This window comes from Streptomyces sp. NPDC024698 (assembly GCF_055559015.1).
This window is the reverse complement of the sequence record NZ_JBVHLK010000003.1, coordinates 56,289-380,299: the sequence shown is the minus strand read 5'-3', so window position 1 is coordinate 380,299 and position 324,011 is coordinate 56,289. Positions and strand designations below refer to the sequence as shown.

Here is a 324,011-nt window from a genome sequence, read left to right as displayed (position 1 = left end):
GGTTTCCACAACCGCACGTTTCCGATCCAAGCGCGTCCTACAACCGGCGGGGGCGGGGGCCCGCGCCATCGAGCGCGGGCCCCGGCCACGTCCGGATACCGAGACGAAGACGGCGCCGGTAGCCGATCCCGAGACGGTGACGGTCGCCGTCCGGAGACGGCGACCGTCGGTCATACGGGGACGGGGCCTGTGCCAGGAACGGTCAGCTCGCCGCGTAGTTCCGCAGGAACAGCGCCTCGGCGACCGACAGCCGCTCCAGCTCGTCCGGCGAGACGCTCTCGTTCACCGCGTGGATCTGCGCCTCCGGCTCGCTCAGGCCGATGAGCAGGATCTCCGTCTCCGGGTACAGCGAGGCCAGCGTGTTGCACAGCGGGATCGAGCCGCCCATGCCCGCCGACTGCATCTCCTGGCCCGGGTAGGCGATCGCCATGGCCTCGGCCATCGACGCGTACGCGGGGCTGGTGGTGTCGGCGCGGAACGCCTGGCCCTGGCCGATGCGTTCGGTGCTCACCCGCGCGCCCCACGGCGTGTGCGCCTCGATGTGCGCCTCCAGCAGCTTCGTCGCCTCGACCGCGTCGACGCCCGGCGGCACCCGCAGGCTGATCAGGGCGCGGGCGCCCGCCTGCACCGACGGCGTGGCGCCGACGACCGGCGGACAGTCGATCCCGAGCACCGTGACGGCCGGACGCGCCCACACCCGGTCGGCGACCGTGCCGGAACCGATGAGCTCCACCCCGTCGAGCACCTTGGCGTCCTCACGGAACGCCTGCTCCTCGTACTGGAGGCCGTCCCACGCGGCCTCGCCCGCCAGGCCGTCCACGGTCGTCGAACCGTCCTTGGCCCGCAGCGAGTCCAGGACGCGGATCAGCGCGGCCAGCGCGTCGGGCGCGGCACCGCCGAACTGTCCGGAGTGCAGGTTCCCTTCGAGGGTGTCCACCTGCACCCGTACGAGGGTCATCCCGCGCAGGGTCGCGGTGACCGTCGGCAGACCCGCGCGGAAGTTGCCCGCGTCGCCGATGACGATGGTGTCGGCGGTCAGCAGCTCGGGGTGCGCCTCGGCGTACCGTTCGAGACCGCCGGTGCCCTGCTCCTCCGAGCCCTCGACGATGACCTTGACGTGCACCGGGACGCCGCCGTTCGCCTTCAGGGCGCGCAGCGCGAGCAGATGCATCACGACACCGCCCTTGCAGTCGGCGCTGCCACGTCCGTACCAACGGCCATCGCGCTCCACCAACTCGAACGGCGGAGTCGTCCAGGCCGCTTCGTCCAGCGGCGGCTGCACGTCGTAGTGCGCGTACAGCAGGACCGTCTTCGCGCCCTCGGGGCCCGGCAGGAAGCCGTACACGGACTGCGTGCCGTCGGGGGTGTCGAGCAGGGCCACGTCCTCGAAGCCCTCGGAGCGCAGCGCGTCCGCGATCCAGTTCGCGGCGCCCTCGCTCTCGCTCCGCGGATACTGGTCGAAGTCCGCCACCGACTTGAAAGCCACCAGCTCGGTGAGTTCCGCCTTCGCCCGGGGCATGAGCGAGGCGACGGTCTCGGCGACCGGATTCGACGACATGGGCACGCTCCTTGTAGGTGCGACGTTGTACTTCTGTGTACAGATGATCGAGTGATGCGGACTGGTGTACAGGACGCATCCGTTGCAGATCCTCCCACAGCGGCCTGCGGCGACGCCCGCCGTAGGATGCGGGGGACAGGTGCGGCAGACGGCTGGACTGGGAGCAGTAGACCAACGTGAGCAGCGAGAACCCTTCGGCGGACGACGAGCGACGTGTGGCGGACGACGAACAGCAGGTGTGGGACGTCGTGGTCGTCGGCGCGGGGCCGGCGGGCGCATCGGCCGCGTACGCGGCAGCGGTCGCGGGACGCAGCGTCCTGCTGCTGGAGAAAGCCGAACTGCCCCGCTACAAGACATGCGGCGGCGGCATCATCGGCCCCTCCCGCGACGCGCTGCCCCCGGGCTTCGAACTTCCGTTCAGGGACCGGGTGAACGCGGTCACCTTCTCGATGGACGGGAGGTTCGCCCGCACGCGCCGGTCCCGGCACATGCTGTTCGGGCTGATCAACCGCCCGGAGTTCGACCAGCAGCTCGTCGAGTTCGCGCAGAAGGCGGGCGCCGAACTGCGTACGGGCGCCACGGTCTCGCGCGTCGAGCAGCACGGTTCGGCGGTACCGGACCGGCGCACCGTCGCCGTGGTCCTCCAGGGCGGCGAGACCGTCCTCGCGCGGGCCGTGGTCGGCGCCGACGGCAGCGCCAGCCGCATAGGAGCGCATGTCGGCGTGAAGCTCGACCAGGTCGATCTCGGTCTGGAAGCCGAGATCCCGGTGCCGGAGACGGTCGCCGAGGACTGGCGCGGCCGTGTCCTCATCGACTGGGGCCCCATGCCCGGCAGTTACGGATGGGTCTTCCCCAAGGGTGACACCCTCACCGTCGGCGTGATCTCCGCGCGCGGCGAAGGCGCCGCCACCAAGCGGTACTTGGAGGACTTCATCGCCCGGCTCGGCCTCGCCGGCTTCGAACCGTCCATCTCCTCGGGCCACTTGACGCGCTGCCGCGCCGACGACTCGCCGCTGTCGCGCGGCCGGGTCCTCGTCTGCGGCGACGCGGCGGGACTGCTCGAACCCTGGACCCGTGAGGGCATCTCCTTCGCGCTGCGCTCCGGTCGGCTCGCTGGCGAGTGGGCGGTGCGGATCGCCGAGGCGCACGACGCGGTCGACGCCCGGCGGCAGGCACTGAACTACGCCTTCGCGATCAAGGCGGGGCTCGGCGTCGAGATGAGCGTCGGCAAGCGTCTGCTCGCGGCCTTCGAACGGCGCCCCGGCATGTTCCACGCCGGCCTCACCGGCCTGCGCCCGGTGTGGAAGGCGTTCGCCGGGATCACCCGCGGTTCCACCACGCTCGCGGAGATCATCCGGAACCACCCGGCGGTCGGGCGTGCCCTGACCGCCCTCGACCGCCGTCCCCAGCCGGTGGAGGGGGCGGAGGACTGAGGCGGAGCACCACCGGCCCGGAGGGCGTCGCCGGCGTCAGCTCTCGACCGTGATCCGGAAGACCGGGTGGTCGGGAGCGATGCGCCGCAGTTCCTCGTCGGACGAGTCGGGGCCGACGCCGCCGAAGAACACGCCGACCTCGGCCTTCCAGCGCTTGAGGTAGGCACGCAGCAGCGGCACCTTGTCGTCGTCGGTCACCTCCACGGCGGTGAAGGCGTCGACCTTCTTGCCGAGGCGCAGCTCGCCCCCGCCGGCCGCCCGCATGTTGTGCGTCCACTGGACATGGCCGCGGGGCGCGACGAGGTACTGCTCCCCGTCCACGGTGAGCAGGTTGACCGGCGTCGTCCGCCACTCGCCGCTCTTGCGGCCGCGGACGGCCAGCACCCGGGAGCCCCAGACACTGAGACCGCGCCTGGTCATCCAGGCGACGGCGCGGTTGAAGACGTTGACGGTGAACCAGCCGGGCTTCTGGACGTGAGTGGACACGGTTACCTCTCGGGATGCGTGAGACGCGTGAGCTGGGCGGGATGTCTGGTGCGTAAGGCGTGTGTGGTGCCTGCGCTGCTGGGTGCTGCTGGTGCGCTGCTGGGTGCAGCTGGTGGTGCCGGTGCCGCTAGTGGTGCGCGCGAGACCTTGGGTGTGCGGTCCCGCGAAGCTTGCCGTGAGAGCGGCGATCTCTTTCGTGAGCACTGCTCTCGCTCGAGAAGAGTCTGCACCGGATCGGTGATCCAAAGCAAGAGCGGTGCTCTCGTTTGTGTGCACTGCTCTGAAAGCGTGGGACACTGCACCGTATGACTACCGCGCGAGGGGCACGTGCCCGAGCCAGGATCGAGGTCACGGCGGCCATCAAGGACGAGGCGCGCAGACAGCTCGCCGCGGAAGGCGCGGCCAAGCTGTCGCTCCGGGCCGTGGCCCGGGAACTGGGGATGGTCTCCTCCGCTCTCTACCGTTACTTCCCCAGCCGAGACGACCTGCTGACCGCGCTCATCATCGACGCCTACGACTCCCTCGGCGAGGCGGCCGAGGCGGCGCACGCCGGAGTGGCCGCCGCCGGCCCCCGGGAGCGCTGGATCACCGTGTGCACGGCGTCGCGCCGCTGGGCCCTTGACCGTCCGCACGAATACGCGCTCATCTACGGCTCTCCCGTCCCCGGGTACGTCGCGCCGCAGGAGACCGTTCCGGCCGCCTCCCGGGTCGCCCTGCTCCTGATCGGCATCGTCCGGGACGCCTACCGAGGCAAGGGGGTGGCCCGTACGCCGTTGCCCGGCGGGCTGAGGACCGAGGCGCGGCGGATGGCCGCCGATCTCGCCCCCGATCTGCCGCCCGAGGTGGTGGTGACGCTGGTGGCCTCGTGGGCGCAGCTCCACGGGCTGATCGGGTTCGAGCTGTTCGGCCAGTTCAACCGGGTCGTGGAGGATCGCGGGGCCTTCTTCCTGCACGCCGTGGGACGCCTCGCGCACGAGGTGGGGCTGGTCTATCCGGAGCCGGGCGAGAGCGCCACCGGACCCGCCACCTGACCCACCACCGGTCCCGCTCCCGAACCCGCCACCGGTACGGCTCCCGAACCCGCCACCGGTACGGCTCCCGAACCCGCTGCCGGTACGGCTCCCGAACCCGCTGCCGGTACGGCTCCCGAACCCGCTGCCGGTCCCGCCACCGGGCCCTCCTCGGAGTAGATCGTCACGGACAGGCGCAGACAGGCACGGACAGGCGCAGACCGGCGCAGACAGGCACGGACAGGCGCCGACCGGCTCCGACCGTGGCGTACTCCCTGGGGAGTACGAGTGATCACCTCGCCCGGCGGACGCCGTCGCGGCGGGTGGCCGTCTAGCGTGACGGCCATGGAAGAGCAGCACACACCCGCGGCGCCGGCGTGGGGCGGCCCATCGCGGTGGCGGCCGGGGCCGCCCGGGTGGGACCGCTGGAACGACGCGGGGCAGGCGCGCTGGCCGTGGCGTTCCACGCTGCTGCTGACCGTCTTCGTGTTCGTCGGCTCCGGCTTCGCGGCCCACGCCCAGCACGGCGACCGGCTCGCTCTGGACCCCTTCTCCCGGGCGCTGCTCCTGGTGGGCTCCGCCCTGCTGCTCTGGCGGCAGCGCTACCCCGTGTTCGTCGTGTTCGGCACGTCCGCGGTGGCCCTGGCCTATGTGGCCGGGGGCTATCCGTACGGACCGGTTTTCCTCCCCGTGGCGGTGGCCTGTTTCAGCGCCGTGCTCGCCGGGCACCGCAGGGCGGCCTGGACGGCGGTCGGACTGCTCTGGGCGGGGCATCTCCTGCTCGCCCACTGGCTGTACCGCCGGCTGCCCCCGGCCGGCGACCACTCTCCGTCCTGGGCGCAGGAGATCGCCATCGCCGCCTGGGTCGTGGCGGTCGTGGCGCTGTCGGAGCTGGTGCGCGCACGCCGTGAGCAGTGGAGCCGGGAAAGGGCCGAACGCGCACAGGCGGCCAGGCGCCGCGCCGACGAGGAACGGCTGCGGATCGCCCGTGAACTGCACGACGTACTGGCGCACAGCATCTCGGTGATCAACGTCCAGGCGGGTGTCGGGCTCGCGCTCCTCGACTCCGACCCCGAACAGGCGCGTACGGCGCTGACCACCATCAAGGCGGCCAGCAAGGAGGCGCTCGGCGAGGTCCGGCAGGTCCTCGACACGCTGCGGGCACCTGGGGAGGCGCCCCGCGCGCCCGCTCCCGGGCTCGACCGGCTCCCCGAACTGGTCGAGCAGGCCGCGAGCGCCGGTCTCACGGTCGAGATCGAGGGCGAGGCCCCGGCCACGGCCCCCGGCACGGACCTCGCCGCGTTCCGCATCGTCCAGGAGGCGCTCACCAATGTCGTACGGCATTCGGGCTCGCGCCGGGCACGGGTGCGGTTCGCGTACGAACACGGCGTACTGCGGCTGCGGATCGACGACGACGGTCCTGCCACCGGCGCCGACGCGGGCGGAAGCGGCAACGGGCTCGCCGGGATGCGCGAGCGGGCGGCCGCGCTGGGTGGCACGATCGAGGCCGGTCCGCGCGAGGACGGAGGGTTCCGGGTGCTCGCCGTACTGCCGTGGAAGGCCAAGGGGGACAACCGGTGATCCGCGTACTGCTCGCCGACGACCAGTCATTGGTCAGGGCGGGTTTCAAGGCGCTGCTCGACGCGCAGCCGGACATCGAGGTGGCGGGGGAGGCCGCAGACGGCGAGGGCGCGGTGCGTTCGGTGCGTGAACTGCGCCCGGACGTCGTCCTGATGGACATCCGGATGCCCGTGCTGGACGGACTCGCCGCCACGCGCCGTATCACCGGCGACGCGGAACTCGGGGCCGTGAAGGTGGTCATGCTGACCACGTTCGAGCTCGACGAGTACGTCTTCGAGGCCATCCGCTCAGGTGCCTCGGGCTTCCTGGTCAAGGACACCGAGCCCGATGAACTGCTGCGCGCGGTACGGGCGGTGGTCGCGGGCGACGCCCTGCTGTCGCCCGGGGTGACGCGTCGGCTGATCTCCGAGTTCGCGGCCCGTTCCAAGGTGCCCGAGTCGGCCGCGTCCCTCGGTGAACTCACCGAGCGGGAAAGGGAGGTGATGGCGCTCGTCGGCATCGGGCTCTCGAACGACGAGATCGCCCGCCGTCTGGTCGTCAGCCCGCTCACGGCCAAGACGCATGTGAGCCGGACGATGGTGAAGCTCGGGGCCCGCGACCGTGCCCAACTGGTCGTGCTCGCCTATGAGTCGGGCCTGGTGCGGCCCGGCTGGCTGGGCTGAGGCACGGAGGGCGCCTGGCGGAAGCGGTACAGGACGGTGGCGACGCGGAGCGCGAAGAGGGCCGTGGCCGAGGTGGCCCCGGCGGTGACGAGCGCGTGCACCACGGCGGCGGGCAGGTCGAGGACGAGAGCGGGGCCGGTGACGACCCCGAAGGCTACCGCCGCGACGAACGCCGCGCTGGCCAGGGCGTATCCGATCTCGACGGTGACGGCGTCCCGCCGTGCCTGGGAGTGGAGCGGGTGCGCGTCCATCCTGCCGCGGCAACTGTCGCTGTTTTCACCGTTGTTGTTCATGGTCCGAGTCAACAGCCGCGCGCCCGGAGGGGCAAGAACCTCCGCCGGGAGCGCGCGTCGTGAAGGTCCGAGGGCGCACGCGGCGCCGATGGGCACCATGGTCGTCTTTGCTACGGTGCGGGCATGGCGGCGGAGAATGCCGAGCGAGGGCTCGTGGACCAGTGGCGCGACATCCTGACGGTGCATGCCCGCACCCTCTGCGAGCTCGACCGCGAGCTGCATCCCCATGGCCTGGGAGCCAGTGACTTCGAGGTGCTCGACCTGCTCGCGTCGGGTACCGCGGCGGACGGCGGCCCCAGCTTCCGCGTCCAGGAGATCTCCGAGCGGGTCCACCTCAGTCAGAGTGCCCTGTCCCGGCTGATCGGACGCCTGGAGAAGGACGGTCTCGTGACGCGCGGGATGTGCGCCGAGGACCGGCGGGGTGTGCGTGTCTGCGTGACCCCCGAGGGGCGCGAACTGCACGACGAGGTACTGCCGTTGCAGCGCGCGGTCCTGGCCCGGATGCTGCCGGGCGGCCCGAGGACGTCCGGGGACTGACCGGGCTCTCCGGTCGGGCCCGCCGGCCGTCCCGGAGTCCCCGTGGCCGGACGAGCTCCTCAGCTCCAGGTGATCGCGGACTTCTCCCGCCACAGGGTCGCGAGCGAGGCGTCGCCCGACACGTCGGGGAACGGCGCGCGGTTCCACAGGGCCAGGTACAGCCCCTCGGCGGATCCCGTCAACTCGCAGTCCACGGAATCGGTTTCACTCGTGTCCGCGTGCGCTTGCCCACCGCGACCGCTCGACGGCGGCGCGGACGACAGCCGTACGGTCCACACCGCGTCCGGGCTGTCCGTGGCGCGCACGCGCAGGACCCGGGGTGCCTCGGTGCGGACCCTGCTGCTGTCGCGTCCGTGGAATCCGAGCAGCAGCTCGTCGATCCCGTCGGCCGCGAAGTCCGGCGCGACGGTGGTGGGTTGGCCACCGAGCGCCGACTCGGCGTCGACCCGGTGCACGGTGGTCTCGTGCGCCTGCCTGCGTGCCCAGAAGGCGAGCGGCGAAGGCGCCGGCAGAAAGCTCCAGCACCGCACGTCCGGCGAGGCCTCCGCCAGTGTGTCCACGAGGCGCCGGTGTCCGTCGCGGAACCAGGTCAGCAGAGCGTCGTGGTCCAGATCCGGCAGGCCGCCGTCGGGGTGGTACGAGGTGTGGCCCTCGGCGACGAACGCCCTGGCCCAACGGTGGACCATGCCCGTGTGCCGGACCAGATCCCTCACCTGCCAGCCCGCGCAGGTCGCGACCTCGGCGTCCACGCCCGCCTTCTCGGCGGCCGAGGCCAGTGAACGGCCCTCCTGGTCCAGCGTTTCCACGAATTCCCGAATCTCCATGCCACCGAGTCTGCCCGATGGCCCGTCAGCCCAGGGCGGCGCGTCGCGTCGCGCATCCGATCAGGGCGGCCACGGCGGCCAGGGCGGCGACGCTGGTGAGTGCCGTCGGCAGGGAGTACCAGTCGGCCATGAACCCGATCGCGGGCGGGCCGAGGAGCAGGCCCACCATCGGCCGGCTCGTCCACTACACCCTCAGTCAGCACGACGCCGACGACATCAGCCGGCGTCGCGGCGAATCCTCGCAGACCGGCAACCATGCCGCGGCCGGCGATGTCTGCCCCGCGATGATCGTCCGCATCTTCGGCGACACGCCGGAATCGGCCGTCAACCTCCAGGTGTTCCTCGACGGCAACGACTCCCACTGGGCGACCTCGCGGACGCTCGGTGAAGGCCCGTTCCACTGGGCGTGGCCGGAGCGTGTCTGATGGCGCGCCATGACCCCACCGAGCTGGCGAAGGCCGCGTACGCCGCGTACGGCGGCGCCACCGGCGGCAAGAACTACCGCGGCCTGCCCATGCCCTGCTGGGAGGACCTGACCCCGGCCATCCAGACCGCGTGGGAGGTCGCCGCCGAGGCCATCGCCCGCAAGGTCCTCAACATCAGCGCACCCGGCCGCGGTGCGCTGCCGAAGCGGGGAGTGTCCGGATGATCAAGGGCATCGACGTCTCCGCGTACCAGACGCGGGACTCCGACACGGCAGGCCTCGACTTCATCATCACGAAGATCACCGAGGGGCTGTCGTACACCAACCCGCTGTGGGTGGACCAGCGCCAAAACGCGAAGGCCAGAGGCCTGGTGTGGGGGGCGTACCACTACCCGCACATGGCCAACGACCCCATCGCCGAGGCCGATCACTTCCTGGCACAGGTCGCCTGGCAGCCCGGGGACATCATCGTCCTGGACTGGGAGGGCTACGACGCGGCCAACAAGACCGTGCCGCGCGCTCGGCAGTTGGCGTACCGGGACGCCTGGCTGAAGTACGTCAAGGGCAACATGCCGCAGCACCGGGTCGGCATGTACTGCAACACCGACTACTGGAAGAACGTCGACACCACGTCAAACTGCGGCGATTTCCTCTGGATCGCGACTGCGGGCCGCCCGGCGGGCGACCCCGGCATCGACTACGCGTGGACGTTCCACCAGCACAGCACGGCCGGAATCATCGATCACGACGTCGCCAACTTCCCTACCCGGGCCGCGCTCGCCGCCTGGGCCCGCGGTCTCATCGAGGAGGACCCCATGGCGGGGATGACCGGCAAGGACCTGACCAAGGGCGTCTGGCAGACGGACGACGTACTGCCGGCCGGGTCGACCGAGAAGAACAAGACCAACAAGTTCTGGACCGCTCAGACGTACCTGACGGGCACCTTCGAGAACACGGCCAAGATCCTGGTGCTGTCGGCGGGGATGTCGGCGGCGATCACGAAGCTCGCCGGCCTCGTCGGGTCCGGCGTCGACACCGCGGCGGTCGTGACCGCCGTCGAGGGCGCCATCGCCGAAGCGGTCGTCCACGTCTCGGTGGACGTGTCCGGCCCGGCGAAGGAGGGATGAGCCGTGACGTTGCCCCGTTACGCCAAGGCCATCGTCGCCGCGGTGGTTGCCGGATCCGGTTCGCTGGCCACCGCCCTGAACGACGGGACCGTCACCGCGACCGAAGGCGCCACCGTGGTCCTGTCCGTGCTCGGCGCGCTCGGCATCACGTGGGCCGTACCGAACCGGCAGGCGCCCCCGCCCTCCAGCGGCCCCTCGACGGAGGCCTGACCCTGCCCGATGCGCGCGCCCTGGAGGTGGCATGGACGCCGCCATGGTCACGGCCGTAGCCGCGCTGATCGCGGGACCCGTGGCGGCGGCGGCCGCGGCCTACGGGCAGCGAGGCGCGAACCGGGCGGCCCGGGAGGGCTCAGCGATGACCGGCTACGACAACCTGGCCCAGCGCCTGATCGCCGAGCGGGACAAGGCGGAGCTCGACGAGCGGACCGCGGAGGCCCGCGCCACGGCGGCGGAGGCGAGAGTCGGCGGGCTCGAGGCGGAGATCGCGCGCCTGCGCCTGCTGGTGACCTCACTCTGAGGCACGCCGTGACCCGGACCGAGCTCGTGTTGTACCGCGGCCGGTACCTGCTCTGGGTCACGGCCGCCCTCCTCGTGCTCTGCGGAGGCGTCGCCCTGTCGCTCCTGCTCATCCACCGCGAGGCCGACGCCCGGCAGCAGGTCGCCCAGGAGGCCGATCTGCGGGGCACCGCGGTGAGCACACGCGCCGGCGACGTACGGGCGCTGCGCGAGCAGGTGAAGGCGGCCGGGAAGACGCCGGTCGCGCCGGATCCGACGCGCGCCGTCGATAACCTGCCCGCCCGGACCGAGGTACCTGTCCCGATTCCGGGGCCGGCAGGCAAAGACGGTTCCGCCGGCAGCCCGGGACCGTCCGGGGCGCCTGGTCCGACGGGCGCGAGCGGGCAGGCGGGGGCGAACGGTCCGTCCGGAGCCACCGGGCCCACGGGCCCTCCTGGGGCCGCCGGACCTGCGGGCCCGCAAGGACCGGCCGGGCCCGCAGGCGCAGACGGCAAGGACGGGACCGACGGGACCGACGGAGCGGACGGCCGCGACGGACAAACGTGCCCGGACGGCTACAGCCTCCAGGCGCCCTCGTACGATCCGGACGCCCTGGTCTGCCGCCGGGACGGAGCACCCGACCCGACTCCGTCGAGCAGCACGCCGCTCGCGATCGCGCTCGGCCCCCAGCGCCGCCAGTACGCCTGACCTACGACGAGCCCCCGCCGCCTTCGGGCGGCGGGGGCCTTCTCGCATGTCCGGACGCGCGTCGTAGGCTCCGCAGCGTGATTGACACCGTTGTACTCGACGTCGGCGAGACCATCACCCGGGACGACAGGTACTGGGCATCGTGGGCCGACTGGCTCGGCATCCCCCACCACACCCTGTCCGCGCTCGTCGGCGCCGTCGTGGCCCAGGGCCACGACAACGCCGAGGCGCTCCGCCTGATCCGCCCGGGCCTCGACGTGGGCGCCGAGTACCGTGCGCGTGCCGCCGCCGGCCGCGGCGAGGAACTCGACGAGACGGATCTCTACGACGACGTCAGACCGACGCTCACAGCGCTCCGTGACAGCGGAGTGCGGGTCGTCGTCGCGGGCAACCAGTCCGTCACCGCGGGGCAGCTGTTGCGCGCACTCGAACTCCCTGCCGACGTGATCGCCACCTCGGAGGAGTGGGGTGTCGCCAAGCCGCAGCCGGAGTTCTTCGAGCGGGTCCTTGAGGTCGCGCAGGCCCCCGGGTACCGGACCTTGTACGTGGGCGATCACCCGGCCAACGACATCTACCCGGCCAAGGCGGCCGGGCTGAAGACGGCGCACCTGCGGCGGGGGCCGCTCGGCTATCTGTGGGGCACCGATCCGCACGTGGCTGCGGCTGCCGACTGGCGCATCGACAGCCTCGCCGAGCTGATCGGCATTGTGGCGCGCTGATTGCAACAAATCGGCCCCACCGGTCAAGGTGGGGCCGTTTGCGTACACAAGACGGTTCTGTCTCAGTACTGTTCGGAGTGGATGCCCGAACTGGAGCCAGTATGCCCGCATTTACTGACGGGGCGGTAGGCAAGCGGATCGCCTACTACCGCAGCGTCGTACGCCCCAAGTTGACCCAGCAGGAACTCGCCGACGCGGCCTGCGTCGCTCTGGGCACGATCCGCAAGATCGAGCGCGGAGAGCGCGGCGTCACGGACGCGACACTCGAAGCCGTCGCCGATGCCCTGGGCATCGACCCCGGACGCCTGCGCAGCGATCGCGGCCCGGCCAACTCCCAGGCGCGGGATGCACTGCCGGCCCTCTCTGCGGCCATCGCCGCGTACGACGTTCCCGAGGACGGGCCCGTACGCCCCGTCGAGGAGCTGCGGACCGAGGTGAGCGAGGCCGCGCAATGGCGGCTTGCAGCGCAGTACACGCGGATCGCCCGACGGCTCCCGGACCTGCTCGCTGAACTCGCCCGCGCCTACCACGGCGCCCAGGGTAGCGAGAGGCGAGAGCTGGCCTCCCTCCTGGTGAGCGCATACCGCTCCGCGGACGCAGCCGCCTACAAGCTGGGCGCCCACGACCTGTCGGCCCGCATGGTCGACCTCATGCGGTGGGCCAGCCCCGAGGCCGCCGACCCGCTGCTGACCGCGAGCGTCGCCTACGTCCGTACCGAGACGTTCTTCGCCGCCCACGCCCATACTGCGGGCCTGCGCGCCCTCGAACTCGCCCTCGATGCCGCCCCGGCGCCGACGGCACCGGCCGGTTTCGCGGCACGCGGCGCACTGCACATGCGGGCCGCAGTCATCGCGGGACGGGCCCGCAACGCGGACAGCGCGCAGACGCATCTGCGTGAGGCAGGCCTCTTGGCCGAACACGTGAAGGAGGACATCTACTACGGCACCGCGTTCGGGCCCGACTCTGTACGGATCCACGAGGTGTCCGTGGCCGTGAGTCTCGGCGGCGACCGCGTCGGCCAGGCCCTCGACGTCGCCCGCGAGTGGAAGCCGCCCGCGGCAATTCCCGCCGAGCGGCGCTCCGGGTTCTGCATCGAACTCGGCCGCGCGCAGCTGTGGTCGGGCCTGGCCGACGACGCCTTCGAGTCGCTCAAGGTGGCGCGGCGTATCGCCCCGCAGCACACCCGCGACCACCCCTGGGTCCGGGAGGACACGGCCACGCTGCGGCGCCTGAAGCGCGCCGATTCCGAGACGCTGACGGCCTTCGCCGAGTGGTGCGCCGCGACCTGACGCCTCGTACTACCCCTGAGTGGGGTACTTGTGACGCCCGCTCAGCCACACCATCTGTTGCATGCGCAGGAGCCAGCAGATGGGTATTGGAGTGCACGACGCACTCCCGGTCGCGCCGACGGTCGTCGGTAGCGACGTGAGCATCGCCCGCCTGCACGGTGAGGCCTGCTTCTACTGCGGGGCCGTCCACAAGCGCCTGCGCCCAGCAGGCCACGTCGTCGTCGAAGGCCGCTCCCGTGTGTGGCCGATCCGGACGTGCGGCTGCGTCATCACTGCGGTGGCGGTGTGACCGCCACCGCGCCCGTACGACAAGCCCCGGCGGCCGCGCGAACGGCCCCGGGGGGGCGGACAACGCTCGAAGCTGAGAGGGAGCGTCGACATGACCGAGAGTAGAGCGTCTGGAGGCGGACGAGAAGCCTCCACGAAGTGGATGCTCAGCGTCAGCCTTACCGGGGTCGCCCCGTGAACGCCGAGACCGCACAAGCTGCCTGCCCCGTCGACGTAGTGACGATGCGGCAGACGATCGCCCTGCTGCTCCCGGTCTCCCAAGACCCGCCTGCCGTGACGACGCTGACCCTGGCGTTGCGCGGGCACATGACCCTGCTGGTCCCCGAGGTCGAGCAGCTTGCCGGCCGCCTGCACCGGGACGACGTCCCCCGGTACTGCGCGCTGGCGTGCGTCGGCGAGGCCAGGGGCAAGCTCCGCGCCCAGGCCGGAATGGGGACCGGCGCCGATGTGGCGTACGCGCGGAAACTCGCGCGCTCCCTGGCAGCACTGTGCGACCACTACGAGACCCTGTCGGGCCAGGTGATGTGCGTCGCCTGCGGCCGGCCGATCCGCCGCCTGGACGACGCCGTGCCCCTGGATCAGGTCAGCAACTCCGGGGGCGCGATCACCGCCCGTGTGCACGCTGACTGCGCCGACGCGCCCCGCCCCCGCCGCTAGTTCGGCCGCCCGCCCCGGCACACGGGGTCCTATGGCGGCCGTTTCGGGTCAGGGCCGCGCACCTCATACCTCTGCCGGCCCGGCGCTTCGGAAGACCCGGTCAGGCAGGGCTGCCCGTCCCGTCGTGGTCTCCGGAAGAGCCCGGCGGGACGGGTCTACTAGCGCACGTCCCGGCTGCTGCCGATGGCCTGTCCGTTGATGGCCCGCGGTGGATCGGGGCCGCATCCTCTTCACAGCTTGGAGGCCAACATGCCTTCTCCACATCCCGTTTCACCGAACACGGTCCTCGCGAACGCGCTCAGCGCTGCCGAGGATGTCCTTGCGCCGCGGATCCGCGCCGCTGAACCGTCACGGATCGCGTTCGTCGTCGGTACGCAGATCAACGGGGTCCCGCACCTGGGAACCTCGCTCGTCCAGAGCCTCTCGTTCGCTGCGGCCGCGCGTGTACGGGACCGCTTCGGTATCCCGGTTGAAGTCACCTTCGGCGCTCTCGACAATGCCCCTCACGAGGTTGTCGTGGATCCGGCGTCGGGTCACCGCTACCAGCGCGCGTACGCCCACGCCCTCGGTCAGGACGCCCTGGCCGCGCAGGTCGAGACCCTCTATCGCCCGTTGTTCGACTGCCTGTCCGAGCAGCTGGGGATCCCTTACACGGTGCAGATGTACTCCAAGCAACAGCAGACCGAGCACTTCCGGAGGACCTGGTTAAGGGCACACGGGCGCATCGAAGCCGCCCGCTGGTGGCTCGACCCCGCGCACGGTGTGCCGCACGTCAGGGTTCCCTGCCCGGAACAGGGCTGCGGCTGGGCCGAGAAGTACGCCCAGCGGACCGAGGTCCTCATGGGCCAGGACCACGCCGTGGTGCACGCCATGTGCCTGCACCACGGCCCCTACGAGGTCCGGATCGATGCGTCCGGCGCCGGCTATCTGGACCTCGCGACGCTGTACCGAAACCTCGTCAAGGAGCTCGCCGCGGCCGCCGACCTGGACCGGCTGTCCGTCATGGTCAAGGGCGGCGACTGGGTATTCGGCTCGACACTTGTCGACAACGCCCTGACTGCGATCGGGCTTGTCGGGGCGCAGCTCCCCACGCGGTTGTTCTGCCCGCAGGTCGTCACGGATACCGGTGCCAAGCTGAGCAAGAGCCTTATCCGCGAGGGTCGTGCATCGTTGCCCGAGGGGTCCGCCCCGTGGATGCTCGACACCAGGATGTGGCCGGGCTCGCTGTCTGAGTACGTCGACCGTCTTCTCGACATGGCCGAGGTGCTTCTGGCAGACCCGCGTCACTTCTTCCGTTCCTACTCAGCCGGTGAGCTCGGTCGCCTGATGACCGCATCCACGAGGAGTGTTCCCGCACCATGACAGAGATGACCACCCGCAGGCACGGCCTGAACCTCTATCGGAGGTACTTCGAGCTGGTCGTGGCCGGGCGGAAGACGATCGAGGTCAGAGTTCGATACCCGCATCTCGCTGATATGGCAGCTGGGGACCTGATTCGGTTTCGGATCAAGGGTACGGAGGAGACGTGTGACGTGCGGGTCCTGCGGGTCGCCGCGTACAGCGACTTCGAGGCGCTCCTCGATGGCGAGGGGCCGGCCAACGTGAACCCGACGAGCTCGCGCGAGCAGCAACTCGCGAACATCCGGGCGATCTACCCACCCGAGAAGGAGGCGCTCGGTGCCCTCGCCATCGAGATGGCGCTGATCGGCGACGCAGCGTCGGCCAGTTGACCGACCACGTCTGATGATGGCTCCGGCGTTCCCTGCCGGAACGACGGAGCTGTTCAGTCAACGAGGACCGTCACGGACTCGTCCAGGGCCGCCGCGATCCTGAGGAGATCCCCGTATCGGGGGTCGCTGGTGCCGGTCTCGATGCGCTGGAGGGTGCGGCGGTCGATGCCGGTGGCCTCGGCGAAGGCCTCCTGGGTGTAGTTCGCCGCGAGGCGCAGGCGGCGGACGCGATCGCCTAAGTCGCGACGCCTGTCGATGATCCACTGAGGCTGTTCGCGGGGCACTAGACAACGTTGGACATCCCATGATCACATGTCAGCGTCAGGCCTGTCGCTTTTTATGATCAGGAGCATCCGATCGTGATGCGGCACCCGAAAGCCCCCGGCCCGTCGGCGTCCCGGAAGACGCTGGCGGGCCGGGTCTGCGCCGCAGATCGTGCCAGGAAAATTCCCCGTGCATATGCCGCCACAGTGCTTCCCTTCGGCGCCGGGAGCCGGGAAGCTGTTGTACGTACCAATGAGCCCCGCCGGGCGAGGGGAACGGAAGCCTCAGACCCAGCGGGGCTCTTCTGTGCCCATCCGCTGGTCAGGGCCTTGGTGCCGGGTGTGCGAGGTGGGCAACCGCGTGAGTCGCTTGTTAGTGCAGGACTATCGTTGATACCCCCGTACGCGGCCCCGAAGAGCAGCAGCACCAGTCCGAGGACGGGCACCGAGTGGGTGTGCGGGGGCAGGATCACGCTCAGTGACATCAGCACCGCGCAGGCCACGGTCACCGGGTGACTGCCGAACCGCCGGCAGAGCCGTCCCGTCAGCATCATGGTGATGACGGCTCCGGCGGAGACGCCGAGAAGGGCGAGGCCGAGGGCGCCGGAGGAGGCACCGGTCTGGTGCTTGATGGCGGGGATGCGCACGACCCAGCCGGCGAAGACGAAGCCGTCGAGGGCGAAGAAGGTGGTGAGGACGAGGCGGAGGCGGGTGAGGGAGCGGTCCGGCACAACGCTGTGCGGAACGGTTTTGTTTACCAGTGGCACAAACTCACGTTAGACGGCTCCCACGTTCGGGGCAAGAAGGCGGAGAGCCCGGATCCGAGGGGCGTGGGCGCGCGCGAATGCCCTGGTGGGGCCGGGTGAGGCCCACGCGAACAAGGGGCGACAGGGAACCCCATGACGCGGGATTCCCTGTCGCCCCCGGCCGGTCACCGTCCGCCGTCCCGGCTGCCCGGGCGGCGAACGGTGTACGGATACGGCTGCGTGTCGCTGCGGCTGTCGGCTCAGACCGCCGGTGCCGGGAAGGTGGGGTACTCCACCCCGGAGACGTGCTGGACGACCCGGATGACCTGGCAGGAGTAGCCGAACTCGTTGTCGTACCAGAGGTAGAGGATCGCGTTGTCCTCCTCGACCTTGGTGGCGCCGGCGTCGACGATCGAGGCGTGGCGGGAGCCGATGAAGTCGCTGGACACCGCGTCGGGGGCGCTGATGAAGTCGATCTGGCGCTTGAGCGGCGAGGTCAGCGAGACGTTGCGGAGGTAGTCGAGGACTTCCTCGCGGGTGGTCGCGCGGCCGAGGCGCAGGCTGAGGATCGCGATCGAGACGTCCGGCACCGGGACGCGGATCGAGCTGCCGGTGATGGGGGCCTTCAGGTCGGGCAGCGCCTTGGCGACCGCGGAGGCGGCACCCGTCTCGGTGATGACCATGTTGAGCGGCGCGGAGCGGCCACGGCGGTCGGAGCTGTGGTAGTTGTCCAGCAGGTTCTGGTCGTTCGTGAACGAGTGGACGGTCTCCACGTGGCCGCGCAGAACGCCGTACTCCTCCGCCATCGCCTTGAGCGGCGGGACGATCGCGTTGGTGGTGCAGGAGGCGCAGGACAGGATCTGCTCGTCCGGCTTGATCGTGTCGTGGTTGACGCCGTGGACGATGTTGGGGACGTCGCCCTTGCCCGGCGCCGTGAGCACGACCTTGTCGATCCCGGGGCGCAGGTGCTTCGAGAGGCCCTCGCGGTCACGCCACTTGCCGGTGTTGTCGACGAGGATGGCGTCCTTGATCCCGTACGCCGTGTAGTCGATCTCGGACGGATCGTTGGCGTAGATGACCTTGATCTCGTTGCCATTGGCGACGATCGTGCTGTTCGCCTCGTCGACCGTGATCGTGCCCTGGAACTGGCCGTGGATGGAGTCGCGGCGCAGCAGCGAGGCGCGCTTGACGATGTCCTGGTCGCCGCCCTGGCGTACGACGATGGCGCGCAGCCGAAGGCCGTTGCCGGAGCCGGTCTTCTCGATGAGCAGCCGGGCGATCAGACGGCCGATGCGGCCGAACCCGTAGAGGACGACGTCACGCCCCTCGCGGCGCTCGATCTTGTTCTCGCCGGTGGCGCCGGAGACGGCCTCGGCGGTGAACTCCGCGACGGACAGACCGCGGTCGTCGGCCGCGTAGGTCGCGGCGAGCATGCCGATGTCGATCTGGGACGGGCCGAGGTCGAGCGTGGTGAGCGCCTGGAGGAACGGAAGCGTGTCCGTGACCGAGAGCTCCTCGCCGGCGATCTGCCGGGCGAATCGGTGGGTCTTGAGGATGCTCACCACCGACTTGTTCACGAGGGAGCGGCTGTGCAGGAGGACGGTGACGTCCTGTTCCCGGTGCAGCCTCCCGATGATGGGGATCATCGACTCCGCGATCTCTTCGCGGGTCTTCCAGTTGGTGAACGCGTCGTCGTTGACAGTCACAGAATCCATCTTTCGAGCTAGGTGGCGCTCATATGGTAACCGGACCCTGATTCTCGTCGTTCATGCGGTGTCCACTTACGGGGCGGGCGGGAGTTTCGCGGCGCTGGACGGCGGGCGGCGGGGCGGTATGGCGGGCTCGGCAGTGCGGGCGGGCCCAGGGTGGGTGGGCGTGCCCACGGCGGGTGGGCCCGTCTGCGTGGGTGCGGGCGAGCGGGGGGGGCGGTCCTTGATGGGGCTGCCGACGTGAGGTGCCACGGTGGCGGGTTCGGTTCTCGTGGTCATACGACGATGACCGCGACCCCCGCCTCCTCGAACCGCTGGATCGTCTCGGGTGCCGCCGCCGTGTCCGTGACGAGGGTGTCCACCGACTCGGCCGCGCAGATGCGGGCGAACGCGCGCTGCCCCAGCTTGCTGGAGTCCGCGGCGACGATCACGCGCTCGGCCCGCTCGCACAGGAGGCGGTTGATCGCCGCCTCCGCCTCGTCATGGGCGGCGGCGCCGTGCGCGGAGTCGAACGCGACCACGCCGAGCACCGCGACGTCCAGGGTGATCTGCTTGAGCACGCCGTCGGCCAGCGGCCCGATCAGCTCGTACGACTGCGGCCGGGCGACCCCGCCGGTCACGACGATCTTGAACTGGGGACGCACGGCGAGCTCGTTCGCGATGTTCAGCGCGTTGGTGACCACGGTCAGCGCGGGGGAGCCCGAGGCCAGGTCCGGGCGCACGGCGAGAGCGCGGGCCACCTCGGTCGTCGTGGTGCCGCCGGTGAGGCCCACCGCCTCCCCGGGGGTGATGAGGTCGGCCACCGCCTTCGCGACGCGCTGCTTCTCCGAGGCGCGCCGGGCGGTCTTGTAGCGCAGGGGGAGTTCGTAGGAGACGCCGTGCACGACCGCGCCGCCCCGCGTGCGGACGAGCATCTGCTGCTCGGCGAGCTGATCGAAGTCGCGCCGGATCGTCGCCGCCGAGACCTCCAGCCGCCCCGCGGCGTCCTCGACGTCCAGCCGGCCCTGCTCCAGGAGCAGTTCCAGCAGCGCCTTCCATCGGGCGTCCCGCGACATCAACGCGCTCCATTCCTCGTTCTTCCGCGACCTTAACGCACCTCATCTCACCTCGAATGCTTGATTGTGCTCGAAAGCTCGCTATATCTTGCAGAAACGAGCATCAGTGGGAGGGGTACGGCATGACGTACGTCGAGGAAGAGCTGAGCAGCCAGCCCGAGTGCTGGATCCGTGCCGCGGACGAGGCGGCGGCCCACGAAGCCGCGCTGCCGGCGGCGGGAGAGCGCGTCGCGATCGTGGGGTGCGGCACCTCGTTCTTCATGGCGCAGGCCGCGGCCGCGCTCCGCGAGGAGTCCGGGCAGGGGGAGACCGACGCCTTCGCCGCCTCGGAGTTCCCCGCGGGCCGCTCCTACGATCGCGTGGTCGCCCTCACGCGGTCCGGGACGACCACCGAAGTGCTCGGACTTCTCGGACGGCTGCGCGGACACACCCGTACGACCGCCGTCACGGCCGATCCGGACACGCCCGTGATGAAGTCCGCGGACGAGGTCGTCGTGCTGGACTTCGCCGACGAACGGTCCGTCGTGCAGACCCGTTTCGCGACGACCGCGCTCACCCTGCTCCGCGCCCACCTCGGCCTGCACGGTGACGGCGTCGTCGCGGACGCGCGCACCGCGCTGGAGGCCCCGCTGCCCGAAGGGCTCGTCGGCTGCTCGCAGTTCACCTTCCTCGGCCGCGGCTGGACCGTCGGGCTCGCCAACGAGGCCGGCCTCAAGATGCGCGAGGCGTCTCTCGCCTGGACCGAGGCCTACCCGGCGATGGAGTACCGGCACGGTCCCATCAGCATCACCACCAGCGGCACCGCTACGTGGATGCTCGGCGACGCGCCCGAAGGGCTGGCCGAACAGGTCCGGGGCACCGGCGGGCTGTGGGTGGACGGCGGCCTCGACCCGCTCGCCGAACTCGTCCGTGCCCAGCGCCTCGCCGTCGCCGTCGCCGCGGCGCGCGGCCTGGATCCCGACCGGCCCCGCCATCTCACCCGCTCGGTGATCCTCGGCCAGTGAAGCGGCCGGGGCGCCGATTCGCCCGAGCCGCCCGATCGACACGATCCCCCATGGAGCAGGAGGAGTTGTGCCCCTCGCAGCAACCGGTGACCTGGTCGCCCGGCCCACCGAGCCCAGCACCACCGAGCCCCGGCCCACCGGGCGCCATACCGCCGAGTCCCGTACCGCCGAGTCCAAGTCCGAGCCCGGGTTCGCCGAGCCCCGTACCGCCGTCGCCGCGTTCAACGTCATCACCCTGGAGCACATCGAGGCGGTCATAGCCGGGGCGGAGTCGGCCGGCGCGCCCGTCGTCCTCCAAGTCAGCGAGAACGCCGTCAAGTTCCGTCATGGCCGGCTGCTTCCGCTGGCCAGCGCGGCGGCGGCCGCCGCCGAACGGGCCTCGGTGCCCGTCGCGTTGCACCTCGATCATGTGCGCAGCGACGACCTGCTGCGCCAGGCGCCCGGTGCCGGGTTCAGCTCCGTCATGTACGACGCGTCGCACCTGCCCTACGAGGAGAACCTCGCCGCGACCCGTGCCGCAGCGGACTGGGCGCATGCCCAAGGCCTCTGGATCGAGGCCGAGTTGGGGGAGATCGGCGGTAAGAACGGAGAGGCGCCCAGAGACGCGCACGCACCCGGTGCCCGCACCGATCCCCTGGAGGCCCGTGCTTTCGTGGCCGACTCCGGCGTGGACGCGCTCGCCGTGGCGATCGGCAGCTCGCACGCGATGACGACCCGGACCGCGGCCCTCGACCACGACCTGCTCAAGCGCCTGTCCGCCGCGCTCGGAGTACCCCTCGTCCTGCACGGCTCCTCCGGGGTGCCCGACGACGAGCTGCGGGCCGCCGTCCAGGGCGGTATCGCCAAGGTCAACGTCGGCACCGCGCTGAACATCGCGATGACGGGCGCCATCCGGGAGTTCCTCACCGCCAGCCCCGACGCCGTGGACTCGCGGAAGTATCTGAGCGTGGGGCGCGAGGCGATGGCGCGGACCGTGGCGAGGCTCATCGGCGTGCTGCGGGGCTGACCCCGCCCGGCGCCTCGGTCATCCGCCACCCGCCCCCAGATGCCGCTACGGCCGGATATGTGCCTCAAAGTGACCGCTCGCCAGATGCCGGGCCGATCGGAAGCAACTTTCCACACATGTGCTTTTGCACCGACGACAGTTCGAGTGGGCGCGGAGGTGGCTAGGGTGAAGAACCATGAGGAGGCCGAAACGGCACGGCACGTTCGCGGGTGAGTCTTCGCCCCGGAGGCCACTCGGGCACGCGTCTGTAGGCCCCATGAACGCGGGGAGCAGGGGTTTGCGGTGTTTTCGGGGCAGGTCCGGCGCTGGGCCGGCCGCAGAACGGAGAAGGCCTTGAGCGGTCAACTTCTGGCTGATATCCGTAGGCCGGTGCGCCTCGGCGGCGCGTACGGGGGACTCGGTCCACGCACACCTCTGGGCCCGATGTGAACGGACTGATCTACTACCTGGCCGCCGCCGTCCTCTGGGCGGGATTCGCCGCGCAACTGCCCGACCTGCGCCGCCACCGCGACGACCCGATCAAACGGTCCTTCTGCGCCGTCATCCTGCTGTCGGGACTCTGCTTCGCGCTCGGTGCGCCGCCCACCGTCGCGCTGGTCAACAGCCTCACCGGCATACCGAACATCGCGGCTCCGCTGACCTATGGTGCGGTGACCGCGTTCGGCGCGGCCTCCCTCATCCTCATCGTCCACTGGCGCGGCAGCGACCCCGTCCAGGTGCGGCGCACGTCCCGGGCCTGGCTGTTCAGCTACCTCGGAGTGATCGCCGCCGAGGGCGTGCTGTTCTCGCTGGGCAACACGCCGGTCGAACGCCGGGCCGATTTCGACACCTACTACGCCTCGACGCCGTTCATCCGCGAGATGATCGTGCTGTACCTGATGGCGCACATGGTGGCCGCGGTGACGACGACCCTGCTGTGCTGGAGCTGGATGGGGAAGGTGAGAGGCTGGACCCGGGGCTCGCTCGCCCTGCTGGTGCTCGGCTGGCTGTTCACCAGTGCCTACAGCGTCGTCAAGTCCGTGGCGCTGACGGCCCATTGGCTCGGACACCACTGGGACGGCCTCAGCACCAGCGTCGCGCCGCTGGTGGCGGTCGGCTCCTGCCTGGCCTCGGCCGGGTACATCCTCCCTCTCGTCGGCCGGCGCGTCGACTCGACCGTCACGTTCGTGCGCCTGCGTCCGCTGTTCCGGCTGCTGGCGGAGCCGACCAGCCGTCGGCGCCGCGTCACGGAACTGCCGTGGCGGACGATCGGCGATGTCGAACTGCGGCTCACCACACGCGAGACCGCCATCCGGGACGGCCTCAAGCGACTGGCCGGGCAGCTCGACGACCAGGTGTGGCAGGGTGCCTACCGGGACGCGCTCGCCGCCGGGTCGACCGCGGCCGAGGCCGAGGTGATCGGGATGGCCGCGATGGTCGCCGTGGCCGCCCTCGCCGAGGCTCCGGCCTCCGTGCCGGAGACGGGCACCATCGGCATCTCGGTCGGTGATGTCGACGTGCTGGTCTCGGTCAGCGCGCGCGTGCGCCGGCCGGCGGCGGGTTCACGATCGTTGGACACGGGACAGCCGTCCTTGCTGAGCCTGGCGAAGGCGGTGCGTACGCCGATCGTCGACGCCGTGGTCCAGTCGCGGAGGACCGCGGTGCGACAGTTGTCCTGACCGCGCCCCGTACGAGGGCAGGTCCCCGGGCCGAGCCGGCCGTCACACGGCCAGCGGGCCCATGGCGTCCACGAAGGCGCTCTCCTCGGGGGTCAGCGGCGGCCCGGTCAGGGGCTCCATGCCAGGTCCCTTGAGCGTGGCGAGAAGCAGCTTGGGCTGGACGAGACGGCTCGCGTCCTCCTGGAGCGTGATGACCCTGCACATGGCCGCGGACACCTCGTACGAAGTGGTCGCCACGCGCCCCATCCGGCCCATGTAGCTGCTGAGCAGCCGGTCCACGAGCGTCGGAGCCCGGCCGACGACCTCGGGAAACCACTGGTCCTGGGAGGTGCTCATCGTGTAGGCGGCCGTGACGGATCTGGCGGCCGCCTTCTGGACGTCGCGGGCGAAGCCCGCAGCGGTGACGTCGGTCTGCCGCAACTGCCGGCTCAGCGCCTGGGCACCCAGGGCCGCGACGGACATGCCCTGGCCGTAGACGGGGTTGTACGTGGCGACGGCGTCACCGAGCACGACCAGCCCCTCGGGCATGTCCACCTTGTCGAACTCGCGGCGCCTGTTGCGGGTGCTGCGGCTCAGGAACACCTCACTGAGAGGCTCGGCGGCGGAGACGAGCTGTCCGACGAGCGGATGGCGCAGGTTGAGGGCGAACTCGGTGAACGCCTCCGGATCGTCGCCGGGTTGGCTGCCGCGGGTGCCCGCCAGGCTCACCAGCCACCGCCCGCCCTCGATCGGCACCAGGTTGCCGGAACGCCCCGGCCGGGAAGCGGTGGGGTCCGCCTCGACCTGCGTGAGCGGGAAGCCCTCCGCGCCCCGCGGAACGCGGAACAGCCGGCTTGCGTAGACGAGGCCAGAGTCGACCTCGTCGGTGGGTATGTCCGTCACGCCGAGTGCCTCGAGCCAGTGCTCGACACGCGATCCGCGTCCGCTCGCGTCGACGACGAGATCGGCCCGCAGATCCTCCTCCAGCCCCTCGGCGAGGACGCGGACGCCGGTGACGCGCTGGGAGGTTCCCAGCAGGGACAGCGCCTCGGCCCGGCGGACGACGACGGGAGTGGTGCTCAGGACGGCGTCACGCAGGGTCCAGTCGAGCAGGTCGCGGCTGCAACACGTGAGCATCAGGTCGTCGGTCACGGTCGGCCAGCGGCGATACCAACCCTGCGGTCCGAAACCCAGCATGTCGGTCAGGGGCTGCTCGTGGGCTCCCGCGGCGAGCAGGCGTCCGTGCACGTCCGCCACCGGAAGCAGTTCCCGGATGGCCTCGCGTCCGCTGGGCAGCAGGACATGGGCGTGTCGCGCCTGGGGGGTCCGCTTGCGCGGGGAGGGCCCGTCGGGCAGCTCGTCGCGTTCCAGGACGATCACTTCGTCCATGGAGCGGAACAGGGCCGCGGCGGCGAGCATGCCGGCCACGCTCCCGCCGATGACGACAGCGCGGCGCGACATAGTTCCCCCAGATGTCATTGGTGATCGACATCACTGTACGGACGTTCGGGCGCGTGTCCAGGGGTGATCAAAAAGTGAGGGAATTCTGTCCCCGGTGGGGAGTCCACCCGTCCCCCGGCAGGGGGTCCGGTCGGTCGGACTACCGCCCCGCTTCCTTCTTCACGGCCCGGAGGATCACGAACTTGGCGTCGCCCGCGACCAGTTCACTGTTGCCGAAGAGCCGGCGCAGTTTGAGGTGGTAGCCGAGGTGCCGATTGCCGATCACCCACAGCTCGCCGCCCGGCCGCAGCGCGCGCCGGGCGTCCGAGAACATGCGCCACGCGGTCGTGTCCGTCGTCGCCTGGTGCGAGTGGAACGGGGGATTGTTCAGGACGAGATCGACACTCCCGGACGGGACGCCCTCCAGCCCGTCGGCGACCCGGAACTCGGCGCTCCCCCCGGCGTTCGCCCGGTAAGTCGCCTCCGCCGAGGCCACCGCCTGGTACGACTCGTCGGCGAACAGCACCTCGGCCTCGGGATTGGCCAGCGCCACGGCCGTACCGAGCACGCCGTTGCCGCAGCCCAGATCCACCACCCGTTCGGCGCCCCGGCTGCGCGGCAGATGCGTCAGGAAGAAGCGGGTGCCGATGTCGAGGCGGTCGGCGCAGAAGACGCCCGCGTGGTTGACGACCGTGCGGCCGGAGACCGGACCGACGTCGTCGGGCAGCTGATAGCTGTACGGCCAGGGGTTGGACTTCCTGGCGATCCCCTGGAGCGGGGTGCAGAAGATCAGCCGGGCCTTCTTCTCGGCCAGCGAGGTGCGCGTCGGACCGAGGATCCGCTCGAAGAGGTGCAGCGTCGAGGTGTGGATCTCCTTGACCATCCCCGTGCCGACGACGACGGTTCCCTCGTGCACACCGGGCGCCAGCCGGTACAGCTGGTCCTCCAGCAGGGCGAGACTCTTGGGCACCCGCACGAGCAGCACGTCGATCCGCTCGGGCGGCGGGTCCTGGGTCGTCAGGATCCGCACCCCGGACTCCTCCGCACCGGCGCGCGCCAGATTGGCGCGGGTCGCCTCCCGGGCCAGGTGGGAGTCGGTGATCTGCGTCGGCCGCCGCGCGGACAGGGCCGTCGTGAGGGCGCCCCACCGGTCACCGACGATCACGACCGAGCCCGTCAGCGCGGTGCCGCTCTCCGCGAGGTGCCGCAGCAGATACGTGTCGGCGGCGTCCCAGGCGCGCAGTCGTTCGCGGGGGTCCTCGGGGAAGCGGGCGAGTTCGTACTCGCCCCAGGGTGTCGTCATCCGGTCGCTCATCGTGGGTCAAGGCTAAGCGACCGGGCCGCCGGGGATGCGCGAGGATGAGGGCATGTCGATGGACGCGGAGCTGTTCCCGCGCGGCAGGACGGTGATCGCGCCCGGTGCCGTGCACCTCCCGGACTGGCTGGACGCGGTGGGCCAGCGGCAGCTCCTGGAGGCCTGCCGCGGCTGGGCCAGGCCGCCCGCGGGCCTGCGCACCGTCCGCACCCCCGGCGGCGGCACGATGACCGCGCGCCAGGTGTGTCTCGGCTGGCACTGGTACCCGTACGGCTACGCGCGGACGGTGGTCGACGGCGACGGATCGCCGGTGAAACCCTTTCCCGGCCGGCTCGGGACGCTGGCCCGTGACGCGGTCACGGACGCGCTCGGCACCGACGCGTCCGGCGCGGATCGGTCCGCCGGCTACGACATCGCGCTGATCAACTTCTACGACGCCGAAGCCCGTATGGGCATGCACCGCGACAGCGACGAATCGTGCGGCGCCCCGGTCGTGTCGCTGAGCCTCGGCGACACCTGTGTCTTCCGGTTCGGGAACACCGAGTCCCGCACGCGGCCGTACACCGACATCGAGCTGCGCAGCGGCGACCTCTTCGTGTTCGGCGGCCCGTCACGGCTCGCGTACCACGGAGTGACGAAGGTGTACGCGGGCACGGCGCCCCCGGAGTTGGGTCTGACCGGGAGGCTGAACCTCACGCTCCGCGCCAGTGGCTTCCCGCCGGAGCCCACGGGGTAGCCGGGGAAGCCGTCACGGGCGGGCGGGGCCCGGCGTGACCGGGCGGGCCGCGCGGGAGCGGATCATGGGAGACTCGCCCTCATGAACGGCAAGGTGGGCCCCCGGACGGCGGGGGACGGCAGCACGCGGACACGGCTCGACCGAGGGCGCGGAGCACTCGGACCGGCGCTGGAACTGGTGCACACCGGACGCGCGCCGACGCGTGCCGTGCTCACCGCCGAGCTGGGCGTCACCCGGGCGACCGCGGGCGCGGTGGCCGCGGAACTCGAAGCCCTCGGACTGATCCGGGTCGACGCGCGGCCCGGTGCCGCCGCCGGTTCGCAGGGGCGGCCCTCGCACCGGCTGGAGCTCGCCGACGACGGGCCGGTCGCGCTGGCCGCGCAGGTGCACGCCGACGGGTTCCGCGCCGCGCTGGTCGGCCTCGGCGGCCGGATCGTCGCGACCGCACCCGGCTGCGAGACCGTCGACGCCGATCCCGCGAAGGTGCTCGGCTCGGTCGTCGACGCGGGCGCCGAACTGCTCCGCGCGACCGGACGCCGGTGTGTGGGCGCGGGTCTCGCCGTACCCTCGGCCGTCGCCGAACCCGAGGGGCTCGCGCTCAACCCGCTGCATCTGGCCTGGCCCGCCGGCTCGCCCGTCCGGGAGATCTTCGCCGAGCGGGTGCGCGCGGCCGGGATCGAGGGACCGGCGTTCGCCGCCAACGACGTCAACCTCGCCGCCCTCGCCGAGCACCGGCACGGAGCGGGACGCGGCGCCCGCGACCTGCTGTGCGTGGCGACCGGACACCGGGGCGTCGGCGGTGCCCTGGTGCTCGACGGGCGTCTGCACACCGGCAGTTCGGGCCTCGCCCTGGAGGTCGGCCATCTCACCGTCAACCCCGAGGGCCGTCCCTGTCACTGCGGAAGCCGCGGCTGCCTCGACGTCGAGGCCGACCCGCTGGCGTTCCTCACCGCGGCCGGCCGGACCCCGGGCCCGGAGGTGTCACTGCTCCAGCAGTCCAACGAGCTGATCCGCGACGAGAGCGCCGATCCGGCCGTCCGTACGGCCATCGAGGCGCTGATCGACCGGCTCGGCCTCGGCCTGGCCGGGCTCGTCAACATCCTCAACCCGGACCGCATCATCCTCGGCGGACTGCACCGCGCCCTGCTGGACGCCGACCCGGACCGGCTGCGTGCCGTCGTCGCCGACCGCAGCCTGTGGGGACGCAGCGGCGGGGTGCCGATCCTCGCCTGCACGCTGGACCACAACAGCCTCGTCGGGGCAGCCGAGTTGGCCTGGCAGCCGGTACTGGACGACCCCCTGAAGGCGCTGCCCGTCTGAGGTTCGTTCCGCCTGTGCGACGTTCAGTCGGGCCAGGCGACGGCGAAGGCACGGCCGGGGTTATCGGCGAGGATCCGGTCCACCAGCGCCTTGCCCAGGGCGAGTTCGAGCCGTGGCCGGACGCGGCGCAGCAGATACGGCATCCCGGGGCCGCCGTCGACCGAGCGGGCCGCCGCGGTCGTCGTGTCGCCGCCGAGCAGCAGCCGGTCGCCGAAACCGGCGTCCGCCAGGGCGCGCAGGGCGTCGGGCAGGCGCCAGTCGGTGCCGTGGTGGGCGCGGGAGGGGCCGTCGAAGGCGAGGTAGGCGCCGGACGCGGCGGCCTCGCGCTGCACCACGAGGTCGGGGGAACGGTTGAGGTGTCCCAGGATCACCCGGTGCGGCGGCACCCCCAACTCGCCGCACAGCAGGTCGAGTACGTCCAGCGCGCCGGTGCCCAGCTCCAGGTGCACGGCGATCGGCGCCCCCGTGGCGTGGTGGGCCTCGGCCGCGGCGGCCATCGTCCAGCGGGCGTGTGCGTCCAGGGCGTGGAAGCCACCCGCGACCTTGATCAGCCCGGCCCGGACTCCCGTCGTCCCGATGCCCTTCGTGAGCTCGGCCGTGAAGATCCCGGCCAGCCTCCCGCGCATCTCGCGCAGCAACCGCTCCGTGTAGTGCGCCGCTTGATGCAGTCCGGTGGCCGCGACGACATGGACCCCGGCGTCGCGGGACACCGGCGGCAGATCCGCCGCCCGCCTGCCGAGCCCGTACGGAGTCCACTGGACCACGGCGCTGCCGCCCTGTGCGCGGAACGCGGCGAGTTCGGCCCGCGCGGCGGAGGTGTCCCACAGCTCCTGGCCCGGGAGCTGCGGACTGGCGAAGAAGAGATGGTCGTGCGCGTCGCACACGCCGAGGTCCTCGGGGAGCACATCGCCGAGAACCGTACGGATCAGGGGCACCGGACTCACCGCCGCCCGCCCCGGGCCGGCCGGTCACCCGGTGTCAGCAGGGTGAGCAGTCCGTGGACCGCGGTGTCGAAGGCGGCCGGTGAGCCGGAGGCCCGCGCCAGGACGTAGCCGCCCTGGACCGTCGCGACGATCGTCGAGGCGATCTCGCCGCCGTCGAGACCGGGGGAGAACTGCCCCTGCTCCTTGCCCTCTTCGACGACGGCGGCGAGCCGCTCGCGCAGCCATGTGAGGAACTCGTCGACCGGTGCGCGCAGTTCGTCGCTCGCGATCACGTCCGCGTCCATCGTGAGCCGCCCGATCGGGCAGCCGCGCAGGACGTCTCGTTCCCGGCGCAGATAGGCATCGAGGCGTTCGTACGGCGATCCGGGCGAGCCGAGGACGCCCTCGGCGGTGGCGCGCAGCTCCTCGGCGGTACGGCGGATCGCGGCGAGGGCCAGGTCGGGCTTGCCCCGGAAGTGGTGGTACATGCTGCCCTGTCCCGCGCCCGCGCGCTCCAGGATCGCCTTGGGGCTGGTGCCCACGTATCCGCGCTCCCACAGCAGCTCGCGGGTGGACTCGATCAGGCGGTCGGGAGTGCTCATGCGTTCACTGTACATACCAGTAGGTACAGAGAGAGCTGTTCGAGCCATCGACGCGACCGGCCGCCCGCGGCCGCGGGAAGCAGTCCGGGGCGTCCGGCGTACTCCCCGGGAGGTACGCGCACGGCCGCTGGCCGTACGACGACTCGGACCCCCTGTCGGGGCGAGTCTCGAAGCATCAGCAAGAGGCCCCGTGAGGACGCGTGGCCGAGATTCCGCGCGGACGCGTGGTTCCACCGAGGAGATGACCCGAGATGCAGACCCTGGCGAACTGGGACGGCGGCCCCGGCCCGTGGATCCTGTTCTTCCCGCTGATCTGGGCGGCCGTCGTGATCGGCGTCGTGACCGTGCTGCGACGCACCGCGTGGCGGGGCCGCCGCGGCCCCTGGCGGGCGACGGGAGGCTTCGGCCCCGGCGGCTCGCTGCCGGCCGGTGACTCGCCGATCGCCGTGCTCGGCCGGCGTTTCGCCTCCGGGGAGATCGACGAGGACGAGTACTGGCGTCGGCTGTCCGTCCTCGACGAGCAGTTCGGACGCGCGGGCAAGGGGGGCGCGGTATGACGGGCGAGACCGCCCGCCGGGGCGCGGCACCCGGCGCCGGACGTTCGTGAAACTCCACGGACGTCCGCGAAACTCCGCGGACGTTCGCGAAACTCCGCGGACGTTCGCGAAACTCCGCGGACTTTCGTGCACTTCACGGGTGTTCGTGAACTCCGCGGATGTCCCCGAACCTCACCGGGAGCGCCCCTGTGTCGTACGACGTCCGTGAGGGGTCGGCGTACGAAAGGGGATCACCGCCCGGTCAGCCGGCAACGGCCGACCGGGCGGGAGCGTGTTCGGGCCTGAGGACGTCGACGGTCTGCCGGAGCGTGACCTCGCTCGCGACCTCGTACGGCGGACGCAGCGAGGCCGCCACCACGGGGGTGGACGCCGGAAGCGTGAACCACACGGCCTTGCCGGACTCGCCTTCGGGCCGCACACCCCAGCTCTCGCTCATCGCCGCGACCATCGCGAGGCCGCGTCCACAGGTGGAGCCGGGGCCGGCTTCGCGTATGACGGGAAGCCGGGGGTCGTGGTCGTGCACCGAGACCGTGAGCCGGTCGAGCAGCAGCTCGATCTCGACGGTGCAGATCTTGTCCGGCTGGGCGTGCCGGTGGACATTCGACAACAGCTCGGTCACGCCGAGCGCCGCCCGGTCTATCAAGGGGTCCAGATGCCAGTAGCGCAACTGCGCAGAGACGATTCTGCGGACCTGGCCGATCCGCGACGGCAGGGCTTGGAGCTCCACCGTGCAATGCCTGCTTGGCTGGCTGATCACGGCTGCGACTCCCCGAATTGAGGTCCGGAAGAAGGCGGAGATCGGATCCAGCAGAGTGGCTGAGTTGAACGGCCGCCTGCTGTGATGACCGGCGGGCTGGTTCGCAGCGTTATCGCCGGTAAACCCAGAGTGATGTGACATCAGAGTGACCCAGGGGACACGGTCCCGCAACTCGCGGTGCCTCGGGATGTGCTGCGGGCGCCGTCGGCGCACGTCAGCCGCTGCGTCCGGCCGCCCTGCGGACCGCCTCGATGAAGCGGCGTGCGGACGGCGGCCCCGGCCGGCCGGGCGCCGGATCGTGCTCGCCGAGCGTGAGCGAGTACCGCGTGCCGTTGACGTCCGCCAACGCCCGGTCCTCGTGGGCGAACCAGGGTTTCGAGGCGCGCACCGCCTGCACCGGCGCGCTGTCGATCTCGCTGCCGTAGCTGGTGAGCAGTTCCAGCCTGCCGTCGCTGATCCGGACCTGACCGGCCCGGGTGAGCGAACGCAGCCTCTTCCCGATCCGCACGCCCGTGGCAGTGAACTCCGGCTCCGCCATGATGCTCCGCCCCCTTGTGCGCTCCGGCTGTGTTCCGTCGTGACCCAGTGTGCATCCGCGTCGGGCGCGACCGCCCCGCGCGGTGCAGTCTGCCCGCAGGTGGCGCCGAGCACCAGTACGTATGGCGAGGCGGTGGTGGTGACGGGAGCAAAGGCCGGGATGCGCCCCCTCGGACACCGTCCGGCCGCTGCCCGTAACCGGATCGCGCCCGTCCCCCCAGGGGTGCCTTTGAGCCGCCCAAAGGTGTATTTATGCAGGTGAGAAGCTTGCGGAAGGTGCCTATGATCGAGAGATCAGGCCAGTCGACGCGGTGTCGGCGCCACGCGTTAGGAGCCGTCCCGTGAGCACTACCCAGCCGATCCGCGCCGGTGAGACCCTCGATGTCGACCGCAGCGACGCTCGCTACCGCAGCTGGCTCAAAGAGGCCGTCCGCAAGGTCCAGGCGGATGCGAACCGCTCGGCCGACACCCATCTGCTGCGCTTCCCGCTCCCCGAGGAGTGGGGAGTCGATCTGTATCTGAAGGACGAGTCGACCCACCCCACGGGCAGCCTCAAGCACCGCCTGGCCCGCTCGCTCTTCCTCTACGGCCTGTGCAACGGCTGGATCCGGCCAGGAAGGCCGGTGATCGAGGCGTCCAGCGGCTCGACGGCCGTGTCCGAGGCCTACTTCGCGGGCCTCGTCGGTGTGCCCTTCATCGCGGTCATGCCCCGCACCACGAGCGCCGAGAAATGCCGGCTGATCGAATTCCACGGCGGGCAGTGCCACTTCGTGGACGATTCACGCAAGATCTACGAGGAGTCCGTCGCTCTCGCGGCCGAGACCGGCGGTCACTACATGGATCAATTCACCTACGCGGAAAGGGCGACGGACTGGCGCGGGAACAACAACATCGCCGAATCCATTTTCCGCCAGCTGGCCCTGGAGCGATTCCCGGAACCCACGTGGATCGTCGCCACGGCCGGCACCGGAGGCACCTCGGCGACCCTCGCCCGCTACGTCCACTACATGCAGGCGGACACCCGCATCTGTGTCGCCGACCCGGAAAACTCCTGTTTCTTCGAAGGCTGGATCACCGGGGAGCCGGACGTCACGTGCGACCGCGGCTCGCGCATCGAGGGCATCGGCAGGCCGCGTATCGAACCCAGCTTCGTGCCCGGGGCCATCGACCGGATGATGAAGGTGCCGGACGCGGCGAGCGTCGCCGCCGTACGGGCCCTGGAGCGGGCCATGGGCCGCAAGGCGGGCGGCTCGACGGGCACCGGCCTGTGGAGCGCCCTGAAGATCGTCTCCGAGATGGTGACCGAGGGGCGCACGGGAAGCGTGGTGACGCTGCTGTGCGACCCCGGGGAGCGTTATCTCGACAAGTACTACTCGGACGCGTGGCTGGCCGAACAGGACCTGGACATCGCGCCGTACACGACGGCCATCAACTCCGTGCTGGAGACGGGGGCTTGGCCGGCCTGACGCGGGGCGGCACGCACCGGGTGCGCGGTGGTGCGGGGTCGGGCGCCGGCCGGGTGCTCAGGCGGACGCCGACGCGAGCCTGCGGTCCAGCGCCCTCACCGCGTCCCGGAACGCGCGGCCCAGACCACTGCGCCCCAGGTTCAGTGCCGCCCGGAACACGGCGGTTCCGTCGGCGGCGAAGGTCCACTGCACCCGCGTCCCCTCGCCCGCCGGGGTCAGCCGCCACTCCTCGACCAGGGCACGCAGGCCCGGCGCGTTCGTGGTGTCCGCCCGGTACGTGTACACCTCGGGAGCCTCGCTGACCACGATGGTCTCCTCGAAACGCACCCCGCCGCGCAGGCGCACCTCACGCCCGCCGCCGTCGGCGGTGGACCGGACGAGGGTCACCGCCGAGAACCACTCGCTCCAGCCGGACACCTCCTCGGCGAGCGCGGAGAAGACGGCCGCGGGAGGCGCGGAGACCTCCCGCGCGAACACCAGACGCAGCGGCGCGGTCTCGACGAACTCGGGCCCCACCGGCCGCAGTCGACGTGCCATGAGCGAACCCCCTTGACCGGTCGGCCGCGAGCGGCGGCCGGGCGCGCCCGCACCACGACGACGCACGACGCGTCACCGGCGGTACGGGCAGCGTCACCCTAGCTGGCGGTCCGTCAGATGTCTGTATCGTCCTCGGGTTCACCGGCCACCACCAGGCGCCGCAGATGCTCCGAGATCTCGGCGCGGGCATCGGCGGGCATCCCGCCGTCGGTCACCAGCGTGTCGACCTGGTCCAGCGCCGCGAACGAACTCAGGCCCACCGTGCCCCACTTGGTGTGGTCCGCGATCACGATCACGCGTCGCGCGGACTGAACGAGGCGCCGGTTGGTCTCTGCCTCCGCGAGGTTCGGCGTCGACAGCCCCGCCTCGGCCGATATGCCGTGCACGCCGAGGAAGAGGACGTCGAAGTGCAGGGCCGCGATGGCCTGGTCGGCCACCGGTCCGACGAGCGAGTCGGATGGTGTGCGCACCCCGCCGGTCAGGACGACGGTCGCCGCGCCCTGACGCTGGCCGGAGGTGCGCTGCGCGGAGTGGAACACATCCGCCACACGTACCGAGTTGGTCACCACGGTCAGGTCGGGGACGTCCACCAGGTGATGGGCCAGCGCGTACGTCGTCGTACCACCGGACAGAGCGATCGCCGAACCCGGCGCGACCAACTCGGCCGCGGCCCGCGCGATGTCCTCCTTGGCGGTCAGCTCCAGACCCGACTTGGCCTCGAAACCCGGTTCGTGCGTGCTCGCCTCGACCACCGGCACCGCACCGCCGTGCACCTTCTCCACGACACCCTGACGGGCCAGCGCGTCGAGGTCACGGCGGACCGTCATGTCGGAGACACCGAGTCTGCGCGTCAGCTCGTTCACGCGGACGCCGCCGCGGCGGCGCACCTCGTCGAGGATCAGAGCGCGGCGCTGCTCCGCGAGGAGGTTCTGATTCTCACTCACGACCGCTCCGGTCCTTTCGTCGCTCTCTGCCCGACACTCCGCCCGAACCCGCTCCCACGTGGACATTCTCCTTGCCCGAGGTCTGGAGGACGACCCATCCTCGCACGGGACACCCTCGGTCGCGCCACTGCCCGTGCGCACGCTGTGCCCCTCCCGTGCCGCCGGATTCACACGTATCGGGGAGATTTCGCGCCGTGGGGTGCACACGAGGGCCGCGACGCGAGAGCCTTGTGCCTGCACATGACACCTGAGAGACGCGTGGCACGGGGGAAGTGCGGAACAGTGGAACGTGCACGGGAACACACCGTCGACGGGGAGCCAGGCAGCCCCGTACCAAGACCCGAAGCAGCCGGTACCGCCCTTGAACTGCTGGTCCACGGGGTCGGCGGCGCCACGCCGGAGGAGATGCTGAACGATCCGCGGACGGTCCGGATCACCGGCGACACGACCGCGGCCGTCTTCCGGCGCGCGGACGACGTCGACGCCGAGGAGCGCCCGGGGGACCACGGCGGCGGACCGGTGCGCGAGGCGTACGTGTGGTGCAACCTCACCTCCGGGAACGGCGCCCGCGCCCTGTGGCTCCTCTTACTGCCCTTCATGGTCGTCAACCTCGCGCACTGGATGCGCCCGGCCTCGCACGGCCACGCGCGGACGGTCCGCCTGTACGGACTGCTCGTCCGTCTCGCCGGCCTCACCCTCACCGTGCTGCTGGTCGCCGCCGCCTGCGAGGTCGCCCTCGACCTGGCCGCCTGGCAGTGCGCGGGCACCCGACTGTGTGTACGCAACCACTCCTGGCTCGGCTTCCTCTCCCCGGACCGGCCCGACGCCGGCTGGTGGAGCCTGCCGGGCCGCCGCCTCGCCCTGGCCTCCCTCGTGCCCGCCGCGCTCACCACGCTCCTGTGGTACCTGTCGCACCGCACCTGGAGCGCGTACGAGTCGCAGCAGCCGATCGCCCGCGCCGCCGAGCACGACGAGGAGACCGAGGGCACCGGACTCGGCCGCCCCGGCTTCTGGTACGGGCGCCGTCTGGTGGCCCGGCTGCGCGCCGCGCACACCGCCGCGGGATTCCTGACCGTCGCCGTGGCCGTGGGCTTCCCGGCCGCGCGCCACGACCGCGCCCCCGGCGGACCGGTCGTCCTGGAGATCCTGGGCGATCTCCTGAGCGCGACGCTGCTGGTGGGCGGAGCCGTCGTGCTGTGGGTGGTCTGCCGCCGCGGCCGCAGCGAGAACAGGATCGACCACGGACGCGACCGGACGCTCGTGCGCCGGCTCCCGCTCGGCTCGGTCGCCCTGCTCGCCCTCACCCTGGTGTACGCAAGCTGGGCACGGCCCCGCTGGCATGCGGCGGGGCGTCTGCCGGGCGACGCCGTGTTCGGCGGTCTCACCCTCGTCCAAGGCCTGCTCGTGATCGTCCTGTGCGTGGTCGCCCGCGCCCTGTACCGCACGACCCCCGAACCCGCGGACACACACCGCACGGCGGACGGCACCCTCGACCGACGCACCGCGATGCGCGGCTTCGCGGGGCCCGCCGTCGCCATGCTGGCCTGCGCGCTCGGCGGCGTGATGTCCGGGGGAGTGTCCCAGCGGGTCGCCGACTGGCTCGACGGCACCCGCCACTCGATCCCCGGCCCGCCCGTCCTGCTGACCTGGCAGGCCTCCGTGATCCCGCCGCTGCTCGTCGTCCTGCTCGCGCTCACCGGCCGGCTCGCCCGGCACACCTGGCGGCTGCGCCGACGCGAGGCGATCGCCGTCGAACGCGACTACCCGGGCGAGGTCAGGGACTCCGCCCGCACCCGCCGGATCGCGAGCACCCGCGCGATGGCCACGCTCACCGACCGGGCGCCCCTCATGGTCGGCGTCCTCTCCTCCGCGACCCTGCTGCTCGGGGCCTGTGCCCTGGCCGGCGCCCTCGCCACCGGTGACGCCCCGAGCGAGGCGGCGCGCGGGGCGAACGGCTTCGTCCACGGCGCCGCCAAGACCGCGCAGGCTCTGGGCTCCTGGCTGATCGGCCTCGGCTTCATCGTGTTCGTCACCTGGGGCAGACGCGCCTACAAGGACCCGGCCGCCCGCCGCACCATCGGCATCCTGTGGGACGTCGGCACCTTCTGGCCACGCGCCGCCCACCCCTTCGCACCACCCTGCTACGCCGAGCGCGCGGTGCCGGACCTCACCTGGCGCATGGCCACCTGGACCCGGGCGACCGGCGGACGGCTCGTCCTTTCCGGACACTCCCAGGGCAGCGTGCTGGCCGCCGCCGCGGCCTGGCAGCTCGAGCCCTCCGTCCGCGCGCGGGTCGCGCTGCTCACCTACGGCTCACCACTGGAGCGCCTGTACGGACGTTGGTTCCCGGCCCACTTCGGCCCCGCCGCGCTGGCCTCGCTCCACCGCGACGTGGCCTGCTGGCGCAATCTGTACCGTCGCACCGACCCGATCGGCGGGCCCGTCCGGCTGTCCGGAGACTGCGGCCCCGAGGTCGACCACGAGCCCTTGAAGGATCCGCTCGCCTACGGTCGCACCGAGCGGCAACCGCTGCCCGCCCCGGTTCTCGGCCACTCCGACTATCAGGCGGACCCGGTCTTCGCCGACGAGCGCCGGCTCCTGCTGGAGCGGCTGCTGCCCGAGCTACCGGGCCAGCGGCCGGGCGAGAGCGCTCAGGGCAGTTCCGGCAGGTCCTCCGGGTAGAGCAGGGTCAGGTCGTCCGTGTCCGGCTCGTTCAGCTTGGCGACCCGGCCCGCGTGCCGTTCCACCATCGCCTCGAAGGTCTGCCGCGCGGTGCGGCCGTTGCCGAACGCGGGACCTCTCGGGATCGCGGTGAAGTGCTTCAGGACCGCCTCGGGCGCGCCCGGACCCAGCCGGTACTCGTGCTCCTCTGCCTGCTGCTCCACGATCCGCAGCAGCTCGGTGGGGATGTAGTCGTTGAAGGTGATCGTCCGTGAGAAGCGGGACGCCACCCCCGGATTGACCGACAGGAACCGCTCCATCTCGGCGGTGTACCCCGCGACGATCACGACCACCGCCTCCCGGTGGTCCTCCATCAGCTTCACCAGCGTGTCGATGGCCTCGCGCCCGAAGTCGCGGCCCGAGTCCTCCGGCGAGAGCGCGTACGCCTCGTCGATGAACAGCACGCCACCGCGCGCCCGGTCGAACGCCTCCTGGGTACGGATCGCGGTCGAGCCGATGTGCTCACCCACCAGGTCCACCCGGGAGACCTCGACAAGATGCCCCTTCTCCAGCACGCCCAGCGAGGCGAGGATCTCGCCGTACAGCCGGGCCACGGTCGTCTTGCCGGTCCCGGGGGAGCCGGTGAAGACGAGATGGCGCCGGGCGGACGCGGCCTTGAGGCCCGCCTCCTGACGGCGCCGGCCCACCTCGATCATGTCGGTGAGGGCACGCACCTCGCGCTTGACGTTGTCCAGGCCCACCAGGGTGTCAAGTTCACCGAGGACGATCCCCGATCCGCGGGCCGGCTGCTCGGGCCCGCCTGCGGTGACGAGCGGCTCCCGCTCGGTGCTGCGCTGACCGGGGATCGTCCCCAGCAGGCTCACGGAGGAGGCGGAGGTCTCGACGGCCGTCTCGTGCGTCGGCGTACGCAGCGAGCCGCTCTCGTCGCTCGCGCAGTCCTCGACCACGGGACCCGAACCGGACGCCGAGCCCGCGTCGGCGAATTCGTAGCCACCGCGCGCGCATCGCTCCGTACGGCACTTGCGCAGGGTCGCCCGGCAGCCGTCGATCACATGGAAGCCGTAGCCGCCGCTGTCCGACACCCGGCAGTTCAGGAAGCTGCCCCGGCCGTCCGCCGACACATAGAAACCCGCCTCGGCGGGGGAGGAGACCGTGCAGCGCTCGAAGGTCGGATCGGCGCCCTTGGTGACGATCACGCCGGTCTGCGTTCCGCCGATGATGCAGCCGGACAGATTGCCGCCGCTGCCGTGGTCGCGGAACCAGGCTCCCGTGGCCGCGTCGCGGATGCGGCAGTCGTCGAGCTGCGCGGTCGCGCCGTCGCTCACGGACACCCCGGTGTTGCGCACCTGGGAGATGTCGCAGTCCACGACGTCCGCGCGCGAACCCCGGTCGAGGACGAACAGCGCGTCCGGCACGTCGTGCACCCGGCACGATTCGAGTACCGCGGTCGCGCCGTCGCTCACCCACACCGCGGGGTAGTCGCCCGTGCTGTCGAAGATCTCACACTGGTTGGCGTCCACCCGGGTGCCCGGGTCCCAGACGGACAGGCCGTTGCGCCCGAACTGCCGCACGCTCGTGCGGGTCAGGGTCAGCACCGAGCGCGAGCGCAGGTCGACCGCGTTCTCCGGGATGTCGTGGATACGGCAGTCGGTGAGCGTGAGCACCGCGTCCGTGTCGAGGGTGACCCCGTCCGCGGTCGTGCGGTGCACATCGCAGTCGGTGAGATGGGCGGTGGCCCGGGCGGTGATCTGCACCCCGGAGCCCTTGACCTCGTACACCTCGCAACCCACGGCCTCCAGCGAGGAGTTGTCGCCGGTCACCGACAACCCCGGACCGGAGGTGTGGTGCACCCGGCAGCGCTCGAGCCGCGGATGCGCGCCCCCGCGGACCACGACCCCCGACTGACCTGCCGCCAGGACCTCGCACTCCTCGAACACCCCGCCCCCGCCGTCCAGTACGGCGATGCCGACACCCGCCGGGTTGTCGACGGTGCACCGGCGCACGGTCGGTCGGGCGCCCCCCCGGACCTCTATCCCGGCCGCGGAACGCGTGACGATCCGCACGTCCAGCAGTTCCGGCGTGCCCTCTTCGACGAGCAGCGCCGGCGAGGCCGAGTCCTGGCCCTCCAGATGCAGGTCCTGGATCACGGCCGCAGCGCGCAGGGTCAGCGCCACGCCGTCGATCGGCGCGATGCGCACGGAGCCGGGGAAACCCTCGGGGCCGCGCAGCGTGACCGCCCGCTCCACCACCAGGTTCTCCCGGTAGGTGCCCGGGGCGACGGTCAGCACATCACCTTCGGCCGCGGCCTCCAGGGCGGCGGCCAGCGATGCGTACTCACCCGTGCGGCGCCGCCACCGCGAGGTTCCGGTGTGTGTCACCTGGACCGTGCCCTGTGCCATGGCGCTGTTGTGCCCCCACCTCGTCGTACGCGGGTCCTGCGAGGCCGTGCTGATGCGCCGTCGGTCGGGATCCCGGTCTGCCGGACAGCCTCTCACGACGGTGCCGAACAGTTCGGCCGGTCCACCGTAGCGTGCGCGGGCACGCGTGGTTGACCGGAGCGGGAAGGCCGGTCAGCTGCCGGTGTCCGCCTTGCCCCAGTCGGGCCCCACCTTCGCCCAGGCCCGGTCCCATCGGGTGTGACGCCGGCGGATCATGTGCCAGAGGATCAGCCGTCTGCCGCCCTCCAGGAGTCCGGCCGTCAGGACCGCCGCACCGAAACCGGCCAGAGCGGCGTGCGTGGTGGCGGTGGCGCCGTCCAGGGGGCGGCCCATTATTCGGCCGTGCCGGTCGGTCCAGATCGAGAACCGGTCTCCCGGGAGCGGTGACTTGAGGTCGGCGATCGCCGTGCCGCGCCGCGGGGTGCCGTCCGGCGCCGTCCAGGCGGCCGTGACACGGCTGTGGGTGTCGCGTCCCGACGGGGTCTCGGGGTCGGAGGTCAGTGGGCCCCGGGACAGTCTGCCGACGACGACGGCCACCACGAGGTGCCGGTCCCTGCGCTGGTCCCGCACGGCCTTCTGAAGAGTCCCCTGGACGGAGATCCCCGCGGCCGCTCCGGCGAGGGGCGCCACGAACAGGACGAGCAGGAGCGCGGCCAGGGCCAGCCAGGCCTCCACGAGATCTGTCGTACGGCGCAGCGGATTGCGCCGCCAGCGCCAGAGACCGATGATCGCGCGCACCGTCCCCCACCCCCTTCCGCCTCCGTCATTACCAGCCGCGGAGCCGTTCACACGCGAGGCCCGGGGAGAGAGGCCGACGTCACCTTCCCCCAAGACCTTTCACGGACAACTCACACGCACTCAACGATCCCGCCCGGCCTCGGGGTTCCCGGCGGAGGGGGCTTCGGCGGAATGCCGCCGGGGCGGTCACGCGAGGACAGTGACCGGGTCGCCGACCCGCAGCGAGCCGCGGTTCTCGGGCACCAGGTTCTGTCCGAACATCAGCTTTCCGCCGAGGCGCCGGTGCCGGGCGAGCGTGCGCAGGGGTTCCTTGCCGCGCCGTGCGGTGTCCTGGTCGGTCGTGGTGACGACACAGCGGCCGCACATCTCGGTGACCCGGAAGGTGACCTCGCCGATGGCGATCCGCGACCAGGCGTCCTCGGCCCAGGCATCGGTGCCGGAGACGACCACGTTCGGCCGGAAGCGGCTCATCGGCAGCGGGCCCTCCTCGGCCCGGTCGCCCCGCGCGATCAAGGAGTTGAGTGCGTCCAGCGATCCGAGCGCGGTGACGAGCAACGGATAGCCGTCGGCGAAGCTGACGGTCTCGCCCGGCAGCGCGAAGTCCGGGTCGACGGGCCGGCGGGTGGCCGGATCGTCCATGTGGGCCAGGCGCACGTCGGCGCCCAGATACGCGCTGGCCCAGTCGTGCGCGGCCGTGTCGGCGAGGACGGCTTCCACCTTCTCGCCGAAGATCTCCACCGTCGTCGTACGGACGGGTTCCGGCACGGCGACCGTCACGGGCTCGCGGCCGTCGGCGGTGAGACGGAGGCCGCCGCCGGAGAGTGTCTCGGCGGCGGCCAGCGCCAGACGCGGCTGCTCGCGCTGCGTGACGACCCTTCCCCCGTCGTCGATCAGGACCCAGCGTCGGTCTCCGGCCAGCCCCCAGGGCTCCACCTCGGCTTCCTGGAGCGATGCGCTCCGGAACGCCTTGACCGGATGGACGTGGATCGAGTGCAGTACCGCGTTGCCCATGATCGCCATGGTGCCAGGGAGCACCGACAATCTGGTTCGGGGGTGTCAGTACCCGCGGTACTGCTGACCGTTGTACGGGTCCTGGTACGGAGCGGGGGCGGGGCGGGGAGCCGCGGGGCGCATGGCCTCGAAGCCCGTGCCGGCCGCCATCGGGCGGGGCTGCTGCGGCTGCGGGCTGGGATAGCCCCGGGGTGCGCCCATCTGCTGCGGGATGTACGGCGCGGGAGCCTGCTGGAGCGGGGAGGGCTGCTGGGCCTGCTGGTAGCCGTACGAGGACGGGCCGGCAGGCAGCGCGGGGAGCGCGGACGGCAGCGCCGGAAGGTTGTTGCTCATGCCCGGGTCGTAGGCGGAGGGGACCCGGATCGGGGCGATCTGAGGGGTACCCCGCTCGGCGACGAGGGAGTCGTAGATCGGGGTGTCCTGGAAGGCGGAGTAGTAACCGCCGCCATAGGTGGAGCGGGGGGAGGTCATGGCACATAAGTTAAGCCCACGATGTGCTGGTTGGGGAGACCGATAAGAGGGTTGTTTTTCCGTGTCTGCGGTGACGCGGGATCCCCAATGCGAGCGAACTTGGCAAAAAAGGACGTCGGAGATGGTTGAGATCGTGTAAAGGCCGAGTCTTGGACGGGTTACCGGCGGTTGACCAGGATCTTCCTGCGCGAGCCATGGGACTCGACGGGCCTGGGGATTAGGTTTGGCGAGAACGGAGCCGGCGGTCCGTTCGGGACTCGCTGAGGTGCGGAGACACGCGATGGGGGCGTACATGTCAATGCCTAAGGGATCCAATGTTCCTGTCCCGACGAGCGCGCTCAGGGTGGAATTGGGGTGGCGTTCAGGAGACGGGGTGCCCGACGTCGACGCCTCCGCCCTTCTGCTGGTGGCCGGAAAGGTCCGTTCGGACGGCGACTTCGTCTTCTACAACCAGCCGACGCACTCCTCGGGCGCCGTGCGCCACGAGGGCAAGCGCGACGACGGCGGCCAGGTGACCGACACGCTGTTCGTCGACCTCACGCGCGCGGAGCCCGTCGTCGAGAGCGTGGTCCTGGCCGCCTCCGCGGACGGCGGCTCCTTCGGGCGCGTTCCCGGCCTCCGCATCCGGGTGCTCGACGCACGCGGCGGCACGGAGATCGCCCGCTTCGAGAGCACCGACGCGACCGTGGAGACCGCCTTCGTCCTCGGCGAGTTCTACCGTCGCCAGGGGGCCTGGAAGTTCCGTGCCGTCGGACAGGGCTACAGCAGCGGCCTCGAAGGACTGGCCACCGACTACGGGATCACGGTGGACGAGCCGCAGCACACGACGCCTCCCGCCACGCCGCAGGGGCCCGCCACCCTCGTACAAGGGCCGCCGCCCCCCGTGGCACCCCCGGGCACCACGCCGCCGCCGGTCGCGCCGCCCGTCACCATGCGGCCGCCGAGGGCTCCGCAGCCCACCGTGGCCTCGTGGCCACCGGCCGCCCCACAGCCTCCCGCGGCTCCTCAGCCGCCCGCGGCCCCGCCGGCGCCCGTCCGGCTCTCCAAGGTGACGCTCACCAAGGAGGCGCCCTCCGTCTCCCTCGCGAAGCAGGGCGGCACCGGCGGTGCCATGCGGGTCAACCTCAACTGGGAGGTGCGCAAGCAGTTCACGGGGTGGGGCAGCAAACGCGGCCGGGCCGTCGCCAGCCACGCGGACCTCGACCTCGACCTGTGCGCGCTCTACGAGCTGTCCGACGGCCGCAAGGGAGTCGTACAGGCGCTCGGCAACGCCTTCGGGGCACTGCACCAGCCGCCGTACATACATCTCGACGGAGACGACCGCACCGGGGCCCTGGCCAGCGGTGAGAACCTCACCATCAACCTCGACCGCAAGCAGGACTTCCGGCGCATCCTCATCTTCGTGACCATCTACGAAGGCGCGCGTTCCTTCGCCGACCTGCATGCCACGGTCACCCTCCAGCCGCTGAACGGCGCGCCCATCGACTTCTCGCTCGACGAGTGCACGGTGCCCTCCACCGTCTGCGCGCTGGCCCTCATCACCGGAAACGGCGCCGACCTGGTCGTCCAGCGCGAGGCCCGGTACCTCGTCCCCGCGCGCGGGGTGAGCCCCCAGCGCACCGTGGACCACGCCTACGGCTGGGGCATGAACTGGACACCCGGCAGGAAATGACGGCCGCCCGCCACGGCATCGTTGTCCTGCCAGGCCCTAGTTGTCGTCGAGGGCGGCGTCGGGGCGTGCGTAGGTGCGGCCCTTCCAGGCCGCGCCGCGCCCCCTGTAGTGCTGCACCGCGGAGTCGACCGTCATGAGGAGGTAGAGGAAGGCGGTGAATGGCAGGAGGGGAGCGAGCACCAAGGGCTGTCCGTAGTAACGGAGCATCGGTCCGTAGGTCGCCGTCATCACCAGCCAGGCGAGCCCCCCGGCGACAGCCGCCCACGCGTTTCCCGCGGCGAGGCCCACCACGAGGGCGACCGGCGGCACCAGATACACCACGGCGAGTCCGGCCACCGTTCCGGCGAGCAGCAGAGGGCTGTGGCGCAGTTGCGCGTACGCGCTGCGCGAGACCATCCGCCACAGATCGTGCAGCCGTGGATAGGGGCGCACGCTGTCCACCCGCTCGGCCAGGCCGAGCCAGACGCGGCCGCCATCGCGCTTCACGGCACGGGCGAGCGCCACGTCGTCGATGACGGCATGGCGGATCGCGTCCGGGATCCGCGCCCGCTCGGCGGCGTCCGCGCGCAGCAGCACGCATCCCCCCGCGGCGGCCGCCGTCCGCGAGCCCCGCACGGCGATCCGGCGGAAGGGATACAGCTGCGCGAAGAAGTAGACGAAGGCAGGCACGACCAGCCGTTCCCACGGGCTCTCCACCCGCAGCCGCGCCATCTGCGAGACGAGGTCGAAGCCACCCGTACGGGCCGCCGCCACCAGAAGCCGCAGGCTGTCCGGGGCATGCGCAATGTCGGCGTCGGTCAGCAGCAGATACTCGGGCTCCCGCGCGCGGGCGAGGCCGATGCCATGACGTACGGCCCAGAGCTTGCCCGTCCAGCCCGCCGGCGGATCTCCCGGCGAGCCGACGGTGAGCGGAAGTCCGCCGTGCCGGCGAGCCAGCTCGCGGGCGAGCTCTCCCGTGCCGTCCGAACTGCCGTCGTCGACGAGGAAGATCTCGGCCCGCCCCGGATAGTCCTGCGCCAGGAGCGACGGAAGGCTCTCGGGCAGGACAGCGGCCTCGTCCCGGGCCGGCACCACGACGCAGACGAAAGGCCAGTCCGACGGCTCACGACACGGGGGCAGCCGCAGGTCCGTACGCCAGAAGAAGCCCTGGCCGAGCAGGAGCCACAGCCAGCAGGCCAACGATCCGAGGGCGATCCACACGAGGGCGCTCACCCGCCGCAGTCTGCCCCACCCCGGTCACCGGTATAGACCGATCGTCTATGGTGACCGGGTGAAGATCGCGCTCATGGACTCCGGAATCGGACTGCTCGCTGCTGCCGCGGCGGTGCGTCGACTGCGGCCCGACGCCGATCTCGTCCTCTCCTCCGACCCCGGCAGCATGCCCTGGGGACCCCGCACCCCGGAGGACGTCACCGCGCGCGCCCTCGCGGTCGCCGAGGCCGCCGCGCTGCACCGGCCCGACGCCCTGATCGTCGCCTGCAACACCGCCTCCGTACGCGCCCTGCCCGCCCTGCGCGCCCGCCTCGAACCGCAGGTGCCCGTCATCGGCACCGTCCCGGCGATCAAGCCGGCCGCCGCGGGCGGCGGACCCGTGGCGATCTGGGCCACGCCCGCCACCACGGGCAGCCCGTACCAGCGGGGTCTGATCGAGGAGTTCGCCGGCGGAGTGGCGGTCACCGAGGTCGCCTGCCCCGGGCTCGCGGACGCCGTCGAACACGCCGACCAGGCGGCCATCGACGCCGCGATCGAGGCGGCCGCCGCGCACACCCCCGAGGACGTGACGGCTGTCGTCCTGGGCTGCACCCACTACGAACTCGTCGCCGAACGCATCCGCGCGGCGGTGCAGCGGCCCGGCCGGCCGCCGCTCGTCCTGCACGGTTCCGCCGGAGCGGTCGCCGCCCAGGCCCTGCGCCGGATCGGCGAGTCCCCGGACCCCGCGGCCCCCGCCACGTCCACCGTCACGGTGCTCCAGAGCGGACACGAGGGCGCCCTGCCCGCCACGGCGCTCACCTACGAGGAAGGCCGCATCCTCTCGGCGGTCAGCCCCGCACGCTGAGTCACCGACACCGGGAACGCTCTCGTCCACCCGGCGGAGTGACGTTCCGCGACCCGGTGCCCGCGGAGCGGAACCTGAGTAGTCTCAAGTCATGAGGGACCACCCCCACGGCGAATCCTCCCCGCACCCGGAGATCTGGACCGGGCGTGCGAGGAACCGTGTCCAGTGGCTGCCCGCCCTGGGCGGCATGGCCTGTCTGGCTCTCGGCATCGAGCTGGCCGTCACCTCGGGCTGGACGTCGGGAGCGGCCCCCCTGATCATGTCCGTCGTCGGATGCATCGCGGCAGGACTACTCATCCTCTTCGGCACGCTCGCCTTCGTGCATGTCGCCGTGAAGGTGGACGAGGACTGTCTGGAGGTGCGCTGCGGCCACATCGGTGTGCCGCGCCGGCGCATCCCGCTGTCCACGGTCGTCGGTGCCGACTTCGCTCCCCAGGTCACCCCGCGACAGTGGGGCGGCTGGGGATACCGCTGGCGTCCCGAGCAGGGAACCGCCGTCATCGTCCGGCGGGGCGAGGCCATGGTCCTGCGCCTGGGTGACGGTCATACGTTCACGATCACCGTGGACAACGCCGAGGCGGCCGTCAGGGTCGTCCGCGGCCGTCTGCGCCCGGACAAGACCGGCCTGGCGAGCTGACGGCCGCACCTGTGTGGCGGTCGGCGCGGTCGCGCGGGAAGGTCACGGCAGGTCCGCGTGATGCGACCCGCCGAACGGCGTTCCGCCCTTCGGGACCGAGCGGACCGCGCTGTCCGCGCCCAGGTCAGGCGCCGTACACTCCCCGAGTGACCGCCACCGCAACCACCGTAGACGAGCCGGAACAGCTCGACCCCCAGGCCGCGCCCGCTCCACGCGGGTCCCGCCTGGTGCGCCGCCTCGTTCCGGCCGCCGCCTCGGCACTCTCCGGAGTGCTGCTGTACGTCAGCTTCCCGCCACGGCCTCTGTGGTGGCTCGCCCTGCCGGCCTTCGCTGTCTTCGCCTGGACCCTGCGCGGCCGCTCCTGGAAGGCAGGCCTCGGGCTCGGCTACCTGTTCGGCCTCGGCTTCCTGCTGCCGCTGCTGGTCTGGACGGGTGTCGAGGTCGGCTCCGGCCCCTGGCTCGCGCTCGTAGCGGTCGAGGCGATCTACATAGCGCTCGTCGGGGCGGGCATCACCTTCGTCTCCCGGCTGCCGGGGTGGCCGCTGTGGGCGGCGGCCGTCTGGATCGCCGGCGAGGCGGCACGCGCGCGTGCGCCCTTCGGCGGCTTCCCCTGGGGGAAGATCGCGTTCGGACAGGCCGACGGTGTGTTCCTGCCGCTCGCCGCGGTCGGCGGCACTCCGGTCCTCGGCTTCGCCGTCGTGCTGTGCGGCTTCGGGCTCTACGAGATCGTCCGTCTCGCCGTCGAACGGCGCGGCACCGGCGTCCTGCGCCGCGGCGCCGCCGCCGTGGCCCTCCTGAGCATGGCCGTCCCGGTCCTCGGCGCACTCGCCGCGCGGACGCTGGTCAGCGACAAGGCGGAGGACGGCACGGCGACGGTCGCGCTCATCCAGGGCAACGTCCCGCGCGCGGGACTCGACTTCAACGCGCAGCGGCGCGCCGTCCTCGACCACCACGTCGCCGAGACCGAGCGGCTGGCCGCCGAGGTCAGGGCCGGCAAGAAGCCCAAGCCCGACCTGGTGCTCTGGCCGGAGAACTCCTCCGACATCGACCCGTACGCCAACCCGGACGCCCGCTACGTGATCGACGGGGCCGCCAAGGCGATCGGCGCCCCCATCTCCGTCGGCGCGGTCGTCGGGCGGGGCCACAAGATCTACAACGAGCAGATCCTGTGGGACCCGGTGAAGGGCCCGGTGAACACGTACGACAAGCGCCAGGTCCAGCCGTTCGGCGAGTACCTGCCCCTGCGCCCGCTGCTCGGAGCCATCAACAAGAACTGGACCAGCATGGTCCGCCAGGACTTCAGCCGCGGCACGAAGCCGGGTGTGTTCAAGATGAACGGCACCGGCGTCGGCCTCGTCACCTGCTACGAGGCGGCCTTCGACTGGGCCGTGCGCAGCACCGTCACCGACGGCGCCCAGATCATCTCGGTACCCAGCAACAACGCGACCTTCGACCGCAGCGAGATGACCTACCAGCAGCTCGCCATGTCCCGCATCCGCGCCGTCGAGCACAGCCGCACCGTGACCGTGCCCGTGACCAGCGGTGTCAGCGCCGTGATCATGCCCGACGGGAAGATCACCCAGAAGACCGGGATGTTCGTCGCCGACTCGCTCGTCCAGAAGGTGCCGCTGCGCTCCTCCGAGACCCCGGCCACGAAGCTCGGCATCCTTCCGGAGATGCTCCTGGTGCTCGTCGCGGCGGGCGGCCTCGGCTGGGCGGCGACGACGGCGGTCCGATCGCGGCGGAAGACCGGCGCCTAGGTCGGGCGACTGCCCTTGCGGCGGGTCAGGGGCCGCGCGACCGCTTGTGCGGCGCGGCTCCGGGCCCCGCGGTCGTCCTTGCGTCCCCCTGGCCCTGGTCGCCGTATCCGTGCTTGAGCATCCCGGGCCCCGGCCGTTGCAGCCGGTGTGCAGGCCAGCGGTCAGGGCCCCGCCGCTGTGGCCGGTGCGTCGACCCAGGTCCTCAGGTCCCGGGCGCCGTAGCCGGTGCATCAGGCGGCGGAGCTGCGCGGATAGGGTCTGGGCCATGGCTACTCCTGACTTCATCCGTACGATCCGGGCCTTCGCGGGCCACCAACTGCTCTGGCTCCCCGGGGTCAGCGCCGTGGTCTTCGACGACGAGGGCAGGATTCTGCTCGGCCAGCGCTCGGACAGCCACAAGTGGGCGCTCATCTCCGGCATCCCCGAGCCGGGGGAGCAGCCCGCCGCCTGCGCGGTGCGCGAGGTGTACGAGGAGACGGCCGTGCACATCGACGTCGAGCGCGTCGTGATGATCCAGGCCGGCGGGCAGGTGACCTTCGCCAACGGCGATGTCTGCCAGTTCATGGACACCACGCTCCGTTGCCGTGCCGTCGGCGGCGAGGCCCGCGTCAACGACGACGAATCGCTCCAGGTCGGCTGGTTCGCCGTGGACGCCCTGCCCAAGCTCGACGACTACGCGCTCGTGCGGATCAAGCAGGCGCTCCTCGACGAACCCACATGGTTCGAGCCCACGACCTGACCCTGAAGAGTGTGTGTTGACCACATCGGTCAGGGCTGGGGCGCTGCCTAGGGTCGAGGCATGACCGCGCCCACCGCCCACCCGGGTCCCCACACCTCCCCGCTCGACCTCGGCGGCCGCACCGCCCTCGTCACCGGCGCCGCGAGCGGCATCGGCCGCGCCTGCGCGCTGCGGCTCGCCGCCGCCGGAGCGAAGGTCAGAGCGGTCGACCGGGACGCCCGAGGCCTGGAGACCCTGCCCGCACAGGCGCAGGGCCTGGCCGGGACGGTCGAGCCGCACGTCCTCGACCTCACGGACCTCGACGCGGCGGAACAGGCCGCGGCCGGCACCGACGTCCTCGTGAACAACGCGGGGCTGCAAATGGTCCGCCCCATCGAGGAGTTCCCGCCCGACGTGTTCCACACGGTGCTGACCGTGATGCTGGAAGCACCGTTCCGGCTCATCCGCGGTGCCCTGCCCCACATGTACGGGCAGGGCTGGGGGCGCGTCGTCAACGTCTCCTCCGTCCACGGGCTGCGCGCCTCCGCGTTCAAATCGGCCTACGTCGCCGCCAAGCACGGACTCGAGGGACTCTCGAAGACCGCGGCGCTGGAAGGCGCACCCCACGGGGTCACCTCGAACTGTGTGAACCCCGCCTACGTGCGCACCCCACTTGTCGAGAAACAGCTCGCCGATCAGTCACGCGCACACGGGATCCCGCGAGAGCGCGTCCTGACCGAGATCCTCCTGCGCGACAGCGCGGTCAAGCGGCTCATCGAACCGGAGGAGGTCGCGGAGGCGGTGGCGTATCTCTGCGGCCCGCAGGCGGCCTTCATCACCGGAACCTCGCTGGCACTGGACGGGGGCTGGACCGCGCACTGAGCCGGTGTCCGCCCCGCCGGCCCGGGCGCACCCGGTCCGGTGCCGAGAGTTATCCACAGGGCAAGGGGCGCGGCCCGCGGATGCGCGATCCTGTTGCCATGTCCCGCGATCACCTGCCATCAGCCGAGCGCTCCGCCGACATCGTGGAAGCGCCGTTCCTGGAACTCCTGGCCCGGGGAGCGAGTGCCGACGCCTATGAGCAGCCGGTGCTGCTCGCCCGAGCCGAGGGGCTGCCCGACGGGCACGTCTCCGCGCTCGAACAGGCCAAGCGGCTAGCCCTGGGCGTGCGCGCGGAGATAGAAGGACGGCGGCGCCGCGAGGCCGAGCTCTCCGCGCTGTTCGAGACGGCGCACGACCTCGCGGGTCTGCGCGACCTGGACGCCGTGCTGCGGGCGATCGTGCAGCGGGCCCGCTCACTCCTGGGCACCGACATCGCGTATCTCAGCCTGAACGACCTGGCCAGGGGCGACACCTATATGCGAGTGACCGAGGGCTCGGTCGCCGCCCGCTTCCAGCAGTTGCGGCTCGGCATGGGCGAGGGCCTGGGCGGACTCGTCGCACAGACCGCCCGCCCGTATGTCACCGACGACTACTTCAAGGACGAGCGTTTCCGGCACACCCGGACCATCGACGCGGGCGTGCGGGACGAGGGGCTCGTCGCGATTCTCGGTGTGCCCCTGATGATCGGACCCCAGGTCATCGGCGTGCTCTTCGCCGCGGACCGCAGAGCACGGGTCTTCGAGCGGGAACAGATCGCGCTGCTCGGCTCGTTCGCGGCGCTGGCCGCGGCGGCCATCGACTCGGCGAACGCGCTGACGGAGACGCGCTCCGCCCTGGACCGCCTCGGCCGGGCCAACGAGATCATCCGTGACCGCAGCGCGGTGATCGAGCGTGCCTCCGACGTCCACGACCGGCTGGCCGAACTCGTGCTGCGCGGTGGGGGAGTGCACGACGTCGCCGCCGCGGTCTCCGAAGTCCTCGACGGGACGGTCGAGTTCACGGAACCGGGCGGCACACCGCCCGCGGCCGTGGAAGCGGCGCGCGCCGCCGGTCACGCGGTGCGGAACGGCGACGACTGGGTCGTCGCGGTGGCGGCGGGAGGTGAACTCCTCGGCGCGCTGGTGCTGCGCGGGCATCCGGGCCTCGACCCCGTCGACCAGCGAACGCTGGAGCGCGCCGCGATGGTCACCTCACTGCTCCTGCTGGCCAGACGTTCGGCCTCCGAGGCCGAACAACGGGTACGCGGCGAGCTGTTGGACGACCTGCTCGATGCCCGGGACCGCGATCCGGGTCTGCTGAGGGAGCGGGCGGCGCGGCTGCACGCCGACCTCGACGGTCCTCATGTGGTGCTGGCGGCCTGCCTCGACGCCGTGTCCACCGACGTCGGCCGGCAGGCGGGCGCGCGCAGACGCCTGTGGTCGGCCGCCTCCCATCTCGCTGCCACCCGTCACGGACTGGCCGCCACCCGTGACGGCGGCACCGTCCTGCTTCTCCCGCTCGGGCCCGGCGACACGGCGACGACCCTGGCCCGCCGCACGGCCAAGGAACTGGGCACCGCCGTCCAGGAGGAGGTGACCGTCGGCGCCTCAGCCCCCGTCGACCGGCTCGCGGCCCACCCCGAGGCAGTGGCCGCCGCCTACACGGAGGGGCAGCGCTGTCTGGAGGCGCTGCGCCTGCTCGGCCGTGCGGGCGACGGCGCGGCAGCCGAGGACTTCGGCTTCCTCGGACTGCTGCTCGCAGGGGACCGGGACATCTCCGGATTCGTCGGCCGGACGATCGGAGGAGTCGTCGCCTACGACGAACGGCGTGGCACGGACCTGCTGCGCACCCTCGACGCGTACTTCGCGAGCGGTATGAGCCCGGCGCGCACGAAGGACGCCCTGCATGTGCATGTGAACACCGTGGCGCAGCGGCTGGAGCGGGTGGGGCGCCTGCTCGGGGAGGACTGGCAGAGTCCCGCCCGCATCTTGGAGGTCCAACTCGCCCTGAGACTGCACCGGTTGTCCGTGGACGGACCGCGCTGATCCCCGCACACGGCGTCGGGCACGGGGATCGGGCGGCGTGGACCCGCGGTCAGACCGTACGGGCGTCGGCCGGCGCGACCGGAGCCGGCTGATCGTCGGACACCGCCTCGACGGCGGACAGGTCACGGTCGCGGGTCTCCTTCGCGAAGCCCACGGCGATCAGGGTCAGCAGTACCGCCCCGATCACATAGAGGGAGATGGGCGTGGAGCTGTCGTACGAGGAGAGCAGCGCCGTCGCGATCAGCGGTGCGGGCGCGCCCGCCGCGACGGAGGCGAACTGGGCCCCGATGGAGGCGCCCGAGTAGCGCATCCGGGTCGCGAACATCTCGGAGAAGAAGGCGGCCTGGGGTGCGTACATGGCGCCGTGCAGGATCAGGCCGACGGTGACGGCGAGGACGAGGTTCGCGAAGCCTCCGGTGTCGATGAGGGAGAAGAACGGGAACATCCACAGGCCGACGCCGGCGGCTCCGAGCAGGTAGACGGGGCGGCGCCCGATGCGGTCGGACAGGGCACCCCAAGCCGGGATGACGGCGAAGTGCACGGCGGAGGCGATGAGAACGGCGTTGAGCGCGGTCTGCCGGGAGACACCGACGGACGTGGTGGCGTACACGAGGATGAAGGCGGTGATGACGTAGTAGCTGATGTTCTCGGCCATGCGGGCGCCCATCGCGACGAGCACGTCACGCCAGTGGTGGCGCAGGACGGAGACCAGCGGAAGCTTCTCGGGCCCCTCATCCCCGCCGGCCGTTCCCGCCGCCTTGCGGGCCTCGGCCTGGGCCAACGCCTGCTTGAACACGGGTGATTCGTCGACAGACAGACGAATCCACAAACCGACGACGACCAGCACGCCGGACAGGAGGAACGGAATGCGCCAGCCCCAGGCGACGAAGGTGCCGTCCGACTGCGTGGCGGTGAGCAGGGACAGAACGCCGGTCGCCAGGAGCTGGCCCGCCGGGGCGCCCGTCTGCGGCCATGACGCCCAGAACCCGCGCCGCTTGGCGTCGCCGTGCTCGGACACCAGCAGGACGGCGCCGCCCCATTCGCCGCCCAGGGCGAAGCCTTGGACCAGACGCAACGCGGTGAGCAGGACGGGGGCGGCCGCGCCGACGGTCGCGTGCGTGGGCAGCAGACCGATCGCGAACGTCGCCCCGCCCATCAGCAGCAGACTCAGCACGAGCAGTCGCTTGCGGCCGAGCCGGTCGCCGTAGTGCCCGAAGACGAGCGCGCCCAGCGGCCGGGCGGCGAACCCGACGGCGTAGGTCAGGAAGGAGAGCAGCGTGCCGACGAGCGGGTCGGAGCCGGGGAAGAACAGCTTGTTGAACACCAGGGCGGCGGCCGAGCCGTAGAGGAAGAAGTCGTACCACTCGATGGTGGTGCCGATGAGACTGGCGGCGACGATGCGCTTCAGGTTGGCGGGTGTCGGGGGAGCGGATGCTGCGGAGGCCATGTGCGCCACTTCCTCGTGTGCGGTGGGGACGGTACGTGTCGGCACACCGTAGGAACGCACAGGTCGGAGGCGTATGTGGTGGGGCACCATAGTTCAGGGCCCAACTGTGCGTATGACCACCATGCCAAGCCGCCGAAGGCTGGTTGGACGCTCAGCCGCGCGGGTGTTCCTCAGCGACAACGCGCTGTCTCGGAGACCGTGCGGTGCGGATGTTGCTCCACGATCGCCCTCGCCGCCTCGGCCGTCAGCTCTCCCGCGACGCGCCCACGCCCGAACGGTAGGCGCCGGGGGTGAGGCCGACCGTCTGGGCGAAGGTCTGGACGAACGCGCTGGTCGTCGCCCATCCGCAGGCGTGCGCGGTGTCGGTGACGGTGGCACCCTCGGCGAGCATGACCATCGCCGTGAAGATTCGGGTCCGGGTGCGCCACTGGGGGAAGGTCAGACCGAACTCGTCGCGGTAGAGGCGGGAGAGGGTGCGTTCGCCGGTGTGCACACGGCCGGCGAGCTGGGCGAGGGTGCAGGGCTTGTGCAGGTCCTCCTCGACCAGGCGGCAGGCGTCGGCCAGCCGTCGGTCGCGGGCGGCGGGCAGGGCGACGGGCTGGGCCCTCACGCGGCGAAGCCGGTCGCGCAGCACCGCTTCGACGTGCTGGGACTCGCTCCGCGTGAGGGCGGTGCCGGCGAGGGCGATGAGCAATTCGCGGACCAGAGCATCGACGGCGATGACCGTGGGGCGCTCGGCGTCGAGCAGGGGCGTCCCGCCGTGCGCCGGGAAGCCGACGGTGTGGAAGCGGCTCCGGCCGTGGAAGCGGTGTTCGTGCCAGGTGTTCGCCGGCACCCACAGGGCGCGGTCGTTGGAGGCGATCCAGGAGCCGTGTTCCGTGGTGATCGCGAGCACGCCCGAGCTGACGTAGATCAGCTGGTGGTCGTCGTGACGGTGCCGGTCGATGGTCTCGCCGCCACCGAGGAACCGTGTATGCGTCGGCGCGACGGGCTGATGGCGGATCTGCGACATGAGAGGGCAGAATACGGGAAGCGCGCCCTGGGTGTCCTTGTCCATCGTGAGGGTGTGACAACGATCCAGGAAGCAAGTACCCCGCACGAGGCGGGTGGTCCGCCCACGCACTGGCGTCGGATGCGGATCTGGGCCGGCGCCCATGCGGTCGACGACTTCTACCAGGGCCTCGTACCCGCCGCGGTCCCCTACTTCGTGCTGCAACGCGACTTCAGCTACGTGCAGGCTTCGGGACTGGCACTCGCCGCGACGCTCGGCAGCGCATTGCCGCAGGTGCCGATCGGACTGCTCGCCGACCGGTTCCGGCTGCGCTGGATGTCGCCGCTGGGAGTCGGCCTCGCGGGCGTCGGGGCGGGCACGTCCGGGCTGGTGGCCTCCTACCCCCTGGCCTTCGCCCTCCTGCTGTTGGCGGGGGTCGGTGTCGCGATGTTCCATCCGCCCGCGGGGCGCGACGCGCGCCGGGCCGCCGGGGGCAGCGCCACCGCGATGAGCTACTTCGCCGCGGGCGGCAGTGTCGGGTTCTTCGTCGCCCCGGCCCTGGTCACCCCCGCCCTGGACCACCTCGGGATGAGCGCGACCGCGCTCTTCGTCCCGCCCGCCGTCCTCATGGGCTTCGTCCTGCTGCGCCATCAGCATCGCGCGTCCGTCATACCGATGAAGAAGGCGCGGAGCCAGGGCCGGGACCGGCCGGGCCGGTTCGCGGCACTGACCGCCGTCGAGATCGTGCGCTCCACCGTCTCGACCGGACTGAACACCTTCATCTCGCTGTACTGGATCCGCCATCTGGAGGCGAGCAGCGGCCTCGGCGGTCTCGCGGTGACCCTGGAACTCGGCGGCGGTGTCGCCGGCACACTGCTCGGAGGGCGGCTGGCCGACCGCATCGGAATGGTGCGCACCGTGCAGATCGGCAACGCGGCCATGCTGCCCGCCCTGTGGCTCATGCTGATGTGCGACGACAGATACGCCGCGCTGCCCCTCGCGTCGCTGGTCGGCCTCATCTCGAACATCCCGTTCGCCGTCCTCATCAAGCTCGGCCAGGACTACCTGCCCAGCCGGCCCGGGACCGCCGCCGGCGTCACGCTCGGCCTCGCGATGAGCGCGGGCGGACTGTTCATGCCGCTGCTCGGCATCGTCGCGACCCACCACGGTCCCCGGGGCGCACTCGCGGTACTCGCCACCCTGCCGGTGCTCGCGCTGCTGCTCTCCGCCTTCTTGCGCGAACCGGTTCAGGACGAACCGGTGCCCGTCGTGGAGAGACCCCTCGCGGCCCGCTGACGGTCCGATCGCCCGCACGATCCCGTTGCGCCGCCCCCCACCGACGGCGGGAGGGCCGGAGCGTCACCGCCCCGGCCCCCTGTCCGTTCCGCCCGCTCTACGGCTCGGTGCCCCAGACGAGGACGCCCGACACGTACACGGTCACCTTCGCCGCGTCCGCGTAGGCGGTGTTGGCGCCCCGACTGTAGTCGTTCGACTCGTCGAAGTTCGACCAGTCCGACTTGGCCATGCGCAGTTGCAGCTCACCGCTGTCCGCCCCGGCCGCCAGCGAGCCGGAGTTGAAGCCCACCTCCAGGTAGTGGTCCGCGCCCGCGCGGCTCGGGGAAACGCCGCTCACCGAGGTCTTCACCGTGGAGCAGCCGAGCTGTGCCCAGTCGCAGAAGGTCTGGTAGCCGGCGGAGGAGGACTCCCCCGTGAACCAGTAGCGGATGGTCACCTTGGACAGGTCGACCGCGCCGGAACCTCCGTTGACCAGCTTGAGACCGGGCTTGACCTGGTTGTCGCCGGTGGAGGAATCGTTGTTCTTGTACTGCGCCTTGAGACCCGAGGAGCCTCCTCCTCCACCCGACGACGCCTTGGTGGTGGCGGACACCGCCGTGGACGACGCCGAGACGTTGCCGGCAGCGTCCTTGGCCTTGACGGTGTAGCTGTAGGTGGTGGAGGCGGCGAGCCCGCTGTCGGTGAAGGACGTGGCGGTGGCGCTGCCGACCTTGGTGCCGTCGCGGTAGACGTCGTACCCCGTGACCGCGGTGTCGTCCGTGGACGCGCTCCAGCTCAGGGAGACGCTGCTGCTCGTCGTGGAGCCGGCCGTGAGGCCGCCGGGAACGGTGGGAGCCTGCGTGTCACCGCCACCGCCGCCACCTGATCCGCTCAGCGGCGGGTTGGCGTTGGCGAGCAGCTGACGGAACTGGGCGGAGAACCAGTGCCCGGCCAGCGGGGAGTTGGGCAGGGCTCCGGTGAGGTTGTTCCCGTTGCGCGCGTTCCCGGTGTACGTGGGGTCGCACATCTGGTCGAAGCCCTTGCCCTCGTCGTTGGCGACGGCCTGGCTGGCCCCGTCGGACTCGCCCGGCGGCTTGGCCCAGACGTAGGCGTCGATTCCCGTGTCGGGTGCGGTCGCCGGGCGCTCGCCGAGACCCGCCCCGCTCTGGTTGCACCAGTTGCCGGCGTGGATGCGCCGGTCGATACGGCCACCGTCCACGTAGGCGTCGACGCTGGTCGTCGGGCCGGGACCGGTCGGCCGCGCCGAACCGCCCCAGCCGTTGCGCGAGGTGTCGACGAGCATGCCGATGCCGGAGTCGAAGCCCTGCGCGACGAGCGCGGTGCGCAGGCCCTGCGCGTACGAGCTCTCGTCGTCGTACTGGTTCCAGTCGATCCACTTCGACTGGCGCACGGTCTGGCCGTTGACCGTGTCCGTCACCTTCACGTACGGCTCTTTGGTGGCGGAGTAGTTCGCGGTGTTGACGATGAAGCCCGTCACATCGTTCACGGTGGCGCCGTTGGTGGTGGCGGCCTTCTTGAACTCCTGGGCCGCCGGGGTGAGATTGCTGTCCCAGCCGAGCCAGCCGTGGTGGCCGGCGTCGATGTAGTTGTACGTGTTGGCGAGGGAGCCGAGCTTGTGCAGGGCGTAGCCGACGCCCTTCTCGTAGTTGCCGTTGGCCTTCATGGTGGCGCACTGGGTGGTGGAGCCGGCGGTGCCGCCCGCGTTGGTCACGAGGTTGGGCAGCGAGTCAGGCTCGATGAGGTTGACGATCCGCAGGCTCGCGTAGGCCGGATCGGCGAGGATCGCCGCGATCGGGTCGATGTAGCTGCTCTGGTAGGTGGCCAGGTCGTCGGGACCCAGCTCGCCGTTGGAGGCGAGGGCCGCGCAGTCCCGGCCCGGCAGGTCGTAGATGACCAACTGGACGAGGTTGGCGCCCTGTGCCTTGGCCGCGTCCAGGTGCGCCTTCAGCCCACGGGCGTCGGCGGTGCCCTGGATCGCGGCCATCCGGTCCAGCCAGACGAAGGTGGGCTGGTTGGAGATGGCCGAACCGCCCGGCTCGGCAGCGGCCTTGGCCGACCAGTCGGGATTCACGTAGGCCTTGGCGCCGACGTAGGGATTGTCGAGTTTGGCGGCCGCGCTCGCGGTGGTCGGAAGGGCGGTGACGGACAGGGCACCGAGGAGGGCGCCGACGGCCAGAGCGGCGGTCCGCTTCGGTCCGTTTCGGCGCACGGTGGAGTCGGGTCTACGGGAAGGCATCGGCCATCTCCTGGGGAGAGCAGGCGGGTACGGTCGGCGTGCGGGGTCGCCGGCGGCCCCCGGTGTGCCGCGGCTCGGGCACACCGACGGAACTCCGCCGGACAGGCGTTGCGTTCAGGCATGACGAAGGTGCGACCGTGTGCATCGCGCAAGCTGGAGCGGGAGAGCCACCGAACATGAGCGCGCCGCGGCGTCGTCCGGACGGGGGACCGGCGTTCTCGCCGCCGAACCTGGACGATGCCCGGTCACTGATGTGACGGCGGGGACATGGGGGTGATGGTGGGAGCGCTCCCAAGGTGCGGCGTTCGGGATGCGGATGTCAACACCCGTGCAAAAGATGGGCTGCTGACGGACTGTCATTCGGTCGTGCCGTGACGTGGTTCGCTCGCGGGGCGCCCGTGCGCCGGCCAGGTCGCCGCGGGTGTGGAGGTGTGGCAGGTCCGTGCGGCGTCCGGCGGAGAATCCGGAAGGCGGGCCGCCCTTCGTGGGTCGGGGCGACGCGGGCTCGGACCGGACGGAGTCGCCCGGGCTCGGGCCACTCCGCGGGACACGATCGCTGCGTGAGGTATTGACGCGAACACGCTTAGTGGCTTCCATGTGCGCAGTCCGGCTTCGACGAGCCGGCCGTCGGGAGCGGGACACTCCTGCCGGTCCGCGGGAGCCGCCCTGCCGGATGCCCCTTCGCCTGCCCGCCCGGAGACGCGCGCCCAAGAATGGGAGCGCTCCCACCCGGAGAGGACCCCCACCATGCGTCACCCACCGTCATTCCGCGTCCGGCGTACCCTGGTCGCGCTCCTCACCGCGGCCCTCGCGGCTCTCGTCCCGTTCACGCCGGCGGTGCCCGCGCGGGCTGCCGTCGCCCCCGCGTCCCCGTCGGCCGTGGCAGCCGTGTCCGGCGCCGGTTACTGGCACACCGAGGGACGCCGGCTCCTCGACGCGCAGAACCAGCCGGTGCGCATGGCGGGCATCAACTGGTTCGGGTTCGAGACGTCCAACTACGTCGCCCACGGACTCTGGTCGCGTGACTACAAGTCGATGGTCGACCAGATGAAGACTCTGGGCTACAACACCATCCGCCTGCCCTACAGCGACGACCTCTTCAAGGGCACCCAGCCCAACGGCATCAGCTACGCCAACGGCATGAACGCCGACCTGCAAGGTCTCAACTCGCTCCAGGTAATGGACAAGATCGTCGGCTACGCGGGCTCGATCGGCCTCAAGGTCGTACTCGACCGTCATCGGCCCGACTCCTCGGCCCAGTCGGCGCTCTGGTACACCTCCGCCGTCCCCGAGACGACCTGGATCGCCGACCTCAAGGCACTGGCGGGGCGCTACCAGGGCAACACAGCCGTGATCGGGATCGACCTGCACAACGAGCCGCACGACCCCGCCTGTTGGGGATGCGGCGACACCGGCACCGACTGGCGGCTCGCGGCGGAACGGGCCGGCAACGCCGTGCTGTCCGTCAACCCCAGCCTGCTGATCTTCGTCGAGGGCATCCAGACGGTGAACGGTCAGAGCACCTGGTGGGGAGGCAACCTCGCCGGCGTCGCCAACGCGCCGGTGCGGCTGAGTGTCGCCAACCGCCTGGTCTACTCGGCCCACGACTACGCCACCAGCGTCGCGCAGCAACCGTGGTTCAGCGACCCGTCGTTCCCGGCGAACATGCCGGCCGTCTGGGACAAGTACTGGGGCTACATCTTCAAACAGAACATCGCCCCCGTCTGGCTGGGAGAGTTCGGCACCACCTTGCAGTCGACGGTCGATCAGAAGTGGCTCGCGGCGCTCGTCGACTACCTGCGCCCCACCGGCACCTACGGGGCCGACAGCTTCAACTGGACCTTCTGGTCGTGGAATCCGAACTCCGGTGACACGGGAGGCATCCTCAAGGACGACTGGCAGACAGTGGACACCGCGAAGGACGGCTACCTGGCGTCCATCAAGGCCCCGGGCTTCGCCGGAGGCGGGGGAGGCGGAGGCGGCGGGGACACGACGGCGCCCTCGACGCCGACCGGACTGGCCGTGACCGCCACCACCGCTTCGAGTGTGTCGCTGTCCTGGAAAGCCTCCACCGACGACACCGCGGTGACCGGCTACGACATCTACCGTGGCACCACCAAGGCCGGTGACACCACCGGGACGTCCTTCACCGACACGGGCCTCACCGCGGGAACCCGCTACGACTACACCGTGCGGGCCCGCGACGCGGCCGGCAATACCTCCGCCGCGTCCGCGTCGGTCACCGCGACGACCACCGGCACCGGCGGCGGCTCCAGCGGATGCAGTGCCACCTACAAGGTGAGCAGCGACTGGGGCAGCGGATTCAACGCCGATGTCACGGTCACCAACACGGGCTCCGCGACGACCAAGTCGTGGCAGGTCACGTGGGAGTGGCCGGGCAGCCAGACCGCCGTCTCCGGGATGTGGAACGCGTCCTACACCCAGGTTGGCAGGACGGTGACCGCGAACAACGCCGACCACAACGGCGCCATCGCGGCCGGCGCCTCGACCGGCTTCGGGTTCGGCGCGGCGCCGGGCGGCGCCGGCACGCCGGTTCTGAGCTGCCGGGCCGGCTAGGGAGTCGTCCGGCCGATCATGAGTACGGGCAGCCAGGGAAAGTCCCGGGTGAGCGACGGAGTGATCGCCGACGCGATCCTGACCTGACCTGACCTGACCTGACCTGACCGTTCTCGTTCTCGGTGCTTGTTGAACACCAGGGGCCGTCCGCCGCGTGAGTCTCGCGCAGGCGGGCGGCCCGATCACAGTCGGTCCCGTGGCCGGAGACCGACGCACCCCATCAGTCGCTGCCCGTACCCCCGATATCCTGGGACTTCATTGCGCCTCCGATTCCCCCCACCTGAAAGAGACCTCACCCTGTGGAGTTCCGGCTGCTCGGCATGGTGTCCGTCGACACCCTCGTGGGGCCGCTGTCCCTTGGCCCGGCCAAACGCCGCAGTCTCCTCGCAGCACTGCTGCTCTCGGTCAACACGCCCGTTCCCGTGACCCGTCTGACGGACTGCCTGTGGGACGACGCACCACCGCTGCACGCCCGTAGTGTCATTCAGGGACATGTCTCGCAGATACGTGCCCTGCTGGCCCGTGCGGACGCCGCCGACTACGGGGTCGAACTGGTCACCCTGGGCGACGCGTACGCCCTGCGGTCGCCCGAAACCCTCCTGGATTCCCACAGGTTCGAGGAACTCCTGGCGCTGGCCAAGGAGCAGCAGGACGCGCGCGACGCGATGTCGATGCTCAAGGACGCACTCTCCTTGTGGCAGGGCCCCGCCCTCGCGGGCACGTTCCCCGGCCCGGCGCTCCAGGCAGCCGCGCACGCGCTGGAGGAGTCGCGGGTGGCCGCCGTCGAACAACTGGCCCGCGTACACGCCATGTTGGGGGAGCACGACCAGGCAGCGGCCGTCCTGCGCACGGTAGCGATCGTCCACCCCATGCGGGAGCCGTTGACCGCGTCCCTGATGACCGCGCTGTACCGGGCCGGACGTCAGTCGGAGGCGCTGGACTGGTTCAACCGCACCAGACGGCTGCTCGTCGACGAACTCGGCGTCGACCCCGGGAGCGAACTCGCCCAGGTGTACGCGTTGATCCTGCGGGGCGATCCCCTCCCGGAGGACCCGCACCCGCCCGAGGGGAACCCGAGCCGGGAACAGTCCGGTTCGGGACGTCGGGGGCCAGGTCTTGAGGGGCAGGGGGACCAAGGGGCCGGAGCCTGGCCGGAGACGTACGGCCCGCATCCGGCGGGCTCGTCCACCGACCGTACGTCCGAAGGCATTGCACTCCCGGCGACGGAGATCCGTACGGGCAGCGCCGTGCAGACGTCAGCACGCTTCGGACCTGTCGCCCTGCCCCCGCTGGTCGACCTGTCGTATCCCAAGGATCTGCTGCCGCGGGCGCCCCGGGGTTTTCACGGGCTGGAGGCCGAACTGGCCGAAGTGACCCGGGTCGCCTCCGCCGAGGCCCCCGTCTGCCTGGTCACCGGGCTGCCGGGAGTGGGCAAGACCGCGCTCGCCGTGCAATGGGCCCACGACAACGCGGCCCTGTTCCCGGACGGGCTGCTCTTCGCCGACCTGCGCGGCTTCAGCGACACCGGCGAGGCCGCGCTCACCGAAGTCCTCCGCGAATTCCTGCCGGCGCTCGGTGTGCCCCCGCGCCGTGTGCCCGAATCGGCCGCGGCCGCGGCCGCGCTCTTCCGCTCCCTGACCCACCGGCGACGCCTGCTCGTCATACTCGACAACGTCCGTGACTCCGCCACCGTCCGGGCGCTTCTGCCCAGCGGCGCCGACTGCGTCACCCTGGTCACCAGCAGGCACCGGCTGGACGGCCTCGTCGCCTCCGAGGCGGCCGGCGCCGTTCCCCTGGAAAGCCTTGAACCCCAGGACGGCACCGAGCTGTTGGTCGGCGTTCTCGGCAAGGACAGAGTTCTGGCCGAACCGGAGGCGGCCCGCAGACTCACCGAACTGTGCGGCGGGCTGCCTCTGGCCCTGCGCGTCACCGCCGCCCGGCTGGCCGGGCGCCCGCAACGGACCCTCGCGGAACTCGCCGCCGAACTCGCCGACGAGCAGAGCAGACTGGCCTACCTCGACGTGGACGACACCAGTGTCTCCGCCGCGCTGCGCCTGACCGTGCAGCAACTGCCGCCGGACGCACTGCATCTGTTCACCCGCCTCGGCCACCATCCCGGTTCGCATTTCGATCCGTTCACCGCCGCGGCACTCGCCGGTACGGCCCCACGTGTCGCCGCCGCGGCACTGGAACGCCTCGCCGCCGCCCACCTGGTGACCGAGACCGCGGCCGGGCGGTGGGAACTCCACGACCTGGTACGTCTCTACGCCCGCACCCTTGACCCCGGATCCGGGCGTGAAGCCCTCACCGGCGTCCTCGACCACTACATCGCGACCGCGCTCGCCGCCGCCGACACCGCGCAGCCGGGCGGCGAACCCTGCTTCACGCTGCCGGACGGCTTCCGCCGCCCTGTCGCCGTGCGGGACTTCACCGACCGGGCGGCCGCCATGCACTGGCTGGCCACCGAACGCGACGATCTGACCCTGGCCGTCGCCGCGGCTCGTGCCGCCGGTCTCGACGACCGTGCCTGGCGCATCATCCTGCTCCAGTGGCCCCAAGTGGTGTGGCGGGTGCGGGACAACTGGGTGCCCTCGCTGAACATCGCGCTGGAATGCGCGCGCGCCCAGTGCGACCCGTACGCCCAATCACGTGTGCTCACCCTGCTCGGCTGGGTGCTGAGCGAGGAAGGCAGGCCGGGCGAGGCCCTCGCTCTGCTGGAGCTCTCGCCTCCACTCGCGCGGCAGGCCGGTGACCGGCTCGGCGAGGCGACCGCGCTGATCAATCTCGCCGTCGTCGAAGCCGAGGAAGGTGACGTCGAGGCAGCGCTGGAGAACTGCGGCCGGGCCATCGTGCTGGCCCGGGAGGAACCCGACGCGCACACCGAGATGCTCGCGCTCCAGCACCTCGCCCGGATCCAACTCGCCGCGGGGCGGCCCCGGGAGGCGTTGCGATCGGCTCGTACGGCCCTGGATCTCGGCCCCGAGCACGAGGAGGCGGCGCGCCGCGCGCTGCTGCTCACCGTCAGCGGTGAGGCACAACTGGCCCTCGGCGCGGACAGCGAGGGGATCCTGCTGCTGGACCGGGCCGCCGGGGAGGCCGAACGCGCCGGCTACGACGAGGGAGCCGTACGGGCGTTGGCGACCCTGCTGCGGGTGCGCCCCGGGGCGGACTACCGCGAACGGTACGAGGAAGCGGTGCGCCGGATCTCCGACGACGACTGACAGCCGTGTGCGGACGGTCACACCCTGGACGTCAGTGGTACGCCAGCGCGACATCAGCGGCACGTGAGCGCCAAGCCCAAGACTGATGCATGTCAGCAGTTCAGGGACGGCACGCCGTACGACCCGGCGTTCGCCGCACGCACTCTCTCGGGGGAACCTTCGTGAGCACCATCCGTCACCGCACCACTCTGCTCGCCGCCACGACCACGGCCGTGCTCGCCCTGGCCCTCACCGCCTGCGGGCCCGACGGCTCCGGCGTGAAGTCCTCCGGCCAGGAGACCGCGAACTCCGGCGGGGCCGCCTCCTCGACGGCTTCGACGTCCGGTGCGGGCGGTGCCAAGAACGCCGGCACCGGCAGTGGCGCGGCCGACACGACCTCGACCGTTTCCGGATCGGGTTCGGCGTCGGGAACGGGTACCGGATCGGCTTCCGGCTCCACGCCCGTCTGCACGACCAAGGACGTCGTCATCAGCGCGGCCCACCAGGACGGCCCGCCCTACACGCACATCGTCCTGACGGCCAAGAACACCTCGGGCCACGGCTGCCGCATGAACGGCTTCCCCGAGATCCAGTTCCTGGAGGGGCACCGCGAGAACGTGCCCGCCGTGGCCAAGAGCAAGCCCGCCGCTCCCGTCGTCCTCTCCGCCGGGGCCCCTGCCTACGCTCTGGTGAAGCTGTCGGACGGTGGCAAGGACGAGGACACGGAGCCTGTGATCGCCTTCTCCGTGGGCGTCCAGGGCGGCAGCGCCCTGGCCACCGTCAGGGCCCCCGGTGCCGACGGTATCGCCGTCGACTCCGCGAAGTGGGCCACCGGCTACTGGACCCCCGAACTCCGCAACGGCGCCGACGACTTCTAGTCCTGCCCTGGACGGACCGACGGAGGAGACCCACGGCCCGGGCCGTGGGTCTCCTCCCTTTCACGCCAGAGCGAACTTCTGGGCGCCTGAGCTGTTGCAATCCCAGATCTGGAGGCGGGTGCCGTTCGCGGTGGCACCCGATGGCGAGTCGATGCACCGGCCGGTGGCCGGGTTGGACATCGAACCATCGGCGTTGGCGACCCAGTTCTGGTACCCACCGCCGTTGCAGGTGGCCAACTGGAGCTTGGTACCGGCCGCGTTCACACCGCCGGCGATGTCCAGGCACTTGCCCAGCGTGCGCAGGGTCTGGCCGCTCCACGTCCACTTCTGGTCCAGCGAGGTCGCCTGCTGGCAGTCCCACAGCTGGACCGCGGTGCCGTCACCACCGTTGTCGTCACCCGCGACGTCCACGCACTTGCCACCCGGTCCGTAGACGGGGGTTCCGATGGCGAAGTTCTGGGCGCCTGAGCTGTTGCAGTCCCAGATCTGGAGGCGGGTGCCGTTCGCCGTGGCGCCCGACGGTGAGTCGATGCACCGGCCGCTGGCCGGGTTGCGCAGCGAGCCGTCGGACTGCCGCACCCACGCCTGATAGCCGCCGCTGTTGCACGTGGCGAGCTGCAACTTCGTGCCCGCCGCGCTGTTGCCGCCGGCGATGTCCAGGCACTTGCCGAGGGTCTGGAGGGTCTGGCCGTTCCAGGTCCAGTGCTGGTCCTTGGCCGTCGACTGGCAGTCCCAGAGCTGCACCGCGGTGCCGTCGCCGCCGGTGTCGTCACCGGCCACGTCGACACACTTGCCGCCCGGTCCGGTGATCGTCTGGCCGGTCGTCGAACCGCCGCCGCCACCACCGCCGGAGCCGGGGCCCTTGTTGTAGACGGCCACTGAGTCGACGACCAGCTTGCCGCCGGAGACCGTGGCCGCGTTCGGGCCGCCACCGAAGGCGTCCGGGAAGCCGCCGCCGATCGCCAGGTCGTAGATGATGAAGAACGGGTGGTCGACCGCGTCGGCCCAGGTCGTCGCGTCCACCTGGTTGGCGTTGACGGTGAAGAAGTTGTTCCCGTCGAGGTAGAACCTGATCTGCTCCGGCGACACCGAGCGGTCGATCTCCGCCGCGTAGTCGTGGAAGCCGGTCTGGCAGCCGGCGCAGGCGCGTTCACCGGAACCGATGCCGGTCGACTCGTTGCACGGTCCGCCGGGGCTCACACCGCAGTGGAGGGTGCTGAAATCGGAGCTGCGACCGTTGATGTCCTCCATGATGTCGATCTCGCCTGACTTCGGCCAGGTCACACCGTCGCGCAGTGGCGCGCCGAGCATCCAGAACGCCGGCCAGTACCCCGCGCCGTTGGCGGTGGTGACGTTGGGCTGCTGGAGAACCGACTCGATGCGTACGACGCCGCCCGCCGGAGCGCCGAAGCCCGCCGACTGGGTCTCCACACGCCCGGAGGTCCAGCCGCCCCGTGGGTCGGAACCGGAGTGCAGCGCCTGGAGCACCAGGTGCCCCTGGCCGTCGTAGTAGACGTTCGAGGTGCTGTTGGTCATGGTCTCGATCTCACCGGTGCCGAAATTGCTGCCCGGCCCGGTGTCGTACTTCCACAGGCTCTGGTCGATGCCGGTGCCCGACGCGCCGTTGAAGTCGTCGCTCCAGGTGAGCGTGAAGCCCGACGGCGTCGGCGGCACGGCCGCTTCGGCGCTCAGCGTCCCGGTGACGGTGGCCGCCATCGTCATGACGGCGACGGGAATCAGAGTCAGTGCTCTCTTCCATCCGTGGCGCCGTGGTCTCGCAGAGGGTAATGGCATGGTCGGACCTCCGTGGGGAAGGCGTGATCGTGCTTGTCCGCTGCGTCACCCAGGTGAGCGCCATCAACGGTGGGCGGTGAAGGCGCACTTGGGGGTCTGGATGACAACGAACAGGGCGAAGACCGGCGCGCCTGGGCTGTTGTGGACCGTCGGTCCCACAGCGGGCGGCCGGGTTCCGTCCGTGGCCGGCGGACGCACCATCAACGCAGGTGACGGCGTGCGGGTGTTGAGCCGTGTGGAGTTCTGTGCGGGGGCGACGCTATTGGACCGGACCAATGCCGTCAAGGCTCCGAGACGCACCTCGATGTGGGGGGACCGGTCTCGACGACTCTGCCCTCGGAGGGCGGTTCATGGGCCGTTGAGAGGTTCTGCGGCCGTGGGAGGGTGAGGGCTTGGCGGTCGAGCGCCGCGCCGTGGCACACCCGGTCGGCAACGCCTGCTCGCCACCGCGACCGGCACAGCTCGGTCCTCGCCCCCGGCGTCGACTCGGGCCGGAGCTCACCCGGTCCGGTCGGGTCGACGGGCGCCGATTTCCCGCCGTTCCCAGAGCTCCAGGCGCCGACCGGGACGATCATCACGGACCGTGATCTACTCCCGATCAGGGTGCCGATCAACGAGAAGCCGAGGGCATGACTCATCACTGCTGCGAGACGATGACCAGCCGCGTGAACACGCGCTGCGACGAGCACGACGACCCCTTCGCCTGTCCGGACGCGCTGATTGACTTCAGCGCCAGGTTCCAGGAGTACGGGCTGATCATCCATGACGGCGGCACGTCGAGCATCACGATCGGCTTCTGTCCCTGGTGCGGAGGACGCCTCCCCGCCTCGCGACGCGACCGCTGGTTCGACGAGCTGGAGCGTCGCGGGATCGATCCGTGGGAGGGCGAGGTGCCCGCCGAGTTCCAGGACGACCGCTGGCTCGCCTCCCTTCACGGGGAGTGACGAACGGACAACTCCCACCCAGGCCGCTCCACCGCCCAGGTGCGTGCGGTGTGCCAGGGTGCGATGGCGGCGCTTGCAGGTGACGTCGCGAAGTCAGCTGCCTTCTGGCCCGGTTGGCGCTCGCTTACCGGTTCGGCCCGTGCCGGGTGTCGGTGGCAGACTGCCTGGGGTGGAGTCCATCTTGCGTGCCGCCGGGGCGTTGTTGCGTGTCGAGTTGTTTCGTCCCGTCGATCTGGGCGGCAGCTCGCGGAGCACCGTGTTGCGATGCGAGACGGCCGACGGCGGCAGCGTGATAGTCAAGGCGTTCAGCGACGCCCCGGAGTCCCTGCGTTCCTTCACGGCCGAGGCCGCCGGGCTGTCCCTCGGGATCGCCGGTCCCGAGATTCTGGGTGTGGACCCCGAATTTCCCTTGCTGGTCATGGCGGACCTCGGAGATGCACCCACCCTGGCGGACGTCCTGCTCGGCAGCGATCCGTCGGCCGCGGAAAGCGGGCTGCTGGACTGGGCCCGCGGGCTCGGGCGGCTCGCCGCCGCATCGGTGCACCGGCGTGCCGCTCTCACGCGGCTGTGGGCCCGATACGACAAGGGCCTGCTGTCCTGGGGAGATGAGCCGTGGATCGCTCAGCGGGCCGCTGCTCTGCCGGCGCTGCTCTACGGCGCCGGAGTCGCGGCTCCGCCAGGTCTCGACGAGGAGTTGGCCCGGATCGGCACCGCGGGTGGGGAGGAGTATCGCGCCTTCACCCCAGGTGACACCTGTCCCGACAACAACCTGCTCACCTCGGACGGGCTGAGGCTGATCGACTTCGAGGCGGCCTGCTATCAGTCGGTGTTCCTGACGGCCGCGTACTGCCGGATGCCGTTCTCCAGTTGCTGGTGCGTGTTCACCCTGCCGACCGAGATGGCGGCGGAGATCGAGCAGGCCTATCGCGCCGAGGTCGTCGGTGTGTACCCGGCACTGGCCGAGGACGAGGTGTGGCAGGCGGGCATGCGGCAGGCCGTAGCGGTGTGGACGGTGGACGCGACGGTGCGACTGCTGCCCCGCAGCGTGGAGGACGCTCCGCTGCACCGGACTCGCCGTCCGGCCCCGACGCGGCGCCAAGTGCTGCGGCACCGCTGGGAGATGGCGAGCACCCTGGAAGAGTTCCCGGCACTCGCGGAGACGACGCGGTCGTTGTTGCGTGAGGTCGCCGCAGGCTGGGAGGTGGCTGCGTTGCCGGGGTATCCGGCCTTCGCGAACCGAACCGCGAGGTCAGTCGTTTCAGACACGGGTCGATGAAGCGACGCCGCTGGAGTCTCACCGTTGACATCTTCAGGGGCTCTCGCTTTACTCCCGGACAACACCGGAGCCGTGCTCCGGCTCAGAGACACGCCCAGCCGGTATGCAGGCCTCGCGCCCCGAGCCCGGCCCAAGTCGCCAGGACGTTCTGTCGCGTCCGAGGCGGGGACGTGCCCTCTTCCTCCTGGGAGCTCATTCACATGAGCCGTTCAAGTATTCCTTCCCGCAAGCTCATGGGCACCGTCGTCGGCGCGGCAGCGCTGGTCGGCGCTCTGGTCGCCCCGACGACCTTCGCGCAGGCCGCGTCCGTGCCCCTGCCGCCCACTCACGTCGGGTTCGACTACCAGATCGGCGGTGCCTACACCCCGCCGGCCGGGGTGAAGGTCGTCACCCGTGACAACGCCGCCTCCCCGGCGGCGGGCCTGTACAACATCTGCTACGTCAACGCCTTCCAGGCGCAGCCGGGTGCCGAGAGCGAGTGGGACGCCGACCTGCTGCTGCGCGACGCGTCCGGCAAGGTCGTCTACGACGAGGACTGGGGCGAGGCCTTCCTCGACATCGGCACCGACGCCAAGCGACAGCGGATCGCCACCAAGATCGGAAGCCTGATCGACAGGTGCAGGACCAAGGGGTTCCAGGCGATCGAGCCCGACAACTACGACAGTTACTCCCGCTCCGGGAAGCGCCTGACGGCCGCCGACGCGCAGGCGTTCATCAAGCTGCTCTCCGCCCGCTCTCACGCGGACGGTCTGGCCATCGCCCAGAAGAACACTCCCGAGCTGGCGGGCAACCACACCGCCAACGGCCTGGACTTCGCCGTGGCCGAGGAGTGCGGCCAGTACGACGAGTGCGGCGACTACACCAGCGCCTTCGGAAACAACGTGATCGTGATCGAGTACACCAACTCCGGCAGGTCGAAGGCCTGCAACGGGTGGGGCGGCACGCTGAGCATCGTCCAGCGCGACGTGGACGTCAAACCGGCGGGCAGCAGTGGCTATGTGCGCAAGACCTGCTAGACCACGGGTCGACCCGACTCGGCTGTCCGGCCTGCGGCGGCTCGGCGCCGCCGCAGGCCGGTACGGCTTCCACCGTTCGTTCGGGTCGTGTCGGCGCCCGTCGCGTACGCGCCTCTCCCGGGCCCGGCCGTTCAGGTGGTGGCCTGGTTTCAGCCGCCGACCCGTCCGGGGCGACGGCGGCCGAGAACGCGCGCGAGTTCGCCGACCGGCGCCAGCGCGTGTCCGCCACCGTTGCCGCCCGCGCACCACCACACGGCCTCGCCCCCTCGTTCGGAGCCGTGGGCGCCGAGGTCATGGCGAGGGCACACCGGCCAGACCTGCCAGGTCCGTTCGAGCAGGCTCTCCTGGATCAGGATCGCCAGGCCGGTCAGCGCGGTGGCCGGGTCGTCGCACATGGTCGGCAGGACGGGACCGCCCCAGTTGAGCTGTTCGCCGTCGGCGAGGCGGACACCGGCTCCCACCGGGAACCAGTCCTCCAGGACCTCGATCTCCGGTTCGCCCTCGATCCCGCGCGTCGGCAGGTCGCGGGCCACGACGCGCAGCGCGGCGCGCAACGTCTCCAAACGCTCGGGGGCGAGGTCGAAGCCGGGATCGAAGCCCGAGTCGTCCAGGACGCGCCGGGCCAGGGCGGTCATCTCCGCCCGCGGCACCTCGGCCGGGTTCCGCTCGACGACCTCCAGGACGGCCTCGGTGCGCTGGAACCCGTCGAACAGTTCGCAGGCGAGGGTGACGACGTCCCGCGGGTCGAGGTCGCCCTCGCGCAGGCCGCGGTAGCCCCTTCGCCGCGCCTCTTCGGTGCGCGCTTCGTACTCCGCCATGGCGTCGCTCACCGGCCCAGTATCCCGAGGCGGCGCGCCGTCCGACTGCCCACGTGGGTGTTCCGGCGCCCCTGGTGCGGTTCCGTGCCACGCGGCGGCGCCGAACGGCGACACCTCCACGATTTCTGACAGAACATCACATACCTTGTCGGCGAAGGGCAGTGGCGGCTCACGCACAGAGAGGCTGTGTGCGGAGCGCCCACGCCCATCACCGCCCTCGTCCATGTCGTCTCCGCTCGCGGCCACGGTGCCCGAATCTGGCTCGACCAGAGACGCAGGCCTCCGGCGAGACGTCGATCCTGGTTCCTCGTGGAGGCAGAACATCGTGCAGAAGATCAATCGTCTCGGCGTGGCCGTCGCGACCGCGCTCGCCGCGGCAGCCCTGTGCACCCCGTCCGTGTCCGCCGCGGCACCCGGCGGCGGACACGGACGGGGCAGCCACCATGCGGTCTTCGTCCAGACCGACAATCCGACGGGCAACCAGATCGTCGCCTACCGGCGTGCGGAGAACGGCCGGCTGACCCGGGCCCGGACCTACGACACGCACGGTCTCGGGGGAGTGCTGGCCGGGTCGGTCGCCGACCACCTCGCCTCGCAGGGCTCCCTGACCTACGACCCGCGCCACGCCCTGCTGTATGCCGTCAACGCGGGCAGCGACACCGTCTCCGTGTTCTCGGTCGACGGTGACCGCCTCGCGCTGCGGCAGGTCGTCCGCTCCGGCGGCCGATTCCCGGTGAGCGTCGCCGTACACGACGACGACGTGTACGTGCTCAACGCCCTGAACGGCGGCTCCATCCAGGGCTACACGATCGACCACGGCCGCCTGCACAAGGAGGCCGGACGGAACCGCCGTCTGGGACTCGACCCGAACGCCACGCCCCAGTTCACCAACACCCCGGGGCAGGTGGGCTTCACCGGCGAAGGTTCCCAGCTCGTCGTCACCACCAAGGCGAACGGCAGCAGTCTCCTGGTGTTCAACCTGAGCCGCTCCGGCGCACCGGCCCACTCCCCGGTCACCACGAGCCTGCCGGGCGCCGTGCCCTTCGCCTTCGTCCCCAACGGCCGCCACGGCCTGTTCCTGGCCGAGGCCGGGACGAACGCCGTCGCGACCTTCACCGTCCACCGCGACGGCACCGCGTCGCAGGAGGCCTTCGCGCCCACCGGCCAGTCGGCCACCTGCTGGATCGTCGCCACCCGTGACCTGCTCTACGCCTCCAACGCGGGCAGCTCGACCCTCAGCGGCTTCCGCACCTCCGACCACGGCCGCCGACTGACCGCCCTGGGCAACACGCCCACCGACCCGGGCACCGTCGACGCCGCGACCACTCCGGACGGGCGCTACCTCTACGCCCAGACCGGCGTCAACGGCATCGTCGACGAGTTCAAGGTCAACCGCGACGGCTCCCTCACCCAGCTGGGCTCCCGGACGGTACCGGGCGGCGTCGGCGGCGAAGGCATCGTCGCCCTCTGACCGGTCACCCGCACGGCACAGGACCGCGGCCCCGCCCACCAGGCGGGGCCGCGGTCGCCTCATTGCGCACGTGCCCCGTCCCCTCCCCGCCACGCCCCCCAATTTCGGCGTTCCGAGACGATCGGTCAGAGGTGGCCGTCCAGGAACGTCCGTACCTCGGCGGCGGTCATGGGCCCCGTGCCGTGTGCCACCGCTTCTCCCGCCTTGAGCAGGACGCAGGAAGGGGCTCCGGTGATCCCGTAGCGCGTGGTCGCGGCCGGACAGCGGGTGATGTCGGTGCGGACGGCCGTCAGACGGCCCGTGTACTCGTCGGCGATGTCACTCACGACGGGGTCCATCGCCCGGCAGGGCTCGATCGCCTTGGGCCAGGTCCCGGTGAAGTAGGCGAGGACCGGGACCTCGCTCATCCCGAGGATGAAATCGAACTCCGCGTCCTCACGGGGCTGGTGAACCCGCTTCGTCGCCATAGACGCTCCTGACCTCGCGCTCCGTCGTTCCACCCCCATCTTCCCCGGTGCCGCGCCAGGCTGGTTCACGGGTCGGCCCCGCGCGAGGGATCCGGGTCCGGTTCAGGCGTCCACGCGGCGCCCGGCCAGCCAGGTGACGATCTCGGGATCGTGATGGTCGAAGAACAGTGAGCCGCCGGTGTCGAGCGTGGCGATCCGGGTCATCTGCTCGTCGGTGAGCTGGAAGCCGAAGATGTCGAGGTTCTCCGCCATGCGCTCGGCACGTACGGACTTGGGGATGGCGACGACGCCGCGCTGGGTGAGCCAGCGGAGCACGACCTGGGCGACGGACTTGCCGTACTCCTCGCCGATCCCGGCCAGCAGCGGGTTGGTGAACAGGTCGTTCCTGCCCTCGGCGAAGCCGCCCCAGGACTGGATCTGTACGCCGTGTTCGCGCATGAGGTCCTGGTAGTCGGCGCGCTGGAAGAACGGGTGGGTCTCGATCTGGTTGACCTGCGGGGTGATCTCGTTGTTGACGATCAGGTCGATCAGGCGGTCCGGGTGGAAGTTGGCGACGCCGATCGCCCTCGCCGTGCCCGCGCGGTTGAGGGCTTCCATGGCACGCCACTGGCCGTAGACGTCGCCGAAGGGCTGGTGCATCAGGTACAGATCGAGGTGGTCCAGGCCCAGCTTGGTCAGGGAGGTCTCGAACGCGCGCTTGGTGTGCTCCTCGGCGGGGGCGTCCTGGACCCACAGCTTGGTGGTGACGAACAGGTCCGCGCGGGCGAGGCCACTGGACCTGATGGCCCGGCCGACGGCTTCCTCGTTGCCGTATGAGGCGGCGGTGTCGAGCAAGCGGTAGCCGGCGGCCAGGGCCTCGGAGACGGCGCGCTCGGTGTCCTCGGCGGGGATCTGGTAGACGCCGAAGCCGAGAATCGGCATCTCGACGCCGTTGTTGAGGGTGACGGTCTGCATGAGCGCGATGTCCTTCGCTGTGCGGGTCGAGCGGGAGAGGGAGGGGACGGTCGGCCTCGCCCTGCTGCTCCGAACGAGGGGCGGGGCAGGCCCCACGAGAGCCGAGGCGAGCCCGGATGGGATCAGCGTTCGAGCATCCGCGCCTGGGCCGCGGTGTGGGTGTCGCCGGCGGCGGGCGGCATGCCGCTGAGCGTGTCGAGCTGCGCGGCGGTCAGCGTGACGGCGTCGGCCGCGGTGTTCTCCTCGACGCGGCTGACGCGCTTGGTGCCGGGGATCGGGGCGATGTCGTCGCCCTGGGCGAGCAGCCAGGCCAGCGCGACCTGCGCGGGCGTGGCGTCGACCTCGGCGGCCAGGGTCTTGACCTCGTCGGCGAGCGCGAGATTGTGCCGGAAGTTCTCGCCCGTGAAGCGCGGGTTGTCGCGGCGGAAGTCGTTCTCGTCGAACTGGTCGGGGGAGCGGACCGTGCCGGTCAGGAAGCCGCGTCCGAGCGGGGAGAACGGTACGAGGCCGATGTTCAGCTCCCGCAGCACGGGCAGGATCCGCTCCTCGATACCGCGCGTCCACAGCGAGTACTCGGACTGGACGGCGGCGACCGGCTGGACGGCGTGGGCGCGGCGGATGGTCTCGGGGCCCGCCTCGGAGAGTCCGAAGGCGCGGACCTTGCCCTCGGCGATCAGCTCGCCGACGGCCCCGGCGGTCTCCTCGATCGGTGTGTTCGGGTCGACCCGGTGCTGGTAGTACAGGTCGATGTGGTCGGTGCCCAGCCGCTTCAGGGAGCCCTCGACGGCCGCGCGCACGTTGGCCGGGCTCGAGTCCAGGTTCCAGGCGCCGGCGCCCGTGTGGGAGACCAGACCGAACTTGGTGGCGAGGACCACCTTGTCCCGGTGTCCCCTCAGTGCCCGGCCCAGCAGCTCCTCGTTGATGTAGGGGCCGTAGATCTCGGCGGTGTCGATGAGCGTGACGCCCAGCTCCAGCGCGCGGTGCACGGTCCTGATCGACTCCGCGTCGTCGGTGCCCGAGCCGGTGTAACCGTGGGACATGCCCATGGCGCCCAGGCCGATCCGGGAGACTTCCAGGTCACGCAGCTTGATGTACCGCATCTCGCCCTCTTCCGATCATGGTGTTGCCCGCTCCCTCGCCGTCGCCCGGCCCGACAGGTCGTGTCGGTCGGAATCCGGGCGAAGGCGAGAGTCCGGCGATTTCCTCACTCACTCTCGCCCGGATCGCCGGGGTGTGGCAGGGCGGGCTCTTCAGGGGTAACGACAGGGCCCCTCTCCCGTCCCCGCGGCGAGTACCCGGCGGGTGAGACTGGAGTCATGGCAACCGAGAGCGCGCACAGCGAGGGCGCCGAGCTGGGCCGCTATCTGCGCGCCCGCCGCAACCAGACCAGCCCCGGACACGTCGGCCTCACCGTCGGCGCAGGCATCCGCCGCACCCCCGGTCTGCGCCGCGAGGAGCTGGCCACCCTCGCCGGCATCAGCATCGACTACTACGTACGCCTGGAACGCGGCAGGGAGACCCGCCCCAGCCCCGCCGTCCTGGACTCCCTGGCCCGCGCCCTGCACATGGACGACCAGGAACACCAGCACCTGCGCGAACTCGCCGCCCGCGCGGCCCGCTACGCGCCCGAACCGCCCCCGGTCCCGAGCCGCACCGTGCGTCCCCACCTGAAGCTGCTGCTGGAGTCGCTGCGCCCGAACCCCGCCTACGTGATCAGCCGCAGCATGGACATGCTGGCCTGGAACCCCGGCGGCCTCGCCCTGTACGCGGGGCTGGAGGACTGGCCGGTCAGACACCGCAACCTCGCCCGCTACCTCTTCCTCCACCCGGCCGCGCGTGACCTGTTCCCGGACTGGGACCGCCAGATCACCGGCTGCGTCGCCCGGCTGCGCGCCGTCGCGGGCACCGCCCCGGACGCCCCCGACCTCACCCACCTCGTCGGCGAACTGCTTCTGAAGAGCCCGGACTTCGCGGGACTGTGGGAACGCTACGAGGTGACCGGCCGCAAGCCCGCACAGAAGATCTTCCAGCATCCGCAGGTCGGAACGGTCACCCTCACCTCGCAGTCACTGCACGTCGAGGGCACCCCGGGCCAGCGCATCGGCGTCTACACGGCCGAACCCGGCAGCCCCGACCACGACGCGCTGCTCCTGCTCGACATGACCGCGCCCCGGCCCACCGGACGTGCCGAGGCCACGCCGGAGACCCCCGAGCGGCAGGCGTAGGCCACCACGCACGATGGTCGCCTCGTCCTTCGCCCATCCCCGACTGTGGTTCCCGCACCGATGGGAGGGGCCGTCCGCGACCTACGACATCTCGCCCCGGACAGCCCCTTTCGACACCGCCCGGGTTACCGGGACGGGATCGGCTGGGTGAGGTTCACCGCGTTGCCGTCCGGGTCCTGGATGTGGGCGACGCGCTGTCCCCACGGCATGTCGTTGGGGCCGCCGCCGACCGAGCCGCCCAGCGCCGCCACCCGGCCGAGCGACGCGTCGACGTCGTCGACGGCGATGCTGAGCAGGATCCGCGGCCCCACCCCGGTCCCCGCGTCCTCCTTGGCCACCAGCCCCAGATCGGTGTCACCGATGCGCAGGCCGAGGTAGAAGACCGGCCCCTCCGCCGGCACCCGGAAGACCTCCTCGGCGCCGAACAGTTCCGTATAGAAGCCGAGCAGAGCGTCGAGGTCGGCAGTAAGGATCACTGGCTGGATCGTGGACATGGCACTCCTGTCGAGAACGGTCGTGTCATGGGACAGACCGCCCGGGACCGGTGAACTCATCGGCGGACCTGTCCCGCCCGACGATGATCGAGCACGTCCGTCATTCCGCGGCGCGACCGACGTGGGTCATACGGGCGTCGTAGCCGGTGTCGGGATCGCCTTGTGCAGGGCGGAGGAGACGTCACGGCGGTACTCCGGAGTGGTGCCCCGGCGCAGGTGGACGTTGATCAGCGGCATGGTGACCTCGGCTCGTTCCGGTGCGGTCTGCGGGATCGGTGCGGTGTGCCGTCAGGGAGGGAGAGGCCGCCGGGCGCCCCGATCGGCGACTTCAGGTCGAGCGGCTCCGGTTGCTTCGCTCCGGTGAGGGTTCTTCGCCCGTGCCGTTCACGCTAGGGGCGCCCCTGCCATGCGGCCAACGAATGTCGTGCATGGTGGATATGCTCTCCGCTCATGGACGTCACGGCGGTCGGCCTGCGGGTGCTCCGCGAGGTGGCCGAGCGGGGCACCTTCACGGCGGCGGCCCAGGCGCTGGGCTACACACAGTCGGCGGTCTCCCGGCAGGTGGCCGGCCTGGAACAGGCTTTCGGCGTCCGCCTCTTCGACCGTTTCCCGGGCGGCGTACGGCTGACCCCGGCGGGCCGGGCCCTGCTCCGCCACGCGGTGACCGCACTGGACGCGCTGAACGCGGCCGAACGCGAACTGCGCGGCGCGGAGGACGACTCGGGGCGGGTGCGGCTCGGCTACTTCCCCGCTGCCGGACCGGTGCTGGTGGCCCAGGCGCTGGCGACCCTGCGCCGGGAGCATCCTCGTGTCCAGGTCGCCACTCGGGAGGGGACCACCCCGTCCCTGGTGAGGGCCCTGCGGGCCGGCACCCTGGACCTCGCCCTGCTGTCCTCGCGGCCACCGCACCGCTCACCCGACACCGACGATCCGCCCTTCCACACCGAACCGCTGCTGGAGGACCACCTGGTCCTGGCCGTGCCGGCGGACGGCCGCTTCGCCGACCGGAGTGACGCCACGGCCGAGGAACTCGCCCACGAGACCTGGATCGCCAGCCCTTCCGGCACCGGCGAGCCGTTGCTCGGCGTCTGGCCGGGACTTCCCGGCCGGCCCCGCGTCCACCACGCCGGCCGTGACTGGCTGACGAAGTTGCATCTGGTCGCGGCCGGGGTCGGTGTCACGACGGTCCCCGCGACGCTGAGGTCCGCGGCCCCACCCGGGGTCCGGCTCGTCACGGTCGCCGACCTGCCCGAGGAGCGGCGCCGTGTCAGCCTCGTACGGCTTCCCGGCCCCACCGTCCCACCGCTGGACGCCGTGCTCCACGCTCTCCGCCGTCAGGCCGCCGACCTCGCCGACCTCGCCGACTGACAGCCGGGCCATGCCCGAGCGTTCCGTGGGCTGACGCGGATTCAGTTCCCCAGTGACGACAGGGCCGCCGCCACCCGTTCGGACGTCTCCGGTGGGGTCGACGCGTGGGGGGAGAAGCGGAGGGAGTCGGCGCGTACCGTCGGGGTGACTCCCTCGGCGTGCAGGGCCTTCGCGACGACGGCCGGCTCGTGGTCCGGCATCGTGAACGACAGGATGCCGGCGCGGCGGGCCGGGTCGGTGGGGGAGAGGACGCGGCCGCCGTGCTTCTCCACCGTCTCGGTGAGCTCGGCGATCCGCTCGGCGACGGCTGCCTCGATCGCCGCGACGGTGTGCCGCTCCACCAGGTCCAACGCGGAGGCGAACGCGGCTGCCGTCACCGGGCTGAGGTTGGTGATCGACCAGCGCCGCGCGTCCGCGGCGGGCGGGTGTTCGGCTCCGTCGAAGAGACCGACGTCCTCGACCCCCGTCCAGCCGGTGAGGACCGGTTCCAGCGAGTCCAGCGCACGGTCGGACAGTACGGCGAACCCGGTCGCCCAGCCCGCGCGCAGCCACTTCTGGCCGCCCGCCACCACCACGTCGGCCGCGTCCCAGTCCATCGTGGCCACACCGAACGCCTGGATCGCGTCCACGATCAGCAGCCGGTCCGGTCCGATCGCCTCGCGCAGGGCCGCCAGATCGGTGCGGAACCCGGTGCGGAAGTCCACGGCGCTGACGGACACCGCGACGACGTCCTCGGTCAGCGCGGCACGGACCAGGTCCGGGGTGACCCCGTCACCGGGCACCGGATCGAGCCAGCGGGGCGTGGCCCGGCCCAGGTCGGCGGTGCGGCGCCAGGGATAGTGGTTGGCCGGGAAGTCGGTGCGCGGGGTGAGGACCACGCCCGCCCGGATCCCGAGGGCCGCGTGGAACAGGCCGGTGGAGGCGTTGGGGAGCAGCACGGTGTGTCTGCTGTCGGTGCCCGCCAGTCGCGCGGCCGTGTCCCGTGCGAGCGCTTCCGCGCGCATCAGGCCGTCCACGGTGGTGTGATCGGCGCGCGCGGACGCCTCCATGGCGCGCGCCGTGGCGGCCACGACGTCCCGCGACGGGGGACCGAACCGTGCGAAGTCGAGGTACCCGGCGGGTGTGTCGAAATGGGCTGCGTACGACGTCAGCACGGGGCTCGTCCTTCCGGGGCGGAACAGGGCGGAACAGGGCGGTACGGAGTGGGATGGGGCGGGGACATCGGGGTGGGCGGAGGTGACGGCGGGCCGCCCGGCGAGCGGTGCCGCGGGGCGGTGCACCTGGGCACGCGGGGCACTGCTTCCGTCGCGCCGGGCGCCTCTCACCCGCCTGCACGGTACGCGCTGTGCTGCGCCACGAGCGGCCCGGGGTGCGCCCGGCGTCCGCCCAGGGTGTCGCCCGCACAGGGACGGGGACGGCCGGGCACCCTCTGAAAGGTGCCCGACCGTCCCCGTCCGGCGCTGTCGTCGCCGCTACCGCTACCGCTACCGCTACCGCTACCGCTACCTCTGTCGCTGCGGATGTGGCGCGATGGGCGCGCGAACCGAGCAGCAGCCCGCGCTCAGTGCCCCGCGGACTCCTCCGGCCGCGCCTGACGCGGCAGCAGGAACGCGAGCAGGAACGTCAGGGCCAGCATGCCGTCGACGATCCAGAGCAGGGTCTGCATGACGGAGCCGAAACCGCTCCGGAAGGCCGACGTCGCGGTGGCCTGGAGCGCGGCCGGTATCCGCGCGGCGGCCTCGGGCGAGGTCATGGCGGAGCGGGTCTCCTTCTCCAGGCGGGCGCAGGACGCCGGGGTCGCCTCGGGATCCTTGGCGGTGGCGCGGTCGGCGGTGCAGGTGCGCAGGCCCGCCACGATGCGGTCCTGGGCGTCGGGCGCCACGTGCGCGGCGGTCAGCTGCCCGCGCAGCTGGTCCGAACGGTGGTCGACGGCGGTGCCGATCCCGCCGCCCAGCAGACCGAAGAAGGCGGTTCCGAGGATGGCCACGCCGAAGGCGCCGCCGAGCTGCTGCACCGCGGTCATCGTGCCGGACGCCGAACCCGTCTCGTGCTGCTCCACGCTGGCGAGCACGATGTCGAAGAACGGGGCCATGAGCAGGCCCATCCCGATGCCCGTGACGAGCAGCGACGGCAGGAGCTGCCAGGGGCCGACGCCGGACCCCACCTGGTCGAGGGTCAGCCACACGCCGAAGACACCGACGGCCATGACCAGCGCACCGGCCTGGAGCACGGTCCGGCCGAACCGGACGACGCCCTGGGCGACACCGAAGCCGACGATCATGCCGCCCGACCAGGGCACCATCACCAGGCCCGCCTTCAGCGGCGAGTAGCCGAGGCCGATCTGGGTGTAGAGGTTGAAGACCAGCATGAAGCCCTGCATGGTCGAGAAGAAGACCAGCCCGAGGATCATGCCGCCGCTGAAGCCGCGCTTGCGGAAGAGGCTCGGGACGACCAGCGGGTCCTGTCCGGCCTTGCTGCGGCGTGACTCGTACACGGCGAAGGCGACGAAGACGACGACCGAGGCACCCATCATCAGGAACGTCCACACGGGCCAGTCGTACTCACGGCCCTGGACGAGCGGGAAGATGATCAGCAGCGCGCCCAGGGAGACCAGGATCATGCCGGGGATGTCGAGGCGCGGCTTGGCGTCGGAGCGGCTCCGGGGCAGGTAGCGCAAGGCGCCGAGGATGGCCGCGGCACCCAGCGGCAGGTTGATCAGGAAGATCATGCGCCAGCCGGTGCCGAAGTAGTCGGCGTCCACCAGCCAGCCCGCCAGGATCGGTCCGCACACCGCGGACAGACCCATGACCGGGCCGAACATGCCGAAGGCCTTCTGCGACTCCTTCGGCGGGAACATCTCCTTGATCATGCCGAGGCCCTGCGGCAGCATCACCGCGCCGAACAGCCCCTGCACGACGCGCGCGCCGATCAGCATCCCGGGCGACGCGGACACGGCGCACAGCAGCGAGCCGACGGTGAAGCCGGCCGCTCCGATCAGGAACATCGTGCGGCGCCCGTGGATGTCCCCGAGCCGTCCTCCGGTGACGAGCCCGACGGCCATCGAGAGGGTGTAGGCGGCGGCGAGCCACTGGAGTGTGGAGGCGCCGCCGCCGAGGTCGGCGCGCATGGAGGGTCCTGCGATGTTCGTGACGACGGCGTCGAGGAGGTCCATCACCTCGGCCGCGAGGATCACGAACAGCGCAGCCCAGCGCCACCGGTACGGCGCTGGTGAGTCGATGGGCGTCTCGGCGGACGCGACACCGGTGGTGGACATCGGAAACTCCTAGGAAGTCACGGGAGAAGCACGCGAGAACGCACTGGGGAAGGCGAGAGAGAAGCACGGGGGACGCGCAGGACGGGAGACGCCCAGGCCGAGAAGCTCAAGAACGCCGTTCACCCTAACAGAACAGTGCTCACCGAGAGAACGGCGTTCATTAAGATATAGCGCAACCTCGCGACAGAGACAAGATATATCGCGTTGAGGCGAGGTGAACGCCGCTCTCCAGGAGAGAACACTGCTCTCCGACGCCTAGACTGTGGTCATGAGCGACGCGGCCGCCGGCACCCCCGAAGCACCCCCGCCGTCCCCCTGGGAGCGCGAGCGTCCCGTCCGCTCCCGCGTCGCCCCGGCGCGCGAGCCGCTGTCGCGCGAGCGCATCGTCGAGGCGGCCTTCGTCGTACTGGACCGGTCCGGTCTGGACAAGCTGTCGATGCGTCAGGTGGCCGCCGAACTGGAGGTCGCGGTCTCCGCCCTCTACGCCTACGTGCGTTCCAAGGACGACCTTCTGGAGCTGATGTACACCCGGCTCTTCGCGAGCTTCACGCTGCCCGAGCCCGACCCGAGGCGTTGGCGGGAGCAGGTGCGGGAGTACGCCCGCTCCTGGCGGTGGCGGCTGCTGTCCCATCGTGACATGGCCAGGATCTCCATGGCGCACGTCCCCTTCACCGCCGAACTGCTGCCGTACGTCGAGGCGTTGCTCGCGATCTTCCGTACCGCGGGGCTGCCCGACCGCATCGCGGCGGAGGCCGGCGACCTCATCTCCACGTACATCGACGGGTTCGTCCTGGAGGAGGGCATGTGGCAGGACCGGGCCGCCCAGCAGTCCGGCGGCGGCTCCCTGGCCCGCCCCGACTGGCGTGAGATGGCCGACGACATGCAGAACTACTTCGCGTCCCTGCCCGAGGAGGACTTCCCGCATCTACGGGCCCTGTCCGGATCGATGGTGACGGAGTCCTCCGACGAGCGGTTCGACATCGGCCTGGAGATCATCCTGCGGGGCCTCGCGAGCTATCTCCCGGACGGGGAGACCGCGGGGGACCAGGGGGCCTGAGCGGACCGAGGGGCCTGGCCTGGACCGCGAGGCCTGAGCCCGGGGCAGGTCGTCATGGACCCGCCCCGCCCCGCCCGTCCTCGCCTCAGTTGTTCCAGCTCTCGTCGTACGGATCGTGCGGTGTCGCGATCGGCTTCGCCGTGCTGACCCGGAGGTACGGGATCACGCCGCCGTTGACCGGGTCCTTCGTGCGCCTGGCGGTGTAGCGGCCGGTGACTTCGAGCCAGGTGTCGGGCCGCAGCACCGGCGGAATCCGCCCCGACAGGCCGATCTTGACCGGCTGGGCGTCGGCGGCGCAGCAGTTGAGGGCCATGCGGACGAGATACGGGGCACCGGCGCGGTCGAGCGCGACGAAGCCGATGACCTTGACCTGCCGGCCGCCGATCGAACGGCCGTGGTCGTACGCCGCCCTGCTCGCGTAGTCGACCAGGCCGAGGGGGACCGGATCGCCGGCGGGAAGCTCGGCGTAGCCGAAGGGCGCCTGGAGCGCCGTACCGGCGCGCATCGCGCTGTACGAGCCGAGGGCCGGCGGGGCGACCAGGATGAGCGCGAGCAGCGGGAGGACCAGCAGCCACGAGATCCGGGGCTCACGGTGTCCGTGCCCCTGCTCATCTCCGTGCCCGTGGTTCTCACCGTGGCCGTCCGCGCCCGTGAGCCCGTGCCCGGATTCGCCCTCGTCGCCCGACCGTTCGGCGGCGGCCTTCCGGTGGTCGCGTATCTCGTACCAGACCGTGGCGAGCGCCGTGACGATGAGGACGACACCCGCCGCGAGCAGCAATGGGCGCAATCCGGCCTTGACGTACCGCAGATAGAGGTCCGTGACGCTCGCGTGCAGCACCGCCGCGCCGACGAGGAAGAGCACGGCCGCCTGTGCCTGCCGGTTCACAGGAGCACCGTCCCTATCAGTACGGACATGAGGATCGCGAGCGCGAAGGTGGTGGGCGCGAACCGTGCCGCGAAGCCGCGGCCGAACGTGCCGACCTGCATGGCGAAGAGCTTCAGGTCGATCATCGGGCCGACGACGAGGAACGCCAGCCGGGCGGTGAGGGAGAACTGGGTCAGGGAGGCGACCACGAACGCGTCGGCCTCGGAGCAGATCGACAGCAGGACGGCGAGGATCGCGAGGGCCAGGACGGACACCACCGGATTTCCGGCCGCGGCGTGCAGCCAGCTCGCCGGGACGACGGCCTTGAGCGTGGCGGCGGCCATCGCGCCGAGCACCAGGAACCCGCCGGCGTGCATCACGTCGTGCCGCACCGAGGACCAGAACGCGGCCCCCTTGCCGAGGCCTTCGTGCTCGGGGCGGGCCGGCGGGCGCAGCCAGTCGGTGCGGCCGAGCCGCTGCCACAGCCAGCCCATCGCGCAGGCCACGAGAAGGCTGGCCACGAAGCGGGCCACCACCATCTCCGGGTCGCGGGGGAAGGCGACGGCGGTGGCGGTGAGCACGATCGGGTTGATCGCCGGGGCGGAGAGCAGGAACGCGAGGGCGGCGGCCGGGGTGACACCGCGGCGCACCAGCGCGCCGGCGACCGGTACGGAGGCGCACTCGCAGCCGGGCAGGATCGCTCCGGCCATCCCGGCGACCGGCACCGCGAGCGACGGCCGCTTCGGCAGCGCGCGGGCGAAGAACGTCGGCGGGACGAACACCGCGATGACCGCGGACAGCAGGACGCCGAGCACGAGGAAGGGCAGTGCCTGGACCACCACCGCGACGAACACGGTCATCCAGCTCTGCATCACCGGTGCGGACAGCGCTCCGCGGATCGGTCCCTGGGCCGCGACGACCAGCAGCAGGACCATGGTCAGGACGAGCGGGGAGTCGAAGGTCCAGCCCCGCCGGCCCCGCCGGTCCTCCTCGTCCTGCCGGTGGACCGGCGGCGGGGCTTCCTTGGTGATGGTCACGCGAGAGGTACCTCCGGTCGGGGAAGGGCGTGGCTGCGGATGCCCTTCCGCCTTGCATACGCCGGTTCGGCCACAGCTTCTCACCGGGCGTCGGAGGGATTGCCCGCACCGGGGCCTTTCTTGACCTTCACCGAACCTGGGGCGCCTTGTGCGACGGCCGTGGCGGCCGTTGTCACATCTCTTCACATCGATGTCATGAACCTGTAGCTTCCCGGGCTGCAAGTGCTTTCTGGAATTTGCCGGTTCTTCTTGCAAGGCAACTCCCCCTCCCCGCACCCGCATCGGAGCCGCCCCATGAACCGCAGACGTCGACGCCCGCCGCTGAGAGCGCTGGTGGCGCTCCTGGCGGTGACCGGACTGTTCGGACTGACGCCGCCCCAGGGGGAGTCCGTCCCCTTTCGGAGCACGGCCGCCACCTCCACGACGGCGACCGTCTTCTACTACACGAAGACCAAGAACTGGCCTTCCACGTATCTGCACTACGCCCGGGACGGCGGCTCCTGGACCACCGTGCCCGGCGTCCCGATGGAGGCGGCCTGCACGGACTGGGTGAAGAAGACCGTCGACCTCGGCTCGGCCACCGGCCTCCAGGCCACCTTCAACAACGGAAGCGGCACCTGGGACAACAACGGCGGCAGCAACTACGCGCTGGGCACCGGCACCATCACCGTCAAGGACGGCGTGATCGCCCACAGCGACCCCTGCGCCGGCACCGGTACCGGCAGCGGCAACCAGGCCACCGTGTACTACTCGACCGCCACCTCCGGCTGGACCACCGCCAACATCCACTACGCGCCCACGGGCGGCTCCTGGACCACGGTCCCCGGCGTCGGCATGGAGGCCGCCTGCACGGGATGGTGGAAGAAGACCCTCGACATCGGAACGGCCACCTCGCTCAAGGCGGCGTTCAACAATGGCAACGGCGTCTGGGACAACAACAACAGCGCCGACTACGCCGTCCCGTCCGGCACCACGACGGTGAAGGACCGGACCGTCACCGCCGACGCCAAGGACCCCTGCGCGGCCCAGGCCCCGGACACCCAGGCGCCCACCACACCCGCCGGAGTGAAGGCCGCCGCCACGAACACCTCGGTGGTGGTGAGCTGGGAACCCGCCACCGACGACACGGCCGTGACGAAGTATCAGCTCACGCGCACGGGCGGCACCAAGGGAGCGGTCGTCACCGACGTCGGCTCGACGGTGTACTCCGACACGGGACTTGAGGAGAAGACCGACTACACGTATACGGTGAAGGCCGTCGACGCGGCCGGGAACACCTCGCCCGCTTCCGCCGCGGTCACCGTCACCACCGGGGAGAAGGCCCCCGCACCGGCTGCCGGGACACCGCTGGGCACCGACCCGCGCAAGGACCCCATCTACTTCGTCCTCACGGCCCGCTTCTACGACGGCGACAGCTCCAACAATCGCGGCGGCAGCCAGGACGTGAAGTCGGGCAACGCGGCCAACAACGACCCCATGTTCCGCGGCGACTTCAAGGGACTCGTCGACAAGCTCGACTACATCAAGGCGCTCGGGTTCTCGGCCGTCTGGATCACCCCGGTCGTCCTCAACCGCTCCGACTACGACTACCACGGCTATCACGGCTACGACTTCTACAAGGTCGACCCGCGCCTGGAGTCGGCCGGCGCCTCCTACCAGGACCTGATCAACGCGGCCCACGCCAAGGGCATGAAGATCTACCAGGACGTCGTCTACAACCACAGTTCCCGCTGGGGCGCCAAGGGCCTGTTCACCCCGACCGTCTACGGCGTGCGCGACTCCCAGTGGAGCTGGTACTACGACGAGAAGAACGACGGCTTCGAGTACGACGGCCTGACCGTCGAACCCAAGTCCGGGAAGTCCTACTACAACGGCGACCTGTGGTCGACCGCGGAGCCCTCCGGCAACACCTGCCTCAACTGGGGCAAGCCCACCGGGGGCAAGAGCGCCGAGGGCTACACCGTGTACAACTGCCAGTGGCCGAGCCCCACTTCAGGGATGTTCCCCAAGGCCTACTACCACCAGTGCTGGATCGGCAACTGGGAGGGCGAGGACTCGCGTTCGTGCTGGCTGCACGAGGACCTGGCCGACTTCGACACCGAGAACGCCACCGTCCAGAACTATCTGATCGGCGCGTACGACAAGTACATCGACATGGGCGTCGACGGATTCCGCCTCGACACGGCCGTCCACATCCCGCGCGTCACCTGGAACCGCCGCTTCCTGCCCGCCATCTACGACCGGGTCACCCAGCGCTTCGGCACGGACGCCGCGAAGAACTTCTTCGTCTTCGGCGAGGTCGGCGCCTTCGTCAACGACAAGTGGAACCGCGGCTCGGTGAACCACTCCGCGCAGTTCTACACCTGGAAGGAACGCAAGGAGTACAGCGCCGACGACGAGACCGCCGCCATCGAGCAGTACACCTACGAGGAGCAGCTCGGCACCGGCAACCAGCCCACCTCCACCAACGCCTTCCTGAGCGGCAACAGCTACCACACCCCGGACCGCAGCCAGTTCTCCGGCATGAACATCATCGACATGCGCATGCACATGAACTTCGGTGACGCGCAGAACGCCTACAGCAACGGCAAGGACTCCGACGACTCCGTCAACGACGCCACGTACAACGTCGTGTACGTCGACAGCCACGACTACGGTCCGAACAAGTCGAGCACCCGCTACAGCGGCGGCACCGACGCCTGGGCCGAGAACATGTCGCTGATGTGGACCTTCCGCGGCATCCCCACCCTCTACTACGGATCGGAGATCGAGTTCCAGGCGGGCAAGCAGATCGACTGCGGGCCGACCTGCCCGCTGGCGACCACGGGGCGCGCCTACTACGGCGACCACCTCGCGGGCAGCGTCACCGCCTCCGGCTTCGGCAAGGCCGACTCCGCGAGCGGCGAGGTCGCGACCACCCTCGCCCAGCCGCTGGTCAAGCACCTCCAGCGGCTCAATCAGATCCGCCGGGCGATCCCGGCCCTCCAGGCCGGCCAGTACTCCACGGACGGCATCACCGGTTCGATGGCGTTCAAGCGCCGCTACACCAGCGGATCGACCGACAGCTTCGCCCTGGTCACGGTGACGGGCGGCGCGACGTTCACCGGCATCCCGAACGGGACCTACACGGACGCCGTCACCGGTGACGTGAAGACCGTCTCGGACGGCACCCTGTCCGTGGCCGCGCCCGGGAAGGGAAACCTTCGGGTCTACGTGCTGAACGGTCCCGGCAAGATCGGCACCGACGGGCCCTACCTGAAGTAGCCGGCGGCCGTCCGACCGGCACACGAGCGGCGGTCGCCGCGCTCCCGCCAGGGCGCCCCACGTCCGGGCGGGGGACCTCGCGACCGCCGCCGTGCCCGGGGCGGAGCCAGGATGAATGGCGTGCTGAGCGTTGGGTACGCGACCGTCGACGCACCCGGGAGCCGGACCGGCCCCGGGTGGCCGCCCGACGACCACGACCAGGGGATCTGCCATGGACACGCCCTTGAACAACAACCACCCGACCGCATCCGCCGCGACGCCCGCCCAGGAGGCCCTGGACACCCTCGTCGTGAACACCGAGGACAGCGACGCCCTGGACACCCTCGCCGGCAGCGACGTGCTGGTGCCCGTGCCGGACGACGCCTCGGACACGGAGATCGCCGATCCGCACGCCGTGGCACTGCCCGTCCTGGACGATCCGGATGGCGGACAGGTGGTTCCGGTGTTCACCTCGGAACAGGAGCTGGCCGAGCTCCTCCCCTCCGTCTCCCGCTACCGTCTCGTGCCGCTCTCGGCGCTCGCCTCCCAGTGGCCCTCGGGTGAGCTGGACCTCATCATCGACGCCGCCTCACCGCACGGCCTGACCCTCACCTCCGAGGGCGTACGCACGCTGCTGGTGCGGTGACAGGACCGCCGGCCGCCCGACGCGGGCGGGAGGACCGTGCCGTGGCCGGTGCCCGTGCGGGACGCCCGCGGCCGCGGGCGCGGGAGGACCGCGACGATCAGCGGGTCAGCATGCGGGCGAGGACGGAGCGCTGGAGGGGGAGCACCTCGGCGTGCAGCTCTCGGCCCTTCGGGGTCAGCGCGACCCACACTCCACGGCGGTCCTCCTGGCAGACGGTGCGTTCCACCAGACCGTCCTTCTCCAGCCGGCCGATGAGCCGGGACAGCGCGCTCTGACTCAGATGGACGCGGCCGGCGATGTTCTGCACCCGGCAGTGCTCACCGGCCTCGGTGACGGTCTCCGCGACGAGGATGTCCAGGACCTCGAAGTCACTGGCTCCCAGGCCGTGCGGATGCAGCACGCGGTCGATCTCGCACATGGTGCGCGCGTGCACCGAGAGGATGTCCCGCCACTGGTCCTCCAGCCGGGAACCGGGCGTCGTCGTTGCCATAACTGAACGGTAACAGAGATCCGGCCACTAGTTGAGTGTGCAATTAGTGCGCCTGCATCCAGTGGCGCGTGCCGCCCGGCGGGTGCCCGGCCGGGCCCCTCGGTCAGGGGGTGGGGTCCTGGATGAGCCCGTACTGGTTGCCCTCCGCGTCCTTCACCGACGCCACCTGCCGGCCGTTGCCCACGTCCTGGAGCTCCTGGAGCACCTCGGCGCCCTCGCCGATCAGGGCCGCCAGCGTCGCCTCGATGTCGTCGACGTGCCAGAAGGGGACCGGTCCGGTCAGCCCCTTGGCGTGCCCGTTCGGGTCCAGGCCGATGTCCTGGCCCGCGTCCTTGAAACCGACGTAGTACGGCTCGTCCACATAGGGCTCGACCCCGAGCAGCCGGGTGAACAGGGCCTTCGCCTTCGCGATGTCCTTGACGGGGTAGATGATGGTCTTGACTCCGGCGGTCATCTCGACTCCATTGCGGTATGCGGGGCCCTCGCGGCCTGGCCTTCGTGCCGCAGGTGTTCCGACGGCTCCCTCACGCTAAGCCGGGGGAGCCGGGTCCGGCTTCTCGAATCCTGACCACTGCCGTCCCGCCCCGGTGCGCTCCGCCGCGGTCCTCAGGTGGACTCGCGGCGCACCAGTTCCGTCGGCAGGATCACCGCCGCCGGGTCCTCGCCGCCGATCTGGGCCAGGAGGACCCGGACCATCTCGGAGCTGATGCGGTCCCAGGGCTGGCGGATGGTGGTGAGCGCGGGGGTGGCGGCCGTGGCGGCGGGGGAGTCGTCGAAGCCGCCGACCGCGACGTCCTCGGGGACCCGGCGGCCCGCCTTGCGCAGCGCGGTCAGCACGCCCTGGGCCATCAGGTCCGAGGCCACGAACACCGCGTCCATGTCCGGGGCGCGGCCGAGGAGCTGTTCGGCGCCCGCCTCACCGCTGGCGCGGCTGTAGTCGCCGGAGGCGACGAGACGGTCGTCGGCCTCGACGCCCGCCTCGGCGAGGACCTCCCGGTAGCCCGCCAGACGCTCGACACCGCCGGGGGTGTCCAGCGGACCGGTGACCATGCCGATCCGGCGCCGCCCGAGCGAAAGCAGATGCGTGACCATGTCCCGGGCGCCGTCGCGGTCGTCGGCGGCCACGTAACTCACCTTGGAACCGAGGCCGATGGGCTTGCCGCACGCGACGAGGGGAACGCCCGCCTCGCGCAGCTCCTCGGCGACCGGATCGCCGGAGTGGCTGGAGACCAGCAGCACCCCGTCGACATGGCCGGCCGTGATGTACCGCGTGATGCGCCGCCGTTCGTCCTGGGTGCCGGCGAGCATCAGCAGCAGCGGGACGTCGTGCGCGGCGAGCGCCTGGGTGCAGCCGCGCAGCAGGACGTTGAAGTTCGGGTCCTCGAAGAACCGCTCCTGCGGCTCTGTCAGCAGGAAGCCGACCGAGTCGGACCGCCCGGTGATCAGCGAACGGGCGTGCCGGTTCACGACATAGCCCGTCCTGCGGATGGCGGCGTTGACCGCCTCCGCCGAGGAGGGGCTGACGTAGTGCCCACCGTTGAGCACGCGCGAGACGGTGCCCCGCGAGACACCCGCCTCACGCGCGACATCGTGGATCGTCGGCGGCTTGCGCCGGCCCCCCGGGTTGCTCATGGTCATGACTTTACGGCTCCGGACAGCAGGTCGAGGCTCCAGAAGCGCTGGATGACCAGGAACAGCGCGATCAGCGGGACGATCGCGAGCAGGGCGCCGGTGATGACCAGGGTGTACAGGGCCGGAGTGTTGGAGCCCTGTTCGAGGAGGGTGAACAGGCCGAGCGTGATCGGGAACTTCTCGTCGTCGCTGAGCATGATGTAGGGAAGCAGGAAGTTGTTCCAGACGGCGACGAACTGGAACAGGAACACCGTCACCAGACCGGGCACCATCATGGGCAGGGCGACCCGGGTGAAGATCCGCCACTCGCCGGCGCCGTCCATCCGGCCGGCCTCGACGACGTCGGCGGGGACGGCCGCGGCGGCGTAGATCCGGGCGAGGTAGACGCCGTACGGGGACAGGACGAGCGGGAGCAGCACGGAGGCGTACGAATCCGTGAGGTCCGCCTTGGCGAGGAGCAGGTACTGCGGGATCGCGAGGATCACCGGCGGCATCAGCACCCCCGCCATGAGGACGCTGAAGATGGTCTCGCGCCCCCGGAAGCGGTAGACGGCCAGGGCGTAGCCGCTGACCGCCGATACGGCCGTCGACAGCAGGGCGCCCAGACCCGCGTAGAGCGCGGAGTTGCCCATCCACGTGAAGTAGATGCCGTCGCGGTAGGCGGCGAGTTCCCTGATGTTCTGGGTGAACCCGGTGCCCGGCAGGAACGTGAAGGTGGAGAACAGCTCACGGCCCGACTTGGTGGCCGCGATCACCACCCAGGCGACGGGCAGCAGACAGTAGAGCGCGCCGAGCAGCAGGGTGAGGGTCGGGACCAGGGCGATCCTGCCGCGCAGGGGCGGTCCCTGGGCGGTGCCGGGGGTGGTGCCCGCGGCGGGGGCGGCCTTGCGCAGGGCAAGAGAACTCATCGTGCTTCCTCCTGCTTGGTACGGGAGTTCGCGGCACGCAGGAACCCGAAGGACAGGACCAGGGTGGCCACGGCGATGATCACGGCCTCGGCGGCGGCCGCGTAGATGTCACCGGTGTTGAACGCGTCCCGGTAGACCTTCATCAGCGGACTCCAGGTCGTGGAGACGGAGTTGGTGAGGGGCTTGAGGGTGGTCGGCTCGCTGAACACCTGGAGCGTGGCGATGATCGAGAAGAAGAAGGTGAGCACCAGGGAGGGCGCCACCATCGGGATCTTGATCCGCAGGGCGGTCTGGAGCGGGGTGGCCCCGTCCAGCTTCGCCGCTTCGAGCACCTCGGCCGGGATGGCCTGGAGCGAGGTGTAGATGACGATCATGTTGAAGCCGGTGCCGCCCCAGACCGCGATGTTCGACAGCGCGAGGTACAGCGGACCTCCGTCCAGCAGGTTCGGCTGCGGCAGACCGAACTTCTGGAGGACGAAGTAGAAGGGGCTGACGTCCGGGAGGTACAGAAAGCCCCAGAGCAGGGCGGCCACGACACCCGGGATGGCGTACGGCAGGAAGATCGCGAGCCGGGTGAACGGGGCCAGACGCACCTTCTCCGCGTCGAGCATGAGCGCGAAGAGCAGCGCGAGACCGAGCATCACCGGCACCACGATGGCGCCGTATCCGGCCACGCGCAGCGCGCCGTGGACCAGTTCGCTGTCGGTCAGCGCGTCGGTGTAGTTCCGAAGCCCCGCCCACACCTCGCTGCGGGCGCCGGCGCCGAAGCCCAGGCCCCTGACCTGGACCTTGTGCAGACTCAGCCAGACCGCGTAGGCGATGGGCAGCGCGAAGAAGAGGACGAAGAGGATCGTCGCGGGGAGGAGGAAACCGTACGGGGCCCCCTTGACCCCGTACGGCCTCCGGCGTGCGCTGGTCACTGAGCGACCCCGAAGCCCTGCTTCTTCAGGTCGGCGACGGTGGTGTCCTGCATGGTCTTCAGGGCGGCACCGAAGTCCGACTTGTTCTTGGCGGCGGCGCCGAAGGCGTCGTTGAAGGACGTGTAGGCCACGTTCACGTTCGGGCCCCAGGCGGAGGGCGCGGTGGTCTTCGCGATCTCCGAGGCCTTGGTGTAGAAGTCCGGCTGGTTGGAGAAGAAGGCCGGCGGCTGGGCGAACGCGTCACTGGTCTGCGCGCTGGTGGCGGCCGGGTAGATGCCGCTCTCCTTCGCCAGCGCGGCCACCGCCTGCGGGTCCGTGTTCAGCCAGGCGGCGAACGTCGCGGCGGCCGCCTTGTGCGGGGAGTCGGTGGTGACGGCCGTCGAGGAGCCGCCCCAGCTGCCGGTGACGTTCTCTCCCGCCGACCACTGCGGCAGCGGGGCCATCGCCCACTTGCCCTTGGTCTGCGGGGCCGCCGTGGTCAGGGTTCCGGGCGCCCACACCGCGCTGACCCAGGCGATCTCCTTGCCGGTGTTCAGCGCCTTGTTCCAAGCGGGCTGGTACATCGGCTGGTTGTCGATCGCGCCCTCCTTGACCAGACCGCCCCAGAAGTCGGCGACCTTCTGAGTGGCCGCGTCGTCGATGCCGACCGTCCACTTGTCGCCGGAGGCGGTCCACCACTTGGCGCCCGCCTGCTGCGCCAGACCGGCGAAGAGTCCGGAGTCGTTGGCGGAGAAGGTGGTCAGCGCCTTGTCCGGCGCCTTCTTCTTCAGCGCGCGGGCGGTGTCGGCGAACTGCTCCCAGGTGGTGGGGACCGTGAGGCCGTACTTCTTGAACAGGTCCGCGCGGTAGTAGAACATCATCGGGCCGATGTCCTGCGGGATCGCGTAGACCGAGTCCGTCCCCAGGGTCGTCTGCTGCCAGACACCGTCGGCGAACTTGGTCCTGGCCTGCTTCGACTCCGCGGCTATGTCGGCGAGCACGTCATTGCTGACCAGCGTCGGAAGGGCCTGGTACTCGGCCTGGACGAGGTCCGGTGCCTTCTTCGCCTTGTGCGCGGTGAGGATCTTGGTGATGAGCGAGTCGCCCGAGGCCTGCTTCTTCACCTCGACGGTGATCTGCTGCTTCTTGCCCGGCCCCTTGTTCCAGAGGTCGACGACCTTGTCCATGCCCGGCGCCCAGGTCCAGAACGTCAGTGTCGCGGGTCCGGACTTGGAGGCGCTCTTGTCGTCGTCGGACGAGCCGCAGGCGGCGAGCGAGGTGGCGCCGAGGACGACGGCGATGGTGCTGGCCACGAGGCGGTGGTGCTTCGTGATGGGCATGGAACGTTCTCCCCTGACCTGGGGCCCCCGCCTGCTGCGGAGGCCTGCCCTGTTCTGGTGTGGTGCGTCTTCGGGGGTGCGCCGGCCGGTGCCGGGACCGCGGTCGTGCGCCCGGTCTTCGGGCGCTTCGTACGCCGCCCGCCGACACCTGAGCACCCCTTCGGATCATGTGCGGTGCGTCTGTGAGCGTTCACAGTAGAGAAACATCCCGGACACTTGTCAATGGTTGTTGCTGTGCGGTTATGTTGGGCTCGCGCCGCTGGCGTTGTGTGTGCACGTTCCCAAATGATCGATTACATGGGAGAGATCCATGCCGGAGACCAACCCCAAGGGCCTCACCGGGCTCGCCTTCGGTGGGGACTACAACCCCGAGCAGTGGCCGGAGAGCGTCTGGCCCGAGGACGTCCGGCTGATGCGCGAAGCGGGCGTCACGATGGTGAGCGTCGGGATCTTCTCCTGGGCCCTGACCGAACCGGCCCGGGGCGCCTACGAGTTCGGCCGGCTCGACCGTGTCCTCGACCTGCTGCACGAGAACGGCATACGCGCGGACCTGGGCACCCCGACCGTCGCACCGCCCGCCTGGTTCTACCGCGAACACCCCGAAGCGCTCCCCGTGGCCGCCGACGGCACCCGCTACGCCTTCGGCTCACGCGGCGCCATCTGCCACAGCAACACCCACTACCGCGCCGCCGCTGCCTCCATCACGACCCGCCTCGCCACGCGGTACGCGAGCCACCCGGCCCTCGCGCTGTGGCACGTCCACAACGAGTACGGCGTCCCGGTCTCCGCCTGCTACTGCGACTCCTGCGCGGCCCACTTCCGCCGCTGGCTGGCCGGTGCGTACGGGACGGTCGAGGAGCTCAACGAGGCCTGGGGGACGGCCTTCTGGGGCCAGCGGTACACCGGCTTCGACCAGATCGACCCACCGCGCGTGACCCCCACCGTCGGCAACCCGGCCCAGGCGCTGGACTACAAGCGGTTCGCCGACGCCACCATGCGCGAGAACTTCGTGGCCGAACGCGACATCCTCCACCGCCTCGCGCCCGGCGTCCCCGTCACCACCAACTTCATGACGGCCCTCAGCCAGTGCGACTCGGTCGACTACTGGGCCTGGGGGCGCGAGGTCGACCTCGTCACCAACGACCACTACCTGATGACCGACGGCCGCCGCACCCAGGTGAACCTCGCGATGGCCGCCGACCTCACCCGCTCGGTCGCGAGCGGCGCGCCCTGGCTGCTCCTCGAACACTCCACCTCGGGCGTCAACTGGCAGCCCCGCAATCCCGCCAAGGCGCCCGGCCAGATGGCCCGCAACTCCCTCTCCCACGTGGCCCGCGGCTCCGAAGGGGCCATGTTCTTCCAGTGGCGGCAGTCCCGCGGCGGCGCGGAGAAGTTCCACTCCTCGATGCTGCCGCACGCCGGCACCGACTCCCGCGTGTGGCGCGAGGTCGTCGAACTCGGCGCGGCCGTGGACTCGTTGGCCTCCGTCAAGGGTGCGCGGACCGTCGCCGACGTGGCCGTGCTGTGGGACTGGCACTCCTGGTGGGCACAGAGCCTCCAGTGGCGCCCGAGCGAGGACCACGACGCCCGCGAGCGCGCCGACGCCTTCTACGAGGCCCTCTACGACCGTCACCTCACCGTCGACTTCGCCCACCCGGAAGCCGACTTGTCGGCCTATCCCCTTGTCGTCGTACCCGCCCTGTATCTGATGACCGAGGCCGCGGGGAACAACCTCAAGGAGTACGTGGAACGCGGCGGCACGCTCCTCGTCTCCTACTTCTCCGGCATCGTCGACGAGCACGACGCCGTCCACGAGGGTCCCCATCCCGGCGCCCTGCGGGACGTACTCGGCCTGACCGTCGAGGAGTTCTCGCCCCTGCTCCGGGGGGAGCGCGTCCGGATCACCGGGCCGGAGGGCTCCGAACTGACCGGAGACGTCTGGACCGAGTTCGTGGTGCCGCGCGGTGCCGAGACCGTCTGGACGTACGCCGACGGGCTCGTCGCCGGGCACCCGGCGGTCACCCGGCACCGGATCGGCGCGGGCTCGGCCTGGTACGTGTCCACGCGCCTCGGGGCCGAGGGGCTGGACGCGCTGATCGGCCGTGCCGCCGACGACGCGCGCGTCGCCCCGCGCACGGACCTGCCCCGCGATGTCGAAGTGGTGCGGCGCACCGGCGAGTCGGGCACCTACGTGTTCGCGATCAACCACACCTCGTCCGACGCCAAGGTGCCGCTGGACGCGCACGGCACCGAGCTCCTCACGGGCGAACGCGCCGCGGGCCGGCTGGCGGTCCCGGCGGGCGGGGTGCGCGTGGTACGCCTCGACGCGTGACAGGCCGTGGGCCTTGAGCGGTGGGTGTCGGGTGGTCGGTGGGCGACGGGGTGGAGTGGGGTCAGGGCTCCCTGGGGCGGGTCGGGATCAACCGGCCTCCGCTGTACGGGTGGTACGGGACCCGGTTCAACCAGGGCTTGGGGCAAGGGGGTCGACCGGCTCCCCGGGCCTCGGCTTCCGGCCCCCTTCCCGCCTCTCCGGCCCCGCCTCTCAGGCCCCGCCCCCCGGCCACCCGACCGGCCCCCTGAACCGCCGCCCGACCGGGCAGCCCCCGACCGCCCGCCCCCGGTGCGCCTCCCAGCCTCGGCGGCCGTCCAGCGCACCCGAGTCATCCGGCGCACCTCCCGGAGATCCCCCACCGGCAGGGCCGCACGGTCCCGCCGTTCGCTTCAACCGTCGCCCGGGTCAGGACACTCGGCGGCCATCCGATCTCCCCTCCGCCCGTGCGAGCCATGAAGCCGCGGGTGGAGGGGCTCGCCCCCGGATCCATCTCGGACCCACCACGGATCCCCGGGGCTCCTCTCCCCACCACGTCGAAGGGACGACGGACGATGATGTTCCATCCCAGACGCACACTCAGAGCCCTGCTGCTACCGCTCGCGGCCGGGCTCGCCCTGGTCGCCCTCCCCGCGCAGACGGCACAGGCGGCGAGCACCCTGACCAACGCCGGATTCGAGGCCGACGGGACCGGCGCCGCAGTGCCCGGCGGCTGGTCGGAGTCCGGCACCACCGGCGCCTCGTACGTCGAATCCGGTGGCCACGGCGGGAGTTACCGCCTCAGCCACTACTCCGCCTCGGCCTACAAGGTGGAGACCTACCAGACCCTCACCGGACTGACCAACGGGAACTACAGGCTCACCGCGTGGGTGCGCTCGGGCGGCGGGCAGAACTCCGCCTACCTCGCCCTCAAGAACTGCGGCGGCACCGAGCAGCGCACCGACCTTCCGGTGTCCACCAGCGGCTGGATCCACCTGGTCGTGCCCGTGGCCGTCACGAACAGCCAGTGCACGGTCAGCGTCTACTCCGACGCCAACGCCGGAAACTGGATCAACGTCGACGACCTGACCTTCACGTCCGGCACCGCAGGGCTGTCCGTCAAGGGCTCCGACATCTCCTCCCTCGCCAAGAGCGAGGCCTACGGCGGTGTCTACCGGACCAGTTCCGGCACCGCCGGTGACGCACTCGCCATCCTCAGGTCCGCCGGGATGAACTACGCGCGCCTCAAGGTCTGGGTCGATCCGGCCGACGGCTACAACAACAAGGCCCGCGTCCTCGCCATGGCCAAGCGCATCAAGGCGCAGGGCATGAAGCTCCTGGTCGACTTCCACTACTCCGACACCTGGGCCGACCCCGGCACCCAGACCAAGCCGGCCGCCTGGGCCGGACATTCGTACAGCCGGCTCAGGACGGACGTCTACAACCACACGTACGACGTCCTGAACGCCCTCAAGGCACAGGGCACCACGGCCGACATGGTGCAGATCGGCAACGAGATCAACGGCGGCATGCTCTGGTCCGAGGGCTCAACGGACAACTTCGCGCAGCTCGCCGGACTGCTGAACTCGGGCTACGACGCGGCCAAGGCGGTCAGCTCCTCCACCGTCGTGGCGCTGCACCTCGCCAAGGGCGGCGATCTCACCGGCACCCGCTGGTGGTTCGACACCGCTCTCGCCGACGGCGTGAAGTTCGACGCCATCGGGCTGTCCTACTACGGCTACTGGCACGGCTCGCTGTACGACTTCCAGACCACGCTCGACGACGCCGCCTCCCGCTACGGCAAGCCGGTCTTCGTCGCCGAGACGGCCTACCCCTTCCGTCTGGACAGCGACGACGCGCTCGTCAACCAGATCGACACGACCGCCGAACTGGTCTCCGGCTACCCGGCCACCACCACCGGGCAGTCCAACTGGCTGCGGGACGTGATGAACATCGTGGAGGCCGTGCCGAGCGGCCGCGGTCTCGGTGTCTTCTACTGGGAGGCCACCTGGACGGCCGTGACCGGCAACGGCTGGGACCCGGCCGATCCCTCCTCGGGCAACGGATGGGAGAACCAGGCCCTGTTCGGCTTCGACGACAAGGCGCTTCCGGCCATGTCCCTGTTCAGTCACCGCTGAACGTGAAGGGGTCCGGCCGCCGGTGCGGCCGGGCCCCGTACCCCCGCGCCGCCGTCCGGCTCCGGCCAGGGTCGCGGGAAGGCCGTGCGTGCCGCCTCCGGCTGCGGGACAGTGGCGGGAGACCGTCACGAACGGAGGGGGACGACATGCTGAAGGGGTCCTTCAGCGGGCAACGACTGGACATCCTGGAATGGTTGCGCGAGCCCGCGGCGCACTTCCCGCCGCGGCGCGGCGCCGACCTCGCCGAGGACGGTGTCAGCCCCGAGGCCCTCGCCGGAAAACTCGGGGTCAGCCGGACCGTGGCCCGCACCCACCTCGACCTTCTCACCGCGGTCGGAGTGCTGCGGGCCAAGAAGGTGGGGCGGCGGACCTACTACCGCCGCGACGAGTACCGTATCGCCGAAGTGGGCCACTACTTCGAGAAGGGCTGGTAGGCGCGTGGGAGACGGGTCCGGCACGGCGAAGGCCACACCCCTTGCGCCCCGGCGCACGATACCGCTCGGCGGCCGCGGTCCCGAGGACGTCATAGCCGATGGCCGGGGCGGGGTGCTGACCGGTCTGGAGGACGGCCGCATCGTACGAGTCGAGGCTCCCGGCGACCCCGACCGCACCGGCGTCCGCGTCGTGGCCGAGACGGGCGGCAGGCCACTGGGCCTCGAACTCCTTCCGGACAACGCCCTGTTGGTGTGCGACGCCGAACGCGGACTGCTGAGGGTCGGTCTCGACGACGGCGTCGTCCGCGTTCTCGCCGACCAGGTCGCCGGTGCGCCGCTGCGCTTCGCCAGCAATGTGGTCGCCCTCTCGGACGGCACCGTCTACTTCACCGTCTCCAGCCGGAGTTACCCCCTGAAGCAGTGGATCGGCGATCTGGTCGAGCACACCGGCTCTGGCTGTCTGCTGCGCCTCGCACCCGGGGACAAGGAACCCGAAGTCCTCCTGGAAGGGCTTCAGTTCGCCAACGGCCTCGCCGCCTCGGCCGACGAGTCCTTCCTCGTCCTCGCGGAGACCGGCGCCTTCCGGCTCGTCCGCCACTGGCTCACCGGGCCGCGGGCGGGCCGGTCCGAGACCTTCGTCGACGACCTCCCCGGTCAGCCGGACAACCTCTGGCGCGCCCCCGACGGTCCGATCTGGGTGGCCCTCGCGGGCCCCCGCGTCGGCGCCCTGGAACTCCTGCACCGGCGGGGCCCGGCCGTCCGTCGCGCCGCGGCCCGCGTCGCCGTACGGGCGCCGTTCCGGCCGCCGGGCACCACGGGTGTCCTCGCGGTCGACGACGACGGCACGATCGTGCACCACCTGGAGAGCCGCCGCGCGCGCTTCCGGATGGTGACCAGCGCCTGTGAGTCCGAGGGCCGGCTGATCCTCGGAAGCATCTGGGAACGGGGCCTGGCGGTCTGCGATCTTCCCGGTGCCACCGGCTAGGAGCTGTCCGCCCGATCGTGATCGAGGACGCCGGCGGCCCTGGACCGACAGGTCCCGGCGGCCGGGGCCTCGCGCACGGTACCGGGTGTGCGTGGCCCGCGCCCCCGGCGTTACCCTGTTCACCAGCCGCGATCTTGCAGCGCGGCACGGCGGTGGGGCCCGCCGTACCCGAACCGCGGCACGGATGCCGCCAACGGTCCCTGCTTGCGATGCCGTGTGCCCGCACCGGCCCGGCGAGTAGGAGCACCGAAGACCATGGCAGTCCCGCACCCCGAGCGCGTCGGCGAGTCCGGCACTCCCGCGCGCGCGATCGAACGCGCACCGTCCCCCTGGCGCGGGCAGGGCCCGGTCGTCGCCGCCGTCTCGCTCGGCGGCGTGATCGGCGCCTTGGCCCGCTACGGCGCCGGGCTGCTGCGGCCCACCGCGGACGGCGCGTTCCCCTGGACCACGTTCACGATCAATGTCGTGGGCTGCGCCACGATCGGCGTGCTCATGGCGCTGATCACCGACCTGCCGGCGGTGCACCGCCTCGTGCGCCCGTTCCTGGGCACCGGGGTGCTCGGCGGCTTCACCACCTTCTCGACGTACGCGGTCGACATCCGGAATCTGATCGGCGCCGGCCACCCGGGCACCGCGCTGGCGTATCTCGCCGCGACCCTGTCCGCGGCCCTCGCGGCGGTGTGGCTCGGGACGACGGCGGCCCGCAGGGCCCTGGCACGGAGGCAGCGATGACAAGGCTCACGGGCAGTGCCCTGAGGCTGACCGTCCTGATCGGCGAGAACGACACCTGGCACCGCAAGCCGCTCTACGCGGAGATCGTGCACCGTGCCCACGCGGCGGGTCTCGCGGGCGCCAGCGTCTTCAAGGGGGTCGAGGGCTTCGGCGCCTCCTCCCTCATCCACACCTCGCGACTGCTCTCGATGAGCGAGGACCTGCCGGTGGCCGTGATCGTCGTGGACACCGAGGAGCGGGTCCGGGCCTTCCTGCCGCAGCTCGACGAGCTCGTCACCGGGGGTCTGGTGGTCCTCGACCCCTGTGAGGTCATCCGCTACGCGGCCGGCGGCTCCGGCCCGTCCGGGGACGGCGGTGCGCGGCGGTGAACTGGCTGCTGGTGATCATCGGCGCGGCGGTCGGAGCGCCCCTGAGGTATCTGACCGACCGGGCGGTACAGCTGAAGCACGATACGGTCTTCCCCTGGGGCACCCTCGTCGTGAACGTGACAGGGTGCCTGATCCTCGGGCTGCTGACCGGCGCCGCCTCGGCGGGGCAGGTGTCCGGACATCTGCAAGTGCTGATCGGGACCGGTCTGTGCGGGGCGCTCACCACGTACTCGACGTTCTCGTACGAGACCCTGCGGCTGACCGAGGCGGGTGCGGCGTTCTACGCTGCGGCCAACGTGATCGTGAGCGTGACGGCGGGCCTCGGCGCGGCGTTCGCCGGGGTCGCGTTTGCACAAGCTTTGTGGACCTAGGCGCCGGTGGATCACGCGTATAGGTAACACTGTCTCCTGCACTGTCTACAGCACTGTCGACCAACTCCTCAGAACTGGATCCCATGAGCGTCATCAACGTCGGTCAGGCCGTCGTCCTCGGAGTCGTGGAGGGGGTGACCGAGTTCCTTCCGGTCTCCTCGACCGGTCACCTCAAGATCACCGAGGGGCTGATGAACATCCCCGTCGACGACAACGCCGTCGTCGGCTTCTCCGCGGTCATCCAGGTCGGCGCGATCGCCGCCGTGCTCGTGTACTTCTTCAAGGACATCGTGCGGATCGTCTCCGCCTGGGGACGCGGGCTGCGCGACAAGAACGAGCGCCACAACCACGACTACAAGTTCGCCTGGTGGGTCATCTACGCGACGATCCCGATCGTGGCCGTGGGTCTCGCGGCCAAGCCGCTCATCGAGGGTCCGCTGGCGTCCCTGTGGGTGGTCGCGGGCTCGCTGATCGCGGGCAGTGCCGTGATGTGGGCCGCGGACCAGATGGGCCGCCACAAGCGCGGTGAGGACGACGTCGCGTTCAAGGACGCGATGCTGGTCGGCAGCTCCCAGATCCTCGCCCTGCTCTTCCCCGGCTTCTCGCGTTCCGGCGCCACCATGTCGACGGGTCTCATCCTCGACCTGGACCGCGTCGCCGCCACCCGCCTCTCCTTCTTCCTCGGCATCCCGGCCCTGACCGGCGCCGGCCTGTACGAACTGAAGGACGCGCTGGGCACCGGCGTGGGCGCCGCCCCGCTGATCGTCGGCACCGTCGTGTCGTTCGTGGTCGCCTACGCCTCCATCGCCTGGCTGCTGAAGTTCGTCGCCAAGCACTCCTTCAACGCCTTCGTGATCTACCGCATCGTCATCGGCGTCCTGCTCTTCGGGCTCCTGGGCACGGGAGTCATCGACAGCTGACACAACCTGGAGCACCGGCACACACCGGCTCCGGAACACGAACGATCCGCACAGAGGGCGCGGAGCCGGACCCCGGCTCCGCGCCCTCTGTGGCGCGTCGGGGCCGGGCGGGCGGCACAATGGCGATCATGCCCGGGAACTCGTCGTATCCGTCCTCCCTGACCTTCCAGCCGGTCCTGGAGCGCATCGCCACCGAGATCGCGCAGACTCCGGGCCGCGGGCGGCCCGCCGACTACATCCCGGCGCTGGCCGCCTGCGACCCACGCCGCTTCGGGATGGCCGTCGCGGAGCTCGACGGCACGGTCTACGGCGTGGGGGACTGGCGGCAGCCGTTCTCCACGCAGTCCATCACCAAGGTCTTCACGCTCGCCCTGGACCTGGCCCGCGAGGGCGACGCGCTGTGGGAGCACGTCGGCCGGGAACCCTCCGGCAACCCGTTCAACTCGCTGATCCAGCTGGAGTACGAGAACGGCATCCCGCGCAACCCGTTCATCAACGCCGGAGCCCTCGTCGTCACCGACCGGCTCCAGACCCGTACAGGGGACGCGGCCGGCACCCTGCTGGAGTTCCTGCGGGCCGAGAGCGGCAACGAGAACCTCGACTTCGACCGGGACATCGCCGCCTCCGAGACCGCGAACGGCGACCGCAACGCGGCACTCGCCCACTTCATGGCCTCCTACGGCAACATCGACAACCCGGTGCCCGAGCTGCTCGACCAGTACTTCCTCCAGTGCTCGATCGCCGCCTCCTGCGCCGATCTCGCCCTCGCCACCGGATTCCTGGCCCGGCACGGCATCCGCGCCGACGGCGGCCGACTGCTTCCCATGAGCCAGGCCAAGCAGATCAACGCGATCATGCTGACCTGCGGGACCTACGACGCCGCGGGCGACTTCGCGTACCGGGTCGGGCTTCCCGGCAAGAGCGGGGTGGGCGGCGGCATCATCGCCGTGGTGCCGGGCCGGTGCACCCTGTGCGTCTGGAGTCCGGGTCTGGACGAACGCGGCAATTCGGTGGCGGGTGTGGCGGCCCTGGACCGGTTCACGACCATGACCGGCCTGTCGGTGTTCTGAATCCACCGGCACCACACGGCGGTCACGCTCCGGACCCCGCCAGGAGAGCGCCGCGTCGCCTTCCGGCCACCCGGCGTTGACACGCTTGCGGAGTGTTGGCCATGGCTTTCCCCGTCGATCTCCGCCGCTGCCAGGCCCTGGGCCTCGCCGGAACCGCCGTCCTCGCGCTGGGCGGCGAGACCGCCGGGGCGCTGCCGGCGCGGGACCTTCTCGCCCCCGGGTCGGGGCGGGCCGTGCTGGGCCTGGTCGGGGTGTACTTCGGCGTCGTCCTGCTGATAGCCGCCTGGGCGCTGCTGGGCACGCTCGTGCGCGGGCCCGAACCGCCGACTCCGCGGTCCCTGCTGCTCGTTCTGGCCACCTGGGCCGCTCCGCTGCTGCTCGCGCCGCCTCTCTTCAGCCGGGACGTCTACAGCTACCTCGCACAGGGCGCCATGGTCGACGCCCACATCGACGTCTACGCCTACGGCCCCGCACGACTCGGCGGCCCGCTCGCCGACGAGGTGGCGCCCGTGTGGCAGACGACGACGACGCCGTACGGCCCGGTCTTCCTCGCCGTCGCCCGCGGCCTGTCGTCGCTGACCCGGGGGGAGATACCGGCGGGCCTTTTCGGCATGCGCGTGGTCGCCCTGCTCGGTGTCGCGCTGATGGCCGCCGCGCTGCCCCGCCTCGCCCGGCACAGCGGCGCCGATCCGGCCGCCGCGCTGTGGCTGGGGGCGCTCAACCCCCTGGTCCTGCTGCATCTGGTGGCCGGCGCGCACAACGACGCCGTCATGCTCGGGCTGCTCGGCGTCGGCCTGGTGGCCGCACGCGGCCGATGGCCCGTCCTGGGGATCGTGCTGATCACCCTCGCCGCCCTCGTCAAGGCCCCCGCGGCGCTCGGCCTGGTGGCGGTGATCGCGTTGCGCGGACGCGGTCAGGGGCGCCGGGGCATCGCACGGGTCACGGTGACCACCGTCGTGGTCGCGGCCGCGACCACGGTCGCCGCGACGGCGGTGGCCGGTACCGGCTACGGCTGGATAGCCGCCCTGAAGACCCCCGTCTCGCCGCACAACTGGTCACCCACCAGCGTCCTCGGGCGGGTCACCGGCGCCCTTCTCGAAAGGCTCGGCAGCGGTCTCGCGCCGCTCGCGATGCCCGTCTGGCACGCCGTCGGACTCCTCGCGACGGTGGGGCTGCTGCTGTTCATATGGCTGCGGCTGCGCCCGCACCCGGTCTACGCGCTGGGCCTGAGCCTGGCCGCGGTGGCGGTGTTCGGCCCGGCCGTTCGGCCGTGGTACGCGCTGTGGGGCCTGTTCCTCATCGCGGCGGCGGCGCCCACCGGTTCGATGCGCGGCCGGGTCGCGGCCGTCAGCGGGGTGCTCGCGCTCGTGGTCCTGCCGAGCGGGTCGCCCGCGGACATCGGACAGGTGATCCTCGCCGTCTCCGGGGGTCTGCTCGCCCTGGTCGTGCTCTGGCAGGCCCACCAGGCGGCACAGCCGCAGGTACCCGTACTGGAACGGGCGGCATGACGGCGGACGCGGAGCACGGAACCCACCCGGACGGGACGCGGGCCGGACGGGTGGCGCCCCACGGAGGGCGCGGGCGGCGGGGAAGTCGAGCTGGGCGACCGGGACGAGGACATGAGCGCGAGAAGCACGACCACAGGGCCCACGGGAGCGGAGGCACCCGCGGGCGGGCGGGGCCCCGGAGGCGTGGCGCCGCTCCTGAGCACCGACCGCAGGCGACTCCTGCTCGTCCTCGGACTGGCCGTCGTCATCGGCGTGTTCACCGCCACCGTGCCCCTGCTGCGCGACTGGTTCGACCTGCGCGTCTACTACGGGGCGGTCGGCGACTGGGTCCACCACGGCGGCAGCATCTACGACTACCGGGTGCCGGGAACGGGGTACGGCTTCACCTACCCGCCCTTCGCGGCACTCGGCATGCTGCCGATGGCCCTGGTCGGACTGAAGACGGCGATCGTCCTCGCGCTGCTCCTCAACCTCGCCGCCCTGACCGTGGTGGCGGCCATCCTGGTCGGCCCCGAACTGCGCCGCCACGGCTGGTTCGGCTGCGCCCTGACGGCCTGTCTGCTGGCGCTGCTCGAACCGGTCCGCGACACCTTCAGCTTCGGCCAGGTCAACCTGGTGCTGCTCGCGCTCGTGCTGAGCGACGCCTGGCTGCTGACGCGTGGGCGGGGCCGCTGGGCGGGTGCCGGGATCGGTCTCGCCGCGGCGATCAAGCTCACCCCGGCGCTGTTCATCGCGCTGCTGCTGCTCGGCCGCCGCTGGCGGGCCGCCGGTGTCGCCACGGGTGTCGCCGTGGCGGCCACCGCGCTCGCGGCCTGGGTGGTGCCGGACGCCTCGCGCTTCTACTGGACCGATGCGCTGTGGGACACGACCCGCATCGGGCGTCTCGACTACGTCTCCAACCAGTCGCTCCAGGGCGTGCTGGCACGTCTGGTGGCCCCGGAGGCTCCGAGCAGGGCGCTGTGGGCGACGCTGGCCCTGCTGGTCCTGTGCGTCTGGGCGTGGCGCACCTCGCGGGCCCTGGCCGACGAGGACTGGACCGCCGCTTTCGCCCTGACCGGGCTGACCGCCTGTCTGGTCAGCCCGATCACCTGGGTGCACCACCTCGTCTGGCTGCTGCCGTCCTTCGCCGTGCTGCTGCGGCGGCGCCGGGCGCGGATCGCGGCGGTCCTGTACGCGGTCCTGTGCAGCAGCGTCGTATGGCTGTGGTTCGACGACGCGTCCGGCCTCGGCGGCTTCCTCGGCAGCAACACCTATACGTGGATCACGCTCGGGCTGCTGCTGTGGCTTCCGGCCGGTCAGCCGCGCCCGGCCCGGCCCGCCTTGAGCCGTAGGGCGAGGGCGACGCCCGCGGCGCCCAGCACGGCGGCACCGGCGATCGCGGCGGCGCCGGACCAGCCGAGCCCCGAGTCCTCGGGGGACACGGCGGCCACCGGGCGCGGGCTGTTCACGGGCCGGTCGCCCGAGGCGGGCCGGGCGGCGCGGCCGGGATGCGCGGCGGCCCCGGAACGCGCGGAGGCTCCGGCGGCGGAGGGTCCGGCCGCGGGGACGGAGCGCGTGTCGAGGAGCGTCCCCACGGGATCGACCCGACCGGACGCGGCGAAGCCCCAGTCGAGCAGCGAGCGCGCCTCCTCGTACACGGTCAGTCCGCCGCCCGCCTGAGGGTTCATCAGCGTGACGACGAGCGTGCGCGTGCCGTGCTTGGCGGCGGCGACCAGGGTGTTGCCCGCGTTGGTGGTGTAGCCGTTCTTGACGCCGATCACACCGGGATACCGCTGCACCCCGTTCGCGCCGGTGAGGAGCCGGTTGGTGTTCTGGATGCCGTACGTGGCTCCTGCCTCGCCGGGGAACATCGCCTCGGCGGTGGAGCAGTACCGGGCGAAGTCGGGGTTGCGCAGCCCGGCCCGGCCGAACACCGCCAGGTCGTACGCCGACGAGACCTGTCCGGGGGTGTCGTACCCGTCGGGCGAGACGACGTGGGTGTCGTTCGCGCCGAGGGAGCGGGCCTTGGCCTGCATCTGGGCGGCGGTGCTCGTCCAGCCGCCGTTCATCGAGGCGAGCACGTGCACGGCGTCGTTGCCGGAGTTGAGGAAGACTCCGCGCCACAGGTCGGCCACGCGGTAGGTGATGCCCTCGGCCACGCCGACCATGCTGCTTCCCGCGCCGATGCCCTCCAACTCCCGCTCCCTGACGGTGTGCAGGGTGCTGCCGGGCAGCTTCGGCAGGACGGTGAGGGCGAACAGGGTCTTGAGGGTGCTCGCGGGCGGGAGCCTGCGGTGGGCGTTGTGCGCGGCGAGGACGTCGCCGGTGGCGGCGTCGGCCACCACCCAGGACAGCGCGGAGACGTCGGGGACCTCGGGCGCCCCGGGCCGGGGCCGTACCTGGGTGCCCGGCTGGTTCAGCGACGAGGGCGGTGGCGCGGCGGGCCGCGGGGCTCCGGGGAGCGCGTCGGTGAGCGCGGTGGCCGGGCTCTGCGCCGCGGCCAGCAGTCCGGCCGCGCAGACGGCGGAGCAGGTCAGGGCGGCACGCGTGACCGCCGAGCGCGAAGCAGCGGTCCGGAATGAGAATCCGATCGTCATACCGCAAACGTAGGAAGGGTGACCCGACACGCCGGGATGGCCGGGCCGAGCGGCGCCGTCGAGCACCCGGATGCCGCAGGGGCGGGGCGTCAGGACGGCAGCGTGGGCTGGACGCGGCGCAGGAAGGTGGCGTTGTCGGGGGTGGCGCGCAGCCGCTCCAGGAGCGTCTCCAGACCGGTCTGCCCGTCGCGCGTCAGCAGGGCGCGGCGCAGTCCCCGCACGACGGCCGACTCGGCCGCCGGCACCAGGAGTTCCTCGCGGCGGGTGCCGGAGGGGGTGATGTCGACCGAGGGGAAGACGCGCCGGGCGGCCAGGGTCCGGTCGAGGCGCAGCTCCATGTTGCCCGTGCCCTTCAGCTCCTCGAAGAAGAAGTCGTCGGCGCGGGAGCCGGTCTCCACCAGGGCGGTGGCGAGGATGGTGAGCGAGCCGCCCTCCTCGGCGAGCCGTGCCGCGCCGAAGAGCCGCTTGGGCCCCTGGAGGGCGCCCGCGTCGACACCGCCGCTGAGGGTGCGTCCGCCGGCGGCGGCCGCGTTGTTGTGCGCCCGGCACAGCCGGGTGAGCGAGTCGAGCAGGATGACGACGTCCTCGCCCGCCTCGACGAGCCGCTTGGCCCGCTCGACGACGAGCTCGGCGAGCGCGATGTGCTGCCTGGGCGCCTGGTCGAAGGTGGAGGCGTAGACCTCGCCGCGAACGGAGCGCCGCATGTCGGTGACTTCCTCGGGGCGTTCGTCGACCAGCAGCACCATCAGACGGCATTCGGGGTGGTTGCCGGCCACGGCGGCGGCGATCTGCTGGAGCAGCACGGTCTTGCCGGTCTTGGGCGGCGCGACGATCAGGCCGCGCTGGCCCTTGCCGACCGGCGCGATCAGGTCCACGACGCGTCCGGTCAGCGCGCTCGCCGGGTGCTCAAGGCGGAGCCGGTCACGCGGGTGCAGCGGGGTGAGGTCCTTGAAGTGCGGTCGGTGGCGCAGCTCTTGGGGCGTACGGCCGTTGATCCGCTCGACCTCGGTGAGGATCCGGGGCCCGCCGCGCTGGCCCTCCACCGTGTCGCCCTTGCGCAGGCCGTGACGGCGGATCAGCGCGGGGGAGACCTGGAGGTCGTCGGACGAGGGGAGGAGGTTCGCGGAGCGCAGGTGCCCCTTCCCGTTGCCGTCGATGTCGAGGACACCGACGGTGGTCCGGGTCTGGGGCCGCTCCTGTACGGGGTGTTCGAGTGTGGTGGTCATGAGGTGTCCTCTCGGGGACGGGATCGCATGGTCATGCGTGAGGAAGGGGGATGGCCGCGAAGGGAGGGCGCGGGGCGCGCCTCGGTGCGGCGGAAGCATCACCTCGGACGTGGCGGGGGAGCCCCGGGCGTACCGCGGAGGTGGTGCGGAGAAGCTGTTGCGCGAACCGGAATCGACCGCGTGACAGCGGGAGAAGGGAACTTGCACCGGCGCCTGAACAGAGAGGCGTACACGAGTGCTGTTCGCAGAGTACCACTGGTCGACCCGGATGGAGTGTGATCCGGGTCACGAACTCATCGGTGGTTCACGGCCGCCGTGGGGCCTGGACGCCGAGCACGCGGTCGCGCAGGACGGGGAGCTCGGAGCGCATCAGGGCGACCTGGGCCATGTCGAGGTCCACCGTCAGCGTCTCCTCGGTGGCACCGGCCTCGCCCAGGACGGTCCCCCAGGGGTCGGCGACCACGCTGTGTCCGGCCTGCCGCATACCGCCGTGGGTGCCGGTCGCGCAGCAGGCCAGGAGGAAGACCTGCTCCTCCAGGGCCCTGGTGCGGGTCAGGAGCCGCCAGTGCGTGAGCCGGGCCGCGGGCCAGGCGGCGGGCACCGCGATCAGCTCCGCGCCCGCGTCGAGCAGGCCCCGGAAGAGTTCGGGGAAGCGCAGGTCGTAGCAGATGGCGAGGCCGACGACGCCGAAGTCGGTGGGCACGGTGACGATGGCGTCGCCCCCGCCCATCAAGGTCGCCTCGCCGGTGTCGAAGCCGTACCGATGGATCTTGCGGTAGAGCCCGCGCAGCTCGCCGGACCGGTCGAAGAGCAGCGCGGTGTTGTACAGCGTCCCGTCCGTGTCCCGCTCGACGACGGATCCGGCGTGCAGCCACACCCCGGCCTCACGCGCCGCCGCGGACATGGCCTGCGCGGTGGGGCCGTCGATCCCTTCGGCGTCGTGCCCCCACCGGTCGTACGCCCACGCGCCGGCCGCCCACAGCTCGGGCAGGACCACCAGGTCGTCGCCCGCCCGGCCGCGTACCAGCGAGGCCGCGCGCCGGCGGCGCTCGTCCGCGGTGTCCGAGGAGTCCACGGACAGCTGGATCAGCGAGGCGCGCATGCCTGTCACCTCCGGGACCGCGTCGCGCGGCCCAAGGAAACCCGTCCCCGCGAGCGCGGGGAAACCCGTCCCTACGAGCGTAAGGAGATACCGGTGCTTCCCGCCTCCCGTGGACCCTCCGAAGGGCTTCGCCGAGGTGCTGCGCACGCTGTTCCGAGCGGGCACAATCGATCTCCGCGCGGCGCCCGTCGGTTTCGTGCGACCCTCAACTCGCCCCGGCAGCAAGGAGAACACGGTGGACACGTCGCCCGTCACGCCGCACCGCATGGACCCGGCGGGCGGATGCCCGCACGCCGCCAACGAGCGCCTGCTCGCGCGGAGTTCCGTCACGGCGGTGCTGCTGCCCGGTGAGGTGGAGGGCGCGGCGGTGCTGGGCCACGAGGCCCTGAAGGAATTCCTCGCGCACCCCGATGTCGCCAAGGGGGCCCGGCACTTCACGGCCCTGAACGAGGGGCGCATCGCCGACGGCTGGCCGCTCATGACCTTCGCCACCGTGCAGGGCATGACGACCGCCGACGGAGGCGACCACCGGCGCCTGCGGTCCCTCGTCAGCAGGGCGTTCACGGTGCGACGGGTCGAACAACTGCGGCCCAGGATCGAGGACGTGACCTCGGAACTCCTCGACGGACTGGACGCGGCGGCGCGGGAAGGCGGGGGAGTGGCCGACCTGCGCGAACACTTCGCGCTCCCGCTGCCGATGGGCGTCATCGGTGAACTCCTCGGCGTCGACGCCCAGTACCGCGACCGGCTGCACCATCTGACGAACCAGGTCGTCTCCACCGACATCGGCCCGGAGCAGGCCGTCGCCGCGAACCGCGAACTGATGGCCGTGCTGGCCGCCGTCGCGGCCGCCCGCGCGGATGACCCGGGCGACGACCTCACCAGCGCGCTGATCGCCGCCCACGACGAGGACGGCGACCGGCTCAGCCGGCCGGAACTCATGGGCACCCTGCTCCTCATGATCATCGCCGGGCACGAGACCACCCTGAACCTCATCACCAACGCCGTACGGGCACTGTGCGCCCACCGGGACCAGCTCGCCTCGGTCCTCGACGGCGAGGCGGACTGGGCGGCCGTCGTCGAGGAGACCCTGCGCTGGGACGCCCCCGTCAGCTACTTCCCCTTCCGCTACCCGGTGCGTGACCTCACCGTCGACGGGACCGTCATTCCCCGGGGCACACCCGTCCTCGCCGGCTACTCGGCAGCCGGCCGCGACCGGGCCGCGCACGGACCGGACGCCGACCGCTTCGACGTCACCCGTCCCGGGCGGCCCGGCGCCGCCCGCCACCTCTCCCTCGGACACGGCGCCCACTACTGCCTCGGCGCGCCCCTCGCCCGGATGGAGGCCACCATCGCCCTCGAACGGCTGTTCACCCGCTTTCCCGACCTCGATCTCGCCGTGTCCGAGGCGGAGCTCACCCACCAGGCCAGTTTCGTCGGCAACAGCGTCCGCGTCCTTCCCGTACGCCCCGGCGCCTCCCATCCCTGACAGGCCACGCTCTCCGCCTCTCACGGGGCACGCGGAAAAAAGTCTCCAGGGACTGTCGATGTGCCGGGGCGCCGTTCGTCGGTGCGGTGTAAGAAGCTCATGAGCACCGGGAGGAACCATGAAGTACATGCTGCTGGTCTGCGGCGACGACACCGCCGACGCCTCCGGGATGGCACCCGTCGAGCCGTGGGTCCAGGAACTGGGCGCCGAGCGGGGCGTGCGGCTGCACGGACACCGCCTCCGGCTGCCCGCCGAGGCGGTCACCGTCCGGGTCCGCGACGGCGAGGTGCTGCGCACCGACGGACCGTTCGCCGAGACCAAGGAGTACGTCGCCGGCTTCGACATCCTGGAGTGCGCCTCCCTGGAAAAGGCGATCGAGGCCGCCGCGAAGCACCCGGTCGCCACCATCGGTGCCATGGAGGTCCGCGCCTTCTGGGACGACGAGGACACCGAGGGGGAGATCCGCCGCCTCGACGCCGAGCTCACCGAGGCACTCCGCGAACGTGACCTCGACCGTGCGATGGCCGGCTACGCCCCGGACGTCGAGGTCTTCCACCCCGTGAGCGGCCTGGAGCAGAGCGGCGCCGACGCCCTGCGCAAGGCGCAGGAACAGTGGTTCTCGACGCTCGCGGGACCCGCCGACCGCGAGGTCCTCGACTTCCGGCTGCGCGTCGACGAGAGCGTCGCCTTCAGCCACGCCGTGGTACGCCTGCGCGCTCCGCTCGCCGACGGCACGACGCTGGACTCCACGACCCGCGTCACCACGGGCTACCGCGCGGCGGGCGACCGCTGGCAGATCGTGCACCAGCACATCTCGGTGCCCTCGGACGCCGGTCTCCCGCCGGCCGGGGAGCCGCGGTCATGAAGTACGCCCTGTTCATCTGCACTCCCGTCGGGGGCGAGGAACTCGCCCCCGAGGACATCGCCGACGACCCCCGGTTCGCCTCGTACATCCAGGAGGTGCGCGAGCGCGGCATCGTCACGGGCGGCGCCCGGCTGCGGCCGGCGACCGACGCCACCACCGTGCGGGTCCGGGGCGACGAAGTCCTGCTCACGGACGGGCCGTTCGTGGAATCGAAGGAGTACGTCGCGGGCATCGACATCGTCGAGGTCGCCGACCTCGACGAGGCCATCGCGCTCGCGTCCCGGCATCCCGCGGCGCTTGCGGGCGGTTCGGTGGAGGTGCGGCCGGTCTGGGAGTGAACGACGGCGTCGAGGAGGCGGTCGCGGCCGCGTTCCGTGAGGAGTGGGGCCAGGTCGTCGCCACCCTGATCCGGATGACCGGCGACTGGGACCTCGCCGAGGAGTGCGCGCAGGACGCCTTCGCCCAGGCGCTCGACCGGTGGCGGCGCGACGGGGTTCCGCGCCGCCCCGGCGCCTGGCTGACCACGACCGCGCGCAACCGGGCCCTGGACGTGCTGCGCCGCGAGGCGGCCGGTGCGCGCAAGCTGCGGGAGGTGGCGGTGTCGGCACGTGACGAGGATCTGTACGCGCCGTACGGACCGTATGGTTCGTACAACCCGTACGCATCGGATCCCGGCGACGGCGACGGCGACGGCGACGGCGAGGGCGGTGGAGTCGGTGACGACCGGCTGCGGCTGATCTTCACCTGCTGCCACCCGGCGCTGGCCATCGAGGCCCGGGTGGCCCTGACCCTGCGCACCCTGGCGGGGCTCAGCACGCCCGAGATCGCGCGCGCCTTCCTCGTGCCCGAGGCGACGATGGCGCAGCGGCTGGTGCGCGCCAAGCGGAAGATCCGCAACGCGGGCATCCCGTATCGCGTACCCCCCGCGCACCTCCTGCCCGAACGCACCACGGGTGTCCTCGGCGTGCTCTATCTGCTCTTCAACGAGGGGTACGCCGCCACGGCCGGCGCCGATCTGACGCGCGCGAACCTCTCCGCGGAGGCGATCCGGCTCGCCCGCGTCCTGGCCCGGCTGATGCCCGACGAGCCCGAAGTCCTCGGCCTGCTCGCGCTGTTGCTGCTCCACGACGCCCGCAGCGGCACACGCGTCGACGCCTCCGGCGACCTGGTCACCCTGGAGGACCAGGACCGAGCCGCCTGGGACGGGGCCGAGGCGGACGAGGGCGCCGCCCTGCTGGAGACCGCACTGCGCCGGGGACGCCCGGGCCCGTACCAGATCCAGGCCGCGATCGCCGCCTGCCACACCACCGCCGCCACGGCCGAGGACACCGACTGGGCCGACATCGCCGCCCTCTACGGCGAGCTCCGGCGTCTCGTGCCCTCCGCCGTGGTCCGGCTCAATCAGGCGGTCGCCGTGGGCATGTCCGAAGGCACCGACGCCGGACTCGCCCTCGTCGCCGAACTGGAGGAGCGGGGCGAGCTGGACACGTACCACCTGCTGCCCGCCACCCGCGCCGACCTGCTGCGCCGGGCCGGACGCACCCGCGAGGCCGCGGAGGCGTACGGGCGGGCGCTGGAACTGGTGGAGAACGCGGCCGAACGGAGATTCCTGGAGAAGCGGCTCACGGAGTGTCGATCGGCGTAGCGGCCCTTCGTCGGTGGGGTGAGGCCGCCTCCCGGACGCTGTCCGCCGGGAGGCGGCGACACCGCTGTCCGCCGTTTCAGGAGGCTCCGTCCCATGACCGTCCCGGCCCGCACGATCCCGTCGCCGAGAGCCCTCCGGTCGCTGTGCGCCCGGCGCGCATGGCCGAAGAGGGACGCCCCTCCACGGACGGTGTCGTCCCTGGAAGCCGCCCCGCGCACCCCGGACATCTGGCTCGCCGGCCTACGTCTGGGGAGCTGAACCGGCCCCTGCGCCGTCGAGTTCGAAGACGCCGTAGCCGAATCCGCGGGCGCTGACCGTGCCGCCTTCGATCCTCACACCGTCCGATTCCAGGGAACGCACCGCGAGGGCCCGGTCGACGGAACAACTCATCGGCTCGCGACACGGGTTGACCACGACGAGATACCGGCCGCCGCGCAGGTAGACGAACGGGTAACCGGCGTGCGCCACCTCGACCGAGCCGTCCGGACCCAGCTCCGGCGCGCCCGTGCGCAACGCGATCAGACGGCGCACGAGATGCAGGAGCGAGGTGTCGTCGGCCCGTTGGGCCGCGACCGTCGGGCGGTCGGGCGCGGGGTCGACAGGCAGGTAGAGGCGGTCGGCCGGTGCCGTGGAGAAACCGGCGTTGGGGCCCTCGTCCCACTGCATCGGCGTACGGGAGCCCGCGCGGTTGTAGCGCGGGCCGAGCACGCTGCCCTCCTTGTCCGGCAGCCCAGGAACGAACCGCATGCCGATCTCGTCGCCGTAGTAGATCGCCGGAAGGGTGGGCCAGGTGAGCTGGAAGACGAAGGCGACGGGCAGCTGATCGGCCGTGCGGGGACCGCAGTTGAGCCGGGAGAAGTCGTGGTTGGCCGTCGGGAGCGCGATGAACCCGCTCCGGTCGAGCGCGGTGGTGGCCTCGCGCCAGGCCTCCAGGAACGGGTGCGGGGAGCCCCGGCCCTCGGCGTCGAAGAAGCAGTCGAGCGGGTCCCAGGCCTCGTTGACCGTGCCCTCGCCGTTGCTCCACAGCGAGCGCAGGGCCAGCCCGTCGGTCGGGCCGCCGAACTGGAGGAAGAAGTCCGCGTGGAACCCGGCCGGGACGGACATCTCGGGTTCGCCCCACTCCGAGAGCAGCACGGCCTCCGGATGCGCCGCGTCCAGCCAGTGTCTCAACTCGGTCCAGATCGCGGCTGTTTCCCTCTTGCCGGGGTCGTCCTTCACGAGGGAGGCGGCCATGTCCACACGGAAGCCCGCCAGTCCGAGGCCGAGCCAGTGGTCCATCACCGTGCGCAGCGCGGCCCGGTTGGCGCGCGGGCCGGGCGCGTCGACCGGCAGACGCCACGGCTCGTCCGGACGGGCGCGCCCGTAGCCGAAGTTGAGGGCGGGCTGGAACGCGAAGAAGTTCGGCAGATACGCCCCCGTGCGGGTTCCGGGGGAGGGGACGAAACCGTCCGGGGCGTGGCCCTCGGGCGCCCAGACGTACCGGTCGTCGGCCGGATCGTCCACCGCGGCCCGGAACCACGGGTGCTGGTCGGAGGTGTGGCCCGCGACGAGGTCGAGGAGCACGCGGATGCCCCGGCGGCGGGCTTCCGCGACGAGCCGGGCGAGGTCGTCGGACGACCCGTAACGGGGTGCGAGCCGCAGATAGTCGGCGACGTCGTATCCGGCGTCGCCGAACGGGGACACGAAGCACGGGTTGAGCCAGACGGTGTTGACGCCCAGCCACGCGAGGTGGTCCAGGCGCTCGGTGATGCCGTCGAAGTCGCCGATCCCGTCACCGTCGGAGTCGGCGAACGACTGCGGGTAGATCTGGTAGAAGACGGCGTCGGCCAGCCAGGCGGGGGCGGGGCGGAACGAGGTCATGCCCGCGACGATAGATCAGCGCACCGGGCGTCCGCTGCCCCACAGGCCGCCGTTCGAGCCGCGTTCGACGCGTCCAAAGGGCGCCGTTCGGGCCGTGCTCGCCCCGTCATGAGGCCGCCGCTCGGGCGGCCTTCGACCCGTCCTGGGGACATCCCCCCGATCCGGATCCGACCCCCTAAGCTCGGCGGGATGTTCACCCCGCAAGGCCCCACCCTCCGCGAACTGACCGTGCAGGCCCTCTCATCGATCGAACACGGTTACGACCTGCTCGCGCCCAAGTTCGACCACACGCCGTTCCGGACCCCGGACGCGATCCTCGAAGCGGTGGGCAAGGCTCTCGCGCCGACGGGGCCCTTCGACGCGGGGCTCGACCTCTGCTGCGGCACCGGCGCGGGCATGGAGATACTGCGCGGCCTGTGCCGGGAGAGTGTCACCGGCGTCGACATCAGCACGGGCATGCTGGCCGTCGGACAGTCACGGCTCGGGGCGGGGAAGCCGGTGTCCCCGGCGGGCGATAGCCGGCCGGAGACGCCTGCTTTCCCGGCGGGCGAGAACCGGGCGCCGACGGTCGCCTTCGTCCGTGCGGATGCCCGCTCCCTGCCCTTCGGGCCGGCGTTCGACCTCGTCGTGAGCTTCGGCGCCTTCGGGCACTTCCTGCCGCCCGAGCTGCCCGGCCTGTTCTCGGGAGTCCACGCCGTGCTGCGGCCCGGCGGACGCTTCGCCTTCCCGATCATGGCTCCGCCACGGGCCGACTCGGCCTGGTACTGGGCGCTGCTGGGCTTCGACACGGTGATGCGGGTGCGCAACGCCGTCCGGCGTCCGACCTTCGTCATGTACTACCGCACGTTCCCGCTCGGTGACGTGCGGCGGGAGCTGACGCGGGCCGGATTCCGGACGGAGCTTCACCCGCTGACCGAGTTCGGCCACCGCCGCGACGGCAGCCCGCGGGCACGGATGATCGTGGCCGTACGTGAGGACGGCCCGGGTGTCACCTGAGCGCGGGTCCGGCTCTCACCTGGCCGCCGGTAGCGTGAACTCGTAGACGAGGGCGTTCTGTTGCGCATCCACGGTCAGATCGGTGATCTCCAGCGGGCGGTCGTACTGGTCGTGGACGCGCCGGGTGACCCGTACCGACTGCGGGAGCCGGGTGATCGCGTCCCGGTGGTGCAGGGTCAGACCCGCCTTGCGCATCCAGTCGTAGGCGCGGGACAACTGCGCCGAGGAGTGGTCGTTCGCACGGTCGCGGTAGCGGGCGAGTTCCTCCACCTCGGTCACGGCGATGGCGGAGAACGAGGTCACGGCCGAGCGCAGTCCGCTGCCGTCGGCCGCGGCGGACTCGTAGCGATGGACCAACGTCGCCCGCAGCGGGGCGAGTCCGAGGGCCTTCGCATGCTCCGGGGAGGGTCTCTCCCAGGTGACGGTGGCCCGACGGCACCCGTCGGATTCGCCGGGGTGCGCGCCGACGGGGAAGTCGAGGGACGGGACGTGCTCGGCGCCGGTGCCGGCGCCGGACAGTGTCGCGTGGCTGCCGCGCCGGTCGGTGGAGACCTGGCCGTCGCGCCGCAGCATGTTGAGCGCCTGTCGTACGGTCTCCCGGCTGACGCCGAACCGGGTGGCCAACTCACGTTCCCCCGGCAGGCGTTCGCCGGGTGGTATGGCCCCGTCGCGCAGCTCGCCGACCAGTTGTGCGGCGATCCGCGCGTAGAGCGGTTCATGTTCGGACGGATGGGTGGTGCGGGCCATGACCGCGCCTCCTGCGTGGTGACAAAACGTAGCCGTGTGAGCTCGGTGCGCCACCACATCTAGCATTGGTCTAAACCACTGGGGAAGGGGCTCCGGAGACTTCGGCCGATTTCGGTCCGCGCACGGGGCCGGGAGGGCCCCGCCAGGAATGTGCCGGTCCGCGTGGCGACGGACACCGACTCCCTTGGGCCGACTGGCTCATGCGGCCCGTGCGGCTCGTCGTCCGCCTCCACGAGACCCTGATTCCGGGTCCGCGAGATCGCCGGAGTCACTTCACCGGCCCTGTCCGAAAGTCCCCACCCGGGTCCGTGCGCGCCGCCGACCTGCGTGCCTGGGTCCGCAGGGGAGGCACTGGTCGCGGACGGGCGAGGGGCTGGATCCGGGGGTCTCTCAGCAAGTCCAACGGCCGTGCGGTGAGGCATCGTTCCGGGTCCGGCTGTGACAATCCGCCTATCTCGCAGCCCTGTTGAAGCGCCTCGCGGCGACCGCATACTCCAGGCTTTGGCCGGACGGCACGACGGCCGTCCGCCGAGACGAGGGGAGACCGTCCACAGTGAACGCGGCTGCCGCAGGGACCTGGAAGCTGGGCGACCGGGAGGTCAACCGGATCGGCTACGGGGCGATGCGACTGACCGGCAACGGGATGGCCGGGAACTCGGACGGCCCTCCGATCGACCGCGACCATGCCGTCCGCCTGCTGCGCCGGGCGGTCGACCAGGGCGTCGATCACATCGACACGGCCTCCTTCTACTTCTCGCCGCTGCGCTCGGCGAACGAGCTGATCAACAGCGCGCTCTCCTCCCGGTCCTCCGATGGTGACGACGTGGTCGTCGTCACCAAGGTCGGACCGGGCCGTGACCCGTCCGGTGAGTGGCAGGACCGGGCCCGGCCCGACCAACTGCGTGGCCAGGTGGAGGAGAACCTGAGGCAGCTCGGCCGGGACCGTCTCGATGTGGTGAACCTGCGCTGGAACGGCCAGGAGGCGCATTCCGTCGCCGAGCACTTCGGCGCGCTCAGCGAACTGCGCGACGCGGGTCTGATCCGCCACCTGGGCCTCTCCGCCGTGCGTCCCGCGCACGTCGCCGAGGCCCGCTCCATCGCTCCGGTCGTCTGTGTGCAGAACTCCTACGGGCTCGACTGGCGGCGCGCCGACGAGAGCGGCCTCGTGGACCTCTGCGCCGAACTCGGCATCGCCTTCGTTCCCTTCTTCGCTGTCTCCGGACTGCGCCGCGAGGCGGCCGCCGGGCAGGAGCCGGACGATCGGGTCCGTACGGTCGCCCGTGCCCACGGCGCCACACCGGCCCAGGTGCGGCTCGCCTGGACCCTCCACCGCGGGCCGCACGTCCTGGCCATCCCGGGCACGGCCGACCCGGCCCACCTCGACGAGAACATCGCGGCCGGAGCTCTGCGGCTCACCGCGGAGGAGTTGGAACTGCTCGATGCGCCGTCAGGTGACGGGGAGCGGGCCGGAGGCGAAGCGTCGGGCGGAGGGGCGGAGCGGGCCGGAAGTGGGGCGTCGGTGTAGGGGGCGCCCCGGTACTCCGATGCCGGGAGGGCGTTGTCAGGGGTCGGCCGTAGGCTCGCCGCGTCGGGGTTCGGTGGATGGAGGCGACGTGAGTTTTGACCTTGCGGTGTGGTTCGAGTCCGGGCGTGTCTCGGTCGCCGACGCCACGCGCACGTACGAGCGGCTGTGCGAAGGCGACCTGACGGGTGCCGGAGTCGTGGCGAACGAGGCCGTGGCCGCCTTCCACCGGGAACTGACCGACCGGTTCCCCGGGCTCGCGGTCACGGAGGACGACGACGCGCGGGCGGAGGCGTCACCCTGGGCAGCCGGCCTCGACGTCTCCGGCGCGCATGTGATCATGCCGATGACCTGGAGCCGGGCCGACGGCACGGCACCCGAGGTGGTGGCCCTCGCCGGCCGGCACGGTCTGGTCTGCCTCGACCCGCAGGCCCAGGTGCTGCACCGTCCGCCCGCGCAGCGCGGGGCCGACGGGCTGAGCCTTCGGCCCTGCCTCGGGCTGAAGGTGGAGGACGCGGACCCTGAGGTGATCGACCGTGCGGTGCGCCGGCTGTCCGCGGAGAACTGGTTCCTGGTCCTGGAGCGGCGCAGCGGCCACTTCCTCCAGGTCGGCCACGGCCCCAACGCGGGCCTCGCCACGGACGGCTTCGCCGTCGAACACCGGGAAGGTTCGATGGAACACCACTACCGCTGCGTGCTGAACGGGCGGGACGAGGTGGCCGCGCTCTTCGCCGACTACGCGGCCGGAGCGAGCACCTGGAGCGTTGACGCGCAATGGGCCGGTCTCTTCTGACACGACCGTGTCTTCCGAGGCGACTGTGTAGGGGAGCAGGCCGATACAGGCCGCGCGAAAATCGCGCGACCTGTATCGATAATGCGGAGGGGATGCGGTTGATCCCCATGTCGAATTCAGTTCCCCGCGGGAAGGAATTCATATCCGAGAAAGGGTGCGCGTCGGTGCCACCCGTCCCGGGGAGTTGCCTGATCGCCCACTAGAGGATTTCGATGTCCTTGACCAGTGGAGGACGACTCGGGAAAGTGATGTCGGTCCACCGGTTGATGCGCACGGAGTCACCGTTCGCGTCGTAGTAGATGAGATCGTTGTTGCCCGTCGAAATGCGGTCGACCCACCAGGAGCCGAAGTTGGTCCGGCCCTTGTTGGCGTAGCAGTCCACGCTGGACCTGCCGTCCAGGTGCGACCAGATCTTCAGGTAGTCCGCCCCGCCACGACACTCGATGTGGTCGATGGCGAAGGCGTTGCCGGTGGGCATGGCCATCGTGATGGCCAGGGTGGACACCGCCGCCACGGCCACGGAACGGGCTACTCTCATCGTCCTTGAGATCACGACTTCTCCTTCTTTCAACATTTTAACGGGGAGAGTGCGACACGGCCGGACACGGGAAGGCTTGCAAAAACGGCGTCTTTCTGCCTCCGTGCGACCCTTCCGTCGTCTTGTCTCTCGGGCTTTCCCCATGAAGATCCTGCAAGACGGCTGCATACGGCAAGGATCTATGGCACCCCGGGCCGGAATGTGCCCCTGAATGTCTAGATCGGGGCCGCTTGGAGCAGGGTTAAAGCCTGGTTTTCGGCCGCCCGTAAGTCCTTTTGGCCAGGGAGAAGAAAGACGCCTTTGACCGACAGGAATGCGGATTGATGACGTCCCTTTATCTGCCGCCGTCCTCCAGCGCGAGGACGCGGAACTCGGCGACCGCCCGCCCGTCCTGGTCGACCATCGGTTCGGAGAAGCGGGCTCACACCCGTCCGGGCAGCCAGCGCAGCTGCGCGGCCTGCTGGTAAGGGCCGCCGCCCTCATGGTCGTTGAAGTCGTACACCTCGATCTCCTTGTCCGCGTTCCTCCAGGCGTTGAAGGCCGCGAAGATCGTCGACGGCGGGCAGGTCTGGTCCTCCAGGGCCACCGAGAACAGGGCGGGTGCCCGTCCGCGCGCGGCGAAGTGCACCCCGTCGAAGTAGGACAGGGTGCGCCGCACCTGTTCCGTGCGGCCACGATGGGTCTTGAGGTAGTTGCCGATCTCCCGGTAGGGGGTGCGGTCCGTGAGGGTCGTGGCGCGCGGGAAGTCGCACAGGAACGGTACGTCGGGGGCGATCGCCACCAGGTCGGGCATCAGACCGCCCACCGCGATGGTGATGCCGCCACCCTGGCTCCCGCCGAGCGCCGCGACGCGCGTGGCGTCGACCAGCGGATGCGAGCGTGCCGCCTCGACGGCGCGCACGGCGTCCGTGAACAGCCGCCGGTAGTAGTAGGTTTCGGGGTCCTCGATCCCCCGCGTCATGTACCCGGGGAAGGCGGGCGCGCTGCCCACGGGGTCCGGGGTCTCCCCGCCGCCCCACACGCTCGCCTGGCCGCGGGTGTCCATCACGAAGTGCGCGAAGCCGGCCGACGCCCACAGCAGGTGCGTGTGCGGGAGTCCGCGTCCGCCGCCGTACCCGATGAACTCGACGACCGTGGGCAGCGGGGAGTTCGCCCACGCCGGAACGGTCAGCCAGCCCTTGATCGGGTGCCCGCCGAACCCGGCGAACGTGACGTCGTGGACCGTGACCGTTTTGAGCGGGATCCCGACCGGTTCGAAGCGGGCCGCGAGGTCGTGTGCGCGGGCTTCCTTGAGCGTCCTGGCCCAGAAGGAGTCGAAGTCCCCGGGCTCGGTGGACGCGCTGCGGTAGACGCGGAGTTCGTCGAGCGGGAGGTCGAACAGGGCCATCAGGGACCACCTTTCGGCACGCGAACGCGGATGATCACACGGTACGTCCGCCCTCTCGGGCCCGCCACGGCCGCGCCGGGAACGGGGCGCGGTCGTGCGCGCGCTGCTCAGGGGGTGATGTCAGTGGTGCGGCATACGATCCGGGTATGCGCGCTTCAGGAACGTTCAGAGTTGCCGATTTCACCCCGGCACCGGTGCCGGGCTCCTCGATCGAGACGGCACTGCCCGTCGGTGTCGCCACGATGGAGAAGCACTACGAAGGCGAGATCGACGGGCGTTCCGCCACGTTGTTCACCGCAGCGTTCGATCAGGCCGGCGGGGTGGGGACGTACGTCGCGATGGAGTCCTTCGAGGGGACGCTCCACGGACAGGCCGGTGCCTTCAATTTCGCGCACTCCGCGACGACCCTGGGCGAGGGGAGGCAGAGCGAGTTCTTCGTCATCGTGCCGGCCGGCGGAACCGGTGCGTTGGCCGGGATCACCGGGACCGGTGGCATCTCCGTCGACGCCGACGGCACCCACCGGATCTGGTTCGACTACGAGCTCGGCGAGTAGTCCGGCGCGCCCCGCGAAGGGACCGCCCGGTCATCCCGCGAAGTGACCGGCGGCGATCCTGTGCAGGGACCGGCGGAGTTCCCGCGAAGGGACCGGCGAGACTCCGTGCTCAGGGGCCCGGCGCGCCGTTCCCTTTCGGAGTGTCCCGGACCGCGGGTGTGTCCCTCGCCCATGGCTGGCTTCGGCACTGCTTGAATCGCCATATGACCAAGAGTGACGAAGAGGCTCTTTTCGGTAACCGGTTCCTGACGATGCCCGCCCCCGCGCAGACCTTCCCCGAGGAAGGCATGGCCGCGACGGATGCGATGAGGCTCGTCGATGTGGATCTCGCCATGGAGGGCGACCCGCAGCGCAACCTCGCCACGTTCGTCACCACGTGGATGGAGCCGGAGGCGCAACGGCTGATCGCCGAGAACCTGCACCGCAATTTCATCGACCACGCGGAGTACCCCATCTCCGCCGAGATCGAACAGCGCTGCGTGCGCATGCTCGCCGACCTCTTCCACGCGCCGGGCAGGACGGCGGGATGCCGGACACAGGGATCGTCCGAGGCGATCATGCTCGGTGCGCTGTCGCTGAAGTGGAAGTGGCGTGAGCGACGCCAGGCGGCCGGCCTGTCGACCGACCGGCCCAACCTGATCTTCGGGGGAGACGTCCACGTCGTATGGGAGAAGTTCTGCCGCTACTTCGACGTGGAGCCGCGGATCGTGCCGCTCGCCGAGGGCAAGTACACGATCGGCCCGGAGGACGTGGAACCCCACCTCGACGAGAACACGATCGGCGTCGTCGCGGTTCTCGGCACCACGTTCACCGGCCACAAGGACGATGTCGTCGGGATCGACAAGCTCCTGCGGGACATCCGCGAGAAGCGGGACCTCGACATCCCGATCCATGTCGACGGCGCCAGCGGCGCGTTCGTGTGGCCGTTCCTCTACCCGGACTCGAAATGGGATTTCCGGCTCGAGCAGGTACGGTCCATCAACGTCTCGGGACACAAGTACGGCCTGGTCTACCCCGGCATCGGATGGCTGGTCTTCCGTGAGGAGTCCGACCTGGCCAAGGATCTCGTGTTCTACGAGAACTACCTGGGCAAGACCGACGCGACGTTCACGCTGAACTTTTCCACGGGCGCCTCGATGGTGCTCGCGCAGTACTACAACTTCGTACGGCTCGGCCGTCAGGGCTACACCTACGTCATGAAGATGATGCAGCAGAACGCCCGCGCACTGGCGGACAATCTGCGCGACAGCGGCCGCTTCGAAGTGATCGGCAGCGACCTCGAACAACTGCCGCTGGTCGCGTTCCGTCTCGCAAGCAAGCACGCCTACGACGAGTCCGACATCGCCTGGCAACTCTCGGCCGAGCGGGGCTGGATGGTGCCGGCGTACACGCTTCCGCCCAACGCGGAGCGGGTGAAGATCATGCGCGCCCTGGTCAAGGAGACCATGAGCCGCGAGCAGATCGACCGGCTGAGCCAGGACATCGCCGACGCGTGCCGCACCCTGGACGACAAGGGCGCGGCCCACGGGAACGAGCGGACCCAGGTCAAGCGCGGCACGGGCTACTGACGCACTGTGACGGAGCGCCGGTTCCCGCGGACCGGGGCCCGGTCGATCCCAGCCGGCTCTGCGAGGCTCGGTGCGGCTCCGGCCGGGGTCACCGGTCCGTCGGCGCATCGGCCCGTCGGACCGGTGCCACAAGGGCGCTTCTTCGGAACGAAGGAAGGGAACCATGACAGCCACGCGGGATTCCGCCCCGTGAAGGGCTCGGACGTTCGGAAGTGCCTTACCGGTACTGGGATTTGAGGCAGACGGGCGCACAGGACGCCGCTGCCCCACGGATCGCGGCCGGCCGGGCCGCCCTCCTCAGGAACGACCTGACCGCGGGCACGGATTCGCCTGGTCCTCGAACGGCTGCCGCAGCCATGAGGCCAGAGCCGCGTAGTCGTCATCGGTGAGACCGACACGGGCATCGACGCGGTGCACCAGGGCGTGTCTCCCGTGACGGTCGGCGACCCAGGCCCGATCCGTGTCCGTGGCCTCGTCGTCGACCCATACGAACGGGCGTCCCGCGGCCCGGTCGACAAGGGCACGGGTCTTCCAGTGCAGCCCGTCGCGTTCGTCCCTGTCGTCGAGGCCCGACGGCTCCGGCCAGACGACCATGGCAAGCCGCGGAAGTCCGAGCAACGGAGCGATGCATTCGTTCGCTTCGTCCATCCACGTCGTGGCCCAGACCACCTCGCAGGCGAGCGCGGCCAGCTTGGCTCCGTGCCGAGGATCGATCCTGGTCAGGAGCGGGTTCGCATCGGCGCCACGCAGATCGGGGGCGAGCGGATACGTCGGATACCGCCCGGACTCCGCACCGAACGGGATCAACGGTCCGTCGACATCGAGGAAGAGCAGCGGAAGTCGAACAGAGCCGGTCACGGCAGCCCAGGATAGTGAGGCGCCCGCCGCCGGTGCACGCCCGCGCGTGTGCGGGAGCGGCGCCCTCGGGAGCGTGCGGCCCGGCCGGCGGTCGAGGACCGGCTCAACATCGCGGCAGTCCTTCGAGGCGCCCCCGGGCGACGAGGGCGACCTCGCCGCCGACCCGTACCGACGTGATGTGCTCCGTCTCGCCATGGGCGCTGATCGTCATCTCGCTGGGGCGGCCGCGGTACCGCCCCTGGCGCAGCGTCCGCCGTTCGCCGTCCTCGACGCGTCCGTGTCGTCGCAGGTAGGCGGCCACACACCCGGCGGCGCTGCCGGTGGCCACGTCCTCGACGATGCCGTCGTTGTTCCAGTGCCGTCCCTCCAGGCCGTCGGCGTCCAGGAGATAGGCGAACTGAGCTCCGGCCCGGGCCAGCCGCTCCCCGATGTCGGAGGTGATCCGGGCCCGAGCGAGTGCTCCGGGACGTACGGGCACGATCAGGTACCGCAGCCCCGTCGACACGATCTCCGGCCGCAGTTCGGCGTGGAGGTCTTCGTCGTCCAGGGAGAACCAGGAGGCCAGGCCATCCGGCTCGGGCCGGCTCAGGAACCGCGGGGCGCCCTGGTCGAGGACGCTCGCGTAGCGGCCGGGGCCGCGGTACTCGGTGACCACCTCCACCGTCCGCGCCCTCAGTTCGAGGGACCACGTCCGGCTGCCGTCGCTTCCGGCCAGGGCGTGCAGGACACTCGCCGCCCCGATGACGGGGTGCCCGGCGAAATCAAGTTCCTCGGTCAGGTCGAAGACCCGGGCGCGCCACGCGTCGTCCCGGCCGTCCTTCCGTTCCAGGAAGATGGATTCGAAGTGCCGCATCTCCTCGGTGATCCGCTGCATCTGGGATTCGCTCAGGTCCGTCGCTCCCGGGAAGACCGTGAGGCTGTTGCCGCTGAACGGAACTCCGCTGAAGACATCGACGTGAAAGTAGTGCATACCTCGACGCTACCGACGGCATCCGACGGCATCCGACGGCATCCGACGGCATCCGACGGCACCGCCCGGCCCCGCGGAGCAGCCCAGCCGCGGCGTGATGAATGATCACGTCATGACCGATCCCGCGTCCTTCCGCGACGAGAGTAACTGGACCGACGGCTTCTACGAACTGGCCGTCGAGGTGGGCTCGACCGATGACGCCCGGATCCAGGAGGTCCTGGACGCCGTGTGGTCCGCGGCGGGTGTGCGCGGATGCTTCGCGTTCCGGGACCGTGAACCCGAGGAGCAGGAGTTTGTGCCCTGCACGGTCGCCTCCCTGGCCGAGTACGGACAGCTTCGCGGTCAGGTGCGCCTGCCGACCGGCCGACTGGCGGTGTGCGGTTGCGTGGCGGTCCGCGGCGGCGACGAGAGCAGTGACTGGCTGGACTTCTACATCCCCCTGGGCGCGCTGGACAACGCGGATATCGCCTACTGGGACGGCCGGCCGTTCTTCAGGTCCGCGGTCATGGACGACTGGCTCGCGGCCGTCGGGACCGAGGCCTTCCGACGCGCGCCGTTCAGCCTCGCCGCGATCGGCTTCGAAGTCTCCGGATGCACCGACGCGGCGACGCTGGCGGGCAGACTGCCGGAGACGCGCGCGATCGGGTACCTGCTTCCGCAAGAGGGAGTCCTGCGCTACGGGGCGGCCAACGACTGAGCCTGGACGCACCGGACGCACCGGACGCACCGATCACGCCGGGTCGGCGCGGCTCCGCTCCTCGGACGGGGGAGGTCATCCGGTCGTACTGCCCAGGGGGCAGGTCGCGGCAGCCGGAGCCACCCGGGCCGAACTCCGGCGGGCCGTCGCGATGCAGCGGGGTGAACAGGCGGAGCGCCCGGTTTGTGCCAGGTTGTGGAGGGCGACACTGAGCCCATGAGCACCTCGGAATCCACCCTCGCCAAGAACAAGGACCTTGTGCACGCGTTCATCGACGCGCTGTTCACCAAGGGCGACCTCGGCGCGATCGACGAGTACCTCGCCGAGGACTTCGTCGACCACGACCCCCCGTTCAACGCGCCCGGCGACCGTGAAGGCCTCCGCGCCGCGGGCGCGCTGTTCCGGGAGGCGTGTCCCGACTGGCGCAGCGATCCGCAGCTGATGATCGCCGAGGGCGACCTGGTCGTCGAGCACTTCACCGCCAGCGGGACGCAGCGCGGTGAACTGCTCGGGGTACCGGCCCCGGCGGAAGGCCGCACCTTGACCCTGCGCGGAACCAACATCTTCAGGATCCGGGACGGACGCATCGTCGAGAAGTGGGGTCGGCCCGACGAACTCGGCATCCTGCGCCAGTTGGGGATCGTCCCGTCGTAGACGTGGCGTCGAGGCCACGGCGGGCGGCCGCTGCGGCGAGGTGTCACAGCGGCGTCCTCGTGGATCGGCGACGGTCGAGGAGCCACGCCGGAGCCGTGTGGAGGAACCCGCCTCCGGCGCGCGCCCGGCCTTTCCCTGGCCTCCGCAGGGCGGGAACGCGTTCACGGCCGGCGAGTGGATGACGTGTCCGGCTCAGGACAGGGTCCGGCTCAGGACAGTGGTTGGTTCAGGACAGTGGTTTGTGCATCACGACGCAGGGCCGGCCGAACTGGAGGTCGGGGCGGCGGTCGATCTCCCGCCAGCCCAGTGAACTCCAGAACGCGAAGGCCGAGGGGTTGTTCTCCAGAACGGCGATCCTGAGACCGTCCCGCCCCTGGCGCCGGAACCGTTCTTCGACAGCCGCCACGAGCAGCCGGCCGAGGCCCCGGCGGCGCCGGTCCCCGTGCACGATCAGCAGGCCGATCCAGGGATACCCGTCCTTGGGGTGCCGGTCCAGCAGACAGGCCAGGCCGACGGCCCGGCCCTCGGCGTCACGGGCGAGCAGGGCATGGCCCCCTTCGCTCCCGGCCTCCTCGCGCAGATCGGCCTCGACCCGGTCGGGTGCGATGTGCTCGGGGTCGTACTCACCGGAGGCGCGGCAGTATTCGGGATTGCTCGCGTAGATGCCCACGACCTCGGCGATCTCGTCCGGCGTGTATCCCATCGGCGTGAGAGTCGGCATGGTCACGGGGCCAGGCTATACAGGTCCGCACGGGGTCCGCGCTCGCCGGCAGGGGGCGAAGAGCGTGGCCGGGACCGCCCACGTCGGCATCCGCCGCGGCGCACGCGGCCGGCGCAGCCCCTGCCGCCTCGAACACCCCGCGTCCGCAACGGACTTGGACGTCTCCACCCGCGCCGCGACCCTCCAGATGCTCGCCGGCACGGAAGAACCTGATCCGCATCGAGGAGCCCGACCGGACCAAAAGCCGACATGTGGCGGGCCGAGCGGCCGTGCCGGGAACAGCAGGTCGGGCCCGCGCGGTTGCATGACGGAGGGGCCGGCGCCGCACGGGCGGGAACACGGAGACCGGAGTGTCGTCCGTCTCGCCAGGATCCGGGCCCCAGGATCGCGATACGTGTGCCGCGGTCCGGGATCAAGGCGTATTTCTACTGGAGGAATTTCATGACCGACCGGCCTTTGACGCTCATGGCAGTGCATGCCCACCCGGACGACGAGGCCACCGGAACCGGCGGGGTCCTCGCGCGGTACGCGGCGGAAGGCATCCGCACGGTTCTGGTGACCTGTACCGACGGCGGTTGCGGTGACGGACCGGGAGGCGTCAAGCCGGGCGATCCCGGGCACGATCCGGCGGCGGTCGCCTCGATGCGTCGTCAGGAACTCGAGGCGAGCTGCGAGGTCCTGAAGATCAGCGATCTGGAGATGTTGGACTACGCCGACTCCGGAATCATGGGCTGGCCGAGCAACGACGCTCCCGGATCCTTCTGGGGAACCCCCGTGGAGGAAGGCGCCGCCCGGCTCGCGGACCTCATGCGGCACTACCAGCCCGATGTCGTTGTCACCTATGACGAGAACGGCTTCTATGGTCACCCGGACCACATTCAGGCCAACCGCATCACGATGGCGGCGCTGGAGATGACCGGGCTGACTCCGAAGGTGTACTGGACCACCATGCCCCGCTCGATGATGCAGCGGTTCGGCGAGATCATGCGAGAGTTCCACGAGGACATGCCGGAGCCGGATCCTGCGGAGGCCGCCGCGCTGGCCAAGATCGGCCTGCCCGACGACGAGATCACCACCTGGGTGGACGCCACCGCGTTCAGCGATCAGAAGTTCGACGCGCTGGCCGCGCACGCCAGTCAGGGCGAGAACATCTTCTTCCTCAAGATGGGCAAGGAGCGGTTCGGCGAGCTGATGGGCAGGGAGACCTTCGTACGGGTCCAGGACGCCACGGGCGCCGCCGTACCCGAGAACGACCTCTTCGCCGGACTGCGCTGACCCGAGCGCGCTGACCCGAGCAGGGCTGCCCCCGGCTGCGCCGACCCACGGACTGCGCTCACCCGAGCCGCGCTGACCCCGGCTACGTCGACCCGGTCTCCCCGCCGCGCCTGCTCGACGTACGGCGGCCCTCGCGGCCGTCGCGTCGGCGGTCGCCCCGAGCCCGAGGAATCACCGACGCCACGCGCGCGGCGGCAGGCTTCACGGCCTGCTCCGGCGCGTGGCGTCGGCCCCTTCGCGACGCAGCGCCCCGACCGCCCTTCTGGGCTCGTCGGCTACGGCCTCTTGCCGTCGTCGGAGCCCGGAGGCTCGGCGCCACGTCGCGCCGCGTCGTCGACGACACGTTCTTGCACGAGGTCCAGCAGGATGAGGAAGCCCACGACAACGACGGCCACGACTACGGCCAGTACGCAGAGCACGACGACAACAATCGTGTTCACGTCGATGCGCCCCCTCTCGCCCCCGTCTTCCATGGCGCGGGCTCTGCGTACCGCCCCATGGCGGTCGTGCCTGATGTCCGCCCAGCCTGCCCGCTCAAGTCGGCACCGCACAAGGCGATTTCACCTGGGCGACAGCACAGGCGCGAGAGCGTCACGGACCTGCGCTCGCGAGGATCTCGTGAGCCCGGTGGGGCGGTTGATGGTCGCGGGCGGGGTCAGTGCCAGTTGCTGATCCGTACGTCGTGCGGGTGCGGTGCTCCGGCTCCTGTCTCCACCAGGGATTTCAGGCTCATCAGGAACAGGGCCCACTTGGTGGTGCAGTGGTTCATGAACTCCACCTGCTCGCGCCATCCTTCGTGCGCGAACAGGATGATGGTCCACTCGCCTTCCTGCTTGAGGTCGAAGGTCACCGTGGTGCCGATCCATTCCTCGGGACCGGCGACGACCTCCCACCGCACCCGGGTGTCCGGTTGCAGTTCGAGGACCTTCATGTCGAATCCGCCGACGTCGCCGAAGCGGAACTGGAGCACGTCGTCGCCGCTGCCCTCGGTGTCGGTCGTCCACCACGCGGCCAGACCGTCGACCGTCGTGAGTGCCCGATAGACCGTGTCCCGGGCCGCCGTGGTGCCGACCCGGTGCAGGATGTCCGCCATCTCGATCTCCTCGCTTCTTCTCGTTGAGGGTGGTTACTTCTTCTCGTCCTTGGCTCGTTGGATCGCCTCGGCGATCTTCTTGACGCGCTGTAGCCGGGCGTCCCACAAGGTGCCCACCGACTGCAACTGGGCAACGGCACGCGCGAGTTGTGCCTCGTCGACGTGATAGCGCCGCTCCCGGCCGGCCGGGGTGGACCGGACAAGGCCGGCCCGGTCGAGCACGGTCAGATGCTTGGTCACGGCCTGCCGGGTGACGGGCAGACGGGCGCTGAGGGTCGTCGCGGTGCCCTGACCCTCGGCCAGCAGCAGGTCGATCATGCGACGCCGGGTCGGGTCGCCGATCGCCGACCACAGTCCGTCGTCGACGCCGGTGTTCATCGCGCGCCCGCCACCTGCTTGGCGGTCGCCGCCAGGCGGGGCAGATAGAAGTCCCAGCCCTGCCGGTGGTCGTTGTAGTGCGCCTCGAGCACGGCGGCCTCCCAGCCGCGTTCGCGGTACCCGCTCTCACGGAAGCGGAGCGTGGTCCCGTCGCCCGCCGCGGTGAGTTCGAAGGTCACCAGCAGTGAGTTGCCGGGGGCCGCGGTCTCCCCGTCCTCGTAGGTCCACCGGAACGACAGGGTGCGTGGCGGGTCGGACTCGACGACCGTGAAGGGCGCGGACGTACGCCTGCCGCTGCCGTTGTCCGTCCAGGTGAAGCTGCCCGGCCTGCCGGGTGTCGGCTCGAAGTCGGTTTCCGCGCTCCACCAGTCCCGGATGTGCTCCGGGTCGGTGAGCACGTCGAACACCACCTGGGGCGGGGCGTCGACGTACAGCTCGCGCTCGATGCTTCCGTACTCCATGTCCATGGCCACCTTTCGCAACCTTCGGTTGCACATCACGATAGGCGACGTCGATGCCTTTCGCAACCGAAGGTTGCATATGGGTGTCAGGTCCGCGCGACGGCCGCCCGCGGAAGCGCAGGCGGCCTTCCGTGAGGCCGCCCCGAAGGGCCCGGCGTGACGGCGGTTCCCGTGCGGGCGCGAACGGCCGTCCCGCCGGGAATCATCTGTGCCCGGTGTCCGTCAGCGCGGGGCGGCCGCGCGCAGCGCCCACTCGTGTGCCGCGGCGGTGTGCAGGGCGGCCTCCAGGTGGCGGACCTCGTCCGACAGGGGATCGTCGGTGCCGAAGACACGGTCGGCGAGATCGGTGAGCGTGTCACCGTCGTCGGGGGTCGGAGTGGACAGGACGCTGTACAGGGTGTCGCAGCTCTCGGGATGGACTTCGGCCGACTCCACGCCGGTCCAGACATCTCGGCACCGAAGCTGCGAGAGCGTGACGAACGACCGCAGGGCGTCCCGTTGGAGGTCCGGGGCCGCGCAAGCGCGCAACCGTGCCCGCAGGTCGGCGTAGAGCTGCGGCAGACCCAGGCCCTGGACGCGTGTGCCCGCGTACGTCCACCGCGCCGATCCGGTCCCGGAGCCGCAGGCTTCCCAGCGGGCGTCCCACAACAGACGGGTGAAAGCGGCGCGCGCCCGGCCGCCGTGCAGGGAGATCCCCAGGATCAGGCCGCCGTTGCAGTCGACCGAGGCACCGTTCTCACCCCAGGCGAGGAGTCGCTCCAGCCAACCGGGGTCCTGGGTCTTCGTAGCGAGCACGGGCAGGAACTCGGGGAACAGGCCCGCCCCTTCGTGCTTCTCCAGCGCCTCGGCGATCGCGCCGCGCAGTTCCTCGCACGGCAGATGCAACAGGCCGAGGCACGCGTCCTTCGACACGTCGTACAAGCCGTCGACGTGGTCCCACAGCAAGGACGTGGCCGACGTGCACCCAAGACGGCCCACGGCGTGCAGCACGCCGGACGGTACGTCCTCGCGCAGTCGGCCACCCTCGAGCGTCGCCTCCAACAGGCGGGCCGCCAGCCGTGGATCGCCGTGCCGGGCGAGCACGGGCACCAGCGCCTCGTGCGCGGCGGGCGCCGAGAGGAACAACGGGAGCAGCGCCTCCGCATCGGCTGAGTCCCCGTGCCGGAGCACCACCTCGGCGGCCATGGATTCCCACGACCACGCCACCCCCGCGGCCTCGCCGCCGGCGGATCGGTCGAGTATGGCCTGTGTGGCCGCTAACAGCGTCAACTTGGCAACCGCCTCTGTGTGGACAACACCGCACATCATGACCGAGGCCGATCAAGCGATGCCAGGCGGTTTCCGCGCTCTGTCCGTGTGGGCAACAGCCCTGCATCCCTCCGGGGAACGGCTGGGTGGGCGAGCCGCGTGAGCGACGTGCCCGGGTCCGCCAGCCGTGGCCGAACGATGCATGGGGGGCAGCGGGTGTTCATCGAGGCCGAAGATGAGTGCGCCACGAGGCTCTATATGGCCGGGCACGGATCGCAGCCGGCGAAATCCACCGCTGCCGTAGGCCGCGTCCGCGGAGTCTCGCCTGCCCGGCGACGCCCGGCACGGGGCACGACCCGGCTTGTGTACGGAGGCCGGAGGCCAAGCCCCTCATCATGGAGGCGCGGCGGTGCTCTTGCGTGCCTTCGCCGCCCCAGCCCGACAGCACACCTCAGCCGAACCGCTCGATCCTGATCCGGTCCACCGGCTGACCCGCTGCCACCAGCAGGCGCGAGGCGTGCTCGGCGAAGCCGTTGGACCCGCAGATGTAGGCCTCCCACCCACCCGGTGGCCGCTCGGCCATGAGGGGTTCCACATGTGCGGCAGTCATACGTCCGACGGGCACACCCGCCGGGGCCGCGCGGGTGAACACGGCGGTGGTCTCGTCGCCGTACTCCGCCGCGTAGACGAGTTCTTCGGGGCTGCGCGCGGAGACCAGAAGGCGCAGCGGCAGGTCGAGTCGGTGCGCCCGGTGGTGGCGCAGCATCGACATCAGCGGCACGACACCGGAACCGGCGCCGACCAGCAGGGCCGGCCGGTCGCCCGGCCAGGCGAAGAAGCCGCTCAGCGGACCGCGGACCTCGACACGGTCGCCCGGCCGGGCCACGGTGTGGAACCAGCCGGAGACCTCACCGCCGTCGACATGGTCAAGGGTCAGTTCGATGTGGCCGCTGTCGTCGGGGGCGGACGCGATGGAGTAGTGGCGCTGCGCCACATATGCGTCGTCGGCGGTGAGCCGCAGCATCAGATGCTGGCCCGGCAGATGCCCCTCCCACGCGGGCACGGCGAACCGGAACGTCGCCGCGTGCGGGGTCTCGCGGCGGATCTCGGTGAGTGTGGCGGTCTGCCATGTGGTGGCCGTCCGTGTGCTCACGGCGATGCGTCCGGGCACGGCGAACCGTGTCGGCGGTACGAAGGTCGTGGTCTCAGTCACCGGAGTAACGCTGCTCTTCCCAGGGGTTGCCGCGGGCGTGGTAGCCGTTCTGCTCCCAGAATCCCGGCTCGTCGTGATCGAGGATCCGGATACCCGCGATCCACTTGGTGCTCTTCCAGAAGTACAGATGGGGCACGATCAGCCGCGCCGGGCCGCCGTGCTCGGCAGGCAGCGGCCGGCCGTCGTAGTCCCACACGATCCAGGCACGGCCACCCGTGAGGTCGGCCAGCGGAAGGTTCGCGCTGTACCCGGTGTGCGAGTACGCGACCGCGTGGGTGGCCGCCTGGTCAGGTCGTACGGCGTCCAGGAAGGTGTCCAGTGACACGCCCCCGAACCGCACCCCGAACTTCGACCAGCTGGTCACGCAGTGGATGTCACCCTCGTACGAGGAGGCGGGCAGCGCGTGCGCCTGCTCCCAGTCCCAGGTCCGCGGCTCGGCCACCAGACCGTCGATCCGCAGGTTCCAGTCGGCGGGCGCCAGGTCCGGGGTCACCTCGGCGGACAGGACGGGCCAGTCGTCGCCGGCGTCGTACTGACCCGGCGGCAGTCCGGCGTTGTGGACCCGCGGACGGCCGGTGAAGCCTCGCGTGACGTTCATACGGGTGGTGCCTCCAGGACCGAGGGAGAGGGCGGTCCGCGGATCGGGCGTGGTCGCCGGGGACAGCGGCCCACGGATCGGGGTGACCGGCGCGCGCACGGGTCGGTGTCCCGGGCACGCACCGCTTATTGACCATTCAACGGTACGCGCACACGGATCGTGCTCCGAGCCGGTGAGGGGCGCGGACGAGGATCGAACAAGACTCGAACAGGGCGCGAGCGGGGCGTGAGAGGGGTGCGGAGGGGTGCGGAGGGTCGCAGCGGGGTGCTGATCATTGCGTACGCGTGAACTCTCCCCTCGTCCGGGAATAGCCGCGCCCCGATCTTCCTTGCTCCTGAAGCCGACTCCGGTGGCCCGTACACGCACAATGGGTGAGCGGTGCCACGCGCACGGCGACACAGCGAAGGAGAGTGAGGGAGCAGATGACCGAGGCGTACGTCTCCACACGGTTCGAGGGCCCGGAGCCGCAGGGGACCCTCTCCGGCCGTCACCCTCTGGACAACCCGGCTCTCGGCTCCCTCACCGGGCCCCACGCGCACTTCGCCGAACGCCGCGGACGCGTGCTGCGCTACCCCCTGGACGTGTCCCCCTGGCTGGCGCTGCCCGACGATCCCGGCGCCGAGGACTGGGCGGACCTGGCGACCCTGGTGGGCCCCGGAGGCGCGGCTCCGCTGGCCGGTTTCGACGGAGAGACCCCGGACGGATGGGAGGTGATCTTCAGCCTCGACGGAGTCCAGCTCGTGGACGACGGACTGGACGCCGCGCCCGACGCCGAGGCGGTGCGGCTCGGCCCCGCGGACGTGCCGGACATGCTGGACCTGGTGGAACGGACCCAGCCGGGCCCCTTCGAGCCGCGGACCGTGGAGCTCGGCACGTATCTCGGGATCCGCCGGAACGGCGCCCTGGTCGCCATGGCGGGCGAACGGCTCCACCCGCCGGGCTGGACCGAGATCAGCGCGGTGTGCACGGATCCCGGACATCGTGGGGAGGGCCTGGCCACTCGGCTGATCCTGGCCGTCGCCCATGGCATCCGTGAGCGTGGCGAGACCCCGTTCCTGCACACGGCGGCGAGCAACACCGGCGCCATCCGCCTATACGAGGCGCTGGGATTCCGGCTGCGCCGCAACGTCCGCTTCATGGCGGCCCGGGTGCCGGAACAGCCGGGCGCCAGGAAGCCGACCGCTGACGTGGGATGACACCCAACGGCCCGCAGGTCCGGTGGCCGATGGTCCGTGGGGGAGGGGAGCGGGTCAGTCTCCCCGGGGCCCGGCCGCCGGCCCTTCCGCGTCGCGGCCGGTCACCGGCCTCTGCATGTCCAGTCCGGTCGCCGCGGCGTTGTAGCGCAGCAGGTACGACGCGAAGCGGGTGAGGTCCTCCTCGGGCCAGCCCGCCAGCCGCTCGTGGAACGCCACCCGGCGGCTGCGCGTCACCTGGGCCAGGATCTCCGTGCCCGCGGGTGTCGGATACAGCACCTGGACGCGATGGTCCTCGGGGTCCATGCGCCGCCCGATGAGACCGGCCCGCTCCAGCGACGCCACCTGCCGGCTCACCGTGGACTTGTCCAGCGCGTAGTGCGCGGCGAGGTCCGTGGCCCGGCAGCCGCCGACCTCCTCCAGATGACCCAGGAGGGTGTACGAGACGAGCGACAGCTCGGGGTGCATGCGTCCCGCGGCGGCGCGGGCCCGCCGGGCGAACACCGTCATCTCGCGCTGGATGACCTCCACGGCCGCGTCGGCCGTCACCTCGGAGGCGGCCCACTCGTCGTCCGTCACATCGGAGGCGGCCCACCTGTCGTCCGTCACCTCGGAGGCAGCCGGGTCTCCGGCCGTCACGTCCTCCACGGGTGCGGCGTCCGCCGACGCCCCGCTGGTGACGGCATGTTCACCGGACCCCTCGGATGCCATGACGGACCTCCCTGACGTGCTCTGGTTGCATAGTACAACTGGGGACGGAAGGGGCGGGAGTCGCCCAGGCGGGCGCCCACGCATCCGCCCGTGGCGCGCGCACGCGGGCACCCGCCCATCCGCCCGTAGCGCGGCCACGCGAGCTCCCGCTCGTGGGCCCGTGCGTGGCCGGCGCCTGTCGGCCCTTTCTCCGGTCGGCCCGCTGATCGTTCCTGTAAGGTTGCCGTCCCGGCCCAGGACCGTCTCGGCCGATGAGTTGCCGAGGAGGTGAGACCCATTACCGCTGTGTCAGGTCGGGTGCTCTCCTCTCCAGGCAACGCGGTCGCCGTCTGACGGTGGCCGTGGGAGCGCCCTTCGGTACGTCGAAAGGCCCTCGGCTTCATGCCCCCTCTGTTTCCTGATGTTCCCGGCGCGACCGATCCCATGGTCACCGCCCTCCGCACCGCCGGCTGTGTCTTCGCCGAGGACGAGGCGGAGCTGATCCGCTCCGCCGCCCGCACCCCGGCCGAGGCCGCCGCCATGGTGGACCGCCGCGTCGCGGGACTGCCCCTCGAACACGTCGTCGGCTGGGCCGAGTTCCACGGTCTGCGCATCGGCCTCGACCCGGGCGTCTTCGTGCCGCGCCGTCGTACGGAGTTCCTCGTCGAGCAGGCCCTCGCGCTCGCGCCCGGCGCGTCCGTCGTGGTGGACCTGTGCTGCGGCTCGGGCGCCGTCGGCGCGGCGCTGGCCGCCTCCCTCGGCGGGCCCGAACTGCATGCCGCCGACATCGACCCCGCCGCGGTGCGCTGCGCCCGCCGCAATGTGGCGCCCTTCGCGGGCCAGGTCCACGAGGGGGACCTGTTCGCGGCGCTGCCCGACACCCTGCGCGGCCGGGTCGACATCCTGGCGGCCAACGTGCCGTACGTACCGACCGACGAGGTCGGGCTGCTGCCCGCGGAGGCCCGGGACCACGAACCCCTGGTCGCCCTCGACGGGGGCGCGGACGGGCTCGATCTCGCGCGCCGGGTCGCCGCCGAGGCGCCGCGGTGGCTGGCCCGCGGCGGCTGTCTGCTCATCGAGACGAGCGAGCGCCAGGCCCCCGCGGCCGTCGAGGTGTTCGCCCGCGCCGGACTGGTCGCGCGTCTGGCGGTCTCGGAGGAGATGTACACCGACGTGGTGATCGGCCTGAAGCCCTGACCCGGCGGGCCGGGCGCGGACGACATGCCGCGTTCGGCCCCTGATCAGCCGTTCTCCCCGTCCCGCGCGCCACACTCTGGCTGACCGCAGGTGCCAGAGGAAGGCCCGGACATGACCAGCACCCCCGAGAAGTTCGACGCGTGGGACATCAAGGAGTCGGGCCCCGCCGACGCGGAGACCCGGGTCCTGCTGCTGCCCGGCGGGATGTGCGGCACCGTGTTCTACGACGACCTGATGGCCGCGCCGTCGCTGGCCTCGGCGCCGGTGCGGCTGGTGGCCGCGACCCTTCCGGGCCACGCGGGCACCACGCCGCCCCGCGATCTCTCCATCGAGAACTACGCGGCGATGGCGGGCGCCCTGGCCGCGGAGCGGGGCTGTGGCGTGGTGGTCGGCCACAGCCTGGGCGCCAACATCGCCCTGGAGATGGTGGCCGGCCGGCACTTCGCCGGACCCGTCGTCCTGCTCTCCCCGTCGTTCTCGGCGTCCGACGAGGACAAGGCGCTCACGATCGCCAACAGCCTCGGGCGGGTGCCCGGCCTCGGGGCGCTGACCTGGTTCGGCCTGGTCAAGGCGACACCGCGGGTCGTGGGGCAGATGGTCCCGCCGGACCGCCGCGAGGCGCTCGGCGCCGACCTGGCCAAGAACGACCCGGCGTTCTGCCGGCTCGTGATCCGCCGCTACTTCGACCACCTGGACCGCTACGGGAGCCTGGTCCCCCGGCTCCGTGACGCGGATGTGCCCGCCTGGGTCGTGCGCGGCGACCGTGACGAGGTCGGCCTGAAGGACGAGGAGCGGGCCGGGCTGGAGGCCAGCCCGAACGTGACGATGGTCCAGGTCCCCGACGCGGGCCATATGGTGATGGTCGACCAGCCCGAAGCGGTCGCCGCCCTCGTGGCGAGGGTGGCCCTCGGCTGACCGGCCGCCGGCTCGGGCCCCGAACCGCGTGCGCCCGGGTCCGCGCCCGGCCTTCCTCCGGCGGCCGGAAGAGGGCAAGGCGAGTGATCCTCCTCATTGTGCAACTAGTTGCATAACGGGGTGCCCGTCGTCTACAACAGACGTACGACACCGCGCACGGAGGGGCCCGATGAGCCGATACCCGCATCTGCTGAACCCGCTCGACCTGGGCTTCACCACCCTGCCCAACCGCGTGCTCATGGGCTCCATGCACGTGGGCCTCGAGGAGGCCGAGCGCGGCTTCGAGCGCATGGCCGCGTTCTACGCCGCCCGCGCGCGAGGAGGCGTGGGCCTGATCGTCACCGGTGGCATCGCGCCCAACGACGCCGGACGCCCGTACGAGGGCGGCGCCAAGCTGACCACCGAGGCCGAGGCCGCTCAGCACGCCGAGATCACCGCCGCGGTGCACCGCGAGGGCGGGAAGATCGCGATGCAGATCCTGCACTTCGGCCGGTACGCCTACCACCAGGACCTCGTGGCCCCCAGCGCCCTCCAGGCCCCGATCAGCCCCTTCGTGCCGAACGAGCTGAGCGACGCCGACATCGAGCAGACCATCGAGGACTACGCCCGCGCCGCCCGGCTCGCCCGGCAGGCCGGCTACGACGGCGTCGAGATCATGGGCTCCGAGGGCTACCTCATCAACGAGTTCATCGCCCTCCAGACCAACCGGCGCCAGGACCGCTGGGGCGGCTCGTACGAGAACCGGACGCGCTTCCCCGTCGAGATCGTCCGCCGCGTCCGCGAGGCCGTCGGCGACGACTTCATCATCATCTACCGTCTGTCGATGCTCGACCTCGTGCCCGGAGGCTCCTCGCTCGACGAGGTCGTCACGCTCGCCCGGGCCGTCGAGGCCGCCGGAGCCACGATCATCAACACCGGCATCGGCTGGCACGAGGCCCGCATCCCCACCATCGCGACCTCGGTGCCGCGCGGGGCGTACGCCTGGGTGACCAAGAAGGTCATGGGCTCCGTCTCGATCCCGCTGGTGACCACCAACCGCATCAACACCCCGGAGATCGCCGAGCAGTTGCTCGCCGACGGCCACGCCGACATGGTCTCTCTCGCCCGGCCGATGCTCGCCGACCCCGACTTCGTCGCCAAGGCCGAGGCCGGACGACCCGAGGCGATCAACACCTGCATCGGGTGCAACCAGGCCTGCCTCGACCACACCTTCAGCGGCAAGATCACCTCCTGCCTGGTCAACCCCCGCGCCTGCCACGAGACGGAGCTCGTCCTCGCGCCGACCAGGCTGCGCAAGACCGTCGCCGTCGTCGGCGCAGGGCCCGCCGGACTCGCCTGCGCCGTCAGCGCCGCCGAACGCGGCCACGACGTCACCCTGTTCGACGCCGCCGACGACATCGGCGGTCAACTGAACGTCGCCCGCAGGGTTCCCGGCAAGCAGGAGTTCGACGAGACGATCCGCTACTTCCGCACGCAGCTCGAACTGCACGGCGTGGAGGTCCGGTTGAACACCCCGGCCACCGTGGAGAACCTGGAGGCCTACGACGAGGTCGTCGTCGCCACGGGTGTCAGCCCGCGCACCCCGGAGATCCCGGGCGTCGACCACCCGAGCGTCGTCGGGTACCTCGACGTCCTGCGCGACGGAGCCCCGGTAGGCGACCGCGTCGCCATCCTCGGCGCCGGTGGCATCGGCTTCGACGTCGCCGAGTTCCTCACCGACAGCGGCGACAAGGCGAGCGAGGACCCGGCGACGTACTTCCGCAGCTGGGGTGTCGACATGGACTACCGCAATCCCGGCGGTCTCGGCGCCCCCGAGCGCCCCGCCCCTCCGCGCACCGTGCACCTCCTCCAGCGCAAGGCGTCCAAGGTCGGCGCCGGGCTGGGCAAGACCACCGGCTGGATCCACCGCACCGAGCTCAAGCACCGGGGCGTCACCATGGTCCCGGGCGTCCAGTACGACCGGATCGACGACGCCGGACTGCACGTCACCGTCGAGGGACACAGCCAGGTCCTGGAGGTCGACACGATCGTGCTGTGCACCGGACAGGATCCGCGCCGTGACCTGTACGAGGCGCTGCGCGCGACGGGCCGGGGCGTCCACCTGATCGGCGGCGCCGACGTGGCCGCCGAACTGGACGCCAAGCGCGCCATCAAGCAGGGCACGGAACTGGCCGCGGCGCTCTGACGCACGGTCGTACGACGAACCGCGGGAGGGCTGTCGCGGTGTCCGGCGCGGTACGGCCGGCCACCGGGCGGCGCCCGCGGTCCTCCCTAGGATGACCTCATGTCACTCCCGCACGCGATCCTCACCGCCCTGCTCGAGAAGCCCTCGTCCGGCCTCGAACTGACCCGGCGGTTCGACAAGTCGATCGGCTACTTCTGGTCGGCGACCCATCAGCAGATCTATCGCGAGCTGGGAAAGCTGGAGGCCGAGGGGTACATCAGGGCGCTGCCCCCCGAGCAGCACGCCCGGGGCCAGAAGAAGAGCTACGAAGTCCTGCCCGCGGGGCGCGCCGAACTCGCCCGCTGGACCGCCGCCGCACAGGACCCCAAGCCGATGCGCGACACGATGCTGCTGCGTCTGCGGGCCGCGGCCGTCGTCGGGACCGAGGGCGTCGAGGCCGATCTGCGCCGCCATCTCGACCTGCACCGGAGCCAGTTGGCCGAGTACGAGGGGATCCAGGAGCGGGACTTCCCGCCGGGCGGGAGCACGCCCGAGGTCCGGCTGCGCCATCTCGTCCTGCGGGCGGGCATCGACCTGGAGACCTTCTGGACCCAGTGGCTGACCCACGCCCTGGCCGAACTCGACAGCATGCGCGCGCAGGACTGACATCGGTCCGGGACGCGGGGCGAGGAGCGAGGAGCGTGGCCGCACGGGCGCCCGGACCGGGCGGGCGCCCGTCGCGTACGGAACCCGGTGCGGAGACCCGGGTACGGCACTGGGCGGCCGTCCGTGGCCGGAGCCGTCGGAAGGCCGCCCGTCGCGACGGACCCCGGATCAGAGCCGGTGGGGCTTGGACCGGCGGCGCAGGAACCAGGCCGCGGCCACGGTGCCGGTCACGACCAGCGCCGCGCCGCCCACGACCGTGACGGTGCCGTAGTCCTTCACGGCGCCGCCCAGTCCGCCCATGACCCCGCGTGACGGCGACGGTGAGACCGTCGTCGAGATCGTGGGGGTCGCGGGGGCCGAACTGGCCGCGACGATGATCGCCTGGGTGCCGGCCGTCGTGCCGTCCTGGCACACGACGATGACCGTGAACGTTCCCGGGCTCACGCCCGTCCAGGCGGCCGACTGGTTGCCGCTCGTCCCGGTGAGCGGCATCTGGCGCCCCTGGGCGAAATTCGTCTGCCCGCTGGAGAGCAGCGAGGCATTGCCGAAGCTGCTGCCGTTGCTCGGGCAGGCGCTGGTGGTGACCGAGACCGCGGTGCCACTGGTGCTCACGGAGATCCCGGAACCCCATGCGACGGCCGCCGGGGCGGCCAGGGTGAGCGGAAGCGCAGCGGTGGCGGCCACGGTCAGGCCGGAGCGGAGAAGTCTCTGAGTGGTACGCATAGGAACTGCCCTCCAGCGGCACGGTTGGCGGTACATCCCATGCGCCGCCGAGGATCGGAAGGCCCGTGCTGCCTCACTGCGAGCCAATGCGCCCCGGCCCCGGCCCGCATGCGGACGGGGACCGGGCAGGTGACGGATTCCATCGTCCGGCCGAGGGTGGCGCGGCCGACGGCCGGTCAGATCGGTGCGGTCCGCGGGTTCACGGCCCCCGTGCACGTCACCGGGCACGGGGGCGCCTCACGCCCCTCGCGTGTCCCTCACGCCCCTCGTACGTCCCTCATGTCCCTTGTGTCCCTCACGTCGGCCCCGTCGTCACGGAGCGCTCCGGAGAGAGCGCGCCCCAGGTGCCGTCCGGCAGCTTCGCCCGGATCCGTACCCGGTGGGTCACCGCCGCCTCCCGGCCGATGTAGAAGCTGTAGGTACAGGTCCCGGTGGGTGGGTTGCCGCCCCAGACGAGCGAGGTGACGGCACGCCCGTCGAGCCGGATCCCGTACTCCGTGATCACCCCGTCGACCTCGGGCGCGGTCCACGCCAGGTCGATGTAGTAGGCCCCCTCGCTCCGGTGGGTCGTCGCCCGGAATCCGGCCGGTGCCGTGCTCCGGTCGTCCTCCGGGCCCGGAGCGGTGGTGAGCCGGACGGAGCCGCTCGGCGCCGAGACGTTGTCCGCCGCGTCGCGCGCCCGCACGCTGAAGACGTACGCCGTGTCGGGCCGCAGCCCCGTGACGACGGCGGCCGTCTGGGCGCCGCCCACACTGTGGATCTTCGATGCGCCCTGGTAGATGTCGTACGACTCCACACCCCGGGCGTCGGACGACCGCGTCCAGGACAGCTGGACCGCCCGGCCTCCGAGGGCCTTCCCGTGCGGCCCGCCGGGGCGGGTCGGCGCGGTGCGGTCGGCCGCGACCGCCGCCGGGGTGGTGGCCCGCACCGGCCGGCTGAGCGGCCCCGGGACCCCGTCGGCGTTTCGGGCCCTGACCCTGAAGACGTACGAGGTGGACGGTTGGAGCCGGGTGATGTCCACCATGTGCTCGGAACCGGGTACTTCCTTGACCTTGGTGGTGCCGCGATATATCTCGTAGCGGGTGATCCGAGGGTCCTCGTCGGCCAGGTTCCACATGACGTGCACGCTGGTCGAGCTCCCGGCCGCGGCGGTCACGCCCGTGGCCGCCGCGGGCAGCCGTTCCGCTTGGCCGGACGCCGGGGCACCCCATCCGCAGGAGGCGAGCGCGAACAGGGCTCCGCAGGCCGGCAGGCGCCGGGCGGTGAGGAGAACGCGTCGCACGGGTCCGCCCTCCGTCGACGGGATTGGTCTGTACCTATAAGACACGGGTGACGCGCCCACATCAAGAGGGCGGACGTCGTTGGCCGGGCCGTCGCGGGGGTACGTATGCTGATCCTTGACGCGGTGTGAACTCGCCCCGAAAACAGGGGAGTTCCTGCCCGCGGCGCGGAACGCTGTCGTCGCCGATCCCGCGCCGACGCGTGCGGCCGAGCGGCCGGAGCCGGGCCCGGCTCGGGCTCTCGGCCGTGCGGCGCCCGCCCGAGCGGCCGTGCACCGTCCGGCCCTCTCCCGGTGGACGCACTCTCACCGGCCCACCAGATTTGGGCAGATGAGCGTCCATGTTCCCCAGGAGAGGGTCCTTCATCGTGCGTGTCCAGTCGCTGACGCTGGCCGCGGCCGCGGCGGCCGCCCTGATCGCCTCGGCTCCGGCGATGCTGTCCACGACCTCCACCACGGGCCGTCCCGGAAGCCCCGCCGCACCGGCGCGGGAGGGCTCGGTCCGGGCCGCCGACCTGCTGGCGAGGCTCGACGGCTGCACGCCCGTCTCGCACGGGCGATATCGCAGCGACGACGGCACCCGCGCCGAGATCCCGGTCTGCGGAATCCCGGGCGCGGTCTTCTGGACGGCCGACCTGGACATCGACTGCGACGGGAGAGCGGGCCCGGCGTGCAACAGCGACACCGACCCGCTCTTCTCCGAGTCCACGGCCTTCCAGCAGTCCGACGGCCGCTATCTGAGCGCCGAGACCCTGCCCTACATCGTCGTGCCGGCCCCGAGCGACATCTGGGACTACCGGGGCCAGGGCATCGGCCCCGGCTCGGTGGCGGCCGTGATCTACCGGGGCCGCGTCCAGTACGCCGTCGTGGGTGACACCGGCCCCCAGGACATCATCGGCGAGGCCTCGTACGCCACGGCCGCGGGGCTCGGGATCCGCCCCGACCCCCGCGGCGGCGGCACCCCGTCCGGGGTCACCTACCTCGTGTTCAAGAACGCCCGGGTGTCTCCCCTCCAGGACCACGCCGCCGCCGTGGCGACGGGGGAGCGGCTGGCCAGGAAACTCCTGGGCGAGGGTTGAGAGTTGAGAGTTGAGGGCTGAAGTCTGAGGGCGGGGCTTCGGGTCGAGGGCCGTCCCGCCGTCAGGCGGCGGCCCAGCCGTTGTCGACGGGCAGGATGACGCCGTTGATGTTCCTCGCCGCGTCCGAAGCGAGGAACAGGATCGCCGCGGCTTGCTCCTCGGCCTCTCCCAGGGAGCGGCCTGCTCCTCGGCCTCTCCCGGGGCTTTCGTACGGCTGCGGGCGAAGTGCCGCGCCGCCACGGTACGACTTATTGTCGCTGAATGACAGAAGATCTCTGGACCGGTTGAGATCGCTAGACTCGCCGCAGCCGCAGTCCCGGGCGGCATATGCGGACGCAACCGAGAACCGAGGAGTCATCAGTGCCGGACGGCGCGATCGACGAACACCCCGGCCGGCGTCGAGGCCGTACCGGACGACCGCCCCTCACCGACGAACGCAAGGCCGAGATCCGGCTGGAGATCGCAGGCGCCGCCGTGGAACTGTTCGTGGACCAGGGCGTGGCCGCCACCACCGGGGACCAGATCGCCCAGGCCGTCGGCCTGTCCACCCGCACCCTGTGGCGCTACTTCCCCGGCAAGGAGAGCTGCGTGAGCCCGCTGTTCGCGGCCGGGATCGACGCGATCGCGGCGGCACTGCGGGCCTGGCCCGCCGGCGCTTCACTGGAGGACGCCCTGGAGCAGGCGTCCACGAACGGCGAGGGCCCGATGGCGATGCCGGAACCGCCGAGGGTCCGTACGCTGCTGAGGCTCACCCGTACCGAGCCGGGACTGCGAGCCGTCTGGCTCCAGGCCCACGACGAGGCCGAGCCGGTGTTCGCCCGCGCACTGGCCGACCGCGCCGGTCTCGGCACCGTCGACCTGCGCTCGGAGATCCAGGCCGCCATGCTCAACGCGGCCCTGCGCGCGGCGGTCGAGCACTACGCGTGGCGCACCGACGAGGAGGAACCCGATCCCGTGACGGCCCGGGCCGAGCTCGCCGGGACCATCCGCTCGGCCCTGATCGTCGCGGCGAACGGCATCACCTGACCCCGGGCCTGACACCGTTCGGGCCCGTGTACCTCCCGGCGGTCACACCTTCCGGTAGGTGTACGCCTCCGCCGCGGCCGCCTCCACCGCAGCGAGGTCGGCGCCCGCCGAGGCCGTGACCACCGCGGCCACCGCGCCCTCGACGAAGGGGGCGTCCACCAGGCGTGTGCCGCCCGGGAGTTCGTCGCCCTCGGCGAGCAGCGCCTTGACGGTGAGCACGGCACTGCCCAGGTCGGTGAGCACGGCGACCCCGGCGCCGCGGTCCACGGAGGCCGCCGCGGCGGCTATCACGTCCGCGCTGGTGCCGAGCCGCCCGTCCAGGGTGCCGCCCGCCGGCGCGACGGGCGCGACCGTGCCGCCGCCGGCCAGGCCCGTGGCCAGTTCGGCGACGGACGCGGCGACGGCGGCGCTGTGCGAGACCAGAACGATGCCCACGAGCCGCTTGACGGAGTCACTCACCGGACGCCTCCACGAGTGCCGCGATCAGCAGGGCCGAGGAGGTGGCGCCAGGGTCCTGGTGCCCGATGCTGCGCTCGCCCAGATAGCTCGCCCGGCCCTTGCGGGCCTGGAGGGGTGTCGTCGCCGCGGCACCCTCCTCTGCCGCGGACTTCGCCGCCGCGAACGACTCGGCGAGCGCGTCGACCGCGGGTACCAGGGCGTCGATCATGGTCTTGTCGCCGGGCGCGGCACCGCCCAGCGCCATGACCGCGTCCACGCCCGTGCGCAGCGCGTCCGTGAACTGTTCGTCGCTGACCTCGACGGCGTCCCCGAGCGCCTTGCCGGTCCGGCGCAGCAGGGTGCCGTACAGCGGGCCGGACGCTCCGCCCACCGTCGAGATCAACTGCCTCCCGGCGAGGGTGAGAACGGCGCCGGGGGTGTCTTGGGGGTCCTTCTCCAACGCGGCGGCCACGGCGGCGAACCCGCGGTGGAGATTGCTGCCGTGGTCGGCGTCACCGATGGGGGAGTCCAGGTCGGTGAGCCGCTCCGCCTCACGGTCCACCGAGGCGGCGGTCACCGTCATCCAGCGGCGGAAGAAATCGGCGTCGAGCACGGAATTCTCCTTGCGTGGTACGAGAGTTGACCTCATGGCCGTTCAACGGCCCAGGGGCCGGGGTGCTGTTCCCGGCCCGCCGGCCGGGTTCACACGCCCCAGCGGAGCCCCGGCGTGCGCACGGGCGCGTCCCACAGGCGCAGCAGTTCCTCGTCCACCTCGCACAGGGTCACCGAGGCGCCCGCCATGTCGAGGGAGGTGACGTAGTTGCCGACCAGGGTGCGCGCCACGGGTACGCCGCGCTCGGTCAGCACCCGCTGGACCTCCGCGTTGAAGCCGTACAGCTCCAGCAGCGGGGTCGCACCCATGCCGTTGATCAGCAGCAGTACGGGATTGCGCGGCGCGAGATCGTCCAGGACGGCGTGCACGGAGAAGTCGGCGATCTCCCGCGAGGTCATCATGGCGCGCCGTTCCCGGCCCGGCTCGCCGTGGATGCCGACGCCGAGCTCCAGCTCCCCGGCCGGCAGATCGAACGTCGGGCTGCCCTTGGCCGGTGTCGTACAGGCGCTGAGGGCGACGCCGAAACTGCGGGAGCTCTCGTTGACCTTGCGGGCGAGTGCCTCGACCGCCTCCAGGGGCGCACCCTCCTCGGCGGCGGCACCCGCGATCTTCTCCACGAACAGGGTCGCGCCCGTCCCGCGCCGCCCGGCCGTGTACAGGCTGTCGGTGACGGCCACGTCGTCGTTGACGAGGACCTTGGCGATCCGGATGCCCTCGTCCTCGGCCAGCTCGGCCGCCATGTCGAAGTTGAGGACGTCGCCGGTGTAGTTCTTCACGATGAACAGGACGCCCGCGCCGCTGTCCACGGCGGCGGCCGCCCGCAGCATCTGGTCCGGCACCGGGGAGGTGAAGACCTCACCGGGGCAGGCCGCCGACAGCATCCCGGGGCCCACGAATCCGCCGTGCAGCGGCTCATGCCCGGACCCGCCGCCGGAGACGAGGCCGACCCGTCCGGCGACGGGCGCGTCCCTGCGGACGATCACACGGTTGTCGACGTCCACCGTCAGCTCCGGATGCGCCGCCGCCATCCCCCGCAGCGCGTCCGCCACCACCGTCTCCGCCACGTTGATGAGCATCTTCATGGGTACCTCCCGGTGAGATCAACAGAGGGTTCGTGGCGCGTTTTCGCTGGTCAAGCCTGATGTCGATAGTTCTTGATCTTGGCGCTTCATGGCGCTCGTTGTCGGGCTCCGGCGGTACTCGTGCTGACCCGATGCTGACTTTCGTGACGGCCTGTCGGATGAGTGGGACGGGGGTCGGCGGGAGTGCTGTCCCTTGCAGTATTGACCTTGCGGTAGCGAAGGTCACGCGGGCGGACGCTCGGGAATGTACGCGCGTACTCGAACCGGTCTCCGGCTTCTAGGTCTGGGGCGGGGGCGAGCTGGACCGGGTACCGGGCGGTGATCGACTCCTCGGTGGGGGCTCCTGGCCGTCTCCATGGGGCGCTGGTCGGACCGCGGCTCGTCCCGAGGAGCCGTGGTCCTTTCTCAGAGGTTGCTGTAGGCCCCCAGAGACAGTTGGGTGGTCGGACAGGTATTCGCCCCGGTTGATCACCAGCGGAGGGCTTCGCCGGCGGGACGGACGACGGCTTCCGCCGTCTCTGCGACCCGCGGGGTTTTGATCACTGGCTGTCCGGCAACTCGCCGGTCATCCTGGCGACGGTCCGGCGGGGACACGGGGTACCCCCGCCGGACCGGCCACGTGACGGATCAGGAAAGGTAGTCGTTGCTGAAGGCGCCGGTGGCGGTCACCGGCTTGTCCAGCAGACCCTGCTCCTTCATGAAGCTCGCCATCCTGGTCCAGGTCGCCGGATCGTTGTGACCCGGCTTGCCGGAGGCCGGCGGCTTCATCAGCGGCGTCGTGGCCTTGAGGACCGCGAGCGCGGAGTCCTGCTGCTTCTGGCTGTTCATCCCCGGTATGTAGGTCTTGCTGATCTTCACCGCCTCGTCAGGGTGCTTCAGGGCGTACTGCGCACCGCGGAGGGTGGCCGCGACGAACTTGCGCACCTCCTTGCCCTGCCGGCCCAGCGTCTTCTCCGTGACGCCGAGCCCGGCCGCGACCAGCGGGAGCGCCGCCGTGCCGGAAGTGCCTTCCACCGGGCGGACCTTGATCCCCGCCTGCTGGAACTGGACGGCGTCGTTGTTGAGGTAGCCCATGACCGCGTCCACCTTCTTGCCGGCCAGGGCGGCCTGCTGGGTGAAGCCGATGTTCTGGACCTTGACGTCCTTGGTGGTGAGCCCGCCCGCCTTCAGCTGTGCGAGCAGTCCGAAGTAGGTCTCGCCGTACGGGCCGGGAGTGCCGATGCGGCGGCCGCGCAGGTCCCGGACCGTTCGGATGGGGGAGTCCTGCGGCACCAGCATCGCCACCGGGTAGGTGTGGTAGAGCGTCGCGACGTCCACTACCGGCACGCCCTTGGCCCGGGCCTGCAACATTTCGTCGCCGCCGGCGTAGACCACGTCCTCCTTGCCGGCCGTCATGCCGCCGAAGAGGTCGTCGGTGAAGCTGTGGTGATGCAGGTTCACCTTGAGCCCGACGTCCTTGTAGAAGCCTTTGCTCTCGGCCACGTAGAAGGGAGCGAACTGGATGTTCGGGATGTAGGTGAGGCCGACCGTGAGGGTCTTGCCGTCAGCGGGCTCAGAGGCGGTGGGGTCCGTGGTGCAGGCGGGGAGTACGGCGCTGCCCGCCAGTACCAGGGCGAGAGCCCCCACGGATCGTCTGCTGATCTTGCGCATGCGCATTGGCGTCCTGTTCGTGTCGTGTCGTGCGTTGTCGTAAGAGGTCTTGGCTTGTCGGCAGCGCCGCAGGAGGCACGGGCGCTAGCGTTCGGCGGCGAGCTCGGCCAGGCGCACCGTGCCGTAGGCGACGGCGGCCAGCAGGGTGAGGGTCAGCAGCGTGACGAAAAGTCCGACGGAGTCCGCCTGGCCGCGCTGGACGGCGAGGAGCTGGCCGAGCCCCTCGCCGCCCATGACGAACTCGCCCACCACCGCCCCGGTGATCGACAGGGTGCAGCCGGTACGCACTCCGGCGAGGATGCTCGGCAGGGCCAGCGGGAATTCGATGTGCCGCAGCATTCCCCAGTGGCCGACGCCGTCGATCCGGGCCGCGTTCAGCACGTCGGGGTCCAGTTCCCGCAGGCCGAGCACGGTGTTCACGAACATCGGGAAGAAGACCATCAGCGCGCAGAGGATGGCGATCGGCAGCAGTCCGTACCCGGCCCACAGGGCGAGCAGCGGGGCGAGTGCCACGGCGGGCACTGCCTGCGAGGCGGCGATGTACGGCTGCACGGCCTTGGCCGCGAGCGGGCTGCGGGCCATCAGGTATCCGAGCGGAAGGGCGGCCACGATGCCCAGGCCGCTGCCGGCCGCGCTCTCCACGACGGTCTGCCAGGTGTAGTCGAGCAGCCCGCCCTGCGCCACCGCGTCGGCGAACCCCCGGGCGACCGTGCCCGGCGCGGGCAGGAAGAACGCTGACACCGTTCCCGTCCTGGTGACCGCCTCCCAGACGCCGAGCAGCAACGCGCCGAAAACCAGCGGTGGCAGCACGGTGCCCGTCCGCCCCCTCGTCCGGCTCCTCGGCCGTCCGGCCGGGACGGGCGACGCGGTCGTTCGTGCGGGGCGGTCGGCAGTGGGCCGCGGGGCCGCGGTCGTGCTCTTCGGCTGTGGCACTGCTGCTCCTTTCGTCTCCCCTGCGGTGGGGCGGTCGGTTCTGTGGACTGCGTCGCCCGGCGGTCGATGTGCGCTCATGGCTCTCGGCGGCGCAGCGGGAGCGTTGTGCCGCAGATGGCCACAGCCCCCGCGGCAAGGGCCAGCCAGCCGGCCGTGGTGCCGGTCGTCGTCACGACCGCGATGCCCGCAGGTGGCCCGGCCGCCGTACCGGCGCTCCAGGCGAGCGAGGACAGCGCGCTGCCCCGGCCGAGCGAGGCCGGGCCGGACAGTCGTACCAGCAGCGGGAAGAACGCCGAGGAGTACGCGATCTCGCCGAGCGCGAAGAGGGTGGCGAACGCCGCCAGCAGGGCCGTTCTCACGGTGCCGGGGTCACAGGCCGTGGCCAGTGCGCCGGCGCCGAACGCCGCGCACCACAGCAGCGGCGCCGCCATCAGCGCGGTGGACTCCGGGAGCCGTTCGCAGCGTGCGCCGACCGGGTGCTGAAGCACCAGCAGCGCGAAGGCGTTGCCCGCCGTCACCATGCTGACTCCGGTCAGACCGATGCCCATACCGTGATGCAGGAGCAGCGGGACGGTGGCCTCGATCTGGGTGAAGCCCGCCGCGGCGAACAAGGCCTGACCGAGGAGCAGCAGCATGAGCGGTCGGCTGCGTACCAGCGCGCGGTAGCTGTCGCCCCCCGGAGGTGACCCGGGCGACGGACCTGCGGGACGGGCGTGGTGCACCCGGTGCGCCGCGAGGAACACCAAGACCAGCGGCACCGAGCCTGCCGCGCCCGCCTCGTACATCTGCCGCAGTGCCCCCGTCGAGCGGGCGGCACCGGCGAGCAGCAGACCGCCGCAGGTGGCGCCCGCTCCCATGCCGACGTTGGTCATGACATGGCGCAGGACGAAGGCCCGGCGTTGCAGCGCGGTGGGGACCAGAGCGCTGACCACGCCGGTGATCGCCGCGTACTGCAGTCCGTAGCCGATGCCCGCGAGCACGCCCGATGCGGTCACGGGTGCCATGCCGCGGGCGGCGCCCAGCAACGCGTAGGCGAGCACGAGCGAGAACGTGCCGATGGCTCCGACCGCCGCCGGGCTGCCGCGGTCAGCCCGGGGACCGCCGATCACCGCGGCGACGCATCCGGCGACGGCCATGGCGACGAAGTAGCCGCCGGCGCCCACACCGCCCAGCCCGAGCTGGTCGCTGATGAAGATGCTGGTCAACGGGAACACCAGGCCGATGCCGGCGCTGGACACCAGCAGCCCCGTCATGAGCGCGTGGAAGAGCCCGCCGAGACGCTCGGGCGCCGGCTCGGCGTTCGCCGCCGACCTCCCGACCCGGCCGGTTCGCCGGGCCGCGGTCACTGCGCGGCCAACGCGTCACGCAGGCGCAGGAGTTCGCGGACCGGGGCGAGGTCGAACGGACCGGGGAGCGAGACGATGATCTCCGTGGCGCCGGCCGCCGCGAAGTCCTCGGCCAGTCCGGTCTGCGGGGTGTCGATCATGACGGTGCGGCCGATCTCGCGGGGATCGCGGCCGATTCGCTCGCACCATTGGTCGAGCAGGCCGTTGCGGCTGCGGAACTCGGCCACCGGGTCGGTGGAGTCCCAGCCGTACCAGTTCCACAGGTCGGCGTGCCGCGCGACGGCCGCCAGGGTGCGCTTCTCGCCACCGCCGCCGATCAGCAGCGGCAGGGGACCGGCCGGTGCCGGATTGAGGCGGCCCAGACGTTCACAGATCGCCGTCACCGATGCTTCGAGGGCGTCGATCCGGGCGCCCGGGCCGAGGAAGGGGTAGCCGTACTCCTGGTGCTCCTGCTCGAACCAGCCGGCGCCCACACCGAGCACCAGCCGGCCGCCACTGAGCAGGTCGACGGTGCGCGCCTGGTCGGCGAGCAGGTGCGGGTTGCGATAGGCGGTGCAGGTCACCAGGGAACCGATGGTCGCTTGCCGGGTCTCGACGGCCATGGCGGCCAGCAGGGTCCAGCACTCGTAATGGCGGCCCTGGGGATCGCCGGTCTGGGGTATGAAGTGGTCCCACGTCCACAGTGAGTCGACACCGAGGTCGTCGAGGGCGCGCCATGCGGCGCGCAGGTCGGGCAGGTCGCAGTGCTGCGGGTGGAGCTGGGCACCGATCCGCAGGGCGAGGCGGCTGGTGGGGGAGGTGATCATCGGGTGTCTCCTGGTACGGCGTGCCTGGCTTGGCAGGCGGGGCTCGGTCGGCGTGGGTCAGCGTGGCTCGACGAAGACCCGGTAGACCGGCGACCGGGAGCTTTCGACCAGCGCTTTCTCCACATCACCGAGTTCATGGCGGGAGGTGATCAACGGCGCCAGCCGGCCCGCGAGCACGCCGCTGCGCAGCAAGGCGGCGGCAGTACGCCAGTCGGCGGGTTCCTGGCTGTAGGAGCCGGTGACGGTGAGCTGTCGGCGGTGCACCTCGTAGCCGGGCAGAACGGCGTCCTGGGTGTCGTGCGAGCCGCCGAACAGGACGATCCGGGCCCCGTCGGCGGCTGCCCGGAACGCCGTGGCGATTGCCTCGGGGGAAGCGATGGTGACGAACACGACGTCGGCGGAGGGCAGTTCGCCGGCGTCCTGCGGGGTGACCGCCTGGTCCGCACCGGCCGCGAGGGCGTCCTGCCGGCGCTCGGCGTCGGTCTCCACAACCGTGACCGACCGGGCCTGCTCGTGCTGGGCGAGCAGCAGATGGAGACGCCCCATGAACCCGGCACCCACTACGGCGACCCGGTCACCGGGCCGGAACGCGGCCCGGCGGAAGGAGTGCACGACACAGGCGAGCGGCTCGCCCATCGCGGCGTGCACGGGGTCGGCGTCACCGACCGGCCAGGCGTGAGCGGCCGGCACCCGGACGTACTCGGACAGGCCCGCCCCCATGCTGATGCTGCCGTCCGGCAGCAGGCTGCCCTGCGGTGACGCGCAGACGGCACTGTCGCCGGCGCGGCAGTTGCGGCAGGTGCCGCAGCGGGTGAGCAGGTCGAGGGTGACCAGGTCGCCCACGGCGGGCGCGTCCTCGAGGGCGGCGGCACGCGCACCGACCCGCTCGATGCGGCCGGACACCTCGTGCCCGGCGGCGACGGGGTAGACGGGCATCTCCCCGGTGTAGAGCTTGGCCTCCATGGTGCACAGGCCGCAGGCCGCGATCCTGACGAGCACGTCGTCCTCGCCGATCTCGGGGACCGGGGTGTCACTGATCTCCACCGAGCCGGGGGAGGTGACTAACGCGATGCGCATGGAGCTTGGTTCCTTTCGTCGTGCTGTGCTGTGAGGGGCGTTCCGAGAACCGCGGAAAGGTGCAACGGGGGCTGCCCGACGGACCGGCGGTCCCGCAGAGCCGGGGGACTTCGCTCATGGATGTGGGCTCCAGCCGTCCTGCGGCGCGGGGGAGTTCTGCGCGGCGCATGCCGGAGGCGGCTCGGGACCGCGCGGTCAGCGAGCGGTGGGAGCACCCGTCCACACGGGAGGTGTCTCCCGGCCGGCCGGAGGCTGGCACTGCGCCCACTCCTGGTCGGCCACGTCGTGCCAGGGGTGGGGACCCCGGGTGAAGTCCCCTTCACCGAAGGAGAGCCGGGTGCCGTGCGCCAGATGCACCGCGAGCGGATCGGATCGGTCGGCGACCACCCGGACCAGGTAGCTCGACCATGTCCGTCCGCCGAGGACTTCCCGGTGCAGGACGGTCGTGCCGGGTGCGAACCGGCCAGGCTCCGCGGTCCCGGCTTCGTTGTCGGTGGGCTCGGCCGCACGCAGCGCGCCCTCAGAATTGTTGCGCATTGAAGTGTTGATCCCCCGTGCTGACACGGATCCGACATTGCGCGGACCCCAAATGCCCGCTTCGCCGGCCGGCCGAACTCGCCTCGCAGCCCCGTATTCGTCGAAGCGGGCGACCGGCGCCGATCTGACCGTTATTGACGGTTGGTTAGCGGCGTGCGGATCGTAGACACAGCCGCGAGACGTTGGCAACTCTTTTGAAACGGCGTGCCGTTCGCCTGTCGGGCGATGCGTGACGCAGGCCACAATGACTCGATTTCGCCAATGCCTTGTCAAGATCACGCGGAGTGTGCAAGGTTAACGGAAGTTATCACGAACGTTTGCGCACTCCGGGGTCGGTGAAATTCCGAACCGGCGGTTACAGTCCGCGACCCGACCGCCTCCAGCGGCCGGTTGACCAGGTGAAATTCCTGGACCGACGGTGAAAGTCCGGAAGGGAGGCAGTGCGCGGCGAGCAGGGTCTTTCCCGATCCTTGTGGAAGTTCCGCACGTCCTCACGGGGACTGTGGCGCCCCGACGGGAAAGTGTCACGTGCCCTTGCGCTCGTCGTGTGTCTCAGGCCCCGGAAGTCCGCGCCGCCAGCGCGAGGAGAGACTTCGATGGGCCGATTACCGGGCAGTGCCCCTGCCGCCGCGCAACCCCGCCCGACCGGCCGCAGCGCCGAGTTCCAGGTGCGCGGGGCCCGCTCGGCCGACCTCGCGCCCCGACCTCGCTTCCACCGAACGCTAGGACCACGGGCATGACCACTACCGATTCGATGCTGTCTCCCACCGCCAGGGGCGTGCAGCCCCTCGATCCGATCGACCACGCGGTCGCGGAGATCGCCGCCGGCCGGGCGGTCGTCGTCGTCGACGACGAGAACCGCGAGAACGAGGGCGACATCGTCTTCGCAGCCGAGCTGGCCACCCCTGAGCTGGTCGCCTTCGCCATGACCGAGTGCCGGGGCCTGCTCTGCGCCCCGATGCCGGGAGACGATCTGGACCGGCTGGAGCTGGATCAGATGGTTCCCCGCAACACCGAGAGCCACCGCACCGCCTTCACGGTCTCCGTCGACGCCGCCGTCGGCATCAGCACCGGGATCTCCGCCGCGGACAGAGCGCTGACCCTCCGTCTGCTGGCCGAACGCAGGAGTTCACCCGGCGACTTCGTGCGACCCGGACACATCTTCCCGCTGCGGGCGCGTGACGGCGGCGTGCTGGTGCGGCCCGGTCACACCGAGGCCGGTGTGGATCTCTGCCGGCTCGCCGGATTGCGCCCGGCAGCGGCCGTGTGCGAGATCGCCAACTCCGACGGCACCATGGCCCGGCTCCCGGAGCTGCGCGACTTCGCCGAGCGTCACGGACTTGCCCTGATCTCCGTCGCCGCCCTCATCGACCATCTGCGGCCGTCCGAGGGGCCGCCCCCCGTGTGCTCGGCTCGGCCGGGAGCGGCCCTGGGCTGACCGACGGGGGGTGCCACGAGGAAGGACCACGGGCCCGGCAGGCCCGCAGATGTTTTGCAAAAAGCATTTGCCGGGCCTCCTTCCGGCGTGCTCCGAATTGCGAATCTTGATGAATTCACCAAGAATTGTCGTGGTATTTGACATTGCGCCGTTGAGCATTCAATACTCGAAAGCGACCACGAGTCAGGGGGGGAACCGGCATGCTCGACAAGGGCGCCATAGAAATACCCAGAGGAATCTGGGAAGAAGTACTCGGTATTTCGGTCGACGATGTCGCCGCCGATTTCTGCGACCTTGGCGGCGATGCACTGCCGGCGGTGGCGATTTCCACCCGCGCTATCGAGTCCGGCCTCGCGATGCCGCGGTCCGCAGTTCTGCGCCGCAGTACGCTCCGCGAGCTTGCCGAGGCGGTCGAGGATCCCCAACTGTTCGAACGTGCCTGACCGATGGCTATCGTTGTCGTCTACGACCAGGGTGCGGCCTCGCCGCGCGAGATCATCGGCCGGTTGCGCACATCGGAGCCCGTGGTGGTGGTGCTCGCGGACTCCGGGCACGCCCGCCAGGTCCGCCCGCTCCTGGAGGAGAACTGCGCCGGTCTCGTACCGCTGGCCGACGGGGACGACGCCGTCGTCGCCCGTCTGCGCGCCGTTGGGGCCAAAGGCATCCTGACCTTCAGCGAACGCATGCTCACCGACACCGCGTTACTTGCGGAACGGCTCGATCTTCCGTTCAACTCCCCGGAAACCGTCAAGGGGTTGACCGACAAATCCGTTCAGCGGCGCCTGCTGCACGAGGCCGGCGTGGACGCCGTCCGCAGCACGGTCGTCACCACCGCCGGACAATGGCCGGACGCACTGGCACAGGTGGGTCTGCCCGCCGTGGTCAAACCGGTGCGTGGCGAAGGCAGCCGGAACACGGTCCGGGTGACGGACCCCGACCGCGGCGCCGCCGTGATCGAGGAGTTCCTGCGCGCCGAACCGGCTCTGGTGGTCGAGGAGTTCCTCGAAGGGGCCGACTGGGCCCCCTTCGGCGACTATGTCTCCGTGGAGAGCGCCGTCACACCTGAGGGCACGCGTCACTTCGCGGTGACGGGCAAGCTGCCTCTGGCACCTCCCTTCCGGGAGTCGGGCCAGTTCTGGCCCGCGCCCCTGCCGCCGGAGCAGGAGGCCGAAGTGGTCGCTCTGGCCGATGGCGCACTTCGCGCACTGGGTGTCACCCACGGCCTGGTCCACACGGAGATCAAACTGACGCCCGCCGGGCCCCGCCTGATCGAGGTCAACGGAAGGCTCGGCGGGTACCAGGCCGACCTGGCCACACGTGCCGCAGGGCTCGATCTCGTCGCCCTGGCAGGCGAGTTGGCCCTCGGAGGCGAGTTGGCCCTGGGACGCAGCGTCCCGCTGACCCCCGTACGTCCGGAGCGGGTCCACTTCCAGTGCTACACACCCGGACCCACCTCCGGCGGCCTGCTGGAACGTGTCGACGGCGCCGCGGAGGTACGGGCACTCCCCGGGATCACCGTCTACCGCCCCGCTGTGCGGCCCGGCACCCTGCTCGCCGGTGGCACCGGCACCGCACTCCTCGACATGACATACGGCTCGGCCGACGACCACCACGACATGATCGCGCTGGTGGAGCAGGTGAGGGGTCGTCTCGCGTACGAGTTCACCGTCGACGGGCGGCGCGTCCTGCGAACCGCCCAGGACCTGCTCGTCAACCCGTAGGGCGGCCCCGGTTCCTCCGGACCCGTCCGCCGGGCCCCACCCCGGCCGGTGAACGGCGTTGCGACCGAACCGTTCCGATGTTCCGTCATCTCCATTCCGCCCTTGACCCTGGAAGGCTCATGCCCACCCTCAGCTCGGCCGCGACCGGGTTCCTGAAAGATCTCGTCCCGGCGCCCGGCGCCGAGCGCCGGATGGGTGTCCTCACACTCGCCCAGTCGCTCGGCACCGGCCTCTTCCTGACGTCCGGCGCCATCTTCTTCACCAGAACCGTCGGTCTGTCCGCCGAGAGCGTCTCGGTGGCCATGTCGGTGGCCGGTCTCTGCGGGTTCCTCGCCACCGTCCCGGGCGGCAGGATCGCGGACCGGTTCGGCGCCCGCCGGCCGCTGGCGGCGAGTTACATCCTGCTGTCCGTACTCTTCGTCGGCTACGCGTTCGTCGACAACATCGCCGCGTTCGCGGCCGTCGCGTGCGCCATCGCCGTGTGTGAGACGGTCGGCAGTCCGCTGCGCGCGGCCCTCACCCATGCCCTGTTCGGCTCCGCCAGGTCCGCGAATGTCCGAGCCCGTATGCGCAGTCTGTTCAACCTCGGCTTCACCGGTGGGGCGGGACTGGCGGGAGTCGCCCTCGCCACCGATTCGCGGGCCGCCTTCGTCCTGGTGGTGACCGTCAACGCGGTGCTACAGCTCGCCTGCGGCATCCTCGTGCTACGGCTGCGGCCGAGCGGTCCTGAGGCGGTGCCGGCCACGGAGCGTTCCTGGACGGCCTTCCGGGACGGCAGGTTCCTGCTGGCCACCGTGCTCACCGGGATCCTCGAGCTGTTCCAGCCCGTGCTCGCCGTGGGCGTACCGCTGTGGATCGTCAACCGCACCGACGCGCCGGTCGCCCTGGTGGCGGTGCTGACCGTGGTCAACACCGTCTTGGTCGTCCTGCTCCAGGTCGCCGTCGGCAAGGGGTCGGACACCGTGGCGGGCTCCGGCCGCCTGCTGCTGCGGGCCGGCCTGCTGATGGCGATCGCCTGCTGCCTGTTCGCCGGGTCGGGCGGCACCACGACCATCTGGACCGTCGTCCTCCTGATCGCCGGCACGGTCGTGATGACCATCGGCGAGCTTGCCCAGTCCGCCGGCGGCTGGGGTCTGTCCTTCGCCCTTCCGCCCGAGGGCCGGATGGGCGAGTACCAGGGGGTGTTCGGACTCGGGCGAGGCCTCCAGCAGTTCTTCGGACCCGCCCTCGTCATCATGCTTCCGCTCGGCATGGGCACCGCCGGCTGGCTGCTGCTGGCCGCCGTGTTCCTGATTTCCGGCCTCATCGCCATGTGGGCCTTTGCCCGTGGCAAACCGTCAGGTGAGCATCCGAGCCCTGTCCCCACGCCCTCGTCGTAGGAGCACCAGGTGAATCCCACCCACGGTAGCTGTCCCTCCTTCCGCCGCACGCTGCCGACCACAGCCCGCTCGACGTGGGCGACTTCGCCCACAAGACCGAGACGGCCAAGAGGGCCCAGCGCCACGGGGAGTTCTTCGTCATCGCCCGCACCCAGGCCATGATCAGTGGGCTCGGCGTCGACGAGGCGCTCAAGCGCTGCGCCGTCTACGCGGACGCCGGCGCCGTGCTGATGCACTCCAAGCAGGTGTACGCCAACCAGGGACTGCGGGCCACCGTCACCTCCCTGCGGGCCGCCCTCGGCTCGATCTACGAGACCGGGCACTCGGCCCACCCGGAGGACGGCATCACCGGGGTCAAGGACGTCCTCGAACTCCGGCAGCTCGACCAGTGGCAGGAGTTCACGGCTTGATGGCCGGCTCTCCGCAACCGCGATCCGACCAGCGAAGGGACCACACGTTGTCGTCGCAGGACGCGGCCCTGGTGCGCCATCAGGGCGCACGGGCCCGAGCACTCGCGCTGACCACCGTCAGCACGGCCGGCACCGGCCACATCGGAGCGGACCTGTCCGCCATGGACATCCTCCGCGCACTGTACTTCGGCGTGCTGCGCGGCGGACCGGACGACCCGGACCGGGACCGCTTCGTCCTCAGCACGGCCCACTCTTCCGCCGCGGTCGAGGACACCCTGGAGTACTGGCACACCGACGGTGGAGAGTACCTTCAGCGCCTGCTGGACCAGGGCGACGTGATGGCAGTCGGTGGCAGCCATGGCGGGAGGTGAACTGCCGGCGGACCCGCGTTCGCTTCCCGAGCTGTTCGCCGGGGTCGCCGCCGAGCGCGGTGACGCGCCCGCGGTGGCATGGCACGGTCGGCAGGTCGGCTACGCCGAGATCGGACGGTCGGCCGAGGCCGTGGCCGCGACTCTCACCGCGGCCGGCATCGGCCGCGGCGACTTCGTGGGAGTGCTCCTGGAGCGCTCCCCGCGAGCACCGTCCTGGATCCTCGGTGTGCTGAAGTCCGGGGCGGCGTATGTGCCGCTCGATCCGTCCTACCCGGCGGAGCGGCTCCGGTACATGGCCGACGACGCCGGGCTCGCGGCCCTGGTCGGCGACCCCGACCGGGCTGCGGTCTGCGGGCTGGACCGGCTGACGGTCATCGACCCGGAGGCCGGCCCGGTGTCCGTGGCCGCCCCCGCGGCACCGCCCTGTCCGGATGATCCGGCCTACGTCATCTACACCTCCGGATCCACCGGTCTGCCCAAGGGCTGCGTGGTGACCCACGGCAATGTGCTCGCCCTGCTGCGGGCCAGTCTGCCGCTGTTCGACCTGGGTGGCGACGACCGGTGGACCCTGTTCCACTCCGCCTCCTTCGACTTCTCCGTCTGGGAGCTGTGGGGCGCGTGGGCCACCGGCGGTACTGCGGTCGTGGTACCCGCCGAGACCGCCCGCGCACCCGAGGAGTTCCTGAGGCTGCTGACCGACGAGCGGATCACGGTGCTCAACCAGGTCCCGTCCGCCTTCCGCCACCTGAGCAGGGAGTACGCCGACTCGGGGGCCCCCGCCTCGGCCCTGAGGTACGTGGTCTTCGGCGGCGAGAGCGTCGACCTCGACGTGGTCCGTGCGTTCCTCGCCACCGCACCGGCGCCCGCGCCGGAGGTGGTCAACATGTACGGCATCACCGAGATCACCGTGCACGCCACTCATCTGCGGCTGACCGCCGAGCACCTGGCCGGGGAGGTCAGTTCTCCCATCGGCAGCCCGCTGCCCCACCTGTCCATCGAACTGCGCGACGACGCACTGCGGTTGGTCGAGGACGGCGAGGCTGGCGAGATGTGGGTGGCGGGCGAGGGAGTCGCCGCCGGCTATCTCAACCGGCCCGAGCTCACCGCCGAGCGGTTCCGCACCATCGACGGCCGCCGCCTCTACCGCACCGGCGACCTGGCGCGACGACTGCCCGACGGGCGGCTGGCCTACCTGGGCCGCAACGACCAGCAGGTCAAGCTGCGCGGACACCGGGTCGAACTCGGCGAGGTGGAGGCCGGTCTGAGGGCCGCTCCGCAGATCGCGGACGCCGCCGCGCTGGTCACCCGCGACGGCATCGGCAACCACCTGCTCACTGCCCTGGTCGTCCTGGCCGAGCCCGGCGAACTGGACGTGGCGGCCCTGCGCCGGCACGCCCGCACGACCATGCCGGCGCACCTGGTGCCCAACCGGTTCCACCGCGTCGGCGAACTGCCGCTGACCTCGTCCGGGAAACTCGACCGGCGTGCTCTCGCGGAGTGCGCTGCCGAGGCGGGCGGGACCGCTCTCGACGTCCCCGCGGTCTCTGCCGGGCGGTCGCGGAGCTTGCCTTCGGGCTGATGCCGGCGGTCGGCGGGCACATCGCCCTCGCCGACCGCCGCTGCTCTCCGAGCAGCGGCTGCGGCCCGGCCGGCGCTGGATCTGCTCAGTCGGCTTCACGTCGGTCCGGCGCTTGCCGACACCGGCCGGATCGACGTCGAACTCGCCTACCTCGTGCTGCTGTTGGGGCTCGGGTGGCACTGCTCAGATAACAGGGCAGCGCCACGGACGGCACCAACCTGCCGTGAGCGCCTGCCTGAGCCCGTCCACCGCAAGCCTCCGGCCTGACCTCTGGTCCGGCCGGAGGCTTGCGGTGTGACTGGTCGCCAGAGCTGGACAGTACCCGCCGCCTTGGTGCGTCCTACGGCGTGCGGAAGGAGTCCGCGTAGATGTGCCGGATGAGGTCGGTGTCGATGTCCGGGGTGGGATCGTTGTCGAGATTTCCGCTGATGCCGTCGACGAACGTGTCGATGTCGCGTGAGGTGAACCCCCAGCCCTCCAGTCCGGTCGCCAACCCCGCCGTGTCCAGCACACCGGAGACGGCTTGGTGGATGTCGTGGTGGCCCAGGGCCTCGGCGACGTCGGCGAAGCCGTCCTTGGCGTGCGGCTGGACGGTGCGCAGCCAGGCAGGGTAGAGCAGGGCCAGGCCCCTGCCGTGCGGTACGTCGATCCGCCGGACCGCGCCCATCGCCTGCTGGAGGCGGTGCGGCAGACAGGTGCTCGCACAGGCGACGTTGACGCCGCCGAGCAGTGCGGCGTGGGCCATCGCCTCCCGGGTCTTCGGGCTGGTGTTCCCAGCGGCGACCAGGGGCAGATGGTCGCGGATCAGCGCGATCGCGTGCCGCGCGTGAGACCGGCTCTCGTCGGTCGCGCGGGCCGCCACATAGCCCTCGATCGCGTGGGCGAGCGCGTCGAAGGCGGTCTCGACGGCGACCGCGACCGGGAGCGGCGCGGTCAGGTCCGGGTCCACGATGGCGACCTTGGGGAAGATGTCGTCGCCCCGGATGCCGGACTTGAAGCCCCGGACCACGTCGGTGACGATGGCCCCCTTGGTGACCTCCGACCCGCTGCCGGCCGTCGTCGGCACGGCGATGACGGGGAGGGCGGACGGTGAGGCGGCGAGCGTCTCGCCGATGAGGTCGCGCACGGTGTCGTACGAGCCGGCCACGGCCACGGCCTTGGCCGCGTCGATGGCGCTGCCGCCGCCGAGGCCGATCACGACATCGCAGGACCGCGACTTCGCCAGCCCCACGGCCTCGTCGATCTCGTCGGACCGGGGGTTGGCGCTGATCTTGTCGAAGACGGTCACCGACAGGCCCGCCCGGCGCAGCGAATCCGCCGCCCGGTCCAGGAAGCCGTAGCGGCGCATCGCGGTGCGCCCGCACACGATCAGCGCGTGCCCGCCCCACTGGGCCGAGAGCGCGCCGACCTGGTCCAGGGTGCCGCTCCCGAACACCACGTGCGTGGGTACGGGGAACTCAAGCCGCATGGTCACCGACTCCCTTCTTCCGGTTGTCCTCAAGAGCCTCGATGACGGCGCAGGTGCCGTCGGCGAGGTAGTGCAGTGCGGAGCCGCCGCCGGTGGACCGGGGACCGGTCCAGGGAAGCTCCGCGACGGTGTCGCCGCCGAGCAGCAGGGTGTGCGGCTCACCGGGTTCACGGGCGCCGAGCACCGCTGCCGCGGCGCGGTGGTTTCCTTCGGCGTGTCGGCCGGGGGTACCGGCCACCAGGACCCGGCCGGCCTCCCGTACCGCGTCCACCGCCCACCGTTCGAGGTCGAAGTCGACGATGGCCCAACCGTCCGGGACGCCCTCCTCGACGCCCACGGTCCGGGTGGCGCCTTCGGGTCCGGTGATCAGGACCGTACGGGGGAGGTGGATGCGGGCCCGGTGCCGGCGGCCGAGTACGGTGCGGGCCACGGCAGCGCAGCGCTCGGCCTCGGTGCCCAGATCGGAGCCGCCGATGGCGTAACCGCTGACCGCCAGAAGGGTGTTGAGCACCACCCCGCCGGGGATCACCACGTCGTACGCGCGCGTCAGGCTCTCCAGCCCCACCACTGTCTTCTCCGCCTTGACGCCGCCCAGCACGGCCACCGAACCGGCCCCCCCGCCACCGGCCGCCCACGGTCGCAGCAGCTCGGTTTCACCCAGGAGGCTGGAGGCCGCGTAGCCCGGCAGGAAGTCGAGGATGCCGACGTTGGAGGCGTGGCGGCGGTGTGCTTTGGAGAATCCGCCGACCGCCACCCGGTCGCCCAGGCGGGCGAGGGCGGCGGCCAGTTCGCGGTCGCCGCGTTCCTCGCCCGCCTCCAGCCGGACGTTGCCGAACAGAGCGATCTCCCCGTCGCGCAGCTCCGCCGCCCAGATCTGGGCCTGCCGCGAGGAGCATTCCGGCAGATAGCGGACTTCTCGGCCCAGGCGCCGGCCGAGGTACCCGGCCAGATAGTCCAGGTGCCGGGCCGTGCCGTCCTTCGCGCTGCCCTGGTGGCTGAGGAGCGCGACCCGGGCACCCGCCGCGGCCAGGCCGCGCAGGTCGTCCAGCTCGGTGTCGATCCGGCCGGTGTCCGTCAGCGCGGGGCCGACGTTGAAGCCGGCGGAGTAGACCCAGCGCTCTCCGGGCACGACGGGATGGTCGCGCAGCAGCCGCATGGTCCTCACAGCCCGTAGTGGCACAGGCCGGTCCGCTCGTCGAGGCCGAACATCACGTTCATGTTCTGGATCGCGGATCCGGCCGCGCCCTTGACCAGGTTGTCGGTCACGGCGATCACCTTGACGAAGCCCCGGGCCGCGTCGTAGTCCACGCCGATGTGGCAGAAGTTGGAGCCGGTGACGGCGGTCAGACTCGGATAGACGCCGTACTCCTTGGCGTTGAGCCCGGCCTTCTTCGGTGCGCTGTTGACGCGGACGAAGAACTCGTCGGCGTAGTGGCGCTCGTAGAGGTCCAGCAGCGAGGCCCGGTCGGTCCGCACACGCTCCTGCTGACGGACGGCCAGGCTCGCCTGGATGTAGATGCCCCGGGCGAAGTTGCCGTGCGCCGTGGTCATGTCGACACACAACTCCCGGCCGGCCAGCGGCGCGAGATGATTCTCCAACTCCGGGGCGTGGCGGTGCCCTTCGAGGCTGTACGGGAGCATGGAGCCGAACGCCTCGGCGTGCATGACCTCCGTGAGCGGCTTGTTCCCGGCCCCGGTGGTGCCGTTGACGGCGGCGAGATGGACGGGGATGTCCAGGTCGGCGAGGCCGCTGCGCAGCAGGGGAGTCAGTCCGAGCACGGTGGTGATGGCGTAGCAGCCGGGGTTGGCCACCAGCCGGGCTCCGGCGACCTGTTCGCGATGGAGTTCGGTCACCCCGTAGACGGCCTCGTCGAGCAGGTGGGGGGCGGCGTGCGGCGCGCCGTAGACCTCTGCGTACCGCTGCGGGTCGCGGAAGCGGAAGTCGGCGCTGACGTCGATGACCTTCACCCCGCGGTCCAGGAAGAAGGCCGCCGAGCGCATCGCCTCGCCCGACGGGGTGCAGAAGAACACCACGTCGAGGTCGTCCGCGCGGCGCCGGAGTTCATCCACGTCGACGAAGCTCAGCCCGCAGCCGAGCAGATTGGGGTGGACCCGGTCGAACTCCTCCCCGCCCCGGGCCGTGGGCGTGATGGAGCCGACACCGGGATGGTTGAGCAGCAGCCGAGCGAGTTCGCCGCCGGCGTAGCCGGTGCCTCCCACAATGCCGATATGCAGCGTCATGCGTTACCTCGCGGAGTGAGGATGATCTTGCCGGTGGTGGCTTTGCCCTCGGCCATCAGGCTCATGGCCTCGGCGGTGTCGGCCAGCGCGAAGCGGTGCGTGACCATGGGGCGGGGGTCGATCTCCCCGGCGGCCAGCCAGGAGATCACGGTGCGGAAGTCCGCGGCCGTCGACAACGAGGAGCCGATGACAGTCACCTCCCGGCCGACGAGGGCGTTGGCCGCCAGTGGCACGGGGCCGTCGAAGAAGCTGACCACGATCACGGTGCCGCCGGCCCGCACGGCGCCGACCGCCTCGTCGAGCGCGCCTGGGTGGCCGGCCGCGACCACGACGACGTCCGCCTCGGCCGACGGGTCGGCGGATGGGGTGGCCGGGGCGAGGACGTCGGCGTACGCGTCCGCGCCAAGAGCCAGGGCGCGTACGCCCTTCTCCTGGCCGAGGTCGGTGCAGGTGATCCGGGTGAAGCCGAGCCGGCGTGCCGCGATCAGGCAGGCCAGGCCGATGTTGCCGGATCCGATGATGCGCATCGTGCGCCCCGGCGCCGGGCCGGCGAGCCGGATGGCGTGCAGGCCGATGGAGAGCGGTTCGACGAGCGCGCCGAGCTCCGGTTCGAGCCCCGAGGGCAGGACGAAGGTCATGTTCGGCCGGAGCGTCACATACTCCGCGAAGGACCCCTCCCACCCCAGGTGGCACAGGTTCCGCTTGTCTCGGCAAAGGTTGGTGAGCCCCTGAGCGCACCGGTCGCAGCTCTCGCAGTGCGTGTAGGCAGCCGCGCAGACCAGGTCGCCGACGGCGAAGTCGCCCACAGCCCGCTCCACGACGCCGCACAGCTCGTGTCCGAGGACGACCGGCGCGGTCTTGTAGGGGTGCGCGCCCCGGTACGTGGCGAGGTCCGACCCGCACACGCCGGTGGCGAGCACCCGGACCAGGAGCTCCTCCCCGTCGGTGGCGGGTACGGGACCGCTCCGGTACTCGATCCGCCCGAACTCCGTGAGTACGGCGCTGTTCATCGGCACGAGGTGGCCACCTTCCCTCCGGCGAGCACCTCGTGCAGCGAGTCGAGGAGAATCCGGCCGATGCGTTCCTGGGAGTCCGCCGACATCGCGCCGATGTGCGGCGTGATCACGACGTTGTCCAGCTCGGCGAGGCGGCCCGGGTTGCCCTCCTCGGCCACCACGTCGAGTGCGGCGCCCGCGATCTCGCCGTCGGTGAGCGCCCGGTACAGGGCCTCCTCGTCGACCACGGGTCCCCGCGAGATGTTGACCAGCAGCGCCGAACGCTTCATGGCCCGCAGTGCGCGGTCGTCGATCAGGTGGTGCGTACGGTCGGTGAGCGGGACGGCCAGGCACACCACGTCGGCGGTGGCCAACAGCTCGTCCAGGACCACCGTTTCGACTTCCCGCCCACGCAGCTCCAACCGGCGCTCGGGCGTGTCCCGGTCGACGGTGGCGATCACCCGCATCCCCATGCCGTGCGCCAACTGGGCGAGGCGCGAGCCGATCTGGCCCAGGCCCACCAGGCCGAGGGTCTTCCCGCCGAGTTCGATGCCCGCGAGGGCGGCCTTGTTCCAGACTCCGGCCCGCACCTGGCGGTCGGCCGTGACGATGTGGCGGGCAGCCGACAGCATGAGTCCCAGGGCCAGTTCGGCGACGGCCGGCGCGGAGACGCCGGGTACGTTGAACACGGCCACCCCGGCGGCCCCGGCGGCGTCGAGGTCGATGTTGTCGACCCCCGAGCCCGCCCGCGCCACGACCTTCAGCCGCGGCGCCGCCCGTATGACGTCCGCGCCGATGCGCACACCGCTGCGCACCACGATGACCTCGACGTCCTCGACCAGCTGCACCAGGCGGTCGGCCGGGGGCCGCAGCTCGACGTGGACGTCGTAGGTGCGGCGCATTTCCGCCAGAGCGCTCTCGTGGATGGGATCCACCACCAGCACCCGGGTGCGTGCAACGGCGGGCGCAGGCAGCGGGGCACCGCCGGCTTCGGCGAGTTCCTGGACCGCGCGCCGGTCCAGCTTGCCGGACGGGCTCAGCGGCAGCGTGTCCACCCGCAGGAAGCGGTTGGGCACCAGGTAGGCGGGCACGGTGGCGCGGGCGTGGCGGCGCAGCGCGGCGACGCTGAAGGCGCCGTCGCCCGCCGGGACCACCAGCGTCACGAGCACGGCGGTGCCGTCGGCGTCGTACGTCACCGCGGCGGCCGCGTCGCGGACGGCCGTGTCGGCCCGCAGCGCCTCCTCCACCTCGGCGAGCTCCACCCGGTGGCCGCGGATCTTGACCTGCTGGTCGTTGCGTCCCAGGTACTCCAGGGCGCCGTCCGGCAGCCGACGGGCGAGATCGCCGGTGCGGTACCAGCGCGTTCCGTCGAACGTACGGAAGCGCTCGGCGGTGAGCTCCGGGCGATTCAGATATCCCGCCGTCACCCCGGTACCGGCCACCCACATCTCGCCGGCCTCGCCGTCGGGCACCAAGGCAAGGTCCTCGTCGAGGAGTCGGACCGACAGATGGGGGAACGGTACGCCGATGGGCGAGCGCACGGCGCCGGCCAGGTCCTCGGGTGTGAGCTTCTTGCCCGTGGTGAACACGGTGGTCTCGGTGACGCCGTAGATGTTGGCGAACTCCGGTGCCCGGTCCCCGGCTGCGTCCGTGTACACCCTGACGAGGTCCAGGTCGACGTTCTCGCCGCCGAAGATCACATAGCGCACGGCGAGTTCGGGCGCGCCGCGGTCGACGTACTCACGGGCCAGGAACCGGAAGACGGAGGGTACCTGGTTGAGCACCGTGACACCCTCGTCGACCAGCAGCCGCAGGAAGTCCTCGGTCGCACGGGCCGCCGCGGTGGGAATCACCACGGCGGTACCGCCGGTGGCCAGGGGCCCCCACAGCTCCCAGACGGAGAAGTCGAAGCTGAAGGAGTGGAAGAGCGACCAGCGGTCCTGCGGTCCGAAGTCGAACAGCGGCAGCGCGGCTTCGAGGAGCGCCAGCACGTTGGCGTGGGTCACGACACAGCCCTTGGGCTGCCCGGTGGACCCCGAGGTGTAGATCACGTACGCCGGGTCCTGGGGCTCCGGCGTGACGGCGGGTGCGACGGCGGGCGAGGGCATGCGGGGGTCGACGACCTCGGCTCCGTCCAGTCCGCAGGCGGCCGCCTGCTCCGGGTCGCCGACCAGGATCTTCACCTGGGCGTCGGCGACCATGTAGTGCAGCCGCTCGCGGGGATAGGTCGGGTCGAGCGGTACGTAGGCCGCTCCCGCCTTGAGGACGCCGAGGATCCAACCGGGCACCCGGTGGGAACGCTCCAGGAGCACGCCCACCAGGTCGCCACGGCCCACCCCGGCGTCGGCGAGCAGCGCGGCGACGGCGTCCGACGCCTCGTCGAGCTCGGTATAGGCGATCTCCCGGCCGCTCTCGGAGAGGGCGGCGGCCTGGCCTCGCAGCCTGACCGACCTGGCGAACAGGTCGGTCAGGCTGCGGGCACCGACCAGTGGGTCAGTGCTGGCCATAGGTGCCTCCGGTGGCCATGACGTCGCCCTGGTCGACCGGCTTGTAGTAGTCGGTGGGGTGCGCGTCGCCGCCGAAGTCGCCGAACATGCGCCGGAGTCGGGGCGACATGCGGTCCAGGATCTCCTGGGGCTGGCTGAAGTAGTCGTGCGGACGGTGCCACAGCTGGCCGTAGCGGAGGATGAACGTCTTCCGCTCACGGCGGGTGTTCGGCGCCACGGCGTGCCAGAGCGAGTACGGGAAGAGGAGCACGTCGCCCGGTGCGGCCTTGACCTCGATGGCGTCGTCCGGCAGCACGCCGCGGCGCAGCGGCTCGTCCAGATCCTCCATGTAGCACAGCGCATTGTTGCTGGTCGGCAGCTTGCGGTGGCTGCCGGGGATCAGCAGGAAGTTGCCGCTGTCGGACTCGGTGACGTCGGTGAAGAAGATCTGTGCCTTGACCTGGAGGCCGGGGCTGCCCGGGGTCAGCTGGATCCGCTGGAGGTACTCGCCGCCGTCGGTGTGCCAGTACTCCAGGGCCTCCTCCTGGAGGGACCGGACGAATATCTCGGTCCCCAGGATCTGGACGCTGCCGTTCAGCAAGGACATCAGCGGCCCGACCAACTTGGGGTGGTCGAGGAAGTAGTCCATCTCCGTGGTGCGGCTGACCGCGTCGCGGACGCGGACGGTGTGGCTGCGGTCGGTGAAGCTCGCATGGTTCTCGATCGTCGGGGCGCCCTTGGCGACCACGTCGTCGATGAGTTCGAGGCCCCGGGCCACCTCGTCCTGGTTGAAGACGCCCTTGAGGTGGATGTACCCGTCCCGCTCGTAACTCTCGAACTGCTCCTCCGTCAGCGACTTCCAGTCGCGCTCGCGCTGCGTCACCAAGGTGGAGTCGCGCATGGTCGAAACGTGCATCATGTTGGATCCTCTCTACAGAACAGGGAACGCGCCGTCAGCGGCGCTGGGTGGCCCAGGTGCGCAGCAGGGCGTCGACGCCGTCCCACAGGGCCTCGACGTCTCCTCGCGCATACCAGTCGGTCTTGAAGTTGACGGTCGCCGTCACGCCGTCCTCGTCCTCGTCCCAGAAGGTGGCGATCGAGGCGTCGTGCCAGCCCACGGAGATCGGCAGCGGCCGGGTCCGCACGCCGGGCATCCCGACGGTGCCCACCGTCTTGCGCATGCCGAGGGGGCGGGCGTTGAAGGTGACGTACGGGACGCGGGACTGCCGTCCCACGGCGTCCGGGTCCATCCGGTCGATCAACGCGGGCCAGGGCACATGGCCGTCGTCCAGGGTGGCGAACATCCGCTGGCGGAAGTGCCGCAGATAGTCCTCCGTTTCGGGCCGGCTCCCCGGCTCGCTGATGAGGACGGCCTTGCTCGCCAGCCAGCCCGTGGTCTGGTGTAGTTCGGGCAGCTCCCGGTTGGCGGTCGAGAGCGTGGTGGCCACCGACTCGCTGCCGGAAAGGGTGAACAGCGAGCGGTGCAGCGCGGCGTGCATGAGGTTCAGGGCGGTCATCCGCAGCGGCCTGGCCACCGTGCCCAGGCTCTGGCAGACGTCGAGCGGCAGCCGGCGGCTGAAACCGTCCTTCGCCTCGTAGCGGACGGGCGAGTGCCCGCTGAAACCGGAGATCGGCATCGCCGGGATCGCCCCGACTGCGCTCAGCCCCGCTGCCAGCCGTTCCAGGGCCTGCTTCCCCTCAGGGGAGTCCATCATCCGGTTCTGCCGCCGGACGAAGTCGGGGAAGGTCATCTGCACGGGCGGCAGTTCGAGCTCCGAGCCGTCGCGCTCGGCGGCGTAGAGCGCCGACAAGTCGCGCATCAGGACGTTGAGCGACCACCCGTCGCTGACCAGGTGTTCGGCGACGAGGGCGAAGTACGTCTCCTCGCCGGGGCGGATCGTCACCAGCAGCCGGGCCATCGGGCCCCGCTCCAGGTCGAAGGGGTCCGCGCAGGCCGACCGCAGAGCCGCCACATCGGCGTCCTCGGTCCCGGCGGTGGGCAACTGCTGGAGGTCCACCGGATCGGCCAGCCCGATGTGCCACACCATGGCGTCCAGGTCGAACCCGCTGAGCAGCACCGGGTGGCGTCGCTGAAGGGCGTGCCAGGCCCGATTCATGGCGGCCAGGTCCAGAGGCCCGGTGAACGCCAGCGGGAGGGTGGCGTGGTGGGGGTTGAAGACCCCGCCCTCGGCGTCCTCCAGGGTCTGGCCCAGGCGGTGCCGCTGGTTCCAGGAGACCGGCATCGACTCACGCATGGTGGAGCTCCCCCACCGATCGCACGAGGGAGGCGCCGTCATGGGCTCGTACGCCGCCGTCGGCCCGCAGCGGGCGCAGCAGCAGCTGCTCCGGGTCGCACATCACCTCGACGAGCTCGGGGCCCCGGTGCGCCAACAGCCCGGCGAGGTCGGCGTCGAGCGTGGCGGCGCGCTCCAGCTTGCGGTACGGCAGGCCGAACGCCTTCGCCACATCGCGGAAGTTCAGCGCCTCCGGCTCTTCCAGGGCGGGGCCCTCGCACAGGGCTTCCTGCGATTCCCGGATCGAGGCGTAGCCTCCGTTGTTCAGTACGAACACCTTGACGTCCAGGGAGTACTGACTGATGGTCGCCAGCTCCTGGATGTTGAGCTCGATCGCTCCGTCGCCCACGAGCACCAGTACCTGGCAGTCGGGCCTGCTGAACGCCGCACCTACCGCCATGGGTACCGCGGCGCCCATGTTGAGGAACGCCGCAGAGGTGATCTCCCGCTGCGAGGCGGAGAACTCCAGGGTCTGGCCGGTCACGTAGTAGGCGCTTCCGGTGTCGACCACGAAGACATGGCGGGGGCCGGTGTGCGCGTCCAGCCGCTCGACGAAGCGGTACGAGTTGAGGGGTTCCCGCAGCTCGCCGCCGGCGATCGTGGGGTGCGCCTCCTTCAGCTCGGCGCAGGTGGCCAGCCAGCGTTCGCTCGCGGCGGGCTCGGTCGACTCCGCCGACTCGATGAGCAGCGCGTCGAGCAGGTCGCGTACGTCCATGCACACCGGGAAGTCGATGCGCACACCCTTCTTCTTCAACTGGGACGGGTCGATGTCCACCGCGACGACCGTCGCGTCGGGGTTGAAGCTGTCGGCGTCCTCGCCGACGAACGCGGTCGACAGGCTGGACCCCAGGGTGAGGACCAGATCCGCCTGAGCCATGATCAGGTTCGGGTAGAGCCGCCCTCGGATGCCGCCCTGGCCGAACCACAGCGGCGAGTCGTACGGCAGCAGGTCATTGCCCAGCCGGGAGGCGACCACCGGCAGCCGCAGCCGCTCGATCAGCGTCCGGAACTGCTCCTCGGCCGCGCCCTGCCGGATCCCCTGGCCCGCGATGACCAGCGGCCGTTCGGCGGAGCGCAGCATGGCCATGATCTGTCGGGCGGCCTGCCGCGCACCCGCACCCCTCGGCTCGTCTGCGGCGGACGGTGCTTCGTGCAGGGCCGCCGGGTCGATCTCGGCCGCTTGCACGTCGAGCGGGATGTCCAGCCAGACCGGGCCAGGCCGGCCCGAGAGCGCTTCGCGGACCGCCCGGTCCAGGTGGGCCCGGATGTCGGAGGGTTGTTCGACCACTGCGGCGTATTTGGTCATGCTGCGGGCGCTGTTGACGACGGCGAATCCCTGGACGCCGAAAGATCGGGCGTCGTCGTCGATGTGGCGGGTTTCGACCTGGCCGGAGATGACCAGGACGGGTACGCCGTCGGCATAGGCGTCGACCAGTCCGGCGAGTGCGTTGACCGCGCCGGGGCCGCTGGTGACCAGGGCGACTGCGAGGTTGCCGGTGAGTTTGGCCGCGCCGGTGGCCATCAGGGCGGCTGCGGTCTCGTGCCGGGCGCAGACGCAGAGCAGGTCGGGCTGCTGGGCGAAGGCGTGGTCGAGATGGATGGAGCCGGTGCCGGAGAGGCTGTAGCAGGTGCGGACACCCAGCGAATGCAGGTAGGAGGCCACGTAGTCGGCCACGCGCATGGTCATCGCAACCACTTCTGTACCCGTTGTGCCAGTGCCTGTGCCGTCAGTCCGAAGTGTTCGTAGAGGAATTCGGCGGGGCCGATGGGGGCGAAGACCTGCGGTATGCCGATCTGTAGGACGGGTACGGGGGTTGTGCGTACGACGACTTCGGCGACTGCGCCGCCGAGGCCGCCGTTGACGACGTGGTCCTCGGCTACCACGAGTCGGCCTGTCTCGCGGGCCGCTGTGGCGATGGCCTCGGCGTCGATCGGCTCGATGGAGCCCAGGTGCAGGACGCGGGCGTTGACGCCGTCCTCGGAGAGGAGGCGGGCGGCCTCGACGAGTCGGGTGGTGAGCAGGCCACTGCCGATCAGGGTGACGTCGGTGCCGTCGCGCAGCTGGGCTGATCCGCCGTAGCTGAAGGTGTGGTCGGGTGGGAACAGTTCGGGGGTGTGGAGTTTGCTGACGATCCGGATGTAGACCGGGCCGTCGTGGGTGAGGGCTTCGTGGAGTGCGGCGACGGTGTCGCGGGGGGTTGCCGGTGCGAGGACTTTCATGCGGGGGATGGCGCGCATCCATGCCAGGTCTTCGACGGCGTGGTGGGTGCCGCCGAGCGCGCCGTAGGCGAGTCCGCTGACGAAGCCGCAGAAGATGACGTTGGAGTTGGTGTAGGCGGCGTTCTTGATCTGTTCGAGGGCTCGTGAGGCCATGAAGCAGGAGGCGGAGTAGACGAAGGGGCGTAGGCCGCTGTTGGCCAGGCCGATCGAGACGCCGACCAGGTTCTGTTCGGCGATGCCGACGTCGATGAAGCGGTCGGGGAATTCGGCCTGGAAGCCGAGTGCGGAGTGGGTCTCGGCGGAGTCGTTGTTGACGACGCAGATCCGCTCGTCCTTGTGTGCCAGCTCAAGCAGGGCGGCAGAAAACGCGGCGGCGCAGTCAGTCATTGGGGGCCTCCTCAAGCTCCTGGAGCGCTTGCTGTAGAAGTTCCGGCGTGATCCGGCGGCTGTGCCATTCGAGGTTGCGTTCCATGAAGGACACGCCCTTGCCCTTGGTGGTGGAGGCGATGACGCAGGTCGGTTTGCCGGCGGTGAGCGGCGCGGAGCGGAACACGTCGAGCAGGGCGTGGATGTCGTGTCCGTCGACGGTGCGTACCTCCCAGCCGAAGGAGCGCCACTTGTCGTCGAGCGGCTCCAGGGCGTTGATGTCCTCGGTGCTGGCGCCCTTCTGGGCGAGGTTGCGGTCGACGACCGCGACGAGGCTGTCGAGGTTGCGGGAGGCCGCGAGCATGGCGGCTTCCCAGTTGCTGCCTTCCTGGAGCTCGCCGTCGCCGGTCAGGACGAAGGTCCGCCGGGTGGAGCCCTGGATGCGGGCGCCGAGCGCGGAGCCGACGCCGAGGGAGAGGCCGTGGCCGAGCGAGCCGGTGTTGAACTCGATGCCGGGTACTCGGGTCGAAACCACGGTGCTCAGGCGCGAGTTCGCGCCGCCGAAGGTCGCCAGCTCCTCTTCCGGGAGCAGCCCCTTCAGCGCAAGCACGCTGTACATGGCCGCGGACGCGTGCGCCTTGCTGAGGATGAACCGGTCCCGGTCCGCGTCGTCGGGTCCGCCGCGAAGCACGCCGAAGTAGAGGGCGCACAGGATATCCATGGCGGACAGATCCGCGCCGATATGGCCGATGCCGGCCTGGCTGACGGTGGTCAGCGCGAGCGCTCGGGCCCGCGCCGCCTGAGAGCGCACCAGCGCCACGTCTTGCAACAACACTATGTCCCTTTCTGGTTACTGCCTGATGGATCGTCAGACTGTGGGGGAAATACGGCTGTCAGGCGCCGAGCTGCTGCCACTCGTCGAGCTGCTGGAGGTCGAAGACGTCCTTGACCCCGGAGATGTTGTCCTCCAGGTGAGCGGTGTGGCCGGTCTCGTAGATCGACTGGAAGGTGGAGCGCAGCGAGGTGATCGTGGCGCGCAGCCCCTGGTTCGCGTAGATGACGGCCGAGACACCCGCGGCTCGGGCGTCGTCCGCATGCCAGTCGGGGTAGGTGGTGGGCACCACGACGACGGGCAGCCGGTCCTCCCAGAGACCGAGGAATTCGAGGACCTGGTCCTTGGTCTTCTGCTTCGAGTGGACGAGCACCGCGTCCGCACCGGCGTCGGCGTAGGCGGTACACCGCTTGAGGGCCTCGTCGACACCGAGGCCGCTGATCATGGCCTCCGTGCGGGCGATGACGAAGAAGTCGTCGGTCCGCTGGGCATTCTTCGCCGTCTCGATCTTGTGGGCGAAGGCGCTCACATCCAGCAGAGTGTGGTCGGCGGCAGCGAAGCTGTTCATCTTCGGGAAGATCTTGTCTTCGATGCTCACGGCGGTGATGCCGGCGCTCTCGTACTCGGCCACCATGTAGGCGACGTTCATGCTGTTGCCGAACCCGGTGTCGCAGTCGGCGACGACCGGCACGGAGAGCGCCTTCTGTATGTTGGCGGCCGCTTCCAGATAGTCCGTCATGCTCAGGAGGCTGGCGTCGGGGAGGCAGCGCGCCGCGGAGATCTCGAAGCTCGACGCCCACACGGCCTGGAAGCCGCTCTGCTCGGCGATACGGCCGCCCAGCGAGGAGTGCGCGCCGGCGATCTTGGTGAGGGGGTTGTCGGCCAGTACCTGCCGGAACGAGGGGTAGCTGTTGCGGATCATAAAGTCTCCTCTGGTGCGGCGACATCGATGGATGCCGCCGGGTCCGATGGGGTGTTTCGGGTGAAGGCCCACCCGGCGGCAAGGCCGGTGACGAGGAACAGCGCGGCCAGGATCAGCCAGCCGGTGGCGCCGAGACTCATCGTGAGCACGGTGACGAGAGCGGGGCCCAGGAACTGCTGCAAGCCCCGCGCGAGAGCGAAGACGCCTTGGTACTCGCCCATGCGGTCGGGGGGCGGCAGGGCGAAGGCCAGTCCCCAACTGCCCGATGCCTGGGCCAGCTCGCCCAGGGTGAGCGCGATCAGCGAGGGCACCAGGAACACCGTGGCCCAGACCGCTCCTCCGCCCCCGGACAGCGCGAACAGCGTGCAGGCGACCGCCAGCAGCACTCCTGCCCGTACGAGCAGGCGACCGGAGCCGTGCACGGTTTCCGAGCCCCTGCTCGCGACGCGCTGGAAGAGCACCACCATGATCGTGTTCAGTGCGATCAGAACAGCCGTCAGGGCTCTGGGGGCGCCGGTCCGGTGGACGATCCACAACGGCATGCCCACCGTCAGGACCGGCAGATAGAACTCCAGCAGACCGCTGAGCCCGGTCGCGAGCAGAAAGCGCCGATCCCTGATCGCGGCCCAGGACCGTTTGGCGGGCGCCGTCGGAACGGGCTTCGTCCCGGCCGGCGGCCGGAGCCGGAAGGCGATGACGGCGCAGCTCAGCTGCAGTATCGCGTTCGCCGTGGTGATCGCGATGAAGGCGGATCGGCTGCCGTCGGCCAGCGCCAGACCCGCCAGGGCCGCCCCGCCGGTGAAGCCGAGATTGAAGAGGCTGCGCATCTGGGCGCGCACCACCAAGGCCTTGACCTTGCCGAACAGGGCGTGCATCAGGGCGCCGCGCAGCGGGCCTCCTGCCCCTGTCTCACAGACGCCGATCAGGGCCGCGACCACGGTGAACTGGGCAACGTTGTCGACGAAGGGGTAGGCGAAGAACAGGGGGCCGAGCAACGCGTAGCTGATGGCCAGCGGAACGCGTGCCCCGAACCGATCGGCGATCCGGCCGGCCGGCATCGAGCAGAGGAAGCCGCAGATGCCCGCGATCGACATGGCGAATGCCAGTTGGTCGGCGGAGAATCCCGCGGTCCGGGTGAAGAAGATCACGCTGGAGGTGAGGAAGAGACCTGTGCCGAGCGACTGAGCGAACGTCAGGGCGGCCATCGGGCGGGCCGCGCCGGGCTCGGGGACCAGGTCGCGCAGAAGGTCGAGGGGTAAGGCGAGTGTGGTGGGCAGGGGGTTTCTGGGCATGGGGGATCCCTGTTCACAGCGGGAGGGTTTCGGATCAGCTGCCCGCGAGGAGTTCCATGGCGGACGGTGGCTCCGGGACGGACCGACGGACGATAGGGGGTGACTCCGGACAACACCCTGACCTCGCGGCGCCGTTGACGCGGCGGAGAGTGCAACGCCCGCTGTGGTTCAGTGTGCTGAGCAGGAAGCAGATCCGCTGCGGCGGGCATTGCGCTCCAGCGCGATCTCATCTGCCGGCGTGGTGAGGTCCAAGTCGGCCGCCCGGTGGGCGAGTTCCGCCCGGCGGCCGTCCGGCCGACCGTCGACCCCGATGATGCGCGGCACAGTGGGACACCTGCCGCGACAGACGGCGCTCACCACTGACACACAGTTCCCGTAGTGGCGCGAGTCCACCCCTGCGCGGCCACTCCTCGGTTCAGACGTTTTCGAAGAGCTCCGGCTTCTCCACCGCTTCCGCGAGCTGTCTGATGGTGCTCCGACGAAGAACTCCGGAACGCGGCATGGGAAGGCCCGCATCGATCGCTCGGGTCGCGATCGTCAGCGCCATGAGCGAATCACCGCCGAGGTCGAAGAAATCGGCGTCAATATCGGTGACAGGCTCGCCGAGAGCTTCTTCCCAGAGGCGGGAAAGCGTTTGGACAATACTCTCGTTCAACATGTCGATCCTCTCGAATCCCCCGCCGGGGCAAGAGCGCACCCAGGTCGATGGCATACGTGCTTTCGGCTTGGACTGCCGGCGGGATTTGATCACGTGGGCAGCACGGAATGCCCCACAAAGCCTTTGCGACTTCCCCCTTGATATCCCCCGTGGGCCGCTGCGGGCCGCTGTTCACTGATCTCCACTCGCATGTTGACGGGTCAGGTCAACCGAAGTTAGGGCGAGTTAATGTGACTGCCATGATCCAATCACATGACAGTCCCCGAAGCAATCGGACCCGGACTATGGAGTTGGCAAAACGACGGTCTGTCAGCGCGCCATTTCTCTGCGTGTCACTCCTCCCGTCGGCCCGCTCCTCGCTCCATGAGGGCGACGACCTCGGCGGCCGACGCTCGTACGGACGCCTCCTCGTGCGTGGTGAAGCCGCCGGAGCGCACCCGCTCCTCGAATTCGTCGACGTCCTACCGTCGGTAGGGCGAACCGTCGCCGGGGATTCACCGGTCCCATTCCTGGTCCAGGGTGTCGAACCCGTCCGATGTACGGCGCGTCGGCTCCTGGAAGTCGACGTACCGGCCCTGGAATCGGGAGCCCTCCCAGCGCGCCCGCGTCAAGTCGCCCTCCCGGCCCGCTTGTAGCTGGAGCATGTTCTCGGACTGCCGGACGTGCTCGAACGCACCCCAGGGGTGTGGGCCCGGGCGGAACTCGTGGGTCCCGGACGTGAGCGGCGTGTTCCTGACCGGATGCACGGCCGGCGGGTGGCCGGGGGTGGCTCGATCCGGTTTCGCATCGCATCGGTGATCACTGGTTGGAAGGACCTGGAACAGGGGACTTGCGGGCGATGCCTCCGGAGAAGCCGATATCACTGGTTTGGTGGGACTGTCCTTCAGGACGTCAAAGAGGAACCTGAACCAAGCCTGGCTCAACGAGCTCGAACCCCGTGAAGAATTCCCCGATGTTGCTGTGTGAGCGCAGGTTCAGGGTCGCGCTCGCGTTGTTGTACACGGCCTGAGATTCGTTGTGTTCGGCGAAGTCAGCGATTGCGAGGAATGCATCCGCCGGTGCTTTGACGATCGCGCCATTGTCGACGTAAGCCACCCGGCTGCCGGAGGATACCCGATCGGCTATCTCCTGCACGTTCGGCGATGCGGGAAGGCCCGTGCCTATGTCGAGGATCTGACACACCACTGCCCACCACGTACCCGACGGCACGGTGCATGAAGTCCCGGTTGGCCCGCCCGCCAGGCCGCACCTCAGGGACTTCAGCAATGAGAGCGTCTCCTGTCTCTTGGTCCACCGGTTAGTCGTATATGCGGGCCGGGCGTGGTCTACGGGTGTCAATTTCGTTGGCTTGAATGCCATGCTGCGGCATGTGACGTTCCTCTCAAGGCCCCGCGACTCACTCGCCGACCACTGGCAGACTGTAGTTTCCCACATCAACTCTGCGGCCACCCAAGGGAGTTCAAACTCCCGTCCCGAAGCCCCAGCACGTGCCGCGCTTCGGCCGCATCGACCATCACTTCACGCGGGCACCGGACGAGGTAGGGGAAATGCGTTCATGCGGCGAGGGCGCCAAGGGTCCACGCGTCTATCACCGGGCAGTCGTCCCATTCCCCGCGATCGAGGACTTCGATGGCGAGACGCCCCCGCGCCAACGCCGGGCATTCGCCCGTCGCGGCGTCGCCAGGCCCGATGGGATCGCTCCGCCGTCGTCGGCTCCGGCAGTCGTGGCCTCGACGGCGGCGAGCTGATCGACGGGCGTAAGCGGCACGTCGTGGTCGATACCCCCGGCCTGCTGCTGGGACCCGCCGCCCGGCCCGCGACGACGAACGCCGCACCACCAGCGCCGAGGCGATGATCTACTGCTCATGACCCGCCGCCCGGCTCGGGCGGCACTCTGGGCGAGGGTGAACCGTCCCGGCTGCCGCTCGGCCGGCCAGCCGCGCGCGACCAGGCCGGCCCCTCACGCCACACCGGCACCTGCGACTTCGGCTTCGCCGGATCCCGGGGTGCCGACGGCCCGCCCGCATCCCGCGGATCCGGGACGTCCTCCGTGTCGGCGGTGGCTGCCGCAGTCCGGAGCCGGCACCGCATCGACCCGCCTGCGGGCGATGACCCACTCCTGCCATCGCCGCTCGGCGTTCGCGCGGCGATGATCACGTGCCCGGACGTTCCGCTTGCTACTTCCCGGTGCGCACCCGGAGGCTGCCGCGGTCGCTCTCCTTGAGGCCGCGGCCGATGATCAGGCGCTGGATCTGGTTGGTGCCCTCGAAGATCTGCATGACCTTGGCCTCGCGCATGTAGCGCTCGACCGGGAAGTCGCGGGTGTAGCCGGCGCCTCCCAGCACCTGGACCGCGTCCGTGGTGACCTTCATGGCGTTGTCGGTGGAGATCAGCTTGGCGATCGACGCCTCGGACTGGAACGGAAGCCCCTCGTCCTTGAGCCGGGCCGCGGCGAGCGTGGTGGCCCGCGAGACCTGCACCGCCGCGGCCATGTCGGCGAGGACGAAGGCCAGGCCCTGGTGCTCGATGATGGGCCGGCCGAAGGTCTCCCGCTCCCGCGAGTAGCGCAGCGCGTGGTCCAGCGCGCCCTGGGCCAGACCCGTGGCCACCGCGGCGATGCCGAGCCGTCCGCAGTCCAGCCCGGCGAAGGCGATCCGCAGCCCCTCGCCCTCCTCGCCGAGCCGGCGGCTCGCGGGGACGCGCACGTTCTCCAGGCGCACGGTGGCGGTGGCGGACCCGGTCAGACCCATCTTCTGCTCCGGGGGGTCGGCCACCACACCGGGTGTGTCGGCCGGGACGAGGAAGCAGGAGATGGCGTGCGAGCCCTCGTCCGACGTGCGGGCCATGACCGTGTAGAAGTCCGCGTACCCGCCGTGCGTGGTCCAGGCCTTGGCGCCGTTGAGGACGTAGTCGTCGCCGTCCCGCACCGCCCGGGTGCGCATCGCGCCCGGGTCGGAGCCCGCGTGGGCCTCGGACAGGCAGTAGGCGCCGAGCAGCTCGCCGCCGAGCATGTCCGGGAGCCACTCCTTCTTCTGGTCCTCGGTGCCGAACGAGGCGAGGGCGAAGCAGGACAGCGCGTGCACCGAGACGCCCACCGCGACGCTCGCCCAGACGGCGGCGATCTCCTCCAGGGCCTGGAGGTACACCTCGTAGGGCTGGTCGCCGCCGCCGAACTCCTCGGGGTAGGGCAGGCTCAGCAGCCCGGCCCGGCCGAGCGTCCGGAAGACCTCACGGGGAAAGCGCCCCTCGGCCTCGGCCTCGGCGACGCGCGGAGCGAGCTCCTTCTCGGCGAGCTCGCGGGTCAGAGCGATCAGGTCGACGGCTTCCGGCGTGGGGAGGGTGCGGGTCGCGGGCATGGCGGGTCCTCGATGGTGGCGGTTCGCTGGACGAGATTTTGATACTCCAGGCGATACAACAGTATCGTTTTTGGTACCGCCAGGCCATGCCGGGAAGCTACCGATCGGCCGGTCGGTCACCGGAAGCCGGGTCCTGTACGTGAGGAGCCGGGCCGGGCGCGCGGACGTGCGGGCTTTCCCGGCGGTTGACGCGCGGGTTCTCCCGGCGGTGGACGCGGGGGTGTCTCGCCACGCCGCGTGGCCGGGGGGTGGGTGTGCCGGGGGTGGCGGTGATCAGGGGGAGACGGCGTGCACAATGAGCGACGCCAGCTCGGCGTAGGCCTCGGCGTCGTTCAGTCCCGTGCGGGCGGCGACCTCGCCGCGCTGGATCTCCTGCATGGTCGCGGCCACGACCTCGCCCACGAACGCCGCGTGGACGTCACGGAACGCCCCCGCGGCCACGCCGTCGGCGATCAACTGCCGGATCCGCCCCGCGGCGAGGCGCGTATTGGCCTCGTACACCTCGCGGGCCGGCTCGAACTGCGCCATGTCGTCGAGGAACCGCCGGGAGAGCGGCCGCAGCTGTCCGGCGACCGCGTTCAGGTAGACCACCACACGCTCGGAGGGCGCGGAGGTGTCGGCCACCTGCTTCTCGACGGCCTGGGCGGCCTCGCGGAAGTAGTGCTTCACCGCCTCCCGCACCAACTCCTGCTTGCTTCCGGCCAGTTGGTACAGGGTCGTCTTCGAGCAGTGCAGCCGCTCGGTCAGCTCGTCGAGGGTGAACGCCGCGAAGCCCTCCGCCACCAGCAACGCGACCAGCCGCTGGAGCAGGTCGGTCTGGCGGGCGGTACGACGTGTGGACGGCATGATCTCAGCGTAACCGTTCCTCCATCACCGTGACCGTCGCCCCTCCAGGGGCGGAATCCCGGGCCGAATGCCCCCTGTCCTGGGCCGACGGCTCCGGGCGGGTCGGGTGCGGCGCCCGGTGCCGGCGCTCCGGAGGAGCCGGGCGCGGCGCCCGCTCATCCCTCCCGGTCCGCCCCCGCCCCTCCGCCGGCGAGGTCCTCCGCCTCCGGCAGCCTCTGCACGTCGACCCCGCGCACCTGCGCCAACTCGTGCTTGAGCGCTGTGAGTTCGACGCCTCCCGCCATCTGGTCGGTTAGTTCCTCCAAGCTGACCTCGCCGCGATCGGCGCTGAGTTCCAGGGTGCCGAGCCGCAGAACGGCGAAGTGGTCGCCGACCATGTAGGCGTGGTGGGGGTTGTGGGTGATGAAGACGACGCCGAGACCGCGGTCGCGGGCCGCGGCGATGTACCGGAGGACGACACCGGACTGCTTGACGCCCAGCGCGGCGGTCGGCTCGTCGAGGATGAGCACCCGGGCGCCGAGGTGCACCGCGCGGGCGATGGCCACGGACTGGCGCTGCCCGCCGGAGAGTGTGCCGATCGGCCGGTCGAGGTCGTCCAGGACGATGCCCATGGTGCGCAGTTCGTCGTCGGCGGTCCGTCTCATCCGGGCGATGTCGAGCCGCTGTACCGGCCAGGGGCCCTTGGTCAGCTCGGAGCCGAGGAAGAAGTTCCGCCACACCGGCATCAGCGGCACCGTCGCCAGGTCCTGGTAAACGGTCGCGATGCCCTTGGCCAGGGCCTCCCGCGGGGAGCTGAAACGCACCGCGGTGCCGTCCACGAGGAACTCGCCCTCGCTGTGCCGGTGCAGCCCGGAGATGATTTTGATGAGGGTGGACTTCCCGGCGCCGTTGTCGCCGAGGACACAGGTCACCCGGCCGGGACGGACGGCGAGCGACACGTCGTGCAGGGCGCGCAGGGTGCCGTACGACTTTCCCGCGCCGCGCAGCTCGACGATCGCGGCGTCGTCGTGCCCGGGCGGGACGCGGTCGTGCCCCGGCGGGAGGCCGTCGCGATGGTGCGAGGCGCCCTCGTGCCCGGGCGGGGTGCCCTCGTGCCCGGGCCGGGTGCCCGGGGCGGGTACGTCCGTGGTGCCGGATCCGTCGTCTGTCATGGGTCGGTTCACCTCCGGGTCGCCGTGCGGCGGACCCACAGATTGACGAGCGTGGCGCCGAGCAGCATCACGCCGAGGAAGGCCTTGAACCAGTCGGGGTTCCAGCCGGCGTAGACGATGCCCTGGTTCACCATGCCGAACATGAAGGCGCCGAAGACGGGGCCGATCGCGGAGCCGTAGCCGCCGGTGAGCAGACAGCCGCCGATCACCGCCGCGGCGATGTAGATGAGCTCCTGGCCGACCCCCTCGCCCGACTGCACGGTGTTGAACGAGAACAGCTCGTGCATGCCGACGAACCATGCGCCGAAGCCGACCGCCATGAACAGCGTGATCTTGGTGAAGGTCACCGGCACGCCGACCGCGCGGGCGCTCTCCTGGTCGCCGCCGACCGCGAAGACCCAGTTGCCGTACTTGGTACGCAGCAGCACCCAGGTGGCGAGCGCCGCGAAGACGAGCCACCACACGACCGTGATCTTCACCTGGACGCCGCCGACGGCGAACGACGAGGCGAAGACCCTTCGCGCCTGGCCGAAACCGTCCATGTCACTGATGTCGTCGGTGGCGACGTTGTCGGTGACCAGCTTGGTGACCGCGAGGTTCACGCCTTGCAGGATCAGGAAGGTCCCGAGCGTCACCAGAAAGCTCGGCAGCCCGGTGCGGACCATCATCCAGCCGTTGAACGCCCCGATCGCGAGCGAGAGGACGAGCGCCACCACGACTCCCGCCCAGACGTTCACGGTGAGCTGGTAGCTGAGCATGCTCGCCGTCAGCGCCGAACTGATCACCGCGACGCCTGCGGACAGGTCGAACTCGCCGCCGATCATCAGCAGGGCCACGGGCAGGGCCATGAGGCCGATCGTCGAGGACTGGTAGAGCACGGTGGCCATCGAGCCGCCGGAGCGCACCGACGGAGCCGCGACCAGGAAGAAGACGAACACGGCGGCGGCGCCGAGGAACACCCCGACCTCGGGCCGGGCGAGCAGCCGCAGCGCCCGGGGACGCCGCGCGCTCTGCCCGCCGGTGGCCCGGGGGCCTGGAGCCGGCGGCACGGTCGCCGTCGGCCCGGCCCGCCCGGCCGTACTCATCACCGGGTGCCCTTCGCGGCGAACCCGGCGACGGTGTCGACGTTGCTCTTGTCCACGAACGCCGGACCGGTGAGCACCGGCTGCTCGCCACCGCCGCTGTAGTTGCCGTTGTTCTTGTAGAGCCAGAGCGAGTCGATCGCCAAGTAGCCCTGGAGGTAGGGCTGCTGATCGACAGCGAACTGGATGGTGCCCTTGCCGATGGCGCCGGTGAGATCCTTGTTGAGATCGAACGTGGCGATCTTCGCCTTGCTTCCGGCGTCACTCACCGACTGCACCGAGGCCAGCGCGTACGGGGCGCCGAGCGCGACGACGTAGTCGATCGCGGGGTCCTGCTTGAGCTTGGCCGTGACGGTGGACTTCACGGACGGCATGTCGGTGCCGTTGACGTACAGGTTCTCCGTGGTTCCGCCGAACGTCTTCTTCACGCCGTCGCAGCGCTGGGTGAGGCCGACGTTTCCCTGCTCCTGGATCACACAGACGGCCTTTTTGGCGCCCTCGGCGTTCAGTCTCTTTCCGAGTGCCTCGCCCGCGACGGTCTCGTCCTGGCCGAAGAACTCCGTCAGGCCCAGCCTCTTCCAGTCGCTCAGACCGGAGTTGAGGCCCACGACGGGTATGCCGGCCGAAGTCGCCTTGCCCACCACGTCCTTCATGGCGTCCGGCTTGGCCAGGGTGATCGCGATGCCGTCGACCTTCTGGTCGATCGCGTTCTGCACCAGGTTGGCCTGGTCGCCGGCGTTCGGGGCGTGCGCGTAGACGAGCCTGATGTTGTCCTTGGCGGCCGCGGCCTCGGCGCCCTTGCGGACGATGTCCCAGAACGTGTCTCCGGGCGCCTGGTGGGTGACGAGGGCTACCGTCATCTGCGGTGTGTCCGCCTTGCCCGCGGTGCCGGCGGCCCCGCTCTCCTCGGCCTTCTTGCCGCCCGAGCCGCTGGAGCAGCCCGCGGCGAGGAGTAAGGACGCGGCGGCCAGGGCCGCGAGGGGGGCGAGTTTCCGGGAACGGGGTCGGAGCATGCGATCCATCAGTCCAGCACCTCACTGTGCGACCGGGGCCTGTGTGTTTCCTCCTGTACATCCCCAGCAACAGGCGCATCACGCATGCGAACGGAACCTGACCGGCGGGCAACACCCTTGAGATACAACTGATGTGACAGACAGTCAGGCTGCAAGGTAGCCGGACAGCCGGACAGCCGGACAGCCGGACAGCCGGACAGCCGGACAGCCAGACGGTCAGGCCGGCCGGCGCGGCCACCGCGGCCAGGCGGGCGGCCGGGTTGGGCGGCCGGACTGGGAGGCCCCGCCCGCCCGGACGGGGCGTCAGAGTACGGCGAGCCGGTCCACCATCAGCCGCACCCGCTGCTCGGCGAACTCCGGCGGAAGCCGTCCCGCCCGGGTCAGGGTGGCCACCCCGTGCAGGGCCGCCCAGAACACCTCGGTGAACAGACCCGGGTGGACGCCGTCCCCGGCCACCTCGCCGAGGCACTCCAGCAGGGCGGCGAAAGCGTCCTTCAACGGCTCCGGGGTGTCCTCCCGCGCGAACGCCAGGCCGCCGTCCAGCTGGAACATGGCGTCGTAGACCGCCGGGTTGCGCGCGGCGAAGTCCAGGTAGGCGCGGGCGAGGGCGGTGACCCGGGCGCGCGGGCCGGCCGCGGTGGAGGTCGCGGCCCGCAGCGCCGCGGCCATCTCGGCGGCGCCTTCGAGGGCGACGGCGCCGATGATCTCGCGCTTGCCGCGGAAATGGCTGTAGAGGACGGGCTGGCTGTACTCGATGCGCTCGGCGAGCCGACGCGTCGTGACCGCGTCCCAGCCCTGCTGCTCGGCGAGTTCGCGGGCCGTCGCCACGATGAGACGCTCGCGGCCCGCCCGCTCACGCTCCTTGCGTTCCTGTACCGACATGACACCATCCTAGCACCGCTAGACAATCGAGCAGAGGTAGGACTAGCGTTGCCTCATCATCTAGCAACGCTAGATCCTGGGAGGGATCATCATGCTCACCGCACTCGAGGTCTTCACCACCGTGGTCGTCGGCGTGATGGTGGGGGTGGAGTTCTCCGTCGCCTTCATCATGAACCGGATCCTGGACGCGCTTCCCGAGGACAGTGGTCAGCTCGGCCACGCACACGGCGGCCGGATGCTCGGGGCCCTGATGCCGTTCTGGTACATGGGCTCGGTCGTCCTCAGCGCGATCTGGGCCGTGGCCGGATGGCACGATCACGGCGCCCGACTCGTCGTCACCGCCGCCGGCCTGCTGATCCTCAGCGTGGTCATGTCCATACTGCTGCTCGTCCCGATCAACAACCGGAACAAGACCTGGACCCCCGACAACCGGCCCGCCGACTGGAAGCAGCAGCTGGACCGCTGGAACCGCTACCACTACGTCCGCGTCGCCGTTCTCGTCGCCGCCTTCGCCCTGCTGGCCGCCGCCCTCGCCTGAACCTGCCGAGGACACGTCCACCGCGTCGAGGGCGTGACGAGCGCCACAGGAACCGCGGGCGGGGCACGGAGAGTACCGAGTGTGAGTCAAATAGAACCAGCGGAGTCCATGCGTGCGCGCATACGGGCGGGGGACCGGGCGGCGTTCGCCGAGCTCTACGACCAGTACGCGCGGGCGGTCTACAACCACGCCCTTCGGCTGACCGGCAACTGGTCACAGGCCGAGGAGGTCATGTCCGAGACGTTCCTGGCCGCCTGGCGCGGCCGGGAACGGGTCGAGCCGGACGGCGGATCGATGGGGCCCTGGCTCCTCGGTATCGCCACCCACAAGGCACGCAACGCCAACCGAGGTCTGCGCCGGCGGCTCGCCTTCCTCGCCCGCAGCCCGCAGCCGCGTCCCGTGGAGGACTTCGCGGAGGAGACGGCGGGACGGATCGACGACGCCCGCCGGCTCGCGCTGGTCCATCAGGCGCTGGGCCGGCTCCGCCGTCAGGAGCGTGAGGTGTTCGCGCTGTGCGTGTCGGCCGGGCTCGACTACCGGCAGGCCGCGCAGACGCTCGGTGTTCCCGTCGGCACCGTACGGTCGAGGCTCTCGCGCGCCCGGGCCCGGCTCGCCCGGCTCAGCTCCGAGCAGGACGGCGCGAGGACGGAACCCCCCGGCGCCCGTGGAGAGATGGAGAGTGAGGCCGCGTTCGCGGCCCTGTTCCTGAAGGAGGGGACCCGATGAACGCCGACGGTCGACGGACCGAGGAAGCGCTGGAGCTGTTGTCCGCGCCGGCCGAATGGGACCTCCCGCCGGAGCGGCACCTCCACTACAAGGACGTCCTGATGCAGCAGATCGACCAAGACCTCGGCCACGCCCCCGCCTCGGCCCCGACCTCCGCCTCGGCCCAGTCCCTGGCCTCGGTCCCGACCCCTGTCTCGGCACCGGCACCGCGCCGCCGGCTGACGCGTCCGGCGGTCCTCGTACCCCTCGCCTCGACGCTGCTGGCCGGAGCGCTGGCCGTCACCGTCACCCTCACCGGCCCCGGCGAGGGCCGCACCCCGGCGGACCGGGCTGCCACCGGTGGCGCCCACGCCCAGAACGCCTCCGTCACCCTGAACCGGATCGCCGTCGCCGCCATGGCCAGTGACGTCACGCCGGTCAGGGATGATCAGTTCGTGTACGTGAGGAGCCTGATCGTGGCGAACAAGGGAACGTTCGAAGGGCCCATCAAGCTCGGAGCCCCGCATACGGTGGAGACGTGGATCTCGCAGGACCCGAAGCCTCTGACGACCACCGGCTGGATGCGTGAGTCGGGCAAGGACGCCGTGATGCCCGGTGAGACGATTCCCATCGAGTCCTCCGCCGCGGTCCCGGCCGGGATCGACCACCCCACGTACGCATGGCTGTCCTCGCTCCCCACGGACCCCGACGCCCTGCTCACCCGGCTGCGCCGCGAAGTCCGCGTGTCCGAAGGGGAGTCGAGGGAGCAGGCCGTCTTCTCCCTGATCGGCGACCTGCTGAGTCAGACGCTCATGCCACCTCAGAACACCGCCGCGCTGTACCAGGCGGCCGCAAGGATACCCGGCGTCAGGGAGATCCCGGACGCCGTCGACGTGGCGGGCCGACGCGGGATCGCCATCACCCGTGAGGACGCCTCCTCCGCCACCCGTGACGAATGGATCTTCGACAAGCGCAGTCTCGCGTTCCTCGGCGCGCGTGGCTTCATCACCCACGACAAGCAGAAGGGCATCACCTCCGACACGCTGACCGGCAGTACGGCCGTGTTGCGGCGCGCCGTGGTCGACCGGCACGGTGAGCGGGAGGCCGGGGCCGAGGGCTGAGCAGCGGGCGGCGGGCGGGCGACGCGCGGGTGCTCCGCCCGCTGCCGAGTTCGCCCTCCGCCGCCCGAGTTCGCGGCCCCCGGTGCCAGCCCTCCCCTCGTACGACCGCGAAGGCGAGGATCGGCGCGGGCTTCGAACGTGCAGGGGCCGGAGGGGACGGTGGGATGATCGTGTCCCCTCCGGTACGCCTGGCGACGCCCCGCGCACCGGATCGCCCGTGACCGACGAGGAGGACGAAGGATCGATGACGCTGAACGTGGGCCAACGGGTTCGGCTGGCGGCGGAGCTCCGGTTGGCCGGGTCGGTGACCCCGGCCGGGGAGCCCCCGGAGGAGACCGGTGCCTTCCCCGCCTCGCTGGCCCTGGCGGCCGGTATCGAGGGAACCGTCGAGCGGGTGGACGAGCATGACCGCCAGCAGAGCCACGAGGTCAGTGAGTACCAGCGCCTCAAGTCACTTCTCGACGACTTCGGCCACCAGATGCCGTCGGCGACCAGAACACAACTGGAGCAGCAGGTGGGGGGCTTGGAAGAGCACTGGCTCGCCTACCAGCGTCGTAAGCTCCGCGTCACGGTCCGCGTCCGGCTCGACAACGGATTCGTCCTCGACGACGCCCCCGAGGAGGCCTTCGCCTGCGCCTGACCAGGCGTCGAGGTGCTCCCCTTCCGCGCGCCGGTGGCGACGGCTACGCCTCAGGCCTCACCCATGTACCCGAGGCCGCCGACCGCGCCATGGCGTCCAGCGCCGACGCGGTCCGAACCGCGTCGGCCAGGGTGGCCCCGTACGGCCTGCCGTCCGCGATCGACCGCAGAAAGGTGTGCGCCTCGACGACCTTGAGGTCGTCGTAGCCCATGCTGTTCGCCGCTCCCGGCTGGAAGGCGGCGTAGTCCCCGGCCCCAGGACCGACGTACACGGTGCTGACCGGCTGATCCTGGTACGTGGATCCACGGCTCACCCCGAGCTCGCCCATCCGGCGGAAGTCCCAGGACACCGAGCCCTCGGTGCCATGGATCTCGAACCCGTAGTCGTTCTGCTCGCCGACCGAGACCCGGCACGCCTCCAGAACACCACGCGCCCCGGAGGCGAAGCGCAGCAGGCAGTTGACGTAGTCCTCGTTCTCCACGGGCCCGGGCTCCCCGCCCGCCGCGCGCGCGTGACCGGAGGTCGCGCCGTCCGGCCGGGGCCGCTGCGGCACGAAGACCGCGGTGTCCGCCGCCAGCGCCTCGATCTCGCCGACCAGGAATCGGGCCAGGTCGACGCCGTGCGAGGCCAGGTCGCCGAGGACTCCGCTGCCGCCGCGCTTCCGCTCGTAGCGCCAGGTCAGCGCGCCCTCGGGGTGGGCCGCGTAGTCGCTGAAGAGGCGGATGCGCACATGGGTGATGTCGCCGATGGCGCCGGAGGAGATCAGCTCGCGGGCCGCCACGACGGCCGGTGCGCCCCGGTAGTTGAAGCCGACCGTGGCCCGGACCCCGGCCGCGGCGACCGCGCTCGACACGGCTCGGGCGTCGTCGGCGGTCAGCCCCACCGGCTTCTCGATCCAGAGGTGCTTGCCGGCCGCGGCCATGGCCGCACCGATCTCGCGGTGCAGGAAGTTCGGCGCCGTGACGCTCACGGCCTCGACGCGCGGATCGGCGGCGATCTCGCGCCAGTCACGGACGGCCGTGGCGAAGCCGTACCGCTCGGCGGCCTCCTCGGACCGGCCGGGCACCTCGTCGGCGACGGCGATCGGTTCGGGACGCAGGGGGAGCAGCGGGAAGTGGTGGAGGACACGGGCGTACGCCTGCGTGTGCACCCGTCCCATCCAGCCGAACCCCACGACGGCGAAACCGAGCGCACGCACCACGACTGCCTCCCGCGATCCACGCCGAACCGAGTCGAATCGAGCCGAACTGAGCCGAACCGAGCTGAGCCGAACCGAGTCGAGTCGAGCGGAGTCCAGCTCAGCCGACCCGAACCCAGCCTCCGCCGAACCGGAGTAGACCGGCCCCCGGCCTTTCTGTACAGCCTCGCAACCAGGCTAATCCGGACGTGCCCCGTCAGGGGGTGACGGCCGCCCGCCGTTCCAGCACCCGCAGGGCCCGTTCCGCCCACTCGATGATCGCCTGCTCGAAGGCGCGTCCCCCCAGAAGCGTGAGATACGGACCCACGCGCTCGGCCGTGGCGAGGTACTCGTCCTCGGTGCGTCCGTCGAGCAGCCGGGCGCCGATCCGTTCATAGTGCGCCAGTTTGGCCCGCGACCACTCCAGCCGCTCGGCGATCGCCACCCGGACGGCGTCGGCGTCCCCCATGTCGAGTGCGTACACCTTGACCATCAGCTCGTCACGGATCGCGGTGGGTTTCGCGGACACGGACGTGAAGGAGGCCAGCGCTTCGAGCCCCGTCGAGGTCAGCGAGAAGACCCGCTTGTTGGGGCGGCGTTCCTGCCGCACGAGCCGGGCCTCGATGAGTCCCTCGGACTCCATCCGGTCGAGCTCCCGGTACAGCTGCTGCGGGGTCGCCATCCAGAAGTTGGCCACCGAGGCGTCGAACCCCTTCGCCAGGTCGTAGCCCGACGCCTCGCCCTCCAGGAGCGTGGCCAGTACCGCGTTGCGCAATGCCATCCGGCAAGGCTAGACGGCCCGTGACCACAGGACTAATCTTATCCGCACCTAATCAATTAATTGAGTAAGAGAGGTGGGCGCAATGAACTCCTTCCGTAAGGCCGTGGAGGCCGGGGACCTCGACGCGGTCGCGGAGCTGCTGGCCGACGACGTCGTGTTCACCAGCCCGGTCGCCTTCAAGCCGTACCCGGGCAAGCCGATCACCGCGGCGATCCTGCGCGGTGTGTGGCGCGTCTTCAGCGACTTCCGCTATGTCCGCGAGATCGCCGGGGCGGACGGTCGTGACCACGCGCTGGTCTTCACGGCCAAGGTGGGCGACAAGGAGATCAACGGCTGCGACTTCCTGCACTTTGACGAGGACGGGCTCATCGACGAATTCACGGTGATGGTGCGCCCGTTGTCGGCCGCGCAGGCGCTCTCCGAGGCGATGGGGGCACAGTTCGAGCAGATCTCCCGGGAAGCCGCCGGAGCGTGAGGCTCCGGTCGCGCCCTGTTTGAACCGACTCCGCGCGGCTACCCGCCTGTTGTGACGACGACGATTTCACAGCAGGAGCTCTTCCGGTTCCTGGAGGAGCGCTTCGACTGCGCTCAGGCCTGCGCCGACTGCGCCACGACCGCCGCGCTGCGCGCGAGCCTCTTGGACCCCGACGGGCCCAAGAGGCAGGAATCCGCGCGGCGTTCGGGCATCCTGTGCGCGGAGGTCTGCGAGGCGACCTGCCATGTCCTGTCCCGTCAGCAGGGGCAGAACGAGAGGGATGTCCGCGTTCAGCTGGAGTGGTGCCGGGACGTCTGCCTGGAGTGTGCCGAGGCCTTCGACGGCTGCCCCGGCGCGGAGGCCGCCGCACGGAGATGCCGCGCATGTGCCCGGGCGTGCGCGGAGTTCATGGCCACGCTGCGGTGAGGCCGCGGGCCGCCGGGGCAGGGCCGTTCAGACGAGCGGGCGTCCCGCGCGGAGGTTCCAGCGCCCCGCGCGCCCGCTCAACTCCGTGACGGTGAGCGGCGGCACGTCCACGCGCCAGAACGCCTGTTCCGGCGCGCCCAGCACCCGTACCACCAGGGCTCGTACGACCTCGGGCTCGACCACGGCGACGGTCCGTCCCTCGAACCCGGCCGCCCCGTCGAGACGTTCGGCCACCCGGTCGCAGAACGCCCGCACCGACTCGCCGTCGTGCGGCGCGGACGTGGGCTCGGCGAGCCACCGGGCCACCGCCTCCGGCTCCTTCCCGCTCACCTCGGCCAGCGTCGCCCCGCGCCAGCGGCCCACGTCGAGAGGGGCCAACTCCGGTACGTCGGTGGCGTCTTCGAGGCCGAGCGCCTCGGCGGTCCCTCGGCACCGCACGGTGGGGGACAGCCAGAGCCGCCCGCCGGCCGGAACCGCACCCGCTTCGGCGGCCGTCCGGGCGGCCCGCAGACCCGAGGCGTCCACCGGGCTCCCGTCGTCGAAGCGGGCCTCGCGCAGCGCCTCGCTGATCGCCGCGGAGATCAAGATCACTCGGCTGGTCATGTCTTCACTCTCATGTGTCGTGGACCCGTCCTCGCGGCCGTGGGGCGCACAGCGCGCGGGGGCCGTGCGCCCTTGGCCGGGGTGCGGCTTCGCGGTACGGTCACGAGGATATTGACGACGGTTCGGCGGAAGCCCGGTGGGAGTCCGGCACGGTCGCGCCACTGTAAGCCCGGCACAGGTCACCCCGGTCAGGGGGGACGGACGCGGGCAAGTCAGACCCGTGACTGTCGTCCTGTGCACCACCGAGATGGGACGCGAGTTCCCCAGGAGGTTCTGCCCCATGGCGCAGTCCGTCGTCCAGCCGACCGTCAGCCCCACCGCGGTTCCCGCCAAGCTGCCGATCGGCGCGATCGTCCCCTGGGCGGTCTTCTTCGGCATGCTGATGCTGGTCCTGCTCTACTTCGTCGGCGCCGAACAGGGCGCCACCTCCCTCGTCTCCGGCGAGAACGTCCATGAATGGGTCCACGACGCCCGGCACCTGCTCGGCTTCCCCTGCCACTGACGGCGGCGGGGGCGTACGAGCAACGGTATTCCGCGACGGCCGGCGACCCGGCCCGCACGAGGGGGCGATGCCCGGGCGACCCGGCGACGCCCCCTCACTCGTTCCGCCGGCGTCATCGGCATTCCCAATTCCTGGAACACGTTCTACGGTGTGCGCCGTCAGGTCGGGCCCGGGGAGGCAGGAGGCGCCGTGCATCTCGAATACACGCCGGAGCAGCAGCGGTTGCGGACCGAACTTCGTCTCTACTTCGCCGAGTTGGTACCGGACCACGCCTACGCGCGCTACGCCGATCCGGCCGCGCAGAAGCGCTTCTACCGGGAGACGATCCGACGGCTCGGCGCCGACGGCTGGCTCGGCGTCGGCTGGCCCGAGGAGTACGGCGGGCGGGGTCTGAGCCCGATGGAGCAGTTCATCTTCTTCGACGAGGCGGCCCAGGCCGGGGTACCGCTCCCGCTGATGGCACTCAACACCGTCGGTCCGACGATCATGAAGTTCGGAACGCAGGAGCAGAAGGCGTACTTCCTGCCGAAGATCCTCTCCGGGGAGCTCGACTTCGCGATCGGCTACAGCGAGCCCGGCGCCGGGACGGATCTCGCCGCGCTCAGGACCAGGGCCGTGCGGGAGGGCGACGAGGAGAGCGGCCACTACACGGTCGACGGACAGAAGATCTGGACGACCAACGGCGACACGGCCGACTGGGTGTGGCTCGCGGTCCGCACCGATCCGGACGCCCCGCCGCACAAGGGCATCACCATGCTCCTCGTGCCGACCTCGGACCCCGGCTATTCGTGCACCCTCATCAACACGCTCGCCTCGCACGACACCACCGCCAGCTACTACGAGAACATCAAGGTCCCCGCCACACGCCGGGTCGGCGAGGAGAACAAGGGCTGGCGGCTGATCACCAACCAGCTCAACCACGAGCGCGTCACCCTCGCCGCGCACGGCACCATGGCCATCCGCGCGCTGCACGACGTCCAGCGCTGGGCCATGGAGACCAAGCTCGCCGACGGGCGCCGTGTCGTCGACCTCCCCTGGGTGCGGCGCCTGCTCGCCCGCACGCACACCAGGCTGGACGCGATGAAACTGCTCAACTGGCGCATGGTGAACGCCGTCCAGGAGGGCACCCTCACCCCGCAGGACGCCTCCGCCGTCAAGGTGTACGGCTCCGAGGCGCGCCGGGACGCGTACGCCTGGCTGATGGAGATCGTCGCGGCCCCCGGTGCCCTCAAGGAGGGCTCGGCCGGCACCGTCCTGCACGGTGAACTCGAACGCGGCTACCGCTCGGCGGTCATCTTCACCTTCGGCGGCGGCAACAACGAGATCCAACGGGAGATCATCTCGTGGATCGGCCTGGGGATGCCACGGGTTCGGCGCTAGGAGTCTGGGGTCTGCGGTCGGGTGGTGATGCTTGCGGAGCGTCTTCTTCGAGGGCCGCGAACCAGTCGATCCACTCTTCGCCGACGACCCGGCCGGTTCACCCAAGGCCGGCGGCTGATAGAAAGTTGTAGGTCACACCGGAAAATCCTGGGGGCGTCCGGTTGCCGGCTCGGTCCGGATCGTTCACCAAGGGATCGAACATCGTGTCTTCTCGTCGAGTCGTCGTCATCGGTGGCGGGGTCATGGGCTCGTCCACAGCGTGGCGGCTCGCCGCCCGGGGTGACCGCGTCACCCTGCTGGAGCGCTTCCCGCCCGGCCACGACCGGGGCAGCTCGCACGGCACCTCGCGGATCTTCCGGCTGGCCTACAGAGACCCGTTCTACGTCGGCCTCGCCGCGCGGTCGCTGCCGCTGTGGCGGAGGTTGGAGGAGGAGACGGGACGGCAGGTGCTCACCCTCACCGGAGCCGTCGACCATGGCCCGGCCGCCACGACCGAGGCACTGTACGAGACGCTGACCGCCGCCGGACACCCTGCCGAGCGGCTGGCCCCGGAGGAGGTCGCCGAGCGCTGGCCGGGGCTGCGCGCCGACACCGGCGCGGTCTTCCACCCGGAGGCCGGACGCCTGCACGCCGACGAGGCGGTCACCGCCTTCCAGCAGGCCGCGCGGGCGTACGGCGCGGAGATCCGGCACGGCGTCCGGGTGAGCGGACTGTCGGTGCACGGCGACGCCGAGGTCCGGGTGGTCACGGACACGGAGGAGGAACTGCGCGCCGACGCGGTCGTGGTTGCGGTCGGCGGCTGGACGCCCGGAATGCTGGGCGGCGGTACCGCTCCGCCGGTCGGCGGCGTACCGGTGCTGCGTGTCACCCAGGAGCAGCCCGCGCACTTCCCCGCGCCGGACGCGCTCACCTGGCCCAGCTACATTCACCACCCGGGCGCCGCGCTGCCCGTTGACGGCCTCACCGCGGACGGCGTGTACGGCCTCGGCAGCACCGACGGCGTCAAGGCGGGCTTCCACGGCGTCGGCCCGGTCGTCGACCCGGACCGGCGCGACCGCACCCCGGACGCCGCGGTCCTGCGGGAGCTGGTGGCGTACGCCGAGCGGTGGCTCCCCGGCGTGGACCACACCGCACCCGAGGCCGTGACCTGCCTGTACACCACCACCCCCGACCATGACTTCGTCATCGACCGGCAGGGCCCGGTCACCGTGCTGGGAGGGTTCTCCGGGCACGGCTTCAAGTTCGCTTCGGTCATCGGCGAGCTGGCGGCCGCGCTGGTAGGCGGAGAACCCGGACCGAGCCGGTTCGCGCTCGGACGCCCGCGTCCCACGCGTCACTGAGCCGTTCGGTCGCCGTGACCGGGACGGTCGTCGTTCCGGGCGGCTGGGCGGTGATCGAGAACCATCCAGGGCTTCGGTTCCCCGCCCCGGGCCCCCTCTTCGAGCCCGCCCCCGAGGCTGTCCCGCCGCCCGCCGCCCGCCGCCCGCCGCATCCTCATGACGTGGCCTCCGCGTGCTGGACGAGGTGTCGGGTGTAGGCGTCCGGAGTGAAGAACTGAGGCAACTCCTGCGCCAGAGCGGTGCGTTCGAAGAGGGTCCGCACCGCGTCCAGGTCCGCCCACGGGTACTCGGCGCCCAGCGAGGCGAGTTCGTCGTCGAGCACGTCCAACACGGCCTCCCGGTCCACGACCCGGTGCCGTAGCCACTGCCAGATCTGCACCCGGGCGATCTCGGCGGTCGCAGCGTCCTCCATCAGGCCGTTCAGGGCGACGGCCCCCCGACCGCGCAGCCAGGCCTCGTAATAGCGCAGCGTCACCGTGATGTTGGTCCGCAGGCCCTCCGGCGTGGGCGGACCGCTGACGCGGCGCACCGACAGCAGGTCCGCCGCCGTCACCTCCACGTCCTCGCGCCTGCGGTCGAGTTGATGGGGCCGCTCGCCCAGGACCCCGTCGAACACCGCGCGGCACACGGGCACCAGGGCGGGGTGGGCGACCCAGGAGCCGTCGAAGCCGTCCTCGGCCTCACGCTCCTTGTCCAGCCGGACCGTGGCGGACGCGGCCTCGTCGGCGGCCGGATCCTTGCCGGGCACCTGAGCGGCCATGCCCCCGATGGCGTGGGCGCCGCGCTTGTGGCAGGTCCGCACGAGCAGTTCGGTGTACGCCCGCATGAAGGGGGCGGTCATCGTGACCTTGGCCCGGTCCGGCAGCAGGAAGTCGGTGCGGTGGCCGAACGTCTTGATCAGGCTGAACAGATATTCCCAGCGGCCCGCGTTGAGACCGGAGCTGTGCGCGCGCAGCTCGTAGAGGATCTCCTCCATCTCGAAGGCGGCGGTGATCGTCTCGATGAGGACGGTGGCCCGGACCGTGCCCCGCGCGATGCCCAGCAGTTCCTGGGCCATGACGAAGACGTCGTTCCACAGCCGTGCCTCGTAGCGGTTCTCCAGCTTGGGCAGATAGAAGTACGGACCGCGGCCGGCGTCGATCTGGCGCTGCGCGCAATGGAAGAAGTACAGGCCGAAGTCGACGAGCGACGCGGGCACCGGCCTGCCGTCGAACTCCAGGTGTTCCTCGACGAGATGCCATCCGCGCGGTCGGACCACGACGGTGGCGAGTTGTTCGCCCAGCCGGTACGCCTTGCCCTCCTCGGTCGTGAAGTCGATCCGCCGCTCGACGGCGTCGAGCAGGTTGAGCTGGCCGCCGATGAGATTGCTCCAGGTCGGGGCGGTGGCGTCCTCGAAGTCGGCCAGCCACACCTGCGCACCGGAGTTGAGCGCGTTGACGGTCATCCGGCGATCGGGCGGGCCCGTGATCTCCACGCGACGGTCGGCAAGTCCGGGGGCCGGCGGGGCCACCCGCCAAGTGGGGTCCGCACGGACGGCGGAGGTGACCATCGGGAAGGCGAGCGGTGAACCGGCCGCGAGCCGGATCGCCTGCCGCCTGCGCTCCTTCAGGAGTTCCCGACGACGTTCGCCGAACGCGGCGGCGAGGTGTCCGACGAAGTCCAGCGCGGCGGGGGTGAGGATCTCGTCGTGGCGGTCGCCCGGTGCCGCGAGGACACGGACGTGGTGGGTCAGTGCGCGGGTGGACATCAGGATCTCCTGTTCGGGGAGCGGGGTGGAGAGAAGTGGAGTGGGGCCTGGCGGGGCCGGGTGGGAGCCGGGCGGAGGCGGGGCGGGGGCCGGGCCGGACGTTCACCCGGGACCGGCCCCCTCGGCAGCGGGCGACAGCGGGCGGATGCGCGCCTGGTCCCGTGCGGGCCTAGTGGAACTGCTCCTCCTCGGTCGACCCGGCCAGGGCGGTGGTGGAGGAGGCGGGGTTGACGGCGGTGGAGACCAGGTCGAAGTAGCCGGTGCCGACCTCGCGTTGGTGCTTCACGGCGGTGAAGCCCTGCTCCTGGGCCGCGAACTCCCTTTCCTGGAGGTCGACATAGGCGGTCATGCCGTGCTCGGCGTAGCCGCGGGCGAGGTCGAACATGCCGTGGTTGAGCGAGTGGAATCCGGCCAGGGTGATGAACTGGAAGCGGTAGCCCATCGCGCCCAGTTCCCGCTGGAACTTGGCGATCTGGTCGTCGTCCAGCGCGGCCTTCCAGTTGAAGGAGGGCGAGCAGTTGTAGGCCAGCATCTGGTCCGGATACCTGGCGCGGATCGCCTCGGCGAACTCGCGGGCCTGGGCGAGGTCGGGGGTGCCGGTCTCGACCCAGATCAGGTCGGCGTAGGGCGCGTAGGCGAGACCGCGCGCGATGACCGGGGCCATCCCGTTGCGTACGCGGTAGAAGCCCTCGGCCGTGCGTTCGCCGGTCGTGAACTCGGCGTCGCGTTCGTCGACATCGGTCGTCAGCAGGTTCGCCGCGAGCGCGTCGGTGCGGGCGATGATCACGGTAGGGACGTCGGCGATGTCGGCGGCGAGGCGGGCCGCGTTGAGGGTGCGGATGTGCTGCGAGGTCGGCACGAGGACCTTGCCGCCGAGGTGGCCGCACTTCTTCTCGGAGGCGAGCTGGTCCTCGTAGTGGACACCGGCCGCGCCCGCCGCGACCATCGCCTTGGTCAGCTCGAACGCGTTGAGCGGGCCGCCGAATCCGGCCTCCGCGTCCGCCACGATCGGCGCGAGCCAGTCGGTGGTGTCCGTGCCGCCCTCGGCGGTGGCGATCTGGTCGGCGCGCAGCAGGGCGTTGTTGATGCGGCGGACCACCTGCGGAACCGAGTTGACCGGGTACAGGCTCTGGTCGGGGTAGGTGTGGCCGGCCTGGTTGGCGTCGGCGGCGACCTGCCAGCCGGACAGATAGACGGCCTGAAGGCCCGCCCTGACCTGCTGGACGGCCTGACCGCCGGTGAGTGCGCCGAGGGCGTGGACGTAGTCCTGTTCGTGGAGCTGACGCCACAGGCGTTCGGCACCGCGCCGGGCCAGGGTGTGCTCCTCACGGACGCTCCCCGAGAGCCGGATCACGTCCTCGGCACCGTAGGTGCGCTCGATGCCCTGCCAGCGGGGGTCGGTGGCCCAGCGCCCCGCGAGCTTCTCGGCCGCCGTCGTCCTCGCCTCTGCCATGGTCTTCACCGTCTCCTCGGTTGTCCGGTCTGCCAATCTCCCGGCTGTGAAGAAAGGGAGTGGCACTCTGTGTCTCTGGCTTGGGTGCGGCCCGCTGTACGCTCACCGAGCGGGGTCGCGCGATGCTTGGGCGCAGGAGGCGGCGGATGCCGGGATCTCCGACGTCAGGGCCATGAATCGCGCCCCGGTTCCGTGCTTCTGCCGCCGAGGGTCCGGCGGGCCGCACAGGAACTCTGACATTGGCACTGGGTGCCATCAAGTAGGGATGTCTGCCAACTTCTGCGCATCTTCACCGCGTCTTTTGCCAAGTCTGCGAAGCGGGAAGACGACGGTGTTGCGCCTAATCTGTCGTCAGTCCCCGGTGACGTGAGGAGCGCGGTGAGCAAGACCTACGCGGGAGCGCGGCTGCGGCGGCTGCGTGAGGAACGCCGGTTGAGCCAGGTCGAACTGGCCCGCGCCCTCGGCATCTCGCCCAGCTATCTGAACCAGATGGAGCACGACTCCCGGCCGCTCACCGTGCCGGTCCTGCTCAGGCTGACCGAAGTCTTCGGCGTCGATCCGGCCTTCTTCTCCGAGTGTGACACCACCCGGCTGGTGGCCGACCTGAGGGAGTCGCTGGCCGGCGAGATCGCAGGGGCCCGGGTGTCACTCACCGACCTGTCGGACCTCGCCGCGCGCATGCCCGAGGTCGCGCGGGTCCTGCTGGACCTGGGCCGCCGCAACCAGCGCCTGGCCGAACGGCTCGCCGGTGCCACCGACGGCCGGGACGCCGAACATGAAGGACCGCGTTCCCCGCACGAGGAGATCCGCGACTTCTTCTACCGCCGTCAGAACTACCTCCATGACACCGACCTCGCCGCCGAGCGCCTCGCCGAGGAGATCGGCATCCGTCCCGGCGAGGTCGTCCCGGCCCTCGCGGCGCGCCTCGCGGACCGGCACGGGGTGCGGCCGGCCGCCGAGAACGGCGAGCGCCTGCACCACTACGACGAGCGGACCCGCACCCTGCACCTGTCCACCCGACTGCGCCCCGGCCAGCGGGCGTTCCGCCTCGCGACCCAGCTCGCGCTCCTCGAACACGGCGACGGGATCGACCGCCAGGCCTCGGAGGACTTCCCGGCGGGTTCCTCCGCCCACGCCCTGGCCCGCATCGGCATCGCCAACTACTTCGCCGCCGCGCTGATCCTCCCGTACACGGCCTTCCACGCGGCGGCCGAGGAGCTCCGCTACGACCTCGAACGCCTCACCGACCGCTATGGCCTCGGCTACGAGACCGTCTGCCACCGCCTGTCCACCCTCCAGCGCCCCCGCCTCAGAGGCGTCCCCTTCTCCTTCGTCCGCGTCGACCGCGCCGGCAACATGTCCAAACGGCAGTCCGCCACGGGCTTCCACTTCTCCCGGGCCGGCGGCACCTGCCCCCTGTGGAACGTCTACGAGGCGTTCGCCGCCCCGGGTCGCATCCACGTCCAGATCGCCGAAATGCCCGACGGGCAGCGTTACTTGTGGACCGCGCGGGCGATCACCCGGCACCGCGGCGGCTGGGGCGAGCCCGGCAAGACGTTCGCCATCGGCCTCGGCTGCGAGATCCGCCACGCCCACCGGCTCGTCTACTCCGACGGCCTCGACCTCGCCAACACCGCCGCCGCGACCCCCATCGGCATGGGCTGCCGTGTCTGCGAACGCCTCGACTGCCCCCAGCGCGCCGCACCGCCCCTCGGCCGGCCCCTGCGGATCGACCAGAACACCAGCACGTTCGTCCCGTACCCCGTGACCGATCGCTCGAACTGACCCCACGAGGGGCTCGGCGGCTCCTCAGGACGGTGCCCGGAGCGCGGCCTCACTCGATCGGCTCACGCGACATGGCCCCGATGATCAGGGCTTACGGACCCGCGGTGGATCACGATGAGGCTGTGAGGAAACCGAGTCATGCGACGGACCCGGACCGCCGAACATCCCTTGAGGAGAGCACCGTGACGACTCGTTCCGCTCGCCGGACCCGCCGGACCCTTCAGGCGTTCGGCGCGGGGGCCTCCGTACTGCTGGCCCTGAGCGCCTGTTCCTCCTCGTCCAAGTCCTCCGACTCCTCGGCTCGGGTGGACGCCTCCGCCGCGGTGGCCGCCTCCTCGAAGCTGTCAGGGACCGTGACCGTGTTCGCCGCCGCCTCGCTCAAGGAGACGTTCACGGAGCTCGGCAAGGAGTTCGAGAAGGCGCATCCGGGCACCAAGGTGACCTTCAGTTTCGGTGGCAGCGACACCCTGGCCGCGAGCATCAAGGGCGGTGCCCCGGCGGAGGTGTTCGCCGCCGCCAGCCCGAAGACGATGAAGATCGTCACCGACGCGGGCGACGCCTCCGGCACACCGGCCACCTTTGCGCGCAACCAGCTGGAGATCGCCACCCTGCCCGGCAACCCGGACAAGATCGCCTCCCTGAAGGACCTCACCAAGTCTGGTCTCAAGGTCGTGCTGTGCGACAAGACCGTCCCGTGCGGCGCCGCCACGCAGACGGTCCTGGACGCCGCCGGGGTCACGCTGACCCCGGCCTCCTACGAGCAGGACGTGAAGGCCGCCCTGAACAAGGTGGTGCTGAAGGAGGCCGACGCGTCCATCGTCTACAAGACCGATGTGAAGGCGGCGGGCGACAAGGTGACCGGCGTGGAGTTCCCCGAGTCCTCCGACGCCATCAACGACTATCCGATCGTCGAGCTCAAGAACGCGAAGAACGCCGAGGCCGCCAAGGAGTTCATCGCCCTGGTGCGGTCCCCGCAAGGCCAGACGGTCCTGACCGAGGCCGGGTTCCTCAAGCCCTGACGGTCGGCACGGCGGTGCTCGTGCCGGACGAGCAGGTGATCACGCGGTGCTCCCGGGGGCGCCGGGTGCGTACGGTCCTCGGCCCGCGCTGCTCCGGCCTCGGCCTGCGCGCTCCGACCTCGGCCATGCTGCACCGCCCCTCAGCCGTCCCGCTCCGGACCGTCGCTGTCGCCGTCGTCCCTGGGCCGCGGACCGTCGCCCTCGTGCTCCTGGTAGGAGTAGCGCTGCTCCTTCCAGGGGTCGGCGAGGTTGTGGTAGCCGCGTTCCTCCCAGAAGCCGCGGCGGTCCTCGGTGAGGTACTCGATGCCGCGCAGCCACTTGGGGCTCTTGTAGCCGTACAGGTGCGGCACCACCAGGCGCAGCGGGAAGCCGTGTTCGGCGGTGAGGGGCTCGCCGTTGTGGTGCGTGGCCAGCAGTGTCCGCGGGGTCGTGAAGTCTGCCAGCCGGAGGTTGGCGGAATAGCCGTACTCCGCCCAGGCCATGACATGGGTGACCTCCGGCGCGGGCGGGACCAGGTCCAGGAGGGCCGTGGCCGGGACGCCGTACCACTCGTGGCCGGTCGAGGTGGGCCCGGTCGCGCAGTGCAGATCGGCGACGACCGTGACGTGCGGCAGTCCGGTCAGCTCGTCGAAGGTCCAGCCGCGCTCGGTGCCGTCGGCGGTGGCGCCGAAGACCCGCAGGTTCCAGCGCTCGGGGCGGAAACGGGGGACGGGCCCGTAGTGCGAGACCGGCCATCCGTTCACCAGACGCTGGCCGGGCGGGATGGGGCGGGACGCGTCGGCCGCCGCCTCCACCGTGCCCTGTCGGTCGCTTGTCACGCGGGATGTCCTCTCTCCGCCGGGGTCCCGGTCACGGTTCCCCTCCCCGTGCAGGGTAGGTGCTCACACGGGGTGAGGCAGGGGAGGGGCGACGGGTGGCGGCGACCGGCACCACGAAGCCGCCGCTCGTCGGCGGATTCGGGTTGCCGAAGATCGAGGGCTGCTCCTACCGTCGGTTCCATGGCGGATGACGAACTCACGCGCGCGACAAGGCTGCTGGACGCCCAGGCGAAGGCCGCGAGGCTCTTCGCGGAGATCGAGGAGCGCGGGCTCGTGGCACCCGGCCAGGGGGAACGGGAGGTCAGCGACCGGATCCGGGACCTGGCGAACGAGATGTTCGGTACGACGCGGCACTGGCACAAGCGGATCGTGCGTTCGGGACCGAACACACTCCTGCCGTACAAGGAGAACCCGCCGGACCGGGTGATCGGCGCGGACGACATCGCGTTCGCGGACTTCGGGCCCATCTTCGAGGAGTACGAGGCCGACTTCGGCCGGACCTTCGTCCTCGGCGACGACCCGGTCAAGCACCGTCTGCGCGACGACCTGCCCCGGGTCTTCGCGGCGGGCCGCCGCTTCTTCGAGGCGGACCCCGACATCACCGGCAAGCGGCTGTACGCGGAGGTCGAACGGCTCGCCACGGAGGCCGGATGGGAACTGGGCGGCTGGCACGCCGGACACCTGGTCGGCGAGTTCCCGCACGAGACGATCGAGGGTGCGCACGTCGAGTCCTACATCGTGCCGGACAACGACACCCCGCTGCGGCGCACCGACAAGGCCGGGCGCCGCTGCCACTGGATCCTGGAGATCCACCTCGCCGATCGCGACCGCGGGTTCGGGGGATTCCACGAGGAGTTGCTCGACCTCGGCTGATCCCTCACGCCCGCCTCGCGCGCACCCTCCGGGGGCGCGCGGACGGGACCGTGAGCGCCGTTCTGCCGTCGCGCGCCCACATGGCGGGCGCAAGCGCCCTGCCGTCGCCGCGCCCCGATGATCCTCGGCCGGGTGTCATGGGCGCCGCGCTCCGCTGTGTCCCCGCACGGCCGTACGGACGGCTCCCGGCCGGAAACATTCTCCCGGCCGTGTCACGGCTCGGCCCCGGCTCACCACCAGGGCCGTACAAAGTCGGACGATAGCTCGTCATACTGGGCGGGACCGGGGTGGGCCCGGGTCCGAGTGGTGACGGGGGAGATCGCGCGCGATGGCGGAGAGCAGGCTGATCCAGGGCCGGTACCGGCTCCTCGATCCGATCGGGCGCGGCGGCATGGGCGAGGTGTGGCGGGCCCGCGACGAATCGCTGGGCCGGCACGTGGCCGTCAAGTGCCTCAAGCCGCCCGGCCCGCACCACGACGCCTCCTTCGCCCGTGTCCTGCGGGAGCGGTTCCGGCGCGAGGCCCGGGTCGCCGCCGCCCTCCAGCACCGTGGAGTGACCGTCGTCCACGACTTCGGCGAGGCCGACGGCGTGCTGTACCTGGTCATGGAACTGCTGGAGGGGCACAACCTCGGCCAGCTCCTGGAGGAGAGCCGGCAGCACCGGCTCACGGTCGACGAGGTCGTGGACATAGCCGACCAGGTGACGGCGGCACTCGCCTACACGCACCAACAGAGCGTCGTGCATCGCGACTTGAAGCCGGCGAACATCATGCGGCTGACCGACGGCACGGTGAAGATCTGCGACTTCGGGATCGCCCGCCTCGGCCATGACATCGGCTTCACCTCGCGGCTCACCGGCACCGGCGTCGCGATGGGCACCCCGCACTACATGTCGCCGGAACAGATCGCCGGAGTGGAGGTCGACCAGCGCAGCGACCTCTACTCCTTCGGCTGCGTGCTGTACGAGATCGCCACCGGGGCCCCGCCGTTCGACCTCGGCGACGCCTGGGCCATCCTCGTCGGCCACCGCGACACCGCGCCCGAGCCGCCCCGCAGCCACCGGGCCGACCTCCCCGAGTACCTGGAGCGGATCATCCTCGACCTGCTCGCCAAGGAGCCCGAGCAGCGGCCGCAGGACGCACGCGAACTCGCCCGCCGCATCACCGCCGGGCGCACGACACCCCTGTACGTGCCGACGGTGGTCGCCTCGGCCGCATCGCATCCGGCCGCCGAACTGCGCTCCATGGCACCGCGGTTCCCGCCCCGGCCCGCGCAGCCGCCGTCCCGGGACCCCCGACTGCCGTCCTGGACCGAGGGCATGACCACCGGCCACAAGGCCACCGGCCCGGGATGGCGCGGCACCCCGCCCGACCCGTCCGCCGGTCTCACCGGCGAATGGACCGCCCGCCCCTCCACCGTCGGCCCGCCCGCCCCGTCCCGCGGAGAACGGCCCGTCCCCGCGGCGGAGTCGCTCACCGCGCTGGCGGGGCGGCACAACGCCGGACTGAACCTCGGACGGCTCGGCCGGTGGGCCGAAGCGGGCGAGATCCACCGCTCGGTCGCCGTCGAACGGGAGCGACTGCTCGGGCCCGACCACCAGGACACCCTCGCCAGCCGGTACGAGGTCGGCTTCACCCTGAGCCGCACCGGCCGCTGCGACGAAGCCCTCGGGGAGTACGCGCGCGTCGCCCAGGCCAGGGAGCGGGTGCTCGGCGCGGGCCACCCGGACACCCTGGCCGCACGACAGGAAATAGCCTATGTGCTCGGCCAGTTGGGCCGTCACGACGAGGCGCACCAGGCCTACACGTCGGTGCTCGCCGCCCGGGAGCGCGCGATGGGCCCCGACCATCCCGACACCCTGCGCTGCCGCCACAACCTCGCCTTCAACCTCAGCAGACTCGGACGCCTGGAGGACTCGTACCGCATGGCGGCCGAGGTCGCCGCCGCCCGCGCCCGGGTGCTCGGCCCGGCCCATCCCGACACCTTGGTCACACGCTACGAAGTCGCCTACGCACTGGGCCAGTTGGGCCGTTGGTCCGAGGCTCTGGGCGCCTACCAGGAGGTGGCGGCGGTCCGTGCGCGCACGCTCGGTCCCGACCATCCGGACACCCTCGCCGCCCGCTACGAGGTGGGCATCAGCCTCGGCAGGCTCGGTCGCGGCGCGCAGGCGCTGGAGCTGTACCACTCGCTGGTCGCCGACCGGACCCGCGCACAGGGTGCCACCCATCCCGAGACCCTGCGCGCCCGGCACGGGTTCGGCGTGAACCTCGGCCGACTGGGCCGCTGGGAGGAAGCACTCGCCGAGTCCCGTGACGTGTGCGCCATCCGCGAGCGCGCCCTCGGGGCCGACCACCCCGACACCCTGGTCAGCCGCCGTGAGGTCGCCGTCGGACTCGGGTGGCTCGGGCGCTGGGCCGACGCCCTCACCGAGTACCGGCGGGTGGCGGCCGCGCGCGAGCGGGTGCTCGGGGCCGACCACCCCGACACCCTCGCCGGGCGCAACGACGAGGCGCACTGTCTGGAGCAGCTGGGACATGCGCGGGAGGCGGCGGAGCTGTACCGCAGGGTGGCCGCCCTGCGGCAGCGGCGGGCGGCCGAAGGGCGCTGACCGGCGCGGACAGGGCCTTCGCAAGAGCGCGGAGAGGCCCGAGCGGGAAAGCGCGGAAAAATCTCGGGCGTGATGTCGAGAAGCCGTGGCTCGCTCCGTCCCAGAGGTGAACGCGCCCACAATGGGCCGCACCAGGACCGAGGAGAATCACGATGGCCAAGTACCTGCTTCTCAAGCACTACCGGGGCGCCCCGGCCGCGGTCAACGACGTCCCCATGGATCGGTGGACCCCGGAGGAGATCTCCGAGCACATCCAGTACATGAACGACTTCGCGGCCCGGCTGGAGAAGACCGGCGAGTTCGTCGACGGACAGGCGCTCGCGCCCGAGGGACAGTGGGTCCGCTACGACGGTGAGGGCCGTCCGCCGGTCACCGACGGTCCGTTCGCCGAGACCAAGGACCTGATCGCCGGCTGGATGGTGATCGACGTCGACACCCACGAGCGGGCCGTCGAACTGGCCGGGGAACTGTCGGCCGCGCCCGGCGCCGGCGGCAAGCCGATCCACGAGTGGCTGGAGGTGCGTCCGTTCCTGACCGCGTCCCCCACCGTCACGGAGTGACCTCGGCCATGGACGAGGCCCTGCTCAGGAGCCTCACGCCCGGTGTGCTCGCCGTCCTCGTCCGCCGCGGAGCCGACTTCGCGGCGGCCGAGGACGCCGTCCAGGACGCCCTCGTCGAGGCCGTCCGGGTCTGGCCGCGGGACGAGCCGCGGGACCCGAAGGGCTGGCTGGTCACCGTGGCCTGGCGCCGGTTCCTCGACGCGACCCGGGCGGACGCCTCCCGCCGCCGGCGGGAGGACCTCGTCGACGAGGAACCGGCGGTGGGACCGGCGACGGGCTTCGACGACACGCTCCGGCTCTACTTCCTGTGCGCCCACCCGTCGCTCACGCCGTCGTCCGCCGTCGCGCTCACCCTGCGCGCCGTCGGCGGACTCACCACGCGCCAGATCGCCCGCGCCTACCTCGTCCCCGAGGCGACCATGGCGCAGCGCATCAGCCGGGCCAAGCGCACGGTGTCCGGCGTCAGGTTCGACCGGCACGCGGACGTCTCCACCGTGCTGCGCGTCCTCTACCTCGTCTTCAACGAGGGCTACTCGGGCGATGTCGACCTCGTCGCCGAGGCCATCCGGCTCACCCGGCAGCTCGCGGCCCAGGTCGACCATCCCGAGGTGGCGGGGCTGCTCGCCCTCATGCTGCTCCACCACGCCAGGCGCCCGGCCAGGACCGCGCCCGACGGCAGTCTGGTGCCGCTGGCCGAACAGGACCGCAGCCGGTGGGACACCAGGGCGATCGCCGAGGGAGTCGCGATCCTCCAGCAGGCGCTCGCCCGCGACCGGCTGGGCGAGTTCCAGGCCCAGGCCGCCATCGCGGCGCTCCACGCCGACGCGCCCGCCGCCGAGGAGACCGACTGGGTGCAGATCGTCGAGTGGTACGACGAACTCGCGCGGCTGACCGACAGCCCCGTCGTCCGGCTCAACCGCGCGGTGGCAGTCGGCGAGGCGGACGGACCGCGCGCCGGCCTGGCCGCGCTGGCGGAGCTGGACGACACACTGCCCCGCCACACCGCGGTGGCCGCGTATCTGCACGAGCGCGACGGCGACCTCCAGAGGGCGGCACGGCTCTACGCGCAGGCCGCGCTGAAGGCACCCGACCTGGCCGAACGCGATCATCTGACCCGCCGGGCCGCCCGCCTCAACACCCGCGGGGCACGCTGACGGACCGGACCGGGACCCCACCGCGAGGCCGTCAGGGCAGCGGAGCCGGGCAGCGGTCCCCGGTCGCCGCGGCGCCCGACCGCCCACCCGGACGGAGTGCCGCCGCTTGCCGCGCACCCCTGGCCGACGTAGATCATCACGTGCTACGAAGAGGCATGCCTGTACACGAGGGATATGACGTCGTGATCGTCGGCGGAGGCCACAACGGACTGGTCGCCGCCGCCTATCTGGCGCGGGCCGGGCGGTCCGTGCTGGTCCTTGAGCGGCTGGCCGGCACCGGGGGCGCCGCCGTGTCCACCCGGCCGTTCGCCGGGGTCGACGCGCGGCTGTCGCGCTACTCGTACCTGGTGAGCCTGCTGCCCCGCAAGATCGTGCGGGACCTGGGCCTCGACTTCCGCGTCCGGGGCCGGACCGTCTCCTCGTACACGCCCGTCGAGCGCGACGGGCGGCCCACCGGACTGCTCGTCGGCGGCGGCGAGCGGCGCACCCGCGAGGCGTTCGCCAAGCTGACGGGATCGGAGCGCGAGTACGAGGCGTGGCAGCGCTTCTACGGGATGACCGGCCGTGTCGCGCAGCGCGTGTTCCCGACGCTCACCGAACCGCTGCCCACCCGCGAGGAGTTGAGGGCGCGCGTCGACGACGAGGACGCCTGGCGGATCCTCTTCGAGGAGCCGGTCGGCGCGGCGGTCGAGGAGTACTTCGCCGACGACCTCGTCCGCGGTGTCGTGCTCACCGACGCGCTGATCGGCACCTTCGCCGACGCCCACGACCCCTCGCTGCGGCAGAACCGCTGCTTCCTCTACCACGTGATCGGCGGTGGCACCGGAAACTGGGACGTGCCCGTCGGCGGCATGGGCGCCCTCACCGACGCGATCACCGGCGCCGCGCGCGCGGCCGGCGCGGTGATCGAGACCGGACACGAGGTGCTGCGGATCGAGACGGACGGGGAGTCCGCCGAGATCACCTTCCGGACGGCCGACGGCGAGGGCGTCGTCGCGGCCCGCCACGTCCTGGTGAACGCCTCGCCGCAGGAGCTCGCGCGCCTCACGGGGGGCGAGCCGCCCGCCCCCGCGGAGGGTGCCCAGCTCAAGGTGAACATGCTCCTCAAGCGGCTGCCGCGGCTCCGCGACACCTCCGTCGACCCGCGCGAGGCGTTCTCCGGGACCTTCCACATCGCCGAGGGGTACGAGCAGTTGGCGGCCGCGCACGCGCAGGCCGCGGCCGGTGAGCTGCCCGCCGCGCCGCCCTCCGAGATCTACTGCCACTCGCTCACCGACCCCAGCATCCTGGGCCGGGACCTGGTCGAGCGGGGCTACCAGACCCTGACCCTCTTCGGCCTCCACACGCCCGCCCGGCTCTTCGAGCGCGACAACGACGCCGTACGCGAGGAGTTGCTGAAGTCCACGCTGGCCCAGCTGGACGCCCACCTCGCGGAGCCGCTCGCCGACTGTCTGGCCACGGACGCCGACGGGCGGCCGTGCATCGAGGCCAAGACCCCGCTCGACCTGGAGCGGGACCTGCGTCTGCCCGGTGGCAACATCTTCCACCGCGACCTCGCCTTCCCCTACGCCCAGGAGGGCACCGGCCGTTGGGGCGTGGAGACCCGGCACGCCAACGTGATGCTGTGCGGGGCGGGCGCGGTGCGCGGGGGCGGGGTGAGCGGGGTCCCGGGCCACAACGCGGCGAAGGCGGTACTGGAGTCGCCGGGCCGAAAGGACTGACCCGAAGGCCGCCGTTCCCTTCCTTCCTCAGCAGACCCCGCGTATCTGACGGAGTATCAGAAAAGGCCTTCCCTCGTCCGGAGGTCTGCGGCATTCTGCGCCCATGCAGACGGAGCTGAGCAAGGAACTGGGAGTCGAGCACGCCATCTTCGGCTTCACGCCGTTTCCCGCCGTCGCCGCGGCCATCAGCCGCGCGGGCGGGTTCGGTGTGCTCGGCGCGGTCCGCTACACCGCCCCCACGGACCTGGAGCGCGACCTCGACTGGATCGAGGCGAACGTCGGCGGCATGCCCTACGGCCTGGACGTCGTCATGCCCGCCAAGAAGGTCGAGGGGGTCAGCGAGGCCGACGTCGAGGCGATGATCCCCGAGGGGCACCGCCAGTTCGTCAAGGACACCCTCGCCAAGTACGGCGTCCCCGAACTCGACGCGGGCGAGGCGTCCGGCTGGCGCATCACCGGCTGGATGGAACAGGTCGCCCGCGGTCAGCTCGACGTCGCCTTCGACTACCCGATCAAACTGCTGGCCAACGCGCTGGGTTCACCGCCCGCCGACGTCGTCCGGCGCGCCCACGAGAAGGGAGTGCTCGTCGCGGCGCTCGCGGGCAGCGCCCGGCACGCGCGCAAGCACGCCGAGGCGGGCATCGACGTCGTCGTCGCCCAGGGCTACGAGGCCGGCGGTCACACCGGGGACATCGCCTCCATGGTGCTCACACCCGAAGTCGTCGACGCCGTCGGCCCGTTGCCCGTCCTTGCGGCCGGAGGCATCGGCAGCGGAGAGCAGGTGGCCGCAGCGCTGAGCCTCGGCGCCCAGGGAGTGTGGCTCGGCTCGGTCTGGCTGACCGTGACGGAGGCCGACATGCACTCCCCGGCCGTCACCCGGAAACTGCTCGCGGCCGGCTCCGGCGACACCGTCCGCTCGCGCGCCCTGACCGGCAAGCCCGCCCGGCAGCTGCGCACCGAGTGGACCGACGCCTGGGACGACCCGGCCGGGCCCGGCACGCTCCCCATGCCGCTCCAGGGACTCCTCGTCGCCGACGCCGTCTCCCGCATCCAGAAGTACGAGGTGGAGCCGCTGCTGGGCACACCGGTCGGGCAGATCGTCGGCCGGATGAACAGCGAACGCTCGGTCCAGGAGGTCTTCGACGAGCTGACCCGGGGCTTCGAGCGCGCCGTCGACCGCATCAACCTCATCGCGGGCAGGGGAGAACAGGCATGACCACTTCACCCAACGGCTTCTGGGCCCAGGCCACCGCCGACCCCGCGCGCGTCGTCCTGGTCACCCCCGCGGGAGAGGAATGGACCGCCGGACGTCTCCACGAGGCGGCCAACGGGCTCGTCCACGGGCTGCGCGCCGCCGGCCTCGAACGCGGCGACTCCTTCGCCGTCGTGCTGCCCAACGGCGTCGAGTTCCTCGTCGCCTACCTCGCCGCCTCGCAGGCCGGTCTCTACCTCGTCCCCGTCAACCACCACCTCGTCGGGCCCGAGATCGCCTGGATCGTCTCCGACTCCGGGGCCAAGGTCCTCATCGCCCACGAACGGTTCGCCGACGCGGCCCGGGGCGCCGCCGACGAGGCGAAACTCCCGGAGCGGCAGCGGTACGCCGTCGGCGAGATCGAGGGCTTCCGGCCGTACGCCGAACTCCTCGACGGACAGCCCGGATCGGCGCCCGCCGACCGCACCCTCGGCTGGGTCATGAACTACACCTCGGGCACCACAGGCCGCCCGCGCGGCATCCGGCGCCCGCTGCCGGGCAAGCTCCCCGAGGAGTCCTACCTCGGCGGCTTCCTCGCCATCTTCGGCATCAGGCCGTACGACGACAACGTCCACCTCGTCTGCTCGCCGCTCTACCACACCGCGGTCCTCCAGTTCGCCGGCGCGTCCCTGCACATCGGCCACCGGCTGGTCCTGATGGACAAGTGGACGCCCGAGGAGATGCTGCGGGTCATCGACGCGCACCGAAGCACCCACACCCACATGGTCCCGACCCAGTTCCACCGGCTCCTCGCCCTTCCGGACGAGGTGAAGGCCCGCTACGACGTCACCTCCATGCGGCACGCCATCCACGGCGCCGCCCCGTGCCCCGACCATGTGAAGCGAGCCATGATCGCGTGGTGGGGCGAGTGCGTCGAGGAGTACTACGCGGCCAGCGAGGGCGGCGGCGCCTTCGCGACCGCCGAGGACTGGCTGAAGAAGCCCGGCACCGTCGGCAAGGCCTGGCCCATCAGCGAACTGGCCGTCTTCGACGACGACGGCAACCGGCTGCCGCCCGGTGAACTCGGCACCGTCTACATGAAGATGAGCACCGGCGGATTCTCGTACCACAAGGACGAGACCAAGACCCGCACGAACCGCATCGGCGACTTCTTCACCGTCGGCGACCTCGGCCTGCTCGACGAGGACGGCTACCTCTTCCTGCGCGACCGCAAGATCGACATGATCATCTCGGGCGGGGTCAACATCTACCCGGCCGAGATCGAGGCGGCCCTGCTCTCCCACCCCGCCGTCGCCGACGCGGCCGCCTTCGGCATCCCGCACGACGACTGGGGCGAGGAGGTCAAGGCCGTGGTCGAGGCCGCGCCGGGCCACGAACCCGGTCCCGCGCTCGCGGCCGACATCCTCGCCCACTGCGAGCGGCAACTCGCGGGCTACAAGCGGCCCAAGAGCGTCGACTTCATCACGGCCATGCCCCGCGACCCCAACGGGAAGCTGTACAAGCGGCGGCTGCGCGATCCCTACTGGGAGGGCCGCACCCGGGCGATGTGACCAGGACACCGCGGCACGACGGCGCGCCGCACTCACTTGACCTCGCACCGGCGTGGATCGAGGATCACGTGCATGAAGCCTGGACACGGCAGTACGGTCGACGGGGTGCTGCGCCGCAGTGCCCGGCGCACACCGGCGCGGCGCGCCGTCGACTACCGAGAGCGCTCCTGGACGTACGCGGAACTCGACGAGGCCGTCTCCCGCGCGGCGACCGTCCTCCTCGACGCGGGGCTGAACCCCGGCGACCGCGTCGGCGCCTACGGCCACAACTCGGACGCCTATCTGATCGGCTTCCTCGCCTGCGCCCGCGCCGGACTCGTCCATGTGCCGGTCAACCAGAACCTGACCGGCGACGACCTCGCCTACATCGTCGGCCAGTCGGGCTGCTCCCTGGTCCTGACCGACCCCGACCTCGCGGGCCGGCTCCCCGAGGGCGTACGGACCCTGCCGCTGCGCGACGCCGACGACTCCTTCCTCGTACGACTGGAGGCGGCACGCCCGTACGACGGTGAGGAGCCGCGCGCCGACACGCTCGTGCAGCTCCTCTACACCTCGGGCACCACCGCGCTGCCCAAGGGTGCGATGATGACCCACCGCGCGCTGGTGCACGAGTACCTGAGCGCGATCACCGCGCTCGATCTGAGCGCCGGGGACCTGCCGGTGCACTCGCTGCCGCTCTACCACTCGGCGCAGATGCACGTGTTCCTGCTGCCCTATCTCGCGGTCGGCGCCTCGAACACCATCCTCGACGCGCCGGACGCGCGGCAGCTCTTCGACCTGATCGAGGCGGGCCGCGCGGACAGCCTGTTCGCCCCGCCCACCGTGTGGATCGGCCTGTCGAACCGCCCCGACTTCGCCGAACGCGACCTGAGCGGACTGCGCAAGGCGTACTACGGCGCCTCGATCATGCCGGTCCCGGTCCTGGAACGGCTGCGCGAGCGTCTGCCGAAGCTCGCCTTCTACAACTGCTTCGGGCAGAGCGAGATCGGCCCCCTCGCCACCGTTCTCGGACCGGACGAGCACAAGGGCCGGATGGACTCGTGCGGACGGCCCGTGCTGTTCGTGGACGCGCGGGTCGTCGACGAGGACGGCAAGGACGTTCCCGACGGGACACCGGGTGAAGTCGTCTACCGTTCACCGCAGTTGTGCGAGGGCTACTGGGACAAGCCGGAGGAGACGGCCGAGGCCTTCCGCGACGGCTGGTTCCACTCGGGGGACCTCGCCGTGCGCGACGCCCATGGCTACTTCACCGTGGTGGACCGGGTGAAGGACGTCATCAACTCCGGTGGTGTCCTGGTCGCTTCACGGCAGGTCGAGGACGCGCTGTACACGCACGCGGGCGTCGCCGAGGTGGCCGTCGTCGGACTTCCCGACGAGCGCTGGATCGAGGCCGTCACCGCGGTCGTCGTCCCCCGCGGCGAGGTGACCGAGGACGAACTGATCGCCCACGCTCGCGAGAAGCTCGCCCGCTTCAAGGCGCCCAAGCGGGTCCTGTTCGTGGACGAGCTGCCCCGAAACGCCAGCGGAAAGATCCTCAAGCGGGAACTGCGGGACCGGTTCGGCCAGGTGTAGCGGCCAGGGCCGCGGGGGTGTCAGGAGCCCCCGCGGCCCTGGCCGCTGCCGGTCGGGCCCGCGGGCCCGACCGGCGGTCCGCCGGCACCCGTCAGGCGCGCGGGCGCAGGTCCACGATCCGCTTCAGCTTGCCCACCGACCGCTCCAGGGACTCCGGTTCGACGATCTCCACCGTCACCGAGACGCCGATCCCGTCCTTGACGCCCGCGGTGATCGCCCGCGCCGCCGCCTCGCGCGTCTCGGGTGTGGCACCCGGCCGGGCCTCCGCCCGCACGGTGAGGGCGTCGAGGCGGCCCTCGCGGGTCAGCCGGAGCTGGAAGTGCGGGGCGACTCCCGGCGTCCGCAGCACGATCTCCTCGATCTGCGTCGGGAACAGATTGACCCCGCGCAGGATCACCATGTCGTCGCTGCGCCCGGTGATCTTCTCCATCCGGCGGAAGACCCGTGCCGTGCCGGGCAGCAGGCGCGTCAAGTCCCGTGTCCGGTAACGGATCACGGGCATGGCCTCCTTGGTGAGCGAGGTGAAGACCAGCTCGCCCTCCTCGCCGTCCGGAAGCACCTCGCCGGTGATCGGGTCGACGACCTCCGGGTAGAAGTGGTCCTCCCAGACGTGCAGACCGTCCTTGGTCTCCACGCACTCCTGGGCGACACCGGGGCCGACGACCTCCGAGAGTCCGTAGATGTCGACCGCGTCGATCGCGAACCGCTCCTCGATCTCGCGGCGCATCTCCTCGGTCCACGGCTCGGCCCCGAACACGCCGACCCGCAGCGAGGTGCCCCGCGGGTCCACGCCCTGTCGCTCGAACTCGTCGAGCAGGGTCAGCATGTACGAGGGGGTCACCATGATGATCTCGGGCTTCAGGTCCTGGATCAGCTGCACTTGACGGGCCGTCATGCCGCCGGACGCGGGGATCACCGTGCAGCCGAGGCGTTCGGCTCCGTAGTGGGCGCCGAGTCCGCCCGTGAACAGCCCGTAGCCGTAGGCGATATGGACCTTGTCGCCGGGCCGCCCGCCCGCCGCGCGGATCGAACGGGCCACCATGTCGGCCCACATGGACAGGTCGTTCTCCGTGTAGCCGACGACCGTGGGCCGTCCGGTCGTCCCGCTCGACGCGTGCAGGCGCCGGATCTCCGCCTGCGGCACGGCGAACATCCCGTACGGGTAGTTCTCCCGCAGGTCCGCCTTCACCGTGAAGGGGAACCGGGCGAGGTCGGCGAGCGAGTGGCAGTCGTCGGGGCGCAGCCCGGCCTTGTCGAAGGACTCGCGGTAGAAGGGGACGTTCTCGTAGACGTGCCGCAGTGACGCCCGCAGCCGCTCCAGCTGGAGCGCCCGGAGCCCCTCCAGGTCCAGCCGCTCGCCCGCATCGAGCAGGCCCTTCGAGTCCGTCGAGCCCGCCATCGCGCCCTCTCCCTCGCCAACCATGCCATACCGGACGACCGATCATTCGGTCGATCCTTTCCGGACAGTAATTCAGGTGTTCGTCGTCAGTGCAAGGGGTCCGGGGGAGCTTTTCGCGGGAGCGGTCCTGACCGGCCGGCTCAGCGCACCAGGGCGGGGCGCTTGGGGTCGAACTCCCACCCGGGCACGAGGTGACGCATGGCGACCGCGTCGTCACGGGCGCCGAGCGCCTCCTTCAGATACAGCTCGTGCGCCGCGAGCAGCCGGTCCATGTCGAGGCGGACGCCCAGACCGGGTGCGTCCGGCAGCGCGATCTCGCCGCCGACGATCCGCGGCGGGTCGACGGTGAGCCGCTCCAGGCCCTCCTGCCAGATCCAGTGCGTGTCCAGGGCGTTGTACGGGCCCGGTGCCGCGGCCCCGCAGTGGGTGACCATGGCGAGCGAGATGTCGAAGTGGTTGTTCGAGTGACAGCCCCAGGTCAGGCCCATCGCGTTGCACAGCTGGGCCACGCGCACCGAGCCCCGCATGGTCCAGAAGTGCGGGTCGGCCAGCGGGATCGAGACCGACTGGAGCGCCAGCGCGTGGGTGAGCTGACGCCAGTCGGTGGCGATCATGTTGGTCGCCGTCGGCAGCCCGGTCGCCCGGCGGAACTCGGCCAGGATCTCCCGGCCCGAGTAGCCGTCCTCCGCGCCGCAGGGGTCCTCGGCGTAGGCGAGGGTGGCGGCCAGGGGTCCGCACAGTTCGATCGCCTCGCGCAGCGACCAGGCGCCGTTGGGGTCGAGCGTGACCCGGGCGGCGGGGAAGCGCTCCTTGAGCGCGCGGACGGCCCTGACCTCCTCGGCGCCCTCCAGGACACCGCCCTTGAGCTTGAAGTCCTGGAACCCGTACAGCGCGTGGGCGGCCTCGGCCTGCCGGACGATCGCGTCGGGCGTGAGCGCCTTCTCGTGCCGCAGCCGGTACCAGTCCACGTCCGATCCGCTCTCGCGGGCGTACGGCAGATCCGTGCGGTCCGGGTCCCCGACGAAGAAGAGGTAGCCGAGCACCCGCACCCGGTCACGCTGCTGCCCGTCCCCGAGGAGGGCGGCGACCGGTACGTCGAGGTGCTGGCCGAGCAGGTCGAGCAGGGCCGACTCGACGGCGGTGACGACGTGGACGGTCGTGCGCAGATCGAAGGTCTGGGCGCCGCGGCCGCCCGCGTCACGGTCACCGAAGCGGTCCCCGATCTCGCGCAGGACGCGCTGGTGGTCGCCCAGCTTGGAGCCGAGCACCAGGGCCCCGGCGTCGCGCAGCGTGCGGGTGATCTTCTCCCCGCCCGGTACCTCGCCGAGCCCGGTCCGCCCCTCGGAGTCCTTGAGGACCACGACATTGCGGGTGAACCAGGGACCGTGGGCACCCGACAGGTTCAGCTCCATGCAGTCCCGTCCGGCGACGGGGTAGACGGAGAATTCGGTGATCGTCGGCTGCTGACGCTGCATCACAATCCTTGTGTACGAGGGGGCATGGGTGAGCGGTGCCGGGGACCCGGGACGACGGCGACGGGCCTGGCCGGGGTCCGGTCCGCCCCGAGCCCCGCCGGGCCGTCCCCCGCGCGCCTCAGGCGGGCCGGCGCACGGCTCCGACGAGGTCCAGCCCGGTGTCGAGGATCCGCTCCAGGGCGGCCAGATCGGCGGGGCCGGGGTCGGTGAGCGGCGCGCGCACCGGGCCGACCGGAAGGCCCCGCAGCCGGGCGGCCGCCTTCACGAGGGACACGGCGTAGCCGGGCACCGTGTCGCGCAGTTCGACGAGCGGGACGTAGAAGTCGCGCAGCAGCTTGTTCACGGTCGCCTCGTCGCCCGTGCGCAGGGCGATGAAGAAGGCGCCGGCGATCTCGGGGGCGAAGGCGTGCACGGCGGACGAGTAGGCCGGGACGCCGACGGTGGCGTACGCGCGGGCCTGGATCTCGGCGGTGGCGGCTCCGTTGAAGAACAGGAAGCCGTCGGGTGCGGCGAGGGTCAGGCGCTGGAGCCGGTCGAGGTCGCTGTGTCCGTCCTTGAGCCCGATGACACCCGGGATCTCGGCGACGGCCCGCAGCCCCTCGGGGGTGAAGGCGACCGGGCCGCGCTGGTAGGCGATGAGCGGCAGCCGGGTGCCGGCGGCGATCCGGCGCAGCTGCTCGACCAGGCCAGCCTCGGGGGCCTCGACGAGATAGTGGGGCAGCACGAGGAGGGCGTCCGCGCCCGCCTCCTCCGCGATCCTGGCGAACCGCAGCGCCTGCGCCCACCCGTAGCCGGTGCCCGCGACCACCGGCATACGGCCGTCCGCGACCTCGACCGTGGCGGCCACGACGGCGCGGTACTCGTCCTCGTCCAGCGCGCTGAACTCGCCGGTCCCGCAGGCGGGGAACACCGCGCCGGGGGCCGTGGCCAGGCGGCCGCTCAGGTAGGACCGGTAAGCCTGCGGATCGAGACGGCCGTCCTGCGTGAAGCTCGTGAGCGGGAAGGAGAGGACCCCGCCCGCCATGCCGTCCCGCAGCCGCTGGACCGTACCGTCCGAATCCGCGCTGAACCCTGCCATGAGTCTCATCCCTGCATACGGAAGGTGTTTATGTATGAGAACTCAGGTTAGATTCGTGAACCCTGAAGGTCAATGGGCGGCGCGCCGGGACGGTCCTCACCCGGTCCGCGCCGTCACTCGGCGACGCAGGACGAGACGGGCGGCTACCGGTCCGCCACCACCGCCACCTCCCGGGCCCACCGGTAGTCGGCCTTGCCGCTCGGCGACCGCTGGACGGAGTCCGTGATCACCAGCTGCCGGGGGACCTTGTACCCGGCCAGCCGGGCGCGGCAGTGGGTCTGGATGTCGCCGAGGGACGGCTCCGCCGCGCCCTCGCGGAGCTGGACGACGGCCGCGACGTGGCTGCCCCACTTCGCGTCGGGCACTCCGGCGACCAGGGCGTCGTACACGTCCGGATGCGACTTCAGGGCCTGTTCGACCTCCTCGGGATAGACCTTCTCGCCGCCGGTGTTGATGCACTGCGAGCCGCGGCCCAGCACGACGACGACGCCCTCCTCGTCGACCGTGGCCATGTCGCCGAGAAGAACCCAGCGCTCGTCCCCCTTGCGGAAGAACGTCTCGGCGGTCTTCTTCGGGTCGTTGTAGTAGCCGAGCGGCACATGGCCGCGCTGCGCGACCCGTCCCGGCTCGCCGACCGCGACCGGTTCGTACGTCACTGGATCCACCACCCGTGTACGGGCGTTGACACGGATGCGGAAGCCGCGCTCGGGGCCGGAGTCGGCCGTCGCGGTGCCGTTGAAGCCGGACTCCGAGGAGCCGAAGTTGTTCAGGAGCATCACGTTCGGGACCAGCGCCTGGAACTGTTCGCGCACGGTGTCCGACATGATCGCGCCGGACGAGGACACGCTGAACAGGGCGGAACAGTCGATGCCCCTGAGGGGGCCGGAGAGCGCGTCGATCAGGGGCCGCAGCATCGCGTCGCCGACCAGCGACACGCTGGTCACCTTCTCCCTCTCGATCGTCCGCAGGACCTCCTCCGGGGCGAACTTGCGGTGGAGCACCACACGTTGGCCGAAGTTGAAGGCGATGAAGGCGGTGAGGGTCGAGGTGCCGTGCATCAGCGGGGGAGTGGGGAAGAAGGTGATCCCGGCGCCGCCCGCCGCGACGCGTTCGGCGAGCTCCTGCGGCTTCGTGACCGGATCGCCGGTCGGGGCGCCGCCGCCGAGACCGGCGAAGAAGAGGTCCTCCTGCCGCCACATCACGCCCTTGGGCATCCCGGTCGTGCCGCCGGTGTAGATGATGAACTGGTCGTCGGCGGAGCGTGCGGGGAACCCGCGCAGGGGCGAGCCGGACGCCTCGGCCTCGCCGAACTCCACCACGTCCGGCGCGTCGAGGGCGCCATGCGTGCCCCCGCCGTCCGCCGCACCCCCGCCGTCCGTGGGGCCTCCCTCGGGCCGGGTGGCCCCCACCCGCACGAGATGCCGCAGGCGCGGTGCCCGTGGCCGTGCCGCCGCCACCCGTTCGGTGAACTCCGCGTCGAAGACCAGCGCCACCAGGTCCGCGTCCTGATAGAGATAGGCCAACTCGTCTTCCACATAGCGGTAGTTGACGTTGACGGGGACGATCCGCGCCTTCAGGCAGGCCAGCACCGTCTGGAGGTACTCGACGCCGTTGTACAGATGGAGCCCGAGATGTTCGCCGGGGCGGATCCCGCTGTCGATCAGATGGTGCGCGATCCGGTTCGCGGCCGCGTCCAGCCGCGCGTAGGTCAGACGGCGCTCCGCTCCCGTGCCCGGATGGTCGATGTACACGAGGGCCTCGCGGTCCGGGACCACGTCGACGACCGACTCGAACAGGTCGGCAAGGTTGTACTCCACCGTTCCTCCTGACCGTGCACGTCCGTGGCCGTGTGTCCCCGGAGCGTGTCCGCCCCGGACCCGACGGTCATCAGAGCAAAGCCCGACCCAAGTGGGAAGGGTCCCGGCACAAGAAATCTGACTGTCTGTCAGAAAACCCTTGTACTGGCAGGACGCCTCCTGCAACCTGTTCTCGCATCCGAGACGGGAGGACGCCCATGGGTGGGACCGAACACCTCACCGTGCAACGCGAAGGCGCCACACTGGTGCTCACGCTCAACAGGCCCGAGGCCAGGAACGCGCTCTCGCTGCCGATGCTGGTCGGCCTGTACGACGGCTGGGTCGAGGCCGACGCGGACGACGCGATCCGCTCGATCGTGCTCACCGGGGCCGGCGGTGCCTTCTGCGCCGGGATGGACCTCAAGGCGCTCGCGGGCCGGGGGATGGAGGGCGAGCAGTACCGGGACCGGCTCAAGGCCGACCCCGATCTGCACTGGAAGGCCATGCTGCGCCACCACCGCCCCCGCAAACCCGTGATCGCGGCCGTCGAGGGGTACTGCGTCGCGGGCGGGACCGAGATCCTCCAGGGCACCGACATCCGGGTCGCGGGAGCCTCCGCCACCTTCGGGCTCTTCGAGGTCAGGCGCGGACTCTTCCCGATCGGCGGCTCTACGGTCCGGCTCCAGCGCCAGATCCCCCGCACCCACGCCCTCGAAATGCTGCTCACGGGACGCCCGTACACCGCGCAGGAAGCCGCCGCCGTCGGACTGATCGGCCACGTGGTGCCCGACGGCACCGCGCTCGACGAGGCGCTCGCCGTCGCCGAGCAGATCAACGCCTGCGGTCCGCTCGCCGTCGAAGCCGTCAAGGCGTCCGTGTACGAGACCGCCGAACTCACCGAGACCGACGGCCTCGCCGCCGAACTGCTGCGCGGCTGGCCGGTGTTCGACACCGCCGACGCCAAGGAGGGCTCCCGGGCCTTCGTCGAGAAGCGCCCGCCCGTCTACCGGCGCGCCTGACCCGCAAGCCCGGCCCCGGACGCGTCCTGTCCGCCCCGCGGACACGGCCCGTCCGGCCGTTGGAAGGAGAGATCCGGGATGCCCGAAGTCCTCAAAGCCCCCCTCGTCGTCGAGTTCCCCTTCACCCGCTCGCTCGGACCCGTGCAGAGCGCCTTCCTCACGGGCCTGCGCGAACAGGTCGTCCTCGGTGTACGGACCGCCGACGGACGCACCCTCGTCCCACCCGTCGAGTACGACCCCGTCACCGCCGAGGAGATATCCGACCTCGTCGAGGTCGCCCCCACCGGCACCGTCACCACCTGGGCCTGGAACCACGAACCCCGCCGCGGCCAGCCCCTCGCCACCCCCTTCGCCTGGGTCCTGGTCAGGCTCGACGGCGCCGACACCGCCCTGCTGCACGCCCTCGACGCCCCGGGCCCCGACGCCGTCCGCACCGGGATGCGCGTCCGGGTCCGCTGGGCCCCCGAGCGCTCCGGCGCCATCACCGACATCGCCTGCTTCGAGCCGTACGACGGCCCCGCCGCCGAACCCGCCGGCCACGACGGCCGGTTCGAGGACCGGGTGACCGGGATCGTCGCCCCCGCACGGCTCGACTACGTCTACTCACCGGGCCGCGCCCAGGCCGCCTACATCGCGGGCCTCGCCGAACGCCGGACCGTCGGCGAACGCTGCCCCTCCTGCCACAAGGTCTACGTGCCGCCCAAGGGCGCCTGCCCCACCTGCGGGGTGGCCACCTTTGAACAGGTCGAGGTCGGCCCGCGCGGCACCGTCACCACGTACTGCATCGTCAACATCAAGGCGAAGAACCTCGACATCGAAGTCCCCTACGTCTACGCGCACATCGCGCTCGACGGCGCCGGGCTCGCGCTGCACGGCCGGATCGGCGGCATCCCCTACGACGAGGTCCGCATGGGTCTGCGCGTGGAGCCCGTGTGGTCGAAGGACGGCCGCCATCCCGACCACTACCGGCCCACCGGTGAACCGGACGCGGACTACGAGACGTACAAGGAGATGCTGTAGATGGAGCCCATCAGGGACATCGCCGTCGTCGCCTTCGCGCAGAGCGACCACCGGCGCACCTCCGACGAGCACTCCGAGGTGGAGATGCTCCTCCCGGTCCTGCACGAGGTCCTCGACCGGACGGGTCTGCGGGCCGGTGACATCGGCTTCACCTGCTCCGGCTCCAGCGACTACCTCGCCGGCCGCGCCTTCTCCTTCACCATGGCCCTCGACGGAGTCGGCGCCTGGCCCCCGATCTCCGAGTCGCACGTCGAGATGGACGGCGCCTGGGCGCTGTACGAGGCCTGGACCAAACTGCTGACCGGCGACGCCGACACCGCGCTCGTCTACTCCTACGGCAAGTCCTCGCCCGGCTCCGTCCGCGACGTCCTGACCCGGCAGCTGGACCCGTACTACCTGGCGCCCCTGTGGCCCGACTCCGTCGCCCTCGCCGCGCTCCAGGCGCGGGCCCTCATGGACGCGGGCGAGACCGACGAAGCGGAACTCGCCTCCGTCGCCGCCCGCAGCCGCGCCTCCGCGACCGCCAACTCCCATGCCCAGCTGCGCGGTGCGGTGCCCCAGGGCGACTACCTCGTGCGGCCGCTGCGTACCGGCGACTGCCCGCCCATCGGGGACGGCGCCGCCGCCGTGATCCTCGCCGCCGGGGACCGGGCCCGTGAACTGTGCGAGCGCCCCGCCTGGATCCGGGGCATCGACCACCGTATCGAGGCCCACTCCCTCGGCGTGCGCGACCTGACCGACTCGCCGTCCGCCCGACTGGCCGCCGAACGGGCGGGCGCCTTCGAACGGCCCGTCGACACGGCCGAGTTGCACGCGCCCTTCACCTCCCAGGAAGTCGTCCTGCGCAAGGCCCTGCGGCTGGACGACAACGTGCGCGTCAATCCCTCGGGAGGCGCCCTCGCCGCCAACCCGATCATGGCGGCGGGACTCATCCGTATCGGCGAGGCCGCCGCACGTATCCACCGCGGGGAGTCCGACCGGGCGCTCGCCCACGCCACCTCCGGCCCCTGCCTCCAGCAGAACCTGGTCGCCGTACTCGAAGGGGACGCCCGATGAGCAAGGAGCCCGTGGCCGTCGTAGGCATCGGCCAGACCAAGCACGTGGCGGCACGCCGGGACGTGTCCATCGCCGGACTCGTCCGCGAGGCCGCCCAGCGCGCCCTGGCGGACGCCGAGTTGACCTGGGCCGACATCGACGCCGTCGTCATCGGCAAGGCGCCCGACTTCTTCGAGGGCGTCATGATGCCCGAGCTCTACCTGGCCGACGCCCTCGGCGCGACCGGGAAACCGATGCTCCGGGTGCACACGGCGGGCTCCGTCGGCGGCTCGACCGCCCTGGTGGCCACCAACCTCGTCGCGGGCCGCGTCCACGGCACGGTCCTCACCCTCGCCTACGAAAAACAGTCCGAATCCAACGCCATGTGGGGCCTGTCCCTGCCCATCCCCTTCCAGCAGCCGCTGCTCGCCGGCGCCGGCGGGTTCTTCGCCCCGCACGTCCGCGCCTACATGCGCCGCACCGGCGCGCCCGACACCGTCGGCTCGCTCGTCGCCTACAAGGACCGCCGCAACGCGCTGAAGAACCCCTACGCGCACCTCCACGAACACGACATCACCCTGGAGAAGGTCCAGGCCTCGCCCATGCTCTGGGACCCGATCCGCTACTCGGAGACCTGCCCCTCCTCCGACGGCGCCTGCGCGATGATCCTCACCGGCCGCGCGGGAGCGGCCCGTTCACCGCGCCCGCCCGCCTGGATGCACGGCGGCGCCATGCGCAGCGAACCGACCCTCTTCGCCGGCAAGGACTTCGTCTCCCCGCAGGCCGGAAAGGACTGCGCGGCCGACGTGTACCGCCAGGCCGGGATCGCGGACCCCCGGCGTGACATCGACGCCGTCGAGATGTACGTGCCGTTCTCCTGGTACGAGCCCATGTGGCTGGAGAACCTCGGCTTCGCCGACGAGGGCGAGGGATGGAAGCTCACCGAGTCGGGCGTGACCGAACTGGAGGGCGATCTGCCCGTCAACATGTCGGGCGGCGTCCTCTCCACCAATCCGATCGGCGCCTCCGGCATGATCCGCTTCGCCGAAGCGGCCCTCCAGGTGCGCGGCCAGGCCGGAGAACACCAGGTCGACGGGGCACGCAGGGTGCTCGGTCACGCCTACGGCGGAGGGTCCCAGTTCTTCTCGATGTGGCTCGTCGGCGCCACACCGCCCACCTCCTGAGACCGTCCCCCTCACGTGGCCTGTGCGCGACACCGACCGATCGCTAGGCTGGCCGCGGACGACGAACCGGGAGGAGCACGGACGTGGCCGAGAGCACCATCGAACAGCACCCGCTGGCGGGCTGGGACAAGCCGGAGCTGGACCTCAGCAACGCCGACTGGCAGTCCAGCAGCCGGGGGCGGGGAGATGTCGAGATCGCCTTTGTCGAGGGCTTCATCGCGATGCGCAACAGCGGCCGCGCGCAGAGCCCTTCCCTGATCTTCACGCCCGCGGAGTGGGGCGCGTTCGTATCGGGGGCCCGTGAAGGGGAGTTCGACCTGACCTGAACCGACGACCACCGGTCCGTCCCGCCCCCCGCACACCGAGGGGCGGCGGCCCGGATCCCCGCGCGCGGGAGGCCGCCCGCCGTCCGGCCCTCCCACGGCCCCGCCGTCGGGCAAAAGGTTCCGACCAGGAGCGCGCGAACGGGCTGCCCCGTGGATGATCGGGGCGTACGCTGAGGTGCCTGAAGGTCACGGTGCGCACCCGCTCCCCGCGCGGACGCGCGATCGTGGCAGGGGGTGGTCATGGGGCAACGCAGCCTTCGCAGCCGTCGGACGCTCTTCGAGCGTGAGAGCGAACTCTCCGCCGCCGACGAGGCGTTGAGCGACCTGGTCGGACTGCGCCGGGAACCCGGCGAGCCGCCGGGCCGCTCCCGCGGGGCGCTCCTCGCCTTCGCCGGACGCGCCGGCATCGGCAAGACCACCCTCCTCGGCGAGGTCCGCCGACGCGCCGCCGCCAAGGGCTGCACCGTACTGAGCGCGCGCGGCGGAGAACAGGAGCAGCGCGTCGCCTTCCACGTCGCCCGCCAGCTCCTCCAGCCGCAACTCGCCGGCTTCTCCGAGGCCGAACTCCGTTCCTCCCTGGGCAGTTGGTACGCCATCGTCGGCCCCGCGCTCGGCCTCTGCGCGCCGTCCGAGGGCGCCCCGCCCGACCAGCAGGGCCTGCGCGCCGGACTCGACTGGGTCCTCACCCACCTCGCCGTGCAGCGCGCCCCCATGGTGCTCCTCCTGGACGACGCCCACTGGGCCGACGCCGAATCGCTCAGCTGGCTCGCCGCGTTCGCGCCCCGCGCCGAGCAACTCCCGCTGGTGCTCGTCGTCGCCTACCGACCCGACGAACTGCCCGAGCACGCCGAGGCGTTCAGAGGACTGCCCGGCCGCGCCGGACAGCGCCCCATCGGCCTCGAACCGCTCAGCGCCGCGGCCGTCGCCCGGCTCGTCAGGGAGGACCTCGGCAACCAGGCCGACGACGCGTTCTGCCGCGAGTGCTGGGCGGTCACCGCGGGCAACCCGTTCGAGGCCGTCGAACTGACCGCCAAGGTCCTCGACCGCGGCCTCACGCCGACCGAGGACGGAGCGCACCTCCTGCGCGACCTCGCCGCCGCCGTCAAGGGCAGCGGCATCGTCGCCCGCCTCGAACGCCTGGGCACCGCGACCGTCCGCTTCGCCTGGGCCTGCGCCGTACTCGGCACCGCGATCCGCCCCACCCTCGCCGCCGCCGTCGCGGGCCTCGGCTCGGAAGAGGCGGCCGACGCGGCGGACGCCCTGCGCACCGCGCGCATCCTCACCGGCGCCGACCCCCTCGAATTCGTCCACCCGACGATCGCCACCGCCATCTACCGGGACATCCCCGGCGGCGTCCGCGTCGCCCTGCACGGCCAGGCCGCCTGGTGCGTCATCGACGAGGGCCTCGGCCCGGCCGCCGCCGCCCGCCACCTCATGGAGACCCACCCGGACGGCGACACCTTGATCGTCCAGCAACTGCGCGCCGCGGCCCGCGAGACCCAGCGCGCCGGAGCCCCCGACGCCGCCCGCAGCTACCTCGCGCGCGCCCTGCGCGAACCGCCGCCCTTCGGGGACCGCGCCGCCGTGCTGTACGAGCTGGGCTGCGCGTCCCTGCTCACCGAGCCGGGAACCACCGTCAACCATCTGCGTGCCGCCCTGGAAGAACCGATCACCGACCCCGAACTGCGCCACAACATCGTCTACCGCCTCTCCCAGGTGCTCGCGCACAGCGACCGCCTCGCCGAGGCCTCCGAGACCCTGGCCCGCGAGATCCCCGTCACCGGCGACGCCCGCGTACGGCTGCGCATGCAGTCCGAGCAGTTCATGTGGGACGCCTTCCGCGCCGACGAACCCGACTCGCCCGTCCGCTCCCGGCGCCTGGCCCGCCTCGCCGACCGGCTCACAGGACACGACCTCACCGAGCGCTACGTCATCGGACTGCGTGCCTGGGACGCCACCCTGCGCGGCGAACCCGCCCCCGTCGCCCTCCACCACGCCGAGCGCGCCCTGGCCGGCGGCCTCGGCTGGGCCGAGGCCGACCGCGGCTTCGAGGTCCCGGTCCTCGTCGCCATGACCTTCATGTACGCGGACCGGCCCGGGCGCACCGAGGAACTCTTCGCCACCGGGATCGCCGACTTCGAATCCCAGGGCTGGCACGGCGCCCACCTCTCCTTCGGCTACACGATCCTCGGTTACGTCCGCTTCCGCCGCGGCCGTCTCGCCGAGGCCGAAGACTTCGTCCGCGCGGGCCTCAGGCTCGCCGAACGCGTCGGGCCCGGCACACCCGTCCACTGGTACGCGGTGGGCACCCTCATCCAGGTCCTGCTCGCCCGGGGCCAGGTCGAGGAGGCCGCGCGCACCGGCGAGGCCTACGCCTTCCACGCGCCCTTCTCGGCCGCCGTCACCTTCCCCGACGCCCAGACCGTGTACGGCGAACTGCTGCTCGCCCGCGGACTCACCAAGGACGCCGCCGTCGAGCTCGCGTCCGCCGGCCGCCGCCTCGACCCGCGCGGCATGCGCAACCCGGCCTGGTGCCCCTGGCAGCTCCACCTCGCCCGCGCCGAGAGCCACGACGCCCCGGAGCGCGCGGCCGCCACCGCACACGAAGCGGTGAACCGCGCCCGCCAGTACGGAGCCCCCTCCACCATCGGCCAGGCCCTGCGCGTCGCCGCCGAGGTCTCGCCCGCACCGGAGCGCGTCCAGCTCCTGGAGGAGTCCGTCGGCCATCTGGAGCGCTCACCGGCCGCCTACGAACTGGCTTGCTCCCTGGTCGCCCTGGGCACCGAGCTGCGCCGCGCCGGGCGCCCCAGGGAAGCCGCCGAGCACCTGTACCGCGGCCTGGACGCGGCCGTCCAGTGCGGTGCCGACGGACTGATCGAGGACGCACGCGAGGAGCTGGCCTCGGCGGGACTGCGGCCGCGCCGGCTGCACAGCACCGAGACGGACACGCTCACGGCCCGCGAGCGCACCGCCGCCGCGCTCACCGCCCGGGACCGGACCCCCGCCCAGATCGCCCAGGAACTGCACATCGACGAGCACACCGTCGCCCGGCTCCTGTCCGCGGTCTACCGCAAGGTCGGCACCGACCGCAGAGGGCTGGCGGCGGCACTGGGGGACCAGGACCAGGCCATCTCCTGACCCCGACGGTCCGCGCCGCCTCGGACGATCCACCCGGCGATCCCGCCCGGACGGAACCCGGGGGGACCCGCCCGGACGGAACCCGGGGGGACCCGCGCGGACGGGACCCATGACGCCTGCGCGTACGGGACTCATGGAACCCGCCCGGACGGGGTTGCCGGGACCCGTGCGAACGGGTTCGTGGGACCCGTGCGCGCGGTGCTCACCGGACCCGTACGCACCGGGCTCACGGGCCTCGCACAGACCTGCCTCGCGGGACCGGGCGTGCGGCGCCGGCGGGCCCCGCTGCGCACGGCTCCCGTGGGGACCGCTACACGCCCGTGCACGTACCATTGCGGCATGTCCTTCCTCCGCCGCCGCAGCGCCACGCCCGCCGGGCCCGAGTTCGATGTTCTGGCCATGGACCCGGGCGACTGGCCCGGCAATCTCGGCGCGGGCCTGCTGCCCGCCCCCGACGGCAGCTGCCAGGGCGTCTTCCTGCGCTACGACCTGTTCGGCGGCCGCGGTCCCGCGATGATCATCGGCAATCTGCCCGAGGGCTCCCAGGCCCGGGACGTCGCCGAGAACGAGGTCCCCTTCGAGGTGGCCCAGCTGCTCATCGCGCTGGAGAACAACGAGGAGGTGACCGTCACCGGGACCGAGGACATGCCGGTGATGCAGGGCGACAACCTCCTGATCGTGCGCCGGCTGAAGCTCTCCGAGACCCGGATCTCCTGCGTCCAGTTCGACCGCAGCGACAACGTCCTGGTGACCATCGCCGCCTGGGACCGACCGATCACGGACGACCTGTACGCCTTGCTGAAGCCCCTCCCGGCGGAACTGTTCCAGCAGGGCTGAGACCGAACTCCCCGCCCGGCGTCACAGTTTGAGGGTGAACCAGGTGGTCTTGCCCGCGTCGGTGGGGCGGACGCCCCAGTTGTCGGCGAGGGCGCGGACCAGGATCAGGCCGCGTCCCGACTCCTCCTCCTCGGTGGCCGTCCGGGGCTGCGGCAGATGCGGGCTGCGGTCGCTGACCTCCACGGTCAGGTCGGTCGCGGTACGGCACAGATGCAGGCCGATGGGCCCCTGGGCGTGCTGTACGGCGTTGGTGAGGATCTCCGACAGCAGGAGCCGGGCGTCGTCCGCGACGGGGAAGCAGTCCCAGGCGGTCAGCGCCTTGCTGAGGAAGGCGCGGCCCTCCGGCACCGACTCCGGCACAGCGGGCACATCGGTGTTGACGGTGGACAGGGGCCCGTCGGGCAGCCGGATGAGCAGCAGCGTGACGTCGTCGTTGTGTCCGTCGCAGTCCGGCAGCAGGGCGGACAGCACATGGTCGGAGGCGTCCTCCAGATCGGGTGCGCCGGCGAACAGGTCGGTGAGGGTGACGGTCAGCTCGGTGAGCTGGTCCTCGATGTCGCTGCCGGGAGTCTCGATGAGACCGTCGGTGTACAGGACGAGCGTCGTCCCGGGCGGGATCACCGAGGTCGCCTGTTCGTAGAGGATGCCGCCGACTCCGAGCGGCGCGTTCACCGGCGCGGGCAGCGGCCGGGCGTCGGCGCCGGGGGTGGCCACCAGGGTCGGCAGATGCCCGGCCGAGCAGACCGTCACCTCGCCCGCGTCGGCGGAGATGACCAGATAGCAGCAGGTCACGAGCTGGTCGGGCACATCCAGATCGCCGACCACCGCCTCCAGCGCCTGCATCAACTGCCGGGGCTGCATACCGGTCTTGGCCAGCGCGTGCGCGGCCGACCGCAGCTGGCCCATCACGGCCGCGGCCTCAAGACCGCGGCCCATCACATCGCCGATCAGCACCCCGACCCGGCCCGCTCCCAGCGGGATCAGATCGAACCAGTCACCGCCGACCCCCGCTCCCTGGGTGGCGGGCCGGTAACGGCTCGCGGTGGTCAGACCGGGGATGGCGGGCGGGGTGCCCATGAGACTGCGTTGCAGCGTGAGCGCGATGTGCCGCTGCTGCTCGTACAGGAACGTCAGCTCCGCCTCGGCCTTCTTGCGGTCGCTGATGTCCCGGACGATCGCGCACGCGCCGATCACCGTGCCGTCCGCGTCACGCGTGGGCCACAGTGTGATGTCCACGTCCAGCAGGGCACCGGAGCGGGTCAGCCGCAGCGTCTCGAAGTGCTCGACCTTCTCACCGCTGCGCAGCCGGTCGAGGAGCCTGTCGATCTCGCCGCTCCGCTCCACGGTCGCGAGCAGGGACACGTGCCTGCCCATCACCTCGGCCCGCGAGTAGCCGTACAACCGCTGCGCCGCCGCGTTCCAGTAGGTGATGTGACCGTCCAGGGTCTTGGCGAGGATCGCGTCCTGTGAGGACTCGACGAGCCCGGCCAGTTCGTTGATCCGGGCCTCGGCGCGCTTGCGGTCGCTCACGTCGCGGACGGCGGCGGAGACGAGGAGCCCGTCGGTGGTCTCCAGCGGGCTGAGGCTGATCTCGACGGGGAACTCGGTGCCGTCCTTGCGCAGGCCGTGGAGTTCGAGTCCGGCGCCCATCGGGCGGACCTGGCGGTTGTCCGAGTAGCCCTTGCGGTGAAGGTGGTGGTGGGCCCGGAAGCGGCCGGGCACGAGGAGCTCGACGGCGTGGCCGAGGAGTTCCTCGCGCCGGTAGCCGAAGAGGGCCTCGGTCTGGGCGTTGACGAGTCTGATGGTTCCGGTGTCGTCGACGATCACCATGGCGTCGGGCGCCGCCTCCAGCAGACCCCGAAACCTTTCCTCAGCGGCCTTGCGGTCGCTCACGTCGCGGACGGCGGCGGAGACGAGGAGCCCGTCGGTGGTCTCCAGCGGGCTGAGGCTGATCTCGACGGGGAACTCGGTGCCGTCCTTGCGCAGGCCGTGGAGTTCGAGTTCCGCGCCCATCGGCCGGACCTGGCGGTTGTTGGCGTATCCGTCGCGGTGGAAGGTGTGATGGGCGCGGAAGCGGCTGGGCACGAGGAGTTCGACGGGACGGCCCAGAAGTTCCTCGCGGGTGTAGCCGAAGAGGGCTTCGGTCTGGGCGTTGACGAGTCTGATGGTTCCGGTGTCGTCGACGATCACCATGGCGTCGGGCGCCGCTTCCAGCAGACCTCGAAACCTTTCCTCGGCCCCCGCGGGCGCGTCGTTGCGCAGTTCGCCCCCGCACTCGCATTGCCGGGGGACCACCGCACCGGCCGACCGCGCGGAAGTCTCTTTGACGAAGTTGCCCATGCCTGCCCCAGGATGTTCCGTGTTCGTGAACGGCCCATCATAGCGTACGGAGAGCAGTCGTGCGGTTACATGTCGTTAACTGACCCGAGCGCGGCCGAACCTGTTCTGGACGGCACTTTCCCTGGTCGGTTGCCCATGTCATTGTCTTCGGCCGCCCGGACGCCGGGCCCGCCCCGCGCGGACCCGGCGCCGAACCCCGGGGCGGACTAGTGAACGAGGTCCACGTCCGCCGCGCGTACGAACTCCACCCGGTGCCCGAACTGGATCTCGTAGTACATGTCCGTGCCGATCACGACCCGGTGCGACGTCGTGTCGAAGGTGGGCGAGTAGAAGTACTCACCGGGCACCTTGCCTCCGGCCGCGTAACGCTGGCCCGCGAGAATCTTGTAGGGCAGGGGCGAGACGGCCTGGACGGGCACGCCCGCCGGGTACGCCTCCTTCTCCGGGTACGCCCTGCCGTAGACCGGGATCTCCGCCAGCCCCTCCTTGGGTGTGACGGCCGGACCCGAGGCCCGCACCGCGGTCGGCTGCCTGCGCGGGTTCTCGAACCAGGCCTTCTGGCCCAGGTACCAGATCGCCGTCCAGTCGCCTTCCCTGCCGGCGAGTGCGTAGCGCTGACCGGTGGAGACGCGCGAGGCGACGTCGTTCACGCCGGTCGTCGAGGCGTCGCCCTTGGGGTACAGGCCGATGTCCTGGATCAGCGGCGAGCTCTCGTCCGGCTGGGAGTAGAGGCGCACCTCGCTGGAGCCGTGCGCGGCGCAGGGCTCGCCCGCGGTGACGCAGCCCGTGTACAGCGGCTGGTTCGCGTCGTAGTCGGGCAGGACGGTCACCAGGTCGCCGCCCTTGCCGACGGTGCGGTGGAAGGGGTGCCCGAGCAGGGTGAAGTAGTGCTGCCAGTCCCAGTACGGGCCCGGGTCCGTGTGCATGCCCGGAATGGTGGAGGCCGTCGGGCCCGGTACGTTGTCGTGCCCGAGGATGTGCTGGCGGTCCAGCGGGATGTCGTACTTCCGGGCGAGGTAGCGCACCAGGCGCGCGGAGGCCCGGTACATCTCCTCGGTGTACCAGGTGTCGGGCGCGGTGAGGAAACCCTCGTGCTCCAGCCCGATCGACTTGGCGTTGATGTACCAGTTGCCCGCGTGCCAGGCCACGTCCTTGGCCTTCACATGCTGGGCGATGTGTCCGTCGGTCGAGCGCAGGGTGTAGTTCCACGACACATAGGTCGGGTCCTGGACGAGGTTCAGCACACCGTCCCAGGTGCCTTCCGTGTCATGGATGACGATGTACTTGATGCTCTGCGACGCGGGCCGGTCGCCCAGGTCGTGGTTGCCGTAGTCGCCGTCGCCGAACTCCGCGTACGGGGCCGGGATCCACTCGCAGGAAACGGACCGCGGGCATTCCGTGCCGTCGGTGGAGACCGTCCGCAGTCCCGCGCGGCGCAGCGTCGCGGTGTCGGGGCTGAGTCCGGGCCGGCCGGCGAGGGTCACCTGCTGGCCCGAGTCCGTGGTGCGCCGCTCGCCGGAACGCATCACGTCGTAGGCGTCGTCCGCGTAGGCCGCCGCGGTGGCGCTGTCGTCGGCGCCCGAGAAGCGTCCCACCGCGCCGTACCAGTCGGAGGGGTCCTCGCTCAGCGGCTCGCCGAGGTCGCGCTGCGCTGCGGCCAGGAGCGCAGCCCCGCCCGCGACGTTCGCCGCCGCGTCGGTGCGCAGCCGTTCCGCCGACAGGCCGGTGAGCCCGGCGGCCTTCGTCAGGGTTTTGAGCCGGGCCGGGAGCTGGGCGTTCGTGGGCACCTGGGTGTCGGGCACGAGGGCGCGGCGCGAGCTGTCGCCGCGGGCGTCCTCCGTCCCGTCGCTGTGATGCGGGCTCGCGGCGATCGCGGTGCGGGCGTCGGTCAGATGCATGGGGCCGTAGCCGCCGGTGACGCTCGGGGCACCGGCGTGCGTGTCCCAGCGGGACTGGAGATAGGACACGGCGAGCAACACGCTCTGCGGAACGTGGTACTCGGCGGACGCGGCGGCGAACGCCTGCTGCAACGTGTGCGCGGGCGCCTCCTCGGCCGAGCTGGAAGGGGCCGCGCCGAGCAGCGGCAGCAGCAGGGCCGCCGAGGCGACGGCTCCCGCGGATCTGCGCGCGCGTCTGTGCCGGGTGGAGCTGGCGCCTTCGGGTTCGGTGGCGGACCGGTGCAAAGCAGCCTCCTGGGACGGTCGTGCGCGGTGGGGCGTGCGAGAGCCGAACGCGTCAGTGCTACCGGCTCTCCGACGATCCGTCAATCATGCGCAGGAGGAGGCGATTTCCCATGTCAGCGTGGGGTGAAGGGGTTTCGTGGCGGCGGGCCTCCCGGCCTGCGGGGCGTCAGTGGCATGGACCAATGCTCCGAACGGCGGGTCGTGCTGGTCGTACACGAAAGAGGTCCGCGGTGCGCCGGTGTGCCGGCGGTACCGCGGACCTCCGTCCCCTTCAGCGCGTGCCGACCGCGGCGCGTACGGCCCGCCGTGCCATCTGGCAGTCGTCGTGCAGCCGCCGCAGCAACAGCCGCTGCTCCTCGCCGGACGGCGTGGCGGCCGGGTGCGCCGGACCCGCCGCCGGGGCCGCGTCGTGCAGGGAGCGCTGCACGGCCATCTCGTACGTCCGGATCTCACGGGTCAGGACGATCATCAGGTTCACCAGGAAGGCGTCCCGTGCCGCCGGTCCCGCCGACTGCGCGAGCTGGCTGATCTGACGGCGTGCCACGGGAGCATCACCGAGGACCGCCCACAGCGTCGCCAGGTCGTAGCCCGGCAGATACCAGCCCGCGTGCTCCCAGTCCACCAGCACTGGACCGGCCGGTGAGAGCAGGATGTTCGACAGGAGGGCGTCGCCGTGGCAGAACTGGCCCATGCCTTGGCGGCCGGAGGACGTGGCGATGCCGTGCACCAGCTTCTGGAGGTCTCCCATGTCCCGGTCGGTGAGCAGCCCCAGCTCATGGAAGCGGGAGATCCGTTCCGCGTAGTCCAGCGGGGCGTTGAAGGTACCGGCCGGCGGCCGCCAGGCGTTGAGCCGGCAGATGGCGCTCAGCGCGGCGCGGATGTCCGCGCGGGGCGGGGCCTCCAGGGGGTGGCGCTGGAGCGCGGCCACACGGCCGGGCATGCGCTCGATCACCAGGGTGCAGTTGTCCGGGTCCGCCGCGATCAGCCGGGGCACCCGCACAGGCGGGCGGTGCCGGACGAACAGACGGTATGCAGCTATTTCGTGCCGGATCCGCTCGGCCCAGACGGGGGAGGGGTCCAGTAAACACTTCGCGACCGCCGTGCTGCGTCCCGTCGTGCCGACGAGGAGCACGGAGCGTCCGCTGCGGCGCAGTACCTGCACCGGGGCGAACTCCGGGCAGATCCGGTGCACCGACGCGATCGCCGTGCGCAGTTGGGCGCCCTGAGGGCCGGACAGGTCGAGTCTCCCGCTGAGCGGTTGGGTGCCGAGCCCCGGCACGCGCCGCGTCCGGCCGGCGCCCAGAACGGGGGCCGCCTGACGCGTGGGGTCGAGGTAAGGGCCGCTGCCCACCGGGCGGGGGTGCAACGACCGGGGCGGAGCGGACACGGAGGACGATGCTGTGTACATGGGCGAAACAGATCCCTTCGTGTGCCTGCGAGTTGCCGCGCTGCCCGCCCCGGCCGCCTGGTTCATCCTGGGGAATGTCCCTGGCAACCGGGTCGGGGTGGCGCATTCCTACCTGACACCCGACGTCCACTGGCACACCATCTGGCGCACCCTGGCGAACCCTGGCGAATAGTCGCTCAGCAACTGACAGGCGGTTACTGTCGAAATCAGCCGAGAACCTGGGGGCTTGACGTGAACGGACAACCCAACACCCGTCTGTCGGACCTGTTCGGCCTGGCCGGCTGGTCCAAGGGTGAACTCGCGAGGCTGGTCAACCGGCAGGCGGCGGCCATGGGCCACCCCCAGCTGGCGACCGACACCTCGCGGGTGCGGCGGTGGATCGACATGGGAGAGATCCCGCGCGATCCGGTGCCGCGGGTGATGGCGGCTCTGTTCACCGAGCGTCTCGGCCGTGTCGTGACCATCGAGGACCTCGGTCTGGTCAGGCACGGGCGCGCGGGGAAACGGCAAGGCGCAGCCGGGAGTGTGGAACATCCCGACAGCTTGCCGTGGGCGCCCGACCGAACCGCCGCGGTCCTCACCGAATTCACGGGAATGGACCTCATGCTCAACCGACGCGGCTTGGTGGGCGCGGGTGCCGCGCTCGCCGCGGGATCCGCACTCAGCCCTGCCATGCACGACTGGCTCCGCAACGATCCGGCCCTCGCGGCCGACGCTCCGCGGATCGAAGACCCCCTGCACGCCGACCCCGCCGGGTTCGACCGCTACGAGGCCGCCCCCATCGGGTCGCAGGAGATCGAGGAACTGGAGCGCTCCGTCGAGGTGTTCCGGGCCTGGGACGCGTCCCGCGGTGGCGGGCTGCAACGCAAGGCCGTGGTGGGCCAGCTCAACGAAGTGGGAGGCATGCTCTCCTACCGGCACCCCGATCATCTCCAGCGGCGCCTGTGGGGCGTCGCCGCCAACCTCGCCGTCCTCGCGGGCTGGATGTCGCACGACGTCGGCCTGGAACCCACGGCGCAGAAGTACTTCGTCATCGCCGCCCATGCCGCTCGCGAGGGCGGTGACCGGCCTCGCGCGGGGGAGGCGCTCTCCCGGGCGGCCCGTCAGATGGTGCATCTGGGCCGGCCCGACGACGCGCTCGACCTCATGAAGCTCGCCAAGTCCGGTTCCGGTGACGAGGTGCTGCCCCGGACACAGGCGATGCTGCACACCATCGAGGCCTGGGCACAGGCGTCCCTGGGCAAGGGCCAGGCCATGCGACGCACCCTGGGTGTGGCGGAGGACCTGTTCGTGTCCGACCGCGGTGACGTACCGCCGCCCAGCTGGATGCAGTTGTTCGACGAGGCCGACATGCACGGCATGCAGGCGCTCGCCTACCGCACCCTGGCCGAGCACGAGCCCGCCGCCGCGGCGACGGCGCAGCGTCATGCCAAGGAGGCGCTGAAGCTGCGGGAGTCGGGGCGGGACCGGTCGAAGATCTTCGACCACATCTCGCTCGCGTCGGCCTGCTTCATCGCCGACGATCCCGAACAGGCCGACCGGTACGCGCGACTGGCCCTGACGTCGATGGGTTCCAACTCCTCCCATCGCACCTGGGACCGGCTGCGCGAGATGTACCGGCTCACCGGGCAGTACTCCAGCTATCCGAAGATCAGCGATCTGCGTGAGGAGATCAAACTCGCGCTGCCGAAGGGCTCGCTCAAGCCCAGGCGCGGCGACAGCGCGCGTATCTGACAGCGCGTTTCCGACCAGCGTCCGTCGGTCGCGCCGCGACGTCAGGAACCGATCGGGTGATCAGGATCCGATCCGGGCGATGAGCACACAGGCGTCGTCCTCGCGCTCGGTCGCGCCGAACTCCTCCACCACCATGCGGACACAGTCCTGGGCCGTACGGGCCTCACCGAAGCGTGGGGCCAGGTCGAGCAGCCTCTGGACGGCCGTCGTTCCTCCCTCTCCCGCGGCCTCGGCGGGCTGAGGGGCTTCAGGATGCCGGGGGATCAGGCCCTCGGTGTGCAGGAGCACCAGGTCGCCCACGCGGAGGCTTTCCTCGGCCTGCCCGTAGACCGCCCCGGAGGTGGCTCCGAGCAGGACGCCGTCCGGCGCGGTCAGTACCCGCCCCGTCCCGTCGCGGTACAGCAGCGGGGCGGGGTGTCCTGCCTGTGCCCAGCTGAGGGTGCGGGTGGCGGGGAGGTAGCGGCAGCAGACGGCGCTGCCCAGAGCGGGCTGGACGGTGGCGTCGATCAACTGGTTGAGCCAGGTGAGGAGTTGACCCGGCTGGGTGCCCGCGACCGCCATGCCGCGCAGGGCGCCGAGCAGCATCGCCATGCCGGAGGTCACGGTGACTCCGTGGCCGGTGAGATCACCGACGCTCAACAGGGTCTCCCTGCCGGGGAGTTCGAGAGCGTCGTACCAGTTGCCGCCGAGCGGTGGGCCGGTCGACGACGGGAGGTGGTGAGCCGCCACGTCCAGGGCCCGGGGTCCCCGGCGCGGGAAGCGCAGGGAGCCGCGCCAGGGCGGCACCACGGCCTCCTGGAGTTCGAGGGCGAGCCGCTGCTCGGTCCGGGCGACCTGCCGTTGGAGCTGGAGGGACGCGCGGCTCTCGCCCGCCGCCCGCTGGCTGCGGCGCAGTTCGCTGACATCGCGCAGCACCGCCCACATCGAGGCGGTGCTGCCGTCGGGGTCGAGGACCGGCTCACCCATGATGTGCACGGTCCGCACGCTGCCGTCGGGGTGCACGATGCGGAACTCCCCGTCGATGGGCTTGGCGTCGATGAGACAGTCGGTGACCATCGCCGTCAGCATCGGCCGGTCCTCGTCGAGGACCACCGAGGGCAGTTCGTCGAGGGTCAGCGGGGGAGCGGCGGCGTCACGGCCCAGGATCTGGTAGAGCTCGCCGGACCAACTGGCCTCGTCCGTCAGCAGGTTCCACTCGGCGCTGCCCACCCGGCTCAGCAGGGAGCCCGGTCGGGGCGCGGCCGGCGCGGGGGTCCGGGTGGCCGCGGGCGGACCGGGAACCTCCGGCGGGCCGTCCCGGAGCTCGGCCAAGTGCGCGTCCAGGTCGCTCAGTTGGTGCAGAGCCAGATTGCACAGCGCGCGCTGCCAGCGTCCGTGCGCGTCCTCCTCGTCCGCGGGTGCCTCGCGTCGCACGGCGTCCACCTCGCCGCGCAGGCGGCGCGTCTGCGAGATGAGCGCGTCGACCGAGCCGCGCCGGGGCGGCTGGGCGGCGGGGCGGTCCGCAGAGAGATGGGGTGGCATGACGTACTCCGATGCGGGGACGGTACGACCTCGGCGAGGGAAGGACCGCTACGACTGTCGCACAGCCCGCGACGCGCTGTAAGGGATTTGGCAACACCCGATACGGTCATGCTTCTGGTATATGCCGCAGTCCTCCCGGAGTGGGTGACCGGTCCCGATGCGGTAGTCGTTGTTCGGGGTCAAGTCGTAGACACCGTACGTGACTTGAGGGTCGTGAGCGACCCTGGGCGGGGACGTCATTCTGCTGTTCGAAGGGCAGGTGTGCGAGCGCGGGGGAGCGCTCAGGAGGGGCGCGTGAAGTCCGTCAGCTCGGCTTCGTACAGATAGGACGGATCGATGCCCATCGAGGCGAAGTTGCCCTCGATCTCCAGGGCGGCCATGCCGTGCAGATGGGCCCATAGCAGCGTGGCGCGGGCGGCCACGGCCTCGGACACGTCCTCGAAGCCGTGCCGTTCCCGCCACCCGCGGAACTGGGCCGCCGCGCCTCGCGGTTCCCGGGACTCCGCCTCGGCCAGGGCGCTCACCGCGTCCAGGAGCACGGACATGGCCGGCTGCGAGGCCTCGACCAGGGTCGCGGCCTGGGCGTCGTACCCCTGGAGCGGGGCCCGGAAGAGCAGGCGGTAACGATGCGGCTCGGCCAGCGCCCAGGTCCGGTAGGCGTGGACCAGCCCGGTCAGCCGGGCGGCCGGGTCCGCGGGGGCGGTCTCGGCGGCGCGGGCGAGTGCCGACGCCAGGTCCCCGTAGGCGTCGACGACGAGTTCGGTCAGCAGGGTGTCGCGGTTGGCGAAGTAGCGGTAGAGCGCGGGGCCCGTCATGCCCAGCTGCTTGGCGATCGCGTTCAGGGACAGTGCCTCGGGGCCGCCCTCGGCGAGCTGGCGCAGTGCCGCCGTCTTCACTTCCTGGCGCACCTGCGCCCGGAACCGGTCGCGCGGGCCGGTCCCGCTCCGGGTGTCAGCGGCCACGTCATCGCCTCGTCGGGTCGGGTGCGGGAGAGTGTTTCGTTAGATCCTATCACTGAAGCGATAGCTGCTAACAGACTGCTCTCCCGCACCCGGCCCGGCGTGTCCGCGACCCGAAGCGGGTGGGAGGTCAGGCGTAGAGGTCCGGGCGCGGGGCGAGTTCGACGGCGACCCTGCCTCCGCTCTCCAGTGCCCGGACTCCCGCCTCGGCGACGGCGGACGCCGCGTACCCGTCCCAGACGCCGGGCCCGGTGACCCGGCCGGCCCGGGTGGCGTCCACCCAGGCCTGCACCTCACGGTCGTAGGCTCCGGCGAAGCGCACGAGATAGTCCTGCGCGACCTCCTCGTGTCTGCCGCCGGCCGTCGTCACGGTCAGGGCGTGCTCGTCCCCGATCCGCGCGGCCCCCGCCTCGCACACGGCCTCGCACCCCACCTGGTAGCCGAACCCGGAGTTCACGAAGACCTCGACGTCGACCAGCGCGCCTTCGGCCGTCTCGAACAGGACGAACTGGGGGTCGATCAGCCCCTCGGGAGCGGCCGACGAGGAACGGGGGCGCAGCACGGTGACCGCCGTCAGCTCCTGCCCTAGCAGCCAGCGCGCCGCGTCGATCTCGTGCGAGACCGAGCTGTTGACCAGCATCGCCGAGGTGAAGCCGGGTGGGGAGGAGACATTGCGGTGCGTGCAGTGCAGCATCAGCGGGCGGCCCAGCCGGCCGCCGTCCAGCAAGGACTTGAGGCGCAGGTACTCGGAGTCGTACCGGCGCATGAACCCGACCTGCGCCAGCCGCCGCCCGAGCCGCACCTCCGCCTCCACCACCCGCAGTGCCCCGGCCGACTCCGGCACCAGGGGCTTCTCGCACAGCACCGGCAGCCCCCGGGCGAACGCGGCGAGCAGGGCCTCCTCGTGGGCGGGGCCGGGGGAGGCGATCAGCACGGCCTCCACCCCGGGCGCGTCGAGCGCGGCCCGCGCCTCGGCGTGGACCGTCACCCCGTCGATGCCCGCCACCGCGCGTCCGGCGCGATCGGTGTCGGGATCCGCCACGGCGGCGACCCTGGCGCCGCTCACCACCTGATCCAAGCGGCGTACATGGTCGGCCCCCATGTGTCCGGCACCCAGGACCGCCACACCCAACAACTCGCTCACGCGGTGCACACCTCTCCGACGACTCCCGGGACCGCTCCGTCCCGGTGATCCGATTGTCGGCCGTGGAGATCGTCGACGCAGCACCCTGGCAGGGGTTCCTGTCGCCCCCCTGTCGGGCATTCCGGGCAATTGGTTGTTAAGGTCGCTCACGTCGCCAGATGACGTCGACCGCATCGTGGTCGCGTACGACGATGCCCTCCCCGCGGGACACCCATGACGCAGGCCGAGGCCGAGGCCGAGACGGCACCCGCCGCCAAGCTGACCCTGGCCACCCTCTCCATGATGGTCGTCGGCTCCATGGTCGGCGCGGGCGTGTTCTCCCCTTCCTGCTGTACGCGGCCGGACTGAAGTACCTCCGCGTCTCCTTCATCGTCTACGCGCCCGCCACCGTGCTGTTCGTGATGGCGCGCCGCGAGCAGGGCAGGACGCCGTTCTCGCCCCGTGAACTGGTCATCGTCGTCGTCTCGGTCGCCGGTGCCGTCACCGGGATCGTCGCCCTGGCGCTGGGCTGGATCAGTCTGTGACCGCGTCGGCCCCCGGCCCGGAGAGAGGCACACCATGACCCGTCAGGACACCGCCGGCCGCCCGGCGTACGGCGTCCACTCCGAGGTCGGCAGACTGCGCAAGGTCCTGGTCTGCGCACCCGGCCTCGCCCACCGCCGGCTCACCACCACCAACGCCGACGACCTGCTCTTCGACGACGTGATGTGGGTGGAGAACGCCCAGCGCGACCACGCCGACTTCGTCGACAAGCTGCGCGGGCGCGGGGTGGAGGTCGTGGAACTGCACGAGCTGCTCGCCGAGACCGTGGCCCTGCCCGCGGCGAAGGACTGGCTCCTCGACCGGAAGATCACCGCGAACGAGGTCGGGCTCGGACTCGTCGACGGCACCCGGGCCTTCCTGGAGTCCCTCGAACCGACCGCCCTCGCCGAGTACCTGATCGGCGGGCTCTCCACCGCCGACCTGCCCGACGAGTTCCGCACCGGCTATCTCTCGCTGGCCCGCGAGTCGACCGGCGTGCGCGAATACCTCATGCCGCCGCTGCCCAACACCCTCTACACCCGCGACACCACCTGCTGGCTCTACGGCGGTCTGACCCTCAACCCGCTCTACTGGCCCGCCCGGCACGACGAGACCCTCCTGATGAAGGCCGTCTACTCCTTCCACCCCGACTTCGCCGGCTCCACCGTGTGGTGGGGAGACCCCGAACTCACCTGGGGCCAGGCCACGTTCGAGGGTGGCGACATCATGCCGGTCGGCAACGGCGTCGTCTTCATGGGCATGAGCGAGCGCCCCTCGCGGCAGGCCATCAGCCAGGTCGCGGCCGCCCTCTTCCGCGACGGTGCGGCCGAGCGCATCGTCGTCGCAGGCATGCCCAAACTGCGCTCCGCGATGCACCTCGACACCGTCTTCACCTTCGCCGACCGCGACCTCGTCACCCTGTATCCGGCCATCATGGACTCGGTGCACATGTTCTCCCTGCGGCCCAGCGACAAGGCCCCCGGGATCGAACTCACCGACGAGGGCTCCCGCGCCTTCACCGACGTCGTCGCCGAGGCCCTGGGACTGCCCGGACTGCGGATCGTCGAGACCGGGGGCGACGTGTACGCCTCCGAGCGCCAGCAGTGGGACAGCGGCAACAACGCGTCGCCCTGGAATCCGGCGTGGTCTTCACCTACGACCGCAACACCCAGACCAACACCCTGCTGCGCGAGGCCGGCGTCGAGGTCATCACCATCGTCGGGTCCGAGCTCGGGCGAGGGCGCGGCGGTGGCCACTGCATGACCTGCCCCATCGTCCGGGACCCCGTCGACTTCTGACTCCCGCGCGCGTCCCCCGTCGCGCCGCCGCGGTTCAGAAGGAGTCCGGGTCGGCGGCCGCCCAGTCCTCCGCCCAGGTCCGCGGCGGCTCGGCGAGCAGCACCCCGGGCGCGAGCCACTCGTACAGCTCCGCGTACGACCTCACCGTCGTCGGCCCGATCCGCCGCAGCAGCCGGTGGGGCGTGAGTTCGCCGGGATCGCGCACGCCCATCGCGGCCATGATCTGGCTCGCGCTGCGCACGGTGGCCCGCTGGTAGCGCCGTACCCGCTCCGCCTTGTCGGCCACGTCCAGCGCGCGGACCCGGCGCGGATCCTGCGTCGTCACGCCGACCGGGCAGGTGTTCGTGTGACACCGCTGGGCCTGGACACAGCCGAGCGCGAACATCATCGCGCGGGCCGCGTTGGTGTAATCGGCGCCCTGGAGAAGGCGCTTGACGATGTCCGAGCCGGTCGCGACCTTGCCGCTCGCACCGATCCTGACCCGGTCGCGCAGCCCGGAGCCGACCAGCGCGTTGTGCACGGTGATCAGACCCTCGGTCAGCGGCGTGCCGACGTTGTCCGCGAACTCCAGGGGCGCCGCCCCCGTACCGCCCTCCGAGCCGTCCACGACGATGAAGTCGGGTGTCACCCCCTCGGCGAGCATCGCCTTGCACACGGCCAGGAACTGGCGCCGCGAGCCCACACAGAGCTTGAAGCCGGTCGGTTTGCCGCCCGTCAGCTCCCGCATCCGCGCGATGAACCGCACCAGCTCCCTCGGGGTCGAGAACACCCGGTGATACGGCGGCGACACCACCGTCGCTCCCACGGGCACACCGCGGGCCCGCGCGATCTCCGCGTTCACCTTCGCCCCGGGCAGCACCCCGCCGAACCCCGGCTTCGCTCCCTGGGAGAGCTTCAGGGACACGCACTTCACCTCGGGCAGCGCCGCCTTGTCCGCGAACTCCCGCTCCTCGAAGTCCCCTTCGGCGGTACGGCAGCCGAAGTACCCGGTCCCGATCTCCCAGATGAGATCGCCGCCGCCCCGCAGATGGTGGTCCGACAGACCCCCCTCGCCCGTGTCGTGCGCGAAACCCCCCATCGCGGCACCCCTGTTGAGCGCCAGGATCGCGTTCGAGGACAGGGCGCCGAAGCTCATCGCCGAGACGTTCAGGAGGGACATCTCGTAGGACTGGGTGCAGTCGGGCCCGCCTACCCGGACGACCGGCGGTTCCTCCGGCGCGTCCAGGGGGCGCATCGACGGCTCCAGGAACTCGTAGCCGTCCACGTACACGTCACGCTCCGTGCCGAACGGCTCCTCGGCCTCTTCGCCCTTGGCCCGCTCGTACACCATGGTGCGTACGTTCCGGTCGTAGGGCCGCCCGTCGAAGTTCCGCTCGACGAAGTACTGCTGGAGCTCCGGCCGCAGCGCCTCCATGAGGAAGCGCAGATGGCCTGTCAGTGGATAGTTCCGCAGCACGGAGTGGCGGCGCTGCGCCAGGTCACCGCCGCCGAGCGCGGTCAGCGCCAGCAGCGGGCCCGCCGCGCACCACCACAGGACCGAGACCGTGCCCACGAGGAGCAGCGCCCCCGCGGCGGCGAGGGCGACGAACAGGAGTGGGAGCATCCGGCGCACCCCCTGAGTCAAACCCATGGGGACGAAAGCCGCCGATCGGGACACCCGTGCGGGCCGCCCCGCTCACCCCAGCAGGTGCCCGTCAGTATCCGCCCGAGTCCTCCGGACCGCAGGAGCTGCCGCTGGCCGGCAGCGACCCGTACAGCAGGAAGTCGTCGACCTTGCGGTGCACGCACTTCGAGGACGCGTACCCGGTGTGCCCCTCGCCCTTGTTGTCGAGCACCACCGCGGACGAACCGAGACGCTTGGCGGTCTCCTCGGTCCAGCGGTACGGCGTCGCCGGGTCCCCGCGCGTCCCGACGAGCAGCATCTTCGAGGAGGGGACGTCGCGGACCTTCTCGCGTATGTAGTCGGTGCCCTTGGGGCGGCCGTAGCACATCAGCACCTGGGCGAGGCGGTACCGGCCGAAGACGGGCGAGGCCTCCTCGTATGCGGCACGCAGCCCCGCCACCTGCCGGGCGACCTCGCCGGCGCCGGGCCGGTCGGGGTCGTCGGCGCAGTTGACGGCCATCAGGGCGGCGGGAAGGTTGTCGAGGGGGACGTCCTCCGCGTCGACGAGCCCGCTGTGCCTGGTCCGCTGCCGGACGGGGGTGGAGGTGGCGGGCAGGGAGGCACCGCCGTACAGCTGGGTCAGTCCGTGGGTGTCGCCGTCCTGGACCAGCAGACTCAGGGCCTGTTCGAGGACGGGCCACATCGCCTTGCTGTAGAGCGCCTGGCCGATCGCCCCCACGAGGTCCTGCCCGGTGAAGTCCTGGCCGTAGTCCGAGGGCACCGGCTCCTCGTCGAGCGACTTCACGAGCTGGACCACCTGCTCGCCGGCGCTGCGCCCGTCCTGTCCGAACGGGCAGGCCATGTTCTTCGCGCACCAGGTGATGAAGTCGTCGAGCGCGGTCTGCTGGCCCTCCGCGCCTGTCAGGCCCTGTTCGGTGATCGGCTCGGTGAGGGTGTCGACGCCGTCGAGGACGATGCGTCCCGTCTTCTTCGGGAACTGGGCCGCGTACACCGCGCCGAGCCGCGTTCCGTACGAGAAGCCGAGGTAGTTGAGCTTCTTGTCGCCGAGGGCCTGGCGCATCACGTCCAGGTCGCGGGAGGCGTTGACCGTGCCGATGTGGGGGAGGACGGCCCCCGAATGCCTCGCGCAGGTGTCGGCGGCCTTCTTCACGGCCTTGAGCGCGGCCTGTACGTCGGAGCCCGTGGCCGTCGCGCCGAAGATCTCGTCCGCGCCGTCGCCGCAGCTGACGGGCGAGGACCGGCCGACGCCGCGCGGGTCGAAGGTCACCACGTCGTAGCCGTTCGTCAGGCCCATGAAGTCCTTGCCGCCCGCGGCGAGCCCGGGTATCCCCGCGCCGCCCGGGCCGCCGAAGTTCAGCAGCACCGACCCCCGGGAATGACCCGTCGCCCGGTAGCGGGCCAGCGCCAGGTCGAGCGTGCCGCGGTCCGGGTGCGCGTAGTCCAGCGGGACGGTGACCTTGCCGCACTGAAGGTCCTTGGGCATGCCTTCGCCCTTGCACGCCGACCACGTGACCTTCTGGCGGTAGAAGGGGGACAGACCGGGCTCGTCGTCGGCGGTCGCCGCCGTCGGCAGACCGGCGGCCAGCAGAGTCAGCGTCGCGGTGGCGGCCCCCACGACCGCGAAGCGTTGGTGCACGGTCAGCATGCCTGCCTCCAGGGTCGCCTGCGGTGGACCGGCGATACCTCCCGGATCACGATAGACGCGGCCCCGGGGACCCGCCTCCGGGCGGGCCCGCCGGGCGCCTCCCGGTCCGTGCCGTGGGCCCCCGGAGGCGGGGGGAACCGTTCGAAATACCTGACGCTCGAAGGGGTGAAAGGCCGATAAGCCATAACTCGGACCGTCCGTCGGCGTTCTAGGCAATGTGGGCGAGCGCCCACGGCGTTGTCAGGAAGGCAGTGAACGTATGAAACGGGTGACCCGAAATGGTTTGATCGCCGCGGCCGCCGCCTCGGGCGCGCTGGCCGCGGTGGTGCCGGCGCACGCCGACTCCGGGGCACAGGGCGCGGCGGCGGGCTCGCCGGGCCTGATCTCGGGCAACACCGTCCAGCTGCCCGTGCACGTCCCCGTGAACCTGTGCGGGAACACGGTGAACGTGGCCGGGCTGCTCAACCCCGCCGCGGGGAACCGCTGCGCCAACGCGGGAGCCGGAGGCGGGGCCGCTGTGAGCGGTGGCGGCCGGCACGGGGGAGCAGGGGCGCACGGTGGCGGCCGGCACGAGGGAGCCGGAGCGCACGGTGGCTCCGCCGGGCACGGCCGCACGGCCGGGCAGGGCGGCGCGGTCGGCGGCCGTGACGGCGGTGGCGCGGTCGCGCACGGGCGCGGAAAGGATTCGCCGGGTGTGCTCTCGGGCAACGGCCTTCAGCTTCCCGTGGATCTCCCGGTCAACGTCAGCGGCAACTCCGTGACGGTGGTCGGACTCGGCAACCCGGCGATCGGGAACGAGTCGGTCAACGGATCGGGCACCGGGCCCGTGCGGGCGCACCACCCCGCGAAGCCCGACCCGAAGCCGTCCACCCCGGTCGCGGTGACCCCCGACGCCGGAACACCGGGGAAGGCGCTGTCGCCCGGCGGGACCGCGGCCACCCTCGCCCACACGGGCGCCGACGGCACGATGTCCGCCGTCGCGGCCAGCGCGGCGATGCTGCTGGGCGGCGCCGTCCTGTACCGCAGGTTCCGGCCCGCCGCGGTGCGCTGACCCGCGGCGATCACGAACGGGAGGCTCCACCGGACGGGTGACCGGCGGAGCCTCCTTCGCGTCCGTCCTCTCTCCGAGGGCGGGTGCCGGGGCTCCGGGAGCGGCGCGTCGTAAGGCTCGTACGGAGAGGTGTCGTACGGGCCCGCACGGAGCGGTGTCGCATCGCACGGCCCATGTCGCGTGGTGTCGTACGGAGCCGGGCCGCCGAAGTGGCCGAATCCGGTCCCGTGGACGGCGCCCGTCGCTGCGGTCGGCGCGGAGATCGGCAAGGATGCTGCGCGGGCGACCGGCCGGCGCACTCGTCGTGCCGTACACCGGCGTCCTCCGCGCCCCCGTACACCGGCGCACATCCGACCCGCACGCATTGGAGCGCCCCATGACCTCTCCGGGACCTGACGGCCTCGTCGTCGGCCAGGCCACGCTCGACGACTGGAAGGTCGTCGGGGGCTGGGCGGCGGACGAGGGATGGAATCCCGGCCTCTCGGACAGCGCGAGCTTCTTCGCGCAGGATCCCGCCGGCTTCTTCATCGGGCGCGTCGACGGGGAGCCCGTCTCGGCCGTCTCGGTGGTCAACTACAGCGCCGACTACGCCTTCCTGGGCTTCTATCTCGTACGCCCCGGTCTGCGCGGCAAGGGATACGGTCTCGCCACCTGGGAGACGGCCCTGGCCCACGCGGGCGACCGGACCGTCGGCCTCGACGGAGTGGTCGCGCAGCAGGACAACTACCGTAAGTCCGGCTTCGAACTCGCCTACAGGACAGCCCGGTTCACCGGCGTGGTGCCCGTGGGTCGGGAGGCGCCGGGTGTGCGGGCGGCCGACGGCGCGGACCACGCGGCGATCACGGCGTACGACAGCGCCTGCCACCCGGCCGACCGGCCGGTGTTCCTCGCGTCCTGGCTGACCGCGCCCGGGCACCGCACCTTCGTCCGCCGGGCCGACGACGGCCGGCTGAGCGGGTACGGCGTGATCCGTCCGGCGCGTGACGGCCTGCGCGTCGGCCCGCTGTTCGCCGACACCGCCGAGGACGCCCGCGCCCTGTTCACCGCGCTCGCCGCCGACGCGGGCGGCAGGCCGCTCGCCGTCGACGTGCCCCGCTCGAACACTGCCGCCGTCGCGCTCGTGGAGGAGCTCGGTCTGACGCCCTCCTTCGAGACGGCCCGGATGTACACAGGGCCCGTCAGGGCGTCGGCGTCGGAACGCGTCCACGGGGTGACGTCGCTGGAACTCGGCTGAGCGGAAGGCGCGTACGGCCGTGCCCGGCACCTGACCGGACAGGACGACGCCGGAGGCAAAGACCGCGGTGATCCAGGTGATCTATCCGGGGAGAGAGGCCGCCGCCACCCCGGTGAGCAGGATCATCCCGGAGTCCCCGTAGTCCGGCAGTGTCGGGTCCGACGGGATGCGGTCGACCGTGAGTCGGTCGGTGAGGGGGGTGAACACCTCGGTGACCACGTCCGTGTCCACCGGGCAGCCGGGCCAGCGCGAGTCGGCGCCGATCCGGTAGGTCGGCATGTTCTCCATGAAGGCGGCGACCAGATGCCCGCCCGGCGCCGCGCACGCGACGAACCGGCGGCAGAATTCCTTGAACTCCTCGAAGTCCTCGGTGGCCCCCTCGGCGACGAAGTGCATGGAGACCAGCTCGTAGCTCCCCGCTTCGACGGATCTCAGATCGCCGTGCACGAGCCGCACCGCGGCCAGCGACTCCTCCAGGGTCTCGGGAATGCCGGGGTCGAGACCGTGGCACAACGCGTGGAAGGGCAGCCAGCTCGGGTCCGGCGGGCCGCTCAACTGCCGCTCCAGATAGGCGGCGTTGGAGGCGCCCGCTTCCACGGCGTCGATACGGCGGCTGGCGGCCGAGGCCAGGATCAGCGGATAGAGGTTGGGACCCGCCCCGATCTCCACGGACCGGGCGATCCCGCCCGGCGTGAACTGCCGGTAGAACGCGCTGTGATGGGCGATGACCGCCGCGTCCGAGGGATGCACCTCACGGTAGTTCTCCGCCAGGTAATCCTCGACCGGCCAACTGTCCCAGTTCACGTCGTCATTGAGGATCGCCATCGTGGACCTCCTCCCTCGGCCGCAGCCGGTAGCGCTCGGTGAGCCGGGTGAGTGTGTCGTTGAGCCGGTCGACGTCCTCGTCCGAGTTGAGCGCGGTCAGCTGGACCCGGAATCCGACCCGGTCGCGCGGTACGAGGGGATAGGCCGCCAGCGTCACATAGATGCCGTTGTCCCACAGGAACCCGCCGACCGCGTCCAGGTCGCCGGCGTCGGCCAGGGGGATCTCGATGATCGGCAGACGGTCGGTGTTGAGCGTGCCCGCGCCGAGCTCCTCCAGATGGTCGAGCACCCGCACGGTCTTCCGGTACAGATCGGCGCGGATGGCGTCGCCGCGGCTGTCGTTGACGTCGAGGCCGGCCAGCGCCGTGGCGAGGGAGGCGGTGGGCGAGGGGCCCGAGTAGAGGTAGGGGGCCGCGGTGGTCTTGAGACGGTCCTTGAGGGAGCTGGGCAGGGCGAGGAAGGCCAGCAGCGACGAGTAGGCCTTGGAGAACCCGCCGACGAGCACGATCCCCTCGTACGACTCCCCGGTGTGCCGGACGACGCTGTTGCCGCGATCGCCGTACGGACACGACTCGTTCGGGCGGCGCTCGCCGATGACACCAAAGCCGTGCGCGTCGTCGACGTACATCAGGGCGTTCCGCGGTCTGCACACCTCGGCCAGTCCCGGCAGGTCGGGGATGTTCCCGCTCATGCTGTTCACGCCGTCGAGACAGACGAGCCGGGGCAGGCCGGCGGGCACCTCGTCCAGCATCGTGGCCAGTTCGTCGGGGCGGCCGGCGTGGAAGCGGCGCAGCGTCGCCCCCTGCCCGCGGGCCCCCACGCATCCGTCGAACACGGTCCGGTGCGCGGTGGCCTCGACGAAGACATGACCCTGGCCGGCCAGGGCGGGGATCACCGAGGCGTGGATCAGGGTCGCGGTGGGGAGCAGCAGCGTGTCCGGCGCGCCGAGCAGATCGGCGAGCCGCTCCTCGATGTCGGGGTACAGACGGGGGCTGCCGATCAGGCGTGACCAGCTGGGGTGTGTGCCCCAGCGCCGTACGGCCGGCTCGATGGCCTGGATGATCTCCGGATCGCAGTCGAAGCCGAGGTAGTTGCAGGAGGCGAAGTCGATCATCCAGTGGTCGCCGCTGCGGATGTGCCGGCCGCGCACCTCGTCCAGGATGGCGTCGCTCATGGGGCTGGTCTGGCGCAGATGCTCCAGGTCCCGCCAGCGCCGGGAACGGTGTGCGCTGTCGGCCGGCGTGCCGTCGGACCGTGCGCCTTCGGTCCGCGTGGCGTCCGTCCGCGTGCCGTCGGTCGGCGTGCTGCCGGATCGGGGGTGCTCGGTCCGTGGATCGTCGGTCCGTGCGTGCTCGGTCTGTGGGCCGAAGGGGCGTGCGCCCCCGGTCCGTTCGTCCTTTGTCTCCGCCGCCTGGGGCGGGGACGGCCGCTCCTTGCGGGGGTCGGCTGGTGCCGGCTCCGTCTGTCCCATTCCGTACCTCGTTTCCGCCTTCGCGGCGGTGGGCCGTACCGGGTTGCGAACCCCGTCGCGCTGCCGCAGCAGGAACTCGCTCTGCTGCACCGTCATCGGCCGGGCGAAGAGGAACCCCTGTCCGAACCGGCATCCCATGCCGGCCAGGAGATCCCTCTGCACCGGATCCTCGATCCCCTCGGCGATCACCTGGATACCCAGAGTGTCGGCGAGACCGACTATTCCCTCGACCAGCGCGACCTGTCGAGTGTCCAGCGCGATGTCGTCGATGAACGTTTTATCGATCTTCAGTACGTCGACGGGGAAGTCCCGCAGATACCGCAGCGACGAGTAGCCACTGCCGAAGTCGTCGACGGCTATGTGCACCCCGAGGTCCTTGAGCGAGTACAGCACCGCCTGGATCTGCGCGTCCCGGCGCATCAGCACCGTCTCGGTGAGCTCCAGCTGGAGCGACCCCGGGGCCAGCCCCGGCGTCTCCAACGCCTTGCGCACCTCGCCGAGGAAGCCGCTGTCGCGGAACTGGCGCGGGGAGACGTTCACGCTGACGTACGGCGGGTCGGCCCCGTCGGCCGACCGCTGGAGTCCGGCCATGTCGGTGACGGCGTTCGACAGCACCCACGCGCCCAGCGGCGTGATGTGCCCGGTCTCCTCGGCCAGGGCGATGAACTGTTCGGGCGGAACCGCCTCGTGCTGCGGATGCGGCCAGCGGGCCAGGGCCTCGAAGCCGACGACCTCGCCCGCGGCGATGTCCACGACGGGCTGGTAGCGCAGGGTGAACTCGGACCGGGCCACCGCGCCGTCGAGGCGGGCCTGGAGGTCGTGCCGTTCCACCATGCGCACCCGCAGCCTCGGCAGGAACCTGCGCCACTGCCGCTTGCCCGCCGCCTTGGCCGCGTACAGGGCCAGGTCGGCGTGGCCGAGGAGTTCCTCGGCGTCCGTGCTGTCCCTGGCGGTGGCCACGCCGACGCTCGCGGACACGCTCACCGAGCCCTCACGGAGACTGAACGGTCTGCTCAGCGCCTGGATCACCTGTGCCGCGAGCAGTTCGGCGTCGAGCGGCTTCTTCGCGTCCTCCATCAGCACCGCGAACTCGTCGCCCCCGAGTCGGGCGGCGGTGTCCGTGCGGCGCAGGGCACCCGAGAGCCGTTCCCCGACGGCGGTGAGCAGATGGTCGCCGGTGGAGTGCCCCATCGTGTCGTTGACCATCTTGAAGTCGTCGAGGTCGATGAAGAGCAGACAGGTGAGGCTCGCCCCGCGGCGGCTGCGCAGCAGCGCGCGCTCGATCCGCTCCAGCAGCAGGGTCCGGTTGGGCAGACCGGTCAGCGGATCGTGGAAGGCGCGCTCCGTCAGCTCGTGTTCCAGGCGCCGTTGTTCGGTCACGTCCCGCAGGGTGATGACGAGCCCGGCCACCGTGGGGTCCCGGCGCAGATCGCTGCACCGCACCTCGACCTCGATGCGGTTGCCGTCGCGCAGCACCCACCAGTGGTCGTGGTTCTCGGAGCCCCCGCCCTCGCGCAGGGCGGTGAGTCCCTTGACGACCCGGGTACGGTCCCTGGAGTCCACCAGTTCGGGCAGCGGCGCCCCGGTCAGCTCCCTCTGGCCGAACACGGCACGCGCGGACGGGCTCGCGTACCGGACCGTGTTGTCGTCCTCGACGATGAGGATGACGTCCGAGGCGTTGCGCACCAGGGTGCGGAAGTACGCCTCGCTCTCCTTGCGGGTGATCTCCTGGCGCAGCGCGATGCGTTCCACGGCCAGACCGGCGTGCGAGGCGAGGATCTCCAGAGAGCTCTGGATCTCGCGGAGCTGCTCCTCGGGTCCCGCGGCCATCAGGACGCCCGGCAACTGCTCGGTCGGCTCGTCCGGCGGGATCATGGGGCAGACGAGGGTGTTCGGCAGATCGTCGAGCCGGTGCATGAGGTCCGCCCCGAGCTCCCGCGTGGACACCAGCTGGGAGCGACGCGTTGCCAGCCCGTTCGCGTACTCGGCGGGCAGGACGAGACTCCGGTGGGCGACCTTGTCCCCGAACAGCGTGCTGACCGCGGTGTCGCAGGCCCGCTCCACGTCCTTCGGCCGGACCGCCGCGACGAGGGCGGTGGCCGCGGTGCGCAGGGCCAGTTCGCGTGCCACGGCGTTGCGGTGGGCAACCACCATCCCGGAGAGCCGCAGGAGCACCAGCAGGAAGAGCGCCGCGGAGAAGACCGCGATCACGGCGGCGTCCTGGGCGTTCCCGCGCCGCCCCTCGTACAGCAGGATCGCGGGTGCCACCAGGGTGGCCGCGGCGAGTGCGAGCAGCCGGCTGCGGGTGGGACGCAGCGACTCCCGCCGCACCACGGGCCGGGTCAGCTGCACCATAGAGGGATGCAGTCCGGCGAGCCCCCAGGCCGTGTAGAACACGATCCAGCCGGAGTCGAGCAGGGTCCCGGTCTGCCACAGGTCGTTCAGCTGGAGGATCCCGTACGCGATGTCGAAGGTGAGCAGCGTCGCGGTTCCGAGCACGAGGAGCCGGAGGGAGGGGATGCGGCCTGAGCCGGGGCTCGCCACCAGCAGGCGGGTCAGAAGCGTGAGGACGAGCACGTCGCCCAGTGGGTACGCGATGCTGATGGCGCGCTGCTGCCACGTCATGCCCGGCGCATGGGTGAGCGGCTGCACCAGGAAGACCCAGACCGGCAGGGCCAGACCCATGGCGAAGATCAGCGCGTCGAGCAGGCTCGGCAGGTCGTGTCCCGGCCAGCGGTAGCGGACGAGTCCGTAGAGACCGGCGGCGAACAGCGGATACACCGTCAGGTAGCAGGCGTCCGCGGGGGACGGGAACGGGTTGTTGAAGTGGAAGTACGACTCCATCACGTTGTACGACGTGTCGCCCGCGGAGAACGCCAGCAGCCCAGCGGCCAGCAGCAGCCACGGCCAGCGGTGCGCCGGGCGGTTGACCACGATCCCGGTGACCATCGCCGCGACCCCGCCGAGTCCGATGACGGCCCACAGCGGGGTCCGGGTCACGGGAACGGCCATGTATACGACGGTGGTGGCCGCGACCAGGAGGGTGTAGACACCGAGGCGCCGTGGCCGCAGCAAGCCGCCTTCGAGGCGAGGTGCCCGCAGCAAGCCGATCCGCCTCCCTACGTCGGACGGCACAGGACCGTCGCATCGGACGGCACTGGGACCGTTCGCCGGGTTCCGGGGCAGTCTTGATCGTAGGCACGGGGGGAGGACCGGTGCATCTTCAGCACGAGTGGCGGCGCGCGGCCGGGTCCCCGTGCCGCTCCGGCGTTCAGTCCCGCGCGAAGTCCTGTGCGAAGCGGTCGAGCAGGGCGTCCAGACCGGCGTCCAGGCCGTCGGGGCCGCCGCGTTCGGCCAGGGTCGCGGCGATCTCGCGGAGCCGGGGCAGTTCCTGGGGCGGCATCCGGTGCAGCCCCAGACGGAAGGCGGGGTCCACCTCCGCGGGGTTGTCCACCATGGCGCGCAGTTCCACGGAGACATAGCCGAGCACCCAGCCGGTGAAGGCGCGGAAGAGCGCCGCGGTCTGTTCCAGGCCGAACCCCGCGTCCCGGAGCAGCGCCAGGATGCGCTCGTGCTCCTTGAGCACGGCGAGCGGCCTCCTGGCCATCGGGACGGCGAGCATGCGGGTGGCGAGCAGCGGAACGGCCTGGGGATGGGTGAGGCAGACCTCGTACGTCGCCCGTGCGATCCGGTGGAGTTCGGCGCGCCAGGCGGCCGGGTCGGGCGTCGCGGCGCTCTCCGGTGGGGAGCCGGCGGGCAGGCGCTCCACCAGTTCCAGGTACAGCGCCTCCACCAGTCCGTCCAGCAGCGCGTCCTTGCCGTCCGCGTAGCGGTAGAGGGCCATCGCCTCCACGCCGAGCCGGGCGCCGAGTCGGCGCATGCTCAGCGCCGAGAGGCCTTCCTCGTCCACCAGGTCCAGCGCGCTGGCGAGCACGCGTTCGCGGCTCAGCCGGCCGTAGTGGCCCCGGTCGCTGGCCCTTCGCGCCGGGGCGGTGTCCTCGCCGTCCTTGCCCCGAGCCCGTTCCCTGGCCATAGCCTGCCTCCGTACGGCCGCCACCCGGATCTTCCCGATGGTGCCGACCCTATGCATCTGCGAGGGTGAAGCGTACGCATACAGCGTATATGCATCCCGATCGGGCGAAAACCTCCCTCGGCCCGCGTCGGCGGTTTCGCGCGGACCTCGTTCCCGGCCCCCGTTCCCGTCCCTCGGCGACGGGGCCGGCGCGAGCGGGAAACGACCTGGTCAGGATGCGCATCGGGGACACGGCCGTATCCTGGAGAAGCGGCAAAGAACACGGCGGCGTGGCTTCGATCATGAACACACCCATCGAGGACTACGCCCTCATCAGCGATCTGGAAACCGCTGCCATGGTCGGCAGGGACGGTTCCATCGACTGGCTGTGTCTGCCCCGGTTCGACTCACCGGCGTGCATGGCCGCGATGCTGGGGACACCGGACAACGGATTCTGGCGGATCGCGCCGGTCTCCGGGGCTGAGCGGGCCTACTGCGCGAGCCGGGCGTACCGGCCTGACACCCTCGTCCTGGAGTCCCGCTGGGAGACGGCCACGGGCGCCGCGCGTGTCATCGACTTCATGCCGCCGCGCAGTCAACTGCCCTGCGTCGTCCGTGTGGTGGAAGGCCTGTGGGGATCCGTGTCCATGCGCAGCGAACTGAGGCTGCGCTTCCATCAGGGCAGGGTGGTGCCGTGGATCCAGGCCGGCGAAGTCTGCACGGTCGCGGTCGCGGGCCCCGACGCCGTCTGGCTGAACGCGGAGGGACTGACGGCGGAACCCGGCGGAGACGGCTCCACCGTCCACGAGTTCACCGTGCGCGCCGGACGCAGGACGACCCTGACGTTCGTGTGGGCGCCCTCGTACCGGACCGAACCGCCCGCCCCGCTGTCCGTCCCCGCGGAGACGGTGCTCAAGGAGACCGGCGACTTCTGGCGGCTCTGGGCCGCCCAGTGCCGCTACGAGGGGCCCTGGCGCGAGGCCGTGGTGCGGTCCCTGATCACGCTGAAGGCGCTCACCTACGCGCCCACCGGCGGCATCGTCGCCGCCCCGACCACCTCGCTGCCCGGCTTCATCGGCGGCGAACGCAACTGGGACCACCGCTACTGCTGGCTGCGGGATTCCGCGCTGACGCTGTCCTGTCTGCTGCGCGGCGGCTACCGCGAAGAGGCGACGGCCTGGCTCGGCTGGCTGGTCCGGGCCGTCGCCGGGGAACCCGCCGACCTCCAGACCGTGTACGGCGTCGCCGGGCAGCGACTGCTCCCGGAGACGGAGGCGCCGTGGCTGCCCGGATACGAGGGTTCGCGCCCGGTGCGCTTCGGGAACTCCGCGGTCAGCCAGTTCCAGCTCGACGTCTACGGAGAGGTGCTCGACGCCCTCCTGCTGTCGCTGCGCGCGGGCATCCCCATGCCGGGCCATGTGTGGCGGCTGGTGGAGGGCATGATGAGCCACCTCGGCCGCCATTGGCGCGAGCCCGACCAGGGCCTGTGGCAAGTACGCGGGCCGGCACGGCAGTTCGTCCACTCCAAGGTCATGACCTGGGTGGCGGCGGACCGCGCGCTGCGCATGGGCGAACTCCTCGGCAGGAACGGCTCCTCGGACGCCTGGCGGGCCCTGCGGGACGAGGTCCACCGGCAGGTGTGCCGGGAGGGATGGGACGCCGGGCGGGGGTCGTTCGTCCAGTCGTACGGCTCGACGGACCTGGACGCCTCGGCGCTGCTGATGTCCCGGTTGGGCTTTCTGCCCGTGGGGGACGAGCGGGTGCGCGGCACCGTGCGGGCGATGCGGGGCCTGTCCCACGGCGGGTTCGTACGGCGGTACGTGCCCAACGGCCACGGCGTGCACGGCGTGGACGGAATGCCCGGCGGCGAGGGCGCGTTCGTGGCGTGCTCGCTCTGGTACGCCGACGCGCTCGCCACGACCGGACACCGGCAGGAGGCGACGGAGGTGTTCGAGCGGGTGCTGGGGATCCGCAACGACCTCGGTCTGCTCTCGGAGCAGTGGGACCCCGACGCCGGCCGCCAACTGGGCAACGCGCCCCAGGCGTTCAGCCACATCGCGCTGGTGGAGACCGCGTTCCTGCTGTCGGAGCCGGCGGGCTGACCGGACGGTCCGGGGCGCGGGGGAGCCGGGCAGGCCGGAGCAGGCGGGGTCGGAGGTGGCGGCGGCCCGGGGAGCGGCCGGGCAACCGGCTGGTCCGGGAGTCGGAATCGGCTGCTCCGGGAGTCGGATTCCGGGAGTCGGTGGGGGTTCGGGGTCCGTCAGTCCTTGTCGGACGAGCGCCGGGCGGAACCCGCGTAGCCGTACGGATTGAGCTCCTGGAACCGCCAGGCGTCCCGGCACATGTCGGCGAGGTCCCGTGAAGGGTGCCAGCCCCAGGCGCGGGCGACGGCGGAGGCGTCCGCGACGAGCTCGGCGACATCGCCCGGCCGGCGCGGCACCATCGTGTAGGGCACGGGGCTGCCACAGGCCGTGGAGAAGGCGGAGACCACGTCGAGGACCGAACTCCCCTTGCCTATACCGAGGTTGTACACGCTCATGCCCGTGCCGTCCGCGAGGTGGTCGAGCGCGACCCGATGGGCCTCGACGGTGTCCATGACGTGCAGATAGTCGCGGATCGCGGTCCCGTCCGCCGTCGGGTAGTCGTCGCCGAAGACGCGCAGGCGTTCCCGCCGGCCGACGGCCACCTGGGCCAGGTTCGGCAGCAGGTTGTCCGGGGAACCGCTGGGGTCCTCGCCCAGAAGCCCGCTGGGATGGGCGCCCGCGGGGTTGAAGTACCGCAGGCACAGCACGGTGTACTCGGGGCGACGACGGCAGACGTCGGCGAGGATCTGCTCGCAGATCAGCTTGGAGGTGGCGTACGGATTGGTGGGCCGGGTCGGGGTGGACTCGTCGAGCGGTCCGTGACCGGCGTCGCCGTAGACGGAACAGGACGAGGAGAAGACGAGCTGGTGCACGCCGTGCTCGTGCATGGTGTTCAGCAGCGCGGTCGTTCCCCCGACGTTGGTGTCGTAGTAGTCGATGGGCATCCGTGTCGACGTGCCGACCGCCTTGTGCGCGGCAAAGTGCACGACGGCGTCCACGGAGTGACGGTCGAAGACGGCCGACAGCGCGCGCCGATCACGGATGTCCAGCTCATAGACGGTGCCGAGGAAACGGCCCGCGATGCGTTCCACGCGGGCGAAGACCTGCGGACTGCTGTTGGAGTAGTCGTCGACCACGATCAACTCGTAACCGTGGTCGAGCAGTTCGACACAGGCGTGACTTCCGATGAATCCTGCGCCGCCCGTGACGAGAATGGTCGAGGGGGCACTCATGGGCCCGGCTCCTTCGTGTGCGCGGGCGGCGGTCGGAGGGGGGCGCGGCACCGGCACGGCGTGCCGGGGCGAGGCTCCCGGGTGAAGCGGACGACGGCGTATGTTTACGACGTATATGTACAACTCTGCCCCCGCCTGTCCCGTGCGTCAAGCGGTGGTGCCCGTGCCCGGCACGGCGCCGGTCGAGGGACCTCCGACGCGGCGGTCGTCGGGGGTGACCGGCGCGGCACCCCCGACGACGTCGTGGTCAGCCCGCCAGGTCCCGGGCGCGCCGGGCCGCCTCACGTACCGGTCCGCGGTGCAGGGGCCCGTGTCCCGGGAGCAGCAGATCGGCGCCGAGTGCCTCGATGCGTTCGAGCGAGGCCAGCGCACCGGCGCGTTCGGTGTCGAACATCCTCGGCAGCAGCTGCGGACCCCGTATCCGTGAGGTGGGGTGACCGCTCACCAGGGCGTCACCGGAGATCAGCACCCCGGCCTCCGGCAGGTGGTAGACGCAGTGGCCCGGTGTGTGGCCAGGTGTGTGCACCGGGACGGGCCGGCCGGGCAGGTCGAGCGGACCCGCGTGCGGGAAGGCCTCGGGCTTGGTCATGGTCACGTCCGCCGTGCCGCCCGAGCGGATGGCGTGCACGGCCCAGGGCAGCACGCCGGGACGCCACGCCTGCCGCATCACCTGCCCGATGCTCACCTGGTGAAGGAACTCGCGGCGGGCGTGCGGTACTTCGGACTCGTGCAGCTGGACCGGGGTGCCGTAGGTGTGGTTCAGGAACTCGGCGGAGCCGAGGTGGTCGCTGTGCGCGTGGGTGACGAGCACGGCGGTCACGGCCTCGGGCGCGTGGCCGAGGGTCTTCAGCGACGCCAGCAACCGCTCGCGGTCGCCGGGATATCCCGTGTCGATCAGGGTGACGGAGTCGCCCTCGGACAGCACCACCCAGTTCGTGTTGCTGCCGCGCACCAGATGAACTCCGGTGGCTGCCTCGACGATCGTTTCCTCGCGCATGACCATCCTGACGTTGGACAACTGCGGGCGCCCAGGGCGCTCTGACAGGGCGAAACGTATCGCGGCGCCGCCGAGAGCCCGGAAAATGCGATGCCGGGCCCGCGCCCGGCCGCCTACACTCGCCACGGAATCACACACCGCCGCCACGAGCGCGTGTGTGCCGTGACGAACGAGGGGAGCCGGGCCGTGCGTTACCGCACCGCTGTCGTCGTCCCCCCGTCACAGTACGAGGTGATCCTGGTGTCCACGTGGGCCCGGTACCGGCTGCGCGGCCGGAACCGGAAGCCCGCGACGACCCTCTGACCTCCGCCCGTACGGCGGCGACCGCATGCCCGGTCGCCGCACGCCGTGCACGCCGGAGGTCCGCCACCGCCTGATCACAGGTGTGTCGTCCGGGAATCGCGCCGACCCGTCTCCGGATCGTCCGAAAGGCCCTCGGCCGTGCGTACCGACCTGCACCCTCACCTGACCGTCACCAGCCCTCTGGCCGCCGTCCGCAACCTGGGCATCCTTGCCCACGTGGACGCCGGGAAGACCACCGTGACCGAACGGATCCTCTATCTCACCGGCGCCGTCCACAAACGCGGCGAGGTCCATGACGGCACCACCGTCACCGACTTCGACCCGCAGGAGCGCGACCGCGGCATCACCATCTTCGCCGCGGCCGTCACCTGCGCCTGGGACGGGCACCGGATCAACCTGCTCGACACCCCGGGCCACGTCGACTTCTCCGACGAGGTGGAGCGCTCGCTCCGCGTCCTCGACGGCGCCGTCGCGGTGTTCGACGCCGTGGCGGGCGTGGAGCCGCAGAGCGAGTCGGTGTGGCGGCGGGCCGACCGGCACGGCGTCCCCCGGATCGCCTTCGTGAACAAGCTGGACCGCGCGGGCGCCGACCTGGACACCGCCGTCGACTCGATCCGCGAACGGCTCCATCCGGCGCCGCTGGTCGTCCAGTTGCCGATCGGCACCGAGGACGCCTTCACCGGCGTCGTCGACCTGCTGCGGATGCGCGCCCTCATCTGGGCCGACGGCGACGGGTCCGCCGAGGAGATCCCGGTGCCGCGGGACCTGCTGGAGGAGGCGGGACGAAGGCGCCGGCTCCTGGAGGAGGCGGTGGCGGAACTCCACCCGGCGGCCCTGGAGGAGTTCTGCGAGCGCTCCACCCTGTCGGCCGGGACCCTCTCGGCGGCGCTCCGCGACCTGACCCGTACCGGTGAGGGCGTGGTGGTCCTGTGCGGCTCGGCCTACCGCAACCGCGGTGTCGAACCGCTGCTGGACGCGATGGTGGCCTACCTGCCCTCGCCGCTCGACGTGCCCGCCGTCCGCGGCACGCACGACGGCGCGGAGGCGGAACGGGCCGCGGACCCCGAAGCGCCGTTCGCGGCACTGGTGTTCAAGGTGAACGCCACCGCCACCGGACGGATGACGTATCTGCGCATCTACGCGGGCACGGCGGAGAAGGGACAGGCGGTGCTGGACGCGGGCACGGGACGCACCGAGCGGATCGCGCGCATCCTGCGCGTGCGGGCCGAGCGGCACACGGAGCTGGAGCGTGCCGTGGCCGGTGACATCGTCGCGGTGATCGGGCCGAAGTCCGCCCGGGCCGGCGCGACCCTGTGCGCACCCGGTGCGCCGCTGCTCCTCGAACCGCCGGTCGTCGCCGACCCGGTGGTGTCCGTGGCGGTCGAGGCGCGCAGGAGCACCGAGACCGACCGGCTGGTGCCGGCGCTGGCCCGGCTGGCCGAGGAGGACCCCTCCCTGGTCGTCCGCACCGACCCCGAGACCGGACAGACGCTGCTGTCGGGCATGGGAGAACTGCATCTGGAGGTGGCGGTGGAGAAGATCCGGCGCTCCCACGGGCTCGACGTCGCCGTCGGGCGGCCGAGGGTGGCCTACCGCGAGACGGTGGCCCGCGGCGTGTCGGGTCTGGTGTACCGGCATGTCAAACAGGATGGCGGCGCGGGGCAGTTCGCCCATGTCGTCCTCGACGTGGAACCGCTGGGGACGGACCCCGGCGCACCCGAGGGCGCGGCGACGGGCTTCGTCTTCCGGTCGTCGGTCGTCGGCGGCCGGGTGCCGCAGGAGTACGTCCGTGCCGTGGAGGCGGGCTGCCGGGACGCGCTCGCCGAGGGTCCCCTCGGCGGTCACCAGGTGACCGGGCTGCGCGTCACCCTGACCGACGGGGCGACCCATGTGAAGGACTCCTCGGAGACGGCGTTCCGCGCGGCCGGCCGGTTCGGTCTGCGCGAGGCGCTGCGCGCGAGCGCCATGGTCCTGCTGGAGCCGGTGGCCGAGGTCACCGTCACCGTCCCGGAGGAGGCCGTGGGCGGGGTGCTCGGCGACCTCGCGGCCCGGCGCGGCCGGGTCTCGGGTTCGCTCGCGCGAGGGGGCACGGCGGTGGTCACCGCCACCGTGCCGCTGGCCGAACTCTTCGGCTACGCGACCCGGTTGCGCGGCCGGACCCAGGGCCGGGGTGCCTTCACCACCCGCCCTGCCGGTCTCGCGCCGGCCCCCGTGCGGGAGGCGCGGGTGCGGTGACCGCGTACGCCGCTGACGACGGCCCCGCCCGGCCAGGGCGGGGCCGTCGTCACCCCGGTCCCGGGCAGGGCGGGGCCGTCCTGCCCGGGACCGGGACCGGTCGCTCAGTCCATCAGGTCCTCGTCCGAGAGGTGCTCCACCGTCTTCCCGGTCGCGGCGAACGTGCGGCTCACATGGTGCGTCGTGGCAGACCCGGCCGGTGGAGGAGCGGGTTCCGCCGACGCCACGGTCGGCAACATGACGAACAAAATTGTTGACAATCTTGTTGGTCTAGATTTACGTTCGACAGGCACTCACTCAGGGAGGGCGCAATGCAGAAGGAAGCCCGTCCAGGCACCGGCGAGCAGGCCAAGCAGCACGCGTTGGTGCAGCTGCGGCAGGCGATTCTGCGCGGAGAGATGGCCCCGGCCCAGCGGCTGGTGGAGAACGAACTCGCCGAGCAGTTCGGTGTCACCCGGGCCAGCGCGCGGGCGGCGCTGATCGAGCTGGAATCGGAGGGACTGGTCGAGCGGATCCGCAACCGCGGATCCCGCGTCCGGGTGGTGACCGTGGAGGAAGCGGTCGCCATCACCGAGTGCCGCATGGCGCTCGAAGGACTCTGCGCCGCCAAGGCGGCCGTGCTGGTGACCGACGACCAGATCGCCGAACTGGCCGGCCTGGGCGACGCCATGGTCAAGGCGGTCGCCGACGGCGAACCGGTCACCTACTCCGAGCTCAACCACGAAGTGCACGCCCGGATCAGGGAGTTCTCCGGCCAGCGGACGGCCGTGGAACTCCTGGAACGGCTCAACGCCCAACTGGTGCGCCACCGCTTCCAGCTGGCCCTGCGTCCCGGCCGTTCGCAGCAGTCCCTGAGTGAACACCTGGCCATGATCGAGGCGATCGGGGCCAGGGACCCGCAGGCGGCCGAAGCGGCCGTCCGCGCCCACCTCGGCAGCGTGATCGAAGCGCTGCGCGACTGACGCAGCGCGCGGCGACGCGCGATGCGGCGGACGGCCGAGGCGGGCGCTCACCTGTCCACCAAGGAGACTGCCGCCATGACGCACGGCCACGCGCCTGCCGCCCCCGAGCCCCCGGTCCCGCCCGGGGGACGCCCGCCCCGGTCGACGCTGGTCGTCACCGCGCACGCCGGAGATTTCGTGTGGCGGGCCGGGGGAGCCATCGCGCTTGCCGCCTCCCGGGGGGAGCAGGTCACCATCGCGTGCCTGACCTTCGGCGAGCGCGGCGAGTCCGCCAAGGCCTGGCGCGAGGGCAGGAAGCTGGACGAGATCAAGGCGATGCGCCGTGCGGAGGCCGAGAGGGCCGCCGCCACGCTCGGCGCCGCCGTCCGCTTCTTCGACGCGGGCGACTACCCGCTGACCGCCACCGCCGAACTCACCGACCAGTTGGTGACGGTGTACCGCGAGACCCAGCCGGACGTCGTCCTCACCCACCCGACCGAGGACCCGTACAACGGCGACCACCCCGCCGCCAACCGCATGGCCCTGGAGGCCCGCGTCCTCGCCCAGGCCATCGGATACCCCGGCGAGGGCGAGATCATCGGCGCCCCGCCCGTCTTCTACTTCGAGCCGCACCAGCCCGAGATGAGCGGCTTCCGGCCCGAGGTCCTCCTCGACATCACCGAGGTGTGGGCGACCAAGCGCGAGGCGATGGAATGCCTCGGCGCCCAGCGGCACCTGTGGGACTACTACACCGACCTCGCCGTACGCCGGGGGGTCCAGCTCAAGCGCAACGCCGGCCCCAACCTGGGCCTGGCCCACAGGACCATGGCCGAGGCGTTCATGCGTCCCTACCCGCAGATCGCGAAGGAGCTGGCATGAGCGGCGTGATCGTCACCGGCCCGCCGAGGGCGGACGCGAAGGACGTCGAGGCGATCGCCGCGTACGGCACCGCCACCGTGCACGAGGCGATGGGCCGCACCGGGCTGCTCGGCACCGGGCTGCGCCCGATCCAGCAGGGCGTCCGCGTCGCGGGCACCGCGGTCACCGTGCTGTCCTGGCCCGGCGACAACCTCATGATCCACGCCGCGGTCGAGCAGTGCGGCGAGGGCGACCTCCTGGTCGTCACGACCACCTCGCCCTCCACCGACGGCATGTTCGGCGAACTGTTCGCCACCGCGCTGCACCGGCGTGGCGTGCGCGGACTGGTCATCGACGCGGGCATCCGGGACACCGCCGAACTGCGCGCGATGGGCTTTCCCGCCTGGTCCGCCGCCGTCAGCCCGCAGGGCACCGTGAAGGCGACCGGCGGCTCGGTGAACGTGCCGGTGGCCGTCGGCGGCCAGATCGTCCGGCCCGGCGACGTGATCCTCGCCGACGACGACGGCGTGGTCTGCGTACCGCGCGAGAAGGCCCGCGGGATCGCCGAGGCCTCCGCGGCCCGCGAGCGCAAGGAGGCACTGGCCCGCGCGGCCTTCCTCGACGGCGAACTCGGCCTGGACCGCTACGGGTTGCGCGAGACGCTGACACGCCTGGGCGTGACCTACACGTCGTACGACGACTACGTGCGGGACGGGGCGGCGCCGTGAACGGGCCTCGCTTCAGGGACGGGGCGGCACCGTGAGCGCCCCGCTTCGAGGACGGGGCCGCGCCGTGAGCGGACCCGAGGGGGTGCGCTGCATGCTCCTGCGCGGCGGTACCTCCAAGGGCGCGTACTTCCTCGCCGGGGACCTGCCCGCGGACCCCCGCGAACGGGACGGGCTGCTGCTGCGCGTGATGGGCAGCCCCGACCCGCGCCAGATCGACGGCCTGGGCGGCGCGCAACCGCTGACCAGCAAGGTGGCCGTGGTCTCGGTCTCCGCCGACCCCGCCGCCGACGTCGACTACCTGTTTCTCCAAGTCTCCGTCGACCAGGCCGAGGTGTCGGACCGTCAGAACTGCGGGAACCTGCTCGCCGGAGTCGGTCCGTTCGCCGTCGAACGCGGACTGGTCGAGCCGGGTGAGGGGATCACGTCGGTACGCGTCCGCATGGTCAACTCCGGTGACCTCGCGCACGCGAGCTTCCCCACCGAAGGCGGACGCGTGGTCTACGAGGGAGACGCCGAGATCTCCGGGGTGCCCGGGACCGCGGCGCCGGTGGTCCTCGAATTCCCGCGGGGGAGCGCCCCGTTGATGCCCACCGGCCGGGCCCGGGACCTCGTCGCCGGCATCCCCGTGACCTGTGTGGACAACGGGATGCCGACCGTGCTGATCGCCGCCTCCTCCCTCGGCGTCACCGGGTACGAGACCCCGGGGGACCTGGAGGACGATCCGGCCCTGGCCGACCGCCTCCACCGGATCCGCCTGGAGGCCGGTCGGCTGATGGGGCTCGGGGACGCCGAGAACGCCACCGTGCCCAAGCTGACCCTGCTCGCCCCGCCCCGCCACGGCGGAGCCGTCACGACCCGCACCTTCATCCCGGTGCGCTGCCACACCTCCATCGGCGTCCTCGGCGCGGCGAGCGTGGCCGCGGGGCTGCGCGTGGAGGGGGGTGTCGGACACGCCGTGGCGCGCCTGCCCGGACGGGGCGACCGGCTGCGTATCGAACACCCCACCGGATTCCTCGACATCGAAGCGGGTGTCGAGTACGGCCCCGGGGGCGAAGCGCCCGTGGCCCGGCGCACCGCCGTCGTCCGCACCGCACGCAAGATCTTCGACGGCACGGTCTTCCCCCGGCCGTCCGGAGCCGCACATCAACCCTGAGGAGGCCCCATGGCCCCGCCGCTCGGCGACATCGCCCACCTCGGGCACGTCGAACTGCTCACCCCCGATCTGGACGCCAGCGTCCGGTTCTTCACGGAGTACCTCGGCCTGACCGAGAACGGCCGCTCCGCGGACTCCGTCTACCTGCGGACCTGGGACGACTACGAGCACCACAGTCTGACCCTGACCGCCCACACGACCTCGGGCATCCGGCGTACCGCCCTGCGCGCCTCCAGCGAGGGGGCCCTTCTGCGCCGGGTCAAGGAGATCGAGGGCGCCGGCCGCGAGGGTCGCTGGGTGAACGACGAGCCGGGTCTCGGCCCGCTCTACGTCACCACCGATCCCGACGGCCATGAACTCGCCCTGTACTGGGAGAGCGAGTGGTACCGGGCGCCGGAGCATCTGCGGCCCGGACTGAAGAACCAGCCCCAGGCCAAACCCGGCCACGGGGTCGGCGTCCGGCGCCTGGACCATGTGAACTACCTCGCCTCCGACGTCGCCGCGAACGGAGACTTCGTCCGTGACGCGCTCGGGGCCCGCCCGACCGAGCAGATCCAGCTGGACGGCGGGCGGATCGCGGCCCAGTGGCTGACCTTCAGCAGCAAGTCGTACGACGTCGTCTACACCGAGGACTGGACGGGTTCGAGCGGACGCCTGCACCACGTCGCGTTCGCCACGGACACCCGTGAGGACATCCTGCGTGCCGCCGATCTCGCCCTGGACACCGGTGTGTTCATCGAGACCGGCCCGCACAAGCACGCCATCCAGCAGACGTTCTTCCTCTACGTGTACGAACCCGGCGGCAACCGCGTCGAGTTGTGCAACCCGCTCACCCGCCTCGTGCTGGCCCCCGACTGGCCGCTGATCACCTGGACCGAGGACGAGCGGAAGAAGGGCCAGGCCTGGGGGCTGAAGACCATCGAGTCCTTCCACACCCATGGAACTCCGCCGATCCGAGATTGTTGACAAAAGTGTTGACACTCTAAAGGTCCACTCCTTAGCGTCTGTCGCACCACAGGGCCGGCCGCACGAGCCGCTTCGGTCCGCACCCCCGATCCGCTTCCAGGGCCCCCACCTCTGGACGAGAGGAAACAACGATGTCCTCCTCCCTCGCCCTGCCCGCTCGCGGCGGCAGCAGACTGGCCGCGCTGGTCGTCGGTCTCTGCTGGCTGGTCGTCCTCTTCGACGGCCTCGACATGTTCATCTACGGCTCCGTGCTGCCGCACATGCTGGAGACGAAGGCGCTCGGCATCGACCCCGGCAAGGCCGGCGACGTCGGCTCCTACGCCACCTTCGGCATGCTGATCGGCGCCCTGTGCTCGGGCACCGTCAGCGACTGGGTCGGCCGCAAGAAGACGATCATCACCTCGACCGCCGTGTTCTCGCTGGCCTCCGCGATCTGTGCCTCGGCCGGGAGCCTGGGTGTCTTCGGTCTCGGCCGCTTCCTGGCCGGCCTCGGCCTCGGCGGCCTGCTGCCGAGCGCGATCACCATGGTCACCGAGTACGCCCCCCGAGGCCGGCGCGCCCTGATCGTGGGCTCCCTGATGACCGCTCACCAGGCCGGCGGGATCGTCGCCGGATTCGTCGCGCTCGGGACGGGCGACTGGCGGGTCTCCTTCTGGATCTGCGTGGTACCGCTGTTCATCGGGGTCCCGCTGGCGGCCGTGTACCTGCCCGAGTCGATGGCCTTCCTCCAGGCCAGGGGCCGCACCGAGGAGGCCCGCGCCCTCGCCGACCGCCACGGTGTCGACCTGGCCGCCCGCGCCGAGGAGCGCCAGGCCGTGGCCAACCGTCTCGGCGCCCTCAACGCCCTCTTCCGCGACGGCCGTTGGGCCCAGACCCTGCTCTTCTGGATCGCGTCCTTCGGCGGTCTCCTTCTCGTCTACGGCGTCTCGCAGTGGCTGCCCTCGCTCATGAAGGCCAACGGCTACGACCTCGGCTCCTCGATCGGCTTCGTGATCGTCATCAACCTCGGCGGCATCGTCGGCATGCTGATCGGCGGACGGCTCACCGACCGGTTCGGCGGCTCGCTGATCTCCGCGATCTGGTTCGGCGCCACCGCCGTCGGCATCTACTCCCTCAGCTTCAGGATGCCGCTGCCCCTCACGTACACCGTCGTGTTCCTGACCGGCCTGTTCCTCTTCAGCGCACAGGCGATGATCTACGCGACGGTCGCGCACCGCTCCGAGGACGACCACCGCGCCACCGCGGTCGGCTGGACCTCCGGCATGGGACGCTTCGGTGCCGTCTTCGGCCCCTGGCTGGGCGGGCGGCTGCTCGCCACGGGCTCGACCACCGCCGGCTTCAGCGCCTTCGCCCTCGCGGGCGTCTTCTCCCTGGTCTTCGTCGCTCTGACCGGCCTGCGCCGGGTGCGGACGACGTCCCCCGGCTCCGCACCGCAGCGGGAACTGACCGCCACCGGCTGACCGGAGCGGTGCGCGACGGTGTCCGGGGGCGGGGCCTGCCCACGGGTCCCGCCCCGGACACCGTCGCGTCCGGGGCGGCGCGGAGGAGGGAGGCCGGGGAGGCCGTAGGGTCTCTCGCCGACGCTCGGGGGACACATATTCCCGTTGCCCCGTTCGTCCTGGGGTGCTGGAGTGACCCCATGGATCACGAAGCGGTACTGGCGCTGTTCGACCGGGACATGCGGGAGGGCGCGCGCCCCGACGCGCCCGGTGCCCGGGTCGAGCGCGTCGGCAAGGTGGTGCGTCTGGTCGGCGCCGACAAGGGCTGGAACGGGGTGCTCTGGTCCGATCTCGACGCGGCGGGCGCCGACGCGGCCATCGCCGAACAGGTGCGCTTCTTCTCCGGTCTCGGGGGCGGCTTCGAGTGGAAGCTGTACGGGCACGACCGGCCGGACGACCTGGGGCAGCGGCTGCGGGCAGCGGGCTTCACCGCCGAGCCCGAGGAGACGGTGATGGTCGCGGAACTGAGCGGTCTGGCCCTCGACGCGCAACCGCCCGAGGGTGTCCGGTTCCTTCCCGTCACCGACCGCGCGGGCGTCGCCCTGGTCGCCGAGGTCCACGAGCAGGCCTTCGGCCGTGACAGCACCCGGCTGCGCCACCAGCTGCTCGCCCAGCTCACCGGCGACCCGAACACGGTCGTCGCCGTCGTGGCGCTCGCCGGCGACGTCCCGGTCAGCGCGGCCCGCATGGAACTCCTGCCGGGGGCCCGCTTCGCCGGGCTGTGGGGCGGCGGCACCGTCGAGGCCTGGCGGGGCCGGGGCATCTACCGCGCCCTCGTCGCCCACCGCGCCCGCGTCGCCGCCGAGCGCGGCTACCGCTACGTCCAGGTCGACGCCTCCAGCCAGAGCCGCCCCATTCTTGCCCGCCTGGGCTTCCAGCCGCTCACCACGACGACGCCGTACGTCTACGAAGTGTGACCCGGGCCCCATCGGCGGGAGCGGCCGAAGGCGACCGGATCCGACGGCCGCGGGCCCGAAGGGACCACCCCCGAACTCGAACGGCACATCGCGGCCACGCGGATCGAGGAGCGACCGACCTCCGAGCCCGTTGGACCGGAGGGGATCGCGCCGCGCTGCGGAGGTCCCGGGCCCTCAGAGGTCCAGCCGGTACTCCAGCTCCCGGTGGGTGGGCCGGTAGCCGAGCCCGTCGTTGATGCCGATCATGTACGTGTTGCTGTCGGCCGTGTCGGTGAGCAGACCGGTGAGTTCGGGGTACCGCAGACGGGCCCAGCGGATCGACTCGGCCTTCATCCACAGCCCCAGGCCGTGGCCGCGGTGCTCGGGCAGGACACCCGTGCCGTAGTGCTGGGCGTCGCCGCGCCCGTCCCCGGGGACGACGAGTTCCGAGAATCCGGCGACGGAGCCGTCCGACCGGTCCAACACGGCCACCGTGTGCAGCGCGTCGCCCCGGGCGAGGACGACCTCGGCCACGGCCACGACCCGCTCCACGTCCCAGACGTCGACACCGTGGTCGCTGTCCTCCATGGGCATGTCGTCCATGGCCCGCCGGGACGCGGCGAAGGTGTGTGCCAGCTCGGGCGGCACGACCCCGTCCCAGGACCTCAACTCGTAGCCGGGATGCGGCCGTTCGACGATCCCGGTCAGGGCTTCGAGGTCCGGTCCCGGCAGCGGGAGCCGGGTGAACGTCAGCGCCAGCACCGGGCGGAACCCGTGTGCCGCGAGAAACGGTTCGCCGGGCGAGCCCGCCTGGACCCGGGCGACCAGTGACCGCCGTCCCTCGCCCCGCGCGGCGGTCAGGGCGGTGTCGAGCAGCGCGTGGCCCACTCCGGCGCGCCGCTCGGCCGGGTGCACCGCGATGTCGAGCTCCGCTCGGTGGTCCCGCCCCTTCCTGCCGGACAGCCGAAGGAACGCCGAGCCCACCGGGACCCCTTCCGTGTCCGAGGCCAGCCAGGCCAGGCGTCGGCCGGACGGGGAGGAGTCCGGATCGGTCAACGGTGTGATGCGTGGCGGCAAGGTGTCTCCGTGATGCGGGGCGAGGGCAGGTGCGCGTGCAGGCGAAGCCCGCAGACCGTAGCCGCGCACGCCGAGTCGCCGCAACGCAATTGGAAGGGCCGGTCCCGCCGTTCCACGTGCGCCGGACGCGCCCTTCCCGCGGTGGCTCCTCCAGTCGTGGCGCTCCCCGGCCGAGCAGCCGTGGTGCTCCCCGGCCGAGGCACGCTCGCCCGTCCGCAGCCCGGTGCGAGGGGCGCACCCCGGCAGTCCGTCCCTCGCGTCGATGCGTAGGCGCCGGTCGTGCGCCCCGGCCTCACGCCGGGCGGCCGCCGTCGCTCAGTGGCGCCCCCGCGCCCGGTCCAGGGCCGCGACGCCTATCGCCGCCAGGCCGATCTGGATGAGCCATTCGATCCAGTCGACGCCCTTGGTGTCGGCGACGCCGAACGCGGCGGCGACCCCCGAGCCGATGAAGGCGGCCACGATGCCGACCGCGATCGTCCACAGGATGCCGATGCGCTGGCGCCCCGGCACGGCGAGCCGGCCCAGGACACCGATGACGATGCCGATGACGATCGCACTGATGACGCCCGAGATCTCCATAGCAGCCCCTTGTCGTCGGACTCTCGCTGTACTGCATCTGCCCGCTGGAGGCTGGTGCAGTCCGTTCCGGTTATTGCCCGCGCTTGATGGTTCCCAGCCTGAATGCCATGTACCTTTCAATCGTTCAACGCGTGTAGATCCCCCCATGTTCGGTCTACGCGCGCAGAGTTGGCGCTCGAACCCCCAGTCTCCCCACCTTTCACGGAGGTTTGACGGATGCTCGGTTCCAGAGGATTCCGCCGCAGACTCACCACCGGCCTCGCCGGTCTCGGACTGCTGATCACCGCAGCGGCCCTGCACATCACCACGGACGCCACGCCTGCCCACGCGGCCACCACCCACCGGGTGCTGTTCGACAACGGCCACGCCGAGACCGCGGGCAACGCCGACTGGATCATCTCCACCAGTCAGCCCGACCCGCTCGGCCAGAACTCCAGCCCGACCTCGGAGACGTCCTGGACGGGTGCCCTGTCCTCGTGGGGGGTGGCCCTTCAGAAGACCGGCAACTACAGCCTGAAGACCCTGCCTTCGGGCTCCAGCCTCAGCTACGGAGGCAGCGCGGCGACCGACCTGTCGAACTTCGACGAGCTGGTGCTGCCCGAGCCCAACACGCTGTTCACCACGGCCGAGAAGACCGCCATCATGACGTTCGTCAAGAACGGCGGCGGCCTCTTCATGATCTCCGACCACACCGGCGCCGACCGCAACAGCGACGGCTACGACGCGGTCGAGATCCTCAACGACCTGATGACCAACAACAGCGTCGACAGCACCGACCCGTTCGGCCTCTCCATCGACTCGCTGGATGTCGGCTCCGACTATCCGGCCGCCATCAGCGACAGCACCAACGCGGTCCTGCACGGTTCCTTCGGCACCGTCACCAAGAGCCTGATAGCCGACGGGACCACGGCCACGCTCAAGCCGGCCGACAACTCCGCCGTCAAGGGCCTGGTGTACCGCACCGGTTACTCCGGCAACACCGGCGCCTTCTTCGTGACCAGCACCTTCGGCAGCGGCAAGGTCGCCTTCTGGGGCGACAGTTCACCGATCGACGACGGCACCGGCCAGTCCGGCAACACCCTGTACGACGGCTGGAACGACACCGGCGCCACCGACGCCGCGCTCGCTCTGAACGCCACCGACTGGCTGGCCGGTACGAGCAGCGGCGGCGGTGGCGGCGGTGGCTCCGGCACCTGCACGGCCGCCCAGCTCCTCGCCAACCCGGGCTTCGAGTCCGGCGCCACGTCCTGGACGGCCACCAGCGGTGTCATCACCACCAGTTCGAGCGAGGCGGCCCGCACCGGTTCGTACAAGGCCTGGCTCAACGGCTACGGCTCGGCGAACACCGACACGCTCTCCCAGGCCGTGACCATCCCCTCGGGCTGCTCGGCCACGCTCAGCTTCTATCTGCACGTGGACACGGCCGAGACGACCACGAGCACGGCGTACGACACCCTCAAGGCCCAGGTGCTCAACAGCAGCGGCACCGTGCTGTCCACGCTGGCCACGTACTCGAACCTGAACGCGGCGTCCGGGTACACGCAGCGCACCTTCAGCCTGGGCTCGACCTACGCCGGGCAGACCGTCACCATCAAGTTCACCGGCGTCGAGGGCTCCACGCTCCAGACGTCGTTCGTCCTGGACGACACCGCGCTCAACGTGAGCTGAACGCGAGCGAGAGGGCGGGCCCGGGAGCGGGCCCGCCTGTCGTGCGTCGGGGCTCCGGCCTCATCCGGCGTGCGGGCCGCCGTCGCCCCGGAGATGGTTCCACGTCCGCAGGACGACCTCGCGGCCCTTCGCCGTACGGACCACGGGCTCGTCGTCGGTGAGGACGAAACCCGTCGCCCTGGCGACGCCCTCGCTCGGGGTGTTCCGGTCCTCGATGCACAGCACCACACGCCTGCCGCCCACGCGACGGTGGGCGAAGTCCACCGCGAGCCGCACCGCGCGGGTCGCCAGCCCGCGGCCCCGGTAGGCGGCCCCCACCCCATAGGCCAGTTCGACGTCACGGTCGTCGGCGGTGCCGGGGAACAGCAGGACCTCGCCCCGGGGCCGCGCCCCGTCCGTGGTGATGGCCAGCTGCACGCCCCGCCGCTCGGCGGACTTCTGCTCGGCCGCCGCGAGGTAGGCGAGCGCCGCCTCCGTGTCGAAGGGCGAGACGACCGGCGTCCACCGGTCGATCTCGGGATCGTCGTAGAGCGCGACCAGGTCCGCGACATCGTCGTCGCACCACTCGCGCAGATGCAGCCCCAGCCCGCCGATGCGCAGCGGCCGGGGAAAGTCGAACGTCGGTCGGCTGTCCATCGGACGATCGTGACGTGCCGGGCGGGCGAAGGCCAAGGAAGCGGGGACACGCACATGGATCCGGACATCACGGGCGGTGACCGATCGGCCGTTCTCCGGATGCGTGGGGGCGGGGCCAGGATAGAAAGGGGACATCGTCCGATCGCCGGGAGGCCGTGATGCTCGTTCCCTTCGGAGCCCTAGATTTCCTGGACCGCGCCGTCACCGTGTACGGCGACCGCCTCGGCGTGGTCGACGAACCCGACCAGCCGGCCGAACCCTGGGAGGGGCTGACCTACCGCCGTGTCGGTGAGCTGGCCGGAGCCCAGGCCGCCGGACTCGACGCGCTGGGCGTCCCGCACGGCGCGCGCGTGGCCGTCGTCTCGCCCAACAGCGCCCGACTGCTCACCTCGTTCTTCGGCGTCAGCGGCCACGGCCGGGTCCTCGTCCCGGTCAACTTCCGCCTGACGGCCGACGAGGTGAGCTACATCGTCGAGCACTCGGGCGCGAGCGTCCTGCTCGTCGACCCCGAACTGACCGACCGCTTCGATCAGGTCGCCTGCAAGCACCGCTTCACCCTCGGCGCCGCCGCGGACGCGGAGCTGTACCGCTTCGGCACCGAACCCCGCCCCTGGGACGCGGACGAGAACGCCACCGCGACGATCAACTACACCAGCGGCACGACGGCCCGGCCCAAGGGCGTGCAGATCACCCACCGCAACATCTGGGTCAACGCCACGACCTTCGCCCTGCACGCCGGAGTCACCGACCGCGATGTGTATCTGCACACCCTGCCCATGTTCCACGCGAACGGCTGGGGCATGCCGTTCGCGATGGCGGGCCTCGGCGTCCGGCAGATCGCGCTGCGCAAGGTCGACGGGGCGGAGATCCTGCGCCGGGTGGCCGAGCACGGCGTCACGGTGATGTGCGCGGCCCCGGCCGTCGTCAACGCGGTGCTGGCCGCCGCCGAGTCCTGGGAGGGCGAGATCCCCGGCCGCGACCGGGTCCGTATCATCGTCGCCGGCGCCCCGCCGCCCACGAAGACCGTCGCCCGCGTCGAGTCCCTGCTGGGCTGGGAGTTCATCCAGATCTACGGCCTCACCGAGACCTCGCCGCTGCTCACCGTGAACCGCACCCGCTCCGAATGGGACGGACTCGACCCGCAGGCCCGCGCCGAGAGACTGGTGCGCGCCGGAGCCCCCGCGCTGGGCGTGACCCTGCGCACCGCCGCCGACGGCGAGATCCTCGCGCGCTCCAACGTCATCCTGGAGGGCTACTGGGAGCAGCCCGCCGAGACCGAACGGGCCCTGGCCGACGGCTGGTTCCACACCGGGGACGGCGGATCCATCGGCGAGGACGGCTATCTGACGATCAGCGACCGCAAGAAGGACGTGATCATCACCGGCGGCGAGAACGTGTCGTCGATCGAGGTGGAGGACACGCTCTTCAGTCATCCGGCCGTCGCCGAGGTCGCGGTCATCGGCGTGCCGCACGAGAAGTGGGGCGAGACCGTCAAGGCCCTGGTGGTCCTCGCCCCCGGCACGGAGGCGACCGAGAGCGAGCTGATCGGCTACTGCAAGGAGCGCCTCGCCGGGTACAAGGCGCCGACCTCGGTCGAGTTCCGGGACGAACTGGCCCGCACGGCCACCGGCAAGCTCCAGAAGTACAAACTGCGTCGGCCGTACTGGGAAGGACGCGACCGGGACGTCAACTGACCGCTCCTCGGGCCGGGCGCCACGCCGGCCACCTGGCGTGGCGGCTCGATCGCACTCCGTGTCCGACCGTGTGCCCGATCCCCGCGTCACCCGTCCCGTCTCCAGAAGATCGCGCCCGGGCCAATCCGAATGGCCCCCAGCTTCGGAATAACTCCGAGGGCTCCGCACGGGAGCCGGGCGGGAGGAACCGATGAGGCGCAGGTCAGCGGAGGCTCCGGACGGTGACGCCGGAAGCGGCGGGCACCGCGGCGGAGCGCTCCGGGGTACGGCCGTGATCGGCGGGGGAGTGGCCGGGCTCACCGCCGCGTACGTGCTGAGCCAGGAGCGGCCCGTCGCCCTGTACGAGGCGGACGACCGGCTCGGCGGGCATGCCCACACCCACGATCTGACCTCGTCGGACGGACGCCTGCACCGCGTCGACTCCGGCTTCATCGTGCACAACCACCGCACCTACCCCAACCTGCTGCGGCTGTTCGCCGAACTCGGCGTCGCCACCCAGGAGTCCGAGATGAGCATGTCGGTGCGATGCGAGGGGTGCGGACTCCAGTACGCGGGCGCCCGGGGCCCGGCCGGCCTGTTCGCCCGGCCGGCCGGCGCTCTGCGCGTCCCCTATCTGCGCATGCTCACCGAAGTGCCGGCGTTCCACCGCGCGGCCCGCAGGCTCCTCGCCCAGGGCGGCGAAGACACCCTCACCCTGGGCGAGTTCATCGCCCGGGAAGGCTTCTCGCCCTATTTCACCCGGCACTTCATGACCCCGCTCGTCTCCGCGGTCTGGTCCTGCGACACGGCCACGGCCCGCCTCTACCCGGCCGCCTATCTGTTCCGCTTCATGGACCACCACGGCATGCTCTCGGTGGGCGGCTCACCCCAGTGGCGCACGGTGACCGGGGGCTCCCGCTCCTATGTCGACCGGCTGGCCAAAGAGCTCGACGCGGTGCACACCTCCACCCCGGTCCGGGCCGTGCGCCGCCATGCCGACGGGGTGGACATCACCACCGAGGACGGCACCACCGCCTCGTACGGCTCCGTGGTCATCGCCGTCCACCCAGGCCAGGCGCTGCGGCTGCTCGCGGACCCCACCGACCAGGAGCGCGCCGTGCTCGGGACGTTCCGCTACTCGCGCAACACCACCCTCCTGCACACCGACACCACGCTGCTGCCGAGCGCCCGCGCGGCACGGGCCTCCTGGAACTACCTGATGCCCGACTGCGAGACCGACGCGGACCGGGTCCGGGTGAGCTACGACATGAACCGGCTCCAGCGACTGGACGCGCCCGAGACCTACGTCGTCACGCTCGGCGGCGAGGACCGGATCGACCCCGCCCGGGTCCTGGCCCGCATGGAGTACGAACACCCCGTCTACACACCCGAGTCGGTCGCCGCCCAACGCCGACTGCCCGGCCTGAACAGCCCGGTGACCGCGTACGCCGGCGCCTACCACGGCTGGGGATTCCACGAGGACGGCTGCCGCTCCGGCGTCGAGGCGGCCGAGGCACTGGGGGTGACCTGGTGACCGGAGTCCCCGCCCTCTATCCCTGCACGGTCGCCCACATACGCACCGAGCCCACCCGGTACGCGCTCCGCCACCGCACGTACATGTGGCTGACCGACCCCGACCACCCGCCCCGACTGCCCTACCTGCTCCGCCCGTTGGCCCGCTTCGATCCCCGGGACCACTTCGACGGCGACCAGCCGAGCATCCGCGCGGGCCTGGACCGCTTCCTCGCCTCCCACGGCGTCGACCTGCACGGCGGACCGGTGCGGATGCTCGCCCACGCACGGGTCCTCGGCCACGTCTTCAACCCGCTGACCCTGTACTGGTGTCACGACCCCGACGGCACCGCGCGCTGCGTCGTCGCCGAGGTCCACAACACCTACGGCGAACGGCACTCCTATCTGCTGCGCCCCGACCGGGGCGGCACCGCGCGGACCCGCAAGGAGTTCTACGTGTCGCCGTTCTTCCCCGTCGACGGCGCCTACCGCATGCGCCTGCCCGAACCCGGCGACCGGCTCGATCTGACGGTGCATCTGGAACGCGCGGCTGCCCGGCCCTTCACCGCCACCGTCCGCGGAACACACCAGGACGCGACCGTCGGCGCCCTGCTGCGGCAGGCGCTGCGCCACCCATGGTCCACCCTCGCCGTCTCCGCCGCCATCCGGCTGCACGGCGTCCGCCTCTATCTGCGGGGACTGCCCGTCCAGCCCCGCCCCCACCGACGAGCCCAGGAGAACGTGAGATGACGACAGCCGAGTCGCGCCCCGTCGAGGCGTCCCGGCCGGACAGCCCCGCGCCCCGCATGCTGGACGTGGTGACACCGCCGCCGTCCTCGTGGGCCCGTACCGCCGTCACCCGCGCCGTGGTGCGCCGGGCACTCGAACGCCTGCCGCTCCAGGCGCGGTTCGCCGACGGAACCCGCGCCGGCCTCGGCGGGCCGGTGATCGAGATCCATGACCCGGACGCCTTCCACCGCCGCATCGGCGCCCAGGGCCTCGTCGGCTTCGGCGAGTCCTACATGGCGCGGGAGTGGGACGCGCCGGACCTGGTCGCCGCGCTCACCGTGCTCGCCGGCAACGCGGCCCGGCTGATCCCCGCCCCGCTCCAGAAGCTGCGGGGGCTCTGGGCGATGCGCCGGCCGCACATGCAGCGCAACACCCCCACGGGAGCCCGCGACAACATCAGCCGCCACTACGACCTGTCCAACGAGCTCTTCGCGCTCTTCCTCGACGACACCCTCAGCTATTCGTCGGCCCTCTTCCGCGGCTTCCCCGCCTCCTGGTCCCTGCTGGCCGACGCCCAACACCGTAAGATCGACCGGCTGTTGGACCTCGTCGAGGCGGGACCAGGCACCAGGCTCCTCGAAATCGGCACCGGCTGGGGCGAGCTGGCGATCCGCGCCGCCGCGCGCGGTGCCCACGTCACCTCGCTCACCCTCTCCCGTGAACAACAGGCCCTGGCCCGTGAACGGGTGCGCACGGCGGGCCTCGACGACCGGGTGAGCATCGAGCTGTGCGACTACCGCGAGGCCACCGGCACGTACGACGCCGTGGTCAGCGTCGAGATGATCGAGGCCGTCGGCGAGGAGTTCTGGCCCGTCTACTTCGCCACCCTCGACGCGCGGCTCGTTCCCGGCGGCCGGGTCGCGCTCCAGGCGATCACCATGCCGCACGACCGCATGCTCGCCTCCCGCGACACCTTCACCTGGATCCAGAAGTACGTCTTCCCCGGCGGACTGCTGCCCTCCGTGGAGGCGGTGGACGAGGTGACCCGCGCGCACACGTCCCTGCGCACCCTTCGCAGGGACGGCTTCGGGGCGCACTACGCGGAGACGCTGCGGCTGTGGCGCGAGCGGTTCACCGAACGGACCGGGGAGGTCGCCGCGCTCGGCTTCGACGAGACCTTCCGCCGGATGTGGACCTTCTATCTCGCCTATTCCGAAGCCGGATTCCGCTCCGGCTATCTGGACGTGCAGCAGTACCTGTTCACGAAGGAGACCCCCACGCCATGAGCGGTTTCCCCTGGGCGGCCTTCGCCCAGAACCTCGCTCCCGCGGCCGGCGCGGCGTTCGCGGTCATGCTCGCCACGTTCGCCGTCGCCGTGCGACGGGGCCTGCACCGGATCGTGGACGTCGCCTGGGGGATCGGCTTCACCGCGGTGGCCCTCGTCACCCTCCTGGCGTCCGCCGGTGAGGGCGACGAGGCCCGCCGCGTGCTCGTCACCGTCCTCACCTCGGTGTGGGGGCTGCGGCTGGCCGTCCACATCGCGCGGCGCGGCCGGGGACACGGCGAGGACCCCCGCTACGAAGCCATGCTGGCCAAGGCGCCCGGCAGCAGGAACCTCTACGCCCTGCGCATGGTGTACCTCCTGCAAGGGGCGCTGGTGTGGCTGGTGTCGCTGCCCGTCCAGGCCGCGCAGTACATTCCGGGGCCGCTCACGGGCTTCGCCTGGGCGGGCACCGCGCTGTGGGCCGTCGGCCTGTTCTTCGAGGCGGTCGGCGACGCCCAGCTGGCCCGCTTCAAGGCCGATCCGGCGAACCGGGGCCGCGTCATGGACCGCGGCCTGTGGAGCTGGACCCGCCACCCCAACTACTTCGGCGACTTCTGCGTCTGGTGGGGCCTGTTCCTGATCGTCTGCGACAGCCCGCAGGCCGCCGCCGTCGCCCTGGTGTCACCGCTGGTGATGAGCTACCTCCTGATCAACGGCAGCGGGAAGCCGATGCTGGAGCGCCACATGGCCGAGCGCCCGGGATTCACCGCGTACGCGGAGCGGACCAGCGGTTTCTTCCCGCGGCCTCCGCGACCGCGCCGCTGACCGGCGCCCCGACCCGCTGGCGGACGGCGCCCCGACCCTTCGGCGGAGACGTTGCTCCGACCTTGCGGCGGACGGTGCTCGAAGGACCGCTGACCCGAAGGGCCGCTGACCGGTCCCCGGCGGCGGCCGTGCCGAGCGTTCGTCCCCTCCCCCGAACCGAGGGGACGAACGCTCAGACGGGGAGCCCCAGCAGGGCCACCGGCGTGGACGTCGGCTTCGGGGAACCCCCGGCCGGTTCCACGGTGACCCCCATGCCGGACGCGCCGTCGACGGAACCCTTCATCAGTACGGCCTCGGTGGTGCGGCCCGGGTCCATCAGCCCGGCGGACCGCATGGTGCCGGCGTCGTCGAACCAGAGCTGGTAGACCTTGCCGCTCGGCGGCTTCGCCATCCTCGACCCGATGAACACCGCCTGGTCGCGGCTCCTGGACACCACGACCGTGCCGCGTGCCCCGTCCGCCAGTTTCGCCGTGCGCGAGGAGGCGTCGGGGGCGGCGAGAACCGCGGCCACCTGGTCCGCTCGCCGTTCGGCCTGCCGGGCCTGTGCCTGGGCGTCCTGGGCGCGCTCGTGCTGCCAGGCCGCCGTGCCGCCCAGCGCGGCCGCGGCGGCCAGAGCCGCGGCGAGCGCCCAGCGGGCGGGCCGGCGCCGGCGGATGCCGATGGTCCGGGGAGAGGAGAAAGCCCTCGTGCGCGGCGACTCCTGGCGGACCGTGGTGACGCGCCGCATCACCCGGGTCTTGAGGGCCGGGTCGGGAGTGGTGGTCGCGGCCAGCCCGAGCCGGGCGGCCGTGGCCTCCAGCTCACGGACCTCCTGCGCGCAGTCCCCGCACTCCGTGGTGTGCCGCTCGAAGCGCTCGCGTTCGTCGTCGTCCAGCGCGTGCAGCGCGTACGCCCCGGTCAGTGTGTGAAGATCGGCCGTCGTCACGCCGTCACCCCCAGGCAGTCACGCATCCGGATCAGACCGTCGCGCAGCCGGGTCTTGACCGTGCCGAGCGGCGTCGCCAGCAGCTCCGCCACCTCCCGGTAGGTCAGCCCGCGGTAGTAGGCCAGCGTCACCGACTGGCGCTGGAGCTCCGTCAGCGTGCGCAGACAGCGCCGTACCTGCTCACGCTCCAGACGCGCCTCGACCTGCTCGGTCACCTCGTCGAACTCGGGTGTCCGGTCGAGGAGCGCGGCCTTGTGCTCGCGCGCCGTCGAGGCCTCGACCGAGCGCACCCGGTCCACGGCCCGCTGATGGGTGAGGGTGAGGACCCAGTTCATCACCGAGCCGCGCTCGGGCCGGTAGCGGGCGGCGGTGCGCCACACCTCGACGAGCACCTCCTGGGCGACCTCCTCCGACTGGGCCCGGTCGCGCAGCACCCGGCGCACGATGCCGATGACGGGACCCGCCACCACGTCGTAGAGGGAGGCGAAGGCCTCCTGGTCGCCGCGGGCGACCCGGGCCATCAGATCCGGCAGGTCCGGCTCCGCAGACGGGTTGCGCCCGATCTCCACGGCTTCCTTCACGGTGTGCTTCCTCCAGGACGCTTCGACGGTTCGGATGTGATCCGAAGCCGGTGGGGCGGCGGATTGGCCCACGGACCGGAAATGTGGCGGCGGGCCGCCGCTCAGACCTCGGCGACGGGCCGCAGGCAGTCGCGCAGCTGGTGCATGGCGCGGCGGGAGTGGCTCTTGACCGTGCCCAGCGGCCAGCCGGTGCGCTGGGCGATCTGTGTCTGGGTGAGGTCCTCGTAGAACGCCAGATGCAGGACCCGGCGCTGCGGTGTCGGGAGCTTGGCCAGCTCGTGCCGTACGAGGACACGGTCGAGGGCGGCCTCGGGCCGGGCCCGGGAGTCGTCGGCGAGGACGAGGAGGGCGCCGGCGGCACCCACCAGTTCGGTGCGCCGGGTCCGCGCGGACAGCGCGTCGGCGATCTTGCGCCGGGTGATGCCGACGAGCCAGCCGGCGACCGTGCCGCGTTCGGGCCGGTAGCCCCGCGCGCCCCGCCACACGGCGAGGAACACCTGCTGGGTGACGTCCTCCGCCTCGCGGGAGTCGCCCAGCGAACGGCGGGCCAGGGCGTGGACCAGGGGTGCCCAGCGGCGGTAGGCGGTGGTCAGCGAGGACTCGTCCCCGTCGACGATGCCGCGGGCCAGCGCGGCGTCCGTGACCGCGTCCCCGGGCTCGTCGGCGGACGCTCCGGCGGTGGGATCTGCGTTCATGGCCACGGCTCCTTGCTCCGGGAACTCCCTGTGCGGGACCCCGTGGAACCGATTGTGTGAACCGGGGGACAGACGCGACAACTCGCATCGTTTCTGCGTCGTATAGTCGCCGTATGGGTGACAGCCGGTCGGATCAGGGGCGGGAGCCGGGCACGGGATCCGCCGAGGCCGGGGTCACCACGGGCGCGCTGGCCCGCCGTCTCGGGGTGTCACCCACCACCCTTCGTTCCTGGGACCGCAGGTACGGCATGGGGCCCGCGGTGCGTTCCGGCGGGCGGCACCGCCGGTGGACGCCCCAGGACGTGGCGATGCTCGAGGAGATGTGCCGGCTGACCTCGGCCGGGGTGCCGCCGGCCGAGGCGGCCAGGGCGGCCAAGGACTCCTCCGAACCGCCGGCGCCCGGCGCGGGGGCCGCCGCCGACGAGCCGGAATCCCTCGCGCGGGCTGCCGGGGCGGAGCCGCTGGGTGACCCGCGGCAGGAGTGCAAGGGGCTCGCGCGCGCCGCCGTACGCCTCGACGCGCCTTCCGTGGACGACCAGTTGACCTCGCTCGTGGAGCGGCACGGTGTGGTCGTCGGCTGGGAGGAGGTGATGGTGCCGACCCTGCACGCGGTGGGCCGCAAGTGGGAGTCCGCCGGTGACCGTTACGTGGAGGTGGAGCACCTGCTGTCGTGGCACATCTCCCGGGCGCTGCACCGTGCTTCGGCACCGGCGGGGACCGGACCGCGGACCACGGGGGCGGGTCCTGTCGTCCTCGCCTGTGTACCGGGCGAACAGCACTGCCTCCCCCTGGAGGCGCTGCACGCGGGGCTGGTCGAACAGGGCCTGCCCAGCCGGATGTTCGGCGCCGCGGTCCCCCCGGAGGCACTGACCGCCGCGGTCCGGCGGCTGGGTCCTTCCGCCGTCGTGCTGTGGTCGCAGACCCGTTCCACCGCGGACCGCCCCCTGGCCCGGCACATCGCGGCCACCGCCTGGGGGGTCAGGGGAGCCAGGGCCCATCCCGCCGTCCTCCTCGGCGGCCCCGGCTGGGCCGGCCGCGCGGAGCCGGGCATGCTCCGGCCGCCCGGACTCAGGGAGGCCCTGACCGCACTGACGGGCCTGGCCGACGGGCTCACGCCCCAGCCCGGCTGACGGGCCCACGCTCACGCCCCGGTCCGGTCGACAGGTCCGCACCCCAGCCCGGCTGACGGTTCCACACCCCGGTGCTGCTCCCGCACGCGTCACGGCCGCCCTCGCGAACTCCCGCGAGGGCGGCCGTCGTTCGGTCTTCGCGACCCGTGCGGGTCAGCCCACCGTCGGCGTCGGGGAGGGCTGCACGGGCAGCGAGGCGCCGGGCGCGGGCAGCGAAGCCCCGGCCGATGGGAGGGAGGCGCCGCCCGCGGGCGGGGTCAGGACGACCTCGGGCTCGCCGGGCTGCGGCGGGGGAGGCGTCAGATTGACCGCGGGCACCTTCGGGATGCTGGTCTCCTGGACGATCACGTAGTTGAAGTCGACCAGCCCGGTCTTCTCCATCACGGTGATGTGGTCCAGCACGGTGTCGTTGGCCTGGTCGGCGAGCTGCCGTACGAGGGTGTTCTCGGTCGTGGCGCGGATCTTCGCCACGGTCGAGAAGATCTGACCGTGGGTGATCCGCAGGATGTTGGCGAAGTCGCTGTCGAACTTCGAGCCGGAGTCCGCGGCCAGGGTCGACACGAAGCCCTGCTGGAGCGGGGAGGGCTTGTTGGGCAGCGTGATGCCGAGTTCCTTGGCCACCTTGCGGCTCGTCGCGTCGAGCCCCGCGTGGCCCGATATCAGGTGCTGTCCCGCCGTGCGGACCGCCGGGGTGGTCCCCTTCTGGAGGGCCAGCTGCCCGACCGGGTACTCCCACAGGCCCGCCGCGCGCACCTTGACCACGAAGTCGCGGTCGGCCTCCGTCAGCGGTCCCGAGGACGGGTTGGCTATGACGACCACCGAGGTCGCGGACGTGGTCTGGATCCCGAGCATGGCCGGATAGGCGAGCGCCGCCAGGGTCAGCGTCAACGCACCGGTCACGAAGAGTGTTCCCGCGTTCCGTGTAATGCGCATTGAGGAGCCTCCTGGGGGCGGGTACGGCGGTTCCGGAGCTGTCGGCTCCGGGGTGGCCGCGCGGTGGATCCGGTGCGCACGGACCCGGTACGAGTGGTTCGGACGACCACCTATACGGCGGCGCACCGCCGAAGAATCTCTACAACAGGTAAAATCCCCGGCAGTTTATCCGCGCTTCGCTCCGCTCGTGCACGGGACCGGGGTCCTTGCGCTCAGTCCAGGCCCCGGGCCCTCTTGAACCTGGCCAGTCCCTCGGACAGTTCGACGATCGGGTCCGGGTAGTCGTCGCAGGCCGCCCGTTCCAGGCCCCGGAGTTTCCACGGCTCGTGCACCTCGCGCCCCGCGATCGCCGCCAACTCGGGCACCCAGCGCCGGACATATGCCCCGTCCGGGTCGTAACGCCTGGCCTGGGTCAGCGGGTTCAGGACCCGGTTGGGCCGGCTGTCCGTGCCCGTCCCCGCCATCCACTGCCAGTTGAGCTGGTTGTTGGCCACATCGCCGTCCACCAGCAGGTCCAGGAAGTGCCGGGCCCCGACCCGCCAGTCCACGTACAGCGTCTTGGTGAGGAAGCTCGCCGTCAGCAGGCGCCCCCGGTTGTGCATCCAGCCCTCGTGGCGCAGCTGCCGCATCGCCGCGTCCACCACCGGATAGCCGGTCCGTCCCTCCCGCCACGCCTCGATGTCCTCCGCCGCCTCGGCCCCCGGGCGCCAACGGTCGTGCCGGGTGCGGTAGTCGGCGGCGGACGCGTCCGGCCGGGCCGCCAGCACCTGGTGGTGGAAGTCCCGCCACGCCACCTGCCGTACGAACGCCTCGGCGCCAGGACCGCCCGCGCCGCGCGCCCGGTGGACCAGCTCGGCCGGCGACAGCGTGCCGAAGTGCAGATGCGGGGAGAGGTGGGAGGTGGCATCGCCCGGCAGGTCGTCGTGACGGTCCTCGTACGCCCCGATCCCGTCGCGCAGCCAGGCCGTCAGCCGCTTCCTGGCCTCCGTCTCGCCGCCCGGGGCCAGCCCCTCGGACACCGCCGACACGTCCGAGCGGGCGGGCACCGCCTCCGAACCGAGGCCGTCCGGCACCCGGACGGCCCGGGGAGCCGCGAGCGGGTCCCGCAGCGGCTGCCGCTCCCACTGGCGGTGGTACGGCGTGAAGACGGCGAAGTGGTCGGAGGCCGCCGGGGTCACGGTGCCCGGGGCGAGTGCGGTGATCACCGCCTCGTGGACGTGCAGCCGGCGTCCCTCCGCCTCCAGCGCGGTGCGCAGCCGCTCCTCCCGTCGGTGGGCGTAGGCGCTGACTCCCGCCGCGACGTGGACGTCGTCGGCGTCCGCCTCGGCGGCCACCTTGGTCACCTCGGCCGCCACGTCGCCCGAACGCACCACCAGGCGGCCCCCGCGTTCGCGCAGCCCGGCGTCCAGATCCGCCAGACAGTCGGCGAGGAACGCCATCCGGTTGGGGGCGGTGAACCCGGCGTCGGCGACGGCCTCGTCGCGGACGAAGAGCGGTACCACCGCGTCCGCGCCGTCGAGGGCGGCTCGCAGCGGCGGGTGGTCGTGCAGTCGCAGGTCAGAGGTGAACAGGACGATCGAGACGGTCATGGGAGTGCTCCGGTGCGGCGCTCAGGGGGTAGGGCATCGGTCTGCTTCGGCTCGGGCTTCACCCGCGGATGCGCTCCGCCCGACCCCGCTCCCGGCTCGCGACGGTCCGTCCGGGCCAGGAGCGGGGTCGGGCCGCCCTCCGGATGGCGCGTGGCCGGTCCGGTACGAGGTCGGCGGGTGTGCGGCGGTCGGTACGGCGCCGGGTCAGGGAGTGGGTGCCGGGGCCGGCTCGGTGGTGGGCATGTTCTTGGCGGCCAGGGCGATGTTCCGGGCCATGCCGCCGAACACCACGGCGTGAAAGGGCGAGACGCTCCACCAGTACAGATGCCCGAGCAGCCCGTGCGGATGGAACAGGGCCCGCTGCCGGTAGCGCGTACGCCCGTCGTCCGTCGCGTCGGCGTACATCTCCAGCCACGCGAGGCCCGGCAGTCTCATCTCGGCCCGCAGCCGCAGCAGCCGCCCCGGCTCGATCTCCTCCACCCGCCAGAAGTCCAGGGAGTCGCCCACCCGCAGCCGGTTGGCGTCCCGGCGTCCGCGCCGCAGCCCCACTCCGCCCACCAGCCGGTCCATCCAGCCGCGCACCGCCCAGGCCAGGGGGAAGGAGTACCAGCCGTTGTCGCCGCCGATGCCCTCGATCACCCGCCACAGATTCCCGGGAGAGGCGTCCACGGTCAGTTCGCGCTCGTCCTCGTAGAGACTGCCGCCCGCCCAGTCCGGGTCCGTGGGCAGCGGATCGCTGGCCGTCCCGGGATACGAGGCGGACGACCACCGGGTGGTCACCTGGGCGTCGCGCACCCGCTGGAGCGCCAGGGTGACGGCGGCGTCGAAGCCGATCGGCCGACCCGGGGGATCGGGCACGTACCGGGCGATGTCGTGTTCCCGGCACACGACCTCGTGGCGCAGCGACTCGGTGAGCGGACGCGCGATGGACGCGGGCACCGGGGTGACGAGCCCGACCCAGTGACTGGACAGCCGGGGCGTGAGGACCGGCACGGGGAAGATGAGCCTGCGGGGCAGTCCGGCGACGACGGCGTACCGCCGCATCATCTCCAGATACGTCAGGACGTCGGGCCCCCCGATGTCGAAGGCGCGGTTGACCTCCGGGGGCATCCCGGCGCTGCCGACCAGGGTGCGCAGCACATCGCGTACGCCCATCGGCTGGATCCGGGTGTGCACCCAGCTGGGCGTCACCATCACCGGCAGCCGCTCCGTGAGATAGCGCAGCATCTCGAACGAGGCCGAGCCGGAGCCGATGATCACCGCGGCCCGCAGAACCGTCGTCGGCACGCCCGAGTCCATCAGGATGCGCCCCACCTCGGCCCGGGACCGCAGATGCGGCGAGAGCTCCCGGTCCGGCACACCCGCGGGGGTGAGGCCGCCGAGATAGACGATGCGCCGAACGCCGGCCGCGCGGGCCCGCTCACCGAAGATCCGCGCGGCCCTGCGGTCCGTCGCCTCGAAGTCGTGGCCCGTGCCGAGGGCGTGCACCAGGTAGTACGCGACCTCGCACCCGCGCAGCGCGTCGGCGACCGACTCGGCGTCCGTGACATCGCCGCGCACCACCTCCGCCTCGCCCGCCCAGGGATAGTCGCGCAGCTTGGCGGGGGAGCGGGCCAGACAGCGCACCCGGTACCCCTCGGCCAGCAGTTCGGGGACCAGCCGTCCGCCGATGTAGCCGGTGGCACCGGTCACCAGACACCTCGGGCCGGTGCGGGTCTCCTCGTCGCTCATGCGTCCTCCGTCGCTCGCCACCGTGCCCCCGCGGGCCGCCGCCCTCCCTGATCCCTTCCACCCGGGCACCGCCCTCGGATGCGCCGGACGGGGCCGCCGCCGGGTGCCGGACGCCCGAACGGGGGAGGTGCCGGGACTTCTATAGGCTGATCACGTGGCCAGACGAGACGACCGTGACGACCGGACGGGTGATCCGGACCCCGATGCGGGCCAGGAGCGGGGACCGGCCGTGGCCACGGATCTGCACGCCTTCGCGGTTCAGCTGCGCCGGATGAACGGCGAGATCAACCGGCTGGTCCACGGCTTCGCGGCGGATCACGGTCTGCACGCGACGGACGTGCTGGCGCTCGCGGCGATCCTCGACGCGCCCGAGCCGCTCACACCGGGCCGGCTGCGCGAGCACCTCGGGCTCACCTCGGGCGCGGTCACCGCCTGTCTGGACCGGCTCGAACGCGCGGGCCACGTCCGGCGCGTCCGGGAGAGCCCCGACCGCAGGGTCGTCCACCTCCACTACGTACCGGACGCGAAGTCGGCCGCGCGCGCCCACTTCCGGCCGCTCGCCGACGTCACGGCGAGCGTGAGGTCCGGTTTCAGCGAGGACGAGCTGTCGGTGGTCCTCCGGTTCCTGGCGGCGATGAACGAACAGCTCTCGGCCGTACGGTCGCCCGGGCGCTGACCGCGTCCGGCGCGTCCCGCACCCGCCGCATCCGAACGGCCGCCCGGGCCGGAAGCCGGGGCATGGTCTACGATCTGGCCGCGAGATATCTCAATGATTGAGATTGTCATTCATTGAGACACCTGTCCGTGACACCTGGAGAGCAATGTCCCTCACCCCGCGACGAGCCCTGTGGCTGATCCCCGTCGTCCTGCTCGTCGCCTGGCTCGGCATCGGCGGCACCCTCGGCCCCTACGCCGGCCGGCTCGGCGAGGTCTCCACCAACGACCAGGCGGCCTTCCTGCCGCGCAGCGCCGAGTCCACGAAGGTGGTGGCCCAGCAACGGGCCTTCCAGCAGGACGGGACACTGCCCGCGATCGTCGTGTGGACCGCGGACGGCGGAGGCTCCACGGCCCGGGCGGCACAGTCCGCCGCGACCCGCGCGCTCGCCTCCCTCGCGGGGACCCCCGGCGTGGTCGGCACGCCGTCTCCCGCCCTGCCGTCACGCGACGGCAAGGCGCTGGAGGGGGTGGTCCAGCTCAGGCCCGACCTCGGCAAGCAACTGCCCGACGCCGTGGATCGCGTTCGTACCGCCGCCGCGGGTGTCCCCGGTACGACCGTGTGGCTCGCCGGACCCGCGGCGAGCCAGGCCGACCTCGGCTCCGCCTTCTCCGGAATCGACGGACTGCTGCTCGGGGTGGCCCTGGCCGCCGTCCTGCTGATCCTGCTGCTCGTCTACCGCAGTGTGCTGCTGCCCTTCCTCATCATCCTCGGATCCGTGTTCGCGCTCGGCCTGGCCTGCGCCATCGTCTACGTCCTCGCCGACCACGGCGTCGTACGCGTCGACGGCCAGGTGCAGGGCATCCTCTCGATCCTCGTGATCGGCGCCGCGACCGACTACGCGCTGCTGCTGAGCGCCCGGTTCCGTGAGGAACTCACCCTGAACACGGACCGGTTCACGGCCGTGCGGGCCGCGCTGCGGCAGTCGTGGGGCGCGATCGTGGCGAGCGCGGGAACCGTCGCCCTCGGACTGCTGGCCCTGCTGCTCAGCGACCTGACGAACAACCGGTCCCTCGGTCCGGTGGGCGCCATCGGCGTCGCCTGCGCCGCACTCAGCTCGCTCACCTTCCTGCCGGCCGTCCTGGTCCTCCTCGGCCGCGCCGCCTACTGGCCGGCCAAGCCGCGCCCGGCCGGCGGGACGAGCGCGGGCGGCGGCATCTGGAACCGGATCGCGGGGCTGGTCGACCGCGCGCCGCGCACGGTCTGGGCGGCGGCCCTGGCCGGGCTCCTGGCCTGCGCGGCCTTCGCGCCCACCCTGACCGCGAAGGGCATCCCGCTCGCCGAGACCTTCGTCAACGACGCGCCGTCGGTCGCCGCGCAGGCCACCCTCGGACGGCACTTCCCCGGTGGTTCGGGCAACCCCGCCGTGATCATCGCGAACGCGGACCGCGTCGACCGGGTCACCTCCGCGGCACGGGCGACGGACGGTGTCGCGTCGGCCGCGGCCGTCACGGCGTCCGGGCGGCCCGGCGGCGGAGCGCCCCGGATCGTCGACGGCCGGGTCCGGGTCGACGTCACGCTGCGGTCCGCCGCGGACAGCGACGCGGCCAAGGCGACGGTCGCGCGGCTGCGCACGGCGGTGCACGCCGTACCGGGCGCCGACGCGCTCGTCGGGGGCTACGCGGCGCAGCAGTACGACACCCGGCAGACCGCCGAACACGACCGGACGCTCATCGTGCCCGTGGTCCTCGCCATCATCCTGGTGATACTGACCGTCCTGCTGCGCTCGCTGCTCATGCCGGTGCTCCTGGTGGCCACGGTGGCGCTCAACTTCCTCGCCACGCTGGGCATCTCCTCGCTGGTGTTCCGGCACGGGTTCGGCTTCACGGGCACCGACGCGTCCGTGCCGCTGTACGGCTTCGTGTTCCTGGTGGCCCTCGGCGTCGACTACAACATCTTCCTGATGTCCCGGGTCCGTGAGGAGTCGCTGCGGCACGGGGTGCGCCAGGGTGTGCTGCGCGGACTCGTCGCCACCGGAGGGGTGATCACCTCGGCGGGCGTGGTGCTGGCCGCGACCTTCGCCGCCCTCGGGGTGATCCCGCTGGCCTTCCTGGTGCAGATCGCCTTCATCGTCGCCTTCGGCGTCCTGCTCGACACCCTGGTCGTCCGCTCGCTGCTGGTGCCCGCCCTGGTCCGCGACATCGGGCGCCTGGCGTGGTGGCCGGGGGCGCTCAGCCGCGAGTCCGGTGCCGGCGCCGAGCAGGCGCCCGCGCCCGGGGCCCGGGGGGACGAGCGGGTCGAGGTCTGAGAGGCCGGGTCCGTCCCGGTCCGTGAGGCCGGCGCCGGGTCAGTCCTCGTCGCCGGCCGGAACCACCACGAGGAACGCGTCGGAGTTCAGGTCCATCACGACCGTCGCCTTCAGTCCCTCGGTCCGGCGCCGGGCCGCGTACTCCTCCGCGGTCCAGGATCCACGCGGAGCCCCGGCGGGAAATCGTTCCAGCACCTTTGTGCCCATGGCGGCAGACACCTCCAGCTCGGACGGCGGACCCGGAGCGCCGAGTCCCGTGGAGTGCGCTTGCCCGGCGACCGCCGATTCACGCCTACGAGGAGAAGGCCAACTCCCGCGCACAGGCGGCTCGTCCGCCCGGAAGGCATAGGCGCGGCAAAGCCTGCCGCGGGCTGTTGATCTCCGTCGTCACGAATCCGACACTGTGGTGGCCGCGTGTCCATGCCGGGACGCGCGCGGACGGGGGGCTGACGGGACATGAACGGACCCATACCTGGCACGGTGGAAGTCGCGGTGCGCCACATCCTCAGCGACAGGACGACCGGGTTCCTGACCAGGACCCGAAGGATCACCTGGAAGGACAGCGTGTACCGGGTGCGCCGGCCGGCGTCCGCCAAGCAGAGCGTGGAACTCATCTGCCCGGTGTGCGACGCCTCCCTGCTGGCCGAGGTCCGCACCGAGGCCCGTACCCGCCGGACCGGCGCCTTCCTGCTGGTCCTGGCCGCCCTGAGCGTCGTCGTCTTCGTCGCCGCGTTCGGCTACGCCGTCCACGAGGGCGGCCGCACGCTGCCCGAGGGCCAGTCGCTACCGGCCCTGTTCCCCGTCAGCGTCGTCTCGGTCTTCGTCACGTTCGTCGCCGCCCCGGTGCTCCTCCTGCGGGGCCGCCGCTACAACGGCGTCACCCTGCTCGACGCCCCCAAACCGCGCCGGAGGCACGGGATCATCCCGGTACGCGGCTGAGCACCGGAGCGGCGGCGGGCGCACCCGGCGGCACCGGTTTCCCGTCCGGTTGCCGCGCGGGGCGGTGCCGGCCGGGCGTGCGTCCGCGGACACCGGTCCACGGCACGGTCCGGGATGCGAGACCGGACCGCCGTTCCTTGACTGCCCCCGCTCTGGGCTGCGACGATCTCCGCATGATGATGCGACTGGACCTCACGCGGCGACGCCATGTCGACCTCGCGCGTGTCAGCAGCGCCTTCTGTTGCCGCGAAGTCTGACGACCCCGACCCCCGGGTCTCCTTCGCGCGGTCCGTCCGCCCACGGTGGCTTGTCCGCCCCCTGGTCCGGTACGTGCCCTGGTCTCGCGTCCTCGCCCCGGTGCCCGAACTCCGCCTGATCGCGGCTGAGTTCCCCGACCCCGACGCGTCCTGAACGGCCCTCGGCCCCTCGGCCGTGCCTCGGTTCGTTCGGCAGCCCGTCGCCACCGGAACGCCGGTCACGCCCGCACACCCGGAACCAGGGCCACGGAACCCACCCGCGAGCCCGCTCAGGGCATTCACCCGGAACCCGTCCACCGGATCCCGTTTCACGAAAGAGGACTCATGGCCACCGTCCTGTCCGTCTCCGGCAGCCCCTCGGTCTCCTCCCGCACCGCCAAGCTGGTGCGCCACCTCGACGCCCGGCTCGCCGCGCAGGGCCACGAGGTGATCCCCCTGGACGTCCGCACCATCCCCGCGGAGGCGTTGCTCGGCGCGGACTTCCAGCACCCCGCCATCGTCGAGGCGGCCGAACTCTTCGCACGCGCCGACGGCGTGGTCATCGGCACCCCCGTCTACAAGGCCGCCTACTCCGGCGTCCTCAAGGCCCTGCTCGATCTGCTCCCGCAGTACGCCCTGGCCGGAAAGACCGTGCTGCCGCTGGTCACCGGAGGCAGCAACGCCCATGTGCTCGCCCTGGACTACGCGCTGCGCCCGGTGCTCAACTCCATGGGTGCGGCCCATATAGTCCAGGGCTGGTTCACCCTCGACAAGGACATCATCACGGGGCAGGACGGGAGCGTCACCGTGGCGCCGGGTTCCGCCGAGGCCCTGGCCCAGGTGGTGGACCAGTTCTCGGCGGCCCTCGGCCGCACCCAGTTGCTCGCCGCCACGGGCTGACGCCGATGACCGCCAAAGTGATCGCCGACGACGCCGAGGCGCTGGCCGTCGCCGCCGCCCTCGCCGACGAGTTCCGCGCCGGAGCGTCGGCGAGGGACACCGAACGGCGCCTTCCGCGCGAGGAGTTGGAGCGGCTGTCCGCCTCCGGTCTGCTCGCCGTCAGCGTGCCGACCGAGCACGGGGGAGCGGACGTCCGCGCCGAGACCCTGGCGGAGATCTTCCGGCTGCTGGCCTCGGCCGACGCCAGCCTCGCCCAGATCCCGCAGAACCACTTCGTGTACGTGAACGTGATCCGCCGTCAGGGTTCGCCCGAACAGAGGGAGTTCTTCTTCGCGCAGGTCCTGGAAGGGCGTCGGTTCGGCAACGCGCAGTCGGAGGCCGGTACCCGGCACGTCCAGGACATCCGCACCCGGCTCGCACCGGGCCCGGAGGGCTCGTACCTGCTCACCGGCGTGAAGCACTACTGCACCGGGGCACTCCTCGCGGACTGGATCCCGGTCCTGGCCCGCGCCGAGGACGACAACCTGCACGTCGCCTACGTCCCCCGGGACGCCGACGGACTGACGGTCCTCGACGACTGGGACGGCATGGGGCAGCGCACGACGGCCAGCGGCACCGTCCGCCTCGACGATGTCCTCGTCCCGGCCGACCGGGTGGTCCCGCACCATCTCACCTTCCGGGGGCCACAACTGCACGGAGCCTGCGCGCAGTTGCTGCACGCGGCCATCGACGCCGGGATCGCGGCGGGCGCGCTCGCCGAGGCGGCGGAGTTCGTGCGCACCAAGAGCCGTCCCTGGTTCGAGAGCGGTGTGGACACGGCGGCCGAGGACCCGTTGCTCATCCAGCGCTTCGGTGAACTCGACCTCCAGGTACGGGCGTCCGAGGCACTGCTCGGTGTCGCGGGCCGTGCGGTCGACGCGGCGCGCGGCGAGCTGACCGACGCCTCGGCCGCCGAGGCGTCCCTCGCCGTGGCCGCAGCGAAGGCGCACACGTCCGTCACCGCCGTGCTGGTCGCGGACGCCCTCTTCGAGGTGTCCGGAACCCGTTCGGCGCTGAACTCCCTGAACCTGCACCGGCACTGGCGCGACGCCCGCACCCACACCCTGCACGACCCGGCCCGCTGGAAGATCCAGCACCTCGGCCGCCACGTCCTGAACGGCACCCCGCCCCCGCGGCACGGCCTCCTCTAACCCCCGTCCGACGGGCCGCACGTCCGTCGGTCCCCACGATCGGAGAACCCCGCCGTGTCCCTCACCTTCCACTGGTTCCTGCCCACCAACGGAGACAGCCGCCATGTCGTCGGCGGCGGCCACGGCTCTCCGGCCACCGCTTCCGGGCGGGACCGGCCGCCGACCGTCGCCTATCTGAGCCAGATCGCCCGCGCCGCGGAGGATCTGGGATTCCTGGGCGCCCTCACCCCCACCGGTGCCTGGTGCGAGGACGCGTGGCTGACGACCGCGATGGTCAGCCAGCGCACCGAGCGGCTGAAGTTCCTCGTGGCCTTCCGCCCGGGCTTCGTGTCGCCCACGCTGGCCGCGCAGATGGCCTCCACCTTCCAGCGCCAGACGGACGGGAGGCTGCTGCTCAACGTGGTCACCGGCGGGGAGAGCCACGAGCAGCGGGCGTACGGCGACTTCCTCGACAAGGACGCCCGATACCGTCGTACCGGCGAATTCCTGCGGATCGTCAAGGAGTTGTGGGACGGCAAGACCGTGGACCTGACCGGTGAGCACCTGAGGGTCGAGGACGCCCGGCTCGCCCGGGTTCCCGACCCGGTCCCGGAGGTCTACTTCGGCGGCTCCTCACCCGTCGCCGGTGAGGTCGCCGCCCGTCACGCCGACGTCTACCTCACCTGGGGCGAACCGCCCGCCCAGGTCGCCGAGAAGATCGCCTGGATCCGCCGACTGGCCGCCGGGCAGGGGCGCACCCTGCGCTTCGGCATCCGGCTGCACGTCATCACCCGCGACACCTCCGAGCAGGCCTGGGCCGAGGCCCACCGGCTTCTCGACGGCTTCGACCCGGCCACCGTACGGTCCGTGCAGGAGGGGCTCGCCCGCAGCGAGTCGCAGGGACAGCGACGGATGCTCGCGCTGCACGGCGGCAGCAGGGACGGACTGGAGATCCACCCGAACCTGTGGGCCGGCATCGGCCTGGTACGCGGCGGAGCGGGCACCGCCCTGGTCGGCAGCCACGACGAGGTCGTCGAGCGGATCGAGGAGTATCACGCCCTCGGCATCGACGAGTTCGTGCTCTCCGGCTACCCGCACCTGGAGGAGGCCTACTGGTTCGGCGAGGGGGTCCTGCCCCGCCTCGCCGCGCGCGGTCTGTGGCGGAACCCGTTCGCGGCCCCGGCCACCCCCGCCGTCCAGGTGCCCTTCACGGGCTGAGCGGGGCGGCGGGGCCGGGCGGTGCCAGCGACCCCAGGTGCGCGGCGCGCACCTGGGCGGTCTGCCCCTGCACCAGCAGGAACATCCCCTCGCGCGCGAGCCGCTGGGCCGGGCTGCGCAGATCCATCGACCGTCCGCCACCGGCCACGACGGCCGCCGTGGTGGCCGCGCGCATCACGTCGTACGCCCGCGTCTTGCAGACCAGGCGTTCCTCGATCCGCTCGGTCGGCACCGGGTGGTCGGCGAGTTCGTACGCCTGCCGTCTGACCTCGTCGAGACGTGCCCGCAGCACGTCCGCCGTGTCCCTCGCCGAGGGGTCGTCCCCCAGTAGGCCGATCGCCGCCGCCGTGATCCCGAAGACGGCGGGCGAGGCGTTGGTGTTCTTCGGCTGGTCGGTGACCGCCCAGGTCTCGTACGGGACGCGCAGCACCACCGCCTCCTCGGGCAGCCAGAACCCGTCCAGCTCCAGGGAGACCGTCCGGGACGCGGTCAGCGCGGCGAGCCGCATCGGCGGGGACGGGCGCAGCCCCGGCTGCTCGCGCGCCTCCGTGAACGCGAACAGGGCTTCGTCGCGGTCCGTCACCCCGGCCAGCAGCATGACGTCGTTCAGCCCCCAGCCGGTGTACCAGGGCACCCTCCCGTCGAAGCGCCGGCCGCCCCGCTCCCGGGTGACCCGCACCGGGACGCGCGGGTGGGCGCGCAACTGGGCGTAGGCGACACCGGACAGCAGGTCCCCGCGCGCGAGCGGACCCAGCAGCCGGTCCCGTACCGGAAGGGCGCTCCGCGCCAGCATCGCCACCGGGGTGTGGTGCTGGGTCTGCACGAACCAGGTCGAGCAGCACGCCGCGGCCAGGATCTCCGCCGTCTCACGGACCACGGCGGCGGGCGCCGCCGAACCGCCGTCCGTGACCGGGGCCGTGATCCCGAGCAGTCCCGACCGCTTGACGGCCTCGACACTGCTCGCGGGCATGCCGTCCCGGTCCACGGCCTCCGCCCGGGGCGCCAGCACTCCGGCCGCCAGGTCCCGGGCGGCGGTCACGAGCGGATGGGGCGGGACGGTCATGGAAGGAATCTCCCGCTGTCGTCGTGGCGTATGTCGATCCGGCGTTCTCCCGTTCGTGTAGTCAGGGAGAGTCCGAGTGGGACCACCGAGGAGGACACATCATGAAGTACTACCTGCTGAGCGTGATGCAGCCGCAGGGCGAACCGCCCGCGCCCGAGGTCCTGGAAGAGATCATGCACAATCTGGAGCAGTTCCACACGGAGCTGCGCGAGGCCGGCGCCTGGGTGTTCGCGGGCGGACTCCACGCCCCCGGCACCGCCACCGTGCTGCGGGCCCGGGACGGCGACGTCCTGATCACCGACGGGCCGTACGCGGAGAGCAAGGAGTATCTCGGCGGGCTCTGCCTGATCAAGGCGCCCGACCTCGACGCGGCGCTGACGTGGGGCCGCAAGGCGACCCTGGCGACGACGCTCCCGATCGAGGTGCGTCCTTTCACGCACGAGTCCGAGGACTGATGACCGTCGGCGCCGGGGACGTCGAGGCGGTCTTCCGCGCCGAGTACGGCAGGGCGCTCGCCGTCCTGATCCGCTTCCTCGGGGACATCGACCTCGCCGAGGAAGCGGTCCAGGACGCGTTCACCACGGCCGTGGCCAAGTGGCCGGAGACCGGGATCCCGCCGAGCCCGGCCGGCTGGATCATCACGACCGCCCGCAACCGCGCCGTCGACCGGCTGCGCCGTGAGTCCACCCGCGCGGCCCGGCACGCCGAGGCCGCCCGGCTGCACGCCCCGGACGACCCCGTGGAGGAGGGCCCCGTGCGCGACGACCGGCTCCGTCTGATCTTCACCTGCTGCCATCCCGCGCTCGCCCCGCAGGCCCAGGTCGCCCTCACCCTGCGGCTCCTGTGCGGTCTGACCACCGCGCAGATCGCGCGTGCCTTCCTCGTCCCCGAACCCACCATGGCCCAGCGGATCGTCCGCGCCAAGGCCAAGATCCGCGACGCGGGCATTCCCTACCGCGTCCCGCGCGACGCGGACCTGCCGGACCGGGTCAGGGGTGTCCTGGCCGTCGTCTACCTCGTCTTCAACGAGGGGTACGGCGGCCGCGAGGACCTCTGCGCCGAGGCGCTGCGGCTCGGACGCCTCCTCGTCGAGCTGATGCCCGACGAGCCCGAGGCGCTCGGCCTGCTCGCGCTGATGCTGCTGATCGAGGCCCGCCGGCCGGCCCGCTCGACGGCGGACGGCGACCTGGTCCTCCTCGCCGAGCAGGACCGCACGCTGTGGGACCGGGACCTGGTCACCGAGGGCCAGGCGCTCGTACGGCGTTGTCTGCGCCGCGGCCGGCCGGGGCCGTACCAGATCCAGGCCGCCGTCAACGCCGTCCACAGTGACGCGCCGGCCGCCGCGGCCACCGACTGGGGCCAGATCCTCCGGCTCTACGACCAGCTCATGGAGCTCGCCCCGAGTCCGGTCGTGGCCCTCAACCGGGCCGTCGCCGTGGCCGAGACCCAGGGGCCGCGGACCGCGCTCGCCCTCGTGGACGAGCTGGACCTCGGCGGCTACCACGCCTTCCACGCCGTACGGGCGGAACTGCTGCGCAGGCTCGGCCGCGACGCCGAGGCGCTGCGGGCGTACGACGCCGCCATCACGCTCACGGTGAGCACGCCGGAGCGCGTCCGTCTCGAACGCAGCCGAGCGGCCCTGGCGGGGAGCCCGACCGCATGACGACCGCATGACGGACTGCCACCGCGGCGCGACTCGGGGCACGATGGACTCATGACAAAGCTGTCCACGCGGTCGCTCCCTCGTGCTTCGTCCGGTTCGGTGCTGTCGCTGTGGTCACAGGATTCCGTGCTGTCCATCGGTTCGGTGGGCTCGGTCCTGTCCGTGGGGTCCGTCGGCTCCGCCCTCTCCGTCGGTTCGATCGGAAGCGCGCTGTCGGTCGGTTCGATCGGCTCCGCCCTGTCCCTGATCTCGACCGGATCGTGGCTGAGCACCGGCTCGCTGTTCTCCGCCCAGTCGCGGTGGTCGGTGCTGTCCTGGCGCTCCTCCGGCGGTCTCCTGGCCGCGGGAGCGGTGGTCTCGCGCTGCGCGTCCCCGTGGTTGCGGGCACGGTGATAGGGGGCTCGTCCGGACGGTTGGGCCGAACGGCCCCCACCGGGGACCAGCGGCCCCTGCCGCGCCCGACCGTTTCGACACGAGGCTGGAGTCCAGAGCCCGGAACGGAACGGATCGCCGATCCAGGAGGTGGACACCATGCCCCGCACCGTCACCGTGGGCCTCGACGGTTCTCCCGAGAGTCTCGCCGCCGCCGAGTGGGCAGCCCGCGAGGCGCGGCTGCGCGCGCTGCCGGTCAGACTCGTCAACGTCTGGGAACCGGCCCCCGACCCCATGGCCCAGGCGCCGCTGCTCGGAGCCGAGACCCACCAGCACTGGAGCGAGCGGATTCCGAGGGAGGCCGCCGAGGGCGTACGGGCACGCCACCCGGGGGTCGACGTCACCACGGAGCAGCTCACCGGCCGGCCCGCGGAGGCGTTGCTGAAGGCCGCGGAGGACGCCGAACTCCTGGTCCTCGGCACCCGCGGGCTCAGCGGGGCGGGCGGATTCATGGTCGGCTCTGTCGGCCTGGCCGTCGCGGCGCACGCCGGGCGCCCGGTGGTGTTCGTACGCGCCGGTGAACAGGCCGCCGACGAGCACCTGCCGGATCCGGCGGGCATCCCGTCCGCCGCCGCTCCCTTCCGTCCCGTCGTGCTCGGACTCGACACCGGCAATCCGGACGACACGCTGATCGGCTTCGCCTTCGAGGCGGCCCTCCTGCGCGCCACGGCACTGCGGGTGGTCCACTCCTGGAACGAGCCGCCGTACATCGCCTACGGTCTGCCCCCGGACCTGAAGATGACCACCCGGCTGGCCGCCGAGGACGCCGCCTCCATGACCGCGGCCCTGCGGGACCGGCGCGAGAAGTACCCGGCCGTCGAGATCATCGAGGACTCCCTGTCGGGGAAGCCCGCCAACCATCTCGTGGACGCCTCCCGGGAGGCCTCCCTCGTGGTCATCGGCCGCCGCATCCGCAAGGCCGCTCTCGGCGCCCACCTCGGACCCGTCGGGCACGCCGTGCTCCACCACGCCACCGCCCCCGTCGCCGTCGTACCGCACCCGTGACCGGCCCGGACCGTCCCCGGAACCGGTTCTGATCGCGTCCGATCGCGCAAGGAGAGACCTGATGAAAGCAGCAGTCGTACGAGCGTTCGGTGAACCGCTGGTCATCGAGGAACGCCCGGACCCCGAGCCAGGACCCGGCCAGGTCCGCGTCCGGCTGGAGGCCTCCGGGCTCTGCCACACCGACATCCACGCGGCCCACGGCGACTGGCCGGTCAAGCCGACCCCGCCCTTCGTCCCCGGACACGAGGGCGTCGGCCTGGTCGAGGCACTGGGCGACGGCGTCACCCATCTGGCCGTGGGACAGCGGGTCGCCGTGCCCTGGCTCGGCAAGGCGTGCGGACGCTGCGAGCACTGCCTCTCCGGCTGGGAGACCCTGTGCGAGGAGCAGGTCAACACCGGCTACGGCTGCGACGGCGGCTACGCCGAGAAGATGCTCGCCTGGGCCGACTTCGCCCAGCCCGTGCCCGAGGGCGTCTCCGCGCTCGACGCGGCGCCCCTCACCTGCGCCGGCGTGACGACGTACAAGGCACTGAAGGTCGCTGACGTCCGGCCCAGCCAGCTCGTCGCGATCTCCGGGGTCGGCGGACTCGGCCACCTGGCCCTTCAGTACGCGAAGATCGCCGGGGCCACCGTGGCCGCCATCGACGTCACCGACGAGAAGCTCGAACTCGCCGCGGACCTCGGCGCCGACCTCGTGATCGACGCCCGCAAGGAGGACCCGGGCGAGGTCCTGCGCGGCCACGGCGGGGCGCACGCCGCGATCGCCCTCGCGGTCGACGAGGAGGCGTTCTCCGCGGTGTACAACGGGCTGCGGCGCGGCGGGAAGCTCGTCATGGTCGCCATGCCGGCGCACGGCACGATCCAGGTCCCGATCTTCGAGACCGTGCTGAACGGCACCTCGGTGATGGGCTCCATCGTCGGCACCCGGCAGGACCTGGCCGAGGTGTTCGAGCTGCACGCGGCCGGCCGGACCCGGGTCATCCGGGAGTCCCGGCCGCTCGACTCGGTCAACGAGTCCATCGACGAGGTCCTGCACGGCCGCGTCCAGGCCCGGATCGTCTTCGACCTCGCCGAAGGGAGCTGACCGCGGCGGCGCCCGCACGGCCGCCCGCGTGCCACCGCCGTTCCCCGGCGAGGGCGAACGGCTCAGAGGCTCGCCGCGTGGTCGGGGACGTACGTCTGTAGATCGCGCGGCGGACGTACGTACCCCGTCGACGGCGGCCGCTCGGGCAGCTCCAGCACCGGCGGCGGCACCTCGCGATAGGGAACCGTGGACAGCAGATGGGCGATCATGTTCAGCCTGGCGCGCCGCTTGTCGTCGCTCTCGACCACGAACCACGGCGCCTCGACGATGTCGGTGTGCACCAGCATCTCGTCCTTCGCCCGGGAGTACGCCTCCCAGCGGGTGATCGACTCCAGATCCATCGGGGACAGCTTCCAGCGCCGCGTCGGGTCCTTCAGCCGGCGCCGGAACCGCTTCTGCTGCTCCGCGTCGCTCACCGAGAACCAGTACTTGCGCAGCATCACCCCTGCCTCCACCAGCATCCGCTCGAAGATCGGGCACTGGCGCAGGAACAGCTGGTGCTCCTCCTTCGTGCAGAAACCCATCACGTGCTCGACCCCGGCGCGGTTGTACCAGCTCCGGTCGAACAGCACGATCTCCCCGGCGGCCGGCAGATGCTCCACGTACCGCTGGAAGTACCACTGGGTGCGCTCGCGCTCGGTCGGCGTGGGCAGCGCCGCGATCCGTGCGACACGCGGATTCAGATGCTCGGCCACCCGCTTGATCGTCCCGCCCTTGCCCGCCGCGTCCCGGCCCTCGAAGACCACCACCACACGGGCGCCCTCGGTCCGCACCCACTCCTGGAGCTTCACCAGCTCCGTCTGGAGACGCAGCAGCTCCCGCTCGTACGCCTCACGCGGCACCCTCGCCGTCTTCTCCTCGGCCATGCCGCCTCCTCCGCCCGACGGCGCCTCCCGTGAAGCGCCGCGATGAACCGCCTGGCCGACCGACCCCGATGACCTACGGAGTCACCATGCCCAAGGCAGATCACCAGGACAGCACCGTACTGACCGACGACGAACTGCGCACGCTGGACGCCCACTGGCGTGCCGCCAACTACCTTGCCGTGGGCCAGATCTATCTGATGGCGAACCCGCTGCTCACCCGGCCCCTGACCCCCGCGCACATCAAGCCCCGGCTGCTCGGTCACTGGGGCACCTCGCCGGGCCTCAACCTCGTCCACACCCACCTCAACCGCGTCGTGAAGGCACGCGGCCTGGACGCGCTGTGCGTCTGGGGCCCCGGGCACGGCGGCCCGGCCGTACTGGCGAACTCCTGGCTCGAGGGCACGTACAGCCAGACCTATCCCTCCGTCTCCCGCGACGGCGAGGGCATGGAGAAACTGTTCCGGCAGTTCTCCTTCCCCGGCGGGGTGCCCAGCCATGTCGCGCCCGAGACGCCCGGCTCGATCCACGAGGGCGGTGAGCTCGGGTATTCGTTGTCCCACGCGTACGGCGCCGCCTTCGACAACCCCGACCTGCTCGTCGCCTGCGTCATCGGGGACGGCGAGGCCGAGACGGGACCGCTCGCCGCCTCCTGGCACTCCAACAAGTTCCTCGACCCGGTCCACGACGGCGCCGTCCTGCCGGTCCTGCACCTCAACGGCTACAAGATCGCCAACCCGTCAGTCCTGTCCCGGCTCCCGGAGGCCGAACTCGACGCCCTGCTACGGGGATACGGCCACGAGCCGATCCATGTGACCGGCGACGACCCCGAACGGGTCCACCGCGCCATGGCCGCCGCGTTCGACGAGGCACTGGACCGGATCGCGCTCCTTCAGCGCGCGGCCCGCGAGGAGGGCGCCACCGAGCGCGCCCCCTGGCCCATGATCGTGCTGCGCACCCCCAAGGGCTGGACCGGCCCCGCCGAGGTCGACGGCCAACCCGTCGAAGGAACCTGGCGAGCCCACCAGGTGCCCCTCGCCCAGGTCCGCGAAAACCCCGAACACCTACGGCAGTTGGAGACCTGGCTGCGCTCCTACCGCCCCGAGGAACTCTTCGACACCGAGGGAAGGCCGGTCGCCGACGTACTGGCCTGCGTACCCGAGGGCTCCCGGCGCCTCGGCGCCACCCCGCACGCCAACGGCGGCCTCCTCCTGCGCGACCTGCCGCTCCCGCACCTGGAGCGCTACGCCGTCCCCGTCGACAAACCCGGAGCGACCCTGCACGAGCCGACCCGGGTGCTCGGCGACCTGCTCGAACACGTCATGCGCGCCACCGCGCACCGCCGCGACTTCCGTCTCGTCGGCCCCGACGAGACGGCCTCCAACCGCCTGGACGCCGTCTTCGCCGCCAGCGGCAAGGCCTGGCAGGCACGGACCCTGCCCGTCGACGAACACCTCGACCGGCACGGCCGCGTCATGGAGATCCTCTCCGAACACACCTGCCAGGGCTGGCTGGAGGGCTACACCCTCACCGGCCGGCACGGACTGTTCTCCTGCTACGAGGCCTTCGTGCACATCGTCGACTCCATGGTCAACCAGCACATCAAATGGCTGAGGACCTCCCGCGCACTGCACTGGCGCGCCCCCATCGCCTCCCTCAACTACCTGCTCACCTCGCATGTCTGGCGCCAGGACCACAACGGCTTCTCGCACCAGGACCCCGGCTTCGTCGACCACGTCCTCAACAAGAGCCCCGAGGTCGTGCGCGTCTACCTCCCGCCGGACGCCAACACCCTGCTGTCCGTGGCCGATCACATCCTGCGCAGCCGCGACTACGTCAACGTCGTCGTCGCCGGCAAACAGCCCTGCTTCGACTGGCTGTCCATGGACCAGGCCCGCGCCCACTGCGCCCGCGGCGCGGGCATCTGGGACTGGGCGGGAACGGCCGACGCGGGCCGGGAACCCGACGTCGTCCTCGCCTGCGCCGGCGACGCCCCCACCCAGGAGATCCTGGCCGCCGCCGACCTGCTGCGCCGCCACCTGCCCGAACTCGCCGTCCGGGTCGTCAACGTCGTCGACATGACCAGGCTGCTCCCGAGCGAGGAACACCCGCACGGGATGAGCGACTTCGCGTACGACGCACTGTTCACCACCGACAAGCCGGTCATCTTCGCCTACCACGGCTACCCCTGGCTCATCCACCGCCTCGCCTACCGCCGCACCGGCCACGCGAACCTCCATGTGCGCGGCTACAAGGAGATGGGCACCACCACGACCCCCTTCGACATGGTCGTCCGCAACGACATGGACCGCTACCGGCTCGTCATGGACGTCATCGACCGCGTCCCCGGCCTCGGCGCCCGCGCCGCCGCCCTGCGCCAGCAGATGGACGACGTCCGCTCCCGGCACCACGTCTGGATCCGCGAGCACGGCACCGACCTCCCCGAGGTCGCCGACTGGACCTGGACCGGCTGAGCCCGCCCACCCGCGAGGAGCACACCGCCGGCACGGCCGCACGGACCGGCGGTGTGCGCCCGCCGACCAGGCCCGCCGCCGCCCCGCGCGCGCCGCGAGGACGGCGGGCCGCCCGTACCCGAGGATGAGGGAATGGACGACCTCACCTGGGACTACGAGGGCTACCACCCGGCGCAGGAACGCCTGCGCGAATCGCTGTGCACCCTCGGCAACGGGTACTTCGCCACCCGGGGCGCCGCCCCGGAGTGCGTCGCCGACTCCGTCCACTACCCGGGCACGTACGCGGCCGGCTGCTACAACCGGCTGACCTCACAGGTGGCCGGACAGCGGATCGAGAACGAGGACATGGTCAACCTCCCCAACTGGCTGCCGCTGCGCGTGCGGACCGCCACCGGGACCTGGCTCACCCCCGACTCGCACCGGCTGCTCGACCACCGGCTGCGCCTCGACCCCGTCGCGGGCACCCTGGAACGCACCACGCTCTACGAGGACGAGGAGGGCCGGCGCCTCGCCGTGCGCCAGCTGCGCCTGGTCCACATGGCCGATCCCCACCTCGCCCTGCTGCGCACGGAGCTGACGGCCGAGGGCTGGTCCGGGACCGTCGAGATCGAGTCCGCCCTCGACGGGACGGTCACCAACAGCGGCGTCGAGCGCTACCGTGCGCTCGCCTCCCGCCATCTGACGGACGTCCGGTGCGGCACCGGGAAACCGGACACCGTCTGGCTGCGCTGCCGCACCGCCACCTCGGAGATCGGCATCGGACTGGCCGCCAGGACCGTCACGGACGCGCCCGCCCGGACCACGGACGCGCACACCCCGGGGAGGGCCGCCCAGCTGCTCGGGGTCGCGCTGACCGACGGCCGGACGGTGACCGTGGACAAGACGGTCGCCCTGCACACCTCCCGCGACGTGGCGATCAAGGACCCGCTGAACGCGGCCGTCGACCGGGTCGGCACCGCCGCCGACTTCGAGACCCTGCTCGACAGCCACCGCACGGCCTGGCAGCAGCTGTGGCGCAACGCTGAGATGGACGTCCGCAACAGCGTGGGCCCGATCCTGCGCCTGCACCTGTTCCATGTGCTCCAGACCCTCTCCCCGCACACCGCCGAACTCGACGTCGGAGTCCCGGCGCGCGGGCTGCACGGAGAGGCCTACCGGGGGCACGTGTTCTGGGACGAACTGTTCGTGCTGCCGTATCTGAACCTCCACTTCCCCGAGGTCTCCCGCGCCCTGCTCACCTACCGCCACCACCGTCTGGAGCGGGCCTGCCAGGCGGCCCGGGACGCCGGCCGCACCGGCGCGATGTACCCGTGGCAGAGCGGCAGCGACGGACGGGAGGAGACCCAGGAACTGCACCTGAACCCGCGCTCGGGACGCTGGCTGCCCGACCACTCGCGGCTTCAGCACCACGTCGGATCGGCCGTCGCGTACAACGTGTGGCAGTACTGCGAGGCGAGCGGGGACACCGAGTTCCTGTACACCAAGGGCATCGAGATGCTCGTGCAGATCGCCCGCTTCTGGGCCGGCTCCGCCGAGCACGACAGCGCCCTCGGACGCTACCGGATCCGCGGGGTCGTCGGACCCGACGAGTACCACGACGCCTACCCGGACGCGGTCCGGCCGGGGCTCGACGACAACGCGTACACCAACGTCACCGCCGCCTGGGTGCTCGCCCGCACGCTGGACGTGCTGGGCGATCTGCCCGAGCTGCTGCGCCGGGACCTCGTCGAGCGGACCGGCCTTGACCCCGCCGAACTCGACCTGTGGCACGAGGTGTCCAGCGGTCTGTACGTTCCCTTCCACGACGGGGTCATCAGCCAGTTCGAGGGATACGGGGAGCTCGCGGAACTCGACTGGGAGGGCTACCGGAAGCGGTACGGGGACATCCGGCGGCTCGACCGGATCCTGGAGGCCGAGGGCGACAGCGTCAATCGCTACCAGGCGTCCAAGCAGGCGGACGTGCTGATGCTGGGCTACCTCTTCTCGCCCGCCGAGCTCGGCGGGCTGTTCCGCAGGCTCGGACACGAGGTCGACGACCTCCAGTGGCGGCGGACCGTCGACCACTACCGCGGCCGCACGAGCCACGGCTCGACGCTGAGCAGCCTGGTGCACGGCTGGGTGCTGGGCCGGGCACGGCGCGCCGAGGCCTGGACCTACATCCACGAGGCGCTGCGGGGTGACATTGCGGACGTGCAGGGCGGTACCACGGGAGAGGGCGTCCACCTGGGCGCGATGGCGGGCACCCTCGATCTCGTCCAGCGCGGGCTGACCGGTCTGGAGACCCGCGGCGGAGCACTGCGGCTCGACCCGGTCCCGCCGCCCGAGCTGTCCGAGTACGGCTTCGCCATCCGCTACCGGGGCCATCGGGGCGTCCAGCTGCGGCTGAGCGCCGGGAGACTGAACGTCAGCGTGCCGGCCTCGGACGAGCCGCCGATCGACATCACCCTGGCGGACCGCACCGTCACGGTGGCACCGGGGGAGTCCTGCACCCTGACGCTGCCGGAGCGACGGCCGTGACGGCCGTGACGGGCGGTCGGCGGGCGTCGGTCGGCGGGCGGGCGGGCATCGGCGGGCGGGCGTCCGTCGGCGGGTGTCGGCCGCGGGTGTCGGTCCGGGCGCCTCACCGTCGCGGCGGCGCGGCGGAGCGCCGCGGACCTCAGCGCGTCGAGTGGTGCCCGGCCGCTTCCGGGTGTTCGAGATGGTTGGCCAGGACCGCGGCCTGCACGCGGCGCTGGACGCCCAGCTTGGCCAGCAGTCGCGAGATGTGGTTCTTCACCGTCTTCTCGGACAGGTAGAGCTCCTTGCCGATCTCCCGGTTCGTGAGTCCGTCCCCGATCAGCGCGAGGATGTCCCGCTCACGGGGCGAGAGGCCGGCGAGCTCGTGCGAGAGGGGTTGTTCCTCCGCCGGGTCCGTCCGCAGCTTGCGCATCAGCCGCGCGGTCGTCGTCGGGTCCAGCATCGACTGGCCGGAGGCCACGGTACGGACCGCCGAGACCAGGTCGGATCCCTTGATCTGCTTCAGCACATAACCCGCCGCCCCGGCCATGATCGCGTCGAGCAGCGCCTCCTCGTCGTCGAAGGAGGTCAGCATCAGACAGGACAGCTCGGGCATCTGGCTGCGCAGCTCCCGGCACACACTGATGCCGTCGCCGTCCGGCAGGCGTACGTCGAGGACCGCCACGTCGGGCCGCAGCGCCGGGCCGCGCACCAGCGCGTGCTCGACGCTGTCCGCGTCGCCGACCACCGAGATGTCGGGCTCCGCGTCCAGGAGGTCGGTCAGACCGCGGCGCACCACCTCGTGGTCGTCCAGCAGGAACACCCTTATCGGGTTCTGCTCGGAGAACGTACGCGCCTCGGCCATGACGACCCCTTGTTCGGTGATGGACGACCACGGACCGTGAGCCCGCTCGGTTCGATCATCATGCTTCCGGCCCCGACGCACTAGGGCCGACCGGCCCCCTACCAGTCTGCACGCGTTTCACCGTCGAGGGGTGCGTGGTCAGCGCGCGCTGCCGCTGCCGTAGGGGGCGTACAGGTCGAGCAGCCGGGTCCGGGCCGACTGGAGCCGGTGGGCGACGATCTCGCCCGCCCACTGCGCCACGGTCATTCCCAGTTCGGGATCGTTCCGGCACATCGCCCGGACCTCCTCGGCGTCGAACTCGTAGGCGCGCACCGGGCTCGTCGCCTCGGCGCCCAGGTGCCAGCTGTGCGGGGCGAACAACCAGGACCAGCCGACGAGTTCGTTGTGACCGAGGATCTCGATGACCGCGGCGCGGCGGCCCGGGACCTTCAGGTCGAGGGCGACCGTTCCGGTCCTGATGATCCAGAACCGGTCCGCGTGACGACCCTCCTCGAACAGCCGGGTGCCCTCGGGGAACGACACCTCGCGGGCCACCCGCAGCAGCTGTTCCCGCCGGCAGGCGGGCAGTGCCCGCAGCATGGTGGACGTGGTGGAAGTGCTCATGATCCTGCCTCTTCCTGGCGCGCGATCCTTCCGCCTCCAATCTCCGCCCGCTGTCCGTCTGCCACCAGGGGCCGTCCGGCCCCCATCGCGGGCCGCATGGCACCGTCTGGGGCCGAAGGGCCGCCCGCCCGGCACCTGTCCGACGGCTCGCCGACCATGTCGCCCAACCCCTTCGCCGACCACCACGTGATCTACGCGATCGCGCTCGTGGCCCTGGCCGCCGCGGGCGCCGGTGCCACCTGGGGTCTGGGCCGGCCCTGGGAACGGCTTCCCCTCGTGAACCGGTGCCCCTGGTTGCGCCGACCGCCGCCGCAGCGGCCGGGCGCCCGGCCGCACGGCGCGCCGGCGTCGTTCCGGAGCGCGTGAAGTCCCCTGCGGCAGGGGCCGGTTGGCCCCGGCCGGGGACCTGCGACCCCTCCCGGGGTGCCCGTCGCCGCCGCGAGACTGATCCCGCATCCCTCAAGGAGGTCCCCCAGATGTCCCCCACGATCGTCGCCGGTCTGGACGGCTCGCCCGAGAGCCTCGCCGCAGCCGCATGGGCAGCCCGTGAAGCCGTGCGCACGGACGCCCGACTGCACCTCGTGCACGCCTGGTTGTGGCATCCCTACGTCTACGGACCGCTGGCGGGCGCCTGGGTTCCACCGCCTTCGGAGGACCCCCGGCCAGAAGCCGCCGAGCGTCTGCCCCGCGAGACGGCGGCCAAGCTGGCCGCGGACCATCCCGGGCTGTCCATCACCGCCGCGCGGGTCGCCGAACAGCCCGTCCCCGCGCTGCTGGCCGCCGCCGAGGACGCCGCCGCGCTCGTGCTCGGGTCCCGGGGCCTCGGGGGACTCGCCGGGTTCCTGACCGGGTCCGTCGCGCAGGCCGTGGTCGCACGCTGCCGGACGCCGATCGTGCTCGTACGAGCCGACGCGCGGCCCGCGGAGACCTTCGTACCCGATGAGACCTCCGGACCCGAGGCGGTCGTTCTCGGGCTCGACCTGGAGCACCCGGACGCCTCCGTGATCGCGTTCGCGTTCCGGGCGGCGGCCCACAGGGCGACGGACCTGCACGTCGTCCACGGCTGGAGTCTGCCGCCCTACTACGGCTACAGCGGGGCGTTCGACACGGAGGCCGAACACGAACTGCTCGCCCAGGCACAGCGGCAGCTCGCCGAGGTCCTGGCACCCTGGCGGGACAAGTTCCCCGCTGTCGAGCTGCGTGAACAGGCCGTGATCGGCGGTGCCGGCCTCCATCTCGTCGAGGCCTCCCGGGAGGCGGCACTGGTCGTGGTGGGCCGCCGCAACCGCGAGTCCCCGCTCGGCGGGCACGTCGGGCCGGTGACCCAGGCGGTACTGCACCACTCCACGGCACCGGTCGCGGTGGTCCCGCACGACTGACCCCGCGGTCACCGGTACGCGGTCAGCGGCATGCGGCCGTCGGCACTCGGTCGTCGGTCAGCGGCACCGTCCTCGGCACGCGGCGAAGGGCTCCGGGACGATCCCCGGGGCCCTTCCGCCTCCAGGGCGGCGCCGGACCGTGGCGTCACGGTGTCTTGTGACCCCACTGCGGACCGAGCCGCTCCCACTCGCGCTCCCATCGGTCGTAGCGCCGCTGGTCGAGCCGCCACCGGGCGAAGCCGCCGGCGCCGAAGACCAGGCCGCCCAGGGCCACGGCGGCGCCGACGCCCAGCAGGCTCGACTCGGTCGCCGCCGCGCTGCCGGTCGGCGGTGCCGTGGTGGGCCGGCCCCGCGCGTCCAGCCAGATCACCACGTGCGCCCCGGCCTTGTGCCCGGATTCCACCAGGGCGCTGCCGACGTGGGGTGACCCGTCGGCCGCCGTCCACCGGACCGGCGCTCGGACATGGTCGTACACCGCGCTCTCCCCGGCGGGTACGGCCGATCCCGTACTGCCCACCAGCACCGCCGGGACCGCGTGCCGGTCGTGCCGCAGCCGGGCGAAGGACTCGTCGGCGGCATGGGCCGTCACCAGTCCGGCGAGGATGCCGCCCAGCACCATCACCGTCCAGACGATCAGCACGATCCACGCCTCGAAGACGTCGTCACGGCGACGCAGCGGATTCCTCCGCCAGCGCCAGCACCACTGCCTCGCACCCTCTGCTCCCCGTGCTCCGCGCATGGCACCGCACCTCCTCGTTACACCCCAACAGTGCAAGCGGATCGCGGCGCGCGCGAGCGGTGGAGGAGCCCGCCGGGTCCCGCGGAGGGGACCGCGCGGCTCTCGCACCCCGCATCTGCCCCGGTCAGGACGGATGCGCGAGGCCGGATCGCGCGCTGAACAGGCTGTCGCGGAAGCACTGGCCGCCTTGACCGCCGGAACGGTCTCGGTCGTCGGGAGCCGAGCGGGACGGACGCGCCGGGCGGGCCGACGCCTGCCCGCGCGATCTGAGCAGCCCACCGCGAAGCGGCCGGACTCCGGCCGCCCGGGACCATCGGACCCTGTTCCCGCCGCACCGCTCGCCGGAACCTGACCGTATGACCGTGCACCGCTGTGTCGCCGCGACGCGTGAGAGGTGGCTCCGCCGATGAATCCCGACGACGGCTTCCGTGAACTCGGCCGGCAGGAGTGCCTGGACCGGCTCGGTGACGCGGCCATCGGCAGGGTCGTCCACACGCGGGACGCCCTGCCTGCGGTGCTGCCCGTCACCTTCAGCCTGGACGCCGAGTCCGCCGTCGTGCTGCGGACCTCGGCCGACTCCGCACTGGCCCGCTCCATCGACGGCGTGGTGGTGGCGTTCGAGGCCGACGCGGTCGACGCGGCGGCGCACTCCGGCTGGAGCGTGCTCGTGACGGGCCGCGCCCTGGTGGTGGACGATCCCGCCGAACACGACCGCCTCACCCGGACAGGCCCCCGTTCCTGGACGGCCTCGCCCCGCGACGTCTTCATCCGCATCACGTCGGAACTGGTCACCGGACACGAGCTGGTCACCGGACACGAACGCGTCGACGACATCACGCCGTACGACGTCGACCTGCCCTCCTGACACCGCAACCGGCGCGACCAGCCCAAGGCCCTGCCGTCAGGAAGACCAGGTCGGCGGCCGCGACCCCTTCGCTCCCGTCCGCGGTGACGGGGGAGCTCGCGAACCGGCTCGACCCGCTTGCCGTGAACGCCGGTCGAGACCCCGGCGCACACGCGGGAGCGGGCCGCGCGTCCCCCTTCGGAACGTGCGGCCCGCCCCTCACACACCCGTCATCCGACCGGGGTCACAGCATCTCGGTCTCGCCGCGGGACGCCTCGCCCCACAGGGTGTGGAAGCTGCCCTGGCGGTCGGTGCGCCGGTAGGTGTGGGCGCCGAAGAAGTCGCGCTGGCCCTGGGTGAGGGCGGCGGGCAGACGGTCGGCGCGCAGGGTGTCGTAGTAGGACAGCGCCGCGGAGAACGCGGGCACCGGCACTCCTCTGCGCGTGGCCGTCGAGACGACCTCGCGCCACGGGACCTGGGCGTCCTTGATCTCGGTGGCGAAGCCCGCGTCGGACAGCAGGCTGACCAGGCCCGGGTCCACGGCGTACGCGGCGCGGATACGGTCGAGGAACGCCGCGCGGATGATGCAGCCGCCCCGCCAGATCTTCGCGACCTCGCCGAGGTCGATGTCCCAGCCGTACTCGGCGGCGGCGTCCAGGATCATCTTCCAGCCCTGGTCGTAGGCGATCAGCTTCGAGGCGTACAGGGCGTGTTCGACCTGGCTGGTGAAACGCTCGGCCTCGGTTCCCGTCAGGTCCCAGTGGGTTCCGCCGGGCAGTCCGCGGTAGGCGGCGCGCAGTCCGCCCTGGCTGGAGGCGGCCCGGGCGAAGGTCGCCTGCGCGATGGCGGTGACCGGGGAGCCGAGGTCCAGGGCGGTCTGCACGGTCCAGCGGCCCGTGCCCTTCTGCCCCGCGGCGTCCACCACGATGTCGACGAACGGCTGCCCGGTGGAGGCGTCCGTGTGGGCCAGGACCTCGGCGGTGATCTCGATCAGGTACGAGTCGAGGCGGCCCTTGTTCCAGCGCCGGAAGATCTCCGCGATCTGCGGCGGCGTGTAGCCCCCGACGCGGCGCAGCAGGTCGTAGGCCTCGCCGATCAGCTGCATGTCGGCGTACTCGATGCCGTTGTGCACCATCTTGACGAAGTGGCCGGCGCCGTCGGTGCCGATGTGCGTGGCACAGGGCTCGCCGTCCACCTTGGCACTGATCGACTCGAACATCGGACCCAGCGAGGCGTACGACTCCGGGGACCCGCCGGGCATGATGCTCGGCCCGTTGAGCGCGCCCTCCTCGCCACCGGACACACCCGCGCCGACGAAGTGGATGCCGCGTTCGCGCAGCGACTGCTCACGGCGGCGGGTGTCGGAGAAGTGGGCGTTGCCCCCGTCGATGATCATGTCGCCGTCTTCGAGCAGCGGGGCGAACTCCTCGATGACGGCGTCGGTGGCGGCGCCCGCCTGCACCATGATCATGAGACGGCGGGGGCGTTCCAGCGCCGCCACGAAGTCCTCGGCCGTCTCCGCCGCCACGAAGGCGCCCTCGTGTCCGAACTCCTCCACCAGTGCCTTGGTGCGCGCGGGCGTGCGGTTGTGGACGGCGACGGTGTAGCCGTTCCGGGCGAAGTTGCGGGCCAGGTTGCGGCCCATCACCGCGAGCCCTGTGACGCCGATCTGCGCGGTCGCCTTCATGGTGTGCTCCTTGGATCCGGATCTGCCTGTCCGCGTACCTGACGGGAGAGCAGACGACTGTCGCTGTGCCGATCAGTACGCACGGGAGGGGCCGGGGTGTTCAGCATCCGGGCCAGGAGCTGCGCGGGACCGCGGAACGGGTGCCGGGTGCCCGGGAGTCGGACGCCGGGAGCCGGGAGCCGGGAGCCGGGAGCCGGGAGCCGGGAGCCGGGAGCCGGGCGTTGCGGCTCGGGGGCTGCGAGTCGGGCCGCGCCGGGGTCATCCGGTCCGGCGCAGCCGCCACCCGTGGTCCACCGGACCGATGCCGGCCCCGAGCGCGAATCCGGCCTCGATCGCGGCGGTCACGTACGCCTTGGCCCGCCGTACGGCCTCCGGCACCGCGAGGCCCTCGGCCAGGCCCACGGCGATGGCCGAGGCGAGCGTGCACCCGGTTCCGTGCGTATGCCGGTTGTCGTGGCGCGGCGCGCGCAGCCAGTGCTCGTCGGTTCCGTCGGTGAGCAGATCGACGGCCTCACCCGGCAGATGGCCTCCCTTCACCAGCACCCAGCGCGGGCCGAAGGAGAGCAGCGCACCGGCGGCCCGGCGCATCCCCGTCTCGTCGCTCACCTTCACCCCGGTGAGCTGGGCGACCTCGTCGAGGTTCGGTGTGGCCACGGTCGCCCGAGGGAGCAGCCGGGTCCGTACGGCGTCCAGCGCGTCGTCGGCCAGCAGCCGGTCGCCGTGCTTGGAGACGCTCACCGGGTCCACGACGACGGGGGCGCCCACGTCGGACAGCAACTCGGCGACGACGGTGACCAGTCCGGGCGACGAGAGCATCCCCGTCTTCACGGCCTGGACGCCGATGTCGTCGACCACACTGCGGTACTGGGCCCGGACGGCTTCCTCGGACAGCTCCCAAGCACCCTGCACACCCACGGAGTTCTGTGCCGTCACGGCGGTGAGCACACTCATCCCATGAGCGCCCAGCGCCAGCATGGTCTTCAAGTCGGCCTGGATTCCTGCGCCTCCGCCGGAATCGGATCCGGCGATCGTCAGCACGCGGGGCGGTGCGGTCATGCGGGGAGTTCCTCTCGGGTACGGCCACGGGCGCACGGCCCCCGGCCGGCGGAGCGACGGGCGGGGCGGCCCTCAGGCGCGACGGCGCAGCCGCAGCGGTGCGTAGAGGGCGAGGGCGACGAGGAACGCCACGTAGTACGAGAGATCGGCGCCGTGCAGCGCGTTCGCCACCGGACCGACGTACAGGCTCGTGTCCATGAACGGAACGGCCGCGCCGAACGCCCCGGCGAACGCCAGGAGCGAGATCCGTCCGGTGCGCGAAGGGACCGTCTCGGCGGCGATGTCGAGCGGGGCGTCGCCGCGCTCCCGTCCGCGGGCGATCCAGTCGACGACGACGATCGCGACGAACCCGGGGATCCAACAGCCCACGAACAGCAGCACGTTCTGGAAGCGGGCGGTCGTGTCGGCGGCGTGCATCCACAGCACCAGCGGGAAACCGAGCGCGGCGGCCAGCGCGGCGGCCGCCGGGCGCGGTATCCGGACACCGAGCGTCTGGAGGGCGAGGGAACCGCTGTAGTCGTTCATCGCGTTGCTGCACACCGCGGCCAGGGCCACCGCCAGCAGCCCGAACGCGCCGGCCGCACCGCCGCCCAGCAGCGCGTCCACGCCCGCCGCCGTCTGGTCGGTCAGCACCGAAGCGCCCCACAGACCGAGGACCTGCACGGCGACGAAGGAGGTGACCAGCCCGAGCAGCGTGCACCAGAACATCCGCGGGCGGGAGGTGCCGCGCGGCAGATAGCGGCTGAAGTCGGACGCGTACGGCGCCCAGGACAGCGACAGGCTCAGCGCGATGGTGCTGGTGAGCACGAACGCGCCCAGGCGGTCGGCGCCGGCCGCGGACCCCGTCGCCGCGGGGTGGACCCCGTCGAGCATCCGCCAGGCGATCACCGTGAAGGCCACCGCCAGCACGAACGTCATGACGATCTGGAGGCGGTGGATGGCCTCGTAGCCGAGGACGCCCAGGGCACCCTGGGCCGCCATCATGACCAGCACGCCGACCCAGAACGGCCAGCCGCACAACCGCGCCAGCGCATCCCCGCCGAACAGGCCGATCAACGCGTCCCAGGCGACCGAGGACAGCCACTGGAGCATCCCGGGCAGGATCACCGACCGGCCGAACGCGAGGCGTGCGAGCGGAAGTTGGCCGGTGCCGGTGAGTCCGCCCCAGGTGCTGAGGGCGGCGGTGGGCAGAGCGCCGAGCACGGTCCCGAGGACGACCGCGGCGAGGGCGGTGGTGAAGTCCAGGCCGAGCGTGACGCCGATGGTGCCGGTGAACACGCCCGTCATGGTCAGGTTCGGGGCGAACCACACGGTGAACAGGCGCCCGGCCCCGCCGTACCGGTTGCTCTCGGGGACCGGCTCGATGCCGTGCCCCTCCACCCGCAGATCGCCGGGTGCGGCCGGCATCCGTCCGTCGAAGACGGCGGGCCGGCTGTCGGCGGGCAGCCCGCCGGGAACATGCGCCAATGGCATGGAAGACATCCCTCCGCCAGTACGAACTGGTTCAGGTTCGACGGGTGTGATCTCAGCCCTCGGACGGGGCACCCCGTGTCCGGTACGACGGACACCCTAACCGTTCCCGGCGACGGAGCGGGAGCGGGTCCTCACTCGGCCGGACCGGCGCACGCCCGCGCGTGCCCCGGGTTCATTCGAACGGCGCGGGCGGGACCGTTCACAGCGCGGCGCGTGCCGCCGCTCGGTACTGTCGGAAGTGATCGCCGCTCGTGCTCCGCTCCCGGGTTCCCGGGCCCCGGTGGCCGGGCGGAAGGAGGCAGGGTGCCGTGACCGTGATCTCCCTGAAGTCCGCGCGGGTGCGGGAAGGGCTCGCCCTTCCGTACGCCGAAGCCGGCTACCCCAGTGGTACGCCGGTCGTCTTCGTGCACGGTCTGGCGGACTCCTGGTGGTCCTTCGAGCCCCTGCTGAGGCGCCTGCCGGCGACCCTGCACGGCTACGCGCCGACACAGCGCGGGCACGGCGACGCCGATCGGCCCCCCGAGGGCTACGCTCCCGACGACTTCGCCGCGGACCTGGTGGCCTTCCTGGACGCGGTCGACATCCCGCGTGCCGTCCTGGTCGGGGCGTCCAGCGGCGGCGTACCGGCCCGCCTCGTCGCCGGCAGCCATCCCGACCGCATCGCGGGTCTGGTGCTGCTCGGCGTCCCCGGCACCCTCGCGGACAAACCGGCCGTGACCGGGCTGGTGAACGCCATGGAGGACCTGTCCGATCCCGTGCCGCGCGCGTTCGTGGAGGACTTCCTGGCCGACACGGCGGCCCGCCCGATCGCCCGGGGGTTCATCGAGACGATGGTCGAGGAGAATCTGAAGCCTCCCGCGCACGTCTGGAAGGACACCGCCCGCGGCCTCCTCGACGTCGATCTCCGTGCGACGCTCGGCGGCATCCTGGTGCCCACGCTCGTCATCTGGGGTGAACAGGACGAGTTGCTGCCGCGCGAGGACCAGCAGACCATCCTGGACGCGGTCCACGGCGCCGAGTTCCTCGCCTACCCGGAGACCGGGCACTGCGTCCACTGGGAGCAGCCCGAACGGGTGGTCGCCGACATCGCCACGTTCGTCACGCGAATCGAGCACCCCGGCACACGCTAGGCCGTCTGACCTCGATTAAGGAACAACTTCCCTACGCGCGGGCCGTGTTGATCGCGACCGGCCGGAGGCAACCGTCGCGGGACCTGCCTTTCTTCCCGCCCCCTTCCTGTCCACCGGCGCCCGTTGACGCGATCTGTAGCCCGGCTGCTCGTCGGCGTTCACCGGCGCCTGTCTGCATGGCATGCTCATGCTCCCCACAGGAAGGGTTCACGTGCCATGAGACCGAGCCGACGCTCCCTGCTCGCCGCCACCGCCGTACTGGGATCCGTCTTCGCCGTCCCCGCACCCGCGGGCGCCGCCGAAGTCCCCGCCCCGGGCACCTACTTCGTCCAGAGCGCCATCACGGGACTGAACGCCGCCGACAGTTCGGGCGCGGTCCTCCAGCACAATCCGAAGGGCAACGAGGACCACCAGCAGTGGTCCCTCCGCCAGAGCGGTTCCTCCTTCGTGCTCGAAAGCGTCGACACCGCGGGCAGTTGTCTGGGCCGCTCCGGCGACCAGGCCAGGACCGTCGCCTGTGCGAGTGCCGACGCCGCCTGGGAGGTGACGCCGAACGGTGCCGACCAGTACACGCTCAAGGTCCCTGGAACGAGCCGGTACTTGACGGTCACCGACAAGTCCGGTGGTTCCAACTACCCGGCCCAGCTGGCGATCGGCTCTGCGGGCGGCCTCGCCTCCTGGTACCTCACCCCGGTCACCTCCACGACCCGGCCGATGCCGTCCCAGGACCAGCGGACCCTGGACCAGGTCACGTTCCTGACCGCCCACAACGCCTACGCGAACGGCGTGGACGGCGGCTTCGCCCCGCCCTTCGTCAACCTCGTCCCGAATCAGACGCGCGGGATCAACCAGCAACTCGCCGACGGTGTACGAGGGTTCATGCTCGACCTGCACCAGACGTCCGACGGTGCGATCCTCTGCCACGACAGCTGCACCCTGGTCAGCAAGCCGGTCGCGCTCTGGGTCGACCTCCAGCGCATGGTCGACTTCCTCAAGCAGCACCCCGATCAGTTCGTCACCGTGTTCCTGGAGGACTACGTCGATCCGGGCGTCCTGCGCGCCGAACTCGCCCGGGTGAACGGCCTGTCCGACGTGCTCTACCGACCGGACCAGACGGGCGTGCGCGAGCACGGCTGGCCGAAGCTCGCCGACCTGACCGCCGCCGGGCAGCGCCTGCTCATCTTCACCGACCACAGCCGCGCCTCCGACGAGTCCGCCGGACTGACCCGCGACAGCTTCGGCGTCATGTACCAGCGAGAGTGGACCGTCGAGAACTACTGGTCCATGGGCTCGGGCCTCGGCTCCTCCGACTGGTCCTGCTACAGCCGCTGGTACGGCGCGGACACGAACGTGCCGCTCACCCGCACCGAGCCGGGCTTCCGGCCCCTCTTCGTCATGAACCACTTCCGCGACGTCACCATCTCCGGGACCGCGAGCACGGACAACACCAAACTCACGGACCGGGCCCGCCGCTTCTGCGAACCGGCCGCCCGCAAGAAGCCCAACTACCTCGCCGTCGACCGCTACGACCTGGGAAACCCCACCTCCGCGGTGAACACGCTGAACACCTACGTCTACCCGTAACCCGCCGGAGACCGCGAGCCCCACGCCGACCTCACCCGCGAGGACGACCGACGCGGGGCTCGCGCCGCGGCCGAACACGCTGGCCAACTCCTCGCGCACTAGGCAACCGGGCAGAGGTGGCACACACTTCGAGTCATGGACAACGGTGCGTTGTGGGTGGCCGTACTGACCGCCGGCACGGCGGTGGTCGCCAGTTGGGTCACCAGCAAGGGCAACGCGCAGGCCGCTCGTGTCCAGGCCCAGGCCACCGCCGAGGCCGAGCACTTCGCCCGAGAACGCGAGGCGCGCAGGGCTACGCAGCTGGAATTCATCCAGGAGGCCAACGACATGGGGATTCTGTACCGCCGGATCCCCAAGTATCTGGATGTTGAGGACCAGGCGGCGCGGCAGGCTTCCCTCGCTGAGCTCCGGGATCGACTGCGTGACTCCTACGGCCCCTTCCTGCGTGCCTTGGCGGTCGTCTCGCTGGAATGCCACCCCGGTCCGGTGGCGGCGGCGAACGCCGTCCACGGGGCCACGGGCGAGGCGTACGCCCGCCTTGCCGCAGTCGAGCGCGACATCCGAGAGGCTGACGGTTTCCGCCGTGCCGCCGCGGCGTACCTGGCGGCGGTCGACGCTTTCGTCGTGGCGGCACGACGGGCGGAGCACGCGAGCTAGACGGGTGCGGTCAGCGGGGGCCACGACGGGCCGGGCTGCCAGTCCGATGGCGGCGTCCGGCCCATGGCCGTGACGAGAACGGTCGGCGAGGGCGGCGGCCCGCGCGTACGACTCTTCCTGCGGCCGCCTTCTGCAACAGGCTGTACGCCAGTACCGGGAGCAGGACGTGCGGACGGTCGGGGAGGGCCGTCGTGATCAGGACGGCGCCGGCGCTGCTGTTGTTCATGCCGCAGGCCAGGGTGACCGACGCTCCCGCGGGTGCGTCGAGGCGCAGGGCGCGGGTGGTGACCAGGCCCAGCGCGAACGACAGCCCGCAGACGGTGGCGGCGACGGTGACCGCGGCGGTGAACAGGACCGGTTCGGGGTGGGCGAGGAAGGGTCCGAGGGCTCCGCTCGCGTTGACGTAGGTCAGGAGCAGCGAGGCGAGCATCGCCGCGGGAGCCGCCGCGCCGACCAGCAGGGAGGCCGGGCGGCCCGGCAGCACCAGGCGGCACAGGATTCCCGCGCCGCACGGCAGCAGTACCCCCGTGAGGGCGAAACCGCTGCCGGCGGTCCGGGCCGCCTCCGCGAGCGAGCCCGCGTACGGGCCGTGCAGCAGCGGGCACAGGGCCGCCAGGGTCACCGGGAGGGTGAGTGGGCTGACGATGGTGGACGCGAGGACGAGGCCCACCGCCGTCGGCTGGCAGCCCTCGCCCTTGCCGGTCCACACCGTCGCCCCGGCCGCCACAGGCATCGCCACGATGAGGATCATCGCCGTGACCAGCCCGCTTCCCCCGTCGCTGTCCGGTGACTGCCGGAGCGCGAACGCCACGCCCGGGATGATCAGCAGCGGTGCGACCAGGTGCAGCACGAGGCCCGTCAGCAGCGCCGCGGGACGGCGGACGAGCGCGCGCAGTTCGCTCAGCGGTACTTGCAGGCCCGCCGTGAACAGCACCAGGGACAGCAGGAACGGGGCCGTCGTGAAGGGGATTCCGGGTAACGAGGAGGGGCCGAGCCAGTGGGTGCGGCGCAGCCACAGGCCCGGCGCGGGCACGGTCGCGGCGGCCAGATAGGCGCCGCTCACCGCCCAGCCGAGATGGTCACGGAGCAGGGTGAGGGGGGACCTCGTCCGATGCGTCGGGATCGCGAGGGGTGCTGGACGCCCTGGGCTCGCCCGGCTCGCTGGGCTCACTGGACGTGGTGGGCTCGCCGGGCCCGTCGGGCCCACTGGGCTCGCCGGGGTCGCGAAGTTCGCGGGCTGCTCGGGCTTCATCGTGGCGCTCTTCCGTCGTCGGGCCTTGGCGGGGACGGGGCGCCGATATCGCGGAGTACGTGGAGGGGAGGAAGCGCGTGAGGCCGTACAGGAGCAGACTCAGCCAGCAGACGGCGAACAGCCAGCCGCCCAGGACGTCCGAGAACCAGTGGACGCCCAGATAGACGCGGGACAGACCGACCAGCACGGCCCAGCACCCGACGAGCGCGACGAGAATTCTCCTGGACTGCGGCGCCCGGGCGAGCACCGCGAAGATCAGGACTCCGGCGGTGACGGCCGAGGTGGTGGTGTGACCGGACGGGAAGGACCATCCCGAGGCATGGGTGGCCCAGTCCGCCAGGGGCGGTCTCGGCCGGGCGACCCATGACATCACCGCGAACCGCAGGGCCTGCGCGGCCCCCAGAACGCACACGCACGCGGCCACGGCGCTGACCCGCTGTCGCGCCGTCCGCCCGAGGAGGAGGCCGGCCATGACGACCAGTGCGTACGGGACGGCTCCTGTGCCGGTGTAGGTCACCCCGCGCGCCAGGGCGAGTGCCACGTCCGGGCGGTGCGCGACCGACCAGGAGGCGAGCCGGGAGTCGACGAGCAGGGGAGCGCCGTGGCGACCGGTCACGATCAGGGTCAGCAGCACGAACGCGACCAGACTCCCCACGGCGGTCGACGCGGCGAGGTCGCTGGTGCCGTGGCGCCTCATGGGCGGGCCGCGACGGCGTCGGTCGCGCGCGCGGGTGCGACGCCCGGGACGGCGGACATGGGCGTGGCCCCTTTCCACGGCAGGTGCGCGCACGCGGCGGCACACGCCGCCGATGCCCACCCGCCTCGCTTGCCTCGTCGATTTCGTCTACACAACTGTAGACGATTGGCGGCCGGGATCGTTCCCGTACCGCCCCGCGAAGATCGGCTTCCTGCCGCCCGGCGGGTAGGTGCACCGTGAGGCCGGTGGCCCCCGACGGATGCCGCGGCGGATGTCGTACCCTACGTGTTACGTATAACCCTGGAGAGCCCGATGAGACGCATCGCCCTGGTCACCCTCGTCGTCGACGACTACGACGAGGCCATCCGCCACTACACCGAAGCCCTCGGTTTCCGCCTCGTGGAGGACACCCCGAGGCCCGACGGCTCCCGTTGGGTCGTGGTCGAGCCGGGCGCGGACGGCGCCGGAACCGGGCTGCTGCTCGCCCGGGCCAAGGACGAGGCGCAGCGCGGCCGCATCGGCGACCAGACCGGCGGACGGGTCGGCTTCTTCCTGTACACCGACGACTTCGCCCGCGATCACGCCCGGATGAGCGCCGCGGGCGTGACCTTCCTGGAGGAGCCGCGCCACGAGCCGTACGGCTCGGTCGCCGTCTTCCAGGACCTGTACGGCAACCGCTGGGACCTCCTCCAGCCCGCAGGCTGACCGGGCCCCACGCGTACCGTCCGCACCCGCCCGAACCGTCCCGCACCCTCCCGCTCCGACCCACCTGCCGAGGAACACCGCACATGACCGCGCCCCGCATCGACATCGACACGATCCGCCGCCTGCCCAAGGCGGTCCTGCACGACCACCTCGACGGCGGCCTCCGCCCGGCCACCCTGGTCGAGCTCGCCGAGACCGTCGGCCACACCCTGCCCACCACGGACCCGCGGGAACTGGCCGACTGGTACTACGAGGCCGCCAACTCCGGCGACCTGGTCCGCTACATAGCCACCTTCGAGCACACCCTCGCCGTGATGCAGTCCCGCGAGGGCCTGCTGCGCACGGCCGAGGAGTACGTCCTCGACCTCGCCGAGGACGGCGTCGTCTACGGCGAGGTGCGGTACGCGCCCGAGCTCATGGTCAACGGCGGGCTGACCCTGCCCGAGGTCGTCGATGCGGTGCAGGAGGGTCTCGCGGCCGGTATGGCGAAGGCGGCCGCCGCGGGCACCCCCGTACGCGTCGGCACCCTGCTGTGCGGCATGCGGATGTTCGACCGGACCCGCGAGATCGCGGACCTCGCGGTCGCGTTCCGGGACGCCGGGGTCGTCGGCTTCGACATCGCGGGCGCCGAGGACGGCTTCCCGCCCGCCGACCACCTGGCCGCCTTCGAGCACCTGCGCCGCGAGAGCGTCGCGTTCACCATCCACGCCGGCGAGGCCCACGGTCTGCCCAGCATCCACCAGGCGCTCCAGGTCTGCGGCGCCCAGCGCATCGGCCACGGCGTCCGCATCACCGAGGACATCGTGGACGGCAAGCTCGGCCGCCTCGCCGGCTGGGTGCGCGACCGCCGGATCGCCCTGGAGATGTGCCCGACGTCCAACCTCCAGACCGGCGCGGCGACGTCCATCGCCGAACACCCCATCACCGCCCTGCGCGACCTGGGCTTCAACGTCACCCTCAACACCGACAACCGCCTGGTGTCGGGGACGACCATGACCCGGGAGATGTCGCTGCTCGTCGAGGAGGCGGGCTGGGGCCTTCAGGACCTGCGCACCGTGACGGTCAACGCGCTCAGGAGCGCGTTCATCCCCTTCGACGAGCGCGAGGCCCTCATCGAGGACGTCGTGCTCCCCGGCTACGCCGGCTGAACCAGCCCGCGTACGTAGGCGGCCTGTCCGACGTGCTGGAGATCGTCGGACAGGACGCTGACCAGGCGCACGCCCAGGGTCACCGGCGGATCCCAGCGCTCGTCCACGACGCGCTCGAAGTCATGGGCGGCCAGTCCGCCGATGAACGCCAGGGTCCGTTCGTGGACGGCGTCGTAGTAGCCGAGCAGCAGGTCGCCCGACTCCACCCGGACCCGGGCGACCTTCGCGGACGTGTGGCCGTACCCGGTGTCGGCCCGCGGCAGATCGAGCCCGAAGCGCTTCGCGAAGTCCTCGGTGAGCCACACCTGCTCCGTCCCGGCGGCGTCGGCGACATGGTCGTCCTGGACCCGGGTGAGATGCCAGACCAGCCAGGAGACCGAGTTCGCGTCCTCGCCGGGGCGGGCGTTGAGGCCCTCCGGCGCGAGGCCGCCGACCGCGGCGTGGACTTCTTCCCGGACGCGGGCGAAACCGTCGATGAGGATGTCCTTGGCAAGCATGGGACCACCATCGCGCATCACGCCCGTCCCTGCGCCCGCAATGGCTCAGGCGCCTTCCCCGGGGGCGTCGAGCAGCAGCATCAGGGCCCGCGCCGCGGGACTCGTGGCCTCCGCGGGCGGCAGCATCGCGACCGTCTCGTACGACCCCTCCGAGACGCCCTTGAAGGGCAGCGCGGTGAGGTCGCGGGCCTCCGGCTTGTGACCGAAGTGGCGCGGTACGACGGCGACCCCGAGGCCCTCGTGGACGAGCTCCAGGAGACTGTGGACGTCGTTGACCTCCAGGGCCACCGTCCGCCGCACACCCGCCGCCGCGAACGCCGCGTCGGTGGTGCGCCGCGGACCCCAGTCGGGGTGGAAGTCGACGAAGGCCTCCTGGCCCAGTTCCTCAGGAGTGACGACGGCGGCCGTCGCCAGGGGGTGTCCGGGGTGGCAGAGCACGGTCATCGGCTCACTGGCCAGCGGCACCGAGCGCAGGTGCTCGGAGTCCGCCCGGGTCCGCACGGCGAAGGCCAGGTCGAGACGGCCCGCGGCGACCTCCTCGGCCAGCGCCTCCGAGCCCGCCTGACGCAGCCGGATCTCCACGTCCGGATGCCGCCGCCGGAACGCGGCGAGCAGCCGGGCGCAGTGCACGCCCGCGATGCACTGCTCGGTGCCGAGGGAAAGGGTGCCGCGCAGCACCCCCTGGACGGCGGCCACGGCGTCCTGCGCCGAACGCACCTGGGCGAGGATCCGCTCCGCCTCGACGAACAGGGCGCGACCGGCCTCCGTGAGGGTGACCCGGCGGGTCGTCCGGACGAAGAGCGGCGCCTGGAGCTCCCGCTCCAGCGCCCTGACGGACGAGGAGAGCCCCGACTGCGACACCATGAGCCGCTCCGCCGCCCGGGTGAAGTGCCGGTCCTCGGCGACGGCGACGAAGTGCTGGAGATGACGCAGTTCCATGGGAGGCAAGGGTAGGCGCCGGACGGAGGGCGCCGTGACCGATTGAGAAGCGGGAGCGCTCAATGCCATCCGATCCTCCCGTTGGACCGATGCCCGGGGGGCGCGCGAGAGTGGAAGCAGCCTGTTTTCCCCGGCCTCTCAGGAGTACGCGTTGTACACCCCGCACCCCGACCGTTACGCGGACATGCCCTACCGGCGCACCGGACGCAGCGGCCTGAAGCTTCCCGCGCTGTCGCTCGGTCTGTGGCACAACTTCGGCCCCGACCGGCCCGTGGACGTCCAGCGGGCGATCCTGCGCCGTGCCTTCGACCTGGGCGTCACCCACTTCGACCTGGCGAACAACTACGGCCCGCCGCCCGGCGCCGCCGAGTCCGCCCTCGGCGACGCCCTCAGGGCGGATTTCTCGCACCACCGCGACGAGCTGATCGTCTCGACCAAGGCCGGCTATCTGATGTGGCCGGGCCCGTACGGCGAGTGGGGCTCGCGCAAGTACCTGCTGTCCTCGCTCGACCAGAGCCTGGCCCGGACGGGTCTGGACTACGTCGACATCTTCTATTCGCACCGCCCCGACCCGGAGACTCCGCTGGAGGAGACGATGGGCGCCCTGCACTCGGCGGTCCAGCAGGGCAAGGCGCTGTACGTCGGTGTCTCGAACTACTCGGCGGAGCAGACCCGTGAAGCCGCCCGGATCCTGGCCGATCTGGGCACCCCGCTGCTCATCCACCAGCCGCGGTACTCGATGCTCGACCGCCGCCCCGAGGACGAGGGCCTGCTGGACGCGCTCGACGACCTCCAGGTCGGATCCATCGCGTACTCGCCGCTGGAGCAGGGGCTGCTCACCGGCCGCTATCTGAACGGCATCCCGGAGGACTCGCGAGCCGCGAGCGACAGCCCGTTCCTGAGCGCGGACACGGTCACCGAGGATCTCGTGGGCCGGCTGCGGACCCTGGACGAGATCGCCAAGTGCCGCGGTCAGTCGCTGGCCCAGCTGGCGCTGGCCTGGGTCCTGCGCGGTGGCCGGGTCACCTCGGCCCTGGTGGGCGCCAGCAGCCCGCGGCAGCTGGAGGACAGCGTCGAGGCCATCGCCAACCTGGACTTCACCGAGGACGAGCTCGCCCGGATCGACGCGGTGACCAAGGCGTAGGGCCGACGAGGCCGGTCGCGCCGCCGCGCGTGCACCGGGGTCCCTGACGCGTACCCCGTCCGCGTCAGGGACCCCGGCGTTTCAGGCCGGGACGCGGTCCAGGAATCCGTGCACGCTGCGGATCCGGCCCTCGGCTTCCAGGACGATCACGTCGAATCCCGCGACGGGCGCCGAACCGTCCTTCGTATCGACCAGTTCCCAGCCGAAGCGGGCCGTGTCGTGGTGCCCGTCGACGGTGCCCAGCGGGCGGAAGACGAACCCGGGGAACTGCTCGTGGACGGTGGTGATCACCTCCGTGATCCGCTCGTGCCCGCGGACCTCGGCGAGCGGGTCGGTGTACGTGCCGTCGGCGGCCCACGCGGCGGCCACCGCCTTCGTCAGCGCGTCCCGCCCGTCCGCGTTCCAGGCCTCGAAGTAGGCGGCGACGGCGGTCTCGTAGCGGTCGGTGTTCGCGGACATGGTGAACCAGCCTCCAAGGGGGAACGTATCCATGGTCAAGGTCCGTGTCCCGGGCCGGAGTTGCACTCCGGGATGCGTTGTGACCACCCTGACGGGCGCCGCGCGAAGGGTCGATTACCTCGCGGGTCATGCCACGTCTCCGGGGCCCGGCCACCCTGGGTGCCCTTTCGGCCAATCGCCGCCGTGAATATGCCAAGAGACTGGCTGAATTCACATGGTGACAGTGTGTCAGTAGTGGCGATACTCAATCAGTAGGGCAATTCAGCCAAGCCTGTGCAATTGCACGGAGCAGTGCCCATGAGCCGCACGGAAAGCGAGGCCGGACCGGCGACGAGCGACGCCACTGGGGGAAGATCGTGCACGACGAATTCCTGTGCCATGTCACCGCGTACGGCATGTGCGGCGGTCAGCGAGTCGGCGTACCCCTGGGCACCTATCGTGCGCCGACGCTCGCGCTGGCCCTGTGGTGGATGCGGGACCGGGCGGCCTGGATGGCCGAACGGCTCGATCCGCAGCCCGAGGACCCCGCCTTTCCGCCCAACTCGATCGCGCCGGTGGGGGAAAGCGTTCCGGACGTCCCCGCGATGCTGCGCGCATGGTGCGGTGACTCGGATCAACAGGATCTGGTCGCCGAGGAGTTGGCCGCGGGCAAACTCGTCCGGGTCTCCACCAACGACGACACCACCGAGTACGAACTCCTCGCGGAGTCGGTGGACGCGCTGCGCATGCACCGCACCGCCGCGGTGCTCGGCACCTCCGCCGCCTGACCGCCCGTGCGCCCCGGCCGCCGGGCGCTGATCAGGCACACATCTGGGCGAATCGTTAGAATTCTGGCATGGCAGAGAGGCAGGTCGCGGCGACTGCACCCGAGCTCGTCCTCGAAACCGAGACGGGCTCGACGGTGATGAGTCCGAACCACGATTACCACGTCGGACGCGACCCGCTGTGCGACGTCGTCATCGACGACGTCCGGGTCTCGTGGCACCACGCGGTGCTGCGGCCCCAGGCGGATCACTGGACGCTCGAGGACGAGAACAGCACGAACGGCACGTACGCCGACGGCAGGCGCGTCCACGAATGGGGCGTCGGACCCGGCAGCGTGATCCGCTTCGGCAGCCCGGCCGACGGCCCGCGCGCCGTCCTCGTCCGTCGCCCCCCACCCGCCGCGGAGCGCCCCTCGGCCGTGTCCATGCCGGCCGCCACCAGCACCTTCAAACAGCCCACGACCGTGCGGCCGCTGCCCTCGCGCACCGTCCGCATCGGCCGCGGCCCCGACAACGACCTGGTCATCGACGATCTGATCGTCTCCAGGAACCACGCCGAACTGCTGGCCAGGCCCGACGGGACGTACGAGATCGTCGACCTCGGCAGTCACAACGGCACGTTCCTCAACGGCCAGCCCGTCGAGCGCGCCCTCATCACACCGGGTGACATCGTCGGCATCGGACACTCCGCGTTCTGCCTGGTGGGCGACCAGTTGCAGGAGTACGTGGACAGCGGCGAGGTCTCCCTCGACGTGCAGGACCTCGTCGTCGAGGTCGACCGGGGCCGCAAGACGCTGCTGGACCAGGTGTCCTTCCCCGTCGGCGAGAAATGTCTGCTCGCCGTCGTCGGCCCGAGCGGCGCCGGCAAGTCCACCCTCCTGAACGCCCTCACCGGACAGCGGCCCGCCGACCACGGCACGGTCCTCTACGACGGCCGTGACCTCTACCGCGACTACGCCGAACTGCGCCAGCGCATCGGCCTGGTCCCGCAGGACGACATCCTGCACGCCCAGCTCACCGTCCGCCGGGCCCTGACCTACGCCGCCGAACTGCGCTTCCCGCAGGACACGGCGAAGGCGGAGCGCCTGGCGAGGGTGGACGAGGTGATCGGCGAGCTGGGCCTCGGGCAACGCGTCGACCAGCCCATCCACAGCCTGTCCGGCGGACAGCGCAAGCGCGTCAGCGTGGCCCTCGAACTGCTCACCAAGCCGTCCCTGCTCTTCCTGGACGAACCGACCTCCGGACTCGACCCGGGCATGGACCGGTCGGTGATGCACATGCTGCGCGGCCTCGCCGACGACGGCCGCACCGTCATCGTCGTCACCCACAGCGTCCTCAGTCTGGACGTCTGCGACCGGCTCCTGGTCCTCGCGCCCGGCGGCAAGGTCGCCTACTACGGCCCGCCCGACGACACCCTTGCCTTCTTCGGCTACCGCCAGTGGCCCGAGGCCTTCGAAGCCTTCGAGCGCGACACGGACCGGGACTGGGCGGGGGAGTACAGGGACTCGCCGTTCCACGGTCAGTACATCGACAAATCGACCGTGCAGCCGAGGCTGCCGGACGCGGCCACCGGAGCGCTCGTCGGACCGCCCCCGAAGGCCCAGAGCTGGGGCTCCCAGCTGCGCACGCTGGTCCGCCGGTACGCGGCCGCCCTCGGGGCCGACCGCACCTTCCTCGCCATCATGATCGCCCTGCCGTTCGTGATGGGCGCGATGGCGCGGGCACTGGCGGGGGGCAAGCTCACCCAGGACTCGGCGATGAACGCGCTGCTCATCCTGTGTGTCGGCGGCGTGCTGACCGGAGCGGCCAACGCCGTGCGGGAACTCGTCAAGGAACGGACGATCTACCAGCGGGAACGGGCCGTCGGCCTGTCCAGATCGGCGTACCTGATGTCCAAGGTCGTCGTCCTCGGCACCATCACCGTGCTCCAGGCCGTCGTGCTCACCCTCGTCGCCCTGTTCGGCGTCGATCTCAACGCACCGGGCGGAAAGGGCGTGCTGATGCCGCCGCTCGTGGAGATCACGCTGGCCGTGGCCCTGCTCGCCTTCACCGCGATGATGCTCGGCCTCCTCGTCTCCGCAGTGGTGCGCAAGGAGGAGGTGACGATGCCGCTGCTGGTCCTGCTGGCCATCGTCCAGGTCGTCTTCTGCGGCGCCCTGCTGAAACTGCACGGAGTGCCCGGACTTGAGCAGTTGTCCTGGCTCGTGCCCTCCCGCTGGGCCCTGGGCGCCATGGCCGGGACCATCGGCCTGGCCCGGATCGTGCCCGGCGAGCTCACCGGCGACCCGATGTTCCGGCACTCGACCGGAGTCTGGCTCCTCAACATGGGCATGCTCGTCGTGCTCTCCGTCGTCTTCGGCTGGCTGGTCGCCCTGCTGCTGCGACGGCGCGAGCCCGCCGTCATGCGGAAGTAGCCGCCGATGACGAGCCCCGGTTTCCGTCCGACGCACGTCGTTCCGCAGGACGGGCTGTCCGCCTGGGAGTCACCCGACCCCTCCCGGCCCACCGTTCCCCTGGACGCGCTGCTGCCGGTCGAACTCGTCGACCGGCTGGGGGACTGGGGGCGGGTCGTCTGCGCCAACGGCTGGTCCGCCTGGGTGGACGGCCGTCTGCTGATCGCCGTACCGCAGGTACCGCCGGTGGCGACCCGGCCGCTCGCCCGCACCGCCGACCCGCGCCCCCTGCTGGCACGCGTGGAACAGGCGCTCACCGACTACCGGCAGGCGGCGGAGGAACTGGCCTCCGGGCACCTGGAGGCCGAGAACTTCCGGGCCCGGACGCAGGGCAGCCGGATCGGAGTGGTGGTCGACGGAGAGTCGATGTGGCTGTACGACGGCGAGCACGAGCGGTGGGTGTACTGCGACGGGACCCGCCTGAGCACGTTCGCGGCCGAACGCACCCCCTCCACCGCGCGACGCGAGACGACCCACCGGCCGGAGGCGGAACAGGAGCCGTCGCCGCAGGAGCCCCCGGAGCGTGACGAGGCACGGGCGCCGGAACCGGACCGGGCGCCGGACCCGGACGGGACACGGGGCCCGGAACCGGTGCCTGAACCGGGTGTGGCGCGGGGATCGGGCGCGGCGCAGGGGTCCGGTGCGGCGCGTGGGCGCCAGGCGGAGCCGACGCGCATCGTGCGGGAGTCGACACCGAACGGGACGCGCGGCCCGGAACCGGTGCCTGAACCGGGCGCGGCGCAGGGGTCCGGTGCGGCGCGTGGGCGCCAGGCGGAGCCGACGCGCATCGTGCGGGAGTCGACACCGGGCGGGCCTCCGGCCGGACCGCCCGACGGGCCACCCGCCGGACACGAGCCCACCCGTCTGGTCACCTTCGAGGACGACGAGCGCGGCGACGACCGGGGTGAGGACTGATGCCCCGCGTGGGGTACGAGCGGGGTGACGGCTGATGGGCGAGTCGTCCGGGCCGGACGCCAGCCCGTTCTCGGGGCGGCCCTCCGAGCTGATCGGACGGCAGATCGCGGGCTACCGGATCGAGCGGGAGATCGGGCGCGGCGGGATGGCCGTCGTCTACCAGGCCAAGGACCTGCGCCTCGACCGCACGGTCGCCCTCAAACTCCTCGCCCCCGAGCTCGCCCGCAACGACACCTTCCGCGGCCGCTTCACCCACGAGTCACGGGTGGCCGCCGCGATCGACCATCCGCACATCGTGCCCGTCTTCGAGGCGGGCGAGACGGACGGCGTCCTCTACATCGCCATGCGCTACGTCGCCGGGCGCGACCTGCGCCATCTCCTGGACCGCGAGGGACCCCTGACGGTCACGGTGGCCGGCCGGATCGGCATCCAGGTCGCCTCCGCGCTCGACGCCGCCCATGACCACGGCCTGGTGCACCGGGACGTGAAACCCGGCAACATCCTGGTCGCCCAGGGCACCGACAGCGATCACCCCGAACACGTCTACCTCACGGACTTCGGACTGACCAAGAAGTCCCTGTCGCTGACCGGGTTCACGAGCGTCGGACAGTTCGTCGGGACCCTCGACTACGTGGCCCCGGAACAGATCTCCGGCAAACCGGTCGACGGCCGCTGCGACGTCTACAGCCTCGGCTGTGTCGTCTACGAGACGATGGCCGGCCACCCGCCCTTCCAGCGCGACGACGACATGGCACTCCTGTGGGCCCACCAGTACGACCAGCCGCCGGCCCTGAGCAGCGTGCGCCCCGGCATCCCGGACGCGGTCGACGCCGTCCTCGCCAAGGCGCTCTCCAAGAGCCCCGACGACCGGTACGACTCGTGCCTGGCCTTCGTCAGCGCGCTGCGGATCGCCGCACGCGGTCCCGTGACCGGGGGCGGCACCGGGACGGGCGCGGAGCCCGAGGCCGTGCCGGGCGGACCGGGGCCCGTACCGGAACCGCCGATCTGGGCCGGCCCGGTGTTCCGGCACTGAGACGGCGCGGCGGAGCCACCCTCAGCCGTCCGAGCCGATCTCCCCCTTGCGCCGGACGCCCTTGGCCAGGACCGCGCCCAGGAAACCGGTGACCAGCCCCCACAGCACGGCGAGCCCGAGGGCGCCCCACACCTGCGGACTCAGAAACAGCTCGCCCTTCAGACCTCCGCCGATGTCGCCGAGACCGAGGATCGACAGGCCGTAGTGCGCCGAGAGCCGCCCGAGCAGGCAGATCATGAGCACCGTCAGCGCCAGCGCGACCGCCATGCGGACGGCGTGCTGCCAGGACCGCGTCCGGGCCGGTGAGCGGGCCGCCATCAGGAACGCCGCCCCGAGCAGCAGCACGGCGTCGACGACCACCAGCCACCAGATCCGGCCGTCGTAGTCGGCGAGCGAGCCGAGATTGAGCTCGGA

The 324,011-nt window shown here is 71.5% G+C and carries 290 protein-coding genes, 8 pseudogenes and 2 riboswitches (1 of these 300 only partly in view); of the genes and pseudogenes, 157 read left to right on the top strand and 141 right to left on the bottom strand.

Going from position 1 to position 324,011, the window contains the following annotated elements:
• Positions 1–202: 202 nt before the first annotated feature.
• The gene (locus tag ACZ4AA_RS09545; RefSeq protein WP_467598125.1) at positions 203–1,558 is read right to left on the bottom strand and encodes a M20/M25/M40 family metallo-hydrolase; all 1,356 of its coding nucleotides are present in this window, start codon (positions 1,556–1,558) and stop codon (positions 203–205) included.
• A 176-nt stretch (positions 1,559–1,734) separates the two neighbouring features.
• Between ACZ4AA_RS09545 and ACZ4AA_RS09540 the strand changes: the two genes are divergently transcribed.
• Positions 1,735–2,991 carry a geranylgeranyl reductase family protein gene (locus ACZ4AA_RS09540; protein WP_467598122.1) on the top strand — a complete coding sequence of 419 codons (1,257 nt, stop codon included), beginning with the start codon at positions 1,735–1,737 and terminating at the stop codon, positions 2,989–2,991.
• Between the two features lie 36 nt (positions 2,992–3,027).
• Here the strand turns inward: ACZ4AA_RS09540 and ACZ4AA_RS09535 are convergent, their stop codons facing one another.
• Positions 3,028–3,477 (bottom strand): nitroreductase family deazaflavin-dependent oxidoreductase, encoded by a 450-nt coding sequence (locus ACZ4AA_RS09535; protein ID WP_467598118.1) that lies wholly within the window; start codon positions 3,475–3,477, stop codon positions 3,028–3,030.
• 305 nt (positions 3,478–3,782) lie between these two features.
• On the opposite strand from ACZ4AA_RS09535, the gene ACZ4AA_RS09530 reads away from it, so the two are divergent.
• The 3 genes from ACZ4AA_RS09530 to ACZ4AA_RS09520 all read left to right on the top strand — a co-directional run bounded on the left by ACZ4AA_RS09530 (position 3,783) and on the right by ACZ4AA_RS09520 (position 6,730).
• Positions 3,783–4,508 (top strand): TetR/AcrR family transcriptional regulator, encoded by a 726-nt coding sequence (locus tag ACZ4AA_RS09530; protein ID WP_467598114.1) that lies wholly within the window; start codon positions 3,783–3,785, stop codon positions 4,506–4,508.
• 324 nt (positions 4,509–4,832) lie between these two features.
• Complete coding sequence (locus tag ACZ4AA_RS09525) at positions 4,833–6,068, top strand: histidine kinase (protein WP_467598111.1); 1,236 nt, start codon at positions 4,833–4,835, stop codon at positions 6,066–6,068.
• The gene (locus tag ACZ4AA_RS09520) at positions 6,065–6,730 is read left to right on the top strand and encodes a response regulator transcription factor (protein WP_467598107.1); all 666 of its coding nucleotides are present in this window, start codon (positions 6,065–6,067) and stop codon (positions 6,728–6,730) included. Before ACZ4AA_RS09525 ends, ACZ4AA_RS09520 begins: the two co-directional genes overlap by 4 nt.
• On the opposite strand, the gene ACZ4AA_RS09515 is transcribed toward ACZ4AA_RS09520, so the two are convergent.
• Positions 6,691–7,023 carry a DUF6332 family protein gene (locus tag ACZ4AA_RS09515; protein WP_467598104.1) on the bottom strand — a complete coding sequence of 111 codons (333 nt, stop codon included), beginning with the start codon at positions 7,021–7,023 and terminating at the stop codon, positions 6,691–6,693. The genes ACZ4AA_RS09520 and ACZ4AA_RS09515 overlap by 40 nt on opposite strands.
• A gap of 123 nt (positions 7,024–7,146) precedes the next feature.
• Here ACZ4AA_RS09515 and ACZ4AA_RS09510 point away from each other — a divergent pair, with 123 nt between their 5' ends.
• Positions 7,147–7,560, top strand: a complete 414-nt coding sequence (locus tag ACZ4AA_RS09510) for a MarR family winged helix-turn-helix transcriptional regulator (protein ID WP_467598101.1) — start codon at positions 7,147–7,149, stop codon at positions 7,558–7,560.
• Between the two features lie 59 nt (positions 7,561–7,619).
• Here the strand turns inward: ACZ4AA_RS09510 and ACZ4AA_RS09505 are convergent, their stop codons facing one another.
• Together ACZ4AA_RS09505 and ACZ4AA_RS09500 are read right to left on the bottom strand one after the other, a co-directional pair.
• The gene (locus tag ACZ4AA_RS09505; RefSeq protein ID WP_467598098.1) at positions 7,620–8,384 is read right to left on the bottom strand and encodes a maleylpyruvate isomerase family mycothiol-dependent enzyme; all 765 of its coding nucleotides are present in this window, start codon (positions 8,382–8,384) and stop codon (positions 7,620–7,622) included.
• A gap of 25 nt (positions 8,385–8,409) precedes the next feature.
• Positions 8,410–8,547 (bottom strand): annotated as a pseudogene (locus tag ACZ4AA_RS09500) (MFS transporter); the annotation flags it as partial.
• Between ACZ4AA_RS09500 and ACZ4AA_RS09495 the strand changes: the two are divergent.
• From ACZ4AA_RS09495 to ACZ4AA_RS09440, 12 genes are all read left to right on the top strand, one after another.
• On the top strand, positions 8,513–8,809 hold the full coding sequence (locus ACZ4AA_RS09495) for a hypothetical protein (protein ID WP_467598095.1): 297 nt from the start codon (positions 8,513–8,515) through the stop codon (positions 8,807–8,809). The pseudogene ACZ4AA_RS09500 and the gene ACZ4AA_RS09495 overlap by 35 nt on opposite strands.
• Entirely contained in the window at positions 8,809–9,033 is a 225-nt protein-coding gene (locus ACZ4AA_RS09490; RefSeq protein ID WP_467598092.1) for a hypothetical protein, read from the top strand. Before ACZ4AA_RS09495 ends, ACZ4AA_RS09490 begins: the two co-directional genes overlap by 1 nt.
• Positions 9,030–9,935 carry a glycoside hydrolase family 25 protein gene (locus tag ACZ4AA_RS09485; protein ID WP_467598089.1) on the top strand — a complete coding sequence of 302 codons (906 nt, stop codon included), beginning with the start codon at positions 9,030–9,032 and terminating at the stop codon, positions 9,933–9,935. Before ACZ4AA_RS09490 ends, ACZ4AA_RS09485 begins: the two co-directional genes overlap by 4 nt.
• Before the next feature lie 3 nt (positions 9,936–9,938).
• The gene (locus tag ACZ4AA_RS09480) at positions 9,939–10,145 is read left to right on the top strand and encodes a hypothetical protein (RefSeq protein WP_467598085.1); all 207 of its coding nucleotides are present in this window, start codon (positions 9,939–9,941) and stop codon (positions 10,143–10,145) included.
• A gap of 31 nt (positions 10,146–10,176) precedes the next feature.
• Positions 10,177–10,452 carry a hypothetical protein gene (locus ACZ4AA_RS09475; protein ID WP_467598082.1) on the top strand — a complete coding sequence of 92 codons (276 nt, stop codon included), beginning with the start codon at positions 10,177–10,179 and terminating at the stop codon, positions 10,450–10,452.
• 8 nt (positions 10,453–10,460) lie between these two features.
• Complete coding sequence (locus tag ACZ4AA_RS09470; RefSeq protein ID WP_467598079.1) at positions 10,461–11,138, top strand: collagen-like domain-containing protein; 678 nt, start codon at positions 10,461–10,463, stop codon at positions 11,136–11,138.
• Positions 11,139–11,215: 77 nt separating this feature from the next.
• Positions 11,216–11,857, top strand: coding sequence for an HAD family hydrolase (locus ACZ4AA_RS09465; RefSeq protein ID WP_467598076.1), 642 nt, complete (start codon positions 11,216–11,218; stop codon positions 11,855–11,857).
• A 101-nt stretch (positions 11,858–11,958) separates the two neighbouring features.
• A complete protein-coding gene (locus ACZ4AA_RS09460) occupies positions 11,959–13,146 on the top strand; it encodes a helix-turn-helix domain-containing protein (RefSeq protein ID WP_467598073.1) in 1,188 nt (395 codons plus the stop codon).
• Positions 13,147–13,225: 79 nt separating this feature from the next.
• Positions 13,226–13,435: a hypothetical protein gene (locus tag ACZ4AA_RS09455; RefSeq protein ID WP_467598070.1), complete on the top strand. Its 210-nt coding sequence runs from the start codon at positions 13,226–13,228 to the stop codon at positions 13,433–13,435.
• A gap of 173 nt (positions 13,436–13,608) precedes the next feature.
• Entirely contained in the window at positions 13,609–14,091 is a 483-nt protein-coding gene (locus tag ACZ4AA_RS09450) for a DUF6415 family natural product biosynthesis protein (RefSeq protein WP_467598067.1), read from the top strand.
• 249 nt (positions 14,092–14,340) lie between these two features.
• Positions 14,341–15,453 carry a hypothetical protein gene (locus ACZ4AA_RS09445; RefSeq protein ID WP_467598939.1) on the top strand — a complete coding sequence of 371 codons (1,113 nt, stop codon included), beginning with the start codon at positions 14,341–14,343 and terminating at the stop codon, positions 15,451–15,453.
• Positions 15,450–15,821, top strand: a complete 372-nt coding sequence (locus ACZ4AA_RS09440) for an ASCH domain-containing protein (RefSeq protein WP_467598065.1) — start codon at positions 15,450–15,452, stop codon at positions 15,819–15,821. Before ACZ4AA_RS09445 ends, ACZ4AA_RS09440 begins: the two co-directional genes overlap by 4 nt.
• Before the next feature lie 53 nt (positions 15,822–15,874).
• On the opposite strand, the gene ACZ4AA_RS09435 is transcribed toward ACZ4AA_RS09440, so the two are convergent.
• From ACZ4AA_RS09435 to ACZ4AA_RS09420, 4 genes and pseudogenes are all read right to left on the bottom strand, one after another.
• Complete coding sequence (locus ACZ4AA_RS09435) at positions 15,875–16,105, bottom strand: helix-turn-helix transcriptional regulator (RefSeq protein ID WP_467598062.1); 231 nt, start codon at positions 16,103–16,105, stop codon at positions 15,875–15,877.
• A 368-nt stretch (positions 16,106–16,473) separates the two neighbouring features.
• Positions 16,474–16,815, bottom strand: a pseudogene (locus ACZ4AA_RS09430) (MFS transporter); the annotation flags it as partial.
• A gap of 275 nt (positions 16,816–17,090) precedes the next feature.
• On the bottom strand, positions 17,091–18,536 hold the full coding sequence (locus tag ACZ4AA_RS09425; RefSeq protein ID WP_467598059.1) for a glyceraldehyde-3-phosphate dehydrogenase: 1,446 nt from the start codon (positions 18,534–18,536) through the stop codon (positions 17,091–17,093).
• A gap of 278 nt (positions 18,537–18,814) precedes the next feature.
• Complete coding sequence (locus ACZ4AA_RS09420; protein WP_467598056.1) at positions 18,815–19,594, bottom strand: DeoR/GlpR family DNA-binding transcription regulator; 780 nt, start codon at positions 19,592–19,594, stop codon at positions 18,815–18,817.
• Between the two features lie 122 nt (positions 19,595–19,716).
• On the opposite strand from ACZ4AA_RS09420, the gene ACZ4AA_RS09415 reads away from it, so the two are divergent.
• The 3 genes from ACZ4AA_RS09415 to ACZ4AA_RS09405 all read left to right on the top strand — a co-directional run bounded on the left by ACZ4AA_RS09415 (position 19,717) and on the right by ACZ4AA_RS09405 (position 23,262).
• Positions 19,717–20,598: an SIS domain-containing protein gene (locus tag ACZ4AA_RS09415; RefSeq protein WP_467598053.1), complete on the top strand. Its 882-nt coding sequence runs from the start codon at positions 19,717–19,719 to the stop codon at positions 20,596–20,598.
• A gap of 67 nt (positions 20,599–20,665) precedes the next feature.
• Positions 20,666–21,604: a class II fructose-bisphosphate aldolase gene (locus tag ACZ4AA_RS09410; RefSeq protein ID WP_467598050.1), complete on the top strand. Its 939-nt coding sequence runs from the start codon at positions 20,666–20,668 to the stop codon at positions 21,602–21,604.
• A 425-nt stretch (positions 21,605–22,029) separates the two neighbouring features.
• A complete protein-coding gene (locus ACZ4AA_RS09405; RefSeq protein ID WP_467598047.1) occupies positions 22,030–23,262 on the top strand; it encodes an MAB_1171c family putative transporter in 1,233 nt (410 codons plus the stop codon).
• Positions 23,263–23,304: 42 nt separating this feature from the next.
• On the opposite strand, the gene ACZ4AA_RS09400 is transcribed toward ACZ4AA_RS09405, so the two are convergent.
• Entirely contained in the window at positions 23,305–24,702 is a 1,398-nt protein-coding gene (locus ACZ4AA_RS09400; RefSeq protein ID WP_467598044.1) for an FAD-dependent oxidoreductase, read from the bottom strand.
• Positions 24,703–24,841: 139 nt separating this feature from the next.
• On the bottom strand, positions 24,842–25,996 hold the full coding sequence (locus tag ACZ4AA_RS09395) for a methyltransferase (RefSeq protein ID WP_467598041.1): 1,155 nt from the start codon (positions 25,994–25,996) through the stop codon (positions 24,842–24,844).
• 58 nt (positions 25,997–26,054) lie between these two features.
• Here ACZ4AA_RS09395 and ACZ4AA_RS09390 point away from each other — a divergent pair, with 58 nt between their 5' ends.
• Complete coding sequence (locus ACZ4AA_RS09390; protein WP_467598937.1) at positions 26,055–26,732, top strand: alpha-ketoglutarate-dependent dioxygenase AlkB family protein; 678 nt, start codon at positions 26,055–26,057, stop codon at positions 26,730–26,732.
• Between the two features lie 81 nt (positions 26,733–26,813).
• Positions 26,814–28,052, top strand: a complete 1,239-nt coding sequence (locus ACZ4AA_RS09385; RefSeq protein ID WP_467598038.1) for an ROK family protein — start codon at positions 26,814–26,816, stop codon at positions 28,050–28,052.
• Positions 28,053–28,075: 23 nt separating this feature from the next.
• Here ACZ4AA_RS09385 and ACZ4AA_RS09380 read toward each other — a convergent pair whose 3' ends face one another.
• Positions 28,076–28,987 carry a phosphotriesterase family protein gene (locus ACZ4AA_RS09380; protein ID WP_467598935.1) on the bottom strand — a complete coding sequence of 304 codons (912 nt, stop codon included), beginning with the start codon at positions 28,985–28,987 and terminating at the stop codon, positions 28,076–28,078.
• 5 nt (positions 28,988–28,992) lie between these two features.
• Positions 28,993–29,592, bottom strand: coding sequence for a TetR/AcrR family transcriptional regulator (locus ACZ4AA_RS09375; protein WP_467598035.1), 600 nt, complete (start codon positions 29,590–29,592; stop codon positions 28,993–28,995).
• A gap of 236 nt (positions 29,593–29,828) precedes the next feature.
• Here ACZ4AA_RS09375 and ACZ4AA_RS09370 point away from each other — a divergent pair, with 236 nt between their 5' ends.
• Positions 29,829–30,134, top strand: a complete 306-nt coding sequence (locus ACZ4AA_RS09370) for an SHOCT domain-containing protein (protein WP_467598032.1) — start codon at positions 29,829–29,831, stop codon at positions 30,132–30,134.
• Positions 30,135–30,375: 241 nt separating this feature from the next.
• Here ACZ4AA_RS09370 and ACZ4AA_RS09365 read toward each other — a convergent pair whose 3' ends face one another.
• On the bottom strand, positions 30,376–30,891 hold the full coding sequence (locus ACZ4AA_RS09365) for an ATP-binding protein (RefSeq protein ID WP_467598028.1): 516 nt from the start codon (positions 30,889–30,891) through the stop codon (positions 30,376–30,378).
• Between the two features lie 214 nt (positions 30,892–31,105).
• Positions 31,106–31,429: a hypothetical protein gene (locus tag ACZ4AA_RS09360; RefSeq protein ID WP_261703200.1), complete on the bottom strand. Its 324-nt coding sequence runs from the start codon at positions 31,427–31,429 to the stop codon at positions 31,106–31,108.
• Between the two features lie 340 nt (positions 31,430–31,769).
• On the opposite strand from ACZ4AA_RS09360, the gene ACZ4AA_RS09355 reads away from it, so the two are divergent.
• Entirely contained in the window at positions 31,770–32,894 is a 1,125-nt protein-coding gene (locus tag ACZ4AA_RS09355) for a PLP-dependent cysteine synthase family protein (protein ID WP_467598023.1), read from the top strand.
• 57 nt (positions 32,895–32,951) lie between these two features.
• Here ACZ4AA_RS09355 and ACZ4AA_RS09350 read toward each other — a convergent pair whose 3' ends face one another.
• Together ACZ4AA_RS09350 and ACZ4AA_RS09345 are read right to left on the bottom strand one after the other, a co-directional pair.
• On the bottom strand, positions 32,952–33,431 hold the full coding sequence (locus ACZ4AA_RS09350; protein ID WP_467598020.1) for an SRPBCC family protein: 480 nt from the start codon (positions 33,429–33,431) through the stop codon (positions 32,952–32,954).
• A 113-nt stretch (positions 33,432–33,544) separates the two neighbouring features.
• A complete protein-coding gene (locus ACZ4AA_RS09345) occupies positions 33,545–34,375 on the bottom strand; it encodes a DeoR/GlpR family DNA-binding transcription regulator (protein ID WP_385399015.1) in 831 nt (276 codons plus the stop codon).
• A gap of 282 nt (positions 34,376–34,657) precedes the next feature.
• Here ACZ4AA_RS09345 and ACZ4AA_RS09340 point away from each other — a divergent pair, with 282 nt between their 5' ends.
• On the top strand, positions 34,658–37,057 hold the full coding sequence (locus ACZ4AA_RS09340) for a hypothetical protein (RefSeq protein ID WP_467598016.1): 2,400 nt from the start codon (positions 34,658–34,660) through the stop codon (positions 37,055–37,057).
• Here ACZ4AA_RS09340 and ACZ4AA_RS09335 read toward each other — a convergent pair.
• The 4 genes from ACZ4AA_RS09335 to ACZ4AA_RS09320 form a co-directional block, all read right to left on the bottom strand.
• Positions 37,027–39,456: a right-handed parallel beta-helix repeat-containing protein gene (locus ACZ4AA_RS09335; protein WP_467598013.1), complete on the bottom strand. Its 2,430-nt coding sequence runs from the start codon at positions 39,454–39,456 to the stop codon at positions 37,027–37,029. The two genes, ACZ4AA_RS09340 and ACZ4AA_RS09335, sit on opposite strands and share 31 nt — an antisense overlap.
• Positions 39,457–39,627: 171 nt before the next feature.
• Complete coding sequence (locus tag ACZ4AA_RS09330) at positions 39,628–40,233, bottom strand: Rv1733c family protein (RefSeq protein WP_467598010.1); 606 nt, start codon at positions 40,231–40,233, stop codon at positions 39,628–39,630.
• Positions 40,234–40,419: 186 nt separating this feature from the next.
• On the bottom strand, positions 40,420–41,244 hold the full coding sequence (locus tag ACZ4AA_RS09325; RefSeq protein ID WP_467598006.1) for an MOSC domain-containing protein: 825 nt from the start codon (positions 41,242–41,244) through the stop codon (positions 40,420–40,422).
• A 45-nt stretch (positions 41,245–41,289) separates the two neighbouring features.
• The gene (locus tag ACZ4AA_RS09320) at positions 41,290–41,715 is read right to left on the bottom strand and encodes a DUF6643 family protein (RefSeq protein WP_451405486.1); all 426 of its coding nucleotides are present in this window, start codon (positions 41,713–41,715) and stop codon (positions 41,290–41,292) included.
• A gap of 280 nt (positions 41,716–41,995) precedes the next feature.
• Here ACZ4AA_RS09320 and ACZ4AA_RS09315 point away from each other — a divergent pair, with 280 nt between their 5' ends.
• Positions 41,996–43,387 carry a TerD family protein gene (locus ACZ4AA_RS09315; RefSeq protein WP_467598001.1) on the top strand — a complete coding sequence of 464 codons (1,392 nt, stop codon included), beginning with the start codon at positions 41,996–41,998 and terminating at the stop codon, positions 43,385–43,387.
• A 36-nt stretch (positions 43,388–43,423) separates the two neighbouring features.
• Here ACZ4AA_RS09315 and ACZ4AA_RS09310 read toward each other — a convergent pair whose 3' ends face one another.
• The gene (locus tag ACZ4AA_RS09310) at positions 43,424–44,599 is read right to left on the bottom strand and encodes a glycosyltransferase (RefSeq protein ID WP_467597998.1); all 1,176 of its coding nucleotides are present in this window, start codon (positions 44,597–44,599) and stop codon (positions 43,424–43,426) included.
• Positions 44,600–44,657: 58 nt separating this feature from the next.
• Here ACZ4AA_RS09310 and ACZ4AA_RS09305 point away from each other — a divergent pair, with 58 nt between their 5' ends.
• The 6 genes from ACZ4AA_RS09305 to ACZ4AA_RS09280 all read left to right on the top strand — a co-directional run bounded on the left by ACZ4AA_RS09305 (position 44,658) and on the right by ACZ4AA_RS09280 (position 51,464).
• Complete coding sequence (locus ACZ4AA_RS09305) at positions 44,658–45,443, top strand: glutamate racemase (protein ID WP_467597995.1); 786 nt, start codon at positions 44,658–44,660, stop codon at positions 45,441–45,443.
• A 91-nt stretch (positions 45,444–45,534) separates the two neighbouring features.
• The gene (locus ACZ4AA_RS09300; RefSeq protein WP_467597992.1) at positions 45,535–46,080 is read left to right on the top strand and encodes a hypothetical protein; all 546 of its coding nucleotides are present in this window, start codon (positions 45,535–45,537) and stop codon (positions 46,078–46,080) included.
• Between the two features lie 146 nt (positions 46,081–46,226).
• Positions 46,227–47,840 carry an apolipoprotein N-acyltransferase gene (gene lnt, locus ACZ4AA_RS09295; RefSeq protein WP_467597989.1) on the top strand — a complete coding sequence of 538 codons (1,614 nt, stop codon included), beginning with the start codon at positions 46,227–46,229 and terminating at the stop codon, positions 47,838–47,840.
• Between the two features lie 265 nt (positions 47,841–48,105).
• Positions 48,106–48,579: an NUDIX hydrolase gene (locus ACZ4AA_RS09290; RefSeq protein ID WP_467597984.1), complete on the top strand. Its 474-nt coding sequence runs from the start codon at positions 48,106–48,108 to the stop codon at positions 48,577–48,579.
• Between the two features lie 60 nt (positions 48,580–48,639).
• Positions 48,640–49,440 carry a 3-hydroxybutyrate dehydrogenase gene (locus ACZ4AA_RS09285; protein ID WP_467597981.1) on the top strand — a complete coding sequence of 267 codons (801 nt, stop codon included), beginning with the start codon at positions 48,640–48,642 and terminating at the stop codon, positions 49,438–49,440.
• Positions 49,441–49,538: 98 nt separating this feature from the next.
• Entirely contained in the window at positions 49,539–51,464 is a 1,926-nt protein-coding gene (locus tag ACZ4AA_RS09280; protein WP_467597978.1) for a helix-turn-helix domain-containing protein, read from the top strand.
• Between the two features lie 49 nt (positions 51,465–51,513).
• On the opposite strand, the gene ACZ4AA_RS09275 is transcribed toward ACZ4AA_RS09280, so the two are convergent.
• Together ACZ4AA_RS09275 and ACZ4AA_RS09270 are read right to left on the bottom strand one after the other, a co-directional pair.
• Positions 51,514–52,911: an MFS transporter gene (locus ACZ4AA_RS09275; protein WP_467597975.1), complete on the bottom strand. Its 1,398-nt coding sequence runs from the start codon at positions 52,909–52,911 to the stop codon at positions 51,514–51,516.
• A 244-nt stretch (positions 52,912–53,155) separates the two neighbouring features.
• Positions 53,156–53,923: an AraC family transcriptional regulator gene (locus ACZ4AA_RS09270; RefSeq protein ID WP_467597971.1), complete on the bottom strand. Its 768-nt coding sequence runs from the start codon at positions 53,921–53,923 to the stop codon at positions 53,156–53,158.
• 54 nt (positions 53,924–53,977) lie between these two features.
• Here ACZ4AA_RS09270 and ACZ4AA_RS09265 point away from each other — a divergent pair, with 54 nt between their 5' ends.
• Positions 53,978–55,198: an MFS transporter gene (locus tag ACZ4AA_RS09265; protein WP_467597968.1), complete on the top strand. Its 1,221-nt coding sequence runs from the start codon at positions 53,978–53,980 to the stop codon at positions 55,196–55,198.
• A 97-nt stretch (positions 55,199–55,295) separates the two neighbouring features.
• Here the strand turns inward: ACZ4AA_RS09265 and ACZ4AA_RS09260 are convergent, their stop codons facing one another.
• Positions 55,296–57,434 carry a glycoside hydrolase family 6 protein gene (locus ACZ4AA_RS09260; RefSeq protein WP_467597964.1) on the bottom strand — a complete coding sequence of 713 codons (2,139 nt, stop codon included), beginning with the start codon at positions 57,432–57,434 and terminating at the stop codon, positions 55,296–55,298.
• A gap of 747 nt (positions 57,435–58,181) precedes the next feature.
• Between ACZ4AA_RS09260 and ACZ4AA_RS09255 the strand changes: the two genes are divergently transcribed.
• From ACZ4AA_RS09255 to ACZ4AA_RS09245, 3 genes are all read left to right on the top strand, one after another.
• The gene (locus ACZ4AA_RS09255) at positions 58,182–60,011 is read left to right on the top strand and encodes a cellulase family glycosylhydrolase (RefSeq protein WP_467597961.1); all 1,830 of its coding nucleotides are present in this window, start codon (positions 58,182–58,184) and stop codon (positions 60,009–60,011) included.
• Between the two features lie 299 nt (positions 60,012–60,310).
• A complete protein-coding gene (locus ACZ4AA_RS09250; protein WP_467597957.1) occupies positions 60,311–63,232 on the top strand; it encodes an AfsR/SARP family transcriptional regulator in 2,922 nt (973 codons plus the stop codon).
• A gap of 161 nt (positions 63,233–63,393) precedes the next feature.
• Positions 63,394–64,089 carry a DUF4232 domain-containing protein gene (locus tag ACZ4AA_RS09245; protein ID WP_467597954.1) on the top strand — a complete coding sequence of 232 codons (696 nt, stop codon included), beginning with the start codon at positions 63,394–63,396 and terminating at the stop codon, positions 64,087–64,089.
• Positions 64,090–64,149: 60 nt separating this feature from the next.
• On the opposite strand, the gene ACZ4AA_RS09240 is transcribed toward ACZ4AA_RS09245, so the two are convergent.
• Positions 64,150–65,811: a ricin-type beta-trefoil lectin domain protein gene (locus tag ACZ4AA_RS09240; protein WP_467597951.1), complete on the bottom strand. Its 1,662-nt coding sequence runs from the start codon at positions 65,809–65,811 to the stop codon at positions 64,150–64,152.
• Between the two features lie 701 nt (positions 65,812–66,512).
• Here ACZ4AA_RS09240 and ACZ4AA_RS09235 point away from each other — a divergent pair.
• From ACZ4AA_RS09235 to ACZ4AA_RS09225, 3 genes are all read left to right on the top strand, one after another.
• Positions 66,513–66,827, top strand: coding sequence for a DUF6980 family protein (locus ACZ4AA_RS09235; protein WP_467597948.1), 315 nt, complete (start codon positions 66,513–66,515; stop codon positions 66,825–66,827).
• A gap of 169 nt (positions 66,828–66,996) precedes the next feature.
• The gene (locus ACZ4AA_RS09230) at positions 66,997–68,103 is read left to right on the top strand and encodes a hypothetical protein (protein WP_467597945.1); all 1,107 of its coding nucleotides are present in this window, start codon (positions 66,997–66,999) and stop codon (positions 68,101–68,103) included.
• Between the two features lie 200 nt (positions 68,104–68,303).
• Complete coding sequence (locus tag ACZ4AA_RS09225) at positions 68,304–69,119, top strand: endo alpha-1,4 polygalactosaminidase (protein WP_467597942.1); 816 nt, start codon at positions 68,304–68,306, stop codon at positions 69,117–69,119.
• 149 nt (positions 69,120–69,268) lie between these two features.
• On the opposite strand, the gene ACZ4AA_RS09220 is transcribed toward ACZ4AA_RS09225, so the two are convergent.
• On the bottom strand, positions 69,269–69,949 hold the full coding sequence (locus ACZ4AA_RS09220) for a hypothetical protein (RefSeq protein ID WP_467597939.1): 681 nt from the start codon (positions 69,947–69,949) through the stop codon (positions 69,269–69,271).
• Positions 69,950–70,262: 313 nt separating this feature from the next.
• Here ACZ4AA_RS09220 and ACZ4AA_RS09215 point away from each other — a divergent pair, with 313 nt between their 5' ends.
• Entirely contained in the window at positions 70,263–71,408 is a 1,146-nt protein-coding gene (locus ACZ4AA_RS09215; protein ID WP_467597935.1) for a lactonase family protein, read from the top strand.
• A 125-nt stretch (positions 71,409–71,533) separates the two neighbouring features.
• On the opposite strand, the gene ACZ4AA_RS09210 is transcribed toward ACZ4AA_RS09215, so the two are convergent.
• The 3 genes from ACZ4AA_RS09210 to ACZ4AA_RS09200 all read right to left on the bottom strand — a co-directional run bounded on the left by ACZ4AA_RS09210 (position 71,534) and on the right by ACZ4AA_RS09200 (position 73,929).
• Positions 71,534–71,875: a thioredoxin family protein gene (locus tag ACZ4AA_RS09210; RefSeq protein ID WP_467597933.1), complete on the bottom strand. Its 342-nt coding sequence runs from the start codon at positions 71,873–71,875 to the stop codon at positions 71,534–71,536.
• Positions 71,876–71,977: 102 nt separating this feature from the next.
• Positions 71,978–72,829, bottom strand: coding sequence for an aldo/keto reductase (locus tag ACZ4AA_RS09205; RefSeq protein WP_467597931.1), 852 nt, complete (start codon positions 72,827–72,829; stop codon positions 71,978–71,980).
• 122 nt (positions 72,830–72,951) lie between these two features.
• Positions 72,952–73,929, bottom strand: a complete 978-nt coding sequence (locus ACZ4AA_RS09200) for an aldo/keto reductase (RefSeq protein WP_467597928.1) — start codon at positions 73,927–73,929, stop codon at positions 72,952–72,954.
• A 216-nt stretch (positions 73,930–74,145) separates the two neighbouring features.
• On the opposite strand from ACZ4AA_RS09200, the gene ACZ4AA_RS09195 reads away from it, so the two are divergent.
• Positions 74,146–75,054, top strand: a complete 909-nt coding sequence (locus ACZ4AA_RS09195; protein WP_467597925.1) for a helix-turn-helix transcriptional regulator — start codon at positions 74,146–74,148, stop codon at positions 75,052–75,054.
• 125 nt (positions 75,055–75,179) lie between these two features.
• Here the strand turns inward: ACZ4AA_RS09195 and ACZ4AA_RS09190 are convergent, their stop codons facing one another.
• On the bottom strand, positions 75,180–75,548 hold the full coding sequence (locus ACZ4AA_RS09190) for a VOC family protein (protein WP_467597922.1): 369 nt from the start codon (positions 75,546–75,548) through the stop codon (positions 75,180–75,182).
• Between the two features lie 126 nt (positions 75,549–75,674).
• Entirely contained in the window at positions 75,675–75,785 is a 111-nt protein-coding gene (locus tag ACZ4AA_RS09185) for a tautomerase family protein (protein ID WP_467597918.1), read from the bottom strand.
• A 213-nt stretch (positions 75,786–75,998) separates the two neighbouring features.
• Here ACZ4AA_RS09185 and ACZ4AA_RS09180 point away from each other — a divergent pair, with 213 nt between their 5' ends.
• Positions 75,999–76,916: a LysR family transcriptional regulator gene (locus ACZ4AA_RS09180; RefSeq protein ID WP_467597914.1), complete on the top strand. Its 918-nt coding sequence runs from the start codon at positions 75,999–76,001 to the stop codon at positions 76,914–76,916.
• Between the two features lie 41 nt (positions 76,917–76,957).
• On the opposite strand, the gene ACZ4AA_RS09175 is transcribed toward ACZ4AA_RS09180, so the two are convergent.
• Both ACZ4AA_RS09175 and ACZ4AA_RS09170 read right to left on the bottom strand, forming a co-directional pair.
• On the bottom strand, positions 76,958–78,070 hold the full coding sequence (locus ACZ4AA_RS09175; RefSeq protein ID WP_467597911.1) for an aminotransferase class V-fold PLP-dependent enzyme: 1,113 nt from the start codon (positions 78,068–78,070) through the stop codon (positions 76,958–76,960).
• 407 nt (positions 78,071–78,477) lie between these two features.
• The gene (locus ACZ4AA_RS09170) at positions 78,478–80,190 is read right to left on the bottom strand and encodes an MFS transporter (protein ID WP_467597908.1); all 1,713 of its coding nucleotides are present in this window, start codon (positions 80,188–80,190) and stop codon (positions 78,478–78,480) included.
• Between the two features lie 268 nt (positions 80,191–80,458).
• Here ACZ4AA_RS09170 and ACZ4AA_RS09165 point away from each other — a divergent pair, with 268 nt between their 5' ends.
• Positions 80,459–81,247, top strand: a complete 789-nt coding sequence (locus ACZ4AA_RS09165; RefSeq protein WP_467597905.1) for a TetR/AcrR family transcriptional regulator — start codon at positions 80,459–80,461, stop codon at positions 81,245–81,247.
• A gap of 85 nt (positions 81,248–81,332) precedes the next feature.
• Here ACZ4AA_RS09165 and ACZ4AA_RS09160 read toward each other — a convergent pair whose 3' ends face one another.
• Both ACZ4AA_RS09160 and ACZ4AA_RS09155 read right to left on the bottom strand, forming a co-directional pair.
• A complete protein-coding gene (locus ACZ4AA_RS09160) occupies positions 81,333–82,133 on the bottom strand; it encodes a TIGR03943 family putative permease subunit (RefSeq protein ID WP_467597903.1) in 801 nt (266 codons plus the stop codon).
• Positions 82,130–83,149 carry a permease gene (locus ACZ4AA_RS09155; RefSeq protein ID WP_467597900.1) on the bottom strand — a complete coding sequence of 340 codons (1,020 nt, stop codon included), beginning with the start codon at positions 83,147–83,149 and terminating at the stop codon, positions 82,130–82,132. The genes ACZ4AA_RS09160 and ACZ4AA_RS09155 overlap by 4 nt, the downstream gene beginning before the upstream one ends.
• Before the next feature lie 294 nt (positions 83,150–83,443).
• Here ACZ4AA_RS09155 and ACZ4AA_RS09150 point away from each other — a divergent pair, with 294 nt between their 5' ends.
• Positions 83,444–86,413, top strand: coding sequence for a carbohydrate binding domain-containing protein (locus ACZ4AA_RS09150; RefSeq protein ID WP_467597897.1), 2,970 nt, complete (start codon positions 83,444–83,446; stop codon positions 86,411–86,413).
• 211 nt (positions 86,414–86,624) lie between these two features.
• Positions 86,625–87,038 carry an SseB family protein gene (locus ACZ4AA_RS09145; RefSeq protein ID WP_467597895.1) on the top strand — a complete coding sequence of 138 codons (414 nt, stop codon included), beginning with the start codon at positions 86,625–86,627 and terminating at the stop codon, positions 87,036–87,038.
• Between the two features lie 97 nt (positions 87,039–87,135).
• On the opposite strand, the gene ACZ4AA_RS09140 is transcribed toward ACZ4AA_RS09145, so the two are convergent.
• The 6 genes from ACZ4AA_RS09140 to ACZ4AA_RS09115 form a co-directional block, all read right to left on the bottom strand.
• The gene (locus tag ACZ4AA_RS09140; RefSeq protein ID WP_467597892.1) at positions 87,136–87,528 is read right to left on the bottom strand and encodes a MarR family winged helix-turn-helix transcriptional regulator; all 393 of its coding nucleotides are present in this window, start codon (positions 87,526–87,528) and stop codon (positions 87,136–87,138) included.
• A 103-nt stretch (positions 87,529–87,631) separates the two neighbouring features.
• Positions 87,632–87,982, bottom strand: coding sequence for a VOC family protein (locus ACZ4AA_RS09135; RefSeq protein ID WP_467597889.1), 351 nt, complete (start codon positions 87,980–87,982; stop codon positions 87,632–87,634).
• A 152-nt stretch (positions 87,983–88,134) separates the two neighbouring features.
• Entirely contained in the window at positions 88,135–89,166 is a 1,032-nt protein-coding gene (locus ACZ4AA_RS09130) for a LacI family DNA-binding transcriptional regulator (protein ID WP_467597886.1), read from the bottom strand.
• Positions 89,163–90,068: a carbohydrate ABC transporter permease gene (locus ACZ4AA_RS09125; RefSeq protein WP_467597883.1), complete on the bottom strand. Its 906-nt coding sequence runs from the start codon at positions 90,066–90,068 to the stop codon at positions 89,163–89,165. Before ACZ4AA_RS09125 ends, ACZ4AA_RS09130 begins: the two co-directional genes overlap by 4 nt.
• Positions 90,065–90,988 carry a carbohydrate ABC transporter permease gene (locus ACZ4AA_RS09120; protein ID WP_467597880.1) on the bottom strand — a complete coding sequence of 308 codons (924 nt, stop codon included), beginning with the start codon at positions 90,986–90,988 and terminating at the stop codon, positions 90,065–90,067. Before ACZ4AA_RS09120 ends, ACZ4AA_RS09125 begins: the two co-directional genes overlap by 4 nt.
• Positions 90,985–92,307 carry an ABC transporter substrate-binding protein gene (locus ACZ4AA_RS09115; protein ID WP_467597877.1) on the bottom strand — a complete coding sequence of 441 codons (1,323 nt, stop codon included), beginning with the start codon at positions 92,305–92,307 and terminating at the stop codon, positions 90,985–90,987. Before ACZ4AA_RS09115 ends, ACZ4AA_RS09120 begins: the two co-directional genes overlap by 4 nt.
• Positions 92,308–92,617: 310 nt before the next feature.
• Between ACZ4AA_RS09115 and ACZ4AA_RS09110 the strand changes: the two genes are divergently transcribed.
• The 11 genes from ACZ4AA_RS09110 to ACZ4AA_RS09060 all read left to right on the top strand — a co-directional run bounded on the left by ACZ4AA_RS09110 (position 92,618) and on the right by ACZ4AA_RS09060 (position 104,800).
• On the top strand, positions 92,618–94,639 hold the full coding sequence (locus ACZ4AA_RS09110; RefSeq protein WP_467597874.1) for a beta-galactosidase: 2,022 nt from the start codon (positions 92,618–92,620) through the stop codon (positions 94,637–94,639).
• Between the two features lie 554 nt (positions 94,640–95,193).
• Positions 95,194–96,753 carry a glycoside hydrolase family 53 protein gene (locus ACZ4AA_RS09105; protein ID WP_467597871.1) on the top strand — a complete coding sequence of 520 codons (1,560 nt, stop codon included), beginning with the start codon at positions 95,194–95,196 and terminating at the stop codon, positions 96,751–96,753.
• A gap of 146 nt (positions 96,754–96,899) precedes the next feature.
• On the top strand, positions 96,900–97,187 hold the full coding sequence (locus tag ACZ4AA_RS09100) for an ArsR/SmtB family transcription factor (protein ID WP_467597868.1): 288 nt from the start codon (positions 96,900–96,902) through the stop codon (positions 97,185–97,187).
• Between the two features lie 4 nt (positions 97,188–97,191).
• Positions 97,192–98,172 carry an SMP-30/gluconolactonase/LRE family protein gene (locus ACZ4AA_RS09095; RefSeq protein ID WP_467597865.1) on the top strand — a complete coding sequence of 327 codons (981 nt, stop codon included), beginning with the start codon at positions 97,192–97,194 and terminating at the stop codon, positions 98,170–98,172.
• 255 nt (positions 98,173–98,427) lie between these two features.
• On the top strand, positions 98,428–98,904 hold the full coding sequence (gene crcB / locus ACZ4AA_RS09090; protein WP_467597862.1) for a fluoride efflux transporter CrcB: 477 nt from the start codon (positions 98,428–98,430) through the stop codon (positions 98,902–98,904).
• Positions 98,901–99,272, top strand: coding sequence for a DUF190 domain-containing protein (locus ACZ4AA_RS09085; RefSeq protein ID WP_467597859.1), 372 nt, complete (start codon positions 98,901–98,903; stop codon positions 99,270–99,272). Before crcB (ACZ4AA_RS09090) ends, ACZ4AA_RS09085 begins: the two co-directional genes overlap by 4 nt.
• Positions 99,269–99,643 (top strand): fluoride efflux transporter CrcB, encoded by a 375-nt coding sequence (crcB, locus tag ACZ4AA_RS09080; protein WP_467597856.1) that lies wholly within the window; start codon positions 99,269–99,271, stop codon positions 99,641–99,643. Before ACZ4AA_RS09085 ends, crcB (ACZ4AA_RS09080) begins: the two co-directional genes overlap by 4 nt.
• Before the next feature lie 83 nt (positions 99,644–99,726).
• A complete protein-coding gene (locus tag ACZ4AA_RS09075) occupies positions 99,727–100,563 on the top strand; it encodes an undecaprenyl-diphosphate phosphatase (RefSeq protein WP_467597853.1) in 837 nt (278 codons plus the stop codon).
• A 128-nt stretch (positions 100,564–100,691) separates the two neighbouring features.
• Positions 100,692–101,633, top strand: coding sequence for a glutaminase (locus ACZ4AA_RS09070; RefSeq protein ID WP_467597850.1), 942 nt, complete (start codon positions 100,692–100,694; stop codon positions 101,631–101,633).
• 101 nt (positions 101,634–101,734) lie between these two features.
• Positions 101,735–103,141 carry a polyprenol phosphomannose-dependent alpha 1,6 mannosyltransferase MptB gene (gene mptB, locus ACZ4AA_RS09065; protein ID WP_467597848.1) on the top strand — a complete coding sequence of 469 codons (1,407 nt, stop codon included), beginning with the start codon at positions 101,735–101,737 and terminating at the stop codon, positions 103,139–103,141.
• A 111-nt stretch (positions 103,142–103,252) separates the two neighbouring features.
• Positions 103,253–104,800, top strand: coding sequence for a glycosyltransferase 87 family protein (locus ACZ4AA_RS09060; protein WP_467597845.1), 1,548 nt, complete (start codon positions 103,253–103,255; stop codon positions 104,798–104,800).
• A 14-nt stretch (positions 104,801–104,814) separates the two neighbouring features.
• On the opposite strand, the pseudogene ACZ4AA_RS09055 reads toward ACZ4AA_RS09060, so the two are convergent.
• The 3 genes and pseudogenes from ACZ4AA_RS09055 to ACZ4AA_RS09045 form a co-directional block, all read right to left on the bottom strand.
• Positions 104,815–105,717, bottom strand: a pseudogene (locus tag ACZ4AA_RS09055) (D-alanyl-D-alanine carboxypeptidase family protein); the annotation flags it as partial.
• Between the two features lie 89 nt (positions 105,718–105,806).
• Positions 105,807–107,042: a transcription termination factor Rho gene (rho, locus tag ACZ4AA_RS09050; protein WP_467597842.1), complete on the bottom strand. Its 1,236-nt coding sequence runs from the start codon at positions 107,040–107,042 to the stop codon at positions 105,807–105,809.
• A 205-nt stretch (positions 107,043–107,247) separates the two neighbouring features.
• The gene (locus tag ACZ4AA_RS09045; protein ID WP_467597839.1) at positions 107,248–108,045 is read right to left on the bottom strand and encodes a carbon-nitrogen family hydrolase; all 798 of its coding nucleotides are present in this window, start codon (positions 108,043–108,045) and stop codon (positions 107,248–107,250) included.
• Between the two features lie 265 nt (positions 108,046–108,310).
• Here ACZ4AA_RS09045 and ACZ4AA_RS09040 point away from each other — a divergent pair, with 265 nt between their 5' ends.
• From ACZ4AA_RS09040 to ACZ4AA_RS09025, 4 genes are all read left to right on the top strand, one after another.
• Positions 108,311–109,534, top strand: coding sequence for a cytochrome P450 family protein (locus ACZ4AA_RS09040; protein ID WP_467598933.1), 1,224 nt, complete (start codon positions 108,311–108,313; stop codon positions 109,532–109,534).
• Positions 109,535–109,652: 118 nt separating this feature from the next.
• Entirely contained in the window at positions 109,653–110,399 is a 747-nt protein-coding gene (locus ACZ4AA_RS09035; protein WP_467597835.1) for a nuclear transport factor 2 family protein, read from the top strand.
• On the top strand, positions 110,396–110,737 hold the full coding sequence (locus tag ACZ4AA_RS09030; protein WP_467597830.1) for a YciI family protein: 342 nt from the start codon (positions 110,396–110,398) through the stop codon (positions 110,735–110,737). The genes ACZ4AA_RS09035 and ACZ4AA_RS09030 overlap by 4 nt, the downstream gene beginning before the upstream one ends.
• Positions 110,728–112,044 (top strand): RNA polymerase sigma factor, encoded by a 1,317-nt coding sequence (locus ACZ4AA_RS09025; protein WP_467598930.1) that lies wholly within the window; start codon positions 110,728–110,730, stop codon positions 112,042–112,044. The genes ACZ4AA_RS09030 and ACZ4AA_RS09025 overlap by 10 nt, the downstream gene beginning before the upstream one ends.
• A 240-nt stretch (positions 112,045–112,284) precedes the next feature.
• Here the strand turns inward: ACZ4AA_RS09025 and ACZ4AA_RS09020 are convergent, their stop codons facing one another.
• A complete protein-coding gene (locus tag ACZ4AA_RS09020) occupies positions 112,285–113,904 on the bottom strand; it encodes an alpha-amylase family glycosyl hydrolase (protein WP_467597827.1) in 1,620 nt (539 codons plus the stop codon).
• Positions 113,905–114,093: 189 nt separating this feature from the next.
• Here ACZ4AA_RS09020 and ACZ4AA_RS09015 point away from each other — a divergent pair, with 189 nt between their 5' ends.
• Positions 114,094–114,900 (top strand): methyltransferase domain-containing protein, encoded by an 807-nt coding sequence (locus tag ACZ4AA_RS09015; RefSeq protein ID WP_467597824.1) that lies wholly within the window; start codon positions 114,094–114,096, stop codon positions 114,898–114,900.
• A 15-nt stretch (positions 114,901–114,915) separates the two neighbouring features.
• Here the strand turns inward: ACZ4AA_RS09015 and ACZ4AA_RS09010 are convergent, their stop codons facing one another.
• Complete coding sequence (locus tag ACZ4AA_RS09010; protein ID WP_467597821.1) at positions 114,916–115,647, bottom strand: GntR family transcriptional regulator; 732 nt, start codon at positions 115,645–115,647, stop codon at positions 114,916–114,918.
• A 553-nt stretch (positions 115,648–116,200) separates the two neighbouring features.
• On the opposite strand from ACZ4AA_RS09010, the gene ACZ4AA_RS09005 reads away from it, so the two are divergent.
• Positions 116,201–117,172, top strand: coding sequence for an aldo/keto reductase (locus ACZ4AA_RS09005; protein WP_467597818.1), 972 nt, complete (start codon positions 116,201–116,203; stop codon positions 117,170–117,172).
• Positions 117,173–117,260: 88 nt separating this feature from the next.
• Positions 117,261–117,962: a hypothetical protein gene (locus tag ACZ4AA_RS09000; protein ID WP_467597815.1), complete on the top strand. Its 702-nt coding sequence runs from the start codon at positions 117,261–117,263 to the stop codon at positions 117,960–117,962.
• A 199-nt stretch (positions 117,963–118,161) separates the two neighbouring features.
• Here ACZ4AA_RS09000 and ACZ4AA_RS08995 read toward each other — a convergent pair whose 3' ends face one another.
• Both ACZ4AA_RS08995 and ACZ4AA_RS08990 read right to left on the bottom strand, forming a co-directional pair.
• Complete coding sequence (locus ACZ4AA_RS08995; protein ID WP_467598927.1) at positions 118,162–118,500, bottom strand: beta/gamma crystallin domain-containing protein; 339 nt, start codon at positions 118,498–118,500, stop codon at positions 118,162–118,164.
• A gap of 421 nt (positions 118,501–118,921) precedes the next feature.
• Positions 118,922–119,887: an acetylxylan esterase gene (locus ACZ4AA_RS08990; protein ID WP_467597812.1), complete on the bottom strand. Its 966-nt coding sequence runs from the start codon at positions 119,885–119,887 to the stop codon at positions 118,922–118,924.
• Between the two features lie 146 nt (positions 119,888–120,033).
• Between ACZ4AA_RS08990 and ACZ4AA_RS08985 the strand changes: the two genes are divergently transcribed.
• Together ACZ4AA_RS08985 and ACZ4AA_RS08980 are read left to right on the top strand one after the other, a co-directional pair.
• On the top strand, positions 120,034–120,441 hold the full coding sequence (locus ACZ4AA_RS08985; protein WP_467597809.1) for a DUF3224 domain-containing protein: 408 nt from the start codon (positions 120,034–120,036) through the stop codon (positions 120,439–120,441).
• 203 nt (positions 120,442–120,644) lie between these two features.
• On the top strand, positions 120,645–122,009 hold the full coding sequence (locus ACZ4AA_RS08980; RefSeq protein WP_467597806.1) for a glutamate decarboxylase: 1,365 nt from the start codon (positions 120,645–120,647) through the stop codon (positions 122,007–122,009).
• 297 nt (positions 122,010–122,306) lie between these two features.
• On the opposite strand, the gene ACZ4AA_RS08975 is transcribed toward ACZ4AA_RS08980, so the two are convergent.
• Both ACZ4AA_RS08975 and ACZ4AA_RS08970 read right to left on the bottom strand, forming a co-directional pair.
• Positions 122,307–122,867: an HAD domain-containing protein gene (locus ACZ4AA_RS08975; protein ID WP_467597803.1), complete on the bottom strand. Its 561-nt coding sequence runs from the start codon at positions 122,865–122,867 to the stop codon at positions 122,307–122,309.
• 103 nt (positions 122,868–122,970) lie between these two features.
• Positions 122,971–123,837: a PhzF family phenazine biosynthesis protein gene (locus ACZ4AA_RS08970; RefSeq protein ID WP_467597800.1), complete on the bottom strand. Its 867-nt coding sequence runs from the start codon at positions 123,835–123,837 to the stop codon at positions 122,971–122,973.
• A gap of 112 nt (positions 123,838–123,949) precedes the next feature.
• Between ACZ4AA_RS08970 and ACZ4AA_RS08965 the strand changes: the two genes are divergently transcribed.
• Together ACZ4AA_RS08965 and ACZ4AA_RS08960 are read left to right on the top strand one after the other, a co-directional pair.
• Positions 123,950–124,534, top strand: coding sequence for a hypothetical protein (locus tag ACZ4AA_RS08965; protein WP_467597796.1), 585 nt, complete (start codon positions 123,950–123,952; stop codon positions 124,532–124,534).
• 216 nt (positions 124,535–124,750) lie between these two features.
• Entirely contained in the window at positions 124,751–125,188 is a 438-nt protein-coding gene (locus tag ACZ4AA_RS08960; protein WP_467597793.1) for an ester cyclase, read from the top strand.
• A 226-nt stretch (positions 125,189–125,414) separates the two neighbouring features.
• On the opposite strand, the gene ACZ4AA_RS08955 is transcribed toward ACZ4AA_RS08960, so the two are convergent.
• Positions 125,415–125,909: a GNAT family N-acetyltransferase gene (locus tag ACZ4AA_RS08955; protein ID WP_467598924.1), complete on the bottom strand. Its 495-nt coding sequence runs from the start codon at positions 125,907–125,909 to the stop codon at positions 125,415–125,417.
• 441 nt (positions 125,910–126,350) lie between these two features.
• Between ACZ4AA_RS08955 and ACZ4AA_RS08950 the strand changes: the two genes are divergently transcribed.
• Positions 126,351–127,184, top strand: a complete 834-nt coding sequence (locus ACZ4AA_RS08950) for a PIG-L family deacetylase (protein ID WP_467597790.1) — start codon at positions 126,351–126,353, stop codon at positions 127,182–127,184.
• A 275-nt stretch (positions 127,185–127,459) separates the two neighbouring features.
• On the opposite strand, the gene ACZ4AA_RS08945 is transcribed toward ACZ4AA_RS08950, so the two are convergent.
• The 7 genes from ACZ4AA_RS08945 to ACZ4AA_RS08915 form a co-directional block, all read right to left on the bottom strand.
• Complete coding sequence (locus tag ACZ4AA_RS08945; RefSeq protein WP_467597788.1) at positions 127,460–127,624, bottom strand: hypothetical protein; 165 nt, start codon at positions 127,622–127,624, stop codon at positions 127,460–127,462.
• Between the two features lie 215 nt (positions 127,625–127,839).
• Complete coding sequence (locus ACZ4AA_RS08940) at positions 127,840–128,277, bottom strand: SRPBCC family protein (RefSeq protein ID WP_467597786.1); 438 nt, start codon at positions 128,275–128,277, stop codon at positions 127,840–127,842.
• Between the two features lie 33 nt (positions 128,278–128,310).
• Positions 128,311–128,655, bottom strand: a complete 345-nt coding sequence (locus ACZ4AA_RS08935) for an ArsR/SmtB family transcription factor (RefSeq protein ID WP_467597783.1) — start codon at positions 128,653–128,655, stop codon at positions 128,311–128,313.
• Positions 128,652–129,116: an SRPBCC domain-containing protein gene (locus ACZ4AA_RS08930; protein ID WP_467597780.1), complete on the bottom strand. Its 465-nt coding sequence runs from the start codon at positions 129,114–129,116 to the stop codon at positions 128,652–128,654. The genes ACZ4AA_RS08935 and ACZ4AA_RS08930 overlap by 4 nt, the downstream gene beginning before the upstream one ends.
• Before the next feature lie 222 nt (positions 129,117–129,338).
• A complete protein-coding gene (locus tag ACZ4AA_RS08925) occupies positions 129,339–130,301 on the bottom strand; it encodes a hypothetical protein (protein ID WP_467597777.1) in 963 nt (320 codons plus the stop codon).
• A 514-nt stretch (positions 130,302–130,815) separates the two neighbouring features.
• Positions 130,816–131,577, bottom strand: coding sequence for a ferredoxin reductase (locus ACZ4AA_RS08920; RefSeq protein WP_467597774.1), 762 nt, complete (start codon positions 131,575–131,577; stop codon positions 130,816–130,818).
• Positions 131,570–132,175: a sulfite oxidase-like oxidoreductase gene (locus tag ACZ4AA_RS08915; protein ID WP_467597771.1), complete on the bottom strand. Its 606-nt coding sequence runs from the start codon at positions 132,173–132,175 to the stop codon at positions 131,570–131,572. The genes ACZ4AA_RS08920 and ACZ4AA_RS08915 overlap by 8 nt, the downstream gene beginning before the upstream one ends.
• Before the next feature lie 422 nt (positions 132,176–132,597).
• On the opposite strand from ACZ4AA_RS08915, the gene ACZ4AA_RS08910 reads away from it, so the two are divergent.
• On the top strand, positions 132,598–133,371 hold the full coding sequence (locus ACZ4AA_RS08910; RefSeq protein ID WP_467597768.1) for a GNAT family N-acetyltransferase: 774 nt from the start codon (positions 132,598–132,600) through the stop codon (positions 133,369–133,371).
• Positions 133,372–133,425: 54 nt separating this feature from the next.
• On the opposite strand, the gene ACZ4AA_RS08905 is transcribed toward ACZ4AA_RS08910, so the two are convergent.
• Positions 133,426–133,878 carry a MarR family winged helix-turn-helix transcriptional regulator gene (locus tag ACZ4AA_RS08905; protein WP_467598921.1) on the bottom strand — a complete coding sequence of 151 codons (453 nt, stop codon included), beginning with the start codon at positions 133,876–133,878 and terminating at the stop codon, positions 133,426–133,428.
• Between the two features lie 582 nt (positions 133,879–134,460).
• Here ACZ4AA_RS08905 and ACZ4AA_RS08900 point away from each other — a divergent pair.
• The 4 genes from ACZ4AA_RS08900 to ACZ4AA_RS08885 all read left to right on the top strand — a co-directional run bounded on the left by ACZ4AA_RS08900 (position 134,461) and on the right by ACZ4AA_RS08885 (position 139,000).
• Entirely contained in the window at positions 134,461–135,255 is a 795-nt protein-coding gene (locus ACZ4AA_RS08900; RefSeq protein ID WP_467597765.1) for a putative protein N(5)-glutamine methyltransferase, read from the top strand.
• A 111-nt stretch (positions 135,256–135,366) separates the two neighbouring features.
• On the top strand, positions 135,367–136,170 hold the full coding sequence (locus ACZ4AA_RS08895; protein WP_467597762.1) for an alpha/beta fold hydrolase: 804 nt from the start codon (positions 135,367–135,369) through the stop codon (positions 136,168–136,170).
• 169 nt (positions 136,171–136,339) lie between these two features.
• On the top strand, positions 136,340–138,355 hold the full coding sequence (locus tag ACZ4AA_RS08890; protein ID WP_467597760.1) for an FAD-dependent oxidoreductase: 2,016 nt from the start codon (positions 136,340–136,342) through the stop codon (positions 138,353–138,355).
• Between the two features lie 99 nt (positions 138,356–138,454).
• The gene (locus tag ACZ4AA_RS08885; protein WP_467597757.1) at positions 138,455–139,000 is read left to right on the top strand and encodes a PadR family transcriptional regulator; all 546 of its coding nucleotides are present in this window, start codon (positions 138,455–138,457) and stop codon (positions 138,998–139,000) included.
• 168 nt (positions 139,001–139,168) lie between these two features.
• Here the strand turns inward: ACZ4AA_RS08885 and ACZ4AA_RS08880 are convergent, their stop codons facing one another.
• On the bottom strand, positions 139,169–139,723 hold the full coding sequence (locus ACZ4AA_RS08880; protein WP_467597755.1) for a hypothetical protein: 555 nt from the start codon (positions 139,721–139,723) through the stop codon (positions 139,169–139,171).
• Between the two features lie 295 nt (positions 139,724–140,018).
• On the bottom strand, positions 140,019–141,005 hold the full coding sequence (locus tag ACZ4AA_RS08875; protein ID WP_467597752.1) for a fibronectin type III domain-containing protein: 987 nt from the start codon (positions 141,003–141,005) through the stop codon (positions 140,019–140,021).
• A 365-nt stretch (positions 141,006–141,370) separates the two neighbouring features.
• Between ACZ4AA_RS08875 and ACZ4AA_RS08870 the strand changes: the two genes are divergently transcribed.
• Positions 141,371–142,081, top strand: coding sequence for a glycoside hydrolase family 75 protein (locus ACZ4AA_RS08870; protein WP_467598918.1), 711 nt, complete (start codon positions 141,371–141,373; stop codon positions 142,079–142,081).
• Positions 142,082–142,142: 61 nt separating this feature from the next.
• Here ACZ4AA_RS08870 and ACZ4AA_RS08865 read toward each other — a convergent pair.
• Positions 142,143–142,253: pseudogene (locus tag ACZ4AA_RS08865) on the bottom strand (SDR family oxidoreductase); the annotation flags it as partial.
• Positions 142,254–142,441: 188 nt separating this feature from the next.
• On the opposite strand from ACZ4AA_RS08865, the gene ACZ4AA_RS08860 reads away from it, so the two are divergent.
• Entirely contained in the window at positions 142,442–143,107 is a 666-nt protein-coding gene (locus ACZ4AA_RS08860; RefSeq protein ID WP_467597749.1) for a TetR/AcrR family transcriptional regulator, read from the top strand.
• A 42-nt stretch (positions 143,108–143,149) separates the two neighbouring features.
• Here ACZ4AA_RS08860 and ACZ4AA_RS08855 read toward each other — a convergent pair whose 3' ends face one another.
• From ACZ4AA_RS08855 to ACZ4AA_RS08815, 9 genes are all read right to left on the bottom strand, one after another.
• Positions 143,150–143,566, bottom strand: coding sequence for a PTS sugar transporter subunit IIA domain-containing protein (locus tag ACZ4AA_RS08855; protein WP_467597746.1), 417 nt, complete (start codon positions 143,564–143,566; stop codon positions 143,150–143,152).
• Complete coding sequence (gene dhaL, locus ACZ4AA_RS08850) at positions 143,559–144,158, bottom strand: dihydroxyacetone kinase subunit DhaL (protein ID WP_467597743.1); 600 nt, start codon at positions 144,156–144,158, stop codon at positions 143,559–143,561. The genes ACZ4AA_RS08855 and dhaL overlap by 8 nt, the downstream gene beginning before the upstream one ends.
• Before the next feature lie 89 nt (positions 144,159–144,247).
• On the bottom strand, positions 144,248–145,240 hold the full coding sequence (dhaK, locus tag ACZ4AA_RS08845) for a dihydroxyacetone kinase subunit DhaK (protein WP_467597740.1): 993 nt from the start codon (positions 145,238–145,240) through the stop codon (positions 144,248–144,250).
• Between the two features lie 627 nt (positions 145,241–145,867).
• Positions 145,868–146,890 carry an ABC transporter substrate-binding protein gene (locus tag ACZ4AA_RS08840; RefSeq protein WP_467597737.1) on the bottom strand — a complete coding sequence of 341 codons (1,023 nt, stop codon included), beginning with the start codon at positions 146,888–146,890 and terminating at the stop codon, positions 145,868–145,870.
• An 84-nt stretch (positions 146,891–146,974) separates the two neighbouring features.
• Entirely contained in the window at positions 146,975–147,559 is a 585-nt protein-coding gene (locus tag ACZ4AA_RS08835) for an ABC transporter permease (protein WP_467598915.1), read from the bottom strand.
• A 338-nt stretch (positions 147,560–147,897) separates the two neighbouring features.
• A complete protein-coding gene (locus tag ACZ4AA_RS08830) occupies positions 147,898–149,076 on the bottom strand; it encodes an MFS transporter (RefSeq protein WP_467597734.1) in 1,179 nt (392 codons plus the stop codon).
• Between the two features lie 89 nt (positions 149,077–149,165).
• Entirely contained in the window at positions 149,166–149,975 is an 810-nt protein-coding gene (locus ACZ4AA_RS08825; RefSeq protein ID WP_467597731.1) for an LLM class F420-dependent oxidoreductase, read from the bottom strand.
• A gap of 57 nt (positions 149,976–150,032) precedes the next feature.
• A complete protein-coding gene (locus tag ACZ4AA_RS08820; protein WP_467597728.1) occupies positions 150,033–151,052 on the bottom strand; it encodes a zinc-dependent alcohol dehydrogenase in 1,020 nt (339 codons plus the stop codon).
• Positions 151,053–151,247: 195 nt separating this feature from the next.
• A complete protein-coding gene (locus ACZ4AA_RS08815; RefSeq protein WP_467597725.1) occupies positions 151,248–151,589 on the bottom strand; it encodes a hypothetical protein in 342 nt (113 codons plus the stop codon).
• A gap of 317 nt (positions 151,590–151,906) precedes the next feature.
• Positions 151,907–152,037: riboswitch (FMN riboswitch) on the top strand.
• Positions 152,038–152,325: 288 nt separating this feature from the next.
• On the opposite strand from ACZ4AA_RS08815, the pseudogene ribB reads away from it, so the two are divergent.
• From ribB to ACZ4AA_RS08780, 7 genes and pseudogenes are all read left to right on the top strand, one after another.
• Positions 152,326–152,979, top strand: a pseudogene (gene ribB / locus ACZ4AA_RS08810) (3,4-dihydroxy-2-butanone-4-phosphate synthase); the annotation flags it as partial.
• Between the two features lie 248 nt (positions 152,980–153,227).
• Entirely contained in the window at positions 153,228–153,470 is a 243-nt protein-coding gene (locus tag ACZ4AA_RS08805) for a phosphopantetheine-binding protein (RefSeq protein WP_467597722.1), read from the top strand.
• A gap of 3 nt (positions 153,471–153,473) precedes the next feature.
• On the top strand, positions 153,474–154,748 hold the full coding sequence (locus ACZ4AA_RS08800; protein WP_467597719.1) for an ATP-grasp domain-containing protein: 1,275 nt from the start codon (positions 153,474–153,476) through the stop codon (positions 154,746–154,748).
• A 119-nt stretch (positions 154,749–154,867) separates the two neighbouring features.
• Complete coding sequence (locus ACZ4AA_RS08795) at positions 154,868–156,127, top strand: MFS transporter (protein WP_467597714.1); 1,260 nt, start codon at positions 154,868–154,870, stop codon at positions 156,125–156,127.
• A 29-nt stretch (positions 156,128–156,156) separates the two neighbouring features.
• Complete coding sequence (locus tag ACZ4AA_RS08790; protein ID WP_467598912.1) at positions 156,157–156,537, top strand: isocitrate lyase/phosphoenolpyruvate mutase family protein; 381 nt, start codon at positions 156,157–156,159, stop codon at positions 156,535–156,537.
• Positions 156,538–156,584: 47 nt separating this feature from the next.
• Complete coding sequence (locus ACZ4AA_RS08785) at positions 156,585–156,908, top strand: hypothetical protein (protein WP_467597711.1); 324 nt, start codon at positions 156,585–156,587, stop codon at positions 156,906–156,908.
• The gene (locus ACZ4AA_RS08780; protein ID WP_467597708.1) at positions 156,895–158,487 is read left to right on the top strand and encodes an amino acid adenylation domain-containing protein; all 1,593 of its coding nucleotides are present in this window, start codon (positions 156,895–156,897) and stop codon (positions 158,485–158,487) included. Before ACZ4AA_RS08785 ends, ACZ4AA_RS08780 begins: the two co-directional genes overlap by 14 nt.
• A 340-nt stretch (positions 158,488–158,827) precedes the next feature.
• On the opposite strand, the gene ACZ4AA_RS08775 is transcribed toward ACZ4AA_RS08780, so the two are convergent.
• The 21 genes from ACZ4AA_RS08775 to ACZ4AA_RS08675 all read right to left on the bottom strand — a co-directional run bounded on the left by ACZ4AA_RS08775 (position 158,828) and on the right by ACZ4AA_RS08675 (position 182,591).
• On the bottom strand, positions 158,828–159,955 hold the full coding sequence (locus ACZ4AA_RS08775; protein WP_467598909.1) for an iron-containing alcohol dehydrogenase: 1,128 nt from the start codon (positions 159,953–159,955) through the stop codon (positions 158,828–158,830).
• Entirely contained in the window at positions 159,945–161,111 is a 1,167-nt protein-coding gene (gene pgk, locus ACZ4AA_RS08770; RefSeq protein WP_467598906.1) for a phosphoglycerate kinase, read from the bottom strand. Before pgk ends, ACZ4AA_RS08775 begins: the two co-directional genes overlap by 11 nt.
• 5 nt (positions 161,112–161,116) lie before the next feature.
• The gene (argC, locus tag ACZ4AA_RS08765) at positions 161,117–162,196 is read right to left on the bottom strand and encodes an N-acetyl-gamma-glutamyl-phosphate reductase (protein ID WP_467597706.1); all 1,080 of its coding nucleotides are present in this window, start codon (positions 162,194–162,196) and stop codon (positions 161,117–161,119) included.
• On the bottom strand, positions 162,193–163,206 hold the full coding sequence (locus ACZ4AA_RS08760) for a zinc-dependent alcohol dehydrogenase (protein ID WP_467598903.1): 1,014 nt from the start codon (positions 163,204–163,206) through the stop codon (positions 162,193–162,195). Before ACZ4AA_RS08760 ends, argC begins: the two co-directional genes overlap by 4 nt.
• Positions 163,203–165,698, bottom strand: coding sequence for an amino acid adenylation domain-containing protein (locus ACZ4AA_RS08755; RefSeq protein WP_467597703.1), 2,496 nt, complete (start codon positions 165,696–165,698; stop codon positions 163,203–163,205). The genes ACZ4AA_RS08760 and ACZ4AA_RS08755 overlap by 4 nt, the downstream gene beginning before the upstream one ends.
• The gene (locus tag ACZ4AA_RS08750; RefSeq protein ID WP_467597700.1) at positions 165,685–166,596 is read right to left on the bottom strand and encodes a phytanoyl-CoA dioxygenase family protein; all 912 of its coding nucleotides are present in this window, start codon (positions 166,594–166,596) and stop codon (positions 165,685–165,687) included. Before ACZ4AA_RS08750 ends, ACZ4AA_RS08755 begins: the two co-directional genes overlap by 14 nt.
• 34 nt (positions 166,597–166,630) lie before the next feature.
• Positions 166,631–167,932 carry a condensation domain-containing protein gene (locus ACZ4AA_RS08745; RefSeq protein ID WP_467597698.1) on the bottom strand — a complete coding sequence of 434 codons (1,302 nt, stop codon included), beginning with the start codon at positions 167,930–167,932 and terminating at the stop codon, positions 166,631–166,633.
• Complete coding sequence (locus ACZ4AA_RS08740) at positions 167,925–169,658, bottom strand: thiamine pyrophosphate-binding protein (RefSeq protein WP_467597695.1); 1,734 nt, start codon at positions 169,656–169,658, stop codon at positions 167,925–167,927. Before ACZ4AA_RS08740 ends, ACZ4AA_RS08745 begins: the two co-directional genes overlap by 8 nt.
• Positions 169,655–170,578: a transketolase family protein gene (locus tag ACZ4AA_RS08735; protein ID WP_467597693.1), complete on the bottom strand. Its 924-nt coding sequence runs from the start codon at positions 170,576–170,578 to the stop codon at positions 169,655–169,657. Before ACZ4AA_RS08735 ends, ACZ4AA_RS08740 begins: the two co-directional genes overlap by 4 nt.
• Entirely contained in the window at positions 170,571–171,389 is an 819-nt protein-coding gene (locus ACZ4AA_RS08730; RefSeq protein ID WP_467597690.1) for a transketolase, read from the bottom strand. Before ACZ4AA_RS08730 ends, ACZ4AA_RS08735 begins: the two co-directional genes overlap by 8 nt.
• Before the next feature lie 61 nt (positions 171,390–171,450).
• Complete coding sequence (locus ACZ4AA_RS08725) at positions 171,451–172,311, bottom strand: isocitrate lyase/phosphoenolpyruvate mutase family protein (RefSeq protein ID WP_467597687.1); 861 nt, start codon at positions 172,309–172,311, stop codon at positions 171,451–171,453.
• Entirely contained in the window at positions 172,308–173,603 is a 1,296-nt protein-coding gene (locus ACZ4AA_RS08720) for an MFS transporter (protein ID WP_467597683.1), read from the bottom strand. The genes ACZ4AA_RS08725 and ACZ4AA_RS08720 overlap by 4 nt, the downstream gene beginning before the upstream one ends.
• 415 nt (positions 173,604–174,018) lie before the next feature.
• Positions 174,019–174,261 carry a phosphopantetheine-binding protein gene (locus ACZ4AA_RS08715; protein WP_467597680.1) on the bottom strand — a complete coding sequence of 81 codons (243 nt, stop codon included), beginning with the start codon at positions 174,259–174,261 and terminating at the stop codon, positions 174,019–174,021.
• A 494-nt stretch (positions 174,262–174,755) separates the two neighbouring features.
• A complete protein-coding gene (locus ACZ4AA_RS08710) occupies positions 174,756–174,905 on the bottom strand; it encodes a hypothetical protein (protein ID WP_467597676.1) in 150 nt (49 codons plus the stop codon).
• A gap of 247 nt (positions 174,906–175,152) precedes the next feature.
• The gene (locus tag ACZ4AA_RS08705; protein ID WP_467597673.1) at positions 175,153–175,443 is read right to left on the bottom strand and encodes an SAM-dependent methyltransferase; all 291 of its coding nucleotides are present in this window, start codon (positions 175,441–175,443) and stop codon (positions 175,153–175,155) included.
• Positions 175,444–176,438: 995 nt separating this feature from the next.
• Positions 176,439–177,617 carry an acyl-CoA dehydrogenase family protein gene (locus ACZ4AA_RS08700; RefSeq protein ID WP_467597670.1) on the bottom strand — a complete coding sequence of 393 codons (1,179 nt, stop codon included), beginning with the start codon at positions 177,615–177,617 and terminating at the stop codon, positions 176,439–176,441.
• Between the two features lie 273 nt (positions 177,618–177,890).
• Positions 177,891–178,463: a TetR/AcrR family transcriptional regulator gene (locus tag ACZ4AA_RS08695; RefSeq protein WP_467597667.1), complete on the bottom strand. Its 573-nt coding sequence runs from the start codon at positions 178,461–178,463 to the stop codon at positions 177,891–177,893.
• A 155-nt stretch (positions 178,464–178,618) separates the two neighbouring features.
• Complete coding sequence (locus ACZ4AA_RS08690; RefSeq protein WP_467597662.1) at positions 178,619–179,614, bottom strand: ATP-binding cassette domain-containing protein; 996 nt, start codon at positions 179,612–179,614, stop codon at positions 178,619–178,621.
• A gap of 8 nt (positions 179,615–179,622) precedes the next feature.
• Positions 179,623–180,699, bottom strand: coding sequence for an ABC transporter permease (locus ACZ4AA_RS08685; protein ID WP_467597660.1), 1,077 nt, complete (start codon positions 180,697–180,699; stop codon positions 179,623–179,625).
• Positions 180,699–181,718, bottom strand: a complete 1,020-nt coding sequence (locus ACZ4AA_RS08680; RefSeq protein WP_467597656.1) for a sugar ABC transporter substrate-binding protein — start codon at positions 181,716–181,718, stop codon at positions 180,699–180,701. Before ACZ4AA_RS08680 ends, ACZ4AA_RS08685 begins: the two co-directional genes overlap by 1 nt.
• 294 nt (positions 181,719–182,012) lie before the next feature.
• Positions 182,013–182,591, bottom strand: a complete 579-nt coding sequence (locus ACZ4AA_RS08675; RefSeq protein ID WP_467597653.1) for a TetR/AcrR family transcriptional regulator — start codon at positions 182,589–182,591, stop codon at positions 182,013–182,015.
• A 91-nt stretch (positions 182,592–182,682) separates the two neighbouring features.
• On the opposite strand from ACZ4AA_RS08675, the gene ACZ4AA_RS08670 reads away from it, so the two are divergent.
• The 4 genes from ACZ4AA_RS08670 to ACZ4AA_RS08655 all read left to right on the top strand — a co-directional run bounded on the left by ACZ4AA_RS08670 (position 182,683) and on the right by ACZ4AA_RS08655 (position 185,595).
• On the top strand, positions 182,683–183,129 hold the full coding sequence (locus ACZ4AA_RS08670; RefSeq protein ID WP_467597650.1) for an anthrone oxygenase family protein: 447 nt from the start codon (positions 182,683–182,685) through the stop codon (positions 183,127–183,129).
• Between the two features lie 108 nt (positions 183,130–183,237).
• Positions 183,238–183,855 (top strand): RNA polymerase sigma factor, encoded by a 618-nt coding sequence (locus ACZ4AA_RS08665; protein ID WP_467597647.1) that lies wholly within the window; start codon positions 183,238–183,240, stop codon positions 183,853–183,855.
• Positions 183,852–184,955 (top strand): CU044_5270 family protein, encoded by a 1,104-nt coding sequence (locus ACZ4AA_RS08660; RefSeq protein ID WP_467597644.1) that lies wholly within the window; start codon positions 183,852–183,854, stop codon positions 184,953–184,955. Before ACZ4AA_RS08665 ends, ACZ4AA_RS08660 begins: the two co-directional genes overlap by 4 nt.
• 217 nt (positions 184,956–185,172) lie before the next feature.
• Positions 185,173–185,595: a hypothetical protein gene (locus tag ACZ4AA_RS08655; protein WP_467597642.1), complete on the top strand. Its 423-nt coding sequence runs from the start codon at positions 185,173–185,175 to the stop codon at positions 185,593–185,595.
• 43 nt (positions 185,596–185,638) lie between these two features.
• On the opposite strand, the gene ACZ4AA_RS08650 is transcribed toward ACZ4AA_RS08655, so the two are convergent.
• Positions 185,639–186,796 carry a Gfo/Idh/MocA family protein gene (locus ACZ4AA_RS08650; RefSeq protein WP_467597639.1) on the bottom strand — a complete coding sequence of 386 codons (1,158 nt, stop codon included), beginning with the start codon at positions 186,794–186,796 and terminating at the stop codon, positions 185,639–185,641.
• A gap of 193 nt (positions 186,797–186,989) precedes the next feature.
• Positions 186,990–187,553 (bottom strand): PadR family transcriptional regulator, encoded by a 564-nt coding sequence (locus ACZ4AA_RS08645; RefSeq protein ID WP_467597636.1) that lies wholly within the window; start codon positions 187,551–187,553, stop codon positions 186,990–186,992.
• Between the two features lie 82 nt (positions 187,554–187,635).
• On the opposite strand from ACZ4AA_RS08645, the gene ACZ4AA_RS08640 reads away from it, so the two are divergent.
• Positions 187,636–188,028 carry a nuclear transport factor 2 family protein gene (locus ACZ4AA_RS08640; protein ID WP_467597632.1) on the top strand — a complete coding sequence of 131 codons (393 nt, stop codon included), beginning with the start codon at positions 187,636–187,638 and terminating at the stop codon, positions 188,026–188,028.
• 51 nt (positions 188,029–188,079) lie between these two features.
• Positions 188,080–188,454 (top strand): four-helix bundle copper-binding protein, encoded by a 375-nt coding sequence (locus ACZ4AA_RS08635; RefSeq protein ID WP_467597629.1) that lies wholly within the window; start codon positions 188,080–188,082, stop codon positions 188,452–188,454.
• Between the two features lie 27 nt (positions 188,455–188,481).
• Here the strand turns inward: ACZ4AA_RS08635 and ACZ4AA_RS08630 are convergent, their stop codons facing one another.
• On the bottom strand, positions 188,482–189,057 hold the full coding sequence (locus ACZ4AA_RS08630; RefSeq protein ID WP_467597626.1) for a histidine phosphatase family protein: 576 nt from the start codon (positions 189,055–189,057) through the stop codon (positions 188,482–188,484).
• A 280-nt stretch (positions 189,058–189,337) separates the two neighbouring features.
• Between ACZ4AA_RS08630 and ACZ4AA_RS08625 the strand changes: the two genes are divergently transcribed.
• The 3 genes from ACZ4AA_RS08625 (at position 189,338) to ACZ4AA_RS08615 (ending at position 192,279) form a co-directional block, all read left to right on the top strand.
• Positions 189,338–189,559, top strand: a complete 222-nt coding sequence (locus tag ACZ4AA_RS08625; protein ID WP_467597623.1) for a CbtB domain-containing protein — start codon at positions 189,338–189,340, stop codon at positions 189,557–189,559.
• A 189-nt stretch (positions 189,560–189,748) separates the two neighbouring features.
• Entirely contained in the window at positions 189,749–190,939 is a 1,191-nt protein-coding gene (locus tag ACZ4AA_RS08620; protein ID WP_467597620.1) for an acyl-CoA dehydrogenase family protein, read from the top strand.
• 203 nt (positions 190,940–191,142) lie between these two features.
• Positions 191,143–192,279 (top strand): FAD-dependent oxidoreductase, encoded by a 1,137-nt coding sequence (locus tag ACZ4AA_RS08615; RefSeq protein ID WP_467597618.1) that lies wholly within the window; start codon positions 191,143–191,145, stop codon positions 192,277–192,279.
• 154 nt (positions 192,280–192,433) lie between these two features.
• Here the strand turns inward: ACZ4AA_RS08615 and aceB are convergent, their stop codons facing one another.
• On the bottom strand, positions 192,434–194,026 hold the full coding sequence (gene aceB / locus ACZ4AA_RS08610) for a malate synthase A (protein ID WP_467597615.1): 1,593 nt from the start codon (positions 194,024–194,026) through the stop codon (positions 192,434–192,436).
• A gap of 169 nt (positions 194,027–194,195) precedes the next feature.
• Positions 194,196–195,479: an isocitrate lyase gene (gene aceA, locus ACZ4AA_RS08605; protein ID WP_467597613.1), complete on the bottom strand. Its 1,284-nt coding sequence runs from the start codon at positions 195,477–195,479 to the stop codon at positions 194,196–194,198.
• A gap of 378 nt (positions 195,480–195,857) precedes the next feature.
• Here aceA and ACZ4AA_RS08600 point away from each other — a divergent pair, with 378 nt between their 5' ends.
• Together ACZ4AA_RS08600 and modA are read left to right on the top strand one after the other, a co-directional pair.
• Entirely contained in the window at positions 195,858–197,264 is a 1,407-nt protein-coding gene (locus ACZ4AA_RS08600; protein WP_467597609.1) for a short-chain fatty acyl-CoA regulator family protein, read from the top strand.
• A gap of 182 nt (positions 197,265–197,446) precedes the next feature.
• Positions 197,447–198,283 (top strand): molybdate ABC transporter substrate-binding protein, encoded by an 837-nt coding sequence (modA, locus tag ACZ4AA_RS08595; protein WP_467597604.1) that lies wholly within the window; start codon positions 197,447–197,449, stop codon positions 198,281–198,283.
• A gap of 140 nt (positions 198,284–198,423) precedes the next feature.
• Here modA and ACZ4AA_RS08590 read toward each other — a convergent pair whose 3' ends face one another.
• Positions 198,424–199,101, bottom strand: coding sequence for a sulfite oxidase-like oxidoreductase (locus ACZ4AA_RS08590; protein ID WP_467597601.1), 678 nt, complete (start codon positions 199,099–199,101; stop codon positions 198,424–198,426).
• Positions 199,102–199,281: 180 nt separating this feature from the next.
• On the opposite strand from ACZ4AA_RS08590, the gene ACZ4AA_RS08585 reads away from it, so the two are divergent.
• From ACZ4AA_RS08585 to ACZ4AA_RS08550, 8 genes are all read left to right on the top strand, one after another.
• A complete protein-coding gene (locus ACZ4AA_RS08585) occupies positions 199,282–199,974 on the top strand; it encodes a M24 family metallopeptidase (protein WP_467597598.1) in 693 nt (230 codons plus the stop codon).
• Positions 199,975–200,302: 328 nt separating this feature from the next.
• Positions 200,303–202,582 carry a serine/threonine-protein kinase gene (locus ACZ4AA_RS08580; RefSeq protein WP_467597595.1) on the top strand — a complete coding sequence of 760 codons (2,280 nt, stop codon included), beginning with the start codon at positions 200,303–200,305 and terminating at the stop codon, positions 202,580–202,582.
• A gap of 152 nt (positions 202,583–202,734) precedes the next feature.
• On the top strand, positions 202,735–203,142 hold the full coding sequence (locus ACZ4AA_RS08575) for a YciI family protein (RefSeq protein WP_467597592.1): 408 nt from the start codon (positions 202,735–202,737) through the stop codon (positions 203,140–203,142).
• A gap of 8 nt (positions 203,143–203,150) precedes the next feature.
• A complete protein-coding gene (locus ACZ4AA_RS08570) occupies positions 203,151–204,296 on the top strand; it encodes an RNA polymerase sigma factor (protein WP_467598900.1) in 1,146 nt (381 codons plus the stop codon).
• 155 nt (positions 204,297–204,451) lie between these two features.
• Positions 204,452–206,017: a phytoene desaturase family protein gene (locus ACZ4AA_RS08565; RefSeq protein WP_467597589.1), complete on the top strand. Its 1,566-nt coding sequence runs from the start codon at positions 204,452–204,454 to the stop codon at positions 206,015–206,017.
• A 103-nt stretch (positions 206,018–206,120) separates the two neighbouring features.
• Positions 206,121–207,233, top strand: a complete 1,113-nt coding sequence (locus ACZ4AA_RS08560; protein WP_467597586.1) for an NAD(P)H-dependent flavin oxidoreductase — start codon at positions 206,121–206,123, stop codon at positions 207,231–207,233.
• Positions 207,230–208,780: an acyl-CoA synthetase gene (locus ACZ4AA_RS08555; RefSeq protein ID WP_467597583.1), complete on the top strand. Its 1,551-nt coding sequence runs from the start codon at positions 207,230–207,232 to the stop codon at positions 208,778–208,780. Before ACZ4AA_RS08560 ends, ACZ4AA_RS08555 begins: the two co-directional genes overlap by 4 nt.
• Positions 208,781–208,852: 72 nt before the next feature.
• A complete protein-coding gene (locus ACZ4AA_RS08550; RefSeq protein ID WP_467597579.1) occupies positions 208,853–210,352 on the top strand; it encodes an acyl-CoA synthetase in 1,500 nt (499 codons plus the stop codon).
• Positions 210,353–210,443: 91 nt separating this feature from the next.
• On the opposite strand, the gene paaK is transcribed toward ACZ4AA_RS08550, so the two are convergent.
• The 4 genes from paaK to ACZ4AA_RS08530 form a co-directional block, all read right to left on the bottom strand.
• On the bottom strand, positions 210,444–211,751 hold the full coding sequence (gene paaK / locus ACZ4AA_RS08545) for a phenylacetate--CoA ligase PaaK (RefSeq protein ID WP_467597576.1): 1,308 nt from the start codon (positions 211,749–211,751) through the stop codon (positions 210,444–210,446).
• A 140-nt stretch (positions 211,752–211,891) separates the two neighbouring features.
• On the bottom strand, positions 211,892–213,226 hold the full coding sequence (locus ACZ4AA_RS08540) for an enolase C-terminal domain-like protein (RefSeq protein WP_467597573.1): 1,335 nt from the start codon (positions 213,224–213,226) through the stop codon (positions 211,892–211,894).
• 118 nt (positions 213,227–213,344) lie between these two features.
• A complete protein-coding gene (locus tag ACZ4AA_RS08535) occupies positions 213,345–214,304 on the bottom strand; it encodes a 5-dehydro-4-deoxyglucarate dehydratase (protein WP_467597570.1) in 960 nt (319 codons plus the stop codon).
• Positions 214,305–214,447: 143 nt separating this feature from the next.
• Positions 214,448–216,121: an acyl-CoA synthetase gene (locus tag ACZ4AA_RS08530; RefSeq protein WP_467597567.1), complete on the bottom strand. Its 1,674-nt coding sequence runs from the start codon at positions 216,119–216,121 to the stop codon at positions 214,448–214,450.
• A gap of 197 nt (positions 216,122–216,318) precedes the next feature.
• On the opposite strand from ACZ4AA_RS08530, the gene ACZ4AA_RS08525 reads away from it, so the two are divergent.
• The 7 genes from ACZ4AA_RS08525 to ACZ4AA_RS08495 all read left to right on the top strand — a co-directional run bounded on the left by ACZ4AA_RS08525 (position 216,319) and on the right by ACZ4AA_RS08495 (position 224,659).
• Positions 216,319–217,119: a crotonase/enoyl-CoA hydratase family protein gene (locus ACZ4AA_RS08525; RefSeq protein WP_467597564.1), complete on the top strand. Its 801-nt coding sequence runs from the start codon at positions 216,319–216,321 to the stop codon at positions 217,117–217,119.
• Between the two features lie 78 nt (positions 217,120–217,197).
• On the top strand, positions 217,198–218,139 hold the full coding sequence (locus tag ACZ4AA_RS08520) for a Zn-ribbon domain-containing OB-fold protein (RefSeq protein ID WP_467597561.1): 942 nt from the start codon (positions 217,198–217,200) through the stop codon (positions 218,137–218,139).
• Positions 218,140–219,195 (top strand): thiolase domain-containing protein, encoded by a 1,056-nt coding sequence (locus ACZ4AA_RS08515; RefSeq protein ID WP_467597558.1) that lies wholly within the window; start codon positions 218,140–218,142, stop codon positions 219,193–219,195.
• Entirely contained in the window at positions 219,192–220,358 is a 1,167-nt protein-coding gene (locus ACZ4AA_RS08510; protein ID WP_467597556.1) for a thiolase domain-containing protein, read from the top strand. Before ACZ4AA_RS08515 ends, ACZ4AA_RS08510 begins: the two co-directional genes overlap by 4 nt.
• An 83-nt stretch (positions 220,359–220,441) precedes the next feature.
• Positions 220,442–220,684, top strand: coding sequence for a DUF397 domain-containing protein (locus ACZ4AA_RS08505; RefSeq protein WP_467597551.1), 243 nt, complete (start codon positions 220,442–220,444; stop codon positions 220,682–220,684).
• Positions 220,685–220,924: 240 nt separating this feature from the next.
• The gene (locus ACZ4AA_RS08500; RefSeq protein ID WP_467597548.1) at positions 220,925–223,822 is read left to right on the top strand and encodes an ATP-binding protein; all 2,898 of its coding nucleotides are present in this window, start codon (positions 220,925–220,927) and stop codon (positions 223,820–223,822) included.
• Between the two features lie 339 nt (positions 223,823–224,161).
• Positions 224,162–224,659, top strand: coding sequence for a hypothetical protein (locus ACZ4AA_RS08495; protein ID WP_326789595.1), 498 nt, complete (start codon positions 224,162–224,164; stop codon positions 224,657–224,659).
• 21 nt (positions 224,660–224,680) lie between these two features.
• On the opposite strand, the gene ACZ4AA_RS08490 is transcribed toward ACZ4AA_RS08495, so the two are convergent.
• The 3 genes from ACZ4AA_RS08490 to ACZ4AA_RS08480 all read right to left on the bottom strand — a co-directional run bounded on the left by ACZ4AA_RS08490 (position 224,681) and on the right by ACZ4AA_RS08480 (position 230,590).
• A complete protein-coding gene (locus ACZ4AA_RS08490) occupies positions 224,681–226,999 on the bottom strand; it encodes a SpoIIE family protein phosphatase (RefSeq protein WP_467597544.1) in 2,319 nt (772 codons plus the stop codon).
• A 206-nt stretch (positions 227,000–227,205) separates the two neighbouring features.
• A complete protein-coding gene (locus tag ACZ4AA_RS08485; RefSeq protein ID WP_467597541.1) occupies positions 227,206–229,182 on the bottom strand; it encodes an N-acetylmuramoyl-L-alanine amidase in 1,977 nt (658 codons plus the stop codon).
• Positions 229,183–229,453: 271 nt separating this feature from the next.
• On the bottom strand, positions 229,454–230,590 hold the full coding sequence (locus ACZ4AA_RS08480; RefSeq protein ID WP_467597538.1) for an aminoglycoside phosphotransferase family protein: 1,137 nt from the start codon (positions 230,588–230,590) through the stop codon (positions 229,454–229,456).
• A 231-nt stretch (positions 230,591–230,821) separates the two neighbouring features.
• Here ACZ4AA_RS08480 and ACZ4AA_RS08475 point away from each other — a divergent pair, with 231 nt between their 5' ends.
• Positions 230,822–232,324 (top strand): DNA-binding protein NsdB, encoded by a 1,503-nt coding sequence (locus ACZ4AA_RS08475; RefSeq protein ID WP_467597535.1) that lies wholly within the window; start codon positions 230,822–230,824, stop codon positions 232,322–232,324.
• A gap of 60 nt (positions 232,325–232,384) precedes the next feature.
• Here ACZ4AA_RS08475 and ACZ4AA_RS08470 read toward each other — a convergent pair whose 3' ends face one another.
• The 3 genes from ACZ4AA_RS08470 to ACZ4AA_RS08460 all read right to left on the bottom strand — a co-directional run bounded on the left by ACZ4AA_RS08470 (position 232,385) and on the right by ACZ4AA_RS08460 (position 235,948).
• Positions 232,385–233,845 (bottom strand): PP2C family protein-serine/threonine phosphatase, encoded by a 1,461-nt coding sequence (locus ACZ4AA_RS08470; protein WP_467597533.1) that lies wholly within the window; start codon positions 233,843–233,845, stop codon positions 232,385–232,387.
• A gap of 281 nt (positions 233,846–234,126) precedes the next feature.
• Positions 234,127–234,807 carry a TetR/AcrR family transcriptional regulator gene (locus tag ACZ4AA_RS08465; RefSeq protein WP_467597530.1) on the bottom strand — a complete coding sequence of 227 codons (681 nt, stop codon included), beginning with the start codon at positions 234,805–234,807 and terminating at the stop codon, positions 234,127–234,129.
• A gap of 127 nt (positions 234,808–234,934) precedes the next feature.
• Positions 234,935–235,948 (bottom strand): Gfo/Idh/MocA family protein, encoded by a 1,014-nt coding sequence (locus tag ACZ4AA_RS08460; RefSeq protein WP_467597527.1) that lies wholly within the window; start codon positions 235,946–235,948, stop codon positions 234,935–234,937.
• Between the two features lie 213 nt (positions 235,949–236,161).
• Between ACZ4AA_RS08460 and ACZ4AA_RS08455 the strand changes: the two genes are divergently transcribed.
• The 3 genes and pseudogenes from ACZ4AA_RS08455 (at position 236,162) to ACZ4AA_RS08445 (ending at position 237,768) form a co-directional block, all read left to right on the top strand.
• Positions 236,162–236,296: a hypothetical protein gene (locus tag ACZ4AA_RS08455; protein ID WP_467598966.1), complete on the top strand. Its 135-nt coding sequence runs from the start codon at positions 236,162–236,164 to the stop codon at positions 236,294–236,296.
• Positions 236,272–236,472: pseudogene (locus ACZ4AA_RS08450) on the top strand (arginine-ornithine antiporter); the annotation flags it as partial. The gene ACZ4AA_RS08455 and the pseudogene ACZ4AA_RS08450, both read left to right, overlap by 25 nt.
• Positions 236,473–236,506: 34 nt before the next feature.
• Positions 236,507–237,768, top strand: a pseudogene (locus tag ACZ4AA_RS08445) (arginine deiminase).
• Positions 237,769–237,802: 34 nt separating this feature from the next.
• On the opposite strand, the gene ACZ4AA_RS08440 reads toward ACZ4AA_RS08445, so the two are convergent.
• Entirely contained in the window at positions 237,803–239,371 is a 1,569-nt protein-coding gene (locus ACZ4AA_RS08440; protein ID WP_467597524.1) for an FMN-binding glutamate synthase family protein, read from the bottom strand.
• Positions 239,372–239,462: 91 nt separating this feature from the next.
• Positions 239,463–241,037, bottom strand: a complete 1,575-nt coding sequence (locus tag ACZ4AA_RS08435; RefSeq protein WP_467597520.1) for an alpha/beta hydrolase — start codon at positions 241,035–241,037, stop codon at positions 239,463–239,465.
• A 259-nt stretch (positions 241,038–241,296) separates the two neighbouring features.
• Here ACZ4AA_RS08435 and ACZ4AA_RS08430 point away from each other — a divergent pair, with 259 nt between their 5' ends.
• Entirely contained in the window at positions 241,297–242,088 is a 792-nt protein-coding gene (locus ACZ4AA_RS08430) for a chaplin (protein ID WP_467597516.1), read from the top strand.
• 376 nt (positions 242,089–242,464) lie between these two features.
• Positions 242,465–243,322 (top strand): GNAT family N-acetyltransferase, encoded by an 858-nt coding sequence (locus ACZ4AA_RS08425; RefSeq protein WP_467597513.1) that lies wholly within the window; start codon positions 242,465–242,467, stop codon positions 243,320–243,322.
• Between the two features lie 81 nt (positions 243,323–243,403).
• On the opposite strand, the gene ACZ4AA_RS08420 is transcribed toward ACZ4AA_RS08425, so the two are convergent.
• From ACZ4AA_RS08420 to ACZ4AA_RS08410, 3 genes are all read right to left on the bottom strand, one after another.
• Positions 243,404–244,147: a class I SAM-dependent methyltransferase gene (locus ACZ4AA_RS08420; protein ID WP_467597510.1), complete on the bottom strand. Its 744-nt coding sequence runs from the start codon at positions 244,145–244,147 to the stop codon at positions 243,404–243,406.
• Complete coding sequence (locus tag ACZ4AA_RS08415; protein WP_467598897.1) at positions 244,131–248,630, bottom strand: aminotransferase class I/II-fold pyridoxal phosphate-dependent enzyme; 4,500 nt, start codon at positions 248,628–248,630, stop codon at positions 244,131–244,133. The genes ACZ4AA_RS08420 and ACZ4AA_RS08415 overlap by 17 nt, the downstream gene beginning before the upstream one ends.
• Before the next feature lie 259 nt (positions 248,631–248,889).
• Entirely contained in the window at positions 248,890–249,651 is a 762-nt protein-coding gene (locus tag ACZ4AA_RS08410) for a TetR/AcrR family transcriptional regulator (RefSeq protein WP_467597507.1), read from the bottom strand.
• Between the two features lie 281 nt (positions 249,652–249,932).
• On the opposite strand from ACZ4AA_RS08410, the gene ACZ4AA_RS08405 reads away from it, so the two are divergent.
• A complete protein-coding gene (locus tag ACZ4AA_RS08405) occupies positions 249,933–251,732 on the top strand; it encodes a glycoside hydrolase family 15 protein (RefSeq protein WP_467597503.1) in 1,800 nt (599 codons plus the stop codon).
• Positions 251,733–251,890: 158 nt separating this feature from the next.
• On the opposite strand, the gene galE is transcribed toward ACZ4AA_RS08405, so the two are convergent.
• A complete protein-coding gene (gene galE / locus ACZ4AA_RS08400; RefSeq protein ID WP_467597500.1) occupies positions 251,891–252,946 on the bottom strand; it encodes a UDP-glucose 4-epimerase GalE in 1,056 nt (351 codons plus the stop codon).
• Positions 252,947–253,193: 247 nt separating this feature from the next.
• The gene (locus ACZ4AA_RS08395; protein WP_467597497.1) at positions 253,194–253,943 is read right to left on the bottom strand and encodes an MBL fold metallo-hydrolase; all 750 of its coding nucleotides are present in this window, start codon (positions 253,941–253,943) and stop codon (positions 253,194–253,196) included.
• A 441-nt stretch (positions 253,944–254,384) separates the two neighbouring features.
• Between ACZ4AA_RS08395 and fusA the strand changes: the two genes are divergently transcribed.
• Positions 254,385–256,481 carry an elongation factor G gene (fusA, locus tag ACZ4AA_RS08390; RefSeq protein WP_467597494.1) on the top strand — a complete coding sequence of 699 codons (2,097 nt, stop codon included), beginning with the start codon at positions 254,385–254,387 and terminating at the stop codon, positions 256,479–256,481.
• A gap of 104 nt (positions 256,482–256,585) precedes the next feature.
• On the opposite strand, the gene ACZ4AA_RS08385 is transcribed toward fusA, so the two are convergent.
• Entirely contained in the window at positions 256,586–256,720 is a 135-nt protein-coding gene (locus ACZ4AA_RS08385) for a hypothetical protein (protein ID WP_467597491.1), read from the bottom strand.
• A 72-nt stretch (positions 256,721–256,792) separates the two neighbouring features.
• On the opposite strand from ACZ4AA_RS08385, the gene ACZ4AA_RS08380 reads away from it, so the two are divergent.
• The 7 genes from ACZ4AA_RS08380 (at position 256,793) to ACZ4AA_RS08350 (ending at position 263,543) form a co-directional block, all read left to right on the top strand.
• Entirely contained in the window at positions 256,793–257,443 is a 651-nt protein-coding gene (locus tag ACZ4AA_RS08380; RefSeq protein ID WP_467597487.1) for a GntR family transcriptional regulator, read from the top strand.
• A 75-nt stretch (positions 257,444–257,518) separates the two neighbouring features.
• A complete protein-coding gene (locus tag ACZ4AA_RS08375; RefSeq protein WP_467597482.1) occupies positions 257,519–258,301 on the top strand; it encodes a PIG-L deacetylase family protein in 783 nt (260 codons plus the stop codon).
• The gene (locus ACZ4AA_RS08370) at positions 258,298–259,008 is read left to right on the top strand and encodes a 4-carboxy-4-hydroxy-2-oxoadipate aldolase/oxaloacetate decarboxylase (RefSeq protein WP_467597479.1); all 711 of its coding nucleotides are present in this window, start codon (positions 258,298–258,300) and stop codon (positions 259,006–259,008) included. The genes ACZ4AA_RS08375 and ACZ4AA_RS08370 overlap by 4 nt, the downstream gene beginning before the upstream one ends.
• A 64-nt stretch (positions 259,009–259,072) precedes the next feature.
• The gene (locus ACZ4AA_RS08365; protein WP_467597476.1) at positions 259,073–260,161 is read left to right on the top strand and encodes a 4-oxalomesaconate tautomerase; all 1,089 of its coding nucleotides are present in this window, start codon (positions 259,073–259,075) and stop codon (positions 260,159–260,161) included.
• A 9-nt stretch (positions 260,162–260,170) separates the two neighbouring features.
• Positions 260,171–261,127, top strand: a complete 957-nt coding sequence (locus ACZ4AA_RS08360) for a catechol 2,3-dioxygenase (RefSeq protein WP_467597473.1) — start codon at positions 260,171–260,173, stop codon at positions 261,125–261,127.
• Between the two features lie 131 nt (positions 261,128–261,258).
• Positions 261,259–262,587 carry an MFS transporter gene (locus tag ACZ4AA_RS08355; protein WP_467597470.1) on the top strand — a complete coding sequence of 443 codons (1,329 nt, stop codon included), beginning with the start codon at positions 261,259–261,261 and terminating at the stop codon, positions 262,585–262,587.
• 179 nt (positions 262,588–262,766) lie between these two features.
• Complete coding sequence (locus tag ACZ4AA_RS08350) at positions 262,767–263,543, top strand: GNAT family N-acetyltransferase (protein WP_467597467.1); 777 nt, start codon at positions 262,767–262,769, stop codon at positions 263,541–263,543.
• Positions 263,544–263,717: 174 nt separating this feature from the next.
• Here ACZ4AA_RS08350 and ACZ4AA_RS08345 read toward each other — a convergent pair whose 3' ends face one another.
• Both ACZ4AA_RS08345 and ACZ4AA_RS08340 read right to left on the bottom strand, forming a co-directional pair.
• Positions 263,718–264,599, bottom strand: coding sequence for a GNAT family N-acetyltransferase (locus ACZ4AA_RS08345; RefSeq protein ID WP_467597464.1), 882 nt, complete (start codon positions 264,597–264,599; stop codon positions 263,718–263,720).
• A gap of 315 nt (positions 264,600–264,914) precedes the next feature.
• Positions 264,915–265,178 (bottom strand): GlsB/YeaQ/YmgE family stress response membrane protein, encoded by a 264-nt coding sequence (locus ACZ4AA_RS08340; RefSeq protein WP_467597461.1) that lies wholly within the window; start codon positions 265,176–265,178, stop codon positions 264,915–264,917.
• A 216-nt stretch (positions 265,179–265,394) separates the two neighbouring features.
• On the opposite strand from ACZ4AA_RS08340, the gene ACZ4AA_RS08335 reads away from it, so the two are divergent.
• Positions 265,395–266,846 (top strand): hydrolase, encoded by a 1,452-nt coding sequence (locus ACZ4AA_RS08335; RefSeq protein WP_467597458.1) that lies wholly within the window; start codon positions 265,395–265,397, stop codon positions 266,844–266,846.
• A 60-nt stretch (positions 266,847–266,906) separates the two neighbouring features.
• On the opposite strand, the gene ACZ4AA_RS08330 is transcribed toward ACZ4AA_RS08335, so the two are convergent.
• Positions 266,907–267,482, bottom strand: coding sequence for a GNAT family N-acetyltransferase (locus ACZ4AA_RS08330; protein ID WP_467597453.1), 576 nt, complete (start codon positions 267,480–267,482; stop codon positions 266,907–266,909).
• 158 nt (positions 267,483–267,640) lie between these two features.
• Between ACZ4AA_RS08330 and ACZ4AA_RS08325 the strand changes: the two genes are divergently transcribed.
• The 5 genes from ACZ4AA_RS08325 (at position 267,641) to ACZ4AA_RS08305 (ending at position 273,485) form a co-directional block, all read left to right on the top strand.
• The gene (locus tag ACZ4AA_RS08325) at positions 267,641–269,176 is read left to right on the top strand and encodes an AMP-binding protein (RefSeq protein WP_467597450.1); all 1,536 of its coding nucleotides are present in this window, start codon (positions 267,641–267,643) and stop codon (positions 269,174–269,176) included.
• A 190-nt stretch (positions 269,177–269,366) separates the two neighbouring features.
• Positions 269,367–270,689, top strand: coding sequence for an NAD(P)/FAD-dependent oxidoreductase (locus ACZ4AA_RS08320; RefSeq protein ID WP_467597447.1), 1,323 nt, complete (start codon positions 269,367–269,369; stop codon positions 270,687–270,689).
• Positions 270,686–271,417 (top strand): DUF1365 domain-containing protein, encoded by a 732-nt coding sequence (locus tag ACZ4AA_RS08315; protein WP_467597441.1) that lies wholly within the window; start codon positions 270,686–270,688, stop codon positions 271,415–271,417. The genes ACZ4AA_RS08320 and ACZ4AA_RS08315 overlap by 4 nt, the downstream gene beginning before the upstream one ends.
• A 56-nt stretch (positions 271,418–271,473) precedes the next feature.
• On the top strand, positions 271,474–272,682 hold the full coding sequence (locus tag ACZ4AA_RS08310; protein WP_467598894.1) for a class I SAM-dependent methyltransferase: 1,209 nt from the start codon (positions 271,474–271,476) through the stop codon (positions 272,680–272,682).
• Positions 272,679–273,485, top strand: a complete 807-nt coding sequence (locus tag ACZ4AA_RS08305; protein WP_467597437.1) for a DUF1295 domain-containing protein — start codon at positions 272,679–272,681, stop codon at positions 273,483–273,485. Before ACZ4AA_RS08310 ends, ACZ4AA_RS08305 begins: the two co-directional genes overlap by 4 nt.
• Positions 273,486–273,657: 172 nt before the next feature.
• On the opposite strand, the gene ACZ4AA_RS08300 is transcribed toward ACZ4AA_RS08305, so the two are convergent.
• The 3 genes from ACZ4AA_RS08300 to ACZ4AA_RS08290 all read right to left on the bottom strand — a co-directional run bounded on the left by ACZ4AA_RS08300 (position 273,658) and on the right by ACZ4AA_RS08290 (position 275,686).
• Positions 273,658–274,410: an anti-sigma factor gene (locus ACZ4AA_RS08300; RefSeq protein WP_467597434.1), complete on the bottom strand. Its 753-nt coding sequence runs from the start codon at positions 274,408–274,410 to the stop codon at positions 273,658–273,660.
• Complete coding sequence (locus ACZ4AA_RS08295) at positions 274,407–274,991, bottom strand: sigma-70 family RNA polymerase sigma factor (RefSeq protein ID WP_467597431.1); 585 nt, start codon at positions 274,989–274,991, stop codon at positions 274,407–274,409. The genes ACZ4AA_RS08300 and ACZ4AA_RS08295 overlap by 4 nt, the downstream gene beginning before the upstream one ends.
• 101 nt (positions 274,992–275,092) lie before the next feature.
• The gene (locus tag ACZ4AA_RS08290) at positions 275,093–275,686 is read right to left on the bottom strand and encodes a sigma-70 family RNA polymerase sigma factor (RefSeq protein ID WP_467597428.1); all 594 of its coding nucleotides are present in this window, start codon (positions 275,684–275,686) and stop codon (positions 275,093–275,095) included.
• A 113-nt stretch (positions 275,687–275,799) separates the two neighbouring features.
• Between ACZ4AA_RS08290 and ACZ4AA_RS08285 the strand changes: the two genes are divergently transcribed.
• On the top strand, positions 275,800–276,816 hold the full coding sequence (locus tag ACZ4AA_RS08285) for a MerR family transcriptional regulator (RefSeq protein ID WP_467597425.1): 1,017 nt from the start codon (positions 275,800–275,802) through the stop codon (positions 276,814–276,816).
• A 153-nt stretch (positions 276,817–276,969) separates the two neighbouring features.
• Here ACZ4AA_RS08285 and ACZ4AA_RS08280 read toward each other — a convergent pair whose 3' ends face one another.
• From ACZ4AA_RS08280 to ACZ4AA_RS08270, 3 genes are all read right to left on the bottom strand, one after another.
• The gene (locus ACZ4AA_RS08280; RefSeq protein ID WP_467597421.1) at positions 276,970–277,749 is read right to left on the bottom strand and encodes a DUF4142 domain-containing protein; all 780 of its coding nucleotides are present in this window, start codon (positions 277,747–277,749) and stop codon (positions 276,970–276,972) included.
• Positions 277,750–277,961: 212 nt separating this feature from the next.
• Complete coding sequence (locus ACZ4AA_RS08275) at positions 277,962–279,338, bottom strand: cryptochrome/photolyase family protein (RefSeq protein ID WP_467597417.1); 1,377 nt, start codon at positions 279,336–279,338, stop codon at positions 277,962–277,964.
• A gap of 204 nt (positions 279,339–279,542) precedes the next feature.
• Positions 279,543–281,069, bottom strand: coding sequence for an SDR family oxidoreductase (locus ACZ4AA_RS08270; RefSeq protein ID WP_467597414.1), 1,527 nt, complete (start codon positions 281,067–281,069; stop codon positions 279,543–279,545).
• Positions 281,070–281,223: 154 nt separating this feature from the next.
• Here ACZ4AA_RS08270 and ACZ4AA_RS08265 point away from each other — a divergent pair, with 154 nt between their 5' ends.
• Together ACZ4AA_RS08265 and ACZ4AA_RS08260 are read left to right on the top strand one after the other, a co-directional pair.
• Positions 281,224–281,745, top strand: a complete 522-nt coding sequence (locus ACZ4AA_RS08265; protein WP_467597411.1) for a MarR family winged helix-turn-helix transcriptional regulator — start codon at positions 281,224–281,226, stop codon at positions 281,743–281,745.
• Between the two features lie 145 nt (positions 281,746–281,890).
• Positions 281,891–284,032 carry an MMPL family transporter gene (locus ACZ4AA_RS08260; RefSeq protein ID WP_467597408.1) on the top strand — a complete coding sequence of 714 codons (2,142 nt, stop codon included), beginning with the start codon at positions 281,891–281,893 and terminating at the stop codon, positions 284,030–284,032.
• A gap of 39 nt (positions 284,033–284,071) precedes the next feature.
• Here the strand turns inward: ACZ4AA_RS08260 and ACZ4AA_RS08255 are convergent, their stop codons facing one another.
• A complete protein-coding gene (locus ACZ4AA_RS08255) occupies positions 284,072–284,239 on the bottom strand; it encodes a hypothetical protein (RefSeq protein WP_339127605.1) in 168 nt (55 codons plus the stop codon).
• 249 nt (positions 284,240–284,488) lie between these two features.
• Between ACZ4AA_RS08255 and ACZ4AA_RS08250 the strand changes: the two genes are divergently transcribed.
• The 5 genes from ACZ4AA_RS08250 to ACZ4AA_RS08230 all read left to right on the top strand — a co-directional run bounded on the left by ACZ4AA_RS08250 (position 284,489) and on the right by ACZ4AA_RS08230 (position 288,494).
• A complete protein-coding gene (locus ACZ4AA_RS08250; RefSeq protein ID WP_467597403.1) occupies positions 284,489–284,971 on the top strand; it encodes a hypothetical protein in 483 nt (160 codons plus the stop codon).
• A gap of 173 nt (positions 284,972–285,144) precedes the next feature.
• Positions 285,145–285,228 carry a putative leader peptide gene (locus ACZ4AA_RS08245; protein WP_467598891.1) on the top strand — a complete coding sequence of 28 codons (84 nt, stop codon included), beginning with the start codon at positions 285,145–285,147 and terminating at the stop codon, positions 285,226–285,228.
• Positions 285,229–285,552: 324 nt separating this feature from the next.
• Positions 285,553–286,107, top strand: a complete 555-nt coding sequence (ssuE, locus tag ACZ4AA_RS08240; RefSeq protein ID WP_467597400.1) for an NADPH-dependent FMN reductase — start codon at positions 285,553–285,555, stop codon at positions 286,105–286,107.
• Between the two features lie 5 nt (positions 286,108–286,112).
• Complete coding sequence (locus tag ACZ4AA_RS08235; RefSeq protein WP_467597398.1) at positions 286,113–287,297, top strand: SfnB family sulfur acquisition oxidoreductase; 1,185 nt, start codon at positions 286,113–286,115, stop codon at positions 287,295–287,297.
• A 54-nt stretch (positions 287,298–287,351) separates the two neighbouring features.
• Positions 287,352–288,494 (top strand): LLM class flavin-dependent oxidoreductase, encoded by a 1,143-nt coding sequence (locus tag ACZ4AA_RS08230; RefSeq protein WP_467597395.1) that lies wholly within the window; start codon positions 287,352–287,354, stop codon positions 288,492–288,494.
• Here ACZ4AA_RS08230 and ACZ4AA_RS08225 read toward each other — a convergent pair.
• Complete coding sequence (locus tag ACZ4AA_RS08225; protein ID WP_467597392.1) at positions 288,484–289,557, bottom strand: acyl-CoA dehydrogenase family protein; 1,074 nt, start codon at positions 289,555–289,557, stop codon at positions 288,484–288,486. The genes ACZ4AA_RS08230 and ACZ4AA_RS08225 overlap by 11 nt on opposite strands.
• 101 nt (positions 289,558–289,658) lie before the next feature.
• Here ACZ4AA_RS08225 and ACZ4AA_RS08220 point away from each other — a divergent pair, with 101 nt between their 5' ends.
• From ACZ4AA_RS08220 to ACZ4AA_RS08200, 5 genes are all read left to right on the top strand, one after another.
• Positions 289,659–290,012: a YciI family protein gene (locus tag ACZ4AA_RS08220; RefSeq protein ID WP_467597389.1), complete on the top strand. Its 354-nt coding sequence runs from the start codon at positions 289,659–289,661 to the stop codon at positions 290,010–290,012.
• On the top strand, positions 290,012–291,220 hold the full coding sequence (locus tag ACZ4AA_RS08215; RefSeq protein ID WP_467597386.1) for an RNA polymerase sigma factor: 1,209 nt from the start codon (positions 290,012–290,014) through the stop codon (positions 291,218–291,220). Before ACZ4AA_RS08220 ends, ACZ4AA_RS08215 begins: the two co-directional genes overlap by 1 nt.
• A gap of 51 nt (positions 291,221–291,271) precedes the next feature.
• Positions 291,272–291,613 carry a hypothetical protein gene (locus tag ACZ4AA_RS08210; RefSeq protein WP_467597383.1) on the top strand — a complete coding sequence of 114 codons (342 nt, stop codon included), beginning with the start codon at positions 291,272–291,274 and terminating at the stop codon, positions 291,611–291,613.
• A 138-nt stretch (positions 291,614–291,751) separates the two neighbouring features.
• Complete coding sequence (locus ACZ4AA_RS08205; RefSeq protein WP_467597380.1) at positions 291,752–292,657, top strand: universal stress protein; 906 nt, start codon at positions 291,752–291,754, stop codon at positions 292,655–292,657.
• 61 nt (positions 292,658–292,718) lie between these two features.
• Positions 292,719–293,741 (top strand): zinc-dependent alcohol dehydrogenase, encoded by a 1,023-nt coding sequence (locus tag ACZ4AA_RS08200; protein WP_467597377.1) that lies wholly within the window; start codon positions 292,719–292,721, stop codon positions 293,739–293,741.
• Between the two features lie 62 nt (positions 293,742–293,803).
• Here the strand turns inward: ACZ4AA_RS08200 and ppk2 are convergent, their stop codons facing one another.
• Positions 293,804–294,607, bottom strand: a complete 804-nt coding sequence (gene ppk2 / locus ACZ4AA_RS08195) for a polyphosphate kinase 2 (RefSeq protein WP_467597375.1) — start codon at positions 294,605–294,607, stop codon at positions 293,804–293,806.
• A gap of 86 nt (positions 294,608–294,693) precedes the next feature.
• Between ppk2 and ACZ4AA_RS08190 the strand changes: the two genes are divergently transcribed.
• Together ACZ4AA_RS08190 and ACZ4AA_RS08185 are read left to right on the top strand one after the other, a co-directional pair.
• Positions 294,694–297,078, top strand: coding sequence for a phosphoketolase family protein (locus tag ACZ4AA_RS08190; RefSeq protein WP_467597372.1), 2,385 nt, complete (start codon positions 294,694–294,696; stop codon positions 297,076–297,078).
• A 132-nt stretch (positions 297,079–297,210) separates the two neighbouring features.
• Entirely contained in the window at positions 297,211–299,595 is a 2,385-nt protein-coding gene (locus tag ACZ4AA_RS08185) for a glycoside hydrolase family 65 protein (RefSeq protein ID WP_467597369.1), read from the top strand.
• Positions 299,596–299,734: 139 nt separating this feature from the next.
• Here ACZ4AA_RS08185 and ACZ4AA_RS08180 read toward each other — a convergent pair whose 3' ends face one another.
• Positions 299,735–300,439, bottom strand: a complete 705-nt coding sequence (locus ACZ4AA_RS08180; RefSeq protein WP_467597364.1) for a response regulator — start codon at positions 300,437–300,439, stop codon at positions 299,735–299,737.
• A gap of 138 nt (positions 300,440–300,577) precedes the next feature.
• Positions 300,578–301,042 carry a cyclic nucleotide-binding domain-containing protein gene (locus tag ACZ4AA_RS08175; protein ID WP_467597361.1) on the bottom strand — a complete coding sequence of 155 codons (465 nt, stop codon included), beginning with the start codon at positions 301,040–301,042 and terminating at the stop codon, positions 300,578–300,580.
• A gap of 111 nt (positions 301,043–301,153) precedes the next feature.
• On the opposite strand from ACZ4AA_RS08175, the pseudogene ACZ4AA_RS08170 reads away from it, so the two are divergent.
• Both ACZ4AA_RS08170 and ACZ4AA_RS08165 read left to right on the top strand, forming a co-directional pair.
• A pseudogene (locus tag ACZ4AA_RS08170) lies at positions 301,154–301,342 on the top strand (hypothetical protein); the annotation flags it as partial.
• A 176-nt stretch (positions 301,343–301,518) separates the two neighbouring features.
• Positions 301,519–302,421 (top strand): universal stress protein, encoded by a 903-nt coding sequence (locus ACZ4AA_RS08165; protein ID WP_467597358.1) that lies wholly within the window; start codon positions 301,519–301,521, stop codon positions 302,419–302,421.
• A gap of 145 nt (positions 302,422–302,566) precedes the next feature.
• Here the strand turns inward: ACZ4AA_RS08165 and ACZ4AA_RS08160 are convergent, their stop codons facing one another.
• Positions 302,567–303,160 (bottom strand): Rv1733c family protein, encoded by a 594-nt coding sequence (locus ACZ4AA_RS08160; RefSeq protein ID WP_467597354.1) that lies wholly within the window; start codon positions 303,158–303,160, stop codon positions 302,567–302,569.
• A gap of 406 nt (positions 303,161–303,566) precedes the next feature.
• On the opposite strand from ACZ4AA_RS08160, the gene ACZ4AA_RS08155 reads away from it, so the two are divergent.
• A complete protein-coding gene (locus ACZ4AA_RS08155) occupies positions 303,567–304,025 on the top strand; it encodes a pyridoxamine 5'-phosphate oxidase family protein (protein ID WP_467597351.1) in 459 nt (152 codons plus the stop codon).
• Positions 304,026–304,248: 223 nt separating this feature from the next.
• Here the strand turns inward: ACZ4AA_RS08155 and gndA are convergent, their stop codons facing one another.
• From gndA to ACZ4AA_RS08140, 3 genes are all read right to left on the bottom strand, one after another.
• A complete protein-coding gene (gndA, locus tag ACZ4AA_RS08150) occupies positions 304,249–305,691 on the bottom strand; it encodes an NADP-dependent phosphogluconate dehydrogenase (protein ID WP_467597348.1) in 1,443 nt (480 codons plus the stop codon).
• Between the two features lie 258 nt (positions 305,692–305,949).
• Positions 305,950–306,747 carry a bifunctional hydroxymethylpyrimidine kinase/phosphomethylpyrimidine kinase gene (gene thiD, locus ACZ4AA_RS08145; RefSeq protein WP_467597345.1) on the bottom strand — a complete coding sequence of 266 codons (798 nt, stop codon included), beginning with the start codon at positions 306,745–306,747 and terminating at the stop codon, positions 305,950–305,952.
• A 72-nt stretch (positions 306,748–306,819) separates the two neighbouring features.
• On the bottom strand, positions 306,820–308,220 hold the full coding sequence (locus ACZ4AA_RS08140; protein ID WP_467597342.1) for a purine-cytosine permease family protein: 1,401 nt from the start codon (positions 308,218–308,220) through the stop codon (positions 306,820–306,822).
• Positions 308,212–308,306, bottom strand: a riboswitch (TPP riboswitch). It overlaps the preceding gene by 9 nt.
• Positions 308,307–308,528: 222 nt before the next feature.
• Here ACZ4AA_RS08140 and ACZ4AA_RS08135 point away from each other — a divergent pair.
• From ACZ4AA_RS08135 to ACZ4AA_RS08125, 3 genes are all read left to right on the top strand, one after another.
• Positions 308,529–309,350 carry an alpha/beta fold hydrolase gene (locus ACZ4AA_RS08135; protein WP_467597339.1) on the top strand — a complete coding sequence of 274 codons (822 nt, stop codon included), beginning with the start codon at positions 308,529–308,531 and terminating at the stop codon, positions 309,348–309,350.
• A gap of 216 nt (positions 309,351–309,566) precedes the next feature.
• Positions 309,567–310,934, top strand: a complete 1,368-nt coding sequence (locus ACZ4AA_RS08130) for an RICIN domain-containing protein (protein ID WP_467597336.1) — start codon at positions 309,567–309,569, stop codon at positions 310,932–310,934.
• Between the two features lie 135 nt (positions 310,935–311,069).
• On the top strand, positions 311,070–311,591 hold the full coding sequence (locus ACZ4AA_RS08125; RefSeq protein WP_467597332.1) for a hypothetical protein: 522 nt from the start codon (positions 311,070–311,072) through the stop codon (positions 311,589–311,591).
• A gap of 10 nt (positions 311,592–311,601) precedes the next feature.
• Here ACZ4AA_RS08125 and ACZ4AA_RS08120 read toward each other — a convergent pair whose 3' ends face one another.
• Positions 311,602–312,654 carry a bile acid:sodium symporter family protein gene (locus ACZ4AA_RS08120; RefSeq protein WP_467597329.1) on the bottom strand — a complete coding sequence of 351 codons (1,053 nt, stop codon included), beginning with the start codon at positions 312,652–312,654 and terminating at the stop codon, positions 311,602–311,604.
• Between the two features lie 16 nt (positions 312,655–312,670).
• Complete coding sequence (locus ACZ4AA_RS08115; RefSeq protein WP_467597326.1) at positions 312,671–313,540, bottom strand: phosphatase PAP2 family protein; 870 nt, start codon at positions 313,538–313,540, stop codon at positions 312,671–312,673.
• Positions 313,541–313,852: 312 nt separating this feature from the next.
• Here ACZ4AA_RS08115 and ACZ4AA_RS08110 point away from each other — a divergent pair, with 312 nt between their 5' ends.
• Complete coding sequence (locus ACZ4AA_RS08110; protein ID WP_467597324.1) at positions 313,853–314,245, top strand: VOC family protein; 393 nt, start codon at positions 313,853–313,855, stop codon at positions 314,243–314,245.
• 83 nt (positions 314,246–314,328) lie between these two features.
• Positions 314,329–315,393 (top strand): adenosine deaminase, encoded by a 1,065-nt coding sequence (locus ACZ4AA_RS08105; RefSeq protein WP_467597321.1) that lies wholly within the window; start codon positions 314,329–314,331, stop codon positions 315,391–315,393.
• Here the strand turns inward: ACZ4AA_RS08105 and ACZ4AA_RS08100 are convergent.
• Both ACZ4AA_RS08100 and ACZ4AA_RS08095 read right to left on the bottom strand, forming a co-directional pair.
• Positions 315,381–315,890: a mycothiol transferase gene (locus ACZ4AA_RS08100; protein ID WP_467597316.1), complete on the bottom strand. Its 510-nt coding sequence runs from the start codon at positions 315,888–315,890 to the stop codon at positions 315,381–315,383. The genes ACZ4AA_RS08105 and ACZ4AA_RS08100 overlap by 13 nt on opposite strands.
• Positions 315,891–315,935: 45 nt before the next feature.
• Positions 315,936–316,829: a LysR family transcriptional regulator gene (locus ACZ4AA_RS08095; RefSeq protein ID WP_467597313.1), complete on the bottom strand. Its 894-nt coding sequence runs from the start codon at positions 316,827–316,829 to the stop codon at positions 315,936–315,938.
• 151 nt (positions 316,830–316,980) lie between these two features.
• On the opposite strand from ACZ4AA_RS08095, the gene mgrA reads away from it, so the two are divergent.
• The gene (mgrA, locus tag ACZ4AA_RS08090; protein WP_467597311.1) at positions 316,981–317,973 is read left to right on the top strand and encodes an L-glyceraldehyde 3-phosphate reductase; all 993 of its coding nucleotides are present in this window, start codon (positions 316,981–316,983) and stop codon (positions 317,971–317,973) included.
• Between the two features lie 81 nt (positions 317,974–318,054).
• Here the strand turns inward: mgrA and ACZ4AA_RS08085 are convergent, their stop codons facing one another.
• The gene (locus ACZ4AA_RS08085; RefSeq protein ID WP_467598888.1) at positions 318,055–318,432 is read right to left on the bottom strand and encodes a nuclear transport factor 2 family protein; all 378 of its coding nucleotides are present in this window, start codon (positions 318,430–318,432) and stop codon (positions 318,055–318,057) included.
• 356 nt (positions 318,433–318,788) lie between these two features.
• Between ACZ4AA_RS08085 and ACZ4AA_RS08080 the strand changes: the two genes are divergently transcribed.
• From ACZ4AA_RS08080 to ACZ4AA_RS08065, 4 genes are all read left to right on the top strand, one after another.
• Positions 318,789–319,199 carry a hypothetical protein gene (locus ACZ4AA_RS08080; RefSeq protein WP_467597308.1) on the top strand — a complete coding sequence of 137 codons (411 nt, stop codon included), beginning with the start codon at positions 318,789–318,791 and terminating at the stop codon, positions 319,197–319,199.
• Positions 319,200–319,267: 68 nt separating this feature from the next.
• Positions 319,268–321,610, top strand: a complete 2,343-nt coding sequence (locus ACZ4AA_RS08075) for an ABC transporter ATP-binding protein/permease (protein ID WP_467597305.1) — start codon at positions 319,268–319,270, stop codon at positions 321,608–321,610.
• A 6-nt stretch (positions 321,611–321,616) separates the two neighbouring features.
• On the top strand, positions 321,617–322,564 hold the full coding sequence (locus ACZ4AA_RS08070; protein ID WP_467597302.1) for a hypothetical protein: 948 nt from the start codon (positions 321,617–321,619) through the stop codon (positions 322,562–322,564).
• Between the two features lie 34 nt (positions 322,565–322,598).
• A complete protein-coding gene (locus tag ACZ4AA_RS08065) occupies positions 322,599–323,597 on the top strand; it encodes a serine/threonine-protein kinase (protein ID WP_467597299.1) in 999 nt (332 codons plus the stop codon).
• A gap of 21 nt (positions 323,598–323,618) precedes the next feature.
• Here ACZ4AA_RS08065 and ACZ4AA_RS08060 read toward each other — a convergent pair whose 3' ends face one another.
• Positions 323,619–324,011, bottom strand: the end of a protein-coding gene (locus ACZ4AA_RS08060; protein WP_467597296.1) for a streptophobe family protein. Its footprint extends 903 nt past the window's final position; the window shows 393 of its 1,296 coding nt (coding positions 904–1,296); its start codon lies beyond the right edge, outside the window; it ends in the stop codon at positions 323,619–323,621.

Excerpts from the sequence above, each read along its gene's own strand:
- ACZ4AA_RS09545 (WP_467598125.1), bottom strand. The coding sequence starts at position 1,558 with ATGTCGTCGAATCCGGTCGCCGAGACCGTCGCCTCGCTCATGCCCCGG.
- ACZ4AA_RS09530 (WP_467598114.1), top strand. The coding sequence starts at position 3,783 with ATGACTACCGCGCGAGGGGCACGTGCCCGAGCCAGGATCGAGGTCACG.
- ACZ4AA_RS09525 (WP_467598111.1), top strand. The coding sequence starts at position 4,833 with ATGGAAGAGCAGCACACACCCGCGGCGCCGGCGTGGGGCGGCCCATCG.
- ACZ4AA_RS09515 (WP_467598104.1), bottom strand. The coding sequence starts at position 7,023 with ATGAACAACAACGGTGAAAACAGCGACAGTTGCCGCGGCAGGATGGAC.
- ACZ4AA_RS09510 (WP_467598101.1), top strand. The coding sequence starts at position 7,147 with ATGGCGGCGGAGAATGCCGAGCGAGGGCTCGTGGACCAGTGGCGCGAC.
- ACZ4AA_RS09505 (WP_467598098.1), bottom strand. The coding sequence starts at position 8,384 with ATGGAGATTCGGGAATTCGTGGAAACGCTGGACCAGGAGGGCCGTTCA.
- ACZ4AA_RS09495 (WP_467598095.1), top strand. The coding sequence starts at position 8,513 with ATGAACCCGATCGCGGGCGGGCCGAGGAGCAGGCCCACCATCGGCCGG.
- ACZ4AA_RS09490 (WP_467598092.1), top strand. The coding sequence starts at position 8,809 with ATGGCGCGCCATGACCCCACCGAGCTGGCGAAGGCCGCGTACGCCGCG.
- ACZ4AA_RS09485 (WP_467598089.1), top strand. The coding sequence starts at position 9,030 with ATGATCAAGGGCATCGACGTCTCCGCGTACCAGACGCGGGACTCCGAC.
- ACZ4AA_RS09475 (WP_467598082.1), top strand. The coding sequence starts at position 10,177 with ATGGACGCCGCCATGGTCACGGCCGTAGCCGCGCTGATCGCGGGACCC.
- ACZ4AA_RS09460 (WP_467598073.1), top strand. The coding sequence starts at position 11,959 with ATGCCCGCATTTACTGACGGGGCGGTAGGCAAGCGGATCGCCTACTAC.
- ACZ4AA_RS09455 (WP_467598070.1), top strand. The coding sequence starts at position 13,226 with ATGGGTATTGGAGTGCACGACGCACTCCCGGTCGCGCCGACGGTCGTC.
- ACZ4AA_RS09445 (WP_467598939.1), top strand. The coding sequence starts at position 14,341 with ATGCCTTCTCCACATCCCGTTTCACCGAACACGGTCCTCGCGAACGCG.
- ACZ4AA_RS09440 (WP_467598065.1), top strand. The coding sequence starts at position 15,450 with ATGACAGAGATGACCACCCGCAGGCACGGCCTGAACCTCTATCGGAGG.
- ACZ4AA_RS09420 (WP_467598056.1), bottom strand. The coding sequence starts at position 19,594 with ATGTCGCGGGACGCCCGATGGAAGGCGCTGCTGGAACTGCTCCTGGAG.
- ACZ4AA_RS09415 (WP_467598053.1), top strand. The coding sequence starts at position 19,717 with ATGACGTACGTCGAGGAAGAGCTGAGCAGCCAGCCCGAGTGCTGGATC.
- ACZ4AA_RS09400 (WP_467598044.1), bottom strand. The coding sequence starts at position 24,702 with ATGTCGCGCCGCGCTGTCGTCATCGGCGGGAGCGTGGCCGGCATGCTC.
- ACZ4AA_RS09395 (WP_467598041.1), bottom strand. The coding sequence starts at position 25,996 with ATGAGCGACCGGATGACGACACCCTGGGGCGAGTACGAACTCGCCCGC.
- ACZ4AA_RS09390 (WP_467598937.1), top strand. The coding sequence starts at position 26,055 with ATGGACGCGGAGCTGTTCCCGCGCGGCAGGACGGTGATCGCGCCCGGT.
- ACZ4AA_RS09385 (WP_467598038.1), top strand. The coding sequence starts at position 26,814 with ATGAACGGCAAGGTGGGCCCCCGGACGGCGGGGGACGGCAGCACGCGG.
- ACZ4AA_RS09375 (WP_467598035.1), bottom strand. The coding sequence starts at position 29,592 with ATGTACAGTGAACGCATGAGCACTCCCGACCGCCTGATCGAGTCCACC.
- ACZ4AA_RS09370 (WP_467598032.1), top strand. The coding sequence starts at position 29,829 with ATGCAGACCCTGGCGAACTGGGACGGCGGCCCCGGCCCGTGGATCCTG.
- ACZ4AA_RS09360 (WP_261703200.1), bottom strand. The coding sequence starts at position 31,429 with ATGGCGGAGCCGGAGTTCACTGCCACGGGCGTGCGGATCGGGAAGAGG.
- ACZ4AA_RS09350 (WP_467598020.1), bottom strand. The coding sequence starts at position 33,431 with ATGGCACGTCGACTGCGGCCGGTGGGGCCCGAGTTCGTCGAGACCGCG.
- ACZ4AA_RS09335 (WP_467598013.1), bottom strand. The coding sequence starts at position 39,456 with ATGGCACAGGGCACGGTCCAGGTGACACACACCGGAACCTCGCGGTGG.
- ACZ4AA_RS09325 (WP_467598006.1), bottom strand. The coding sequence starts at position 41,244 with ATGGGCAACGCGGTACTGCACTCGATCCACGTCCATCCGGTCAAGGCG.
- ACZ4AA_RS09320 (WP_451405486.1), bottom strand. The coding sequence starts at position 41,715 with ATGACCTCCCCCCGCTCCACCTATGGCGGCGGTTACTACTCCGCCTTC.
- ACZ4AA_RS09315 (WP_467598001.1), top strand. The coding sequence starts at position 41,996 with ATGGGGGCGTACATGTCAATGCCTAAGGGATCCAATGTTCCTGTCCCG.
- ACZ4AA_RS09300 (WP_467597992.1), top strand. The coding sequence starts at position 45,535 with ATGAGGGACCACCCCCACGGCGAATCCTCCCCGCACCCGGAGATCTGG.
- ACZ4AA_RS09290 (WP_467597984.1), top strand. The coding sequence starts at position 48,106 with ATGGCTACTCCTGACTTCATCCGTACGATCCGGGCCTTCGCGGGCCAC.
- ACZ4AA_RS09285 (WP_467597981.1), top strand. The coding sequence starts at position 48,640 with ATGACCGCGCCCACCGCCCACCCGGGTCCCCACACCTCCCCGCTCGAC.
- ACZ4AA_RS09280 (WP_467597978.1), top strand. The coding sequence starts at position 49,539 with ATGTCCCGCGATCACCTGCCATCAGCCGAGCGCTCCGCCGACATCGTG.
- ACZ4AA_RS09275 (WP_467597975.1), bottom strand. The coding sequence starts at position 52,911 with ATGGCCTCCGCAGCATCCGCTCCCCCGACACCCGCCAACCTGAAGCGC.
- ACZ4AA_RS09270 (WP_467597971.1), bottom strand. The coding sequence starts at position 53,923 with ATGTCGCAGATCCGCCATCAGCCCGTCGCGCCGACGCATACACGGTTC.
- ACZ4AA_RS09260 (WP_467597964.1), bottom strand. The coding sequence starts at position 57,434 with ATGCCTTCCCGTAGACCCGACTCCACCGTGCGCCGAAACGGACCGAAG.
- ACZ4AA_RS09255 (WP_467597961.1), top strand. The coding sequence starts at position 58,182 with ATGCGTCACCCACCGTCATTCCGCGTCCGGCGTACCCTGGTCGCGCTC.
- ACZ4AA_RS09240 (WP_467597951.1), bottom strand. The coding sequence starts at position 65,811 with ATGACGATGGCGGCCACCGTCACCGGGACGCTGAGCGCCGAAGCGGCC.
- ACZ4AA_RS09235 (WP_467597948.1), top strand. The coding sequence starts at position 66,513 with ATGACTCATCACTGCTGCGAGACGATGACCAGCCGCGTGAACACGCGC.
- ACZ4AA_RS09225 (WP_467597942.1), top strand. The coding sequence starts at position 68,304 with ATGAGCCGTTCAAGTATTCCTTCCCGCAAGCTCATGGGCACCGTCGTC.
- ACZ4AA_RS09210 (WP_467597933.1), bottom strand. The coding sequence starts at position 71,875 with ATGGCGACGAAGCGGGTTCACCAGCCCCGTGAGGACGCGGAGTTCGAT.
- ACZ4AA_RS09205 (WP_467597931.1), bottom strand. The coding sequence starts at position 72,829 with ATGCAGACCGTCACCCTCAACAACGGCGTCGAGATGCCGATTCTCGGC.
- ACZ4AA_RS09200 (WP_467597928.1), bottom strand. The coding sequence starts at position 73,929 with ATGCGGTACATCAAGCTGCGTGACCTGGAAGTCTCCCGGATCGGCCTG.
- ACZ4AA_RS09195 (WP_467597925.1), top strand. The coding sequence starts at position 74,146 with ATGGCAACCGAGAGCGCGCACAGCGAGGGCGCCGAGCTGGGCCGCTAT.
- ACZ4AA_RS09190 (WP_467597922.1), bottom strand. The coding sequence starts at position 75,548 with ATGTCCACGATCCAGCCAGTGATCCTTACTGCCGACCTCGACGCTCTG.
- ACZ4AA_RS09185 (WP_467597918.1), bottom strand. The coding sequence starts at position 75,785 with ATGCCGCTGATCAACGTCCACCTGCGCCGGGGCACCACTCCGGAGTAC.
- ACZ4AA_RS09180 (WP_467597914.1), top strand. The coding sequence starts at position 75,999 with ATGGACGTCACGGCGGTCGGCCTGCGGGTGCTCCGCGAGGTGGCCGAG.
- ACZ4AA_RS09170 (WP_467597908.1), bottom strand. The coding sequence starts at position 80,190 with ATGTCCACCACCGGTGTCGCGTCCGCCGAGACGCCCATCGACTCACCA.
- ACZ4AA_RS09165 (WP_467597905.1), top strand. The coding sequence starts at position 80,459 with ATGAGCGACGCGGCCGCCGGCACCCCCGAAGCACCCCCGCCGTCCCCC.
- ACZ4AA_RS09150 (WP_467597897.1), top strand. The coding sequence starts at position 83,444 with ATGAACCGCAGACGTCGACGCCCGCCGCTGAGAGCGCTGGTGGCGCTC.
- ACZ4AA_RS09145 (WP_467597895.1), top strand. The coding sequence starts at position 86,625 with ATGGACACGCCCTTGAACAACAACCACCCGACCGCATCCGCCGCGACG.
- ACZ4AA_RS09140 (WP_467597892.1), bottom strand. The coding sequence starts at position 87,528 with ATGGCAACGACGACGCCCGGTTCCCGGCTGGAGGACCAGTGGCGGGAC.
- ACZ4AA_RS09135 (WP_467597889.1), bottom strand. The coding sequence starts at position 87,982 with ATGACCGCCGGAGTCAAGACCATCATCTACCCCGTCAAGGACATCGCG.
- ACZ4AA_RS09130 (WP_467597886.1), bottom strand. The coding sequence starts at position 89,166 with ATGACCATGAGCAACCCGGGGGGCCGGCGCAAGCCGCCGACGATCCAC.
- ACZ4AA_RS09125 (WP_467597883.1), bottom strand. The coding sequence starts at position 90,068 with ATGAGTTCTCTTGCCCTGCGCAAGGCCGCCCCCGCCGCGGGCACCACC.
- ACZ4AA_RS09115 (WP_467597877.1), bottom strand. The coding sequence starts at position 92,307 with ATGCCCATCACGAAGCACCACCGCCTCGTGGCCAGCACCATCGCCGTC.
- ACZ4AA_RS09110 (WP_467597874.1), top strand. The coding sequence starts at position 92,618 with ATGCCGGAGACCAACCCCAAGGGCCTCACCGGGCTCGCCTTCGGTGGG.
- ACZ4AA_RS09105 (WP_467597871.1), top strand. The coding sequence starts at position 95,194 with ATGTTCCATCCCAGACGCACACTCAGAGCCCTGCTGCTACCGCTCGCG.
- ACZ4AA_RS09100 (WP_467597868.1), top strand. The coding sequence starts at position 96,900 with ATGCTGAAGGGGTCCTTCAGCGGGCAACGACTGGACATCCTGGAATGG.
- crcB (WP_467597862.1), top strand. The coding sequence starts at position 98,428 with ATGGCAGTCCCGCACCCCGAGCGCGTCGGCGAGTCCGGCACTCCCGCG.
- ACZ4AA_RS09085 (WP_467597859.1), top strand. The coding sequence starts at position 98,901 with ATGACAAGGCTCACGGGCAGTGCCCTGAGGCTGACCGTCCTGATCGGC.
- ACZ4AA_RS09075 (WP_467597853.1), top strand. The coding sequence starts at position 99,727 with ATGAGCGTCATCAACGTCGGTCAGGCCGTCGTCCTCGGAGTCGTGGAG.
- ACZ4AA_RS09070 (WP_467597850.1), top strand. The coding sequence starts at position 100,692 with ATGCCCGGGAACTCGTCGTATCCGTCCTCCCTGACCTTCCAGCCGGTC.
- mptB (WP_467597848.1), top strand. The coding sequence starts at position 101,735 with ATGGCTTTCCCCGTCGATCTCCGCCGCTGCCAGGCCCTGGGCCTCGCC.
- ACZ4AA_RS09060 (WP_467597845.1), top strand. The coding sequence starts at position 103,253 with ATGAGCGCGAGAAGCACGACCACAGGGCCCACGGGAGCGGAGGCACCC.
- rho (WP_467597842.1), bottom strand. The coding sequence starts at position 107,042 with ATGCTTCCGCCGCACCGAGGCGCGCCCCGCGCCCTCCCTTCGCGGCCA.
- ACZ4AA_RS09045 (WP_467597839.1), bottom strand. The coding sequence starts at position 108,045 with ATGCGCGCCTCGCTGATCCAGCTGTCCGTGGACTCCTCGGACACCGCG.
- ACZ4AA_RS09040 (WP_467598933.1), top strand. The coding sequence starts at position 108,311 with ATGGACCCGGCGGGCGGATGCCCGCACGCCGCCAACGAGCGCCTGCTC.
- ACZ4AA_RS09035 (WP_467597835.1), top strand. The coding sequence starts at position 109,653 with ATGAAGTACATGCTGCTGGTCTGCGGCGACGACACCGCCGACGCCTCC.
- ACZ4AA_RS09030 (WP_467597830.1), top strand. The coding sequence starts at position 110,396 with ATGAAGTACGCCCTGTTCATCTGCACTCCCGTCGGGGGCGAGGAACTC.
- ACZ4AA_RS09020 (WP_467597827.1), bottom strand. The coding sequence starts at position 113,904 with ATGACCTCGTTCCGCCCCGCCCCCGCCTGGCTGGCCGACGCCGTCTTC.
- ACZ4AA_RS09015 (WP_467597824.1), top strand. The coding sequence starts at position 114,094 with ATGTTCACCCCGCAAGGCCCCACCCTCCGCGAACTGACCGTGCAGGCC.
- ACZ4AA_RS09010 (WP_467597821.1), bottom strand. The coding sequence starts at position 115,647 with ATGGCCCGCACCACCCATCCGTCCGAACATGAACCGCTCTACGCGCGG.
- ACZ4AA_RS08995 (WP_467598927.1), bottom strand. The coding sequence starts at position 118,500 with ATGAGAGTAGCCCGTTCCGTGGCCGTGGCGGCGGTGTCCACCCTGGCC.
- ACZ4AA_RS08990 (WP_467597812.1), bottom strand. The coding sequence starts at position 119,887 with ATGGCCCTGTTCGACCTCCCGCTCGACGAACTCCGCGTCTACCGCAGC.
- ACZ4AA_RS08985 (WP_467597809.1), top strand. The coding sequence starts at position 120,034 with ATGCGCGCTTCAGGAACGTTCAGAGTTGCCGATTTCACCCCGGCACCG.
- ACZ4AA_RS08980 (WP_467597806.1), top strand. The coding sequence starts at position 120,645 with ATGACCAAGAGTGACGAAGAGGCTCTTTTCGGTAACCGGTTCCTGACG.
- ACZ4AA_RS08970 (WP_467597800.1), bottom strand. The coding sequence starts at position 123,837 with ATGCACTACTTTCACGTCGATGTCTTCAGCGGAGTTCCGTTCAGCGGC.
- ACZ4AA_RS08965 (WP_467597796.1), top strand. The coding sequence starts at position 123,950 with ATGACCGATCCCGCGTCCTTCCGCGACGAGAGTAACTGGACCGACGGC.
- ACZ4AA_RS08960 (WP_467597793.1), top strand. The coding sequence starts at position 124,751 with ATGAGCACCTCGGAATCCACCCTCGCCAAGAACAAGGACCTTGTGCAC.
- ACZ4AA_RS08955 (WP_467598924.1), bottom strand. The coding sequence starts at position 125,909 with ATGCCGACTCTCACGCCGATGGGATACACGCCGGACGAGATCGCCGAG.
- ACZ4AA_RS08950 (WP_467597790.1), top strand. The coding sequence starts at position 126,351 with ATGACCGACCGGCCTTTGACGCTCATGGCAGTGCATGCCCACCCGGAC.
- ACZ4AA_RS08940 (WP_467597786.1), bottom strand. The coding sequence starts at position 128,277 with ATGGCGGACATCCTGCACCGGGTCGGCACCACGGCGGCCCGGGACACG.
- ACZ4AA_RS08935 (WP_467597783.1), bottom strand. The coding sequence starts at position 128,655 with ATGAACACCGGCGTCGACGACGGACTGTGGTCGGCGATCGGCGACCCG.
- ACZ4AA_RS08930 (WP_467597780.1), bottom strand. The coding sequence starts at position 129,116 with ATGGAGTACGGAAGCATCGAGCGCGAGCTGTACGTCGACGCCCCGCCC.
- ACZ4AA_RS08925 (WP_467597777.1), bottom strand. The coding sequence starts at position 130,301 with ATGGCCGCCGAGGTGGTGCTCCGGCACGGGGACTCAGCCGATGCGGAG.
- ACZ4AA_RS08915 (WP_467597771.1), bottom strand. The coding sequence starts at position 132,175 with ATGAACGTCACGCGAGGCTTCACCGGCCGTCCGCGGGTCCACAACGCC.
- ACZ4AA_RS08910 (WP_467597768.1), top strand. The coding sequence starts at position 132,598 with ATGACCGAGGCGTACGTCTCCACACGGTTCGAGGGCCCGGAGCCGCAG.
- ACZ4AA_RS08905 (WP_467598921.1), bottom strand. The coding sequence starts at position 133,878 with ATGACGGTGTTCGCCCGGCGGGCCCGCGCCGCCGCGGGACGCATGCAC.
- ACZ4AA_RS08900 (WP_467597765.1), top strand. The coding sequence starts at position 134,461 with ATGCCCCCTCTGTTTCCTGATGTTCCCGGCGCGACCGATCCCATGGTC.
- ACZ4AA_RS08895 (WP_467597762.1), top strand. The coding sequence starts at position 135,367 with ATGACCAGCACCCCCGAGAAGTTCGACGCGTGGGACATCAAGGAGTCG.
- ACZ4AA_RS08890 (WP_467597760.1), top strand. The coding sequence starts at position 136,340 with ATGAGCCGATACCCGCATCTGCTGAACCCGCTCGACCTGGGCTTCACC.
- ACZ4AA_RS08885 (WP_467597757.1), top strand. The coding sequence starts at position 138,455 with ATGTCACTCCCGCACGCGATCCTCACCGCCCTGCTCGAGAAGCCCTCG.
- ACZ4AA_RS08880 (WP_467597755.1), bottom strand. The coding sequence starts at position 139,723 with ATGCGTACCACTCAGAGACTTCTCCGCTCCGGCCTGACCGTGGCCGCC.
- dhaK (WP_467597740.1), bottom strand. The coding sequence starts at position 145,240 with ATGAAGATGCTCATCAACGTGGCGGAGACGGTGGTGGCGGACGCGCTG.
- ACZ4AA_RS08840 (WP_467597737.1), bottom strand. The coding sequence starts at position 146,890 with ATGCGCAAGATCAGCAGACGATCCGTGGGGGCTCTCGCCCTGGTACTG.
- ACZ4AA_RS08830 (WP_467597734.1), bottom strand. The coding sequence starts at position 149,076 with ATGACGGGGCTGCTGGTGTCCAGCGCCGGCATCGGCCTGGTGTTCCCG.
- ACZ4AA_RS08825 (WP_467597731.1), bottom strand. The coding sequence starts at position 149,975 with ATGATCACCTCCCCCACCAGCCGCCTCGCCCTGCGGATCGGTGCCCAG.
- ACZ4AA_RS08820 (WP_467597728.1), bottom strand. The coding sequence starts at position 151,052 with ATGCGCATCGCGTTAGTCACCTCCCCCGGCTCGGTGGAGATCAGTGAC.
- ACZ4AA_RS08815 (WP_467597725.1), bottom strand. The coding sequence starts at position 151,589 with ATGCGCAACAATTCTGAGGGCGCGCTGCGTGCGGCCGAGCCCACCGAC.
- ACZ4AA_RS08805 (WP_467597722.1), top strand. The coding sequence starts at position 153,228 with ATGCTCGACAAGGGCGCCATAGAAATACCCAGAGGAATCTGGGAAGAA.
- ACZ4AA_RS08800 (WP_467597719.1), top strand. The coding sequence starts at position 153,474 with ATGGCTATCGTTGTCGTCTACGACCAGGGTGCGGCCTCGCCGCGCGAG.
- ACZ4AA_RS08795 (WP_467597714.1), top strand. The coding sequence starts at position 154,868 with ATGCCCACCCTCAGCTCGGCCGCGACCGGGTTCCTGAAAGATCTCGTC.
- ACZ4AA_RS08780 (WP_467597708.1), top strand. The coding sequence starts at position 156,895 with ATGGCGGGAGGTGAACTGCCGGCGGACCCGCGTTCGCTTCCCGAGCTG.
- ACZ4AA_RS08775 (WP_467598909.1), bottom strand. The coding sequence starts at position 159,955 with ATGCGGCTTGAGTTCCCCGTACCCACGCACGTGGTGTTCGGGAGCGGC.
- pgk (WP_467598906.1), bottom strand. The coding sequence starts at position 161,111 with ATGCGGCTGCTGCGCGACCATCCCGTCGTGCCCGGAGAGCGCTGGGTC.
- argC (WP_467597706.1), bottom strand. The coding sequence starts at position 162,196 with ATGACGCTGCATATCGGCATTGTGGGAGGCACCGGCTACGCCGGCGGC.
- ACZ4AA_RS08760 (WP_467598903.1), bottom strand. The coding sequence starts at position 163,206 with ATGAACAGCGCCGTACTCACGGAGTTCGGGCGGATCGAGTACCGGAGC.
- ACZ4AA_RS08755 (WP_467597703.1), bottom strand. The coding sequence starts at position 165,698 with ATGGCCAGCACTGACCCACTGGTCGGTGCCCGCAGCCTGACCGACCTG.
- ACZ4AA_RS08750 (WP_467597700.1), bottom strand. The coding sequence starts at position 166,596 with ATGATGCACGTTTCGACCATGCGCGACTCCACCTTGGTGACGCAGCGC.
- ACZ4AA_RS08745 (WP_467597698.1), bottom strand. The coding sequence starts at position 167,932 with ATGCGTGAGTCGATGCCGGTCTCCTGGAACCAGCGGCACCGCCTGGGC.
- ACZ4AA_RS08740 (WP_467597695.1), bottom strand. The coding sequence starts at position 169,658 with ATGACCATGCGCGTGGCCGACTACGTGGCCTCCTACCTGCATTCGCTG.
- ACZ4AA_RS08735 (WP_467597693.1), bottom strand. The coding sequence starts at position 170,578 with ATGACTGACTGCGCCGCCGCGTTTTCTGCCGCCCTGCTTGAGCTGGCA.
- ACZ4AA_RS08725 (WP_467597687.1), bottom strand. The coding sequence starts at position 172,311 with ATGATCCGCAACAGCTACCCCTCGTTCCGGCAGGTACTGGCCGACAAC.
- ACZ4AA_RS08720 (WP_467597683.1), bottom strand. The coding sequence starts at position 173,603 with ATGCCCAGAAACCCCCTGCCCACCACACTCGCCTTACCCCTCGACCTT.
- ACZ4AA_RS08715 (WP_467597680.1), bottom strand. The coding sequence starts at position 174,261 with ATGTTGAACGAGAGTATTGTCCAAACGCTTTCCCGCCTCTGGGAAGAA.
- ACZ4AA_RS08710 (WP_467597676.1), bottom strand. The coding sequence starts at position 174,905 with ATGCTCCAGCTACAAGCGGGCCGGGAGGGCGACTTGACGCGGGCGCGC.
- ACZ4AA_RS08700 (WP_467597670.1), bottom strand. The coding sequence starts at position 177,617 with ATGCCCGCGACCCGCACCCTCCCCACGCCGGAAGCCGTCGACCTGATC.
- ACZ4AA_RS08695 (WP_467597667.1), bottom strand. The coding sequence starts at position 178,463 with ATGCCGTCCACACGTCGTACCGCCCGCCAGACCGACCTGCTCCAGCGG.
- ACZ4AA_RS08690 (WP_467597662.1), bottom strand. The coding sequence starts at position 179,614 with ATGACAGACGACGGATCCGGCACCACGGACGTACCCGCCCCGGGCACC.
- ACZ4AA_RS08685 (WP_467597660.1), bottom strand. The coding sequence starts at position 180,699 with ATGAGTACGGCCGGGCGGGCCGGGCCGACGGCGACCGTGCCGCCGGCT.
- ACZ4AA_RS08680 (WP_467597656.1), bottom strand. The coding sequence starts at position 181,718 with ATGGATCGCATGCTCCGACCCCGTTCCCGGAAACTCGCCCCCCTCGCG.
- ACZ4AA_RS08675 (WP_467597653.1), bottom strand. The coding sequence starts at position 182,591 with ATGTCGGTACAGGAACGCAAGGAGCGTGAGCGGGCGGGCCGCGAGCGT.
- ACZ4AA_RS08670 (WP_467597650.1), top strand. The coding sequence starts at position 182,683 with ATGCTCACCGCACTCGAGGTCTTCACCACCGTGGTCGTCGGCGTGATG.
- ACZ4AA_RS08665 (WP_467597647.1), top strand. The coding sequence starts at position 183,238 with ATGCGTGCGCGCATACGGGCGGGGGACCGGGCGGCGTTCGCCGAGCTC.
- ACZ4AA_RS08660 (WP_467597644.1), top strand. The coding sequence starts at position 183,852 with ATGAACGCCGACGGTCGACGGACCGAGGAAGCGCTGGAGCTGTTGTCC.
- ACZ4AA_RS08645 (WP_467597636.1), bottom strand. The coding sequence starts at position 187,553 with ATGGCATTGCGCAACGCGGTACTGGCCACGCTCCTGGAGGGCGAGGCG.
- ACZ4AA_RS08640 (WP_467597632.1), top strand. The coding sequence starts at position 187,636 with ATGAACTCCTTCCGTAAGGCCGTGGAGGCCGGGGACCTCGACGCGGTC.
- ACZ4AA_RS08630 (WP_467597626.1), bottom strand. The coding sequence starts at position 189,057 with ATGACCAGCCGAGTGATCTTGATCTCCGCGGCGATCAGCGAGGCGCTG.
- ACZ4AA_RS08625 (WP_467597623.1), top strand. The coding sequence starts at position 189,338 with ATGGCGCAGTCCGTCGTCCAGCCGACCGTCAGCCCCACCGCGGTTCCC.
- aceB (WP_467597615.1), bottom strand. The coding sequence starts at position 194,026 with ATGTCCACCCGCGCACTGACCCACCACGTCCGTGTCCTCGCGGCACCG.
- aceA (WP_467597613.1), bottom strand. The coding sequence starts at position 195,479 with ATGGCAGAGGCGAGGACGACGGCGGCCGAGAAGCTCGCGGGGCGCTGG.
- ACZ4AA_RS08585 (WP_467597598.1), top strand. The coding sequence starts at position 199,282 with ATGGCGGATGACGAACTCACGCGCGCGACAAGGCTGCTGGACGCCCAG.
- ACZ4AA_RS08580 (WP_467597595.1), top strand. The coding sequence starts at position 200,303 with ATGGCGGAGAGCAGGCTGATCCAGGGCCGGTACCGGCTCCTCGATCCG.
- ACZ4AA_RS08575 (WP_467597592.1), top strand. The coding sequence starts at position 202,735 with ATGGCCAAGTACCTGCTTCTCAAGCACTACCGGGGCGCCCCGGCCGCG.
- ACZ4AA_RS08570 (WP_467598900.1), top strand. The coding sequence starts at position 203,151 with ATGGACGAGGCCCTGCTCAGGAGCCTCACGCCCGGTGTGCTCGCCGTC.
- ACZ4AA_RS08565 (WP_467597589.1), top strand. The coding sequence starts at position 204,452 with ATGCCTGTACACGAGGGATATGACGTCGTGATCGTCGGCGGAGGCCAC.
- ACZ4AA_RS08560 (WP_467597586.1), top strand. The coding sequence starts at position 206,121 with ATGCAGACGGAGCTGAGCAAGGAACTGGGAGTCGAGCACGCCATCTTC.
- ACZ4AA_RS08555 (WP_467597583.1), top strand. The coding sequence starts at position 207,230 with ATGACCACTTCACCCAACGGCTTCTGGGCCCAGGCCACCGCCGACCCC.
- ACZ4AA_RS08550 (WP_467597579.1), top strand. The coding sequence starts at position 208,853 with ATGAAGCCTGGACACGGCAGTACGGTCGACGGGGTGCTGCGCCGCAGT.
- paaK (WP_467597576.1), bottom strand. The coding sequence starts at position 211,751 with ATGGCGGGCTCGACGGACTCGAAGGGCCTGCTCGATGCGGGCGAGCGG.
- ACZ4AA_RS08540 (WP_467597573.1), bottom strand. The coding sequence starts at position 213,226 with ATGCAGCGTCAGCAGCCGACGATCACCGAATTCTCCGTCTACCCCGTC.
- ACZ4AA_RS08535 (WP_467597570.1), bottom strand. The coding sequence starts at position 214,304 with ATGGCAGGGTTCAGCGCGGATTCGGACGGTACGGTCCAGCGGCTGCGG.
- ACZ4AA_RS08525 (WP_467597564.1), top strand. The coding sequence starts at position 216,319 with ATGGGTGGGACCGAACACCTCACCGTGCAACGCGAAGGCGCCACACTG.
- ACZ4AA_RS08520 (WP_467597561.1), top strand. The coding sequence starts at position 217,198 with ATGCCCGAAGTCCTCAAAGCCCCCCTCGTCGTCGAGTTCCCCTTCACC.
- ACZ4AA_RS08515 (WP_467597558.1), top strand. The coding sequence starts at position 218,140 with ATGGAGCCCATCAGGGACATCGCCGTCGTCGCCTTCGCGCAGAGCGAC.
- ACZ4AA_RS08510 (WP_467597556.1), top strand. The coding sequence starts at position 219,192 with ATGAGCAAGGAGCCCGTGGCCGTCGTAGGCATCGGCCAGACCAAGCAC.
- ACZ4AA_RS08500 (WP_467597548.1), top strand. The coding sequence starts at position 220,925 with ATGGGGCAACGCAGCCTTCGCAGCCGTCGGACGCTCTTCGAGCGTGAG.
- ACZ4AA_RS08495 (WP_326789595.1), top strand. The coding sequence starts at position 224,162 with ATGTCCTTCCTCCGCCGCCGCAGCGCCACGCCCGCCGGGCCCGAGTTC.
- ACZ4AA_RS08490 (WP_467597544.1), bottom strand. The coding sequence starts at position 226,999 with ATGGGCAACTTCGTCAAAGAGACTTCCGCGCGGTCGGCCGGTGCGGTG.
- ACZ4AA_RS08480 (WP_467597538.1), bottom strand. The coding sequence starts at position 230,590 with ATGTACACAGCATCGTCCTCCGTGTCCGCTCCGCCCCGGTCGTTGCAC.
- ACZ4AA_RS08470 (WP_467597533.1), bottom strand. The coding sequence starts at position 233,845 with ATGCCACCCCATCTCTCTGCGGACCGCCCCGCCGCCCAGCCGCCCCGG.
- ACZ4AA_RS08455 (WP_467598966.1), top strand. The coding sequence starts at position 236,162 with ATGACGCAGGCCGAGGCCGAGGCCGAGACGGCACCCGCCGCCAAGCTG.
- ACZ4AA_RS08440 (WP_467597524.1), bottom strand. The coding sequence starts at position 239,371 with ATGCTCCCACTCCTGTTCGTCGCCCTCGCCGCCGCGGGGGCGCTGCTC.
- ACZ4AA_RS08435 (WP_467597520.1), bottom strand. The coding sequence starts at position 241,037 with ATGCTGACCGTGCACCAACGCTTCGCGGTCGTGGGGGCCGCCACCGCG.
- ACZ4AA_RS08430 (WP_467597516.1), top strand. The coding sequence starts at position 241,297 with ATGAAACGGGTGACCCGAAATGGTTTGATCGCCGCGGCCGCCGCCTCG.
- ACZ4AA_RS08425 (WP_467597513.1), top strand. The coding sequence starts at position 242,465 with ATGACCTCTCCGGGACCTGACGGCCTCGTCGTCGGCCAGGCCACGCTC.
- ACZ4AA_RS08420 (WP_467597510.1), bottom strand. The coding sequence starts at position 244,147 with ATGGCGATCCTCAATGACGACGTGAACTGGGACAGTTGGCCGGTCGAG.
- ACZ4AA_RS08415 (WP_467598897.1), bottom strand. The coding sequence starts at position 248,630 with ATGGCCGTTCCCGTGACCCGGACCCCGCTGTGGGCCGTCATCGGACTC.
- ACZ4AA_RS08410 (WP_467597507.1), bottom strand. The coding sequence starts at position 249,651 with ATGGCCAGGGAACGGGCTCGGGGCAAGGACGGCGAGGACACCGCCCCG.
- ACZ4AA_RS08405 (WP_467597503.1), top strand. The coding sequence starts at position 249,933 with ATGAACACACCCATCGAGGACTACGCCCTCATCAGCGATCTGGAAACC.
- galE (WP_467597500.1), bottom strand. The coding sequence starts at position 252,946 with ATGAGTGCCCCCTCGACCATTCTCGTCACGGGCGGCGCAGGATTCATC.
- ACZ4AA_RS08395 (WP_467597497.1), bottom strand. The coding sequence starts at position 253,943 with ATGCGCGAGGAAACGATCGTCGAGGCAGCCACCGGAGTTCATCTGGTG.
- ACZ4AA_RS08385 (WP_467597491.1), bottom strand. The coding sequence starts at position 256,720 with ATGTTGCCGACCGTGGCGTCGGCGGAACCCGCTCCTCCACCGGCCGGG.
- ACZ4AA_RS08380 (WP_467597487.1), top strand. The coding sequence starts at position 256,793 with ATGCAGAAGGAAGCCCGTCCAGGCACCGGCGAGCAGGCCAAGCAGCAC.
- ACZ4AA_RS08375 (WP_467597482.1), top strand. The coding sequence starts at position 257,519 with ATGACGCACGGCCACGCGCCTGCCGCCCCCGAGCCCCCGGTCCCGCCC.
- ACZ4AA_RS08370 (WP_467597479.1), top strand. The coding sequence starts at position 258,298 with ATGAGCGGCGTGATCGTCACCGGCCCGCCGAGGGCGGACGCGAAGGAC.
- ACZ4AA_RS08360 (WP_467597473.1), top strand. The coding sequence starts at position 260,171 with ATGGCCCCGCCGCTCGGCGACATCGCCCACCTCGGGCACGTCGAACTG.
- ACZ4AA_RS08355 (WP_467597470.1), top strand. The coding sequence starts at position 261,259 with ATGTCCTCCTCCCTCGCCCTGCCCGCTCGCGGCGGCAGCAGACTGGCC.
- ACZ4AA_RS08350 (WP_467597467.1), top strand. The coding sequence starts at position 262,767 with ATGGATCACGAAGCGGTACTGGCGCTGTTCGACCGGGACATGCGGGAG.
- ACZ4AA_RS08340 (WP_467597461.1), bottom strand. The coding sequence starts at position 265,178 with ATGGAGATCTCGGGCGTCATCAGTGCGATCGTCATCGGCATCGTCATC.
- ACZ4AA_RS08335 (WP_467597458.1), top strand. The coding sequence starts at position 265,395 with ATGCTCGGTTCCAGAGGATTCCGCCGCAGACTCACCACCGGCCTCGCC.
- ACZ4AA_RS08330 (WP_467597453.1), bottom strand. The coding sequence starts at position 267,482 with ATGGACAGCCGACCGACGTTCGACTTTCCCCGGCCGCTGCGCATCGGC.
- ACZ4AA_RS08325 (WP_467597450.1), top strand. The coding sequence starts at position 267,641 with ATGCTCGTTCCCTTCGGAGCCCTAGATTTCCTGGACCGCGCCGTCACC.
- ACZ4AA_RS08320 (WP_467597447.1), top strand. The coding sequence starts at position 269,367 with ATGAGGCGCAGGTCAGCGGAGGCTCCGGACGGTGACGCCGGAAGCGGC.
- ACZ4AA_RS08310 (WP_467598894.1), top strand. The coding sequence starts at position 271,474 with ATGCTGGACGTGGTGACACCGCCGCCGTCCTCGTGGGCCCGTACCGCC.
- ACZ4AA_RS08305 (WP_467597437.1), top strand. The coding sequence starts at position 272,679 with ATGAGCGGTTTCCCCTGGGCGGCCTTCGCCCAGAACCTCGCTCCCGCG.
- ACZ4AA_RS08290 (WP_467597428.1), bottom strand. The coding sequence starts at position 275,686 with ATGAACGCAGATCCCACCGCCGGAGCGTCCGCCGACGAGCCCGGGGAC.
- ACZ4AA_RS08285 (WP_467597425.1), top strand. The coding sequence starts at position 275,800 with ATGGGTGACAGCCGGTCGGATCAGGGGCGGGAGCCGGGCACGGGATCC.
- ACZ4AA_RS08280 (WP_467597421.1), bottom strand. The coding sequence starts at position 277,749 with ATGCGCATTACACGGAACGCGGGAACACTCTTCGTGACCGGTGCGTTG.
- ACZ4AA_RS08275 (WP_467597417.1), bottom strand. The coding sequence starts at position 279,338 with ATGACCGTCTCGATCGTCCTGTTCACCTCTGACCTGCGACTGCACGAC.
- ACZ4AA_RS08270 (WP_467597414.1), bottom strand. The coding sequence starts at position 281,069 with ATGAGCGACGAGGAGACCCGCACCGGCCCGAGGTGTCTGGTGACCGGT.
- ACZ4AA_RS08260 (WP_467597408.1), top strand. The coding sequence starts at position 281,891 with ATGTCCCTCACCCCGCGACGAGCCCTGTGGCTGATCCCCGTCGTCCTG.
- ACZ4AA_RS08255 (WP_339127605.1), bottom strand. The coding sequence starts at position 284,239 with ATGGGCACAAAGGTGCTGGAACGATTTCCCGCCGGGGCTCCGCGTGGA.
- ACZ4AA_RS08250 (WP_467597403.1), top strand. The coding sequence starts at position 284,489 with ATGAACGGACCCATACCTGGCACGGTGGAAGTCGCGGTGCGCCACATC.
- ACZ4AA_RS08245 (WP_467598891.1), top strand. The coding sequence starts at position 285,145 with ATGATGATGCGACTGGACCTCACGCGGCGACGCCATGTCGACCTCGCG.
- ssuE (WP_467597400.1), top strand. The coding sequence starts at position 285,553 with ATGGCCACCGTCCTGTCCGTCTCCGGCAGCCCCTCGGTCTCCTCCCGC.
- ACZ4AA_RS08235 (WP_467597398.1), top strand. The coding sequence starts at position 286,113 with ATGACCGCCAAAGTGATCGCCGACGACGCCGAGGCGCTGGCCGTCGCC.
- ACZ4AA_RS08225 (WP_467597392.1), bottom strand. The coding sequence starts at position 289,557 with ATGACCGTCCCGCCCCATCCGCTCGTGACCGCCGCCCGGGACCTGGCG.
- ACZ4AA_RS08220 (WP_467597389.1), top strand. The coding sequence starts at position 289,659 with ATGAAGTACTACCTGCTGAGCGTGATGCAGCCGCAGGGCGAACCGCCC.
- ACZ4AA_RS08215 (WP_467597386.1), top strand. The coding sequence starts at position 290,012 with ATGACCGTCGGCGCCGGGGACGTCGAGGCGGTCTTCCGCGCCGAGTAC.
- ACZ4AA_RS08210 (WP_467597383.1), top strand. The coding sequence starts at position 291,272 with ATGACAAAGCTGTCCACGCGGTCGCTCCCTCGTGCTTCGTCCGGTTCG.
- ACZ4AA_RS08205 (WP_467597380.1), top strand. The coding sequence starts at position 291,752 with ATGCCCCGCACCGTCACCGTGGGCCTCGACGGTTCTCCCGAGAGTCTC.
- ACZ4AA_RS08200 (WP_467597377.1), top strand. The coding sequence starts at position 292,719 with ATGAAAGCAGCAGTCGTACGAGCGTTCGGTGAACCGCTGGTCATCGAG.
- ppk2 (WP_467597375.1), bottom strand. The coding sequence starts at position 294,607 with ATGGCCGAGGAGAAGACGGCGAGGGTGCCGCGTGAGGCGTACGAGCGG.
- ACZ4AA_RS08190 (WP_467597372.1), top strand. The coding sequence starts at position 294,694 with ATGCCCAAGGCAGATCACCAGGACAGCACCGTACTGACCGACGACGAA.
- ACZ4AA_RS08185 (WP_467597369.1), top strand. The coding sequence starts at position 297,211 with ATGGACGACCTCACCTGGGACTACGAGGGCTACCACCCGGCGCAGGAA.
- ACZ4AA_RS08180 (WP_467597364.1), bottom strand. The coding sequence starts at position 300,439 with ATGGCCGAGGCGCGTACGTTCTCCGAGCAGAACCCGATAAGGGTGTTC.
- ACZ4AA_RS08175 (WP_467597361.1), bottom strand. The coding sequence starts at position 301,042 with ATGAGCACTTCCACCACGTCCACCATGCTGCGGGCACTGCCCGCCTGC.
- ACZ4AA_RS08165 (WP_467597358.1), top strand. The coding sequence starts at position 301,519 with ATGTCCCCCACGATCGTCGCCGGTCTGGACGGCTCGCCCGAGAGCCTC.
- ACZ4AA_RS08160 (WP_467597354.1), bottom strand. The coding sequence starts at position 303,160 with ATGCGCGGAGCACGGGGAGCAGAGGGTGCGAGGCAGTGGTGCTGGCGC.
- ACZ4AA_RS08155 (WP_467597351.1), top strand. The coding sequence starts at position 303,567 with ATGAATCCCGACGACGGCTTCCGTGAACTCGGCCGGCAGGAGTGCCTG.
- gndA (WP_467597348.1), bottom strand. The coding sequence starts at position 305,691 with ATGAAGGCGACCGCGCAGATCGGCGTCACAGGGCTCGCGGTGATGGGC.
- thiD (WP_467597345.1), bottom strand. The coding sequence starts at position 306,747 with ATGACCGCACCGCCCCGCGTGCTGACGATCGCCGGATCCGATTCCGGC.
- ACZ4AA_RS08140 (WP_467597342.1), bottom strand. The coding sequence starts at position 308,220 with ATGCCATTGGCGCATGTTCCCGGCGGGCTGCCCGCCGACAGCCGGCCC.
- ACZ4AA_RS08130 (WP_467597336.1), top strand. The coding sequence starts at position 309,567 with ATGAGACCGAGCCGACGCTCCCTGCTCGCCGCCACCGCCGTACTGGGA.
- ACZ4AA_RS08125 (WP_467597332.1), top strand. The coding sequence starts at position 311,070 with ATGGACAACGGTGCGTTGTGGGTGGCCGTACTGACCGCCGGCACGGCG.
- ACZ4AA_RS08115 (WP_467597326.1), bottom strand. The coding sequence starts at position 313,540 with ATGAGGCGCCACGGCACCAGCGACCTCGCCGCGTCGACCGCCGTGGGG.
- ACZ4AA_RS08110 (WP_467597324.1), top strand. The coding sequence starts at position 313,853 with ATGAGACGCATCGCCCTGGTCACCCTCGTCGTCGACGACTACGACGAG.
- ACZ4AA_RS08105 (WP_467597321.1), top strand. The coding sequence starts at position 314,329 with ATGACCGCGCCCCGCATCGACATCGACACGATCCGCCGCCTGCCCAAG.
- ACZ4AA_RS08100 (WP_467597316.1), bottom strand. The coding sequence starts at position 315,890 with ATGCTTGCCAAGGACATCCTCATCGACGGTTTCGCCCGCGTCCGGGAA.
- ACZ4AA_RS08095 (WP_467597313.1), bottom strand. The coding sequence starts at position 316,829 with ATGGAACTGCGTCATCTCCAGCACTTCGTCGCCGTCGCCGAGGACCGG.
- ACZ4AA_RS08085 (WP_467598888.1), bottom strand. The coding sequence starts at position 318,432 with ATGTCCGCGAACACCGACCGCTACGAGACCGCCGTCGCCGCCTACTTC.
- ACZ4AA_RS08075 (WP_467597305.1), top strand. The coding sequence starts at position 319,268 with ATGGCAGAGAGGCAGGTCGCGGCGACTGCACCCGAGCTCGTCCTCGAA.
- ACZ4AA_RS08070 (WP_467597302.1), top strand. The coding sequence starts at position 321,617 with ATGACGAGCCCCGGTTTCCGTCCGACGCACGTCGTTCCGCAGGACGGG.
- ACZ4AA_RS08065 (WP_467597299.1), top strand. The coding sequence starts at position 322,599 with ATGGGCGAGTCGTCCGGGCCGGACGCCAGCCCGTTCTCGGGGCGGCCC.